General features: G+C 58.5%; 426 protein-coding genes, 9 tRNA genes, 7 pseudogenes and 1 riboswitch (2 of these 443 only partly in view). Of the genes and pseudogenes, 270 read left to right on the top strand and 172 right to left on the bottom strand.

Features of this window, described 5'->3' with window-relative positions; all coding sequences use genetic code 11:
* Positions 1-338: the final stretch of an arginine-ornithine antiporter gene (gene arcD / locus ACA069_RS21940; protein ID WP_497615204.1), read on the top strand. Its footprint begins 1,090 nt before the window's first position; only the last 338 of its 1,428 coding nucleotides appear in the window; its start codon lies beyond the left edge, outside the window; its stop codon occupies positions 336-338.
* 177 nt (positions 339-515) lie between these two features.
* On the opposite strand, the gene ACA069_RS21935 is transcribed toward arcD, so the two are convergent.
* The 8 genes and pseudogenes from ACA069_RS21935 to gap form a co-directional block, all read right to left on the bottom strand.
* Complete coding sequence (locus ACA069_RS21935) at positions 516-1,271, bottom strand: methyl-accepting chemotaxis protein (RefSeq protein WP_371919311.1); 756 nt, start codon at positions 1,269-1,271, stop codon at positions 516-518.
* Positions 1,272-1,373: 102 nt separating this feature from the next.
* A pseudogene (locus tag ACA069_RS21930) lies at positions 1,374-2,381 on the bottom strand (methyl-accepting chemotaxis protein); the annotation flags it as partial.
* Positions 2,382-2,862: 481 nt separating this feature from the next.
* Entirely contained in the window at positions 2,863-3,258 is a 396-nt protein-coding gene (locus ACA069_RS21925; protein ID WP_489878888.1) for a YbaN family protein, read from the bottom strand.
* Between the two features lie 163 nt (positions 3,259-3,421).
* The gene (locus tag ACA069_RS21920; RefSeq protein ID WP_497615203.1) at positions 3,422-4,018 is read right to left on the bottom strand and encodes a biliverdin-producing heme oxygenase; all 597 of its coding nucleotides are present in this window, start codon (positions 4,016-4,018) and stop codon (positions 3,422-3,424) included.
* Between the two features lie 112 nt (positions 4,019-4,130).
* Positions 4,131-6,716 (bottom strand): TonB-dependent receptor, encoded by a 2,586-nt coding sequence (locus ACA069_RS21915; RefSeq protein ID WP_497615202.1) that lies wholly within the window; start codon positions 6,714-6,716, stop codon positions 4,131-4,133.
* A gap of 122 nt (positions 6,717-6,838) precedes the next feature.
* Entirely contained in the window at positions 6,839-7,804 is a 966-nt protein-coding gene (locus tag ACA069_RS21910) for a FecR family protein (protein ID WP_497615201.1), read from the bottom strand.
* 125 nt (positions 7,805-7,929) lie between these two features.
* Entirely contained in the window at positions 7,930-8,448 is a 519-nt protein-coding gene (locus ACA069_RS21905; protein ID WP_497615200.1) for an RNA polymerase sigma factor, read from the bottom strand.
* Between the two features lie 197 nt (positions 8,449-8,645).
* Positions 8,646-9,647, bottom strand: a complete 1,002-nt coding sequence (gene gap, locus ACA069_RS21900) for a type I glyceraldehyde-3-phosphate dehydrogenase (protein WP_187679744.1) — start codon at positions 9,645-9,647, stop codon at positions 8,646-8,648.
* A 220-nt stretch (positions 9,648-9,867) separates the two neighbouring features.
* Between gap and edd the strand changes: the two genes are divergently transcribed.
* The 11 genes from edd to ACA069_RS21845 all read left to right on the top strand — a co-directional run bounded on the left by edd (position 9,868) and on the right by ACA069_RS21845 (position 23,621).
* Positions 9,868-11,694 carry a phosphogluconate dehydratase gene (gene edd, locus ACA069_RS21895; protein ID WP_187679743.1) on the top strand — a complete coding sequence of 609 codons (1,827 nt, stop codon included), beginning with the start codon at positions 9,868-9,870 and terminating at the stop codon, positions 11,692-11,694.
* A complete protein-coding gene (locus ACA069_RS21890; RefSeq protein ID WP_401271141.1) occupies positions 11,691-12,650 on the top strand; it encodes a glucokinase in 960 nt (319 codons plus the stop codon). The genes edd and ACA069_RS21890 overlap by 4 nt, the downstream gene beginning before the upstream one ends.
* A gap of 233 nt (positions 12,651-12,883) precedes the next feature.
* A complete protein-coding gene (locus ACA069_RS21885) occupies positions 12,884-13,615 on the top strand; it encodes a response regulator (protein WP_003227460.1) in 732 nt (243 codons plus the stop codon).
* A complete protein-coding gene (locus ACA069_RS21880; protein WP_187679741.1) occupies positions 13,605-15,074 on the top strand; it encodes an ATP-binding protein in 1,470 nt (489 codons plus the stop codon). Before ACA069_RS21885 ends, ACA069_RS21880 begins: the two co-directional genes overlap by 11 nt.
* Positions 15,075-15,196: 122 nt before the next feature.
* Positions 15,197-16,456 carry a D-mannose isomerase gene (locus tag ACA069_RS21875; protein ID WP_497615199.1) on the top strand — a complete coding sequence of 420 codons (1,260 nt, stop codon included), beginning with the start codon at positions 15,197-15,199 and terminating at the stop codon, positions 16,454-16,456.
* Between the two features lie 119 nt (positions 16,457-16,575).
* Positions 16,576-17,877, top strand: coding sequence for an ABC transporter substrate-binding protein (locus tag ACA069_RS21870; RefSeq protein WP_497615198.1), 1,302 nt, complete (start codon positions 16,576-16,578; stop codon positions 17,875-17,877).
* A gap of 150 nt (positions 17,878-18,027) precedes the next feature.
* Positions 18,028-18,936: a carbohydrate ABC transporter permease gene (locus tag ACA069_RS21865; RefSeq protein ID WP_187679738.1), complete on the top strand. Its 909-nt coding sequence runs from the start codon at positions 18,028-18,030 to the stop codon at positions 18,934-18,936.
* Positions 18,929-19,774: a carbohydrate ABC transporter permease gene (locus ACA069_RS21860; RefSeq protein WP_187679737.1), complete on the top strand. Its 846-nt coding sequence runs from the start codon at positions 18,929-18,931 to the stop codon at positions 19,772-19,774. The genes ACA069_RS21865 and ACA069_RS21860 overlap by 8 nt, the downstream gene beginning before the upstream one ends.
* A 2-nt stretch (positions 19,775-19,776) precedes the next feature.
* Positions 19,777-20,937: an ABC transporter ATP-binding protein gene (locus tag ACA069_RS21855; protein ID WP_489878893.1), complete on the top strand. Its 1,161-nt coding sequence runs from the start codon at positions 19,777-19,779 to the stop codon at positions 20,935-20,937.
* A 192-nt stretch (positions 20,938-21,129) separates the two neighbouring features.
* Positions 21,130-22,479 carry a carbohydrate porin gene (locus ACA069_RS21850; protein WP_489878894.1) on the top strand — a complete coding sequence of 450 codons (1,350 nt, stop codon included), beginning with the start codon at positions 21,130-21,132 and terminating at the stop codon, positions 22,477-22,479.
* Between the two features lie 287 nt (positions 22,480-22,766).
* A complete protein-coding gene (locus ACA069_RS21845; protein WP_305439395.1) occupies positions 22,767-23,621 on the top strand; it encodes a D-hexose-6-phosphate mutarotase in 855 nt (284 codons plus the stop codon).
* Positions 23,622-23,747: 126 nt separating this feature from the next.
* Here ACA069_RS21845 and ACA069_RS21840 read toward each other — a convergent pair whose 3' ends face one another.
* Positions 23,748-24,608: a MurR/RpiR family transcriptional regulator gene (locus ACA069_RS21840; protein WP_171057240.1), complete on the bottom strand. Its 861-nt coding sequence runs from the start codon at positions 24,606-24,608 to the stop codon at positions 23,748-23,750.
* A gap of 225 nt (positions 24,609-24,833) precedes the next feature.
* Here ACA069_RS21840 and zwf point away from each other — a divergent pair, with 225 nt between their 5' ends.
* The 4 genes from zwf to ACA069_RS21820 all read left to right on the top strand — a co-directional run bounded on the left by zwf (position 24,834) and on the right by ACA069_RS21820 (position 28,581).
* Positions 24,834-26,300 carry a glucose-6-phosphate dehydrogenase gene (zwf, locus tag ACA069_RS21835; protein WP_497615197.1) on the top strand — a complete coding sequence of 489 codons (1,467 nt, stop codon included), beginning with the start codon at positions 24,834-24,836 and terminating at the stop codon, positions 26,298-26,300.
* Positions 26,287-27,000, top strand: coding sequence for a 6-phosphogluconolactonase (gene pgl / locus ACA069_RS21830; protein WP_401267943.1), 714 nt, complete (start codon positions 26,287-26,289; stop codon positions 26,998-27,000). The genes zwf and pgl overlap by 14 nt, the downstream gene beginning before the upstream one ends.
* A gap of 17 nt (positions 27,001-27,017) precedes the next feature.
* Positions 27,018-27,683 (top strand): bifunctional 4-hydroxy-2-oxoglutarate aldolase/2-dehydro-3-deoxy-phosphogluconate aldolase, encoded by a 666-nt coding sequence (locus tag ACA069_RS21825; protein ID WP_008082815.1) that lies wholly within the window; start codon positions 27,018-27,020, stop codon positions 27,681-27,683.
* Positions 27,684-27,855: 172 nt separating this feature from the next.
* Complete coding sequence (locus ACA069_RS21820; protein ID WP_497615196.1) at positions 27,856-28,581, top strand: intradiol ring-cleavage dioxygenase; 726 nt, start codon at positions 27,856-27,858, stop codon at positions 28,579-28,581.
* Positions 28,582-28,586: 5 nt separating this feature from the next.
* Here ACA069_RS21820 and ACA069_RS21815 read toward each other — a convergent pair whose 3' ends face one another.
* Positions 28,587-29,768, bottom strand: coding sequence for an aminotransferase class V-fold PLP-dependent enzyme (locus ACA069_RS21815; protein ID WP_489878897.1), 1,182 nt, complete (start codon positions 29,766-29,768; stop codon positions 28,587-28,589).
* A gap of 31 nt (positions 29,769-29,799) precedes the next feature.
* Positions 29,800-30,036: a DUF3820 family protein gene (locus ACA069_RS21810; RefSeq protein ID WP_003227425.1), complete on the bottom strand. Its 237-nt coding sequence runs from the start codon at positions 30,034-30,036 to the stop codon at positions 29,800-29,802.
* Between the two features lie 204 nt (positions 30,037-30,240).
* Here ACA069_RS21810 and ACA069_RS21805 point away from each other — a divergent pair, with 204 nt between their 5' ends.
* Entirely contained in the window at positions 30,241-30,708 is a 468-nt protein-coding gene (locus ACA069_RS21805; RefSeq protein ID WP_401267951.1) for a ferritin-like domain-containing protein, read from the top strand.
* 123 nt (positions 30,709-30,831) lie between these two features.
* Here ACA069_RS21805 and ACA069_RS21800 read toward each other — a convergent pair whose 3' ends face one another.
* Entirely contained in the window at positions 30,832-31,302 is a 471-nt protein-coding gene (locus tag ACA069_RS21800; RefSeq protein ID WP_003227420.1) for a MaoC family dehydratase, read from the bottom strand.
* 42 nt (positions 31,303-31,344) lie between these two features.
* A complete protein-coding gene (locus ACA069_RS21795) occupies positions 31,345-32,289 on the bottom strand; it encodes an alpha/beta hydrolase (RefSeq protein ID WP_489878899.1) in 945 nt (314 codons plus the stop codon).
* 239 nt (positions 32,290-32,528) lie between these two features.
* Here ACA069_RS21795 and fadD2 point away from each other — a divergent pair, with 239 nt between their 5' ends.
* Positions 32,529-34,217 (top strand): long-chain-fatty-acid--CoA ligase FadD2, encoded by a 1,689-nt coding sequence (gene fadD2, locus ACA069_RS21790; RefSeq protein ID WP_187679727.1) that lies wholly within the window; start codon positions 32,529-32,531, stop codon positions 34,215-34,217.
* A 348-nt stretch (positions 34,218-34,565) separates the two neighbouring features.
* Positions 34,566-36,263, top strand: coding sequence for a long-chain-fatty-acid--CoA ligase FadD1 (fadD1, locus tag ACA069_RS21785; RefSeq protein WP_497615195.1), 1,698 nt, complete (start codon positions 34,566-34,568; stop codon positions 36,261-36,263).
* 144 nt (positions 36,264-36,407) lie between these two features.
* Here the strand turns inward: fadD1 and ACA069_RS21780 are convergent, their stop codons facing one another.
* Entirely contained in the window at positions 36,408-36,785 is a 378-nt protein-coding gene (locus ACA069_RS21780) for a hypothetical protein (RefSeq protein ID WP_497615194.1), read from the bottom strand.
* A gap of 198 nt (positions 36,786-36,983) precedes the next feature.
* On the opposite strand from ACA069_RS21780, the gene ACA069_RS21775 reads away from it, so the two are divergent.
* From ACA069_RS21775 to def, 3 genes are all read left to right on the top strand, one after another.
* A complete protein-coding gene (locus ACA069_RS21775) occupies positions 36,984-37,175 on the top strand; it encodes a CsbD family protein (protein WP_187679725.1) in 192 nt (63 codons plus the stop codon).
* A 163-nt stretch (positions 37,176-37,338) separates the two neighbouring features.
* Entirely contained in the window at positions 37,339-38,289 is a 951-nt protein-coding gene (locus ACA069_RS21770) for a YihY/virulence factor BrkB family protein (protein WP_187679724.1), read from the top strand.
* Positions 38,290-38,292: 3 nt separating this feature from the next.
* A complete protein-coding gene (gene def, locus ACA069_RS21765) occupies positions 38,293-38,832 on the top strand; it encodes a peptide deformylase (RefSeq protein ID WP_187679723.1) in 540 nt (179 codons plus the stop codon).
* 16 nt (positions 38,833-38,848) lie between these two features.
* Here def and ACA069_RS21760 read toward each other — a convergent pair whose 3' ends face one another.
* The gene (locus ACA069_RS21760; RefSeq protein ID WP_497615193.1) at positions 38,849-39,256 is read right to left on the bottom strand and encodes a GNAT family N-acetyltransferase; all 408 of its coding nucleotides are present in this window, start codon (positions 39,254-39,256) and stop codon (positions 38,849-38,851) included.
* 323 nt (positions 39,257-39,579) lie between these two features.
* On the opposite strand from ACA069_RS21760, the gene ACA069_RS21755 reads away from it, so the two are divergent.
* From ACA069_RS21755 to ACA069_RS21730, 6 genes and pseudogenes are all read left to right on the top strand, one after another.
* The gene (locus tag ACA069_RS21755; RefSeq protein WP_497615192.1) at positions 39,580-40,521 is read left to right on the top strand and encodes a fatty acid desaturase; all 942 of its coding nucleotides are present in this window, start codon (positions 39,580-39,582) and stop codon (positions 40,519-40,521) included.
* A gap of 55 nt (positions 40,522-40,576) precedes the next feature.
* The gene (locus ACA069_RS21750) at positions 40,577-41,368 is read left to right on the top strand and encodes a phosphate/phosphite/phosphonate ABC transporter substrate-binding protein (RefSeq protein WP_497615191.1); all 792 of its coding nucleotides are present in this window, start codon (positions 40,577-40,579) and stop codon (positions 41,366-41,368) included.
* A gap of 114 nt (positions 41,369-41,482) precedes the next feature.
* Positions 41,483-42,010, top strand: a complete 528-nt coding sequence (locus tag ACA069_RS21745; protein ID WP_187679719.1) for a sigma-70 family RNA polymerase sigma factor — start codon at positions 41,483-41,485, stop codon at positions 42,008-42,010.
* Positions 42,007-43,020 carry an ABC transporter substrate-binding protein gene (locus ACA069_RS21740; RefSeq protein ID WP_497615190.1) on the top strand — a complete coding sequence of 338 codons (1,014 nt, stop codon included), beginning with the start codon at positions 42,007-42,009 and terminating at the stop codon, positions 43,018-43,020. Before ACA069_RS21745 ends, ACA069_RS21740 begins: the two co-directional genes overlap by 4 nt.
* 543 nt (positions 43,021-43,563) lie before the next feature.
* Positions 43,564-44,340, top strand: a pseudogene (locus ACA069_RS21735) (PAS domain-containing protein); the annotation flags it as partial.
* Between the two features lie 3 nt (positions 44,341-44,343).
* Positions 44,344-44,883: a methyl-accepting chemotaxis protein gene (locus ACA069_RS21730; protein ID WP_489884248.1), complete on the top strand. Its 540-nt coding sequence runs from the start codon at positions 44,344-44,346 to the stop codon at positions 44,881-44,883.
* A gap of 129 nt (positions 44,884-45,012) precedes the next feature.
* Here the strand turns inward: ACA069_RS21730 and ACA069_RS21725 are convergent, their stop codons facing one another.
* Together ACA069_RS21725 and ACA069_RS21720 are read right to left on the bottom strand one after the other, a co-directional pair.
* Positions 45,013-45,570 carry a hypothetical protein gene (locus ACA069_RS21725; protein ID WP_187679339.1) on the bottom strand — a complete coding sequence of 186 codons (558 nt, stop codon included), beginning with the start codon at positions 45,568-45,570 and terminating at the stop codon, positions 45,013-45,015.
* A 262-nt stretch (positions 45,571-45,832) separates the two neighbouring features.
* Positions 45,833-46,273, bottom strand: coding sequence for a PACE efflux transporter (locus tag ACA069_RS21720; protein ID WP_123588708.1), 441 nt, complete (start codon positions 46,271-46,273; stop codon positions 45,833-45,835).
* A gap of 121 nt (positions 46,274-46,394) precedes the next feature.
* Between ACA069_RS21720 and ACA069_RS21715 the strand changes: the two genes are divergently transcribed.
* On the top strand, positions 46,395-47,267 hold the full coding sequence (locus ACA069_RS21715; protein WP_497618284.1) for a LysR family transcriptional regulator: 873 nt from the start codon (positions 46,395-46,397) through the stop codon (positions 47,265-47,267).
* 139 nt (positions 47,268-47,406) lie between these two features.
* Here ACA069_RS21715 and gntR read toward each other — a convergent pair whose 3' ends face one another.
* Positions 47,407-48,438: an HTH-type transcriptional regulator GntR gene (gene gntR, locus ACA069_RS21710; RefSeq protein WP_489878910.1), complete on the bottom strand. Its 1,032-nt coding sequence runs from the start codon at positions 48,436-48,438 to the stop codon at positions 47,407-47,409.
* A 216-nt stretch (positions 48,439-48,654) separates the two neighbouring features.
* Between gntR and ACA069_RS21705 the strand changes: the two genes are divergently transcribed.
* Positions 48,655-49,188 (top strand): gluconokinase, encoded by a 534-nt coding sequence (locus ACA069_RS21705; RefSeq protein WP_187679336.1) that lies wholly within the window; start codon positions 48,655-48,657, stop codon positions 49,186-49,188.
* A gap of 82 nt (positions 49,189-49,270) precedes the next feature.
* On the top strand, positions 49,271-50,623 hold the full coding sequence (locus ACA069_RS21700) for a GntP family permease (protein ID WP_187679335.1): 1,353 nt from the start codon (positions 49,271-49,273) through the stop codon (positions 50,621-50,623).
* Positions 50,624-50,685: 62 nt separating this feature from the next.
* On the opposite strand, the gene alaC is transcribed toward ACA069_RS21700, so the two are convergent.
* A complete protein-coding gene (alaC, locus tag ACA069_RS21695; protein ID WP_489878911.1) occupies positions 50,686-51,903 on the bottom strand; it encodes an alanine transaminase in 1,218 nt (405 codons plus the stop codon).
* Positions 51,904-52,042: 139 nt separating this feature from the next.
* Between alaC and ACA069_RS21690 the strand changes: the two genes are divergently transcribed.
* The 3 genes from ACA069_RS21690 to ACA069_RS21680 all read left to right on the top strand — a co-directional run bounded on the left by ACA069_RS21690 (position 52,043) and on the right by ACA069_RS21680 (position 54,067).
* Complete coding sequence (locus ACA069_RS21690; protein WP_034153366.1) at positions 52,043-52,705, top strand: LysE family translocator; 663 nt, start codon at positions 52,043-52,045, stop codon at positions 52,703-52,705.
* 68 nt (positions 52,706-52,773) lie between these two features.
* Positions 52,774-53,268, top strand: a complete 495-nt coding sequence (locus tag ACA069_RS21685; RefSeq protein WP_187679332.1) for a GyrI-like domain-containing protein — start codon at positions 52,774-52,776, stop codon at positions 53,266-53,268.
* Between the two features lie 310 nt (positions 53,269-53,578).
* Positions 53,579-54,067, top strand: coding sequence for a GNAT family N-acetyltransferase (locus ACA069_RS21680; protein ID WP_497615189.1), 489 nt, complete (start codon positions 53,579-53,581; stop codon positions 54,065-54,067).
* A gap of 198 nt (positions 54,068-54,265) precedes the next feature.
* Here the strand turns inward: ACA069_RS21680 and ACA069_RS21675 are convergent, their stop codons facing one another.
* From ACA069_RS21675 to ACA069_RS21640, 8 genes are all read right to left on the bottom strand, one after another.
* Positions 54,266-54,952 carry a dTMP kinase gene (locus ACA069_RS21675; RefSeq protein WP_497615188.1) on the bottom strand — a complete coding sequence of 229 codons (687 nt, stop codon included), beginning with the start codon at positions 54,950-54,952 and terminating at the stop codon, positions 54,266-54,268.
* Positions 54,949-56,085, bottom strand: a complete 1,137-nt coding sequence (locus ACA069_RS21670; protein WP_497615187.1) for a radical SAM protein — start codon at positions 56,083-56,085, stop codon at positions 54,949-54,951. The genes ACA069_RS21675 and ACA069_RS21670 overlap by 4 nt, the downstream gene beginning before the upstream one ends.
* A 22-nt stretch (positions 56,086-56,107) precedes the next feature.
* Positions 56,108-56,944 (bottom strand): inositol monophosphatase family protein, encoded by an 837-nt coding sequence (locus tag ACA069_RS21665; protein WP_497615186.1) that lies wholly within the window; start codon positions 56,942-56,944, stop codon positions 56,108-56,110.
* Positions 56,941-57,999: a hypothetical protein gene (locus ACA069_RS21660; protein WP_497615185.1), complete on the bottom strand. Its 1,059-nt coding sequence runs from the start codon at positions 57,997-57,999 to the stop codon at positions 56,941-56,943. Before ACA069_RS21660 ends, ACA069_RS21665 begins: the two co-directional genes overlap by 4 nt.
* 33 nt (positions 58,000-58,032) lie before the next feature.
* The gene (locus ACA069_RS21655) at positions 58,033-59,361 is read right to left on the bottom strand and encodes an MATE family efflux transporter (protein ID WP_497615184.1); all 1,329 of its coding nucleotides are present in this window, start codon (positions 59,359-59,361) and stop codon (positions 58,033-58,035) included.
* A 46-nt stretch (positions 59,362-59,407) separates the two neighbouring features.
* Positions 59,408-60,469 carry a hypothetical protein gene (locus ACA069_RS21650; protein WP_497615183.1) on the bottom strand — a complete coding sequence of 354 codons (1,062 nt, stop codon included), beginning with the start codon at positions 60,467-60,469 and terminating at the stop codon, positions 59,408-59,410.
* A gap of 274 nt (positions 60,470-60,743) precedes the next feature.
* Complete coding sequence (locus ACA069_RS21645; protein WP_497615182.1) at positions 60,744-61,349, bottom strand: pyridoxamine 5'-phosphate oxidase family protein; 606 nt, start codon at positions 61,347-61,349, stop codon at positions 60,744-60,746.
* 18 nt (positions 61,350-61,367) lie between these two features.
* Positions 61,368-61,853, bottom strand: a complete 486-nt coding sequence (locus ACA069_RS21640) for a GNAT family N-acetyltransferase (protein ID WP_401268009.1) — start codon at positions 61,851-61,853, stop codon at positions 61,368-61,370.
* Between the two features lie 140 nt (positions 61,854-61,993).
* On the opposite strand from ACA069_RS21640, the gene ACA069_RS21635 reads away from it, so the two are divergent.
* From ACA069_RS21635 to ACA069_RS21625, 3 genes are read left to right on the top strand one after another with little or no spacing between them, the layout of a single operon-like run.
* On the top strand, positions 61,994-62,419 hold the full coding sequence (locus ACA069_RS21635; RefSeq protein ID WP_497615181.1) for a YybH family protein: 426 nt from the start codon (positions 61,994-61,996) through the stop codon (positions 62,417-62,419).
* Between the two features lie 40 nt (positions 62,420-62,459).
* On the top strand, positions 62,460-62,804 hold the full coding sequence (locus ACA069_RS21630) for a YciI family protein (RefSeq protein ID WP_187679327.1): 345 nt from the start codon (positions 62,460-62,462) through the stop codon (positions 62,802-62,804).
* Complete coding sequence (locus tag ACA069_RS21625) at positions 62,797-64,026, top strand: RNA polymerase sigma factor (RefSeq protein ID WP_497615180.1); 1,230 nt, start codon at positions 62,797-62,799, stop codon at positions 64,024-64,026. Before ACA069_RS21630 ends, ACA069_RS21625 begins: the two co-directional genes overlap by 8 nt.
* A gap of 149 nt (positions 64,027-64,175) precedes the next feature.
* Here the strand turns inward: ACA069_RS21625 and ACA069_RS21620 are convergent, their stop codons facing one another.
* The gene (locus tag ACA069_RS21620; protein ID WP_401268018.1) at positions 64,176-64,901 is read right to left on the bottom strand and encodes an SDR family oxidoreductase; all 726 of its coding nucleotides are present in this window, start codon (positions 64,899-64,901) and stop codon (positions 64,176-64,178) included.
* 111 nt (positions 64,902-65,012) lie between these two features.
* On the opposite strand from ACA069_RS21620, the gene ACA069_RS21615 reads away from it, so the two are divergent.
* Positions 65,013-65,876, top strand: coding sequence for a LysR family transcriptional regulator (locus ACA069_RS21615; protein WP_497615179.1), 864 nt, complete (start codon positions 65,013-65,015; stop codon positions 65,874-65,876).
* Between the two features lie 28 nt (positions 65,877-65,904).
* Here the strand turns inward: ACA069_RS21615 and ACA069_RS21610 are convergent, their stop codons facing one another.
* Positions 65,905-66,759: a LysR family transcriptional regulator gene (locus ACA069_RS21610; RefSeq protein ID WP_497615178.1), complete on the bottom strand. Its 855-nt coding sequence runs from the start codon at positions 66,757-66,759 to the stop codon at positions 65,905-65,907.
* A gap of 89 nt (positions 66,760-66,848) precedes the next feature.
* Between ACA069_RS21610 and ACA069_RS21605 the strand changes: the two genes are divergently transcribed.
* The gene (locus ACA069_RS21605) at positions 66,849-67,286 is read left to right on the top strand and encodes a multidrug/biocide efflux PACE transporter (protein ID WP_187679322.1); all 438 of its coding nucleotides are present in this window, start codon (positions 66,849-66,851) and stop codon (positions 67,284-67,286) included.
* Positions 67,287-67,396: 110 nt separating this feature from the next.
* Here the strand turns inward: ACA069_RS21605 and ACA069_RS21600 are convergent, their stop codons facing one another.
* Positions 67,397-68,152 (bottom strand): SDR family NAD(P)-dependent oxidoreductase, encoded by a 756-nt coding sequence (locus ACA069_RS21600; protein WP_489878919.1) that lies wholly within the window; start codon positions 68,150-68,152, stop codon positions 67,397-67,399.
* A gap of 121 nt (positions 68,153-68,273) precedes the next feature.
* Here ACA069_RS21600 and ACA069_RS21595 point away from each other — a divergent pair, with 121 nt between their 5' ends.
* Positions 68,274-69,170: a LysR family transcriptional regulator gene (locus tag ACA069_RS21595; protein WP_401268029.1), complete on the top strand. Its 897-nt coding sequence runs from the start codon at positions 68,274-68,276 to the stop codon at positions 69,168-69,170.
* A 127-nt stretch (positions 69,171-69,297) separates the two neighbouring features.
* On the opposite strand, the gene ACA069_RS21590 is transcribed toward ACA069_RS21595, so the two are convergent.
* From ACA069_RS21590 to ACA069_RS21575, 4 genes are all read right to left on the bottom strand, one after another.
* On the bottom strand, positions 69,298-70,020 hold the full coding sequence (locus tag ACA069_RS21590) for a TylF/MycF/NovP-related O-methyltransferase (protein WP_187679319.1): 723 nt from the start codon (positions 70,018-70,020) through the stop codon (positions 69,298-69,300).
* Positions 70,017-70,883: a 2OG-Fe(II) oxygenase family protein gene (locus tag ACA069_RS21585; protein WP_497615177.1), complete on the bottom strand. Its 867-nt coding sequence runs from the start codon at positions 70,881-70,883 to the stop codon at positions 70,017-70,019. The genes ACA069_RS21590 and ACA069_RS21585 overlap by 4 nt, the downstream gene beginning before the upstream one ends.
* Positions 70,884-71,050: 167 nt before the next feature.
* The gene (locus ACA069_RS21580) at positions 71,051-72,664 is read right to left on the bottom strand and encodes an inorganic phosphate transporter (protein WP_497615176.1); all 1,614 of its coding nucleotides are present in this window, start codon (positions 72,662-72,664) and stop codon (positions 71,051-71,053) included.
* A gap of 308 nt (positions 72,665-72,972) precedes the next feature.
* Positions 72,973-73,995 carry a transporter gene (locus ACA069_RS21575; protein ID WP_497615175.1) on the bottom strand — a complete coding sequence of 341 codons (1,023 nt, stop codon included), beginning with the start codon at positions 73,993-73,995 and terminating at the stop codon, positions 72,973-72,975.
* Positions 73,996-74,270: 275 nt separating this feature from the next.
* Here ACA069_RS21575 and ACA069_RS21570 point away from each other — a divergent pair, with 275 nt between their 5' ends.
* Complete coding sequence (locus ACA069_RS21570) at positions 74,271-75,893, top strand: methyl-accepting chemotaxis protein (protein WP_401268036.1); 1,623 nt, start codon at positions 74,271-74,273, stop codon at positions 75,891-75,893.
* A gap of 109 nt (positions 75,894-76,002) precedes the next feature.
* Entirely contained in the window at positions 76,003-76,449 is a 447-nt protein-coding gene (locus ACA069_RS21565) for a hypothetical protein (RefSeq protein ID WP_497615174.1), read from the top strand.
* 207 nt (positions 76,450-76,656) lie between these two features.
* On the opposite strand, the gene ACA069_RS21560 is transcribed toward ACA069_RS21565, so the two are convergent.
* Positions 76,657-76,962, bottom strand: a complete 306-nt coding sequence (locus tag ACA069_RS21560) for a PepSY domain-containing protein (protein WP_497615173.1) — start codon at positions 76,960-76,962, stop codon at positions 76,657-76,659.
* A 151-nt stretch (positions 76,963-77,113) separates the two neighbouring features.
* Positions 77,114-78,241, bottom strand: a complete 1,128-nt coding sequence (locus ACA069_RS21555; RefSeq protein WP_497615172.1) for a glycerophosphodiester phosphodiesterase — start codon at positions 78,239-78,241, stop codon at positions 77,114-77,116.
* A 223-nt stretch (positions 78,242-78,464) separates the two neighbouring features.
* Between ACA069_RS21555 and ACA069_RS21550 the strand changes: the two genes are divergently transcribed.
* Positions 78,465-78,791 (top strand): DUF2025 family protein, encoded by a 327-nt coding sequence (locus tag ACA069_RS21550; protein ID WP_401268043.1) that lies wholly within the window; start codon positions 78,465-78,467, stop codon positions 78,789-78,791.
* A gap of 125 nt (positions 78,792-78,916) precedes the next feature.
* Here ACA069_RS21550 and ACA069_RS21545 read toward each other — a convergent pair whose 3' ends face one another.
* Complete coding sequence (locus ACA069_RS21545) at positions 78,917-79,222, bottom strand: antibiotic biosynthesis monooxygenase family protein (RefSeq protein ID WP_497615171.1); 306 nt, start codon at positions 79,220-79,222, stop codon at positions 78,917-78,919.
* On the bottom strand, positions 79,222-79,920 hold the full coding sequence (locus tag ACA069_RS21540; RefSeq protein WP_497615170.1) for a CTP synthase C-terminal region-related (seleno)protein: 699 nt from the start codon (positions 79,918-79,920) through the stop codon (positions 79,222-79,224). Before ACA069_RS21540 ends, ACA069_RS21545 begins: the two co-directional genes overlap by 1 nt.
* Before the next feature lie 140 nt (positions 79,921-80,060).
* Here ACA069_RS21540 and ACA069_RS21535 point away from each other — a divergent pair, with 140 nt between their 5' ends.
* Positions 80,061-81,002 (top strand): LysR family transcriptional regulator, encoded by a 942-nt coding sequence (locus ACA069_RS21535; protein WP_489878927.1) that lies wholly within the window; start codon positions 80,061-80,063, stop codon positions 81,000-81,002.
* On the opposite strand, the gene ACA069_RS21530 is transcribed toward ACA069_RS21535, so the two are convergent.
* The 4 genes and pseudogenes from ACA069_RS21530 to ACA069_RS21515 all read right to left on the bottom strand — a co-directional run bounded on the left by ACA069_RS21530 (position 81,003) and on the right by ACA069_RS21515 (position 83,931).
* Entirely contained in the window at positions 81,003-81,533 is a 531-nt protein-coding gene (locus tag ACA069_RS21530) for a DUF1003 domain-containing protein (protein WP_401268053.1), read from the bottom strand.
* Positions 81,534-81,682: 149 nt separating this feature from the next.
* Positions 81,683-82,120 (bottom strand): annotated as a pseudogene (locus tag ACA069_RS21525) (methyl-accepting chemotaxis protein); the annotation flags it as partial.
* Between the two features lie 108 nt (positions 82,121-82,228).
* Positions 82,229-82,912, bottom strand: a pseudogene (locus ACA069_RS21520) (PAS domain-containing protein); the annotation flags it as partial.
* Between the two features lie 410 nt (positions 82,913-83,322).
* Positions 83,323-83,931 carry a TetR/AcrR family transcriptional regulator gene (locus tag ACA069_RS21515; RefSeq protein ID WP_489878929.1) on the bottom strand — a complete coding sequence of 203 codons (609 nt, stop codon included), beginning with the start codon at positions 83,929-83,931 and terminating at the stop codon, positions 83,323-83,325.
* Positions 83,932-84,146: 215 nt separating this feature from the next.
* On the opposite strand from ACA069_RS21515, the gene ACA069_RS21510 reads away from it, so the two are divergent.
* Positions 84,147-85,202 (top strand): MBL fold metallo-hydrolase, encoded by a 1,056-nt coding sequence (locus tag ACA069_RS21510; protein ID WP_497615169.1) that lies wholly within the window; start codon positions 84,147-84,149, stop codon positions 85,200-85,202.
* An 11-nt stretch (positions 85,203-85,213) separates the two neighbouring features.
* Here ACA069_RS21510 and ACA069_RS21505 read toward each other — a convergent pair whose 3' ends face one another.
* The 4 genes from ACA069_RS21505 to ACA069_RS21490 form a co-directional block, all read right to left on the bottom strand.
* On the bottom strand, positions 85,214-85,534 hold the full coding sequence (locus ACA069_RS21505; RefSeq protein ID WP_187679304.1) for a helix-turn-helix domain-containing protein: 321 nt from the start codon (positions 85,532-85,534) through the stop codon (positions 85,214-85,216).
* On the bottom strand, positions 85,521-85,889 hold the full coding sequence (locus ACA069_RS21500; protein ID WP_187679303.1) for a type II toxin-antitoxin system RelE/ParE family toxin: 369 nt from the start codon (positions 85,887-85,889) through the stop codon (positions 85,521-85,523). Before ACA069_RS21500 ends, ACA069_RS21505 begins: the two co-directional genes overlap by 14 nt.
* Positions 85,890-85,931: 42 nt before the next feature.
* The gene (locus ACA069_RS21495) at positions 85,932-86,249 is read right to left on the bottom strand and encodes a helix-turn-helix domain-containing protein (protein WP_187679302.1); all 318 of its coding nucleotides are present in this window, start codon (positions 86,247-86,249) and stop codon (positions 85,932-85,934) included.
* Positions 86,250-86,342: 93 nt separating this feature from the next.
* On the bottom strand, positions 86,343-87,110 hold the full coding sequence (locus ACA069_RS21490) for an AraC family transcriptional regulator (RefSeq protein ID WP_497615168.1): 768 nt from the start codon (positions 87,108-87,110) through the stop codon (positions 86,343-86,345).
* A gap of 112 nt (positions 87,111-87,222) precedes the next feature.
* Here ACA069_RS21490 and ACA069_RS21485 point away from each other — a divergent pair, with 112 nt between their 5' ends.
* Both ACA069_RS21485 and ACA069_RS21480 read left to right on the top strand, forming a co-directional pair.
* Positions 87,223-88,038, top strand: a complete 816-nt coding sequence (locus ACA069_RS21485) for a sulfite exporter TauE/SafE family protein (RefSeq protein WP_497615167.1) — start codon at positions 87,223-87,225, stop codon at positions 88,036-88,038.
* 100 nt (positions 88,039-88,138) lie between these two features.
* Positions 88,139-89,329, top strand: coding sequence for a hypothetical protein (locus ACA069_RS21480; protein ID WP_497615166.1), 1,191 nt, complete (start codon positions 88,139-88,141; stop codon positions 89,327-89,329).
* Between the two features lie 3 nt (positions 89,330-89,332).
* Here ACA069_RS21480 and ACA069_RS21475 read toward each other — a convergent pair whose 3' ends face one another.
* The 10 genes and pseudogenes from ACA069_RS21475 to ACA069_RS21430 form a co-directional block, all read right to left on the bottom strand.
* On the bottom strand, positions 89,333-90,322 hold the full coding sequence (locus tag ACA069_RS21475; RefSeq protein ID WP_497615165.1) for a hypothetical protein: 990 nt from the start codon (positions 90,320-90,322) through the stop codon (positions 89,333-89,335).
* Positions 90,323-90,618: 296 nt separating this feature from the next.
* Positions 90,619-90,849 (bottom strand): DUF7683 domain-containing protein, encoded by a 231-nt coding sequence (locus ACA069_RS21470; protein WP_497615164.1) that lies wholly within the window; start codon positions 90,847-90,849, stop codon positions 90,619-90,621.
* A gap of 42 nt (positions 90,850-90,891) precedes the next feature.
* On the bottom strand, positions 90,892-91,125 hold the full coding sequence (locus tag ACA069_RS21465) for a DUF7683 domain-containing protein (RefSeq protein WP_497615163.1): 234 nt from the start codon (positions 91,123-91,125) through the stop codon (positions 90,892-90,894).
* A complete protein-coding gene (locus ACA069_RS21460; protein ID WP_497615162.1) occupies positions 91,122-92,315 on the bottom strand; it encodes an S-type pyocin domain-containing protein in 1,194 nt (397 codons plus the stop codon). Before ACA069_RS21460 ends, ACA069_RS21465 begins: the two co-directional genes overlap by 4 nt.
* 179 nt (positions 92,316-92,494) lie before the next feature.
* Positions 92,495-93,208 carry an HNH endonuclease gene (locus ACA069_RS21455; RefSeq protein WP_497615161.1) on the bottom strand — a complete coding sequence of 238 codons (714 nt, stop codon included), beginning with the start codon at positions 93,206-93,208 and terminating at the stop codon, positions 92,495-92,497.
* 116 nt (positions 93,209-93,324) lie between these two features.
* A complete protein-coding gene (locus ACA069_RS21450; protein ID WP_497615160.1) occupies positions 93,325-93,858 on the bottom strand; it encodes a BRO-N domain-containing protein in 534 nt (177 codons plus the stop codon).
* Between the two features lie 335 nt (positions 93,859-94,193).
* Positions 94,194-95,000: pseudogene (locus tag ACA069_RS21445) on the bottom strand (BstA C-terminal domain-containing protein).
* A gap of 77 nt (positions 95,001-95,077) precedes the next feature.
* A complete protein-coding gene (locus tag ACA069_RS21440; protein WP_497615159.1) occupies positions 95,078-95,851 on the bottom strand; it encodes a BRO-N domain-containing protein in 774 nt (257 codons plus the stop codon).
* A gap of 100 nt (positions 95,852-95,951) precedes the next feature.
* Positions 95,952-97,202, bottom strand: coding sequence for a ribonucleotide-diphosphate reductase subunit beta (locus ACA069_RS21435; protein WP_187679290.1), 1,251 nt, complete (start codon positions 97,200-97,202; stop codon positions 95,952-95,954).
* Positions 97,203-97,755: 553 nt separating this feature from the next.
* Entirely contained in the window at positions 97,756-98,016 is a 261-nt protein-coding gene (locus ACA069_RS21430; protein WP_445181286.1) for a DUF2790 domain-containing protein, read from the bottom strand.
* A gap of 417 nt (positions 98,017-98,433) precedes the next feature.
* Between ACA069_RS21430 and acs the strand changes: the two genes are divergently transcribed.
* The 7 genes from acs (at position 98,434) to ACA069_RS21395 (ending at position 106,480) form a co-directional block, all read left to right on the top strand.
* On the top strand, positions 98,434-100,389 hold the full coding sequence (gene acs, locus ACA069_RS21425; protein WP_187679288.1) for an acetate--CoA ligase: 1,956 nt from the start codon (positions 98,434-98,436) through the stop codon (positions 100,387-100,389).
* A 719-nt stretch (positions 100,390-101,108) separates the two neighbouring features.
* The gene (locus ACA069_RS21420) at positions 101,109-101,882 is read left to right on the top strand and encodes an ABC transporter substrate-binding protein (RefSeq protein ID WP_489878941.1); all 774 of its coding nucleotides are present in this window, start codon (positions 101,109-101,111) and stop codon (positions 101,880-101,882) included.
* 91 nt (positions 101,883-101,973) lie between these two features.
* On the top strand, positions 101,974-102,663 hold the full coding sequence (locus ACA069_RS21415) for an ABC transporter permease (protein ID WP_007912702.1): 690 nt from the start codon (positions 101,974-101,976) through the stop codon (positions 102,661-102,663).
* Positions 102,660-103,358 (top strand): ABC transporter permease, encoded by a 699-nt coding sequence (locus ACA069_RS21410; protein ID WP_187679286.1) that lies wholly within the window; start codon positions 102,660-102,662, stop codon positions 103,356-103,358. The genes ACA069_RS21415 and ACA069_RS21410 overlap by 4 nt, the downstream gene beginning before the upstream one ends.
* 1 nt (position 103,359) lies before the next feature.
* On the top strand, positions 103,360-104,472 hold the full coding sequence (locus tag ACA069_RS21405) for a M14 family metallopeptidase (RefSeq protein ID WP_497615158.1): 1,113 nt from the start codon (positions 103,360-103,362) through the stop codon (positions 104,470-104,472).
* Positions 104,473-104,499: 27 nt separating this feature from the next.
* Entirely contained in the window at positions 104,500-105,264 is a 765-nt protein-coding gene (locus ACA069_RS21400; RefSeq protein WP_102354226.1) for an ABC transporter ATP-binding protein, read from the top strand.
* Between the two features lie 235 nt (positions 105,265-105,499).
* The gene (locus tag ACA069_RS21395) at positions 105,500-106,480 is read left to right on the top strand and encodes a GlxA family transcriptional regulator (protein ID WP_187679284.1); all 981 of its coding nucleotides are present in this window, start codon (positions 105,500-105,502) and stop codon (positions 106,478-106,480) included.
* Between the two features lie 3 nt (positions 106,481-106,483).
* On the opposite strand, the gene ACA069_RS21390 is transcribed toward ACA069_RS21395, so the two are convergent.
* Entirely contained in the window at positions 106,484-114,286 is a 7,803-nt protein-coding gene (locus ACA069_RS21390) for a dermonecrotic toxin domain-containing protein (RefSeq protein WP_497615157.1), read from the bottom strand.
* A 304-nt stretch (positions 114,287-114,590) separates the two neighbouring features.
* On the opposite strand from ACA069_RS21390, the gene ACA069_RS21385 reads away from it, so the two are divergent.
* The 7 genes from ACA069_RS21385 to astE all read left to right on the top strand — a co-directional run bounded on the left by ACA069_RS21385 (position 114,591) and on the right by astE (position 122,544).
* Positions 114,591-115,811, top strand: a complete 1,221-nt coding sequence (locus ACA069_RS21385; RefSeq protein ID WP_187679282.1) for an aspartate aminotransferase family protein — start codon at positions 114,591-114,593, stop codon at positions 115,809-115,811.
* 289 nt (positions 115,812-116,100) lie between these two features.
* Entirely contained in the window at positions 116,101-117,120 is a 1,020-nt protein-coding gene (gene aruF / locus ACA069_RS21380; protein WP_100847631.1) for an arginine/ornithine succinyltransferase subunit alpha, read from the top strand.
* Between the two features lie 51 nt (positions 117,121-117,171).
* Positions 117,172-118,197 (top strand): arginine N-succinyltransferase, encoded by a 1,026-nt coding sequence (gene astA, locus ACA069_RS21375; protein WP_305439321.1) that lies wholly within the window; start codon positions 117,172-117,174, stop codon positions 118,195-118,197.
* The gene (gene astD, locus ACA069_RS21370) at positions 118,194-119,663 is read left to right on the top strand and encodes a succinylglutamate-semialdehyde dehydrogenase (RefSeq protein ID WP_187679342.1); all 1,470 of its coding nucleotides are present in this window, start codon (positions 118,194-118,196) and stop codon (positions 119,661-119,663) included. Before astA ends, astD begins: the two co-directional genes overlap by 4 nt.
* A gap of 166 nt (positions 119,664-119,829) precedes the next feature.
* The gene (astB, locus tag ACA069_RS21365) at positions 119,830-121,176 is read left to right on the top strand and encodes an N-succinylarginine dihydrolase (RefSeq protein WP_497615156.1); all 1,347 of its coding nucleotides are present in this window, start codon (positions 119,830-119,832) and stop codon (positions 121,174-121,176) included.
* A 57-nt stretch (positions 121,177-121,233) separates the two neighbouring features.
* The gene (locus ACA069_RS21360; protein WP_016983958.1) at positions 121,234-121,524 is read left to right on the top strand and encodes a hypothetical protein; all 291 of its coding nucleotides are present in this window, start codon (positions 121,234-121,236) and stop codon (positions 121,522-121,524) included.
* A gap of 12 nt (positions 121,525-121,536) precedes the next feature.
* Positions 121,537-122,544, top strand: coding sequence for a succinylglutamate desuccinylase (gene astE, locus ACA069_RS21355; protein WP_401272013.1), 1,008 nt, complete (start codon positions 121,537-121,539; stop codon positions 122,542-122,544).
* Between the two features lie 140 nt (positions 122,545-122,684).
* Here the strand turns inward: astE and ACA069_RS21350 are convergent, their stop codons facing one another.
* The gene (locus ACA069_RS21350) at positions 122,685-123,194 is read right to left on the bottom strand and encodes a 6,7-dimethyl-8-ribityllumazine synthase (RefSeq protein WP_497615155.1); all 510 of its coding nucleotides are present in this window, start codon (positions 123,192-123,194) and stop codon (positions 122,685-122,687) included.
* A gap of 103 nt (positions 123,195-123,297) precedes the next feature.
* Positions 123,298-123,469, bottom strand: a riboswitch (FMN riboswitch).
* Positions 123,470-123,666: 197 nt separating this feature from the next.
* Between ACA069_RS21350 and ltaE the strand changes: the two genes are divergently transcribed.
* From ltaE to ACA069_RS21310, 8 genes are all read left to right on the top strand, one after another.
* Positions 123,667-124,671 (top strand): low-specificity L-threonine aldolase, encoded by a 1,005-nt coding sequence (gene ltaE, locus ACA069_RS21345; protein ID WP_497615154.1) that lies wholly within the window; start codon positions 123,667-123,669, stop codon positions 124,669-124,671.
* A gap of 146 nt (positions 124,672-124,817) precedes the next feature.
* Positions 124,818-127,436: an alanine--tRNA ligase gene (gene alaS / locus ACA069_RS21340; RefSeq protein ID WP_187679276.1), complete on the top strand. Its 2,619-nt coding sequence runs from the start codon at positions 124,818-124,820 to the stop codon at positions 127,434-127,436.
* A 91-nt stretch (positions 127,437-127,527) separates the two neighbouring features.
* Positions 127,528-128,769 (top strand): aspartate kinase, encoded by a 1,242-nt coding sequence (locus ACA069_RS21335; protein WP_007919332.1) that lies wholly within the window; start codon positions 127,528-127,530, stop codon positions 128,767-128,769.
* A 186-nt stretch (positions 128,770-128,955) separates the two neighbouring features.
* The gene (gene csrA / locus ACA069_RS21330) at positions 128,956-129,144 is read left to right on the top strand and encodes a carbon storage regulator CsrA (RefSeq protein WP_002554426.1); all 189 of its coding nucleotides are present in this window, start codon (positions 128,956-128,958) and stop codon (positions 129,142-129,144) included.
* Between the two features lie 62 nt (positions 129,145-129,206).
* A tRNA-Ser gene (locus ACA069_RS21325) sits at positions 129,207-129,297 on the top strand.
* A 107-nt stretch (positions 129,298-129,404) separates the two neighbouring features.
* Positions 129,405-129,481 (top strand) — tRNA-Arg (locus ACA069_RS21320).
* Between the two features lie 71 nt (positions 129,482-129,552).
* Positions 129,553-129,629 (top strand) — tRNA-Arg (locus ACA069_RS21315).
* Between the two features lie 71 nt (positions 129,630-129,700).
* Positions 129,701-129,777 (top strand) — tRNA-Arg (locus tag ACA069_RS21310).
* Between the two features lie 19 nt (positions 129,778-129,796).
* On the opposite strand, the gene ACA069_RS21305 is transcribed toward ACA069_RS21310, so the two are convergent.
* Entirely contained in the window at positions 129,797-130,315 is a 519-nt protein-coding gene (locus ACA069_RS21305; protein WP_401271947.1) for a cell envelope protein SmpA, read from the bottom strand.
* A 321-nt stretch (positions 130,316-130,636) separates the two neighbouring features.
* Between ACA069_RS21305 and mgtE the strand changes: the two genes are divergently transcribed.
* Positions 130,637-132,079 carry a magnesium transporter gene (gene mgtE / locus ACA069_RS21300; RefSeq protein WP_187679273.1) on the top strand — a complete coding sequence of 481 codons (1,443 nt, stop codon included), beginning with the start codon at positions 130,637-130,639 and terminating at the stop codon, positions 132,077-132,079.
* 113 nt (positions 132,080-132,192) lie between these two features.
* Here the strand turns inward: mgtE and ACA069_RS21295 are convergent, their stop codons facing one another.
* The gene (locus ACA069_RS21295) at positions 132,193-132,519 is read right to left on the bottom strand and encodes an Arc family DNA-binding protein (RefSeq protein WP_003178899.1); all 327 of its coding nucleotides are present in this window, start codon (positions 132,517-132,519) and stop codon (positions 132,193-132,195) included.
* Between the two features lie 388 nt (positions 132,520-132,907).
* Here ACA069_RS21295 and phnN point away from each other — a divergent pair, with 388 nt between their 5' ends.
* The gene (gene phnN, locus ACA069_RS21290; protein WP_497615153.1) at positions 132,908-133,477 is read left to right on the top strand and encodes a phosphonate metabolism protein/1,5-bisphosphokinase (PRPP-forming) PhnN; all 570 of its coding nucleotides are present in this window, start codon (positions 132,908-132,910) and stop codon (positions 133,475-133,477) included.
* Here phnN and ACA069_RS21285 read toward each other — a convergent pair.
* Positions 133,452-133,631: a PA3371 family protein gene (locus ACA069_RS21285; protein WP_401271944.1), complete on the bottom strand. Its 180-nt coding sequence runs from the start codon at positions 133,629-133,631 to the stop codon at positions 133,452-133,454. The genes phnN and ACA069_RS21285 overlap by 26 nt on opposite strands.
* Before the next feature lie 20 nt (positions 133,632-133,651).
* Positions 133,652-133,879 (bottom strand): hypothetical protein, encoded by a 228-nt coding sequence (locus tag ACA069_RS21280; RefSeq protein WP_305439312.1) that lies wholly within the window; start codon positions 133,877-133,879, stop codon positions 133,652-133,654.
* A 297-nt stretch (positions 133,880-134,176) separates the two neighbouring features.
* On the opposite strand from ACA069_RS21280, the gene ACA069_RS21275 reads away from it, so the two are divergent.
* The 5 genes from ACA069_RS21275 (at position 134,177) to ACA069_RS21255 (ending at position 139,911) form a co-directional block, all read left to right on the top strand.
* Positions 134,177-134,253: transfer RNA gene (locus ACA069_RS21275), tRNA-Arg, on the top strand.
* 475 nt (positions 134,254-134,728) lie between these two features.
* On the top strand, positions 134,729-136,333 hold the full coding sequence (locus ACA069_RS21270; protein ID WP_497615152.1) for a response regulator: 1,605 nt from the start codon (positions 134,729-134,731) through the stop codon (positions 136,331-136,333).
* Positions 136,330-137,022 carry a sensor histidine kinase gene (locus ACA069_RS21265; protein ID WP_497615151.1) on the top strand — a complete coding sequence of 231 codons (693 nt, stop codon included), beginning with the start codon at positions 136,330-136,332 and terminating at the stop codon, positions 137,020-137,022. Before ACA069_RS21270 ends, ACA069_RS21265 begins: the two co-directional genes overlap by 4 nt.
* Positions 137,023-137,223: 201 nt before the next feature.
* A complete protein-coding gene (locus ACA069_RS21260; RefSeq protein ID WP_489879129.1) occupies positions 137,224-138,465 on the top strand; it encodes a glutamine synthetase family protein in 1,242 nt (413 codons plus the stop codon).
* 69 nt (positions 138,466-138,534) lie between these two features.
* Positions 138,535-139,911 carry an MFS transporter gene (locus ACA069_RS21255; RefSeq protein WP_401271941.1) on the top strand — a complete coding sequence of 459 codons (1,377 nt, stop codon included), beginning with the start codon at positions 138,535-138,537 and terminating at the stop codon, positions 139,909-139,911.
* A 65-nt stretch (positions 139,912-139,976) separates the two neighbouring features.
* On the opposite strand, the gene ACA069_RS21250 is transcribed toward ACA069_RS21255, so the two are convergent.
* From ACA069_RS21250 to flgA, 4 genes are all read right to left on the bottom strand, one after another.
* A complete protein-coding gene (locus ACA069_RS21250; RefSeq protein ID WP_401271940.1) occupies positions 139,977-140,723 on the bottom strand; it encodes a flagellar brake protein in 747 nt (248 codons plus the stop codon).
* Between the two features lie 88 nt (positions 140,724-140,811).
* Entirely contained in the window at positions 140,812-141,279 is a 468-nt protein-coding gene (locus tag ACA069_RS21245) for a flagella synthesis protein FlgN (protein WP_401271939.1), read from the bottom strand.
* 48 nt (positions 141,280-141,327) lie between these two features.
* Positions 141,328-141,654: a flagellar biosynthesis anti-sigma factor FlgM gene (flgM, locus tag ACA069_RS21240; RefSeq protein ID WP_187679263.1), complete on the bottom strand. Its 327-nt coding sequence runs from the start codon at positions 141,652-141,654 to the stop codon at positions 141,328-141,330.
* Between the two features lie 160 nt (positions 141,655-141,814).
* The gene (gene flgA, locus ACA069_RS21235) at positions 141,815-142,576 is read right to left on the bottom strand and encodes a flagellar basal body P-ring formation chaperone FlgA (protein ID WP_187679262.1); all 762 of its coding nucleotides are present in this window, start codon (positions 142,574-142,576) and stop codon (positions 141,815-141,817) included.
* A gap of 82 nt (positions 142,577-142,658) precedes the next feature.
* Between flgA and ACA069_RS21230 the strand changes: the two genes are divergently transcribed.
* From ACA069_RS21230 to flgE, 6 genes are all read left to right on the top strand, one after another.
* Complete coding sequence (locus tag ACA069_RS21230; RefSeq protein WP_103304087.1) at positions 142,659-143,591, top strand: chemotaxis protein CheV; 933 nt, start codon at positions 142,659-142,661, stop codon at positions 143,589-143,591.
* 46 nt (positions 143,592-143,637) lie between these two features.
* Positions 143,638-144,465, top strand: coding sequence for a protein-glutamate O-methyltransferase CheR (cheR, locus tag ACA069_RS21225; RefSeq protein WP_463555402.1), 828 nt, complete (start codon positions 143,638-143,640; stop codon positions 144,463-144,465).
* A gap of 333 nt (positions 144,466-144,798) precedes the next feature.
* On the top strand, positions 144,799-145,209 hold the full coding sequence (flgB, locus tag ACA069_RS21220) for a flagellar basal body rod protein FlgB (protein WP_187680887.1): 411 nt from the start codon (positions 144,799-144,801) through the stop codon (positions 145,207-145,209).
* A gap of 3 nt (positions 145,210-145,212) precedes the next feature.
* Positions 145,213-145,656 (top strand): flagellar basal body rod protein FlgC, encoded by a 444-nt coding sequence (gene flgC / locus ACA069_RS21215; RefSeq protein ID WP_187680888.1) that lies wholly within the window; start codon positions 145,213-145,215, stop codon positions 145,654-145,656.
* A 15-nt stretch (positions 145,657-145,671) separates the two neighbouring features.
* Positions 145,672-146,391, top strand: a complete 720-nt coding sequence (gene flgD, locus ACA069_RS21210; RefSeq protein WP_401271937.1) for a flagellar hook assembly protein FlgD — start codon at positions 145,672-145,674, stop codon at positions 146,389-146,391.
* Positions 146,392-146,421: 30 nt separating this feature from the next.
* The gene (gene flgE, locus ACA069_RS21205; RefSeq protein ID WP_497615150.1) at positions 146,422-147,735 is read left to right on the top strand and encodes a flagellar hook protein FlgE; all 1,314 of its coding nucleotides are present in this window, start codon (positions 146,422-146,424) and stop codon (positions 147,733-147,735) included.
* Between the two features lie 166 nt (positions 147,736-147,901).
* On the opposite strand, the gene ACA069_RS21200 is transcribed toward flgE, so the two are convergent.
* Positions 147,902-150,796 carry a ribonucleoside-diphosphate reductase subunit alpha gene (locus tag ACA069_RS21200; protein WP_187680891.1) on the bottom strand — a complete coding sequence of 965 codons (2,895 nt, stop codon included), beginning with the start codon at positions 150,794-150,796 and terminating at the stop codon, positions 147,902-147,904.
* A 736-nt stretch (positions 150,797-151,532) separates the two neighbouring features.
* On the opposite strand from ACA069_RS21200, the gene ACA069_RS21195 reads away from it, so the two are divergent.
* On the top strand, positions 151,533-152,255 hold the full coding sequence (locus tag ACA069_RS21195) for a response regulator (RefSeq protein WP_489878958.1): 723 nt from the start codon (positions 151,533-151,535) through the stop codon (positions 152,253-152,255).
* A complete protein-coding gene (locus ACA069_RS21190; protein ID WP_497615149.1) occupies positions 152,252-153,862 on the top strand; it encodes an ATP-binding protein in 1,611 nt (536 codons plus the stop codon). The genes ACA069_RS21195 and ACA069_RS21190 overlap by 4 nt, the downstream gene beginning before the upstream one ends.
* A 117-nt stretch (positions 153,863-153,979) precedes the next feature.
* Here ACA069_RS21190 and ACA069_RS21185 read toward each other — a convergent pair whose 3' ends face one another.
* Together ACA069_RS21185 and ACA069_RS21180 are read right to left on the bottom strand one after the other, a co-directional pair.
* Positions 153,980-154,705: a 4'-phosphopantetheinyl transferase family protein gene (locus ACA069_RS21185; RefSeq protein ID WP_497615148.1), complete on the bottom strand. Its 726-nt coding sequence runs from the start codon at positions 154,703-154,705 to the stop codon at positions 153,980-153,982.
* Positions 154,706-154,884: 179 nt separating this feature from the next.
* On the bottom strand, positions 154,885-155,676 hold the full coding sequence (locus ACA069_RS21180) for a dienelactone hydrolase family protein (RefSeq protein WP_497615147.1): 792 nt from the start codon (positions 155,674-155,676) through the stop codon (positions 154,885-154,887).
* 143 nt (positions 155,677-155,819) lie between these two features.
* Between ACA069_RS21180 and ACA069_RS21175 the strand changes: the two genes are divergently transcribed.
* The 3 genes from ACA069_RS21175 (at position 155,820) to ACA069_RS21165 (ending at position 158,596) form a co-directional block, all read left to right on the top strand.
* Positions 155,820-156,425 carry a hypothetical protein gene (locus tag ACA069_RS21175; RefSeq protein WP_401271223.1) on the top strand — a complete coding sequence of 202 codons (606 nt, stop codon included), beginning with the start codon at positions 155,820-155,822 and terminating at the stop codon, positions 156,423-156,425.
* A 150-nt stretch (positions 156,426-156,575) separates the two neighbouring features.
* Positions 156,576-157,253, top strand: a complete 678-nt coding sequence (locus tag ACA069_RS21170) for a response regulator transcription factor (RefSeq protein WP_042560510.1) — start codon at positions 156,576-156,578, stop codon at positions 157,251-157,253.
* Positions 157,250-158,596 (top strand): ATP-binding protein, encoded by a 1,347-nt coding sequence (locus ACA069_RS21165; RefSeq protein WP_401271220.1) that lies wholly within the window; start codon positions 157,250-157,252, stop codon positions 158,594-158,596. Before ACA069_RS21170 ends, ACA069_RS21165 begins: the two co-directional genes overlap by 4 nt.
* 844 nt (positions 158,597-159,440) lie before the next feature.
* On the opposite strand, the gene ACA069_RS21160 is transcribed toward ACA069_RS21165, so the two are convergent.
* Positions 159,441-160,439, bottom strand: a complete 999-nt coding sequence (locus ACA069_RS21160; RefSeq protein WP_497615146.1) for an AraC family transcriptional regulator — start codon at positions 160,437-160,439, stop codon at positions 159,441-159,443.
* Between the two features lie 352 nt (positions 160,440-160,791).
* Here ACA069_RS21160 and ACA069_RS21155 point away from each other — a divergent pair, with 352 nt between their 5' ends.
* Both ACA069_RS21155 and ACA069_RS21150 read left to right on the top strand, forming a co-directional pair.
* Positions 160,792-162,126, top strand: coding sequence for a dicarboxylate/amino acid:cation symporter (locus ACA069_RS21155; protein WP_489878963.1), 1,335 nt, complete (start codon positions 160,792-160,794; stop codon positions 162,124-162,126).
* Between the two features lie 145 nt (positions 162,127-162,271).
* On the top strand, positions 162,272-163,453 hold the full coding sequence (locus ACA069_RS21150) for a CaiB/BaiF CoA transferase family protein (protein ID WP_497615145.1): 1,182 nt from the start codon (positions 162,272-162,274) through the stop codon (positions 163,451-163,453).
* A gap of 95 nt (positions 163,454-163,548) precedes the next feature.
* Here ACA069_RS21150 and ACA069_RS21145 read toward each other — a convergent pair whose 3' ends face one another.
* Together ACA069_RS21145 and ACA069_RS21140 are read right to left on the bottom strand one after the other, a co-directional pair.
* Positions 163,549-164,043 carry a SprT family zinc-dependent metalloprotease gene (locus ACA069_RS21145; protein ID WP_025112945.1) on the bottom strand — a complete coding sequence of 165 codons (495 nt, stop codon included), beginning with the start codon at positions 164,041-164,043 and terminating at the stop codon, positions 163,549-163,551.
* Positions 164,044-164,191: 148 nt separating this feature from the next.
* Positions 164,192-164,794, bottom strand: coding sequence for a Yip1 family protein (locus tag ACA069_RS21140; protein WP_007917515.1), 603 nt, complete (start codon positions 164,792-164,794; stop codon positions 164,192-164,194).
* Positions 164,795-165,258: 464 nt separating this feature from the next.
* Between ACA069_RS21140 and ttcA the strand changes: the two genes are divergently transcribed.
* Complete coding sequence (gene ttcA, locus ACA069_RS21135) at positions 165,259-166,083, top strand: tRNA 2-thiocytidine(32) synthetase TtcA (protein WP_187680901.1); 825 nt, start codon at positions 165,259-165,261, stop codon at positions 166,081-166,083.
* A 67-nt stretch (positions 166,084-166,150) separates the two neighbouring features.
* A complete protein-coding gene (locus tag ACA069_RS21130) occupies positions 166,151-166,825 on the top strand; it encodes a DNA-3-methyladenine glycosylase I (RefSeq protein ID WP_187680902.1) in 675 nt (224 codons plus the stop codon).
* Between the two features lie 90 nt (positions 166,826-166,915).
* Here the strand turns inward: ACA069_RS21130 and ACA069_RS21125 are convergent, their stop codons facing one another.
* From ACA069_RS21125 to arsC, 3 genes are read right to left on the bottom strand one after another with little or no spacing between them, the layout of a single operon-like run.
* Positions 166,916-167,341, bottom strand: coding sequence for a DUF2069 domain-containing protein (locus ACA069_RS21125; protein ID WP_187680903.1), 426 nt, complete (start codon positions 167,339-167,341; stop codon positions 166,916-166,918).
* Position 167,342: 1 nt separating this feature from the next.
* A complete protein-coding gene (wrbA, locus tag ACA069_RS21120; RefSeq protein ID WP_187680904.1) occupies positions 167,343-167,939 on the bottom strand; it encodes an NAD(P)H:quinone oxidoreductase in 597 nt (198 codons plus the stop codon).
* Positions 167,936-168,289, bottom strand: coding sequence for an arsenate reductase (glutaredoxin) (gene arsC, locus ACA069_RS21115; protein ID WP_401271205.1), 354 nt, complete (start codon positions 168,287-168,289; stop codon positions 167,936-167,938). Before arsC ends, wrbA begins: the two co-directional genes overlap by 4 nt.
* Positions 168,290-168,402: 113 nt before the next feature.
* Between arsC and ACA069_RS21110 the strand changes: the two genes are divergently transcribed.
* On the top strand, positions 168,403-168,870 hold the full coding sequence (locus ACA069_RS21110; protein WP_497615144.1) for a TlpA disulfide reductase family protein: 468 nt from the start codon (positions 168,403-168,405) through the stop codon (positions 168,868-168,870).
* A 99-nt stretch (positions 168,871-168,969) separates the two neighbouring features.
* On the opposite strand, the gene ACA069_RS21105 is transcribed toward ACA069_RS21110, so the two are convergent.
* Together ACA069_RS21105 and ACA069_RS21100 are read right to left on the bottom strand one after the other, a co-directional pair.
* Entirely contained in the window at positions 168,970-169,374 is a 405-nt protein-coding gene (locus ACA069_RS21105) for an META domain-containing protein (protein ID WP_497615143.1), read from the bottom strand.
* On the bottom strand, positions 169,374-169,808 hold the full coding sequence (locus ACA069_RS21100) for a hypothetical protein (protein WP_401271200.1): 435 nt from the start codon (positions 169,806-169,808) through the stop codon (positions 169,374-169,376). Before ACA069_RS21100 ends, ACA069_RS21105 begins: the two co-directional genes overlap by 1 nt.
* Before the next feature lie 133 nt (positions 169,809-169,941).
* On the opposite strand from ACA069_RS21100, the gene ACA069_RS21095 reads away from it, so the two are divergent.
* The gene (locus ACA069_RS21095; RefSeq protein WP_401271197.1) at positions 169,942-170,394 is read left to right on the top strand and encodes a hypothetical protein; all 453 of its coding nucleotides are present in this window, start codon (positions 169,942-169,944) and stop codon (positions 170,392-170,394) included.
* A gap of 3 nt (positions 170,395-170,397) precedes the next feature.
* Here the strand turns inward: ACA069_RS21095 and ACA069_RS21090 are convergent, their stop codons facing one another.
* Entirely contained in the window at positions 170,398-171,387 is a 990-nt protein-coding gene (locus ACA069_RS21090) for a 2-hydroxyacid dehydrogenase (protein ID WP_489878968.1), read from the bottom strand.
* A gap of 82 nt (positions 171,388-171,469) precedes the next feature.
* A complete protein-coding gene (locus ACA069_RS21085; protein WP_497618282.1) occupies positions 171,470-174,223 on the bottom strand; it encodes a response regulator in 2,754 nt (917 codons plus the stop codon).
* Positions 174,224-174,442: 219 nt separating this feature from the next.
* Between ACA069_RS21085 and ACA069_RS21080 the strand changes: the two genes are divergently transcribed.
* The 7 genes from ACA069_RS21080 (at position 174,443) to ACA069_RS21050 (ending at position 182,798) form a co-directional block, all read left to right on the top strand.
* The gene (locus tag ACA069_RS21080) at positions 174,443-175,165 is read left to right on the top strand and encodes a response regulator transcription factor (RefSeq protein WP_401271193.1); all 723 of its coding nucleotides are present in this window, start codon (positions 174,443-174,445) and stop codon (positions 175,163-175,165) included.
* Positions 175,152-176,618 carry a sensor histidine kinase gene (locus tag ACA069_RS21075; RefSeq protein ID WP_497615142.1) on the top strand — a complete coding sequence of 489 codons (1,467 nt, stop codon included), beginning with the start codon at positions 175,152-175,154 and terminating at the stop codon, positions 176,616-176,618. The genes ACA069_RS21080 and ACA069_RS21075 overlap by 14 nt, the downstream gene beginning before the upstream one ends.
* Before the next feature lie 81 nt (positions 176,619-176,699).
* A complete protein-coding gene (cysM, locus tag ACA069_RS21070) occupies positions 176,700-177,602 on the top strand; it encodes a cysteine synthase CysM (RefSeq protein WP_187680918.1) in 903 nt (300 codons plus the stop codon).
* Entirely contained in the window at positions 177,602-178,978 is a 1,377-nt protein-coding gene (gene rlmD, locus ACA069_RS21065) for a 23S rRNA (uracil(1939)-C(5))-methyltransferase RlmD (protein WP_497615141.1), read from the top strand. Before cysM ends, rlmD begins: the two co-directional genes overlap by 1 nt.
* Before the next feature lie 101 nt (positions 178,979-179,079).
* Positions 179,080-181,323 carry a GTP diphosphokinase gene (gene relA / locus ACA069_RS21060; RefSeq protein ID WP_401271187.1) on the top strand — a complete coding sequence of 748 codons (2,244 nt, stop codon included), beginning with the start codon at positions 179,080-179,082 and terminating at the stop codon, positions 181,321-181,323.
* A gap of 73 nt (positions 181,324-181,396) precedes the next feature.
* Positions 181,397-182,230 carry a nucleoside triphosphate pyrophosphohydrolase gene (gene mazG / locus ACA069_RS21055; RefSeq protein ID WP_497615140.1) on the top strand — a complete coding sequence of 278 codons (834 nt, stop codon included), beginning with the start codon at positions 181,397-181,399 and terminating at the stop codon, positions 182,228-182,230.
* Between the two features lie 25 nt (positions 182,231-182,255).
* Positions 182,256-182,798, top strand: a complete 543-nt coding sequence (locus ACA069_RS21050) for a DUF2058 domain-containing protein (RefSeq protein WP_016987455.1) — start codon at positions 182,256-182,258, stop codon at positions 182,796-182,798.
* 69 nt (positions 182,799-182,867) lie between these two features.
* Here the strand turns inward: ACA069_RS21050 and ACA069_RS21045 are convergent, their stop codons facing one another.
* The 6 genes from ACA069_RS21045 to ACA069_RS21020 form a co-directional block, all read right to left on the bottom strand.
* Positions 182,868-183,056: a hypothetical protein gene (locus ACA069_RS21045; RefSeq protein ID WP_187680916.1), complete on the bottom strand. Its 189-nt coding sequence runs from the start codon at positions 183,054-183,056 to the stop codon at positions 182,868-182,870.
* A gap of 391 nt (positions 183,057-183,447) precedes the next feature.
* Positions 183,448-184,668, bottom strand: coding sequence for a beta-ketoacyl-ACP synthase I (gene fabB, locus ACA069_RS21040; protein ID WP_187681291.1), 1,221 nt, complete (start codon positions 184,666-184,668; stop codon positions 183,448-183,450).
* A gap of 11 nt (positions 184,669-184,679) precedes the next feature.
* The gene (gene fabA, locus ACA069_RS21035) at positions 184,680-185,195 is read right to left on the bottom strand and encodes a 3-hydroxyacyl-[acyl-carrier-protein] dehydratase FabA (RefSeq protein WP_003227150.1); all 516 of its coding nucleotides are present in this window, start codon (positions 185,193-185,195) and stop codon (positions 184,680-184,682) included.
* Positions 185,196-185,442: 247 nt separating this feature from the next.
* A complete protein-coding gene (locus ACA069_RS21030; protein ID WP_497615139.1) occupies positions 185,443-187,347 on the bottom strand; it encodes an ATP-binding protein in 1,905 nt (634 codons plus the stop codon).
* Positions 187,344-188,276 (bottom strand): ABC transporter substrate-binding protein, encoded by a 933-nt coding sequence (locus ACA069_RS21025; RefSeq protein WP_497615138.1) that lies wholly within the window; start codon positions 188,274-188,276, stop codon positions 187,344-187,346. The genes ACA069_RS21030 and ACA069_RS21025 overlap by 4 nt, the downstream gene beginning before the upstream one ends.
* Before the next feature lies 1 nt (position 188,277).
* Positions 188,278-190,401 (bottom strand): TonB-dependent receptor plug domain-containing protein, encoded by a 2,124-nt coding sequence (locus tag ACA069_RS21020; RefSeq protein ID WP_401270192.1) that lies wholly within the window; start codon positions 190,399-190,401, stop codon positions 188,278-188,280.
* Positions 190,402-190,597: 196 nt separating this feature from the next.
* Here ACA069_RS21020 and ACA069_RS21015 point away from each other — a divergent pair, with 196 nt between their 5' ends.
* From ACA069_RS21015 to ACA069_RS20995, 5 genes are all read left to right on the top strand, one after another.
* Complete coding sequence (locus tag ACA069_RS21015) at positions 190,598-191,623, top strand: NAD(P)H-dependent glycerol-3-phosphate dehydrogenase (RefSeq protein ID WP_187681295.1); 1,026 nt, start codon at positions 190,598-190,600, stop codon at positions 191,621-191,623.
* A gap of 17 nt (positions 191,624-191,640) precedes the next feature.
* Positions 191,641-191,988: a DUF4389 domain-containing protein gene (locus ACA069_RS21010; RefSeq protein WP_095137170.1), complete on the top strand. Its 348-nt coding sequence runs from the start codon at positions 191,641-191,643 to the stop codon at positions 191,986-191,988.
* Positions 191,985-192,437: a phosphohistidine phosphatase SixA gene (gene sixA, locus ACA069_RS21005; protein ID WP_489878976.1), complete on the top strand. Its 453-nt coding sequence runs from the start codon at positions 191,985-191,987 to the stop codon at positions 192,435-192,437. The genes ACA069_RS21010 and sixA overlap by 4 nt, the downstream gene beginning before the upstream one ends.
* Positions 192,438-192,639: 202 nt before the next feature.
* A complete protein-coding gene (locus tag ACA069_RS21000) occupies positions 192,640-194,295 on the top strand; it encodes an AMP-binding protein (protein WP_497615137.1) in 1,656 nt (551 codons plus the stop codon).
* A 32-nt stretch (positions 194,296-194,327) separates the two neighbouring features.
* Positions 194,328-194,771 (top strand): hotdog fold thioesterase, encoded by a 444-nt coding sequence (locus ACA069_RS20995; protein WP_497615136.1) that lies wholly within the window; start codon positions 194,328-194,330, stop codon positions 194,769-194,771.
* 1 nt (position 194,772) lies between these two features.
* Here ACA069_RS20995 and ACA069_RS20990 read toward each other — a convergent pair whose 3' ends face one another.
* Entirely contained in the window at positions 194,773-197,766 is a 2,994-nt protein-coding gene (locus ACA069_RS20990) for an RHS repeat-associated core domain-containing protein (RefSeq protein ID WP_497615135.1), read from the bottom strand.
* 216 nt (positions 197,767-197,982) lie between these two features.
* Between ACA069_RS20990 and ACA069_RS20985 the strand changes: the two genes are divergently transcribed.
* From ACA069_RS20985 to ACA069_RS20970, 4 genes are all read left to right on the top strand, one after another.
* Positions 197,983-198,789 (top strand): alpha/beta fold hydrolase, encoded by an 807-nt coding sequence (locus tag ACA069_RS20985; protein WP_187681298.1) that lies wholly within the window; start codon positions 197,983-197,985, stop codon positions 198,787-198,789.
* Complete coding sequence (locus ACA069_RS20980; protein WP_497615134.1) at positions 198,786-199,640, top strand: alpha/beta hydrolase; 855 nt, start codon at positions 198,786-198,788, stop codon at positions 199,638-199,640. Before ACA069_RS20985 ends, ACA069_RS20980 begins: the two co-directional genes overlap by 4 nt.
* A gap of 115 nt (positions 199,641-199,755) precedes the next feature.
* Positions 199,756-200,562: a DUF4892 domain-containing protein gene (locus tag ACA069_RS20975; RefSeq protein WP_187681300.1), complete on the top strand. Its 807-nt coding sequence runs from the start codon at positions 199,756-199,758 to the stop codon at positions 200,560-200,562.
* A 65-nt stretch (positions 200,563-200,627) separates the two neighbouring features.
* Positions 200,628-201,668, top strand: a complete 1,041-nt coding sequence (locus ACA069_RS20970; RefSeq protein WP_187681301.1) for an AI-2E family transporter — start codon at positions 200,628-200,630, stop codon at positions 201,666-201,668.
* 938 nt (positions 201,669-202,606) lie between these two features.
* Here the strand turns inward: ACA069_RS20970 and xopAW are convergent.
* From xopAW to ACA069_RS20955, 3 genes are all read right to left on the bottom strand, one after another.
* On the bottom strand, positions 202,607-203,455 hold the full coding sequence (xopAW, locus tag ACA069_RS20965; protein WP_497615133.1) for a XopAW family type III secretion system calcium-binding effector: 849 nt from the start codon (positions 203,453-203,455) through the stop codon (positions 202,607-202,609).
* A 112-nt stretch (positions 203,456-203,567) separates the two neighbouring features.
* Positions 203,568-204,617 carry a sensor histidine kinase gene (locus ACA069_RS20960; protein ID WP_497615132.1) on the bottom strand — a complete coding sequence of 350 codons (1,050 nt, stop codon included), beginning with the start codon at positions 204,615-204,617 and terminating at the stop codon, positions 203,568-203,570.
* Positions 204,617-205,366, bottom strand: a complete 750-nt coding sequence (locus tag ACA069_RS20955; protein ID WP_187677829.1) for a response regulator — start codon at positions 205,364-205,366, stop codon at positions 204,617-204,619. The genes ACA069_RS20960 and ACA069_RS20955 overlap by 1 nt, the downstream gene beginning before the upstream one ends.
* Before the next feature lie 295 nt (positions 205,367-205,661).
* Here ACA069_RS20955 and pyrF point away from each other — a divergent pair, with 295 nt between their 5' ends.
* A complete protein-coding gene (gene pyrF, locus ACA069_RS20950; RefSeq protein WP_187677828.1) occupies positions 205,662-206,360 on the top strand; it encodes an orotidine-5'-phosphate decarboxylase in 699 nt (232 codons plus the stop codon).
* A 127-nt stretch (positions 206,361-206,487) separates the two neighbouring features.
* On the opposite strand, the gene ACA069_RS20945 is transcribed toward pyrF, so the two are convergent.
* Positions 206,488-207,492, bottom strand: coding sequence for an NADP-dependent oxidoreductase (locus ACA069_RS20945; protein ID WP_497615131.1), 1,005 nt, complete (start codon positions 207,490-207,492; stop codon positions 206,488-206,490).
* Positions 207,493-207,732: 240 nt separating this feature from the next.
* Here ACA069_RS20945 and ACA069_RS20940 point away from each other — a divergent pair, with 240 nt between their 5' ends.
* From ACA069_RS20940 to ACA069_RS20925, 4 genes and pseudogenes are all read left to right on the top strand, one after another.
* Positions 207,733-208,494 carry an SDR family oxidoreductase gene (locus ACA069_RS20940; RefSeq protein ID WP_497615130.1) on the top strand — a complete coding sequence of 254 codons (762 nt, stop codon included), beginning with the start codon at positions 207,733-207,735 and terminating at the stop codon, positions 208,492-208,494.
* A 188-nt stretch (positions 208,495-208,682) separates the two neighbouring features.
* Positions 208,683-210,083, top strand: coding sequence for an aminotransferase-like domain-containing protein (locus ACA069_RS20935; RefSeq protein WP_497615129.1), 1,401 nt, complete (start codon positions 208,683-208,685; stop codon positions 210,081-210,083).
* Positions 210,084-210,191: 108 nt separating this feature from the next.
* Positions 210,192-211,298, top strand: a pseudogene (locus tag ACA069_RS20930) (HAMP domain-containing protein); the annotation flags it as partial.
* Positions 211,278-212,159 carry a methyl-accepting chemotaxis protein gene (locus tag ACA069_RS20925; protein ID WP_401270200.1) on the top strand — a complete coding sequence of 294 codons (882 nt, stop codon included), beginning with the start codon at positions 211,278-211,280 and terminating at the stop codon, positions 212,157-212,159. The pseudogene ACA069_RS20930 and the gene ACA069_RS20925, both read left to right, overlap by 21 nt.
* Before the next feature lie 580 nt (positions 212,160-212,739).
* Here the strand turns inward: ACA069_RS20925 and ACA069_RS20920 are convergent.
* Positions 212,740-213,498 carry a hypothetical protein gene (locus tag ACA069_RS20920; protein WP_187677823.1) on the bottom strand — a complete coding sequence of 253 codons (759 nt, stop codon included), beginning with the start codon at positions 213,496-213,498 and terminating at the stop codon, positions 212,740-212,742.
* A 384-nt stretch (positions 213,499-213,882) separates the two neighbouring features.
* Between ACA069_RS20920 and ACA069_RS20915 the strand changes: the two genes are divergently transcribed.
* The 4 genes from ACA069_RS20915 (at position 213,883) to ACA069_RS20900 (ending at position 214,295) form a co-directional block, all read left to right on the top strand.
* Positions 213,883-213,958, top strand: a tRNA-Glu gene (locus ACA069_RS20915).
* 2 nt (positions 213,959-213,960) lie between these two features.
* Positions 213,961-214,036: transfer RNA gene (locus ACA069_RS20910), tRNA-Gly, on the top strand.
* 104 nt (positions 214,037-214,140) lie between these two features.
* Positions 214,141-214,216 (top strand) — tRNA-Glu (locus ACA069_RS20905).
* A 3-nt stretch (positions 214,217-214,219) separates the two neighbouring features.
* A tRNA-Gly gene (locus ACA069_RS20900) sits at positions 214,220-214,295 on the top strand.
* A gap of 165 nt (positions 214,296-214,460) precedes the next feature.
* On the opposite strand, the gene ACA069_RS20895 is transcribed toward ACA069_RS20900, so the two are convergent.
* The 3 genes from ACA069_RS20895 to ACA069_RS20885 all read right to left on the bottom strand — a co-directional run bounded on the left by ACA069_RS20895 (position 214,461) and on the right by ACA069_RS20885 (position 216,586).
* Positions 214,461-215,099, bottom strand: coding sequence for a LysE family translocator (locus tag ACA069_RS20895; protein ID WP_401270164.1), 639 nt, complete (start codon positions 215,097-215,099; stop codon positions 214,461-214,463).
* A gap of 1 nt (position 215,100) precedes the next feature.
* Positions 215,101-215,871, bottom strand: coding sequence for a 2OG-Fe(II) oxygenase (locus ACA069_RS20890; protein WP_401270162.1), 771 nt, complete (start codon positions 215,869-215,871; stop codon positions 215,101-215,103).
* Positions 215,872-215,959: 88 nt separating this feature from the next.
* Positions 215,960-216,586, bottom strand: a complete 627-nt coding sequence (locus ACA069_RS20885) for an alanyl-tRNA editing protein (RefSeq protein WP_489878987.1) — start codon at positions 216,584-216,586, stop codon at positions 215,960-215,962.
* A 90-nt stretch (positions 216,587-216,676) separates the two neighbouring features.
* Here ACA069_RS20885 and ACA069_RS20880 point away from each other — a divergent pair, with 90 nt between their 5' ends.
* Positions 216,677-217,675 (top strand): LysR family transcriptional regulator, encoded by a 999-nt coding sequence (locus ACA069_RS20880; RefSeq protein ID WP_489878988.1) that lies wholly within the window; start codon positions 216,677-216,679, stop codon positions 217,673-217,675.
* Positions 217,676-217,740: 65 nt separating this feature from the next.
* On the opposite strand, the gene ACA069_RS20875 is transcribed toward ACA069_RS20880, so the two are convergent.
* Both ACA069_RS20875 and ACA069_RS20870 read right to left on the bottom strand, forming a co-directional pair.
* Positions 217,741-218,148 (bottom strand): PA2817 family protein, encoded by a 408-nt coding sequence (locus ACA069_RS20875; protein WP_305439164.1) that lies wholly within the window; start codon positions 218,146-218,148, stop codon positions 217,741-217,743.
* Between the two features lie 89 nt (positions 218,149-218,237).
* Complete coding sequence (locus ACA069_RS20870) at positions 218,238-220,685, bottom strand: acyl-CoA dehydrogenase (RefSeq protein ID WP_497615128.1); 2,448 nt, start codon at positions 220,683-220,685, stop codon at positions 218,238-218,240.
* Between the two features lie 250 nt (positions 220,686-220,935).
* Here ACA069_RS20870 and ACA069_RS20865 point away from each other — a divergent pair, with 250 nt between their 5' ends.
* The 4 genes from ACA069_RS20865 (at position 220,936) to ACA069_RS20850 (ending at position 224,107) form a co-directional block, all read left to right on the top strand.
* Positions 220,936-221,595, top strand: coding sequence for a transglutaminase-like domain-containing protein (locus ACA069_RS20865; RefSeq protein ID WP_187677815.1), 660 nt, complete (start codon positions 220,936-220,938; stop codon positions 221,593-221,595).
* Positions 221,596-221,638: 43 nt separating this feature from the next.
* Positions 221,639-222,262 carry a glutathione S-transferase family protein gene (locus tag ACA069_RS20860; protein WP_401270148.1) on the top strand — a complete coding sequence of 208 codons (624 nt, stop codon included), beginning with the start codon at positions 221,639-221,641 and terminating at the stop codon, positions 222,260-222,262.
* Positions 222,263-222,398: 136 nt separating this feature from the next.
* Complete coding sequence (locus ACA069_RS20855) at positions 222,399-223,331, top strand: ABC transporter ATP-binding protein (RefSeq protein WP_497615127.1); 933 nt, start codon at positions 222,399-222,401, stop codon at positions 223,329-223,331.
* Positions 223,328-224,107: an ABC transporter permease gene (locus ACA069_RS20850; RefSeq protein WP_187677812.1), complete on the top strand. Its 780-nt coding sequence runs from the start codon at positions 223,328-223,330 to the stop codon at positions 224,105-224,107. Before ACA069_RS20855 ends, ACA069_RS20850 begins: the two co-directional genes overlap by 4 nt.
* Before the next feature lie 75 nt (positions 224,108-224,182).
* Here ACA069_RS20850 and ACA069_RS20845 read toward each other — a convergent pair whose 3' ends face one another.
* The gene (locus ACA069_RS20845) at positions 224,183-224,701 is read right to left on the bottom strand and encodes a DUF2062 domain-containing protein (RefSeq protein WP_187677811.1); all 519 of its coding nucleotides are present in this window, start codon (positions 224,699-224,701) and stop codon (positions 224,183-224,185) included.
* Between the two features lie 136 nt (positions 224,702-224,837).
* On the opposite strand from ACA069_RS20845, the gene ACA069_RS20840 reads away from it, so the two are divergent.
* The 12 genes from ACA069_RS20840 (at position 224,838) to ACA069_RS20785 (ending at position 236,294) form a co-directional block, all read left to right on the top strand.
* A complete protein-coding gene (locus ACA069_RS20840) occupies positions 224,838-227,072 on the top strand; it encodes a DNA internalization-related competence protein ComEC/Rec2 (protein WP_497615126.1) in 2,235 nt (744 codons plus the stop codon).
* A 101-nt stretch (positions 227,073-227,173) separates the two neighbouring features.
* Positions 227,174-227,809: a flagellar polar localization protein PocA gene (gene pocA, locus ACA069_RS20835; protein WP_167394894.1), complete on the top strand. Its 636-nt coding sequence runs from the start codon at positions 227,174-227,176 to the stop codon at positions 227,807-227,809.
* Positions 227,806-228,234, top strand: coding sequence for a flagellar polar localization protein PocB (pocB, locus tag ACA069_RS20830; protein WP_489878993.1), 429 nt, complete (start codon positions 227,806-227,808; stop codon positions 228,232-228,234). The genes pocA and pocB overlap by 4 nt, the downstream gene beginning before the upstream one ends.
* Positions 228,234-229,244: a tetraacyldisaccharide 4'-kinase gene (gene lpxK, locus ACA069_RS20825; protein WP_401270138.1), complete on the top strand. Its 1,011-nt coding sequence runs from the start codon at positions 228,234-228,236 to the stop codon at positions 229,242-229,244. Before pocB ends, lpxK begins: the two co-directional genes overlap by 1 nt.
* A gap of 22 nt (positions 229,245-229,266) precedes the next feature.
* Positions 229,267-229,452 (top strand): Trm112 family protein, encoded by a 186-nt coding sequence (locus tag ACA069_RS20820; RefSeq protein WP_187677807.1) that lies wholly within the window; start codon positions 229,267-229,269, stop codon positions 229,450-229,452.
* Positions 229,449-230,213: a 3-deoxy-manno-octulosonate cytidylyltransferase gene (kdsB, locus tag ACA069_RS20815; RefSeq protein WP_187677806.1), complete on the top strand. Its 765-nt coding sequence runs from the start codon at positions 229,449-229,451 to the stop codon at positions 230,211-230,213. The genes ACA069_RS20820 and kdsB overlap by 4 nt, the downstream gene beginning before the upstream one ends.
* On the top strand, positions 230,213-230,677 hold the full coding sequence (locus ACA069_RS20810; RefSeq protein WP_497615125.1) for a low molecular weight protein-tyrosine-phosphatase: 465 nt from the start codon (positions 230,213-230,215) through the stop codon (positions 230,675-230,677). Before kdsB ends, ACA069_RS20810 begins: the two co-directional genes overlap by 1 nt.
* On the top strand, positions 230,674-231,693 hold the full coding sequence (gene murB, locus ACA069_RS20805; protein WP_401270134.1) for a UDP-N-acetylmuramate dehydrogenase: 1,020 nt from the start codon (positions 230,674-230,676) through the stop codon (positions 231,691-231,693). The genes ACA069_RS20810 and murB overlap by 4 nt, the downstream gene beginning before the upstream one ends.
* 245 nt (positions 231,694-231,938) lie before the next feature.
* The gene (locus tag ACA069_RS20800; RefSeq protein ID WP_123466814.1) at positions 231,939-232,409 is read left to right on the top strand and encodes a (2Fe-2S)-binding protein; all 471 of its coding nucleotides are present in this window, start codon (positions 231,939-231,941) and stop codon (positions 232,407-232,409) included.
* Positions 232,406-234,727: a xanthine dehydrogenase family protein molybdopterin-binding subunit gene (locus ACA069_RS20795; RefSeq protein ID WP_401270130.1), complete on the top strand. Its 2,322-nt coding sequence runs from the start codon at positions 232,406-232,408 to the stop codon at positions 234,725-234,727. Before ACA069_RS20800 ends, ACA069_RS20795 begins: the two co-directional genes overlap by 4 nt.
* The gene (locus ACA069_RS20790; protein ID WP_497615124.1) at positions 234,727-235,707 is read left to right on the top strand and encodes an XdhC family protein; all 981 of its coding nucleotides are present in this window, start codon (positions 234,727-234,729) and stop codon (positions 235,705-235,707) included. The genes ACA069_RS20795 and ACA069_RS20790 overlap by 1 nt, the downstream gene beginning before the upstream one ends.
* A complete protein-coding gene (locus tag ACA069_RS20785; protein WP_497615123.1) occupies positions 235,704-236,294 on the top strand; it encodes a nucleotidyltransferase family protein in 591 nt (196 codons plus the stop codon). Before ACA069_RS20790 ends, ACA069_RS20785 begins: the two co-directional genes overlap by 4 nt.
* Positions 236,295-236,364: 70 nt before the next feature.
* Here the strand turns inward: ACA069_RS20785 and rne are convergent, their stop codons facing one another.
* Entirely contained in the window at positions 236,365-239,613 is a 3,249-nt protein-coding gene (gene rne, locus ACA069_RS20780) for a ribonuclease E (RefSeq protein WP_497615122.1), read from the bottom strand.
* Between the two features lie 699 nt (positions 239,614-240,312).
* Here rne and rluC point away from each other — a divergent pair.
* Genes rluC through sppA form a run of 3 tightly spaced genes read left to right on the top strand, consistent with a single transcriptional unit; the run spans position 240,313 to position 242,935 of the window.
* Entirely contained in the window at positions 240,313-241,272 is a 960-nt protein-coding gene (gene rluC, locus ACA069_RS20775; protein ID WP_187677799.1) for a 23S rRNA pseudouridine(955/2504/2580) synthase RluC, read from the top strand.
* Positions 241,259-241,921, top strand: coding sequence for an HAD-IA family hydrolase (locus tag ACA069_RS20770; protein WP_401272227.1), 663 nt, complete (start codon positions 241,259-241,261; stop codon positions 241,919-241,921). The genes rluC and ACA069_RS20770 overlap by 14 nt, the downstream gene beginning before the upstream one ends.
* Positions 241,922-241,945: 24 nt before the next feature.
* On the top strand, positions 241,946-242,935 hold the full coding sequence (sppA, locus tag ACA069_RS20765; RefSeq protein ID WP_489879002.1) for a signal peptide peptidase SppA: 990 nt from the start codon (positions 241,946-241,948) through the stop codon (positions 242,933-242,935).
* Positions 242,936-242,982: 47 nt separating this feature from the next.
* On the opposite strand, the gene ACA069_RS20760 is transcribed toward sppA, so the two are convergent.
* On the bottom strand, positions 242,983-243,561 hold the full coding sequence (locus ACA069_RS20760; protein ID WP_489879003.1) for a Maf family protein: 579 nt from the start codon (positions 243,559-243,561) through the stop codon (positions 242,983-242,985).
* Between the two features lie 105 nt (positions 243,562-243,666).
* Between ACA069_RS20760 and ACA069_RS20755 the strand changes: the two genes are divergently transcribed.
* The 27 genes from ACA069_RS20755 (at position 243,667) to ACA069_RS20625 (ending at position 268,302) form a co-directional block, all read left to right on the top strand.
* Positions 243,667-244,194: a YceD family protein gene (locus ACA069_RS20755; RefSeq protein WP_095188591.1), complete on the top strand. Its 528-nt coding sequence runs from the start codon at positions 243,667-243,669 to the stop codon at positions 244,192-244,194.
* 13 nt (positions 244,195-244,207) lie between these two features.
* The gene (gene rpmF / locus ACA069_RS20750) at positions 244,208-244,390 is read left to right on the top strand and encodes a 50S ribosomal protein L32 (protein ID WP_003179396.1); all 183 of its coding nucleotides are present in this window, start codon (positions 244,208-244,210) and stop codon (positions 244,388-244,390) included.
* Positions 244,391-244,394: 4 nt separating this feature from the next.
* Complete coding sequence (plsX, locus tag ACA069_RS20745) at positions 244,395-245,405, top strand: phosphate acyltransferase PlsX (RefSeq protein WP_187677795.1); 1,011 nt, start codon at positions 244,395-244,397, stop codon at positions 245,403-245,405.
* Positions 245,406-245,528: 123 nt separating this feature from the next.
* Positions 245,529-246,467: an ACP S-malonyltransferase gene (fabD, locus tag ACA069_RS20740; RefSeq protein ID WP_187677794.1), complete on the top strand. Its 939-nt coding sequence runs from the start codon at positions 245,529-245,531 to the stop codon at positions 246,465-246,467.
* 16 nt (positions 246,468-246,483) lie between these two features.
* Positions 246,484-247,224, top strand: a complete 741-nt coding sequence (fabG, locus tag ACA069_RS20735; RefSeq protein ID WP_095188588.1) for a 3-oxoacyl-ACP reductase FabG — start codon at positions 246,484-246,486, stop codon at positions 247,222-247,224.
* Between the two features lie 196 nt (positions 247,225-247,420).
* Positions 247,421-247,657, top strand: a complete 237-nt coding sequence (acpP, locus tag ACA069_RS20730) for an acyl carrier protein (protein WP_003442511.1) — start codon at positions 247,421-247,423, stop codon at positions 247,655-247,657.
* 108 nt (positions 247,658-247,765) lie between these two features.
* The gene (gene fabF / locus ACA069_RS20725) at positions 247,766-249,010 is read left to right on the top strand and encodes a beta-ketoacyl-ACP synthase II (RefSeq protein ID WP_187677793.1); all 1,245 of its coding nucleotides are present in this window, start codon (positions 247,766-247,768) and stop codon (positions 249,008-249,010) included.
* The gene (gene pabC / locus ACA069_RS20720; protein ID WP_497615121.1) at positions 249,010-249,825 is read left to right on the top strand and encodes an aminodeoxychorismate lyase; all 816 of its coding nucleotides are present in this window, start codon (positions 249,010-249,012) and stop codon (positions 249,823-249,825) included. The genes fabF (ACA069_RS20725) and pabC overlap by 1 nt, the downstream gene beginning before the upstream one ends.
* A 3-nt stretch (positions 249,826-249,828) precedes the next feature.
* On the top strand, positions 249,829-250,998 hold the full coding sequence (mltG, locus tag ACA069_RS20715; RefSeq protein ID WP_497615120.1) for an endolytic transglycosylase MltG: 1,170 nt from the start codon (positions 249,829-249,831) through the stop codon (positions 250,996-250,998).
* A gap of 19 nt (positions 250,999-251,017) precedes the next feature.
* Positions 251,018-251,650: a dTMP kinase gene (tmk, locus tag ACA069_RS20710; RefSeq protein WP_187677790.1), complete on the top strand. Its 633-nt coding sequence runs from the start codon at positions 251,018-251,020 to the stop codon at positions 251,648-251,650.
* The gene (locus tag ACA069_RS20705; protein ID WP_187677789.1) at positions 251,643-252,626 is read left to right on the top strand and encodes a DNA polymerase III subunit delta'; all 984 of its coding nucleotides are present in this window, start codon (positions 251,643-251,645) and stop codon (positions 252,624-252,626) included. The genes tmk and ACA069_RS20705 overlap by 8 nt, the downstream gene beginning before the upstream one ends.
* A 42-nt stretch (positions 252,627-252,668) precedes the next feature.
* On the top strand, positions 252,669-253,025 hold the full coding sequence (locus ACA069_RS20700) for a PilZ domain-containing protein (protein WP_007950801.1): 357 nt from the start codon (positions 252,669-252,671) through the stop codon (positions 253,023-253,025).
* Between the two features lie 15 nt (positions 253,026-253,040).
* A complete protein-coding gene (locus tag ACA069_RS20695) occupies positions 253,041-253,826 on the top strand; it encodes a TatD family hydrolase (RefSeq protein WP_497615119.1) in 786 nt (261 codons plus the stop codon).
* 340 nt (positions 253,827-254,166) lie between these two features.
* A complete protein-coding gene (locus ACA069_RS20690) occupies positions 254,167-254,805 on the top strand; it encodes a TetR/AcrR family transcriptional regulator (RefSeq protein ID WP_007908276.1) in 639 nt (212 codons plus the stop codon).
* Positions 254,806-254,942: 137 nt separating this feature from the next.
* Complete coding sequence (locus ACA069_RS20685) at positions 254,943-255,911, top strand: GTP 3',8-cyclase MoaA (RefSeq protein WP_401270856.1); 969 nt, start codon at positions 254,943-254,945, stop codon at positions 255,909-255,911.
* A 92-nt stretch (positions 255,912-256,003) separates the two neighbouring features.
* A complete protein-coding gene (locus tag ACA069_RS20680) occupies positions 256,004-256,609 on the top strand; it encodes a DUF4823 domain-containing protein (RefSeq protein ID WP_497615118.1) in 606 nt (201 codons plus the stop codon).
* Between the two features lie 15 nt (positions 256,610-256,624).
* Complete coding sequence (locus ACA069_RS20675; protein ID WP_187677785.1) at positions 256,625-257,185, top strand: DUF1285 domain-containing protein; 561 nt, start codon at positions 256,625-256,627, stop codon at positions 257,183-257,185.
* A gap of 142 nt (positions 257,186-257,327) precedes the next feature.
* A complete protein-coding gene (locus tag ACA069_RS20670; protein ID WP_187677784.1) occupies positions 257,328-258,044 on the top strand; it encodes a FadR/GntR family transcriptional regulator in 717 nt (238 codons plus the stop codon).
* A gap of 36 nt (positions 258,045-258,080) precedes the next feature.
* Positions 258,081-258,956: an SMP-30/gluconolactonase/LRE family protein gene (locus ACA069_RS20665; RefSeq protein ID WP_497615117.1), complete on the top strand. Its 876-nt coding sequence runs from the start codon at positions 258,081-258,083 to the stop codon at positions 258,954-258,956.
* Positions 258,957-259,226: 270 nt separating this feature from the next.
* Positions 259,227-260,045, top strand: a complete 819-nt coding sequence (locus tag ACA069_RS20660) for an SDR family oxidoreductase (protein WP_489879011.1) — start codon at positions 259,227-259,229, stop codon at positions 260,043-260,045.
* A 144-nt stretch (positions 260,046-260,189) separates the two neighbouring features.
* A complete protein-coding gene (locus ACA069_RS20655) occupies positions 260,190-261,194 on the top strand; it encodes a substrate-binding domain-containing protein (protein ID WP_187677781.1) in 1,005 nt (334 codons plus the stop codon).
* Positions 261,195-261,264: 70 nt separating this feature from the next.
* A complete protein-coding gene (gene araG / locus ACA069_RS20650; protein ID WP_187677780.1) occupies positions 261,265-262,809 on the top strand; it encodes an L-arabinose ABC transporter ATP-binding protein AraG in 1,545 nt (514 codons plus the stop codon).
* A gap of 12 nt (positions 262,810-262,821) precedes the next feature.
* A complete protein-coding gene (gene araH / locus ACA069_RS20645) occupies positions 262,822-263,790 on the top strand; it encodes an L-arabinose ABC transporter permease AraH (protein WP_103306713.1) in 969 nt (322 codons plus the stop codon).
* A gap of 246 nt (positions 263,791-264,036) precedes the next feature.
* The gene (locus tag ACA069_RS20640; protein ID WP_187677779.1) at positions 264,037-264,750 is read left to right on the top strand and encodes a GntR family transcriptional regulator; all 714 of its coding nucleotides are present in this window, start codon (positions 264,037-264,039) and stop codon (positions 264,748-264,750) included.
* Entirely contained in the window at positions 264,747-265,745 is a 999-nt protein-coding gene (locus tag ACA069_RS20635) for an ADP-ribosylglycohydrolase family protein (RefSeq protein WP_497615116.1), read from the top strand. Before ACA069_RS20640 ends, ACA069_RS20635 begins: the two co-directional genes overlap by 4 nt.
* 168 nt (positions 265,746-265,913) lie before the next feature.
* Positions 265,914-267,380 carry a purine-cytosine permease family protein gene (locus ACA069_RS20630; RefSeq protein WP_497615115.1) on the top strand — a complete coding sequence of 489 codons (1,467 nt, stop codon included), beginning with the start codon at positions 265,914-265,916 and terminating at the stop codon, positions 267,378-267,380.
* Positions 267,373-268,302, top strand: coding sequence for a PfkB family carbohydrate kinase (locus ACA069_RS20625; RefSeq protein ID WP_497615114.1), 930 nt, complete (start codon positions 267,373-267,375; stop codon positions 268,300-268,302). Before ACA069_RS20630 ends, ACA069_RS20625 begins: the two co-directional genes overlap by 8 nt.
* A 97-nt stretch (positions 268,303-268,399) precedes the next feature.
* On the opposite strand, the gene ACA069_RS20620 is transcribed toward ACA069_RS20625, so the two are convergent.
* The 4 genes from ACA069_RS20620 to ACA069_RS20605 all read right to left on the bottom strand — a co-directional run bounded on the left by ACA069_RS20620 (position 268,400) and on the right by ACA069_RS20605 (position 271,080).
* Positions 268,400-268,654, bottom strand: a complete 255-nt coding sequence (locus tag ACA069_RS20620; protein WP_123453211.1) for a hypothetical protein — start codon at positions 268,652-268,654, stop codon at positions 268,400-268,402.
* A gap of 44 nt (positions 268,655-268,698) precedes the next feature.
* On the bottom strand, positions 268,699-269,037 hold the full coding sequence (locus ACA069_RS20615; protein ID WP_187677775.1) for a hypothetical protein: 339 nt from the start codon (positions 269,035-269,037) through the stop codon (positions 268,699-268,701).
* 82 nt (positions 269,038-269,119) lie between these two features.
* Positions 269,120-270,316, bottom strand: coding sequence for an MFS transporter (locus ACA069_RS20610; protein WP_497615113.1), 1,197 nt, complete (start codon positions 270,314-270,316; stop codon positions 269,120-269,122).
* A 110-nt stretch (positions 270,317-270,426) separates the two neighbouring features.
* Entirely contained in the window at positions 270,427-271,080 is a 654-nt protein-coding gene (locus ACA069_RS20605) for an HD domain-containing protein (protein ID WP_401270830.1), read from the bottom strand.
* A 110-nt stretch (positions 271,081-271,190) separates the two neighbouring features.
* On the opposite strand from ACA069_RS20605, the gene ACA069_RS20600 reads away from it, so the two are divergent.
* The 10 genes from ACA069_RS20600 to ACA069_RS20555 all read left to right on the top strand — a co-directional run bounded on the left by ACA069_RS20600 (position 271,191) and on the right by ACA069_RS20555 (position 279,710).
* Positions 271,191-271,670: a GNAT family N-acetyltransferase gene (locus tag ACA069_RS20600; RefSeq protein ID WP_064588662.1), complete on the top strand. Its 480-nt coding sequence runs from the start codon at positions 271,191-271,193 to the stop codon at positions 271,668-271,670.
* A 160-nt stretch (positions 271,671-271,830) separates the two neighbouring features.
* On the top strand, positions 271,831-272,493 hold the full coding sequence (locus ACA069_RS20595; RefSeq protein ID WP_489879017.1) for a hypothetical protein: 663 nt from the start codon (positions 271,831-271,833) through the stop codon (positions 272,491-272,493).
* Positions 272,490-272,984 (top strand): PAAR domain-containing protein, encoded by a 495-nt coding sequence (locus tag ACA069_RS20590; RefSeq protein ID WP_497615112.1) that lies wholly within the window; start codon positions 272,490-272,492, stop codon positions 272,982-272,984. Before ACA069_RS20595 ends, ACA069_RS20590 begins: the two co-directional genes overlap by 4 nt.
* Positions 272,985-272,989: 5 nt before the next feature.
* Entirely contained in the window at positions 272,990-273,718 is a 729-nt protein-coding gene (locus tag ACA069_RS20585) for an alpha/beta hydrolase (protein WP_401270822.1), read from the top strand.
* On the top strand, positions 273,715-274,272 hold the full coding sequence (locus ACA069_RS20580; RefSeq protein ID WP_401270820.1) for a hypothetical protein: 558 nt from the start codon (positions 273,715-273,717) through the stop codon (positions 274,270-274,272). Before ACA069_RS20585 ends, ACA069_RS20580 begins: the two co-directional genes overlap by 4 nt.
* Positions 274,273-274,523: 251 nt before the next feature.
* Positions 274,524-275,513 (top strand): 2-dehydro-3-deoxygalactonokinase, encoded by a 990-nt coding sequence (locus ACA069_RS20575; RefSeq protein WP_497615111.1) that lies wholly within the window; start codon positions 274,524-274,526, stop codon positions 275,511-275,513.
* Between the two features lie 19 nt (positions 275,514-275,532).
* Positions 275,533-276,153 carry a 2-dehydro-3-deoxy-6-phosphogalactonate aldolase gene (locus tag ACA069_RS20570; RefSeq protein WP_187677766.1) on the top strand — a complete coding sequence of 207 codons (621 nt, stop codon included), beginning with the start codon at positions 275,533-275,535 and terminating at the stop codon, positions 276,151-276,153.
* A gap of 61 nt (positions 276,154-276,214) precedes the next feature.
* On the top strand, positions 276,215-277,363 hold the full coding sequence (gene dgoD / locus ACA069_RS20565) for a galactonate dehydratase (RefSeq protein WP_008085519.1): 1,149 nt from the start codon (positions 276,215-276,217) through the stop codon (positions 277,361-277,363).
* Positions 277,364-277,535: 172 nt separating this feature from the next.
* On the top strand, positions 277,536-278,846 hold the full coding sequence (locus tag ACA069_RS20560; protein ID WP_187677765.1) for an MFS transporter: 1,311 nt from the start codon (positions 277,536-277,538) through the stop codon (positions 278,844-278,846).
* 60 nt (positions 278,847-278,906) lie between these two features.
* Entirely contained in the window at positions 278,907-279,710 is an 804-nt protein-coding gene (locus ACA069_RS20555; protein ID WP_187677764.1) for an IclR family transcriptional regulator, read from the top strand.
* Between the two features lie 4 nt (positions 279,711-279,714).
* Here ACA069_RS20555 and ACA069_RS20550 read toward each other — a convergent pair whose 3' ends face one another.
* The gene (locus ACA069_RS20550) at positions 279,715-280,767 is read right to left on the bottom strand and encodes an NAD(P)-dependent alcohol dehydrogenase (RefSeq protein ID WP_305439102.1); all 1,053 of its coding nucleotides are present in this window, start codon (positions 280,765-280,767) and stop codon (positions 279,715-279,717) included.
* A gap of 190 nt (positions 280,768-280,957) precedes the next feature.
* Here ACA069_RS20550 and ACA069_RS20545 point away from each other — a divergent pair, with 190 nt between their 5' ends.
* Complete coding sequence (locus tag ACA069_RS20545; protein ID WP_401270812.1) at positions 280,958-281,848, top strand: AraC family transcriptional regulator; 891 nt, start codon at positions 280,958-280,960, stop codon at positions 281,846-281,848.
* A gap of 182 nt (positions 281,849-282,030) precedes the next feature.
* Here ACA069_RS20545 and ACA069_RS20540 read toward each other — a convergent pair whose 3' ends face one another.
* Positions 282,031-283,695 carry an electron transfer flavoprotein-ubiquinone oxidoreductase gene (locus ACA069_RS20540; protein ID WP_497615110.1) on the bottom strand — a complete coding sequence of 555 codons (1,665 nt, stop codon included), beginning with the start codon at positions 283,693-283,695 and terminating at the stop codon, positions 282,031-282,033.
* Between the two features lie 551 nt (positions 283,696-284,246).
* Between ACA069_RS20540 and ACA069_RS20535 the strand changes: the two genes are divergently transcribed.
* From ACA069_RS20535 to ACA069_RS20490, 10 genes are all read left to right on the top strand, one after another.
* The gene (locus ACA069_RS20535) at positions 284,247-284,996 is read left to right on the top strand and encodes an electron transfer flavoprotein subunit beta/FixA family protein (RefSeq protein WP_007908338.1); all 750 of its coding nucleotides are present in this window, start codon (positions 284,247-284,249) and stop codon (positions 284,994-284,996) included.
* Positions 284,997-284,998: 2 nt separating this feature from the next.
* Complete coding sequence (locus ACA069_RS20530; protein WP_187677760.1) at positions 284,999-285,928, top strand: electron transfer flavoprotein subunit alpha/FixB family protein; 930 nt, start codon at positions 284,999-285,001, stop codon at positions 285,926-285,928.
* Positions 285,929-286,009: 81 nt separating this feature from the next.
* Positions 286,010-286,831 (top strand): substrate-binding periplasmic protein, encoded by an 822-nt coding sequence (locus ACA069_RS20525; RefSeq protein ID WP_401272144.1) that lies wholly within the window; start codon positions 286,010-286,012, stop codon positions 286,829-286,831.
* A gap of 9 nt (positions 286,832-286,840) precedes the next feature.
* A complete protein-coding gene (locus ACA069_RS20520; protein WP_489879024.1) occupies positions 286,841-287,197 on the top strand; it encodes a DUF4398 domain-containing protein in 357 nt (118 codons plus the stop codon).
* On the top strand, positions 287,194-288,006 hold the full coding sequence (locus ACA069_RS20515) for an OmpA family protein (RefSeq protein ID WP_305439095.1): 813 nt from the start codon (positions 287,194-287,196) through the stop codon (positions 288,004-288,006). The genes ACA069_RS20520 and ACA069_RS20515 overlap by 4 nt, the downstream gene beginning before the upstream one ends.
* 201 nt (positions 288,007-288,207) lie before the next feature.
* Entirely contained in the window at positions 288,208-289,647 is a 1,440-nt protein-coding gene (locus ACA069_RS20510) for an aminotransferase-like domain-containing protein (RefSeq protein WP_187677756.1), read from the top strand.
* Positions 289,648-289,725: 78 nt separating this feature from the next.
* Positions 289,726-290,205 carry a translation initiation factor 2 gene (locus ACA069_RS20505; protein WP_489879025.1) on the top strand — a complete coding sequence of 160 codons (480 nt, stop codon included), beginning with the start codon at positions 289,726-289,728 and terminating at the stop codon, positions 290,203-290,205.
* A 166-nt stretch (positions 290,206-290,371) separates the two neighbouring features.
* Entirely contained in the window at positions 290,372-290,626 is a 255-nt protein-coding gene (locus ACA069_RS20500; RefSeq protein ID WP_187677754.1) for a YkgJ family cysteine cluster protein, read from the top strand.
* A 41-nt stretch (positions 290,627-290,667) separates the two neighbouring features.
* On the top strand, positions 290,668-291,273 hold the full coding sequence (locus tag ACA069_RS20495; protein ID WP_187677753.1) for an START domain-containing protein: 606 nt from the start codon (positions 290,668-290,670) through the stop codon (positions 291,271-291,273).
* Positions 291,274-291,589: 316 nt separating this feature from the next.
* Positions 291,590-293,683: an LTA synthase family protein gene (locus ACA069_RS20490; protein ID WP_497615109.1), complete on the top strand. Its 2,094-nt coding sequence runs from the start codon at positions 291,590-291,592 to the stop codon at positions 293,681-293,683.
* A gap of 74 nt (positions 293,684-293,757) precedes the next feature.
* On the opposite strand, the gene ACA069_RS20485 is transcribed toward ACA069_RS20490, so the two are convergent.
* Positions 293,758-293,916: a DUF3309 family protein gene (locus ACA069_RS20485; protein ID WP_169432680.1), complete on the bottom strand. Its 159-nt coding sequence runs from the start codon at positions 293,914-293,916 to the stop codon at positions 293,758-293,760.
* A 322-nt stretch (positions 293,917-294,238) separates the two neighbouring features.
* On the opposite strand from ACA069_RS20485, the gene ACA069_RS20480 reads away from it, so the two are divergent.
* The 3 genes from ACA069_RS20480 (at position 294,239) to csrA (ACA069_RS20470) (ending at position 295,783) form a co-directional block, all read left to right on the top strand.
* Entirely contained in the window at positions 294,239-295,054 is an 816-nt protein-coding gene (locus ACA069_RS20480) for an SDR family oxidoreductase (protein ID WP_489879027.1), read from the top strand.
* Positions 295,055-295,117: 63 nt separating this feature from the next.
* Entirely contained in the window at positions 295,118-295,450 is a 333-nt protein-coding gene (locus ACA069_RS20475; protein WP_003226957.1) for a YnfA family protein, read from the top strand.
* Positions 295,451-295,597: 147 nt separating this feature from the next.
* Complete coding sequence (gene csrA / locus ACA069_RS20470) at positions 295,598-295,783, top strand: carbon storage regulator CsrA (RefSeq protein WP_077574041.1); 186 nt, start codon at positions 295,598-295,600, stop codon at positions 295,781-295,783.
* Between the two features lie 5 nt (positions 295,784-295,788).
* Here the strand turns inward: csrA (ACA069_RS20470) and ACA069_RS20465 are convergent, their stop codons facing one another.
* The 5 genes from ACA069_RS20465 to ACA069_RS20445 all read right to left on the bottom strand — a co-directional run bounded on the left by ACA069_RS20465 (position 295,789) and on the right by ACA069_RS20445 (position 302,677).
* Positions 295,789-296,016, bottom strand: a complete 228-nt coding sequence (locus ACA069_RS20465; protein WP_003192759.1) for a YheU family protein — start codon at positions 296,014-296,016, stop codon at positions 295,789-295,791.
* Between the two features lie 170 nt (positions 296,017-296,186).
* Positions 296,187-297,377 (bottom strand): osmoprotectant NAGGN system M42 family peptidase, encoded by a 1,191-nt coding sequence (locus ACA069_RS20460; RefSeq protein ID WP_187677750.1) that lies wholly within the window; start codon positions 297,375-297,377, stop codon positions 296,187-296,189.
* Between the two features lie 162 nt (positions 297,378-297,539).
* On the bottom strand, positions 297,540-299,288 hold the full coding sequence (ngg, locus tag ACA069_RS20455) for an N-acetylglutaminylglutamine synthetase (RefSeq protein WP_489879028.1): 1,749 nt from the start codon (positions 299,286-299,288) through the stop codon (positions 297,540-297,542).
* A 3-nt stretch (positions 299,289-299,291) separates the two neighbouring features.
* Positions 299,292-301,064 (bottom strand): N-acetylglutaminylglutamine amidotransferase, encoded by a 1,773-nt coding sequence (locus ACA069_RS20450; RefSeq protein ID WP_401271010.1) that lies wholly within the window; start codon positions 301,062-301,064, stop codon positions 299,292-299,294.
* A gap of 221 nt (positions 301,065-301,285) precedes the next feature.
* The gene (locus ACA069_RS20445; RefSeq protein ID WP_497615108.1) at positions 301,286-302,677 is read right to left on the bottom strand and encodes a dermonecrotic toxin domain-containing protein; all 1,392 of its coding nucleotides are present in this window, start codon (positions 302,675-302,677) and stop codon (positions 301,286-301,288) included.
* A gap of 250 nt (positions 302,678-302,927) precedes the next feature.
* Here ACA069_RS20445 and ACA069_RS20440 point away from each other — a divergent pair, with 250 nt between their 5' ends.
* A complete protein-coding gene (locus ACA069_RS20440; RefSeq protein ID WP_497615107.1) occupies positions 302,928-307,763 on the top strand; it encodes an NEL-type E3 ubiquitin ligase domain-containing protein in 4,836 nt (1,611 codons plus the stop codon).
* 4 nt (positions 307,764-307,767) lie between these two features.
* On the opposite strand, the gene mnmC is transcribed toward ACA069_RS20440, so the two are convergent.
* Positions 307,768-309,747, bottom strand: a complete 1,980-nt coding sequence (gene mnmC / locus ACA069_RS20435) for a bifunctional tRNA (5-methylaminomethyl-2-thiouridine)(34)-methyltransferase MnmC2/FAD-dependent 5-carboxymethylaminomethyl-2-thiouridine(34) oxidoreductase MnmC1 (protein ID WP_497615106.1) — start codon at positions 309,745-309,747, stop codon at positions 307,768-307,770.
* Between the two features lie 172 nt (positions 309,748-309,919).
* Between mnmC and pap the strand changes: the two genes are divergently transcribed.
* Together pap and ACA069_RS20425 are read left to right on the top strand one after the other, a co-directional pair.
* Positions 309,920-311,434, top strand: a complete 1,515-nt coding sequence (gene pap, locus ACA069_RS20430) for a polyphosphate:AMP phosphotransferase (RefSeq protein ID WP_187677744.1) — start codon at positions 309,920-309,922, stop codon at positions 311,432-311,434.
* Between the two features lie 102 nt (positions 311,435-311,536).
* Positions 311,537-312,721, top strand: a complete 1,185-nt coding sequence (locus ACA069_RS20425) for a thiolase family protein (protein WP_497615105.1) — start codon at positions 311,537-311,539, stop codon at positions 312,719-312,721.
* A gap of 112 nt (positions 312,722-312,833) precedes the next feature.
* On the opposite strand, the gene ACA069_RS20420 is transcribed toward ACA069_RS20425, so the two are convergent.
* On the bottom strand, positions 312,834-313,028 hold the full coding sequence (locus ACA069_RS20420) for a DUF6316 family protein (RefSeq protein ID WP_401270999.1): 195 nt from the start codon (positions 313,026-313,028) through the stop codon (positions 312,834-312,836).
* A 212-nt stretch (positions 313,029-313,240) separates the two neighbouring features.
* Between ACA069_RS20420 and ACA069_RS20415 the strand changes: the two genes are divergently transcribed.
* Positions 313,241-314,194, top strand: a complete 954-nt coding sequence (locus ACA069_RS20415; protein ID WP_489879033.1) for a DMT family transporter — start codon at positions 313,241-313,243, stop codon at positions 314,192-314,194.
* 87 nt (positions 314,195-314,281) lie between these two features.
* Here ACA069_RS20415 and ACA069_RS20410 read toward each other — a convergent pair whose 3' ends face one another.
* A complete protein-coding gene (locus tag ACA069_RS20410) occupies positions 314,282-315,676 on the bottom strand; it encodes a class II fumarate hydratase (RefSeq protein ID WP_497615104.1) in 1,395 nt (464 codons plus the stop codon).
* 193 nt (positions 315,677-315,869) lie between these two features.
* On the opposite strand from ACA069_RS20410, the gene ACA069_RS20405 reads away from it, so the two are divergent.
* The 7 genes from ACA069_RS20405 to ACA069_RS20375 all read left to right on the top strand — a co-directional run bounded on the left by ACA069_RS20405 (position 315,870) and on the right by ACA069_RS20375 (position 323,755).
* Positions 315,870-316,391, top strand: coding sequence for a DUF2059 domain-containing protein (locus ACA069_RS20405; protein ID WP_095189242.1), 522 nt, complete (start codon positions 315,870-315,872; stop codon positions 316,389-316,391).
* 12 nt (positions 316,392-316,403) lie between these two features.
* Positions 316,404-316,703, top strand: coding sequence for a BolA family protein (locus ACA069_RS20400; protein ID WP_064391455.1), 300 nt, complete (start codon positions 316,404-316,406; stop codon positions 316,701-316,703).
* 151 nt (positions 316,704-316,854) lie between these two features.
* The gene (gene trhO, locus ACA069_RS20395; protein WP_497615103.1) at positions 316,855-317,796 is read left to right on the top strand and encodes an oxygen-dependent tRNA uridine(34) hydroxylase TrhO; all 942 of its coding nucleotides are present in this window, start codon (positions 316,855-316,857) and stop codon (positions 317,794-317,796) included.
* A gap of 35 nt (positions 317,797-317,831) precedes the next feature.
* Entirely contained in the window at positions 317,832-318,434 is a 603-nt protein-coding gene (locus tag ACA069_RS20390) for a DsbA family protein (RefSeq protein WP_171061881.1), read from the top strand.
* Positions 318,427-320,253 carry an ABC transporter ATP-binding protein gene (locus ACA069_RS20385; RefSeq protein WP_489879035.1) on the top strand — a complete coding sequence of 609 codons (1,827 nt, stop codon included), beginning with the start codon at positions 318,427-318,429 and terminating at the stop codon, positions 320,251-320,253. The genes ACA069_RS20390 and ACA069_RS20385 overlap by 8 nt, the downstream gene beginning before the upstream one ends.
* 201 nt (positions 320,254-320,454) lie before the next feature.
* Entirely contained in the window at positions 320,455-322,914 is a 2,460-nt protein-coding gene (locus tag ACA069_RS20380) for an EAL domain-containing protein (protein WP_401270992.1), read from the top strand.
* A 79-nt stretch (positions 322,915-322,993) separates the two neighbouring features.
* Entirely contained in the window at positions 322,994-323,755 is a 762-nt protein-coding gene (locus tag ACA069_RS20375) for an iron-containing redox enzyme family protein (RefSeq protein WP_497615102.1), read from the top strand.
* Positions 323,756-323,827: 72 nt separating this feature from the next.
* Here ACA069_RS20375 and ACA069_RS20370 read toward each other — a convergent pair whose 3' ends face one another.
* The 5 genes from ACA069_RS20370 to ACA069_RS20350 all read right to left on the bottom strand — a co-directional run bounded on the left by ACA069_RS20370 (position 323,828) and on the right by ACA069_RS20350 (position 328,698).
* Positions 323,828-324,754: a GGDEF domain-containing protein gene (locus tag ACA069_RS20370; protein WP_401270988.1), complete on the bottom strand. Its 927-nt coding sequence runs from the start codon at positions 324,752-324,754 to the stop codon at positions 323,828-323,830.
* 361 nt (positions 324,755-325,115) lie between these two features.
* Entirely contained in the window at positions 325,116-325,856 is a 741-nt protein-coding gene (locus ACA069_RS20365; protein WP_025113079.1) for a YciK family oxidoreductase, read from the bottom strand.
* A gap of 74 nt (positions 325,857-325,930) precedes the next feature.
* Positions 325,931-326,602, bottom strand: a complete 672-nt coding sequence (mupP, locus tag ACA069_RS20360) for an N-acetylmuramic acid 6-phosphate phosphatase MupP (RefSeq protein WP_401270985.1) — start codon at positions 326,600-326,602, stop codon at positions 325,931-325,933.
* Between the two features lie 4 nt (positions 326,603-326,606).
* Entirely contained in the window at positions 326,607-327,305 is a 699-nt protein-coding gene (ubiG, locus tag ACA069_RS20355; protein ID WP_093435309.1) for a bifunctional 2-polyprenyl-6-hydroxyphenol methylase/3-demethylubiquinol 3-O-methyltransferase UbiG, read from the bottom strand.
* 58 nt (positions 327,306-327,363) lie between these two features.
* Complete coding sequence (locus ACA069_RS20350; protein WP_497615101.1) at positions 327,364-328,698, bottom strand: TRZ/ATZ family hydrolase; 1,335 nt, start codon at positions 328,696-328,698, stop codon at positions 327,364-327,366.
* Between the two features lie 108 nt (positions 328,699-328,806).
* Between ACA069_RS20350 and mtnA the strand changes: the two genes are divergently transcribed.
* The 18 genes from mtnA to ACA069_RS20260 all read left to right on the top strand — a co-directional run bounded on the left by mtnA (position 328,807) and on the right by ACA069_RS20260 (position 351,377).
* Positions 328,807-329,883, top strand: coding sequence for an S-methyl-5-thioribose-1-phosphate isomerase (gene mtnA / locus ACA069_RS20345; protein WP_489879039.1), 1,077 nt, complete (start codon positions 328,807-328,809; stop codon positions 329,881-329,883).
* A gap of 425 nt (positions 329,884-330,308) precedes the next feature.
* Complete coding sequence (gene gyrA / locus ACA069_RS20340; protein WP_489879040.1) at positions 330,309-333,098, top strand: DNA gyrase subunit A; 2,790 nt, start codon at positions 330,309-330,311, stop codon at positions 333,096-333,098.
* A 126-nt stretch (positions 333,099-333,224) separates the two neighbouring features.
* On the top strand, positions 333,225-334,310 hold the full coding sequence (gene serC / locus ACA069_RS20335; RefSeq protein ID WP_187677723.1) for a 3-phosphoserine/phosphohydroxythreonine transaminase: 1,086 nt from the start codon (positions 333,225-333,227) through the stop codon (positions 334,308-334,310).
* Positions 334,310-335,404: a prephenate dehydratase gene (gene pheA / locus ACA069_RS20330; protein WP_007908404.1), complete on the top strand. Its 1,095-nt coding sequence runs from the start codon at positions 334,310-334,312 to the stop codon at positions 335,402-335,404. Before serC ends, pheA begins: the two co-directional genes overlap by 1 nt.
* A 13-nt stretch (positions 335,405-335,417) precedes the next feature.
* Entirely contained in the window at positions 335,418-336,530 is a 1,113-nt protein-coding gene (gene hisC / locus ACA069_RS20325; RefSeq protein WP_187677722.1) for a histidinol-phosphate transaminase, read from the top strand.
* A gap of 28 nt (positions 336,531-336,558) precedes the next feature.
* Positions 336,559-338,766 (top strand): bifunctional prephenate dehydrogenase/3-phosphoshikimate 1-carboxyvinyltransferase, encoded by a 2,208-nt coding sequence (locus ACA069_RS20320; protein WP_497618279.1) that lies wholly within the window; start codon positions 336,559-336,561, stop codon positions 338,764-338,766.
* Positions 338,763-339,452 carry a (d)CMP kinase gene (gene cmk / locus ACA069_RS20315; protein WP_187677720.1) on the top strand — a complete coding sequence of 230 codons (690 nt, stop codon included), beginning with the start codon at positions 338,763-338,765 and terminating at the stop codon, positions 339,450-339,452. Before ACA069_RS20320 ends, cmk begins: the two co-directional genes overlap by 4 nt.
* A gap of 119 nt (positions 339,453-339,571) precedes the next feature.
* Positions 339,572-341,257, top strand: coding sequence for a 30S ribosomal protein S1 (gene rpsA / locus ACA069_RS20310; RefSeq protein WP_100847732.1), 1,686 nt, complete (start codon positions 339,572-339,574; stop codon positions 341,255-341,257).
* A 204-nt stretch (positions 341,258-341,461) separates the two neighbouring features.
* Complete coding sequence (locus tag ACA069_RS20305) at positions 341,462-341,740, top strand: hypothetical protein (RefSeq protein ID WP_497615100.1); 279 nt, start codon at positions 341,462-341,464, stop codon at positions 341,738-341,740.
* A gap of 142 nt (positions 341,741-341,882) precedes the next feature.
* Entirely contained in the window at positions 341,883-342,179 is a 297-nt protein-coding gene (gene ihfB, locus ACA069_RS20300) for an integration host factor subunit beta (RefSeq protein ID WP_003189779.1), read from the top strand.
* Positions 342,180-342,206: 27 nt separating this feature from the next.
* Positions 342,207-342,446 (top strand): LapA family protein, encoded by a 240-nt coding sequence (locus ACA069_RS20295; protein WP_489879042.1) that lies wholly within the window; start codon positions 342,207-342,209, stop codon positions 342,444-342,446.
* 227 nt (positions 342,447-342,673) lie between these two features.
* A complete protein-coding gene (rfbB, locus tag ACA069_RS20290) occupies positions 342,674-343,750 on the top strand; it encodes a dTDP-glucose 4,6-dehydratase (protein WP_489879043.1) in 1,077 nt (358 codons plus the stop codon).
* Positions 343,747-344,640: a dTDP-4-dehydrorhamnose reductase gene (gene rfbD / locus ACA069_RS20285; protein ID WP_497615099.1), complete on the top strand. Its 894-nt coding sequence runs from the start codon at positions 343,747-343,749 to the stop codon at positions 344,638-344,640. The genes rfbB and rfbD overlap by 4 nt, the downstream gene beginning before the upstream one ends.
* Positions 344,637-345,527: a glucose-1-phosphate thymidylyltransferase RfbA gene (gene rfbA / locus ACA069_RS20280; RefSeq protein ID WP_489879045.1), complete on the top strand. Its 891-nt coding sequence runs from the start codon at positions 344,637-344,639 to the stop codon at positions 345,525-345,527. Before rfbD ends, rfbA begins: the two co-directional genes overlap by 4 nt.
* A gap of 183 nt (positions 345,528-345,710) precedes the next feature.
* On the top strand, positions 345,711-347,153 hold the full coding sequence (locus ACA069_RS20275) for a mannose-1-phosphate guanylyltransferase/mannose-6-phosphate isomerase (RefSeq protein WP_489879046.1): 1,443 nt from the start codon (positions 345,711-345,713) through the stop codon (positions 347,151-347,153).
* A gap of 149 nt (positions 347,154-347,302) precedes the next feature.
* Positions 347,303-348,667 carry a phosphohexomutase domain-containing protein gene (locus tag ACA069_RS20270; RefSeq protein ID WP_497615098.1) on the top strand — a complete coding sequence of 455 codons (1,365 nt, stop codon included), beginning with the start codon at positions 347,303-347,305 and terminating at the stop codon, positions 348,665-348,667.
* Between the two features lie 101 nt (positions 348,668-348,768).
* Positions 348,769-349,995 carry a glycosyltransferase family protein gene (locus ACA069_RS20265; RefSeq protein WP_489879048.1) on the top strand — a complete coding sequence of 409 codons (1,227 nt, stop codon included), beginning with the start codon at positions 348,769-348,771 and terminating at the stop codon, positions 349,993-349,995.
* Complete coding sequence (locus tag ACA069_RS20260) at positions 349,992-351,377, top strand: glycosyltransferase family 4 protein (protein WP_497615097.1); 1,386 nt, start codon at positions 349,992-349,994, stop codon at positions 351,375-351,377. Before ACA069_RS20265 ends, ACA069_RS20260 begins: the two co-directional genes overlap by 4 nt.
* Positions 351,378-351,422: 45 nt before the next feature.
* Here ACA069_RS20260 and ACA069_RS20255 read toward each other — a convergent pair whose 3' ends face one another.
* From ACA069_RS20255 to ACA069_RS20220, 8 genes are read right to left on the bottom strand one after another with little or no spacing between them, the layout of a single operon-like run.
* Entirely contained in the window at positions 351,423-352,721 is a 1,299-nt protein-coding gene (locus ACA069_RS20255; protein ID WP_497615096.1) for a glycosyltransferase, read from the bottom strand.
* Positions 352,718-353,755 carry a glycosyltransferase family 4 protein gene (locus ACA069_RS20250; RefSeq protein WP_497615095.1) on the bottom strand — a complete coding sequence of 346 codons (1,038 nt, stop codon included), beginning with the start codon at positions 353,753-353,755 and terminating at the stop codon, positions 352,718-352,720. The genes ACA069_RS20255 and ACA069_RS20250 overlap by 4 nt, the downstream gene beginning before the upstream one ends.
* Positions 353,752-354,789 (bottom strand): glycosyltransferase family 4 protein, encoded by a 1,038-nt coding sequence (locus ACA069_RS20245; RefSeq protein WP_497615094.1) that lies wholly within the window; start codon positions 354,787-354,789, stop codon positions 353,752-353,754. Before ACA069_RS20245 ends, ACA069_RS20250 begins: the two co-directional genes overlap by 4 nt.
* The gene (locus ACA069_RS20240) at positions 354,789-355,892 is read right to left on the bottom strand and encodes a DegT/DnrJ/EryC1/StrS family aminotransferase (protein WP_497615093.1); all 1,104 of its coding nucleotides are present in this window, start codon (positions 355,890-355,892) and stop codon (positions 354,789-354,791) included. The genes ACA069_RS20245 and ACA069_RS20240 overlap by 1 nt, the downstream gene beginning before the upstream one ends.
* A 10-nt stretch (positions 355,893-355,902) precedes the next feature.
* The gene (locus tag ACA069_RS20235; protein ID WP_497615092.1) at positions 355,903-356,532 is read right to left on the bottom strand and encodes an acetyltransferase; all 630 of its coding nucleotides are present in this window, start codon (positions 356,530-356,532) and stop codon (positions 355,903-355,905) included.
* The gene (locus ACA069_RS20230) at positions 356,529-357,794 is read right to left on the bottom strand and encodes an FkbM family methyltransferase (protein WP_497615091.1); all 1,266 of its coding nucleotides are present in this window, start codon (positions 357,792-357,794) and stop codon (positions 356,529-356,531) included. The genes ACA069_RS20235 and ACA069_RS20230 overlap by 4 nt, the downstream gene beginning before the upstream one ends.
* A 5-nt stretch (positions 357,795-357,799) precedes the next feature.
* On the bottom strand, positions 357,800-358,543 hold the full coding sequence (locus ACA069_RS20225; RefSeq protein ID WP_497615090.1) for an ABC transporter ATP-binding protein: 744 nt from the start codon (positions 358,541-358,543) through the stop codon (positions 357,800-357,802).
* Positions 358,544-358,555: 12 nt separating this feature from the next.
* Positions 358,556-359,380 (bottom strand): ABC transporter permease, encoded by an 825-nt coding sequence (locus ACA069_RS20220; RefSeq protein ID WP_497615089.1) that lies wholly within the window; start codon positions 359,378-359,380, stop codon positions 358,556-358,558.
* Positions 359,381-359,701: 321 nt separating this feature from the next.
* On the opposite strand from ACA069_RS20220, the gene gmd reads away from it, so the two are divergent.
* Genes gmd through ACA069_RS20200 form a run of 4 tightly spaced genes read left to right on the top strand, consistent with a single transcriptional unit; the run spans position 359,702 to position 363,887 of the window.
* Complete coding sequence (gmd, locus tag ACA069_RS20215) at positions 359,702-360,733, top strand: GDP-mannose 4,6-dehydratase (protein WP_489879058.1); 1,032 nt, start codon at positions 359,702-359,704, stop codon at positions 360,731-360,733.
* Entirely contained in the window at positions 360,733-361,629 is an 897-nt protein-coding gene (locus ACA069_RS20210; RefSeq protein WP_497615088.1) for a GDP-mannose 4,6-dehydratase, read from the top strand. The genes gmd and ACA069_RS20210 overlap by 1 nt, the downstream gene beginning before the upstream one ends.
* Positions 361,630-362,775 carry a glycosyltransferase family 4 protein gene (locus ACA069_RS20205; RefSeq protein ID WP_489879060.1) on the top strand — a complete coding sequence of 382 codons (1,146 nt, stop codon included), beginning with the start codon at positions 361,630-361,632 and terminating at the stop codon, positions 362,773-362,775.
* On the top strand, positions 362,772-363,887 hold the full coding sequence (locus ACA069_RS20200; protein WP_489879061.1) for a glycosyltransferase family 4 protein: 1,116 nt from the start codon (positions 362,772-362,774) through the stop codon (positions 363,885-363,887). The genes ACA069_RS20205 and ACA069_RS20200 overlap by 4 nt, the downstream gene beginning before the upstream one ends.
* 70 nt (positions 363,888-363,957) lie before the next feature.
* On the opposite strand, the gene ACA069_RS20195 is transcribed toward ACA069_RS20200, so the two are convergent.
* The 6 genes from ACA069_RS20195 to ACA069_RS20170 form a co-directional block, all read right to left on the bottom strand.
* Complete coding sequence (locus ACA069_RS20195) at positions 363,958-365,700, bottom strand: DUF7024 domain-containing protein (protein WP_497615087.1); 1,743 nt, start codon at positions 365,698-365,700, stop codon at positions 363,958-363,960.
* A 56-nt stretch (positions 365,701-365,756) separates the two neighbouring features.
* Positions 365,757-367,853 (bottom strand): hypothetical protein, encoded by a 2,097-nt coding sequence (locus ACA069_RS20190; protein ID WP_497615086.1) that lies wholly within the window; start codon positions 367,851-367,853, stop codon positions 365,757-365,759.
* A 118-nt stretch (positions 367,854-367,971) separates the two neighbouring features.
* Positions 367,972-368,382: a GtrA family protein gene (locus ACA069_RS20185; RefSeq protein ID WP_489879064.1), complete on the bottom strand. Its 411-nt coding sequence runs from the start codon at positions 368,380-368,382 to the stop codon at positions 367,972-367,974.
* The gene (locus ACA069_RS20180) at positions 368,379-369,335 is read right to left on the bottom strand and encodes a WxcM-like domain-containing protein (RefSeq protein WP_497615085.1); all 957 of its coding nucleotides are present in this window, start codon (positions 369,333-369,335) and stop codon (positions 368,379-368,381) included. Before ACA069_RS20180 ends, ACA069_RS20185 begins: the two co-directional genes overlap by 4 nt.
* A complete protein-coding gene (locus ACA069_RS20175; RefSeq protein WP_497615084.1) occupies positions 369,328-370,272 on the bottom strand; it encodes a glycosyltransferase family 2 protein in 945 nt (314 codons plus the stop codon). Before ACA069_RS20175 ends, ACA069_RS20180 begins: the two co-directional genes overlap by 8 nt.
* Complete coding sequence (locus ACA069_RS20170) at positions 370,269-371,462, bottom strand: DegT/DnrJ/EryC1/StrS family aminotransferase (RefSeq protein WP_497615083.1); 1,194 nt, start codon at positions 371,460-371,462, stop codon at positions 370,269-370,271. Before ACA069_RS20170 ends, ACA069_RS20175 begins: the two co-directional genes overlap by 4 nt.
* A 338-nt stretch (positions 371,463-371,800) precedes the next feature.
* Between ACA069_RS20170 and ACA069_RS20165 the strand changes: the two genes are divergently transcribed.
* The 6 genes from ACA069_RS20165 (at position 371,801) to fabF (ACA069_RS20140) (ending at position 378,645) form a co-directional block, all read left to right on the top strand.
* The gene (locus tag ACA069_RS20165; RefSeq protein WP_497615082.1) at positions 371,801-372,769 is read left to right on the top strand and encodes a UDP-glucose 4-epimerase family protein; all 969 of its coding nucleotides are present in this window, start codon (positions 371,801-371,803) and stop codon (positions 372,767-372,769) included.
* Positions 372,766-373,788, top strand: coding sequence for an MraY family glycosyltransferase (locus tag ACA069_RS20160; RefSeq protein WP_497615081.1), 1,023 nt, complete (start codon positions 372,766-372,768; stop codon positions 373,786-373,788). Before ACA069_RS20165 ends, ACA069_RS20160 begins: the two co-directional genes overlap by 4 nt.
* A 104-nt stretch (positions 373,789-373,892) precedes the next feature.
* Entirely contained in the window at positions 373,893-375,887 is a 1,995-nt protein-coding gene (locus tag ACA069_RS20155; RefSeq protein WP_497618277.1) for a polysaccharide biosynthesis protein, read from the top strand.
* A 110-nt stretch (positions 375,888-375,997) separates the two neighbouring features.
* Positions 375,998-376,333, top strand: a complete 336-nt coding sequence (locus ACA069_RS20150; protein ID WP_489879069.1) for a ComEA family DNA-binding protein — start codon at positions 375,998-376,000, stop codon at positions 376,331-376,333.
* Between the two features lie 210 nt (positions 376,334-376,543).
* Positions 376,544-377,338 carry an SDR family NAD(P)-dependent oxidoreductase gene (locus ACA069_RS20145; RefSeq protein WP_489879070.1) on the top strand — a complete coding sequence of 265 codons (795 nt, stop codon included), beginning with the start codon at positions 376,544-376,546 and terminating at the stop codon, positions 377,336-377,338.
* A 32-nt stretch (positions 377,339-377,370) separates the two neighbouring features.
* Complete coding sequence (gene fabF / locus ACA069_RS20140; RefSeq protein WP_497615080.1) at positions 377,371-378,645, top strand: beta-ketoacyl-ACP synthase II; 1,275 nt, start codon at positions 377,371-377,373, stop codon at positions 378,643-378,645.
* On the opposite strand, the gene ACA069_RS20135 is transcribed toward fabF (ACA069_RS20140), so the two are convergent.
* The 3 genes from ACA069_RS20135 to eat form a co-directional block, all read right to left on the bottom strand.
* Positions 378,642-379,199, bottom strand: a complete 558-nt coding sequence (locus tag ACA069_RS20135; protein WP_497618275.1) for a TetR/AcrR family transcriptional regulator — start codon at positions 379,197-379,199, stop codon at positions 378,642-378,644. The genes fabF (ACA069_RS20140) and ACA069_RS20135 overlap by 4 nt on opposite strands.
* A gap of 136 nt (positions 379,200-379,335) precedes the next feature.
* Entirely contained in the window at positions 379,336-379,503 is a 168-nt protein-coding gene (locus ACA069_RS20130; protein WP_103305695.1) for a DUF2897 family protein, read from the bottom strand.
* A 129-nt stretch (positions 379,504-379,632) separates the two neighbouring features.
* Positions 379,633-380,997 carry an ethanolamine permease gene (gene eat / locus ACA069_RS20125; RefSeq protein ID WP_497615079.1) on the bottom strand — a complete coding sequence of 455 codons (1,365 nt, stop codon included), beginning with the start codon at positions 380,995-380,997 and terminating at the stop codon, positions 379,633-379,635.
* A 400-nt stretch (positions 380,998-381,397) separates the two neighbouring features.
* Between eat and kdpF the strand changes: the two genes are divergently transcribed.
* The 6 genes from kdpF (at position 381,398) to ACA069_RS20095 (ending at position 389,576) form a co-directional block, all read left to right on the top strand.
* The gene (gene kdpF, locus ACA069_RS20120) at positions 381,398-381,487 is read left to right on the top strand and encodes a K(+)-transporting ATPase subunit F (RefSeq protein ID WP_007899818.1); all 90 of its coding nucleotides are present in this window, start codon (positions 381,398-381,400) and stop codon (positions 381,485-381,487) included.
* 8 nt (positions 381,488-381,495) lie between these two features.
* On the top strand, positions 381,496-383,190 hold the full coding sequence (gene kdpA, locus ACA069_RS20115) for a potassium-transporting ATPase subunit KdpA (RefSeq protein WP_401269561.1): 1,695 nt from the start codon (positions 381,496-381,498) through the stop codon (positions 383,188-383,190).
* A gap of 24 nt (positions 383,191-383,214) precedes the next feature.
* Positions 383,215-385,272: a potassium-transporting ATPase subunit KdpB gene (gene kdpB / locus ACA069_RS20110; protein ID WP_401269564.1), complete on the top strand. Its 2,058-nt coding sequence runs from the start codon at positions 383,215-383,217 to the stop codon at positions 385,270-385,272.
* A gap of 229 nt (positions 385,273-385,501) precedes the next feature.
* Positions 385,502-386,047, top strand: a complete 546-nt coding sequence (gene kdpC, locus ACA069_RS20105; RefSeq protein WP_401269568.1) for a potassium-transporting ATPase subunit KdpC — start codon at positions 385,502-385,504, stop codon at positions 386,045-386,047.
* Positions 386,048-386,177: 130 nt separating this feature from the next.
* Positions 386,178-388,829, top strand: a complete 2,652-nt coding sequence (locus ACA069_RS20100) for a DUF4118 domain-containing protein (RefSeq protein WP_401269570.1) — start codon at positions 386,178-386,180, stop codon at positions 388,827-388,829.
* Positions 388,830-388,877: 48 nt separating this feature from the next.
* Positions 388,878-389,576 carry a response regulator gene (locus ACA069_RS20095; RefSeq protein WP_187677697.1) on the top strand — a complete coding sequence of 233 codons (699 nt, stop codon included), beginning with the start codon at positions 388,878-388,880 and terminating at the stop codon, positions 389,574-389,576.
* A gap of 70 nt (positions 389,577-389,646) precedes the next feature.
* Here the strand turns inward: ACA069_RS20095 and ACA069_RS20090 are convergent, their stop codons facing one another.
* Positions 389,647-390,699, bottom strand: a complete 1,053-nt coding sequence (locus tag ACA069_RS20090) for a patatin-like phospholipase family protein (protein WP_187677696.1) — start codon at positions 390,697-390,699, stop codon at positions 389,647-389,649.
* Positions 390,700-390,914: 215 nt separating this feature from the next.
* Between ACA069_RS20090 and ACA069_RS20085 the strand changes: the two genes are divergently transcribed.
* The 4 genes and pseudogenes from ACA069_RS20085 to ACA069_RS20070 all read left to right on the top strand — a co-directional run bounded on the left by ACA069_RS20085 (position 390,915) and on the right by ACA069_RS20070 (position 393,071).
* Positions 390,915-391,193 (top strand): hypothetical protein, encoded by a 279-nt coding sequence (locus ACA069_RS20085; protein ID WP_401269573.1) that lies wholly within the window; start codon positions 390,915-390,917, stop codon positions 391,191-391,193.
* A gap of 79 nt (positions 391,194-391,272) precedes the next feature.
* Complete coding sequence (locus ACA069_RS20080) at positions 391,273-392,037, top strand: CHAD domain-containing protein (protein ID WP_489879074.1); 765 nt, start codon at positions 391,273-391,275, stop codon at positions 392,035-392,037.
* Positions 392,038-392,053: 16 nt separating this feature from the next.
* Positions 392,054-392,149 (top strand): annotated as a pseudogene (locus ACA069_RS20075) (metal ABC transporter ATP-binding protein); the annotation flags it as partial.
* Positions 392,150-392,276: 127 nt separating this feature from the next.
* The gene (locus ACA069_RS20070) at positions 392,277-393,071 is read left to right on the top strand and encodes an acyl-CoA thioesterase (RefSeq protein WP_497615078.1); all 795 of its coding nucleotides are present in this window, start codon (positions 392,277-392,279) and stop codon (positions 393,069-393,071) included.
* Between the two features lies 1 nt (position 393,072).
* Here ACA069_RS20070 and ACA069_RS20065 read toward each other — a convergent pair whose 3' ends face one another.
* From ACA069_RS20065 to ACA069_RS20055, 3 genes are all read right to left on the bottom strand, one after another.
* Entirely contained in the window at positions 393,073-393,438 is a 366-nt protein-coding gene (locus ACA069_RS20065; protein WP_497615077.1) for a DUF962 domain-containing protein, read from the bottom strand.
* 183 nt (positions 393,439-393,621) lie between these two features.
* Positions 393,622-395,103 carry a methyl-accepting chemotaxis protein gene (locus tag ACA069_RS20060; RefSeq protein WP_497615076.1) on the bottom strand — a complete coding sequence of 494 codons (1,482 nt, stop codon included), beginning with the start codon at positions 395,101-395,103 and terminating at the stop codon, positions 393,622-393,624.
* 101 nt (positions 395,104-395,204) lie between these two features.
* Positions 395,205-396,014, bottom strand: a complete 810-nt coding sequence (locus ACA069_RS20055; RefSeq protein WP_497615075.1) for a TatD family hydrolase — start codon at positions 396,012-396,014, stop codon at positions 395,205-395,207.
* A gap of 235 nt (positions 396,015-396,249) precedes the next feature.
* Between ACA069_RS20055 and ACA069_RS20050 the strand changes: the two genes are divergently transcribed.
* The 3 genes from ACA069_RS20050 (at position 396,250) to ACA069_RS20040 (ending at position 398,772) form a co-directional block, all read left to right on the top strand.
* Positions 396,250-397,671 (top strand): MltF family protein, encoded by a 1,422-nt coding sequence (locus ACA069_RS20050; RefSeq protein ID WP_497615074.1) that lies wholly within the window; start codon positions 396,250-396,252, stop codon positions 397,669-397,671.
* Between the two features lie 108 nt (positions 397,672-397,779).
* Positions 397,780-398,214, top strand: a complete 435-nt coding sequence (locus ACA069_RS20045) for a DoxX family protein (RefSeq protein ID WP_187677689.1) — start codon at positions 397,780-397,782, stop codon at positions 398,212-398,214.
* Positions 398,215-398,463: 249 nt separating this feature from the next.
* On the top strand, positions 398,464-398,772 hold the full coding sequence (locus tag ACA069_RS20040; protein WP_305439018.1) for a class I SAM-dependent methyltransferase: 309 nt from the start codon (positions 398,464-398,466) through the stop codon (positions 398,770-398,772).
* Between the two features lie 6 nt (positions 398,773-398,778).
* On the opposite strand, the gene greB is transcribed toward ACA069_RS20040, so the two are convergent.
* Genes greB through ACA069_RS20025 form a run of 3 tightly spaced genes read right to left on the bottom strand, consistent with a single transcriptional unit; the run spans position 398,779 to position 402,498 of the window.
* Positions 398,779-399,276 (bottom strand): transcription elongation factor GreB, encoded by a 498-nt coding sequence (gene greB / locus ACA069_RS20035; RefSeq protein ID WP_305439016.1) that lies wholly within the window; start codon positions 399,274-399,276, stop codon positions 398,779-398,781.
* A 34-nt stretch (positions 399,277-399,310) separates the two neighbouring features.
* Positions 399,311-401,815 carry an ABC transporter permease gene (locus ACA069_RS20030; RefSeq protein ID WP_497615073.1) on the bottom strand — a complete coding sequence of 835 codons (2,505 nt, stop codon included), beginning with the start codon at positions 401,813-401,815 and terminating at the stop codon, positions 399,311-399,313.
* Positions 401,815-402,498 (bottom strand): ABC transporter ATP-binding protein, encoded by a 684-nt coding sequence (locus ACA069_RS20025; protein ID WP_187677685.1) that lies wholly within the window; start codon positions 402,496-402,498, stop codon positions 401,815-401,817. The genes ACA069_RS20030 and ACA069_RS20025 overlap by 1 nt, the downstream gene beginning before the upstream one ends.
* Positions 402,499-402,508: 10 nt before the next feature.
* Between ACA069_RS20025 and ACA069_RS20020 the strand changes: the two genes are divergently transcribed.
* The 3 genes from ACA069_RS20020 (at position 402,509) to ACA069_RS20010 (ending at position 404,546) form a co-directional block, all read left to right on the top strand.
* The gene (locus ACA069_RS20020; RefSeq protein WP_489879079.1) at positions 402,509-403,114 is read left to right on the top strand and encodes an arylesterase; all 606 of its coding nucleotides are present in this window, start codon (positions 402,509-402,511) and stop codon (positions 403,112-403,114) included.
* A 57-nt stretch (positions 403,115-403,171) separates the two neighbouring features.
* Complete coding sequence (locus tag ACA069_RS20015) at positions 403,172-403,465, top strand: hypothetical protein (protein WP_007955656.1); 294 nt, start codon at positions 403,172-403,174, stop codon at positions 403,463-403,465.
* Between the two features lie 109 nt (positions 403,466-403,574).
* On the top strand, positions 403,575-404,546 hold the full coding sequence (locus ACA069_RS20010; RefSeq protein ID WP_187677683.1) for a L,D-transpeptidase family protein: 972 nt from the start codon (positions 403,575-403,577) through the stop codon (positions 404,544-404,546).
* A gap of 122 nt (positions 404,547-404,668) precedes the next feature.
* Here the strand turns inward: ACA069_RS20010 and oprI are convergent, their stop codons facing one another.
* Positions 404,669-404,920 carry an outer membrane lipoprotei OprI gene (oprI, locus tag ACA069_RS20005; protein WP_003199355.1) on the bottom strand — a complete coding sequence of 84 codons (252 nt, stop codon included), beginning with the start codon at positions 404,918-404,920 and terminating at the stop codon, positions 404,669-404,671.
* A gap of 636 nt (positions 404,921-405,556) precedes the next feature.
* Between oprI and ACA069_RS20000 the strand changes: the two genes are divergently transcribed.
* On the top strand, positions 405,557-405,838 hold the full coding sequence (locus ACA069_RS20000; RefSeq protein WP_003226804.1) for a GNAT family N-acetyltransferase: 282 nt from the start codon (positions 405,557-405,559) through the stop codon (positions 405,836-405,838).
* Positions 405,839-405,903: 65 nt separating this feature from the next.
* On the opposite strand, the gene ACA069_RS19995 is transcribed toward ACA069_RS20000, so the two are convergent.
* Both ACA069_RS19995 and ACA069_RS19990 read right to left on the bottom strand, forming a co-directional pair.
* Entirely contained in the window at positions 405,904-406,980 is a 1,077-nt protein-coding gene (locus ACA069_RS19995) for a 3-deoxy-7-phosphoheptulonate synthase (protein ID WP_042560279.1), read from the bottom strand.
* Between the two features lie 130 nt (positions 406,981-407,110).
* Positions 407,111-407,554, bottom strand: coding sequence for a PilZ domain-containing protein (locus tag ACA069_RS19990; protein ID WP_497615072.1), 444 nt, complete (start codon positions 407,552-407,554; stop codon positions 407,111-407,113).
* Between ACA069_RS19990 and ACA069_RS19985 the strand changes: the two genes are divergently transcribed.
* The 5 genes from ACA069_RS19985 to cysB all read left to right on the top strand — a co-directional run bounded on the left by ACA069_RS19985 (position 407,553) and on the right by cysB (position 411,521).
* Positions 407,553-407,939, top strand: a complete 387-nt coding sequence (locus tag ACA069_RS19985; RefSeq protein WP_187677680.1) for a thioredoxin family protein — start codon at positions 407,553-407,555, stop codon at positions 407,937-407,939. The two genes, ACA069_RS19990 and ACA069_RS19985, sit on opposite strands and share 2 nt — an antisense overlap.
* Positions 407,940-408,893, top strand: a complete 954-nt coding sequence (locus ACA069_RS19980) for a putative 2-dehydropantoate 2-reductase (RefSeq protein ID WP_497615071.1) — start codon at positions 407,940-407,942, stop codon at positions 408,891-408,893.
* 32 nt (positions 408,894-408,925) lie between these two features.
* Positions 408,926-409,831 (top strand): 5'-nucleotidase, encoded by a 906-nt coding sequence (locus tag ACA069_RS19975; protein WP_187677678.1) that lies wholly within the window; start codon positions 408,926-408,928, stop codon positions 409,829-409,831.
* Between the two features lie 98 nt (positions 409,832-409,929).
* Positions 409,930-410,433: a universal stress protein gene (locus ACA069_RS19970; protein WP_187677677.1), complete on the top strand. Its 504-nt coding sequence runs from the start codon at positions 409,930-409,932 to the stop codon at positions 410,431-410,433.
* Between the two features lie 113 nt (positions 410,434-410,546).
* The gene (gene cysB, locus ACA069_RS19965; RefSeq protein WP_007908591.1) at positions 410,547-411,521 is read left to right on the top strand and encodes an HTH-type transcriptional regulator CysB; all 975 of its coding nucleotides are present in this window, start codon (positions 410,547-410,549) and stop codon (positions 411,519-411,521) included.
* Between the two features lie 9 nt (positions 411,522-411,530).
* On the opposite strand, the gene ACA069_RS19960 is transcribed toward cysB, so the two are convergent.
* Both ACA069_RS19960 and ACA069_RS19955 read right to left on the bottom strand, forming a co-directional pair.
* Entirely contained in the window at positions 411,531-412,013 is a 483-nt protein-coding gene (locus ACA069_RS19960; protein WP_042607891.1) for a GreA/GreB family elongation factor, read from the bottom strand.
* A 2-nt stretch (positions 412,014-412,015) separates the two neighbouring features.
* Entirely contained in the window at positions 412,016-412,423 is a 408-nt protein-coding gene (locus tag ACA069_RS19955) for a hypothetical protein (RefSeq protein ID WP_187677676.1), read from the bottom strand.
* Positions 412,424-412,548: 125 nt separating this feature from the next.
* Between ACA069_RS19955 and earP the strand changes: the two genes are divergently transcribed.
* Both earP and ACA069_RS19945 read left to right on the top strand, forming a co-directional pair.
* Positions 412,549-413,691: an elongation factor P maturation arginine rhamnosyltransferase EarP gene (gene earP / locus ACA069_RS19950; RefSeq protein WP_497615070.1), complete on the top strand. Its 1,143-nt coding sequence runs from the start codon at positions 412,549-412,551 to the stop codon at positions 413,689-413,691.
* 48 nt (positions 413,692-413,739) lie between these two features.
* Entirely contained in the window at positions 413,740-414,309 is a 570-nt protein-coding gene (locus tag ACA069_RS19945) for an elongation factor P (protein ID WP_028619992.1), read from the top strand.
* A 74-nt stretch (positions 414,310-414,383) separates the two neighbouring features.
* On the opposite strand, the gene ACA069_RS19940 is transcribed toward ACA069_RS19945, so the two are convergent.
* The 3 genes from ACA069_RS19940 to ACA069_RS19930 all read right to left on the bottom strand — a co-directional run bounded on the left by ACA069_RS19940 (position 414,384) and on the right by ACA069_RS19930 (position 416,545).
* Positions 414,384-414,803 carry an organic hydroperoxide resistance protein gene (locus ACA069_RS19940; RefSeq protein WP_497615069.1) on the bottom strand — a complete coding sequence of 140 codons (420 nt, stop codon included), beginning with the start codon at positions 414,801-414,803 and terminating at the stop codon, positions 414,384-414,386.
* Positions 414,804-415,050: 247 nt separating this feature from the next.
* Complete coding sequence (locus tag ACA069_RS19935) at positions 415,051-415,515, bottom strand: MarR family winged helix-turn-helix transcriptional regulator (protein ID WP_497615068.1); 465 nt, start codon at positions 415,513-415,515, stop codon at positions 415,051-415,053.
* Positions 415,516-415,588: 73 nt separating this feature from the next.
* Positions 415,589-416,545, bottom strand: a complete 957-nt coding sequence (locus ACA069_RS19930; protein ID WP_489879083.1) for a LysR family transcriptional regulator — start codon at positions 416,543-416,545, stop codon at positions 415,589-415,591.
* Positions 416,546-416,658: 113 nt separating this feature from the next.
* On the opposite strand from ACA069_RS19930, the gene ACA069_RS19925 reads away from it, so the two are divergent.
* The gene (locus tag ACA069_RS19925; protein ID WP_222944061.1) at positions 416,659-417,405 is read left to right on the top strand and encodes a sulfite exporter TauE/SafE family protein; all 747 of its coding nucleotides are present in this window, start codon (positions 416,659-416,661) and stop codon (positions 417,403-417,405) included.
* Here the strand turns inward: ACA069_RS19925 and ACA069_RS19920 are convergent.
* On the bottom strand, positions 417,395-418,249 hold the full coding sequence (locus ACA069_RS19920; protein WP_187677831.1) for a LysR substrate-binding domain-containing protein: 855 nt from the start codon (positions 418,247-418,249) through the stop codon (positions 417,395-417,397). The genes ACA069_RS19925 and ACA069_RS19920 overlap by 11 nt on opposite strands.
* Positions 418,250-418,346: 97 nt before the next feature.
* On the opposite strand from ACA069_RS19920, the gene ACA069_RS19915 reads away from it, so the two are divergent.
* Both ACA069_RS19915 and ACA069_RS19910 read left to right on the top strand, forming a co-directional pair.
* Positions 418,347-418,568 carry a DUF1127 domain-containing protein gene (locus tag ACA069_RS19915; protein WP_187677670.1) on the top strand — a complete coding sequence of 74 codons (222 nt, stop codon included), beginning with the start codon at positions 418,347-418,349 and terminating at the stop codon, positions 418,566-418,568.
* A gap of 64 nt (positions 418,569-418,632) precedes the next feature.
* Positions 418,633-419,859 carry a winged helix-turn-helix domain-containing protein gene (locus ACA069_RS19910; RefSeq protein ID WP_497615067.1) on the top strand — a complete coding sequence of 409 codons (1,227 nt, stop codon included), beginning with the start codon at positions 418,633-418,635 and terminating at the stop codon, positions 419,857-419,859.
* 43 nt (positions 419,860-419,902) lie between these two features.
* Here the strand turns inward: ACA069_RS19910 and ACA069_RS19905 are convergent, their stop codons facing one another.
* Positions 419,903-421,249, bottom strand: a complete 1,347-nt coding sequence (locus tag ACA069_RS19905) for a class II 3-deoxy-7-phosphoheptulonate synthase (RefSeq protein WP_187681366.1) — start codon at positions 421,247-421,249, stop codon at positions 419,903-419,905.
* Between the two features lie 151 nt (positions 421,250-421,400).
* On the opposite strand from ACA069_RS19905, the gene ACA069_RS19900 reads away from it, so the two are divergent.
* Entirely contained in the window at positions 421,401-422,156 is a 756-nt protein-coding gene (locus ACA069_RS19900) for a spermidine synthase (protein ID WP_401271950.1), read from the top strand.
* Positions 422,157-422,253: 97 nt separating this feature from the next.
* Here the strand turns inward: ACA069_RS19900 and ACA069_RS19895 are convergent, their stop codons facing one another.
* Positions 422,254-423,045, bottom strand: a complete 792-nt coding sequence (locus tag ACA069_RS19895) for a crotonase/enoyl-CoA hydratase family protein (protein WP_187681367.1) — start codon at positions 423,043-423,045, stop codon at positions 422,254-422,256.
* A 424-nt stretch (positions 423,046-423,469) separates the two neighbouring features.
* Between ACA069_RS19895 and ACA069_RS19890 the strand changes: the two genes are divergently transcribed.
* Positions 423,470-425,143, top strand: coding sequence for a DEAD/DEAH box helicase (locus tag ACA069_RS19890; RefSeq protein WP_008088238.1), 1,674 nt, complete (start codon positions 423,470-423,472; stop codon positions 425,141-425,143).
* A gap of 129 nt (positions 425,144-425,272) precedes the next feature.
* Here the strand turns inward: ACA069_RS19890 and ACA069_RS19885 are convergent, their stop codons facing one another.
* Entirely contained in the window at positions 425,273-426,040 is a 768-nt protein-coding gene (locus ACA069_RS19885) for a DODA-type extradiol aromatic ring-opening family dioxygenase (protein WP_497615066.1), read from the bottom strand.
* Positions 426,041-426,141: 101 nt separating this feature from the next.
* Here ACA069_RS19885 and ACA069_RS19880 point away from each other — a divergent pair, with 101 nt between their 5' ends.
* The gene (locus ACA069_RS19880; RefSeq protein ID WP_497615065.1) at positions 426,142-426,798 is read left to right on the top strand and encodes a thiopurine S-methyltransferase; all 657 of its coding nucleotides are present in this window, start codon (positions 426,142-426,144) and stop codon (positions 426,796-426,798) included.
* Between the two features lie 125 nt (positions 426,799-426,923).
* Here the strand turns inward: ACA069_RS19880 and htpX are convergent, their stop codons facing one another.
* Together htpX and ACA069_RS19870 are read right to left on the bottom strand one after the other, a co-directional pair.
* Entirely contained in the window at positions 426,924-427,811 is an 888-nt protein-coding gene (htpX, locus tag ACA069_RS19875; RefSeq protein ID WP_497615064.1) for a protease HtpX, read from the bottom strand.
* 304 nt (positions 427,812-428,115) lie between these two features.
* Positions 428,116-429,327 (bottom strand): pyridoxal phosphate-dependent aminotransferase, encoded by a 1,212-nt coding sequence (locus tag ACA069_RS19870; protein ID WP_187679570.1) that lies wholly within the window; start codon positions 429,325-429,327, stop codon positions 428,116-428,118.
* Positions 429,328-429,550: 223 nt separating this feature from the next.
* Here ACA069_RS19870 and msrB point away from each other — a divergent pair, with 223 nt between their 5' ends.
* The 3 genes from msrB (at position 429,551) to ACA069_RS19855 (ending at position 430,992) form a co-directional block, all read left to right on the top strand.
* Positions 429,551-429,946 (top strand): peptide-methionine (R)-S-oxide reductase MsrB, encoded by a 396-nt coding sequence (gene msrB, locus ACA069_RS19865; RefSeq protein WP_497615063.1) that lies wholly within the window; start codon positions 429,551-429,553, stop codon positions 429,944-429,946.
* 102 nt (positions 429,947-430,048) lie between these two features.
* Positions 430,049-430,534 carry a glutathione peroxidase gene (locus tag ACA069_RS19860; RefSeq protein ID WP_497615062.1) on the top strand — a complete coding sequence of 162 codons (486 nt, stop codon included), beginning with the start codon at positions 430,049-430,051 and terminating at the stop codon, positions 430,532-430,534.
* Entirely contained in the window at positions 430,531-430,992 is a 462-nt protein-coding gene (locus ACA069_RS19855; protein WP_401267122.1) for a MarR family winged helix-turn-helix transcriptional regulator, read from the top strand. Before ACA069_RS19860 ends, ACA069_RS19855 begins: the two co-directional genes overlap by 4 nt.
* On the opposite strand, the gene ACA069_RS19850 is transcribed toward ACA069_RS19855, so the two are convergent.
* Positions 430,976-433,297, bottom strand: coding sequence for a hybrid sensor histidine kinase/response regulator (locus tag ACA069_RS19850; RefSeq protein ID WP_497615061.1), 2,322 nt, complete (start codon positions 433,295-433,297; stop codon positions 430,976-430,978). The genes ACA069_RS19855 and ACA069_RS19850 overlap by 17 nt on opposite strands.
* Positions 433,298-433,463: 166 nt before the next feature.
* Here ACA069_RS19850 and ACA069_RS19845 point away from each other — a divergent pair, with 166 nt between their 5' ends.
* Positions 433,464-434,354, top strand: coding sequence for an ATP-binding protein (locus ACA069_RS19845; protein ID WP_489879092.1), 891 nt, complete (start codon positions 433,464-433,466; stop codon positions 434,352-434,354).
* A complete protein-coding gene (locus tag ACA069_RS19840; protein WP_187679564.1) occupies positions 434,351-434,833 on the top strand; it encodes a GAF domain-containing protein in 483 nt (160 codons plus the stop codon). The genes ACA069_RS19845 and ACA069_RS19840 overlap by 4 nt, the downstream gene beginning before the upstream one ends.
* Here the strand turns inward: ACA069_RS19840 and ACA069_RS19835 are convergent, their stop codons facing one another.
* From ACA069_RS19835 to ACA069_RS19800, 8 genes are all read right to left on the bottom strand, one after another.
* Entirely contained in the window at positions 434,834-437,779 is a 2,946-nt protein-coding gene (locus ACA069_RS19835) for an HD domain-containing phosphohydrolase (RefSeq protein ID WP_497615060.1), read from the bottom strand. It abuts the gene before it with no gap.
* 47 nt (positions 437,780-437,826) lie between these two features.
* Positions 437,827-441,471 carry a transporter substrate-binding domain-containing protein gene (locus tag ACA069_RS19830; RefSeq protein WP_497615059.1) on the bottom strand — a complete coding sequence of 1,215 codons (3,645 nt, stop codon included), beginning with the start codon at positions 441,469-441,471 and terminating at the stop codon, positions 437,827-437,829.
* 8 nt (positions 441,472-441,479) lie between these two features.
* Entirely contained in the window at positions 441,480-442,106 is a 627-nt protein-coding gene (locus tag ACA069_RS19825) for a response regulator transcription factor (protein WP_016985478.1), read from the bottom strand.
* A 390-nt stretch (positions 442,107-442,496) separates the two neighbouring features.
* Positions 442,497-443,825, bottom strand: a complete 1,329-nt coding sequence (locus ACA069_RS19820; RefSeq protein WP_187679561.1) for a deoxyguanosinetriphosphate triphosphohydrolase — start codon at positions 443,823-443,825, stop codon at positions 442,497-442,499.
* Positions 443,826-443,895: 70 nt separating this feature from the next.
* Entirely contained in the window at positions 443,896-445,059 is a 1,164-nt protein-coding gene (locus ACA069_RS19815) for an EAL domain-containing protein (protein ID WP_401267136.1), read from the bottom strand.
* Positions 445,060-445,184: 125 nt separating this feature from the next.
* The gene (locus ACA069_RS19810; protein ID WP_187679559.1) at positions 445,185-445,523 is read right to left on the bottom strand and encodes a hypothetical protein; all 339 of its coding nucleotides are present in this window, start codon (positions 445,521-445,523) and stop codon (positions 445,185-445,187) included.
* Entirely contained in the window at positions 445,520-445,906 is a 387-nt protein-coding gene (locus ACA069_RS19805; protein ID WP_497615058.1) for a phage holin family protein, read from the bottom strand. Before ACA069_RS19805 ends, ACA069_RS19810 begins: the two co-directional genes overlap by 4 nt.
* A 2-nt stretch (positions 445,907-445,908) precedes the next feature.
* Positions 445,909-446,223, bottom strand: coding sequence for an ElaB/YgaM/YqjD family protein (locus ACA069_RS19800; RefSeq protein ID WP_122591936.1), 315 nt, complete (start codon positions 446,221-446,223; stop codon positions 445,909-445,911).
* Between the two features lie 306 nt (positions 446,224-446,529).
* Between ACA069_RS19800 and ACA069_RS19795 the strand changes: the two genes are divergently transcribed.
* Positions 446,530-447,738, top strand: a complete 1,209-nt coding sequence (locus ACA069_RS19795; protein ID WP_497615057.1) for an ammonium transporter — start codon at positions 446,530-446,532, stop codon at positions 447,736-447,738.
* Here ACA069_RS19795 and ACA069_RS19790 read toward each other — a convergent pair.
* The gene (locus ACA069_RS19790; protein ID WP_497615056.1) at positions 447,735-449,447 is read right to left on the bottom strand and encodes a cation:proton antiporter; all 1,713 of its coding nucleotides are present in this window, start codon (positions 449,445-449,447) and stop codon (positions 447,735-447,737) included. The two genes, ACA069_RS19795 and ACA069_RS19790, sit on opposite strands and share 4 nt — an antisense overlap.
* A 209-nt stretch (positions 449,448-449,656) precedes the next feature.
* Between ACA069_RS19790 and ACA069_RS19785 the strand changes: the two genes are divergently transcribed.
* The 3 genes from ACA069_RS19785 (at position 449,657) to ACA069_RS19775 (ending at position 451,285) form a co-directional block, all read left to right on the top strand.
* Positions 449,657-449,893 carry a glutaredoxin family protein gene (locus tag ACA069_RS19785; RefSeq protein WP_401267145.1) on the top strand — a complete coding sequence of 79 codons (237 nt, stop codon included), beginning with the start codon at positions 449,657-449,659 and terminating at the stop codon, positions 449,891-449,893.
* Positions 449,894-450,005: 112 nt separating this feature from the next.
* A complete protein-coding gene (locus ACA069_RS19780; protein ID WP_003226726.1) occupies positions 450,006-450,323 on the top strand; it encodes a transcriptional regulator in 318 nt (105 codons plus the stop codon).
* Between the two features lie 71 nt (positions 450,324-450,394).
* Positions 450,395-451,285, top strand: coding sequence for a pseudouridine synthase (locus ACA069_RS19775; RefSeq protein ID WP_497615055.1), 891 nt, complete (start codon positions 450,395-450,397; stop codon positions 451,283-451,285).
* A gap of 81 nt (positions 451,286-451,366) precedes the next feature.
* Here the strand turns inward: ACA069_RS19775 and ACA069_RS19770 are convergent, their stop codons facing one another.
* Entirely contained in the window at positions 451,367-451,588 is a 222-nt protein-coding gene (locus ACA069_RS19770) for a YgdI/YgdR family lipoprotein (protein WP_187679553.1), read from the bottom strand.
* Positions 451,589-451,666: 78 nt separating this feature from the next.
* On the bottom strand, positions 451,667-452,269 hold the full coding sequence (mobA, locus tag ACA069_RS19765) for a molybdenum cofactor guanylyltransferase MobA (RefSeq protein ID WP_489879098.1): 603 nt from the start codon (positions 452,267-452,269) through the stop codon (positions 451,667-451,669).
* Between the two features lie 80 nt (positions 452,270-452,349).
* Here mobA and moaB point away from each other — a divergent pair, with 80 nt between their 5' ends.
* The gene (gene moaB, locus ACA069_RS19760) at positions 452,350-452,889 is read left to right on the top strand and encodes a molybdenum cofactor biosynthesis protein B (RefSeq protein ID WP_187679551.1); all 540 of its coding nucleotides are present in this window, start codon (positions 452,350-452,352) and stop codon (positions 452,887-452,889) included.
* Positions 452,873-454,099, top strand: a complete 1,227-nt coding sequence (locus ACA069_RS19755) for a molybdopterin molybdotransferase MoeA (RefSeq protein WP_187679550.1) — start codon at positions 452,873-452,875, stop codon at positions 454,097-454,099. The genes moaB and ACA069_RS19755 overlap by 17 nt, the downstream gene beginning before the upstream one ends.
* Positions 454,100-454,156: 57 nt before the next feature.
* Here ACA069_RS19755 and ACA069_RS19750 read toward each other — a convergent pair whose 3' ends face one another.
* Positions 454,157-454,465, bottom strand: coding sequence for a hypothetical protein (locus ACA069_RS19750; protein WP_187679575.1), 309 nt, complete (start codon positions 454,463-454,465; stop codon positions 454,157-454,159).
* A 314-nt stretch (positions 454,466-454,779) separates the two neighbouring features.
* Between ACA069_RS19750 and yegS the strand changes: the two genes are divergently transcribed.
* A complete protein-coding gene (gene yegS / locus ACA069_RS19745) occupies positions 454,780-455,697 on the top strand; it encodes a lipid kinase YegS (protein WP_489879101.1) in 918 nt (305 codons plus the stop codon).
* On the opposite strand, the gene ACA069_RS19740 is transcribed toward yegS, so the two are convergent.
* On the bottom strand, positions 455,681-456,340 hold the full coding sequence (locus ACA069_RS19740; protein WP_187679548.1) for a response regulator: 660 nt from the start codon (positions 456,338-456,340) through the stop codon (positions 455,681-455,683). The genes yegS and ACA069_RS19740 overlap by 17 nt on opposite strands.
* Positions 456,337-456,923: the 3' portion of a sensor histidine kinase gene (locus ACA069_RS19735; RefSeq protein ID WP_401267229.1), read on the bottom strand. 307 nt of this gene lie beyond the right edge of the window; 587 of the gene's 894 nt are visible here — the last part of the coding sequence; its start codon lies beyond the right edge, outside the window — the gene reads right to left on this strand; its stop codon occupies positions 456,337-456,339. Before ACA069_RS19735 ends, ACA069_RS19740 begins: the two co-directional genes overlap by 4 nt.

The following is a 456,923-nucleotide window of genomic DNA, read 5'->3' as shown; positions in this document are numbered from 1 at the left end:
CGATGATTCTGGTGCCGTATCTGTGGTCGGCTGCCTACGCCGTGCTGTTGAGTGGGCGCGGCGAAACCTACGAACACGCCTCGGCCGAACGCACCAAGGATCTGCTGATCGGTGGCATCGCCCTGTGTTATGCGGTGTGGTTGTTGTACGCCGGCGGGGTGAAGTATTTGCTGTTGTCGGCGTTGCTGTATGCGCCGGGGGTGATCCTGTTTGCCAAGGCCAAGCATGAACAGGGTGAGCCGCTGTTCACCACGGTGGAGAAGGGTATTTTTACCGGCGTGATCATTGGAGCAGGTCTGGCAGCTTATGGTTTGTACAGTGGGGTGTTGTCGTTGTGAGGTTTCTCGCGTCGCGGCAGTGGTCGGCATCGACGGCGGATCTGGTGGCGCAGGTGTTGTGGGCATCTTTGAGCCGGGCTGATTGATCAGGTTTTTGTGCCGGCCGAACTGGCCTCTTCGCGAGCAGGCTCGCTCCCACATTTGAAATGCGTTCCTCCTGTGGGAGCGGTGTAGCGATTAGACGCGGAACTGGTCCATCAACTTCATCTGCTGACTCGCCAAGGCGTTGAGCTGGCTGCTGATCGCTGCCGATTCAGTGGCTTGCTCGGTCAAGGTTTCAGTCACGGTACGAATCGCCGAAACGTTGCGATTGACCTCTTCAGCCACCGCGCTCTGCTGTTCGGCGGCGCTGGCGATTTGCAGGTTCATGTCGCTGATCACCGTGACCGCATCGCTGATCTTGCCCAGCGCATCCACGGCCTGACGGATCTGCCCGGCGTTGTTGTGCGCCTGGGTCTGGCTCGAATGCATGGTCGCGACCACGCCACGGGTGCCGGTCTGAATCCGCTCGATGACCACGCGAATTTCCTCCACCGAATCCTGCGTGCGCTTGGCCAGGTTGCGCACTTCGTCGGCGACCACGGCAAACCCACGACCGCTTTCACCGGCACGGGCTGCTTCAATGGCGGCGTTGAGAGCGAGCAAATTGGTCTGTTCGGCGATGCTGCGGATCACTTCCAGCACCGAGCCGATCTGCTCGCTGTTGACTGCCAGCGCTTCGACTTCGGTCACCGCTTTGCTGACTTCATCAGCCAGTTGATTGATGTCGCGGGTGCTGCGCTCGATGATCGACATGCCGTCCTTGGCCGACTGGTCGGCACCCTTGGCGGCGTTGGCCGCGTTCGATGCGCTGTTCGCAACGTCGTGGGCAGTGGCGCTCATTTCGTTGGAGGCGGTGGCAACCTGGTCGATTTCGCGGAACTGCACCTGCATGCCTTCGCTGGTCTGGCGGGCGATTTCCGAAGACTGGTCGGCGGTGCCGCGCGCCTCGGTGATGCTCTGTTTGATCTGCGCGATGGTCGGTTGCAGCTTGTCGAGGAAACGGTTGAACCAGTTCACCAGTTCGCCCAATTCATCTTGCTTGCTGTAGTTCAAGCGCTGAGTCAGATCGCCTTCACCGCTGGCGATATTCTTCAGCATCTCGGCGACGCTGTTGATCGGACGCGTAACGCCGGAAGCCGTCAGCCAGATCAGCAACAAGCCAATCAGCCCGGCAACAACAGCCACCGCCAGTGCGGTAAACACGCCGGTTTCCTGTGCGTCGTCGAGCACCGCTTGCAGTTTGACCGAGTCGGCCAGCAGCACCTGTTTCGGCAGGTCGATGACCACGCCCCAGGCCCGCGAGTTGCCAATCGGATCGACCGGGTACACGGCGCGGATCAGGTCGCCCTGTTCAAGAATTTTCGGCGCGCCGCTGCCGAGCAGTTGCAGCACATCCTTGCCATCGGCACCGAGGGTGTCGCCGATCTTTTTGCCAACCTTGGCAGCATCCGAACTGTCCGCAGCCAACACGCCGCTGCCCGAGACGATCAGCATGTGCCCGGCGTTGTTGAACAGGTTGCGCTGCGAGTCCACAGCCGCCGCTTGCAGGGCGTCGAGGGCGATATCAACGCCGGCCACGCCGATGGCTTTGCCATCGACGATCAACGGCACGGAAATGGTCGTCATGAGCATTTCCTTGCCACCGACGGTATCGGCATACGGGTCGAGCAGGCAGGTGCGCTTGTTGTCGCGAGGGCAGGTGTACCAACTGTTGTACGGCGTGCCGCTGACGCTTAGGGTGGTCTTGGTCAGGTCATCTTCGACCATGATCGTGTTCAGCGAGGCACCGCCAGCGCGGCTCCAATAGGTGGAAAAACGTCCGGTTTCGTTGGACTGGCGGGCCGCGTCGTTGGCGAATTCGCTGTCCTTGCCGTCCAGCCCATTGGGTTCGAAGGCGAGCCAGATGCCGAGCACTTTGTCGTTGCGCTCGAACGCGGTTTTCAGGCTCAGGTTCAACTCTTCACGCAGAGCGCCAGCGTCCAGCGAACGCTTGCCCGCCATCACGCGCATGTCCTTGATCTGGTCGGCCACTGCGGTGATGACCGTCAGGCTTTCGCCGAAGGTCTTCTGCACCCGCACCGCTTGTTCGGCGGCCTTGGCTTGCAGCAGGTTCTGCACACTGGCGGTGAGCATCTTGCTGCTGGAGTTGCTGACCAGTTCGTCGTTCTGGTTGGTCTGGTAAATGTTCATGCCGACGATCAGCGCAACCACACCGAGCAGGCACAGACCGGAGAGCAGAACGATTTTCAGGCGAATGGAGAGAGAGTCGAACATGGGCGTTCTCGCGAATGAATAAACGGGTGGGTGTAGGGCATGAACTACCCGGTTCGCCAAATCCATTCAGCGCCATGCAATGCTCATCGGCGCGGAGCGAGGGCGCATGAGCGGCTTGCCGACGAACGGTCAGTGCTAAACGTTTGCGCAGGGGAATGTGCTGAAAAGGCGATTAATTACAGGGAAGTTTCAGTGTTGTTGCGCGGGTTCAGGAAGGGGTGGGCAAGGTTTCCGGTCGCGACCAGATCCACAGATTACCCAGGCTCATCCCGGCAATCGCCAGATAGACCGGCCAGCCGTGATCGAGCATCAGCAGCATCAGCGTCGCGCACAGCAGCATGCTCACTGTGGCGCTGATTTTGGCTTTGCGCGCGATGATCTTGCCGTTGCGCCAGTTGCTGAGGATCGGCCCGAACAGCCGATGGTTTTCCAGCCAGGCACTCAGGCGCGGCGAACTGCGGGTCGCGGCCCAGGCGGCGAGCAGGATGAACTCGGTGGTCGGCAGGCCGGGCACGACGATGGCAATCAGGCCAATGCCGAGGCTGAGGTAGGCCAGCAGGCCGAACAGCAGACGGGCGAGTTTGGAGGAGGCGGGTTGCGGCATGGGCTCAGCGGTGGCTTCTGAAGCGGAATGGAGATCTTACAGGTTGTTGCAGTTCCCATGTGGGAGCGAGCCTGCTCGCGAAAGCGGTGGATCAGTCACATTAATGTTGAATGTGCTGCCGTCTTCGCGAGCAGGCTCGCTCCCACAAGGAATAGGTGTTGCTTCAGGCCAGTTCTGCTTCGGTGGCATAAGCCTGTTCCAGCAACACGGTGAAGCGGTTGAACGCGTCAATCGCGCCTTGGTCCACTTCAGCTTCTTCCTCGGCGCTGAACTCCAGCGAGTCGAGAGTTTTGACAAAGCGCTTCCAACCCTCGGCGCGTCCACCTTCAGGTTCACCCAAATGACGCGCACCAAAGGTTTCGCTCAGTTCCAGCGCCACGGCGCGTTTGATCAGAAACGCAGCACCGAGCTTCGAACCTTCAGAGACGAAGATCCAGCCCAGCGCCCGGGCCTTGCTCGGGTTTTTCACTGCGCCGGCAACCGGCGCCGGGACCTCGGTGTCCAGATCCGCCAGGTCGGCCTTGGCGGCTTCAGCGCGGCAGCGAGCCGGCAAGTCCGCGACGATCTCTGTCAGCTCGGCATCGTTGTACAGACCGACCAGTTCCGACTGAAACAGGTATTGCGCCACCACAAACCGGGCGAAGTTGGCGCGGGTTTCGAATGGCGCGTGGGCTTTGACCAGGGCGTCGAGCTTGCTGTGCGGCTCGTGGGTGATCTGGTTCAGACGTTGCGAACGCAGGGCTTTTTGCGAAGTGGTCATGACATGTCCTTGATAAAAGAGGCGCTTGATAACGAGACGAACGGGATAGCGCCGGACAGTAAAAAAAGCCTCACTGCGCGGCGTATCAACACGCGCAGTGAGTTCGATGGGATCAGATGTCCCAGATCAGGTTGATCGCGAAGTTGCGACCCGGTTGGGTCAGGCGATCGAGGTTGGCCGGTTGCGTCACCGAGGCTTCGCCGACGCTGTCGTAACCGCGCACGTCATCCCACAGCCAGTATTTCTTGTCGGTCAGGTTGTAAATGCCGCCGCTGACGGTGACGTCGTCGGTGACTTTGTAGAACCCGGTCAGGTCAAGAAGGCCGAAGCCCGGCGACTTGAACTGGCTGCTGACGCCATCCGGCGACTTGAAGTTGGTGTCGTCGACGCGACCCTTCTTCTTCACCAACGTCCAGCTCAGCAGGCCACCGTAGTTGTCCTGGTCGTAACCCAGGCCGAACACGCCGGTCAGCGGATTAACACTGTTGAGCGGCTCGCCGGTGTCGTCGTTGCGACCGTAGGCGTAGGCGATCGAGCCTTGGGTGTACAGGCCTTGCGGCGCGCCGAACGAGTCCAGGTTCAGACGTCCTTTGACTTCGGCACCCTTGATGGTCGCGTGCTTGATGTTGTTGCTCTGGAAGGTCAGTTCGTCATCGCCCGGCTTCACCGCGTCTTCATTAATGAAGTCGCGATACTTGTTGTAGAACACCGCCACATCGAACGAGCCCGACTCGAAATTGCCGCGCAGACCGGTTTCATAGCTTTTGCTTTTTTCCGGCTCCAGATCCGGGTTCGGCGCCACGGTATAACCGGTGGTGTTGTTCTCGAAGCGACCGTACAGCGCTTTCGCGGTCGGGGTGCGGAAGCCTTCGGCGTACTGACCGTACCAGGTGTAGTTGTCGTTAAAGGCGTAGGTCAGGCCGAATTTCGGCGAGACTTTGTGCCAGGTCTTGTTCTTCTCGCTGACCGTGTCCGTGCCGTCAGCGTTCACGGTGTTGAGGAATTCCTGAGTGATGTGCGGCTTGAGCTGGGTGTAGTCGTAGCGCAGGCCCGGCAGGAAGGTCCAATTGTTCCAGCTGATCTGATCCTGGGCGAACAGGCTGTAGGTGTTGATGGTCGGGTCCGGGAAGTCAGTGGCCTTGGCCAATACGTCAGCGGTACTGGTTGCACCAATCGCCGTGCAGCCACGACCGACCGCCAGGCACGTGCCGTCGCCGCTGCGCGAGCCGGTGACTTTCTGCTGCTTGATGGTGGTGCCGTAAGTCAGCACGTGATCGGTGTCAGCGATGGCGAACGCCTTGTCCAGTTGCGCATCGAATACCCACTGTTTTTCCTCGTAAATGGTGTCGCGGGTGCGCAGCACTTTTCGGGTGATCGGGTAGTAATACTCTTCGGTGCTCTGGTCGGTTTTGGCGATCTGATGGTTGAGGCTCCACTTCACGTTGTCGACCAGCAGGCTGTCGAGGGCGAAGCTGTGTTCAATGCCAAAACGCTCACGGGTGATGGTGTCGTTACCGGTGCGCCACTGGTACATGCCGCCGGGCAGCACGCTGTTCGGAATGGTCGGGGCGCCATTGAAGTACGGGCCGCCGTAGGCACTTTTCTGATCGGTGTCGCGATCATCCTTGTACTTTTCGTAGGTCAGGCCAAGGCGCGAATCGTCGCTGTAGTTCCAGCCGATCTTGGCCAGCACGTTGGTTGCCTTGACGTCTTCCGGGTTGGCGGCGGTGCGCTCAAGGCCTGTGCCGTTGTTGCTGCCATAGGAGTCGGTTTCGTGGCCGTCGCGCTGGCTGTAGTGCAGCAAACCGTCGAACTGATCGGCTCGGCCGGCGACGGTGGCGGATTTCAGCCAGCTTTCATCGGCCGAGCTGTAACCGGTTTTCAGGCGGGCGCCGACGTCTTTGCCGGGTTTGATGATGTCGTCCGGATCGAGTGTGTAATAGCTGACGGCGCCGCCGATGGCGTTGCTGCCGTACAGCACCGAGGCCGGGCCACGGAGAATTTCCACGCGTTTGACGATTTCCGGGTCAACGTAATTGCGCTGGGTCTTGGCGTACGGGCCGTTGAAGAAACCGTCCGGTACTTCGACGCCGTCAACCTGCGTGAGGATGCGGTCGCCGTCGATGCCACGGATGTTGTAGCCGCTGATGCCGCCACGCTGGCCGGCGCCGCCGACGGAAACACCTGGCTCGTAGCGCACCAGATCCTTGATCGTGTTGACGTTGTTGCGATCCAGTTCTTCACGGGTGTTCACGGTGACGGTACTTGGCACGCTGTTCACCGACTGTTCCTGTCGGGTGGCGCTGATGGTCACCTGATCCAGATTCAGTGCGCCGCTGCTACTGCGTTTTTCCAGCACGACGTTGTTGTTGCTCAGTTTGCGGAAGCTCAAGTTGGTCCCCACCAACAGGCGCTCAAGGGCTTTTTCCGGTGGCAGCGAGCCGCGCACGCCCGGCGACGATACGCCCTGACCCAGTTCTGCCGGCAAGCCGACTTGCCAGCCAGTGACGGTGGTGAAGGCGTTGAGTGCCGACACCAGCGGTTGCTGACCGATAGAGAACGAGTAATCGCCCATGTTGCGCGTCGGTTGCTCGGTGGCAGCCAGCAGCGGTGCCGTGCCGGCCATGAGGATGGCAGCGGTCAGCAGCGACAATACGCGGGAAGGGGAAGAGGTCTGGCGGGTAAGGCGTGAGGACATCGATAGCGCTCCGTGTCGCACGAATCTTTATAGGTGCTGATTAGCGTCCGAAGATGCGAATCAATTGCATTGGCTATAACTAGACGTACGTGCTTCGGCTATCGAGTAAAAATAATTCTCATTTAGTTCAGGATCACCAGCGCGGGGAATTCCTGCAGCCGCGCCGAGGTGATGTGAGCGAGGGAGCGCACCACGTCGAGGGGTTGATCGAGGCGGTAGTTACCCGTGACGTTGACGTCGGCCAACTGCTCGTTGGTGTTGATGATCCAACCCGGATAGTAGCGGCGCAGCTCGGCCAGCACCTGATTCAGCGGGCAGTTCTCGAACACCAGTCGACCTTGTACCCAGGCCAGATCGGTATTTGCGTCGAGCTTGGCCGGGCGGTCGAAACCGTTGGGGCCGATGCGGATGCTTTCCCCGGCGGAGAGACGCACCCGGGCATCGTTATGGGTGGCGCGCAAATCGACATCGCCGCGCTGCACATTGACCTGCGCAACGCCGTCCAGATAACGCACGGCAAATGCAGTGTCATGCACGCTGGCTTTGACCGGGCCGGCATCGATTTCCAGCGGCTGGTTGCGATTGGCCGCCACCTCGAAAAACGCTTCGCCCTGATACAGCCGTGCGAAGCGCTGCTGATCGTTGATGGTGCTGGAAAACGCCGAATTGGTATTGAGCAGGACTTTCGAGCCGTCCTCCAGTTGCAGGCGCTGGCGTTCGCCGACCACGGTCAGGTGATCGGCCTGCAAGCGCATCGGCAAATTACTGAAGCTGAACAACCCGAGCATCAGCACCGCAGCGGTGGCCAGCGGTTTCCAGTGCGGACGCAGACGCTTGAGGACGGTAACTTTCGCAGGTCGCAAAGCCAGGGTTTGCGCGCATTGGGCGATTTGCGGGCCATCCCAGATCGCCTGTGCCTTGGCAAACGCCTCGGCATTCAACGGATCAGCCGACAGCCACGCGTGAAACTGCCGGGTCTGCTCTTCATTCGGACTGCCGAGTACGATGAGCCAGTCCAGTGCCTGGTCCATTGCAAGTGCAGCATCCTGCGCCGATTCGGGCGAAGGCGAGCGGTGGGTGTCCGTCACGGTGATTCCTCGGCAGTGTCTGCGCACGGCTGTTTTTTTTAGTGAAGCGTAAAAGTCGGGCAAGGGTAACAAAGCCCGATGATCAGTGCAGTCGAACCTGGCACTTACAGAAAGAGCCTACAGTCTCAGTCGCCATTCAAGCGCTCGGCGACGCCTATGCAAATGGTCATGATCAGTTTCAGTTCTTTCTGCACGGTGCTGAGCGAGACATTCAATTCGTCGGCGATTTCCTGGTAGCTGTGCCCGTGCAAACGGCTGAGGATGAAAATCTGCTGCTGACGCGGGCTGAGTTCACTGAGGCTCACGTTCAGGCGCTCCAGCAATTGTTCGGCGTGGGCGGCGTCTTCGGCGCTGCTGGCGGGGGCGGCGACGCTGTGCACCACGTCCTGCGGCACGTCATCGACCATGGTGCGCGAATGGATCTTGCGCGCACGCAAATGATCCAGCGCCAGATTGCGTGCGGTCTGGAAGACAAAGGGTTCGAGATGATCGATGGCCCGCTCGCTCAGCGCCCGCGTCACGCGCAGGTAGGTTTCCTGCAACAGGTCTTCAGCGGTGCTGTGATTGTTGACCATCCGTTCCAGCGTACGCAGCAGCGAAATGCGCTGGGTGAGGAAGACGTGGTTGAAGTGTGATTGACTCACGGGGTGACCTGATCGATTTCAAGCGAATGATAATGCTTATCATCTGCCCGTGTGGTCAAGCCTTGATTTCAAATTGAAATTGAAACCTGTGGGAGCGAGCCTGCTCGCGAAAGCGGTGTATCTGCCAACATAAATGTTGAATGACACATCGTATTCGCGAGCAGGCTCGCTCCCTCAGGGTTAGGGGATTCTTTGGATTACTCGGCGTTGCACAGCGCCAGGCAGTTATCCAGCATGCGGTTGGAGAACCCCCACTCGTTGTCATACCAAGCCAGCACTTTCAGTAGTTTGCCACTGGATTTGGTGTGGTTGGCGTCGAAGATCGACGACAGCGGGTTGTGGTTGAAGTCACTGGAGACCAGCGGCAACGTGTTGTAACCCAAAATTTTCGAATGCTGGCTCGCTGCTTTGAGCAGGGCATTCACTTCCTCGGCAGTGGCTTCTTTCTTCAGTTGAACGGTCAGATCCACCAGCGACACATTGATCACCGGCACCCGCACGGCCATGCCGGTCAGTTTGCCTGCCAGTTCCGGCAGCACCAGACCCACCGCTTCAGCGGCGCCGGTCTTGCTCGGGATCATGTTTTGCGTGGCCGAACGCGCGCGGTACGGGTCGGTGTGATAGACGTCGGTCAGGTTCTGGTCGTTGGTGTAGGCGTGGATGGTGGTCATCAGACCGCTTTCGATCCCCAGTTCGCGGTGCAGCACTTGCGCCACAGGCGCCAGGCAGTTGGTGGTGCACGAAGCGTTGGAGATGATCTGGTGCGACTGGCGCAGAATGTCGTGGTTAACACCGTAAACCACGGTGGCGTCGGCACCTTTGGCCGGGGCCGAGATGATCACTTTGCGTGCGCCGGCAGTAATATGCGCGGCGGCTTTGGCACGGTCGGTAAACAGACCGGTGCATTCGAATACCACATCAATCTTTTCGGCAGCCCATGGCAGTTCGGCTGGGTTACGAATAGCGCTGACCGCAATGCGGTCGCCGTTGACAGTCAGGCTCTCGTTGTCATGCTCGACCTGTGCATCGAAAGTGCCGTGAACGGTGTCGTATTTAAGCAGATGCGCGTTGATCGAGCTGTCGCCCAGATCGTTGATGGCGACAATCTGCAAATCCTGTCGATAGCCTTGGGTATACAGTGCGCGCAGGACATTACGGCCGATGCGGCCAAAACCATTGATTGCGATTCGAAGAGTCATGAAACAGCGCCGCCGTCGTTTTGTTGTTGGAATTACAAGATTATTCGCATAAAAATAGAAAACAAGCCTTTTTAGTGGCAATATTTTGTTTTATCTACAACGAGTGACCTGAATCAACTGGTCCGAATGGTCAAAAAAGCCGTCTGTCATTCCAACAACAACGGCGTTTGATCAGCATAGACAATCAGGTCGCCACATCCGTTAGCCTGGAGTTCTACACATGCATCCCCGCGTTCTTGAGGTCACCGAACGGCTTATCGCCCGCAGCCGCGCTACGCGTCAGGCTTACCTTGCACTGATTCGCGGCGCCGCCACTGACGGCCCGATGCGCGGCAAGCTGCAATGCGCCAACTTCGCCCACGGCGTGGCCGGGTGTGGCAGCGAAGACAAGCACAGCCTGCGGATGATGAATTCGGCGAACATCGCCATTGTTTCTTCCTATAACGACATGCTCTCGGCGCATCAGCCGTACGAAGTCTTTCCTGAACAAATCAAAAACGCCCTGCGCGAAATCGGCTCGGTCGGTCAGTTTGCCGGCGGCACTCCGGCGATGTGCGACGGCGTGACCCAAGGCGAGCCGGGCATGGAACTGAGCCTGCCGAGCCGCGAAGTGATCGCCATGTCCACGGCGGTGGCGCTTTCCCACAACATGTTCGACGGCGCGCTGATGCTCGGCATCTGCGACAAGATCGTGCCGGGCCTGATGATGGGCTCCCTGCGTTTTGGTCATCTGCCGACGATTTTCGTCCCAGGCGGGCCGATGGTCTCCGGTATTTCCAACAAGGAAAAAGCCGACGTGCGGCAGAAGTACGCCGAAGGCAAGGCGACCCGCGAAGAGCTGCTGGAATCGGAGATGAAGTCCTACCACAGCCCGGGCACCTGCACCTTCTACGGCACCGCCAACACCAACCAGTTGCTGATGGAAGTCATGGGCCTGCACTTGCCTGGCGCATCCTTCGTCAATCCGAACACGCCGCTGCGTGATGCCTTGACCCGCGAAGCCGCACATCAAGTCACGCGACTGACCAAACAGAACGGCAACTTCATGCCGATCGGCGAAATCGTCGACGAGAAGTCGCTGGTCAACTCGATTGTTGCGCTGCACGCCACCGGCGGTTCGACCAACCACACCCTGCACATGCCGGCCATCGCCATGGCCGCAGGCATTCAACTGACCTGGCAGGACATGGCCGACCTCTCTGAAGTCGTGCCGACCCTGAGCCACGTCTACCCGAACGGCAAAGCCGACATCAACCACTTCCAGGCCGCTGGCGGCATGTCGTTCCTGATCCGCGAACTGCTCGCGGCGGGCCTGCTGCACGAAGACGTCAACACCGTGCTCGGCCACGGCTTGAGCCAATACACCAAAGAGCCGTTCCTCGATAACGGTCAACTGGTGTGGCGCGAAGGCCCGATCGACAGCCTCGACGAAAACATCCTGCGTCCAGTCGCTCGCGCATTCTCGGCGGAGGGTGGCTTGCGGGTGATGGAAGGCAACCTCGGTCGCGGTGTGATGAAGGTGTCCGCCGTGGCGCTGGAAAACCAGATCGTCGAAGCGCCGGCCATGGTGTTCCAGGATCAGCAGGATCTGGCCGATGCGTTCAAAGCCGGTTTGCTGGAGAAGGATTTCGTCGCCGTGATGCGCTTCCAGGGTCCGCGCTCCAACGGCATGCCGGAGTTGCACAAGATGACGCCGTTCCTCGGCGTGCTGCAGGATCGCGGCTTCAAAGTCGCGCTGGTGACCGACGGGCGCATGTCCGGCGCGTCGGGGAAAATCCCGGCGGCGATCCACGTCAGTCCTGAAGCTTATGTCGGTGGCGCTTTGGCGCGCGTGCAAGAGGGCGATATCATCCGCGTCGATGGCGTCAAAGGCACTTTGGAACTCAAAGTGGACGCCGAAGAATTTGCCGCGCGCGAACCTGCCAAAGGCCTGTTGGGCAATAACATTGGCAGCGGTCGCGAACTGTTCGGCTTCATGCGTTTGGCCTTCAGCTCGGCGGAGCAGGGCGCCAGCGCCTTCACTTCTGCCCTGGAGACGCTTAATTGAAACTGGCTTTGGTCGGTGACATCGGAGGCACCAACGCGCGGTTTGCGTTGTGGAAAAATCAGCAACTCGAATCGATTCAAGTGCTGGCCACGGCCGACCACGCCAGCCCGGAGGAGGCGATCAGCCTCTATCTGAGCGGGCTCGGTCTGGCGCCAGGCTCGATCGGTTCGGTGTGCCTGTCAGTGGCTGGCCCCGTCAGCGGCGATGAATTCAAGTTCACCAACAACCACTGGCGCCTGAGCCGCAAGGCATTCTGCGAAACCTTGCAGGTCGAGCAGTTGTTGCTGGTCAACGACTTCTCGGCGATGGCGCTGGGGATGACCCGTTTGCAGCCCGATGAGTTTCGCGTGGTCTGCGAGGGCACGCCGGAGCCGTTGCGTCCGGCGGTGGTGATTGGGCCGGGCACTGGCCTTGGCGTCGGTACTTTGCTCGACTTGGGTGAAGGCCGCTTTGCCGCGTTGCCGGGCGAGGGCGGTCATGTCGATCTGCCGTTGAGCAGCCCGCGTGAAACCCAGCTCTGGCAGCACATCCATAACGAGATCGGCCATGTCAGCGCGGAAACCGCGTTGAGCGGCGGCGGCTTGCCGCGGGTTTACCGGGCGATCTGCGCAGTGGATGGCCATGAGCCGACACTGGATACGCCGGAATCGATCACCGCTGCGGGTCTGGCCGGTGATCCGATTGCCCTGGAAGTGCTGGAGCAGTTCTGCTGCTGGCTCGGGCGAGTGGCCGGCAACAACGTGCTGACCACCGGCGGGCGAGGTGGGGTGTACATCGTCGGTGGCGTGATTCCGCGCTTTGCCGATTTCTTCCTTGAGAGCGGTTTCGCCCGCAGCTTCGCCGACAAGGGCTGCATGAGTGATTACTTCAAGGGCATTCCAGTGTGGCTGGTGACGGCGCCGTATTCCGGTCTTGTGGGTGCTGGTGTGGCGCTGGATCAATCCATCCCGACCTGAAATGCAATCAAATTGTAGGTGTGACCCTTTGTGGTGAGGGCATTCATCTGTGGTGAGGGGATTTATCCCCGATGGCCTGCGCAGCAGGCCCAGCTTTTTGGGGACGCTGCGCGACCCATCGGGGATAAATCCCCTCACCACAGGTTTTGCTCCCACATTGGTTCTGTGGTGTTTGTAAGTTCGATGCTTAAGGCATAATCCGCCCCAATTCCAACAACAAGGATGCCTTCGAAGTGAGCTCAGTCAACAAGTCGATATTGTTGGTCGATGACGACCAGGAAATACGCGAGTTGCTGGAAACCTACCTGACCCGCGCCGGGTTTCAGGTGCGGGCCACAGCCGATGGCGCCAGTTTCCGTCAGGCGCTTAACGAGGCGCCAAGCGATCTGGTGATCCTCGATGTCATGCTCCCCGACGAAGACGGCTTCAGCCTCTGCCGTTGGGTGCGTCAGCATCCGCGTCAGGCGCAGGTGCCGATCATCATGCTCACCGCCAGTTCCGACGAAGCCGACCGGGTGATCGGTCTGGAACTCGGCGCCGACGACTACCTCGGCAAACCCTTCAGCCCCCGCGAACTGCAAGCGCGCATCAAAGCGCTGCTGCGCCGTGCGCAATTCGGTCAGGAACGCAGCGGCAGCGATGTGCTGGCGTTCGATGAATGGCGGCTGGACATGGTCAGCCATCGGCTGTTCCACACCGACGGCGAGGAAGTGATTCTCTCCGGCGCCGACTTCGCCCTGCTGAAACTGTTTCTCGACCACCCGCAGGAAATCCTCGACCGCGATACCATCGGCAACGCCACCCGTGGCCGTGATCTGATGCCGCTGGATCGCATCGTCGACATGGCCGTCAGCCGCTTGCGCCAACGCCTGCGCGACACGGAAAAACCGCCACGGCTGATCCGTACCGTGCGCGGCAGCGGCTACCAACTGGCAGCCAACGTGGTTGCCGGCAATGGTCACTGAGTCGCTGCGCAAACTCGCCGCCAAAGTACCGGTGCCACGTTCGCTGCTAGGGCGGATGTTGCTGCTGACCTTGCTGGCGGTGTTGTTCGCGCAAACCTTGTCGAGCGTGATCTGGGTTTCGCAACTGCGCGCCACCCAGCTCGAAGGGCTGGTCACCAGCGCCCGCAGCCTCGCCCATTCGATGACCGCCAGCGTCAGTTACTTTCGTTCGCTGCCGGTAGCGTATCGGCCGCTGGTACTCGATCAGTTGCGCAGCATGGGCGGCACCCGATTTGTCGTGACCCTCAACGACAAACCGTTGGGCATGGACGTGCTGCCGGTCACACCGCGCAAAGCGGCAGTGATGAAAGCGGTCGACGAAGTGCTGCGTCAATCCCTGGGCCATGACACTGATATCTCGGTGACCTTCGTCAGTCCGGAGGACCTGCGGATCTTCAACGCCGGCCTGAAGCTCGATGAGCTGCCGCGTTCCTGGGCGCACTATGCGCTCACTCTTGAGCCGGTGAATCCACCGGTGCTGGTCACGCAGATTCAGATGGCGCCGGGCGAATGGCTGTACATCGCCTCGCTGTTGCCCGAGCCCTACACCAGCCTTGAAGAGCAGGGCCTGCCGTCGCAGCAGGTGTGGTTTATCGTCCTCACCAGCGGTTTTCTGCTGCTGTTTATCGGCTTGCTGGTGCATTGGCAGAGCCGACCGCTCAAGCGTCTGGCGCGGGCGGCGCGGGATCTGTCGCTGGGGGCCGACGTCGAGCCGGTGGCCGAGGGCGGCGGCAGTGAAGTGGTCGAAGTGGGCCGTGCGTTCAACACCATGCGCGAGCGCATCAGCCGTTACCTGACCGAGCGCAGCCAGTTGTTCAGCGCGATTTCCCATGACCTGCGCACGCCGATCACTCGATTGCGCCTGCGCGTCGAACTGCTGGAAGACGAACAACTGCAAGCCAAGTTCGGCCGCGATCTGGACGAACTGGAGTTGCTGGTCAAAGGCGCGCTGCAATGCGTGAAAGACACTGACATCCACGAGAACATCGAACCGGTTGACCTCAACCATGTGCTCGATTGTCTGGTGGAGCCTTATCTGGCGCCGAACGGCAATGGCCGCGTGACTCAGCACGGGCGGGCACTGGCGGCGTATTCGGGCAAGCCTTTGGCGTTGAAGCGTTGCATCGGCAACCTGATCGACAACGCCTTGAAGTACGGGCAGAACGCACATCTGCACATCGATGACGATGAGAGTGCGTTTGTTCTGCATGTCGACGATGAAGGGCCGGGCGTGCCGGAGCAGCGGTTGGAGCAGGTGTTTGAACCGCACTTCAGGTTGGCGGGGCAACAGCAGGGGTATGGGCTAGGCCTCGGGATTGCGCGCAACATTGCTCATAGCCATGGCGGTGAGGTGACGTTGCAGAATTTGCGCGAGGGTGGTTTACGGGTCACGTTGCAACTACCCCGTTCGATGGACTGAAAATCAAAAGGCTTTGCTTTTAAATGTCACTGACTCGTGACAAAACCCGTCCCCTTCGTTACAAGCCCATCCCGGCCCGTTGTTTAGACTCCCCGCAGTCATAACAACAAAAAAGGCCACCCATGGATCTCTTCAACCCAGGCTTCAGCAGTTGGCTGAACGCCCCTGCCCACCAGCAATGGCTCGCCGCCGAAGGCCTGCGTCTGCTGGATTTCGCCAAGGCTTCAAAACTGCCTCAAGGCTTCGGCAACCTCGACGAACGCGGCCAGTTGCCAGCGAGCGCGCAGGCCGAAACCATGAACACCGCGCGCATGACCCACAGCTTCGCCATGGCCCATATTCAGGGCCTGCCGGGGTTTGCCGAGCTGATCGATCACGGTATCGCCGCCCTGCGCGGGCCGTTGCGGGATGCCTTGCACGGTGGCTGGTTTGCGGTGGCCGAACATCGCGACGACAACACCGGCAAGAACGCCTATCTGCACGCGTTCGTTGCACTGGCGGCGAGTTCTGCCGTTGTCGCGCAACGTCCCGGCGCCCAGGCTTTGCTGGATGACGCGATCGACATCATCGACACGTATTTCTGGAGCGAAGAAGAGGGCGCCATGCGCGAATTCTTCAACCGCGACTGGAGCGAAGAAGAAGCCTATCGCGGCGCCAACAGCAACATGCACGCCACCGAAGCCTTCCTCGCGCTGGCCGATGTCACTGAAGACCCGCGCTGGCTGATACGCGCGCAACGCATCGTCGAGCGGGTGATCCACGGTCACGCCGCCGCCAATGATTACCTGGTCATCGAACACTTCGATCGCAACTGGCAGCCACTGCGTGAATACAACCAGGACAATCCCTCCGACGGTTTCCGCCCTTACGGCACCACGCCGGGCCACGGTTTCGAGTGGGCGCGGCTGTTGCTGCACCTCGAAGCCGCGCGGGTCCAGGCCGGCATGCTTACGCCGGGTTGGCTGGCGACCGACGCGCAAAAGCTTTTCGACAACAACTGCCGTCATGGCTGGGACGTCGACGGCGCGCCTGGCATTGTCTACACCCTCGACTGGGACAACAAAGCCGTGGTCCGCCATCGCTTGCACTGGACTCACGCCGAAGCCAGCGCCGCTGCCAGCGCGTTGCTCAAGCGTACTGGCGATCAGCAATACGAAACCTGGTACCGGCTGTTCTGGGAGTTTTGCGAAATGAATTTCATCGACCGCTGCGATGGCAGTTGGCACCACGAACTCGATCCGCAAAACCGCCAAAGTGCCGATATCTGGCCGGGCAAGCCCGATCTCTATCACGCCTGGCAAGCGGTGCTGATTCCGCGCCTACCCTTGTCACCCAGTATGGCAACGGCTCTGGCGCAATTATCCCGGGCCGTTCCTGTGTAACCATGTGGTGACATTCGCGCGTCCCTTCGTTACCTGCGAAGGCAAACGTCCTGTTTAAACTCCTGTGCAGCGCAAGCACCAGACTTGCAATGCATAACAACAAGAAAGGTACATCTCAGATGAATGCGATTTCTCGCCTCGCTACTGTCATTTCTGTCGCCTCCCTGTTCCCGCTCGCAATTCTGCCTCTCAGTGTTTCCGCTGCCGAATCCAAAGGTTCGGTCGAAGTCGTGCACTGGTGGACGTCCGGTGGCGAAAAAGCTGCCGTTGATGTGCTCAAGGCTCAAGTCGAAAAAGACGGTTTCACCTGGAAAGACGGTGCTGTCGCCGGTGGTGGCGGTGCAACTGCCATGACCGTGCTGAAAAGCCGTGCCGTTGCAGGCAACCCACCGGGCGTTGCCCAGATCAAAGGCCCGGACATCCAGGAATGGGCGTCGACCGGTCTGCTCGACACCGACGTTCTGAAAGACGTCGCCAAAGCAGAGAAGTGGGACAGCCTGCTCGACAAGAAAGTCTCCGACACCGTGAAGTACGAAGGTGATTACGTGGCCGTGCCGGTGAACATTCACCGCGTGAACTGGCTGTGGATCAACCCGGAAGTCTTCAAGAAAGCCGGCATCGAAAAAGCGCCAACCACCCTCGAAGAATTCTACGCCGCTGGCGACAAGCTCAAGGCTGCGGGATTCATTCCGTTGGCCCACGGCGGTCAGCCTTGGCAGGACAGCACCGTGTTCGAAGCCGTTGTGCTGTCGGTCATGGGTGTTGATGGCTACAAGAAAGCCCTGGTCGATCTGGACAACAAAGCGCTGACCGGCCCGGAAATGGTCAAGGCCCTGACCGAGCTGAAGAAAGTCGCGACCTACATGGACGCTGACGGCAAAGGTCAGGACTGGAACCTGGAGGCGGCCAAAGTCATCAACGGCAAGGCCGGCATGCAGATCATGGGTGACTGGGCCAAGTCCGAATGGACTGCCGCGAAGAAAATCGCCGGCAAGGATTACCAGTGCGTAGCTTTTCCGGGCACCGACAAGGCGTTCACCTACAACATCGACTCCCTCGCTGTGTTCAAGCAGAAAGACGCCGGTACAGCCGCGGGTCAGAAGGACATTGCCAAAGTCGTGCTGGGTGAAAACTTCCAGAAGGTCTTCAGCATCAACAAAGGCTCGATCCCGGTTCGTATCGACATGTTGAACGACATGGAGAAACTCGGTTTCGACTCCTGCGCGCAGACGGCTGCCAAGGACTTCCTGGCAGATGCCAAGTCCGGCGGTTTGCAACCGAGCATGGCGCATAACATGGCGACCACGCTGGCGGTGCAGGGCGCGTTCTTTGACGTAGTGACCAACTACATCAACGACCCGAAAGCCGACCCGGCCGATGCGGCCAAGAAACTCGGCGCGGCGATTCAGTCGGCCAAGTAATGCTTGGCCCCTGTAGGAGTGAGCCTGCTCGCGATAGCAGTTTGTCAGGTAACAGATTCATCAACTGACACACCGCAATCGCGAGCAGGCTCACCCCTACAAGGGGGCGAGTTGCCCAAGTAGTCCTTTTCTCTCGTACTGGATTCCCCCATGAGTTCTGTTGCTGTGTTCAGCAAGGCCTCGCCGTTCGATGCATTGCAACGCTGGCTGCCAAAACTGGTGCTGGCGCCGAGCATGTTCATCGTGCTGGTGGGCTTCTATGGCTACATCCTGTGGACGTTCATTCTGTCGTTCACCACTTCGACGTTCCTGCCCAACTACAAGTGGGCCGGCCTGGCGCAGTATCAGCGGCTGTTCGACAACGATCGCTGGTGGGTCGCGAGCAAGAACCTCGCCCTGTTCGGCGGGATGTTCATCGGCATCACCCTGGTGATCGGCGTATTGCTGGCGGTGTTTCTCGACCAGCGTATCCGCCGCGAAGGTTTCATCCGCACCATTTACCTGTACCCGATGGCGCTCTCGATGATCGTCACCGGTACCGCGTGGAAATGGCTGCTCAACCCGGGCATGGGCCTGGACAAATTGTTGCGTGACTGGGGCTGGGAAGGCTTCCGTCTCGACTGGCTGATCGACCCCGATCGCGTGGTCTATTGCCTGGTGATCGCCGCTGTCTGGCAAGCCTCGGGCTTCATCATGGCGATGTTCCTCGCCGGCCTGCGTGGGGTTGATCAGTCGATCATCCGTGCCGCGCAGATCGACGGCGCGAGCATGCCGACGATCTACTGGAAAGTGGTGCTGCCAAGTCTGCGTCCGGTGTTCTTCAGTGCGGTAATGATTCTGGCGCACATCGCGATCAAGAGCTTCGACCTGGTTGCCGCGATGACTGCCGGTGGCCCGGGTTATTCCTCTGATTTGCCGGCGATGTTCATGTACTCGTTCACGTTCAGTCGCGGCCAGATGGGCATGGGCTCGGCCAGTGCGATTCTGATGCTCGGTGCGATTCTCGCGATCATCGTGCCTTACCTGTATTCCGAGCTGAGGACCAAGCGCAATGACTAGTCTCGCTGCCAAACCTGCGATCAGCCTGAGTCGCATCGCGATTTACGCGGTGCTGATCTTCGCCGTGTTCCTTTATCTGGTGCCGCTGGTGGTCATGTTGCTGACCAGCTTCAAGACCCCGGAAGACATCAGCACCGGCAACCTGCTGAGCTGGCCGACCGTGGTCAGCGGCATCGGCTGGGTCAAGGCCTGGGCAACGGTTGATGGCTACTTCTGGAACTCGATCAAGATCACCGTCCCTGCCGTAATCATCTCCACCGCCATCGGTGCGTTGAACGGTTACGTGTTGTCGATGTGGCGCTTCCGTGGCTCGCAACTGTTCTTCGGTCTGTTGTTGTTCGGCTGCTTCCTGCCGTTCCAGACCGTGCTGCTGCCAGCCTCGTTCACCCTCGGCAAGATGGGTCTGGCCAGCACCACCACCGGCCTGGTGTTTATCCATGTGGTTTACGGTCTGGCGTTCACCACGCTGTTCTTCCGTAACTACTACGTGAGCATTCCCGATGCGCTGGTGAAAGCCGCACGTCTGGATGGCGCGGGTTTCTTCACCATTTTCCGGCGGATCATTCTGCCGATGTCGACGCCGATCATCATGGTCTGCCTGATCTGGCAGTTCACTCAGATCTGGAACGACTTCCTGTTCGGTGTGGTGTTCTCCAGCGGTGATTCGCAGCCGATTACGGTGGCGCTGAACAACCTGGTCAACACCAGCACCGGCGCCAAGGAATACAACGTGGACATGGCAGCGGCGATGATCGCCGGCCTGCCGACCCTGCTGGTCTATGTGGTCGCAGGCAAGTATTTCGTGCGCGGGCTGACGGCCGGCGCAGTCAAGGGGTAATCATGGCTACGCTCGAACTTCGCAACGTAAACAAGACCTATGGTGCCGGCCTGCCGGACACCCTGAAGAACATCGAACTGTCGATCAAGGACGGTGAGTTCCTGATCCTCGTCGGCCCGTCGGGCTGCGGCAAGTCGACCCTGATGAACTGCATCGCCGGCCTGGAAACCATCACCGGCGGCGCGATCATGATCGGCGACCAGGACGTCAGCGGCATGAGCCCCAAGGATCGCGACATCGCCATGGTGTTCCAGTCCTACGCGCTGTACCCGACCATGAGCGTGCGCGAGAACATCGAGTTCGGTCTGAAGATTCGCAAGATGCCGCAGTCGGCGATCGACGAAGAAGTCGCCCGCGTGGCCAAGCTGTTGCAGATCGAACACCTGCTCAACCGCAAGCCGGGCCAGCTCTCCGGTGGTCAGCAACAGCGTGTGGCAATGGGCCGTGCGTTGGCGCGTCGGCCGAAGATCTATCTGTTCGACGAACCGCTGTCCAACCTCGACGCCAAGCTGCGCGTCGAGATGCGCACCGAAATGAAACTGATGCACCAGCGCCTGAAAACCACCACGGTCTACGTGACCCACGACCAGATCGAAGCGATGACCCTGGGCGACAAAGTGGCGGTGATGAAGGACGGCATCATTCAGCAGTTCGGTACGCCAAAAGAGATCTACAACGACCCGGCCAACCTGTTCGTGGCGAGTTTCATTGGTTCGCCGCCGATGAACTTCATCCCGTTGCGGCTGCAACGCAAGGACGGTCGTCTGCTGGCGCTGCTCGACAGCGGCCAGGCGCGTTGCGAGTTGCCAATGGGTATGCAGGACGCCGGTCTCGAAGATCGCGAAGTGATCCTCGGCCTGCGCCCGGAACAGATCGTACTGGCGAACGGCGAGGGCAATGGCCTGCCGAGCATTCGCGCTGAAGTGCAGGTCACTGAACCGACCGGTCCGGACACTCTGGTGTTCGTCAACCTGAACGACACCAAGGTCTGCTGCCGTCTGGCACCGGACGTGGCACCGCAGGTGGGCGAGAGCCTGACGCTGCAATTCGATCCGTCGAAAGTTTTGTTGTTCGATGCCAAGACTGGCGAGCGGTTGGGTGTTGCCGGCCAACCGCAGACCGATGCGCGGTCTGCGAACGTTGCCCAGTTCAAAGGCCGCTGAATATCAACATGTGTGAGCAAACTTTTGTGGTGAGGGGATTTATCCCCGATGGGTCGCGAAGCGGCCCCAGAAGCCGGGTCTGCTGCGCAGAACATCGGGGATAAATCCCCTCGCCACAGGGTTCGATGCTGCACTTTATGTAAACCGCGTTAGATAAAAACAGTTAATAACAATAAAGACGAGGATGTAGGGATGAAAAAGAAACACGTCAATGCCCGGTTGATCTGCCAAGTGTCAGCTGCGGCGGCATTGGTGCTGGCCGGCAATGCGATGGCAGCGGATGCCTTCAGTTCCGATTCGAAATGGATGACCGGCGACTGGGGTGGCGAGCGGACCAAGCTGATCGAGCAGGGTATCGACATCAAGGCGGACTACGTCGGTGAAATGGGCGCCAACCTGAACGGCGGCTACAACGACGACAAGACCGGCCGCTACAGCGACCAGTTCGGTCTGGGCGTGGCACTTGATCTGCAAAAGCTGTGGGGCTGGGACAACACCCAGGCCAAGATCCAACTGACCAACCGTAACGGTCAAAACATCTCCAACGACCGCGTGGGCGATCCGCGTGCCGGTACCTTGAGTTCGTCTCAGGAAGTTTACGGCCGTGGCCACATGGTACGTCTGACCCAGTTGTGGATTCAGCACCAGTTCTTCGACAACAAACTCGACGTCAAGGCCGGTTATTTCGGTGAAGGCGAAGACTTCAACACCTTCCCGTGCGAATTCCAGAACCTGGCGTTTTGCGGCTCCCAAGTGGGTAACTGGGCAACCAACATCTGGTACAACTGGCCCGTCAGCCAGGCCGCGATCCGCGTGAAGTACAACATCAACGACGAGCTCTACGCGCAGATCGGCGCGTACAACCAGAACCCGTCGCAGCTGGAACACGGCAACGGCTTCAAACTCAGCGGCAGCGGCACCAAAGGCACCGTGTTGCCGGTCGAGCTGGTCTGGTCGCCGAAGGTCAACAGCCTGCCGGGCGAATACCGCGTCGGTTACTACAAGAGCACGGCGGATGCTGATGATGTTCGTGAAGACATCAATGGTTTCGACGCTGCCACTACTGGCAACGCCTACAAGACCCACAGCAGCAAAAGCGGCTACTGGTTCGTCGCGCAACAGCAACTCACCAGCCACAACGGTGACGCCTCGCGCGGTCTGAATATCGCGGCGAACGCCACGTTCCACGACAAGGACACCAACTTCATCGACAACTACCAGTCGGTGATGTTTGTCTACAAGGGCCCGTTCGATGCTCGTCCGAAGGATGACATCGGTATCGGCGCAGCGCGTATCCACGTCAACGATGACGTGAAGAAAAACGCCGAGCTGCTCAACGTGTCTAACGGTGTTTCGGACTACGACAATCCGGTGTTCTCGCCGATTCGTGAAACCGAGTACAACTATGAGCTCAACTACGGCATCCATGTCACCAACTGGCTGACCGTACGTCCTAACCTGCAATACATCACCCATCCGGGCGGTGTGGATGCCGTGGACAACGCTTTGGTCGCGGGTCTGAAAATTCAGACCGTGTTCTAACGCGTCTGCGGTAAGCTCCTCTCTATGTGCGCATATTTGCGGACAGCCAAGGCTGTCCGCTTTTTTTTGCGATAGCCGTCCGGTGATATACCTGTGGCGAGGGGATTTATCCCCGATGGGTTGCGAAGCGACCCCAGACCTGCAACCGTTTTCACCCTGACATACCGTATGCAATTGGTTCAGGGCCGCTCCGCGCCCCATCGGGGATAAATCCCCTCGCCACAGTGTTCACTCTCACTGGGCACAAAGGTAATTGAGTACCCCAATGATTTTCAGGATCGTGGCCAATGCATGAGCATCCGCTACAACGCTTTTTCAAATCCCTGCGTGAACAACCTGTGTTCGCCTGGGAGCGCTATCAGATGCGCGACGTGTTGGTGATCGATCATCCGCTGTGTCAGGCGGTGTTCAGTCGTCAGGGCGCGCAGTTGCTGCACTTTCAGCCGCGCGGGCAAAAACCGTGGTTGTGGTGTGCGGCGAAGTGGCCGCATGTTGGGGCCATTCGTGGTGGTGTGCCGGTCTGCTGGCCGTGGTATGGCCGCCATCCGAGCGAAAATGCCTGGCCGTCCCATGGTTGGGCACGATTGCTGGACTGGAAACTGCTCGACAGCAGCAGCGCCGAGGATGGCGTGCGACTGCACTGGCAATTGCAGTTATGCGACTGGCAGGTCGACCTGCACGCTCACCTCGGTGAGCGCATGGAATTACGTCTGAGCACCGAGCATCAGGACGACATGCCTTGCCAGTTGAGCCAGGCTTTGCACGCTTACTGGCGTATTGGCGATGTTGGTGAGATAGCGCTGTCTGGCCTCGAGGGCGCGCAGGGTTATGACCAGTTGAACCGCCAGGCTTGCCAGCAGGAAGGTGAGTTGCGGGTCGATGGCGGCTGTCAGCGGGTGTTCCAGCATGACGGCGAATTGCAGCTCAAGGATCACGCCTGGCAGCGCGAGTTGTGCATTGATACTGGCGACAGTGGCGATACGGTGGTGTGGCATCCCGGGTCGCGGCCGTTGTTGGGCGTGAGCTGGGATGAGGTGACGGAGTTTGTCTGTGTGGAGGCAGCGGCGGGTGGGACCGATAGCCTGCATCTGGCGCCGGGGGAGAAGGCGCATTTGAGTTTGCAGGCGTGGGCTGCGGCCTGATCCGAAGCCATGCGGTGAATCGGCTGGCCTCTTCGCGAGCAGGCTCGCTCCCACAGGGAAATGCATTCCAAATGTGGGAGCGAGCCTGCTCGCGAAGAGGGTGGATCAGTCAGCCGAGATTTTGGATCAGTTGAACTCATCCCCCACCGGATACCGGCTCGCATTCAAGCTCTCTTTGATCTTGCGCAAATGCGGCTGGAAATCCACCCCGCGACGCAACGTCATCCCCGTCGCCAGCACATCCAGCACCGTCAACTGAATGATCCGCGAAGTCATCGGCATATAGATGTCGGTGTCTTCCGGCAGCGGAATGTTCAGGCTCAAGGTACTCGCCTTGGCCAACGGCGAATTCTCCGCCGTCAGGCCGAGCACCGAAGCACCGTTCTCCCGAGCAATGCGCGCCACTTCCACCAGCTCACGGGTGCGGCCGGTGTAGGAAATGATCACGAACAACTCGCCGGTGTGTGCCACCGAAGCAATCATTCGCTGCATCAGCACATCGGCATGCGCCGTCACCGCCAGGTTGAAACGGAAGAACTTGTGCTGCGCGTCGAGAGCCACTGGAGCTGACGCACCGAGGCCGAAGAAGTGGATCTGTCGGGCCTGAATCAACAGGTCGACGGCGCGGCTGATCAGGTTCGGGTCGAGTGCCTGGCAGGCGCTGTCGAGCGAAGCGATGGCGCTGCCGAAAATCTTCTGTGTGTAGGCTTCGGGATTGTCATCGGCCTCGACCGCGCGGCTGACATACGCCGCGCCGCTGGCCAGGCTCTGGGCCAGTTGCAGCTTGAGTTCGGGGTAGCCGCTGACGCCGAACGAACGGCAGAAACGGTTGACCGTCGGTTCGCTCACCGAGGCTGCCTGGGCGAGGGCGGCGATGCTGAAGCGGGTGGCCTGCTGCGGGTTGAGCAGGATCACTTCGGCGACTTTGCGTTCGGCCTTGTTCAGGTCTTCAAGGCGACTCTGGATCTGTTCCAGTAAATTTCGCACGCGGTCCATATGGAATTCCTAATTCACCTGCGCAAAGTGCGCCGGGCTATGCAAATTGGGCCTTTGATATGGCCGGTAACGGTGGCCTATCCTACTGATGGCTCCGACCGACCACCACTCGGAATCTGTATTTTGCGAAAATGTTGTGGTTATTACTACATTTTCCCTTGAGTGATGCCTTGAAAAAAGGTATTTGTAGCTTAACTTGATAAAAGAACAAACATCATGCCTTCGATTACGGTTGAACCGTGCACCTTTGCCTTGTTCGGCGCTCTTGGCGATCTCGCCCTGCGCAAGTTGTTTCCTGCCCTTTATCACCTTGACGGCGCCGACCTGTTGCACGAGGACACGCGCATCATCGCGTTGGCCCGTGAAGCGGGTTCCGAGCAAGAGCACATGGCGTTCATCGCCGCCGAACTGCGCCGCTACGTCGGCAAAGAACTGAACGAAGCCGTTGCCGAGCGCTTTCTCGCTCGCCTGACTTACCTGCACGTCGACTTCCTCAAGGCTGATGATTACGTCGCACTGGCCGAAATGACCGGCAGTGCGCAACGCATGATTGCTTACTTCGCCACTCCGGCGGCGGTATACGGCGCGATCTGCGAGAACCTGGCGAAAGTCGGTCTGGCAGAAAACACCCGCGTAGTGCTGGAAAAACCGATCGGCTCCGATCTCGAATCCTCGCGCAAAGTGAATGATGCCGTGGCGCAGTTCTTCCCGGAGAACCGCACCTACCGTATCGACCACTACCTGGGCAAAGAGACCGTTCAAAACCTGATCGCCCTGCGTTTCGCCAACAGCCTGTTCGAAACCCAGTGGAACCAGAATTACATCTCCCACGTGGAAATCACCGTGGCCGAGAAGGTCGGCATCGAAGGCCGTTGGGGCTACTTCGACAAGGCCGGCCAGCTGCGCGACATGATTCAGAATCACCTGCTGCAACTGCTCTGCCTGATCGCCATGGACCCGCCGGCTGACCTGTCCGCCGACAGCATCCGTGACGAAAAAGTAAAAGTGCTCAAGGCCCTGGCGCCGATCAGCCCGGAAGGTCTGACCACCCAAGTGGTGCGCGGTCAATACATCGCTGGCCACAGCGAAGGCAAATCCGTACCGGGCTACCTCGAAGAACCGAACTCCAACACCCAGAGCGACACCGAAACCTTCGTCGCCCTGCGTGCCGACATCCGCAACTGGCGTTGGGCCGGTGTGCCGTTCTACCTGCGGACCGGCAAGCGTATGCCGCAGAAACTGTCGCAGATCGTCATCCACTTCAAGGAACCGTCGCACTACATCTTCGCCCCCGAGCAGCGCCTGCAGATCAGCAACAAACTGATCATCCGCCTGCAACCGGACGAAGGCATTTCCTTGCGCGTGATGACCAAAGAGCAGGGCCTGGACAAAGGCATGCAACTGCGCAGCGGCCCACTGCAACTGAATTTCTCCGACACCTGGCGTAGCGCGCGGATCCCCGATGCCTACGAGCGGTTGTTGCTGGAAGTGATGAACGGCAATCAGAACCTGTTTGTCCGTAAAGATGAAATCGAAGCCGCGTGGAAGTGGTGTGACCAGCTGATCGCCGGGTGGAAAAAATCCGGTGACGCGCCCAAGCCGTATGCGGCCGGGTCGTGGGGGCCGATGAGCTCCATTGCATTGATCACGCGGGACGGGAGGTCGTGGTATGGCGATATCTGATGTGAAACTGCCTGCGGGCGTGAACGCTCACGAATTCAAGAGCCCGGTGCTGTTGGCCGAAGGTCTGGCGCTGAACGTTGCCAAGCAGCTCGGCGATGCCATTGCGGCACGCGGCAACGCAGTGCTGGTGGTGTCCGGCGGGCGCAGCCCGGTGGCGTTTTTCCAGCACTTGGCCAAACAGGAACTGGACTGGTCGAAGGTTGTCGTGACCCTCGCCGATGAGCGCTGGGTACCGGTCGAACACGCCGACAGCAATGCCGGTCTGCTCAAGCAGTATCTGCTCAAAGGTCCGGCAGCCAAGGCACAGTTCCTCAGCCTCTACAGCGCTGCGGCGAATGTGGAACAGGCAGCGGAAAACGCCGACCGCTTGCTCGCGGAACTGCCAGCGATTGACGTACTGGTGCTGGGCATGGGCGACGACGGTCACACCGCTTCGCTGTTCCCTGACAGCCCGAACCTCGCTGAAGCGCTGCAAGCCGACGGCACGCGCCGTTGCTGGCCGATGCTGGCACCGAGCGTGCCGCGTCAGCGCCTGACCATGAGCCGTGCGCTACTGGCTTCGGCCAAGCACAAGATTCTGTCGATTTCCGGTCAATCGAAACTGACCACCCTGAATGCCGCGCTGGCGTCCGACGACGTCGCTGCCATGCCGGTTCGCGCGTTTCTGCAACCCACGTTAGAGATTTACTGGTGCCCATGAGCCAAGGAACAGCCGCTATGACAACCCCATCCCCGACCGTTTCCATGGCGGACAAAGTTGCCCTGATCGACAGCCTCTGTGCCAAGGCGCGGATCCTGCCGGTGATCACCATCGCTCGCGAACAGGACGTGCTGCCACTGGCCGACGCTCTGGCCGCCGGTGGCCTGACTGCACTGGAAGTGACTCTGCGTTCGCAATTCGGCCTCAAGGCGATCCAGATCCTGCGCGACCAGCGTCCGGAACTGATGACCGGTGCCGGCACCGTGCTCGATCGCAACATGCTCGCAGCGGCCGAAGCGGCGGGTTCGCAATTCATCGTTACCCCGGGCATCACCCGTGACCTGCTCGAAGCCAGCGTCGACAGCCCGATTCCGCTGTTGCCGGGTATCAGCAACGCCTCCGGCATCATGGAAGGCTACGGTCTGGGTTATCGCCGCTTCAAGCTGTTCCCGGCAGAAGTCAGCGGCGGCGTCGCGGCCATCAAGGCCCTCGGCGGCCCGTTCGGCGAAGTGAAATTCTGCCCGACCGGTGGCGTTGGCCCGGCCAATATCAAAAGCTACATGGCGCTGAAAAACGTCATGTGCGTGGGCGGTAGCTGGATGCTGGATCCGGAGTGGATCAAGAACGGCGATTGGGCCCGCATTCAGGAATGCACCGCCGAGGCGTTGGCGCTGCTGGACTGATTTTTATCCGACACTTCGTTGTGTGTTCTACGGCTTTACGGTGCGCTTGGTCGGTGCACCGTTTTTTTTTGCCCTGAAAAAGTTGCGGATACATTGCTCGATACATAGTTACCGCACGCTGACTTTTCCCCGCCGCTAATCTGCGCTCTTCTTATGGAAGAGAGCACGTGTCATGGATCGAGATCCCGCTTCACCCTCAACGCAATTGGTGTACCAACTGGCCCCCGAGCAAATTCCCGGGCCGTATTTTCGCAATCCAAAACTGTTGCGTCGCAACATCAGCGAAGGAGCCGAAGGCTTGCCGCTGGTCCTGCGCCTGACCATTGTCGATGCCATGACGGGTGAGCCGGTGAGTGGCGCCCTGGTGGACATCTGGCACTGCAACGCGCGAGGCGCTTATTCGGGTTGGAGTCGGATCAATCCGGATCTGGAAGCCGATGCCGAAACAATCGGTTCGATCCCGCGCACCGACGATGATACTTATCTGCGCGGCAGTCAGTTCTGTGACCATCGAGGGCAGGCGCGATTTACCACGATTTATCCGGGGTTCTATGCCGGTCGTGCGCTGCACGTTCATGTCGCGGTGCGCATCGCGGCCGGTAGCGAATACCTGGAAGAGCGCAATGTGGCCTGGGTCGGTCAGCTGTACTTTCCCGAGGTCGTCTCTCGCTCGGTGCTCAATGCCAAAGCCTATCGCGGCCGCGCTTCGTTGCCACGCAACAACGCCGAGGACGACCTGTATGCCAGCATGAACGGTGAAGCGTCGACACTGACTGTTTGGCCCATTGGTCGCGATTCTTACGATGATGGGTTCTTCGGCCACCTCACCATCGGCATCGATACTTTTGCGGCGTCGTCGCAGATCAAACCCGAGGATTTCGACAAATACACCGTATAAGCGGCTCAGCGCAGTGCGTTGAGCGCACGGGTCAGCAACTGCATGTCGTCGGCTGTGGTCGTCAGTCCCGGCGTGATGCGGATGCATGGGCCGCACGCTGCACCGTTGCGCACTACGGTGAACAGGTTGTAGTCGTTGAGCAAACGTTCTGCCATCGCCTGTTGATTGTCGTGGCGGGTGAAACGCATTGACGTGATCCCGCAATACAACCGTGGATCGTCCGGGGTCATGACGTCGATGCCCGGTAAGTGCCGCACGGCGCTGACCCACAGATTGCGCAGGTAATTGAGCCGCGCACCTTTGGCTGCGGCGCCGCCCAGGGAGCGGTGCTCCTCGAACACCAGCGGCAAGGTCATCAGCGCTGGAATGTTCGGCGTGCTGTAAGACGTACGCGCACGGATGTCATTGGCTGGATAGTGCATCTCGCCCATGTCCGGATCGATATCGGCCAGACGTTGCGGGGCGATATAGAGAAAGCCGAGAGTCAGCGGTGCACCAATCCATTTGTGCAGGTTGTAGCCGGCGAAGGTAATGCCCAGCGCTTCGAGATTGAACTCCATCTGGCCGAGGGCGTGGGCGCCGTCAAGGATGATGTCCACGCCGTGTTCCTTGGCCAGTGTTGCGATTGCCTGCACCGGCATCACCAGGCCGGTGCGATGGGTGACATGGGTCAGCGCCATCAACTTGAGTTTCGGATGGCGGATGAATGTCTCGCGATACGTCTCCAGCAGGCTGTCGAAACTGGCCGGGTGCGTGTGGCTGATCTCGATCACCTCTACGCCGCGCTGCCGTGCCAGCCAGCGCATGGCGCCCTTTACCGTGTCGTATTCGAGATCGCAGATCAGCACCTGGTCGCCCGGCTGCAAGCGGTTGTAGTTGCGGATCAGCGATTGCAGGCCTTCGGTGGCGTTGCGGGTAAAGGCGACGCTTTGCGCGCGCACACCGATCAGTTCGGCCAGTTGCGCGCGAATGTCGAGGTTGTCGTGTTGTTCGAAGCGTTGGCGCACATACACCGAGTTGCTGTTGTTGATCAGTTCGATGTTGCGCTGGTACTCCTCGATCACCGTGCGCGACATGCGGCCGAAGTAACCGTTTTCCAGGTTCACTGGGCCGGGATGAACGTCGTAACGATCGGTGAACGTCTGCCAGAAGGCTTCGTCACGGGCGCGGCGGGTGTTATCGGGCATGATCGGGCTGAACTCTATAGAGGAGGGCGCTTCAGTGGCGCGGAGCAGGTTTGCCGTGTTTGGCGCGCAGCGGTTCAAGCAGATCAGACAAGCCGTTGTGGTCGATTTCCTGCATCAATGCCAGCAAGCCACCGAGTTCACCGTGGGGAAATCCCTCGCGGGCGAACCAGTTCAGGTAAGGGCCTGGCAGGTCGGCAATGATCCGGCCCTTGTACTTGCCGAAGGGCATTTCGCGGGTGATCAGCAGTTCGAGTTTTTCAGGATTCATCGAGTTTCGGTCTGGATTCAATTCAAACTGGAAAATACAGGCATTCTGCATGCAGGCCAAATGACAGATCATGCAAATAACCGTGATACAGATAGTTCCTTTATATTTAAGTTGTTGATAAATAACGATTTATTAACAAATAAAAAGCTGGCACGCTCACTGCAATATCCCTTGCATCTTCCACCGATCGCAAGGAATTGAAAAATGACCGACATGAATAAAGAAGCCATCTCTGTACTCAATGACCTGATTGAAACCAGCAAGGACGGTCAGGAAGGGTTCAAGACTTGCGCTGAAGACATCAAGCATCCAGAACTGAAAACCCTGTTTGTGTCCCGCTCTGCCGATTGCGCCACTGCCGCTGCTGAACTGCAAGCTGAAGTGCGTAAACTCGGCGGCGATCCGGAAACTTCCACCAGCGTCAGCGGTGACCTGCACCGCCGTTGGGTAGACGTCAAAGCCATGTTCACCGGCAAGGACGAAGAGGCTGTACTGAACGAAGCCGAGCGCGGTGAAGACCATGCGCTGAAGGCTTATCGTGAAGCCATGGAGAAAATCAACAAGCACAACCTGGTGGGTATTCGTGACCTGGTTGAACGCCAGTATCACGGCGTACAGCGCAATCACGATCAGGTGAAAGCCCTGCGTAACCAGGCTCGCGCACGCTCGTAAGCGTCACTGAAAAAAACTGTGGGAGCGAGCCTGCTCGCGAATGCGGTGTGTCATGCAACGATGTTTTTGCTGACACGACCCTTTCGCGAGCAGGCTCGCTCCCACTTTTTTTTGCGCTATCAATCAGCCAATGCTGATCGCCGGCAACGTCGGCAGCGTCACAGTCTGCTGCTTGCGTGGCGCCAGAATTTCCGCCTCGCCATCCACCACCAACTCATCACGCTGATTGAACACGCGAGTGGCAATGCGCACGCGAAATTTCGGCAGCTTCTCGAGAATTTCCAGACGCACCGTCAGAGTGTCGCCAATCTTCACCGGCTTCTGAAAACTCATCTGCTGACCGATATAAATAGTGCCCGGCCCAGGCAGTTCGCAAGCCACCGCAGCACTGATCAGCGCGCCGCTGAACATGCCGTGGGCGATGCGTTCCTTGAACATGCTGGCGGCGGCGAATTCGGCGTCCAGGTGCACCGGGTTGTGGTCGCCGGACATCGCGGCGAACAACTGAATGTCACGCTCTTCGACAGTCTTGCTGTAGCTGGCGGTCTGGCCGACTTCGAGGGCTTCGTAAGGGATGTTGGTAACCTGGGTCATCGGTCTTGATTCCTGTGATGGATCAAATGAATCCACAAAAAATTATTCGCTACGTTGAGGGCGCGGATGGCTCAGGGCCTGGTCGATCCAGGCCAGCACATCGGTGATCACTTCGTCGCGATTGGTTTCGTTGAACAATTCGTGCCGCGCCTGCGGGTAGATCTTCAGTTGCAGGTTCTGGCTGCCGGCGGTGCGCAAGGCATTGGCCAGATCTGTCAGACGCTTGCCCTCGCTCACCGGATCACATTCACCACCAATCACCAGCAGCGGCAGGCCCGGGGCTATCTGGGCGAGAGTGGACGCTTTGCTGATTTGCTGCAAGCCGCCGAGCAAGTCGATCCACAGTTGATTGGTGCAGCGAAAGCCGCACAGCGGGTCGGCAGCGTACTGGTCGACTTCGGCCGGATCGCGGCTTAGCCAGTCAAACGGCGTACGCACCGGTTTGAATTTTTTGTTGAACGAGCCGAACGACAACCACTCGATCAGCGCGCTGCGACCCTTGCCACCCTGGCGCAGTTTTTCCAGGCGGGCGATCTGCCGCGCAGCGCCATAAAGCGCCACCGGTTGAAAGTTCGAGCCACTGAGAATCGCCCCGTGCAGGCTGGCGCTGTGGTGCAACAGATAGCCTTGGGCGAGGTAGCTGCCCATGCTGTGCCCGAGCAGAATGATCGGCACGCCGGGGTGCTGTTGGCCTATGTATTGATTGAGGCTGGCCAGATCACCGACGACTTTGCACCAGCCGTCATCGTCAGCGAAATGCCCGAGGGTGCCGTTATCGGCAGTTCTGCCATGTCCACGCAGGTCCGGGGCGTACACGCCATAACCTTCGGCGCAGAACCGCTCTGCCAGCCGCTGGTATCGCGCGCTGTGCTCGGCCATGCCGTGGGCCAGCAGGATCACGGCCTTCAGCGGAGTGGCCGGCAACCACTGATTGACGAAGAGGCGACTGCGGTCACTCGCGTCCAGCCATAGGGTGTCGTGGATCATGGCGATTCCTTTGCTCAGAGTCGAAACAGTGTATAGCGCATCTGTCGTCCGCCGTCTGATCAGCCCACGCCACGGCAGGAAGATTCACACGATCAATGACGGCTTTAGCCGTATTTGCCTGATTGGCCATAACTGCTAGTGTCCGTGAAGCTCCGCTTTTTGCTTTCTGTATTCAAGGGATGAACGAGAAATGACAGAAACGCGGCCCCGGATCGGCTCAGGTAAAGAGGACAAGAACAATGCAACCTGATTTCTGGAATGACAAACGCCCGGCCGGCGTACCGCTGGACATCGACATGGCTGAGTTCAAGTCCGTGATCGAGGTGTTCGAGCGTTCCTGCAAGAAGTTCGCGGATCGCCCGGCGTTCAGCAACATGGGCGTGACCCTGACTTACGCCGAACTCGAACGCCAGAGCGCCGCTTTCGCCGGTTATCTTCAAGCACATACCGATCTGGTGCCGGGGGATCGCATCGCGGTGCAGATGCCCAACATCCTGCATTACCCGATTGCCGTGTTCGGCGCCTTGCGCGCCGGGCTGATCGTGGTCAACACCAACCCGCTCTACACCGCGCGGGAGATGCGCCATCAGTTCAAGGACTCCGGCGCACGGGCGCTGGTGTACCTGAACATGTTCGGCCAGAAAGTCCAGGAAGTGCTGGCCGACACCGATATTCAATACCTGATCGAAGCGAAGATGGGCGACCTGATGCCTACCGCCAAAGGCTGGCTGGTCAACACCGTCGTCAGCAAGGTGAAGAAGATGGTGCCGGCGTATTCGCTGCCGCAGGCGGTCTCTTTCAAAAGCGCGTTGCGTCTGGGTCGGGGGCAGGGCATCAAGCCATTGAAAGTCGGTCTCGACGACATCGCCGTGCTGCAATACACCGGCGGCACCACCGGGCTGGCCAAGGGCGCGATGCTCACGCATGGCAATCTCGTGGCGAACATGCAGCAAGTGCGCGCCTGTCTCGCGCAACTGGGGCCTGATGGCCAGCCATTGCTGCGTGAAGGCCAGGAAGTGATGGTCGCGCCACTGCCGCTGTACCACATCTATGCCTTCACCGCGAACTGCATGTGCATGATGGTTTCCGGCAACCACAACGTGCTGATCACCAATCCGCGAGACATTGCCGGGTTCATCAAGGAGCTGAAGAACTGGCGCTTTTCCGCATTACTGGGTTTGAACACACTGTTTGTCGCGCTGATGGAGCACCCGGATTTCAAGACCCTGGATTTCTCCAGCCTGAAACTGACCAATTCCGGCGGCACTGCGCTGGTGAAAGCCACGGCCGAACGCTGGGAGCAGATCACCGGTTGCCGTATCACCGAAGGCTATGGTCTGACCGAAACATCGCCGGTTGCCTGCACCAACCCGTACGGCGACCAGTCGCGTCTGGGCACGGTTGGCTTGCCCGTGCCGGGCACGCTGTTGAAAGTCATCAACGATGACGGCGTCGAGCAGCCGCTGGGCGAGCGGGGCGAGTTGTGCATCAAGGGCCCGCAGATCATGAAAGGCTACTGGCACAAACCCGAAGCCACCGCCGAAGTGCTGGATGCCGAGGGCTGGTTCAAGTCCGGCGACATCGCGGTGATCGAACCGGACGGCTTTGTGCGCATCGTCGATCGCAAGAAGGACATGATCATCGTCTCCGGTTTCAACGTGTACCCCAACGAGATCGAGGACGTGGTGATGGCCCACCCGAAAGTCGCCAACTGTGCGGTGATCGGCGTGCCGGACGAGCGTTCGGGGGAGGCCGTGAAGCTGTTTGTGGTGGCGCGGGAAAGCGGGGTCAGTCTTGAAGAGCTGAAGGCTTACTGCAAAGAGAATTTCACGGCGTACAAGGTGCCGAAACACATAGTGTTGCGTGAGTCGTTGCCGATGACGCCTGTAGGGAAAATTCTGCGGCGTGAGTTGCGCGATATCGCCTGAAGATCAGAAGCGAAAAGATCGCAGCCTTCGGCAGCTCCTACATTGGAATGTGTTCCCTGTAGGAGCTGCCGAAGGCTGCGATCTTTTGCTTGGACGACCCGGAAAACCAGGGTTTCCAAGGTGATATAGGATTTTTGCTCTAAAATGACTGCTAGATAGTCTTGAGTCATCAATGTGACTGTAGGGGCCGCTTTTGGCTCTAGGCGACCCTCGGCAAAGCTGCTACTCTCGGCGCGCTTTGTGACTTCTCGGCCTCTGTAAAAGCCAGATTCACCAATACAAAACACACACCAATAATAATCGCATCAAATGCGGTGAAGAATTCGCGTTGCTGAGGAGTGGGCTTCCATGATCGAAGACTTTTGGAAGGATAAATACCCGGCTGGCATTGCTGCCGAGATCAATCCAGACGAGTATCCGAACATTCAGGCAGTGTTGAAGCAATCCTGCCAACGCTTCGCCAACAAACCGGCTTTCAGCAACCTGGGCAAGACAATCACCTACGGTGAGTTGTACGAATTGTCCGGTGCATTTGCCGCGTATCTGCAACAGCATACCGATTTGCAGCCCGGTGATCGAATCGCCGTGCAACTGCCCAACGTTCTGCAGTACCCGGTCGCTGTCTTCGGTGCGATACGCGCCGGGCTGATCGTGGTCAACACCAACCCGCTGTACACCGCGCGGGAAATGGAACACCAATTCAACGACTCCGGTGCCAAGGCGCTGGTGTGCCTGGCGAACATGGCGCACCTGGCCGAAGCCGTGGTGCCGAAAACCGGCGTCAAACACGTCATCGTCACTGAAGTCGCCGACCTGCTTCCGCCGATCAAGCGCTTGCTGATCAACAGCGTCATCAAGTACGTGAAGAAGATGGTGCCGGCCTATCACTTGCCAAAAGCCGTCAAGTTCAACGATGTGCTGAGCAAGGGCCAGGGTCAGCCTGTGGCTGAAGCCAACCCGGACAGCGGTGACGTCGCGGTGCTGCAATACACTGGCGGCACCACGGGCGTTGCCAAAGGCGCAATGCTGACCCACCGCAACCTCGTCGCCAACATGCTGCAGTGCAAGGCGCTGATGGGGTCCAATCTTAACGAAGGTTGCGAGATCCTGATCACGCCACTGCCGCTGTACCACATCTATGCGTTCACCTTTCATTGCATGGCGATGATGCTGATCGGCAACCACAACATCCTGATCAGCAACCCGCGCGATCTGCCGGCGATGGTCAAGGAACTGTCGAAGTGGAAGTTCAGCGGTTTCGTCGGCCTGAATACACTGTTCGTGGCGCTGTGCAACAACGAAGGCTTCCGCAAGCTGGATTTCTCCGCGCTCAAGGTCACCTTGTCCGGCGGCATGGCCCTGCAACTGGCCGCTGCCGAACGCTGGAAAGACGTGACCGGTTGCGCCATCTGCGAAGGTTACGGCATGACCGAAACCAGTCCGGTGGCCACGGTCAACCCGATCCAGCACATCCAGATCGGCACCATCGGCATTCCAGTGCCATCGACCCTGTGCAAAGTCATCAACGATGCCGGTGTCGAGCAGCCGTTGGGTGAAATCGGCGAGCTGTGCGTCAAGGGCCCGCAAGTGATGAAAGGCTACTGGCAGCGTCAGGAAGCCACCGATGAAATGCTCGACAGCGACGGCTGGCTGAAGACCGGTGACATCGCGCTGATCCAGCCGGACGGCTACATGCGCATTGTCGATCGCAAGAAAGACATGATTCTGGTCTCCGGTTTCAACGTCTATCCGAACGAACTGGAAGACGTGCTGGCGACCCTGCCGGGCGTGTTGCAGTGCGCGGCCATTGGCGTCCCGGACGAGAAGTCGGGCGAGGCAATCAAGATCTTTATCGTCGTCAAACCGGGCGTAACGCTGACCAAAGAGCAGGTGATGGATCACATGCGCGCCAACGTCACCGGCTACAAGGTGCCGCGCTCCGTGGAATTCCGCGATGCGCTGCCAACCACCAACGTCGGCAAGATCCTGCGTCGTGAGTTGCGTGATGAAGAGCTGAAGAAGATCAAGGCGAAGAACGCCGCGTAAAACAAAAAGCCCCGCAGATGCGGGGCTTTTTGATTTTGGCCGGCAGATATTCTGTGCCTGTGAGGCCGTTTTCGCGAGCAGGCTCGCTCTCACATTGAAATGCGGTTTACTGTGGGAGCGAGCCTGCTCGCGAAGCTTTTGCGGTTACTGACGAAACGGCGCGAAGTTCACGTTGGTCCCCGCCGGACGCATGTCCTGCAGATACGAATCCTTGTCCGCACTCAACTCCAGGCTCAGCGCGGCTTTGCGCTTGCCCTCGTTGCGAATCACCAGACCCTCAAGCTTTTCACGCAGAAACACCGTCGGCACTTTCAAGTGCAGCAGTTCGTCGGTGGCCGGCGTGTGCATCAGCAGGTGAATCCACTCGTACTGACCAACGGCCAGGCGCGTCACCGGCAGGTCGAACCACCAGATGTTGCGATTGCGGTTCAGTTCGGCGAAGTGGCAGTTGTTGCTGCCGAGCACAGCGCCGCCCAGTTCCTGGTTTCGACGGGCAATGGCCTGCTTTTTATCGAGTCTCATAACATTCCTGCGGGATCGGTTCTCTGGCGCATGGCGCCCATATGGAGCGCATTCTCAAGGCAACGCTCGCAAACATAAAGCCCAACCTGCACGCCGCGACGAAATGAGCCACTGAAAATAAATGAAACTCGCCGCAAACCCCGCCGGTCAATCTTTACGTACTGACTTTTCCCCCTAATTGCACCAAGGAGAAACACCATGAGTAGCACAGGCGATAAAGTAAAAGGCATGGCCAACGAAGCAGTCGGCAACGTCAAACAAGGCGTCGGTAAAGCCACCGACAACACCAAGCTGCAAGCTGAAGGCAAGATTCAAGAGAAAAAAGGCGAAGCCCAGCAAGCCGTTGGCAAAGCCAAAGATGCAGTGAAGAAAACCGTCGACAAGGCGTAATTGCGTTGTGAACGAAAAACAGAAGCGGCCATCCAAGGATGGCCGTTTTTGTGTCTAAGCCCTGCGCTGGCCCACCACTGGTCGCCAAGTAGGCTACCGTGATGTAAAAACGGCCCCTGAGTCGCCACGACTTCAACCTGTATTGCGGCGAAAGGAGACGCGAATGATATTTCCGGACATGAAAGGTCTGCCCCTGCACCGGGTGATGGTGCGCACGGTCACTGAGTTCGTCGACGACGAGATGTCGACGTACGCCTCGGCTCTGGCTTACCAGATGCTGTTCTCGCTGTTCCCGTTCATTTTGTTCCTGATCGCCCTGATCGGTTTCCTGCACCTGCCGGACTTTTTCTCCTGGCTGCGCCTGCAATCGGAGCTGGTGCTGCCACCGCAAGCGCTGGAGCAGGTCAACCCGGTAATCGATCAATTGCAGCAGTCCAAGGGTGGGTTGCTGTCAGTGGGTATTGTCATCGCCCTCTACACCGCTTCCGCCGGTGTGCGCCTGATGATGAGCGCAATGAACGCGGCCTACGATGTGGTCGAGGGGCGCCCGATCTGGAAGCGGTTTCCACTGTCGATTTTCTATACCGTCGGCATTGCCGGGATGCTCCTGGTGGCTGCCGCGCTGATGGTGCTTGGGCCGCAGGTGATGGGCTGGATCGCGGCGCAGGTGGGGCTGGAAGAATTCATCGTCACCTTATGGACCATCGCGCGCTGGCCGGTGATCGTGATTCTGATGATGGTTGCCGTGGCACTGATCTATTACGTGATGCCCGACGTCAAACAGGAATTCCGCTTCATCACACCCGGCTCGGTATTGGCCGTAGTGGTGTGGATCATCGCTTCGTTGGGTTTCGCGTTCTACGTGAAAACCTTCGCCAACTACAACGCAATGTATGGCAGCATCGGTGCAATCATCGTTCTGTTGCTGTACTTCTACATCTCCGCTGCGGTGCTGTTGCTCGGTGCCGAGATGAATGCGGTGATTGAGCACATGTCCAGCGAAGGCAAGGATTCGGGTGAGAAAGTCCCCGGCGAACTCGATGAACATCCCAAACAACACGTCTCGGGCCTGGGCCGCGATCACTCGCTCAAGCCGGACACTGACGAAGTCTGATCAATGATCCGTGAAATCCTCAAAATGGGCGACGAGCGCCTGTTGCGTATTGCCCCACCCGTGCCAGCCGAGATGTTCGACAGCCCTGAGCTCTGGCAACTGATCGACGACATGTTCCAGACCATGGAAAGTGTCGGCGGTGTCGGCCTTGCCGCGCCGCAGATCGGTGTCGACCTGCAACTGGTGATCTTCGGTTTCGAGCACAGTGAACGTTACCCGGACGCCGAAGCGGTGCCGCAGACGATTTTGATCAACCCGCTGATCACACCGTTGAATCCATTGACGGAAGAGGGCTTCGAAGGATGCCTGTCAGTGCCGGGATTGCGTGGTGCGGTGGAGCGTTATCAGCAAATTCGCTACGAAGGTTTTGATCCGAAAGGCCAGCCGATCGTGCGCGTGGCTGCAGGTTTTCACGCGAGGGTGGTGCAGCATGAGTGCGATCACCTGATCGGCCGGTTGTATCCGTCGCGCATAACCGACTTCAGCAAGTTCGGATTTACCGAGGTGATGTTCCCGGATCTCGATCCAGCCGCAGACGACTAGCAACAATCAAAAGATCCTATAAACGCCCCATCGCAATCATCGGCTTGCTCCGCGCATACCGGCTCAAGCGCTCCGCCATCGCCTGGGGCAGGGCAGGGTCGATACTGAATCCGCGTCGCTCATAAAACCCACGCAAATCCGGATGACAGAACAGCCACACCGGTTCTGTCACATCCTTCACTGCCGCCGTGATCAACTGCGCGGCAAGCCCTTGCTCACGACACGTCGGATCGACAAACAACCCGGTCAACCAATGCCCACCCGCCACCGGCCGCAAGCACAACGCCGCAACAATGTCGCCACGTCGCGCCACCCACAATTGCGCCTCGCGCACGGCTTTCATCGAGGATTGGTGGCTGCGGTAAAACTTGTTCATCAACGGCCAAAGCGACTCGTCGAGCAGTGTGTATTGGGTATCGGGCATGGGATCGGACTGGCGGTGAGGGAAGCGGCGATTATAAAAGAACGCGCGCCTTGGGATAGGTGTATACCTGAGCCTACAGCCCTGTGAGTGGAGACCCATCATGTCCAAAGGTATGGATTCAAAGAAAGCCGCGAAGAAGAAACCGGCCAAGACTGCGATTGAAAAACGTGCGGAAAAGAAAGCCAAGAAAGTCGACATTTTCGGCCATTGATCACGCCCCTCAGGAGCTCGATTCTCGGGCTCCTGCCTGAACCTGAAAATAATCTGCAAGATTTACCGCTGCCGTTGCACAGAGGGAGAAGACTCTCGTTCCGAGCAACGACATGGCCCATTACTTCGACGCCACCCATCGCCAACACATCGAAACCCTGCGTCAACGCTTTACCGCCCGCACCGAATGGCCGACCTGGCTGTTGCTGATCGGCGTGTATGGCGGCTGGTTCGCCATCATCTTCAATAGCGAATGGCTCGGTCGCGGCTTGACCACGGTGTTGCTGATCCCGCTGCTGGTGTTGTGGCTGTCGGTGCAGCATGAGTTGCTCCACGGTCATCCGACCCGCTCGACCCTCTTCAATAAAATCCTCGGCTACGCGCCATTTGCGGTGTGGTATCCGTACACCTTGTATCGCGACAGCCATTTGTTGCATCACCGCGATGAGGATCTGACGGTTCCCGGTGTCGATCCGGAAAGTCGTTACCTGACGAGTGCAGGCTGGCAGGGCAGTTCTTTGTTCGAGCGCAGCCTGCACTGGTTGAACAAAACGGTGATCGGCCGTTTCGTGATTGGTGCACCGCTGGGACTTGTTGCACTGGCCGGCGAAGAGCTGCAACGGTTGAAAAACGGCGAACGCCAAGCCTGGATAATGTGGCTGACCCATGGTGCCTGCACGCTGCTGATGCTCTGGCTCATCGCCCGTTACAGTGTGTTACCGGTGTGGCATTACCTGTTGCTGATCAGTGTGCCGGCGCTGTCGATCGCAATGATTCGCTCCTACTATGAACACCGCCCGCACGCTCAACCGGAGCAACGCACGGTGCTCAACGAGGCCGGGTGGCCGTGGCGCTGGCTGTTTCTCAATCTCAACTTTCATTTGGTGCATCACGACTTGCCGGGGCTGGCGTGGTACGACTTGCCGCAGGTTTATCGGATGCATCGCGAGCAGTGGATCGCGCGCAGTGGCGGCTTTCTGGTGCAGGGGTATGGGCAGTTGTGGCGGCAGAACGGGTTGAGGCCGATCGACAGTCCCGAGCATCCGTTTCACTGATTTCAAAAGCACCACCGCTCCCACATTGGAATTTTGTTGTCCGGGAAGAATGTGCATGACCCAACACCACATCGAACTGCTGATGTACACCGCCCCGGAGCCAATCCGGGCGGCCAATGACCGCTGGATCAAACGCATCCTCGACCATTTGGGCCACTCGCGTCTGAGCGCCGAAAGCCTGTCGTTGCCCGAACTGTGGTTATCACCGGATCTACTGCTGACCCAAACCTGCGGCTATCCCTTGATGACCTTGCTGCGCGGTCAGGTCCGCATCGTCGGTCGCCCACGCTACGAACTGCCCGACGCCAGCGCGGGCAACCATTGCAGCCTGATCCTCAGTCGCGCCGACGACTCACGCAAAACCCTGGTGGACTTTCGCCACAGCCGCGGGGTGATCAACAGCGCAGACTCCAACAGCGGCATGAACCTGCTGCGTCAGCGTCTGGTGTCATTGCAGCAGGACGGGCGTTTTTTCGCCTCGGTCGGCATCAGCGGCGGCCACCGCGAGAGCTTGCGCTGGTTGCGGGACAGTCGCGCCGATCTGGCGGCCATCGACAGCGTCACCTACGCCTGTCTCGCCCATTACGCGCCCGAGGAGGTAAGCGGACTGCGCGTGGTGGCGCGCAGTGCGTTGAGTCCGACGTTGCCGTTCATTACCGTCGCCGCCGCGACAGACAAACAGGTTGAACGGTTGCGCCAGGTCATTAACCTTTCTCTGAGCGAACTTCCCGACGTCGCACAGACCCTGGGTCTTGCCGAGGTGCTGCCAGCCAGCGAAAGCGACTATCAGATCGTGCTCGATTACCAGCGAGAGGCCGAGGCACTGGGCTACGGCCAATTACGCTAATTCGATAATCGAATATAAAAATAATATTTAAATATTATTAATGCATAAGGCGCCTTGCTAGGATCGCGCCACCGGACGACCGGACATTCAGCGACCCCTAACCCAGGAGCCCCTATGTCCGGCGCCGACGTATCCCATCGCAATCACCTGGACGGCCTCTTTCGCAGCCATTACCACTGGCTTTGCACTTACCTGCGCCGTCATTTGCACGATGCGGCAAGCGTGGAAGACATCGCCGCCGAAACCTTCGTGCAACTGCTCGAAGCGACCGGCCTGACCGCGCTCCGTGAACCCCGAGCCTTGCTCACCACCATCGCGCAGCGTCTGCTTTATCAGCGCTGGCGCCGCGCGGATCTCGAGCGTCAGCACCGACAGCAGATCGATGTGGATTACGCCACCTCGCCCGAAGACATCGCGCAACTGACGCAAACCCTGAGCCGTCTCGACCGCAGCCTGCAACGGTTGCCGGGCAAAGTCCGCTCGACCTTCCTGCTCGCGCGCATCGACGGCCTGACCTACCCGCAAATCGCTGCCGAACTGGGCATCTCCCAGCGCTCGGTCAGCGTGTACATGACCCGTTCCCAGGCGCTGTGCGATCGCCACAGCGCCAACCAATTCCTACAAGACAAGAGGTCTGCATGAGATCGATCAAAACCCTGCTCGGCGGTTCAATACTGGCGTTGAGCCTGAGTGTCGGCGCGGTCTCGGCGGCGGAGAAAACCACGCCGATCCACTTCGGTGACATCACTTGGGAAAGTGGCAGTTTCATCACTGAAGTGCTGCGCCTGATTGTCGAGAAAGGCTATGGCTATTCGACCGATACGCTGCCGGGCAGCACCGTCAGCCTAGAAGCGGCGCTGGCAAAGAATGACATTCAGGTGATCGGCGAAGAGTGGGCGGGGCGCAGTCCAGCGTGGGTCAAAGCGGCCGCCGAAGGCAAAGTGTTTGGCCTCGGTGATACGGTCAAAGGTGCCACCGAAGGCTGGTGGGTGCCGGAATACGTGATCAAGGGTGATCCGGAACGCGGCATCAAACCTCTGGCGCCGGAACTGAAATCGGTAGCCGATCTGCCGCGCTACAAAGACGTGTTCCGCGATCCCGAAGACCCGAGCCGAGGGCGCTTTCTTAACAGCCCGACCGGCTGGACGTCAGAGATCGTCAACAGCCAGAAGCTCAAGGCGTATGCGCTGAATGACAGCTTCGTCAATTTTCGCACCGGCTCCGGCGCGGCGCTGGATGCCGAAGTGGCATCGTCGATTCGTCGGGGTAAGCCGGTGCTGTTCTACTACTGGTCGCCGACGCCGCTGCTCGGACGCTTCAAACTGGTGAAGCTCGAGGAGCCGCCGTTTGATGCCGAAGCCTGGAAGACCCTCGCCGATGCCAATAACCCGAATCCCAAGGGCACCCGCTCGATGCCGGCAAGCCTGGCGATTGGCGTGTCGGCGCCGTTCAAGGCGCAGTATCCGGAACTGGTGACGTTCTTTGAAAAAGTCGATTTGCCGATTGATCTGCTCAACCAGACGCTGGCGGGGATGAGTGAAAAACGCCAGCAACCGCGGGCGGTGGCCGAGGCGTTTTTGCGCGATCAGCCGCAGGTCTGGAAACTTTGGGTGCCCGCAGAAGTGGCTACCAAGGTGAGCTCCCACCTCTAATCCGTCTGCCAACCCCCTGTAGGTGCTGCCGCAGGCTGCGATCTTTTGACTTTGTTTTTCAAGAACAAGATCAAAAGATCGCAGCCTGCGGCAGCGCCTACAGGGGCTTCTTTGTTTCTGGCTGAACCGTTTCTTGTGCAAAAAGTGCCAGATACTGGCCGACTAGTGGCCTTGCGCTAGGCTTTGCGATGGCTATGCTGACACCTAACTAACCATGTCGACCGTAATGTCACTGTCGGTCGGTTAGTCCGTGATTCATGCTGCCAGAGTGCGCAACCCGAGGCACCGACACTGAACCAACAAGGAGCGTCGTTTAAATGGAAGTTCTTCAACGCGTTAGGGCTGGCCCGCGTGCGGGCTATCAAGAGAAGGATGTCTTGATTAGAACGTCGCTGCATGGACGCTCCGATTAATCATCATTTGTCACCTGACAACTTCCTCCTGTGGAGGAGTGCGTGTGCCTGTTCTTCGGAACGTAGTGGTGGATTCTGAAAGACCTGAACTTTCATCAAATCAAAAATCCGCGCGGAAGGTGATACAACCATGTTCAACCTACATCACAAGGCTGACCTGCAGGAAATCGAGCGATTCAGCTGTGCTCTGACCGAGACCAACGCCAAGCTGGATGCGATCAGCCGTTCAATGGCAATGATCGAGTTCACGCCCGAGGGCATCGTTCTGGATGCCAACGAAAACTTCTGCAAGACCATGGGTTATGGCGCCGAGGAAGTTCGCGGCAAGCATCATCGAATCTTTTGTGAAGAAGCGTTTTACCGCAGCGAGGAGTACGCCAAATTGTGGCGCGATCTGGCCCGTGGCGAGCCCATCGGCGGAACGTTTCTGCGTCTGAACAAGAGTGGCAAAGAGGTCTGGCTCGAAGCCAGTTACATGCCGGTGTATGGCCCGGACAAGCAAGTCAGAAGTGTGATCAAAGTCGCCGCCGACATTACCGTGCGGATCAACAAGGAACACGAAGAGGAAAGCATGCTGGCGGCGATCGGCCGCTCCATGGCGGTGATTGAGTTCACTCCGGAAGGCAATGTGATTACTGCCAACGAAAACTTCCTGAAGACCATGCAGTACTCGCTCAACGAAATCGTCGGCCACCACCACAGTCTGTTTTGCCATCGCGCCGATGCCGAATCAGCGCAGTACAAAGCATTCTGGGCCTCACTCAATCGCGGCGAATATCACTCGCACCGTTTCGAACGCAAGAACAAGTCCGGGCAGATGGTGTATCTGGAAGCCTCGTATAACCCCCTGTTTGATGCCAAGGGCCGGCTGTACAAAGTGGTGAAGTTCGCCAGTGATATCACCCATCAGATGACCACCCTGCAAAACGCCGCGGAATCGGCCCACAGCACATCGGTACAAAACGACGCCTGCGCGCAAAAAGGCTCACTGGTTGTGCAGCAAACGGTGCAGATCATTCAGGACATTTCCCGCGATCTCAACGAAGCGGCGGTGAGCATCGATGCGGTCAGCAAGCAGTCGGACATCATTGGCACCATCGTTCAGACCATTCGCGGCATCGCCGATCAGACCAACCTGCTGGCGCTCAACGCCGCCATCGAAGCAGCGCGGGCCGGTGAGCATGGACGCGGCTTTGCCGTGGTCGCCGATGAGGTGCGCAGTTTGGCGGCCCGCACCAGTCAGGCAACTCTGGAAATTGTCGAGGTGGTGCGCAAGAACCACGACTTGTCGTTGAGTGCCGTGTCGAGCATGCAATCGAGTCTGAGCCGCACCGGGCTCGGGGTGGAACTGGCGAACGAGGCGGGGGAGGTGATCCTGGAAATTCAACAGGGCTCGCGGCATGTGGTGGATGCGATCAGCCAGTTCAATGAGACGTTGCAGTTGAACTAGCAGCACATGACAACTGCAGGAGCTGTCGAGTAAAACGAAGCTGCGATCTTTTGATCCTGACCTTTAAACCAAGATCAAAAGATCGCAGCGTACCGCAGCTCCAGCATTGGTTCTTATGCTGCCTTGAGATCAGAGCGCAGCGAGAAACTTGTCGGCCAGTTTGTCGCTGTCCTTGACGTCGTTGACGTTCTCTTTCTCCGACTGCGCCAGTTGCATCTTGTCCTGCAAGCGCTGGGCGATCTCTTTGCCGATGGCCAGTTGTTTCTCCGGCGGCATGTTCTTGATGTCTTCTTCGGTGATGCCCAAGTCCTTGAGGATACTGTCGCGCAGACGCTGTTCCGGCGTCTTGCTCATGTAGTCCTTGAACTCGTCGGTGGCGGAACCGGTGGCTTTGGTCGCATCCGAAGTATCGGTGGTTTGCAGGCCGACGCGGGTCTTGGCGAACGCTTCGTCGACGTTGTCGCTGATGCGCGTGGCTTCGCTGACTTGCTGAGTGGCAATCTGCGTGGCCGAGTCCTGAACCTTGGCGGTGGCGTCGCTGTTTTGCGTCTGCACCTGGTTTTGCAGCGTTTGCAACATCGCGCCGTGCAGGCCGCCTTGCAGACCGGCAGCCGCTGTGGCGGTCGCGTCTTCTGCCAACCGCTTGGGCAGCGGCAGCATTTCCATTTGTTTGGCACTGACCAACATGATGAATTGACCTGTAGTTATGACTGACCGCCATACAGGAGCAATTACCGTGCCTGACCAATAAAGCCTTTTATTTCAGAGAGTTGTTGGATTCAGGCGATTGAGAAAACGGTCATCCTTTGCCGATGAGCGGCAGTGGGTGACCGCCAAGCGTCAGCGATGGGCAATCCTCTCCAGCGCCATATTCGTGTGCACGGCCAGTGCGGCGAATCGGGCAGACGCTTGCGCGGCCACCCGATAAACCAAATTACGAATTAGCGATTTATGCCGCAGCGGCAGAATCCGGCAGCGCCGAGGCCGGCAAGCCGAACACCCGATCAAACAGCCAGTTGAAGGCAAACGTATAGCAAGGGATGAAGATGATCAGCGCCAGATCCAGCAGAAACGCCTGTACCAGGCTGATGTTCATCCACCACGCGATCAACGGAATCAGGAACACGATTAACGTCAGTTGAAAACCGACGGCATGGGCGATGCGTCGCTTGACTGTGCGGGTACGCGACTTCTGCCGACTTTCCCAGTGTTCAAACAGCGAGGTGTAGATGAAATTCCAGGTCACGGCGATGGTGGTGATGATCACCGCCAATGGCCCGGTGCTGCCCGGCGAGGTGCCGGACAACAAGGCCAGACCAAGGGCGGAGAAGGTCATGCCGATTACTTCGTAGAGCGACACATAGACCAGTTTGCGTTTGACGCCTTGCATGCAGATTTGCCTCTTATTTCAGATTCGATGGCCAGCGGGACTGGCGGAGGCGGCGAAAGATAGCTTCAATAGGGCTGACAGAAAAAGTCAGTAGCTTTCAGGTTTGTTGATGGGTGGGAAATTGAATTTCAATAGCGACAGCATCGAACTGTTTCTCGCCGTGATCGAACGCGGCTCGTTTTCCGCCGCGGCCCGCGCGTTGGGCAAAGTCCCGTCAGCGGTGAGCATGGCCATCGGCAATCTTGAGGCTGAACTCGGCTATCCGCTGTTCGACCGTAGCCATCGCGAACCGCAACCGACGGCGATGGCGATGTCGCTGGTGCCTCACGCGCGGTTGATCGCCGAACAGCTCAAGCAACTGCAAGTACACGCGGTGGAATTGTCGCTGGGGCTGGAGAGCAAATTGTCGATCGGCGTGGTGGCGGACATTGATCGCCGACGTTTGCTGGCGGCAATCAAGGTGATCGCCGAGCGTCATCCACTGCTCGACATCGAAGTGCTGACCGCGCCGCAGGATGACGTGCTGGCGATGTTGCACAGCGGTCGGGTCAGTGTGTGCCTGGCGTTCGCCGGACTGAGCGTGAACGTGCTCGAGCGTTTTCAGTTTGTCGGCAACGAACGAATGATCGCCACGCTGGCGGCGGACAGTCCGTTGTTGCAGGGCCAGGATCTGTTTCTTGAAGACCTGGTGCATGTGCGGCAGATATTCGTCGCCAGCCGTGATTTGCCGATCAGCGAGACCCGGCCATTGGTGGCTGAGTCCTGTTGGCGAACCGACAGTCTGGAAACGGCGATGGAGATGGTCGAGGCGGGATTGGGCTGGGGCAACTTTCCGTTGTCGGTGGTGCAGTCGCGGCTGGATTCGGGGCGCCTGAAACGCCTGAATTTCCGCAACATCGAAAACGGCCTGGTGTTGCCGGTGCATGCGGTGTGGCTCAAGAGCCAGCCGTTGCAGAAGGGTGCGTTGGCGCTGGTGGACCTGCTCAGCCACTAGCGACTATGGAGATCCAATGTGGGAGCGAGCCTGCTCGCGAAAGCGTCGTGTCAGTCGGCACAGGTTTATCTGAACCACCGCTTTCGCGAGCAGGCTCGCTCCCACAGGGATTGTGTTTCAACCATGAAACTATGGGAGATCAGGTACTTTCGCGGATCTTCAGTTCGAAGCCCATGTCTTCCACTGGCCGCGCAACGCTGTTGCCCGCCATCAAGGTCAACATCTGCTCCGCCGCCCGCCGGCCAATCGCCTCTCGCGGGGTATTGATGCTGCTCAGACGCGGCACCATGTGCTCGGACATTGGCAAGTCGTTGAAGCCCAGAATCGCCACTTGCTCGGGAATCTTGATGCCATTGCGCAGCGCCTCAAGCAAAGCACCCTGCGCCAGGTCGTCGTTACCAAAGAAGATCGCATCGACATCCGGATGCGCCGCCAGCAATTGCAGGAACAACTCCCCGCCTAAGCCAACAGAGGAGGAGCGCGGTGTCAGAACTTCCAGATCCGGATCGTAGCGCCCGGCCTTCTGCAACGCTTTGCGGAAACCTTCGCCACGCAGCAAAGTGCGCTGATCGAGCTGTGCGCCGATGTACGCCAGACGCTTGCGCCCACGAGAGAGCAAATGCTCGGCGGCAGTTTCACCAGCGCTGAGCTGCGAGAAGCCGACGCAGTTCACGCCAGCGGCGCTGTCCAGTTCCATCATGTACACGCAGGGGATGTTGCTCGCTTCGATCATCCGCCGCGAACTTTCAGTGCGATCAAACCCGGTCAGCAGAAAGCCACGCGGCTGATAGGCCATGTAGTTGCGCAGCAGTTTTTCTTCTTCATCGCGCGAGTAGTGGAAGTTGCCGATCAGCACTTCGAAGCCCTTGGGCGTCAACACCCGATGAATGGCTTCCAGTGTGTCGATGAACAACAGGTTGGATAACGAAGGCACCAAAACCACCACCGAATGGCTCTGGGCAGAGGCCAGGGCACGGGCGGCGGGGTTGACCACGTAGTTGAGTTCGAGCGCAGCTTTCTGGACTTTCTCCACCAGCTCAGTGGCCACGGTGCTGACGCCGCGCAAGGCGCGGGAGGCGGTAATCGGGCTGACGCCGGCCAGGCGGGCAACTTCATTGAGGGTGGGACGGCCGGTGGTGCGGGTATTTTTATCGTTTTTAGAGGTGGTCATCGGGCGGCTTGCCAAACAAAAATCAAGGCACTAAGGTAGCGCTGTCCTGATGCAGCTGCAAATGCGTAAGCGAGGTCCTGCCTGATCTTCGCTTTTTGGCGTTGGGAACAAACCTGCTGCAACCCAAAAAAACGACAAGAAGGCGTCGGCAACTTCTACCTGTGCACTAGAGTCATAGCTAGCAAAGGTAGCGCTGTCTGCGCGCTGAGGTGTTATATGAGTCATCCCATCACCGCCCTGGTCATCATGGGCGTTGCCGGTTGCGGCAAGACGTGCGTCAGCGAGGCCCTGTGCCAATTGAGCGGCGCCACTGCCATTGAAGGCGATACTTTTCATCCGGCCGCGAACATCGAAAAGATGAGCGCGGGGATCCCCCTGAACGACGACGACCGCGCCGGCTGGCTCGACAGCCTGTGCGATGAATTGCGTCGTGTCGATGCCTCGGGCCAGCGCCCGGTGCTGACCTGCTCGGCCCTCAAACACAGTTACCGCGAAGTGCTGCGCAGTGCCTTGCCGGGCCTGGGCTTCGTGTTCCTGGAACTGACGCCTGAAGTGGCCGCCGAGCGTGTATCCCACCGCCCGGGCCACTTCATGCCGGCCACGTTGATCGAAAGCCAGTTCGCCACCCTCGAATCGCCCAAGGGCGAGCCGTTGACCCTGGCGTTGAATGCATCGATCCACAGCGTTGAAGAACTGGCTGAACAAGCTCACGTCTGGTGGCAGGCCAACGGCCTGAAACAGGCGGTATGAGTGTGTCCATGCAGATAGCGCTGTCCTCACGACTTCTGATTAACCCGCTTTAATAACAACAACAAACCAGGAGACACCCCCAATGTTTGGCATGTCCCACGACGCCTACCTGCTGCTTGATGCAGTGGTCACGGTGATCGGACTCATCATCCTGATCACCAAGTTCAAGATTCACCCGTTCATTGCCCTGACCATCGCCGCCGCGTTCCTCGGCCTGACGTCCGGCATGCCGATCGGCACCATCATCAAGGCGTTCCAGGACGGCTTTGGTGGCGTGCTGGGTTTCGTCGGCATCATCCTCGCGCTGGGCACCATGCTCGGCAAAATGATGGCCGAGTCGGGCGGGGCAGACCAGATTGCCCAAACCCTGATCCGCGCGTTCGGTAAAGACAAAGTCCAGTGGGCAATGATGTTCGCCGCGTTCCTGGTGGGCATTCCGCTGTTCTTTGAAATCGGCTTTGTATTGCTGATTCCGCTGGTGTTCATCGTTGCCCGCCGCACCGGCGTGTCGATCATCAAGATCGGTATCCCGCTGCTCGCTGGCCTGTCCGCCGTGCACGGTCTGGTGCCACCGCACCCGGGTCCGCTGCTGGCCATCGGCGTGTTCGGCGCTGATATCGGCAAGACCATCCTGTACGGTCTGATCGTTGCGCTGCCGACCGCCATCATTGCCGGTCCGATCTTCGGTACGTTCATCGCCAAGCACATTCCGGGTCACCCGAATCAGGAACTGGTCGATCAACTGGCCCGCGAAAACGATTCCGCCGTCCTGCCGAGCTTCAGCATCACCCTGATCACTGTGCTGCTGCCGGTGTTCCTGATGCTGCTGAAAACCTTTGCTGACGTGGCGCTGCCGGACGGTAACTTCTTCCGTACCTGGATGGACATGATCGGTCACCCGATCTCGGCACTGCTGCTGGCGTTGCTGCTGTCGCTGTACACCTTTGGCTACAAACAGGGCATTGGCTCCAACCAAATGCTCAAGTGGCTTGATGCGAGCCTGGCGCCAACCGCGGCGATCATCCTGATCATCGGTGCTGGCGGCGGCTTCAAGCAGATGCTGGTGACCAGCGGCGTGGGCGACGTGATCGGCCACATGGCGGTCAGCGCGCAGATCTCGCCGATCCTGCTGGCGTGGCTGGTGGCGGCGGTGATTCGTATCGCCACCGGTTCGGCGACTGTGGCGACCATCACTGGCGCAGGCATTGTGGTGCCGGTGGTGGGGATGATCCCGGGCGTCAATCGTGAGTTGCTGGTGCTGGCCACCGGCGCCGGTTCGTTGATCCTGTCCCACGTCAACGACGCCGGTTTCTGGCTGGTGAAGCAATACTTCAACATGACCGTGGCCGAGACGTTCAAGACCTGGACCGCGATGGAAACCATCCTCTCCATCGTCGCGCTGGGCTTTATCCTGCTGCTGTCGCTGTTCGTTTAAGCGACTTTTTGCAGACACAAAAAAACCGCAGCGATGCGGTTTTTTTGTGCCTGGATCGTTCCTCAGGTAGTCGTTTTCGGTGCCAACCCGTCCGCCCGGAACATCCCGCGAATGCCGCGTACAGCCTGACGAATCCGGTCCTGGTTTTCGATCAGCGCGAAGCGCACATGATCGTCGCCATACTCACCGAATCCCACGCCCGGCGAGACGCAGACCTTGGCTTCGGCCAGCAGCTTCTTGGCGAACTCCAGCGAGCCCAAGTGCGCGTATGCCTCAGGAATCTTTGCCCAGACATACATCGACGCTTTCGGATTCTCGACCATCCAGCCCAGCTCATGCAGGCCTTTGACCAGCACGTTACGCCGTTGGCGGTACTGCTCGGCGATGTCGCGCACGCACTGCTGATCGCCTTCCAGCGCAGCAATCGCTGCCACTTGCAGCGGGGTGAACGTGCCGTAGTCGTGGTAACTCTTGATCCGCGCCAGAGCGTTGACCAGTTCTGGATTGCCGACCATGAAGCCGATACGCCAACCGGCCATGTTGTAACTTTTCGACAGGGTGAAAAACTCCACCGCGATGTCCTTGGCGCCCGGCACCTGCATGATCGACGGGGCTTTCCAGCCGTCGTAGACGATGTCGGCGTACGCCAGGTCGTGGATCACCAGCACGTCGTATTGCTTGGCGAGGGCGATCACCCGTTCGAAGAAATCCAGCTCCACGCACTGCGCGGTCGGGTTGGACGGGAAGCCGAGGATCATCATTTTCGGCTTGGGGATCGAACCGCGAATCGCCCGTTCCAGTTCGGCGAAGAAGTCCACACCGGGCACCAGCGGCACCGAACGCACCTGGGCGCCGGCAATCACCGCACCGTAGATATGAATCGGGTAGCTCGGGTTCGGCACCAGTACGGTGTCGCCCTGATCCAGCGTGGCCAGCATCAAATGCGCCAGGCCTTCCTTGGAACCGATGGTGACGATGGCCTCGCTTTCCGGGTCGATATCGACCTCGTAGCGTTGCTTGTACCAGTTGGAAATAGCCCGGCGCAGGCGCGGAATGCCCTTGGACGTGGAATAGCCGTGGGTGTCTTCGCGTTGAGCAACTTGTACAAGTTTTTCGACAATGTGCGGCGGCGTAGCGCCGTCGGGGTTGCCCATGCTCAAGTCGATGATGTCTTCACCACGACGCCTGGCGGCCATCTTCAGCTCGGCGGTGATGTTGAAAACGTAAGGGGGGAGTCGATCTATGCGCGCAAAGCGGCGCGGCGAACCTTGTTCGGCCATTGTTGCCTCGGATAACGTAAGCGCCCGGAACCGTCCGAGCGACGCTGGTCACTGCGGTGACCTGTTGGCGAAGATAAGGGCAGTGATGGCAGACTGTCCAGTCTGTGCGTAAACAAATTTTTCCCAAGGAAATCGGTAGATGGAATTCACCAGCGGCTTCTTGCTGAGCCTTTCGCTGTGCCTGGATATCGGCGTGGCCAACATCGCAATGATCACTTTGGCGATGCAGCGCGGTTACTTTCAAGGCTTCGCGCTGGGCCTTGGCACTTGTGTCGGCGACTTGATCTACGCGGTGCTGGCGCTTGCCGGGATGACCGTGCTGCTGCAATACGAAACCGTGCGCTGGGTGCTGTGGATCGGCGGTTCGGCGCTGCTGATCTACTTTGCCGCGAAGATGATTTATTCGGCGATTCACCACGAAGCGCTGCTGGCTGAAACCGCCGAAGTGGGGCACAACTCCCATCGCAAGGAATTCTTTCGCGGGATCTTCCTGGCCATGTCCTCGCCCAGTGCAATTCTGTGGTTCGCCGCAGTGGGTGGCACGCTGATCGCCCGTTCCGGTGGCGGTGGCCCGCTCAGTTCGGCGCTGTTCCTCGGTGGTTTTCTCTGCGCCGGGCTGCTGTGGTCAGCCGGTTTGTGCTTCGCCGCCAGCCACGGTGGCAAGCTGCTGGGTGACAAGCTGTTGCGTTATTCCTATATGGCATCTGCAGCGATCTTCTGCTATTTCGCGGTTTACGTGATCGTATCCGGCTACAACGAGTTTGTCGGCTCCGGTGCCGTCGAGCAGCTGCACGCACTGTAATCGTGCGAATCGGCATGGGCTTTCTATACTCACCAGCCGAACCCCTTTTTTGTTCCAGGAGTCGAGTCATGGATGAGCAAACACGCGTCGAAGTGGCTGAACCTCGCTTCGAACATGGACACTTTCTGCTGATAGCAGGTTTTCGGGGTCGTTTTACTCAAGAGACCGCCAAGGATATCCCGGCGCTGTGGGAAAAATTCCTGCCGCACCTGGGGCGCATTCCTGGCCAACAAGGCGAAGTGACCTATGGGGTCTGCTGCAATTTCGACGGCAAGGGTGGCTTCGATTACATCGCCGGGGTGGAAATAAGCAAGCTCGATGATCTGGATCAGAAGTTGTATCAATGGGTCGAAGTGTTACCCCGCCAGTACGCGGTGTTCGAACATACAGGGCCACTCGACCAGTTGCCGCAGACCCTGCAGTACATCTACAAAACCTGGCTGCCGAGCTCTCACTATGTGGAGCTGAACGCCCCGGAGCTGGAGCGCTACAGTGCGGACTTCAATCCGAAACTGCATACCGGCAAGCTGGAAATCTGTGTACCGGTCGACAGCAAATCCTGAGCCGACAACGAGGAGGCGGATCACTGATCCGCCTCTTGTTTTCAACGCTGTTTACGGCGCGCCCGCATCAGGTCGATGCCCAGGGTGATAAAGCCGAATGTACTGATGCCCAACACCATCAACAGGCCAATCTCAACGCTGCTCATAAGCGGTTCCCCCAAGGGTAGTCAGAGACACCCCACAGAAATAGACCCCCGCGAACCCGAAGAAAAGCGCTTATACGCAGGCTTTACGCCGCCCGCGCGGATCGATATGCACACCTTATTCCTTTATGCTTTGCGCACTTTTTTCCGCTGATTTTCGAGCTGCCATGAACACCGTCATCCGCAACGTCACCGCCGCCGACCTGGACCGCTGCTACGCCATCGAAACCGTTGCCTATGAAGGCGACGAAGCTGCCACTCGCGAGAAGATCGCCACGCGCATTGCGACCTGGCCGGAGGGTTTCATCGTTGCCGAGATGGACGGCGAGGTCGCGGGTTTCATCAACTCGGGCGCGGCGTTTGACGTGCAGATGTCGGACGAGGCGTTCAAGGAACTGATCGGCCACGACCCGGCCGGGCCGAACGTGGTGATCATGTCAGTGGTGGTGCATCCGGACTATCAGGGCCAGGGCCTGGCCAAGCGTTTGATGGCCGAGTTCATCGAGCGTATGCGTGGGATGGATAAAGCGACGATTCACTTGATGTGCAAGGAAAAGCACATCCCGCTGTATGCCGGGTTCGGCTTTGCCTACATCAAACCGTCTGAGTCGGACCATGGCGGCATGGCGTGGCACGAGATGATCCTGACCCTGTAAACACGTCCCCCTGTAGGAGCTGCCGAAGGCTGCGATCTTTTGATTTTGGGTTTTAAGATCTAGATCAAAAGATCGCAGCCTTCGGCAGCTCCTACAGGGGATGGTGTGTCAGTAGAGGGTGTCTTGCACCCGCTTCGGCGCCTCGCGGTCGTACGTGTCGGCATCGAACTGGCCGTCGTTGGATACGTTCGTTGGTTTCTACTCCCTACAAAGAATGCTCTGGACTGCAGTCACCGCCTTATCGAGTACGGCTTCCTCACTTAGATCGGTTGTATCGATTCTTATCCAGTTCACCAGACCGCATCGCTCATAACTGGATCTAACTCGATTCTGATAGTCAATGAAGCCCTTCTGGGGATCTGCATTGGCGCCGTCATAGGCTCCACTCTCGCTAAGGCGAAATGATCCTTTTCTCTGTGCTGCCAGTGCCGGATCAACATCTAAAAAAATTACGAAGTCAGGTTTTCTAATCGTTGAGAACATTGCCAACGCATCCTCAGCCAAATCAGTACTCTTAAGCAGGAAGCGCGCTAGGTATTTATAGTGCCAACCATCGGAGATGCAGCTTGCGCCAGAATTGATCAAAGGTGTTATAGCCGCATGATCTGTGGCCTGAAACCACGCAGTGATGAGGCTCATCCAGTGTTTGTCACCTAATTGTTCAAGGGGAGCGTTGTCCGGATAATCCCATAAGACTTCACGTAGCCGAGACATATGAAACTCTGTATAGCCTGTAGGCACTGGAGGACGATTTTTGTCTATATAGTGCAATGCAGAATGGGACTGAAAAACTCTGTCATATGTTGCTCGCGCAACCGTTGATTTTCCAGCGCCATCGGTACCTTCGAATGCAATAAATACTCCCTTATCCAAAGAATAATTCATGAAAAACCTCCTAGGTAAGCTTCAGTATCTAAAGAATTTCTTCCACTTCCTTCTATTAGCGGTCTAAAGCCTTCTCTTTGATAAATTTCTGACATTTTTTTACCGAGTGTATTTAGAAAGTCGACGGAAGGACGCGCTTTTGTGGAGTAGTGTGAGCCGGCGTCGGGGTGGAATACTGCAACCGCAGGCACCACTCCCATGTTTCCGAAATACTCGATTCCTTCAATTATTGACTCTAAAGGTTCCATGCCAGCTACAAAACCCGCGTAGACGTTTCCACGACCTAGAACCTCGACAGCAGCTTCAAACGCAGAAAGGAAACGTGGTCTTGTATAATCCTGTGACTTTCCAGGGCAAACTTCAGAAAACAGATCTGCGTTGAATACTTCCAAACTCATGGATAAGTTGTGGCCCAGTCCTTTGAATCGCTCAAAAAGCCGGAAATCTTTGGGTGGCATCGAAATTAAGTGGTAATCCAGATTGCTTGCAGTGTTTCTTTCTTTTACTCGTTCCATTAAGTCTAAATGCATTGAGTAACCTTTATCATAATTCGGGATCGTGCCGCCGTTAAACAAAACTCTCTTGTAACGTCCAGTCTCATCCTTGGTGGCTATCTCTACGGCTTCTCCTGCTAAATCACCTTTGATACGCATTTTGTGATCGGAAAGGTTTTCTCTGGCTGCGCCAAGAGAGCAAAATTTACACTCGCGACCATTGTTGAAGTAATAACAGTGACCTGGTGAAAATATTCCAAGGGTAGAGTTTCCATATACGGTTAAATGCGTTTCGAATAATTCACCGTTGCTTAATTTTTTTCCATAGGATATCGGTCTGGAAGGAAATGTAATTTTTATGGTTTTGCTTCCATGCTTTAATGCTGGATGCCCTTGTGCTAAAACGATTTTATATGCTGAGTTAGGGTTGTAATTAGCGGCCGTGATAATTTGTCCGTCGAGAATTATTTCCTGCGGCGTGTGGATGCTTGACTCAATTATTACACTGTCACCTGTGCCATATGCTCGTCTTTTCTCGATATGACTCGTTTGGTTCTGAAAGTAATCCAGGAATTCTTTGGAGAAATTAATGCCATTGGATAATAGTTTGAGTTTTAGGCTGACTGTTTCGAATAACATGATTCGTCTCCAGTTCTATGAGTTATAGGAGTAATCGTATAAGTTCTTTTGTGGATAGGGCTATTAATGTTCCATTGTCTGATACAGATGTTGCTGAAGGTGGGTAGCTAGTTCTGATACGACCTTTGTCGTCGAATAACGCGCCACCCGCTTCTCTGAGTACCAACTCTGCTGCGGCAATATCACAACTTCGTTCGTGTCCAGGTGGGCCTACGTCAATAAAAGCATCAAGAACCCCGGCAGCAATAAGACAGATTTCCAATGAGGAACAGGAATAAATTCGGACTTTCGCCGCTGACCATATGATGTTTTCAATTCTGGATCTTTCTTGAACGTCTCGGGGGCGATGGAAAGAAACTCTCATTTCTGCTAGAGAGTGGGTGGTGCGTGTCCGAAGCCTTTTAACGATTATTGCGGATTGCAGATACGCTCCTTCGTTTAATGCTGCCGTGTACACCAGATCTCTTGATATGTCATAAACCCAGCCAAATATATATGCGCCATCGTAATAAAGTGCCACACTCGATGTGTAGCCAGGGAAGCCTAGAGTCGCATTGTGCGTACCGTCTAAGGGGTCTATAAGAAGTGAGTATTCGTCTTGTTTTTCGAGGACGGTAGAACTGTCGCTTTCTTCCGAGTATATTGCGATTTTAAAACTGATAGTTGATAGGCACTCAGATAATATGTTTTGGCAATCTAAGTCCGATTGTGTTTGAGCGTTGTCCCATTGATTTTGTGATATGTCGTAGTCAGGTAAGCATGCGAGCGTCCCGGCCCAATAGCGACGTAGTTTCTTTCTGGCTTCGTAGAGGCATTCTTCCAGTTCGGAAACGTGTTCGTCCTTGAATAAAGCTCTCATATCGACTTCTCAGCTATAAGTTGTGTATGCCAGGTCTCTCTATTGAGACGTGATGCGTAGAGTCTTACCTCAAATAATTTTCCTCCATAAACTGCATAGTCTGCGCTCATGAATGCACTAAAGGTTTTTGGGAAAAGTGCGAGGGTTTTGATGTCAGTGTCATAACCTAGTTTTTTCCTAATCATGTTACCTGCTTGTCTAAGGCTTCCTCCTGTATATGACTTATCTATAATCAACCATGGGTCATTTGTAATTTCACTATGAGGGAAGATGTCCAGAAACTCACTATCGCGTGTCAATAGGTTTGCGTCGTTTTGTCGATGAATTTCTGAAAAGAATATTTTTTCGTCTCCAGTTGCCGCGAGATAACCAAGAGCAAGAGGTAGACCGGCTGATAACAAAAACAGTTTGTTCTTTGATAGTGTTTTTATTTTATGCCAAAGTGGATGGTCTTCGTAAATGTATCTGGTGTTCAAGGTAAGGCAGTTGTCCCAGTGCTCATGCGATATATAAGCACTGTAGAATGCGCAGAAACGGTTGTGAAAGTTAATGGTGTTATCGTTAGTATTTATGAGTAATCGGTTTTTCGAGATGCCACGTGTTGTTGGCTGTTTGGTTGCTGGTTGTCTATGTTTGGTTGATTTAGGCAGGATTTTATTAATTAACTGAGTTTTAAAATCAAACAGCTTCTGCTTGCATGGGCCAGAAATAGCTATTTCTGGCGTCAGGCCATCGCCTAGTATTTTTCGTATGTCTTCAAATTTTGATTGATCAATGGCGGAGTTTATTTGGTGCCAGGTTTTAACTATCTGTAAATCAGACATACAATTAAAAGCGGGTTCAAGATTGCTTAAGTCGCAAATCATCACTTCAGGATGGCGTAGTTCGAACAAGGTTCGTTGAAGATGGCAGCCACTGTGGATGGCGTTACGGTAAACGTAATAGTCGTTCGTTTGTAATCCGCTCAATGTTCGCCAGGCATGATGTTCGCTAATTATCGTTGTTAATGTTAAGTTTTGATTTTTGGTGTCGTTCAGTGAGGAAGTCTGTGTCATAGTTCGAACCTCGAAAAACAAAGTTAGTAAAGGTCACAGCAGTTTTGGGCGGCATAGGTTTTCTTTGGCGTTGGTTTTTGCGTGATATAGGGTATGCCTTAATCTCCAGGATAGAAGCAACATCAGAATAAATGAGCATGCTACTAAAGCTAGGAATATAGAGTGAACGGTATATTCGTACAGCGATAATAGGGTTGCTGACGAAAACATACCAAAAATGTTCAGTGTCAGTATTGTCATTACAGTGGGTGTCCAAAGATCATTCATGCCTCTCAAAGTAAATCTTGTTACAACATAAATGAACTCAAATATTAAGAAAGGTATTGAGATAATAATATTCTTTTCTATAAGTAATCTTGTTGCTGTATCGGATGTGTAGATTAGAGAAATATCTTCACTTAACAAAAAACACGCCGCCAGGATTGGAGTTAGTACGGATAGTCCAAGCCAGATTGCCTGGCTGTGAGTTTTTGAAATTGCTTCGAAGTCCTTTGTGGCGTAGTGCCGTGCAGTCATTATTCCTGCCGCATTTCCTATTCCGATAGAAATCATATAGATGATGCTGGCTGCATGAATAGAAGCTTGGTATGCAGAAAGGCTGATGTCATTTATATGTTTTGATATCAAAGATAGCAAAAGGAACAGGAGGCTTTCACTACCAAAGCACAGTGCCATAGGGAGTCCGCAAATCGTGTACTTTATATAATCACCTTTTGATAATTTTTTGCGGGCTGAAAAGCCATTTAAGTGTCTTTGTATTGTGATTCTGAAAAATGCTAGCGCCGCGAATGAGAATAAATAACGCAGGCAAACGTACGTGATAATAAAGTCGGATAAATTTATATCTGTGCCTATGTTCATGCATACGATACATATTAATGCGAGAGCGCTGTTCAGTAGCCATGTGAACGTGAGTTCGTATTGCGTTTTTTTAATGCCGTTATAGAAGTTGAAAATTGTAATCTGGAGATAAACGGCAGGTATTGAAATTGAAAGTATTAAAAGGGCTTTAAAGTCGTCATGGTTGCTGGGTTTTGTTTCTAGTTCTGACGAGATTTTACCTGCTAAAAATATTATGCATAAAATTATCAGTCCAAGAGAAATTGCAAGATTGAATGATGCAGCTATTTCGGACTTGATTTTGTCTGTATTTAAATTGGTCGCTCCTGCTACGGTTATTAGAGTGTTGGAAAAAAAACCGATGCCGACAACTGTCAGAAAAGATAATGACGCTAAGGCAAATGATGCGGCACTCAGCGAGTCGACAATGTAATGACCAATAAAGGAGAAGAAAATCAGTGATCCAATCATATCTCCCAATCTGGAAAATATTAGCGGTGCAGATAGTTTTAATATTTCCATACGATGGACCGCTTGTGGCATTCCAAGGGGAGCTAACTGTGAGTGTTTAATCCCATTCTTTGAGTAAGGTTGTTAGGCGTGGGGTCTGGGATGCAGCAAAGTATTTTTTTCTGAAGTAGTACTCGCACATTGAGATTTTATGTATGGTTTGTTTGCGCTCGTTGAACTCATTGTCTAGTGCGGCAAGAGAAGTTTTTGTCGTTGGATAGATGTCTTTTGTTTTTAGCAGGTCCTCAATTGCTAGGAATACCAAGTCCATGTAGTCCAGTATCTCTTGGATGTAGGATCTGCATTCCGTCTCTGTAGTTGCTCCTTGCCTGGCCAAAACAAAAAACTTGTTTTTGATGGTTTCGAATCCTTCAACTCGATACATATTTGAGTATACCCACTTATAGTGCTTGTTCGAAGTACCAGTGAGGTAGGTGAAACTCATGGACGTCTTTAGCATCATGTCTCTGGCTATCTCACAACCCATCCATAGATTTCCCGACTGCCAACAGCCTTGAATGTCCTGAAACGCGTAAAAGACGGGGAGTTTCTCACGATGTGCAATGTAGATAAGCTTGTCTAAAGGGATTCTTGATTTTATAGATTTGAATCTTTCTTCGTTTGTAATGGCATGTCCGATAATAGAACGATGAATGATGTTGTTTTCTGTATTTGTTAGTATCGGGTTATATAGGAAGCGCTGATCAGAAATTACCTCGGTAAACGCCTTATCGATTTTTTTGTATATATCTTCAATTTCCGAGAAGGTGATGTAGTCAGCGTCAATGTGGATGCTGGAGTCTCCATAGAAGTCGGTTGTGTTGTGGACTTCTTCGTTTTTCGTGATATGGCGATAATCTTCGTCTGTGACAAACGCGTGTTCGATATCTTTAATGCTTCTCGCTGTAGGGCGTTGCTCGCAGAGAATGATGCAGTCGATGTCAGAGTGAATAGTTCCTATGCCCTCTATTAGAGAGCCAGAAACAATTAGAATGCTTGTCGGTTCTAAAAAAGCTTTCTCTAGAAGATAGTTTTTCGGTATGGAAATTTTTCCATCCAGTATGATTATTTCATTATTGGTGATTTCTGATTTTGAAGTCTTAATTAGAGTGTTTGTCACACGGTGCTCCCCGGGGATATCGAGTGCTGCTGTGCTTTAAGTGTCGGTCTCCATGTCGGAGTCCGTTTTTCGAAAATGGTAATCTATTGAGTAATTAATAAATTGACTCATGGCTAAAACCTAGAGTGTTTGACAGTGGGTCGTCAATCTCTAGAATAAAAATCAGAATTTACTTACAGGGTTTTATAAGTTTTGGTGAGTTGAGGTTTTTTGCGTGGGATAACTCTTACAGGGTGATTACAAAATCCTGTAAGAGAACATCAGATCTGGTTTTTCAATAGAGGCTGTCACGCACTCTGGTCGGCGCCTCGCGGTCGTAGCTGTCGGCATCGAACTGGCCGTCGTTCAAACGCTTGTGAAAGGCTCCGGCCGTGGGCAGCGCCGAGCGCGGCAGATGCGTTTCAGGGTTCCACGCATCCGAGCGCACAAACGCTTTCGAACAATGGAAATACGCCGCTTCCACCTTTACCAGCAACACGGTTTTCGCCGGTTTGCCGTTCACTGCAAAACTCTCCAGCAACGCCGGCTCGGCACTGATCGACGCCGTGCCGTTGACCCGCAACGTCTCGCCTATCCCCGGAATGATGAACAGCAGCGACACCCGTGGATCGTGCAGCACATTGCGCAACGTATCGATGCGGTTGTTGCCCGGACGATCCGGCAGGGCCAGGGTGCGTTCGTCGATGATCCGCACAAACCCCGGCGCATCACCGCGTGGCGAATTGTCGAGGCCATCAGCGCCCACCGAGCTGACAATCACCAACGGCGACACGCGCACCATCGCCTGATAGTCCTCGTTGAGAAAGGTGATCTGCTTGCGCACCGCACGCTCGTGGGGCAATCCGTAAATAGCTTCCAGTGCTTCAATTGAGTCGATCATCGTGCTTCCCTCGATGACTTAGAAAAACAGGCCCATGCGCCGCTCGTAGCCGATTCGGCCCTTGTAGGCTTCGCCGCTGTCGACGTAGCCATGTTTGGCGTACAGGGCGATGGCGGCGTCATTGTCGGCGTCCACCGACAATTCCAGCCCTTTGATCTCCGGCCATGCCTGGCGTGCGACTTTCGGCAGTGCTTGCAGGCATGCCTTGCCATAACCCTTGCCCTGCGCCCGGCGATCCACCTGCAATGCATGCAGCGTGGCGCTGTGTTCATCGGCCCAGGCCGGTAACACCGGCGGGCGCTTGAGCAGCAGGAACGCCACTGGCATTTCATCCGCCAGCAGCGCAAAACCCTTCACGCCGGGGCCGGGTTTCGACAGCAAGGTGTGCAACGCGCCATGAATGTCGCCGGAAAACTTGATCTGCTCGGGATGGATTTCAATCGCCTCGACTTGCTGACGCTGCAATGCGTTCAGGCTGTCGTACGGCACGAGTTGGGCTGACACGGGAATTTCCTTTTTCCTACAAAGATGAGTCCGGATTCTAGCGACTTTGCTTCCTGCGGAAATTTTTTGTTTCGTCTGTCGATCTGCCGATTGGCCGAACGACTAAGAGTGTCTTCACAACAACAATCACGGAGAACAGCATGAGCGCACAGACTGAAATCCAGACCCTGATCGACACCTATCGACAGGCCGTCATGGCCAAGGACGTGGAGAAAGTCATGGCGTTGTACGCCGACGACATCGTCTCGTTCGATGCGATCAAGGCCCTGCAATTCAAGGGCAAACCGGCCTACCGCGCGCACTGGGTGGAATGCATGGAAATGTGCCCCGGCCCGCACATCTTCGAATTCCACGAGATCGTCATCGAGAGCGCCGACAACATTGCCTTCGCCCATTGGGTGGCCAATTGCGGCGGCACCAACGAGAAGGGCGAAACCCAGAGCTGCTGGATGCGCGTCACCGCGTGCTATCGGCAGGTCGGCGGGGCGTGGCGCATTGTCCACGAGCACTGGTCGGCACCGTTCGATCCGATGAGCGGCGCGACGCTGTTCGATGTGCAGCCCTGATCTTCAGCCATAGTTGATCCGTTCGTTTCAGGAGAACGCCATGAAATATCTCTGCCTGGTCTACAGCGATGAGCGCTTGCTGCATTCGTCGCCCGATAGCCCCGAAGACGCTGAATGCTGGGCCTACGCCGAGTCGATCGAGGGCAGCGGGCGGATGGTCGCGGCCGAAGCGCTGGAGTCGGTGCAGACCGCCACCACAGTGCGGATGCGCCACGGCAAACTGTCGATCACCGATGGCCCGTTCGCTGAAACCAAGGAGCAACTGGCCGGCTTCTACCTGATCGATGCCAAGGATCTCAACGAGGCGATCCAGGTCGCCGGCAACATCCCGGCGGCCCGGGTTGGCAGCGTTGAAGTGCGTCCCGTGCGCCAGTTGAATGTCTGAAGTCAGGGCGCGGGTCGAGCAGGTCTATCGCGAAGACTCGCGGCGGATTCTGGCGACGCTGATTCGTCTGCTCGGTGATTTCGATCTCGCCGAAGAGGCCTTGCACGAGGCTTTTTTCGTCGCGGTCGAACGCTGGCAGCGCGACGGCGTGCCGGACAATCCGCGCACCTGGCTGGTGTCTACCGGGCGCTTCAAGGCCATTGATGTGTTGCGTCGTCGTGCGCGGTTCAAGGCCTCGCAGCCGTTGTTGTTGGCGCAGCTGGAAGAGCTGGAGCAGGCCGACTGGAGTGACGAAGACGTGGAAGACGATCGCCTGCGGCTGATCTTCACCTGCTGTCACCCGGCTCTGGCGGCAGATGCGCAAGTGCCGCTGACCTTGCGCGAAGTCTGCGACCTGACCACCGAAGAAATCGCCCGCGCCTTTCTCTCGGCGCCGGCGGCGATTGCCCAGCGCATCGTACGGGCGAAAGCCAAGATCCGTGACGCGAAAATCCCTTATCAAGTGCCGAGCCTGAGCGAACTGCCCGAACGCCTGGACAGTGTGTTGCGGGTGATTTATCTGGTGTTCAACGAGGGCTATTCGGCGTCGATGGGCACTGAGTTAACGCGGGAAGATCTGACCCGTGAAGCGATCCGGCTAGGGCGGTTGTTGATGGAGTTGCTGCCGGAACCGGAGGTGATGGGGCTGTTGGCGCTGATGCTGCTGCACGAGTCGCGACGGCCGGCGCGCACCTCGCCGACAGGGGAGCTGGTGCTGCTGGATGATCAGGATCGCTTGCAGTGGGATGCCGGTTTGATTGCTGAAGGTTGTGCGCTGGTAGAAAGGGCGCTGACCACGCGGCGGTTCGGGCCGTACTGTCTGCAAGCGGCGATTGCGGCGGTGCATGCCGAAGCGCCGACCGCCGATGACACCGATTGGGAGCAGATCGTTGGGCTGTATGACGTGCTGTCGCGGGCGGTGCCGTCGCCGGTGATCGAGTTGAACCGGGCAGTGGCGGTGGCCAAGCGTGACGGGGCGTTGGCCGGGTTGACGTTGATCGAGGGGATATTGGCGCGAGGGGAGTTGCAGGATTACCACCTGGCGCATTCGGCGCGGGCGGAGTTTTGTCGGCAGTTGGGCCGGGTTGAGGAGGCGCGGGCGAGTTATTTGCGGGCGCTGGAGTTGACGCGGCAGGAGCCGGAGCGGCGGTTTATCGAGGGGCGGTTGAGCGAACTCGATTGATCTGAAATCTTCAATGGCAGCGCCGGCCTCATCGCTAGCAGGCTAGCTCCCACAGGGTTCGGGGTTGAACACTGCATTTGTGACCGACATCAATCATTGTGGGAGCTAGCCTGCTAGCGATTAAGGTCCGAAGGACCTTCGGCGTTTTGTCAGGCCTGCTGGCGGGTCGCAGCCATAACGATTTCGCGGATGCAAACGTTCTGCGGCTGCTCATACGCATAAGCAATCGCCGTCGCCACATCCTCGGCACTCAACACCGTCCCGCCCATTTCCTGCTTCCAGGCCTGATACCCGGTCTTGATCGCCTCATCCGTGGTGTGGCTCAACAACTCGGTCTCCACCGCCCCCGGCGCAATCGTGGTCACGCGCACGTTATGCGGCGCCAACTCTTCACGCAGGTTTTCCGACAGGCCATGCACGGCAAACTTGGTGCCGACATACGCCACGTGATTCGGAAAGGTCTTGCGCCCGGCCACCGAGCTGACGTTGATGATCGTCCCGTGTTTACGCTCGACCATCCCGGCCACCACCGCGTGCACACCGTTGAGCAAACCCTTCACATTGACGTCGAGCATCTGGTCCCACTGCGCCGGGTCCTGCTCTGTCATCGCGCCCAGCAGCATCACCCCGGCGTTGTTGATCAGCGCATCGGCCGGCCCGAATTGGGCCTCGGCTTCTGCCACCGCTGCGAGCAAAGCGGCGCGATCGGTGATGTCGACTTTACGGCTGAGGGTGTTCGGCAGCTCCAGCGCTTCAAGACGCTCAACCCGCCGCGCCAGCAACAGCAGCGGATGGCCGGCAGCACTCAAGCGGCGGGCGGTGGCTTCGCCGATGCCCGAACTGGCCCCGGTGATGATGATTAATGGCTTGCTCATGGCTGCACTCCTGAAATAAGAATTTCAAATGACTAAAGAATGGGCGCAGTATATTTAGCCCTGCCGAGGCTGAAAAATGCCTTATTCCTCTGTCTGTCATCGGAATTGCCTATGGATATCCGCCATCTCAAAGCCTTTCTCGCGGTGTTTGAGGAGCGCAACATCACTGCAGCCGCGCAGCGACTGTTCATCAGTCAGCCGACGCTGTCGGTGACCATCAAGCAGCTTGAAGAAGAACTCGGCGCTCCGCTGTTTGTCCGCCAGCCACGCGGGGTCGAGGTCAGCAATGAGGCGCGGTTGTTGTACCCACAGGCGCGGCGCATGGTGGCGGAAGCCGAGGCCTTGAGCCGGATGTTTCGCGGTGGCGAAAACCGCCTGCCGTTGACCCTGGGTATCGAGGGCGATATTGCCGCCAGCCATATCGAAGCGTTCGTGCGCATGGCCCATCTGGCATTGCCGAATCTGTTGCTGACGCTGGAGGAAGGTTGCAGCGGTGAGGGTCGTTTGGCGGTCGAGGAGATGTGCTGCGAAGACGAGTTGTTCCTGCCGCTGTGGGAAGAACCCTATGTGATGGCGCTACCGCTGGATCATCCGATGGCGGCCGCGCAGGCCGGTTGGGCACCGATTGAAGACTGGATCACTTGCCCGCAGCATCCGTCGCATCAGCGTTTGATGGCGCTGTACGGGCGCTCGCCAGACGCGGTGGCGGGGCATGCCGGCTCGTTGCAGCAGGCGTTGCATATGGTCGCGGCGGGTGTCGGCGTGGCGATGTTGCCGCAGTCACTGGTGAACGGACATGGACGGGTGGTGGTGCGCGCGTTGCATCTGCCGGCGCCGACGCGGCGGGTGGGGTTGTGTTATGCGGCACAGGCGCTGGAGTTGCCGGCGATGCGTGGGTTGCATGAGTATTTTCAGGAAGATCAAAAGATCGCAGCCTTCGGCAGCTCCTACAGAGGAAATGCACTGCCAATGTAGGAGCTGCCGAAGGCTGCGATCTTTTGATCTATTCCAGCATCTTGCTCAGCAGCCAACTCCCCGCCGGCCCCGGCGGATAGAGCCGTGACCACAGGGCATCGACAAACACCGGTTTCGGCCAGCCGCGCACGTTCAATTCCACTAGCGTGCCATTGCCGAAACGTCCCACTAGCCAGCGCGGCAGTGGCGCCCAGCCGAAGCCCATCTCAGCCATTTCCATCAACATCAGATAACTCGGTGCCGACCACACGCGGCCCTTGGCGCGACTCTCGTAGGGATTGATGATCGTTGCCAGGCGCAGTTCGCGATGCTGTTCGAGGATGGCTTGATCGATATTTTTCAGCGTCGCCAGCGGATGTTCGCGGCTGACGAACAAGGCGATATCCGTGCGCTCGGCGACGGTCGAGGTCACCAGATCCGGCGGATATGTGTCCTGCATCTCGGCAAAAGCCAGATGCGCTCGACCGCGTTGCACCAGTTCTATCAAGTCGTCGCATTCGGCGATCAGGCATTCCAGCTCCAGATCCGGATAACGCTGCTCGAAGCCCATCAACGCCGCTTCGAAACGCGCCGATTGGTAGGTGTCGGAAATCGCCACGGTCAGCTTTGGTTCGACACCTTGGGACAATTGTCGTGCGGTCATTTCCAGACGGCTGTTGGCTGCCAGAATCGCCTCGGCCCGTTGCAGCATCACGTGGCCAGCGGGGGTGAGAGTCGGTTTGCGGCTGCTGCGATCAAACAGGATCAGATCCAGATCAATCTCCAGACTCGCCACCGCCGCACTGATGGTCGACTGACTGCGCCCGAGTTTGCGCGCCGCCGCCGAAAACGAACCCTGGGTTGCCGCCTGGACAAACGCCAACAGCACTTCTTGCGAAGCCATGAACTATCGCCTTGATCGATGGTTATTGGTTATGAAGTATCGGTGTGGGGGTGGATCATGGCAACCATCTTCACTCAAGGAATCAGGCCATGACTGCCCCTAAATCCATCACTGAACGTATTTTCCAGGCCATCGGTTTCGAACTGCTGGCGATCCTGATTTGCACACCATTGCTGGCGTGGATCATGCAAAAACCGCTGCTCGACATGGGCGCGGTGACGGTACTGATCGCGATGCTGGCGCTGGGCTGGAACGTGGTTTTCAACCGTTTCTTCGACCGCATGCTGGCGCGCATGAACGTCGCGCACAACGCCTGGGTGCGGGTGGTGCATGCGTTGCTGTTCGAGGGTGGCTTGATCGTGATGGGTGTGCCGCTGATTGCCTGGTGGTTGTCGGTCAGTCTGTGGCAGGCGTTGTTGCTCGACATCGGCGTGTTGCTGTTCTTTCTGCCGTACACCTACGTGTATCACTGGGGCTATGACGTAATGCGCGAGCGCTTCCTGACCCGCAGCGCTTGTCAGGGTTGACCCCCATTCCCCTGTAGGAGCTGCCGAAGGCTGCGATCTTTTGATTTTGCTGTTTATAAGATCAAAAGATCGCAGCCTGCGGCAGCTCCTACAGAGGGACGTGTTAACTGTCAGAGAAACATCCCGCCCGACGCCTCGACCCGCTGCCCATTGATCCACTGAGCACCCGGCGACAGCAGCAGTGCCAGCGCTCCGCCAATATCATCCGGCTGCCCCGCACGACCCAGCGCCGTATTGCTGGCAACCATCGCATTCACCGCCGGGTTGTCGCGCACAGTGCCGCCGCCAAAGTCGGTTTCAATCGCACCCGGCGCCAGCGTATTTACGGTGATCTGCCGTGAGCCCAGTTCCTTGGCCTGATAGCGGGTCAGTACTTCAATCGCGCCTTTCATCGCCGCATAAGCACTGGCGCCCGGGATGGTGAAACGAGCAAGCCCGCTGGAGACGTTGATGATCCGCCCGCCATCGTTAATCAGTGGCAGCAGTTGCTGAGTCAGGAAGAACGGTCCTTTGAAATGCACGTTCATCAGCAGGTCGAATTGCTCCACGGTCGTTTCGGCGAAACCGACATGCAAACCGACCCCGGCATTGTTGATCAGGAAATCAAATCGCTGCCGATCAAAGTGCTGCAACGCCTGCTCGACCCGAGCTGCGAAGTCGGCAAAGGCTTCGCTGCGACCGACATCCAGTTGCAGCATCACGGCTTTGCCGCCGAGTGCTTCGATTTCGCTTACCAGCGCCTGAGCTTCATCGGCGCGGCTGTTGTAGGTGCCGATGATGTCGATGCCGAGGGCTGCGAGGTGCAGGGCGGCGTTTTTGCCCAGGCCACGACTGGCGCCGGTGATCAATGCAATTTTGCGGTTCATGGGACTTCCTCGGTTGCGGTGAGTGGTGATGGATCAAAGTTTATTTATCCGCCGCCAGGTGATAAACAGACTGAAATCGGAATCACTGTTCGGATGATTCGAACAGTCAGAGAGTGGCCCCATGAACAAACTGGAACTGCTGCGCACCTTCGTCCGGGTCAGCGAGTTATCAAGTTTCACCCTCGCCGGAGAAAACCTCGGCCTGCCACGTTCAACGGTGTCCGAACATGTGCAGGCGCTGGAAGCCCTGCTCGGTACGCGTCTGTTGCAACGCACCACACGCAAGGTGCAAGCGACGCAGGACGGCCTGGTTTTGTATGAGCGCAGCAAGGATCTGCTCTCGCACATGGACGAGATCGAAGGCTTGTTCCGTCAGGACGAAGCGTCGCTGACCGGGCGGATTCGCGTCGACATGCCGAACATTCTCGCGCGACGTGTGGTGATGCCACGGCTCCCGCAGTTCATGGATCGCCACCCGAACCTGGAACTGGAAATCAGCAGCACTGACCGCCGCGTCGATCTGCTCAGCGAAGGTTTTGATTGCGTGCTGCGCGTCGGCGCGCAACCGGATCAGTCGGTGGTGGCGCGGCACCTGTGCGACGTCAGCATGATCAACTGCGCCAGCCCTGCTTACCTTGAACGCTATGGCGTGCCACAGACCCTGGAAGATCTGGCGCAGCATCGACTGGTGCATTACGTCGGCGTGCTCGGTTCGCGTTCGGAAGGGTTTGTGTATGAGGAGGAGGGGCAGATACGGCGCGTGCCAATGGCCGGCAGTGTCACGGTCAACAGCACCGATGCTTATGAATCGGCGTGTCTGGGCGGCTTCGGGATTGTGCAGGTGCCCAATACCGGCCTGCGCTCGCATCTGCAAACCGGCGAATTGGTGGCGGTGCTGCCGCAATACAACGCGCCGGCGATGGGGGTTTCGCTGTTGTACGCGCGGCAGCGACATTTGCCGTTGCGGGTGCGGGCGTTTATGGATTGGTTGGGGGAGGTGATCCGTTCCACTCTCTAGCCCACTACACCAATCAAAATGCAGGAGTAAGGCTGCTCGCGATAGCGGTTCATCAGTCTAGATCTGCACCGACTGACGCTGCTTCATCGCAAGCAGGCTCGCTCCCACACGTTTGCTCACGGCATGATCAAACGTGGAAGTAACCCACGCACGAATCAAACGGCAGGCGCTTGAGTTCGATTTTGTTCAGGTCCAGCACTTCACGCAGCGCTTTGGTTTCACCCGGGAAGTTGCGATAAGCCACTTCGTCCAGTACCACGATCGCGCCTTTAGGCATGTATGGCAGGAAAGTTTCCAGCGCGACCTTGGTCGACTCGTACAGGTCAGTGTCGAGAATCAACATCGCCACGACCAGGTCCGGACGCGTCTTGACCCACTCCGGCACGGTCTTGACGATGTCGCCCTTGACCAGTTCGCAACGCGGAATACGGTTGACCGGACGCAGCAAGTCATTGGCGTCGATCATGTCCTGGATCAGCGACTGGTCGGTATCGGCGAACATGGTTTCGTTGACGTCGGCCGGATCGTCGGTCTTGCTGATGCTCTGGAAGCCTTCGAAGGTATCGAAACCCACGATCGAACGGTTGATCGCGTAGGGCTCCAGAATCATCGACAGGTGCATGTAGAGCATCAGCGAGTTGCCTTTGTACACGCCGCACTCGATGATCGCGCCCGGAATCTCTGCGACTTTCTTGAACAGCTCCATGCGCGACAGGGCAGCGGTCACACCGATGCGGTTGGCGAATACAAACGGTGCGTCCGCCACGTACTCGGCATCCACGCGCTTGAGGACATTGGCGCGGGTTTCGTTGTACTGAGCCTCGGCGGGGGTGATGCGACGCTTGGTCATTGCTGGATTCCTTGGAAATTCGAAAAATCGTGGGCGTGGAAATAATCTTTGAAACCGGCACCGACATCCGGACAGGCGCTGTCGACATTGATCGCGCCGCGCTGATGTTTGAGGTCATCAAGGTGCATCAGGCGGAAATCCACGCTGAAGCGGGTTTGCTGAGTGTGATTGGCCACGGTGCCGTGCAGGTGTGAGCCGGAGAAAATCAGCATTTCGCCGGTATTGCCGGCGATACGCAGCTCGGACGCGGTATTGATCTCTTCCAGTGGCACCGGATGCACGCGGACTTCGTCCTTGAGGTTGTCCTTGGCCTTGTGCCGCTGGTTGCTGATCCAGTCCGACAGGCTCCACTGACTGGAGGTGTTTTTCACCGGTACATCGAAGTAGCCGGTGTTGATCATCATCGTTTGATCCGGGGAAATGGTGTGCACCGGCATCCAAGTGTTGATCTGGCAATCGACGCTGCCATACCAGGTGTCGCGATGCGGCTTGTAGGCGTAGCTGACCCCGGCGTGCAGGTAGTCGTAATTGGGTACGACGCGGATGCGCGGCACGTCGAAGATGTATTCACGCGGATCGGCGCCGATCTCTTCGATAAAACTCAAAATCAGTTCTTTGACGCGCAGGCTGTTGGTGAACTGGCCCTTGAGGCGAGTCACCAGCACGACGAACTCTTCCACCGGCATCAGCGTGTGCAGCGCCTGGTGTTGGGTTTCACCGTTGAATGCAGCCGTGATGCTCTCTTGAGCAAAGGCACACAGTTGGTGGGCAGCGCGCAGTTGCGTGTTCAGAAAGATATCGCCGGCGTAGATGGCTTCCTTGAAGTCAGCTCGTTGTTGAAGCTGATTGATGTACAAATTCACTGTTGCCCTCCTGGAGACGTCGAGTGACTTAATAGTCGGCACCCGACCGACAAACTGAAGCGTTTTTTGACCACTGGCGCTTTGCGGCGAGGCTGGCAAGTTTCAAACCGACAAAAGAAATCCCGGTTTGCGCGGGGCCAGCCGGGATCTTTCGAGCGAATGTGAGCTTAGAACAATTGGGTGAACAACCAGTACAGGCTGCCCGACAACAAAATCGCCGCCGGCAGCGTCAGCACCCACGCCATCAACAAATTGCGGATGGTCTTCATCTGTAATCCGCCGCCATTGGCAACCATGGTCCCGGCCACGCCCGAAGACAACACGTGCGTCGTCGACACCGGCAAGCCAAACATGTCGGCCGCGCCAATGGTCAGCATCGCCACGGTTTCCGCCGAGGCGCCTTGTGCGTAAGTCAGGTGGGTCTTGCCGATTTTCTCGCCGACCGTCACCACAATCCGCTTCCAGCCGACCATGGTGCCCAGTCCGAGCGCGATGGCCACGGCGATCTTCACCCACAGTGGAATAAATCGCGTCGCGTTGTCGATCTGCTGCTTGAACAATTGCAGTTTGCCGCTGGTGTCGGCATCGAAGTTGCCGACCTTGTTCTTGTCCATCAGGCGAATGGTTTCGCTGGCCAGGTACATGTCGTTACGCACGTTGCCCATGGCTTCGGCCGGGACTTTCGCCAGCGAGCCGTAGCCTTTGACTTCTTCACCGATGTGCCCGGTGAGGGCGGCGAGGGCGGGGACCAATTGCGGCGAGGCTTCCTTGCTGCGCATGTAATCCGAGAGGATCGGGCGCGGATCGGCCGGCGCCGGCAGCGGTGAACTTTTGACCAGCGCTTGCTGGGTGACTTGCGCCACGGCTGCGAACTGCAGTGATTGTTCTTCCGGCATGGTGCGATTCAAGGCGTAGGCCATCGGCAAGGTGCCGACCAGAATCAGCATGATCAGGCCCATGCCTTTCTGCCCGTCGTTGGAGCCGTGGGCGAACGATACGCCGGTGCAGGTCAGGATCAGCAAACCGCGAATCCACCACGGTGGCGGGGTGTTGCCTTCAGGCGCCTTGTACAGCGAACGGTTCTTCACGAACGCGCGCAGCGCCAGCAGCAACAACGCCGCAAAACCGAAACCCACCAGCGGCGACAGCAGTAATGCGTAACCAATCTTCGTTGCCTGCGCCCAGTCCACACCAGAGGTGCCGTCGCGCCCGTGCATCAACGCATTGGCCACGCCGACGCCGATGATCGAGCCGATCAACGTGTGCGACGACGAGGCCGGCAAGCCCAGCCACCAGGTGCCGAGGTTCCAGAGGATCGCCGCAATCAGCAGTGCGAAGATCATCGCGAACCCGGCGGACGAGCCGACCTGCAGGATCAGCTCCACCGGCAGCAACGCGATGATGCCGAACGCCACCGCGCCACTGGACAGCAGCACACCGAGGAAATTGAAGAACCCCGACCAGACCACCGCCACATTCGGCGGCAGCGAGTGGGTGTAGATCACTGTGGCCACGGCGTTGGCGGTGTCGTGGAAACCGTTGACGAACTCAAAGCCGAGCGCAATCAGCAGTGCCACGCCGAGCAGCAGGAACGGCGTCCACGTGGTGACCACGGTGCCGAGTTCGTGCATGTCGTGCATCAGGCTATAGGCCGTGAACAGCATCCCCATGGCCAGCACTGCGAAAAAGATCACGTAGGTGAACGGGCCGGTTTTCTTGTCGAGGGCGGGCCTGCCGCTGGGGGCAGACGTTGGGCGGGCGGTCAGGGAGGGAGTAGCCATGAGCGGACAATCCTGAGCGAGGGAAGGAGTGTCGCCCATGATCGTTGCAGAATGTTACAGAGAGACTGCTTCAGGTCAGTGTTTGGTCTGTCAGCCGATTGATCACGACAACTGATGAAGTTCCCGGTGGCGAGGGGATTTATCCCCGATCGGCTGCGCAGCAGTCGTAAATACGGTGACCACTGTTTAACTGATAAACCAAGGTGTCGGGTTTTGGGGCTGCTTCGCAACCCATCGGGGATAAATCCCCTCACCACAAAAGCTGATGTCGCCCTGTAGAAGTTGCCGCAGGCTGCGATCTTTTGCTCTTAATAATCGCCTCTTTTACGAAACGCCCAGCGCCCGGCAATCACGGTAAACGTCGCCACCAGCGCGACCAATATCCAGAACCCCTCCGGGTCTTGCGACAACGGTACCCCACCCACATTCATCCCGAAGAAACCGGCAATGATGTTGATCGGCAGCGCCAGCACCGTCACCACGGTCAGGGTGAACAACGTGCGGTTGCTCTGTTCGTTGAGGTTGGCGGCGATCTCTTCCTGGAGCAGTTTGATCCGCTCGCCGAGGGCAGTGAGGTCGTTGATGATCAGCGCAAATTCCTCGGTGGATTTGCGCAACTCCTTGACGTCCTCCTTCTGCAACCACGGCGGCGGGCGATTGAGCAGGCGCAGTAACGAACCCGGCTCCAGCGCCAATAGCCGCTGCAAACGCACCAGCACCCGTCGGTGGGCGCCGAGTTCGGCACGGTTGGTCGACAGCCGCGATGAGAGCAATTCGTCCTCGATCTGATCGACGCTGAGGCTGGTCTTGCGCACGATCTGCGTCAGCACTTCGCCCTGATCGCGCAGCAGGTGCACGAGCAATTCCGAAGGCGAGCGAAAGCGCTCACCGGCCTTCACCGACGAACGCAATTTATCCACCGAATGCAGCGGTTGCAGGCGCGCACTGACGATCAGTTTGCTGCGCACGCACACCCACAGCGTCGACACATCAGAAGAGACCATGCTGCTGAGGTTGAACACCACGTCGTTGACCACCGCCAGCAATGCCGAGTCGACATGTTCGATGCGCGTCGAACGCGAGCCTTCGTGCAGCGCCTCAAAAAACTCGTCGGGCAATTGCAGATGGCTTTTCATCCAGCGCTCGCACGCCGCGTGCGCCAGGTTCAGGTGCAGCCAGAGGAATTCGCCGCTGTCGCTGTCGTCCTGCAGGCAGCGCAGTGCCGTCGCCGAATCGACCTCGCGGCCACGCTCACCGGGCAGAAAACGAAAGCCGTAGAGCAAGCCAAACAGGTCAGGATCGCGATGACTGATATCGAGGCTGTGGTTCATGAAGGCTCGCTGCGAGGTTGGCGTGAGACAGGGAATTCACAGATTCACCTGAACCGCATCATCGCAATGTCACATGACGTTTGTGTGACGGCAAAATGACGTCAAATCAGCAACTTACCGGCGGTCGGATTTTTCTCAAGAAGCGCTCTGGAACGCCGATCACAGGTGCATTAGGTTGCGCGCCATTGGCCACGGGCCAAGGTTCGCTGACAGGGAAGTCCGCACCATTTCACGCTCGTTTCGGGCGTGCCTCATCCCTGTCTTGAGTACCTGCGATGCTGCAAAAATCCCTGAGAGCGCAAATTCTCGCCCTGCTGAGTGGCAGCCTGTTGGCGATGCTGTTGATCGCGCTGGCCTGTTTCCATTTCCTATCCAACGGCGTGCAAAGCTACAGCCAGTTGATCGCAGGCCCCTTGCACACTTCGCAACTGATCGACGAAGCCAACCTGCAATTCAAGGTGCAGGTGCAGGAATGGAAAAACGTCCTGCTGCGCGGCAAGCAACCGGCAGACCTGGCCAAGTACTGGGGCCAGTTCGAAGACCGTCAGCGCGATGTGCAGAACATCCTCGGCGAACTGGCCAGCCAGAAAGGTATCGAGCCAAGTCTGAAAAACCGTATCGATCGTTTGCGCGACGAGCACCGTCAGTTGGGCGTTGCTTACCAGAAGGGTCGCGACGCCTATGTAGCGGCGGGCGGCGATCCAACGGCGGGCGACGTCGCTGTCAAAGGCGTCGACCGCGCGACCAGCGAGCAGATGAGCGAACTGGTGACCGAGTTGCGCAAACAGGGCACCGAGCAGTCGGCGCTGATCAGTGCCGAGGCTGATCGCACGGTATTGCTAGGCACCCTGGTGATGCTTGCTTCAAGTTTGCTGATTGGTCTGCTCAGCTTGTGGCTGGTCAACCGCAATCTGGTCGATCCGATCCGTAAGCTGATTGATTACGTGACCCAGTTGAGCCGAGGCAAATTGGCCGAGCGCGTGTCCAGCGACCGTCAGGATGAATTGGGCAACCTCGCCGCCGCCGCCAATACGCTGCGCGATTTCCTCGCTGAAACCTTCACCCGTTTGCAGCGCAGTGCCAGTGACCTGGACAGCGCCAGCGGCGAGTTGAACGCCATCGCCACCACCATGGCCGGCGGCACCAACGAGCAATTCAACCGCACCGATCAGGTGGCCACGGCAATGAACGAAATGTCTGCCACCGCCCAGGAAGTGGCGCGTCACGCCGCCGATGCGGCGCGCGCTGCCGACGATGCCGACCAGTCCGCCCAGCAGGGTGAAAAGGTCATGCAAAGCACTATTCACACCATCACGCAGATGCGCGGCGAAATCGCCAACACCGCCACGGTGATCCGTCGTCTGGAAGCCGACAGCGGCCGTATCGGCAAGGTGCTGGAAGTGATTCGCGGCATTGCCGAGCAGACCAACCTGCTGGCGTTGAACGCCGCCATTGAAGCGGCGCGGGCCGGTGAGGCCGGGCGTGGTTTTGCTGTGGTCGCCGACGAAGTGCGCAACCTGGCTCAGCGTACGGCGGAGTCGATCATCGAGATCAACCAGATCATCCAGAGCGTGCAGACCGGCGCGGTGGACGCCGCGCAAGCCATCGATAGCGGCCAGACTCGCAGCGATGAAAGCGTCGAGCAGGTCACCCAGGCCGGCGCGATGCTGGAGCGCATCACCCACGCGGTGGAAGCGATTCGCGACATGAACCGCCAGATCGCCACCGCCGCCGAAGAGCAGACGTCGGTAGCCGAGGACATCTCACGCAATCTGACCGAGATCACCTCCATCGCCAGCACCAACCTCGAGAGCGTCCAGCGCACCGAAAGTGCCAGCCAGAACCTGCATGGGCTGTCGGGGCAACTGAACGAAGTCACCGCGCGCCTGAGCGCCTGAACCGTTGACTGTGTACCGATTCGGATACCGAGTCGGTACACAGTCGATCTCAATTCAATGCGGCCATGGTCGATGACCGGTTATCCATAACCGGCATTGGAGCATTCCCATGGTCAGCATCACCTCTGTTTCGATCAACCAGACCCTCACCACAGCGACCAGCAAAACGTCGATCAAAGACGTCAGCGAAGACACCTCGACCAGCGCAACGACGAGCAGCGGTGTAGCGGCCGATACCAGCAAAGTCGCTGCGGGCGGCGGCGCGGCTCCGGCGGGCGACAGCAGTTCCAGCAGCAGTGAAGAATCGGACTCGGTGAAAGAGCTGCGCAAGCAGATTGCCGAGTTGCAAAAACAATTGCAGGAACAGCAACAGGCGCTGCAAGCGGCGCAGGCGAAGCAGGAAAGTGCTGAGGCGAAGGCTGCGGATGTTGCGGCGGCACAGGCGCAAATCTCCAGCACCTCAGCCTCGTTGCAAACCGCCACGGCGGCGCTGTTGCAGGCGTTGCAGGATTCCGACAGCAGCACCTCCGGCTCACTGGTCAGTACCTCGGTCTGATCGTCAGCGCACTTCCTGTGTGGGGGCAGGCTTTAGCGTCGTTCACCCGATCCTGTAGGAGCTGCGGCACGCTGCGATCTTTTGATTTTGTTTTTAAAGATCAAAAGATCGCAGCCTCGTTTCACTCGACAGCTCCTACAGGGGGTTATGTCGCGCACAAAAAAGCCGCGCGATCATTAGATCGCGCGGCTTTGGGTACGCGGTGTATCAGGTGTCTTGCTTGTTGCTCAGCACCTTGCCGGTGGTGGCGTCGAAGTCCACGTCGAACTCTTTGCCATCAGCGGTTTTCAGCTCAACTTCATACTCATAACCGTTGAAGTGGTTATCCAGATCGGTGTCGGTGATCGTCGCACCCGGGTGCAGCTTCAGGGCTTCGGCGTTCATCGACTCCAGCGACTTGATCTTGCCTTCCTTCTCCAGTTGCGGGATCTGGTCGATGCGAACATCAGCCTGGGCCAGGCCAGCAGTCAGCGTCAGGGCAGCGGCGGTAAACAGGGCAGTCAAAGTTTTCATCGGTTCGTTCCTTGGGTTGCTTAAGTGCGTGTTCTGTTGAAGTGGGTTCAGATTAACCACCGCAACTTAATTCACCCTTAAAACCCCACATCGCGTGCAGGGCTCCTGTAGGAGTGAGCCTGCTCGCGATGCGGACAACCCGGTTTACCGATCAGAACCCGTTGTTCTTCAACACCTGATCAACGCTGGCAGCGGCCGGGCGTTTATAGAACTTCAACAGTTCGCTGGCGCGGTTGGTGAAGATACCGTCGACACCAGCAGCCATTACTTTTTCGAAGTCCACCGGCTCATCGACGGTATAGACGTGCACCAGCATGCCTTGGTCGTGGGTGTACTTGTTCATCCACGGTTGCACCAGATCGGAATAGCTCTGATCGCCACCCTTGGTCAGCTTCGCCGAAGGGCCGGTACCGATGGCGCCCTGAGCCTTGGCGTAATCGACCCACTGTTTGAACTCAGCTTCGGACTTCGGCTCCTGCTTGCCGTAGAAAGCGTTCTTGTCCTTCTCGCCCGACTCGGCAAACGTCACTTTGGATTTCGGCTCGATGCTGCCTTCGCCGACCCACAGCAGCAGAATCTTCGGCACTTGCGGCATTTCCTTTTGCAGCAGTTCGAGGCTGTTCTTCTCGAAGGTCTGCAAAATCACCTTGCCTTTGCCCTGACCGACGCCCAGCGCACTCTTCGCCAGTTTCGAACCCGCCGGGCTCAGCCAGCCGCGATCCTGCAGTTTGTCTTTCAGGTCTTTCTCGATCCCCGGAAACAGTTGCGGCTCCTTGGTTTCGATGTACAGGCCCGGCTTGTGCTGCGGGTTGGCCTGGGCGATGTCGATGATTTCATCCAGCGTCAGAATTTTCAGCCCGGCGTAGGAAGGGCGGGCGCGATCCGGGTAGGCCTTGTTGTACCAACTGCCGGCGTCGAGGGTTTTCAGTTCGGCCATGGTGAAAGCCGTGGCCGGGCTGTCCTTGCGCTCCGGGAACTTGGTGGCGACGTCGGTGGTGCGTTGCAGGTTGTTGTCGTGCAGGGCGAACAGCACGCCGTCCTTGCTGCGTTGCAGGTCCATTTCCAGGTAATCGGCGCCCAGATCGCGGGCCAGCTTGTAGGCCGCAGCGGTGGATTCCGGTGCATCAAAGGACGCGCCACGGTGGGCGATTACCGCCGGGTGCGGGATGCCATGCGTCGCAGCCACGGCGTCGGGCGTTGTCTGGCTGGCGGCATGCGCCTGACCGAAACCGAGCAACAGGCTCAGCATGAGGGCGCTTTTGGTGAAAGTGGCGGGCATGTTCGAATTCCTTTCGCAGGGCATTTTCAAAGACGTACCTTTTAACAACTGAATCGATTGCGTGCTATCGCGAGACCGACATAAACGTATTAAAAGCGATTTTTCCTGCACTTTTGTGGCGCTGTTTGCAGTACGCTTGCCCACGGCAGACGTCCCGGCAGAGGACGCGCCCACTGTTGCGCCTTGCGTGTAAACCATCGATCAACATTTCGTGAGGTTTACCATGCGCATCACCTCCCAACTCATCTGCCAGGCCGCCGACGACCTCAAGGGCTTTGTCGGCCTCAACCGCAAGACCGGTCAGTACATCGTGCGTTTCAGCGAAGATTCCTTCGGCATGGACGTGGCGGATGACGGCATCATTCCCACCAGTGAATTCGTCTGGGCCCGGGTTTCAGACACGACCATGACGTTGAAGCGCGAGTTGATTCAGTTGCTGCTGGATCAGAACATCGATGACCGGATCAACATCACCGAGCCGTTGCGGGTGTATATGCACAAGCAGGACGTGCCGGAGATTGTGGCGGTGCGCAGTCTGGTGCGCGGCTGAAATTTGCAGTGACCCTATTGCCGCCATCGCCAGCAGGCTGGCTCCCACATTGGATCTGTGGCGCTCACACATCCCCTGTGGGAGCCAGCCTGCTGGCGATGAGGCCAGTGAGTGCGCCGCCGCACTCACTGCCCAAACCGATACTCGCGCTCAACCTTGCACACCCGCGTTTGAAACGCCGAATACCAGATCGACCGCCCACGCTGCTGAATCACCTTATGTTCGGGATGCTCCCGCCACGCCAGAATCGCCGCCTCACTTTCCCAATAAGAAACAGTGATGCCGATGCCGTCCGCCCCGCGAATCGAGTCAATGCCCAGAAAACCCGGTTGTTTGGCAACCAGTTCCATCATGCGCTCAGCCGCCTCGGCATAGCCGTTGTCACCCTCGGTTCGAGTCGACGTAAAAATCACCGCAAAGCACAAAGTCATCAACGTGCCTCCGCACAAGCTTCGACAAACGCGCGCACCAGCGGTGGCATCTGCCCTATGAGCGCCGCACGTTCCGGTTGAAACAACGTGGCGACAAAAAACCGATGATCCCTGAGTTCGATTGCCCTCAAGTCGCCCGCTGAGTCATGACCCACCGCCTGTAGCCGATGTTTGAAAAGCTCCCGTTCGAACTGCGGATTCACACCGTAGCGGCAGCGATAGCCTTCACGAATTTCAGACGTTTCGTACGCCTTGGCGATCAACGAACCCGGCACCAGATCAATGCTGTCCACGGTTTCCACCAGCGAACAGGTGAGCGGGGTGAGCACGGCTCTTTCGGATTCGGGCGAAGTCTCGCCATGTTCAGCATCAGCCCAGCCCAACACATTGCGGGAAAATTCCAGCACCGCATGCTGAAAACCGCCACAGGTGCCGAGGAAGGGGCGCTGTTGCTCGCGGGCAAAACGGATCGCTCGCAATGCGCCGGCTTCACTTTTGTAAGGGCTGGCCGGCACGCACCAGAAGCCATCGAAGTGATCCAGCGAAGTGTCAGCGAGGATTTGATCGGTGGGTAGCCATTGGTATTGCACATCGCGGCCGGTCTGCTCGGCGATCATGCCGAGCGCAACAGGGATCGCCTGGTGGGCGGTGACTTGCGGGTCGTAGTCGCCGATCAGGGCGATGGAAATGGCGTCCATGGATTTCCTTTATTTGAAAGCAGTGATGAATCTTTGTGGTGAGGGGATTTATCCCCGATGGGGCGCGAAGCGGCCCTCAAACAAGGCCTGCTGCGCAGTCCATCGGGGATAAATCCCCTCGCCACAGTAAATGTGTGCAGTTGTCGATCACTGGAGCTCACTATAGATTGGCGCTCACGCACTCAATATTGGCGTTTCCCCAAGTGATCAATGCACCGACGCACTATCGGCTCGACTACCCGGATCTGGCGCTGATTCTCGCTTTGGTACGTGGCGGCTCTCTGGCCCGGGCTTCACAGCTGTTGAAGGTCGATGTCTCGACGGTGTTCCGTGCCGTGCGACGCCTTGAGGCTGCGCTCGGCCAGCAACTGTTCGAAAAGAGCCGCGCCGGTTATTTGCCAACGTCGCTTGCGCAGACACTGGCCGAGCAGGCCGAACGCGCCGAGCAGGCACTGGACGCCGCGCGGATCGGCGTGGAGCAGGGCGGTGAAGTCGTCAGCGGCACGGTGCGGCTGACCTGCACCGACTCGGTGTTGCAGGGCTTGCTGCTGCCGGCGCTGGCGCAGTTCATGCCCAACTATCCGGCGCTGACCATCGAATTAAGCACTTCCAACGATTTCGCCAACCTCAGCCGCCGCGATGCTGACATTGCCCTGCGCCTGACACGCACACCGCCGGAGCATTTGGTCGGACGGCAATTGGCGAAGATTTCCTACCGCGTCTGTGCCAGTGCGCGCTACTTGCAGAACGTGGATGCGTCGGATCTGGCCGCACTGACCTGGATCGCCCCGGACGATTTCCTCCCCGATCACCCGACCATCGCCTGGCGCCGCCAGCACCTGCCCGGTGTGACCCCGGGTTATCGCTGCAACAGCATGCTTTCGGTCACGGAACTGGTGCGCGCCGGCCTCGGCGTGGCGGCGTTGCCGGACTTTTTGATCAACGATGGCTTGCAGGCGTTAAGCGAACCGCTGCACGGTTACGATACGGCGCTGTGGTTGCTGACCCGGCCGGATTGCCGGGCATTGCGCTCGGTGGTCACGTTGTTCGATGAACTCGGGCGGGCGCTGCGTTTGCCGTGATCAGCGCTGTGGGTTCTGGCACACGTGCGCGTGCAACTCGCTGGTCAGGCCTTCGATGCGTTCGGTCAGGCTTTTGGTCATCTCGGTGAGGCGCGTGTTCTGTTCCAAAAGCTCAAGCAATTGCGCGGTGTTCTGCGCTGCCTGTGCCTGGCGTTCGGTGTTGGCTTGCGCCAGGGCTTCGCGGTGCAGGGCGTCGGCGTCGGCTTGTGCTTTGTCGCGCGCGGCCTGGCGGGTTTGTGCGAGCAGGATCAGTGGCGCGGCGTAGGCCGATTGCAGGCTGAACGCCAGGTTTAAGAGGATGAATGGGTAAACGTCGAACGTGGTCACGCCAAACGCGTTGAGACTGATCCACAACACCACGATCAGGGTTTGCGCGCCAAGAAAGGTTGGCGTGCCGAAGAACCGCGCAAAGGCTTCGGCGCGCAGGGCGAAGGTGTCGTTGCCGAAGGTTGTGTTCAGGTGGGCGTGGGGGCGGTGGAAGCGCAGGTGATCGACGGGGGGCGCGGATGGTCCGGGTTTTTCGTTGTTCATGGTGTGCTCGGCAGGGCTTGGGACTGAAGGCCACTATAGTCCTGCATTGCCGCTGACACCGTCTTCGCGAGCAGGCTCGCTCCTACATTGAAATACAATCCACTGTGGGAGCGAGCCTGCTCGCGATGGCCGCGACTCGGTTTCCAGCCTCAGCCAGGCGCCCGCTCATTGGCAAACATACTCACCGCCTGCACCGCCTCACTGGCGCCATCACGAATCTGCAGGATTACCGTGCCGGCCTGATCCGCCAGTTCCACGCCCTGCGCCGCGCGATCGCGGGTGCCGTCCATGCTCTTGATCGCCTGGCGAGTTTCGGTCTGGATCAACCCGATCATGTTGGAAATCTCCGCTGTCGAGCCGCTGGTGCGTGCCGCCAACTGCCGTACTTCATCGGCCACCACGGCAAAACCGCGGCCCTGTTCACCGGCGCGGGCGGCTTCGATCGCCGCGTTGAGCGCCAGCAAGTTGGTTTGATCGGCGATCCCACGGATGGTGTTGACGATGGCCGTGATCTGCTCGGAGCGCTCACCCAGTTGTGCGATCAGTGTCGAAGACTCGGCAATGTCCTGGGCAATTTCACGCATCTCACTGGCCGCTTGCTGAATGACCTGAGTGCCTTGTTCGGCGACTTTCCGCGTCTCGACCGAAATGTGATAGGCGGCGCTGGCACTGCGCGCGTCTTGCTCGTGTTGTTCGACCCGGGCGGTGACGTCCGAGGCGAATTTCACCACTTTGCACAGACGTCCGGAAGCGTCGTAAACCGGGTTGTAATTGGCCTCCAGCCAAACAGTCTGCCCGCGCTTGTCGACGCGTTCGAACTGGCCTTGAAAGAACTCACCCTGATTCAGCCGTCGCCAGAAATCCTGATAGACGCTGCTGTTGACCAATTCTGCGGTGCAGAACAAACGGTGATGTTTACCTTTGAGCTCGGTCAGCGTGTAACCCATGCGCGTCAGAAAATTCTGGTTGGCGGTGATTACGCTGCCGTCGAGGTTGAATTCAATCACCGCCATCGCCCGGTCGATGGCTTCCAACTTGGCGTTGACCTCGCTTTCCTGCTGCACCTTGGTCGTCACGTCCATGGCGTACTTGACCACTTTCACCACCCGTCCGGAGGCATCCTTGATCGGGTTGTAGCTGGCTTCGAGCCAGACTGGCTGGCCTTTGCTGTCGACCCGTTCAAACGTCCCTGACTGAAACTCCCCGTTTTTCAGGCGCGACCACAACTCGCTGTACCGAGCGCTGCGACCAAACTCAGGGGTGCAGAACAACCGATGGGGCTGGCCGATCGCTTGTTCGGCGCGGTAACCCATGGTTTTGAGGAAGTTGTCGTTCGCACTTAAAACCACACCGTCGAGATCGAATTCAATCACCGCCATGGAGCGGTTGATGGCATCGAGCAGGCCACTTTGTTGAGTGAGGGTGTGTTGAAGGTCATCGAGGGCGGCTTTGTGGCGATTAAAGAACATGTCGCAGTACCTGGAAGTAGGGAAAGACTGGGGTTGTGTCCCTGTTTCCGCGGGGGCAGGCCAAGCCGATGGATGTAGGCATTGACCGCAAAGTGCCAGCATCCAGGCTGACGACTGAATCTTATACAGACTTATTGGTTCTGTACAAGAAACTGCTGTTTCGAAATTGTACGAAAGTGCTCATATGCCCAGCGCGAGATTCATCCTGAAATACTTTGCCGTATTTTTTTCGGACGGATCTTGCGGCGGACATTGTCATTTATTCCAACGGAATCGCTGCCGAGGCATTCAATCTAAGGAGCGCGCAGGAGAGTGGCGATTCAGAGCTGATAACGCGCCAGAAACATCTCCAGTGCCGAGTCGGCCACGGTGTTTTGCGTCGCGGTGTCGAGCGGTGGCTGACCCATGGAAATCTGCGGCCAGAAACCGAACGACTTCAGCAGGCCCTGCACCTGTTGCGCGGCGAAAACCGCGTCCACCGCTTTAATCCGGCCATCAGCCTGAGCGGCACGGATCCAAACGGTCAGGCCTTCTTCCCGCTCGCCCATGCGCGCGACCATGTTCTGCGCACGCTCCGGTGAGTGGATGGTCGCGGCAATCGCCACGCGCGCCAGGCTGAGGAAGTTGTCATCGGCCATCAGTTGCAGTTTGGCCAACAACATCTGTCGCAACTGATCAGATAACGGCTGATCAGGGCTGTACGCGACCGACTGCTCGGCGCTGATCCGCGCCCATAACTGGTTGAGAATTTCGGCGAACAGCTCTTCTTTGCTAGGGAAATGGTTGTACACGGTGCGCTTGGACACACCGGCGGTGGCCGCGATTTTGTCCATGCTCGTGATCTCGAAACCGTTGGCACGGAATTCGGCAATCGCCGCTTGAATAATGGCTTCGCGTTTACGGTCAGTGAGGCGCTGTGGAGCTGTCATAAGTACGCTTCGGCAGGAAGAGGGTGAAATTACACTTGGCAGTTTACTTGTCATCTCGTTTGATGCAACCTAGAAACTACACCGATGAGTGTAATGTTGCGTTAATCCTCGCAACCTAAAAAACAGACAGTTCGGCTAATGCGTGCGTGCCTTGGCCATTTATCGTCCCACCGTGGAAAACCGTAAATTGCGCGGTTTTCTGGAGTCATTCAGTCATGGCCAATCCAGTTTCTGTTACGGACAACACCTCCACGCCTGAAGCCTCTCGACAGGATCAAGGCCTGTTCCGCAATCATGCGCCAGTTCAACGCGAAGGCGTGCGCAAAATGCTGCGCATCATGTGGAACATGATCTTCCACAAACCGCGCAACACCCGGCCGGCCGCAGCGATCCCGGTACAACCGCTGACCCGCAAAGACCTGATGGCAGCGCCTGACCACAGCGTCTGGCGCCTCGGTCACTCGACCCTGTTGCTGAAGATGCAGGACAAGTTCTGGATCACCGACCCGGTGTTCGCCGAACGCGCCTCGCCAGTGCAATGGGCTGGCCCTAAACGCTTCCACCAGCCGCCGATCAGCCTCGACCAGTTGCCGCCGATCGAAGCGGTGATCCTGTCCCACAACCACTACGACCACCTCGATTACGAGGCCGTGCTACGGCTGGCGGTGAAAACCAATCTGTTCCTGACCCCGCTGGGCGTCGGCGACACCCTGATCAAATGGGGCATCGACGCCAGCAAGGTTCGTCAGTTCGACTGGTGGGAAGGCACGGAAATCGCCGGCATCCGCTTCATCGCCACGCCGTCGCAACACTTCTCCGGTCGTGGCCTGTTCGACAGCAACAGCACCTTATGGGCGTCATGGGTAATGATCGACGGCGACACCCGCATTTTCTTCAGCGGCGACAGTGGCTACTTCGACGGTTTCAAACGCATCGGCGAACAGTACGGCCCCTTCGACCTGACCCTGATGGAAACCGGCGCCTACAACGTCGAATGGCCGCACGTGCACATGCAGCCCGAACAAACCCTGCAAGCCCACCTCGACCTCAAGGGCCGCTGGCTGTTTCCGATACATAACGGCACTTTTGATCTGGCGATGCATGCTTGGCATGAACCGTTTGACCGGATACTGGCGCTGGCCTGGGAGCGCAGTGTTTCGATTACTACGCCGCAGATGGGTGAGGCGTTCAACATCGCTCAGCCGCAACGTGGGAATGCGTGGTGGTTGGGAGTTGAAGGGGAGAGTGAGGGGGTGGTTCAGAACGCTTAACGAGTTTTAGGTTAAGCAAACACCACTTCAATTCGGCCCTCTTTCCGTGATCGGGGGGCCGATTTCACTACGATTTGCACGTCTCGCCCAAGATGTGAAAGACATTCCATCATTTTGGCTTCACTGATCCCTCGAAATTTCCCGCGCAGCATTTCGGAAAGTTTTGGCTGGGATAATCCAAGAATTTCAGACGCCTGAATCTGAGTAAGATGGCGAGCTTTGATGATCTCGCCGATCTTTGCCGCGAGCTGCGACTTAACCTGCATTTCACTGGCATTGGGCAGTTCGAGGTCTTGGTAGACGTTCCCGATACCTTCTTCAATTTCTATCATGTTGTGATCCTTTCGCGTGATCCTGAGCGGCTCGAAGTCTGTTTCGGATCAGATCAATGTCGGACTGAGCCGTTTTGATTCCAGCAGTCGACTTCTTCTGAAAGCAGTGCAATACATAAATGGCACTGCCGAAACGAACCGTATAAATGGCACGGTAGGTGTTGGTGTCGAAGTCTTCGATCAGCTCCAGTACACCTGCGCCTCCAAACCCTTTCAGGGGTTTTGCATCTGGGTGCTTCAAGCCACTTTGAGCCAAGTCCAGTGCATAACCAAAAACATCCTGTACGTCTGTGGGCATCTGCTTGAGATCTTTCTTGCTACTGCAGACCCAAAAGAGCGGCTTCCTTGCACTCATGCGAAAATATACCTATTTAGGGATAAAGATCAACTTGCCTTTTCAATCAGCCATGGCGTAGTCCCCATGCCCCACAGACTCCGATGCTGAGTTCGTAACACTCACTGATCGCCCCGGCGCAAACCCCGGAAAGAACACCAACCCCCGTGACTCAAACCGATACGCCAGCGCCAAACGCGCCGCATCCGCCACCTCTTGCTGCGCCTCGAACCGTTGAATGTCGGCTACCGAAACTTCAGCTTCCCGCGACAGCTGTTCCACGCTCCAGCCCAGCATCGCTCGGGCCTGCACGCAGTGGGTCGGGGTGAACTGGAAAAGGGCAATGCGTTCGAGGATGTGGTTCATCGCAAGAGAGGCCATGGTGTGCTCCGGGCTCAAGAGTGCTGATTGAAAATGTACTGTGTTTTTGTACAGTTGTTTTCGGCCGGGATCAAACGCATTTTTTGATTTGCCCTAATTCGCCGCCTCCAACCAGACGGACGGTGCCCGACCGAGGATGCGCCGGAACATTGTCGAGAACGCTGCCGGGCTCTCGTAACCGAAATCCAGGGCAATCCGCGTCACTGCTTCACCCGCCGCCAGCCGCGCCAGTGCCTGCACCACGCAAGCCTGCTGGCGCCAGTGGCTGAAGCTCAATCCGGTTTGCTGCCGAAACATTCTGTTGAATGTACGCAAGCTTATGTGTAACTGGTCAGCCCAGTGCTGCGGCGACTGGTGGGCGTTCGGCTGATGCAGAAAGTTCTGACACAACGCGAGGAGCTTTCCGTCAGACGGCAACGGAATGTGCAACGGCAGCGGGGCACTGCGCACAACTTCATGCAGCAACAGATCGACCAGCGCGCCGTCGCGGCCGCTCAGGTCATATTCCAATGGCACTTCCACCGCTTCCATCAGCAAGTGCCGCATCAACGGCGAGACATTGATGACTTGGCAGCGCTCACCCAAATCCACCGCCCCGGGTTCGATGTACACACTGCGAGTGCTTACGCCCAGCATCAACACCTCATGCGCCACCCCGGGCGGAATCCACACCGCGCGCTGTGGCGGCACCACCCAATTGCCGTCATGGGTGCTGACCTGCATCACCCCGGTCGCGCCGTACAACAATTGCGCGCGCCGATGTGTATGAAACGGCAACAGGTGACCGTGGGAATAATCCGTACCGATCGCCACCACCGGTCGTGGTGTGTCATCCAGCAAATTGATCGAAACATTGCGCATCGAGCGGCACCGAGTGGTTGGCGTAAACGCAAACATTATTGGCTGACTTGCCGAAGCAGGCCAAGCCAAGTCTCACTATTGTCGACCGCTCCACCCGAACGGACGACGCCTCATGTTCTATCTCCTCCTGACCCTTTTCGGCTGCCTCACCGGCATAACAGCCGTGCTCTTCGGCTTCGGCGGCGGCTTCGTCGTAGTGCCATTGCTCTTCCGTCTGCTCACCGCCAGCCACGGCGCCGACGACCCCATCAGCCAATCGGCCATGCACATTGCCGTCGCCACCTCGACCTGCGTGATGATCGTCAACGCCCTGATCGCCACCGACAAACACCGCCGCGCCGGGAATCTCGTTCGTCATTATCTGTGGCCGCTCGGCGGCTTCATCGGTTTGGGTGCAATCGTCGGTGCAATCGCGGCGGTGTGGGTCAGTGGCGAAGTCATCCGCTACGCCTTCATCGCCTACCTCGGGATAACCATCATCGACTGCCTGCTACGGCGCGGATTTATCACGCAATCTGCCACTGTCATCCCACGCCGACTGGGCAGGGCGGAAACATCCGCCGGCGGTGTAGGCATCGGCGCCATCGCGACGTTTCTTGGCGTAGGAGGAAGCGTCATGACCGTGCCGCTCCTGCGCCGTTGCGGGTTGAGCATGTCGCAGGCGACCTCCATGGCTAACCCACTCAGCGTGCCGGTGGCATTGGCGGGAACGCTGACCTACATGGCCCTGGCCGGGTTCAGCGAGACAGATCTGGGCGCATGGTTTGTCGGCTATGTGGACCCGCTGGCGTTTGGGGTGCTGACGGTTGGGTCACTGATAGGGATTCGAATTGCTACGCCGTGGATTGGGCGGATACCGGATCGGGTGCATGCTTGGGTGTACATCGGGTTGTTGGTCATCGTTCTGCTGGGAATGGCTATCAAGTAGTGTCTCGATTCCTACAGGCAACACCGCCATAATCCACTCCCGAATTTACCGGCGCCGATCTCACTTCGGCGCTGCCAACGCCTCCTTCAAGGATTGATTCATGCTCAAGGGACTGCTGCGCCTGGCGCCTTACGCCGCTGCGCTGTTCACACTGATTTCCACCGCTCACGCAGAAGATGGCCGGCAGGTATTCACCGGTACTTTGGGCAAAACCCCAATCGTGGTGGAGTTGAACACCGAACAGCCGGGCGAAGTGACCGGCCGTTATTTCTACGAAAAATACCATCGCGACCTGCCCCTCAGCGGTGCGTTGCAAGGCAACACGCTGACCCTGACCGAAGGCAACAATCGCTACGGCGACGACAAACCGCTGCCGACCTTGAAACTGCAAGAAACCGGCAACGGCTGGCAGGGCGAGTGGCAAAGTCCGAAGGGTAAAAAACTGCAGGTGAACCTGACCGAGGCCAAACTTCCGGCGCTGCCTGCCAATGCCGTGCCCGTCATTGCCTCACTGCCCAATGGCGAGGCGTATGAATACTTGCGCCTACAAGGGTTGAAGCTCAAACCCACCAAGAAAGAAAACTTCATGGGCTACACCCTGCAATGGTGGACCGAGCCTGAAACGAAGATCTCTCTGTTCAGCGTGGAATCCGGCCTGTCGAAAGATGATCAACAGCGGGTTAACCAGCAACTACTGGGCAGACTCTGGCTTGAAGTCATCAGCTATCACGGCTGCCAACTTCAGGGCGGAGAAAACGTCGAGTTCATGCAGCAGGCAGAACCGAAAATGATCTCGCCAGCCGTGGTCAGCCTGAACATCTCGACCAGCTATTACTGCGGCGGCGCGCATCCGGACTTCGGTGATTCCCCGCTCAACATCGACGTTAAAACCGGCCACCCGTTGTCGCTCGAAGATGTGCTGTGGGTCGGTGAGGGCAAGCCACTTCTGCATGCCGAGCGCGACAGCCTGGGTGACAAGCCTCTGAGCGAGGCCGAAAGTGACGCGCGTTATCAGTATCAAAGCAAAGAGTTGGTGCCGTGGCTGATCAAGCAACTCACCGCCCTGTACCCCACAGAAATGAAGAAACCGACGCAAGAAGACGACTGCGACTTCACGGATGAAAGCATCTGGGGTTCTTCGCCGTGGTACTTCACCGAGAAGGGCTTGTACCTGGGCGCCTACTTCGCTCGCGTACAGCGCTCTTGCGACAGACCAGACTGGTCGGTCTTGCCGTACTCGCTAGTCAAACAACACCCCGGCGCCGTCAAACTGCAACTGCCCCAAGGCTGACCGTCACGCCAAACCCGGCGCTTCACGAATGATGAAGTGATCCAGGTTCTCGATATCGGCATTGAAGACCTCGAAAGGCTTTTCGGGGTTCTTCTTGCCCGGCACCTGCTTCAACTCCGGCGTCACGCCATAAAAGAAACAGAACAACGCCTTATCACTGTCGACCGCCTGCTTGATCTCTTCCAGAAACGCCTTGCGCTTGCGGTAGTTGTCGATCAGCTTCTTGTTCAGATAGACGCTCACCGGATAAGGCTTCTTCTTGCTGTCTTCAGGCTTCTTCCACCAGACCCTGTCCTCGAAGTCGATACGAAAGCTGACCCCCCCGTGGAAGTCCTCAATCTTCTTGATCCGCCCCCAGTAAATCAGCCCCTTGTTGTCCATCAAGTATTCAACCTTCTTGAAGAACGAACTGTACGGCGCCGTATGCTCGCCGATCTTCAACGGCATACGCTTGAGCAACTCCTTGTCGGCGAAGTTCGACACAAAACACTCCACCGGATGCGCAAACACACTGGTCTTGTCCGGTGCCGTCTCACGACTCGCCGACTCTTTACCAGTCACCGCCGCCACCCGCACCGGATCATCACGCAACACATCCGCCGCCACCGCGGGCGCGGCAGGCTTACGCACATACTCACGCCGCGTCAGCAACAACTCCGACGGAAAATGCTCCTCCCGCCCGTCTTCCCCCTCGCCATCCGCCGTCTCAACGCCAGACGCCGACGCCTTCAAACTCACATACAGACAACCCGCCACATGCTGCGTGCCCGGCAGATTCTTGAAGTGCGGCGTGCGCACGTAATTCACATTCTTGGCGTTAAACGTGCCCAACTCGTTCGACGCATCGAACGCCGAACGACAGGCATCGTTGGGGCACTGGAACTGTTCCTTGGCAGAATCGAACGCCACCGTCTCATCGAAATTAAGATCGCGAACGTCATAGATCGACAACTTGTCGTCGAGGCCGAGGCAATAGGCGAGATCGAATTTCATGGTGGGGCTCGGATCCTTGAGTGGGGGAGGGGTATTAATAGCGGGAGGCGGCGCGGGTTGCACTGATTGTTTTCAGGATGATGCGGAATCTGTGTGAGTCAGCCTGCCGGCGATTGGTGGCATCAACTCAATAACGAATCCAGACACCCATCCACCCAGCAGCAACACATCTCAATTGTGGTGAGGGGATTTATCCCCGATGGGCAGCGAAGCTGCCCCAAATCCAGCAAACGCGAATTTTTAGCGTTGTAGGTTACTTGTTTGGCGACCGCATTTAACGGCGTCAGAACCATCGGTTACACATTGCAGCTGAGCTGAAATTTATAAGCAGGGTTATAAATTTCCTTCCCCAATAGTTTTTCCAAGGCTCCAAGCTGTCCGTGCGAGAGATCGTATCCCTCCCATCCTTCCTGCTCCGCCGTCCAACCCATGATGGTTTTTATTGCCTGATCTGATCCACTTGGGAGTTCCTCTTCAAAAGCCAGGAAACCGCTTTCTTCATAAAATGCCTCGATTAAATAGATCATGGATCTACTGTTCGCGTGCCGTCGCTGGGTTGCCCTGAACTTTTAATTTCCATAGCTGGCGAGTTGGTAATCGTATTGAGGATCGTAGAAGGATTTTCCGGTTAACGTTTCCAATTGTGCTAGCTGCTGAAAATCAAGATCGTAACCGTAGAGTTCGTCTTCTGCGTCATTCCATTTCATGATGACTCGCAGCTGCTCGATATCCTCTGCCGAGATAGGCACTTCGAAAATCAGAGCTTCGGTGGATCGATCAAACGCATAAATTACGTGAGTCATGGTTCTATCCTTCTCTTTGAATCGGCCGGTTTGTTCTGCTCACCAGTTTCAGCATCGAATTCGCCCAGATGCCGACCGCGTTTGTCGTACATCTCTACGGCTCCATGTTGATAATCCCATTCCAGAATCAGCCCATCCTTGGTTTTCCAACGCATACGAGTACCTCGTCCTTTGACCCTGGTCTTCTGTTTTGCTGGTGTTGCGTCGGGAAACGCACTTAATCCTTTGGGTGCCGGATGATATTTGTGATCAGAAACACTCACCACAATATAAACCGGCCTGACCCCCGAACTCTCCGGAAACACCAGAATGAAATCCTTGTACTCCGGTGGGTAAACCGGATTCACAAGGATGTCATTCGCCGCTTTCGTTGGTGGGTAAACCCAGATATGCGGGGCCTGCGGAGCAGCTTCCAGAGCAGGAATGCCGAGAATGTCGGAGCCGTCTACGGCGGGTGTCCAGATCAGCTCGACGCCTTCACCCAGATTGGCGACGTACTGGCTGTCGCGGGTTTCCAGCTTCACGACATCGACCATTTCCCAGTCGCGATTCTTGCCGGTGTAGAAGGCATAACCTTTGAGAGCGCCGTCGGTTTGTTGCTCGATACGCAGGCGAACACGGGTGCGGGCCTGCTTGAGGGCGCGCAATTGTTCCTCGGTGTAGAGAGCGCTGTCACCCAGGCTCGGCGTCCAGAGCAAAGCAACCATGCCGGTCATGAGTGCGGCACCGGTAGCGCCAATGGTGGCTCCAAGACCTATTGTTGGCGTGGCGAGTGTCGGGCTTCGAAGAGCAAGGCGCCCAAGGCCGAGTGAAACGGTACTGCCGCTAATGGTCTGCAGGTTCCGCAGCCCGGCATCATCGGCCTCACGGGTACCGAGCAAAGCGAATTCGCCGTAATCCCTCAGGCTGTCGGTCGGCACCATCCCGGAGGGATTCGAGTAATCAATGATCGCGTCCGGCAGCTTGCAAGACTTCGCGAACACGCATCCGGCCCGAACCGCCTCGTCTTTTTTGACAGCGACCTGCCGGCTGCGCTCAAACGCATCCTGCCGGGCCAGCATGGCCTCGTAAGCGTTCTGCCTGGCTTCGCGCTCGGCCAGTTCGGTCGTGTTCATGAACCGGTAGGTGACGTGATGCCCATCGCCTGAAGGTGGGTTCCTGACCCGGGGAATATCCTTTTTGCCAGCCACTGATCATCCTTTCGTTCATTTATCGGTCGCACCGGAAAGAAGCCGGGCGACGTTAACGAAGGTGATGCATTGAGGCTGTAGGACGGGTCTTGGATCAGGTTAGGAATTGTCGCTGTTTGATTTGGAGGTCAGTGCAGAGTCTTTGGGATCGTGGGTTTCCTCGGCACAAGTTTGATCCTCTATTCAGGCCTCAACCGCTCAACTTTTTTATAAAACTCGGCGGTGAACTCTTTTTTGTCGCTGGAATGATGGCAACGACGATGGCAGTTCGGACACAGCGCGACCGTGTTGCATATACGGTCGGTTCCGCCATTAATTAGGTGCTTAACGTGGTGGACTTCAAGAAAGGGGCGGCCGTTTGCGCTAACGAATGGTGCGGTTTGGCCACAACCTTCACAAATGCCTTGGGAGTGCTTGAGTACCCACTTTTTCACGCTCTGGGCGCGGGCAAGTCTCACGACAGTGGAGGTCGTTTCTTTAGGGTTTAGAACGCCCACTGGCGCTTCATTTTGTTGAGGTGCAGTGACCTCGACCAACTGAAGCGCAGTAAATGTAATGGCCCTCTGTTCGCCTCGTCGTAATGCCTCGATGCCCCTCTTCGCGAGGATTTCCTTGATCCGTTTACTCACGCCAGAGCCAAGGTTCTTTGCCGAAACGTAGCCAGTAATACGCTGCTGCCCCAATTGCTCCATCACCGCAGAGATGTTCTGCATGCGGTATTCGACGGAGGAGGCACTGCGTTTGCTTAGCGGGCCTTCACGCAAAAGACGGTTTTCGTCTGCCTTTTTGAATGGCTGATTTTGCTGCTCAAGAGCCAACATCTTCAGATAAGCGTCTACCGAAGCCTCTAGCTCCTCATTGCTCCAGCCAGTCTTTTTTTTCGAGGTGTCCATACAGTCGCCGAGGGTTGAAAACCCTCGGACGATACTGAGTGGCCATTACTGCTGTCTATGAAAATTCCTACAAAAAATAGCGACGGTTCTTGCGTGTGATCCTACAAGCGTATCGCTCAACCCACTGAGTGCTTCGACGACTGAAACGCCTGAGCGACCCTTTGCCACCAAGGCTTCGTCGCCATCGCTTTTCGTGGTGTCTGATCGCTCAACAGATAAGGCATGTCTCGCAGCCGAATCCAACCCTCGTTCTGCCAATGCAACAGACTCAACGACATCTCCGGCCAATCCAACAAACTCAACATCGGCCGATCTGAATGTCCCAAGTGTTCTGCATCGCGCAAGGCTGGCACCACCTGATGAGTCAACCACTCACGCAACAACCGGTTCCCCGGAACGTAGTGATACACCAATAGCGCGTAAACACCGGACTCGCTGAGCATCAGTTGTTTTTCGGGTTGCCGGAAATACTCAATCCACAAAACGCGACGCTGATCCTTGTCCAGTTTGTTGACCATGCGTTCGCTCAGATGCACACCCATCAAGCGACCGATGTCGCGGGCGCAAAACCATGGCTGGTTTTCAACCAAAAGGCCGTGCAGATAGAGGCCGTGGCGTTTAAAAGTCGTGGGAATGATTGGTTCAGCCAAGGTCGGCCTCCGAGGTAGTGGGAGGCAGCCGTTTTTTGTAAACATATCCTTACCTCTACGTTTAAGTTAAAAGAGCCGTAACCCGACGTAGAGGAATTAAGAATATCCCAACAAGCTTTATTGTTCACGCATTAAACATATATATATTCTTGAGGGAATATAGGTCGTAATGTGTAAATAAGTCAGCTTCTACGTTGGGTGTTTCTTAGGCACCTATATGTACCTTAAGTGCGATAGGTTTTTGCGTCAATAAGGAAGTGTGATTTTTTTTGTGTGGGAATTATCTGTAAATCTAGGCGATGTGTTGATATCGCCTAGATTGTTTTCGGTTTGGTTTATTTTTTTAGGGATAAAAGAAGTGCGCCAGCGGTACCCTGAGGAATAAGGCCTTGCGCTATTTTTTTCTGTAAATATGCAGGGAATTTTTGAGGTAAATATATCTTTTCTAGCCAGATTCTGAAATCGCCCAGAGCGCTCAGTGGATATATATTTGCTTCGGTTTTTGCTGCTGATTGAGGGAAGTAGTCTGGTTATTCATGAGGGAATTTTTTTCTTTCACCATGGACTGCTTCGAGATTTTCTGAAGCCCAGTGTCTGGCCCACATCTGTCCAACACTGATGTCTGGAACAGTATGTGTGTCAATGATCAGTCCTGACTCAATTGCAGATACAACGATGTCTGCAATCTCTCTGAAAACACTAAAAAAACCTGCGGGCAGTTTGTTTAATAAGATTCTGTCGTGGTAATGGCGCCATGAGTCTAGTTTAAGTGACTCGGGTGAGAATCCAACTCCTTCGTAGATAAAGGCTCGCAGGGTTCTGCGGGCTAGCAGTCTAAAGTTTCTTTGCGCTATCTGGTTGTCGGTATTATCTGAGTCAAATGCGTAATATTCTAGGATTGCCATGCAGACTGTGTCTGGGTAGGCGCTGATTTTTTGGCCGTTTTGCTCTGTTTTAATAACTATTCGTTCAGCTGTGAAATTTTGCTGAATCAATAGCTGTTTAATTCTTTTTCCTCTGGGCTTGAATACTTCATCGTGCCAATTGTTAGCTAAATCACTGATGGTTTTAGGATTTACTCCGCAGAGCCTAGCTAAGCCTCTTTCTGTGAGATAAGGGGTAGTGTCGTTCAAAACGCCCATTTGTATCCCGTCGATCTCCGCGAAAGAAGCCGAGGGTAATTCTAGCGGTAGTTCTGACTGCATTAGCTCGCTCATCATCAGCTCCGAATAAGTTTTATGGCTTCATTTATTAGTAATGGTGGGTACAGATAGTCCATGTGGGATTCGGGGTTGTTCTTCTTGTTATAAGTGATGCCCTGTTCCAAGCACAGTTTTGCGCACATGGCTCTCAGATGTTGCAGGTCAATAATTATAGACCTGTCCGAACAGTAGTTTTGCACATCTATAAGGTCGGAGTTATCACTTGGAAGCGAAATCGTCTCGATTTTCTGATTTATTTCTTCGAGTTGTCGCTCGGTTTCTTCAAAGCGTAAGCGGGTTTCGTTGGCGAGTTTTTCTCGCTCTTCTATTTCTTTTATAAGTAGATTGGTATGCTGTGCGAGGGTTTGGGCTAGAGACATTATCTCGGAGCCACCTTGTTTAACTGGTGCGGGGTATGTTCCGTACTTCCTTACTGCCGGTATTACTTCGTGGAATATCCATCTTTGGAATGATTTACTGGCTGGAGTGCTGTCGCGAGAGATTATTCGGTATAAACCGGGTTCTGTGATAAAAACCTCTGTTCTCGGTTGCGCAGATAAATCGTCGATGACTGGGAAGTGTTTGTATTCGTCACTGTCCAGTACATCGCGTTGAGCTTTTACTAACTGTCCTAGACCAGTTTTTCCTTGTTCGTTTATAGCTGTATTTGTTTTTGCTAGAGTTAAAACAACGTCTTCTAACGAGATATATAAATTTTCATCGATGTAGAAGCTTCTGATTTTCGAGGTGCCATGAATAGCGTGATAATCCAGCAGTATTGGCGTATGCATTTTAATTTCCTATAAAAAAGCCCCGCACTTGCGGGGCTTTAATTTATTCAGCTAAGCATCCTTTAGGCTTTTGCTGTTATAGCATGGCTCAACGCCATCATCAATCCCAGCTCAACGCCCCACCAGTCTGATACTCAATAACTCTCGTCTCAAAGAAATTCTTCTCTTTCTTCAAGTCCATGATCTCGCTCATCCAAGGGAACGGGTTAGTCGTCCCTGGATATTCCTCTTTAAGGCCGATCTGCGACAAACGACGGTTAGCGATGAACTTCAGGTAGTCCTCCATCATCGCCGCGTTCATGCCCAGTACGCCGCGAGGCATGGTGTCGCGGGCGTATTCGATCTCCAGCTGCGTACCCTGCAGGATCATCTGGGTCGCTTCTTCTTTCATTTCGGCATCCCACAGGTGTGGGTTTTCGATTTTGATCTGGTTGATCACGTCGATGCCGAAGTTCAGGTGCATGGATTCGTCGCGCAGGATGTACTGGAACTGCTCGGCGACGCCGGTCATTTTGTTGCGGCGGCCCATGGAGAGGATTTGGGTGAAGCCGCAGTAGAAGAAGATGCCTTCCAGAACGCAGTAGTAGGCGATCAGGTTGCGCAGCAACTCTTTGTCGGTTTCGACGGTGCCGGTTTCGAACTTCGGATCGGAGATCGAACGGGTGTATTTCAGGCCCCAGGTGGCTTTTTTCGCGACCGATGGGATCTCGTGGTACATGTTGAAGATCTCGCCTTCATCCATGGCCAGCGATTCGATGCAGTACTGGTAGGCGTGGGTGTGGATCGCCTCTTCGAACGCCTGGCGCAGGATGTACTGGCGGCATTCCGGGTTGGTGATCAGGCGGTACACGGCCAGTACCAGGTTGTTGGCAACCAGGGAGTCGGCGGTGGAGAAGAAGCCGAGGTTGCGCATCACGATGCGGCGCTCGTCGTCGGTCAGGCCTTCCGGGTCTTTCCAGAGGGCGATGTCGGCGGTCATGTTGACTTCTTGCGGCATCCAGTGGTTTGCGCAACCGTCCAGGTACTTCTGCCAGGCCCAGTCGTACTTGAATGGCACGAGTTGGTTGAGGTCGGCGCGGCAGTTGATCATGCGCTTTTCGTCAACGGCGACACGGGCGGAGGCGCCTTCGAGTTCGGCGAGGCCTTCGGCGACGTCGAGGGAGTTCAGTGCAGCCTTGGCGCGGGCCACGGCTGCCGAGTCAGCGGCGGTGACGGCGCGGGCTTCCAGCGCTGCGGCGCCGCCAGCGTTGTCGAGGCGGTCCATGTTGGCTTCAGTAGCGTGGCCGGCGTTGGCGCCTTTCACTGCTGCTACTTCACTGTCTTCTTTGTCGAATTCGTCCCAGCTCAGCATGACGTGTCGTCTCCTGCGTGAGGGCCTGTCGCCCCGTGTGAAACCTGATTGGTTGGTTTTTCACACGGTCGTACAGACCGCGTTGGATCTTAAGGAATCGTTTTTTGCAGCAGCTAAGGCAGGCAATAAAACAGAATTTTGTACGGGGTTCCGAGAGCCTCTGACGGGCGCAGCTCGCGTTGAACGCTGCTGCGGGGCTTCAGATTGGCTGTTCATCCCTGTAAGGGAATATTGCTGTCCCGATTAGGGCGGCATTATAGGGAAAAAAAACGGGCCGTGCTGAGGCGAATCCGCGCATGGAGCGGTCGGGGAGGGTGGTTTTTCAGTGAGAGCGTTGGTTTACAGGGCTTTGCCGGGGAAAGATTTTTTTTCGAAGAAATTTCGTATTTGTGGATTTGCTCAAAAAATAAACAAAAAATCGCGTTTTTCACTACATCTAGTGTTTTGCAAGCATTTTTGACGGCTCCAGACACAACTGAGCCCGACCGAAGTCGGGCTGGAATCGACCCTCATTGATGCGCTGAGAGATCCAATTCGGTGCAGTCTGAGCTCATCAATTGGTGCAACCGTTGCCCATGACGCTGTAACGCAGGATGTGACGCTGGCCTGTGGAGTCGTCGTATTCCATTTTCATCGGAACCACTTCGCAGACGTTTGGCACTTCGCTCATGGAAACAACTTTGGCGATGTCCAGGTGGGTGGAGTAGGTGTACTCCTCAATAGCCGGTTGTTGCTGTGCGACATCAGTCGGGCCCTCGTTTGCCATGGCGGTTGCGCACAGACTGCTGAGGGCCAGAACCAATAAAGCTTTCATTTCAAATTTACCTTTTTGAGGTCGAGTGGGGGCACGCAACCTTTTTGGGGTTGCGTGTGGAACTTCAGTGCTTTGTTTCATTACTTGGAGAGCGGGATTAACGGCCTTCGTGGGGGCTGTAACGTTGTTAATCGCTTTGCCTTGTCGGCGAGGTGAATTTTAGGGAGGTGGGGCGGGGGTAAACAGAGCGGGTTTTGATAAACACCTTTGGCAGATTTGGTAACAATCGCCGGAAGATCAAAAGATCGCAGCCTTCGGCAGCTCCTACAAGGGCCGTGGGGCGTGGGGTTGAGGGTTTTGGTCCGGTAACGCCACGACTTGTAGGGGCTTGTTACTACCATCGTCGAATGGTTCTATGGGGCCGCTCCGGCTACAACGGGGTCATACAAAAACAACTATTACACCGAGGTAGGAAAGATGAGTGCGGCTTCTCTGTATCCCGTTCGTCCCGAGGTTCTGGCTAATACGCTGACTGATGAGGCGACCTACAAAGCCATGTACCAGCAGTCGGTCGTCAACCCTGACGGCTTCTGGCGCGAGCAAGCCAAGCGTCTTGACTGGATCAAGCCTTTCACCACGGTGAAGCAGACTTCTTTCGACGATCACCATGTCGACATCAAGTGGTTCGCCGACGGCACCTTGAACGTTTCCTACAACTGCCTTGACCGTCATCTGGCCGAGCGCGGCGATCAAGTCGCGATCATCTGGGAAGGTGACGATCCTGCCGAGAGCCGCAACATCACCTACCGCGAACTGCACGAGCAAGTGTGCAAACTCGCCAACGCCCTGCGTGGTCAGGACGTACACCGCGGTGACGTGGTGACTATCTATATGCCGATGATTCCCGAAGCCGTGGTCGCCATGCTGGCCTGCACCCGGATCGGCGCGATTCACTCGGTGGTGTTCGGTGGTTTCTCGCCGGAAGCCCTGGCCGGTCGCATCATCGACTGCAAATCGAAAGTGGTGATTACCGCTGACGAAGGCATTCGTGCTGGCAAGAAGATTCCGCTCAAGGCCAACGTCGACGACGCGCTGACCAACCCGGAAACCAGCAGCATCCAGAAAGTCATCGTGTGCAAGCGCACCGGTGGTGACATCAAGTGGAACCAGCATCGCGACATCTGGTACGAAGACCTGATGAAAGTGGCGGGCACTGTCTGCGCGCCGAAAGAGATGGGCGCTGAAGAAGCGCTGTTCATCCTTTATACCTCCGGCTCGACCGGCAAGCCGAAGGGTGTGCAACACACCACTGGCGGGTATCTGCTGTATGCGGCGATGACTCACGAGCGCGTTTTCGATTACCGCCCGGGCGAAGTCTACTGGTGCACCGCCGACGTCGGCTGGGTCACCGGCCACAGTTACATCGTCTATGGCCCGCTGGCCAATGGCGCGACCACGCTGCTGTTCGAAGGCGTGCCGAACTATCCGGACATCACCCGGGTGGCGAAGATCGTCGACAAGCACAAGGTCAACATCCTCTACACCGCGCCGACCGCGATCCGCGCGATGATGGCGTCGGGGCAGGCGGCTGTTGAAGGCGCTGATGGCAGCAGCTTGCGCTTGCTTGGTTCGGTCGGTGAGCCTATCAACCCGGAAGCCTGGGACTGGTACTACAAGAATGTCGGCAAGTCGCGTTGCCCGATCGTTGATACCTGGTGGCAGACCGAGACGGGCGGCAACATGATGAGTCCGTTGCCGGGCGCCCATGCGCTGAAACCGGGTTCGGCGGCACGGCCGTTCTTCGGTGTGGTGCCGGCGCTGGTCGACAACCTCGGTAACATTATTGAGGGCGAGGCTGAAGGCAATCTGGTGATTCTCGATTCGTGGCCGGGTCAGGCGCGCACGCTGTATGGCGACCATGACCGTTTCGTCGACACCTACTTCAAGACGTTCCGTGGCATGTATTTCACCGGTGACGGCGCGCGGCGTGACGCCGATGGCTACTACTGGATCACCGGGCGTGTGGATGACGTGCTTAACGTGTCTGGCCACCGCATGGGCACGGCCGAGATCGAAAGCGCGATGGTTGCTCACCCGAAAGTCGCCGAAGCGGCGGTGGTCGGTGTGCCGCACGACATCAAGGGGCAGGGCATTTATGTCTATGTCACGTTGAAGAATGGCGAGGAACCGAGCGAGCAGTTGCGTCTTGAGTTGAAAAACTGGGTGCGTAAAGAGATCGGGCCGATTGCTTCGCCGGACGTGATCCAGTGGGCGCCGGGGCTGCCGAAGACCCGTTCGGGCAAGATCATGCGCCGGATTCTGCGCAAGATCGCGACCGCTGAATATGATGGGTTGGGGGATATTTCGACCCTGGCGGATCCGGGTGTGGTGCAGCATTTGATTGATACGCACAAGACGATGAATGTTGCTTAAGCGTTAGAAGCATAGGAGCCCTGTCCGGTTTTGCCGGGCGGGGCTTTTTTGTGTCTGGTGGATTTGTGTCGATCGGGCCGGCCCCTTCGCGAGCAGGCTCGCTCCCACAGTTTGACCGAGTACCTTCAGGCAAAATGCAGATCCCTGTGGGAGCGAGCCTGCTCGCGAAGGCAATTTGTCGGACGCCGAGGTAGTCCGCTGTCGGAACGCGGACTCACCCAACCAATAATTATCGATTTCAGCCGTAGGGCATTTCCCGCTGTTACCTCCTGCCTTCCACGTAACCGAATGTGTAACCGCCCGCGCCAAACCGGGGCAAAGGGAAACGCATCGCCCCGTTTTAGCGCCTTTAAACACCTCGTGAAAAATAAGACACAACGCTGCGCTTGCCGGATTAGAAGGGTTTGCGAATAATAGGCCCGCAATTTGCAGCATAGATCGGTTCACAATCTTTCGCTCCCGCATGAATTTGCAGGGCTGTCAATGTGCTCAAGTCGCTTTCTCTGTGCATCTGTAATTAGTTGTCGCATTGAAGAAATATCGGCTTCGGGCCTGTCGTTAGAATGCCGATCACTCGCTCATCGTTGCTTACGTTGAAACCTCCGACGGTTTCAATAGGAAATTTCCCACCGATGCAGCAACCGATTTCCGATTCACCATTCGCATATTGGGCTGTTGCTCACTCTGCCGTTTTTGCCCTTTACCGATGGAGTCCCAAGATGAAGAAACTTGTGCTGCTTGGCGCCCTGGCACTGTCCGTGCTGTCGCTGAATTCCTTCGCTGATGAAAAACCTCTGAAGATCGGTATCGAAGCGGCTTACCCTCCGTTCGCATCGAAAGCGCCGGATGGCAGCATCGTTGGTTTCGACTACGACATCGGCAACGCGCTGTGCGAGCAGATGCAGGTCAAGTGTGTGTGGGTCGAGCAAGAGTTCGACGGTCTGATCCCGGCACTGAAAGTGCGCAAGATCGACGCGATCCTGTCGTCCATGTCGATCACTGAAGATCGCAAGAAGTCCGTGGACTTCACCAACAAGTACTACAACACCCCGGCTCGTCTGGTCATGAAGGCCGGCACTCAGGTCAGCGAAGGTCTGGCTGAGCTGAAGGGCAAGAACATCGGCGTGCAACGTGGTTCGATCCACGAGCGTTTCGCCCGCGAAGTCCTGGCCCCGCTGGGTGCCGAGATCAAGCCATACGGTTCGCAGAACGAAATCTACCTCGACGTGGCTGCCGGTCGCCTCGACGGCACCGTGGCTGACGCTACGCTGTTGGATGACGGTTTCCTGAAAACCGACGCTGGCAAAGGCTTTGCCTTCGTTGGCCCGGCATTCACCGACGTCAAATACTTCGGCGACGGCGTAGGCATCGCAGTGCGCAAGGGCGACGCCCTGAAAGACAAGATCAGCACCGCCATCGCGGCCATTCGCGAAAACGGCAAATACAAAGCTATCCAGGACAAGTACTTCGCCTTCGATATCTACGGCAAGTAAGACGTCTCTGCGACAAGTCCGAAATGGCGCAAGCAACAGAATCTCTGCGGTTTGCGCCATTTTTTCATCCCAACTTTCGAGGACCTGAATCATGTTGAAAGGCTACGGGGCTGTCATCCTCGATGGCGCATGGCTGACGCTTCAGCTCGCCTTGTCGTCCATGGCTCTGGCCATCGTTCTGGGGCTGATCGGTGTCGCGCTGCGCCTGTCGCCGGTGCGCTGGCTGGCATGGCTGGGCGATCTGTATTCCACGGTGATCCGCGGGATTCCCGATCTGGTGCTGATCCTGCTGATCTTCTACGGCGGTCAGGACTTGCTCAACCGCGTTGCACCGATGCTCGGCTATGACGACTACATCGACCTGAACCCGTTGGCCGCCGGTATCGGCACCCTGGGTTTCATCTTCGGTGCGTACCTGTCGGAAACCTTCCGGGGTGCGTTCATGGCCATTCCGAAAGGTCAGGCCGAAGCGGGCATGGCGTACGGCATGAGCAGTTTTCAGGTGTTCTTCCGGGTGATGGTGCCGCAGATGATTCGTCTGGCGATTCCCGGCTTCACCAACAACTGGCTGGTACTGACCAAGGCCACTGCGCTGATTTCCGTGGTCGGTCTGCAAGACATGATGTTCAAGGCCAAGCAGGCGGCAGACGCCACTCGCGAGCCTTTTACCTTCTTCCTCGCAGTGGCGGCGATGTACCTGGTGATCACCAGCGTTTCGTTGCTGATCCTGCGTCAACTTGAGAAGCGCTACTCGGTAGGCGTAAGGGCGGCTGATCTATGATCTTCGACTACAACGTCATTTGGGAGGCTCTGCCGCTGTACCTCGGCGGCCTGGTGACTACCCTCAAATTGCTCGCGCTGTCGCTGTTTTTCGGTCTGCTGGCGGCACTGCCGCTGGGCCTGATGCGCGTCTCGAAGAACCCGATCGTAAACGGCGCCGCGTGGTTGTACACCTACGTGATTCGCGGCACGCCGATGCTGGTTCAGCTGTTTTTGATCTACTACGGTCTGGCGCAGTTCGAAGCCGTACGTGAAAGCTTCCTCTGGCCGTGGCTGTCCAGCGCCACGTTCTGTGCGTGCCTGGCCTTCGCGGTCAACACCAGCGCCTACACCGCGGAAATCATCGCCGGCAGCCTCAAGGCCACGCCGAACGGTGAGATCGAAGCGGCCAAGGCCATGGGCATGTCGCGCTTCAAACTGTACAAGCGCATCTTGCTGCCGTCGGCCCTGCGCCGGGCGCTGCCGCAGTACAGCAACGAAGTGATCATGATGCTGCAAACCACCAGTCTGGCGTCCATCGTGACCTTGATCGACATCACCGGCGCGGCCCGTACCGTCAACGCGCAGTACTACCTGCCGTTCGAGGCGTACATCACCGCTGGCGTGTTCTATCTGTGCCTGACCTTCATTCTGGTCAAGCTGTTCAAGCTGGCCGAGCGTCGCTGGTTGAGCTACCTCGCTCCGCGGAAGCACTGATATGGAACGCATCGACCACGTTTTGCCGTGGAGCCACTTAGGCAGCGAGCGCAAGATTTCGGTCTTCCGTTTCGGTAGCGGTGAGCGCAAGGCCTACATTCAGGCCAGCCTGCACGCTGACGAATTGCCGGGCATGCGTACCGCCTGGGAGCTGAAAAAACGCCTCGGCGAACTCGAAGCCAAAGGCCTGCTCAACGGTGTGATCGAGCTGGTGCCGGTGGCCAATCCGTTGGGTCTTGGGCAATTGCTGCAAGGTAATTTTCAGGGCCGTTTCGAGGCGGGCAGCGGCAAGAATTTCAACCGTGATTTCGTTGAGCTGAGCGCGCCGGTAGCGGCAGTGTTGGCCGACAGCCTCGGTGATGATCCGCACGCCAACATTCGTCTGATCCGTCAGGCGATGGCTGATCACTTGGCCGCATTGCCGCCAGCGAGCAGCCAGTTGCAGGGCATGCAGCGCGTTTTGCTCAGTCATGCCTGCACCGCCGACGTGGTGCTCGACTTGCACTGCGACGCCGAAGCCGCGCTGCACCTGTATGCGCTGCCGCAGCACTGGCCGCAGTGGCGTTCGCTGGCCGCGCACCTGAATGTGAAGGTCGGCTTGCTGGCCGAAGATTCCGGCGGCAGCTCTTTTGATGAAGCGTGCTCACTGCCGTGGCTGCGTCTGTCGCGGCAGTTCCCGGATGCGCAGATTCCGCTGGCGTGCCTGGCGACGACCATCGAGCTGGGCGGTCAGGCTGACACTGGCCGTGCCGAGGCCGAGGCGTATGCTGAAGGCATTCTGGCGTTCCTCTCCGAGCAAGGTTTGATTACCGGCGAGTGGCCCGATCCTGCCAACGAGCCGTGCGAAGGCATGCCGTTCGAAGGCACCGAATTGCTGCTTGCGCCGCACCCTGGCGTGGTGAGTTTTCTGCGTAAACCCGGCGAGTGGGTCGAGGCCGGTGACGAGATTTTTGAAGTGATCGACCCTGTGTCCGATCGGGTCAGCACGGTATGTGCTGGTACGTCCGGGGTGCTGTTTGCCATTGAACGGCTGCGCTATGCCCAACCCGGTTTCTGGCTGGCCAAGGTGGCGGGGCGCGAAGCGCTGCGTCACGGGCGCTTGCTCAACGACTGACTGACTGTTTTTGTGAGAACCGACCGCATGTACAAACTTGAAGTCCAAGACCTGCATAAACGCTATGGCAGTCACGAAGTGCTCAAGGGTGTTTCCCTGAAAGCGGCAGCCGGCGATGTGATCAGCATCATCGGCTCCAGTGGCTCCGGCAAAAGTACTTTCCTGCGTTGCATCAACCTGCTTGAGCAGCCGCACGCGGGCAAGATTCTGCTCAATAACGAAGAGCTGAAACTGGTGGCCAACAAGGACGGCGCGCTGAAAGCCGCTGATCCGAAACAGCTGCAGCGCATGCGTTCGCGTCTGTCGATGGTGTTCCAGCATTTCAACCTTTGGTCGCACATGACCGCGATTGAAAACATCATGGAAGCGCCGGTCCACGTACTGGGCGTGTCCAAGGCTGAAGCCCGCGAGAAAGCCGAGCACTACCTGAACAAGGTTGGCGTGGCTCATCGTAAGGATGCGTTCCCGGGGCACATGTCCGGTGGCGAGCAGCAGCGTGTGGCGATTGCCCGTGCGCTGGCGATGGAGCCGGAAGTGATGCTGTTCGACGAACCGACTTCGGCGCTTGACCCGGAACTGGTGGGCGACGTGCTCAAGGTGATGCAGGCACTGGCTCAGGAAGGCCGCACCATGGTTGTGGTGACGCACGAAATGGGCTTTGCCCGTGAAGTGTCGAACCAGTTGGTGTTTCTGCACAAAGGTGTTGTTGAAGAAAGCGGCAACCCGCGCGAAGTGCTGGTTAATCCGCAGTCGGAGCGCCTGCAACAGTTCCTCTCGGGTAGCCTCAAGTAATCAGGGCTGCCGGTATGCACCGGAATAGTGCATGCTTCGCCGACCGGGTTCCCCTGTAGGAGCTGCCGCAGGCTGCGATCTTTTGATCTTCAAAAACCAAAATCAAAAGATCGCAGCCTCGTTTCACTCGACAGCTCCTACAGGTGATCTCCGTCAGACTCAAGATTTGTGTTCATTTTCGGGCTAGCATTGGCCCTTGCCTTCATCACCGTTCCTCGTTTCGGATTGCCCGCCCATGACTGCCCATCGAATTGGTTTCCTGATTTGGCCCAGCACTAAAGCGTTGACGCTGGCGCTGGCGGAGGAGGCCTTGCGTGTTGCGCAGCGGGTGCACCCGGACGTGGTTTACGAACTGTCGTTCTTGCAGGCCGAGCCGCCCGTCGAAGGCGCCTGGCAATTACCCGGCGAACCGTGGGCCGGCAAGCTCGAGAACTTCCAGAAACTGTTCCTGCTTGCCGATGAGCCGCCAACTTCGCTGGCCTCGCCACTGAGCAGCGCGCTCAAGCAACTGGTGCGTGCCGGTTGTGTGATCGGCGGTCTGTCGGCCGGTGTGTATCCGTTGGCGCAACTGGGGTTGCTCGATGGTTATCGCGCCGCCGTGCACTGGCGCTGGCAGGACGATTTCGCCGAACGCTTCCCTAAAGTCATCGCCACCAGTCATCTGTTCGATTGGGATCGCGATCGCCTGACCGCGTGCGGCGGCATGTCGGTGCTCGATTTGTTGCTGGCAGTGCTGGCCCGTGATCACGGTGCTGAGCTGGCCGGTGCGGTGTCGGAAGAGCTGGTGGTCGAGCGCATCCGCGAGGGCGGCGAGCGTCAGCGTATTCCGTTGCAGAACCGTCTCGGCTCCAGTCATCCGAAGCTCACGCAAGCCGTGTTGCTGATGGAAGCCAACATCGAAGAGCCGCTGACCACCGACGAGATTGCCCAGCATGTGTGCGTATCCCGTCGGCAGTTGGAGCGGATCTTCAAGCAGTACCTCAACCGCGTGCCGAGCCAGTACTACCTGGAACTGCGCCTGAACAAGGCCCGGCAGATGTTGATGCAAACCAGCAAGTCGATCATCCAGATCGGTCTGTCGTGCGGCTTCTCCTCGGGGCCGCATTTCTCCAGTGCCTACCGCAACTTCTTCGGCGCCACACCGCGGGAAGATCGCAACCAGCGGCGCAGCAGCAGTCCGTTTGAATTGTCATCGGTGCCGCCCGAGCGCGGCTAGACGCTAGTCGACGACCAGGTCACCTGAACTCTGCGAAGAGTCGATGTAAGACCTGGCTTCAGCGCCACTGGAAAACGAGTCGTCTTCGAACTCTTCGAAATGGCGACCAATTCTTTGTGGGATCTGCAGTCTGACAGCCCTTCTGCTGGCATAAACACTCAGTGCTTGCTGGCTACTCGGGGAGAGCAGATTGCCGCTGAAGATGAATTCGGTGGTGTCGGCCTCGATTATCTCGATGGGCAATTCGACAATGGCGTTGTTGGCCAGGTCGGCATACACAAGGTCCGGGCGATTGAACAAGCCCGGCGGAATTTCCGTAAGTCCTGTGTTGTTCAAGTTCAGTCTGGCCAGTGACGTCATCTGACTGAGGTCGGGGGTTCGGCCCAGCGCGTTATCCGCCAAGGCGAGTCGCGTGAGGTTACTCATGCCACGCAACGCATTCGCGCTTTCCTGAGTGAGGGTGATCTGACAATTGGCCAGACTGAGTTCCGTCAAACTTTCCATGGCTGGAATGGCGCCAGGAATGTCGCCCAGATGATAGCTCTCTATGGTAAGCGAACGCAGATGGGGGAAGCGCTCCAGGAATCGACCGACGCGAGGGAGCTTGAATCTGTTACCCGCCAGGATCAGCGTGCGTATATGCCAAAAATCCGCCGACAGCGTTGGTAGTTCGCCTGTAATTGGCAGATGGAACGTAAAGTCGAACTCGGATCGGCCTTCCCTCACTATCCGGCGCCAGCATTGTTCGAGACTTTCCTTGAATCGCATTCTGCAATCTTGTTCCTCGATCAGGCTATCGCCCGTCAAGGGTGTGTTGGTGCCGGGGGCGAGGGGAATTTCATTCGTCCACGCCTCAAGATCATTGATCAGTGTGGTGATCTCTGTTTGTCTGCGGATCAGCTCCAGATGCCCATCGGCCAAAGTACCGGGCAGGCCGTAGACGATTTCGTCGAGGCGCGCGTCGGTCAGATGCGGATACAACGCACGGGCCAGCAAACTATCTTCCTGAGGTACGGAAACGCCAAAATCAATGCCCAGCGCTTGATGATGGGTTTTTATCCGTTCGCGCGTGGCTGGCAACAGCGGGTTGCGATTCAAGTCAAAGCCATTGCTGGCGTCGGCGGGCAGTTGAAAAAGTGCCTCTGGCAACTCGCTGATGCGGTTTTCATGGAGTATCGCCGTTTCCAGAACCGGCAGTTCGAGCAGGCTGGGCGGTAGATGGTCGATCCCGGTTCGGGATAGATCGATGAACGTCAGTGCTCTCAGCGCCGAAACGTCTGGGGCGCTGCCCAGCGGGTTGTTGTACATATCCAGCATTGTCAGTCGGGATAACGAGGACAAGGCCGCTTGCCCCGATTCATCAAAAGCAATGCCGCAGCTGCTCAGTACCAGGGTTTTGAGTTGGGGCATGCGGGACACGGCCAGGGGGAATTGATCCAAGGCAAAGCGGCGCATTTCCAGTGCCTCCAGCCCGGTAAAGCAATTCAGGAAACCCTCAACCCCCGTCAGCTTTTCGCTGCCCTGCAAGGTCATTTGGGTGACGTGACCGAAATCAGCACTCAGCGCTGGCAGATCACCGATCACCCTGAGGTGGGCGTCGAAAGCGTTGAGCCTGAGCTCTGTTTTGCTGTTTTGTCTGCTGCGCCAGAAATGTTCCAGTTGTACGCTGAACGCTCGGCGCTCGAACCGCTGTGTCGCTCTGTCAGCGGCGGTCATGTTCAAACCCGCCAGACCCGCAGGTGCGCGATCGGACCATTCGGTAAGGTCACTGACCATCTGCGTGAGTTCAGCCTCCCAGTGCGCCAGTTGGGCGCTGCCGTCTGCCAGCGTTCCAGGCAATTCATAGATCACGTGCGTGACATCTTCGATGTCCAGATCGGGAAACAGTGCTTGTGCCTTGGCGATGTCGGCCAGGTCGGGGAGTACACCGAAGTCATAGCCGATGGCAGCGTAGTGGGACTTGATACGCTCACGCGTGGGCGGGGACAAAGGATTGTTTGCCAGATCTATGCCGTCAGCCAGATCAATGTCCACCGCGAAAAACGATTCGGGCAGATCCGTGATCGCGTTGTCGTTGAGCAGTGCATTGCGCAGGTTCGGATGAGAGCTCAAACCATTGGGTACGTTGCCAATGCCGGTGTTGGTCAGGCGAACATCGTTCAGCATGGGCAGCGCCGCCAGATCTGGAATCTGCACCAGTGTGTTATGGCTCAGGTTCAGGAGTTCAAGTTCGTTCAGCGATTGCAGAAGGGTCTGCCCCTCGGCCGTGAGGGTAATGTTGCAGTGGGTCAGCATCAGCTCCTTGAGCTGCGACAGGTGTCCGAGGTTGGCTGGTATTTGTCCCAATTCGAAGTTGCGCATCTCAAGGACGTGCAGGTTGGGAAACAGTTCCACGAACGAGGCGATGTCATTCACCGACGCAGTGCCCATCAGGTTCAGACTCGACACATGGCTGAAATCTACGTTCAGCCGTGGCATGTCCCCCGTGAAGGCCAGGTTCGCGATAAAGTGATCGTCGCGCATGCTGGAGGTGGTCGAACGACTTTGCCAGAAATCCTGCAGCCGCTGGGCAAACTCCGATCTGGCCGTGTAGTTGTTGAACATTTCGACAGCATCGATCGCCGCCCCCGTCACAGGATCCTGATGTGGTACCTCAACGGCCCATGTGCGCAGATCCTGCTCCAGCCCGCTCAGCTCCATTTGCCAGACATTGAGCTGAATCCGACTGTCCGCCAGGGTGCCGGGCAGGTCATAGATCACTTCACTGGCTTCGACGGTATCCAGCGTCGGGAACAGCCGCTTCGCCAAGGCGATATCTGTTGGATCTGCCAGCACGTCGAAATCATGCCCGGTTTTGCGGTAATAGTTTTTTATCTGGTTGCGAGCGTTCGAGGAGAGCCTCGGATTCTCGGCCAGATCAATTCCGTCACTGCGCTCGGCCGGCAGATCGAATAAGGCATCGGGCAATTCGACAATATTGTTTTCACTGAACAATGCGGTTGCCAGGTTGTGATTGTCGGTGATTCCGGCTGGAAGCTCGGAGAGTCCGGTGTCTGACAGGTCGAGGTGCTTGAGCGAGGGCAGCAGATTCAGATCAAAGAAGGATCCGAGCGGGTTGCCGCGCAACTCGAGTATCTCCAGTTGGCTCATGGCGCAGAGTGCTGCTTGATTTTCCGGGGTGATCACGACCCCGCAGTTCTTGAGCCGCAGTGTGACCAGTTGTCGGGCATTGATGGATTCCAAGGTGGCCGGTTCAAGGTCAAAAAAACTCAGCTCCAGGTCGGTCAGATTCTGGAAACGTTGCAGGAAGGGCAGTACGGTCGAAACGTTTTTGTTGCCATCGAGCGTCAGTTCAGCAACGTGGCTGAAGTCAGCGTCGAGTACTGGCATGTCTCCGATAAACTCGACGCTCGCTACCAGACGGCTACTGCGAGAGTTGGGGGATACAGGGCTTCTTTCGTGCCAGAACTGTTCGAGTTTGATACTGAATCGCTGCCGGGCGAGACGTTCGTTCACCCGCTCACTGATAGTCAGCGCCTGGCCGGTTTCGGGGTGGTGGTCAGGAACGTTATTGGTCCATTGCGCCAGGTCGTTTTGCATTCGGTGGGCTTCGGCTTCCCATCCGGCGAGGTGGACGCGACCGTCAACCAGTGTGCCGGGCAGTTGATAGAGCAACTCGGCGGCCTGCTCGGTGTCGAGGGCAGGAAAGAGGTTCATGGCCCGATTCATATCGGCTCGCTCCGGCAAGATGCCGAAGTGTTTTCCGGTTTGCTGGTAGTACGCTTTCACCCGCTCCCGACTGATTGGAGACAGTGGGTTGTTGGCAAAACTGAAGCCATCGCTCAGCGCCGGGGGCAAGTCGAAAAAAGCCGTGGGAATGTCAGTGATCTGATTGCCGTCGAATCTGCCATTGCTCAGCCGTGGATGATCCAGCAGACCGTCTGGCAGCTTCGTGATTCCCGTGTTTTCGAGATTGATGTAGCGCAACGAAGGTATCGTGTGTACCTCGGGCGCAGCGCCTAATCGGTTGCCTTGCAGGTCCAGGATAAGGAGTTCGGACAAGGGTGAAAATAGCGCTCGGCTGTCGGCGGGCAGAACAATGCCGCAGTTGCGCAGGATCAGATTTCGCAATCGTGGCATCGAGCGAATGGCGGGCGGCAGATTCGGCACATTCAGGTTTTGCATGTCGAGGTAAAACAGTTGCGGGAATTGCTGCAAAAACCCATCGACGGCGCCGGTGCGGGCGCTGCCATTGATGCTTAGCAAGGTGACATGACTGAAGTCTGCATTCAACACAGGCAGGTCGCCAATGATCGGCTCCCTGATCTGCAGCGTGTAACCGGTAGAGTTGCGTAGCTCCCTGCGCCAGCAGCGTTCAATGTCGACCCTGAGTCGCGCTCGGCTTTGCCTTGCAGCCCGCAGTTCAATCACCGTCAATGGAAGGCCGGTGTCGGGATTGTTCACGGGGATCCGGGTTTCCCACAGCCGCAGGTCATCCTGAAGTTGACTGAGTTCACCCCTCAGACGGGTCAGTTCGTTTCTGATTGCTAGCGGGTCCTGATTGAATCGGGTCGCAAAGTCTTCGGCCTCCTGAGTGGTGTAGCCGCGATAGATCACCTGAACAGGATCCAGTGGCTGGGGCTCTATGATTGCGCCCGGATGCACGTAGGCGTCAGGCAGACCGAATGTTGGCTGGCGACCGCCACGCCCGACCAGGCGCAGAGTATCCAGTTGCGGTTGCGGAGCCGGGGGCAGTGATATCGCTACGCGCAGATCCTCCCGAGCCAGTGGTTGGGCGCGGATCGCACTTTTCAGTCGTTGCGGCTGGCCAATCTGAATGTTCAGGGCCTGACGTTCGGTATCCGGCAGGGCGTACAGAATGCTGGAATAAATATCGGTGGCCGAATGCAGTTCCTGGCCGCGGTCGTCGAACGGCTGATAGAGGTCATCGGTTTGTCTGACCAGAATTTTTTGCACCGGCGCATCCACTCGCCCGGTGCTGTCGAGCACCTTGCCCTCATAGGCGCCGTCGCGAATTTCCAGGCGCACATCACCGCTCCAGCCAGGCACTTGCCTGAGGCTGTGCAGTACCAAAGTGTCGGTATCCGGATTACTCACCGAGCCCATCTCCAGTCCTTCATATGCGCGCGCGACGCGTACCTCTTCGCTGGCAATCTGGATAAGGTTTTGCTGGCGCTGGGGTAACTGCCCTTCACTGATCAGCAATAGCTCATCGCCGGTGGCGTTGTTGAGCAGTTCCTCCGTGATGCGCCGGGGGAGCGTTGGTTCATGCTGCGTAAGGCGGCTGATCAGCGGATCGTCGGGCGTTTCGAGAGCCTGGTAGCGTGCTTCGAACAGTGTCCCGCGTTGCGTTTTGGCATGGTGCAGCAGTTGCTTGCGCAAATGGCGGGTGCGGACCTCCAGTGTCAGATCCGGACCGGCGAAGTCTTCGCCCAGCAGCGCTTTGGCGTCCTGTTCGTCCAGGGTTTGCAGCAGTGTCTTCAGGACATCGCCGTCCACCAGTCCGTCCGAGCGAATATCGGTGAGGGGAAGCGTTTCGTCTGCTGAAGACTGCCAGGTGACAGCCTGTTGTTGGTCCATCAGGCGCAGGCGTTTGTTGCCAGGCCAGCGTCCGTAATCATTGAGCAGTTGCAGTTGCGTCAGCGGGTCGGCACTGCGTTGCTGTTCGGGCAACTCGCTGCCCATTTGCTCGATTAACAGTTGCAGATCCTGGTCGATCTTGAAGCGCGCAATACTGTCCGCCAGCAACGGCGGTAACGGCTCCTGGTCGACATGCATCTGACGAAGAGCGTTGTGGTCGAAGCCGCTGATCTGAAGGATTCGTTCACGTTGAACGGGTGAGAAGGACTCGACCGAGTGGCCAATCCGCCGCAACGCCGTGGGGGCGTCCCACTCCAGCGGCTGTTCGACCTCGGTGTGCCACGCACCGTCGCCGTTATGGCGCACCAGCGGCTTATAGGCGTCGGGTCGGGTTGGATGATCAATTCGATATTGGCCGGGAATCGGAGTTTCTTTGACGGCATAGTGGCCTTGATCAATGGGTAGCAATAGCTTGCCCTGATGTTCGTGCAGGCCCAGTCGCGAAGGGGATGAACCTGGCGTCGGCAGGTTTTTTTGCTGGTAGGCGGACAGATCCGGTTTCCAATAAAGGGTTTTGCCGTTGGGCATCTGTACCGGTTTGAAACTGTCGATGAAGGCGACTATTTCTTTGGGCAGCACGTTGCGGAACTCGCTTAGGGCAACGACACCGCCGGCGACAAATGCGCCGAGTTGAACCAGCGACTCAAGGCAGCCGAACAGGTGCGTCAGCGCTTCGGTGTTCTGGCCTTGCGTCCACTCGACAATGCCTTCGAACATTTCGTCGAGAAACTGGTAGGCCATGTACGCCATCATCATTTCGCCCAGAACCGGCACGAACGGCGCAATGATGAATGCGGCGGTCTGCACAATCGTCGAGGCGATACCGACGAACGAATCCCACAGTGCCCAGCGCACTTTTGAATCGACTGTGGCGGTCGCGACGGCAATGACTTGGGCGTCATTGAGGATCTTGTTCAGTTTGCCTTGATAGAGGTGCTCCCATAGCTCGGCGCTGATTGGCGTGGCGGCCAGTTGCAGGTCCGGTTTGTCGAATGGTTCGTCTCGCCACACCGGCTGCGGGCTGCCCGGCACGGGTTCGTGCCACGTCACCCGGCTCAGGCGAGCGTTCAGGCTGGAGAAGAAAAAGCCACGCTGTTCGTGGTTGACGAACCGACTGAAGAATTTCTGATAGTCGCGTGAGCGCAGTTGCCGGGTCAGTTCGACTTCCAGCTCTGCTGAGGAGGCGTATTCCTTGATCGGGTGTTCAGGGTCATCCGGCACCCAGGCCACCACCCGCGCCACGCTTTGCGGTTCATCTGCCGGCGGGGCGAACACCGCGATGCCGGTGAGTGGGGCCTCCATCATCGTCAGGCTGTTACACAGCAGGGACTGGCCATTGATCCGCAGGTGCGGTACGCCTTCGGCCAGTGCGGTGATCGTACGAAAGTAGCCCTCGCTGATATCGTCGTTCATGCGGGCGAGTTGCAGGGCGGCTTTCAGGGCGGCTTGCTGGCTCTTGTCGACCTTGAGGCGCAGCGCCGAGGCTTTCGCTTCATCGCCAAACCCCAGATGGTCTTCCAGCCAGGTTTTGTACTGCGCGCCGATATCCAGCGTTCGGCAGAGCCGGGTGAATGCGGCGATGCTCAGCGTTTGCTTGATCGCAGGCAGGGTGTCGAAATGGCCGGTCGCCGAGGGTTGGGTGATGAAGGTGGATTCGGCTTCATAGGCATCGTCCTCGGTTTCCTTCTCCTCGAAGTTATGCAGCGCGGCGTCCAGTAGCGACACCGTCCAGGTGCGGGCGCCGGTCTTGATCGAAAACAGTGGCGTGGTGGCCGGGATGTACAGGTGCAGGTACGTGGTTCTGACGTCCAGATCCAGAGCGAACTGTTCTTTCAACGCGGCTTTGAGCAGGGGCTCGGCGAAGGTGCTGGCGTCCTGGAAATGTTCGAGCTGTTGGTCGACATCGTTTTGGGCGGTCCAGTGCGCGGCATTGAGCGCCTTCAGCGCCTGATGGTGGGCGACCGATACCGCTCGCAGCCTGGGGGGCAGTGCGGGTTGCGTGGTCTTGAGGGCGTTGCGCCTGGCCGCCGAAGCGTTGCCCAACCAGTCGGGCATGCTGGCTTTGAGGTGCAGGTAATGGACGTCGGGCTGCTGTGAATCGACGTTGTGACTGGTGGCGGTGTGCTGCTCGTCGGTCGGATGCATCGGGCCAATCCTTGGCGTTTGAAAGCGCCAATCAAATCAGAGCGATGCACCGTCGGTGCGGTACATATTTATACCGGTGGGAAGGTCTTGAGTTGATATCCTTGCCCGCCTGCCGCAAATCGGCAGCGCCGGTTTAAACTGCGCCTTTGCGACGCTATATGTCGCATTGCCGTAAACCCGGGAAAATCCGGGGTTTGCGCTATAAGAAGTTGTCGCTTGGCGGCAAGGCCGGGCTGAAAACTGTCCTTACAATCCCCCCATCGCTCGCCAGTTTCAGGCGGGTGGCCCTCATCAGGAGACTCCGATGTCCGTTGAGCACGCTGCGGTACAACGCGCCGATTTCGACCAGGTTATGGTTCCCAACTACGCGCCTGCCGCTTTCATTCCGGTGCGTGGCGCCGGTTCCCGTGTCTGGGATCAGGCCGGCCGCGAGCTGATCGACTTTGCTGGCGGCATCGCCGTCAACGTATTGGGCCACGCGCACCCGGCGCTGGTCGGTGCCTTGACCGAGCAAGCGAACAAGCTGTGGCACGTCTCCAACGTGTTCACCAACGAGCCGGCCCTGCGTCTGGCGCACAAGCTGATCGACGCCACGTTCGCCGAGCGCGTGTTCTTCTGCAACTCTGGCGCCGAAGCCAACGAGGCCGCGTTCAAGCTGGCCCGTCGCGTGGCGTTCGACCGTTTCGGCAGCGAGAAGTACGAAATCATCGCCGCGCTGAACAGCTTCCACGGCCGTACCCTGTTCACCGTTAACGTCGGTGGCCAGTCGAAGTACTCCGACGGTTTCGGCCCGAAAATCACCGGCATCACCCACGTTCCTTATAACGACCTGGCTGCGCTGAAAGCTGCGGTTTCCGACAAGACCTGTGCGGTCGTGCTGGAGCCGATCCAGGGCGAGGGCGGCGTACTGCCGGCCGAACTGGCTTACCTGCAAGGTGCCCGCGAACTGTGCGACGCAAACAACGCGCTGCTGGTGTTCGACGAAGTGCAGACCGGCATGGGCCGCAGCGGCAAGCTGTTCGCCTACCAGCATTACGGCGTGACCCCGGACATCCTGACCAGCGCCAAGAGCCTGGGCGGCGGTTTCCCGATCGCGGCGATGCTGACCACCGAAGCGCTGGCCAAACATCTGGTCGTCGGCACCCACGGCACCACTTACGGCGGCAACCCGCTGGCGTGCGCCGTCGCGGAAGCGGTGATCGACGTGATCAACACCCCTGAAGTGTTGAATGGCGTCAATGCCAAGCACGACAAGTTCAAGACGCGTCTGCAGCAGATCGGCGAGAAGTACGGCCTGTTCACTCAGGTGCGTGGCCTTGGTCTGCTGATCGGTTGCGTACTGAGCGATGCCTGGAAAGGCAAGGCCAAGGACATCTTCAACGCCGCTGAAAAAGAAGGCCTGATGATTCTGCAAGCCGGCCCGGACGTAATCCGTTTCGCCCCGAGCCTGGTGGTGGAAGACGCCGACATCGATGCCGGCCTGGACCGCTTCGAACGTGCTGCAGCGAAATTGACGCAAGCTTGATAGACCTTTCGACGCCTGAGGATTTCAGGCGTCGAAGCCAATTTTTGTTTCGGGCCAGATTGATTTGGGAGTGAGCCCCTGTGGCGAGGGGATTTATCCCCGTTGGGTGGCGCAGCCGCCCTAAATCCAGTCACCGCGCACGCAATTGTGCGGGGACGGGTTCAGGGGCGCTTCGCACCCCAACGGGGATAAATCCCCTCGCCACAAACAGCTTTTCCCCCTGTTTCCCCTGGGAAGTGGCCCGAGATTTTCATCTTCTGTGAATTGATAAGAGAAAAGGAGTGACACCATGCTGGTGATGCGCCCCGCGCAAATGGCTGATCTGGGCGAGGTACAGCGTCTGGCTGCGGACAGCCCGATTGGTGTCACTTCCTTGCCGGATGACGTGGAACGTCTGAGCGACAAGATCGCCGCGAGCGAAGCCTCGTTCGCCGCCGAAGTGAGCTTTAACGGTGAAGAGAGCTACTTCTTCGTCCTTGAAGACACCGCCACCGGCAAACTGGTCGGCTGCTCGGCCATCGTTGCCTCGGCGGGTTATTCGGAGCCGTTCTACAGCTTTCGCAACGAGACCTTCGTCCACGCTTCCCGCGAATTGAAGATCCACAACAAGATCCACGTGCTTTCGCAATGCCACGACCTGACCGGCAACAGCTTGCTGACCAGTTTCTACGTGCAGCGCGAGCTGGTGGGTTCGCCTTGGTCTGAGCTTAACTCCCGTGGCCGTCTGCTGTTTGTCGCCAGCCACCCGGAGCGTTTCGCTGATTCGGTGGTGACCGAGATCGTCGGTTACAGCGACGAGAATGGCGACTCGCCGTTCTGGGACGCCATTGGTCGCAACTTCTTCGACCTCAACTACGCCGAGGCCGAGCGCCTGTGCGGGCTGAAAAGCCGTACGTTCCTCGCCGAGCTGATGCCGCATTACCCGATCTACGTGCCGCTGCTGCCGGATTCCGCTCAAGAGGCGATGGGCCAGGTGCACCCGCGTGCGCAGATCACCTTCGACATCCTGATGCGCGAAGGCTTTGAGACCGATCACTACATCGACATTTTCGACGGTGGCCCGACCCTGCATGCGCGTGTTTCGGGGATCCGTTCGATCGCCCAGAGCCGCGTGGTGCCAGTGAAGATCGGCGAGCCGGTCAAAGGTGCCGGGCGCCAGTATCTGGTGGCCAACGCCCAGTTGCAGGATTACCGCGCCGTGTTGCTTGAGCTGGACTACGCGCCGGGCAAACCGGTGACGCTGGATATGGAAGCGGCCGAAGCCCTGGGCGTCGGTGAAGGTGCCAGCGTGCGCCTGGTGGCGGTTTAACGCCTTAGCGAGTTTCACGGGTGGCGAAGGCGGCCCGTTTGAGGAGATAGCATGATTGTTCGTCCCGTACGCAGCAGCGATTTATCCGCGCTGATCGACCTGGCCCGCAGCACCGGCACCGGCCTGACCACATTGCCGGCCAACGAAGAGCGCCTGACCCATCGGGTCGGCTGGGCCGAGAAGACCTTTCGCGGCGAAGCCGGCCGTGGCGACGCGGACTACCTGTTCGTGCTCGAAGATGACGACGGCCGCGTGGTGGGGATTTCCGCCATTGCCGGCGCGGTCGGTCTGCGTGAGCCTTGGTACAACTTCCGTGTCGGCCTCACCGTCAGCGCTTCGCAAGAGCTGAACATCTATCGCGAGATCCCGACGCTGTTCCTCGCCAACGACCTGACCGGCAACTCCGAGCTGTGCTCGCTGTTTCTGCACGCCGATTACCGCACTGGCCTCAACGGCCGCATGCTGTCCAAGGCGCGGATGCTGTTCATCGCCGAGTTCCCGGAACTGTTCGGCAACAAGATCATCGCCGAGATGCGCGGTGTGTCTGATGAAGCCGGTCGCTCGCCGTTCTGGGAAAGCCTGGGCCGGCACTTCTTCAAGATGGAATTCAGCCAGGCCGATTACCTGACCGGTGTCGGCAACAAGGCCTTCATCGCTGAACTGATGCCGAAATTCCCGCTGTACACCTGCTTCCTGTCTCCGGACGCACGCAATGTCATCGGTCAGGTTCACCCGGACACCGAGCCGGCGCTGGCGATGCTCAAGAGTGAAGGTTTCAGCTATCAGGGCTACGTCGACATCTTCGACGCCGGCCCGGCCATCGAATGCGAAACCAGCAAGATCCGCGCTGTGCGTGACAGCGAAGCGCTGGTGCTGGCCGTGGGTACGCCGGGCGACGACGCCACGCCGTTCATCATCCATAACCGCAAGCGCGAAGACTGCCGCATCACTGCCGCGCCGGCACGTCTTGCCGCCGGCACTCTGGTGGTCGATCAGCAGACCGCCAAACGTCTTCAACTCAACGCTGGCGATCAAGTGCGCGCCGTGGCGTTGTCCGCTGCTCGGGAGTCGAAATAATGAATTCGCTATACATTGCAGGTGAATGGCTGGCCGGTCAGGGTGAAGCTTTTCAATCGCTGAACCCGGTGACCCAGCAAGTGCTGTGGTCGGGGGAGGGCGCCACCGCTGCTCAGGTCGAGTCGGCCGTGCAGGCTGCGCGTCAGGCATTTCCGGGCTGGGCTCGTCGTTCGCTGGAAGATCGCATCAGCGTTCTGGAAGCTTTCGCCGCCGCGCTGAAAAACCACGCCGACGAACTGGCCCGCACCATCGGTGAGGAAACCGGCAAGCCACTGTGGGAAGCCGCGACTGAAGTCACCAGCATGGTCAACAAGATCGCGATCTCGGTGCAGAGCTACCGCGAACGTACCGGCGAGAAGAGCGGCCCGCTGGGCGACGCCACCGCCGTGCTGCGCCACAAGCCCCACGGCGTGGTCGCGGTGTTCGGCCCTTACAACTTCCCGGGTCATTTGCCGAACGGCCACATCGTGCCGGCGCTGCTGGCCGGTAACAGCGTGTTGTTCAAACCAAGCGAGCTGACCCCGAAAGTCGCCGAGCTGACGGTCAAGTGCTGGATCGAAGCCGGTCTGCCGGCCGGCGTGTTGAACCTGCTGCAAGGCGCTCGCGAAACTGGCATCGCGCTGGCCGCGAACCCGGGCATCGACGGTCTGTTCTTCACCGGTTCGAGCCGCACCGGCAATCATCTGCACCAGCAATTCGCCGGGCGCCCGGACAAGATTCTTGCGCTGGAAATGGGCGGCAACAACCCGCTGGTGGTCGATCAGGTCGCTGATCTGGATGCCGCGGTTTACACGATCATTCAGTCGGCGTTCATTTCTGCCGGCCAGCGCTGCACCTGCGCCCGTCGCTTGCTGGTGCCGCAAGGCGCGTGGGGCGACAGCCTGCTCAAGCGTCTGGTGGAAGTCAGCGCGACCATCGAGGTCGGTGCATTCGATCAGCAACCGGCACCGTTCATGGGCTCAGTGATTTCCCTCGGCGCGGCGAAAGCGCTGATGGATGCCCAGGAACATCTGCTGGCCAACGGCGCCGTGTCGCTGCTGGAGATGACTCAGCCGCAGGCGCAATCGGCGCTGCTGACTCCGGGCATTGTTGATGTGACGGCTGTGGCCGAGCGCCCGGACGAAGAACTGTTTGGCCCGTTGCTGCAAGTGATCCGCTACACCGATTTCGCTGCCGCGATCAGTGAGGCCAACGACACCGCTTACGGCTTGGCCGCGGGTCTGCTGTCCGATTCCGAAGATCGCTATCAGCAGTTCTGGCTGGAAAGCCGCGCCGGTATCGTCAACTGGAACAAACAACTGACCGGTGCTGCGAGCAGCGCACCGTTCGGCGGTGTCGGTGCCTCGGGCAACCATCGCGCCAGTGCCTACTACGCGGCGGATTACTGCGCGTACCCGGTGGCGTCGCTGGAAACACCGAGCCTGGTGTTGCCTGCCACCCTGACGCCTGGCGTGAAGATGGCGTGATATCCATTCGCGAGCAGGCTCGCTCCCACAGGATTTGTGTCGTACACAACATGTATGTCACCGCCAAACCTGTAGGAGTGAGCCTGCTCGCGAAGGCCGCACCTCGGTCGCACTGAACAGTTAGTTACTGAAGCCTATAACAACAGATTCTCGTGGAGCCTCGCTGATGAAATCCTATGAAGTCAATTTTGACGGTCTAGTGGGGCCGACCCATAACTACGGCGGTCTGTCCTACGGCAACGTGGCGTCCCAGAGCAACTGCCAGCAATCCTCGAATCCGAAGGAAGCCGCGCTGCAAGGCCTGGCGAAAATGAAAGCGCTGATGGAAATGGGCTTTCAGCAAGGTGTGCTGGCGCCACAGGAGCGTCCGGACGTGGCCGCTCTGCGCCGTCTGGGTTTCAGCGGCACCGATGCTCAAGTGATCGAGCGCGCCGCCAAAGAAGCCATGCCGTTGCTGGTTGCCAGTTGCTCGGCGTCGAGCATGTGGGTGGCCAACGCCGCCACGGTCAGCCCGAGTGCCGACACCGCTGACGGTCGGGTGCATTTCACTGCCGCCAACCTCAACTGCAAATATCACCGCAGTATCGAGCACCCGACCACCAGCCGTGTACTCGGCGCGATGTTCGCCAATCAGCAACACTTCGCCCATCACGCGGCATTGCCGGCGGTGGCGCAGTTCGGCGACGAAGGCGCGGCCAACCACACGCGTTTCTGCCGCGAGTACGGCGAGGCCGGTGTCGAGTTCTTCGTGTTCGGTCGCAGTGCTTTCGACAATCGTTTCCCGGCACCGCAAAAGTACCCGGCCCGTCAGACCCTCGAAGCCTCGCAAGCGGTTGCGCGTCTGCACGGTCTGCGTGAAGAAGGCGTGGTTTACGCCCAGCAAAACCCCAACGTGATCGATCAGGGCGTGTTCCACAACGATGTGATCGCGGTGGGCAACGGCGAGGCGCTGTTCTATCACGAGGACGCGTTCCTCAACACCGAGCAGATGCTGGCCGAGTTGCAAGGCAAACTGGCCAAGGTCGGCGGCAACTTCCAGTCGATCTGCGTGCCGCGTTCGGCGGTCACCGTGGATGACGCGGTGCGTTCGTACCTGTTCAACAGCCAGTTGCTGTCGCGCCCTGATGGCTCGATGCTGTTGATCGTGCCGCAAGAGTGCCAGGCCAACGAGCGCGTGTGGGCCTACCTGCAAAGCCTGACCAGCTCCGGCGGTCTGATCCGAGAAGTGAAAGTCTTCGACCTCAAGCAAAGCATGCAGAACGGTGGTGGCCCGGCGTGCCTGCGTCTACGCGTCGCGCTCAATGAAACTGAACTGGCGGCGGTCAACCCAGGCGTTATCATGACGGCCCCGTTGTACGGTTCGTTGACCGCATGGGTTGAAAAGCACTACCGCGACCGTCTGAGCGAAACCGATCTGGCGGACCCGCAGTTGCTGCTTGAATGCCGGACGGCACTGGATGAACTGACGCAAATCCTTAAACTGGGCGCGGTTTATCCATTCCAGATCAATTGATGGCCGGCGCGTCGCCTGAACGCGGCGCGCGGTTTATCTCCCCAAGAGAGTAAAAACATGAGCGATTCCCTGCAGCTGATCCTTGAAGACACCGACGGCACGCAACTGCAAACCTCGTGCACCCGCGTCGCGGTCATGTGGCAAGGCAAAGAGCTGTGGATCCAGCAGGACGGCCGTGGCCAACTGCTGATCGGCGTGGACGTCGAAGAAGGCGACGCCGAGTACGCCAACCTGCTGCTGCGCCCATTGGCGACTAATCTGGTAAGTCTGCAACTGGAAATGGAACCGGCTGACGTCGGCGACGACGAAGACCACGTGCACGGCCCGGATTGCAACCACGACCACTAAGGAAACCGCTCTATGCTCGCCCTCGGCAAACTGCTTGAACTGACCCTCGCCGGCCGCGAACCGGCGGAGAAGACTCAACTGACTGTCGAAGGCGTGCGGATGCGCTGGTTGAGCGAAGGTGCGCTGGAAGTCCGGCCACCGGAAGCACGCGACAATGGCCTGGATCTACTGCTGTCGGCGGGGATCCATGGCAACGAAACAGCGCCGATCGAGTTGCTTGACCGGCTGCTGCACGACATCGCACGCGGCGATTTGAAACCGCGCGCACGCATTCTGTTCCTGTTCGGCAACCCGGAAGCGATTCGCAAGGGTGAGCGCTTCGTCGAGCAGGACGTCAATCGGCTGTTCAACGGCCGTCATGAACAAACCAGCGGTTCTGAGGCCATACGCGCCTGTGAGCTGGAACGACTGGCGGCGAGCTTCTTCAGCCTGCCGGATCGTCAGCGACTTCACTATGACCTGCATACGGCCATTCGCGGTTCGAAGATCGAGCAGTTCGCTTTGTACCCGTGGAAGGAAGGTCGCCAGCATTCCCGCCGCGAACTGGCACGCCTGCGTGCGGCCGGCATGGAGGCGGTGCTGTTGCAGAACAAACCGTCGATCGTGTTCAGCTCATACACCTACGACAAGCTCGATGCCGAGGCCTTCACGCTGGAACTGGGCAAGGCGCGACCGTTCGGGCAAAACGACGGGGTCAATGTGTCGCTGCTGGAAACCCGCCTGAAGCAGATCATCGAAGGCAACGAACCGGCCGCCGAGGAGGGCCTGGACGGTTTGCAACTGTTCAGCGTCGCGCGGGAAATCATCAAGCACAGCGATGCGTTCCGCCTGAACCTGCCGCAGGACATCGAAAACTTTTCCGAGCTGGAAGTGGGTTATGTGCTGGCCGAAGATCTGGCCAATACCCGCTGGATCATCGAGGAAGAGGGCGCGCGGATCATCTTCCCCAATCCCAAGGTCAAGAATGGCCTGCGGGCGGGCATCCTGATCGTCCCGGCCACCGACGAAAACCTGGCCTGATAACGATCTCTAAATCAGCACAAACCGATGTGGGAGCGAGCCTGCTCGCGAAAGCGATCCATCAGTCAATTAATCGTTGGCTGACAGTCCGTCTTCGCGAGCAGGCTCGCTCCCACATTTGATTTGAGTGAGGACCGACGTTACACCGCCAGAGCGCGCGGCTCTGTGCGGCGCAGCGCGCGAACCTTCTGCAACGTATCCGCGCAAGTCTTCGCCGCTTCCTGGCCCTTGTGCACAAAGTGCTCAAAGAAGAACTTCTGATGTTCTTCACCGGCATGGAAGTGATGCGGGGTCAGGGACACCGAGAACACCGGTACTTCGGTTTCCAGTTGCACCTGCATCAGGCCGCTGACCACCGACTGGGCGACGAACTCGTGACGATAGATGCCGCCGTCCACTACCAGGGCTGCCGCGACGATACCGGCATAACGACCGGTCTTGGCCAGTAGCTTGGCATGCAAGGGCATTTCAAAGGCGCCGCCGACTTCGAAAAAGTCGATGTCCGATTCCTGATAACCCTGAACGAGCATTTCAGCGACGAAGCCTTTACGGCTCTGGTCGACGATTTCCTTGTGCCAGCAAGCCTGGATGAACGCGACGCGCTCGCCGTGAGGGTGTTTGGTTTTGCTATCGAAAGCGGTGGGTTGCATGTTCTGACTCCTGTTTGTGTGAAAAACAGGGCGTTATGAATCGAATGGGATTCAAGGGTGCGCACGCTCGCACGAATGCACGCGGACGGCCCTTTAGCGTCAATCCCGTTCTCTCTTCATCCGGACTATGACCGTCGGCCCCGGAATCACACCGGGTCTGCTGACCTTGCCGCCATCCACCGCCGAAGCCGTGGCCGCCGCCAAGCGCTCGCGGGCTATGCGCATTGCGCGCAATTACCGCCGGTGGGGAATTGCACCCCGCCCTGAGAACGTTTTGCCGCCCTTTTGTGGGCGGCGCAGCGTTTTTAACACAGATTGTGTGTCTGCGCATTGCGCCTTTGTGATGATTGCTATCGAGTTTTTTGAACGCTCTTTGGGTGTTTTCCTGCGCCAAGGGTTGATTAATCGGTGCGATGACCGCAGTAATTCACCTCCATAAAGGGATTTCCCCTGCTGACTTGAGGCCAGGTTCATGAGCGTTATCGATCTTCGCAGCGACACCGTCACTCAACCGACTCCCGCCATGCTCGACGCGATGACTGCGGCGGACACCGGTGATGACGTGTACGGCGAAGATCCGACGGTCAATCGTCTGGAGGCCGAATTGGCGAAACGGCTGGGTTTCGCCGCTGCGCTGTTTGTGCCGACCGGCACCATGAGCAACTTGCTCGGCTTGATGGCGCATTGTGAGCGCGGTGACGAATACATCGTTGGTCAACAGGCGCACACCTATAAGTACGAGGGCGGTGGCGCGGCGGTGCTCGGTTCGATCCAGCCACAGCCGCTGGAGGTGCAGGCCGATGGCTCGCTGGATCTGGATCAGGTCGCCGCCGCGATCAAACCCGATGACTTCCACTTCGCCCGGACGCGATTGCTGGCGCTGGAAAACACTATGCAAGGCAAAGTGCTGCCGCTGGAGTATCTGGCACGGGCGCGCAAGTTCACGCAGGACAATGGCTTGCAACTGCACCTCGACGGCGCGCGGTTGTACAACGCAGCCGTCAAGCTGGGCGTTGATGCCCGGCAAATCACTCAGCACTTCGATTCGGTGTCGGTGTGCCTGTCCAAGGGGCTTGGCGCGCCGGTAGGCTCGGTGTTGTGCGGAACGGTCGAGTTAATCGGCAAGGCGCGTCGCTTGCGCAAGATGGTCGGCGGCGGCATGCGTCAGGCCGGATTGCTGGCTGCGGCGGGGCTGTATGCGCTGGATCACAACGTCGAGCGCCTGGCCGATGACCACGCCAACGCGCACTTGCTCGCCGAAGGCCTACGTGATGCAGGCTTCACCGTCGAACCGGTGCAGACCAACATGGTTTACGTGCAGATGGGCGACAAGGCCGAGGCGCTCAAGGCGTTCGCCGCCGAGCGCGGGATCAAATTGAGCGCTGCCGCGCGTCTGCGCATGGTCACGCACATGGACGTCAATCGCTCGCAAATCGAGCAAGTGATCGCGACATTCGTCGAGTTTTCGCGCAAGTGACAGCGTTAGCCGTCCAATTGACCGTTTCTATCGTATAAACACGCTGTACCCCGCGCGCTGGGCCGATATAATGCGGCCCTTTGCCGTCGCTTCGTCTGTTGACGTTTCGCACAGGCCTTTGGCCGCAGCCTCCGTGGAAGAACCTAATGAAAAGCGCAGAAATCCGTGAAGCCTTCCTTCGCTTCTTCGAAGAGCAAGGCCACACCCGTGTAGCCTCCAGCTCTTTGATTCCGGGCAACGACCCAACCCTGCTGTTCACCAACGCGGGGATGAACCAGTTCAAGGACTGCTTCCTGGGCCAGGAAAAACGTGCGTACACCCGTGCGACCAGCAGCCAGAAATGCGTGCGCGCCGGTGGCAAGAACAGCGACCTGGAAAACGTCGGTTATACCGCTCGTCACCACACGTTCTTCGAAATGCTCGGTAACTTCAGCTTCGGTGACTATTTCAAGCACGACGCGATTACCTTCGCCTGGACATTCCTGACCGGCGTTCTGAAACTGCCGAAGGAAAAACTCTGGGTCACCGTCTACGCCTCCGACGACGAAGCGTATGACATCTGGACCAAGCAAATCGGTGTGCCAGTCGAGCGCATGATCCGCATCGGCGACAACAAAGGCGCGCCTTACGCCTCCGACAACTTCTGGACCATGGGCGATACCGGCCCGTGCGGCCCGTGCACCGAGATTTTCTACGATCACGGCGACCACATCTGGGGCGGCCCACCGGGTTCGCCGGAAGAAGACGGCGACCGTTACATCGAGATCTGGAACAACGTGTTCATGCAGTTCAACCGCACCGCCGATGGCGTGTTGCATCCGTTGCCAGCGCCGTCGGTGGATACCGGCATGGGCCTGGAGCGGATCAGTGCGGTGATGCAGCACGTCAATTCCAACTATGACATCGACCTGTTCAAGAACCTGTTGAAAGCTTCGGCTGAAGCAATCGGTTGCGAAAATGGCGATCAGTCTTCGCTGAAGGTTGTTTCCGACCACATTCGTTCGTGCGGTTTCCTCATCGCCGACGGTGTGCTGCCGTCCAACGAAGGTCGTGGTTACGTGCTGCGCCGGATCATTCGTCGCGCCTGCCGTCACGGCAACAAGCTCGGCGCCACCGGCAGCTTTTTCTACAAGATCGTTGCGGCGCTGGTCGCCGAGATGGGCGAAGCGTTCCCGGAGCTGAAGAAGCAGCAGAGCAACATCGAGCGCGTACTTAAAGCCGAAGAAGAGCAGTTCTCCAAGACCCTGGAGCACGGTCTGAAGATTCTCGAGCAGGATCTGGCCGAACTCAAAGGCACTGTGGTGCCGGGTGACGTCGTGTTCAAACTCTACGACACCTACGGTTTCCCGATGGACCTGACCGCGGACATCGCCCGCGAGCGCAGCCTGACCGTCGACGAAGCCGGTTTCGAGCGTGAGATGGAAGCCCAGCGAGTGCGCGCACGTTCGGCCAGCTCGTTCGGTCTGGACTACAACACGCTGGTCAAGGTTGATGTGGCCACCGAGTTCACTGGCTACAAAGACACCAGCGGTTCGGCAAAAATTGTCGCTATTTATAAAGATGGCCAGTCGGTTGACGTCTTGAATGAAGGCGAAGAGGCGGTGATCGTTCTGAACCAGACGCCGTTCTACGCTGAATCCGGCGGCCAGATTGGCGACTGCGGTTTCCTGCAAGCGGGCAACGCGCGTTTCGACGTACGTGACACCACCAAAACCGGTGGCGCATTCCTGCACCACGGTGTGCTGGATTCGGGCAGCCTGACCATCGGTGCTCCAGTGGAAACCCACGTGGATGCCGAGGTGCGTCACGCGACTTCGCTGAACCACTCGGCCACTCACTTGCTGCATGCCGCATTGCGTCAGGTACTGGGCGAGCACGTTCAGCAGAAAGGTTCGTTGGTCGACAGTCAGCGTCTGCGTTTCGACTTCAGCCACTTTGAAGCGATCAAGCCTGAACAAATCAAAGCGCTGGAAGATATCGTCAACGCCGAGATTCGCAAGAACTCTGCCGTTGAAACCGAAGAAACCGACATCGAAACCGCCAAGAACAAAGGCGCCATGGCGCTGTTCGGCGAGAAGTACGGCGACAACGTGCGCGTGCTGAGCATGGGCGGCGATTTCTCCGTCGAGCTGTGCGGCGGTATCCACGCCAACCGTACTGGCGACATCGGCCTGCTGAAAATCATCAGCGAAGGCGGTGTGGCATCGGGCGTGCGTCGTATCGAGGCAGTCACCGGTGCCGCGGCACTGGCCTACTTGAACGCGGCAGAAGAACAACTCAAGGAAGCGGCCAGCCTGGTCAAGGGCAGTCGCGACAACCTGATCGACAAGCTGTCGGCAGTGCTCGAGCGCAACCGTGCGCTGGAAAAGCAACTCGAGCAGTTGCAGGCCAAGGCTGCAAGCGCCGCGGGCGACGATCTGTCGAGCTCGGCGCTGGACGTCAAAGGCGTGAAGGTTCTGGCCGCACGTCTGGATGGTCAGGACGCCAAGGCGCTGCTGGCGCTGGTCGATCAGTTGAAAAACAAACTCGGCCGCGCAGTGATCCTGCTCGGAAGTGTCCATGAGGAAAAGGTCGTTCTGGTTGCAGGCGTAACCAAAGACCTGACTGGCCAACTCAAAGCCGGTGATTTGATGAAACAGGCTGCTGCGGCAGTGGGCGGGAAGGGCGGTGGTCGTCCGGACATGGCGCAGGGTGGCGGTGTCGACGCCGGCGCGCTGGATGGCGCACTGGCGCTGACCGTTCCATTCGTCGAGCAAGCTTTATAAGGCGGCGCGCCGGGCCCGCAGTCTAGTGGCGGGCCCGACGGCTGTTTGAGTGATTATTTGGGCGCCCTTCATGGGCAGAGGCGGCTTTGAAATGGCTTTGATCGTACAGAAATTTGGAGGCACCTCGGTCGGCACTGTCGAGAGAATCGAGCAGGTCGCCGACAAGGTTAAGAAATTCCGCGATGCCGGCGATGACCTGGTGGTCGTGCTGTCTGCAATGAGCGGTGAAACCAACCGTCTGATCGATCTGGCCAAGCAAATCAGTGGCGACACACAACCGGTTCCGCGTGAACTGGACGTGATCGTTTCCACCGGTGAGCAGGTGACGATTGCCCTGTTGGCCATGGCGCTGATCAAGCGCGGTGTGCCGGCGGTGTCGTACACCGGTAATCAGGTGCGGATCCTGACGGACAGTGCGCACAATAAAGCGCGTATCTTGCAGATTGATGACCAGAAGATCCGTGGTGATCTGAAGGCCGGTCGCGTTGTGGTAGTCGCCGGTTTCCAGGGCGTCGACGAGCACGGCAACATCACCACGCTGGGTCGTGGCGGTTCCGACACTACCGGTGTGGCACTCGCTGCTGCGCTGAAAGCTGACGAATGCCAGATCTACACTGACGTCGATGGTGTCTATACCACCGACCCGCGTGTGGTGCCGGTCGCTCAGCGTCTGGACAAGATTACCTTCGAAGAGATGCTGGAAATGGCCAGCCTCGGCTCCAAGGTGTTGCAGATCCGTGCGGTGGAATTCGCCGGCAAGTACAACGTTCCGCTGCGCGTACTGCACAGCTTCAAGGAGGGGCCGGGCACCCTCATTACTATTGATGAAGAGGAAACCATGGAACAGCCGATCATTTCCGGCATCGCTTTCAACCGCGATGAAGCCAAGCTGACCATCCGTGGCGTGCCAGACACCCCGGGTGTGGCGTTCAAGATTCTCGGCCCGATCAGTGCCGCGAACATCGAAGTCGACATGATCGTGCAGAACGTTGCGCACGATAACACCACCGACTTCACCTTCACCGTGCACCGCAACGACTACCAGGCCGCACAGACCGTGCTGGAAAACACTGCTCGCGAGATCGGTGCCCGTGAAGTGGTTGGCGACACCAAGATTGCCAAGGTCTCGATCGTCGGCGTCGGCATGCGTTCCCACGCAGGCGTGGCCAGCCGCATGTTCGAATCCCTGGCCAAGGAAAGCATCAACATTCAGATGATCTCGACCTCGGAAATCAAGGTTTCCGTGGTGATCGAAGAGAAGTACCTGGAACTGGCCGTGCGCGCTCTGCACACGGCTTTCGAACTGGATGCTCCGGCCCGTCAGGGCGAGTAATTCGGTTTCTTGAAGGGCGCGGTCTGACCGCGCCCTTTATTTTTGAATGGCGCGAGCCCTGAACTGTTCTTTTGCTCGCGCTGGTCAATACTCAGGCATGTAGGGCTACGATCGCTCCGGTTGTAGGTCGGGTGCCTTTTTTTTGCAGACTGTTGTCCCTGAAATGAAATGCGTGAGGAGAAAGGTATGCTGATTCTGACTCGTCGGTGCGCAGAAAGCCTGATTATCGGTGATGGCGAAATCACCGTGACCGTGCTCGGCGTTAAAGGAAATCAAGTGCGTATCGGCGTCAATGCCCCGAAAGAGGTTGCCGTGCACCGTGAGGAAATTTACCTGCGTATAAAGAAAGAGAAGGACGAAGAACCAAGCCATTAATTTTTATCGTTTTTTATGTTTGCAAACGGGGAAAAGGTTGGTTAAGATACGCCCCGTGTTGCGGAGAGCTGGCCGAGTGGCCGAAGGCGCTCCCCTGCTAAGGGAGTACACCTCAAAAGGGTGTCGGGGGTTCGAATCCCCCGTTCTCCGCCATTATTTGCTTAGTACGTCGTAATCTGGCTTTTTCGGTAAGTTCTTGAATTTACTAGAAAAAGTGGTTGGAATAGAGATTAGACGGGCTATAATGCGGCGCAACAAATGCACTCGTAGCTCAGCTGGATAGAGTACTCGGCTACGAACCGAGCGGTCACAGGTTCGAATCCTGTCGAGTGCACCATTTAAGAGTTACTTATAGCAATATAAGTGGCTTTGCTTTAGCCAGTTGTGATCTGGTTTAAAAACACAAATGCACTCGTAGCTCAGCTGGATAGAGTACTCGGCTACGAACCGAGCGGTCACAGGTTCGAATCCTGTCGAGTGCACCATTTAAGAGTTAGTTGCAGCAATGCAGGTAGCTTTGCTTCAGCCAGTTGTGATCTGGTCTAAAAACACAATTGCACTCGTAGCTCAGCTGGATAGAGTACTCGGCTACGAACCGAGCGGTCACAGGTTCGAATCCTGTCGAGTGCACCAAATACCAAAAAGCCCGCGTTTAACGCGGGCTTTTTGCTGTCCGGGGTTTGGCTTTTCCTTTCACGCATCCCTTCTCGTCGAAATCGACTTGGGCACTACGGCCGCGCTTGAGGTCGTATCGATAGCTCGTCGTCGAAGTCCGGATATTCACCTTGTCCGGCTTGCCCAGCGCGCTTTCAACATCCTGCTGGCTCATGCCGGCGATCACGCGTTGATTGATGATTGCCTCGCGGCGTTGTCTGGCGTCGATCAGGTTGCCGCATTTGTCTTCTACTCCGCCCACAAGGCCTGGTTCTGCGCTTCTGGTTTTCATACCGGATATTTCTTCGTGGTTGTGTTCCGGCATGATTGCCACAACCGATCCGGGCAAATAGGGGTGTACTTCCTGCACTGAAAGTTGCTCGCCGAGTGCACAGCTCATGCTGGTAAACGTTATGCCGCCATCGGGCGCTTCGCAACGATGAAGGCTGGTCGCAGCCCCGGCGGGCGGCAGGCAAAGCAGGCTGGTGAGTAAAAAACGAGTGGTTTTTGATGGCATTCGACGTCCTCCATGACGATCTATGCTCAAGGGTAGTCGCTGCATTTTTCATTGCCGGTGTGTTTTCTTTTCAGGATGAGTCGTCGCATCTGCATGGGTCAGGACAGCGCTCAGGTTTGTTTCGCAAGCGCTTGTTTCGGCCGCGATTTTTTAACGTTTAAAACCGTCAGGCGGTGTATCATTGCGCCCGTCAGCCCCGCCGGGGCTTATGGAATACCTCCATGGACTTACCCAGTAGTTACTCAGTAACCCGTTTCACCAATCATGAATTGACTGATTGATCCTTCCGGCGTGCCCCGCTGCTGGGAGTGGAGTTCGCCTATGTCTGAAATCGAAGTAAAGAAAACACAGGAAAGCCTGCAGGATCGCCTGGCTCAAGTCGTTGAGCTGCTGCAGCGTCAACGGGTTGTTGAAGACCTGACTCATCGCCAGGAAGGCGCGCATCACGACCGGGTGGAAAACCTGGTTCACCGGCAAAATCTGGTCGAGCTGCAACGCAAGCTCGATGATCTGCACTCCGCCGACGTCGCCTACATTCTTGAAGCCTTGCCGCTGGACGACCGTCTGACGCTCTGGCAACTGGTCAAGGCCGATCGCGACGGCGACATTCTTCTCGAAGTATCCGATTCCGTCCGTGAAACGCTGATCGCCGACATGGACGATCACGAGCTCCTGGCTGCCGCCAAGGACATGGATGCCGACGAACTCGCTGACCTGGCCTCCGAGCTGCCGCGAGACGTCGTCCACGAGCTGATGGAGAGTCTGGATAACCAGCAGCGCGAGCGCGTGCGTTCGGCCCTGTCCTATGACGAGGAACAGGTCGGTGCGCTGATGGACTTCGAGATGGTGACGATCCGTGAGGATGTCAGCCTCGAGGTGGTTCTGCGTTACCTGCGCCGTCTCAAAGAGCTTCCTGGTCACACCGACAAACTGTTCGTGGTCGATTACGACGGTGTGCTCAAGGGTGTGCTGCCGATCAAGCGTCTGCTGGTCAACGATCCGGATAAGCAGGTGGCCGATGTCATGGCCAGTGATCCGGTGAGTTTCCATCCCGACGAAGACGCCTACGACGCCGCTCAGGCGTTCGAGCGTTACGACTTGATCTCCGCCCCGGTGGTCGACAAGAACGGCAAGCTGATCGGTCGTCTGACCATCGATGAAATGGTTGACCTGATTCGTGAGGAGAGCGAAAGCGAAGTCCTCAACATGGCCGGTTTGCGTGAAGAGGAAGACATCTTCGCTTCCGTGTGGAAATCGCTTCGCAACCGTTGGGCGTGGCTGGCGATCAACTTGATCACAGCGTTCATCGCTTCCCGGGTGATCGGCCTTTTTGAAGGCTCGATCGAGAAGCTGGTAGCGCTCGCGGCTTTGATGCCGATCGTGGCCGGTATTGGCGGTAACTCCGGTAACCAGACGATCACCATGATTGTGCGCGCCATGGCGCTCGATCAGGTCAGTACCGGCAACACTTCGCGCCTGATGCGCAAAGAGTTGGCAGTGGGGCTGATTAACGGTCTGGTCTGGGGCGGGGTGATCGGTGTGGTCGCTTACCTGCTCTACGGCAGTTGGTCACTGGGCGTAGTGATGACGGCGGCGATGACGCTTAACCTGCTGCTGGCGGCGCTGATGGGGGTGTTGATCCCGATGACCCTGGCGAAGATGGGCCGCGACCCGGCGATGGGTGCCAGCGTGATGATCACCGCGATGACGGACAGCGGTGGTTTCTTCATCTTCCTTGGTTTGGCGACCATCTTCCTGCTCTGATCGGCTGTAAACAAAAAGCCCGCCAATCGGCGGGCTTTTTTGTGTTCGCGAAAACTCAAATTCCAGGCAAAAAAAAGCCAGCAATCATGCTGGCTTGAGATGCTCGGTATGACTCAGGACGCGTCTGCGGCCATTTCGGCGTCGTGGGCGATCAAGGACACCAATGCGTTCTGCTGACGGTGAGACAGCTGACGGAAGCGTTGCAGCAGCTCGCGTTCGTGCAACGACAGCTCGGGGCTGTCCAGGCGCATGCTCAGCTCTTCGCCCAATGCACCTTCCTGAATAAGACTCTGCTCAAGGCGCGCAATGATCTCGGAGTTCATGCTGCGATGATGATTGCGAGCCACCTCGGCAATGCGTTCACGCATTCCGTCTGGCAGACGTACGACGAACTTGTCAGCCGTACGGCTGGAATAAATTGCCTGTTTCAATGGGCGCATATATTTAACCGGTTAGTTCAGGGGAGCGGTTCTCGGGATTGGCCGCAGGATGTGTGGTAGGACAAGCATCCGCGCCAAATGGTTCAACCTGAATTGTTAAGAGGCCCGCATCATGCCTCAAAATTGCCAGATCATTGGCGTCAATTCTGTGACAAATATTGATCCGGGTAAAGGCGTAATGCCAGCACCAATTATCAGAAATGCGGACTGGTTTGAAAACTTTGCCTTCGCCCGCATCATTGTCCGCTTACTGGTACACATCAATTGATGTCCGAAGACCTCAGAACGTGCATCCTATGCGGCGTTCGATCCGTGATCCTTGTCTGTACAGGATAGTGGCAATTTGCCGATTTACTAGCGTTGAAGCAGGCTGGAGGGCGTTTTCAAGATGGATGGCAGGCTTATTTATCTGATGGGACCGTCCGGGTCAGGCAAGGACAGCCTGATTGACGCTGCGCGCGAGCCACTGCGCGAATTGAACTGTTCAGTGATGCGCCGGGTAATCACGCGCTCGGCCGAATCGGTAGGCGAGGACGCGATCTGTGTAACGCCAGAAGAATTCGAAAAGCGTAAACGCAGCGGTGATTTTTCCCTGGCATGGCAGGCCAATGGACTTGCCTATGGCATCCCGGTGGAAATGGACGAATGGTTGAAAGCCGGAAGGCATGTATTGGTGAACGGCTCTCGCGCCAACCTGCGCCAAGCGCTTGAGCGGTACCCGACACTGCTGCCGGTTTTGTTGACGGTGAAGGATGACGTATTGCGTGAGCGCCTACTCAGACGCGGCCGAGAAACGATTGACCAGATCGACGCAAGGCTTGCCCGCAACGGGTTGTTCAAGGACAGGAGATCAAGTGATGCTCCTGTTCACCTGATCGACAACTCGGGCGCGTTGACTGACGCCGTCAATCAATTGCTGGATTGGGTAAAAATCAACGCAATACCGGATCAAACTTGATCCTGCGCCCGGCAACCAGTGCCAGCACGAACAACACCGCAAACACGCCGCAGCCAACCAGGGGCAGGGTGACTTCGGTTTCCTCGAACAGCGAAAAATGCACGACGCCACTCAATAAGGCGAGGATCAGAAATCCTGCTGCTGATTTGGACATGCTGTACTCCTGAAGATATTTCAAAAAACCAGACGTTCGGTAGCAAGTGCTGGCAAAGCCTGCTGAGGTTCGCTGACCGCTTGCGGTGCGAAGCTCTGATCGCTCAACACCGCCAACTGCGGTGCCCTCTGCACCTGCAAGTAGTGCGGCATGCGCTGGGCGACCGGCTCAGCACCCTCGGGGATAAAGTGGAAGCCCACCAAAACGGCCAATGCGATTGCGTTTGCAAGCAAGAGAGTGCTGTTCATGGGACGGTGCTCCGGTTGTTCTTCTATGGAACAGACAAAGCAGCCGTCGTGCCAACAGTCTAACCGCTGTTAAGTCCTTTAAAAACAAGCATTTGGAAGGGATTTTCGGGAGGTTCGGGTTGCAATCTGCAATGATGGCGTTTTGCAGGAGTGCAAAATGCACGGTAAATTTTCCCGCAGCATTGCAAGGTGCCTGCCTACACTTAAAAACCCCCTCGTACGACATGACAAATCAGGGCTCGGCCGTTAACATGCACGCCGTCCGTCGCGCAGCGTTCAGCCCGTGACAACCCCCGTGTCTCAGTAGCTCAATTGGATAGAGCATCCCCCTCCTAAGGGGAAGGTTGGCAGTTCGAACCTGCCCTGGGACACCATCAAATTCAAACAGAAAGCCCCGGTGCAATTTCGATTGCACCGGGGCTTTTTGCAAGCCGTATGTTTCCAGCTTCAGATTGCTGTTGGCAGCGCGCGCCTTGTCATTTGGCTAGTTGTCACCGTTCTCCTCGAACTTGCCAATCGAAGTGCTTACCTCGGCCTTCGAAGCTTTTGTGCAGTCCATTCCGGCCGCCGCTACGTGCTGGATAAACAGCAGCGCACAGGCGGACACGATCTAGCGTCCTTTGATGTACACGAGGTCAGCCTTGTATTGAAATGTGGGCAGGCGCGCAGGGTAATCGCAGTGAGAGGAATCTTGAAGCGCCCGCTTCAGAGAACGCCACTTCTGGCCGATAACCCAAACGGTGAGTTCAGACTCGAGCGAAATCGCTTGATGGCATTTGGCCGGCGGCTATCATCTGCGCGCCTGAATTTTGCCTCGGTTCATCTACTTCAATTGCCTGGAAATCCTCGATGCTGTCGTATCACCAAAAGAGTTTTCTGATCGTCGATGATTTCTCGGATTTCCGCAGTTCCGTGCGCTCGATGTTGCGCGAGCTGGGGGTCAAGGACGTGGACACCGCCGACACCGGCGAGCAGGCGCTGAAGATGTGTGCGCAGAAGTCCTACGATTTCATCCTGCAGGATTTCCATCTCGGCGATGGCAAGAAGAACGGCCAGCAGGTCCTTGAAGACCTGATGTCGGAAAAGCTCATCAGCCACGAAGCCGTGTTTGTCATGGTGACGGCCGAAACCAGTCAGGCAATGGTGCTCAGTGCTCTGGAGCACGAGCCGGATGCGTACCTGACCAAACCGTTCAACCGTTCCGGCCTGGCCCAGCGGCTGGAGCGTCTGGAGCAGCGCAAGACGTTGCTCAAACCGATTCTGCAAGCCCTCGACCGTGGCAAGCCGGCCGAGGTGCTTAACGCCTGCATCGCTCTGTGCAAGCAGGACATCCGTTATTCGCCGCTGTGCCTGCGCTACCGCGCCGATGCCTTGCGCGACATGAACCAGAACGAAGCACTGGAACGTCTCTACGACAGCATCATCGCTGACCGACCGTTGCCGTGGGCGTTTGCCGGGTTGGGCAAACTGCTGTTCAAGCGTGGGCAAGTGGCGCAGGCCAAAGGTGTCTACGAAAAAGCCTTGAAGGTGTTTCCGATGATGCCGGCGCTGTATGACGGCATGGCCGATGTGCTGGTTTCCGAGGGCGACACCAAAGGCGCGCAGCGGGTGCTGGAAGAGGCGATTCGCCTGTCGCCGCTGGCCGTGCGCCGGCAGGCCTTGCTCGGCAAGCTGGCGATGGCTAACGAAGATTTTGATACCGCCTCGCGGGCTTATCGCCAAGCTGTGTCGCAGGGCGCGCAGTCGCGCTTCAAAGATCCGGAAAGCAATCTCGGCCTGGCCCATGCGCTGATCAGCAAAGGCAGTGAGCGCGGTCTCGATACGCGCACGCGTCTGGAGATCAACACCACCCTAAGCGCCGTGGCCAAAGAGAACCCGAGCGACCCCGGTTTGCAGATTCGTGCGCGTTTGATGAAAGCCACCAGCCTGCTGCTCAACGATGCCGAAACCGCCGACAAGCTTACCGAGCAGGCAATGATGCGTCTCGACGGCATGGAGCAGTTCATGAGTCCGGAAGCGGCGCTGCTCGTCGCCAAACAGTTGCAGATGCTCGGTCAGGCTGAGGCGGGCACGTCGATGCTCAAGAGCTGTGCGGAAATCTACGGCGACGATCCGGCGGTGATGAAAGACATCGCCAAGCTCACCGATGACCCGACGATTCTCAGTTCGAGCAATGCCGCCGCCGACCTCAACCGTCAAGGCGTGCGCGTGTACAAGACCGGCAACCTGGTGGAGGCCCGCGAGGTGTTCCGCAAGGCGCTGAAGATGCAACCGAAGAACATCAGTATCGCGCTGAACATGGCTCAGTCGCTGCTGCACGGCACCGACACCAGTGTGCTGTCGGCGGAACTGGAAGAATGTCGGGCCTGCCTGAAACTGGTTGGCCTGATGCCCGATACCGACGCGCGTTACTCGCGTTATCAGAAGCTGAAAAGCAAGGCGTTTGGCGAATGAACCACTCTGATCCGGCTTTGGATTTTTCCACGGTGATCGCCTCCACCGTTCATGACATGAAAAACTCGCTGGCCATGCTGATGCAAGCCCACAGCCAATGGCTGGCGCGCTTGCCCCAAGAGCTGCGCTCCGGCACGGAGCAGGGCGTGATCGACTTCGAGTTCGCCCACCTCAACGGCATGCTGGTGCAGTTGCTCGGGCTGTATAAGCTCGGCGTCAACCAGATGCCGCTGCAACCGGCCTATCACGAACTGGATGATTTCATCGAAGCACAACTGGCGGCGCATCAAGAGGTGTTCGCCAGTCGCGCAATTGTCGCGACGTATGAAGTCGATCCGCTAAGCCCGCTGGGTTTCTTCGACCGTGAACTGATCGCGTCGGTGCTGGGTAACTGCATCAACAACGCCATTCGTTATGCCCGTGAGTCGCTGCTGATCACCGTCAGTGACGAGGCCGGGCAATTGGTGTTGAGCATCAACGATGACGGCGACGGTTACCCGGCCGAGATGCTCGAACGTCAGGCCGATTACGTGCAAGGCATCAATCACAGCAGCGGCAGCACCGGCCTCGGATTGTATTTCGCGGCTCGTATTGCGGCGTTGCATCAACGCAATGGTGTTGAAGGGCGCACGGAAATCCATAACGGCGGCCCGCTGGGCGGTGGGGTATTCAGTCTCTACCTGCCGTGATGCGGGCTTTTTGCATGACGCCGCTTGATATTCCGAACAGGCGGAGCCTATTTTGTTCGGGTCGCCGTTCGCGGCTCGCACAACAACAAGGATTGCGTCATGACAACCGATGGCCAGTGTTCACTCGCGCAGCGATTGACGGGCATTGATGAGATTGAATGTGTCACGCCGGATTTGAATGGCGTACCGCGCGGCAAGGTGATGACCGCCGAAGGTTTCCTAGAGGGGCGGCGTTTGCAGTTGGCGCGGGGAGTGCTGCTGCAATGCATCATGGGTGGATATCCTGCGGCGCGGTTTTACGGCAGCGATGATGGCGACCTCGCATTGGTCGCCGACCCTGGGCAGATTCATCCTTTGCCATGGAGCGACGAGCCACGCGCCCTGGCGATTTGCGATGCCGACGAACTGACCGGCGAGAGCTCCAACCTGTCGACCCGTGGCCAGCTCAAAAAAGTGATCGCCCGTTACGCGGCGCGAGGCCTGGCGCCTGTGGTGGCGACCGAGCTGGAATTCTTTGTTTTCGCCCCGAACACCGATCCGACTCAACCGTTCCGCCCGCCAGTTGGCCTCGACGGCCGCCGCGAGGATGGCTTGTCAGCCTTCAGCGTCAGCTCCAACAACGGTCTGCGGCCGTTTTTCAGCGAAGTTTATAAATGCATGGCGGCCCTCGGTTTACCGCGCGATACCTTCATGCACGAGATGGGCGTCAGCCAGTTCGAGATCAACCTGTTGCACGGTGATCCACTGTTGCTGGCCGATCAGACGTTCCTGTTCAAGCATCTGCTCAAGGAAGTCGCGCTCAAACATGGCTTGACCGTGGTGTGCATGGCCAAACCGCTGGCGCACACGCCGGGCAGTTCGATGCACATTCACCAGAGCATCGTCGAAATTGCTACCGGCAAGAACGTTTTCAGTGACGAGAAAGGTGAGCCGACCGCAATGTTCCGCCATTTCATAGGTGGGCAGCAGGCGGGCATGGCCGACTTCACCGCGCTGTTTGCACCGAATGTGAACTCTTATCAGCGTCTGTGTCACCCGTACGCTTCGCCGAATAACGCTTGCTGGTCGCACGATAACCGCGCTGCAGGGCTGCGGATTCCGGCCAGTTCGCCGGTTGCCCGTCGGGTCGAAAACCGTTTGCCGGGCGCTGACGCCAACCCATATCTGGCGATCGCCGCCAGTCTGGCCGCGGGTTTGCATGGGATCGAGCATGAGCTTGAACCGAGCGAAGCGATTCAGGGCGAGTTCGCGGTGCCGGATAATCTTTCGTTGCCGTGTACCTTGCATGCCGCGCTCGAACGTCTGAAACGTAGCCAATTGGCCAGGGAACTGTTCGGACAGGAGTTCATCGAAGGCTACATCGCTTCGAAGACCATGGAGTTGACCAGCTTCTTTGATGAGATAACTCCCTGGGAACGGCGTGTTCTAGCAGCCCAGGCCTGACGAACCGTCGCCATAGGGCTATCGTTTTGGTAGCCCGATATTCACTGCAAGGAGCCGCTCGGAACGCCGATGCGCCAAATCTGGAAATCCTTTCGAGCGCTGTATTTCGCCTCGCTGATGATGTTGATCGGCTCGGGCCTTTTGTCTACTTATCTGGCTTTGCGCCTGGCCGCTGACAATGTCGATGGACTGTGGGTCGGTGCGCTGATGGCGGCCAACTATTTCGGTCTGGTACTGGGCGGCAAGATCGGCCACCGGCTGATCGCCCGGGTTGGGCATATCCGTGCATATTCCGCGTGTGCCGGGATCGTCGGCGCGGCGGTGCTGGGCCACGGTCTGGTGGACTGGCTGCCGGCGTGGCTGGTGCTGCGGACGATTGTCGGTCTGGGCATGATGTGCCAGTACATGGTGATCGAGAGCTGGCTCAATGAGCAGGCCGACGCCAATCAGCGCGGCCTGGTGTTCAGCGGCTACATGATCGCTTCGTATCTGGGGCTGGTGCTGGGTCAGTTGATTCTGGTCATGCACCCGGGCCTGGGCCTGGAACTGCTGATGCTGGTCGCCCTGTGCTTTGCGCTGTGTCTGGTACCGGTGACGCTGACCCGGCGGATTCACCCGGCGCCGCTGCATCCGGCACCGATGGAGCCGCGTTTCTTCATCAAGCGTGTGCCGCAATCGTTGAGCACGGTGCTCGGTGCGGGTCTGATCATCGGCTCGTTCTATGGTCTGGCGCCGCTGTATGCCTCGCAGCAGGGGCTGTCGACCGAGCAGGTCGGTCTGTTCATGGGTAGCTGCATTTTTGCCGGATTGCTGGTGCAGTGGCCGCTGGGCTGGTTGTCCGATCGCTATGATCGGGCGCTTTTGATCCGCTGCTTCGCCGGGTTTCTCGCGGTGGCGGCCTTGCCACTGGCGATCCTGCCGCAGGTGCCGCTGGAGGTGCTGTTTGTGGTCGGCTTCCTCTGTTCGCTGGTGCAGTTCTGTCTGTATCCGCTGGCGGTGGCGTTTTCCAACGACCACGTAGAGGGTGATCGCCGGGTGTCGCTGACGGCCATGTTGCTGGTGACTTACGGGGTTGGCGCCAGTATCGGCCCGCTGGCCGCTGGTGTGTTGATGAAATTCTTCGGCAGTCAGAGCCTGTACGCGTTCTTCAGCTTCTTTGCGCTGGTGCTGGTATGGCGGATACGGCCGAAAGCCGTCACCAATCTGCATCAGGTCGACGACGCGCCGCTGCATCACGTGGCAATGCCGGACAGCATGTCCAGCTCGCCGCTGGTGGCGGCCCTCGACCCGCGTGTTGATGAGCAGGTGGTGCAGGAGCAGATGCAGAATACGGTCACGCCGGAACCAGAACCAGAACCTGAGATAGAACCGGAGTCTGAGCCGGCAGAAAGTCCGGATGACGACAGCGACAAACCCACCCCGGATATCAGTGGCGCCAGGCCTTGAAGCATCGTCGGAAGTAAAAAAGGGCAGTCCCGCCAAGGACTGCCCTTTTCATTTGCATGTTCGAATCACATGTCGTCTTTATCGAAACGCCGTGCTTCACGCTGCAACTGATAGACGAAGCGTTCAACGTTACGTGCCGCCTGACCACTGATGTTGTGGAAGCGCAGACCGGCAAACGTGATGTTGAGTTTTTCTTCGAAGTGCAGATAGCGCAGTTCTACGGATACAGGCTGATTGCCGAACAGCGGCGGGGCGATCATGCGGTCGTAGACCTGGCCCAGTTGCAGGCGCTCGGTGATGTCACCTTCAAAGCGCAGTTTGCAACCGGTGGCGGAAATATCCAGCAGCTTGCCGTTGATTGGCGCCTTGAGCTTTTCACCGCCCAGTTCGACGCCGACCAGGTCGGTCAGCTTCAATGCGGCGCGGAAGGCGTTGCGGCGTTGGTGGTAAACCACCTCGGTCGGCAGTTCGCCAGTGTAAAAGCGGTCGCCGTCGGATTCTTCGATGTTCAGCGTGCCGGTGCATTCCCAGGCAATGCGTACACCTTCATGAAAACCTTCGATCTTGAACGGTTCGCCGGCGAGCAGGAAGCGCTCGCCATCGCGCGGGATCATTTCGTCCAGAGCCATTGATGCGGTGTCGCGGTCGACTTTGATCAGGTAGGTCTGGAAACGCTGGCTGCGTTCATGGAACGTGATGATCAGCGGGTCGTGGCTATCTTGCAGCTGGCGCAGGTTGCTGGAGATTTCCAGTGGCGTGGTGAGCACCTTTGGGGGCTGCGGAGCATCATCCGCGCTTAGCGTGTTGGACACGGTTTATCACTCTCCAGACAAAATATGACGACTGGCCAGTATTTTGCCAGTATGTTTCGCGAGTTGATAGGGCTGGCGCATCAACGGCTCATGCCTGGCTGAATGTACGCGGCTTGGCGGGTTTGGCAAAAGTGCCGCTGGCGTCATACAGCGCTGGCGGTTCGCCCCCGTTGAGGATTTTCAGCTGATTGGCCGTGGCGGCCTGCTGTACCTGGATCGACTGGCCATTGTTGACGTTGGCCGCCTGGCATTGGGCGATGAGGTCAGTCAACAAGTCGCTCTTGCTGAGCAACTGCTCGCCGATGCTCGACTGGCTGGCGAGTTGCTCAAGACCCTGCCGATTGGTCGGCAGGTTGAGGCTGGCGAGGATTTCGCTGCGTTTGCGGCCATGCTGTTCAAGCAGAATGATCAATGCCTGTTTGCGCGCCAGAATTTCTTCCAGCAGTGGCATGTCGCGACCGTGCAAGGCGAGGGATTCGGTTTGCAGTAACTCCAGCAATTGTTGAGCTGGAGCAAAGTCGTCGATGATCAGTTGCAGTAAATTAGTGTCGTGCATGGCTGGCCTTGGGTTTTAAGCGTCCAAAAGCCTGGCGCAGGCAAAAGCCTAGCGCTGGGCTTCGAAGTTGAGCAGTTTGCTGGCTACACGGTTGCTGTCGACTTTATAGCTGCCATCGGCAATCGCGGCTTTCAACTCGGCCACACGGGCTTTGTCGACAGCAGGTTGATCGCGCAGCTTGTCAGTGACCTTCTGCAACTGTTGAGCCTCATTGCTGAGGTGTACCGATTCCCCGCTCTTTGCGGTACTGGCCGATTCGGCCTGGGTATTCAGCGGCGCGGAGGTGCCGGTTTCGGCGGTTTCCTTGGCGTTGCTGGTACGTGTACTGCCCGTAAGTGACGAGGAGCTGTTCAAACGGCTGAAATCGATGACCATGATAAAAACCTCTGGGAATTTGGACGCTTGCCATGTTTTCGGCCATCCCCTGGAAAACTTTAGGCCCATTTATCAATGAGCTTGCATGCGCCGGCGCGTGTCCTGCTGCGGCACAGTTTAGGGAAGCGACGGGGTCCGCGCCAGTTTTCTCATCAGCGTTTTACATGGCCACTTCCACCTGGCCCGGCGCGGTGACCTGCGCCTTGATGACTCGTTGGGAGTTAAGGTTTTTCACCCGGATCTGTTCTTTCAGGCCGCCATTGGCCAGGGCTTCACCGGGCATGCGCACGGCGAGCGTGCCGCTGCGGGCGGTGATGACCACTTGATCACCCTTGCGCACGACTTCGGCCTGTTCCAGATGCACCAGGGTAATGACCTGATCAGCGACCGTTGGTCGGGTTAATTTTTGCCCGATCGCTTCGTCCACCGACGTCAAGAAACCTTGATTGATCACGCTGACGTCGCGCTCGCGCAAGGTCACGTCCTGAGGTTCGATTATCCCGGCGCGTTTGAGCGGTCGGGTGGTGGTCACAATCTCGCGAAACAGGCGGACTTGAGCGGGCACGAACACCGTCCAGGGCGAGGCGCCTTCACAGCGAACCTTCACGGTTACCCGGCCCAGCGGACGTGCCGGACTCTCCAGAGACGCTGTCAATTCCTTGTCGCACATAGGCATGCGCATACGGGGGTCGAGCTGGTTGACTTCGATTTCGTAGCGGCCTTCCGTTTGACTGGTTGCCAGATAGTCTTCTACGGTGAACTCAAGAAAGCCCTGAGTGACGCCGATAAGCATGTCAGGCAAGGTAACCGCATCAGCAATGGCAGGGCTGCCGGCGAAGAAGAAGCAAACGGCGGACACCGCGCAAAGCCCTCTGCGAAGGGGAGATGTCAGGCGTCGGAAAAATGTCGTTTGAGCGTTCATACGAGTTAAAAAGCAAGCGCCGTGCCGTTTAGCAATGAATGTGCGTCGCAACAACACTTGGCGTTGGTGTAGGAGTCTGGGCATGGCTGGTGTAATGGATTCGGTGAACCAGCGCACGCAACTGGTAGGGCAGAATCGCCTGGAGCTGTTGTTGTTCCGTCTCGACGGCCAGCAGCTCTATGGAATCAACGTGTTCAAGGTGCGGGAAGTGCTGCAATGCCCGTCGCTGACGTTGATGCCCAAGTCCAGTCCTGTCGTGTGCGGGGTGGCGAATATCCGGGGGGCGACCATTCCGATCCTTGATCTGGCAATGGCGACCGGTTCCGGGGCGTTGAAAGACAAGAAAAATCCGTTCGTGATCATCACGGAGTACAACACCAAGACCCAGGGATTCCTGGTCCGCTCGGTGGAGCGCATCGTCAACATGAACTGGGAAGAGATCCATCCACCGCCCAAGGGCACGGGTCGCGATCATTACCTGACCGCTGTGACTCGGGTGGACAATCAGTTAGTCGAAATCATCGACGTCGAGAAGGTACTGGCCGAAGTTGCGCCAACGCCGGAAGCGATTTCGGTGGGTGTGGTTGATGTCGAGACCCAGACCAAGGCGTTGTCGCTGCGGGTGCTGACCGTCGATGACTCGTCGGTGGCGCGCAAGCAGGTCACGCGTTGCCTGCAGACGATCGGCGTCGAAGTGGTGGCGTTGAACGACGGCAAGCAGGCGCTGGATTACCTGCGCAAGCTGGTCGACGAGGGCAAGAAGCCGGAAGAAGAGTTCCTGATGATGATCTCCGACATCGAGATGCCGGAGATGGACGGGTACACCCTGACGGCGGAAATCCGCGGCGACGCGCGCATGCAAAAGCTTCATATCATCCTGCATACTTCGTTGTCGGGGGTATTCAATCAGGCGATGGTCAAGAAAGTCGGTGCCGATGACTTTTTGGCCAAATTCCGTCCTGATGACCTGGCATCCCGGGTAGTCGACCGGATCAAAGCAGCAGATATCAGCTAGGGGCCTTTTGTCCCTGGCGGTCAACACGATTTAAGAGGCGGCATCATTGTCTACGGGTAATTTGGATTTCGAACAGTTCCGGGTCTTCCTGGAAAAAGCCTGTGGCATTTTGCTCGGTGAAAACAAGCAGTACCTGGTCTCGAGCCGTCTCAACAAACTGATGGAGCAGCAAGGCATCAAGTCGCTGGGTGAGCTGGTCCAGCGCATCCAGACCCAGCCGCGCAGCGGTTTGCGCGAGCAGGTGGTTGATGCCATGACGACCAACGAAACCCTGTGGTTTCGTGACACCTATCCGTTTGAAGTCTTGAAGAACAAGGTGCTGCCCGAGGCCATCAAGGCCAGCCCCAACCAGCGTCTGCGGATCTGGTCGGCGGCCTGCTCGTCGGGGCAGGAACCGTACTCGCTGTCGATGTCGATCGACGAGTTCGAGCGGACCAACCTCGGCCAGTTGAAGATGGGCGTGCAGATTGTTGCCACGGACTTGTCCGGCCTCATGCTGAACAATTGCAAGACCGGCGAGTACGACAGCCTGGCGATCGGGCGGGGTTTGTCTGCCGATCGTTTGCAGCGTTACTTCGACCCGAAAGGGCCGGGACGCTGGGTGATCAAGGCGCCGATCAAGAACCGGGTGGAGTTTCGCTCGTTCAACTTGCTCGACAGCTATGCCGCGCTGGGCAAGTTCGACATCGTGTTCTGCCGCAACGTGCTGATCTACTTCTCCGCCGAGGTGAAGAAAGACATCCTGTTGCGCATTCACAGCACGTTGAAGCCGGGCGGTTATCTGTTCCTTGGCGCTTCCGAAGCGCTGAACGGTTTGCCGGATCATTACCAGATGGTCCAGTGCAGCCCGGGGATCATTTACCAGGCGAAATGATTGCATCGGCAACACAAAAAAGACGGGAGGCCCTCAAAGCCTCCCGTTTTTTTATGCCCGATGATTCTGCTTCATGTAGGAGCTGCCGAAGGCTGCGATCTTTTGATTTTGTTTTTGAAGATCAAAAGATCGCAGCCTTCGGCAGCTCCTACAGGGCAAGGGCAGGGCTGAGAGCGGCAGAAAAGCGGCATCTGGCGGAAACCGGTTGCCGCTTTTCTGGCATTGCCGCTTTGCCGATGCCCGGCAAAGCCCCGGTTTACGGGGACTTCTCGCATTGGCACGCCGCTTGCTAAAGCTCAGTTACGAAAAACCGGTCACCCGAAGGTTCCCGACATGAGCATCAGCTTCGATAAAGCGCTCGGCATTCACGAAAAAGCCCTGGGCTTCCGCGCCCAGCGTGCCGAAGTCCTGGCCAACAACATCGCCAACGCCGATACCCCGAACTACAAGGCGCGGGATCTGGAATTCTCCAAAGTGCTCGAAGCACAGACCGAGAAAACCAAGAGCGGTGGCACGTTTGCCCTGAACATGACCAACAGCCGTCACATCGAGGCTGAAGGACTGGGCAACGGCGACGAGTCGCTGATGTATCGCACGCCGATGCAACCGTCGATCGACCAGAACACCGTGGATGCACAACTGGAACAGTCGAATTACGCGGAAAACGCCGTCGGCTTCCAGGCCAGCTTCACGCTGCTCAACAGCAAATTCAAAGGGCTGGTATCAGCCCTGCGCGGAGAGTAATCCATGTCCCTGTCCAGCGTTTTCAACATTGCCGGTAGCGGCATGAGCGCACAAACCACGCGTCTGAACACCGTGGCTTCGAACATCGCCAACGCCGAAACCGTCTCTTCGAGCATCGACCAGACCTACCGCGCCCGTCACCCGGTGTTCGCCACCATGTTCCAGGGTGGCCAGAACAGCGGCAGCAACTCGCTGTTCCAGAGCCAGGATGCGGCCGGTCAAGGCGTGCAGGTACTCGGTGTGGTCGAAGACCAGAGCAACCTCGAAGCGCGTTACGAGCCGAACCATCCGGCCGCTGACGGCAAAGGCTACGTCTACTACCCGAACGTCAACGTGGTGGAAGAAATGGCTGACATGATTTCCGCGAGCCGTTCCTTCCAGACCAACGCCGAAATGATGAACACCGCCAAAACCATGATGCAGAAGGTACTGACCCTCGGTCAGTAATAAGGGGCGACTGCCATGAGTGTTTCCGATTCCACCAGCGGCGTAAGCATCAAAGACGTTCTGGCCAATTCTTCGGTCAAGACCGGGACGACCACTGATGGTCTGGCTGCGGCCACCAACAGCGCCACCGGCAAGCAGGCTTTGGGCAAAGATGCCTTCCTGCAACTGCTGGTCACCCAACTGAAGAACCAGAACCCGCTCGATCCGCAGGACAACAGCGAGTTCGTCGCTCAGTTGGCGCAGTTCAGCAGCCTGGAAGGCATCACTACGCTGAACGACACCGTCACCGGCATTGCCGGCAACTACAACTCCTCGCAAGCATTGCAGGCGTCGTCGCTGGTTGGCCGTTCGGTCATCGCGCAGACCGACAAGGCTGTAGTCGACACCAGCAAAAGCCTCAATGGCACCGTCGTGGTTCCGGCCTCCGGCGCAGTTTCGCTCTCGATCAAAGATGCCGATGGCAAAGTCGTGCGCACCATCGACATGGGCACCCAGAAAGCCGGCAACGCCAGCTTCATCTGGGACGGCAAGGACGCTTCCGGTGCGGTCGCGAAGGCGGGCACTTACACGTTCACCGCCAGCGCCACTTACGACGGCAAGGCCACTTCGCTGGTGACTTACCTGCCAGCGACCGTCAACAGCGTGACCATCAGCCAGACCGGCGGTGAGTTGATGCTGAACCTGGCGGGCCTGGGCAGCGTTGCGCTGTCCAAAGTACAAACCATTGGTATATAGAGCCGACTAACCGGCACAAAGGAGTGGAATATGTCTTTCAATATCGGCCTTAGCGGTCTCTATGCTGCCAACAAGCAACTGGACGTGACCGGCAACAACATCGCCAACGTTGCGACCACCGGTTTCAAATCGTCCCGTGCAGAATTCGAAGACGTGTACTCGGCCACTCGCCTGGGTACCGGTAGCAAAACCGTCGGTAACGGCGTGCGTCTGGCCAACGTTTCCCAGCAGTTCGGCCAAGGTGATGTGAACAACACCGGCAACGTGCTGGACATGGGTATCCAGGGCAACGGTTTCTTCATCCTCAGCGACAACGGTTCCCTGAGCTACACCCGCGCCGGTGCATTCAAGACCGACGCTGAAAACTACGTGGTCGATAACAACGGTAACCGTCTGCAAGGCTATGGCGTCGATGCCAACGGCAAGATCATGACCGGCGTGCTGACTGACCTGAAGATCGACACGTCGGCCCTCAAGCCGAACGCGACGTCCAAGATCGACCAGACCATGAACCTGAACTCGGAAGACACCAAGCCAACCGTGGCGCCGTTCAGTCCGACCGATCTGAACAGCTATAACAAGCTGATTTCCACGCCGGTCTATGACACTCAGGGTAACGAGCACCGCATGGATCAGTACTACGTGAAAACGGGTACCAATGCCTGGAGCGTCTACACCTACATGGATGGTCGTACTCCATCGGATCCGGCCAACAACACCCTGGTGCCGATGACTCACGACCTCACGTTCAACTCAGATGGTTCCATCGCGACCCTGACGGCTGGCGCTGGCTGGACCAAAACCGGCAACACCCTGACCATGAGCGGCTGGATTCCAGGTGTGGTGACCAACGCGACGACCTCGCCAGTGACCTGGGGGCCGAACGGTTCCGATGCCAACTCGACCGGTATCGCGTTCAACACCGCGTTGACCACGTCCTATAACGCTCCGACCGCGCGTACTGCGCAATATCAGGACGGTTATGCGACTGGCCAGATCTCCAGCCTGACCATCGATTCGACCGGTGTGATGACGGCTAACTTCAGCAACCAGCAGACCAAGGCGATTGGTCAGGTGGCGGTGGCGAGCTTTGCCAACGAGCAGGGTCTGCAGCCGATTGGCGGCACGCGCTGGAAGGAGACGTTCGCGTCGGGTGTGGCCGGGGTTGATTCGCCGAAGACCGGTACGCTGGGTTCGATCGTGTCGAACTCGCTGGAAGAGTCGAACGTTAACCTGACCAATGAGCTGGTGGATCTGATCAAGGCGCAGAGCAACTATCAGGCGAACGCCAAGACCATCTCCACCCAGAGCACCATCATGCAGACCATCATTCAGATGACTTGATGCTGGTTGGCGCTGCATAAGAAGCCCCTCGTGAGAGGGGCTTTTTTTTGCCTGGTGGAATCAGGATCAAAAGATCTTAAAAGGCAGGCAAAAGAAAACCCCCGACAATCCAGAGGACTGATCGGGGGTTTTCAGGTCAGCGCCTTGCAGCTCTCACCGGCTCAGCTTATTGGCAAGCTTCGCAATCCGGCTCGTCAATCGCGCAAGCCTTTGGCACTGGAGCGGGACCGGCCGGAGCTGCCAGAACCGAATCATCACCATGGTTGCCGCCGCTGGATACAGCGTTCAGCTTGCCGGTGTTGATGGTCGACTTCTCGGTGCTGGTCGCGGCCAGGGCACGGAGGTAGTAGGTGGTTTTCAGACCACGGTACCAAGCCATGCGGTAGGTCACGTCGAGTTTCTTGCCCGATGCGCCGGCGATGTACAGGTTCAGCGACTGGGCCTGGTCGATCCACTTCTGACGACGGCTGGCCGCGTCAACGATCCACTTGGTGTCCACTTCGAACGCGGTCGCGTAGAGCTCTTTGAGTTCTTGCGGGATGCGCTCGATTTGCTGAACCGAACCGTCGTAGTACTTCAGGTCGTTGATCATGACCGAGTCCCACAGACCGCGAGCCTTGAGGTCGCGAACCAGGTACGGGTTGATCACGGTGAATTCGCCCGACAGGTTCGATTTCACATACAGGTTCTGGTAGGTCGGTTCGATCGACTGCGATACGCCAGTGATGTTGGCGATGGTCGCGGTCGGTGCGATGGCCATGATGTTGGAGTTACGAATGCCTTTCTGTACACGGGCGCGAACCGGTGCCCAGTCCAGGGTTTCGTTCAGGTCAACGTCGATGTACTTCTGGCCGCGTTGTTCGATCAGGATCTGTTGCGAATCCAGCGGCAGGATGCCTTTGGACCAAAGCGAACCGTTGAAGGTCTCGTACGCGCCGCGCTCGTCGGCCAGGTCGCAGGACGCCTGGATCGCGTAGTAGCTGACCGCTTCCATCGACTTGTCTGCGAACTCGACGGCAGCGTCGGAGCCGTAGGCGATGTGCTGCAGGTACAAAGCGTCCTGGAAGCCCATGATGCCCAGACCTACCGGACGGTGACGGAAGTTGGAGTTCTTCGCTTGCGGCACCGAGTAGTAGTTGATGTCGATCACGTTGTCGAGCATGCGCACGGCGGTGTTCACGGTGCGTTGCAGCTTGGCGGTGTCCAGCTTGCCGTCGACGATGTGGTTCGGCAGGTTGATCGAGCCCAGGTTGCAAACAGCGATTTCATCCTTGTTGGTGTTCAAGGTGATCTCGGTGCACAGGTTCGAGCTGTGAACCACGCCGACGTGCTGCTGCGGGCTACGCAGGTTGCACGGGTCTTTGAAAGTCAGCCATGGGTGGCCGGTTTCGAACAGCATGGACAGCATTTTGCGCCACAGGTCTTTGGCCTGGATGGTCTTGAACAGCTTGATCTTGCCCGGGTACTCGGACAGCGCTTCGTAGTACTCGTAACGCTCTTCGAAGGCTTTACCGGTCAGGTCGTGCAGGTCCGGTACTTCGGATGGCGAGAACAGGGTCCACTTGCCGTCATCGAAGACACGCTTCATGAACAGGTCAGGGATCCAGTTGGCAGTGTTCATGTCGTGGGTACGACGACGATCATCACCGGTGTTCTTGCGCAGCTCGATGAACTCTTCGATGTCCATGTGCCAGGTTTCCAGGTAGGCACACACAGCGCCTTTGCGCTTGCCACCCTGGTTAACGGCTACAGCGGTGTCGTTCACGACTTTCAGGAACGGAACAACGCCTTGCGACTTGCCGTTGGTGCCTTTGATGTACGAACCCAAAGCACGGACAGGCGTCCAGTCGTTGCCCAGGCCACCGGCGAATTTCGACAGCATGGCGTTGTCGTGGATCGCGTGGTAGATGCCCGACAGGTCATCCGGAACGGTGGTCAGGTAGCAGCTCGACAGCTGTGGACGCAGGGTGCCGGCGTTGAACAGTGTTGGAGTCGAGGCCATGTAGTCGAAGGACGACAACAGGTTGTAGAACTCGATCGCACGGTCTTCTTTGTTCTTCTCTTCGATCGCCAGGCCCATGGCCACGCGCATGAAGAAGATCTGCGGCAGTTCGAAACGCACGCCATCCTTGTGGATGAAGTAACGGTCGTACAGGGTTTGCAGGCCCAGGTAGGTGAATTGCTGATCACGCTCGTGGTTGATCGCCTTGCCCAGTTTTTCCAGGTCGAAGGTGGCCAGCACAGGGTTCAGCAGTTCGAACTCGATACCTTTGGCGATGTAGGCCGGCAGGGCCTTGGCGTACAGGTCGGCCATTTCGTGATGGGTGGCGCTTTCGGCGACTTCGAGGAAGTTCAGGCCTTCGGCACGCAGGGTGTCCATCAGCAGGCGGGCGGTCACGAACGAGTAGTTCGGCTCACGCTCAACCAGGGTACGGGCGGTCATCACCAGAGCGGTGTTGACGTCGGTCAGGGCCACGCCGTCGTACAGGTTTTTCAGGGTTTCGCGCTGGATCAGGTCGCCGTCGACTTCTTCCAGACCTTCGCAGGCCTCGGTGACGATGGTGTTCAGGCGGCCCATGTCCAGCGGCGCCAGGCTGCCGTCGGCACGGGTGATACGGATCGACGGGTGCGCGTTGACCGCTTCTTCGGCCGGCGCGTGGGCAGCGCGTTCTTTCGAACGGCCGTCACGGTAGATCACGTAGTCGCGAGCGACTTTCTGCTCGCCGGCACGCATCAGGGCCAGTTCGACCTGGTCCTGGATTTCTTCGATGTGGATGGTGCCGCCCGAAGGCATGCGACGCTTGAAGGTCGCGGTGACTTGTTCGGTCAGACGGGCAACGGTGTCGTGGATTCGCGACGAGGCGGCAGCGGTGCCGCCCTCAACTGCGAGAAACGCTTTGGTGATAGCGACGGTGATCTTGTCATCGGTGTAAGGAACGACAGTGCCATTGCGCTTGATCACGCGCAGTTGACCAGGCGCGGTAGCTGCCAGATCCGAATTCGAATCGGCGGCCTGCGGCAAGGTGCCCTGCGGGTTCTCGCGAGTTGTGTCGGTTTGCATGGGGGATTGTCTCCACATTCTCTATGTTTGTTTGAGCACCATCATGGTGCTCACCGTTCTGTCCCGAAGCACTACAACCGACGAGCGTCGGCCTAACAACTTCGGAGCAGTAGGAAAAAGGCTACATCGCCGCGTCCCTGCCGAAGTTTTGGTTGCGAGCCTGCGCTCGAACCGGATTCCTTCCCGGGTGACAGTAATGACTGCAACACCCATACCGTTCTTTGCCATTTGGAGCTAAAAAAACGGTGCCATCCGCAAGCGCGGTTTGGGCTTCGAAAAACTTGTTTCGTTCAACCCGAAACTTGCCATAAAGCGCTTGAGTTTCAGGTCTGAAATGTGGTTGGGCGTTTCAGTCGAAAACCCCATATGTAGGGTCTCCATTTTCGCCGTGCTACAAGATAATGCGTTTCAGGGGAGGAATGCAACGGACAGCCTGTGGATAAACCTGTGCGTAAATTGTGTAAGAAAGCAGGAATTCACGTGTAGGCCGCGAACCCACTGAGCTAGACCGTTTGTCACTGTTCTTTCAACCGGAAAAACGCTTCAGCGGATTTTTAAGGGCGCGAACCCTATCACAAAAAACCGCCTTGTCCGAACGCATTTACCGACTTGTGTTCTGGCTGTACGCCGTTTATACAATCGGCCCATGCGCAGGCATTCTTATCCTCCAGAAAGATGACAAAAAGACCGGAGGATCCCTTCTTTTATTAGTAAACCTGGCAAGCAGAGGTCACCCGTGGAGCAACAAGCCTTTCAGGTATTGATAGTCGAGGACGATCAGCGTCTGGCCGAACTCACTCGCGACTACCTGCAAGCCAATGGATTGCGCGTCGAAATCGAAGGCAACGGTGCGCTGGCGGCGGCGCGGATCATCCAGGAACAGCCGGATCTGGTGATCCTTGATCTGATGCTGCCCGGTGAAGATGGTCTGAGCATTTGCCGCAAGGTGCGTGACCGTTATGACGGCCCCATCCTGATGCTCACCGCGCGCACCGATGACGCCGACCAGATCCAGGGGCTTGATCTCGGCGCCGACGATTACGTGTGCAAACCGGTGCGCCCACGGCTGTTGCTGGCGCGGATTCAGGCGTTGCTGCGACGCAGTGACACACCGGAGCCGAGCGCGGAAAAAAGCCGCCGTCTGCAATTCGGCCCGCTGGTGGTCGACAACGCCTTGCGCGAAGCCTGGTTGAGCGACAACGGCATCGAACTGACCAGCGCCGAGTTCGACCTGCTCTGGTTGCTGGTGTCCAATGCCGGGCGAATCCTCTCCCGCGAAGAAATCTTCACGGCGTTGCGCGGCATCGGCTACGACGGCCAGGACCGCTCGATCGATGTACGTATTTCGCGCATCCGCCCGAAAATCGGCGATGACCCTGACCATCCGCGCCTGATCAAGACCATCCGCAGCAAAGGCTATCTGTTTGTCCCTGAAGCCTGCGTAGACCTGACGCTGTGAACTCGATCTTCCTGCGCATCTACGGCGGCATGTGCGCCGCGCTGATTCTGGTGGCGGTGCTCGGCGTGCTGGCGCTGAACCTGCTCAACCAGGTGCGCAGCGAGCAATACCGCGAGCGGCTGGCCCATGGCACGTTCTCGCTGATGGCCGACAACCTGCAACCGATGAACCAGACCGAGCGCCATCGTGCGCTGCTGGTGTGGGAGCGTTTGCTCGGGATTCCGCTGGCGCTGAAGAAGTTTGCCGAGACCGATCTCGACCTGACCCAGCGCACCCGCGTGCTGCGCGGCTCGGCGTTGGTGGAGCAGACCGGCCCGCACGCGGCGAAGGTTTACCGACTGGTCAGTGACAAAGAACAGCTTGTGCTGGTAGGAGAGGTGCAGCAGATCAGTGAGCAATTGGCTCGCGCGACTATTTACCTGTTGGCCGATGAGCTGGTGCGCGTGCCAGTGGCCGAGCAGCCCAAGCGGTTGGCGCAGATAAAGGAAGACAAGGGCTTCGGTTTCGATCTGCGTCTGGTCACGGTGAACGACGCCGATATGGACGAAGACCAGAGCCGTCGCGTGGCCGAGGGCGACACGGTTATGGCGTTGGGCAAGGGGGGGGATTCGATCCGGGTGTTTGCCGGCATGGTCGGCACGCCGTGGGTGCTGGAAATCGGTCCGTTGTATCAGATGAATCCGTATCCACCGGAGTGGCTGGTGTTGATCGCTGCGCTTGGCCTCAGTTTGATCGGTCTGATCGTTTATCTATTGGTGCGCCAACTGGAGCGGCGCTTGCGCGGCCTCGAAGCGGCGGCCACGCGGATCGCCAAGGGCAGTCTGGAAACCCGCGTGCCGGCGCGCGGTGCCGACTCGGTCGGGCGGCTGGCTTCCGCGTTCAATGGCATGGCGGAGCACTTGCAGCAATTGCTGGCGATCCAGCGCGAACTGGTGCGCGCGGTGTCCCATGAGCTGCGCACGCCGGTGGCGCGGTTGCGTTTTGGCCTGGAGATGATCGGCTCGGCGACCACACCGCAAGCGCTGGAAAAGTACCGTGAAGGCATGGATCACGACATCGAAGACCTCGATAAGCTGGTCGATGAAATGCTCACTTATGCACGACTGGAGCAGGGTTCGCCGGCGCTGACATTCCAACGCATCGACCTTGATGCGCTGGTCAATCAAGTGATTGAAGAGTTGGCGCCGCTGCGTGCCGAGGTCACGGTGCAGCGCGGCTTGTGCCTGTCGGCCGCCGACAATGACGATGCCTGGGTCGAGGCCGAGCCGCGTTACCTGCACCGGGCGCTGCAGAATCTGGTGAGCAACGCCATGCGCCATGCAGGCTCGAAGGTCACGGTGAGTTATCAGGTCGGCCAGTTGCGTTGCCGGGTAGACGTCGAGGACGACGGGCCGGGTGTGCCGGAAGTGGCGTGGGAGCGGATTTTTACGCCGTTTCTACGGCTGGATGACAGCCGCACGCGGGCGTCAGGCGGGCATGGATTGGGCTTGTCGATTGTGCGACGGATCATCCATTGGCATGACGGCCGGGCGATCATTGGCAAGAGCAAAAGTCTGGGTGGGGCTTGTTTCAGTTTGAGTTGGCCGAGGAATCAGGAGCGCCGCTGAGCCCCGCAGTGGCTGGACGATAGCTTTCGCGAGCAGGCTCGCTCCCACAGGTGAAATGCATTCCAAATGTGGGAGCGAGCCTGCTCGCGAAGAGGGCTGCACAGGCGCCGAAAATCTTCAGGCTTTGATGCTGACCAGACTCAGCAACTGCCCATCCTGCACACCAAACTGCGCATCCAGCTCCGTCCCGTTGCGCCATTCACTCGACAGATCCGTCAACAGGCGCAACCGCACCTCACCCTGTTCAGTCCACTCCAGCACTTCGGCGTGCTCAAAGTAAAAGCGCTTCTGCACGATCGGGTACAGCGCCTTGAACAAACTCTCTTTCACCGAAAACGTCAGCGTCACCCACAGCGCCAACTGATCCCGCGAACCCGCCGCCATGCGTTGCATCTCCGGCGGCGTGAGGATTTCCCCGGCCAGTCGTTCGGCACGTTCGGTATTGAGCAGGTTTTCCAGATCCATACCCAGACCGCGCCAATGTTGCTTGTTGGCGACAATCGCCGCCGCGCGGCCGGTGCTGTGGGTGATCGAGCCGCAGATGTGCGCCGGCCATACCGGCGCGCGATCTTCGCCAATCGCCGGGATCGCCCCCTTGCCTTCCAATTGCTGCAACGCCGCACGGGCGCAGACTCGCCCGGCGAGAAACTCCGCCTGTCGCTTGGCCACGGATCGCTGAATACTCGGCGGCGGCTCGATGGCGCTGCGTCGGAAGTCATCGCCGAGCAGTTGTGACGGATCGAAATGGGTGCTGAGCAGCACCGTGTCAGGCAACACCGTCGGCAACGGCCAGTGGGCATCGAGCGGGGTGCAGCAGGCGGGGAGGGCAGGCGTTGGATTCATGGCGGGCATTTTGCCGGTTAGCATCAAAACTGGGTAGAGGCACACACCTGTAGGAGCTGCCGAAGGCTGCGATCTTTTGATTTTGATTGTTAAAAACAGGATCAAAAGATCGCAGCCTTCGGCAGCTCCTACAGGGGCATTGCGATCAAATGAAGATTTTTGATCGCGCAGGTTTTGGGTCAGCCAAATATTGTCTGGAAGAACGCCTTCATATCCGCCCACGACTTTTCATCGGCAGCCTTGTTGTAGCCGATATCCGGGCCACCGTGCTCACCATGACCCAAGCGATCCGCATCCGGATTGGTAAAACCATGCTTGGCCCCATCCAGGCTGACGAACTTGTAGTCCGCCCCGGCCTTGTCCATTTCGGCTTTGAACGCGCTGACGTTTGCGGGTGTGACCATGCTGTCCAGTGCGCCATGCTCCACCAGAATCTTCGCCTTCACACTGCCGGGCGTGGCCGGTGTCTTGGTCGCCAGTGCGCCGTGGAAACTCACCACGCCCGCCAGTGGCTCACCCTGTCGCGCGGCATTCAGCACCACGGCGCCGCCGAAGCAATAACCGATGGCGGCGAGTTTGTTCACGTCGGTCTGCGGTTGTTTCTTCAACAGGTTCAGCCCGGCCTCGAAGCGCTTGCTGGAGGCGGCCGCGTCCTGCGTCGCCGCCTGCATGAACGCCATCGCATCTTTCGGGTGCTCGGTGTTCTTGCCCTCGCCGTACATATCAATCGCCAATGCGCTGTAGCCGAGTTCGGCCAGATCCCGCGCGCGGCGCTTGGCGTAGTCGTTCAGGCCCCACCATTCGTGCACCACAACGACTCCCGGGCGCTTGCCTTTGATGGCGTCGTCGTAGGCGTAGTAGCCGATCAGCTTGGTGCCGTCGGCACTCTGGTAGGGGATTTCTTCGGTCTTGATCGCCGCCTGGGTGAGGCTGCTGACGGCCAGCAAGGTGAGGGCGAGGAACAGGCGCATGGTCGTTGTCCTTATCGAAAAGTGGTCAGAACAGCCTAGTCGATTTGGTTCAGGTCAGGTTCAGAGAGCGTTCAGGGTCGGTACAGGGGAGGGTCAGTAACCTTGCGCCATACCCAAACAGCACTGTGAAAGAGGAAATACCCATGACTCGTTTAAACAAACTGCTGCTGGCAATGACCGTTATGAGCGCCAGTATCGCGGCCCAGGCCGACACCACTTCGAACTTCGCCGGCCTGACCTTCGGCCAGACCAGCAACAAAATCGACAAATCCCATGCTCTGAACAACAACCTCGATCACCCTAACGCCACTGGCGCGATCGACGGCAACAACACCTACGGCGTACGCCTCGGTCAGCAAAACTCGCAAGGTCGCTACTACGCCACCTACGACAACGTGTCCGGTTCGCACAATGGCATTAAACTGCGCCAGGAAAACCTGCTGGGCAGCTACGATCTGTTCTACCCGGTGGGCAGTACCACCAAACTGTTCGGCGGTGCGACGGCCGGTCTGACCAAACTGACCCAGGAGTCGCCAGGCTATAGCCGCGACAGTGACATCGGTTACGCCGTCGGCGGCCAGTTCGGTGTGTTGCAGCAAGTATCGCAAAACACCTCGGTGGAACTCGGTTACCGTTACCTGATGAGCAACGCCAGCACCGAGATGAGCGAACGCGGTGGCAGCAAGCAAGGCTCGCTGGATCTGAACAGCAGCGCGCAGACTTACCTGTCGGCCAACTACAATTTCTAAGGAGTTGCCGCCAAATTCAATGTGGGAGCGAGCCTGCTCGCGAAGCGATGTGTCAGTCGACATCTTCATTGACTGACTCACCGCTTTCGCGAGCAGGCTCGCTCCCACAGATGTGTAGTCGGAGATGTTTGATTTGCCCGGGAGAGCAATATGAAACTGTTGGTCGTCGAAGATGAAGCGCTGTTGCGCCATCACCTGCAAACCCGTCTGACGGAGAGCGGTCACGTGGTCGAGTCCGTGGCCAATGCCGAGGAGGCGCTGTATCAGACCGGACAGTTCAACTTTGACCTGGCGGTGATTGACCTCGGCCTGCCGGGCATGGGCGGCCTCGACCTGATCCGTCAGTTGCGTTCGGGCGGCAAGACCTTCCCGATCCTGATCCTCACCGCGCGCGGCAACTGGCAGGACAAGGTCGAAGGTCTGGCTGCCGGCGCCGACGATTACGTGGTCAAACCGTTCCAGTTCGAAGAACTCGACGCGCGCCTGAATGCCTTGCTGCGCCGCTCCAGCGGCTTCACCCAGTCGACCATCGTCGCCGGCCCTCTGTTGCTCGATCTCAATCGCAAGCAAGCGAGCCTCGACGAGCAACCGCTGGCGCTGACCGCCTACGAATACCGCATTCTTGAATACCTGATGCGGCATCACCAGCAGGTGGTGCCCAAGGATCGCCTGATGGAACAACTCTATCCGGATGACGACGAGCGCGATCCGAACGTGATCGAAGTGCTGGTCGGCCGCTTGCGCCGCAAACTCGAAGGCCCCGCAGGGTTCAAGCCGATCGACACCGTGCGTGGCCTCGGCTATCTGTTCAATGAGCGCTGCACTTGATTCGTTCCCTTCGCGTCCGTTTGATGCTCGCCGCCACTACGTTGGCGGTGTTGTTCATGCTCGCCTTGCTGCCGGCGATGCAGGGCGCGTTCAGCCTCGCGTTGCAGGACTCGATCGAGCAACGTCTGGCGTCGGACGTCACCACGCTGATTTCTGCCGCACGCATCGAAAGCGGCAAACTGGTCATGCCCTCGCAGTTGCCGGATGAGCGTTTCAACCTTACCGACTTCCGTCTGCTGGGTTACATCTACGACCGCGAAGGGCATCTGGTCTGGCGCTCGAAAGCCACTCAGGAAGAGCAGATCAACTACAAGCCGCGCTACGACGGGCTCGGTAATGAGTTCGCGCGGATTCGCGAGAGCAACGGTCAGGAATTCTTCGTTTACGACGTTGAAGTGAAACTGCTCGGCGGTAAGAGCGCGGCATTCAGCATCGTCGCCCTGCAACCGGTGCGCGAATACGAAACCACCCTCGAAGGCCTGCGCGAGAATCTGTATCTGGGCTTTGGCGCAGCCTTGCTTGTGCTGTTGGCGCTGCTGTGGATCGGCTTGACCTGGGGTTTGAAGGCCTTGCGCCAACTCAGCCAGGAACTCGACGAAATCGAGGGCGGCACCCGCGAAAGCCTCACGGAAAAACACCCGCGCGAATTGCTGCGTCTGACTGGCTCGCTCAACCGCTTGCTGCTCAGTGAGCGCCAGCAGCGCAGCCGTTATCGCGACTCTCTCGACGACTTGGCCCATAGCCTGAAAACGCCGTTGGCGGTGTTACAGGGTGTCAGTGAGGACATGGCTCAGCGGCCCAAAGACATCGATCAGGCGTGGGTGCTGCAAAGTCAGATCGAACGGATGAGTCAGCAGATCAGTTATCAGCTGCAACGGGCGAGTTTGCGTAAAAGCGGTTTGGTGCGACATCAGGTGCGGCTGCGTCCGGTGCTGCAAAGCCTGTGCGATACGCTGGACAAGGTTTATCGGGACAAGCGTGTGCAGGTGGCGTTTGATCTGCCGGAGCATTGTTATGTGCCGATCGAGCAGGGTGCCTTGTTGGAGATGATGGGGAATTTGCTGGAGAACGCTTATCGGCTGTGTCTTGGGGAAGTGCGCATTAGTGTGCGTGAGACGCTCGCCGGGGTTGAGTTGTGTGTTGAGGATGATGGGCCGGGGGTGCCGCCGGATCAGCGGGCGCGGATTCTTGAGCGCGGTGAGCGTTTGGATCGGCAGCATCCGGGGCAGGGGATTGGGTTGGCGGTGGTCAAGGACATCATCGAAAGCTATAACGCCAAGCTGACCTTGGGCGATTCACCGATGGGCGGGGCGGCGTTTCGGATTCATTTTCCGGCTGTGTGATTTGGTTTTGGGTGTATATCCGTTGCTGCGGGTGTTGCTGATTAGGGTTCCGCCCTTACGGCGGGTCACTTTTGGCAAACGCCCCAAAAGTAACCAAAAGGTCTGTGCCCTGACGTTCGGCCCCTCGCTGAGGCTCGGGGTTCCTTCGTTCCGGGATTGATCCGGGCGCATCGCTTCCGGTTTGCTTCGCTGCACCTCCTTTCGATGTGTTTGGCTGCGCCAAACGGTCGCTGCGCTCCCACCCCCGGATCAATCCCTCCACTCAGCCTACCGACGGGCGCTTTAGGATCAAAAGCGGTACTCGAGCTAACGCTCATTGTGATGAGTGGTGAAAAGCGTGCGGTTGGCTTTTGATTTTCTGTAGGAGTGAGCCTGCTCGCGATGGCGGCCTGACAGCCGACCAATCTCTGGCAGGTTCCCCCATTCCCTGTAGGAGCTGCCGAAGGCTGCGATCTTTTGATCTGTTTTGGCTTTGGCTTTGGCTTTGGCTTTTGATCTTGCTCTTGCTCTTGCTCTTGCTCTTGCTCTTCAGCCCATCGGCAGGCCGAGCGTAGGTGTTCATCCGGGGGGTAGGCGCGCAGCGCCGTGTGGCGAAGCCGCATACATCGAGAGGAGGTGCAGCGCAGCAAACCGGAGGCGATGCCCCCGGATGGACACCGTAGCGAGGGAACACTGAGCCTCAGCGAAGTGCCGTACGTCAGGGGGCAGCCTTTTTGGTTACTTTTTCGGCGTCTGGAAAAAGTGACCCGCCGTAAGGGCGGAACCCTAATCAGCAACACCCGCAGCAACGGATATACACCCAAATCCAAATCCAAAACTCAGAAGGCGGGATCTTGCAGCCGCCTCACTGCTCCTGCGCCCGATAAGCCCCCGGCGTCAGCCCCGTCCACTTCTTGAACGCCCGGTGAAACGCCGACGGTTCGGAAAACCCCAACTGCTCGGCAATCTGTTGCAAAGACAGATCCGCCCGCCCCAAATGATAGATGGCGATATCCCGCCGCAGTTGATCCTTCAGCTCCTGAAAACTGGTGCCTTCGTCACGCAAGTGCCGGCGCAGGGTCTGTGGGCTGATGTGCAGATGAGCGGCCACCGCTTCCAGATCCGGCCAGCGCGCACTGTCGCGGCTGAGCAAGCGGCGCAGGCGGCTGCTAAGGCTGTCGCCATCATCCGGGCGTGACAGCAAGTCAGCGGGGGAGCGTTCGAGGAAGTGTTTGAGAGTGCGTTCGTCCTGCAAAAGTGGCATGTGCAAGTAGCGGCTGTGGAACAGCAGGCTGCTTTGCTGCGCTGAAAATTCCAGAGGGCAGGGGAATAGCAGATCGTATTCAGCGCCATGCGCAGGTTTTGCATAGCTGAAGGTTGCCTGCTCCAAACGGATTCGCTGGCCGATCAGCCAACTGCCGAGGCGGTGCCAGATCACCAGCAGGCTTTCGCTGAGAAAGTGATCCGGGTCCCATAATTGCGAATCGTCGAGGCTCAGGCGCACCCATTCGTCTTCGCGGGTGAGGCTCAAGCGCGGGGCTTCGGGGAATAGGCTATAAAACATTAAGCCGCGTTGCAGGGCCTTCTCCAGATTGCGGCAGTGAATCGAGGCATGGCACATCATTGCGAAGCTGCCGGGTTTGCTCGGTGCCTTGCCAAAACCGAGGTATTCGTCGTCCAGCGCCAGCCACAGGCCCTGGATCAACCGGGTGAACTGCTCCGGGGCGATGCGCGCACGAGGCTCATCGAGCAATTCAGGGCTGATTCCCAGTTGCTGCAACAGGCCCGCGTAGTCGAACCCCAGGCGGCGTGCGCCACCGAGGGCGGCACGGGCGAAATGACTGGCGATGGTGCGTTCGCGCATAAGCGGCAAATCCTTCCTCGAGCGCCGGATGGTAGCCGTGGGTGGCATGGGCAACAAGGCGGATTTCCGCCAAATTGTAGGACGAGACTCGGTGAGTTGGCGGAAATCCGCCATGCCTGGGTAACCGGACGGTGACACAAATGAACCTGTAGTACCTGATATCAAAAGGCTGGCAGTGAATTGCACCAATGTGGCACGAGGTTTGCGATAAGAGCGACAGAAGCGTGCGTTTATCCCTCAGGAGAAAGCGCCGTTCCAACAACAAATCCCTCCAGTGCAGGAGGGTTCGCAATTTAAGGTTTCGCGGACAACAGATGGATGTTGCCTCGTGGGACTCTTGAGGAAATTTGCAATGACGACTCGTCAGCCACTCTACAAATCCCTGTACTTCCAGGTGATCGTTGCAATCGCCATCGGCATTCTGCTCGGTCACTTCTACCCACAGACCGGTGTGGCCCTCAAGCCGCTGGGTGACGGGTTCATCAAACTGATCAAAATGGTCATCGCCCCGATCATTTTCTGTACCGTTGTCAGCGGCATCGCCGGCATGCAGAACATGAAATCGGTGGGCAAGACTGGCGGCTACGCGCTGCTGTACTTCGAAATCGTTTCCACCATCGCCTTGCTGATCGGTCTGGTCGTGGTCAACGTCGTGCAACCGGGCGCCGGCATGCACATCGACGTGACCACCCTGGACGCTTCGAAAATCGCCACTTATGTGACGGCCAGTAAAGACCAGAGCATTGTCGGCTTCCTGCTTAACGTGATCCCGAACACCATTGTCGGTGCATTCGCCACGGGCGATATCCTGCAAGTGCTGATGTTCTCGGTGATCTTCGGTTATGCCTTGCATCGCCTGGGCTCCTACGGCCGACCGCTGCTGGACATGATCGATCGCTTCGCCCACGTGATGTTCAACATCATCAACATGATCATGAAACTGGCACCACTCGGTGCGTTCGGTGCCATGGCGTTCACCATCGGTGCCTACGGTGTCGGCTCGCTGGTGCAGTTGGGTCAGTTGATGATCTGCTTCTACATCACCTGCGTGCTGTTCGTGGTGGTGGTGCTGGGCGCGATCTGCCGCGCGCACGGTTTCAGTGTTTTGAAACTGATTCGTTACATCCGCGAAGAGCTGCTGATCGTACTGGGCACTTCGTCCTCTGAATCGGCACTGCCGCGCATGCTGATCAAGATGGAGCGTCTGGGTGCGAAGAAATCGGTAGTCGGTCTGGTGATTCCGACCGGTTACTCGTTCAACCTAGACGGTACCTCGATCTACCTGACCATGGCGGCTGTGTTTATCGCTCAGGCGACCGACACCCAAATGGACATCACTCACCAGATCACCCTGCTGCTGGTGCTGCTGCTGTCCTCCAAAGGTGCTGCCGGTGTCACCGGTTCGGGCTTCATCGTGCTGGCGGCCACCCTGTCGGCCGTCGGTCACTTGCCGGTGGCCGGTCTGGCGCTGATCCTGGGTATCGACCGCTTCATGTCCGAAGCCCGCGCGCTGACCAACCTGGTGGGTAACGCCGTTGCGACCATCGTTGTTGCCAAGTGGGTGAAAGAGCTGGACACCGATGTACTGCAAGCCGAACTGGCTTCTGGCGGTCGCGGTATCTCTGATCAGCGTGAAGAAGACGACCTGGGTGTGGCTGAAGGCCCAACCCCGAGCAATGTGAAGTAAGCATCGCTTGAATGAAAAAACCCGCTTCGGCGGGTTTTTTCTTGCCTGGGATTTGAGCGCAACGGTCACTGCGCCTGATGGATCCGGTGATTGCTGTAAGCGCCATCGCTGCCTAGGCTGGGTGCATCGCACAAGGAGTTCGCCCATGTCCGCACCGCTGGCCTCACTCAAGATTCTGGATTTCTCGACCCTGTTGCCGGGGCCGTTCGCCTCGCTGCTGTTGGCGGACATGGGCGCCGAGGTGCTGCGCATCGAATCGCCGACGCGCCTGGATCTGCTGCGGGTGTTGCCGCCACATGATCAGGGAATGTCGGCCAGTCACGCGTATCTCAACCGCAACAAGCGCAGTCTGGCGCTGGATCTGAAACAGCCAGAAGCACTTGAAGTGGTCAAGCAACTGCTCGCCGATTACGACATCGTCCTGGAGCAGTTTCGCCCCGGCGTGATGGAGCGCCTGGGCCTGGGTTATGAGGCTCTGAAAGCAATCAACCCGAAGCTGATTTACGTGTCGATCACCGGTTACGGCCAGACCGGCCCGTACAAGGATCGCGCCGGGCATGACATCAATTATCTGGCGCTGGCCGGGCTTGCCAGCTACACCGGCCGGGCTGACAGCGGGCCGTTGCCACTGGGCATGCAGGTGGCGGATGTCGCTGGCGGTTCGCTGCACGGGGTGATCGGCTTGCTGGCGGCGGTGATTGCTCGCCAGCAGACCGGGCAGGGCACGCATCTGGATGTGAGCATGACTGATTGCGCGTTCAGCCTGAACGCCATGGCCGGCGCCGGGTATCTGGCCTGTGGTGAGGAGCCGGGCTGGGAAGACCAGATGCTCAATGGCGGCAGCTTTTATGACTACTACCGATCTCGCGATGGGCGCTGGATGTCGGTGGGCAGTCTTGAGCCGGGATTCATGCAGTCATTGTGTGCGGCGCTGGGCCGGCCTGAGTTGGCGGCGCAAGGCTTGTCACCCAAACCGGAGCAACAGCAGGCGCTGAAGGAGGCGTTGAAGGTCGAGTTCGAGAAGCATGACTTTGCAGAGCTGTGTACGTTGTTTGCCGGGATTGATGCGTGTGTCGAGCCGGTGTTGAGTCTGAGCGAGGCAGTGAAACATCCGCAATTGCAGGCGCGGGAGCTGGTGACGCAGGTGCCGCGGGGGGATGGGACGATGCAGGCGCAGATTGCTTGTCCGTTGAAGTTTTCCGAGGATTTGCCTGCTCCCCGGCATGTCGGGGCGGGGTTGGGGCAGCATACGGATCAGGTGTTGGGGGAGTTGGGGTTTAGTGCTGAGCGGATTGCTGAACTGCGCCTAGCCAAGGTCATTCTCTAGTGTCTGTACCTGCCCTTTCGCGAGCAGGTGACTGAATTCCAGGGTGGGAGCGAGCCTGCTCGCGAAGAGGTCAATGTGAAGGACACAAACCTCAATTATTCGACCCGCATCTCACCGCTGAACACCAAGGTATTCCGGCAGCGGCGACACAAATACCGCCGCCCCTGCCTGACCAGGCTATGGCGCTGCGCCGAAAACGGAAAATCACTGTCCGCGCATGGGCACTTGTAGATGTAGCGGGTCACGCTGCGGCGTTTGATTGCGTAGGTGTGGCAGCGATCCGGCGGCAGTTCGTAAACGCCGCGCATGATCAGTTGCCACTCCTCGCCGTGGGGCTGGATGCGGTCGCCGAACAACTGATGGGCGATCAGGTGCGCGACTTCATGGGCCACGGTCTGCTTGAGGAAGTGTTCGGTGTTTTCCCGGTACAGCTGCGGGTTGAAGCGCAGCAGGTTCTCGTGCAGATGCGCGACCCCGGCTTTTTGCCCGCGCAGCTTGAGACTCACCACAGGGCGTTGGAAATGACGTTTGAAAAAGGATTCAGCGAGTTGGTAACAGTCTTCGACGCGGGTATTGAGTTGCTCGGGCATGCTTGATGGATCTCCAGAGGCGTCGAGTATGCCGCAACCCTCAGGACTTGCGAATCGCTGAACTGCCGAATGGTCATCCTCCACACGAGAAGGCCGCCTTGCGGCGGCCTGTATTGGCAGATCTTGTTTTTCTCGGTGAGTCATTGCGCTAGTTGGTATAGACGGGCCCCACGCCCAGTCCCCAGACGATCACGGTGAACGCCATGATGGCCACCAGCACCACCAGACCCACCGCCAGCACTGAGCTGGAAAACAGAAAGCCTTCATCTGACGGAATATTCATGAAGGTCGGCAACCCGACATACAGTAGATACACGGTGTAGCAGATGGCGGCCGTGCCGACGATCATCCCCAGCCACATGTGCGGATATAGCGCTGCCAGCCCGCCGACAAACAACGGTGTCGCGGTGTACGTGGCAAACGCCACGCAACGGGCCAGGCTCGGGTTGGCGTCATAAGTGCGGGCCATCCAGTGCACAAAGGCGCCCATGACCGCGACACCGCCGAGCATTGCCAGGTACGACATGACCGTCATCCAGATGGCGCTTTCAACGGTGAGCATGACCGGCGCGCGGTTGCCGATCACCCAGCCGACCTGCGTGGTGCCGATGAAGGCCGACACGGCCGGGATTGCCGCCAGAATAAGCGTGTGCGTCAGATACATGTGGCTGATGCTTTCCTCTTGGTCGCCACGGATTTCCTTCCATTCCTGATCGGGGTGGGTAAAAAGTCCCACTACGTGATGGATCATGCCAGTCACTCCTCTTGTTATTGCCGTCGCCCCCCAGCGGAGCGCTTTCGGGCCAATGAGGCCGAGCAAATTCAGGTCTTCAGATGTATGCGACCTTATGTCGCAGTATAGAAAGGTCTTAACCGCACAGGCACTAGGGGCTTAGAGCAAATCGCGCTGTAAACGCTGGGCTTAATCGCCGCAGGGTCTTGGCATCAGCTCTGTTTTATCTTTGAAATACATTTGTGGTGAGGGGATTTATCCCCGATGGGGTGCGGAGGAGCCCCAAAACCTCAGAACTCTATTTTCCCGATACTTCCCGTTGGATGGCTTGACGACTGCTGCGCAGCCGATCGGGAATAAATCCCCTCGCCACAGAGGGCAATGCAGACCTCGGAAGAATGGGACAGACCCGCGGCCCTTCGCCCCCACGACGTTTTTGCGTAAAATGCCCGCCTTTCGTCACACCTCACGGATTTCGCGTCATGGGCACTCTTACGGTCAACCAGAACAAACTGCAAAAGCGTCTGCGCCGCCTGGCCGGCGAAGCTGTTGCCGACTTCAACATGATCGAAGACGGCGACAAGGTCATGGTCTGCCTGTCCGGGGGCAAGGACAGCTACACCATGCTCGACGTGCTGATGCACCTGCAGAAGGTTGCACCGATCAAGTTCGAGATCGTCGCCGTGAACATGGACCAGAAGCAGCCGGGCTTCCCCGAGCACGTGCTGCCGGCCTACCTCAAAACGCTGGGCATCGAGTACCACATCGTCGAGAAAGACACCTACTCGGTGGTCAAGGAGCTGATTCCGGAAGGCAAGACCACGTGCTCGCTGTGCTCGCGTCTGCGTCGCGGCACGCTGTACACCTTTGCCGACGAAATCGGCGCGACCAAAATGGCCCTCGGTCATCATCGCGACGACATCGTCGAGACGTTCTTCCTCAACATGTTTTTCAACGGCAGCCTCAAGGCGATGCCGCCGAAGCTGCGCGCCGATGATGGCCGCAACGTGGTGATCCGTCCGCTGGCGTACTGCAACGAGAAAGACATTCAGGCTTACTCGGACTTGAAGGAATTCCCGATCATCCCGTGCAACCTCTGCGGCTCGCAGGAAAACCTGCAGCGTCAGGTGGTCAAGGAAATGCTCCAGGACTGGGATCGCAAGACCCCGGGCCGTACCGAAAGCATCTTCCGCAGCCTGCAGAACGTGGTGCCGTCGCAACTGGCCGACCGCAACCTGTTCGACTTCACCAGCCTCAAGATCGACGAAACCGCGGCGTCGCGCTTCGTCAATGTCGTGAACCTCTGACGGTTTCGGCAGCTCTGACTTACGGCGCTTGCGGGCGCCGTTTTTATTTTCATTTCAAGGAGAGGGCATGCGCGATTACAAGTGGCTGCACGAATACTGTCTGAACCGCTTTGGTTCAGCGGCTGAACTGGAAGCCCATCTGCCCGTTCCCAAGACCCCGGCACAACTGCGCAGGATCAGCGACGACCGTTACCTCTCGACCATGGCCCTGCGTGTGTTTCGCGCCGGGCTCAAGCACAGTCTGGTGGACGCCAAGTGGCCGGCCTTCGAAGAAGTGTTCTTCAAGTTCGATCCGGAAAAAGTCGTACTGATGAGTGCCGAACATCTTGAGCGGCTGATGCAGGATGCGCGGATTATTCGTCACCTGGGCAAGCTCAAGAGTGTGCCGCGCAATGCGCAGTTCATTCTGGATGTGGAGAAAGAGAAGGGCAGTTTCGGCGCGTTGATCGCCGACTGGCCGGTGACCGATATCGTCGGCCTGTGGACGTACCTGAAAAAGCACGGCCATCAATTGGGCGGGCTGTCGGCGCCACGGTTTTTGCGCATGGTCGGCAAGGATACGTTTGTACCGAGCTACGACGTGGTCGCTGCACTGAATGCGCAGAAGATCGTCGACAAGGCGCCGACCAGTCTGCGCGATCTGGCGATTGTGCAGAACGTGTTCAACCAGTGGCATGAGGAGAGTGGCGGGCGGCCGATGAGCCAGATTTCGATGATGCTGGCCTACACCGTCAATCACTGAGACCGCGTCGCCCCATTCGCGAGCAGGCTCGCTCCCACAAGGGGAATACATTTCAAATGTGGGAGCGAGCCTGCTCGCGAAGGCGTCAGATCAGGCGACGCTGATCTCGCCTTCACCCGCCAACTTGCGATTCAACTGGTACCGCCACCGCACATACAGCAGCGCCGAGCAGAACACCGCCAAACTCGCGAGCATCTCCAGCACACCAAACCAGTGTCGGTTCGGGTCATACGCCGCCAGTGCGCCTTTGATGAAGTACAGATTCACCACAAAACACATCCACGAATGACCGCGGGCACTGCCCATGATCATCGCCGGGGCGAGGACGAGCCACGGGATCAGTTCGACCAGCAGAATCACCCACGGTCGCGCGCCATGCAGGTCGGCGAATATCAGGTAGTAAGCGGCGAGCAATCCGGCCAGGGCAAAAAAGCTCAGCAGGCTGAGCACCCGCATCGCTTTTACCCGCGGCTCAAGCCACTCGACGGAGGGCAGGACTTTCGGCTTCTTCGCCACGTCAGCCCTCCAGTTTCTGTGCAGTCTTGGCCAGACGCAGGCCAAGCGCTCGGCACAGCGCCACTTCGTGCTGATCGAGACCGCTTTTGCCATCCGCCCCGGCGTGATGGCTGGCACCGTAAGGCGTACCGCCGCCCTGGGTTTCCAGCAACGCCGACTCGCTGTAAGGCAGGCCGGTGATCAGCATGCCGTGGTGCAGCAGCGGCAGCATCATCGAAAGCAGAGTGGTTTCCTGGCCGCCATGCAGGCTGGCGGTGGAGGTGAACACCCCGGCCGGTTTGCCGACCAGCGCCCCGGTCAGCCACAGGTTGCTGGTGCCGTCGAGGAAGTATTTGAGCGGCGCGGCCATGTTGCCGAAGCGGGTCGGACTGCCCAGCGCCAGACCGGCGCAGTTTTTCAGATCATCGAGGGTTGCGTAGAGCGCGCCTTCGTCCGGGATGTCCGGGGACACCGCTTCGCACTCGGTGGAGATCGCCGGCACGGTGCGCAGACGCGCTTCCATGCCTGCCTGCTCAACGCCGCGAGCGATCTGCCGCGCCATCTCGTTGGTCGAGCCGTTGCGGCTGTAATACAGAACGAGAATGTACGGCGCGCTCACGGCAGTAACTCCAGGATCTGCTCAGGTGGACGGCCAATGACGGCTCTGTCGCCGACTTCAAGAATCGGACGCTCCATCAGCTTGGGATGGGCCGCGATCGCTTCGACCAATTGTTTCTCGGTGAGACTGGCGTCAGCCAGGTTCAGGGTTTTGTATTCATCTTCCCCGGTGCGCAGCAGTTGTCGCGCAGTGATCCCGAGTTTGCCAAGCAGGGCCTTGATTTGCGCGGCATCCAGCGGGGTTTCGAGGTAGCGTACGACGGTCGGGGTCAGGCCGCGGGCTTCAAGCAGTTCCAGTGCGCCGCGGGATTTCGAGCAGCGCGGATTGTGATAAAGCGTCAGATCGGTCATGGCGGGTCGCTTCTGGCGTAAAGTGGCGGCTATTCTAACTGTGCAGCGCGCAATCCAGAACCTTCAGAGGCGATGGGTCGCAGGCGCATTCAAATTTTCACAAGGAACACGACATGACACGGCGATTGGCAGCAGCATTGACGATAATCGGGGCGTTGATGCTGGGGGGCTGCGGCAACGACTATGGCATTGACCAGAACGGTCAGAAGGTTGCGTCCGAGCGCCTCGACAAACAATGGGTGGTGCTCAATTACTGGGCCGAATGGTGTGGACCGTGCCGGACCGAGATCCCGGAACTCAATCATCTGGCCGATGAGCTCAAGAGCAAGAACGTCGGTGTGTTCGGGGTCAACTTCGACAACGTGCAGGGTGAAGAACTGAAGAGCGCCAGCGAGAAACTGGGCATCAAGTTCACCGTGCTGGCGCAGGATCCGGCGGAGCTGTTCGACTTGCCGCGCAGTGAGGCCTTGCCGGTGACGTACATCATCGACAACAAGGGCAAGGTGCGGGAACAGTTGTTGGGCGAGCAGACGGCGGCGGGAGTGATGGCGAAGCTAGAGGCGTTGCAGTCGACCCAGTAGGCCATGAAAAAAAGATCGCAGCCTTCGGCAGTTCCTACATGGATTGAGTACACCTTGTAGGCGCTGCCGAAGGCTGCGATCTTTTTTGTGGCTGAATGATCAGCCCTCTTCCAGCCACCACCGCAAAGGCTTGCCTTGGGCCGGCCAGAAGCGCATCTGCTCGATCGGCGAGATGTCCCAGCGCTGCACGCCTTCCAGCGCTTGCAGGAAGCGTTCTTCCTGCTCCATCAACGCCGGCGCGCACAGCTTGCGGGTCTTGCCGATTTTGCCGAAAGTCAGCTTGTTGCCATCCAGCGTGTACGGCGCGAACCAATGGTTGCAGCCGCCGTTGCCGTAGGCGCGACCATCATCGCCGAGGGTCACGGTCAGATGGCTGTAATCCATCAAGGGCCGCTCGCCGATCCACTCCAGAATGTAGCTGCGGTTCTGTTGCAGTTGCACAGGCTCTGCGGCGCAACCCGCCAGGCCAACACCGACCAGAACGGTCAGGGCAAGGCGTTTCATCACGCAGGCTCCTGGCATTTCGGGCACAGGTGCTTGTCGCCAACGGCTTTCCAGCCCAGCTCGGCGATGCGCGCAGTGGCGGCCGGTTTTTCTGCGTTTTTACCCAGTTTGGCGTCCACGGCGAATTCAAAGCTGAGCTCTTTGGCGCAGCTGTCGCAGTTGACCTGCCAGGTATGAATGGCCAGTTCGCCGAACACCGGGCCTGTGGTCATCGCGGTCCATTGGCCCGGCGGATTGATCAGGTGGCGGACGGTTTCGACGGTCAGGCGCATGGACAAGTCCTTGCTGCCTTTGAGGGTGACCAACAGGGCGTCACCGATGCGGATCGAGCCACCGTTGCCGGTGACCTGATAGCGGCCCGGAACGAGGGCGCGGCATTCGGTGAGGGTGTGTTGCGGGTTCATCAGGTTGTAGCGGAAATCGTGTTCGACCATGGGTCCTCCAAATATGCGCGACATGCTAGCACGGGCTACGTTGCAGAATGATGTGCGCTTGCGACCTTCGATCCGGTTCAAATCGACCGGCGCACATGGCAAACTGCCGCCCTCGACTCTGAAGGAACGGAACATGGCGCTGATCGAATGTTATGAATGCAAGCGGAGCATCAGCTCCGAAGCCCAAGCGTGTATTCATTGTGGAGCTCCGATGGCGGAGCAGCCGGCCCACGCACAAGCGCAGGCCGCAGCGGCACCGGCTCAGGCGTCGACGATTTCCTTCGGCAGTCTGCCGCGCAACCGGGCTGTGCCCGAGGCGGTTGTCCCTCACGCGCCAGAGCCTTTACCGAAAGTCATGCCGGCCGCAGCGGGGCGTCGGCGTCGGCAACAGGCCGAAACGGTTGCGCCGCAAATCAATGAGGATGGCAGCCGTCCGGTGGAAGGCTGGCTGAAGATCATGGTGTTTCTGCTGCCGATGGTGTTCGTCTGGTTTCTGCTGCGCAGTGGTCACTCGGCGAAGCAGCGTTTGTTCGGCTTCGGCTGGCTGGCGCTATTGATTCTGGCGTCCTCGCTGTCGCCGAAATAAGCGTCAACCCTCGACTTGGTTCTGCGGCGACCCCGCCGCCCAGGTCGCGATGTTGTGCAGGGTGGTCGCGGCAATCGCGCCCAGCGCCTCGTGGGTCAGAAAGGCCTGGTGCGCGGTGATGATCACGTTGGGAAAGGTCAGCAAACGCGCCAGCACGTCGTCCTGCAATGGCAGGTCGGAACGATCCTCGAAAAACAGCTGCGCCTCTTCTTCATACACATCCAGCCCCAGATAGCCGAGCTGACCGTCCTTCAAAGCGTCGATCAGTGCTGGCGTATCGACCAGTCCGCCGCGACCGGTGTTAATGAGCATGGCACCCGCTTGCAGGTGCGCCAGTGAATCGCGGTTGATCAGGTGTTTGCTCTGCGCGTTGAGCGGGCAGTGCAGGCTGATGATTCGCGACTGCGCGAGCAATTCCGGCAGGCTCAGATAACGCGCGCCCAATGCCAGAACGTCGGGATTCGGATACGGGTCGTATGCCAGCAACTCACAGCCGAAACCGTGCATGATTTTCGCGAACGTGGCGCCGATCTGCCCGGTGCCGACGATGCCGACAGTTTTGCCCACCAGATCGAAACCGGTCAGCCCGTGCAGCGTGAAATCGCCCTCACGGGTGCGGTTGTAGGCGCGGTGCAAGCGACGGTTGAGGGCCAGAATCAGCGCGACAGCATGTTCGGCAACGGCATGGGGTGAGTAAGCCGGGACACGCACCACGGCCAGTCCCAGGCGTTTCGCGGCGAGCAGATCGACATGGTTGTAACCGGCCGAACGCAAGGCGATCAATCGCGTGCCGCCGGCGGCCAGACGTTCCAGCACCGCAGCACTGAGGTCGTCATTGATAAAGGCGCAGACCACTTCGTGTTGGTCGGCCAGTGCCGCGGTGTCGAGACTGAGCCGGGCCGATTGAAAGTGCAGTTCGAGACTGGCAGGGCAATCGGCGCCGAGGAAACTGTCTCGGTCGTAGGTCTGGCTACTGAAAACGATCGTACGCATGACATCCTCCTTGAACATGGACTCGGGTGGCATCACCCGAGTCCACTGTAGCCGGATCGGCGTTGGCCGGCATTGCGCTGGGTCAGGCGCTGATCTTCGCCTGCGCGGCGAGGCGGTTGATTGCCCGCTCCAGCTCATCCAGCGCTGTCGACGCTTTCGGATCTTCCTGTTTGAGCAGGGTTTCACTGCGCTGACAGGCCGCACGCAATTGCGGCACGCCGCAGTAACGCGTGGCGCCGTGCAAGCGATGCACACGTTCAATCAGGGCATTCTGGTCGTGGCTGTCGCGGGCGCTGCGAATGGCTTCGCGGTCGGCTTCCAGCGAAGCCAGCAACATCGCCAGCATGTCTGCTGCCAGATCCGCTTTACCGGCAGCCAGACGCAAGCCTTCCTCGTGATCGAGCACCGGCAATTCGTTGCTGCCCGCCGCGCTGTCGCTGAGCCGCTCCGGTGCCTGATTGCGCAGGGCCAGGCCGGTCCACTTCAGCACCACTTGCGCCAGTTGCCGCTCGCTGATCGGTTTGGTCAGGTAGTCGTCCATGCCGCTTTGCAGCAGCGCACGTTTTTCGTTGGCCATGGCGTGGGCGGTGAGGGCGACGATCGGCAGCGGCGTGCAATGCCGCTCGCTCTCCCACTGGCGGATGGTTTCGGTACTCTGGCGGCCGTCCATGCCCGGCATCTGCACATCCATCAGCACCAGATCGAAGGACTCGGTCTGCACAGCTTTCACCGCCGCATATCCGCTTTCCACGGCAAGCACTTTGGCGCCCATGTCTTCGAGCAGGGTCTGCACCAGCAAAAGGTTGGCCGGGTTGTCGTCGACGCACAGCACTTTCGGCGCGCGACTCGACAGGGGTTCGCCGGGTTCGTTGCGTGGTTGGCGCGGGTTGGCCAGATCCGACAGCGCGCGGCGCAGTTTGCGCGTGCAGGCCGGTTTGGCCTGCAACTGGCTGTGGGGATTGGGTACCGACAAATGGAACAGCGTCTGCTCGGTGGTCGGGCACAGCACCAGCACTTTGCAGCCGAGGTGTTCGAGATCCCATATGTGCTGGTTCAGGCGCTCCGGGAGCATGTCGTTGCTGGTGATGCCGATGACCGCCAGATCAATCGCCTGATCGGTCTGGTGCGCGCCAGTGACGCCATTGGTCAGGGTTTCCAATGTATTGAACGGCGTGACAATGAGGCCACAGTCTTCCAACTGATGCTGCAAGGCCTGACGTGCCAGTTCGTGGTTTTCCAGTACCGCCACTCGACGTCCGAGCAGTGGCGCCGAAGGCAGGTCTTCGGCGTCGTCGCGGGTTTTCGGCAGGCTCAGGCTGATCCAGAATTCCGAGCCTTCGCCCGGCGTGCTGTCGACGCCGATCTCGCCGCCCATCTGTTCGATCAGACGCTTGGAAATCACCAGCCCCAGACCGGTGCCGCCGGGCTGGCGCGACAACGAGTTGTCGGCCTGACTGAAGGCCTGGAACAACGCACGCACGTCCTGATTCGACAGGCCAATGCCGGTGTCCTGAATGCTGATGCGCAGTTGCACGCTGTCTTCGTGTTCTTCTTCGAGCATCGCCCGGGCAACGATAGTGCCTTCGCGGGTGAACTTGATCGCGTTGCTGACCAGGTTGGTGAGGATCTGCTTCAAGCGCAGCGGGTCACCGACCAGCGACAGCGGCGTATCGCGATAGACCAGACTGACCAGCTCAAGCTGCTTGGCGTGAGCGGCGGGGGCGAGAATGGTCAAGGTGTCTTGCAGCAAGTCGCGCAGGTTGAACGGGATGTGGTCGAGCACCAGTTTGCCGGCTTCGATTTTCGAGAAGTCGAGGATCTCGTTGATGATCCCGAGCAGGCTGTCGGCGGACTTTTCAATGGTGCCGAGATAGTCGAGCTGGCGCGGGGTCAGTTCGCTTTTTTGCAGCAGATGGGTGAAGCCGAGAATGCCATTGAGCGGCGTGCGGATCTCATGGCTCATGTTGGCGAGGAACTCGGATTTGATCCTGCTCGCCTCCAGCGCCTCTTTACGGGCCAGATCCAGCTCGATGTTCTGGATTTCGATGGTTTCCAGATTCTGGCGCACGTCTTCGGTGGCCTGATCGACGCTGTGCTGCAATTCTTCGCGGGCGTTCTGCAAGGTACCGGCCATGCGGTTGATGCCCGAGGCCAGTTCATCCAGCTCCTGACTGCCGAGCGGCGGCAGGCGGGTTTCCAGATGACCGTCCTTGAGTTGCGCGACGGCCTGCTTGATCTGGCCCAGCGGCCGATTGATCGTGCGGCCCATGCGCAAAGCGAGCAGCGCGGCACCGGCCAGGCCTGCGGCGATCAGCAACAGGCTGGCGAACAGGCTGCGATAACCGCGCAGCAGCATGCCGTTGTGCGACAGCTCCAGTTCGACCCAGCCGAGCAGGCGCTCGGACTCTTCGGGGATCAGTTCGCCGGCGAGGTTGCGATGCTTGCCGAAGACCGGCATCAGATAACGGGTCGCGTCATTGCCGCTGCGCCGTTGCAGGTGCGCGCTGTCACCGCTTGGCGCCTGATTGAGCATGGTCGGGCCGGCGTGGGCCAGCGGCGTGCGATCCGGCGCAAGGAAAGTCACCGCGCGCATGTCCGGTTGTTCGAGGGACTGGGTGGCAATGCGCTCAAGCAGTTCGCTGTTGCCATGGCCCATGGCGGGCGCCACCAGCGGCGCCAGTTGCTCGGCGATCATCTCGCCGCGCTGCATCAATTGGCTCTGCAAGTCGGCCTGCTGCGTCCAGGTGAAATAACCACCCAGCACCAGCGCCATCAGGCTGGTCGGCAACAAGGTCAGCAACAACACGCGACCTTTGATTCCCAGTTTCTTGAGCACGCCTATCTCCTGCATCCCGCTGATCTGTTGACTCATGCGTGCATCCGGCACGCGACATGGGCGCAGTGTAGCGATTTGCTCGCAGGCAATCTCCGGAAAAATGGTGACGTTGTCGGTCCTTGTGCCGACGCGCGTTCGTCCGGCCGCTCAACCATGAGTTGCCCGATGCCTGGCAATCTTGAATAATCGCGCTCAACTGAGAATGACTTGCAGATACTCATGACTCCTGTTTCCGTTGGCCAGCCACGCATACTTTCCATTGAAGACGATCCGATCCTCGGTGCCTATGTTCACGAACATCTGGGCCGCAGCGGCTTTCAGGTGACCTGGTGCCAGAACGGTCAGGAAGGCTTGAGCATCGCCAAACGCCAGCCTTTCGACGTGGTGTTGATGGATATTCTGCTGCCGGGCCTGGACGGTCTGAACGTACTGACGCAATTGCGGCAGAGCCATTCGACGCCGGTGCTGCTGATGTCGGCGCTCGGTGCCGAGGCGGATCGCATCAGCGGTTTTCGTTTGGGCGCCGACGATTATTTGCCCAAGCCGTTCAGCATGGCCGAGCTGCATGTGCGCATCGAAGCGATCCTGCGCCGGGTGGCACTCGACCGCCGCCCGGCTGCCATTGCCGTGCCAGTGGCGACAGGCACACTGCATTTCGACGATGAGCAATGCGACGTGTTTTTCCGTGAGCAAGCGGCCGGCCTGACCCGCAGCGAATACCGTCTGCTGGAAACCCTCAATCGCAACGATGAAGAAGTGCTGAGCAAGGCCTTCCTTTATCAGCACGTCCTGCAACGCGGTTATGCGGCCCATGATCGCAGCCTCGACATGCACATCAGCCAGATCCGCCGCAAACTCAAGGCCATTGGTTACACCGAGCGCGAGGTGCGCACGGTGTGGGGCAAGGGTTACGTGCTGAGTGGCGCTGATGAAAGTGTCTGAATTGCCCGGGCGCCATTCGCTGTTCTGGAAACTCGCCTGTCTGCTGGTGGCGTTCTGTCTGCTGATGATCTGGCTGAGCTGGTCGTGGGGCCGGTATATGGAGAAACGCAACCAGTTCCTCTCCGATGAAGCTCGCGGCACCCTCACACGTTATGCCGCTGAAGCCGAGCGGGCGTGGCAGCGCGGTCAGCGTGACGGCGTCGATAGCTGGTTGCAGAGCATGGAATTGCGCGAGGCCGCTTGGGTCGGTGTGATTGGCGGTAATTTGCAGTCGCTGAGCAATGAGCCGCTGAACGAGCAGGAAGTCCAGCGCCTGACTTTTTTGCGTGGGCTCGATTGGCCGATTCACAAACAAGGTCGGCCATGGCTGCGTATCCCGTTTCCCGAGGAACCGGCCGCCGGCAGTCTGGTGATCGAATTGCCCGAGCGCTTCTTGCCGGGCAAGTATCGAGTGTTCTGGCGGGTGATTACCAACGGCGTGATTCCCGGTCTATTCACCCTGTTGCTGTGCGTCGGCTTGTATCGCTTGCTGGTGGTGCCGCTGAACAACTTGCGTGAGCAGGCCAATGCGTGGCGCGCCGATCAACTGAATGTGCGCTTGTCGAGTGGCATCACTCAGCGACCGGACGAACTCGGTGAATTGGCCCGGGCGTTCGACTCGATGTCCGAACGCCTGCAAAGCACCGTCGCGCTGCAGCAGCAATTGCTGCGCGACCTCTCCCATGAACTGCGCACGCCACTGAGCCGATTGCGCGTGGCCAGTGAAAGTGAGCAGGGGCTTGTGCAATTGCGCGAGCGCATCGGTCGCGAGGTCGACGGCATGCAACGGCTGGTCGAAGACACCCTGCAACTGGCCTGGCTCGATACCGAGCGCTCGCCACTACCCGGCGAAGCGATCCAGATTCAGGCCCTGTGGGAAATGCTCACCGAAAACGCCTGCTACGAAAGCGGTTGGCCGAGTTTGCAATTGCAGTGCGCGGTCGACTCGTCGTGCTGGGTGCGCGGTAATCTCAACACCCTGGCGCAGGCGCTGGAGAACATTGTGCGCAATGCCATTCGTCACTCGCCGGAGGGCGGGATCGTGCGGCTGGATGGACGGCGGGAGGGCGATTACTGGCATCTGTGGCTGGAAGATCAGGGCGGCGGGGTGGCTGACGGGGACCTGGAGCGGATCTTTTCGCCGTTCACTCGACTGGACGGCTCGCGGCCGGGGGATGGCGGGTTCGGGCTGGGATTGAGCATTGCCCGAAATGCGGTGCAGCGCCAGGGCGGGATGTTGTGGGCGGACAACAGCGGGGCGGGGTTGCGGCTCAATCTGCGACTGCTTGCTGATGACAGCGCTGTCAGTCCCGACACCATCGCTGGCTTGCCAGCGATGAGGCCAGTCGCATCGCCTCAACTCAAAAGTCTCACCGCTGGTGAGACTTTTGCTGCTTATTCCCATAAACCATAAGCACCGCACTTTGCGTGATATGGCCTGCGCGGGTTTGCCGGTATGATAGGCGCCCCCGCACGTCTGGATTGCGAATACGCCATGACCCTGCAGTACCCAACCATCGCCGATTGCGTCGGCAACACTCCGCTGGTGCGTTTGCAGCGCCTGCCCGGTGCCACCAGCAACACCCTATTGCTCAAGCTCGAAGGGAATAACCCGGCGGGTTCGGTCAAGGACCGTCCGGCGCTGTCGATGATCACCCGTGCCGAGTTGCGCGGGCAGATCCACGCTGGCGACACCTTGATCGAAGCGACCTCGGGCAATACCGGGATCGCCCTGGCGATGGCTGCCGCGATCAAGGGTTACAAGATGATCCTGATCATGCCGGACAACTCCAGCGCAGAGCGCAAGGCGGCAATGACCGCTTACGGTGCCGAGCTGATTCTGGTCAGTCAGGAAGAGGGCATGGAAGGCGCTCGCGATCTCGCCCAACGGATGGAAGCTGAAGGCCGTGGCAAGGTGCTCGATCAGTTCGCCAATGGCGACAACCCTGAAGCGCATTACACCAGCACCGGCCCGGAAATCTGGCGCCAGACCCAGGGCACCATCACCCATTTCGTCAGCTCCATGGGCACCACCGGCACCATCATGGGCGTTTCGCGCTACTTGAAAGAGCAGAGCGACACCGTGCAGATCGTCGGTCTGCAACCGATGGAAGGCTCGGCCATTCCCGGCATTCGCCGCTGGCCGCAGGAATACCTGCCGAAGATTTATCAGGCCGACCGCGTCGACCGCATCGTCGACATGGCACAAAGCGAAGCCGAGGACGTCACCCGGCGTCTGGCTCGCGAAGAAGGCATCTTCTGCGGCGTGTCCTCGGGCGGTGCGGTGGCAGCGATGCTGCGCCTGTCCAAAGAAGTTGAAAACGCGGTGATCGTCGCGATCATCTGCGACCGTGGCGACCGTTATCTGTCGACCGGCATTTTCGACGCGCCCAACTGATGGCCAAGCACGAGAGAGGCCTGCGCTTCCAGCCCACCGGCGGCAGCAAGGCCCCGCAAATCCCGACCGGCAAAAAGCAGCGCTTGAGCATTGAGCGACTGGCCAATGACGGTCGCGGCATCGCGTTTTTCGAAGGCCGCACCTGGTTCGTCCTCGGCGCCCTGGCCGGTGAAGAGATCGAGGCACGGGTGCTCGGCACCCATGGCAAAGTGGTCGAAGCGCGCACCGAGCGCGTATTCACCGCCAGCGAACTGCGCCGTCCGGCGCCGTGTCAGCACGCCGGCCGTTGCGGCGGCTGCAGCGTCCAGCATTTGCCCCACAGCGAACAGCTTGCCCTGAAACAGCGCATGCTTGCCGAGCAATTATCGAAGGTCGCCGGTGTCGAACCGCAAGAGTGGGCAGCCCCGTTGACCGGCCCCGAGTTCGGCTATCGCCGTCGTGCCCGCATCGCTGTGCGCTGGGACATGAAAGCCAAGACGCTCGAAGTCGGTTTCCGCGCCGCCGGCAGTCAGGACATTGTCGCGATCAGCGAGTGCCCGGTGCTGGTACAGCCCTTGCAACCGATCATGACCCGTTTGCCGGAGATGCTTCGCCGTTTGAGCAAGCCTCAGGCGCTGGGCCATGTGGAATTGTTCAGCGGTTCATCGCTGGCAGTGTTGCTGCGGCACATGGCGCCGCTGTCCGAGGCGGATCTGACGATTCTCAAGGACTTCTGCCAGTTCCATGAAGCGCAACTGTGGCTGCATGGTGAAGGTGAGCCGCAACCGGTCGATGCCGCGCAATCGCTGGGCTATCGCCTGGAACAGTGGGATCTGGATCTGGCTTACCGGCCGGGGGATTTCATTCAGGTCAACGCCGGCGTCAACGAAGCAATGGTCGCGCAGGCGCTGGACTGGCTGAAACCGACCCGCGACGAGCGTGTGCTGGACCTGTTCTGCGGTCTTGGCAACTTCGCTTTGCCGCTGGCCAAAACCGCACGCGAAGTGGTGGCAGTGGAGGGCGTGCAGACCATGGTCGAGCGCGCCGCTGCGAACGCCGCTAGTAACAATTTGCATAACACAAAGTTTTTTCAAGCCGATTTATCCCAGCCTCTGGCCGATGCCGAGTGGATCGCAAACGGCTTTTCTGCGGTACTCTTGGACCCACCGCGTGACGGTGCTTTCGAGGTGGTGCGCAAGCTCGCGACCCTGGGTGCCAAGCGGCTGGTTTACGTGTCGTGCAACCCGGCAACGCTGGCGCGCGATACGGTCGAATTGTTAAAGCAGGGCTACCGGTTAAAACGTGCCGGGATTCTCGATATGTTTCCACAGACGGCACATGTCGAGGCCATGGCGTTATTTGAAGCGAGCCAGGATGGCTCGTCTGAATCCGTCTGATCTGTCCGTGCCGCGCTCGCAATAGCCCCGCGAGCGCAAACGGGCGTTGAAGATCAGCGATTTGACGCATTGAATCTGCGTCGTAGGGAAGGTAAAGCAAGATGGTACAGGTGAGAGCACACCAGCCGATCAACACTGACGGCAGTATCAATCTCGAGGCTTGGCTCGATCACGCGGTCAGTGTCGATCTGGCACTGGATCGCGAAGCCTTGAAAGAAGCCTGCGAGTTCGCTCGCGAGGCCGAACAACAGTCCAATGCCAAGAAGAATCTGTGGGCCGAAGGCTCCGGCAGTTTCAGCGCCGGCCTGGAAATCGCCGAGATTCTCGCCGACCTCAAGCTCGATCAGGATTCGCTGGTCGCCGCTGTCTTGTATCGCGGCGTGCGTGAAGGCCAGATCGAGCTGGCGGCAATCAGCCAGCGCTTTGGCCCGGTGGTTGCCAAGTTGATTGACGGCGTGCAGCGCATGGCTGCCATCAGCGCCAGCCTCAGTCCGCGTCAGTCGATGGTCATGGGCACGCAAGGGCAGGTGGAAAACCTGCGCAAGATGCTCGTGGCGATGGTCGATGACGTCCGCGTCGCGCTGATCAAGCTGGCCGAACGCACCTGCGCCATTCGTGCGGTGAAAACCGCCGACGACGAAAAACGTAACCGTGTCGCCCGGGAAGTCTTCGACATCTATGCGCCGCTCGCGCACCGGCTCGGCATCGGTCATATCAAATGGGAACTGGAGGACTTGTCCTTCCGCTACCTTGAGCCTGATCAATACAAACAGATCGCCAAGCTGCTCCATGAGCGACGGCTGGATCGTGAGCGTTTCATCGCCGATGTGATGACCCAGCTCAAGGATGAATTGCAGGCTACCGGCGTCGACGCGGATATCAGCGGCCGGGCCAAACACATCTATTCGATCTGGCGCAAAATGCAGCGCAAAGGTCTGGAATTCAGCCAGATCTACGACGTTCGCGCCGTGCGTGTGCTGGTGCCGGAAATGCGCGACTGCTACACCGCGCTCGGCATCGTCCACACCCTGTGGCGGCACATTCCGAAAGAGTTCGACGACTACATCGCCAACCCCAAAGAGAACGGCTATCGCTCGCTGCACACCGCCGTGATCGGCCCGGAAGGCAAAGTGCTGGAAGTGCAGATTCGCACCCATTCCATGCACGAAGAAGCCGAACTCGGCGTTTGCGCGCACTGGCGCTACAAAGGCACCGACGTCAAATCCGGCTCCAATCACTACGAAGAGAAAATCTCCTGGCTGCGTCAGGTGCTCGAGTGGCATGAAGAGCTGGGTGATATCGGTGGCCTGGCTGAACAGTTGCGGGTCGATATCGAGCCGGATCGGGTTTACATCTTCACTCCCGACGGTCACGCCATTGACTTGCCCAAAGGCGCAACCCCGCTGGACTTCGCCTACCGCGTGCACACCGAAATCGGTCACAACTGCCGTGGCGCGAAGATCAACGGGCGCATCGTGCCGCTCAACTACAGCCTGCAGACCGGTGAGCAGGTCGAGATCATCACCAGCAAACATGGCACGCCAAGCCGTGACTGGCTGAACTCGAACCTGGGTTACGTCACCACGTCGCGGGCGCGGGCGAAGATCGTTCACTGGTTCAAGTTGCAGGCCCGTGACCAGAACGTTGCCGCCGGTAAAACCCTGATCGAGCGCGAACTGACGCGTCTCGGTCTGCCAGCGGTGGATTTCGACAAGTTGGCGGACAAGGCCAACATGAAAACCGCCGAAGACATGTTTGCCGCACTCGGTGCCGGCGATCTGCGTCTGGCGCAACTGGTCAACCTCGCGCAGCAGTTGGTCGAGCCGGAACGCGGCAACGAACAGTTGGAACTGATCCCGCGCAAAGCCACCGGTTACAAACCGGGCAAGCGCGGCGACATCCAGATCCAGGGCGTCGGCAACCTGATGACGCAAATGGCGGGCTGCTGCCAGCCGCTGCCGGGCGATGCGATTGTCGGTTACATCACTCAGGGGCGTGGCGTGAGCATTCACCGTCAGGATTGCGCCTCGGTGCTGCAACTGGGCGGGCGCGAGCCGGAGCGGATCATTCAGGTCAGCTGGGGCCCGGTGCCGGTGCTCACCTATCCGGTGGATATCGTTATCCGCGCCTACGACCGTTCCGGTCTGCTGCGTGACGTCTCGCAGGTGCTGCTCAACGAGCGGATCAACGTACTGGCGGTCAACACCCGCTCGAACAAGGAAGACAACACCGCGCTGATGTCCCTGACCATCGAGATCCCGGGTCTGGATGCGCTGGGGCGGCTGCTGGGGCGGATTTCCCAGTTGCCGAACATCATCGAAACGCGGCGTAACCGCACCCCTTGAAGATTGATCGTTGATCGTTCCCATGCTCCGCGTGGGAACGATCAAGATCGCAAAGGGTTGAGTGAGATTTTTTATGTACAGCCTCGAAGACCTGCTCCATCTGATGAGCCGCCTGCGCGATCCTCAGTACGGTTGCCCGTGGGACATCAGACAAACCTACGCGACCATCGTCCCGCACACTCTCGAAGAAGCCTACGAAGTGGCCGATGCCATCGAACGCGGCGACTTCGATCACTTGCAGGGCGAGTTGGGAGATCTGCTGTTTCAGGTCGTCTATTACAGCCAGTTGGCTCGCGAAGAAGGGCGCTTCGAATTTGCCGGGGTGATCGACAGCATCACCCGCAAGCTGATTCGCCGTCATCCCCATGTTTTCCCTAGCGGCGATCTGTATGCGCCGCTGGACGTGCCGCGTTTGACCGAAGAGCAGGTCAAGCAGCGTTGGGAGGAAATCAAGGCCGAAGAACGTACCGAGAAATCCGCCGCACCCGAGCAACTGTCACTGCTCGACGACGTGCCTGCCACGTTGCCCGCATTGTCGCGCTCGGCCAAATTGCAGAAGCGTGCAGGGCAGGTCGGTTTCGACTGGCCGGATGCCTTGCCGGTGCTCGACAAAGTGCGCGAAGAGCTCGACGAAGTGCTCGAGGCCATTTCTGAAAACGATCCCGTCGCGGTGGCTGACGAGATCGGCGATCTGCTGTTTTCCGTGGTCAATCTGGCCCGGCATTTGAAGGTCGACCCGGAAACCGCACTGCGTGGCGCCAACGGCAAGTTCGAAAGACGTTTCCGATTTATCGAACAGGCATTGCGCGACACCCACCGTCCCATAGAAGATTGCACCCTCGAAGAGTTGGACGCCCTGTGGGGTGAAGCCAAACGTCAGGAAAAGAATTTGCCTAGCTGCGGCTGAGCAACTGCCCAAGTGAGTAAGCACCATGAGTATTTCCCTTCGCGATCAGTTGCTCAAAGCAGGCCTGGTCAACCAAAAGCAGGCCAAACAGGTCAGCAAGGACAAGCAGAAACAGCAGCGTCTGGCCCACAAAGGTCAGATCGAGCTGGATGACTCGCAGCAGCGCGCCGCCCAGGAAGCCATGGCCGAGAAGGTCAAGCGCGACCAGGAGCTCAACCGTCAGCAGAAAGAGAAAGCCGAGGCCAAGGCCCGTGCCGCACAGGTCAAGCAGTTGATCGAAGTCTCGCGTTTGCCGAAGCTAACCACTGAGGATTACTACAACTTCGTCGACGACAAGAAGGTCAAGCGTATCTCGGTCAACACGCTGATGCGCAACAAGCTCAGCAGTGGTTCGCTAGCGATCGTCCATCATGCCGGCGGCTACGAAGTGATCCCGCGTGAGGCGGCCCTGAAGATCCAGGAGCGCGACCCGCAACGCATCGTGCAGCTCAACGTGCAGACCGAAGAAGTCAGCACCGAGGACGATCCGTACGCGGCCTACCAGATCCCTGACGATCTGATGTGGTAAATCGATAAGCTCTAACAACGACAAACCCCGCTCATGGCGGGGTTTGTCGTTTTCAATGCTGTGGTTGCTTCAGGCGGAGCATAAATCCCGTTGCTGTTCTTGCAGTTCCAGTTCGGCCTTATAGTTGTGGGCGTCGTTCTCGTTATGGAACATCCCGACCAGCAGGTCTTGTTGATGCACGTCCCAGATCCGGATACCGGCGGCTACGCCTTCATGGGACATGTGTGAATCGTCGCGTTCAGTTACTTTTACAGTCATCTGCTAGCTCCAAATCTCAAGTTATCTGCAGCAAGGCGTGTGCAGGGCTCTGTTATAGAATTTGTTAGGAGGCTAAGTAAACGGCTGATTCGCGCAAGGTGTTGTTGCGTTTTTTGCAACAGTGCTGGAGCCCGCGTAATCCGCGACATTCAGTCGCAGGGTACAAAGTTTCATGACAGAAGTTTCATCTCCAGAGCATACCGAGAACCCTGTGGGAGCTGGCTTGCCAGCGATAGCGGGGTGTCGGCGACATAGATGTTTGCTGTGCTGACGTCATCGCTGGCAAGCCAGCTCCCACAGGGATCGGTGGGGTTCCCGCTACTTTCTGCAGACCAAAAAAAACGCCCCGAACCAGTCGGGGCGTTTTCATGTGTGGCTCAAGCCAGGGGAATTACTTGCCTTCCCAGCGCTTCAGTACCAGCGTGGCGTTGGTGCCGCCGAAGCCGAAGCTGTTGCTCATCACGGTGTTGATGGTGGCGTTCTCGCGGGTCTTGGTCAGCACCGGCAGATCGGCCACTTCAGGGTCCAGTTCGTCGATGTTGGCGGAACCGGCAATGAAGTTGCCTTCCATCATCAGCATGCAGTAGATCGCTTCGTGAACGCCGGCGGCGCCCAGGGAGTGACCGGACAGGCTCTTGGTCGAGCTGATCGCTGGAGCCTTGTCGCCGAACACTTCACGCACACCTTTCATTTCCGCAACGTCGCCGACCGGAGTCGAAGTGCCGTGGGTGTTCAGGTAGTCGATCGGGGTATCAACGGTGGACATCGCCATCTGCATGCAGCGGATCGCGCCTTCGCCGCTCGGGGCAACCATGTCGTAGCCATCGGACGTCGCGCCGTAGCCAACGATTTCGGCGTAGATCTTCGCGCCACGGGCCAGAGCGTGTTCCAGCTCTTCAACCACGACCATGCCGCCACCGCCAGCGATGACGAAACCGTCACGGTCGGCGTCGTAGGCGCGGGAGGCTTTTTCCGGGGTGTCGTTACGCTTGCTGGACAGAGCGCCCATTGCGTCGAACAGGAACGACTGGCTCCAGTGCTCTTCTTCACCGCCACCGGCGAAAACGATGTCCTGCTTGCCCATCTGGATCTGTTCCATGGCGGTACCGATGCAGTGAGCACTGGTGGCGCAGGCAGAAGCGATGGAGTAGTTCAGGCCTTTGATCTTGAATGGCGTGGCCAGGCAAGCGGAAACGGTGCTGCTCATGGTCCGCGTTACGCGGTATGGGCCGACGCGCTTCACGCCTTTCTCGCGCAGGATGTCCAGCGCTTCCATCTGGTTCAGTGTGGAAGCACCGCCGGAGCCGGCAACCAGGCCGGTACGCGGGTTGGACACTTGCTCTTCGGTCAGGCCGGAGTCAGCAATAGCGTCTTTCATGGCCAGGTAGGCGTAAGCCGCTGCGTGGCCGACGAAGCGATAGATCTTGCGATCGATCAGCTCTTCAAGGTTGAGGTCGATGGAGCCGGAAACCTGGCTACGCAGACCCATTTCGGCATATTCCGGGTTGAACCGGATGCCAGGGCGGCTTGCACGCAGGTTAGCGGAGACGGTCTCTTTGTCATTGCCCAGGCACGAAACAATGCCCAGACCAGTGATAACGACGCGGCGCATGCGAATAACCCTTAGAAGTTGTCAGTGGAGGTGAACACGCCGACGCGAAGGCCTTCGGCGGTGTAGATTTCGCGACCGTCGACAGTCACCGAACCATCGGCGATGGCTAGGTTCAACTTGCCTTTGAGGACGCGTTTGATATGAATGTTGTAGGTGACTTTCTTGGCGGTCGGCAGCACCTGACCGAAGAACTTCACTTCGCCCGAACCCAGCGCACGGCCGCGGCCCGGCAGGCCTTGCCAGCCCAGGAAGAAGCCGACCAGTTGCCACATGGCATCCAGACCCAGGCAGCCCGGCATCACCGGATCGCCTTCGAAGTGGCAAGCGAAGAACCACAGGTCAGGGTTGATATCCAGTTCGGCGACCAATTCACCTTTGCCGTACTTGCCGCCTTCTTCACTGATCAGAGTGATGCGATCGACCATCAGCATGTTCGGGGCGGGCAGTTGCGCGTTACCTGGGCCGAACAGCTCACCGCGACTGCAGCGCAGCAGATCTTCCCGAGTAAAGGCGTTTTGTTTGGTCATGCGAGCTCCTCAATAATCCCATGCGGCAGGTGGGGCAAATCTTCCCGACCGTTCGAAGCGTTCATGCCTCGAACCGGCAGCCTACTCATAGACTATTGCGTTGTGGTGAAAGTCACAGCACCAAGGACATGAATGTACACTTGTGCACTGAAATTTTTATTCAAGCCTCTTTTGAGGCTCGTTCGGGTGCCTAAGACTGCCGCACTTTCGCTTTTCACGCCAGTCGCAGATGGTCGAAAAGCCGTCACTACGACACCCATCGCTGCAGAATCTGCTGCAAGTCATTGCGTTTGAACGGCTTGGCCAGATAATCGTTCATGCCCGCCGACAGGCAGGTTTCCCGGTCACCCTGCAAAGCGTTTGCCGTCAATGCGATGATCGGTACATCGCTGCGTCCGTGCAGACAGCGAATCTGCCGCGTCGCCTCGTAGCCATCGATGATCGGCAGGCGACAGTCCATCAGGATCACTTCGAAATCACTGCTCTCGGCACTGCGCACCGCTTGCGCGCCATCAGTGGCGACACTGACAGTAAAGCCCAGACTGCGCAGCATCGCTTCAATCACGGTCTGGTTGACCGGATTATCTTCCACCAACAATACTCTGCGCCCCTCGCCATGGTCGTTGCCATTCAGTGCCCGTGGTGCGGCCAGTTGTGGTAACGCCTGCTTATATAAGGCCAGTGGAATTTCCAGGGTGAACACCGAGCCACGACCTTCTTCGCTCTGCGCACGCAAGGTGCCGCCCATGCGTTCGGCGAGGGTGCGGGCGATCGGCAGGCCCAGACCGGTGCCGCCGTAGCGTCGCGAGATCGAACTGTCGGCCTGCTGGAACGCGTTGAACATCAGCTCCAGGCTTTCGGACGAAATGCCGATGCCACTGTCGCGTACCGAGCAGGTGAACCACAGCAGTTCGTGATCCAGCGATTGCCACTGCGCTTCGATACTGACCCGGCCCTGTTCGGTGAACTTCAGGGCATTGCCGACCAGGTTCACCAGAATCTGCCGAATCCGCGTCGGGTCGCCCTGCACCTGCAAGCCGCGCATGTCCTCGGGAATTCGCAGATCAAGCGCCAGACCACGCTGCACCGCGCTGTGTTGGAACGACTGCGCGCAGGCCCCGATTACTTCAGCGAGATTGAACGGAATGTGTTCCAGCTCAAGCTCGGAACGTTCGATGCGCGAAAAGTCGAGGATGTCGTTGATCACCTTGAGCAAGTGCTCGGTGGATTCCGAGGCTAGCGCGGCGTATTCGATTTGCTCCTCGGTCATTTCTGTTGTTTCAAGCAGTTGCAGCATGCCCAACACGCCATTCATCGGCGTGCGCAGTTCATGGCTCATCATCGCCAGAAAATCGGATTTGGCGTTGTTGGCCTTTTCCGCTTCCTCGCGGGTCTGGATCAATTGCGCCATGGCCTGCTGCTGTTCACGACTGGCCTGCTCCAGCGCCTGAGCGAGGTTGTTGATGTGCTGCGACAGGGCACCCAGTTCGGTGTCGTCGACAATCGGCAGCGGTGTTTTGAAGTCGCCGTCCTGAATCGCCTTGACCGCATTGCCGATATCGCGGATCGGCTGCGACAGACTGCCCGCCAGGCGTCGCGCCACGACGAAGGTGAAGAGCAGGGCGAACATCGCGAGAATCCCGGCCTTGAGCAGGATTTCCTGCTGACGCTGACTGAAGGCATCGTTGGAAAGACCGACGATCACACGCCCCAGATAATCCTCGTTGGCCGCACCACTGCTGGCTTTTGCGTCCTGAAAAAAATCATTGTTCAAAGCGATTCGTTGCAACCGCACCGGCGCCTGGAACACTTCGACCTGATGCGGGCGACGGTGTGCATCCGCCGGTTGTTCGACGTACGCCAGAATTCTGTTGGCGCTGTCCTGTACCTCAAGAAACCGCACGTTGGGCGTTGCCAGCGTGGCCTTGAGCAGGCTTTCCAACACTTCGTGGTTGCCGGAAATCACTCCGTATTCGGTGGCGGGGGCCAGTTGGTTGGCGATCAGTTGGCCGGTGTGGTTCAGCTCCTGACGCAAATCCTGAATGCGTACAAAGGTGAAGAAACTGATCAGCATTAAGGTCAGCAACAGCGCCGGGCCCAGGCTGATCATCTGGGTGCGGGTGTTGATGTCCCAACGGCGACGAAAACTCATGGGCGGCGTTCTCCTTCAGCCAAAGCGCTGGCGACAGACGCGTCATCAAGCGGTTCGATCCCTAAGGAACGAGCCACCTGCGCATTACTTGAGACTTTAAAGTGTGCGGGATAGAGCGTTCTCGGCCAATTGGCAGGTGCTTGGTCGAGCAAATGGTCGAGCACGCTCAGCCAGTCGCTCTGGTCGCTGTAAGTGCTCGCCAGGCTGCCAGCACGGACAAACGCGGCGTTGGGGCCGACCAGCGCCAATTGCCTTGAGTAACTGCTGAGCAGCAGGTTTTTCGCGGTTTTCGGGTTGTACAGATCCGGGTCGTCGAGGCCCAGCAGCACGTCGCTGTTTTTCAGCACCTCTTGCAGTGGGCGGCTGTCGTGGGTGTTGTCCCAGCGTTGACTGACGATTTCCAGGTCCAAGGGGCGGGCTGCCAGTTGCAGTTCTTTAAGGAGGAACTCGCTGTGCTGATCGAACAACACGCCAACCCGCCGGGCCTGGGGCAGGATTCGCCGGATCAGTTGCAACTGCCGGCCCAGAGGTGGATCGCTCCACAGCAAGCTCAGGTGCGACGGCTGTGCCGAGCCAAGACGTTGCCGGGCTTGCAAACGGCTGATGCGCAAGACTAGCGTGGGCGGGCCTTGCGACTCTTGCAGACGCCAGTCGAGGCTCGGCAGGTCGAGCAAAATCAGGCGCAGGCTGGAGGGGAGTTTGCCCGGCACCGGCAGACTGGCCAATGGCTGGAAACGCACATTATCGGTCGGGCGCAACTCACTCAGCGCCTGAACGAAGGCCTGCACGCCGGGGCTTTCTTCGGCGCCGGTCAATAGAATGTCGGCCGCCTGCACCGCCACGCCATGCAGCCATGCGGTCAAAAACAGGCACAGCACGGCCAGCCAGTGGCCAAGGGTCGGCGTCTTCCGTGACAGGCCGAAGCGCATCCTAGAACTCCAGCTCGGCGCTGAAGTACATCACGCGGCGTTCGTCATAGTTGTTGTCGACGAACGTGGTTGGTTCGTGGTCGAGCCGCTGTTGCAACACGCCGGCCAGTTGCAGTTGGGCCTTGCCCAAAGCGATGCGTTTGGCGATGCGCGTGTCGACCCGTTCGAAGCGGTAGCCGTTGAGGGCGTTGTCGCCGTAATAGAAGAGGGCGCTGTTCCAGCCGTGCCCCCAATCGCGCAGCCAGCCGGCGGAACCGCTGTTGCTCGCGGTGAATTGCTGATCCAGCGGATTGCTCGCCTCGGCGTCGACGTAGGCGTAAGTGAAACGCAAGCGGTCGACCCTGCTCACGCGCCAGTCGAGTTGTGCTTCGCTGCCACGAAACCGTGAGCTGTTGGCGTTGCTGGCGATGTATTGGTTGTTGCGCAGTGGCTCACTGATCATGCCGGTGATTTCGTCGTAGAACAGCTTCACATCCAGCGCTAGGCCTTGCTCGGGGAAATAGCCGTTGTAGCCGAGTTCGCGCGAACGCATGTGTTCCTTGTCGAGATCGCCAGGGCCGCGAGTCTTGACGAAATAGCGCGCCGACGACTGGCCGTAGGCCGAAGGCCGCAGCTTGGTCACCTGATAGCTCCAGTTGACGTTGTTCTCGAACATGTCCGGCGAGCGGATCGCCTCCGAGTACACCGCACGCAGGCCGTGGCGCGGATTGATCAGGTAATTGACGGCGAAGCGCGGGGTCAGCGAACTGCCGATCAGTTGGGTGTCTTCGAACATCGCTCCGCCCTGCAACAACCAGTGTTCAGTCGCGCGCCACTCCAATTGGCCGAACGCACGCCAGGTGGTGTCATCCAGCGTGCCGTTGAAGTAGGTCTCGGAATCGGCCCGGTCGTAACGATAGTTCATGCCGCTGACCAGACGCAGGCTGTCGGACAGGCTGAGGGTGTCTTGCAGTTCGAGGTCGTAGCGCGACTCGCGGGCACTCTGATCGATATCGCCGCACAGGGTTTGACTGGCGCCGTTGCGCCACTGATCGAGCACACGATTGGCCAGCGCCATTTGCTGCGGCGTGCCGGATTCCGGGCCGGGGCCGAGGAAACGGTTGATATTGCGTGCCAGGCGTTCGGTGTAATTCGGGTCGATTTGCCACAGTTGCGTCAACTCGGGGCTGAACGACACCTCGGCGTCGCAGGCGCGCCAGGTTTGCTGGCGATCCCAGTGTTGCGCCGAGCCTTGGATATAGAGGCTGTGTTCGGGATTGATGTCGAGGTTCCAGCGCACCGAACCGGCGTAGTCCTTGGCTATCACGTCGGAATTGTTCCCGGCGGCGGTAATCCCCGAGAACACCGGGCGGTAGGTGTAGGGCCGCTGGTTGGTGCCGTCCTTTGCGTTGACCTGCCAGTCGATACTCTGGTTGTCACTGAGGGTTTGGCTGACGGCGAGACTGAAACGATTCAAGCGACGATTGTCACGGTAATCGGCACCGGTTCGATCGGTGTCGAACCCATCATCTTCCTGACCGGACAGCGACAGCCGCAGGTCGCCGCCATTCCATCCCGTGCCCTGGCTGGCATAGAAGTCATTGATGCCGCGCTGGCCGCGAGTAATCTTCAGCCGCGTGCCGTGGCTGTCCGCCGGGTTGCGGGTGATGATGTTGACCACCGCCATCAACGCGTTGGCACCGTAGCTGACGGTGTTAGGGCCACGAAAGACTTCGATGCGCTCGATGTCCTCGATGGCCACCGGAATATCACTCCAGTCCACCGTGGCCAGGCCTGCGCGGTACACCGAACGGCCATCGATCAACACCTGCATGCGCCGTGCTTCGCTGGCGTTGGTGCCGTGATAATTGACCGCTGCCTGATTGCCGCTGATGTTGCCGACCATCATCCCCGGCACCAGACGCAGCAGTTCGCTGATGTCGCGGGCGCCGCTGGCGGTGATCAATTCGCTGTCGAGCACGGTCATGCTCCCCGGCACTTCCGCAGGCGTCTGTTTCAACCGAGTGGCCGTCAGCACCTGTGGCAGCGCTTCGCTGTCCATGAACAGATCGTCCGCCTGCAACAAAGGGCTGAACAGCAGCGCCAGCAGCAGAGAGGAACGTGATGGGGGAGGGCCAGAAAACACGACACAGCCTATAGAGTGAAGAATTGGCGCGCATGTTAACCGAGGGCTGCGACTTTTCCAGTCACGTTGCAGGCATTTTCCTAGGTTTTATTGGTCTTCTTCCTACAAGTGTCGGTAATTGACGTGGGGGCTGGCCGCGACCGGGTCGCCCCGTATAATGCCGCCATCGCCACTGGTATGGATTAACGGATTGCATATGACTGAACAGCGCCCGATTGCGGTCCTGGGAGGCGGAAGTTTTGGTACCGCCGTGGCCAATCTTCTGGCCGAGAACGGCCATCAAGTCTTGCAGTGGATGCGTGACCCGGAGCAGGCCGAGGCCATCCGGGTCAATCGCGAAAACCCGCGTTACCTCAAAGGCATCAAGATTCTGCCGGGCGTGACTGCGGTCACTGACCTGCAAGCCACTCTCGACGCCTGCGACCTGTGCTTTGTCGCGCTGCCGTCCAGCGCGTTGCGCACGGTGCTGGCGGCTCACGCCGAGCGGCTGAGCGGCAAAATGCTGGTCAGCCTGACCAAAGGCATCGAAGCCCACACCTTCAAACTGATGAGCCAGATCCTCGAAGAGATCGCCCCGCAGGCACGCATCGGCGTGTTGTCCGGGCCGAATCTGGCGCGGGAAATCGCCGAACACGCGCTGACCGCCACGGTGGTTGCCAGTGAGGACGAAGAACTGTGCAAGCAGGTGCAAGCGGCGCTGCATGGCCGCACCTTCCGCGTCTATGCCAGCGCCGACCGTTTCGGTGTCGAGCTGGGCGGGGCCTTGAAAAACGTTTACGCGATCATCGCCGGCATGGCGGTGGCGCTGGAAATGGGCGAGAACACCAAGAGTATGCTGATCACTCGCGCCTTGGCCGAGATGACCCGGTTTGCGGTCAATCAGGGCGCCAACCCGATGACCTTCCTCGGTCTGGCCGGCGTTGGCGATCTTATCGTCACGTGCTCGTCGCCCAAGAGCCGCAACTATCAGGTCGGATTCGCCCTCGGTCAGGGCCTGAGCCTTGAAGAAGCGGTATCGCGCCTCGGTGAAGTCGCCGAAGGGGTGAACACCCTGAAGGTGCTCAAAGCCAAATCCCAGGAGGTTGGCGTGTACATGCCGCTGGTCGCCGGGCTGCACGCCATTCTGTTCGAAGGACGCACGCTGGAGCAGGTGATTGGTCTACTGATGCGGGCCGAGCCGAAAACCGACGTCGACTTTATTTCCACCAGTGGTTTCAACTGATTCACAGGGAACGACATATGAACGATCCGAAAACCGAAGCCAAGTACGAATCCATCCTTCTGCGGGTGTTGTGGATGATCGTCTACGTGCTGGTCTGGCAAGTGGCGCAGTTCATCCTCGGCGCGGTGGTGCTGGTGCAACTGATCTATCGTTTGATCTATGGCGCCCCGAGCGCCAGCCTGATGAATTTCGGCGACAGCCTGAGCCAGTTTCTGGCGCAGATCGGCCGCTTCGGCAGCTTCCACAGCGACCAGAAACCCTGGCCGTTCGCCGACTGGCCAACGCCGCGTACCCCGGAAGGTGAAGCGCCGCACGCCGTGCCGCCAGCACCGCATCCGGCCCGAGATGAGGAACCCAAGCTATGAAACTCTGGGTGTTGCGTCACGGCGAGGCCGTGCCTTATGGCTCGCGCCCCGATTCCGAGCGCGAGCTGACCCAGCACGGTCGCAAAGAAGTCCTGCGCAGTGCGGCCCACCTGAAGGGCAAGCCATTGACCGCAATCTACGCCAGCCCTTATCTGCGCGCGCAGCAGACTGCACAGATTGTCCGCGAGGTGCTGAAATTCGAGCCGGAGATTCGCACGGTCGAGTGGCTGACGCCGGAAGTTGATCCGGACAAGGTCACCGATCAGCTGGTGTCGGTGAGCAATGTACTGCTGGTCAGTCACAACCCGTTGGTGGGCAATCTGTTGAGCTACCTGCAACATGGCGCCGGGTATCCGCCGGAGCGGGTCAGCACGGCGGGGTTGGCTGAGCTTGAGAGTCCTGAACTGCTGATCGGCTCGATGACCCTCAACAGCCTCAAGCACCCATAACGCTGATCCCTTTGTGGGAGCGAGCCTGCTCGCGAAAGCGGAGTGTCATTCACAACTTATGTGCCTGACACCCTGCATTCGCGAGCAGGCTCGCTCCCACATGTTCTCTGTGTCGTCGGAAATTATTTGTGTGAATTTTCCAACCAAGCACTTGCTTGGTTGACTACGCTTGCTCCAGACCAAAAAAACAGGAGCGAGTCGCATGTCTGCCGCATTCCGTTTGCCGCTGGACGTGTTTTACGAACGCGAGGGCCGGCACCCGCGCCAGCGCTTCCTCGTGCAACCTGTCGGCGGTGGGCAGGTCGAGACCCTGACCTGGGCCGACGTCGGTCATCAGGCCCGCTGCGCTGCGCACTGGCTGCGTGCCCGGGAATTGCCGCAAGGCAGCCACATCGCCCTGATCTCGAAAAACTGCGCACACTGGATCATTGCCGATCTGGCGATCTGGATGGCCGGGCACGTTTCGGTGCCGCTGTATCCCAACCTCACAGCCGACTCCGTGGCTCAAGTACTCAATCACTCGGAAAGCGTGCTGGCGTTCATCGGCAAACTCGATGACTGGCCGGGCATGTCCAAAGGTGTGCCGGCAGATCTGCCGACCATCAGCCTCCCGCTGCATCCGCCCGGCGAGTTCGATTTCAGTTGGGATGACCTGCAGCGCAGTTCACCGATCCAGGATGACCCGCGTCCCGCCGCCGAGCAACTGGCGACCATCATCTACACCTCCGGCACCACTGGCCTGCCCAAAGGCGTGATGCACAGCTTTGCCAATCTCGGGTTCGCGACGACCCGGGGCACGCAGTTGTTCGGGCTCAACGAGAGTGACCGACTGCTGTCGTACCTGCCGTTGTGCCACGTCGCCGAGCGCATGTTCGTTGAACTGGCTTCGATCTACACCGGGCAGACCGTGTTCTTTGCTGAAAGCCTCGACACCTTTATCACTGACCTCAAACGTGCGCGGCCGACGGCGATGTTCGGCGTGCCGCGGATCTGGACCAAATTCCAGATGGGCGTCTACAGCAAGATCCCGGCCAAGCGTCTGGATTTCCTCCTCGGCCTGCCGTTCATTGGCAAGCGGATAGGGCACAAAGTGCTGGCAGGCCTGGGGCTTGATGCCTTGCGCGTTGCTCTGTCCGGCGCAGCACCGGTGCCGCAGACTTTGCTCACCTGGTATCAGAAGCTCGGGCTCGATGTGCTGGAGGTCTATGGCATGACCGAGAGTTGCGGCTACTCGCACATCTGCCTGCCGGGCCAGTACAAACAGGGCTGGATCGGCAAACCGTGCCCGGATGTCGAGGTGCGCATCGATGAGTCAGGCGAGGTGCAGGTGCGCAGTCGGGCGAACATGCTCGGCTATTTCAAGGAACCGCAGAAAACCGCTGAAACCCTCACAGAAGATGGCTTCCTGCGTACTGGCGACAAGGGCGAGCAGGATGCCGAGGGACGTCTGCGATTAACCGGGCGGTTGAAGGAGATTTTCAAGACCAGCAAAGGCAAGTACGTGGCGCCGGCACCGATCGAAAACCGTCTGGCGGTGCATTCGCGAATCGAGCAGGTGTGCGTGGTCGGTGATGGCCTGAGTGCGCCGCTGGGCTTGTGCGTACTCTCAAGCGTCAATCAGGAGGAGCCGCGTGCGAGTCTGCATTCGAGCCTGGAAAAACTTCTGGAAGACGTCAATGCCGTGCTCGACAAACACGAACGCCTGCGTCGGTTGGTGGTGGTCAAGGACAGTTGGGCGGTGGAAAACGGCTTTCTCACGCCGACCCTGAAAATCAAACGCAACGTCATCGAAGACATCTACGGCGCCCGCTTCGAAGAATGGAGCGAGCGCAGTGAGGCAGTGCTGTGGCAGGATTGAGCGACTACTAAAAACAACAAAGGAAGTCTGCGATGAGTCTGTGGCGCACCACCCCGAACATCGAGCAGTTGAACGCGATCCAGAAAAACACCATCGGCGAAGTGCTGGATATCCGCTTCGAAGCGTTCGATGAAGAATCGCTGACCGCGAGCATGGTCATCGACCATCGCACTCACCAGCCTTACGGATTGCTGCATGGCGGCGCATCGGTGGTGCTGGCGGAAACCGTCGGTTCGATGGCCAGCTATTTGTGCATCGACGCGAGCAAGTTTTACTGCGTGGGGCTGGAGATCAACGCCAACCATCTGCGCGGCTTGCGCAGTGGTCGGGTGACGGCGGTGGCCAAGCCGATTCATATCGGCCGCACGACGCACGTGTGGGATATCCGTCTGACCAGCGATGAAGGCAAGGCCAGTTGTGTGTCGCGATTGACCATGGCGGTGGTGCCTTTGGGGCAGACGCCACCTGCGAGTTGAGTCATACGCTACCTCGTCTGATCACACTCATGGGCAGGTCGCCCGCGTTCGGTGTTTCCGGGTGATAACCGGCGGGTGTCGCATCTCTCCAAATCCGGTTCGCTGGAGTGAAACGATCCAGAGTGAAGTCCCCATCATCGTGCCTGGCCAGCTCGAAGGCGCCACGCTGCACATGCTGTCCCACGTATGTCCGGGCCTCGGTGGGAGTGGCCAGGCTTGTGATGACGGCTGAGCGCAAGTGGGCATTGTCGATGGCGCTTGTCAGAGGTTCGGCGAGCAATGTCAGTGATGCGGTCAAGGTCGAGCCGGCGGTGCGCGTCACTACGCCATATAGCCATTCCGCGCCGTTTGGCAGAGAAAGCTCAGAGTGTTCCGGACTGCGATACTCCCCCCCGCGCAATGAATTGATCGTGGTGATGGATACGCCATCCACACCTTCGACGACAGCACTGATCATGAAATCAACGCCGGGGGCGAGCCCTGCCGTGAGCGCACCGTCTGCCAAAAGAACACCCCCATAGAAGGCCGTGCGCCATGCCGTTGTGGTGCCGGAAGGAGCAATCGTAACGCTGGGGCCGACGTTGGCGAGCGCGCGTTGGCCTGCTTCCCTAGTCATGCCCCCCGGCACGCTGGCAAGAATACTGATGGCTGTGAGATTCAAGGCTTCCCTGTCGGCCAGGTACGCATAAAGCGGGGCAGCCGCTCCCGCTGCAGCGCCCGCCAGCCCCAAGATGCCGGCCATGACTTTCTGTGTGGTGCGGCTGTAGTTACGGCTGCTGGCAATACGACTGCCTGCTCCTATCCCCATGGATCCACCGGCCAATGCACCCGCCATGCTGCCCGCTATGGTCAATCCCAGATTGACACCCGGGTCTGGCGGTGTGTGCGGGTCGTCGCTTGCCCATCCCTCCAGTCCTTTTGCTGCAAAATATTTAATCGCCCCCCCGGCCAGTGCACTCAGACTGTCGCGGGCAAAGGTTGCGAGCGCCGCGCCCGTGCCCTCTCTTACAGTGACCAGCCCCTGAAAGTCGATATGCCCTATAGGGTTGCCTTGCACCATGGCAAACAGATTCAGGCCATCGGTTGCACCTAGTGGGTCTGCATTGATCCAGCGTTGAAACCAAGGCGCGTAGTAACGAAAACCGTAGTAATACAGTCCGCTGGCATCCCGTTCTTTTCCTGAATAGCGCTGGGTCTTGTAGTTCGCTTCGACCAGGCTTCGGCCCGCCCACCAACAGGTACCGCCAAAGGGGTAGTAGCTTTCGCGCGAGATAATCTGTGCCTGTGCGTCCAGTTCAACGGTGCTGGAGTTCAAGTGATCGGTGAAGCTGTAGCGTTGCTGATCTTGCTTCATGTCGCCTGGTGGAGTTTTTTCCCAGTGCAGCACCTGGACTGTCGCGCGACCGGCCTTGATCGTCATGACGTGGACTATCTGATCCGGCTCTGTGCGAATTTCCAGACCGGGCAGGTAACGGGTTTCATTGAAACGTTGCACTGCGCCAGTGTAAGCCTGACGGATTTTTCGCTGGCGCTGACCGCCGCCGTCGTAAACGTAAAATTCGAGATCATTCGGCTCATCCTCACGAACCACCTGATCGACCTGCTGCAACTCATTGCGTGGATTCCACTGCAGGACTTGTCCGCGTTGCAGAAACACGCGGTTTCCATTGGCGTCGTAAGCGGCGGCAATCGCCTGCTCATCGGGCAACTGGCCGTCGGGAGGGGCCGGCAGGCTGCGATTGCTGGCGCTGGCCACAACCGTGCGCTCGGTGCGGTTTCCACTGGCGGCGCGGTGCTCCATCAATAGCAGATTGCCGGCCGGATCATAGGTGTAGGTACGCGTATAGTTTTCCAGTTGTCCCGGATCGGCGGGAGAGATAAATGCGGGTAACTGTGGCCCACCGGGAGCGTTACGGATCTGCCGGCCACTGGCTTGGATCAAGCGCGAGAGACTGTCGTAAAGGTAGCTGCAGATCGCCTCGGATCGCTGGTTGCGGTGATAGGTCACCGCTTCTGCAGTATCGGTGATGCGAGTGATGTTGCCGATCGCATCATACGCGTAGGACAGATCCTGCAGGATCGAGCCATTGCTGGTCTGACTCGTCAGATGTTGCAGGCGACCATCGTCGAGGCTGAATGTCGCGTGGGAGATCACGTCATTTCCAGCGCGCTGCTGTTCAATAAGCCCGAAGGCGTTGTAGCGGATATCGCTGACCAGCATCTGGCTGTCGTCGTTTGCAGCCAGTGTCAGACGGGTTTCTTTTAATTGGCCGGCCAGGTCTTGCAGCAGCGTTTGCCGATTACCCATGGCATCAGTCTGGCCAATCAACTCGCCCATGGCGTTGTAGCTGAAATGGGTCGTGGCGGGGAGAGCTTCCAGAAATACATCCCGCTCGGCTTCCATTTTCGGCCAGTTCACTGGCCAGCCGGGGTCGGCGCTGAAGGCGCGATGAAGTTGCAGTGGCTGGCCACTCATGTTGAATTCGGGGAAGTGCAGGGTGCCTGCAGTGTCATCATGGCGAATCAATCGGCCCAGGCGGTTATGGTCGTCTTCAGCCGTTCCGTCGAAGTAAGTGAAGCGCTCCGTGCAGTGTTCAGGCTCGCCCGCAGACTGCTCGAAAGTGGCGCTCGGTCGTCGCAAAGGATCATGGTGGGTACGGCTGTGGTTGCGCTTCTGATCCCAGCCTTCAACATGGGCGCCGTTCTCTGCGAGCAAGCTCGAGCGCCAGCCGGCGTCGGTATTTTCGCTCGACAGCAAGGCTCCCGACAGGCTGAACACATTGCTCTGATTCGCAGGGCCCGGCTTTTCAGATGTGTGCTCGCGGAACAGTCGGGGGTCGCGGCTGAATACCGTGCGGCCAGCCGCGTCATGCGTATGGTGAATGATGTAACGCTCAGGCGCCGAGGTCTCATCGCGACGATGGTAATTCACGCCGCGCAGTACCAGGCCTCGAGCGTCGAAGGCTTGGATGGCAGGTGTATTCGCGTGAGTCATGGGCGCCGGCAATGTTAATGAGGATGATGTTCTTATCAGCCTGAACGCGGATTGGGTCAACTGACAGAACTGACAGTTGACAACAGCACCCTCGCGGCGACGGCTGAGCTATAGCCATGGCGTGACTGTCATCATTCCTGGCAGTTACGGTCATTGCCGCCGGCTTCGGTCTTACGGACAATCAACGCCACGTTTCCCGCTCATGGATTTACCGGTATGTCGCAACCGATCTTTTTCGCCCACGCCAACGGTTTCCCTTCGGGCACCTATGGCAAGTTGTTCGCGGCGCTGGCGCCCGAGTATCGGGTCGCGCATCTGGAGCAGCATGCCCATGACCCGCGTTTCCCGGCGGATGACAACTGGTACAACCTCGTTGACGAGTTGATCCACCATCTCAAACAGCAAGACCAGCCGGTGTGGGGCGTCGGTCATTCCTTCGGTGGTGTGCTGCATTTACACGCGGCGCTGCGTTGCCCTGAGTTGTATCGCGGCGTGGTGATGCTCGATTCGCCGGTGCTGACCCGCACGGATCAATGGGTGATTCGCGCCGCCAAGCGCTTTGGTTTCATCGATCGATTGACTCCGGCCGGCCGCACACTCGGGCGCCGCGAAGAGTTCGCCGACCTCGACAGCGCGCGCAGTTACTTCGCCGGCAAGAGCCTGTTTCGTGGCTTTGACCCGGAATGCTTCGACGCTTACCTGCAACATGGCCTGCACAAGGTCGGCGACAAGCTGCGTCTGCGTTTCGATCCGGCCACCGAGATCAGCATCTATCGCGGCGTGCCGCACACCAGCCCGGGGCGCACTCGCCAGTTGCAGGTGCCGCTGGCGGTGGTGCGTGGGCACAAGAGTCGCGTGGTGATGCGCCATCACACCCACTTTGTTTCACGCCTTGCCCAGGGAGAGGCGCTGAGCATGCCCGGTGGCCATATGTTTCCCCTTGAGCGACCGCAAGACACCGCGCGGCTGCTGAAGAATCTGTTCACTCGCTGGGAAAACCGTCAGGACAAGGATTGCGCATGAGCCAGACAGTCGAAGAGGTGCGCCTGAGCCTGCCGCATATCGAGTTGGCAGCGCATTTGTTCGGCCCTGAGGATGGCTTGCCGGTGATCGCCCTGCATGGCTGGCTCGACAACGCCAACAGCTTCGCGCGCCTGGCGCCCAAGCTCAAAGGCCTGCGCATTATTGCGCTGGACATGGCTGGGCATGGGCATTCCGGGCATCGACCGAAGGGCGCCGGTTATGCGCTGTGGGACTACGCCCATGATGTGCTGCAAGTTGCCGAACAACTGGGCTGGAAACGGTTCGGCCTGCTCGGGCATTCGATGGGCGCCATCGTTTCACTGGTGCTGGCGGGCTCGCTCCCGGAGCGTATCAGCCATCTGGCTTTGATCGACGGGGTGATTCCTCCTACAGACAAAGGCGAAAACGCTGCCGAGCGCATGGGCATGGCCCTGCAAGCGCAGCTGGATCTGCGCGAGAAGCGCAAACCGGTCTACAACACCCTCGACCGTGCCATCGAAGCGCGAATGAAAGGCTTGGTGGCGGTCAGTCGTGAGGCTGCAGAGTTGTTGGCTCAACGCGGTTTGATGCCGGTGCCCGGCGGTTACACCTGGCGCACCGACAATCGCCTGACCCTGCCTTCGCCATTGCGCCTGACTCAGGAGCAGGCGATGGCATTTGTCCAGCGCATCGGTTGCCCGGCGCAATTGGTGGTCGCGGCCGACGGCATGCTGGCCAAACATCCGGAGCTGCTGGAGCGTCTACCCTTTAGCAGGGAACAGCTGCCGGGCGGGCACCATTTGCACCTCAACGACGAGGCCGGTGCCGACCTTGTCGCAGACTGTTTCAATCGGTTCTTCGCCATTCCTTGACTTGCAGCGGGCAACTGTCGAGGCTGGGCGGGTTGAAATGGGAGACAACCACGATGGATTTCTATACCGCTGCGCCCCCGAATAGCCAAGTCATGCCGATCCGATGAGCCTGACTATGCGGTCACTCAGTCTGTTGGCGCTGTGCTGTTTCAGTTCCGTTTCGTTCGCCGCCGATGTGCCCGGCAGTCAGGATTTGCAGATCGTGCCGCGTCTGGCCGATGCGCAAATCGTCGACTATCGCCCGCCCGTTGAGCTGGAGCGAATCTACCCGCTGGGCTCGATTCGCAAGATCAGCGGCCAGTTGCGCTTTGACGGCCAAGTCACTGCCCGTGGCCAGACCACCTCGGTCACTTACGAGTTGCCGCCCGAACATTCCGCCACCGAAGCCTTCACCGCTGCCCGCGAGGCCCTGCAAAAGCAGGATGCCGAGTTGCTGTTCTGGTGTCAGGCGCGCGACTGTGGCGAAAGCAGTCTGTGGGCTAATGAGGTGTTCGGTAATGCCAAGCTGTATGGCTCCGACGAGCAACAGGCCTATCTGTTGCTGAGGTTGGCGGCACCGAAGGACAACACGCTGGTGGCGCTCTACAGCATCACGCGCGGCAATCGCAAAGCCTATCTGCATGTCGAACAGTTCGATGCGGGGGCGCCATTGGGCGAGTTGCTGCCGACTTCGGCGACCTTGTTGCGCCAACTCAAGAGCACCGGCGAGCTGGATTTCCCAAAACTCGTCAATGATCCGGATGACACCTGGCTGCGCTTGATTTCCCGTGGTTTGAACCTCGATACCACTCAGCGAGTCACGGTGTCCGGCCCTAAAGCCGAGGCCTGGCGTCAGGCGCTGATCAATCAGGGCGTACGCGCGGCGCGGATGGAAACCGGCAATGTCGACGGCGTTGGCCTGCGCATTGATCTGTTGCGATAAGCTCTGGCGAGCATGCGCGGCATGTTCGCCTACTCTTGGCCTGACTGACTTTTTCGAGACTTTACATGCTCAATAACGATCGACTGCTGGTGCAGATCCTGCTGCTGGTGTTGTTTGGCGCCAGCCTGTGGGTGATGGCGCCGTTCTGGTCGGCGCTTTTCTGGGGGGCAGTGCTGGCGTTTGCCAGTTGGCCGCTGATGCGTCTTTTGACTCGGCTGCTCAATGGTCGTGAGTCGCTGGCTGCCGCGATTCTGACGTTGGGTTGGATGCTGCTGGTGGCAGTGCCGCTGGTCTGGCTGGGGTTCAACCTGGCCGATCATGTACGCGATGCCACGGCGTTCATCAAGGATGTGCAGGTTGATGGTTTGCCGGAGGCGCCAGCCTGGCTGGGCGCTGTGCCGTTTGTGGGCGGGCGGCTGCTCGGGATCTGGAACAGCATCGATCAGCAGGGCGCGGCGTTGATGGTGTCGATCAAGCCTTATCTGGGGCAAGTCGGTAACTGGTTGCTGGCGCGCAGTGCGCAGATCGGCGGCGGGATTCTCGAGCTGACGTTGAGCATTGTCTTTGTGTTCTTTTTCTATCGTGACGGGCCGCGTCTGGCGGCGTTCGTGCACGGTCTGCTGGAGCGTTTGATCGGCGATCGTGCCGGGTACTACATCGAGCTGGTGGCCGGTACGGTGCAGCGGGTGGTCAACGGGGTAATCGGCACGGCGGCGGCACAGGCGGTTCTGGCGTTGATCGGGTTTTTGATTGCCGGGGTGCCGGGTGCATTGGTGTTGGGGATCGTGACTTTCCTGCTGAGTCTGATTCCGATGGGGCCACCGTTGGTCTGGGTACCGGCAACGGCTTGGCTGGCGTGGAAGGGTGAGTATGGGATGGCGGTGTTTCTCGGGATCTGGGGGACGTTCATCATCAGTGGCGTGGATAACGTGCTGAAGCCTTATCTGATCAGTCGTGGCGGGAATTTGCCGTTGGTGATTGTGTTGCTTGGGGTGTTTGGCGGGTTGATTGCGTTTGGGTTTATCGGGTTGTTTATCGGGCCTACGCTTTTGGCGGTTGCTTATAGTTTGTTGACGGATTGGAGTAAGAGTCAGGCTCGGGTTTAGGTTCGCTGTTGGTGGGGGTTGGGTGTATATCCGTTTCTGCGGTAATGGCTGATTAGGGTTCCGCCCTTACGGCGGGTCACTTTTGGCAAACGCCCCAAAAGTAACCAAAAGGTCTGTGCCCTGACGTACGGCCCTCGCTTAGGCTCGGGTTCCTTCGCTGCGGGATTGATCCGGGGGCATCGCCTCCGGTTTGCTTCGCTGCACCTCCTCTCGATGTGTTCGACTTCGTCGAACGGTCGCTGCGCTCCCACCCCCGGATCAATCCCTCCACTCAGCCTTCCGACGGGCGCTTTAAGATCAAAAGCGGTACTCGAGCTAACGCTCATTGTGTTGACTGGGGCGGCATGCGCCGCGTGCGGGGTGTATTCATTTTCTTGTGGGAGCTGGCTTGCCAGCGATGGCGGCCTGATAGCCGACCAGGCTCTGGTAGGTGTACTCACTCCTTGTAGGAGCTGCCGAAGGCTGCGATCTTTTGATCTGCTTTGGCTTTGGCTTTGGCTTTTGATCTTGCTCTTCAGCCCATCGGCAGGCCGAGCGTAGGTGTTCATCAGGGGGTAGGCGCGCAGCGCCGTGCGGCGAAGCCGCATCCATCGAGAGGAGGTGCAGCGAAGCAAACCGGAGGCGATGCCCCCGGATGGACACCGTAGCGAGGGAACACTGAGCCTAGGCGAAGTGCCGTACGTCAGGGGGCAGCCTTTTGGGTTACCTTTTCGGCGTTTGGAAAAGGTGACCCGCCGTAAGGGCGGAACCCTAAGCAGCCGTTACCGCAGCAACGGATATGCCCCCAACCCCCAACCCCCACCCCCCCACACACACACACACACACACACATGCAAGAACCGCCAAACGCCACGATCTGTTGATCTTGCTAATAATTCAAAAAGCAAAATCAAAAGATCGCAGCTTCGTTGCACTCGACAGCTCCTACAACAGGCGGGTTACGTAGCGACGTTGAGGTACTTACCCACCGGCGCCGCATTATCCAACGAGTACTGCTTGCTCAAGTTCGCAATCATGCGGTTCAGCGCTTCTGCGCTGGTCTGAGCGCTGGCGGTCTGCTCCTCATCCAGACGTTCACGCCCAGACTGCAAAGCTGCCTTCAACTCATCGCTGCTGACGCCACCGCTACTGTCGCTATCCAGAACCTTGAGCAGCGCGGCGCTGGTGTCGGTGCTGGCTGTCGAGGTGCTGTCGCTGGCCTGCAACACGCTGCTCAGTTCGGTCGCGGTTACGCTGCCGTCACCGTCGGCATCAAGCTGGCTGAACAGTTCATCGCTGTTCACTTGTGGCGGAGGCGGTGGCGGCGGGGTCAGGCTGGCGGTGAGTTCGTCCTGGCTGACGACGCCGTCTTCGTTCTTGTCCAGCGCCGAGAAGATTTCATTGCTGTCGGCGGTGCTGCCGGCGCTGGTCAGGCCGGTGCTCAGTTCGTCGCTGCTGATGGCACCGTCGCCGTCGATGTCGAGTGCGCTGATCAGGGCGTCGGCCAGGTCGGTGTTGGGCGCTTGATCGCGTGGCGGTGGGGGCGCCATGGCGGTCATTTCTTCGGCACTCAGGCTACCGCTGCCGTCGCTGTCCAGATCACCGAACTGTTTGCTCAGGTTGACCAGCAGGCCGTCATCGGATTTTTGAGACAGGGCGCTGTTCAGTTCGTCCTGATCCACCGCGCCGTCGCCGTTGCTGTCGAGTTTGGCGAACAGTTCTTTTTGCAGTTGCTGGCTGCGGGCGTTTTGCGTAGTGGTGCTGCTGGTGCTGGTATAGCTCGTGTAGTTGCTGACGCTACCGATCATCGGACTCACTCCCTGGAATGGAAAGCCGGTGGGTGTACCGGCTTATGCAGCCTCAAGGCGTAAGTTGTCGTGGGTATGTGGGGTTTGTACCGATTGGTACACAGATGTGTTCTCAGGTGCGGGGCAAACGGATGATTGCCGTCAGGCCGCCACCCGGTGTTTCTTCCAGGTTCAATTGCCCGCCCAAACGCTGCGCTGCCTCGCGGGCGATGGTCATGCCCAAGCCCACGCCACCGGAATTGCGGTTGCGCGAACCTTCCAGGCGATAGAACGGTTCGAACACCGCCTCGCGCTTGTCCTCGGCAATCCCCGGCCCGTGGTCGATCACGCGGATCAGCAGTTGCTCGCGCTGATCCTGCAATTCGATGCGCGCCTGCCCGGCATAGCGCAGGGCATTGTCCATCAGGTTGTTGATACACGAACGCAGCGCCATCGGCTGCACCTGCATCGGTGGGCAATGGCCGCTGACTTGCACGTCAGCGCCTTGATCCTGAGCGTTTTCGCACAACGATTCGACCAGCGCCTGCACGTCCATCAGTTGCAGCGCTTCGCTGGTACGTTGTTCGTGCAGGTAGGTGAGGGTGGCGTCGAGCATGCCGATCATGTCGTTGAGATCCTGACGCATCTGGCTTTGCAACTTGTCGTCGCTGATGTTTTCCAGACGCAGTTTCAGGCGTGACAGCGGTGTGCGCAGATCGTGGGAGACGGCGCCGAGCATGCGTGCGCGCTGTTGAACCTGTTCGCGAATGCGATGCTGCATCAGGTTGAAGGTGTGCGCCGCTTGCCTGGCTTCGCGCGGCCCGGATTCGTCGAGCGGTGGGCTGTCGAGGTCTTCGCTGAGGCGTTCGGCCGCGTCGCTCAGGCGCTGGATCGGCCGACTCAGCAGTTTGGCGCCGTACCACGCGGCAATTATCAGCGAGACAAACTGAAACGTCAGCGGCACGATCGGCCCACCAAACCACGGGCGAGGCGGGCGTGGCGGGTATCGCGGATCCTGGGGCGGACGTTGCCCCTCGGCGTTCTGGGAAAACTCCGGTGGCGGCGGAGGCGGTGGCGGGCCGTAGAGGCGAAACCAGGTAAACGCCAACAGGTGCGCCAGGACGATCGCCGCGAACAGCATGCCAAACAGGCGGCCGAACAGCGTGTCGAAGCGCGCCCGCATCAGCCGATGTCCCTGGCGTCGAACAGGTAGCCCTCACCGCGAACGGTCTTGATCAACTGCGGGGCTTTTGGATCGTCGCCGAGTTTTTGCCGCAGGCGCGAGACCAGCAGGTCGATACTGCGGTCGAACGCTTCGATCGAGCGCCCGCGGGCGGCGTCGAGCAATTGTTCGCGGCTGAGCACTCGGCGCGGGCGTTCGATGAAAACCCAAAGCAAACGGAATTCGGCGTTGGACAGGGGCACCACAAGGCCGTTGTCGGCGATCAGTTGGCGCAGGACGCTGTTCAGGCGCCAGTTGTCGAAGCGAATGTTCGCCCGCTGTTCGGTGCGATCATCGCGTACGCGGCGCAGAATGGTCTGGATCCGCGCCACCAGTTCGCGCGGTTCAAACGGTTTGGCCATGTAGTCATCAGCGCCCAGTTCCAGGCCGATGATGCGGTCAGTGGGTTCGCAACGGGCGGTGAGCATCAGGATCGGGATGTCCGATTCGGCGCGCAGCCAGCGGCACAGCGACAAGCCGTCTTCGCCTGGCAGCATCAGATCCAGCACCACCACATCAAAATGTTCGGCCTGCATCGCCTGGCGCATCGCCGCGCCGTCGGTGACGCCGCTGGCGTGAATGTTGAAACGGGCGAGGTAGTCGATCATCAACTCGCGGATCGGCACGTCATCGTCGACGATCAGGGCCCGGATGCTCCAGCGCTTGTCGTCTTTTTGCTCATCATTCACGGTGGTTTGGTTGTTGTGCATGGGGCTGTTTATCTGCCAGTAGGCCGCCAACCACAAAGATGGGCTGCGAGGTGGTGGTTTCAGCATAGGCGTCCGGCCGTGGGGCGGGAAGTGCTGATGTAAGGACGTGTTGCGGCTGGCGAGGCTAGCGCGGGTGCTTGTTGGTGGCGTGTCGGTTGTGTATCGGAGTCGACACAATAGCAGCGAGCGCTATGCTGATCACGGTTGGCGCGACGAATTACCGATCATCGGGTGCCGCGCCGCCGCCGGTTCCGCTACAATGCGCGCCGATTTCGACCTGCCTGAGAGCCCATCCATGTCCGTCTGCCAGACTCCTATCATCGTCGCCCTGGATTTCCCCACCCGTGACGCCGCACTGAAGCTGGCCGACCAGTTGGACCCGAAACTGTGCCGGGTCAAAGTGGGCAAGGAACTGTTCACCAGTTGCGCCGCGGAAATCGTCGGCACCCTGCGTGACAAGGGTTTTGAAGTGTTTCTTGACCTGAAATTCCACGACATCCCGAACACCACGGCGATGGCCGTCAAAGCCGCTGCCGAGATGGGTGTGTGGATGGTCAACGTGCATTGCTCCGGTGGCATGCGCATGATGGCTGCCTGCCGTGAAGAGCTGGACAAGCGCAGTGGCCCGCAACCGCTGCTGATCGGCGTGACGGTGCTGACCAGCATGGAGCGCGAGGATCTGGCCGGTATCGGTCTGGATATCGAACCGCAGGAGCAGGTATTGCGTCTGGCGGCACTGGCCGAGAAGGCCGGGATGGACGGACTGGTGTGCTCGGCACTGGAAGCCCAGGCCCTGAAAACCGCACATCCGTCGCTGCAACTGGTGACCCCGGGGATTCGTCCGGCGGGCAGCGCGCAGGACGACCAGCGTCGCATTCTGACCCCGCGTCAGGCGCTGGATGCCGGTTCCGATTACCTGGTGATCGGCCGCCCGATTAGCCAGGCGGCGGATCCGGCCAAGGCGTTGGCCTCCGTAGTGGCCGAAATCGCCTGAAAGCCCGAACGCAAAACCCTGTAGGAGCTGGCGCAGCCTGCGATCTTTTGATCTTGCCCGTGTTTTTTGAATAGGCCGGTATCGCCAAAAGATCGCAGCCTTCGGCAGCTCCTACAGTGGTTGTGAGTTAAACCTTCAACACCAACTTGCCAAAGTTCTCACCGCTGAACAGTTTCATCAGCGTCTCCGGGAATGTCTCCAGTCCTTCGACGATGTCTTCCTTGCTCTTGAGCTGCCCCTTGGCCATCCACCCGGCCATTTCCTGCGCGGCACTCGCGTACTGCGCCGCATAGTCCATCACCACAAAACCCTCCATGCGCGCACGATTGACCAACAACGACAAATAGTTGGCCGGGCCTTTTACCGCCTCTTTATTGTTGTACTGGCTGATGGCGCCGCAGATCACCACCCGCGCTTTCGGGGCCAGGCGACTCAGCACCGCATCGAGAATGTCGCCGCCAACGTTATCGAAATACACGTCCACACCTTTCGGACATTCACGCTTGAGCCCGGCCAGCACGTCTTCGTTTTTGTAGTCGATGGCGCCGTCAAAGCCCAGTTCATCTATCAGGTATTTGCTCTTGTCGGCACCGCCGGCAATGCCGATCACCCGGCAGCCTTTGATCTTGGCGATCTGCCCGGCGATGCTGCCCACCGCACCGGCCGCGCCGGAAAGCACCACGGTGTCACCAGCCTTCGGTGCACCGACGTCGAGTAAGGCGAAGTACGCGGTCATGCCGGTCATGCCCAGCGCGGACAAATACACCGGCAACGGCGCCAGTTTCGGATCGACCTTGTAGAAACCTCGCGGCTCGCCGAGGAAATAATCCTGCACGCCGATCGCGCCGTTGACGTAGTCCCCGACCGCGAACCCCGAATTGTTCGAAGCGATGACTTTGCCGACGCCCAAGGCGCGCATGACTTCACCGATGCCGACCGGCGGGATGTAGGACTTGCCTTCATTCATCCAGCCACGCATGGCCGGGTCGAGGGACAGGTATTCGTTCTTCACCAGTATCTGTCCCGCCGCCGGTTCGCCCACCGGTACTTCCTGATAAGTGAAAGTCTCGCGAGTCGCAGCACCCACCGGGCGTTTGGCGAGCAGGAACTGGCGATTGGTCTGGTTGGTCATGGCAGGCACTCGAGCTGAATGAAGCCTTGTTGATAGACCTTCAGCGGCGATGTCGCAAGGTTGGCTGATGCGGCGAATGCATTCCAATCCAGTGCAGTGATAGTTATTGGTGGGGTTCTATCACTGCGGCGCATGGGGGCATAAACAGCCTTCTGATAGTGCTGACGTCCGTCCACCCCCAATGGCTATGCTGCAAATCTCAAACTCTCTCCCTGCATCATTCCCTTCGAGGACATAACAATGAGCATGACGTTTTCCGGTCAGGTTGCTGTAGTCACCGGAGCCGCCAACGGCATCGGCCGAGCGACCGCCCAGGCATTCGCCGCCGAAGGCTTGAAAGTGGTGGTGGCCGATCTGGACTCGGCTGGGGGCGAGGGCACGGTGGCGCTGATTCGTACAGCCGGTGGCGAAGCGACTTTCGTGCGTTGCAACGTTACCGTCGAAAGCGAAGTAAAAAATCTGATGGACGAGGTGATCAATACCTACGGCCGTCTCGACTATGCCTTCAACAATGCCGGTATCGAAATCGAGAAAGGCAAACTGGCCGAAAGCTCGATGGATGAGTTCGACGCCATCATGGGCGTCAACGTCAAAGGCGTCTGGCTGTGCATGAAGTATCAATTGCCGCTGTTGCTGGCGCAGGGCGGCGGGGCTATCGTCAACACCGCATCGGTGGCGGGGCTCGGGGCGGCGCCGAAGATGAGTATTTACGCGGCGTCGAAACACGCGGTGATCGGTCTGACCAAGTCGGCCGCCATCGAGTACGCGAAAAAGAAAATCCGCGTCAATGCGGTGTGCCCGGCGGTAATCGACACTGACATGTTTCGCCGTGCCTACGAGGCCGATCCGAAGAAGGGCGAGTTCGCCAACGCGATGCACCCGGTAGGCCGCATCGGCAAGGTCGAGGAAATTGCCAGTGCAGTGTTGTACCTGTGCAGCGACGGCGCGGCATTCACCACTGGACATTCGCTGGCCGTGGATGGCGGCGTGACCGCGTTCTGAAAGGTTGCTGCTGAACAATGCCCGCATTCGTGCGGGTTTTTTTTTGCGCCGCTTTCAGTTCCCTTAAACGTCTAAACAATGTGTATCAAAGGATTAGATCGGTCGCTTTTGGCGGCGTTGTCGCACAGCCTGTGCGACGTGGCTGTGATTTACTGCCGCCAGCAAAACGGACAGGAGTTTGCTTGCTCATGGAATTGAGAATTGATCGACAGGCAATGGTGCCGGTCGTGCAGCAGATTGTTGACGGACTGACTGACTGGATACTGCAAAGCGGAGTACCACCGGCCACCCGTTTGCCCTCCGTTCGGCAGATCGCCCGGGGCAATCTGCTCAGCCAGTCGTGTGTTGTCGAGGCTTGTGAGCGGTTGGTGTCGCAGGGCGTTCTGAGCACGCGTCAGGGTGCTGGTTTTATCGTGGCAGCGTCGCCTTCCAGGGAGGGCGCGGAGGACGAGTTGCTGTCAATCGAGGGGCGACATGCCTGGTGCGATGCGGTGTGCGGCGCAACAAGCGGATTGAAACTCGGCGGTGGTGGTTTGCCGGAGAGCTGGCGCGAGCCCGACGATCTCAGCTACGCATTGCGTGAAGTGGCGCGTACCGACATGGCCAGTCTGTTCAACTACAGCACGCCACTGGGCCTCGCGGCGTTGCGCGAGCAGATCGTCAAACGCCTCAAACTATTCAGTATCGAGGCCCGCAGCACGCAGTTGTTGAGCACATGTGGTGCCAGCCATGCGCTGGATCTGATCGTCCGTACGTTGTTCAAGGCCGGCGACTGCGTGGTGGTCGAGACGCCCGGTTATGCGCCGCTGTTCGACCTTTTGCGCCTGCATGGCGTGCGCATGCTCGAAGTGCGTCGTACGCCCAGCGGGCCGGATCTCGAGGCGCTCGAGGTTTTGCTGCAACAGTTTCAGCCCGGCGCATTCTTCATCAACAGCCATCATCACAATCCCACCGGCAGTTGCCTGACGCCGGCGGTGGCTCAGCGGGTCATGCAACTGAGCAAACTCTACGATGTGCGCCTGATCGAAGACGATGTCTACGCTGACTTGCACACGGGTAACGGTGCGCGTCTGGCCGCACTGGATGACGATGGGCGTGTCATCTATGTGGGCAGTTTTTCCAAGACACTGAGTAGTTCGTTGCGGGTCGGTTTTGTGAAGGCCGACAGTAAGCTGATTGAGCGGCTGGCTCAGGTGAAGATGATCAGTGGCCTGGGAGGCTCGAGGTTTTGCGAGGCGGTGTTGACCAGCCTGTTGGCGACGGGTGCTTACCGCAAACTCGTAAATCGTCAGCGGCAGCGCCTGAATGCCGATCGCGCCGCCGCGCTGCAGGCGCTGGAGGACGCCGACTGGGAAGTATTCGGCAAGCCGACTGGCGGGTTGTTCATCTGGGCTCGTTCACGAATGACCGATCAGGCACAGGTGTATCAGCTGGCTCAACGTTGCGGCGTATTGCTGTCGACCCCTGATGCCTTCAGTCCCAATGGCGAGGCCGGCGATTGGCTGCGCATCAACGTGGCTTACGCCTGCGATCCGCGTGCCCGACAGTTCTTTCGCAATACCCGTTCGGATCGACCTCAAGTGTTCTGAAAACGACGCAGGCGTAGCTTTTTGCCATTATTCCGACGCCAGAGACTTGTGCTGGTTCATGGCCATTGCGACTCTTCGTCAACAGACTTTGGCAGGGGACTACGCGCAATGATTTCAGCCGTGCAAGGACGTTTTGCCAACCTCGGTATGGCGAAAAAACTGGGTATCGGGTTTGTGCTGGTTTTGCTGCTGACCGCGCTGGTGGCGGCCATTGGCGTCTGGTCCCTGCAAACCATCAGTCTGCGCTTCGACGGGCTGAAACAGATGTCCTCGCTCAATAGCAGCCTGCTCAAGGTTCGCCTGCTTGAGCAGGAATACGCCTTGCGCGGTAACCCGAAAACGGCCGATGCCTTGCGCGAAGGCGTGGATGGTTTGATGGCTCAGGCCAACGCGCTCAAGGCGCAATCGCCGGCCAACGTGCCGGTAATGACCGATGTCGAGCAATCGCTGGGGGCCTATCGCAAGTCGTTCGATGAGTTCGTTTCGTTGACCCAGGCCAAGGATCTGGCTTTGGAAATGGCCAGTTGGTCGGTCTCCAGTGTGGCCAACAACCTCGACGTGTTGCAGGCCGGGTTGGCCGATGACGGTGCGTATACCTTGAAGGACAGCGAGGGTAAGGACGGTGCGCAGTTCATCGAGCAGGCCAATCAGGTCAGTCAGGTGTCGAGGCTGATGCTGCAAGCGATGAATGAGGCGCGGATTCGTCTGGATCAAAGCCGCAAGGGCGATACCGACAGTGCCGGCAAGGGCAATATCGAACAGGCCGCCCAGGCACAGACTCAAGCCGAAGAGTTGAAATCCATGGTCAAGGATGAGGGTTATCTGACGGTGCTTAATGAGGTCTCCGGGCATATCGCCGGCTTCAACGACAAACTGGCCGAGTACACCGGGTTGCTGGATCAGGAAAAGACGGTGTACGAACAATTGCACCAGCGTGCTGCGCAAGTGGTGAAAAGGGTGGATCAGGCTTACGTTGCCGAAGACGCAGCCATGCAGGCGGAACTGAAAAAGAATTCGGTGTTGATTGTGGGCTCTTCGGCGCTGGCACTGCTGGTCGGGTTGATTGCGGCGTGGGTGATTACTCGACTGATCGTCGCACCGTTACGCAGTGTGATCACTGTTGCGCAGCGGATTGCGGCCGGGGATCTGAGCGCGACTGTCAAGGTGACCCGGCGTGACGAAATTGGCCAGTTGATGTTGGCGATGCAGCAGATGGGCGCAGGCCTCAGCACTATTGTCAGCGGCTTGCAGGCCGGTATCGAGCAACTGGCCAGTTCTGCGCAATCACTGTCGGCAGTGACCGAACAGACCAATCTTGAGGTCAGCAGTCAGAAGGAGGAAACCGAGCAGGTGGCCACGGCGATGAATCAGATGACCGCCACCGTCCACGATGTTGCGCGCAACGCTGAAGAGGCGGCGTTGGCGGCGCAGACTGCGGACGACAAGGTCGAGAGCGGTCAGCAGGTGGTGCGCCAGAGCATGGCACGGATCGAACAGCTGGCGGATTCGGCGACGTCGGCCAGTTCCAGCATCGAGAGCCTCAGTGCTGAAATCCAGAATATCGGTACGGTGCTGGAGGTGATCAAAAGCGTGGCAGAGCAGACCAATCTGTTGGCGTTGAATGCGGCGATCGAGGCGGCGCGGGCAGGGGAGCAGGGCAGGGGCTTTGCGGTGGTGGCGGATGAGGTTCGTGCGCTGGCCAGACGCACGCAGCAATCGACCGAGGAGATCGAGCGGTTGGTCAGTGCGTTGCGCTCCGCGGCGCATTCGTCGGTGCAGCAGATTCAGAGCAGTGGTGAGTTGGTGAAGTTGGCGGTGAGTGATGCGTTGCAGACGGAAAGTGCGTTGGGGAGTATTGCGGCGGCGGTTTCGTTGATTCAGCAGATGAATCAGCAGATTGCGGCGGCTGCCGAGGAGCAGAGTTCGGTGGCCGAGGAGATTAATCGCAGTGTGACGAGTATTCGCGCGAGTGCGGATCAGTCTTCGATTGCGATGCGCGGGAATGCGGCTTCGAGTATTGAGCTGGCGCAGTTGGGGGGGGAGTTGCGGGGGATGGTTGGGCATTTTCGGCTTTGAGCCTTGGCGGCCTTAGGGCCGACCAGGTTCATGGTTTTTTGTGAATATCCGTTTTTTGTGGTGTTGCGGATTACGGTTCCGCCCTTACGGCGGGTCACCTTTTCCAAACGCCGAAAAGGTAACCCAAAAGGCTTTACCCTGACGTTCGGCCCTCGCTGTGGCTCGGGTTCCTTCGCTACGGGATTGATCCGGGCGCATCGCCTCCGGTTTGCTGCGCTGCACCTCCTCTCGATGTGTTTGGCTTCGCCAAACGGTCGCTGCGCTCCCACCCCCGGATCAATCCCTCCACTCAGCCTTCCGACGGGCTTTAAGATCAAAAGCTGCACTCGAGCTAACGCTCATTGTGTTGAGTGGGGCGGCTTTGCCGCATGGGGCGCACACAAATTGAAACTGTAGGAGCCAGCCTGCTGGCGATGGCGGCCTTACAGCCGACCGGTCTCTGGCAGGGGGCATGCAGTTCACTGTGGGAGCGAGCCTGCTCGCGAACGCGGTTTATCAAACAACCCATCTCTTTCAGTCTTCCCCAATCAAGAGCCACAAAAAAGCCACCTCTCGGTGGCTTCTCTTTCAGCATCTTTGATCAGTCGTAGATCGCTTTCTTCTTCCAGTCTGCATCGGCTTCAACATCTTTGAGCCCTGCAGTCAGTTGGTTTTCTTCGCCTTCAACCGGTGCAATTTTGTCCATGACCTGGGCGTTGGCGCGGGCCAGCAGTTTTTCCAGGTATTGAAGTTGTTCGGAGTAGATTTGCGGGTCCTGCTGTTTGCGCAGGTATTGCACGCCGCGTTCGAAGGCGAGGCGGGCCTGGCCGGGCTGGTTTTGTTGCAGGGACTGCTGGCCGAGGTTGTTGAAGAACTCGATGTGCAGCAGGACCAGAATGTGGCGGACTTCACGCACCCAGTGTTTGGCTTCGTTCGGCGGCAGGAAGCCGTCATGCGCGGCGCGGGTGATCTGGCCGTGGAGGGCTTCGAGCAGGAAGCGTACATCTTTGGCTTTGGCTTCGGTCAGGATCGGCGCCGGCGGATTGTTGACCGGGATCGATTCGCCCTGGGCCACCAGCGCGTTGAGTTCGGTGATGCGTGCTTTGGTTGTAGCGCTGGTTTTTTCCAGGTTCAGCAGACGCTGGCAGACGTTCAGTTCCAGTCGGGTCAGCAGCAGCTTGAGTGCCGGGGTCATGAACTGGCCGGGGAAGGTCTCGGTCAGTTCGCCGCAGCGGCGCAGGCGGTCGTTGAGTTCGACCTTGGTACGGATCTTCTCTACCTTGTTGTTTTCCACCACATGGTTCATGTAGCCAATGGCGATCAGAATTGCGATCCCGGCTATGACAAGCAGGGTGATCATGAGTGGTGTCACCGGTAAGACCTCTTTATAGGATTCGCATGCGAGTGTAGTGGCTGGGCATTTGTGCGCCTAGCGCCGCTCGACGAGTTGGATCGGTTGGTTCAATCTGTATCGGCCGCGCACTGCTTATATGAATGCTGGCGCTTAATGTTCAAATTGCCATCACTGTGTTGCGGACTATAGCGTCTTGGCGAGTGTCGGAATATAGGCGTCAAACCTCAAGCGACGGAAAAGCTTGCGAGGGCCCTTAAAGCAGGTCGAAGTCATTGATTTAAATAAATTTATATCAGGGGGTTGACGACCTCCCAATCCATCCATAGAATGCGCGCCACTTACAGCGTAAAGCACACAGCGAAACGCGGTAGGGAGTGAATGTTGTAGCGTGTCCCCTTCGTCTAGTGGCCTAGGACACCGCCCTTTCACGGCGGTAACAGGGGTTCGAGTCCCCTAGGGGACGCCAATGCGGGAATAGCTCAGTTGGTAGAGCACGACCTTGCCAAGGTCGGGGTCGCGAGTTCGAGTCTCGTTTCCCGCTCCATTTTTAAACAGCACTGCTTTCGGGCGGGGCTGAGTGAAACCAGAACCAAGTCTTCGGACGCGGATCTGGACACCGAAACACACACCATGTGTTCCGGGTAGCGTGTCCCCTTCGTCTAGTGGCCTAGGACACCGCCCTTTCACGGCGGTAACAGGGGTTCGAGTCCCCTAGGGGACGCCATTTGCGGGAATAGCTCAGTTGGTAGAGCACGACCTTGCCAAGGTCGGGGTCGCGAGTTCGAGTCTCGTTTCCCGCTCCAATTTCACAAAAACGCCGCTCATTCATGAGCGGCGTTTTTGTTTGTGCGTTTTTTGTATTTTCCCTGCCCGTTTCATCCATAGCAGTCGGCTCAGGTTCGTGGCTGTCAGTTGAAAAAAAAGGCCCGCCGATGAAAATCGGCGGGCCTTTTGCTTTGTGGGGAAAATTACCAGGACATCATCAATCGACCGGCAAACAGAATCAGCACGACGCCCATGGTGCGCTCGAACCAATGGCCCATGCGCATGAACAGCAAGCGCACTTTGTTGCTGGAGAAAAACAGCGCAACGATCACGAACCACAACGCGTTTACAAAACACATCCACAAGCCATAGAGCGCCTGGATTTGCAGCGGCGTATTGGCGCTGATGATCGTGGTGAAGATAGCCAGGAAAAACAGTGTGGCTTTGGGGTTGGTGGCATTGGTCAGAAAACCGGTACTGAAGGCCTTGAACAGGGTTTGCTCGACGATCGGTTCGTCTTTGTTTTTATCCCCTTCAAGTGTCGATTTCGGTTTGCTGCGCAGCAGGCTGACACCCAGGTACAAGATGTAAGCGCCACCAATCACCTTGGCGACAGTCAACAACCACGGCGTTGTATGCATCAAGGCGCCGACGCCAAGCAGGGTGTAGAGCACGTGCACGGAAATGCCCGCGCCGATGCCCAGCGCCGTGCAAATACCCACAATTCGTCCAAAACGCACACTCTGGCGAATGGTCACGGCGAAGTCAGGGCCAGGAGCGACCACAGCCAAAAAGTGAATGGTGGCCAGCGCCAGAAACTCGCCCAGGTAATTCGATAACATCTCAGCTCCAGAAGGTCAGGGGTGAAGCATTGCCGCGATAGCCGACAAAGAAGGAAAGGCTCAAGCGCGGATCCGCCACACCTGGCGTCACCGAGTGCATGCAGCGCGAATTGAACATGATGAAATCGCCGGGCTCGGGCCGCACTTCAAGGGTCGGCGGGCCAAGCAGTGCGGGGTCGATGCCGTAACTGTCGCCGCGCATTTCGTCGAACTGATCGGGAGAAATGTCGTCGTCCCACATTTGCAATGCGCCGCCCTCGGTCGGCATGTTCAAGTAAACGTTGCAGGCAAATTGCGCTTCGAGGCTGCGGGCCTGAAAGCTCTCCGGTGCGTCCTTGGCGAAAATGTCGTGATGGGCAAGGAAGCACACGCCCGGCTTCACCACCCGCGACAGGCCGACATACATCTTGCGACCGTAGAGGTTTTCCAGATGGGCACCGGCCGGCCAGGATTCGTCGAGCATGCAGCGCAAGGTGTCGACCGGCGAGGAATAGGGCGCACAGCGATTACGCAATTCAGCGATGTTGCTGGTGGCGCGTTCGAAGTAATCCTCGATCAACAGCGGTTGGTTTTCTGCCTCGTAAAACGCCATGCCGATGCGGCCGATACTCGGTGCGTTTATGTAGCCCTCAAAGCCTGGAGCGAGAATCTTGTCGCCAATCTGGATCGCCAGCGGCTCGGGCAAAAAGCCTTTGACGCGGATGGCGAGGACTTCTTCGTTGGCCAGTTTTTTTATGCACGTCTCATCGAGACGCTCGACGTCTAGCATCATTTTTTTAGGTCCATCTATCGATAGTCAACGGAACCGGCGAGTGCGGTTCCCCGGCGCCGGACGCTGCGCAGGGCAGCGTCCGAAATGCTCAATCCACGCTGTAGTGGACGGACAACGTGCCTTTCTTCTGCGAAAGGGACGCGATCGTGACTGTGCCCAGATCCTTCAGGCTGCGTACATGGGTGCCACCGCAGCCATAGGCCGGCAGTTCACCAAAACCGATTTCCCGCGCGCCTTCGCGCAGCGAGGTCAGGCGCGGCAGATCATCTTCGATCCACTGGCCGATGCCGTGTTGAACGGTTTGTGCATCAACTTCTTGAGCCGCATCGCCCGGCTTGAATTGCACCCGGCCCTCATCCGGCCAGTGGTGCGCCTTGATTGGCATCCAGCCCATGGCCTGGACGAAATGCCCGATCAGGTGCCCGGCCGAATGCATGCGCGTGTTGAAGCAGCGGCGTTGTTCATCGACCCGGATACAGGTCATGCCGAGTTTTACCGGTCGGTCGACAAAATGAATGATCCGGTCCGGTTCCTGTACGACGCGCAGCACCTGGCTTTCGCCAATCCAGCCGGTGTCGCAGGGTTGGCCGCCACCTTGCGGGTGAAACAGAGTGGCGCGCAGCACTACGGCAAATTCGTTCTCGTAGGGCGTGCAGTCGAGGACTTCCACATTGGCCTTGAGGTCATCACTATGGAAAAAGAGGCGAAGCGTCATATTCCATGCCCTTATTAAAGTTTCTATTTTTATTATATGAATCGTGCAATAACGTGATAATCCGTTCAAACATCAAAGGACTTGTGCGCTGTGAGCATCAATCTTCCCTTGCCGTTGCTCGGCGAAATGGCGATTTTCGTCAAGGTCGTGGAGACCGGCAGCTTTTCTGAAGCGGCTCGCCAACTGGGTTCGTCGCCGTCGGCGATCAGTCGCAGTATTTCGCGACTGGAAAAGGCCTTGGCCACTCGCTTGTTGCAGCGCACTACGCGCAAGTTGCGCTTGAGTGATGGCGGGGAAGAGGTGTTCAAACGCTGTCAGGAGATGGTCAGCGCTGCCAAGTCAGTGATGGAAATCAGCGGGCAATTCACTCATGAAGCCGAGGGCCTGGTGCGGGTCAGCGTGCCGAAGGCGGTGGGGCGTTTTGTCATTCATCCACACATGCCCGAGTTTTTGCGGCGTTATCCCAAGGTTGATGTGGAGTTGCTGCTGGAGGATAGGCAAGTCGATCTGATTGACGACCATGTCGACCTGGCGATTCGAATTACTGATCGGCCGCCAGCCGGGTTGGTCGGGCGGCAGTTGCTGACCATTGATCATTTGCTCTGCGCCACTCCGCAATATCTGGCCGAACACGGCACGCCGACGCACCCTCAAGATTTGCTCAATCACAGCTGCATTTATCTGGGCGAAACCCCGAGTGATGCGCGCTGGAAATTCAAGAAAGGCAGCAAAGCGGTGACGGTTGGTGTGCGTGGTCGATATGCCGCCAACCACACCGGCGTGCGCCTGGGGGCGGTGTTACAGCACATCGGCATTGGCAGCCTGCCGTATTTCACTGCGCGTTATGCGCTGGAGCAAAAGTTGGTGGTGCAGGTGCTGCCGGACTGGACGTTCCTGGCTTCCTACCACGGTGGTCTGTGGCTGCTGCATTCGCCTACGCGCTACTTGCCGCCAAAACTGCGGGTGTTTATCGATTATCTGGTGGAGTGTCTGGACAAAGAGCCGACCTTGAGCAAACCGGGAAAGGCAGGCAATACCAGTAATGCAGCGATGGCCTACGAGCTGCCGGAGAGCGAGGGATTGCTTTAAAAGCTGAAGATCAAAAAAAGGCCCGCATGAATAGTCATGCGGGCCTTTTCATTACTCGATGAGTATCAGTGCTTGCTGTCCTGAGCGGACATCGCCAACAGCTGCTTTTCCTGGTTCCAGTCGAACGGCTCATCGTTCTGTTCAGCTTCAAATCGACGTTCTTCCAGCGCCTGATACATGTCGATTTCTTCATCGGCCAGGTAGTGCAGGCAGTCGCCGGCGAAGAACCACAGCAGATCCCGCGGGATCAAGTGGGCAATTTGCGGGTAACGGGTAATCACTTGAGTCAGGATGTCCTGGCCCAGGTATTGGCTTTCGATCGGATCGATCGGCAATGACGCCAGCAGTTCGTCGAAGCGCTCCAGGAACAAGGCATGGCTTTCTTCGGGAACCTGTTCGGCCTCACCTACGGCGACCAGGATACTGCGCAGGTGGTCGAGCAAAACAAGATGATCGGCAACGACGTTGGACACGAGATAAGTCCTCAAGAGCAAAACGGGCGCGGGAGTATAAAGCGCCCGCGCCCATTTTTCACAAATAAACAGCTATACGTTGGAAGGGATCAGCGGACTTTCCCCTCAGCCAGCGTCAGCTCCTCTTTGTCGAAGTCATCGACGTCGATCACCTTGCGCCGCGCCGCTTCGGCATCGCGCAAGCTCTGCGCTTCCACCGGTTGCAACACGCCGGCCTCCAAAGCCGCATCGATAGCGTGTTCGCCTGCGGCCGGTTTGACCTGACCGCTTTTCAGCGACGTGTGCAGCTTTTTGTGCAGCGGTTGCGCGGTGTGCAGCAAGTCGCTGGCGTGCTGCAGGGCACCCACTGCATCGTCTGCCGATTGCGGGCGATAGCAGCCGGCAAGCAGTTCTTCCAGTGCCGGATCACCCTTGGCACGGCCAATGACACCTGCGACCTCGGCACCGAGTTTGTCCGACGGGCCTTTGTGACGACGACCGAACGGGAACACGATGACCCGCAATACACAGCCGAAGACTTTGTTCGGGAAGTTTCTCAGCAGTTCATCCAGTGCGCGTTCCGACTGGCCGAGGCTTTCTTCCATCGCCCAGCGGAACAGCGGCTCCATGTAAGCCGGCGAATCCAGATCGTGATATCGCTTGAGCGCGGCGGAGGCCAGATACAGGTTGCTCAATACATCGCCCAGACGTGCCGACAAGCGTTCGCGACGTTTCAGTTCGCCACCCAGCAACATCATGCTGAAGTCGGCCAGCATCGCGAACGCCGCGGCCTGACGATTGAGTGCGCGGAAGTAGCCTTGGCTGATTTTGTCCCCCGGCGCGTGTTCGAAGTGGCCGATACCCAGGTTCAGCACCAGCGTGCTGGCGGCATTGCTCACGGCGAACCCGATGTGTTTGAGCAGCAGGCCGTCGAACTCTTTCAGCGCCTGATCCTTGTCCTCGCGACCGGCGAGGGCCATTTCCTTGAGCACGAACGGATGGCAGCGAATCGCGCCCTGACCGAAGATCATCAGGTTGCGCGACAGAATGTTCGCACCTTCCACGGTGATGAAAATCGGCGCACCGTTCCAACTGCGCCCAAGGTAGTTGTTCGGGCCCATGATGATCGCCTTGCCACCGTGCACATCCATGGCGTGGCTGATGCACTCGCGACCGCGTTCGGTGAGGTGGTACTTGAGGATCGCCGACAGCACCGACGGTTTCTCGCCCAGATCCACCGCGTTGGCGGTGAGCATGCGTGCGGCGTCCATCATCCAGGCGTTGCCGCCGATACGCGCCATCGCCTCTTGAATACCTTCGAAGGCCGACAGCGGTACATTGAACTGCTCGCGAATCTGCGCATATTGCCCGGTCACCAGACTGGTGAACTTGGCCGCGCCGGTGCCGACCGCCGGGAGCGAGATCGAACGCCCGACCGACAGGCAGTTCATCAGCATCATCCAGCCTTTGCCGAGCATCTCCTGACCACCGATGAGGAAGTCCAGCGGGATGAACACGTCTTTGCCCGAGTTCGGGCCGTTCATGAACGCAGCGCCCAGCGGCAGGTGCCGACGGCCGATTTCCACGCCCGCGGTATCGGTCGGAATCAGCGCCAGACTGATGCCGAGGTCTTCCTTGTCACCCAGCAGGTGATCCGGGTCATACGCTTTGAAGGCCAGGCCGAGCAGAGTGGCCACCGGGCCGAGGGTGATGTAGCGCTTTTCCCAGTTCAGGCGCAGGCCAAGGACTTCCTGACCCTCCCACTGACCTTTGCAGATGATCCCGGTGTCGGGCATTGCGCCGGCGTCCGAACCAGCGAGCGGGCCGGTGAGGGCGAAGCACGGGATGTCATCGCCACGGGCGAGCCGCGGCAGATAGTGATTGCGTTGCTCGTCAGTGCCGTAATGCAGCAGCAATTCGGCTGGGCCTAGCGAGTTGGGCACCATGACCGTGGACGCGAGATCGCCGCTGCGGGTGGCGAGTTTCATCGCTACTTGGGAGTGAGCGTAGGCGGAGAAGCCTTTACCGCCGAATTCCTTGGGAATGATCAGGGCGAAGAAGCCGTGTTCCTTGATGTGCGTCCACGCTTCTGGGGGCAGATCCATCGACTGGCCGATCTGCCAGTCAGTGACCATCGCACAGAGTTCTTCGGTCGGGCCGTCGATAAAGGCCTGCTCTTCTTCGCTCAATTGCACCTTGGGATAGGACAGCAGTTTGTCCCAGTCCGGACGGCCGCTGAACAGTTCACCGTCCCACCAGACCGTGCCGGCATCGATCGCGTCGCGTTCGGTCTGCGACATCGGTGGCAGGGTTTTCTGGAACCAGTTGAACAGCGGCGCAGTGAAGTGTTTGCGACGCAGGTCGGGCAGCAGCAGCGGCGCGGCAACCACCGCCAGGACGACCCAGAACACCAGCAGCAGCCAGCCCGGCGCGTGACTGAAAATCCCCATTGCCAGCAGGTAGACGGCAACGATGCCCAACGCGGGCAGCGGGGCGATGCGCCGGTGGGCGAGATACGCCACGCCAACGATCAAAACCAGTATCCACAACAACAGCATATTTCAGTCCTCCGTGAACCAAGGCAAATCGACCCTCCAGAGCTTAGACGGCATCTGCAAAAGCGGGTGGTCAGAGCAAGGTGATTGAAATCGTGGGAAACCCCGGACGGTTTTCGTAGGTTCGGTGGGCAACGCGTGTGGGAAATCGTTCGCCAGTCCCGCGTCTTTGCGTCCAAGTTTGGCCGAAACGTCGTTATCTCTGTGCTTGAGCTGTCGCTAGACTCGGGGCTCACCCAGGAGATCTGTCGTCATGCACGAGTATCTGAGTCCCGGCCGCTTCATCGATAGTGACCACCCGGCGGTGGTGGAGTTCGCCGAAATGCATCGTGGTGCCAGCCGCGATCCACTCGCGCAGGCGGTCAGTCTGTATTACGCGGTGCGTGAGGCGGTGCGCTACAACCCTTATACCTTCAGTCGCGATCCGCAAACGTTGCGCGGCAGCTATGCGCTGGCGACAGGGGAAAGCTACTGCGTGCCGAAAGCCACGCTGCTCGCCGGGTGTGCTCGACATTGTGGAATCCCGGCGCGCATCGGTCTGGCCGATGTCCGCAATCATCTGTCGACCCCGCGTCTGCTTGAGCTTCTGAAAAGCGATATGTTCGCCATGCATGGCTATACCGAGTTGTTTCTCAATGGTCGCTGGGTCAAGGCAACACCGGCGTTCAACCAGAAACTCTGCGAATTGTTCAATGTGGCACCGCTGGAGTTCGACGGCATCAACGACAGCGTTTTCCACCCGTTCAACCGTGACGGTGCGCAACTGATGGAGTATCTGGTCGATCACGGCCAGTTCGCCGATGTGCCGGAAACCTTCTTCTTTGAACACCTGGAGAAGTGCTATCCACACCTGTTCGGTGATCATCAGCCGCAACTGTTGGGTGACATGCACAGTGATGTCAGGCTCGTCTGATCCGGCGTATGCTGCCTGCCCACTCATTTGCAAAGAGGCGGTCATGCTGAAGATCTGGGGACGGAAAAACTCATCGAATGTCAGGAAGCCACTGTGGGCTGCCGAGGAATTGGGCCTGGCTTACGAGGCGATTGATGCCGGTGGTGCGTTCGGCGTGGTCGACACGCCCGAGTACCGCGCGATGAACCCGAACGGTCGGGTGCCGGTGATTGAGGATGACGGCTTCGTGCTGTGGGAATCCAACGCCATCGTCCGCTATCTGCTAGCCAAACATGCGCCCGATAGCGCGTGGTATCCGGCGGATGCACAGGCCCGGGCCACCGCCGACAAGTGGATGGACTGGACCACCTCGAGTTTTGCCGGGCCGTTCCGCACAGTGTTCTGGGGCGTGTTGCGTACCCCGGTGGACAAACAGGATTGGCCCGCCATCAATGCCGCGATTAAAGAATGTAATGAGTTGCTGAGCATGGCCGATCAGGCACTTGCCAGCCAACCGTACTTGTCCGGCAACGAAATCGGCATGGGCGATATTCCGCTCGGCAGTTTCATTTATGCCTGGTTCGAGATGCCTGTCGAACGCGCGGCACAACCGAATCTGCAAGCCTGGTACGAGCGCCTGAAACAGCGTCCGGCGTATCAGAAAGCAGTCATGACCGCGTTGACTTAATACCTACTATCGACACACTTGACTGTACTTGTGTGGCGACGGCAAGCACCATTGCGCTCGTGCGCCGCGGTTGTATCCCTCGCCGCCCGCCCTTATTTATGTCTTTCTTCCCTTCACCATGGTGCGTAAATCAGATATGAGTTCCGCTCTGTCCATCCGGCAGCTAACCAAAACCTACGGCAACGGGTTCCAGGCCTTGAGTGGTATCGATCTGGACGTCGCCGAAGGTGACTTCTTCGCCTTGCTCGGCCCCAACGGTGCCGGCAAATCCACGACCATCGGCATTCTCTCGACCCTGGTGAACAAGACCAGCGGCACGGTGAATATCTTTGGCAATGACCTGGACAAGAACCCGGCAGCGCTCAAGCGCTCGATCGGCGTGGTGCCCCAGGAATTCAACTTCAACCAGTTCGAAAAAACGTTCGATATCGTCGTGACCCAGGCCGGTTACTACGGCATTCCGGCGAAGATCGCCAAGGAACGCGCCGAGCAGTACCTGACCCAGCTCGGCCTGTGGGACAAGCGTGATGTGCCGTCGCGTTCGCTGTCCGGCGGTATGAAGCGTCGTTTGATGATTGCCCGTGCGCTGGTGCATGAGCCGCGCCTGCTGATCCTCGACGAACCGACTGCCGGGGTCGACATCGAGCTGCGCCGTTCGATGTGGACGTTCCTCACCGAACTGAATCAGAAAGGCATCACCATCATCCTCACCACGCACTATCTGGAAGAGGCTGAGCAGTTGTGCCGCAACATCGGCATCATCGACCACGGCACCATCGTCGAGAACACCAGCATGCGTCAGCTGCTCGGTCAGTTGCACGTGGAAACCTTCCTGCTCGATCTGAAGGGTGATCTGGCTGCAGCGCCGCAACTGATCGGTTATCCGTCTCGTTTGATCGATGCGCATACGCTGGAAGTGCAGGTCGACAAGTCCATGGGCATCACCGCGCTGTTTGGCCAACTGGCCCTGCAGAACATCGAGGTGCTGAGCCTGCGTAATAAAACCAATCGCCTCGAGGAGCTGTTCGTTTCCCTGGTGGAGAAAAATCTGTCGAAGGTGGCGGTATGAGTTCCGAGTTCCGTCCCAACCTCGTCGCGCTCCAGACCATCGTTTACCGCGAGGTCAAACGCTTTACCCGGATCTGGCCGCAGACGTTGCTGCCGCCGGCGATCACCATGGTTCTGTACTTCGTGATCTTCGGCAACCTGATCGGCCGGCAGATCGGCGACATGGGTGGCTTCACCTACATGGAGTACATCGTGCCGGGGCTGATCATGATGTCGGTGATCACCAACTCCTACGGCAACGTGGTGTCGAGTTTCTTCGGCAGCAAATTCCAGCGTTCCATCGAAGAGTTGATGGTCTCGCCGGTGTCGCCGCACACGATCCTGATTGGCTACACCTGTGGTGGCGTGCTGCGCGGGTTGATGGTCGGCGTCATCGTGACCATCCTGTCGCTGTTCTTCACCCATTTGCAGGTGCATCACCTGGGTGTGACCATACTGGTGGTGGTACTGACGGCAACAATCTTCTCGTTGCTGGGTTTCATCAACGCCGTGTTTGCACGCAACTTCGATGACATTTCGATCATCCCGACGTTCGTGCTGACGCCGCTGACCTACCTGGGTGGCGTGTTCTACTCGATCACTCTGCTGCCGCCGTTCTGGCAGACCGTATCGCTGGCCAACCCGGTGTTGCACATGGTCAACGCCTTTCGCTACGGCATTCTCGGGGTGTCGGATATCCGCATCGGCATTGCGATCACCTTCATGCTGGTAGCGACCGTGGTGCTGTATTTCGGTTGCGCGCGGTTGCTGGTGAGTGGGCGCGGGATGCGTACTTAAGATCCCTGTAGGATTGATGGCGTCAGTCCAGGCAGCACAAAAAAACGGCCTCCCATTGCGGAGGCCGTTTTGCATTCACGACATTCGTTTCTTCTTGCGCCGTGCCCATTGCCGCGCTACCCACCAGCGCCAATACATCATCACCGCGCAATAGGCGAGGGCACCAAGCACCAGCCCTACCACCACCGAACCCAGCAAAAACGGTTGCCACAACGTCGACAGCTCGCCGCTGATCCATTCCCACGTCAACTCATCCGGCAGATGCCGTGCCGGCACATCCATCAACCACGCCCCGGCCTGATAGGTGCAGAAAAACACCGCGGGCATGGTGATCGGATTAGTCAGCCAGACCAGGCTGACGGCGATTGGCATGTTGCCACGCACGATGATGGCCAGCGCTGCTGCAACCAGCATCTGCGCCGGAATCGGCAGAAACGCAGCAAACAGCCCGACCGCCATCGCGCGAGCCACCGAGTGACGATTGAGGTGCCAGAGGTTCGGGTCATGCAGCAACTTGCCGAGAAAGCGTAAGGATTTGTGTTCCCTTATGCTCGTCGGGTCGGGCATGTAACGTTTGAATAAGCGCCGGGGCATAAGGCTTCTCGGTCGGTTAAGGCGGCAAGTATGTCTGGATTCTACGAAGCCCCCATTCAGACTTTGTGACAATTGTTGACGACGGTCGTGCGAAAGAGCCGCTATGCCTAAGAGCGGGACTCTCAAGGACGGGCTTATGCGCACAGGGATGATGGCGCTGGCAGTCGGTCTGCTTGCCTCTGTTTTTATGCCGGCGTTACCGCCGGTCTGGTTGTTGCTGTTGTTGCCGATCGCCGGTTTGATGTTGCTGCCGTTTCGCAGCTCTCCAGTGGCTTTTTTGCTGTTTGGTTTCACTTGGGCCTGTGTCGGCGCGCAATGGGCATTGAATGATCGATTGCCGGTCAAACTCGACGGTGAGACCCGCTGGCTTGAAGGGCGGGTGGTCGGCTTGCCGCAAATCAGCGAAGGTGTGGTGCGTTTCGAATTGGCTGATGCGCGCTCGCGTCACGGCAAACTGCCGCCGCTGATGCGTCTGGCGTGGTACGCCGGGCCGCCGGTCAACAGTGGCGAACGCTGGCGCCTTGCGGTCAAGCTCAAGCGTCCTGGCGGTTTACTCAATGCTGATGCCTTCGATTACGAAGCCTGGTTGCTGGCGCAACGCATCGGCGCAACCGGCACGATCAAGGATGGCCAGCGCCTGAGCGAAGCGCGATGGGCGTGGCGCGACAGCATTCGTCAGCGTTTGCTTGAGGTGGACGCCCAGGGGCGGGCAGGCGCGTTGGCGGCCTTGGTACTGGGCGATGGCTCCGGGCTCAGTCGCGAGGATTGGCAGATCCTGCAGGACACCGGCACCGTGCATTTGCTGGTGATCTCCGGCCAGCACATCGGCATGTTGGCGGCGGTGATGTACTTGCTGGTCGCCGGGTTGGCCCGATATGGGCTGTGGCCGTTGCGTTGGCCTTGGCTGCCGTGGGCCTGTGGTCTGGCATTCGCTGCCGCGCTCGGTTACGGGCTGCTCGCCGGATTTGATGTGCCAGTGCGCCGGGCCTGCGTGATGGTCGGGCTGGTGCTGTTATGGCGCCTGCGTTTTCGCCATCTCGGCGCGTGGTGGCCGCTGTTGTTGGCGTTCAACTGCGTGCTGTTGCTCGATCCGCTAGCCAGTTTACGGCCCGGTTTTTGGCTGTCCTTCGCGGCGGTGGCGGTGCTTGTCTTCATTTTTGGCGGTCGCCTCGGGGCGTGGCGCTGGTGGCAGACGTGGACGCGGGCGCAATGGCTGATTGCGATCGGTTTGTGTCCGGTGCTGATGGCGCTGAACCTGCCGATCAGTCTCAGTGGGCCGTTGGCGAATTTGCTCGCAGTGCCCTGGGTCAGCCTGGTGGTGTTGCCACCGGCACTGCTCGGAACGTTGTTGCTGCCGGTGCCGTATGTCGGTGAGGGGCTGTTGTGGCTGTCCGGTGGTTTGATCGACTGGCTATTTCAGGGGCTGGCGGTAATCGCCGGGCACTGGCCCGCGTGGATTGCGCCGTCGATTCCCATGTGGGCGTTGGCCATCGGCAGTCTCGGTGCCGTGCTGCTGCTATTGCCCCGTGGGGTGCCGCTGCGTCCGCTGGGTTGGCCCTTGCTGATAGTCCTTGTGGTACCGCCAAGAGAGCGACTGGACGCAGGATTGGCCGATATCTGGCAGCTCGATGTTGGTCAGGGGCTGGCGATTCTGATCCGCACCCGGCATCACACCTTGCTTTACGACGCCGGGCCGCGTTTCGGTGATTTCGATCTCGGTGAGCGTGTTGTGCTGCCGGCCTTGCGCAAATTGAGGGTCGAGAAACTTGATTTGATGCTGCTCAGCCACGCCGATGCCGATCATGCCGGTGGGGCCCTGGCAGTGGCGCGTAGCTTGAAGGTGGATCGAGTCATCAGTGGTGACCCACCGGGATTGCCCGCCGAATTGAATGCCGAAGCCTGCGAAAGCGCACGCCAGTGGCACTGGGATGGCGTCAGTTTTCAGCTCTGGCAATGGTCGGATGCCCACGACAGTAATCAGCGCTCCTGCGTATTGCAGATCGAGGCTAATGGTGAGCGCCTGCTGTTGACCGGTGATATCGACACCCATGCCGAGCGCGTCTTGCTGGAAAGTCCATTGGCGGTGCCTACGCAATGGCTGCAAGCGCCGCACCACGGCAGTCGTAGTTCCTCTTCAATGGCCTTGCTCAAAGTCTTGAACCCCGACGCTGTGCTGATTTCTCGAGGCCACGGCAATTCCTTCGGGCATCCGCACCCCACCGTGCTCGCCCGCTATCGCAAACAGGGTCTGCGCATCTACGACAGTGCCGTGCATGGCGCCATTCATCTGCAACTCGGTACCTTCAAACCGCCCAGGACAATGCGCCAACACCGACGCTTCTGGCGTGATCCGCCCGCTTTTGCCCGTTGATCGGGGGGCGCACGAATGCGGCATCACGGTCGTCGGAGCGGCGGGTCTTAATCGCGAACCGGTATGGTAAAGTGGCGCACTTTTTCGAGGGGACTGTCACTGTGTGGGAATTGGTCAAATCCGGCGGCTGGATGATGTTGCCGATCATTCTGAGTTCCATCGCGGCCATGGCGATTGTCGCCGAGCGCCTGTGGACCCTGCGCGCCAGCCGCGTTACCCCCGAGCATCTGCTGGGCCAGGTCTGGGTCTGGATCAAGGACAAACAGCTCAATAAAGAAAAACTCAAGGAATTGCGCGCCAATTCGCCGCTGGGTGAAATCCTCGCGGCGGGCCTTGCCAACTCCAAGCATGGTCGCGAGATCATGAAAGAGTGCATCGAAGAAGCCGCAGGCCGGGTGATCCATGAACTCGAGCGCTACGTCAATGCACTCGGCACCATCGCTGCCATGGCGCCGTTGTTGGGGCTGTTGGGTACAGTGTTGGGCATGATCGATATTTTCAGTGCTTTTACCGGTTCAGGCATGACCACTAATGCGTCAGTGCTGGCCGGCGGTATTTCCAAAGCGCTGATCACCACTGCGGCAGGCCTGATGGTGGGTATTCCGGCGGTGTTCTTCCACCGTTTCCTGCAGCGTCGCATCGATGAGTTGGTGGTGGGCATGGAGCAGGAAGCAATCAAACTGGTTGAAGTGGTGCAGGGCGACCGTGACGTCGACCTGGCCGAGGGCCGCGCGTGAAATTCCGTCGCAAGCCCCGGGAAACCGTGGACATCAACCTCGCGTCACTGATCGACGTGGTGTTCATCCTGCTGCTGTTTTTCGTCGTGACCACCACGTTTACCCGCGAGACCCAGTTGCGTGTCGATCTGCCGGAAGCGGTCAGTGGTTCGCCGGCCGAAGATCAGCAGGTCAAGCAGATCGACGTCGCCATCAGCGCCGAGGGCGTGTTTTCGGTGAACAACAAGATTCTGCCGAAAAACGATCTGCCGACTTTGATGGAAGCCATGCAGAAGGAATCCAACGGTGACACCAATATGCCGTTGTCGATCAGCGCTGATGGCAAGACTCAGCATCAATCGGTGATCACCGCCATGGACGCGGCCGGCAAGCTCGGTTTCAGCCATCTGCGCATGACCACGGTCGAGGCGGCGCCAAAATCCTGATGAGCCTGTCCGATCGTTTGCTCGCCGCGTGGTATCAGGGGCACCCGGCCCTGACGCTGTTGCGGCCGCTGGAAATGCTCTATCGCCGCGTCGTCGTCGGCAAGCGTCAGCGCTTTCTCGATGGCGAGGGCGAAATCTATCAGCCGCCAGTGCCGTTGATCGTGGTGGGCAATATCACTGTCGGCGGCACCGGCAAGACGCCAATGATCCTCTGGCTGATCGAACATTGCCGGCGCCGTGGTTTGCGCGTCGGCGTGGTCAGCCGTGGCTACGGCGCCAAACCGCCGCAACTGCCGTGGCGGGTCGAAGCGGAGCAAAGCGCTGACATCGCAGGCGACGAGCCATTGCTGATCGTCCAGCGCACCGGCGTGCCGCTGATGATCGATCCTGATCGCAGTGCGGCGGTCAAAGCTTTGCTCGCCAGCGAACCGCTGGACCTGATCCTGTCCGACGACGGTATGCAGCATTACCGTCTGGGCCGGGATCTGGAACTGGTGTTGATTGACGCCGCCCGGGGTCTGGGCAATAAGCGTTGCCTGCCCGCAGGGCCTTTGCGCGAGCCGATCGAACGTCTGCAAAGCGTCGACGGCGTGCTGTTCAACGGCGCGACGGACGATCGCGAGGACGGGTTCGCCTTCCGCCTGCAACCCACCGCGCTGGTCAATCTGCGCAGTGGCGAGCGCAAGCCGCTCGATCATTTTTCTGCCGGTCAAAGCGTGCATGCGGTCGCCGGGATTGGCAATCCGCAACGTTTCTTCAATACCCTCGAAGCGCTAGACTGGCGCCCAGTCCCCCATGCGTTTGCCGACCACGCCGAGTACAGCGTGCAGGCCTTGAATTTCACGCCGTCATTGCCGTTGGTGATGACCGAAAAGGACGCGGTGAAGTGCCGTGCCTTTGCTGCTGCCGATTGGTGGTATCTGGCGGTCGATGCGGTGCCGTCGCCGGCCTTTGTGGCCTGGTTCGACATCCAACTGATGCGTCTGTTACCGGATCGGCTTTTGCCTTAACTCTTTATTCCAGGGAATGTTCATGGACACCAAATTGCTCGATATCCTCGCGTGCCCTATCTGCAAAGGCCCGCTCAAGCTCAGCGCCGACAAGACCGAGCTGATCAGTAAGGGCGCCGGTCTGGCATATCCGATCCGCGACGGCATCCCGGTGATGCTCGAAACTGAAGCCCGCACCCTGACCACCGACGAGCGCCTGGATAAATGACCACAGCCTTCACCGTTGTCATCCCGTCGCGGTACGCCTCCACTCGGCTGCCGGGCAAACCGTTGCTGTTGATTGCCGGCAAGCCGATGATCCAGCACGTCTGGGAACAGGCGAGCAAAAGCAGCGCCAGCCGCGTAGTCGTCGCGACCGACGATGCGCGTATCGTCGAGGCCTGCAAGGGCTTTGGTGCCGAAGTGGTACTGACCCGTGAAGATCACAATTCCGGCACCGACCGTCTGGCCGAAGTCGCGGCGAAACTGGGCCTTGAGGCCGATGCGATCGTGGTCAACGTGCAGGGCGACGAGCCGTTGATCCCGCCGAGCGTAATCGATCAGGTCGCCGCCAACCTTGCCGCCCACACCGAAGCGCGCATGGCCACCCTGGCCGAGCCGATCGAAGACGTGGAAACCCTGTTCAATCCGAACGTGGTCAAAGTTGTCAGCGACGTTAATGGTCTGGCGCTGACCTTCAGCCGTGCAACCTTGCCTTGGGCGCGCGATGCGTTCGCCAAGAATCGCGAGCAATTGCCAGAAGGCGTGCCTTATCGTCGCCACATCGGCATTTATGCCTATCGCGCCGGTTTCCTCCAGGATTTCGTGAGCTGGGGCCCGTGCTGGCTGGAAAACACTGAATCCCTGGAGCAACTGCGTGCCCTGTGGCACGGCGTGCGGATTCATGTCGCCGACGCGCTGATCGCACCGCCAACCGGTGTCGACACCGTCGAAGACCTCGAACGCGTTCGTCGCCTGCTGGAGGCCTGATGCGCGTTTTGTTTGTGTGCCTGGGCAACATCTGCCGGTCACCCACAGCGGAAGGCGTGTTGCGCCAAAAACTGCGTGAAGCGGGGCTGGCGGATCAGGTCGAAGTGGCCTCCGCCGGCACTGGTGACTGGCACGTCGGCAATCCGCCGGACAAACGCAGCCAGGCCGCAGCCAAAGTGCGCGGTTATGACCTGTCGGCGCAACGCGCGCAGCAGGTCAGCCGTGCCGACTTCGCCAGTTATGACCTGATCCTGGCCATGGACAACAGCAATCTGCGCAATCTCAAGGCGTTGCAACCGGCCACCGGCAAGGCCGAACTGGATCTGTTCCTGCGTCGTTATGCCGGGTTGGTCGATGAAGTACCTGATCCGTATTACGACGGCGATCAGGGGTTCGAGCAGGTCCTGGACCTGATCGAAGCGGCCTGTGACCAACTGTTGATCGAAGTGAAGGGGCGGTTATGAGTTTGTTGGTACAACCGCAGGTTTCCCTGAAACCGTTCAACAGTTTTGGTGTGGAGGTTCGCGCGCAACTGTTTGCCGAAGCCCACAGCGATGATGATGTACGCGAAGCCTTGGCGTATGCCGAGTCCCGCGATGTGCCATTGCTGGTGATCGGTGGTGGCAGCAACTTGCTGCTGACCGCTGATATCCCGGCGCTGGTACTGCGCATGGCCACTCGCGGTATTCGCGTGATCAGTGATGACGGCAACCGCGTGGTGATCGAAGCCGAAGCCGGCGAGCCGTGGCATCCGTTCGTGCAACACACCTTGGCGCAGGGGTTGTCCGGGCTGGAAAACCTCAGTCTGATTCCCGGCACCGTCGGCGCTGCGCCGATGCAGAACATCGGTGCCTACGGTGTCGAGATCAAGGATGTATTCGCCGGGCTCACGGCGCTGGATCGCCAGACCGGCGAGCTGCGCGATTTCAGCCTGGAGGAATGCAACTTCGCCTACCGCGACAGCCTGTTCAAGCAGGAGCCGGGACGTTGGTTGATTCTGCGGGTGCGCTTCAAGCTCGACCGCGCTGCACATCTGCATCTGGAATACGGTCCGGTGCGTCAGCGTCTGAACGAGCAGGGCATCGAACAACCGACGCCTACTGACGTCAGCCGCGCAATTTGCAGCATCCGCAGCGAAAAACTCCCGGACCCGGCGGTGCTCGGCAATGCCGGCAGCTTCTTCAAGAACCCGCTGGTGTCGGCGGCGCTGGTTGAGCAGATCAAGGCTCAACACCCGGATCTGGTGGCCTATGCGCAGCCGGATGGGCAGATGAAATTGGCCGCCGGTTGGCTGATCGAGCGCGCAGGCTGGAAAGGTTTCCGTGAGGCCGATGCCGGCGTGCATAAATTGCAGGCGCTGGTGCTGGTCAATTACGGCGCGGCGACGGGGCTGCAATTGCTCGATCTGGCGCAGCGTATCCAGAAAGATATTTCCGAGCGTTTCAATGTCGAACTGGAAATGGAGCCCAATCGTTATTGAGGCTACGCTTTCCAAGCGCCATCCAAAGCCCTGCACTGATAAAAAGTGCAGGGCTTTTTTGTTAATGCTGGGTTAACTTAGCGAGCTAACGATACCAGCCATTTGCTCCACCAAAGGCCCGGTGCAGACGTTTTCGTCGGCGCAAGAGAGCCTGACTAGCCTGAGTCGATCTGCGAACCCACCGCTGATGTTTCCGGCGGCAGATTGCTCGACCCCATAACCTCCAAAAATATGCGGGCGTGCCCATGATTACCCTGAAACTCAACGGTCAAGACCATCCCCTCGATGTCACTGAAGACATGCCGCTGCTCTGGGCAATTCGTGACGTCGCCGGTTACAACGGCACCAAGTTCGGTTGCGGCATGGGCCTGTGCGGCGCCTGCACCATTCATATCGACGGCTTGCCCGCGCGCAGCTGCATCACGCCGATCGGCTCGGTGGTCGGGCAGAACGTGACCACCATCGACAACCTTCACGCTGACCCGGTCGGGCAAGTCGTCCAGCAGGCCTGGCTCGACAGCGCCGTGGCCCAGTGCGGTTTCTGTCAGGGTGGCCAGATCATGTCTGCCACCGCGCTACTGAAAACCAATCCGAACCCTAGCGACGAGCAGATCGAAGAAGCGATGGTCGGCAACATTTGCCGCTGCGGCACCTACAACCGGATCAAAACCGCGATCCGTCAGGCTTCCACTCATCTGAAGGAGGCCAAGGCATGAGTCGCCTACCGAATGATTTCGCCCTGAGCAACCTCAGCCGCCGTGGGTTTCTCAAAGGCGTCAGCGCCACCGGCGCGCTGGTGCTGGCGGCAAGTTGGGGCTGGCAGGATGCGTTGGCCGAAGACAAACCGAAGAAATTTGGCGCCGATGGCATGCCCAACGGCTGGATCGATGATCCTAAGGTCTACGTCAGCATCGCTGCTGACGGCACGGTAACCGTGGTGTGCAACCGTTCCGAGATGGGCCAGGGCGTGCGTACCAGCCTGACCATGGTCGTCGCTGATGAGCTGGAAGCCGATTGGGCCAAGGTCAAAGTGCAGCAGGCGCCGGGCGATGAAGTGCGCTTCGGCAACCAGGACACCGACGGTTCGCGCAGTATGCGTCACTGGTACGAGCCGATGCGTCGCTGTGGCGCCGCTGCCCGGACCATGCTTGAGCAAGCGGCGGCTGAGCAGTGGAAAGTGCCGGTCGGCGAGTGCCACGCACAGTTGCACAAAGTTCTGCACAAACCGTCCGGCCGCGAGCTGGGCTATGGCGAACTTGCCGCCGCCGCCAGTGCCTTGGCAGTACCGGCGCGCGACAGCTTGCGCCTCAAGCAGCCGTCGGAGTTTCGCTACATCGGCAAGGAAGGCACCAAAGCCATCGACGGCGACGACATCGTCAATGGCCGCGCGGTTTACGGCGCCGACGTGCATTTCGACGGCATGCTGTATGCGACCATCGCCCGTCCGGCGGTTTACGGCGGCAAGGTCAAATCGGTCGATGACAGCGCTGCGCTGAAAGTCCCCGGTGTGCTTAAAGTCATTCAGATCGAAAGCCGCCCGCTACCTTCAGAGTTTCAGCCATTGGGCGGTGTGGCAGTTATCGCCAGTAACACCTGGGCGGCCATCAAGGGCCGCGAAGCGCTGAAAATCGAGTGGGACGATGGCCCGAACGCCAGTTACGACTCGATTGCCTATCGTAAAGAGCTGGAAGCCGCTTCGCTGAAGCCCGGTAAAGTGGTGCGCAATACCGGTGATATCGACAAAGCTCTAAGCGGCGCCGCCAGCACCCTCGAAGCTTCTTATTATTTACCGCACCTGGCGCAGGCGCCGATGGAGCCGATGGTTGCCATCGCCCGTTTCAAGGACGGTGTCTGCGAAGCCTGGGCACCGAGTCAGGCGCCGCAGGTGACTCGCGAGCGAATCGCAGAGCGCCTCGGCCTGCCGTTCGATAACGTCACGTTCAATGTGACGCTGCTGGGCGGTGGTTTTGGTCGTAAGTCAAAACCGGACTTCGTCGTTGAAGCCGCGATTCTCGCCAAAGAATTCCCTGGCAAAGCTGTGCGGGTGCAATGGACGCGCGAGGACGATATCCACAACTCGTATTTCCACACCGTGTCCGCCGAATATCTGAAGGCCGGTGTTGGCAAGGACGGCATGCCGTCCGGCTGGCTGCATCGCACCGTGGCGCCGAGCATCACTGCGCTGTTCGCTCCCGGTATGAACCATGAAGCGGCGTTCGAACTGGGCATGGGTTTCACCAACATGGCCTATGCCATTCCCAACGTGCGCCTGGAAAACCCCGAAGCCACGGTGCATACGCGGGTCGGCTGGTATCGCTCGGTGTCGAACATTCCCCACGGGTTCGCGATCCAGAGCTTTGTCGATGAACTGGCGCACAAGGCCGGTGTTGATCCGCTCAAGTACCAGGTCAAGTTGCTTGGCCCGGATCGACAGATCGATCCGCGCACCTTGAGCGAAGAGTGGAACTACGGCGAATCCCCTGAGCGCTATCCGATCGACACCGGGCGCATGCGCACCGTACTGGAAACCGCGGCCAAGGCTGCCGGTTGGGGTCGCAAGTTACCCAAGGGTCGTGGCCTGGGGCTGGCGGTGCACTACAGCTTCGTCACCTATGTGGCCGCAGTGATCGAAGTCGAGGTCAAGGACGATGGCACGCTGATCGTGCACAAGGCTGACATCGCCGTCGATTGCGGGCCGCAGATCAACCCTGAGCGCATCCGTTCGCAGTTCGAGGGCGCCTGCGTCATGGGCCTTGGTAACGCGGTGCTGGGTGAGATCAGCTTCAAGGACGGCAAGGTGCAGCAGGACAACTTCCATATGTACGAGGTCGCGCGCATGTCGCTGGCGCCGAAGGAAGTCGCGGTGCATCTGGTGACGCCACCGGGCGACGTACCGTTGGGTGGTGTCGGTGAACCGGGTGTGCCGCCGATTGCGCCGGCGCTGTGCAATGCGATTTTCGCGGCCACCGGCCAACGCATCCGCAACCTGCCAGTGCGTTATCAGTTGCAGGGCTGGCAGAAGGCGCAGGCGTAATGGACAGCGTCGACCTTAACGTCCTGCGCAGTGTGCTCGAATGGCGCCGCGCCGGGCAGCGGGTGGTGCTGTTCAGCGTGGTGCAGACCTGGGGCACCGCGCCCCGGTCACCCGGCGCCATGCTGGCATTGCGCGAGGATGGCGTGGTGATCGGCTCGGTGTCGGGCGGGTGTGTCGAGGATGACTTGATCGCCCGCCTGCATGACGGGCGCATCGCTACCGATGGGCCACCGGTGCAATTGATCACCTACGGCGTTACCCGCGAAGAGGCAGCGCGGTTTGGCCTGCCTTGCGGCGGTACGCTGCGTCTGACCGAGGAGCGTGTCGGTGATCCATCATGGGTTGCCGAACTGCTCGCGCGTTGCGAAGCCCATGAAATTGTTGCCCGTGAGCTGGACATTGAAACCGGTGAAGTGGTTTTGACTGGCGCCAGCAAGTCAGATTCTTTGGTGTTCGACGGCAAGGTACTGCGCGCCATTTATGGCCCGCGCTGGCGTCTGCTGTTGATCGGCGCCGGGCAGCTGTCGCGGTACGTGGCGGACATGGCGCGGTTGCTGGATTTCGAAGTGCTGATTTGTGATCCGCGCACCGAATTCGTCTACGGTTGGGAAGAGCATCACGGTCGTTTCGTCCCAGGGATGCCGGATGACGCGGTATTGAGCATTCAGACCGATGAGCGCACGGCAATTGTCGCGCTGACTCACGATCCGCGCCTGGATGACATGGCCTTGCTGACCGCCCTCGATTCGCCGGCCTTTTATGTCGGCGCGCTGGGTTCGCGGGTCAACAGTCAGAAGCGTCGGGAGAATCTGGCTCAGCTAGGTTTGTCGGAACAGGCCATCGCTCGGTTGCACGGGCCGATCGGTTTGCATATCGGCAGTCATTCGCCGGCGGAAATCGCTTTGTCCCTTTTGGCGGAAATTGTCGCGATCAAGAACGGCGTTGAATTGAAGCAGAAGAAGTCACTGGAGGGCGCATGAGTCGATCCATCGGTGTGATTGTGCTGGCGGCGGGCGAGGGCAGTCGCTTTCGCCAAGTGGCGGGTGCGGACAAGGACAAATTGCTGGCCGATTGCACCGGGCGTGATGGCGCTGTGCGCTCGGTGATCGAGCAGGTGTTGGTGAGCCTGCCGGCTAGCCTCGACGCGCGCGTGCTGGTGACCACTGAGGCTCGACCGCAGGCAATGCGCATGGCGCAGGCCTATGGCTGTGATGTGGTTTCGATTGAATCGACTGGCATGGGCGACAGTATTGCTGCGGGTGTGGCGGCTTGCCCGGATGTGGATGGCTGGTTGATCGTGTTGGGAGATATGCCGTTTATCTTGCCGTCGAGCATCGAGCGGGTGGTCGCGGCGATGGCTGACGATGCGGTGAGCGTGCCGGTGCAGGATGGCGAGTTTGGGCATCCAGTGGGGTTTGGTCGTTCGTTTGGTCTGGAGTTGTTGGCGTTGTCCGGTGATCGCGGGGCCAGGCCTTTGTTGAAGCAGGGAAGGGTGGTGGAAGTGGCGGTGGATGATCCAGGGGTGTTGTGGGATATCGATGTGCCTGAGGCGTTGGTGTTCAAGTAACAGCAAGATCAAAAGGCATAAAAAAGCCCCGCCTGAATCATCAGGCGGGGCTTTTTATTGGCTTAAGGCATCAGACGAGAGGTTTAGGCTCGTGTTCTTTTTCCTGGGCCTCTTCGTTGTGCTCGACCGCGTCCTGAACGGAGCGTGGTGCTTCAGCGATCACCGATTCAGCCACGGCTTCTTCAGCAACCGGTGCAGGCGCTGCCTCGACCACTTCAGCAACCACTGGCTCTGCAACAACCGGAGCAGCAGCGGCGGCCAGTTCGGCTTCCTTCGCCAGACGCTCTTCTTCACGCTTGCGACGACGCACTTCACGTGGGTCGTTTGGCGCGCGACCGTTTGGCGCCAGAGCGCTGACCGGAGCCGCTTCAACGACCGGAGCAGGTGCTTCGGCAACCACTGGCGCTTCGACGACCGGTGCTTCAACGACTGGCGCTGGAGCAGGTTCGGCAGCCTTGGCTTCTTCAACTACTGGCGCTTCGAATGCAGGCGCTGGTGTTTCAGCGGCGGCAGGCTCGGCAACCCAGTTGAATGCGGTCTGCTCTTCGCGAACTTCACGCACGGTTTCGGTCACGGTTTCAGCGACGGTTTCGACAACCGGCTCTGCAACAACGACTGGCGCTTCGGCGACTACTGCAGGTTCAGCAGCAGGTTCAGCAAAAGCTTCGAACTGCGGCTGAGCTTCGCGAACCGGTGCTACTTCGACTTCCGGAGCAACAGTCAATTCTACCGGAGTCGTTGCTTCAACAACCGGTGCTTCGACTGGAGCGGTTTCCAGAGTAGCGGCGGTGGCGCGTTCGGCTTGCTCGTGAGCCTGTGCTTCGGCCGGAGCGCTGATCACAGTGCTGGCGACAGCGGCGGTTACAACCAGGCCGGCAGCCAGATCGGCAGTGTCCGGCGCTTCAGCGTTTTCGCCGGACTCGGACTCTTCCGAACCTTCGATCACGTTGCCGTTGGCATCACGCTGACGCTCACGACGGTTGCTGCGACGACGCTGGCCGCGGGAGCGACGACGTGGGCGATCGCCTTCGGCGTTCTCCGAACCGTCTTCCGGCAGTTGCTCTTCATTGCTGATCACTTCTTCTTCAGCGACGGCAGCAGCGGCCTGTTCGGCGCGCGGTTGACGCTCTTCACGCGGTGGACGCGGAGCGCGTTCTTCACGTGGCTGACGGGCCGGACGCTCTTCAGCGGTCACGTCGGCAGCGGCCGCAGCAACGGGAGCGGCGTCCAGAGGCTCGCGCAGTTCACGCACGCGTTCTTCACGCTCGCCACGTGGCTTGCGGTCTTCGCGTGGAGCGCGCGGTGCACGTTCTTCACGAGGGGCGCGTGGTGCGCGTTCTTCGCGGGCGGCTGGGGCTTCAGTGCGGGCTTCACGCGGCTCGCGGACTTCACGGGCTTCACGTGGCTGACGCTCTTCACGCGGCTCGCGTGGGGCGCGCTCTTCACGCGGTGCACGTTCTTCGCGCGGCTTGCGTTCTTCATCGCGGCGACCGTTACGGTTGCGGCTCTGCTGACGACCGTTGCGACGCTCTTCGTTGCGGGCCGGACGTTCGGTAGCCGGTTTTTCAACCACAACCGGAGCGGCAGGCTCTTCTTTAGTAGCGAACAGGCTGACCAGCGACTTCACCAGGCCTTTGAACAAGCTAGGCTCTGGTACGGCAACTGGAGCAGGCGCTGGTGCGGCAGGGGCGGCAGCTTCGGTCGGGACCGGAGCATTGGCGCGTGCCGGAGCAGTCTTGACCGCGGCTTCCTGGCGAACCAGGGTGCGGGTCGCAGCGGCTGGCTGGACTTCTTCGACTTCGGCAGCGGCAGCAGCGATTTCGTAGCTGGACTGGTTGGTCGCGGCTTCCGGGCTGTCGTCACGCAGGCGCTGAACTTCGAAGTGCGGCGTTTCGAGGTGATCGTTCGGCAGGATGATGATACGGGCACGGGTGCGCAGTTCGATCTTGGTGATCGAGTTGCGTTTTTCGTTGAGCAGGAACGCGGCCACCGGGATCGGCACTTGTGCGCGAACTTCAGCGGTGCGGTCTTTCAGGGCTTCTTCTTCGATCAGGCGCAGGATCGCCAGCGACAGCGATTCGACGTCACGGATGATGCCGGTGCCGTTGCAACGCGGGCAGACGATGCCGCTGCTTTCGCCCAGCGATGGACGCAGGCGCTGACGGGACATTTCCAGCAGGCCGAAGCGCGAGATGCGGCCGATCTGCACGCGAGCGCGGTCGGCTTCCAGGCATTCGCGGACTTTCTCTTCCACGGCGCGCTGGTTCTTGGCAGGGGTCATGTCGATGAAGTCGATGACGATCAGGCCGCCGATGTCGCGCAGGCGCAACTGACGGGCGATTTCTTCGGCGGCTTCAAGGTTGGTCTGCAGGGCGGTTTCTTCGATGTCGCTGCCTTTGGTGGCGCGCGCCGAGTTGATGTCGATGGACACCAGGGCTTCGGTCGGATCGATAACGATGGAGCCGCCGGAAGGCAGTTCAACGACGCGCTGGAAAGCGGTCTCGATCTGGCTTTCGATCTGGAAGCGGTTGAACAGCGGAACGCTGTCTTCGTACAGCTTGATCTTGCTGGCGTACTGCGGCATCACCTGGCGGATGAACGTCAGGGCTTCGTCCTGGGCTTCAACGCTGTCGATCAGCACTTCGCCGATGTCCTGGCGCAGGTAATCACGGATGGCGCGGATGATCACGTTGCTTTCCTGATAGATCAGGAATGGCGCGGAGCGATCCAGCGAGGCTTCTTTGATGGCGGTCCACAGTTGCAGCAGGTAGTCGAGGTCCCACTGCATTTCTTCGCTGCTGCGGCCCAGGCCGGCAGTACGCACGATCAGACCCATGTCGGCTGGTGCAACCAGGCCGTTCAGCGCTTCACGCAGTTCGTTGCGCTCTTCGCCTTCGATGCGACGGGAGATACCGCCGGCACGCGGGTTGTTCGGCATCAGTACGAGGTAGCGACCGGCCAGGCTGATGAAGGTGGTCAGGGCTGCGCCCTTGTTGCCACGTTCTTCTTTTTCGACCTGAACGATGACTTCCTGGCCTTCGCTCAGGACGTCCTTGATGTTGACGCGGCCTTCAGGAGCTTTCTTGAAGTATTCGCGGGAGATTTCTTTGAGTGGCAGGAAGCCGTGGCGCTCGGAGCCGAAATCGACAAAGGCAGCCTCAAGGCTTGGTTCGATGCGAGTGATGCGGCCTTTATAGATGTTGGCCTTCTTCTGCTCGCGTGCACCGGATTCGATGTCCAGGTCGTAGAGGCGTTGGCCATCTACCAGTGCAACACGCAACTCTTCTGGTTGAGTTGCGTTAATCAGCATTCTTTTCATGTAGTACCGTCGGTTTCCGGGCTGCCGGAAACGGCGTTCGGCACACACGACTTCTCACGGTCGGTGTCAGGTGCGTCGGGAGTGGTTGGCCATTCCCGTGTCCAGCGATGTGCGACCAATTGGGCCGATACCGCGACGTACGCGTCCTGCTTGCTGTGGCTACTTAAGCACTCAGTCAGGAGGAGGAATCAACCAGCGGCTGTGGACGAGATGAAGCGTCTTGATAAAGCCTATTGCTACACAGTCCAGCGGTTGTGCATCTCCACCCTACACGTATCCCTGATAATTCGGGTGCTGCCGCGCGCAGAATCCGCAGCGGGTTGGCATTTACCGTGAGCTCCGAAAGGGGAGGTCACGCATCATGGCTAATTTAGGCAGTGTTTCCGAAGCGTTCGCTCGAGGTCATTCGCAGCTGACTGCACTTTGTGAACTGGCCTTGAATGTTTGCCTGCCAGGCGAGTTAAAACTCTGCTCGGCGGTGTGATTCAGGCCTCATGTCACCTGCGCTTGTTACAACTGCAAACTCCACCGTTACGTAGCGAAAGCCCCGTAGGACGGCCTCGCGTCCTGGTGAATTGCGTTGGTCAGGGCCGGTTTTTGACCGTGGTGCCGCTGTCCAGGCCGCTTTTGGCGGCGTTCGCGACTATAGCAGCAATGATTAAGTGCTTCAATTCCATAAAAATTGTTATCATCCGCGCCATGACAACTACTGCCCCTTCGACTCCAGGCGTTCAACTGCTTGAAGTCTCGCCGGAGTATGCCGGCCAACGAATCGACAATTTCCTCCTCGCCCGGCTCAAAGGCGTGCCCAAGACCTTGATTTACCGCATTTTGCGCAAAGGCGAAGTGCGTGTGAACAAAGGTCGGATCAAGCCCGAATACAAGCTGCAGGCCGGCGATATCGTGCGTGTGCCACCAGTTCGCGTGCCGGAGCGTGACGAGCCGGTGCCTCTGGCCCAAGGCCTTTTGCAGCGCCTGGAAGCCTCGATTGTCTACGAAGACAAAGCGCTGATCGTGATCAACAAGCCCGCCGGCATTGCGGTTCACGGCGGCAGCGGATTGAATTTCGGCGTAATCGAAGCCTTTCGTCAGTTGCGTCCGGATGCCAAGGAGCTGGAACTGGTTCACCGTCTCGATCGCGACACCTCCGGCCTGCTGATGATCGCCAAGAAGCGCAGCATGCTGCGTCACTTGCACGAAAAACTGCGTGGCGATGGCGTCGATAAACGCTACATGGCGCTGGTTCGCGGTAACTGGGCGACCTCGATCAAGCAGGTCAGTGCGCCGTTGCTCAAGAGCAATCTGCGTTCCGGCGAGCGCATGGTCGAAGTCAACGATGAAGGCAAAGAAGCCCTGACCGTGTTCAAGGTGCTGCGCCGCTTCGGCGATTTCGCCACCATGGTCGAGGCCAAGCCTGTTACCGGGCGTACCCACCAGATTCGCGTCCATACCTTGCACGCCGGGCATTGCATTGCCGGTGACAGCAAGTACGGCGATGACGACTTCACCAAGGAAATCCGTGATCTGGGCGGCAAGCGCCTGTTCCTGCACGCTTACATGCTGACCGTGCCCCTGCCCGATGGCGGCAAGCTGACCTTGCAGGCCCCGGTCGATGAGATGTGGGCCAAAACTGTGGAGCGCCTGAGTGCAGCACCCTGATTACAAATTGCTGATTTTTGATTGGGACGGCACGCTGGCTGATTCCATTGGTCGGATTGTCGAGGCGATGCACGTTGCGTCCGAACGTTCCGGTTTTCAGTTGCGTGACGATTTTGCCGTCAAAGGCATTATTGGTCTGGGCTTGCCGGAGGCGATACGCACGCTGTATCCCGAGATCGGCGATGCCGAGCTGATTGCATTCCGTGAGTTTTACGCTGAGCACTACATCGCCGCGGAGGCCGTACCTTCGCCGTTGTTCGAAGGTGTTGTCGAGTCGATGGCCTCGTTTCGCGATGATGGCTATCACTTGGCTGTCGCGACTGGTAAGGCCCGTCGCGGGCTGGATCGCGTACTCAAGGCGCACGGCTGGGAAGATTATTTCGATATCACCCGCGCTGCCGATGAAACTGCCAGCAAGCCGCACCCTCTGATGCTTGAGCAGATTCTCGCCCATTGCGGCGTACGTCCCGAGCAGGCGCTGATGGTCGGGGATTCGTCCTTCGATCTCGAAATGGCGCGCAACGCAGGGATGGGCTCGGTAGCGGTCAGCTATGGCGCGCAATCGATCGAGGCGTTGAAGCTATTTGAGCCGCGCCTGTCGATCGACCGTTTTTCCGAATTGCATGCCTGGCTGGGGAAGCAGGCTTAATATGTTTTTGCTGGGGTGGATGGCATGACCGACGAATGGAAAGCACCGGCCAAGGCAAGTGCCGACGGCGGTGACGAGAAAAGCTGGAAGCTGTTGGAGAAGACCCTTCTGGCAGGTGTGCAGGAGCAGCGTCGCTCGCGGCGTTGGGGGATTTTCTTCAAGCTGCTGACGTTTGTTTATCTGTTTGTTGCGTTGATCCTGTTCACGCCGCTGATGGACATGGAAAAGAGCGCCACACGCGGCACCAACTACACCGCTTTGATCGATGTCACTGGCGTGATCGCCGACAAGGAGCCGGCCAGTGCCGATAATATTGTCGGTAGCCTGCGTGCTGCATTCGAAGACAAGAAGGTCAAGGGTGTCATCCTGCGGATCAACAGCCCGGGCGGCAGTCCGGTGCAGTCGGGTTATGTGTATGACGAGATCAAACGCCTGCGAGCGCTGCATCCGGATACCAAGTTGTATGCGGTGATCTCCGATCTCGGCGCGTCGGGTGCGTATTACATCGCCAGCGCGGCGGATCAGATCTATGCCGACAAAGCGAGTCTGGTTGGCTCCATTGGTGTGACGGCGGCGGGTTATGGCTTTGTCGGGACCATGGAGAAGCTGGGTGTCGAGCGTCGTACGTACACGTCCGGCGAGCACAAGTCGTTCCTTGATCCGTTCCAGCCACAGAAGCCTGAAGAAACTGCGTTCTGGCAAAGCGTGCTGGACACTACGCACAAGCAGTTCATCAATAGCGTCAAGCAAGGCCGTGGTGACCGTCTGAAGGACAAAGAGCATCCGGAGCTATTCTCAGGGCTGGTCTGGTCGGGCGAGCAAGCACTGCCGCTTGGGCTGATTGATGGCTTGGGTAATGCCAGTTCCGTGGCGCGTGACGTGATCGGCGAGAAAGAACTGGTGGATTTCACTGTTCAGGAATCACCGTTCGACCGTTTCTCGAAGAAGCTTGGTGCCAGCGTGGCTGAGCAGTTGGCGATGTGGATGGGTTTCCAGGGGCCTTCGTTGCGCTGAGTTGTCGATGCATAAAAAAACCGGCCTTGATGGCCGGTTTTTTGTGGTCATGGGATTTGCACGCCCTCGACCAGCAGCATGTCGATCAGGCGAATCAGCGGCAGGCCGATCAGGCTGGTAGCGTCCGGGCCTTCAGTGGACTGGAACAGGCTCACGCCGAGGCCTTCGGCCTTGAAGCTGCCAGCGCAGTCGTAAGGCTGTTCGATGCGCAGGTAGTGCTCGATGCGAGCCACGTCGAGTTGACGCATGTGTACGGTGAATGGCACGCAATCGACCTGACATTGGCCGGTCTGGCTATTGAGAAGGGCCAGGCCGGTCAAGAAGGTCACGCTGGCGCCGCTGGCAGCCAACAGCTGTTCGCGGGCCTTCTCGAAGGTGTGCGGCTTGCCGATGATCTGAGCGCCGAGGACGGCCACCTGGTCCGAGCCGATAATCAGATGAGCGGGATGGCTGTCGGCAAGTGCGCGGGCTTTTTGTTCGGCGAGGCGTTTGACCAGGTCGATTGCCGATTCGCCGGGGCGGTGGCTTTCATCTATATCTGGCGAGCTGCAGACGAACGGCAGGTGCAGGCGGGCGAGTAATTCGCGGCGATAAGTCGAGCTTGAAGCGAGTAATAAAGGCAGCATTCGCGTCTCCTGAGGCAGGTGCGGATTCTAGCGGAGGCACGCAAGTGACGGACAGGGCACAATTTCCTTTGACATGGGTGGGTGCATCCCTATAATGCTGCGCCTATGTTGAATGACCCGATTCCACCTCACGTTGACCCGCGCAAATTGGCTGACCGTGGCACCACCCTTCAAGGTGAACTGCTGCTGGCCGATTTGAAGAGACTCTGCGACCCGCTTTCCGACAATGTCGGTACGGTGCAGGCGAAATTCGTTTTTGAACGAGATGAACGTAAATCTGTGGTAATCCACAGCTTTATCGACACCGAAGTCAAAATGGTTTGCCAGCGTTGTCTTGAGCTGGTCACCCTGCCGATCCACAGCGAATGCAGTTACGCTGTAGTGAAGGAGGGTGCGAATACCCAGTCGTTACCGAAAGGTTATGACGTGCTGGAACTGGGCGAAGATCCATTGGATCTGCAGTCACTGGTCGAGGAAGAGCTTTTGCTCGCTTTGCCCATTGTGCCTGCTCATCATCCGGAAGAATGCCAGCAGCCGGCGGGAGCAGATGAGCCCGAACCGAGCGAGGACGAGGTAACGCGGTCCAACCCGTTCAGTGTATTGGCGCAGTTAAAGCGTGACCCAAACGTTTAGGAGTTAATCAATTATGGCTGTTCAGCAGAACAAAAAATCCCGCTCTGCCCGTGACATGCGCCGTTCGCACGACGCTCTCGAGGCTAGCACCCTGTCTGTAGAAAAAACCACTGGTGAAGTTCACCTGCGTCACCACGTATCGCCAGAAGGCGTATACCGTGGCCGTAAAGTGATCGACAAGGGCGCTGACGAGTAATCACTTGTCCGCTCAAGTCATCGCGATTGACGCAATGGGCGGGGACTTCGGTCCCCGCAGCATTGTTCAGGCCAGCCTTGCTTGCCTGTCTGCTACGCCCTCGCTGCACCTGACCCTCGTCGGTCAACCCTCCCTTCTTGAAGAATTGATCAACGGCCAATCGGCTGCCGATCGCGCGCGCCTGACGATTTTTCCGGCGTCCGAGGTCATCACCATGGACGAAAAGCCGACTCAGGCCTTGCGTGGCAAGCCCGATTCGTCGATGCGTGTCGCCCTTGAGCTGGTGCGTGATGGCAAGGCTCAGGCCTGCGTCAGTGCCGGCAATACCGGTGCGCTGATGGCTCTGTCGCGATTTGTACTCAAGACGTTGCCCGGCATCGACCGGCCGGCGATGGTTGCTGCTATCCCCACGCAGAAAGGTTATTGCCAGTTACTCGACCTGGGCGCCAACGTAGATTGCAGTGCAGAGCACCTTTTGCAGTTTGCGGTGATGGGTTCGGTGGCCGCGCAGACGCTCGGCATTGCCCGTCCACGCGTGGCGTTGCTGAATATCGGCACCGAGGACATCAAAGGCAATCAGCAGGTCAAGCTGGCTGCTACTCTGCTGCAGGCTGCCCGAGGCATCAATTACATCGGTTTCGTCGAAGGTGACGGGTTGTATCGTGGCGAAGCGGACGTCGTGGTCTGCGATGGATTTGTCGGGAATATCCTGCTCAAGTCCAGTGAAGGCCTGGCGACGATGATTGCTGCGCGCATCGAGGCGCTGTTCAAAAAGAATCTTGCCTCCCGCGCTGTCGGTGCCCTGGCGTTGCCGCTGATGAAGCGGTTGCAGGCTGATCTGGCGCCGGCGCGACATAATGGCGCAAGCTTCCTCGGCTTGCAGGGTATCGTGGTGAAAAGTCACGGTTCGGCTGGGGTTCAGGGCTTTCAGAGTGCGATTTCCCGTGCCCTGATCGAGATTCAGGAGAATCTTCCCGAGCGCCTCCACGGTCGTCTGGAGGATCTGTTGTCTTAGGCGTTTTCGTCGGACAATGCTTAAATGTGACCGCCCGGTTCAAAGGGCCATCCAACTGTCAGTTTCTTGCGTCCCCAAGCGGGGCGTCATTCTCCGACGACAAGATCATTAGGGGCTTGTTACATGTCTGCTTCCCTCGCATTCGTCTTTCCAGGACAGGGTTCGCAGTCCCTCGGCATGCTGGCCGAGCTGGGCGCGCAACATCCGTTGATCCTCGAAACTTTCAAAGAAGCATCCGATGCTCTGGGCTATGACCTGTGGGCACTGACCCAGCAGGGGCCGGAAGAGCTGCTCAATCAAACCGATAAAACCCAACCGGCCATTCTGACCGCCTCGATCGCCCTGTGGCGTCTGTGGCTGGCTGAAGGTGGTGCGCGTCCGGCCTTTGTTGCCGGTCACAGCCTGGGTGAATACAGCGCCCTGGTTGCTGCTGGCAGTCTGACACTGGCTGACGCGGTGAAACTCGTCGAGCGCCGTGGTCAACTGATGCAGGAAGCTGTTCCGGCCGGGCAGGGCGGCATGGCTGCCATCCTCGGTCTGGAAGATGCCGACGTGCTGGCTGCCTGTGCCGAAGCGGCACAAGGCGAAGTGGTCAGTGCCGTCAACTTCAACTCGCCTGGCCAGGTCGTGATTGCCGGTGCCAAGGCTGCTGTTGAGCGTGCCATCGAAGGTTGCAAGGCCCGTGGCGCCAAGCGCGCCATGCCGCTGCCGGTGAGCGTGCCGTCGCACTGCGAACTGATGCGTCCGGCTGCCGAGCGCTTTGCCGAATCCATCGCCGCCATCGACTGGCAGGTGCCGCAGATCCCGGTGGTGCAGAACGTCAGCGCGCAAGTGCCGGCCGATCTGGAAACCCTCAAGCGTGATCTGCTCGAACAACTGTACAAGCCGGTTCGCTGGGTCGAGTCGGTACAGACTCTGGCCGCGAAGGGCGCGACCAATCTGGTCGAATGCGGTCCGGGCAAAGTACTGGCCGGTCTGAACAAACGTTGCGCCGAAGGCGTTGCGACTTCCAACCTCAATACCCCAGACGCTTTCGCTGCCGCTCGCGCAGCGCAAGCCTGAATCAGGAGAAGCTTGCATGAGTCTGCAAGGTAAAGTTGCACTGGTAACCGGTGCAAGCCGCGGTATCGGCCAGGCTATCGCACTGGAACTGGGTCGTCAGGGCGCCATCGTTATTGGCACCGCGACCTCTGCCAAGGGTGCCGAGGCGATTGCCGCCACTCTGAAAGAGCACGGCATTCAGGGCACCGGTCTGGAACTGAACGTGACCAGTGACGAGTCGGTCAGCAAAGTGATCGCGAGCATTCAGGAACAGTTCGGTGCGCCGGCGATTCTGGTCAATAATGCCGGTATCACCCGCGATAACCTGATGATGCGCATGAAAGACGATGAATGGTACGACGTGATCGATACCAACCTGAACAGTCTATATCGCCTGTCCAAGGGCGTTCTGCGCGGCATGACCAAGGCGCGTTGGGGTCGAATTATCAGTATTGGCTCGGTGGTGGGTGCCATGGGCAACGCAGGCCAAGTAAACTATGCAGCCGCCAAGGCCGGTCTGGAAGGTTTCAGCCGTGCAATGGCGCGTGAAGTCGGTTCGCGTTCGATTACGGTCAACTCGGTAACCCCAGGGTTTATCGACACTGATATGACCCGCGAGCTGCCTGAAGCACAGCGTGAAGCCTTGCAGACGCAGATTCCGCTGGGTCGTCTGGGACAAGCTCAAGAGATCGCGTCTGTGGTCGCTTTTCTTGCATCCGACGGTGCGGCATACGTTACTGGGGCTACAATCCCGGTGAACGGTGGGATGTACATGTAAGTAAAATGTGACGGATTGCTTCAAAAAAATGTCATACGAGCTGTCTAAAATCCGTTATAAAGCTGCAATCTATTTATAGGCAGAGGGTCGCAGGGTTTGAGGAGTGAAGCTTTCAGTTGAAAAGCTGAAAAGTCTTTCTATACACTTACCCACTGGCCAGCTGCCTGAATTTGTCCATTAGGAGTGAAAACAAGGTATGAGCACCATCGAAGAGCGCGTCAAGAAAATCGTTGCCGAGCAACTGGGTGTTAAAGAAGAAGAAGTGGTCAACACCGCTTCCTTCGTAGAAGACCTGGGTGCCGACTCCCTTGACACCGTTGAGCTGGTGATGGCTCTGGAAGAGGAATTCGAGACCGAAATCCCTGACGAAGAAGCTGAGAAGATCACTACTGTACAAGCTGCAATCGATTACGTTACTAACCACCAGGCTTAATAGCTTGTAATCGTTGCTTGCTGTCATGGAAAAACCGCACTGCCATCATGGCGTGCGGTTTTTTCTTTAGGCCTGATGCAAAATCGTCATTTGAAAAAGGAGAGTGCTGTGTCGCGTAGACGCGTCGTAGTCACCGGTATGGGTATGTTGTCGCCACTGGGCACGGATGTGCCGAGCAGTTGGCAGGGCATTCTGGCTGGCCGCAGTGGCATTGGTCTGATCGAACACACCGACCTTTCTGCCTATTCCACCCGCTTTGGCGGCTCGGTGAAGGGCTTCAATGTCGAGGAATACCTGTCGGTCAAGGAAGCGCGCAAGCTCGATCTGTTCATTCAGTACGGTCTCGCGGCGGGTTTTCAAGCCGTACGCAATGCCGGTCTGGAAGTCACTGACGCCAACCGTGAACGCATTGGCGTGGCCATGGGTTCGGGGATCGGCGGTCTGACCAACATCGAAGAAACCAGCCGTACTCTGCATGAGACGGGCCCGCGTCGAATTTCTCCATTCTTCGTGCCAGGCTCGATCATCAATATGATTTCCGGTTTCCTGTCCATCCATCTGGGTGCACAGGGGCCTAACTACGCCATCGCCACAGCGTGTACCACTGGTACGCACTGCATCGGCATGGCGGCGCGCAACATCATGTACGACGAAGCTGACGTGATGATCGCCGGCGGTGCCGAAATGGCCGCGTGCGGTCTGGGTATGGGTGGCTTCGGCGCATCCCGTGCGCTGTCGACCCGCAACGACGAGCCAACTCGCGCCAGTCGTCCGTGGGACAAGGGCCGTGACGGCTTTGTGTTGTCCGACGGTGCCGGTGCTCTGGTGCTCGAAGAACTCGAGCACGCCAAGGCGCGCGGCGCGACCATCTACGCCGAGCTGATCGGTTTTGGCACCAGCGGCGATGCGTTCCATATGACTTCGCCCCCCGCCGATGGCGCCGGTGCGGCTCGTTGCATCACCAATGCGCTGCGCGATGCAAAAATCAACGCCGATCAAGTGCAATACATCAACGCCCACGGCACTTCGACCTCGGCCGGCGACCTCGCCGAAGCCAACGCGATCAAGTCGGTGTTTGGCGATCACGCCTACAAGCTGGCGGTCAGTTCGACCAAGTCCATGACCGGTCACCTGTTGGGTGCGGCGGGCGCAGTCGAGGCAATCTTCAGCGTACTGGCGATCAACAGTCAGGTGGCACCACCGACCATCAACCTTGAAGAGCCTGATGAGGGCTGTGATCTCGATTTTGTGCCGCACACCGCGCGCAACATGGACATCGATGTCGTGCTCTCCAACTCCTTCGGTTTTGGCGGTACCAACGGCACCTTGGCGTTCCGTCGGTTCGCGGGCTGATGGACAGCTGGGTCGACGGTCAACCGGCTGACGCTCTGTCGCTGAAAGATCGCGGCCTGGCTTACGGCGATGGTCTGTTCGAGACCATCGCCGTGCGTGGCGGCCAACCGTTATTGCTGGATCGACACCTGATGCGATTGGCCGATGGCTGCACGCGTCTGGCCATTGCGGCCGATATCGAACTGATTCGCCAGGAGCTGCTGAGCTATGCGGCAGCGATGAGCGAGGGCGTGCTCAAGCTCATCCTCACCCGTGGCGACGGTTTGCGCGGTTATGCGCCCGATCCCGCGGCGCCGGGCCGACGCATTCTGCAAGGCAACCCACCCGCCGCTTATCCCGCCGTCCATGCCGAACAGGGCGTTCGCCTGTTTCCGTGCAGCACGCGATTGTCCAAACAACCTTTGCTGGCTGGACTCAAACACCTCAATCGACTGGAACAAGTGCTCGCTCGCGCCGAATGGCAAGACAGCGAGCACGCCGAAGGCTTGATGCTCGATCAGGCTGGTCGGGTCATTGAGGGTGTTTTCAGCAATCTGTTTCTGGTGCGTGACGGTGTATTGGTCACGCCCGATCTGAAGCGTTGCGGTGTCGCTGGTGTGATGCGTGCAGAAATATTGTTTCAGGCCGAGTCATTGGCCATCTCCACTCAAATCGCCGACATCAGCCTTGATCAACTGCAATGGGCCGATGAAGTGTTTGTCTGCAACAGCGTGTATGGCGTCTGGCCGGTACGTGCCTACGCTGCACTGAGCTGGCCGGTTGGCCCGCTCACCCGTAAACTGCAAACCATTTCCCGCGCCCTACTGGATGCCTGATTCGTGAGACGTAAACTTTTGCTGCTGCTGGAAACCGGACTGGTTCTGGCAGGGCTGTTGTTGGGCGCCAGCGCCTGGAAGATTCACTCCGCACTGGAACAGCCTCTGAACATCACGCAGGAAGAACTGCTGGATGTGCCGAAAGGATCTACACCGACCCGTACTTTCCTCGAACTTGAAACCGATGGCGTCATCAAGGACGCTTTCTGGCTTCGGGTCTATTGGCGTTTCAATCTTGCCGGTACGCCGATCCACACCGGTGAATACCGCATGCAACCCGGCATGACCGTCAATGGACTGATCGATTCGTGGAAGCGTGGCGACGTGGTGCAGTACAGCCTGACCTTGGTCGAAGGCTGGAATTTTCATCAGGTGCGCGCCGCTTTGGCGAAAGATGAAAAGATCGAGCAGACCCTCAATGGTTTGAGCGACAGTGACGTGATGGCGAAGATTGGCCACAAGGGCTTGTTCCCGGAAGGTCGTTTCTTCCCTGATACCTACCGCTTCGTACGCGGAGTTTCTGATACCGAACTGCTGAAAAAGGCTTTTGATCGTCTTGATGAAGTGCTGGCCAAGGAGTGGGAAAAGCGCTCCGTCGATGCGCCTTACAAGGAACCCTATCAAGCGCTGATCATGGCCTCGCTGGTCGAGAAAGAAACCGGTGTGCCGCAAGAGCGCGGTGAGATTGCCGGGGTTTTCGTGCGCCGGATGGCGCTTGGTATGCAGTTGCAGACCGATCCCACCGTGATCTACGGGTTGGGTGATCGCTACACCGGCAAGTTGACCCGCGCTCATCTCAAGGAGCCGACGCCGTATAACACCTATGTGATTCCTGGCTTGCCGCCGACGCCGATTGCGATGGTCGGGCGCGAAGCGATTCATGCGGCACTGAACCCGGTGGACGGTAGCAGTCTCTATTTTGTAGCTCGTGGCGACGGCAGCCATGTGTTCTCTGACGACCTCGATGCCCATAACAGCGCGGTGCGAGAGTTCCAACTCAAGCGACGTGCGGATTACCGCTCAAGCCCGGCGCCAGTGACGACGCCTGAAGCGGCTCCGGCCACTGAGGAAGCGATTCCAGCGGCATCACCGGATACTGCGCCAGAGTCGCTGCCATCGGTTCCTCCCCAGGAACCTGCACCGGAAGCAGCAGCACCACAAAACACGCAATGACTTTGATTAAGGACTGCCTGTGACTGGCTTGTTTATTACCCTGGAAGGGCCGGAAGGCGCCGGTAAAAGCACCAACCGCGAATACCTCGCCGAGCGCCTGCGCGCCGCCGGTATCGAAGTGGTGCTGACCCGCGAGCCCGGCGGAACACCGTTGGCCGAGCGGATTCGCGACGTGCTGCTGGCCCCGGCCGACGAAGTCATGAACCCGGACACTGAGCTGTTGCTGGTATTCGCCGCGCGCGCTCAGCATCTGGCTGAAGTGATCCGCCCGGCACTGGCACGCGGTGCGGTGGTGTTGTGCGATCGTTTCACTGATTCGACTTACGCCTATCAGGGCGGCGGCCGCGGTTTGTCGCTGGAGCGGATCGCCGCGCTGGAAACCTTTGTGCAAGGTGATCTGCGTCCGGACCTGACCCTGATTTTCGACCTGCCGGTAGAAATCGGTCTGGCTCGCGCCAGCGCTCGTGGTCGTCTCGATCGTTTCGAACTGGAAGGCCGGGCATTTTTTGAAGCGGTGCGTAGCGCATTCCTGAAGCGGGCTGAAGCCGATCCTGCGCGCTATGTGCGGATCGACGCCGGTCAGCCATTGGTCAAGGTTCAGCAATCGCTGGATACGTTGCTCCCGAACTTGCTGGAGCTGGCCCGTGGCTGAGGCCTACCCATGGCAAGACAGCCTCTGGCAGCAACTGGCCGGACGTAAGCAGCACGCACATGCCTATCTGATGCATGGCCCGGCCGGGATCGGCAAACGGGCATTGGCGGAGCGGTTGATGGCCAGTCTGCTGTGCCAGCGGCCCACGCCCGAAGCGTGCGGCGAATGCAAATCCTGTCTGTTGCTCAGGGCCGGGAGCCATCCGGACAATTACATCCTCGAGCCGGAAGAAGCCGACAAGGCAATCAAGGTCGATCAGGTGCGCGATCTGGTCAGTTTCGTGGTGCAGACCGCGCAACTGGGCGGTCGCAAGGTCGTATTGATCGAGCCGGTGGAGTCGATGAACATCAACGCCGCCAACGCCTTGCTCAAAAGTCTTGAAGAGCCTTCCGGCGATACCGTGCTGTTGCTGGTCAGTCACCAGCCGAGCCGGTTGTTGCCGACCATCAAGAGCCGTTGCGTGCAGCAGGCCTGTCCGCTGCCGGGCGAGGCCATGAGCCTGCAATGGCTGGCGCAGGCGCTGCCGGAATGTTCCGCAGAGGAGCGTGTCGAGCTGTTGACGTTGGCGGCCGGTTCGCCACTGGCGGCGGTCAGTCTTCAATCCCAAGGCGTTCGCGAACAGCGCGCGCAGGTAGTTGAAGGGGTGAAGAAACTGCTCAAGCAGCAGCAATCGCCGACGCAACTGGCCGAAGAATGGAAAAGCATTCCGATGCTGCGTCTGTTCGACTGGTTCTGCGACTGGTCGAGCTTGATCCTGCGTTATCAACTGACTCAGGATGAAGCCGGGCTCGGTCTGACCGACATGCGCAAGGTGGTGCAGTATCTCGCGCAGAAAAGTGCGCAGGGTAAAGTGCTCGATATTCAGGACTGGATTCTCGCTCAACGGCAGAAAGTCATGAGCAAGGCCAACCTTAATCCGGCGTTGCTGCTGGAAGCGTTGTTGGTGCAATGGGCAGGATTGCCTGGCCAAAGATAAGAATGTGTACCTAGACTCTGAACATCAGCAGTGGAGGTCAATATGAATGAACCCGTCAGCCCGGGGCCGCGCAACGGCATTTTGTCCCTGACCATCAAGGACAAGTCAGTGCTTTACGCGGCCTACATGCCGTTCATCAAGAACGGTGGTCTGTTCATCCCGACCAACAAAAGCTACAAGTTGGGCGATGAGGTGTTCATGTTGCTGAACCTGATGGATGAGGCGGAGAAGATTCCGGTGGCCGGTAAAGTCGCCTGGATTACCCCCAAAGGTGCGCAAGGCAACCGCGCGGCGGGTGTCGGCGTGCAGTTCAACGATGGCGATAACACCGCGCGCAGTCGCATCGAAACCCATCTGGCCGGAGCCCTCAAGTCCGACCGTCCCACTCATACGATGTAAGTTGCAGTCTCTTTTATGCTCGTAGATTCCCATTGTCACCTTGATCGCCTCGACCTCGCCGCCCATGACGGCTCGCTGGATGCTGCACTCGATGCCGCCCGCGAGCGCGGGGTAGGGCACTTTCTGTGCATCGGCGTCAGCGCCGACAACGCCGCTGACGTCAAAGCTCTGGCCGACCGATACGAAGACGTCGACTGTTCGGTCGGGGTGCATCCGTTGGATGTGCAGCCCGGCGCGGCGCCAGCGCTGGACTGGTTGCTGCACGAACTCAATCACCCGAAAGTGGTGGCGATCGGCGAAACCGGTCTGGACTATCACTACGAGCCGGAAGCCGCCGAGCTGCAACAGGCGTCGTTCCGCCTGCACCTGCAAGCGGCGCAGCAAACCGGCAAACCGGTGATCATCCATACCCGTGGCGCCCGCGCCGATACCCTTGAGCTGCTGCGTGAAGCGGCGTTGCCCCAGGCCGGCGTGCTGCATTGCTTCACCGAAGACTGGGACATGGCCAAAGCAGCGCTGGACATGGGTTATTACATTTCGCTGTCGGGCATTGTCACGTTCCGCAATGCCGACGCCTTGCGCGATGTGGCGAGCAAAGTCCCGGCGGATCGCCTGCTGGTGGAAACCGATTCGCCGTATCTGGCGCCGATCCCTTATCGTGGCAAACCGAACCTGCCGCAATATGTGCGCGAAGTGGCCGAGTTTCTGGCGATGCTGCGCGGCGAAAACTATGAGCGTTTTGCCGAGCAGACCACCGAGAACTTCAAGCGGTTGTTCCCGTTGGCCCATGTAAAAGGCTGAATCGCAGGCAAAAAAAACCCGGGTTCTGGGGGGTGAATCCGGGTTAAGACCATTAGGAGTAAAACAAAGGCACGCGGTCCTTTGGTACCTTTATCGGCGCGGCACTTGGGGGAGATGCCGCCCGACAGTTCAAGTATTGATCAGTCTGGCGTGCAGTCCAGTTAGCCGGTCGGGGTTTTTAAACAAATTTGGAATACGTTCGCTTCAGTTGAGTTCTCATTGCACCCCAAACGTTCCCAAAACGAACAAGAAACACAGATATGGTCGGATGATCCGTGCATTTTTGCGCAAGTTAGGCATAATACGCGGCTTCGAATTTTGACCCTTCAGACCTTTTCTTATGCACAAAGAACCTCGTAAGGTCCGTGAGTTTCGTCGCCGCGAGCAAGAAATTCTCGATACCGCGCTCAAGCTGTTCCTCGACCAAGGTGAAGACAGTGTCACCGTCGAGATGATTGCTGATGCCGTGGGTATCGGCAAAGGCACGATTTACAAGCACTTCAAGTCCAAGGCCGAGATCTATTTGCGCCTGATGCTCGATTACGAGCGCGATTTGAACGAGCTGCTGCATTCCGCCGATGTCGATAAGGACAAGGAAGCGCTGTCCCGCGCCTACTTCGAATTCCGCATGCGTGACCCTCAGCGTTATCGCCTGTTTGATCGCCTCGAAGAAAAGGTGGTCAAGGGCAATCAGGTGCCGGAGATGGTCGAGGAGCTGCACAAGATCCGTGCCTCGAATTTCGAACGCCTCACCTTGCTGATCAAGGGCCGCATCAGCGAAGGCAAGCTGGAAGATGTGCCGCCGTATTTCCACTATTGCGCTTCCTGGGCGTTGGTGCACGGCGCAGTGGCGCTGTATCACTCGCCGTTCTGGAGCAATGTGCTGGAAGATCAGGAAGGTTTCTTCCAGTTCCTGATGGATATCGGGGTGCGCATGGGCAACAAGCGCAAGCGCGACCCGGAAACGCCGAGCAGCTGAGCCATTCACTTCCCTTATTGCGCCATGATTTCGCTACATGGCGCAGTACCGCAGGAATATACTCAGGCATAGGGCTTGCTAAAACTTGATTTGTGAGTCAAGTTTTAGCGGCTCGATTTTCAATCGCCGGAGTGATCATGATCGTTGACCGTCAAGGCAGGCGTTTTCGCAATTTGCGGATCAGTCTGACCTCAGCCTGCAATTATGCCTGTACCTACTGCGTGCCCAACGGCAAGCGGCTGGTCGCTGCGCAGGATGAACTGTCGGCCGAAGCCATGGCACGCGGCGTGGCCTATCTGATCGAAGCCGCAGGCATCGAGCGCCTGCGTATTACCGGCGGCGAGCCGCTGGTCAGCCCCAAACTCGAATCGTTCATGACCGCCGTCGGCAAGATGGGGCTGGACGACATCAGCCTGACCACCAATGGTCAACTGCTCGCCAAAAAGCTCCCGCTGCTGGTAGACGCCGGTCTGCGCCGGATCAATGTTTCCCTCGATACTCTCGACGCCAGCGCGTTTCGCAGTATTGCCCGTGGCGGCGACCTGGCCACAGTGCTCGACGGCATGGATCAAGCCGCAGCGGCAGGAATGAAGATCAAGGTCAACATGGTGCCGTTGCGCGGGCAGAATCTCGATCAGGTGATGCCGCTGCTTGATTACTGTCTTGAGCGTGGATTTGAACTGCGTTTCATCGAGCTGATGCGCATGGGCCACCTGGCCAAAGACTCCAATGCTTTCCTGCAACAGTTTGTCAGTCTGCAACAGTTGCTGGAGCTCATTGGCGAGCGTTATGAGTACGCGCAAACCGATGCGCCCGTGGACGCCACGGCCGTGCGTTACTCTATTCCCGGGTTGGGTAACTTCGGCGTGATTGCCAACGAAAGCGTGCCGTTTTGCCGGACTTGCTCGCGGTTGCGCTTGTCGTCGACCGGTTGGTTGCACGGTTGCCTGTCGTCGAGCAATCGCCATTACGTCGGCGATCTGCTGGATAAACCACGTCATCAAGCGCTGCCGGCGCTGCAAAGGCTGCTGGTCAAAGCCTTGGGTGACAAGCAGGAAGTGGCGTTCTCTGGCGGCGCGACGGTCATGAAAATCATCGGCGGCTGAAGAACCGCATTCGCCATACCCTCGAGCTGGCGCAAAAGCTGCATTCAACGGCCATTCGCCGGTTTTCCGTCACCGGCTTCTGGAGGATGAGGATGCGTAGCCTGGTTTTGCTGCTGGCCGTTTTGGCGCTTAGCGGCTGCATGAATGTCAGCGATATGGCCGAAGGCACTCGCTACCACATGAGCGACGCGGGGCTGCTGGATCACAGCGACAGCCGCCGCGTGAACAACTTCCGCATTCAGCCGGACTCGTTCATCTACATCGCTCAGGGCGCCTTTGCACCACCGGGTGGTTCGTATCCGCGACCGAACGTAGTGGCAGAGGAAGCCTTCAAGGGTTTTGTCGAGTATTTCCCGATGGTCCGTCGCGCGCGCGCGCCCGAAGGCCTTGATCAGGCAATGGGTGAAGCCCGCGATGCGGGTGCTCATTACCTGCTGTACACGCGTTTCGCCAAGGCCGACGACCGCATTGGTAACTCCGATGAATGGCTCGATCAGGAGTACGTGGATCGCCTGGGCATCGATGGCGGCGTGATTCAGATCATGTTGATCGAGACCAGCACCCAGTATTTGATTGATACTGCACGTATCAAGAGTCGTGGCGGTTTACTGACGTTCCACGACAACAAACCCGAAGACCTGATCGGCCCTCCGCTTGCTCAATATGCACGCAGCCTGTTGGGGGTCGGCGACCAATAAGCCAAGGAGTACGCCATGAGTGGCCCGCAAAAAGCCAATGACCTGTTGGGACAGATCCCCAAAACCAAAGGCCTGCCGCCGGTGCACTTGTGGAATCCGGACTTCTGCGGCGACATCGACATGCGCATCGCCCGAGACGGCACCTGGTATTACCTGGGCACGCCGATCGGGCGCAAGCCGATGGTCAAGTTGTTCTCCACGATCATCCGCCGCGACGGCGATGATTATTTCCTGATTACCCCGGTCGAAAAGGTCGGGATCAAAGTCGACGACGCGCCGTTTGTAGCGATTGCCGTGGAGGTTGAAGGCGAGGGCGAGGCGCAGGTGCTGCGTTTTACCACCAACGTCGACGAAACCGCCGAGGCGGGGCCCGAGCATCCGATCCGCGTCGAGATTGATCCTGCCACGCAAGAGCCTGCGCCGTATGTGCACGTGCGCACCAACCTCGAGGCGTTGATCCACCGCAATGTGTTCTACCAATTGGTGGAGTTGGCGGTCAGTCGCGAAATCGATGGCCAGCGCTGGCTTGGGGTTTGGAGCAGCGGTGAGTTCTTCCGCATCGGACTCGAGCCTTAAAAGATCGCAGCCTTCGGCAGCTCCTACATTTGGAATGCAATCTCCTGTAGGACCTGCCGAAGGCTGCGATCTTTTTTGTCGTTGACACCCAATCGTATGATGATTAGCGTGGACACCCATCGCGATCCGCTTTGAGGTGTTCATGTCCAGCAGCTTTCATGCGTCAACGGTCGACTGGCTCGGCAGTTGGATCGCCGCTGGTCAGGTGAAACCTGGGCAGACCATCAAGGTCGAGGCCGATCTGGGCGAACAGCTCGGGGTTAGCCGCACGGTCATCCGCGAAGCCATCAAAACCCTCGTCGCCAAAGGCATGCTTGAAGTCGGGCCGAAAGTCGGCACTCGCGTGTTGCCGGTGCGGCGCTGGAATCTGTTCGATCCGCAAGTGGTCGGTTGGCTGTCGCGCAACGGCCTGCCGGAAAACTTCGTTGATGACCTGCTTGATTTGCGCCGCACCATCGAACCCATGGCCGTGCGCTGGGCTTGCGAGCGAGCGACCCTCGAGCAGATCGAGGCGGTGCAACTGGCCTATAACGCGCTGGAGCGGGCGGTCGACAGCAGCAAGGATTACAACCGCGCCGACCAGACGTTCCACGAATGCATTCTCGCTGCCAGCCACAATCAGTTCATCGAACAAATGGTCCCGGCCCTGGGCGCCTTGCTTGCGGTGTCGTTCGAAGTCTCCGCCGCCGACCCCGATGAACTGCGTCGCACCTTGCCGATCCACAAAGACATGGCCGACGCCATCGCCGCTCGCGATTCCGCGCGGGGCGTATGGGCCTGCATGACACTGATCGACAATGCGGACCTGGCGATCAAACGCTTTTACCCCAAAGTCATGGCTGACAAAAAAGCCGGCTAAATACCCACACACTAAAAACAACAAAGAAGGATCGCCATGACCTGGACCGCACTGACCCAACACCGCGCCAAACTCGGCGAAGGCCCGTTCTGGGACGCACCAACGCAAGCGCTGTACTGGGTCGATATTGCTGGCAAGCAAGCCCTGCGCCTGATCGGCCAGAACGTGCAGATCTGGCAAATGCCCGAGCATGTGTCGGCGTTCATTCCTTGTGCCAGCGGTGATGCGCTGGTGACTCTGAGCAGTGGCGTCTATCGCCTCGATCTCGGTTCTCCGGGACTCGACCCGCGCCTGACCCTGTTCTGCGTTGCTGATCCGCAACCCGGCAACCGCGCCAACGAAGCTCGCTGTGATGCCCTGGGCCGGTTATGGCTCAGCACCATGCAAAACAACATCGGCGAGCAGGGCGAAGACCTGCCGATCATCCGCCGCTCGGGTGGACTGTTCCGTATTGATCCGGATAAACGCGTCACGCCGCTGCTGCGCGGTTTGGGGATTCCCAACACGCTGCTGTGGAGCGACGACGGCAGCACGTTGCTGTTCGGTGACAGCCTCGACAGCACGCTTTATCGCTATTTCGTTCACACCGACGGCAATCTCGACACCGCTTACATCTGGTACGGCCCCGATCAACAGGGCGGTCCGGACGGTTCGGCCATGGATAGTGAAGGCTATGTGTGGAACGCGCGTTGGGACGGCAGTTGCCTGTTGCGCCTGACGCCTGAAGGCAAAGTCGATCGCAAGATTGATTTGCCGATCAGCCGACCCACCAGTTGCGTATTCGGCGGCGAAGATCTGAAGACCCTGTACATCACCAGCGCCCACAGCCCGCTCAACCATCCGTTGGATGGCGCCGTGCTGTCGTTGCGGGTCGATGTCGCAGGAAAGCTCTGTACGCGTTTTGCAGGTTAGATCCCAAAATATGGGATGTAAAATTATATATTGAGATTATTTGCTGGTCGGGTTTATAGTCGGCTCCAGCAGTAACACGCACTCACACTTAAAAAGAACAAAACAGGTGAAGTGATGCAGCGAATTTCCATCGCACTCCTCAACGGAGTCGGCGTCTCGCAACAGCTCAATGCTGTCATCGGCGCCTGCCTGTTTTGTTTCAAACGCTTTCCAGACCGGACATCGTCAGATGCCCGGTTTTTTTGCGCTTGCGAACAGGAGTCCTGATTCATGGCTGAACCTCTTTCCCTGCCGCCGGTGCCCGCACCGCCCAAGGGTGAGCGCCTGAAAAACAAAGTCGTGCTGCTGACCGGCGCTGCCCAAGGCATCGGTGAAGCCATCGTCGCGGCCTTCGCCTCGCAGCAAGCGAAACTGCTGATCAGCGATATTCAAGTCGAGAAGGTCGAGAAGGTTGCCGCCCACTGGCGCGAGCAGGGCGCGGACGTGCAGGCGCTCAAGGCAGATGTGTCGCGCCAGCAGGATCTCCACGCCATGGCAAGACTCGCCGTCGAACGGCATGGGCGCATCGACGTGTTGGTCAACTGCGCCGGCGTCAACGTGTTCCGTGATCCGCTGCAGATGAGCGAAGAAGACTGGCATCGCTGTTTCGCCATTGATCTGGACGGCGCCTGGTACGGTTGCAAAGCGGTATTGCCGCAGATGATCGAGCAGGGCGTCGGCAGCATCATCAACATCGCCTCGACCCATTCTTCACACATCATTCCCGGCTGCTTCCCGTACCCGGTGGCCAAGCACGGCCTGCTCGGTCTGACCCGTGCGCTGGGCATCGAATACGCGGCCAAGGGCATTCGCGTCAATGCCATCGCGCCCGGCTACATCGAAACCCAACTCAACGTTGATTACTGGAACGGTTTCGCCGACCCGCACGCCGAGCGTCAGCGTGCCTTCGATCTGCATCCGCCGAAACGCATTGGCCAGCCGCTGGAAGTGGCGATGACGGCAGTGTTTCTGGCCAGTGACGAAGCACCTTTTATCAACGCTTCATGCATCACCATTGATGGTGGTCGCTCGGTGATGTACCACGACTGAGCGAACGGGCTTCAGGCGTATAAGTCCGCTTGAAATCCAATCATCATACGATATGACTATTTTCGACAGGCTTTGCAGTAACACGCTTCAAACGCATTAACGCTTTTCAAATATTGCTCAAAAAAAATAACAAGGAGTCAGCTTATGAAACGTCGTTTCGGGATTCGTACCCTGTGCACTACCGCGCTGGCGGTCAGCGCATTCAGCCTGAGCAGTGCGCTGCTCGCTGCCGATACCGTGAAAATCGGCTTTCTGGTCAAACAGGCCGAAGAACCGTGGTTCCAGACCGAATGGGCATTCGCCGAGAAAGCCGCCAAGGACAAGGGTTTTGAACTGATCAAGATCGCCGTGCCGGATGGCGAGAAGACGTTGTCGGCCATCGATAGCCTGGCCGCCAATGGCGCCAAGGGCTTTGTGATTTGCCCACCGGACGTTTCCCTCGGGCCGGCCATCATGGCTAAAGCCAAACTCAATGACCTAAAAGTGATTGCTGTCGACGATCGTTTCGTCGACGCCAACGGCAAGTTCATGGAAGACGTGCCGTACCTCGGCATGGCCGCGTTCGAAGTCGGTCAGAAGCAGGGCGCCGCGATGGCCGCCGAAGCGAAAAAACGTAACTGGGACTGGAAAGACACCTACGCGGTGGTCAACACCTACAACGAACTCGACACCGGCAAGAAGCGCACCGACGGCTCGGTCAAAGCCCTGGAAGAGGCCGGCATGCCGAAAGACCACATCCTCTTCGCCGCCCTGAAAACCCTCGACGTGCCGGGCAGCATGGACGCGACCAACTCGGCGCTGGTGAAACTGCCGAGTGCGGCGAAGAACCTGATCATCGGCGGCATGAATGACAACACCGTGCTTGGCGGCGTGCGCGCCACCGAAGCGGCCGGTTTCGCTGCGGCCAACGTGATCGGTATCGGCATCAACGGCACCGACGCCATCGGCGAACTGAAAAAGCCCAACAGCGGCTTCTACGGTTCCATGCTGCCGAGCCCGCACATCGAAGGCTACAAGACTGCCGAGATGATGTACGAGTGGGTCACCACCGGCAAAGAGCCACCGAAGTACACCGCCATGGACGACGTCACCCTGATCACCCGCGAGAACTTCAAGCAAGAGCTGGAAAAAATCGGCTTGTGGAACTGACGGCAACGCCGGCCCGGGCAACCGGGCCGTTTGATCAGGCCGTTCTGAACACGGCGATGAGGTGGCTTAAATGCACGCGCAAGTACAAACAACACAACACAACGCTGGCGGCAGCCTGCGCTTCAACGGGATCGGCAAAACCTTTCCCGGCGTGAAAGCGTTGGACGGCATCAGCTTCGTCGCCCATCCCGGCCAAGTCCACGCCTTGATGGGCGAGAACGGCGCCGGAAAGTCGACCCTGCTGAAAATCCTCGGTGGCGCTTACATCCCCAGCAGCGGCGAGTTGCAGATCGGCGAGCAGACGATGGCGTTTAAATCGACTGCCGACAGCATCGGCAGCGGCGTGGCGGTGATTCACCAGGAACTGCATCTGGTGCCCGAAATGACCGTGGCAGAGAACCTGTTTCTCGGTCACTTGCCCGCCAGTTTCGGCCTGATCAATCGCGGCGTTTTACGTCAGCAAGCCCTGAACTGCCTCAAAGGCCTGGCCGACGAAATCGATCCGCAGACCAAGGTCGGACGCTTGTCACTTGGCCAGCGGCAATTGGTGGAAATCGCCAAGGCCCTGTCGCGCGGCGCCCATGTCATCGCCTTCGACGAGCCGACCAGCAGCCTCTCGGCCCGTGAGATCGACCGCTTGATGGCGATCATCGGGCGCTTGCGTGACGAGGGTAAAGTCGTGCTCTACGTCTCGCATCGCATGGAAGAAGTGTTCCGCATTTGCGACGCGGTGACCGTGTTCAAGGACGGTCGCTACGTGCGTACTTTCGAGGACATGAGCCAGTTGACCCACGATCAACTGGTGACCTGCATGGTCGGACGCGACATTCAGGACATCTACGATTATCGCAATCGTCCGCGCGGCGCGGTGGCGCTGAAAGTCGACGGCTTGCTCGGGCCGGGCCTGCGCGAGCCGATCAGTTTCGAGGCGCACAAAGGCGAGATTCTCGGGCTGTTCGGTCTGGTCGGGGCAGGGCGCACCGAGTTGTTTCGTTTGCTCAGTGGCCTGGAGCGCAATACCGCCGGACGCCTCGAACTGCGTGGCCACGAGCTGAAGTTACGTTCACCCCGCGATGCGATTGCTGCCGGGATTCTGCTGTGCCCGGAGGATCGTAAAAAGGAAGGGATCATCCCGCTGGCCAGCGTCGCCGAGAACATCAATATCAGCGCCCGTGGCGCGCACTCCGGTCTCGGTTGCCTGTTGCGCGGACTCTGGGAAAAGACCAACGCCGAGAAGCAGATCAAGGCGCTGAAAGTGAAAACGCCCCACGCCGGCCAGCAGATCAAATTCCTTTCCGGTGGCAATCAGCAGAAGGCCATTCTCGGCCGCTGGTTGTCGATGCCAATGAAAGTCCTGCTGCTCGACGAACCGACCCGTGGCATCGACATCGGTGCCAAAGCCGAGATCTACCAGATCATCCATAACCTGGCCGCTGACGGCATTTCGGTGATCGTGGTGTCCAGCGACCTGATGGAAGTGATGGGCATTTCCGACCGCATCCTGGTGCTGTGCGAAGGCGCCCTGCGCGGCGAAGTCAGCCGTGACCAGGCCAATGAATCCAACCTGCTGCAACTGGCTTTGCCACGCCACCGCGCTGACGGCGTGGCGAACTGAGAGGTGACTATGATGACAACCCAGAAAGAAACCCTGCCGACCGAGCGCAAACCTTTGGATATGCGGCGCTTCCTCGATGACTGGGTCATGCTGTTGGCAGCCGTCGGCATCTTCGTGGCCTGCACGCTGTTGATCGACAACTTTCTCTCGCCGCTGAACATGCGTGGCCTCGGCCTGGCGATTTCCACCACCGGGATTGCCGCGTGCACCATGCTGTATTGCCTGGCGTCCGGGCACTTCGACTTGTCGGTAGGCTCGGTGATTGCCTGCGCCGGCGTGGTCGCGGCGGTGGTCATGCGTGACACCAACAGCGTGTTCCTCGGCGTCAGTGCAGCTTTGGTGATGGGCCTGATTGTCGGGCTGATCAACGGCATCGTGATTGCCAAGTTGCGGGTCAATGCGTTGATCACCACATTGGCGACCATGCAGATTGTCCGTGGTCTGGCCTACATTTTTGCCAACGGCAAAGCGGTCGGCGTGTCGCAGGAATCGTTCTTCGTGTTCGGCAATGGCCAGTTGTTCGGCGTGCCGGTGCCGATCCTGATCACCATCGTCTGCTTCCTGTTTTTCGGCTGGTTGCTGAACTACACCACCTACGGGCGCAACACCATGGCCATCGGTGGCAACCAGGAAGCGGCGTTGCTGGCGGGTGTGAACGTTGATCGGACCAAAATCATCATCTTCGCCGTGCATGGCGTGATCGGTGCGTTGGCCGGTGTGATTCTGGCGTCGCGGATGACCTCCGGGCAGCCGATGATCGGCCAAGGTTTTGAGCTGACGGTGATCTCGGCTTGCGTGTTGGGCGGGGTGTCGCTGAGCGGCGGGATCGGCATGATTCGGCATGTAATTGCCGGGGTGTTGATTCTGGCGATCATCGAGAATGCGATGAACCTGAAGAATATCGATACGTTTTATCAGTATGTGATTCGTGGGTCGATTTTGTTGTTGGCTGTGGTTATTGACCGTCTGAAACAGCGCTGAGACCAAAAGCCCCTCACCCCAGCCCTCTCCCGGAGGGAGAGGGGGCCGACCGAGGTGTCTTGCGCTCTACATTGACCTGAAGAATCCAGTCGATTGTGGATTCGTTAAAGCACGCTCAGGTCGGCGTATCTCTGAAGCATCCCCCAATCAGTCCCCTCTCCCTCCGGGAGAGGGCTAGGGTGAGGGTGATCACTCCCAAAAAATATCTCTTGCCCACACAACCCCGTTTCGGTTATCAATTTGTACATGATTAGACAGGTACGATTTGACAAGAAACAACGGGTGGTCGACGAACTCGTCCGGCGCATCGAAAGCGGCCTCATGGAGGACGGCTTTCTGTTGCCCGGCGAGCATCAGTTGGCTCAAGAATTCAAGGTCAGCCGTGGCACGCTGCGCGAAGCGCTGGCCGAACTGAAGCGGCGCAAATACATCGCCACGCAAAGCGGGGTCGGCTCCATCGTCACGTTTGACGGTGTTGTGCTCGACCAGCGCAGCGGCTGGGCGCAGGCGCTGGCCGACAGCGGGGCGCTGGTCAATACCGAAGTGTTGCGCCTGGAAGCCGTGACTCGGACTGACTTGCTGTCGCGTTTCGGCACCGACCAATTCATCACCCTCGACCGCCGTCGCCGTTCCAACGACGGCACGCTGGTGTCCCTCGAACGTTCTTTGATGCCGGCCACCGGCGGCCTGGAAAGCCTGCCGCGAGTCGGTCTGATCGATAATTCCCTGACCATCACCTTGGCCGCCTACGGCTACATCGGCGAGCGCGGCGATCAGTGGATCGGCGCCGAACCGTTGAATGCCGAAGATGCCGAGCTGCTCGGCCGTCCGGTCGGCACCGTATTCCTCAAAGCCTTGCGTACCACTTACGACCGGCAGAACCGTTTCATGGAGCAGGTCGAAAGCCTGCTCGATCCGGTGCATTTCCGCATGCACCTGCAATTTGGAGAATCAAAATGACCACGCTTAACCGTGCCCTTGGCGCTTTCTATGGCCTGGCCCTCGGTGATGCGCTGGGCATGCCGACGCAATCGCTGAACCGCGAAACGATCAAGGCCCGCTTCGGCCAGATAACCGATCTGCAGGATGCTGGCCCGCTGCAACCGATCGCTGCAAACATGCCCAAAGGCTCGATCACCGATGACACCGAACAGGCGATTCTGGTTGGCGAATTGTTGATCGAAGGCAAGGGCCGGATCGAGCCGGCGATCCTTGCGCAACGGCTGATCGAATGGGAAGCCGAAATGCAGGCCAAGGGCTCGCAGGATTTGCTTGGCCCGTCGACCAAACGCGCTATTGAAATGATCCTCGCCGGGCATTCACCGGAAGAGGCCGGACGCTACGGCACCACCAATGGCGCGGCGATGCGCATCACCCCGGTGGGGATTGCGGCGGACGTTGCCGATCCCGAGCGCTTTATCGCGGCGGTGGTGCAGGCCTGTCAGGTCACCCACAACACCACGCTGGGGATTTCCAGCGCGGCGGCGGTGGCGGCAGTGGTTTCCGCCGGCATTAATGGCATGGATCTGGGCGAGGCGTTGAACCTCGGTCAGCAGATTGCTCAACAAGCGGAGTCGCACGGGCACTGGGTGGCCGGTGGGCGCATCGCGTCGCGCATCAGTTGGGCACGCAGTATCAGCGTCGACAGCGACAAAGCGTTGCTGGCGGATCTGCTCTACGACGTGATCGGCACTTCGGTGGCGTCGCAGGAATCGGTGGTGGTGTCGTTCGCGCTCGCGCAGCAAGTGGCCGTCGGTGAGATGAGCGCGTTTGATGCGTTGTGCATGGCTGCAAGCCTTGGCGGAGACACTGACACCATCGCCGCGATACTCGGGGCAATGCTTGGGGCCTGCCTGGGTCTTGAGAGTTGGCCTGCGCCGATGATCGAGACGGTGAAAACCGTCAATGCTCTTGAGCTGGAACCGTTGGTGCAAGGACTCCTTACTCTGCGCTGAGCACCCCCTGTGTAGGAGCTGCCGGAGGCTGCGATCTTTTGATCTTCAACAGTCTTCAGCCCGCCACAAAATCAAGGTCAAAAGATCGCAGCCTGCGGCAGCTCCTACAGGGGATGTGCAGGTTATTGAATTGCCCATAAACACAAAAAAGGCAACAGGAGCACTTTCATGAGTTCATCAAACGCCGGGCAAAGCGCCGGGCAACTGGAAACCCGCGGCATCGAGCCGGTCCCGGAAGCTGAGTGCAACGGGCATCCGCTGCAACTGTTCTGGGTCTGGTTCGCGGCTAACATTTCCATTCTCGGCCTGCCGCTGGGGGCCACGCTGGTTGCGTTTCGCGGCTTGGCGATCTGGCAGGCGATCATCGTCGCGATCATCGGCGCTGCCGGTTCGTTTGCGGTGGTCGGGATCATCTCCATCGCTGGCCGTCGAGGTCGAGCGCCGAGCCTGACCCTGTCGCGAGCGATCTTCGGGGTACGCGGCAACATCGGCCCGACGCTGGTCTCGCTGATGTCGCGGCTGGGCTGGGAAACCGTCAACACCACCACCGCCGCGTTCGTCTTGTTGTCGCTGTGCTCGATCCTGTTCGGCTCGCCGGTTGAAGCGAAAAGTGCGCCGGTGCTGACGCTGATCTTCATCGCGATTTTCGTCCTGCTGACCCTGTCAGTCTCTGGCCTCGGCCATGCCACGTTGCTGGTAATCCAGAAGTGGGCGACCTACGTGTTCGGCGCGTTGAACATTCTGGTCGGCGGCTTCCTCTGCGCGACCATCGACTGGAGCGCGGTGTTCAACGCTACACCTGCGCCGATGAGCGCAATGATCATCGGCATCGGCACCATGGCCGCCGGCACCGGTATCGGCTGGGCCAACGCGGGCGCCGACATGTCGCGCTATCAACATCGCAGCGTCAAAGCCGCGCGTCTGGTGGCCTCGGCGGCGTTCGGCGCCGGCATTCCGCTGGTGCTGCTGATCACCCTCGGCGGCCTGCTCTCGGTGGGCAACAACGACCTCGCGTCGGCGACTGACCCGATCGTGGCGATCCGCGACATGCTGCCGACCTGGATGGCCGTGCCATACCTGATTACCGCGTTCGGTGGTCTGCTGCTGTCGAACAACCTGTCGGTGTACTCCGCCGGTTTGACCACGCTGACCCTCGGCCTGAAGGTCAAACGCGTCTACGCGGTGGTGGTCGATATCGTTGCGATCTTTGCCGGTTCGATCTACTTCATGTTGATCGCCGACAGCTTTTACGGCCCGTTTATCACTTTCATTTCCTTGCTGGCGGTGCCGATCACGGCATGGGTCGGGATCTTCGTGGTCGACTTGATTCACCGTCACTACTACAGCCCGACAGACTTGCTCGACGTCAGCCCGAGCAGCGCTTACTGGTATCGCGGCGGCGTCGAGTGGCGTGCGTTCGGCGCGTGGGCGATTGCTATCGTGCTCGGTTTCAGCTTCACCACCATCGGCACCACCGCGGAAAATGTCTGGTTCAAAGGCTTCCTGTCCGACTCGTGGCTGGGCCACAACGGCCTCGGCTGGATCGTGACGTTCGTGGTCGCCGGTGGCATTTACTTTGTACTGGGCGGGGCGAAAGATCGCCGTGCCGCGCAAACCGAGAATGCTCATGCCTAAGATGTTGCACACCGGCCAGGTCATCATCGACCTGGTCATGGCCGTGGATAAACTGCCACAAATCGGCGGCGACGTGCTGGCGCAGTCCGCCGGTTTCGAGGCCGGCGGCGGCTTCAACGTAATGGCTGCGGCAGTGCGTAATGGCCTGCCGGTGGTTTATCTCGGTCGCCATGGCACGGGGCGTTTCGGTGATCTGGCGCGCCAGGCGATGGACGCTGAAGGCATTCACATTGGCATCAGCACGGCGGCACAACGCGACACTGGTTTGTGTGTGGCGTTGACCGATGCGTCGGCCGAGCGCAGTTTCATTTCCTACATCGGCGCTGAAGGTGAGGTGACGGTCGAGGATTTGAACAGCGTCCCCGCCGAAGCCGGGGACTATGTTTACGTCAGCGGTTACAGCCTGTTGCATGAAGGCAAGGCTCAGCCGTTGCTCGACTGGACGCTGGCGTTGCCGGCCACGATCAACGTGGTGTTCGATCCGGGACCGCTGGTGGAGTCGCCGGATTCACCGTTGATGCAGGCATTGCTGCCGCGCATCGATGTGTGGACCAGCAACAGTGTCGAGGCGTTGCGGTTTACCGGGGCTGAAGACATTGGCGTGGCGCTGGATCGTCTGGCCGAGCATCTGCCAAAGGATGTGCTGATGGTGGTGCGCGACGGGCCGCAGGGTTGCTGGATTCACCAGCGTGGCGAGCGTCGGCATGTGCCGGGGTTTGCCGTGAAAGCGGTGGACAGCAACGGTGCCGGTGATGCCCATGCGGGAGTATTTGTCGCGGGGTTGGCGCAGGGGTTGTCAGCCCATGAAGCGGCGCGGCGGGCGAATGCGGCGGCGGCACTGGCGGTGACGCGGTGGGGGCCGGCTACTTCGCCGGGGAGTGCTGAGGTTGATGCGTTAATCCGCGAATCCTGCGGTGACTGATCCATAGCTATCGCTAGGTAGCTCCCACATTGCATCTTTGCCAATCACAGGCCCCTGTAGGAGCAGCCTGCGGCAGCTCCTACAGGGTCAGACGGTGTCAGCTATCGAGTTTGCGCGCCGCTTCAACGCCGGCGGCACTGAGCTTGATCGGCAGGTGCAACGAATGTTCGCCGGCCTCGTTGCAGGTCACATGACCATGGTGAATCAGTCCACGTTCCTGCAAAGCGGCGAGGGCGCTGGCCACGACTTTCTCGCCCCGGTAATTGTCCAGCACCTCCTTGCCCAGTCCGCTCGGGTGAGCGTGCAGCAGGCGGGTGAGGACTTCTTTTTCCAGGTTTTTATCGACGTTCATGGTTACCTCTTCATGGATGTGAATAGGACGCTCGCGTCGGCGAACTACTGCTGACCGGACCCTTCGGAACCCGAGCCACCGGTGGTGGTTTTCGAGCCGACGCCGGGGCCGGCGTTGTCTGGCGTTGCAGGGGAATCCGGGGTGTTCATGCCGCCCTGGCGACCGGGATCACTGCCTTGCGTGCGAGGATCGGTGCCGGTGGCTGGGGGCTGGTTGATCAACGGAACACCCGAGCCATCGGTATTCATGCCGGGGGCACTGTTGATGGCGGGGGCTCGCGGAGGGGTCGGATCGGTAGGGCCGGTACCTGCCGCGGTTGCAGCGAAGGCTGCGGGGCAGAGCAGGGCGGTGAAGACAAGAGCGGTCAACCTTGACGGAATCATAGGGCTTCTCCAGTGATTGGAATCCTTACCTTGTGTTGGTCTGCCCTGGTTTTGGATTGGTGCCTGATGATCGACGAACGGTCTACATCGCTTGTGCGGTTTTGACATTGATCCGGCGCCAGAGTAATCGGCCGAGGGTGATCAACCAGTTCAGCAGCGCGACCGCCAACACCGTGAGTAGCAGCGTCGCCATGCCGTGTTCAACGATGATTTTCCCGGCCAATAATGGAAAGCCAAAAACGCCAACAAAATAGGAAAGACTGAACAGCAGCAACGCCTGCGAAGTCGTGCCATTCGGTGCTTCGTTGGCGGCCAGTCCGTTGATCACCGAATAAGTAAGTCCGTAACCGACACCCAGCATCACCGCCGCCAGCAGATAAGCGAAACCGCTGTGTACGCCGAACGCAAACAGCACAATCGAGCCGAGCATCAGCCCCGACAGCAGACACGACGCACGCAGTGGATCACGCTTGACCACGAAGCCGGCGATCAGCATCCGGCTGCTGATTGCCGCGCTCATGAAGCCGAGAAAGAACAGCGAATAATCCAGCGAGCGGGTAGCGGCATAAGTGGTCTGGAAGCTCGACAGACCACCGAACACGCAACCGCCGAGACCGACCATGATGATCGGAAACAGCGCGCGGGAACCGAGTACTTGAGTGGTCGCTCGCCAAGTGATTCTGGCGGAGGACATGGTTTGGGGGCTTTGCAAGCGAGCACCGAGCAGCCAGAACAACAACACGCCGATCAGGCTCGCCAGTGCCGCCAGATAGAACGCCGACGTCACCGGCAAGCCCAGCGCATTGGCCACCCTTCCGAGCAACGGCCCGCTGCCGATCCCGGTCATCATGCTCCCCGACAGCAAGGCAAAATATTTCGCCCGCTGCGCCGGGGTCACCAGACTGGCGACAATGATCGGCCCCAAGGTGTAAAACACCCCCCAGCCCAACCCCAGCAACAAACCGAAAAACAGCAACAGATGACCGAACCCGGGCGTCATTGCAAAGCCCAGACTGGCCGCCACCAGCAGTAGACCGAACAACGCAATCGAACGCGCCGCGCCAAGCAGATCCGACAGGTGCCCGGACACCAGCACTGCCGCAAACGTGCTGAACATCGCCGCAGAAATCACGCTGCCGGCATCGTGTTCATTGCCGCCGCGCGAGCCGATCAACAGCGACAGCAGAAACGTCGAACCGTAGGACAATGACAGCAGGTAACTGGCGAGGCAGAACAGGCCGAACAGCTTGCCCGACACCTTGGGTGTGGCTTGAGACATTGACGCGTTCCTTGACCGGAGCATTGAGCGTCATCTATCTAACACGCCCGGCGCCAGGCTTAGGTCTGAGCTTGGTGAAGTCAGGATCGTTGCGGGCCGGAGTAATGCGTTCAGGCGATACCAATCTCTTCCTTGAACTGCTCCATGAAGCCTTTCAGGCGTTGATGACGAATCTGCGCCAGGCGCTGGCCGGCGGCGGTCTGGAAACCGTCGGCGAGGTGCAGCAGTTTGGTCTGGAAGTGATCGAGGCAGAACCGTGTGTCGTTGTAATCGCGATGTCTCGCCTCCGGATCCTGTGGGTCGTACAACGCCGATCCCATGCGCCCGGCCACGTAGAAGGTGCGGGCGACGCCGAGCATACCGAGGGAATCGAGACGGTCGGCATCCTGGACGATTTTTGCTTCGAGGGTGATTGGCGTGATGTTGGCGGAAAAGCTGTGGGCTTCGATGGCGTGGGCGACGGTGTTGATTTTGGCTTCGGGCCACTTCAGGTCGGCCAACACTGCGCAGGCTTTTTCCGCTGCCAGGCGCGAGGCTTGCGAGCGCAACGGCGAGTTCTTTTCAACGGCGACGCAATCGTGCAACAGCACAGCCGCCAGCAATACTTCAAGATCCCCGCCTTCCTCGGCCTGCAACGTACGCACGTTGTGCCAGACCCGTTGCAGGTGGGCGAGGTCGTGAGCACCGTCGTCTGAGGGTTCGAGCGCGTGGGGTAGCAGATCTTCCGCAAGAGTCATCAGTGGAGTAAAAGCGCTGGCAGACATAAACACTCTTTCAGTTGAGGTGGGTGTCTGTGGCGAGGGAGCAAGCTCTCTCGCCACAAAAGCAATGGCGCCTTAGTATGGCGCTTTCCATTTTCCAACAAGGCCCGTCCATGACGATCGAGATCCGCCCGGCGACCCCCAGCGATGCTCCGCAAATCCTCGCGTTCATCACCGAACTGGCAGATTTCGAAAAAGCCCGCCACGAAGTTATCGCCAGCGTTACCGACATCGAGCGCAGCCTGTTCGGCGAAGGCGCCACCGCCCATGGCCTGATCTGCCTGCGCGACGGCCTGCCCATTGGTTTCGCCGTGTTCTTCTTCAGCTACTCCACCTGGCTCGGCAGCAACTGCCTGTACCTCGAAGACCTCTACATCACCCCCGAGCAACGTGGCGGCGGCGCCGGCAAAACCCTGCTGCGCCATCTGGCAAAAATCGCCTGCGACAACGACTGCGGACGCTTCGAGTGGAGTGTCCTGGAATGGAACACGCCGGCCATCGACTTCTACAAATCCCTCGGTGCCCAGCCGCAGGAAGAATGGGTGAGGTATCGCATGGATGGCAAGGTGTTGCGCGAGTTCGCCGAGGGCTGAACAACAATGATGGCGATCTAGTGCTAATTCGATTGTCGCCAGCCCTCTAGTCCGGCATTCTACGCGCCATTTTTGCGCGCTCACGGACGACACCTGCAATGCCTCTGGCAAAATTTCTCCACGCCCGTGGAGCCTTCGCTGCGTCAATGAGTGACCGGCGATGAGCGGATTACGGGCGTCAATGCGTTTGTATGGCCTGGTGAAAAACTCGGGCTCCAGCGACAACCCCCAGCGTCAACCGGTAGACATCCTCTGCGTCGTCAGTCGCACGGGCGGCAAAGCCATCCGTGCGTTTGTGTCTCGGCTCGACGCCGAGTTGATGGCGCGCAGCGAAGGGCTCGATGCTTATCGCGTGATCCCCCTGCGCAGCTTTGATCCCACAGTGTTTGTCGACGTCCAACAAGGCTGGCTGACGCTGCACATTTGCTGCGGCTTCGTCGCCCCGGCCGGTCATTCGTTGCTCAAGGACGGCGCGCTGATGCCGATGGGGTGGTACGTCTACTCCGAGATTGGCCAGTGGACTGCCGAACATCATCTGGACCTCGGCGCGCAAATGGCCGAGTTGCTGCAATCAACCTACGACCTGATTCACCTGCACAATTACAACGCTTGGCTCAACGAACTCGATGACGCCACGCCTGCCGAGCTGGCGTGGTACGTCGATGAAGCCTGGCGACATCTGCCAACCGCTGCATCCCCAGACAGCCGTGAGCATTGCCACGCCCTGTTCGACCCCGTCGACAACCGCTGGCGCTTCGCCGCGACCGACATCGATATCCATCAGCCGCACCCGGAACCTCTGAAGCAAGGAGCTTTGAATTGAGTGGTAAACCCGCCGCACGCGTCACCGACCCGACCGCCTGCCCACTGCCTGGCCATGGCACCAACCCGATCGTCTCCGGCTCGCCGAACGTCTTCTTCGACGGCCTCGCCGCTGCGCGCATGACCGACAAGTCAGCATGTGGCAGTCCGATTACTGGCGCTGTCTCCGGCACTGTGTTCATCAACGGCCTGAACGCCGCCACACTGGATAGCACCGGCGGGCATGGCAATGTCGTGGTCGGCGGTTCGGGGACTGTGATTATTGGCCAGAGCGGCGGAGGCGCGGCGTTTAGTGGGTTGTTGCCGATGCCGGTGCATTTTAATGATCGGATGCAGATCGTTGATGAAACCAGCGGCGAACCGCTTTCCTATATCGCGTATGTCATCGAGCGGGCGGATGGAACGCTGGAGCGAGGCGTCACCGACGCAGCGGGGCACACCCACACTGTTAGCTCGCATCTCAAAGAAACAATCAAACTGTTCGTGGAGTAACACCGATGGGAGCCCAAGCCGGAGCCGTTCAAGGATGCATCGGGAGACTGGTAGCCAGCCACGAACTCACAACCAAAGAAGACCAGACCGCCAAACCTGTGACGCTTGCGAGAGAAGTCGTAGCGTTTTTCATCGGTGGGGCAGGTGATTCGGAAAGTTACTATGGCGATGGTCCGAGTAACTACACCTTAAGGGCCATGGAGGCGTTGGAGGGGCGACTGGGGCCGAAATACGGCGATAAATTCCAACGGCATTACATGGGCTACAACGACGTCAAAGGGGATTCCGATCTTGAGGAATTTGTGTTTTCCAAGCTTCCTCACAAGTCCGCGCACGTGTACATCGTTGGTCACAGCCTGGGTGGATGGAACGGCGCGCATTTGTCTCAGATTCTGACCGACAAAGGTTACATCGTTAAAATGCTCGTTACGTTGGACCCCGTTGGTGAAGGAGTGATGGTTGCATTGATCTCGGATATTTATTGGTCGGAGCCAACACCCAAGGCTGAAAAATGGATCAATGTTCGAGCCGAGCCTGTTGAGATGGATCGGACCGACGTCGTTGCCTGGATGGGGGGTAAGTGGGATATCGAGTCAGGTCCGGATGTCATGGGGATTGTCAGGTTCAACCACTATTCGGCGAGAGTTCTGTATGAAACCCGGTTGGAGTGCGGGCAATCTGCTTTGGACTTATCTGCGGACTCTATCGCTGGTTATTTGGGAGAAGGAGCATGAGATTTGCACTGCTGATCGTGGCGTCGCTGCTGTGCGTGTCCTGCGCAAAGTCCCATGACATAAGGTCGGCGAAGTTGGAATTCGAATCGATTCAATCTCGTTCGGAAAACATTTTTTTTGATGTGAATTTTTATTCGGATATGGAATTGCTGGAGCTTTTCAGGCGAGAAAAGAAAGCGAACAGCTATGACCAGGTTTTCATCTGTGCGTTAGGCGAGGATACGGATTTCTCTGTTGAACACACGATTTCAAAAGCCGCGATGGGGTTAATCGAAGAAAACAAAGAACCTTTGAGGCAAGCAGGATTTGCTTACACGGCAAGGATTGCCGTCAAGAACGTGGCAGAAAAGAAAAGATCGTCGACGTATTTGAGTCGGGAGGAGTTGGAAAAACTATTGGTAGGTAAGCAAAGTATTCCATGCAAGGTGGTCATCACGGCCACAGGTTATAAGGCTTACTACACGCAATCGATGTTTATTCCTGTTGCAGACATTCTGTCTGCCTTGGTGGACGACTCAGTCAAAGGTGAAACGGTATCCCCCGCGTCCGAGTAATCCATCATCCGCGGTGACGGACGCCAGGAGCCCGGAATAACTGACGACAAAGGCCACACACATGAGGTGGGTTCCAGCGAGCACGAAACGGTGAGGGTCCTGATTAACAAGAATCTGGACGTCGTTCAGCGGTGGACAAAATGAACTGATTTCATCCCAAAATATGGGATGTAAAATTACATATTGAGATTTACTGTTTGAGAGGTCTATAGTCCGTCGCACTCACTGCCAAAAACAAAACAGGTGAAGCGATGCTGGCGCAATTGATCGCGCTCGATTGGGGGACGACCTCATTACGTGCTTACAAACTCGCGGCGGGCGGTGTGGTGCTGGAGCAGCGTTCGCTGTCGTCCGGGATCATGCAGTTGCCGAAGACCCCGCGAGTCATCAACGGTCGCGAATGTGCCGACGGTTTTGAACTGGCCTTTGACGAGGCTTGTGGCGACTGGCTCGATGCACAGCCGGATCTGCCGGTGATCGCCTGCGGCATGGTCGGCAGCGCGCAGGGCTGGCGTGAAGCGGCCTACTGCGAAACGCCGGCGAACGTCGCCAATCTCGGAAACTCCCTACAAACAGTTGTCAGTCTTCGCGGCACGCGGGTGCATATCGTGCCGGGCGTGATTCAGCGTTCGCGACTGCCGAATGTGATGCGTGGCGAAGAGACTCAAGTCCTCGGTGTTCTGCAGAATCTTCCGGTGGAGGCGGGCAACGAAGTGTTGATCGGCCTGCCGGGCAGTCATTCGAAATGGGTGGAAGTGGTCGATGGCCGCATCACGCATTTCGACACCTTCATGACCGGCGAAGTGTTCGCCGTGCTCAGTGATCACAGCATCCTCGGCCGTACTCAACAGCAAGGCGCGACGTTCGATGGTCAGGCGTTTGACCGGGGCGTGCAGGTTGCGCTGTCGGCGGACGGTGAGCTCGGCGTGCTCTCGACTTTATTCAGTGCGCGAACGCTGGGCCTGACCGGTGAACTCAGCCCGACGGCGCAAGCGGATTACCTGTCCGGCCTGATGATTGGCCATGAACTGGCGGCACTCGCCACGGTTCAGCGGCATCGACGCAACAGCGTGCATCTTCCTTCGATCGTCCTTATCGGCAACGCGCAACTCTGCGCGCGCTATAGCCGTGCCCTCGATGCCTGCGGGTTCGCCAAGGTGACGCTGGCCGAGCAGGCCACCGAGCGTGGCTTATGGCAACTGGCGCTGGCCGCCGGACTGATCGATTCCTCATCCCGTTAACCCTGACTGGAGGCCTGACATGCTCAAGCAAGCATTGGCACAAAACGGTCTGATCGCGATCCTGCGCGGCCTGCATCCGCAGGAAGCTGCCGCTGTCGGAGAAGTCCTGTATGCCGCCGGATTTCGCGTCATCGAAGTACCGCTCAATTCCCCTTCGCCGTACGAAAGTATCCGCATCCTGCGCACGACGTTGCCCGCCGATTGCCTGATCGGCGCCGGCACGGTGTTGACCCCGGAGCAGGTCGAGCAAGTGAAAGAGGCTGGCGGCCAGGTGATCGTCATGCCGCACAGCGATGCCAAGGTCTTGCGTGCAGCAAAAGCGGCGGGTTTGTTCCTCTCGCCAGGCGTGGCCACACCGACTGAAGCGTTCGCGGCGCTGGAGGAGGGCGCGGACATTCTCAAGCTGTTCCCGGCCGAGCAGATGGGCCCGGCAGTCGTCAAAGCCTGGCTGGCGGTGTTGCCTTCTGGAACGGTGCTGGCGCCGGTCGGCGGGATCACGCCGGACAACATGCAGGCGTTTATTGACGCGGGTGTGAAAGGCTTCGGACTCGGTTCCGGCCTGTTTAAACCGGGGATGACGCCGCAGCAGGTTGCGGTCAATGCCAAGGCCTACGTCGCTGCCTGGAAAGCCCTTCGCTAAGAACTTTTGGCGCTGCGTGCGCTGCATCTATAAGAGCTGCATTTACAAAAAGAGAGCAGAGATGAAAATCACCAAACTCACCACCTTCATCGTCCCGCCGCGCTGGTGCTTCCTCAAGGTTGAAACCGATGAGGGCGTGACCGGTTGGGGCGAGCCTGTCGTCGAGGGTCGCGCGCACACGGTTGCCGCTGCCGTTGAAGAATTGTCCGACTACCTGATCGGCAAAGACCCACGCAACATCGAAGATATCTGGACGGTATTGTACCGCGGCGGTTTCTATCGCGGCGGCGCGATTCACATGAGCGCACTGGCCGGTATCGACCAGGCGTTGTGGGACATCAAGGGCAAGGCGCTCGGCGTTTCGGTCAGCGATCTGCTGGGCGGTCAGGTGCGCGACAAGATCCGTGTGTATTCGTGGATCGGCGGCGACCGTCCGGCCGACACCGCACGCGCGGCGAAAGAAGCGGTGAGCCGTGGTTTTACCGCGGTGAAGATGAACGGCACCGAAGAGCTGCAGTTCCTCGATACTTTCGAAAAAGTCGACCTCGCCTTGGCTAACGTGGCCGCCGTGCGTGATGCGGTCGGGCCGAACGTCGGCATTGGCGTCGACTTCCATGGCCGGGTACACAAGCCGATGGCCAAGGTGCTGATGAAGGAACTCGACCCGTACAAACTGATGTTTATCGAAGAGCCAGTGCTTAGCGAAAACTACGAAGCACTGAAAGAACTGGCGCCGTTGACCAGCACGCCGATTGCTCTCGGTGAGCGGTTGTTCTCGCGCTGGGACTTTAAACGGGTGTTGAGTGAAGGTTACGTCGACATCATTCAGCCGGATGCGTCGCATGCCGGCGGCATCACCGAAACCCGCAAGATCGCCAACATGGCCGAAGCCTACGACGTGGCGCTGGCGCTGCATTGCCCGCTGGGGCCGATTGCGCTGGCAGCGTGTTTGCAACTCGACGCGGTTTGTTACAACGCGTTTATCCAGGAGCAGAGCCTGGGTATCCATTACAACGAGAGCAACGACTTGCTCGACTACGTGAAGGATCCGCGAGTGTTCGATTACGACAAGGGCTTCGTGAAGATTCCGAACGGGCCGGGGTTGGGCATCGAGATCAACGAGGAATACGTGATCGAGCGTGCGGCCGTCGGTCACCGCTGGCGCAACCCGATCTGGCGCCATGCCGATGGCAGCTTTGCCGAGTGGTGAGTCATCCCTGACCCACCGCTGGCGGTGCTGATCGTTCCCGCGCTCTGCGTGGGAACGCCTCATTGGATGCTTTGCGTCCGCTGTTGGGACGCGGAGCGTCCCGTGCTGCATTCCCACGCAGAGCGTGGGAGCGATCTTCTGACCTCAATAAACATAAAAAGAGGCACTCCCCATGCAACCGCAAACCCTCACCGGGCAGGCGTCTTTAGTCACGCCTAGCCGTAAGCGGTTTTTCATCATGGTGTTGCTGTTTATCACCGTGGTTATCAACTACCTCGACCGCAGTAACCTGTCGATTGCCGCACCGGCGCTGACCAGTGAGCTGGGCATCGATCCAATTCATGTCGGCCTGATTTTCTCGGCGTTCGGCTGGACTTACGCCGCCATGCAGATCCCCGGCGGCTGGCTGGTGGATCGGGTACCGCCGCGCATTCTGTATAGCGTTGCGCTATTGCTGTGGTCGCTGGCCACGGTGATGCTTGGTTTCGCTGCCAGTTTCATTGCACTGTTCGTGTTGCGCATGGCGGTCGGTGCGCTGGAAGCGCCGGCCTATCCGATCAACAGCCGCGTGGTCACGACCTGGTTCCCCGAGCGCGAGCGCGCCACGGCGATTGGTTTCTATACGTCCGGGCAGTTCGTTGGGTTGGCGTTCCTCACCCCGGTGCTAGCCTGGCTGCAACACGAATTCGGCTGGCACATGGTATTTATTGCAACCGGCGCGGTGGGCATTGTCTGGGCGGCGATCTGGTACGCGGTGTATCGCGAGCCGCGTGATTTCAAAGGTGTCAACGATGCAGAAATCGACCTGATCCGCGAGGGCGGCGGGTTGGTGGATATTCAGGCCGAGAGCGCCAAGGTCAAAGCCAAATTCAGTTGGACCGATCTCGGCATCGTTCTCACTAAACGCAAGTTGTGGGGCATCTACCTCGGCCAGTTCTGCCTGAACTCGACGCTGTGGTTTTTCCTGACGTGGTTCCCGACCTACCTCGTGAAATATCGCGGCATGGACTTCATCAAATCCGGCCTGTTGGCGTCGCTGCCGTTTCTCGCAGCGTTCGTTGGCGTGTTGTGTTCGGGGTTCTTTTCCGACTTTTTGATCCGTCGTGGTTACACCGTCGGTTTCGCGCGCAAGTTGCCGATCATTGGCGGGCTGCTGATTTCCACCTCGATCATTGGCGCCAACTTCGTTGAGTCGACGCCGCTGGTGATTGCGTTTCTGGCGCTGGCGTTTTTCGGTAATGGGTTGGCGTCGATCACCTGGTCGCTGGTGTCGACACTGGCACCGGCACGCCTGCTCGGCTTGACCGGTGGGGTGTTTAATTTCATCGGTAACCTGTCGGCGATTGCCACGCCGATCGTGATCGGTTTCCTCGCCAGCGGTGATTCCTTTGCCCCGGCGATCACCTATATCGCGGTTCTCGCATTGATCGGCGCTTTGTCCTACGTGCTGCTCGTGGGCAAGGTCGAACGTATCGAGTTGTAGTGCTCAGCGTCGGGCGACCATAATGCCGCCCGTTCCCTCGCTCAACGGTAAAGGCTGGATATGCAGGAAGACGCCCCGGAAAAAACCAAGGACGCCGCGCCCACCGGCACTCAGACGCTGCTACGCGGACTGGGTGTGGTGCAGGCCGTGGCCAGTGGCGCGCGGGATCTCAAGGAGATCGCCCGGCTGATCGGCACCACGCGCAGCACCACCCATCGTCTGGCCAGCTGTCTGGTGGATGAGCGCTACCTGCGCGTGGTGCCGCAAATCGGTTATCTGTTGGGGCCGAAGCTGATCGAGCTGGGTTTCCAGGCACGCGAAGAGTTGCCGCTGGTGACGTTGGCCGGGCCGTATCTGGATGAGTTGTCGGCACTGACCGGTGACACGGTTCACCTAGGGATTCGTGAAGGCGACGAAGTGCTGTATCTGTTGAAGAATCCAGGGCGCAACGGCCCGGAGATGCGTTCGCGGGTTGGCCATCGCATGCCTCTGGCGCGCACCGGGATCGGCAAGGCGTTGATGCTCGACGACACGCCGCAGGATTGGCAACGTCTGTATGACATCAGTCTTCCGGCGGGTGGGAAAAGTCAGTTCTGGCCGCAGCACCCACAGCAGTCGTGGGAACAGGTTGAACAACGGATGACCGAGTATGTGGTCGGTGGCTACGCGTTCGATCTGGAAGACAACGAACCGTCGATCCGTTGTGTGGCGGCGCCGATCCGTGATGCGAGCAAGCGCATTGTGGCGGCGATCAGTATCGCCAGCACTGTGCCGTACATGCCGCTGGAGAAGATGGCCGAGCTGATTCCCCTGATCAAAGGGGTCACAGCCCGGCTATCGGCGGAGCTGGGATTGAAGGTCTGAAGGATCAGACTTTCAGGGTCGCCATGTCGATCACGAAGCGGTATTTCACGTCACCGGCAATCATGCGGGCGTACGCCTCATTGATCTCGCGGATGTCGAGCATTTCAATGTCGCAGGTGATGTTGTGCTCGGCGCAGAAATCCAGCACTTCCTGAGTTTCGGCGACGCCACCGATCAGCGAACCGGCCAGCACGCGGCGACTCATCACCAGTTTGCCGGCGTGTACCGGTGGATCAACCGGCTCGATCAGACCGACCAGAATGTGCACACCGTCGAAACGCAGGGTGTCGAGGTACGGGTTCAGGTCGTGCTGCACCGGAATGGTGTCGAGCAGGAAGTCGAAGTAACCCGCCGCAGCTTTCATCTGCTCGGCATCGGTGGACACGATCACATGATCGGCGCCCTGACGACGGCCTTCTTCAGCTTTGCTTGCCGAACGGGTGAACAGCGTCACTTCGGCGCCCATCGCCTTGGCGAACTTGATGCCCATATGGCCGAGGCCGCCCATGCCGAGAATCCCGACCTTGTCGCCAGCCTTCACGCCGTAGTGCTTGAGCGGCGAATAAGTGGTGATGCCGGCGCAGAGGATCGGCGCGGCGCTGGCCAACGCCAGACGCTCCGGAATGCGTACAACAAAGTGCTCGCTGACGACGATGCTGTCTGAGTAGCCGCCCATGGTGTTGCTGCCGTCGACCCGGTCCGGGGTCGCGTAAGTCATGGTCGGACCTTCGAGGCAGTATTGCTCAAGGTTCGCTTGGCAGGCTTCGCAGGAGCGGCAGGAGTCGACCATGCAGCCAACGCCGACCAGATCGCCTACTTTGTGTTTAGTGACATTCGCACCGATGGCGGTGACTTTTCCGACGATCTCGTGGCCGGGCATCAATGGGTAAACAGCGATGCCCCATTCGTTGCGCGCCTGGTGAATGTCGGAGTGGCAGACGCCGCAATACAGGATCTCGATCGCCACGTCGTCGGCCCGAGGGCTGCGGCGTTCGAATTTCATCGGGGCGAGGGGCGTGGTGGCCGATTGGGCGGCATAGCCGATGGCGGTATACATGTGAAACCTCGCAAAAGCAGTAACAAGTGAGGCGGCGCATTTTGGGCGCCGTCCGCCTGTCCGGCCATGACGATTCCTCCGGGTCTCATGCCTAATCCTCCGGCATGCGGCTTTGATCGGTCGCATTGGCAAAAGGATCTGCGATGATGCTTTCATCCCTTTTTCCGTGATTTTTGTGAAGAACATGTCGATGCAATTGACCCGTCACCTTGATGCCAACGCCACGCTGGTTTCGTTGATCGAACCGCTGGCGCTGCGCGACGGTTATTCCCAGACCGGGCTGCCGGGTGTGCAGGTGTTGCGCGCCAGTTGTGACGTTGCCCGTGGCCCGCACATTTATGAGCCGAGCCTGATGATCATCGCCCAGGGCAGCAAACTGGCGTTTCTCGGGCCGCGCACCATGGAGTATGGCGCCGGGCACTATCTGATTCAGGCGCTGCCGGTGCCTTTCGAATGCGAAACCTTTGCCTTGCCGGATGCGCCGTTACTGGGGATTTCGGTGGCGATCGACCGTGTCTTGCTGGGTGAATTGGTATTGGCGATGGGGCTGGCGCCGGGGCGGCATATTCCAGCGCAGACACCTGAGTCGATGACCTCGGTGGTGCTTGACGATGCCATGCGAGGTTGCGTCGAGCGGCTGCTGCAATGTCTGCACGATCCGCTGGAATGCCAGATTCTCGGGCCGGCGCGGATTCGCGAATTGCTCTTCGTCGCCCTGCGCGGTCCGCAGGCTGATGTGTTGCGGGCGTTGGTCGAGCAGCAGGGGCAGTTTGCCCGGGTCGCGGCATCGATCAGTCATTTGCACGCGCACTACACCGAGCCGTTGAACGTCGAGACCCTGGCCAGTTGCGCGAACATGAGCGTTTCGACGTTTCATGAACATTTCAAGCGCAGCACGTTGTTGTCGCCGGTGCAGTATCTGAAGCGCCTGCGCTTGCTTAAGGCGCAAACGCTGCTGGTGGCGGAGGGCCTGGGTGTGGCGCAGGTGGCGCATCGGGTCGGGTATCAGAGTACTTCGCAGTTCAGCCGTGAATATAAGCGTTACTTTGAGCGTAGCCCTGGAGAGGAGCGCGCGGCCTGAGGATTTACACAATCCCCTGTAGGAGTGAGCCTGCTCGCGATAGCGGCGTACCAGATAACATGATGTCGACTGGTTTACCCTATCGCGAGCAGGCTCACTCCTACAGTTGTTTTTGGTGAGACAAAAATTTTGGGCAACAAAAAGGCCCCCGTTTCGGGAGCCTTGATGTTCAGCGGTTCGGCTTACATATTTGGATAGGTCGGGCCGCCGGCGCCTTCCGGCGTTACCCAGGTGATGTTCTGCGAAGGGTCCTTGATGTCACAGGTCTTGCAGTGCACGCAGTTCTGGGCGTTGATCTGGAAGCGTTTCTCGCCGTCTTCCTTGGTGATGACTTCGTATACGCCGGCCGGGCAGTAGCGCTGCGCCGGTTCGTCGTACAGCGGCAGGTTTTTGCTGATCGGGATGCTCGGGTCGGTCAGCTTCAAGTGGCATGGCTGTTCTTCTTCGTGGTTGGTACCGGAGATGAACACCGAGCTGAGTTTGTCGAAGCTGAGCTTGCCGTCGGGTTTCGGGTAGTCGATCTTCTTGCAGTCGGCCGCGAGCTTGAGGCAGGCGTAGTCCGGCTTGGTGTCGTGCAGGGTGAACGGCAGTTTGCCGCCGAAGATGTTCTGATCCAGCCAGTTGAAGCCGCCACCGACAATGGCGCCGAACTTGTGGACGGCCGGGCCGAAGTTGCGGCTGGCGAACAGTTCGTCGTAGAGCCAGCTCTTCTTGAAGGCGTCGACGTAAGTGGTCAGCTCTTCAGTGCCGTCCTTTTCAGCGAACAGCGCGTCAGCCACCGATTCAGCGGCGATCATGCCGGACTTCATCGCGGTGTGGCTGCCTTTGATCTTGGCGAAGTTCAGGGTGCCGAGGTCGCAACCGATCAGCGCGCCGCCCTTGAAGACCATTTTTGGCAACGAGTTCAGGCCGCCCTTGCAGATCGCGCGGGCGCCGTAGCTGACGCGCTTGCCGCCTTCCAGGTACTGAGCCAGTACCGGGTGATGCTTGAGGCGCTGGAACTCGTCGAACGGCGACAGGTAAGTGTTGCTGTAGGACAGATCGACGATCAGACCGACCACCACCTGGTTGTTTTCCAAGTGATAGAGGAACGAGCCACCGGTGTTCTCGGTGCCCATGATGTCCAGCGGCCAACCGGCGGTGTGCACCACCAGGCCTGGCTGGTGTTTGGCCGGATCGATTTCCCAGATTTCTTTCAGGCCGATGCCGTAGTGCTGGGCGTCGGCATCGCTGTCGAGGTTGAAGCGCTTGATCAGTTGCTTGCCGATGTGGCCACGGCAGCCTTCGGCGAACAGCGTGTATTTGCCACGCAGTTCCATGCCCGGGGTGTACAGGCCTTCTTTCGGATTGCCTTCGCGATCAACGCCCAGATCACCGGTGATGATCCCGCGCACGATGCCGCTTTCGTCGATCAGCGCCTCCTGAGCGGCGAAGCCCGGGTAGATTTCCACACCCAGGTTTTCAGCCTGTTGGGCCAGCCAGCGGCAAAGGTTGCCGAGGGAGATGATGTAGTTGCCTTCGTTGTGCATGGTCTTGGGCACAAAAAAGTCAGGAATCTTCTGCGCGCTTTCGGCGTTTTTCAGCACGAAAATATCGTCGCGGGTGACTGGCGTGTTCAGCGGGGCGCCGAGTTCTTTCCAGTCCGGGAACAATTCGTTCAGAGCGCGTGGTTCGAACACGGCACCGGAAAGGATGTGTGCGCCGACTTCGGAGCCTTTTTCGACCACGCAGACGCTGATTTCCTTACCGGCTTCGGCGGCCTTCTGCTTCAGACGGCAGGCGGCGGACAGGCCAGCGGGGCCGGCACCGACGATGACCACGTCGAATTCCATGTATTCGCGTTCCACAGGCTATCTCCTACTCAAGGCTCAACAGTTTTTTTTCTAATTTGGAGGTTTGGTGTCGCATCCGTATTGCCTTTACGTTAACGTCAAGGGCAGTAATGGAAAACCCACCTTTCTCTCTAGGGGGCGCATTATATCTACACCACTCTGAGCGTCCAATACAAACGTTTGTTTGAATTGGCTCCAGCCCAGAGAAATCAAAGAAGCGCGGCTTATGAGTGACCATTTTGCCGTATTGACCGGAATAGGCGTTCCGGTCAAGATACGGGCGGTTTTGCGCTCGCCGTAGGCAGACTGGCGGTTTCAAGAGCACCTCTAAAGACAGGGCGTAGGCAGTACAAGGTGATGCGCAGCGCAGGTCTGGCGCGCAGTTTACACACCGTGAAGATCAATGACTTGTCGGTCACCACTGACGAACGGTCATCGCACTTCGCAGCGTGGAATCACCCTATACACAAGCCGGCGTTTTTAGAGGTGCCCTTGTAGCCCGATGAGCATCATCCGCCAGGTTCGCCTAGGCGACTTTCTTTTCACCGGAGAGTAACGAGGAATCCATGAAGGTTCTTGTAGCTGTCAAACGCGTTGTGGATTACAACGTCAAGGTTCGCGTCAAGGCGGACAATTCCGGCGTAGACCTCGCCAACGTCAAGATGTCGATGAACCCGTTCTGCGAAATCGCAGTGGAAGAAGCCGTACGCCTGAAAGAGAAAGGCGTTGCGACTGAAATCGTCGTCGTCTCCATCGGCCCGACCACTGCTCAGGAACAGCTGCGTACCGCACTGGCTCTGGGTGCCGACCGCGCCATCCTCGTCGAATCCGCTGAAGATCTGACGTCCCTGGCCGTTGCCAAACTGTTGAAAGCGGTTGTCGACAAGGAACAGCCTCAGCTCGTGATTCTGGGCAAGCAGGCAATCGACAGCGACAACAACCAGACCGGCCAGATGCTCGCTGCACTGAGCGGCTACGGTCAGGGCACTTTCGCCTCGAAAGTCGAAGTCTCCGGCGACAGCGTTGCCGTGACCCGCGAAATCGACGGCGGCGCGCAGACCGTTTCGCTGAAACTGCCAGCGATCGTCACCACCGACCTGCGTTTGAACGAGCCGCGCTACGCGTCCCTGCCAAACATCATGAAAGCCAAGAAGAAGCCTCTCGAAGTGCTGACTCCGGATGCTTTGGGCGTTTCCACCGCCTCCACCAACAAGACTCTGAAAGTCGAAGCGCCGGCTGCACGCAGCGCGGGTATCAAGGTCAAGTCGGTGGCTGAACTGGTCGAGAAACTGAAAAACGAAGCGAAGGTAATCTAATCATGACTATCTTGGTAATCGCCGAACACGACAACAAAGTGCTGGCTCCGGCCACGCTGAACACTGTTGCTGCCGCTGCCAAAATCGGCGGTGACATCCACGTTCTGGTTGCCGGCCAAGGCGCTGGCGCCGTGGCTGAAGCCGCTGCGAAAATCGCGGGCGTGAGCAAAGTCCTGAACGCTGACAACGCCGCTTACGCGCATCAGTTGCCGGAAAACGTTGCTCCTCTGGTTGCCGAACTCGGCGCTGGCTACAGCCACATCCTGGCTGCCGCCACTTCCAACGGCAAAAACATCCTGCCGCGCGTTGCCGCTGCGCTGGACGTTGACCAGATCTCCGAGATCATCTCGGTAGAGAGCGCTGATACTTTCAAGCGCCCGATCTACGCCGGTAACGCCATCGCTACCGTGCAATCGACCGCTGCAATCAAAGTGATCACCGTGCGTGCCACCGGTTTCGACCCGGTTGCTGCTGAAGGTGGTTCGGCTGCCGTTGAAGCGGTTGCTGCCGCGCACAACGCTGGGACTTCGAGCTTCGTTGGCGAAGAACTGGCCAAGTCTGATCGTCCAGAACTGACCGCTGCCAAGATCGTCGTTTCCGGCGGCCGCGGCATGCAAAACGGCGACAACTTCAAACACCTGTACGCCCTGGCAGACAAGCTGGGCGCTGCCGTCGGTGCTTCGCGCGCCGCGGTCGACGCAGGTTTCGTACCGAACGACATGCAGGTCGGTCAGACCGGCAAGATCGTTGCGCCACAGCTGTACATCGCGGTCGGTATCTCTGGCGCGATCCAGCACTTGGCCGGGATGAAAGACTCCAAAGTGATCGTTGCGATCAACAAGGACGAAGAAGCCCCGATCTTCCAGGTGGCCGATTACGGTCTGGTGGCGGATCTGTTCGAAGCCGTACCTGAGCTGGAGAAGCTGGTCTAATCCAGCGGCTTCACTTATAAAGAGCCCGACCTTTTGGTCGGGCTTTTTTTTTGTCTCGGTTCTGAGTGGGAGCGTTTTGCCATGGATCTGCGCTGCGGATTGTTATTGGGATTGGCCCTATTGCCTGGGTTGGCAACGGCCGCCGGCAAGTGCGAGCGCCTCGTCGTCACCGGCAGCCCGGACGCGCCGCCGTACCTGTGGCAGGATCCGCAGAATCCCAAGCAATTGATCGGTGCCAGTGCCGATCTGTTGCAGCAAGTGGCCAAAGACCTGGGTATCAAGGTGGAGTTGCTCTACGCGGGCAAACGATCCCAGGCCCTCGATGAAGTGCGCAGTGGCCGTATGGATATGCTGGCCGATGCGCCACTGACCCTCAACGAGCTGGAAAACTTCGACTACATCCATCCGCCGCTGCTGGAAAACGATTACCTGGTGTGGACACGTAAAGGCTCGACTCTGGCCTACACCGAAGCCAAAGACCTGCACGGCCATTCCGGTGGCTTGTCGGAAAAGTCTCGAATGACCCAGGCATTTGGCACCTTCGCCGATCAGCAATTGACCCTTACCCGGACAGCAAACCTCACCCAGGCCTTTCAGAAATTGCTCCTGGGTGAAGTGGAATATGTACTCGCCGGACGTTACTCGGGCATGGCCGCCGCGCAGGCGTTGGGCATGGCCAATGACTTGCTGGCCTTCGAGCAACCCATTGATCGACCGGGGCTGTATCTGGCGGTTTCTCATAACTCGGCGTGCAACGATCCGTGGTTGCGCGGACAGTTGGCCAAAAAGATGACAGAATTGCCCGCGTCCGGACTGACGGAAACCGCGCTGCAACGCAACATCGAGCGCTGGAAGGCGCAGCAGCAACAGCCGCAACAACCTGTCAGTGCCCCAAAACAGTAGGGATTCTTAGTGAGTATTCGACCTCTTTTCGCGGCGATGGCCGTTCTGGCCATGGCCGGTTGCGCGACCGATCCGGCACCCAATGAACAAATGCGCCTGACCGAACAAACCATCGCCCAGGCCAAGGCCGTCGGCGCGACCGCCGATGATGTGCCGGAAATGAAACTGGCCGAAACCAAGTACAACCGGGCCAAGGGCAACATGGCCGATGAGTCCTACCGAAACGCGCGCATGCGCGCCGAACAGGCCGAACTCGACGCGCGTCTGGCAGAAGCCAAAGTGCTGACGCAAAAGAGCGAAGCACAACTGAACGTGCTCAACACCCGCATCACCCGTCTGCGCAAGCAACTGGGAGATGCCCAATGAGCCTCAAGTCCAAAGTTCTCGGTGGTGTGATCCTCGCCGGTTGCGCCAGCCTGTATGGCTGCGCCGGTCAACACAGCGAATCCGCTCTGCAAGAGGCCAGCGCCGACTTCCAGAAGGTCAAGGAAGATTCCAACGTGCTGCGTATCGCGCCGAAGGACGTGATACGCGCCGGTGAATCCCTGGCCCGTGCCGATCGCCTGTCCACTTATTGGGGCAGCGGTTCGGACGTGGTGCATTACGCCTACCTGAGTCAGCGATACAGCGAAATTGCTCGCGAACACACCAATAAGGTGCTCAATGAAGAGCGCGCAGCCAAACTCGAACTGGAGCGTCAGCGCCTTCAACTGGCGCTGCGCGAATCGAAACTGTTGAGCGTTCAGCAGCAGGGCAAATGGCTTGAAGAACAGATCGTCGCTCTGGCCACCACGCAGACTGATCGCGGTTTGGTGATGACTCTTGGCGATGTGCTGTTCGATACGGGTGAAGCGGAGCTGAAAAACTCGGCCAACCGCGTCGTTCTGAAGATCGTGCAGTTCCTGCAATTGAATCCGAAACGCGTGGTGCGTATCGAGGGTTACGCCGACAGCACTGGCGGCAAACAGGAAAACCTCAAGCTGTCCCGCGACCGCGCGCAGTCGGTAGCCGATGTGCTTATGGACCTGGGCATCGACGACAAACGCATTCAGGTCGAAGGTTACGGCGACGAATACCCGGTGGATGCCAACGCTTCCGAGCGTGGACGCGCACAGAACCGTCGGGTGGAAATTGTCTTCTCCGACGAAAAAGGCCAGCTCGGCGCCGCCCGTTAAGGGTTGCGTCTCTGGAAAGCCCGGGCTGTCATGCAGCGCCGGGCTTTTTTACGTCTGTCGAATAGCTCGCAAATCAATACAGTTGTGGCAGACACTGCACTGTATGGTCGACTAGAGTGACAACTGTCCCAGTACACTTCTAAACTGTTCCGGTATTGTTTCACACAAGAATAAAATGCCCGTGAAATCGAGTGCTGCGTCATGACCAATCTCTTGCTCTACCAACGTATTGCTCAGCAACTGGCCGAAGACATCCGCCGTGGTGTCTACCAACCGGGAGAACGCGTGCCATCGGTGCGCAAGATGAGCTCGCAGCTCAACGTCAGCCATGCAACGGTGTTGCAGGCTTACGCCAACCTCGAAGATCAGGGCCTGATTCGCGCGCGGCCACAGTCCGGTTATTACGTGCACCAGACCCCGGCGCTGACGGCGCCTACGCCGGATATAGCCCGGGTCGAACGGCCTGGTCTGGTCACGCGCAGCAGCATCATCCAACAAGTTCTGGTCGAGTCGCGCCGCGAAGGTGTGTTCCCGTTGGGCGCCGCCGTACCGAGCGTTGACTATCTGCCAGTGCGCGCGCTGCATCAGCAACTGGCCAAAGTCACTCGCTTCCACAGTCCACGGGCCTTCAGCTACATGTTCAGCCCCGGCTTCGAACCGCTTCGCCGGCAAGTGGCGATCCGCATGCGCGACGCCGGCGTGGTGGTTGATCCCTCGGAAATCGTGATCACCCACGGTTGTGTCGATGCCTTGCAGATGTCATTGCGCGTGCTGACCCGACCGGGCGACCTGATCGCCGCCGAGTCACCAACCTATTACGGACTGTTGCAACTGGCCGACCTGCTGGGCCTGAAAGTCATCGAGATTCCCAGCGATCCTGCCACCGGCATGAGCCTCGAAGCACTGCAACTGGCCGCCAATCAGTGGTCGATCAAGGCGCTTGTGCTGACCACACGCCTGAGCAATCCGCTGGGCGGCACCATGCCTGAAGAGCGGCAGAAACAACTGCTGCGCCTGGCTTCGGATTTCGATATTCAGATCGTCGAAGACGATATCTACGGCGAATTGATGTTCGAACAGGGCCGCACCAAAGCGCTGAAGGCTTACGACCGGCTTGACCGAGTCATCTACTGCTCAAGCTTCTCCAAAACCCTGTCGCCCGGTGTACGCATCGGCTGGATGATCGCCGGCAAGTATCAGCAGGAAATTCAGCGCTTGCAGACCTTCAGCACGCATTCGGCGTGCAGCGTGACGCAGATGGCGATTGCCGCTTATCTGGAAAACGGCGGTTATGACCGGCATTTACGGTACATCCGCCAGGAATACCGAAAAAACCTCAGCGCTTTCCAGCTGGCGGTGCAGCAGTACTTCCCCGAAGGCACGCAGATGTCCCGGCCCACGGGCGGTTTCATCCTGTGGGTGAGTCTGCCGGGACGGGTCAATACTCAGGAATTGCATGTCCGCGCATTGCAGCAGGGCATCAGCATCGCACCGGGCCTGATCTTCAGTAATACCGAGCAGTTCAACCACTGTATCCGCCTGAACTGCGGCATTCCGTGGAACCGCGAGGCGGAGAGGGCGTTGATGACGCTGGGCCTGCTGGCAACCCAACTGTGCCAGGAAACGGCTGGCGGATTCTGAACGAGTGGCCGGTGATGCTTGTCTTGTGGCGCTCAACAAGCGAGCATATGGCCCTCTGCCGTTAGTGTCGTTGGGTCCATGAAAGCGATTTTTTCTGCCGCCGGGATTGTGATTTTTTCGCTGATGATCAGTCATGCGCCAGAGGTCATGGCGGCTGCGGTTCAGGATAAACCGGCAGCGACGACCCCGGCGCAAAAGCCGGCGGCGAACAAAAAAGCCGTCCCGGTAAAAAAAGCGCAACCCAAGAAAGCCGCGCCGGTGAAGAAACGCAAGCCGGTGGCTTCCAAGTCCAAACCCGCCAGTGAAATAGCAAAGTCGAAATTGCCGCCAGCCAAATTGGACCTGAGTCTGCCCAGGGACATGGTCCAGGAGTTGAAACCTGAAGGCACTGTCCCGCTGCCCAAACGTGAAGCGATCCTGCCGCAGATGTTTGGCGAGAAAAACAGCGGATTCCAGCTCAACGGCCGTTTGCTCAGCAACGAAATGCAGCTGCAGTTGCGCAACGATGAGCGCCGGGACGTGGAAGGCGCGGCGCTGGATTTCGAATTCAAACAGTAAAAGCCACCCATCTGTGACCCGCGAAGCAGACGCTTTGTCGGAGACTGGTCAGTCATTTTCACTTATCCGTAAAAACCCCGGTTCAGGGAATTTGAAACAGCCGTTTTAGCGGTTACCCTGTCCGCGTCTCTTTTTACACATTACCCGTTGCGAGGACTTGTTCGTCATGAAATGCCGTGAAGGCTGTGGCGCTTGCTGCATTGCCCCTTCCATCAGCTCGGCGATTCCCGGCATGCCTGATGGCAAACCTGCCGGCGAACGTTGCGTGCAACTCTCGGTCGAAAACCTGTGCAGCATTTTCGGCCGTCCAGAGCGCCCGGCGGTCTGTTCCGGCTTCGCTGCCGATGTCGAGGTGTGTGGCAGCAGTTCGGAAGAGGCGATCAGGTTGATCGGCTGGTGGGAGCAAATGACGGCCGCGTGATGTGTCAAACGAACGGAACTTCAACAATAAGGAATAAGACTATGGGTTCGCTGCACCGTATCGCTGTGTTGTGTGGTTTGACTGCCGTGCTGGCGACTTCGGCCGCTCAGGCTGAAGACTGGAAGGTCGCCAAGAACGAGGACGGCATCAAGGTTTCCCTGAGTGAGGTGCCGGGTTCGGACTACAAGTCCTATCAGGGCGTCGCCCTGATGAAGACCACCATCGCCAAACTGCGCGCACTGCAGGAAGACGTCTCCGGTGCCTGCGCTTGGATTCACGAGTGCAAGACCCAGAAACTGCTCAAGCACGAGGGCGATCAGAGCTGGACTTACAGCCAGTTCAACACGCCTTGGCCAGTCACCCCGCGTGATTCGGTGCTGCGCATCACCACTGTTGAGGGCGCCGATGGCAGCCTGACTCGCAACCTTGAAGGCGTACCGAAGTACATTCCTGAAGAGAAAGGTTTTGTCCGCGTGGTCAAGGTCGAGGGTTTCTGGAAGTTCGTGCCCAAGGGCGATCAGGTCGAAGTGACCTACCAGGTGCACACCGAGCCAGGCGGCAGTGTGCCGTCGATGATTGCCAACAAGTTTGTCGTCGACGCCCCGTTCAACACCCTTAAAGCTCTGAAAGAACGTGCCGAGAAGTAATCGCCGCGCTTGCAGTAAAACGCCCCGAACAATTCGGGGCGTTTTGTTTTGGAGCTTTATTGTGTTTCCAGATATGCGTTGAACGAAATTTTCACAATGCGTTCAAGACAATTCGCCCGCGCTGTTTGCATGCTGTACCTGTCTGCTGCGGCATTAAATGAGAGTGTCCAGCGGCGTGGTAGTAATCAATGGCAATGGCGCGGGTGATCGTGCAACATTTGCGCACCGCGCACGCCCCAGGGTCGGGAATGACCAATAGAGGGCATGGCGCCGCTGTATTTTTGCAACTTCAACTTCCAATGGGTCCTAAAACGACATGGCAAACCCGGACGCCCTGAATCAGCAGCGATCTTCCAGTCGCCTGCTGCAACCGACCGTCAAATCGCATCTGGCCTACACGCTGCTTTGTGCGCTGGTCATGATGGTGATGTTTTCCGTGCTGCGCCTCGCGCTGCTGGTCTACAACCGCGAGATGATCCTCGATACCCCGGCTTCGACGTTCCTCGAAGCCTTCGCCAACGGCCTGCGTTTCGACCTGCGCCTGGTGGTCTACCTCTGCATTCCGCTGGTGCTGTCACTGTTCAGTGCGCGGGCCATGGCAGCGCGCGGTTTCTTCCGTCTGTGGCTGACCGTTGCCTCGAGCATCGCGCTGTTCCTCGGCCTGATGGAGATGGACTTCTACCGCGAGTTTCACCAGCGCCTCAACGGCCTGGTGTTCCAGTACGTGAAGGAAGACCCGAAAACCGTGATGAGCATGCTCTGGTACGGTTTCCCGGTGGTGCGCTATCTGCTGGCCTGGGTCATCGGCACGGTGATCCTGACTCTGGCGTTCAAAGGCGCCGACCGTGCCACGCGTCCACGCGGGCCATTCAGCGGTGGCAGCGTCAGCACTCGCCAAGTGGCGCCGTGGTATACGCGCCTTGCGGTGTTCGTGGTTTGCCTGCTGATCTGCGTTGTCGCGGCCCGTGGCACTCTGCGCCAAGGTCCGCCGATGCGCTGGGGTGATGTCTACACCACCGATTCCAACTTCGCCAACCAGCTCGGCCTGAACGCCACGCTGTCGCTGATCGAGGCCGCCAAGTCCCGCATGGGCGAGGATCGCGACAACATCTGGAAAGCCACGCTGCCGCAAGAGCAGGCGCAGAAAATCGTACGCGACATGCTGGTGATGCCGGACGAAAAACTGGTCGAAGCCGATATTGCCGCCGTGCGCCGTGATTACACGCCGCCGACCGACAAGACCCTGCCGATCAAGAACGTCGTTGTGATCCTGATGGAAAGCATGGCCGGTCACTCGGTTGGCGCCTTGGGCGCTCCGGGCAACATCACGCCTTACCTGGACAAGCTGTCCAAGGAAGGCCTGCTGTTCGACCGTTTTTTCTCCAACGGTACGCATACCCACCAGGGCATGTTCGCGACCATGGCCTGCTTCCCGAACCTGCCGGGCTTCGAATACCTGATGCAGACTCCGGAAGGCAGCCACAAGCTGTCTGGCCTGCCGCAGGTGCTCAGCGCCCGTAATTACGACGATGTGTACGTCTACAACGGCGACTTCGCTTGGGACAACCAGTCGGGCTTCTTCAGCAACCAGGGCATGACCAACTTCGTTGGCCGTAATGACTTCGTCAACCCGGTGTTCTCCGATCCGACCTGGGGCGTGTCCGACCAGGACATGTTTGACCGTGGTCTGCAGGAGCTCAAGGCGCGGGAAAACGGCAAGCCGTTCTACGCGCTGCTGCAAACCCTGTCCAACCACACGCCGTACGCCTTGCCGACGCCATTGCCGGTCGAGCGCGTGACCGATCGTGGCTCGCTCAACGAGCATTTGACCGCCATGCGTTACGCCGACTGGGCGTTGGGTCAGTTCTTCGAGAAGGCCCGCAAGGAACCGTACTTCAAAGAGACCCTGTTCGTAGTCGTCGGCGACCACGGTTTCGGTAACGAGCGTCAGATCACTGAAATGGACCTGGGCCGCTTCAACGTGCCGATGCTGATGATCGCACCGGGCATCCAGGAGAAGTTCGGTACCCGTGACCACACCGTGGGCACGCAGATCGACATCGTGCCGACCATCATGGGGCGTCTGGGTGGTGAAGTGCGCCATCAGTGCTGGGGTCGTGACCTGCTCAACCTGCCGGAAGGCGACACCGGTTTTGGTGTGATCAAGCCGTCGGGCAGCGAGCAGACCACCGCGATCGTTACTGCCGACCAGATTCTGGTGCTGCCGAGAGACAAGGACATGGGTCCGAAGATGTGGCAGTACCAACTGGGAGCCAATCCGCACGCCGAGGTCGTTCCGAATGCACCGCGCACTGCCGAGTTGAAACTCAAACTCGAGGCGTTCCTGCAAACGGCGACCAAGAGCCTGATGGATAACACCGCTGGTGTGATCCACGGCAAGCCGGACTGATCGATCTGTAAAAGAAAGCTGCGCGCAATAAAAAAGAGGCCCTGAAAAGGGCCTCTTTTTTTACGCTTGAATCGTTATATCCGACCGAGTAGCAATAGCACCAGCAGCACGACCAACACCACGCCGATAATGCCCGATGGACCGTAACCCCAACTTCTGGAGTGTGGGAAGACTGGCAGACCACCGATCAGCAACAGGATCAGGATAATGATAAGAATTGTGCCCATGTCTATTTCCTTGTTGAAAGTGTTCGAGAAGTCTTGGTGTTCAAGGGCGACTGGAGACTAAGTAATTCCAGGCAGCTTATAAATTCCGACCGGTGCGAATGAAAGAAAATTCAATGTTTTTTTAATGTATTTGGATTGCGTCCTTATTTCCTTTAAAGCAAAAGATCAAAAGCTCGCAGCCTTCGGCAGCGCCTACAGAAATCAGTGTAGAAGCTGCCGAAGGTTGCGATCTTTTGATCCTCCATTCAGCAACTTGATGGAGCGTGGGCGCGCGCCGAACCTTCGCTACACTCCGCGCATCTTCCCCGGAACAACAAGGCTGTCTGCTATGCAAAATCGCATGATGATCACTGGCGCGGGCTCAGGTTTAGGTCGCGAAATCGCGCTGCGCTGGGCGCGTGAAGGCTGGCAACTGGCCTTGTCCGACGTCAGCGAGCCCGGCCTGCAAGAAACCCTGAAGATGGTGCGCGAGGCGGGCGGCGACGGGTTTATTCAGCGTTGCGATGTGCGTGATTACAGCCAGCTCACTGCGTTCGCCCAGGCCTGCGAAGAGAAACTCGGCGGCATCGACATCATCGTCAACAATGCTGGCGTGGCCTCTGGCGGGTTCTTCAGCGAACTGTCGCTGGAAGACTGGGACTGGCAGATCGCGATCAACCTGATGGGCGTGGTCAAGGGCTGCAAAGCGTTCCTGCCATTGCTTGAACAAAGCAAAGGCAAGATTATCAACATCGCCTCCATGGCCGCGTTGATGCAGGGTCCGGCGATGAGCAACTACAACGTGGCCAAGGCGGGCGTGGTGGCCTTGTCGGAGAGTCTGTTGATCGAACTCGCGCAGCAGGAAGTCGGCGTGCATGTGGTGTGCCCGTCATTCTTCCAGACCAATCTGCTCGATTCTTTCCGTGGCCCGACTCCGGCGATGAAAGCCCAGGTCGGCAAGTTGCTGGAGAGTTCACCGATCAGCGCAGCGGACATAGCCGACTACATCTACCAGCAAGTGGCGGCCGGCGAGTTCATGATCCTGCCCCACGAACAGGGCCGTATGGCTTGGGCGATCAAGCAGAAGAACCCGCAACTGCTTTACAACGAAATGACGTCCATGGCCGAGAAAATGCGCGCCAAGGCCAAACAGAGCAACGGCTGAACTTGCCCCTGAAGTGCGGCGTGGTTAGGGTGGCCGCAATGGTCACCCTGTCGAGACGCGTCAATGCTCAATTATTTGTGGTTCTTCCTTGCGGCGCTGTTTGAAATCGCCGGTTGTTTTGCTTTCTTCATGTGGCTGCGTCAGGGCAAAAGTGCCCTGTGGGTGATCCCGGCGCTGCTCAGTCTGACCCTGTTCGCGCTGTTGTTGACGCGCGTCGAAGCGGCCTACGCCGGTCGCGCCTATGCCGCTTATGGCGGGATCTACATCGTGGCTTCGATTGGTTGGCTGGCCGTGGTCGAGCGAGTTCGTCCATTGGGTTCGGACTGGATCGGCGTGGCGTTGTGCGTGATCGGTGCCAGCGTGATTCTGTTCGGCCCACGCTTTTCCGCCGCTTGAGGCGAGGGCTGTTTAACGATTTGCGGGAAATGTCTGAAGGTCAGCGCGCCTGACGCTGTAGGGCATTACTGATTTGCCCGCAACGCATTGTAGAGCCGCCGCAAGCCGCGCATCTTCAGGGTTCGCTAACCCTGAAGGACGAATCTCATGCTTGTACTCAGCCGTGTCGTTGGTGAGTTGATTTCAATCGGTGATGACATCACCTTGCGCGTTCTGTCAGTGAACGGTTCCAGCGTGCGCTTCGGCGTCGAGGCGCCACAGAAAGTCAATGTGCATCGTGCGGAGGTCTACGAGCGGATCCAGCGCAAACAGGCTACGCAAAAGGTTCGCTGAGGATTTCAGTCAAACAGATGCTTGGGCACGTCGTGCTTGAGCATCAACTGGCACTGTTCGCTTTCCGGGTCGAAGACAATCAGCGCCTGGCCCTTGGTCAGTGCCTGGCGTACGCGCAATACGCGGGTTTCCAGCGGCGTGTCGTCGCCGTTATCGGTGCCGTCGCGTGTGACGAAATCTTCGATGAGGCGGGTGAGGGTGTCGACTTCAAGAGCGTCGTAAGGGATGAGCATGGGCACCTCGGCTGAATCAATGGCGGGATGCTACGGCGATTGATGGTTGCCTGCCAGTTTTGTGTTGCCTGATCTGGCCCCTTCGCGAGCAGGCTCGCTCCCACATTTGGAATGCGTTTCCCTGTAGGAGCGAGCCTGCTCGCGAAGGCGATGGTTCTGCCAACAATGATTTAACTGTCGGAACGCTGCCCCACCAGACTGTCCACTGGCGGCACTCGCGTTTCGCTCTCCATCTGCGTGTCGTGCTCGATCTGATGGCTGAAGCGGTCCAGCGATGCATTGGCCGGCGCCGCGTCGCTGGCAAATACCGGCGGACTCAGGATGTAAGCCCCGAGCAAGCGACTGAGCGCCGCCAGACTGTCGATGTGCGTGCGCTCATAACCATGGGTCGCATCGCAGCCAAAGGCGAGCAGGGCAGTGCGGATGTCGTGGCCGGCAGTCACCGCCGAATGCGCATCGCTGAAGTAGTAGCGGAAAAGGTCGCGGCGCACCGGCAGTTCGTTTTCACCGGCCAAACGCAGCAGGTGGCGCGACAGGTGATAGTCGTATGGGCCGCCGGAATCCTGCATCGCCACACTCACCGCGTGTTCACTGGAATGCTGCCCCGGCGCGACCGGCGCAATGTCGATGCCAACGAACTCGCTGACGTCCCACGGCAAAGCCGCCGCCGCACCGCTGCCGGTTTCCTCGGTGATGGTGAACAGCGGGTGGCAGTCGATCATCAGTTCCTGACCGCTATCGACGATGGCTTTGAGTGCCGCCAGCAACGCGGCGACGCCAGCCTTGTCATCGAGGTGACGGGCGCTGATATGGCCGCTTTCGGTGAATTCCGGCAGCGGATCAAACGCCACCACATCACCGACGCTGATACCCAGCGAGTCGCAATCGGCCTTGGTTGCGCAGTAGGCGTCCAGGCGCAGTTCGACGTGATCCCAACTGATCGGCATCTCGTCCACCGCGGTATTGAACGCATGCCCGGAAGCCATGAGGGGCAACACACTGCCGCGAATCACGCCGTTGTCGGTGAACAGGCTGACGCGACTGCCCTCGGCAAAACGGCTCGACCAGCAGCCGACCGGTGCAAGGGTCAGGCGACCGTTGTCTTTGACCGCCCGGACAGCAGCGCCAATGGTGTCCAGATGCGCGGAAACGGCGCGGTCGGGGCTGTTTTTTCGACCCTTGAGCGTCGCGCGAATGGTGCCGCGCCGGGTCATTTCGAAAGGGATACCGAGTTCTTCCAGACGCTCGGCGACGTAACGCACGATGGTGTCGGTGAACCCGGTGGGGCTGGGAATGGCGAGCATTTCCAGCAGGACTTTTTGCAGGTAGTTGAGATCCGGTTCGGGGATTTGCGTGGTCATGGAAACTCCTGATGGGTTGAGCACATCGATGGTTTCGATGAGGAGAAAAATTTGTAGCGCCTGAGGCGGCCCCTTCGCGAGCAGGCTCGCTCCCACAGGGGACCGCATTTCAAATGTGGGAGCGAGCTTGCTCGCGAAGGCGTCAGTAGATGCACCACATGATCAAGAAACTGCCGGCTTGCTGTGCGGAAACAACAAATCGACAAACCGCTCGGCTGTCGGTTGCGGTTCATGGTTGGCCAGACCGGCCCGTTCGTTGGCTTCGATAAACACGTACTCCGGTTGATCTGCCGCCGGCACCATCAGGTCGAGGCCGACCATCGGAATATCCAGCGCCCGCGCCGCCCGCACGGCGGCATCGATCAGGGTCGGATGCAGAATCGCCGTGACATCCTCCAGCGTGCCACCGGTGTGCAGATTCGCCGTGCGCCGCACAAACAAATGCTCGCCCGCCGGCAAGATGCTGCTGTAGTCGTAACCGGCCGCATGCAAGGTGCGCTGGGTTTCGTGATCCAGCGGGATTTTGCTCTCGCCGCCTGTGGCCGCTTGCCGGCGTCGGCTCTGGGCTTCGATCAGCGCACCAATCGAATGCTGACCATCACCGATCACTTCCGCCGGACGACGAATCGCCGCCGCCACCACTTCAAAACCGATCACCAGAATCCGCAGATCCAGACCTTCGTGGAAGCTTTCCAACAGCACTCGGCTATCGAATTGCTTGGCCGCTTCGATGGCCTGCTGCACCTCCTCGATGCTCTGCAAATCCACTGCCACGCCTTGACCCTGTTCACCATCGAGCGGCTTGACCACCACCCGCTGATGCTCATCGAGAAACTCTAAATTGTCATCGGCGTTGCCCGCCAATTGCTGCGAGGGCAGCTTCAGTCCGGCAGCCTTCAACACTTTGTGGGTCAGGCTTTTGTCCTGACACAGACTCATGCTGATTGCGCTGGTCAGATCGCTCAACGATTCGCGGCAACGCACGCGGCGCCCGCCATGGCTGAGCGTGAACAGTCCGGCCTCGGCGTCATCCACTTGCACGTCGATACCACGGCGATGGGCTTCTTCGACGATGATCCGCGCATAGGGATTGAAATTGGCTTCCGGCCCGGGACCCAGGAACAGCGTCTGGTTGATGCCGTTCTTGCGCTTGATCGCGAAGGTCGAGAGGTTGCGGAAACCGAGTTTGGCGTAGAGGTTTTTCGCCTGACGGTTGTCGTGCAACACCGACAGATCGAGATAGCTCAAGCCGCGACTCATGAAGTGCTCGATCAAGTGGCGCACCAGCACTTCGCCGACACCGGGGCGCGAGCACTGCGGGTCCACCGCAAGGCACCAGAGGCTGCTGCCGTTTTCCGGATCGTTGAAGGCCTTGTGGTGATTCAGGCCCATGACGCTGCCGATCACCGCGCCGCTGTCTTCATCCTCGGCCAGCCAGTAAACCGGGCCGCCCTGATGATGCGGGGTGAGCAGCGCCGGATCGATCGGCAGCATGCCGCGCGCCTGATACAGGTGATTGATTGCCTGCCAGTCTGCTTCGCTTTGTGCACGACGAATACGAAAGCCGCGAAACACGCGGGTGGCCTGGCGATAGTCGCTGAACCACAGGCGCAGGGTGTCGGACGGGTCGAGAAACAATTGCGTCGGTTCGAGGCCGAGAATCTGCTGCGGTGCGGCGACGTACAGGGCAATGTCACGCTCGCCGGGCTGCTCGTTGAGCAGCTCTCGGGCCAGTGTTGCCGGGTCGGGAAAAGTGTGGCCGATCAGCAACCGGCCCCAGCCGCAATGCACCGCAATCGGCGCAGTTGCGAGTTCGCTGCCGTCTTCGGCCAGGCGCGCCTGCAAACGCTCATACGACGGCGTCTGGCCGCGTATCAGGCGTTGGTTAATGGCCGTGGCGTGGGGTTTCATCAATCAGATTCCTTGTTCACTGAGCCACAGGTTCAGGGCCGCGAGTTGCCACAGTTTCGAACCGCGCAACGGCGTCAGTTGGCCTTGCGGATCAGTCAGTAATTTATCGAGCATGGCCGGGTTGAACAGGCCGCGATCCTGGCTTGGATCGAGCAGCAGTTCGCGCACCCAGTTCAAGGTGTCGCCTTGCAAATGTTTGAGGCCGGGCACCGGGAAGTAGCCTTTCTTGCGGTCGATCACTTCGCTTGGAATGACCCGTCGCGCCGCTTCTTTCAGCACTTGTTTGCCGCCATCGGGCAGCTTGAATTTGCCGGGAACCCGCGCCGACAGTTCGACCAGTCGATAGTCGAGAAACGGCGTGCGCGCCTCCAGGCCCCAGGCCATGGTCATGTTGTCGACGCGTTTGACCGGGTCGTCTACCAGCATCACGGTGCTGTCCAGACGCAGGGCCTTGTCCACCGCAGCATCGGCGCCGGGTTGGGCGAAATGCTCTTTCACGTAGTCACCGGCGGCGTCATTGGCGGTCAGCCATTTCGGTTGCACGGTGGCGGCGTAGTCGTCATAGCTGCGGTCGAAAAACGCTTCGCGGTATGCCGCGTAAGGATCGGCCGCGCCGTCCACTTGCGGGTACCAGTGATAACCGGCGAACAGTTCATCTGCGCCTTGGCCGCTCTGCACCACTTTGCAATGCTTGGCCACTTCGCGAGACAACAGATAGAAAGCGATGCAGTCGTGGCTGACCATCGGCTCGCTCATCGCGCGGAATGCGGCGGGCAGTTGTTCGATGATCTCTTTCTCGTCGATGCGCAGTTGGTGATGCTGAGTGCCGTAGTGTTTGGCGATCAGGTCGGAATACTGAAATTCGTCGCCGCGCTCGCCACCGGCATCCTGGAAACCGATAGAGAAGGTCGACAGATTTTCTACACCGACTTCACGCAACAGACCGACGAGCATGCTCGAGTCGACACCGCCCGACAGCAGCACGCCAACATCCACTGCCGCACGTTGACGAATTGCCACGGCTTCGCGGGTGCTGTCGAGTACGCGGTCGACCCAGTCTTCGAGCTGCAGGTTTTTCTCGTCCTCGTGTGGGCCGTAGGGCAGGGTCCACCAGGTTTTCTGCTCGGTGGTCCCGTCCGCTTCAACGCGCATCCAGGTCGCTGGCGGCAGTTTCTCGATGCCAGCCAACAGCGTGCGTGGCGCAGGCACCACGGCGTGGAAGTTCAGGTAATGGTTGAGCGCGACGGGATCGAGGATCGGGTTGATGTCGCCACCCTTGAGCAGCGCCGGCAGGGCCGAGGCAAAACGCAAACGCTGGCCGGTACGTGACAGGTACAGCGGCTTCACGCCGAGACGGTCACGGGCGATGAACAGACGCTGCGCATCGCGCTCCCAGATGGCGAATGCAAACATGCCGTTGAGTTTTGGCAGCAGCGCTTCGCCCCAGGCGTGATAACCCTTGAGCAGCACTTCGGTGTCGCCGCCGGAATAGAAGGCGTAGCCCAGTGCTTCAAGTTCGGCACGCAGCTCCGGGAAGTTGTAGATCGCGCCGTTGAAGGCCAGTGACAGGCCCAACTGGCTGTCGATCATCGGCTGCGCCGAGCCGTCCGACAGGTCCATGATTTTCAGGCGACGATGGCCCAGGGCAATCGGCCCTTGGGCGTGGAAGCCCCACGCGTCAGGGCCGCGAGGGGCCAGGTGATGGGTGATTCGCTCAATGGCTGCAAGGTCTGCAGGTTGTTGATCAAAACGTAACTCGCCAGCTAATCCGCACATAAAATCCTTACCGGTTTTTCCGTTGGGGAGGGGGTCAAGCCATGCCTCGCCAAAAAGGGCAGGCACTCAGAAACTGACCCGCCCCGGTAAGTGGAGTTTTAGAACGATAAGTTATAAGGCCGTTGTTGTATCTATCCGCGCTCCGGAATAAGCGGGCGTTGACCCTTCGCTGTTTGCTGATAACTGAAGGGTTTGATCGACGATGGTTTTGTAGCGGGTTGTCAGTCGGCGTCCACCTGCAAACCCTCGCGATCGGTATCAGGCGAGGACAATCGTTTTTTCAGATCCAGCAGGCGTGACAGGGCATTGTACTTCTCGATGGCGGTCCAACTGCCCAGACCGGCGAACACGGAGCCCAGCAATTCATCTGTGGCGTAAGTGCGCAAGCGGCTGCTGAAATTATGGGTCGGGCTGGTGGAAAGTCGCTCGCTCTTACCCAAGGTATGAACGTCGCGCCTGTTGGCGTAGGCGGGCTCGTTGACATTGGCGAGTGGCACGGCAATGTCCCTGGCATCTGCGGACAACTTATCCAGATAGCGGTCGAAGAGATGTTTGCACAGCCCTTTCTTTAGCGGGATAAACGTTATGTCGTTGACAGCCGAAATGTTAGTCAGGTCCTTTGCCTTTATTTCATTTTGTTCGGTATTGGTAAGTTGGGAGAAGATGAGTGTTTGGAATTCGTTATTTGCAAGGAAGTTAATGGCGAATCGATATTTTGACTGGTCTTCGCTATCGTCTGTGTAGAAGCCGTCACCCGTATCGTTGGGGAAGTACACGATGCAATGGTCTTTTCGCGACGGGTCAGGCCGGCGGCATGTGATCAGAATTGCATCGGTGGTGTACTTGCCAAATAACTGTATCGACTGCAGTTCTATTTTGCCGTTATTAAAATTGGCACCATAGAAAATATCTCCGTTTCCATTGGTCAGATCCAACAGGGTGAAAAGCCGGTGCAGAGGAAAAACGGGATTTTTGAAATACTTTTCATAGGCGCTGAGTTTCATGTTGAATTTGTGCAGGCGCGTGCCGATCAATTCAATAGTTGAAACTTTAAACGTTCTGGCGATGTGTTTCTGGTATTGACCTCCCAGATCCAGTTTGCGACTCAGAGTAGCAAACGCTTGTGCGGATACCTTGATCGCGTCAGGGGCGTCGCCTGTTGCCTGGCCAAGAATGTCCAAAATCTCGCTGTCGTTCGAGAAATAACCGGGAGCCGCTTCTTCGTCGGTGAAATTCAACATCGCCGCCTGCAGCAGGGTGTAGGTATAGGACGCAACATCCGTAGTGTTTTCAGGCTTGAGCCTGATGCTGTCGTTGACGCTGAAGCGTGTCCCATAGGTTTGCTTGAGTTCATGGCGAAGTTCGCGTCTGCAGAAATTCTCCAGTGTTTCCAGTTTGCCTGCCAACTCATCAATATAATCCTGGTAGGGCAGCGCTTCATCGAGCGTTGCGCGAAAACCGGCCAGCCTCGTGGGGTCGTCTTTTGCCATGCCGTGGGTGATGAATCGTTGCACGGCAGTTGCCTTGTCCTGATCTTTGACGACATCGAAGATGTTCCCGATGGCGTCAGCGTCCGATATCGTGGCGGGCGGGTTATTTGTAGGTGAAGTCATACTGGAAGTCTCTTTTTTATATGAGATGCCATGTTATGTTCGGCTGTCGTGATAAAAAAGTTCTTTTATTGAATGGTTTCTTGTGTGCTTTGCGTTAGTATTTGAATGTTTAATATAAATATATACCGCACGGTCTTTGGTGAGGTGTGTTTGCTGTAATGTAATTTAAATTAGTTAGGGCTATATGTTTTAATTTGTAGTGAATGTGGATAAGGTTGAAGTTCAATCCTGCAATAAAGGACTATTGCCGATGAACACCACACAGGATAAATCCGCACCGCGCGCATTGACTCAAAATGAAGTACTCAGCGCCTTGTTCGAAGCCACAGGCGACCTGGACAGCGCCGAGGCGCTGCAAAAAAACCTGCCCGATAGGCTGCTCAAGAGTTCGGTCGCCACTTTGGCCGCACTCGACCAGACCGCGCGCGACCTGCACGCCGCTCAGCTCAAGGTCGAGAAGGATCTACTGCTGCTCAAACCCCTGAAAAGCTTCTGCATTGCCGAATTGACCAAGGCGTTGAGTCGCAAGTGGTCGGCGAGCTTCAATGTCGAGAAGGATCTGTTGAGTCTGCCGGGGATCGATTGCGGTTGCCTGCCGACCTCAACCGACGCCCAAGGTATTGAAACCTTTGCGCACGCTTCACAAACATTGCTGCACGCGGCGATGCAGAACTTCAGCGAGGACGAAGAGGCCGACAATTATCCTGTCGGCAGTTTGATCCAGGTGCATGGCGCACCCTCAGGCGTGGCCGGGTTGACCCCGGCATCGTTCGCCAGATTCTGTCGCGAACTGGATCTGGGTAAACGCTACCAGGAACATTTCCAGCAGGTGTTCGGCCTGGCCGACAGCGACGGCAAAGTGGTTGCGACCAGCCCGATGACTCGCGATATCGCGACGCTGAAAAAACACCTGCTGCAACTGGATATGCATTTGGCCGGGCTAAGGCAGCACATCACGCCGCAAGGCCTGCAAACGATCCAGAGGCTGATTGCCGCTGATGGCGAGGTCTCGTCGAAAACCCTGCATTACAAGAAGCGTGCACTGCTCATGCAGGGCATTGAGGTGCTCGACAGTTGCGTCTGGGGTGTTGTGGTGTTTTCCGTCCGGTCGTTCGAGTTGTACCCGGACGAATGGTGCCTGGTGTACATGGCCAACGAGCCGCAAAGGCCTTTGTACGAGTACGACAGTTTCAACGCATTCAAGCAGTACCTCACGCAGAAATTGAATGTGAAAAGCTACAAGGACTATTTCGCCAACAGTCTTGACGAAGATGACAAGGCCGACTTCTTCAAAACCTTCGCCGATAAAGCTGATCTGGGCCACATCCGGCAGTTGCCGATCACCGTGCCACTGTTCGAGTTCATGGTGCAAAGTCACGTCGGCAAGATGCAGATCGACGCTCGCAAGCTCGCCGTGCCGACCGCCGATGTTGATGAAGAGGTGCGTCAGAAACGCTTTCTCGATTTTCTCGAACTGGGTGTGACGATTGCGACGGTGGCAGGTTTTTTCGTTCCGGTAGTCGGCCAATTGATGATGGGGGTCGCGCTCGGGCAACTGTTGGCGGAGGTGTACGAAGGGGTCGAAGACTGGCGTCGGGGCGATCAGCAGGAGGCTTTGTCACATGTGCTCAGCGTGGTCGAAAATATTCTGCTGATGGGCGTTTTCGCCGGTGCGCAGAAGGCGGTCGGTGCGTTGGGAAGCAAACTGGTTCGTGCCCATCCGGAGTTTTTCGACCAGTTCACCGCGATTCTCGACCCGACCGGCCAACCACGCCTGTGGAAGCCCGATCTGAGGACGTATGAGCATCAGCTTCCATCGGGATTTACGGTGGCGGATGGCTCCGAGGAGCTCTATCAGATCCGGGACAAAACCGTGGCTCGGGTTGACCATCGGATATTTTCCGGAAGCATCGATCCAGTCAGTCGGGTCTGGCGTCTTGACCATCCTGAGCGCCCTCAAGCCTATGCCGCCGAGCTTGAACGGCACATCGAGGGTGGCTGGCGCCTGGCGGCTGAAGATGTCGAAAAGTGGAAAAGCGCGCCCTATACCCTCAAACGCATTGATCCGCATCTGAGCGAGTTCGGGGATACGGATCTGGAGATGATTCGCCGAATCAGCAACATCCCGCACGATGAATTGCAGCGCGCCTTTACTGACAACCTGGTCTTGCCTGCCCGGTTACGCGACACCGTGGAGCGCTTGCGGATCGAGCGTCAGTTACGCCAATTCATCATCGAACTGCAAAGCGGCGAAACCCACGCTGGCCAGCCACTGCCGGAGCAGTTGCACGGCCTGCCGAAACTGCCGGGCTGGCCTACTGATCGCTACATCGCAGTCAGTGATCCCGAAGGCACAATCACTGCAACCTATCCTACGACCACCCTCCTCGATGAAGAACTCAGCGTGGCTGTCAGCCAGGATCAACTGGAGGAGGGGCAGTTGCTCCAGACGGTAATCGATGGCCTGTTTCAGCACGAGGTCGATACGTTGCTGGGAGCCAGGGTCAGCCCTGAGTCGCAAAGGCCAGCGTTGGCGAAAAAACTGGGGGCGGCGTTCAAGGCTGATCGTCGCGCGGTTTTTGAGCGAATGTACCAGCGACATGACCAGAGTGATGCGGACGAGGTGAAGAAGCTGCGTAGCGTGTTCGCCGATATTCCCGCGCGCTATGCGCAACGCCTGATTGATCAGGCGTCGAGTGTTGATCGTTTGCATTTGCGCTCCACCGGGCGGGTGCCCTTGCGGCTGGCGCAAAAAGCCCGCGAAGCTAGCGCCCAAGTGCGACTCGATCGCGCGCTAAGCGGGTTTCACGTACCGCAGATCGCCAATGCCGACTGTGAAAAACTGGCCATCCAGTTGCTGCCTCGTTTGAGTGGATGGGACGCTGAACTGCGCCTGTCGGTGCGTGACAAGACACTGACCGGGCCGATATTGGAAGCCATCGGTAATGAATCGGCGACACCCCTGAACACCTGCACGCTGGTCAAATCCAGCAACGGCTACGAAGCGTTTGGCGGGGACGGTAAATCCCTCGGGATTACCGCAGCAGGTCCCGACAGCCTTTATGCCGCGATCCTCAAGGCACTCCCTCCGCGCCAGCGCATCGCCGCCGGCTTCGCCGATCCTGTGGACGCCGACAGTGCGCGGCTGCGCAGCAAATTACTCAACGTTGCGCTGGATGAGCGTGAGACCAGTGCCCAGCTATTGGCCGGCGGCGAGTTTGCACCGCTGAGCGCTGAACTCGGCTGTTTTCAAGCTGACCATGCAGCGACGGCGACCACGCATCCGCGAGCACTGATCCGCAAGGTGAGAAAACTCTATCCACGTTTCTCCCAAGCGCAGGCAATCGAGCTTATCGATCAGTTGGGCGACGACCCGTTGACACGCGCGGCCCGGGTCAAAGGTCTGCGCCATGAACTGCTGCAATTGCGTGAGGTGCTGGACGTCTGGAGTGAGGACATAGCTGCGATGAGGGCGCTGGGCGGTGACTTGCGTGAAGAGTGGTACAGCCGCAAGTTGACGGCAGGGCTGATTGAAGACGGGTTTCGGCGGCTGTTTCTGGCGACCGATGAAAGTGGCCAATCGGTCTGTGTGCTGAATCTCGACGGAATGCGGGTGGGGGCATTGCCCACGTTACCGCCGGAGTTGAACTTCGATCATATTCAACAGTTGTCGATGAAAAACATGGCGCAGGGCGATGATCTCGTTTATTTCCTCAAGTCATTCAAAAAGGTCGAGTCCCTGCAACTCGACAACAATAAACTCACGCGGCTGCCCGAGATTCTGTCGCACATGCCCAATCTCGCCCGGTTGAGTCTGGCGGGTAACCAGATCAAGCTGACCGAACAGTCTCTGGTGAAGCTGAGCAACATACGCACAATGTGCAACTTGAACCTGAGCAGTAACCCGTTGGGCGCGACCCCGGACGTGAGCAAGATGTTTGACCTGCACTCCCTGTCCTTGCGTGAGACGGGTGCCACCGAATTACCCAAAGGCCTTGCACGCCTGCCTTATCTGGACTGGGTGGATCTGCGCAACAACGACATCAAGGAGCTGCCGAACTGGCTGTTCAAAACATCGAAACGTTTCAGTCAGGCCGTCAACCTGCGCGGTAATCCCTTGTCGAGCACCAGCGCCACTCATCTGGCCGATTATCGAAACAACGTCGGTATCGGCATGGGCTATCTGGAAGACGATATCGCTCGACTCGATGAACAGCAGGCGCGCTCACTGTGGTTTAAGGACGGAGCCGGAGAGGACTGGGGCCGGCGTAACCGGATCTGGACAGCCTTCAAGGACGATCCACGGGCCGAGGGCCTGTTTCATTTGCTGGCGGAGGTCGGCAATACGGCCGACTCTGAAAAGGTCAGCGATGACATGCATCGCCGGGTTTGGGCGATCCTTGAAGCCGCGGAATCCGACGCAGAGTTATGCGAGCAAGTGCTCAATCTGGCCGCCAACCCGATCAACTGTACGGATACGGCGGCGATGAATTTCAGCCATATTGAAGTCGCCGTGGAAGTCGACAGGGTGACCAGCCTCGCCGGCGGCCGAACCACCAGTGCGAAGCCTTTGCTCCAACTGGGCAGGGGCCTGTTCCGGCTGGACAAACTGGACCACATCGCCCAAGAGCATGTGCGCAAGAACCCGACTGCCGATCCGCTTGAGGTGAGCCTTGCGTATCGTACGGGCCTTGCCGATGACCTTGATCTGCCGGGGCAGCCTCGGCATATGCGGTTTGCCGTGTTGGGCGGGGTGACCGAAGCGGATCTGGCTACGGCAAAAAATGCGGTCAATACCGCTGAACTGTCCTCCGAATGGCTGACATTCATGCTGCGTCAGCCATTCTGGTGCGAGTACCTCAAGCGCACGTTTCCGCGATCGTTCAACAGCATTGAGCAAACGTTCGCATCGCAAATCGATGCGGTTTTTGATCAGGCGACCAAGCTGACCACCGGGGATTACCTGAACCAGATGGATGCGATCAAACTCAAACGCGAGGAGGCCGAAGAAACAGTGGTCACCCGCCTGACCAACGATGCGATACGGCTGATGGACTTGGGCATCTGTGCGATGCCCGGTGATTGAAGCTTTACTTGCCGCGTATCAGCTGACGTAAGGCGAAACGATTGGGGTGACAGGCCTCGGCAACGCTTCTTGGTAGTGGCAACGGCTCATCGTTCAACCAGGCCGCGAGCAGTTCGCCGGACAGTGGCGCGGTGATCAGACCGCGCGAGCCATGGCCGCTGTTGACGTATAGACCGTCGAGCCAAGGGCAGGCGATGTCCGGCACTTGTCGGGCATCCTTGCTCAGCGCCGCGTACGCGTGAGTGAACGCGGCACGGTCGGCGAGGGGGCCGACGATCGGCAGGTAGTCCGGGCTTGTGCAGCGGAAAGCCGCGCGGCCCAGCAGGCTCTCAACATCCTGTTCACTGATGATCAGGCGTGAGACGAGGTCGCTGGAAATCTCTTCGAGCATCGCCAGATTGCCCAGGTGTTCGGCGGTGGTCGGGGTCAGGTCGTCGCTGTTGAAATCGAAACTGGCGCCGAGGGTGTGTTCACCCAGTCGTGCGGGTGCGACGTAGCCTTCAGCGCACACCACTGTGGCCAGTGCCTGGCTTTGTTCCGTCTGCGCCAGGCGTGTGATCTGTCCGCGAATACGCTTGAGCGGTAACTCGGCGCTTTGCGCGAAACGTTTGATCTCGGCAGCACCGGCCAGCACCACGACGGGAGCGCTGGCGAGCAAACGGTCGCCGTCGAAGGCTTGCCATTGATCATCCACCTTGCGCAGTTCCAGCACTTCGCGATGGCTGAGCAATTCGATGTTCGGTTGCATGGCCTGTGCCTGACACAGCGCGGGTGGATGCACCCAACCCCCTTCGGGATAGTACAAACCACCATGCTCCAGACCCACGCCGGCGCGGGCCTGCGCTTGAGGCTGGTCGAGCCACTGCAACAGGTCTGTCGGGAAGGCTTCTGCCAGTTGAGCGTGGCGTTCGGCTTCCTTGGCATTGAACGCCAGTTGCAGCACGCCGCAATCGTCCCAGTCGGTACCGCGTTGCAGACTTTCGAGCAGGCGGCGGGTGTAACCGAAGCCGCTGACGATCAGTTGCGATAGTGCGGTGCCATGGGCCGACAGTTTCAGATACAGCACACCTTGCGGGTTGCCCGAGGCTTCTTGCGCCACGGCGTCGTGGCGTTCGAGCAAACTCACCTGCCAGCCGCGGGCTGCAAGGCTGGCCGCCGTGGCGCAGCCCGCCAGACCTGCGCCAATCACCAGCGCCCGGCGCTCACCGGTCAGAGGAGCAGGGCGCGCGAACCAGGGTTTCTCGGGGGCTGGTGGTGGCACTTCCTGCGGCCAGCCGAGGAACTCGCCACGCAGGATTTCCCACTTGTGGCCGATGCCCGGCGTGCGTTTCATCTTGAACCCGGCAGTGTTAAGCAAGCGCCGCACCCAACCGGTGCTGGTGAAGGTACTGATGGTCGAGCCGGGGGCCGCCAGTCGGGCCAGTTCGACGAACAGCTCGGCGGTCCACATGTCCGGGTTTTTTGCCGGGGCAAAACCGTCGAGGAACCACGCATCGATCTGTGCATCCAGCTGTGGTAATTGTTCCAGGGCATCGCCGATCAGCAGCGTCAACGTCACACGACCGTCGGCCAGCGTGATGCGTTGGAAGCCTTGATGAATGGCCACGTAATGCTTGAGCAACTGATCGGCCAGCGGTTTGAGTTCTGGCCACAAGGCCAACGCGCGTTGCAGGTCGGCCGGGCTCAACGGGTACTTTTCGACACTGACAAAATGCAGCCTGGAACCCGCCACCGCGTGTTGCTCGAACAGTTGCCAGGCGCAGAGAAAATTCAGCCCGGTGCCGAACCCGGTTTCACCGATGACCAGGCGCCCATTCTCCGGCAACGCGGCAAAACGCTCGGCCAAACGGTTCTGTTCAAGGAACACATAACGGGTTTCATCCAGCCCCGACTTGTCGGAAAAATACACGTCATCGAACACTCGCGAACGCGGGCGTCCCTGATCATCCCAGTCGAGTTGGGCGTGGGGCATTACAGGTTTCATGGCAGGCTCGGCAACGACAAGGCGGCCATTCTAGCCGATCGCGCAGGCGCTGCTTGATCCATGGCAAGGCTTGCTCGCGATGACCCGAGGACAATCCGCCACCCGCGGGAATTTCTGTGCCTCGTCCGTGCCCAATCCGCTAGTCTTGCTGAACCCTGGAAGGAGCCGTCCAATGTTTGAATCCGCTGAAATCGGTCACGCCATCGACAAAGACACTTACGAGGCCGCCGTCCCGGCGCTGCGTGAGGCGTTGCTGGAAGCCCAGTTCGAATTGCAGCAGCAAAAGCGTTTCCCGGTGATCATTTTGATCAACGGCATCGAAGGTGCGGGCAAGGGCGAGACGGTCAAGCTGCTCAACGAGTGGATGGACCCGCGCCTGATTGAGGTGCGCACCTTCGACCAGCAGACTGATGAAGAGCTGGCGCACCCACCGGCGTGGCGCTATTGGCGGATGCTGCCGGCCAAGGGGCGTATGGGGGTTTTCTTCGGTAACTGGTACAGCCAGATGCTGCAGGGGCGGGTGCACGGTTTATTCAAGGATCCGCGCCTGGATCAGGCGATCAACGCCGCCGAACGCCTGGAAAAAATGCTCTGCGATGAAGGCGCGCTGATCTTCAAGTTCTGGTTTCACCTGTCCAAGAAGCAGATGAAAGCGCGGCTCAAGTCTCTCGCCGATGACCCGCTGCACAGCTGGCGCATCAGCCCGCTGGACTGGCAGCAATCGCAAACCTACGACAAGTTCGTCAAATACGGCGAGCGCGTGCTGCGCCGCACCAGTCGCGACTACGCACCGTGGCACGTCATTGAAGGTATGGACGCCAACTACCGCAGTCTGGCGGTCGGCAAGATTCTCCTTGAGGGCCTGCAAAACGCCCTGAAGCGCCCGGATGTGCACGCCGAGGAAGTCAACGCCGCACCGTTGGGCACGGCGGTCGATCAGTTGAACCTGCTTGACAGCCTCGACCTGACTCAGCGCCTGGAGAAGAAAGACTACGAAGAGCAACTGATCACCGAGCAGGCGCGACTGTCGGGGTTGATGCGCGATAAACGCATGCGCCGCCACGCCTTGGTTGCCGTGTTTGAGGGGAATGATGCGGCGGGCAAGGGCGGGGCGATTCGCCGGGTGGCGGCGGCGCTTGATCCACGCCAGTACAGCATCGTGCCGATTGCCGCGCCGACCGAAGAGGAGCGGGCGCAGCCGTATTTGTGGCGCTTCTGGCGGCATCTGCCGGCGCGGGGCAAGTTCACCGTGTTCGACCGCTCGTGGTATGGCCGGGTGCTGGTGGAGCGCATCGAAGGCTTTTGCAGCCCGGCCGACTGGCTGCGCGCCTACAGTGAAATCAATGATTATGAAGAGCAGATCGCTGACGCCGGGGTGATCGTGGTCAAGTTCTGGCTGGCCATCGACAAGGACACGCAGATGGAGCGCTTTCAGGCGCGCGAAGAAATTCCGTTCAAACGCTTCAAAATCACCGAAGACGACTGGCGCAACCGCGACAAGTGGGACGCCTACCGTGCTGCCGTGGGCGACATGGTCGACCGCACCAGCACCGAGATTTCTCCGTGGACATTGGTCGAGGCCAACGACAAACGCTGGGCGCGGGTCAAGGTGTTGCGCACGATCAACCTCGCGCTGGAAGAGGCTTTCGAGAAGTCCGACAAGAAGGCCAAAAAGCACAAGGACTGAAGCGATGGGCACGCATACGCGGGGTGAATGATTGTCGCGGTCGGTCATTTGGTGGGCTTATGCTCGAGCCACTCTCAACCGACAACAACAATGAGGTATGCCATGCGTGAAGTGGTGATCGTCGACAGCGTACGAACCGGGCTGGCCAAGTCCTTTCGCGGCAAGTTCAACCAGACCCGTCCCGATGACATGGCAGCGCATTGCGTCAATGCACTGCTTGAGCGCAACGACATCGACCCGGCCAGCGTCGAGGATTGCATCGTCGGTGCCGGTTCCAACGAGGGCGCGCAGGGCTACAACATCGGCCGCAACGTCGCGGTGCTCTCGCAATTGGGCACCGGCGTTGCCGGGATGACCCTCAACCGTTTCTGTTCTTCCGGTTTGCAGGCGATTGCGATCGCCGCCAACCAGATCGCTTCGGGTTGCAGCGACATCATCGTCGCCGGCGGCGTCGAGTCGATCAGCCTGACCCTGAAAAGCGTCAACACCGATCACTTGATCAACCCGTTGCTCAAGCAGCAGACCCCGGGCATCTACTACACGATGGGCCAGACCGCTGAAGTGGTGGCACGGCGTTATGGCGTCAGCCGCGAAGCCCAGGATCGCTATTCGCTGCAAAGTCAGCTGCGCACTGCGCAGGCGCAGGCGGCTGGGTTGTTTGATGATGAAATCGTGCCGATGGCGGTGAAGTACCGGGTCGAGGACAAGAACAGCGGCGAAGTGCAGATCCTCGATGGCATCGTCGAGCGCGACGACTGCAACCGTCCGGACACCACTTACGAAAGCCTCGCCGGATTGAAGCCGGTGTTTGCTGACGACGGTTCGGTAACGGCGGGCAACTCGTCGCAACTGTCCGACGGTGCATCGATGACCTTGGTCATGAGCCTGGAAAAGGCCCTGCAACTGGGGCTCAAGCCGAAAGCGTTTTTCCGTGGTTTCACCGTCGCCGGTTGCGAGCCGGACGAGATGGGCATCGGCCCGGTGTTCTCGGTGCCGAAACTGCTCAAGGCCAAGGGTTTGCAAGTAGCGGACATAGATTTGTGGGAACTGAACGAGGCCTTTGCTTCGCAGTGCCTGTACGCCCGGGATCGGCTGGAGATCGAAAATGACAAATACAACGTCAATGGCGGGTCGATTTCCATTGGCCACCCGTTCGGCATGACCGGGTCGCGGCAGGTCGGGCATCTGGTGAGGGAGTTGCAGCGGCGCAATCTGCGTTACGGCGTCGTCACCATGTGTGTTGGCGGCGGGATGGGTGCTACGGGGTTGTTTGAGGCTGTGCGCTAGGCTCCAAAGAGTTTGTTGTTCGTTCTAGCGCTTTCGCGAGCAGGCTCGCTCCCACATTTGGAATGCATTTCAACTGTGGGAGCGAGCCTGCTCGCGAAGGAAGCACCGCAGTTTATCTGTTGGAATCCATAACCTGCATCCGCGCGATATAAGCCTTTATCCCCCGCTCGGCGCTCTCGTGACTGTCGAAAGGCCCTTCCAGGGTGTTTTCCCGAGTGCTGAAAAACAATTCGCCATTCACCCGGCATACGCGGTCGCTGCGAAACTGTGTGGCGGGGGCAGGGTCTTGGGCGCGCATGCCTAACATGACGGGTCTCCTGACGTGCATCGATTGCGAGTGGATCCAATGAGCTTATGCCTGAAGCACTTACCTTGCCTGCCCAGCCGATCAACGGCGCCTCGTCAATTTAATGCTGCGACCTGCACAGTTTCATTCGCGGCGTGTCTCCAACTGTCTCTGTGTCGCGTTCGGCACTGCGCCTAGAATGACGGCTCTTGTCAGCAGCCGTCGGGGTTCGCATGCACATTTCATCGGGGCGCTGGGTATATGGCTTGTGCCTGGCGCTGCTGACCGCATTTTTGTGGGGCATCCTGCCGATCAAACTCAAACAGGTACTGCTGGTGATGGACCCGGTCACCGTGACCTGGTTTCGCTTGCTGGTGTCTGGAGGTTGCCTGTTCATTTATCTGGCTTCGACCAGACGCCTGCCGAGTCGTAAAGTGCTCGGCCCCAAGGGCGGCTGGCTGGTGCTGATGGCGGTGCTTGGCCTGGTCGGTAACTACGTGCTGTACCTGATGGGCCTCAATCTGCTCAGTCCCGGCACCGCGCAACTGGTGGTGCAGATGGGGCCGATCATGTTGCTGATCGCCAGTCTGTTCGTGTTCAAGGAGCGATTCAGTATCGGTCAGGGCATCGGTCTGGCAGTGTTGCTGATCGGTTTTGTGTTGTTCTTCAATCAGCGTCTCGCGGAGTTGCTGACTTCGCTGTCGGATTACACCGCCGGGGTGTTGCTGGTGTTATTGGCGTCGACGGTCTGGACCTTCTATGCGCTGGGCCAGAAGCAATTGCTGACGGTGTGGAATTCGCTGCAGGTGATGATGGTGATCTACCTGTTCTGCGCGTTGTTGCTGACGCCCTGGGTGCATCCGCTCGAAGCGCTGCAATTGAGTCCGCTACAAGGCTGGCTGCTGCTGGCATGCTGCATGAATACGCTGATCGCTTATGGCGCGTTTGCCGAAGCGCTGGCGCATTGGGAGGCATCGCGGGTCAGTGCGACGTTGGCGATAACGCCGTTGGTGACGTTCGGGGCAGTGGCGATTGCGGCGTGGATATGGCCGGACTATGTGCATGCCGAGCAGATCAACGGCCTGGGTTATGGCGGGGCGGTACTGGTGGTGTTGGGCTCGGCGCTGGTGGCGTTGGGGCCTTCGTTGATCGCCGGGCTGAAGGCACGGCGGCTGCGCATGGCTTGAAGATCAAAGGATCGCAGCGTGCCGCAGCTCCTACATTTGGAATGCGTTTCCCTGTAGGAGCTGCGGCACGCTGCGATCTTTTTGCTGTTAGCCCTTGGCCCCGGCCTCGATCATGTTCTCCGGACGCACCCACGCATCAAACTCTTCATCAGTCAGATAACCCAACTCAAGCGCCGCCTCACGCAAAGTCTTTCCTTCGCTGTAAGCCTTCTTGGCGATTTCCGCCGACTTGTCGTAACCGATGTGCGGATTCAACGCCGTCACCAGCATCAGCCCACGTTCCAGATGTTTGGCCATGACTTCGGCATCCGGTTCGAGCCCGGCAATGCAGTGCTGCTGGAAGTTGCTGCAACCATCGCCGAGCAGGCGGATCGATTGCAGCAGATTGTGGATGATCACCGGTTTGAACACGTTCAACTGCAAGTGGCCCTGGCTCGCGGCAATGCCGATCGTCACGTCGTTGCCCAGCACCTGGCAGGCGAGCATCGATAGCGCTTCGCACTGGGTCGGGTTGACCTTGCCGGGCATGATCGAGCTGCCTGGTTCGTTGGCCGGCAGCCGCACTTCAGCAAAGCCTGCGCGTGGACCGGAACCGAGCAGACGCAGATCATTGGCGATTTTCATCAGTGCCACGGCGAGGGTTTTCAAGGCGCCGGACAGGCTGGTCAGCGGCTCGTGCCCGGCCAGCGCCGCGAACTTGTTCGGTGCGGTGACGAAGGGCAAACCGGACAATGCCGCCAGTTCTGCGGCAATGGCCTCGCCAAAACCGTGCGGCGAGTTCAGTCCGGTGCCGACGGCGGTGCCGCCCTGTGCCAGTTCACAGACTGCCGGCAGTGCCGCGCGGATCGCTCGTTCGGCGTAATCCAGTTGCGCGATGAAGCCGGACAGTTCCTGGCCGAAGGTGATTGGCGTCGCATCCATCATGTGCGTGCGGCCGGTTTTCACCAGCTTCATGTGCCGCGCAGCGAGTTCGGCCAAGCCGCCGGACAGCTCGGCGATCGCTGGCAACAGTTGTTCCTGTACAGCTTTCGCTGTGGCGATGCTCATGGCGGTGGGGAAGCAGTCGTTGGAGCTTTGCGAGCGGTTGACGTGGTCGTTCGGGTGTACCGGGATTTTGCCGCCGCGCGGGTTGCCGGCCAGTTCATTGGCGCGACCGGCGATCACTTCGTTGACGTTCATGTTGCTCTGGGTGCCGCTGCCGGTCTGCCAGACCACCAGCGGGAACTGATCGTCGTGCTGGCCGTCGAGCACTTCGTCGGCGGCTTGTTCGATCAGGCGCGCGATGTCGGCGGGCAGGTCGCCATTACGGTCGTTGACCCGGGCGGCGGCTTTCTTGATCAGGGCCAGAGCGTGCAGCACCGGCAGTGGCATGCGCTCCTGGCCAATGGCGAAGTTGATCAGCGAGCGTTGCGTCTGAGCACCCCAGTAGGCGTCGTCCGGGACTTCGATCTGGCCCAGGCTGTCGGTTTCGATACGGCTCATCGTGCACACTCCTGTTGGTCTGTTTGCGCTGATTAGGCCGGCGTCGGCCCAGGTGGTTCCATCAATCCGATTGTTGACCGGTAAAACCCCGCCAATCAAGCGCGGCAAGGCGCGGGGGTTGAGCCATAGCGTTTTTTAGGCGCAGAATGGTCGCCCTTGGGGTTTTACCTCGTTAGCTAGAAAAGGAAACTCGATGACTCGTCTTCGTGCCATCTGTACCGCGGTTGCACTGGTTTGCGCCAGCGGCCAGGTGCTTGCCGATACCGCCAGCCACAACGCCAGTGCCGAAGCTTTCCTGACCCTGGCGCACGCTGACAAACTGGGCACTCCGGTGTACATGCAAGTGCAGCAAATGTTCGCCCAGCGTTTTGAACAGACCAAGGCCCCGGAATCCAAGAAAGCCACGCTGGAAACCTACCAGGCCAAAGCCAACGCTGCCCTGGATCAGGCCATTGGCTGGAACAAGCTGAAGCCCGACATGGTCAAGCTCTACACCAGCAACTTCAGCGAATCCGAGCTCAAAGACCTGGTCGCTTTCTACAAGTCGCCACTGGGCAAGAAAGTCCTGGAAAAAATGCCGCAGCTGACCCAGCAATCGGCCCAGATGACCCAGGCCAAACTGGAAAGCGCCGTTCCTGTCGTTAACAAGTTGCTCGAAGACATGACCAACGAGCTGGCACCGAAAGGCGCTGCTCCGGCCAAGAAAAAGCCATAAGCGGAGTTCGTGATGACCATGCAACAACGCATCGAATCGACGCTGGCCCTGCTTCAGCCTGAGCATCTGCAAGTGCTGGATGAAAGCCACATGCACAGTCGCGGGTTGCAAACCCACTACAAGGCTGTGGTGGTCAGCGCGCAGTTCGACGGCCTGAACCGGGTCAAGCGCCACCAGAAAGTCTATGGCACGCTCGGCGAGCTGATGGGCGAGTTTCATGCGTTGGCGCTGCACACCTACACCCCGCAGGAATGGGCAGAGATCGGCGCCGCCCCGGCGTCGCCGACCTGTGCCGGCGGTAGCAAACATTAAGATCAAAAGATCGCAGCCTGCGGCAGCTCCTACAGGTGGCTGCCGCAGAGGGTGATGTTTTTGCTAGAATCCGCAACGCGCCGCTCACCCGGCGCGTTTTTTTTAGTATCCGGTTCACCCTTTGCGAGGGTAGCCACCTGGAGAAATACCCATGACACAACCGATTGTCGTGGCGGCACTGTATAAGTTCGTCACCCTCGAAGATTACGTCAACCTGCGCGAGCCACTGCTGCAAGCGATGGTCGACAATGCCATCAAAGGCACCCTGCTGATCGCCGAAGAAGGCATCAACGGCACGGTTTCCGGCACGCGCGAAGGCATCGACGGCCTGCTCGCCTGGCTCAAGAACGATCCGCGCATGATCGACATCGATCACAAGGAATCGTACTGCGACGAGCAGCCGTTCTACCGCACCAAGGTCAAGCTCAAGAAAGAGATCGTCACCCTCGGTGTCGAAGGCGTCGACCCGAACAAGAAGGTCGGCACCTACGTTGATCCGCAAGACTGGAACGCGTTGATCAGCGACCCTGAAGTGCTGTTGATCGATACCCGCAACGATTACGAAGTGTCGATCGGCACCTTCGAAGGCGCCATCGATCCGAAAACCACCAGTTTTCGCGAATTCCCCGACTACATCAAAGAACACTTCGATCCGGCCGTGCACAAGAAGGTCGCGATGTTCTGCACGGGCGGCATTCGCTGCGAGAAGGCCTCGAGCTACATGCTGGGCGAGGGTTTCGAAGAGGTTTATCACCTCAAGGGCGGTATTCTGAAGTACCTCGAAGAGGTGCCGCAGGAAGAAACCAAGTGGCAGGGCGACTGCTTTGTGTTCGACAACCGTGTGACCGTGCGTCACGACCTCAGCGAAGGCGACTACGATCAATGTCATGCCTGCCGCACACCGGTCAGCGTTGAAGATCGTGCCTCCGAGCATTACGTGGCCGGCGTCAGTTGCCCGCACTGCTGGGACACCCTGAGCGAGAAAACCCGCCGCAGTGCCATCGATCGGCAGAAGCAGATTGAACTGGCCAAGGCCCGCAACCAGCCGCACCCGATCGGCTTCAACTATAAGCAAGCATCCACCGAGGCTTAACCATGTCTGCGCGCCTGCTCTATGTAATGGACCCGATGTGTTCCTGGTGCTGGGGGTTCGCTCCGGTGGCCAAGGCACTGGTCGAACAGGCGCAGGCAGCCGGGGTCGAGTTGCATCTTGTCGTTGGCGGATTGCGCACGGGCAGCGGTGCGGCGCTGGAGCCGACCACCCGACGCTACATTCTTGAACACTGGCAGGCCGTCACCGAGGCCACCGGCCAGCCGTTCAAGTTCGACGGCGCGCTGCCCGATGGTTTTGTCTACGACACCGAGCCTGCTTGCCGGGCGATTGTCACGGCACGTAGCCTGGCGCCGGATTGCGCGTGGACACTGGTCGGACTGATCCAGCAGGCGTTTTACGCTGAAGGTCGCGATGTCACCCAGGCCAGCGTGCTGGTCGAACTGGCAGAGCAGGCCGGTGTGCCGCGTATCGAATTTGCTGCGTTGTTCGATCATGCCGATCAACACAAAGCGACTCAGGCTGATTTCAGTTGGGTGCAGGATCTGGGCATCGCCGGTTTCCCGACCTTGCTCGCCGAACGCAACGGCCAACTGGCGTTGCTGACCAACGGTTATCAACCGCTCAGCGAATTGTCGCCACTGCTCGGTCGTTGGCTGGAGCGCGCAGCCTGTGCCTGACCGAGCCGATGACACGCCAGCCGTAAAGCGTGTCGACCGGCTGAGCTGGGCAGAAGTCCGGCGACTGGCACTCCATCACAAAAAATCCCTGTGGATCGCCAACGGCGTGGCTGTGCTGGCGACGCTGTGCAGCGTGCCGATTCCGTTGCTGCTGCCATTGCTGGTGGACGAAGTCCTGCTCGGTCACGGCGACGCCGCGCTGAAAATCATGAACCATGTACTGCCGAGCATGTGGCAGCAAGCAGCGGGTTATATCGGCTTGATGCTGGTGCTCACCCTGACTCTGCGTTGCAGCGCGTTGTGCTTTGGTGTGTTGCAGTCGCGGTTGTTTGCGCGGCTGGCCAAGGACATCGTCTATCGCATTCGCGTGCGCCTGATCGAACGGCTCAAACGCATTTCCCTCGGCGAATACGAGAGTCTCGGCAGCGGCACGGTGACCACGCACCTGGTTACCGATCTGGATACCCTCGACAAGTTTGTCGGCGAAACCCTCAGTCGGTTCCTGGTGGCGATGCTGACGCTGGTCGGCACCGCGAGCATCCTGATGTGGATGCACTGGAAACTGGCGCTGCTGATTCTGCTGTTCAATCCGCTGGTGATCTACGCCACGGTGCAGTTGGGCAAACGGGTCAAACACCTGAAGAAACTGGAGAACGACAGTACGGCGCGCTTCACTCAGGCGCTGAGCGAAACCCTCGATTCGATCCAGGAAGTGCGCGCGGGCAACCGTCAGGGCTACTTCCTTGGCCGGCTCGGCCTGCGAGCGCAGGAAGTGCGCAACTACGCAGTCAACTCGCAGTGGAAAACCGACGCCTCCAATCGCGCCAGCGGGCTGCTGTTCCAGTTCGGCATCGACATCTTCCGCGCAGCGGCGATGCTCACCGTGTTGTTCTCCGACCTGTCGATCGGCCAGATGCTCGCGGTATTCAGTTACCTGTGGTTCATGATCGGCCCCGTGGAGCAACTGCTGAATCTGCAATACGCTTACTACGCGGCCGGCGGCGCGCTGGCACGCATCAATGAATTGCTGGCGCGGGCCGATGAGCCGCAATATCCGGGTGGTGTTGATCCGTTCAAGGGCCGCGACACCGTGGGCATTCAGGTGCAAGGCCTGAGCTTCGGTTACGGCGATGAACTGGTGCTGAATCAGCTCAACCTGTCCATCGCCCCGGGGGAGAAAGTGGCGATTGTCGGCGCCAGCGGCGGCGGCAAAAGTACCCTGGTGCAATTGCTGCTTGGGTTGTACACGCCGCTGGCGGGCACCATCCGTTTCGGCGGTTCGACCCAGCAGGAAATCGGGCTGGAGACCGTTCGGGAAAACGTCGCGGTGGTATTGCAACACCCTGCGCTGTTCAACGATACCGTGCGCGCCAACCTGACCATGGGCCGCACGCGCAGTGACGAAGCCTGCTGGCAGGCACTGGAAATCGCTCAGCTCGAACCCACCATCCGCGCCTTGCCGGATGGCCTGGACAGCATCGTCGGGCGTTCCGGCGTGCGCTTGTCTGGCGGTCAGCGCCAGCGTCTGGCGATTGCACGGATGATCCTCGCCGAGCCGAAAGTGGTAATCCTCGACGAAGCCACCTCAGCCCTTGATGCCGCCACCGAATACAACCTGCATCAGGCCATGGCGCGGTTCCTCAATGGTCGCACCACGCTGATCATCGCCCACCGCTTGTCGGCGGTGAAGCAAGCGGATCGGGTTTTGGTGTTCGACGGCGGGCAAGTGGCCGAAGACGGCGATCATCAGCAGTTGATTGCCGACGGCGGGCTGTACGCCAAACTCTACGGTCACTTGCAACAAATCCAGCGCCCTTGAGTTTTGTCCGCGTTTCTGTGCTTAGTGCTTGAATTGCTTCGAATAAAAACACCCGGATTACCTCCCCGTACAGCCAGGTTGCACGATCGGCATAGAGGACGGCACAGCTGTCCCTTGGACATGTCGAAAATTAGCCTAGGCTGAGCTGTCAGGAGCGGTATTTTCCGGTGCTCATCTGGCAGTGCTTGCGCAAGGGATCTCATGAAGCAAAAGCGGACTCTCGGAACGCCACGGTTGTTGGGCATCGTCTGGCCATTTATTGCCGTCGTGTTGTTTCAGGCGTTGTTGGGCGGGGTGAGTCTTTACGTGCTCTCGGCCGTTCGCGGTTACGTGGCGGGGGAAAGTCTCTGGTCCAAGGGCCAGAAAGACGCCATTTACTACCTCAATCTGTACGCCGACAGTCGTGACGAGGCGATTTTTCTCAAATACCAAAGTGCGATTGCCGTGCCCCAGGGCGGTCATCAGTTGCGCGTGGCGCTGGACCGTCAGCCGCCGGACCTGCAATCGGCGCGTGACGGTATTCTCAAGGGCGGCAACCATCCTGACGACGTCTCCAGCGTGATCTGGCTGTACCTCAACTTCCGTCACTTCAGTTACCTGGAAACCGCTATTGATCGCTGGACGGTCGGTGATGCTTATCTGATCGAACTTCATGACGTGGCGCGCGAGATGCATCAACGTATCGTCGACAATGCTGCTACCGAGGCTGATATCCAGCGCTGGAAGGCGCGGATCTTTGCGATCAACGATGGCGTGACCCCGGCCGCGAAAGCGTTCAGCGATGCCCTGGGCGAAGGCTCGCGGATGATCCTGCGGCTGCTGCTGTTCACCAACCTTGCCACGGCGCTTGGGCTGATCGTGCTGGCCTTGTGGCGTACCCACAAATTGCTCAAGCAGCGCCACGCCTTTGCCGAGGCGTTGCAGATGGAAAAAGATCGTGCGCATGTGACGTTGCAATCAATTGGTGATGGCGTCATCACCACCGACGTGACCGGCGCCATTGACTACATGAACCCCGCCGCTGAAGCCATGACTCACTGGAAGGCCGAGCAGGCCGCCGGTTTGCCCTTGGCGGCGCTGTTCAATTTGCTCGACGACAACGCCCAGGCCGAAGGCCTGACCCTGATCGAGCACATTCTCAGCGGCCAGCTCAGCGGCGGCAGCGAGCACTCCAAGCTGATTCAGCGCCTGGATGGCAGCACGCTTTCGGTGACGCTGGTCGGAGCGCCGATCCGCAATGCCGGCAAGGTCAGTGGCACGGTGCTGGTGCTGCACGACATGACCCAGGAACGTCAATACATCGCCAATCTTTCCTGGCAGGCCACCCATGATGCGCTGACCGGGCTGGCGAATCGTCGTGAGTTTGAATATCGCCTGGAGCAGGCGCTGCACAACCTCACGCGCCAGTCCGGGCGGCATGCGCTGATGTTCCTGGATCTGGATCAGTTCAAACTGGTCAACGATACCTGCGGCCATGCTGCGGGCGATGAGCTGTTGCGGCACATCTGCACCTTGCTGCAATCGGGGCTGCGCGAAGGCGATACGCTGGCGCGGCTTGGCGGTGACGAATTTGGCATTCTGCTGGAAAACTGCGCGCCGGAAGCGGCGGAGAAGATCGCCGAGGCACTGCGCCAGACCGTGCAGAACCTGCACTTTGTCTGGAAAGGGCGGCCATTCCTGACCACGGTGAGTATAGGTCTGGTGCATGTTGCACAAAACCCGACGACGCTTGAAGCCTCGCTGCGTGCTGCCGATATGGCCTGCTACATGGCCAAGGAAAAAGGCCGCAACAGGGTCCAGGTTTACCACCCTGACGACTCCGAACTCTCACTGCGCTTTGGTGAAATGGCCTGGGTGCAACGTTTGCATATGGCGCTGGAAGAGAATCGCTTCTGCCTTTATGCCCAGGAAATCGCGCCGTTGAAACAGGGTGGCGGCGACAGAGGACACATTGAAATCCTTCTGCGTCTGCACGATGAAGCCGGTCGGATGATTCTGCCGAACAGTTTTATTCCTGCCGCCGAACGCTATGGCTTGATGAGTCAACTGGATCGTTGGGTAGTGCAAAACGTATTCAAGGTTATTGCTCAATGTATTGCGCAAGAACATGAAGGGCCATTAGCGATGTGTGCGATTAATCTGTCAGGCATTACTATAGGAGATGACGCGTTTTTGCACTTTCTGCGCGAACAGTTTGTTAACTATTCGATACCGCCTGAAATGATTTGTTTTGAAATTACTGAAACCAGTGCAATTTCAAACTTGGGCAGCGCAATTAGATTTATTAATGAACTCAAGGGCTTAGGTTGTTATTTTTCGTTAGATGACTTTTGTGCCGGAATGTCTTCATTCGCTTACCTGAAACATTTGCCTGTAGACTTCCTGAAGATCGACGGGAGTTTCGTAAAGGATATGCTGGACGATCCGATTAACCGCGCAATGGTCGAAGTGATCAATCACATCGGGCATGTCATGGGTAAGCAGACAATTGCCGAGTTTGTTGAAACAACCCAGATCGAGCAGGCACTGCTTGAAATTGGTGTGGATTACGCTCAGGGTTACGTTATCGAACGCCCGCAATTGTTTACCTGCGACAGTTTGCAAAGTCGGCCCGCCAGGCCGCAGCCGCTGTTATTCAAAGCGCCTGGCACGTTCCGTTGAAGTCTCTCGCCGATCCTTACAATCACAAATCAAAAGGAGCCGAACAGTGATCGACACATTCAACCGAACCGGACCACTCATGGAAGCTGCAAGTTATCCTGCCTGGGCACAACAGCTCATTGAGGATTGCAGCGAGAGCAAGCGCCGGGTTGTCGAACATGAACTTTACCTGCGCATGCGTGATAACAAACTCAGCGCCAAAACCATGCGCCAGTACCTGATCGGGGGCTGGCCGGTAGTTGAGCAGTTCGCGTTGTACATGGCGCAGAACCTGACCAAAACCAAATTCGCCCGTCACCCCGGTGAAGACATGGCGCGGCGTTGGCTGATGCGCAACATTCGCGTTGAACTCAATCACGCCGACTACTGGGTGCACTGGAGTCGCGCACACGGTGTGAGTCTGGAAGATCTCCAGGCCCAGCACGTACCGCCTGAGTTGCATGCCTTGAGTCATTGGTGCTGGCACACCAGCTCCGCCGACTCTCTGATTGTGGCCATTGCCGCCACCAACTATGCGATCGAGGGTGCGACCGGGGAGTGGTCGGCGGTCGTCTGTTCTACCGGGGTGTACGCCGCAGCGTTCCCGGAAGAAGACCGCAAGCGTGCGATGAAATGGCTGAAAATGCATGCCCAGTATGACGATGCTCATCCATGGGAAGCGCTGGAAATCATCTGCACCCTGGCGGGCATGAACCCGAGCAAGTCCTTACAGGCCGAGTTGCGTCAAGCGATCTGCAAGAGCTACGACTACATGTACCTGTTTCTGGAGCGGTGCATGCAGCTTGAGACTTCCGAGCGTTTGCTGGTAACCCGTGAGCGCAGGACTGTGGTCGAGAGCTGATCCTGACAACACTGCGCAAAAAAATGTGGGAGCGAGCTCGCTCCCACACTGATTTGTGACAGATGGAAAAACTCAGCCCGCCATCGCCAATCGATTCCGCCCCTCGCGCTTGGCCACGTACAGCGCGCTGTCAGCGCGGCGCAACAGGCTTTCTGCCGACTCACCCGGCAGCAGGGTCGAGCAGCCCAGGCTGACCGTCAGCTCTATCAACTTTCCATCGGCGTAATACTCCGCCGCCTGCGCCGCATAACGCAGACGCTCGCCAACCATCGCCGCCGCTTCCCGGCTGGTATTGGACAGCAGGATCAGAAACTCTTCCCCGCCATAGCGAAACACCATGTCGACGTTGCGCAACTGACCCTTGATCGACGCGGCCACGGCTTTAAGCACGTCATCACCAGTGCTGTGACCATGACTGTCGTTGACCCGTTTGAAGTGGTCGATGTCCAGCATCAACACCGACAACGGCTGCAGGTGTCGGCGGGACATCTCGATCTCGCGTTGCAGTGTCTGCTCCATCGCGATGCGGTTGCCGGCGCCGGTCAGTGGATCGCGCAGGGCGCTTTGGGTGGCGGCGCGGTACAGCAGAGCGTTGCGCATCGGATACAGCAGTGACGACAGCAGCGATTCTAGATTGCCCTGTTCCTGCTCGTTGAAACGTTGGTTGCGGCGAAACATCAGTTCGCCCATATGCTCGCCTTCGTGGCTCAAGGTGTAGCTGACCGAATGATGGCCGCGAGCGCCGAACTCCAGGCGCAGGTCACTGCCTTGGTGTACGTAACTCAAGGCATCCAGCGGCACGAGACGCTGAATTTCACGGAAAAACAGACCGAGGATGCGTTGTGGTTCAAGACTGGTTTGCAGTTGCAGGCTCAGTTGCTGGCGCAATTGCGCGAGACTGGCGGGCCGCTCCAGAAGAGGCGGCTGCTGACCGAAACCCAGGCGTTGCAATTTGGCGCTGTCAAAGTCAATTGCATTGGTCTGGGAAGGTGATTTCATATGGCGTGAGCCCCTAAGCAGTAAGTCTGTCTTACAGGCTGGGTGAGAGCGGCTTTGGGCTGCGTGTCGTACTGATCCATCAGTCCCGTAGGACATTTGGCGTAAGTCTAGTCTGCCTGATGACGATTAGTAAGCTATCGAACCAGGCCTTGCCCCATTGCCTTCACACGGCATGCTTTGAGGAAATTTAGAGCGAAAGTCGTGCCATTCAGTTCGTTTTTATTTAACCCGTTATGAATCAAAGGGTTGAACGTAAATGAGAGAGAGCGGTGCTGGATATTTGACTATATTGTGACGGCTAATCGCGTTAAATGACTGCCGCGACGGGAATCCGCCACGGCAACAAATGCGACGTATGGCATTACTGCGCGTTAAATGCCTGGCCGTTGATCCCGGTGCTGTCCGGACCCATCAGGTAGAGGTAGACCGGCATGATCTCCTCCGGCGTCGGGTTGTTCAGCGGGTTTTCCCCCGGATAAGCCTGCGCACGCATGCTGGTGCGAGTACCGCCCGGGTTGATGCTGTTGGAGCGTACTGGTGCCACGCCGTCGACTTCGTCGGCCAGGGTCTGCATCAGGCCTTCGGTGGCGAACTTCGACACACCGTAAGCGCCCCAGTAAGCGCGACCCTTGCGGCCGACGCTGCTGGAGGTGAACACCACCGAAGCATCCTGCGACAGCTTGAGCAGCGGCAACAACGTGCTGGTCAGCATGAACATCGCATTGACGTTGACCTGCATGACGCGCATGAAGTTTTCGCCCGACAGTTGCTCGATCGGCGTGCGCGGGCCAATGATCGAGGCGTTGTGCAGCAGGCCGTCGAGGTGGCCGAACTCGGTCTCGATCATCGCTGCCAGCTCATCGTACTGATGGGGCAGGGCGGTCTCGAGGTTGAAGGGAATCACTGCCGGTTGCGGATGGCCCGCAGCTTCGATCTCGTCGTAGACCTGTGTCAGATTGGCTTCTGTCTTGCCCAGCAGCAGGACTGTCGCGCCGTGAGCCGCGTAGGTTTTCGCGGCAGCCGCGCCGATACCGCGACCGGCGCCGGTGACCAGAATGACCCGATCCTTGAGCAATTCGGGACGAGCGGAGTAATCAAACATAAACACCTCATCAACAGTCAGATCGTTCCCATGCGCAGCAAAGGAATGCAGCCAATGACGCTCTGCGTCAGGTCTCAGCAGCTGCAAAGCGCGCTATCAAGCACCTTGCGCAACTCCAGCGGATGATCCACCACCACATCCGCACCCCAATGCCGCGGGTTGTCGTCCGGGTGAATGTAGCCATAGGTCACTGCGGCCGTTTTGGTCCCGGCATCACGCCCCGACTCGATATCGCGCAGATCATCGCCCACAAACAGAACCGTCGACGGATCCAGATCAAGCATCTTGCACGCAAGGATCAACGGCTCCGGATCCGGCTTGCTCTTCGTCACGTGATCCGGGCAGATCAACAATGCCGAGCGCTCGGCCAGCCCCAGCTGTTGCATGATCGGCTCGGCGAAGCGCAATGGCTTATTGGTGACCACGCCCCAGATCAGGTTGGCTTTTTCAATGTCGGCCAGCAGTTCTTCCATGCCGTCGAACAGCTTGCTGTGCACCGCGCAGCCGACGAGGTAGCGCTCAAGGAACTCCAGGCGCAACTCCTCGAACCCAGGCGATTCAGGATCCATCGAAAACGTCACCGCGACCATGGCTTTGGCACCGCCGGAAATCTCGTCGCGGATGTGCTTGTCGTTGATCGGCGGCAAACCACGATCCGCGCGCATCGCCTGGCAGATGGCGATGAAATCCGGCGCGGTGTCGAGCAGGGTGCCGTCCATGTCGAAAAGAACTGCTCTGATGGCCATCGGCTTACTCCTCGCGCAGGGTCTGGATCATGTAGTTGACGTCAACGTCGCTGGCCAGTTTGTAGTGCTTGGTCAGCGGGTTGTAGGTCAGGCCGATGATGTCCTTGACGGTCAGGCCGGCCATGCGACTCCAGGCGCCCAGCTCGGATGGACGAATGAATTTCTTGAAGTCGTGGGTGCCGCGCGGCAACAGCTTCATGATGTATTCGGCGCCGATGATGGCGAACAGGTAGGCCTTCGGGTTGCGGTTGATGGTCGAGAAGAACACTTGGCCGCCCGGCTTGACCATGCGGAAGCAGGCGCGGATGACCGAAGAAGGGTCCGGTACGTGCTCAAGCATTTCCAGGCAGGTCACCACGTCGAACTGCTCAGGCATCTCTTCGGCCAGGGCTTCGGCGGTGATCTGGCGGTACTCGACGCTGACACCGGATTCCAACTGATGCAGTTGCGCAACTGCCAGTGGCGCTTCGCCCATGTCGATACCCATTACGGTGGCACCACGTTGCGCCATGGCTTCGCTCAAGATGCCGCCACCGCAGCCAACGTCGAGGACTTTCTTGCCGGCCAGATTGACCCGTTCGTCAATCCAGTTGACCCGCAGCGGGTTAATGTCGTGCAGCGGTTTGAATTCGCTTTCGCGATCCCACCAACGATGGGCCAGGGCTTCGAATTTGGCGATTTCAGCGTGGTCGACGTTGCTCATGTTCAATTCCTCGAAAAACTTGAAAAAGGCTGTAGCCCAGGCGTGTGTGCCGGGAGATTTACGATTCGGTATGGCCACTGATGCGCTGGCCCCAGGCTCGCGCAGTAGCGCCAAGCTGTTCTTCATCCAGGCGGGTCAGGCGTCGATCATCAAGCAGTTGTTTGCCGGCGACCCACAGGTGTTTCACGCAATCGCGACCGGTGGCGTATATAAGCTGTGAAACCGGGTCGTACACCGGTTGCTGCGCCAGGCCAGACAGGTCGAAGGCGACAATGTCCGCGGCTTTGCCGATTTCCAGCGAGCCCGTTTCGCTTTCGATCCCCAAGGCGCGTGCACCGTTCAGTGTGGCCATGCGCAGGGCGCGATGGGCGTCGAGCGCGGTAGCCGAGCCGGCGACGGCTTTGGCCAGCAAGGCAGCGGTGCGGGTCTCGCCGAGCAGATCCAGATCATTGTTGCTGGCCGCGCCATCAGTGCCGACCGCAACGTTGACCCCGGCTTGCCACAGACGCTCGACGGGACAGAAGCCGCTGGCGAGTTTCAGGTTCGATTCCGGGCAATGGATGATGTTGGTGTTGCTTTCTACCAGCAACGCCAGGTCTTCATCGCTGATCTGGGTCATGTGCACGGCCTGGAAGCGCGGGCCGAGCAGGCCCAGACGGCCGAGGCGGGCGAGTGGCCGTTCGCCGTGCTGTTCGACCGCTTGCTGCACTTCGTAGGCGGTTTCGTGGACGTGCATGTGGATCGACGCGTCCAGCTCCTCGGCAATCACGCGGATTTTCTCAAGATTCTCGTCGCCGACGGTGTAGGGTGCATGAGGGCCGAAGGTGATCTTGATCCGTTCGTGATGCTTCAGATCGCCGAACAACTCGACGCCCTGACGAATGGCCTCATCCGCGTTGCTGGCGCCAGGAATCGGGAAGTCGAGGATCGGAATGGCGATCTGTGCGCGGATGCCGCTGTTGTGCACGCGCTCGCTGGCAACTTTCGGGAAGAAGTACATGTCCGAAAAGCAGGTGATGCCGCCCTTGATCTGCTCGGCGATTGCGAGGTCGGTGCCATCACGGACGAAGTCTTCATCGACCCATTTGGCTTCGGCCGGCCAAATGTGGTTTTCCAGCCAGGTCATCAGCGGCAGATCATCGGCCAGGCCGCGGAACAACGTCATTGCGGCGTGGCCATGGGCGTTGATCAGGCCGGGGCTGAGCAGAACATCCGGCAATTCGCGCACTTGCGTGGCATTACACTTCAACGCTTCGGCGCGTGGGCCGATAAACACGATGCGACCGTCGCGGATGCCCAGGCCATGCTCCTTGAGCACAACGCCTGCGGGTTCGACGGGTACCAGCCAGGTCGGCAGCAATAATAAGTCGAGCGCAATGGCAGGTTTCGGCATCGAGGGTCGGTTCCAGTGCTTTTGTAAAGGATGGCGAAGTATACCCGAGCGTCTTCGCGGGGGGATCGCTATAATCGGCGGCTTTTGTTCATGAGTGCGGGGTGAGGGATGCGCGATCGACTGTTGGCTGCGGAGAAAGTAAAGGCCATCGATTGGCGAGATGGCGCGCTCCACCTGCTGGATCAGCGTATTTTGCCGTTCGAGGAAACCTGGATCGCCTACACCAGCGCCGCCGGCGTGGCCGAGGCGATTCGCTCGATGGTGGTGCGTGGTGCGCCGGCCATCGGTATCAGCGCGGCTTATGGCATCGTGCTCGCGGCCCGCGCACGGATTGCCGAAGGTGGCGACTGGTATGCGGCGCTGGAAGAGGATTTCGCCCTGTTGGCCGATTCCCGTCCGACCGCAGTCAATCTGTTCTGGGCGCTGGGTCGCATGCACGATCGGCTGGATCGTCTGAAAGAAAATGCCGATCCTCTTGCGGCTCTGGAAGCCGAAGCTATCGCCATACATGAAAGTGACCGCGAAGCAAACCTGACGATGGCGCAATTGGGTGTCGATCTGATCCGCAAGCATCAGGGCAACGCGCAGGCGATTCTCACCCACTGCAACACCGGTGCCCTTGCCACCGGCGGTTTCGGCACGGCGCTGGGGGTCATTCGCGCGGCTTTCCTTGAGGGGATGGTTGAACGCGTATATGCAGACGAAACCCGACCATGGCTGCAAGGCTCGCGCCTGACCGCGTGGGAACTGGCCAACGAGGGCATCCCGGTGACCCTCAATGCTGACTCCGCCGCCGCGCACATCATGAAAACCAAAGGTGTGACCTGGGTGATCGTCGGCGCTGACCGCATTACCGCCAATGGTGATGTGGCCAACAAGATCGGCACCTACCAACTGGCGGTCAACGCCATGCACCACGGCGTGCGTTTCATGGTGGTGGCGCCGAGTTCGACCATCGACATGAATCTGGCCAGTGGTGATGACATTCCGATCGAAGAGCGTGACGGCGCCGAGCTGCTGGAAGTCGGCGGCAAGCGTGTCGGGGCAGGCGTTGAAGCGTTCAACCCAGTGTTTGACGTGACGCCGGCAGACTTGATCGATGCGATTGTTACCGAGAAGGGCATCGTCGAGCGTCCGGACACCGCGAAAATGGCGCAGTTGATGTGCCGCAAGCGCCTGCATTAATTGTCACAGGCGCCTGAAAAGACGGCATCGCCAGCAGGCTGGCTCCCACAGGATTTGTGATCGACCCAAATCAATGTGCAAACCAAGCTGCTGGCAATGAGGCGCTATAAGTCAATAAACAAGCGTAAACCCAGCTCGAAATCTCTATTCAATAACTCTCTAAGCCTCTCTCGTCCCCCTTTCAGGCGATTACCGGTCAACTAACTATGCTCCATGCGCTTGTGGGGGATAGGTGCGTGGCGGCGATTGTGGTAGCATCCGGCGTTTTCCGAGGCAGTCCCACAGGGTTGTCTTCACTGCGCAAATCCAGGGTTCAACTTGTTGATTTGTCGTAAGTCGGCGCATGGCACTCAGTCTGCATCGACGAGCTTCGTGATCCCTATGGATATGACGAGGTTTCACCAGAAAAAGGAATCAGGCTTCTCATGGGCGAACTGGCCAAAGAAATCCTCCCGGTCAATATCGAAGACGAGCTGAAACAGTCCTACCTCGATTACGCGATGAGCGTGATCGTCGGCCGTGCACTGCCGGATGCGCGCGATGGCTTGAAGCCCGTGCACCGCCGGGTGCTGTTCGCGATGAGCGAGCTGGGCAACGACTTCAACAAGCCGTACAAGAAATCTGCCCGTGTTGTCGGTGACGTGATCGGTAAATATCACCCGCACGGTGACACTGCCGTCTACGACACCATCGTACGTATGGCTCAGCCTTTCTCCCTGCGCTACCTGTTGGTCGACGGTCAGGGCAACTTCGGTTCGGTGGACGGCGACAACGCTGCAGCCATGCGATACACCGAAGTGCGCATGACCAAGCTGGCTCACGAGCTGCTGGCTGACTTGCACAAGGAAACCGTGGATTGGGTGCCGAACTACGACGGCACGGAAATGATCCCGGCGGTCATGCCGACCCGTATTCCCAACCTGCTGGTCAACGGTTCCAGCGGTATCGCTGTGGGCATGGCAACCAACATCCCGCCGCACAACCTCGGTGAAGTCATCGACGGTTGCCTGGCGCTCATCGACAATCCCGAGCTGACTGTCGACGAGCTGATGCAATACATCCCCGGTCCGGACTTCCCGACTGCCGCGATCATCAACGGTCGCGCCGGTATCATCGAAGCCTACCGCACCGGTCGTGGGCGCATTTACATGCGTGCGCGTTCGATCGTTGAAGACATCGACAAGGTCGGCGGTCGTCAGCAGATCGTTATCACCGAACTTCCTTACCAGTTGAACAAGGCGCGTCTGATCGAGAAGATCGCCGAGCTGGTAAAAGAGAAGAAGCTTGAAGGCATCACTGAACTGCGCGACGAGTCCGACAAGGACGGTATGCGCGTCGTGATCGAGCTGCGTCGCGGCGAAGTGCCCGAGGTGATCCTCAACAACCTCTACGCCCAGACCCAGCTGCAATCGGTATTCGGTATCAACATCGTTGCGCTGATCGACGGCCGTCCGCGGATTCTGAATCTCAAGGATCTGCTGGAAGCCTTCGTTCGTCACCGTCGCGAAGTCGTTACCCGTCGTACCGTGTTCGAACTGCGCAAGGCGCGCGAGCGTGGTCACATCCTTGAAGGCCAGGCCGTTGCCCTGTCGAACATCGACCCGGTGATCGCCCTGATCAAAGCTTCGCCAACCCCATCGGAAGCCAAGGAAGCGCTGATCAGCACCCCTTGGGAATCCTCGGCGGTAGTGGCGATGGTTGAACGTGCCGGTGCCGATTCGTGCCGCCCGGAAAACCTCGATCCGCAATACGGTCTGCGCGAAGGCAAGTACTTCCTGTCGCCAGAACAGGCGCAAGCCATTCTGGAACTGCGTCTGCACCGTCTGACCGGTCTGGAGCACGAGAAGCTGCTGGCCGAGTATCAAGAGATCCTCAACCAGATCGGCGAGCTGATCCGCATCCTCAACAGTGCCGTGCGCCTGATGGAAGTGATCCGCGAAGAGCTGGAAGTGATCCGCGCCGAATACGGCGATCAGCGTCGCACCGAGATTCTCGATGCACGCCTCGACCTGACTCTGGGCGACATGATCCCGGAAGAAGAGCGCGTCGTGACCATCTCCCACGGTGGCTACGCCAAGACTCAGCCGCTGGCTGCGTATCAGGCTCAGCGTCGTGGCGGTAAAGGCAAGTCGGCGACCGGCGTCAAGGATGAGGACTACATTGCTCACCTGCTGGTTGCCAACAGTCACTCCACGCTGTTGCTGTTCTCCAGCAAAGGCAAGGTGTACTGGCTGAAGACTTACGAAATCCCTGAAGCATCGCGTGCTGCACGTGGTCGTCCGCTGGTCAATCTGCTGCCGCTGGAAGCCGATGAAACCATCACCACCATGCTGCAGATCGATCTCGAGGCCCTGCAAAAACGTGCCGGTGCTGACGATGAGGATGATGCTGACGATGCGATCATCGAAGGCGAAGTAGTCGAAGCTGAAGAAGCTGCCGAGCTTGAAGAGATCGACGGCGAAACAGCCGAACTGGTGGCTGAGCCGACCGGCGAATTCATCTTCATGGCCACGGCTTCCGGTACCGTCAAGAAGACCCCGCTGGCACGCTTCGCCCGTCCGCGCTCCAATGGCTTGATCGCCTTGAAGTTGAAGGAAGGCGACACGTTGATCGCGGCTGCCATCACTGATGGCGCGAAAGAAATCATGCTGTTCTCTGACGCTGGCAAGGTGATTCGTTTCGCTGAAGCCGCAGTGCGTGAAATGGGTCGTGGTGCACGCGGTATTCGCGGCATGCGGATCCTCAAGGATCAGAAACTGATCTCCATGCTGATTCCTGAGTCGGGCGCGCAGATTCTGACCGCTTCCGAGCGTGGTTTCGGCAAGCGCACCGCCCTGAGCAAATTCCCTCGCCGCGGTCGCGGTGGTCAGGGTGTGATTGCCATGGTCACCAAAGAGCGCAACGGCAAACTCGTCGGTGCGATCCAGGTGCAGGAAGGCGAGGAAATCATGCTGATTTCCGACCAGGGCACACTGGTGCGGACTCGTGTTGATGAAGTGTCCAGCCTGGGTCGCAACACCCAGGGTGTGACCCTGATCAAGCTGGCCACTGATGAAACGCTGGTCGGTCTGGAGCGGGTTCAGGAGCCGTCGGAAGTCGAGGGCGAAGAGCTCGAAGGTGAAGAAGGGTTGGTGTCTGGCGCGGAGGTCGTGATTGACGACGTTGCCGAGGACCAGCAACTTGACGCCGCAGCTGACGAAGAACCGCAGGAATAAGCGGACAAGCGAGGGGGCGGATGAGAATTCGCCCCCTTGTTATTTGTCCGGTATGAAAGTTTCTGAAGTGCAGAGTTACCGAATTACAGATTTATTGTGTATCACCAAGTCAGAGCGAGATTGGATGTGAGCAAGCGAGCCTATAACTTCTGCGCCGGCCCTGCGGCGCTTCCCGAAGCTGTCCTGCAGCGCGCCCAAGGTGAACTCCTTGACTGGCACGGCAAGGGTCTGTCGGTTATGGAAATGAGCCATCGCAGCGATGAGTTCGTGTCCATTGCCAATCAGGCCGAGCAGGATCTGCGTGACCTGCTGAATATCCCTTCGAACTATAAAGTGCTGTTTCTGCAGGGCGGCGCCAGCCAGCAGTTTGCGCAGATCCCGCTGAATCTGTTGCCTGAAGGCGGCTCGGCTGACTATATCGACACCGGTATCTGGTCGCAGAAAGCCATCGAAGAAGCTTCGCGTTACGGTCACGTCAACGTTGCCGCTACCGCCAAGCCTTATGACTATTTCGCCATCCCGGGTCAGAACGAGTGGAACCTGTCCAAGGATGCCGCTTACGTTCACTACGCACCGAACGAAACCATCGGCGGTCTGGAATTCCAGTGGATCCCGGAAACCGGCGACGTGCCATTGGTTGCTGACATGTCTTCGGACATCCTCTCGCGTCCAGTCGACATTTCGCGTTTCGGCATGATCTACGCGGGCGCGCAGAAGAACATCGGCCCGAGCGGCATCGTGGTCAACATTATCCGCGAAGACCTGTTGGGCAAGGCGCGTTCGCTGTGCCCGACCATGCTCAACTACAAAGTCGCGGCCGACAACGGCTCGATGTACAACACCCCGCCGACGTTGGCCTGGTACTTGTCCGGTCTGGTGTTCCAGTGGCTGAAAGAACAGGGCGGCGTCGAAGCGATTGCCAAACTGAACGACGTCAAGCAGCGCACGCTGTATGACTTCATCGATGCCAGCGGCCTTTACAGCAACCCTATCAACAAGTCGGATCGCTCGTGGATGAACGTGCCGTTCCGCCTCGCCGATGATCGTCTGGACAAGCCATTCCTGGTCGGTGCCGAGGAGCGCGGTCTGCTCAACCTCAAGGGCCACCGCTCCGTGGGCGGCATGCGTGCCTCCATCTACAACGCCGTCGACATCACCGCCGTCAATGCGCTGGTGGCGTACATGGCTGAATTCGAGAAGGAACACGGCTGATGTCCGAGCAAGAACTCAAGGCACTGCGCGTTCGCATTGACGCTCTGGACACCAAGGTCATGGAGCTGATCAGTGAGCGTGCGCGTTGCGCCCAGGAAGTCGCGCGAGTAAAGATGGCCTCGCTGGCCGAAGGCGAAGTGCCGGTGTTCTATCGTCCCGAGCGTGAAGCTCAGGTGCTCAAGCGGGTGATGGAGCGTAACCAGGGGCCGCTGGGCAACGAAGAGATGGCGCGGTTGTTCCGCGAAATCATGTCTTCGTGCCTGGCGCTGGAGCAGCCGCTGAAAGTGGCTTACCTCGGCCCTGAAGGCACCTTTACCCAAGCGGCGGCCATGAAGCACTTCGGTCACGCGGTGATCAGCAAGCCGATGGCGGCGATCGACGAAGTGTTCCGTGAAGTGGCCGCCGGTGCGGTGAACTTTGGCGTGGTGCCAGTGGAGAACTCCACCGAAGGCGCGGTCAACCACACGCTGGACAGCTTCCTCGAACACGACATGGTGATCTGTGGCGAAGTCGAGCTGCGCATCCACCATCACCTGTTGGTCGGTGAAAACACCAAGACCGACAGCATCAGCCGCATCTATTCCCATGCGCAGTCTTTGGCCCAGTGCCGCAAGTGGCTGGACGCGCATTACCCGAATGTCGAGCGCGTAGCGGTGTCGAGCAATGCCGAAGCGGCCAAGCGGGTTAAAGGCGAGTGGAATTCGGCGGCGATTGCCGGTGACATGGCGGCTGGCCTCTATGGCCTGACCCGTCTGGCCGAGAAGATCGAAGATCGCCCGGACAACTCCACGCGCTTCCTGATGATCGGCAACCAGGAAGTGCCGCCGACCGGCGACGACAAGACGTCGATCATCGTTTCCATGAGCAACAAGCCCGGCGCGCTTCATGAGCTGTTGGTGCCGTTCCATGACAACGGTATCGACCTGACCCGCATCGAAACCCGTCCGTCGCGCAGCGGTAAGTGGACCTACGTGTTCTTCATCGACTTCGTCGGCCACCACCGTGATCCGTTGATCAAAGGTGTGTTGGAAAAGATCAGTCAGGAAGCAGTAGCACTCAAAGTGCTGGGTTCCTACCCGAAAGCAGTTCTGTAAGGGGCGGTAGTAAATGAGTGGCAATTTCCTCGCTCTGGCACAGCCGGGCGTGCAACAACTTTCGCCGTACGTTCCGGGCAAGCCTGTGGACGAACTGGCGCGCGAGCTGGATCTGGATCCGGCGAAAATCGTCAAACTGGCCAGCAACGAAAACCCGCTGGGCGCCAGTCCAAAAGCCTTGGCGGCGATCCGCGAAGAGCTGGCCGAGCTGACCCGTTATCCTGACGGCAACGGCTTTGCGCTTAAGTCTTTGCTGGCTGAACAGTGCCGCGTTGAGCTGAACCAAGTCACCCTTGGCAACGGCTCCAACGACATTCTCGAACTGGTCGCGCGCGCCTATCTGGCGCCGGGCCTGAATGCCGTGTTCAGTGAGCACGCGTTCGCGGTGTATCCGATCGCCACCCAGGCAGTCGGCGCGCAGGCCAAAGTGGTGCCGGCCAAGGATTGGGGGCACGACCTGCCTGCCATGCTCGCCGCTATCGACGCCAACACCCGCGTGGTGTTCATCGCCAACCCGAACAACCCGACCGGTACCTGGTTCGGCGCCGAAGCGCTGGACGAGTTCCTGCAGGATGTTCCAGAGCATGTGTTGGTGGTGCTGGACGAGGCGTACATCGAGTATGCCGAAGGCAGCGACTTGCCGGATGGTCTGGATTTCCTTGCGGCGTATCCGAACCTGCTGGTCTCGCGCACCTTCTCCAAAGCCTATGGTCTGGCGGCGTTGCGCGTCGGCTATGGCCTGTCCACTCCGGTAGTGGCGGATGTGCTGAACCGTGTTCGCCAGCCGTTCAACGTCAACAGCCTGGCTTTGGCTGCGGCGTGTGCGGCGTTGAAAGACGAAGAATATCTGGCGCAAAGCCGTCAGCTCAACGAGTCAGGCATGCAGCAACTGCAAGCCGGTTTCCGGGAGCTGGATTTGGGCTGGATCGAGTCCAAGGGCAACTTCATTTGCGTCGATCTCGGTCAGGTGGCGGCTCCAGTGTTCCAGGGCTTGCTGCGCGAAGGCGTGATCGTGCGTCCCGTGGCCAATTACGGCATGCCGAACCACCTGCGGGTGACGATCGGTCTGCCGGCGGAAAACAGCCGCTTCCTCGACGCACTGCGTAAGGTTCTGGCTCGTGGGTGATGTCACTGCACTGCAATCTGCTGCACCTATGATCGGTCGCCTGGTGGTGGTCGGTCTGGGATTGATCGGTGGTTCGTTTGCCAAAGGCTTGCGTGAAAGCGGCGTGTGCCGCGAAGTGGTCGGCGTCGATCTCGACCCGCAATCGCGCAAGCTGGCGGTCGAGTTGGGCGTGGTGGATCGCTGTGAGGATGACCTGGCAGCTGCATGCCAAGGCGCGGACGTGATTCAGTTGGCGGTGCCGATTCTGGCCATGGAGAAAGTGCTCGCGCGTTTGGCGAGCATGGATCTGGGGCAGGCGATTCTGACCGATGTTGGCAGCGCCAAAGGCAATGTGGTGCGCGCGGCGACCGAGGCTTTTGGCGGTATGCCGGCGCGCTTCGTGCCCGGGCATCCGATTGCTGGATCCGAGCAGAGTGGGGTAGAAGCCTCAAATGCCGAGCTGTTCCGTCGACACAAAGTGATCCTGACGCCGCTTGAGCAAACCGATCCGGCGGCACTCGCTGTGGTCGATCGTCTGTGGCGTGAACTGGGTGCTGATGTGGAGCATATGCAGGTCGAACGTCACGACGAAGTGCTGGCTGCGACCAGCCATCTGCCGCACCTGCTGGCCTTCGGTCTGGTCGACTCGTTGGCCAAACGCAATGAAAACCTTGAGATCTTCCGTTACGCTGCCGGTGGTTTCCGCGATTTCACAAGAATCGCCGGAAGCGACCCGGTGATGTGGCACGACATCTTCCTCGCCAACCGCGAGGCTGTCTTGCGTACACTCGATACATTTCGCAGCGACCTCGACGCCTTGCGCGACGCGGTCGATGCAGGGGATGGGCACCAATTGTTGGGCGTTTTTACTCGCGCCCGGGTTGCCCGCGAGCATTTCAGTAAAATCCTGGCCCGCAGGGCCTATGTGGACGCTATGAATTCCAACGATCTGATCTTCCTGGCTCAACCTGGTGGCCGCCTGTCCGGTCGGATTCGCGTACCGGGTGACAAATCGATTTCCCACCGTTCGATCATGCTCGGCTCGCTGGCCGAAGGCGTCACCGAAGTCGAAGGCTTCCTCGAGGGCGAAGACGCCCTGGCGACCTTGCAGGCGTTCCGCGACATGGGCGTGGTCATCGAAGGCCCGCACCACGGTCGCGTGACCATTCACGGTGTTGGCCTGCACGGCCTGAAACCTGCGCCGGGCCCGATCTATCTGGGCAACTCCGGTACGTCGATGCGTCTGCTGTCCGGCCTGCTGGCCGCGCAGAACTTCGACAGCACCCTGACCGGCGATGCTTCGCTGTCCAAGCGTCCGATGAATCGCGTGGCCAATCCGCTGCGTGAAATGGGCGTCGTGATCGAAACCGCCGCTGAAGGTCGTCCGCCGATGACTATCCGTGGTGGCCACAAGCTCAAAGGCCTGACCTACACCATGCCGATGGCCAGTGCTCAGGTGAAATCCTGCCTGCTGCTGGCCGGTCTGTATGCTGAAGGCAAGACCACCGTTACCGAACCTGCGCCAACCCGTGACCATACTGAGCGCATGCTGCGTGGCTTCGGCTATCCGGTAAACGTTGATGGCGCGACTGCATCGGTCGAATCCGGTGGCAAGTTGACGGCGACCCATATCGAAGTGCCGGGCGACATCTCGTCGTCGGCGTTCTTCCTGGTCGCGGCTTCGATCGCTGAAGGCTCGGAGCTGGTGCTGGAACACGTTGGCATCAACCCGACTCGTACTGGTGTGATCGATATCCTGCGCCTGATGGGTGCCGATATCACTCTGGAGAACCAGCGTGAAGTCGGCGGCGAGCCTGTGGCTGACCTGCGCGTGCGGGCAGCTAAACTCAAAGGTATCGAGATTCCGGAAGAGCTGGTTCCGTTGGCCATCGATGAATTCCCGGTGCTGTTCGTGGCCGCCGCCTGTGCCGAAGGGCGCACCGTGCTGACCGGCGCCGAAGAGCTGCGGGTCAAGGAATCGGATCGTATCCAGGTCATGGCGGACGGTTTGCTGGCGCTGGGCGTCAAATGCGAACCGACGCCGGACGGCATCATCATCGACGGCGGCCAGATTGGCGGCGGCGAAGTGCATGGTCACGGCGATCACCGTATCGCCATGGCATTCAGCGTGGCATCGCTGCGCGCCACTGCACCGATCCGCATCCATGATTGCGCCAACGTCGCGACGTCGTTCCCGAACTTCCTCGCGCTGTGCGGGCAGGTCGGTATTCGTGTGGCACAAGAGGCTCAGTCGTGAAGAACATTGCACCGGTCATCACCATTGATGGGCCAAGCGGCTCGGGCAAAGGCACGGTAGCCGGGATTCTGGCCAAGCGTCTTGGCTGGAATCTGCTGGATTCCGGTGCGCTTTATCGGTTGCTGGCGTTCGCTGCACACAATCATGGTGTCGACCTGACCAATGAAGAGTTGCTGAAGACACTTGCCGCTCATCTGGATGTGCAATTCATTGCGGCGACCGACGGTCAGTTGCAGCGCATCATTCTGGAAGGTGACGAAGTCAGCGATGTCATTCGTACTGAAAGCGTCGGTTCCGGCGCTTCTCAAGTGGCTGCATTGCCGGCCGTGCGCGAGGCGCTGCTGCAGCGCCAGCGTGCTTTCCAGGAAGCGCCGGGTCTTGTGGCCGATGGTCGCGACATGGGTACGGTGGTTTTCCCGAGTGCGCCTCTGAAGATTTTCCTGACCGCCAGTGCCGAGGAGCGGGCGCGCCGTCGATATTTGCAGTTGAAGGGCAAAGTCGAGGGTGTTAGTCTGTCGAGTCTGCTAGATGAGATCCGTGCACGCGATGAGCGTGACACCCAGCGAGCGGTAGCCCCGCTTAAGCCGGCGGCTGACGCCATACAGCTGGATTCCACGGAGTTGTCCATCGATCAGGTGCTTGAACGCATCATGAGCGAGATCGCCATTCGCGATATCGCCGGGTGACCAAGAAGGTTGCAGGGGACCAGTCATAGTCCTGTGGCGCTTCTTCTATATGAAACTAACCCACACCGTCTGGGGTGTGGAGATGGGCGTATCCTTCGCCCTCATTTACAGGAATTAAAATGAGCGAAAGCTTTGCGGAACTCTTTGAAGAAAGCCTAAAAACCCTGAACCTTCAGGCAGGCTCCATCATCACCGGTGTTATCGTTGATATCGATTACCAAGCTCGCTGGGTAACCGTTCACGCTGGCCTGAAGTCTGAAGCACTCATCCCGCTTGAGCAGTTCTACAACGACGCTGGCGATCTGACTATCAATGTCGGTGACGAAGTTCACGTTGCTCTGGACTCGGTTGAAGATGGTTTCGGTGAAACCAAGCTGTCCCGTGAAAAAGCCAAGCGCGCTGAGTGCTGGATCGTTCTGGAAGCTGCCTTCGCAGCCGAGGAAGTGGTCAAGGGCGTTATCAACGGTAAGGTTAAAGGCGGCTTCACTGTCGACGTTAACGGCATCCGTGCGTTCCTGCCAGGTTCCCTGGTTGACGTCCGTCCAGTGCGCGACACCACGCACCTGGAAGGCAAAGAGCTGGAATTCAAGGTCATCAAGCTGGACCAGAAGCGCAACAACGTTGTCGTTTCCCGTCGCAGCGTCCTGGAAGCCGAGAACTCCGCCGAGCGTGAAGCTCTGCTGGAATCCCTGCAGGAAGGCCAGCAAGTCAAAGGTATCGTCAAAAACCTCACCGATTACGGCGCATTCGTCGATCTGGGTGGCGTGGACGGCCTGCTGCACATCACCGACATGGCCTGGAAGCGCATCAAGCATCCTTCCGAGATCGTCAACGTTGGTGACGAAATCGACGTTAAGGTTCTGAAATACGATCGCGAACGCAACCGTGTTTCCCTGGGCCTGAAGCAACTGGGTGAAGATCCATGGGTTGCTATCAAAGCTCGTTACCCAGAAAGCACCCGCGTTACCGCTCGTGTAACCAACCTGACCGACTACGGCTGCTTCGCTGAGCTGGAAGAAGGCGTTGAAGGTCTGGTACACGTTTCCGAAATGGACTGGACCAACAAGAACATCCACCCTTCGAAAGTCGTACAAGTCGGCGACGAAGTGGAAGTTATGGTTCTGGACATCGACGAAGAACGTCGTCGTATCTCCCTGGGCATCAAGCAGTGCAAATCTAACCCATGGGAAGATTTCTCTGGCCAGTTCAACAAGGGCGATAAAATCTCCGGCACCATCAAGTCGATCACCGATTTCGGTATCTTCATTGGTCTGGACGGCGGCATCGACGGTCTGGTTCACCTGTCCGACATCTCCTGGAACGAAGTTGGCGAAGAAGCTGTTCGTCGTTTCAAGAAGGGCGACGAGCTGGACACCGTTATCCTGTCGGTTGACCCAGAGCGCGAGCGTATCTCCCTGGGTATCAAGCAACTGGAAAGCGATCCGTTCTCCGAGTACGTCTCGGTTAACGACAAAGGCGCAATCGTTACTGGCACCGTGAAAGAAGTTGACGCCAAAGGCGCCATCATCGTTCTGGCCGACGATATCGAAGCAACTCTGAAAGCCTCCGAAATCAGCCGTGACCGCGTTGAAGACGCGCGCAACGTTCTGAAAGAAGGCCAGGAAGTAGAAGCCAAGATCATCAGCGTTGATCGCAAGAGTCGCGTGATCCAACTCTCCATCAAGTCGAAAGATGATGCTGAAGAGAAAGAAGCTATCCAGAGCCTGAAAGAGACTCCGGAAGCTGCTACCGGCGACACCACCATGGCGGCACTGCTGCGCCAGGCAATGGCCAAACAGAACTAAGTTCTGCTTGATCATTAAAAAGGGCGACTTCGGTCGCCCTTTTTTGTGCCTGCGATTTGGTGGGTTGCGTGTGCTGTGAGGGTTGTGGTGAAACCAATCTCACTCCGGAGTTGTCTGTTTCTTTAATCGGATCAATCGCCTATTCGCGACTAAGCTTGGTCTTAAGCGTGTAGTAGTCGGGCGTTGCCTGGCATAAGGAAGTGGATGAACAAGTTTATTGTCCTCATGGCTGTATTGGTTTTGGCAGGCTGCACCACCAGCGCCAAGACCCGTGCGGTGCGCGGTGTCAGCGGTATCGAAGTCGACTGCTCTGGGTTGGGCTCCAGTTGGGAGAAGTGCCAGAAGCGAGCGGCGAAGGAGTGCAAAGGGGCTGGCTATAAAGTCATTACCCGATCTGATGATGCCAAGGATGAAGATGAGTTTCCTTTTGGCTTCAATCCAGCTGGCTACGTGACGCGAACCATGCTGGTCATCTGTCGTTGAGCTTGTTTGTTGATTTTATGCCCTGAAAATGGGCGTTTTGACGCTGAGGAAGATATGTCAATCCCTGGGCTGTTCAAAATCTTCCGGGCGTGCTAAAACCTTTCAAGCGCTGATCTAGCTGCTTGAAAAAGAAGGGAAAAATATGACGAAGTCGGAGTTGATCGAACGAATTGTCACCCATCAAGGGCTGCTCTCATCCAAGGATGTAGAGCTGGCCATCAAGACCATGCTTGAACAAATGTCCCAATGTCTGGCCACCGGCGATCGCATCGAGATCCGTGGATTCGGCAGCTTCTCCCTGCACTATCGTGCGCCACGTGTTGGTCGCAATCCTAAAACCGGTCAATCTGTCAGCCTTGACGGTAAATTCGTTCCGCATTTCAAGCCGGGTAAGGAATTGCGTGATCGGGTGAATGAGGAAGAGGAGGAGGGGGTTTGATTTCCATTGCCTCTCGAGGGAGCGTGCATGCGTAAATTCAAACACATCGTTCTCTGTGGTTTCATTCTGTTACTTATATTGCTGGTTCTGGCTTTCATGCTGGAAAATCAGCAGTCGGTAGCGCTTGTGTTCATCGGTTGGTCGAGCCCTCAATTACCCGTTTCGTTGATACTGATGCTGGCGCTGCTGATCGGCATGCTCGCAGGGCCAGTGATCAGTTGGCTTCTCGGTCGTTCGTCGAGAGCTTCCCGCAAGCGCATTGCCTGACTGTATCGGAAGCAACTGCGAGAGCGAATTTGCGCCACGGCTTGTCTATATCCATTCGTAAATCGTTCATTAAGCTGTAAAATGCCGCCCTGATTTGATGGTGGCATGTTCGCACTTCGTTCAGGACTGACTTTGACAGAAGCCATTTGAACTAAGGGCTTTTGCTTTCATGGATTAGACAGCGCTGGGTTGGCGGCCCTGTCAGCTACTCGAGGGTATGGTTTCGCGTGAAAATTCTAGTAACCGGCGGGGCGGGTTTCATTGGCTCGGCAGTCATTCGTCACATCATCTCCAGTACCACCGACGCAGTGATCAATGTCGATAAGCTTACTTATGCCGGTAATCTTGAGTCGTTGGCAACAGTCAGCAATGATTCGCGATATGCGTTCGAGCGCGTCGACATCTGCGATCGCGATGAGGTCGACCGTGTTTTGCGCGAGCATCAGCCGGATGCAATCATGCACCTTGCTGCAGAATCTCACGTAGACCGCTCGATTTCTGGTCCGTCCGAATTTATCCAGACCAACATTATTGGCACTTATACCTTGCTAGAAGCGGCCCGTCGTTATTGGTCGGATATGGATGATATTCGCAAGGACGGTTTTCGCTTTCACCATATCTCGACAGACGAGGTTTATGGCGATCTTGAGGGGCCGGAAGATCTCTTTACCGAAAACACTCCCTATCAGCCAAGTTCACCGTATTCGGCCAGCAAGGCCAGTTCCGATCACCTGGTTCGCGCGTGGGCCCGTACCTATGGTCTGCCGACACTGGTGACCAATTGCTCGAACAATTACGGCCCCTGTCATTTCCCCGAGAAGCTGATTCCGCTGATTATCCTGAATGCTTTGGAGGGCAAGTCATTGCCGGTGTATGGCAAAGGCAATCAGGTTCGGGACTGGCTTTACGTCGAGGATCATGCGCGTGCGCTTTACAAGGTTGTGACTGAAGGCGTAATCGGTGAGACCTATAACATCGGCGGCCATAACGAAAAGCAGAACATTGAAGTGGTGCATGCACTCTGCACCTTGCTCGATGAGTTGCGTCCAGAGTCCGCTCATCGCCCTCATGCGGACTTGATTACTTACGTCCAAGATCGTCCGGGTCACGATCAGCGCTATGCAATTGATGCCAGCAAGATTCAGCGTGAGCTGAACTGGACGCCGCAAGAAACCTTCGAAACCGGTATTCGTAAGACGGTCGAGTGGTATCTGAATAATACTGATTGGGTCGCGCACGTGAAGAGCGGTAGCTACCAGCAGTGGATAGACCAGAATTATTCGGACCGTTCGGACAAGTCATGAAAATCCTCTTGCTGGGAAAAAACGGTCAGGTTGGGTGGGAGCTGCAGCGCTCTCTGGCTCCGCTTGGCGAGTTGATTTCCCTGGACCGCCACGGTACAGAATTTCTTTGCGGCGACCTTACCGATCTTGCTGGATTGCGCTCCACCATTCAGCGCACGCGTCCCGACATCATCGTCAACGCGGCGGCCTACACGGCTGTCGACAAAGCGGAGGTCGAGAGCGACCTGGCGGATCTCGTGAATTTCAGCGCCTGCCAGCTCATGGCGCAAGAAGCTCTGGCTACGGGCGCATGGTTGATTCATATCTCCACGGACTACGTTTTCAACGGTCAGGGCTCAACGCCCTGGCTGGAAACGGACCCTGTTGCTCCGTTGAATCGGTACGGCGCGAGCAAGGCAGCAGGTGAGCAGGCAATTATCGGTTCCGGCTGTAAATACCTGATCTTTCGTACAAGTTGGTGTTATGGCGCTCGCGACGATAACTTTGCCAAGATCATGCTCAAACTGGCTCGCGAGCGTGAAACCCTAGAGATCGTCGCGGATCAGATCGGTGCACCCACGGGCGCGGATTTAATCGCCGACGTGACGGCATTGGCTATCTTGCAGGTTTTGCAGCGACCCGAACTGGCTGGTGTGTATCACTTGGTCGCCAGCGGTGAAGTGTCGCGGCAAGGCTATGCGTCTTTTGTGATTGATGTCGCCCGCGGCCTTGGCGAGACTCTCATGGTCAAGGCCATCAATCCTATAAGCACCGAGGCCTTTCCAACACCCGCACGCCGGCCGTTGAACTCTCGTTTGAATACGCAGAAGCTGCGCGACAACTTTTCTCTGCACTTGCCGGATTGGCAAAGTGGTGTAACCCGAATGCTTAGGGAAACCCTGAACAAATGATCAAGACAAACCGTAAAGGCATCATTCTGGCCGGTGGCTCAGGTACGCGGTTGCATCCGGTCACTTTGGGTGTGTCCAAACAACTGCTTCCGATTTACGACAAACCGATGATTTTCTATCCGTTGTCGGTGCTGATGCTGGCAGGCATGCGCGAAATCCTGATCATTTCCACCCCCGAGGACTTGCCCAATTTCCGCAAACTGTTGGGTGATGGCAGCCTCTACGGTGTCCAGCTGAGTTACGCCGAGCAGCCTAGTCCTGACGGTCTGGCCCAGGCATTCATCATTGGCGAGGAGTTCATTGGCAAAGATCCATGCTGCCTGATCCTTGGCGATAACATCTTTTACGGCCAGAACTTCACGCACAATCTTCTTTCGGCCAGTGCCCAGGCTGCGGGTGCCACCGTATTCGGTTATCACGTCAGCGACCCGGAGCGCTTCGGGGTCGTGGAATTCGACGCAGCAGGCAGGGCTCTGAGCATCGAAGAAAAGCCGCAGAAACCGAAATCCAACTACGCTGTTACCGGTCTGTATTTCTACGACAACGACGTGATTGAAATCGCTAAAAGCATCAAGCCTTCCGAGCGCGGCGAGCTGGAAATCACCGATATCAACCGAGCTTATCTGGAACAGAAGACGCTTAACGTCGAGATGCTGGGCCGCGGTTTCGCCTGGCTGGACACTGGCACGCACGACTCCCTGCTGGAAGCGAGTCACTTCGTCCATACAATCGAACACCGGCAGGGCCTGAAAGTCGCTTGTCTCGAGGAAATTGCCTACAACAATGGGTGGATAGCCGCTGAGCAGGTGGCAACTCAGGCCGAGCGTCTGAAAAAGACCGGCTACGGGCAATACCTGCAGAAGTTACTGGATAATCCTTCGGCTTGATGGCGGTTGGCGTCCGACTGGTAGTTTGCCGAGTTATCTATTCAAGCCCGCTGTAGAATGGCTGACAGGTTTTGATGGTAGAGCAATGCTTTTGCACTGAGTTCGGTGCAGGAACGACTGAAAATATAACTGAACCCGCTTTTCTGATGACATCAACAGGAAAGGGGATTAAGGATTTCGAGCATGGAACTGATTCCCGTAATTTTGTCTGGCGGAGTGGGTAGCCGGTTGTGGCCTGTTTCCCGTGAAGCCCACCCCAAGCCGTTCATGGATTTGCCAGACGGCCAGAATCTTATCCAGAAGACGTTCTTGCGTGCTTCGCGTCTGGAGGGCGTTGTCGAAGTCCTCACGGTGACCAACCGTGAACTGTTGTTCAAGACTGAAGACGAGTACGGCGTGGTTAACACCGCCAAGCACGCTCAAGGGTTCATCCTTGAACCTTTCGGACGTAATACCGCGGCAGCAGTCGCTGCGGCGGCCCTTCAGCTCGAAGCTACCCATGGCGCTGATGCGCAAATGCTGGTGCTGGCCGCCGATCACCTGATCAAGGATGAAAAAGCGTTTGCCGCCGCAGTGGCCCAGGCAGGCGCGCTTGCCGCTGAGGGCTGGCTGGTCACGTTCGGTATTCAGCCGACCTATCCGGAAACCGGCTTCGGTTACATCGAAGCGCAAAAAGACACCCCGCTAGAGGGTGGCCTGAAAGTTGCGCGGTTTGTCGAGAAACCGAACCTGGAAACTGCTCAGGGGTATGTCAAGGCCGGTAACTATTTCTGGAACTCAGGCATGTTCTGCTTCCGCGTGGGTACGGTTCTGGAAGAGCTTCGCCAGCATGCTCCCGACGTCGTCGAAGCCGTTGCCAGGACAATCGAGGCTTCGCGCCTGACTTCTTCCGACAAGTATCGGTGTCTGGCACTGGACAGCGACGCCTTCGCCAAGGTACCGGATATCTCCATTGACTATGCGTTGATGGAGCGTTCCAGCAAGGTTGCGACCATCCCTTGTGACATTGGCTGGAGCGATATCGGCTCCTGGAATGCCGTGAGTGAACTGACCGAGCCTGACGAAAACGGCAACCGTTTCGAAGGCGAAGTCCTCTCCCATGGTTCGCGTAACAATTATGTGAACAGCGAATCTCGCCTGACGGCCCTGGTGGGTGTCGAAGACTTGTTGGTAATCGACACGCCTGATGCAGTGATGATCGCCCACAAGGATCATGCTCAGGACGTGAAACATATCGTCAACCAGCTAAAGGCCTGCAGTCATACGGTGCACTTGCTGCACCGTACGGTCCATCGACCATGGGGCACCTACACCACTCTGGAGGAGGGCGAGCGTTTCAAGATCAAGCGTATCGTGGTCAAACCGAAGGCGTCCCTGTCCTTGCAGATGCATCACCATCGCAGTGAACACTGGATTGTCGTCAAGGGCATGGCTGTGGTGGTCAACGACCAGCAGGAGCTGATGTTGAACACCAACGAGTCCACGTTCATTCGTGCAGGCCATCAACATCGTCTCAGTAATCCGGGGGTGATTGACCTGGTGATGATTGAAGTGCAGAGCGGCGAATATCTGGGTGAAGACGATATCGTGCGCTTCGAAGATATCTACGGCCGCGTCGACCAGTAATTGCCTGTCGGCTGTCATAAGCCTGATCGGTGATTCATTGACCGGTCAGGCTTATTTGCATGTATATACCTCACATCTCATTCAATATCGATGACGCACGACGGCAGCTCCGGGTGTTTCGTCTTCAGATTTCCAACCAAGAGACCAGAATGCATACCCCTATCAAAACCCGATGCTTCAAGGCTTATGACATCCGTGGCCAGGTACCGTCCGACCTGAACGAAGATGTGGCTTATCGGATTGGCCGCGCGATGGTCACCGAGCTGCAGGGCAAGAGCATCGTACTGGGTCGGGACATGCGGCTGGAGAGCCCGATGCTGGCGGATGCGATGACCCGTGGCTTGCTGGAGGGCGGCGCGGACGTCATTGACATCGGTCTGTGCGGGACTGAAGAGGTCTACTTCGCTACCAGCGCGTTCAATGCGGACGGTGGGGTGATGATTACTGCAAGCCACAATCCCAAAGGCTACAACGGGATGAAGCTGGTCAAATCGCAGTCGCGTCCGATCAGCGGCGATACAGGCCTCAATGCAATCCGGGACCGAGTGGAAAGCGGTGACCTGGGCGCATTGGCGGACACGCCGGGCAATATTCGCCATGAGCAGGACAAGGCTGGTTACATCAATCATCTGTTGACCTATGTTGACACTGCGCAACTCAAACCGTTGAAAGTGCTGGCCGATCCTGGCAACGGCGCGGCGGGTCCGGTTCTACAGGCGTTGATCGGCAAGCTGCCGTTTGAATGGGTGCTGATCAATGGCGAGCCCGACGGTAATTTCCCTAATGGCGTGCCCAACCCGTTGCTGCCGGAAAACCGTGAGCTCACACGTCAGGCGCTGCTCGATAACGGTTGTGATCTCGGGCTGGCGTGGGATGGCGACTTTGACCGCTGTTTCTTCTTTGACGAAACAGGTCGGTTCATTGAAGGCTATTATCTGGTGGGCCTGCTGGCCGAAATGCTGCTCAAGCAGCACCCGGGCAGCAAGATCATTCATGACCCGCGACTGACCTGGAACACAATCGATCAAGTTGAACAGGCGGGGGGCGTACCGGTGCTGTGCAAAACTGGTCACGCATTTATCAAAGAGCGTATGCGTCTTGAAGATGCGATCTATGGCGGTGAGATGAGTGCCCACCACTATTTCCGCGATTTTGCCTATTGCGACAGTGGCATGATTCCATGGTTATTGGTGACTGCCTTGATGTCCAGCGGCGGCAAGACACTTGCGCAACTGGTGGACGAGCGTATCGCGGCCTATCCGTGCACTGGCGAGATCAATTACCGCGTTGAAGATGTGCCCGCGATGCTGCAAAAGGTACTGACGCATTTTCTTCCGCAAGGCCCTGAACTGGATAAGACCGACGGCATCAGCGTTTCTTTTGCCGATTGGCGCTTCAATCTGCGGGGGTCCAACACCGAGCCGTTGTTGCGGCTCAATGTTGAAGCCAAAGGCGACCAGGCATTGATGTGGATGCGCTTGAAGGAAATCGAAACATTGATTCAAGAGGCTTGAGAGCTTCGACTCTCTAGTATCCAACGGCGCCCGTACTTCGGTAGTTGAAACATCGCGGTGCGGTCGTGGGTTGTGAAGTATCAATTTTATAGGTTCTTATTTTGAAAACGGTTTTACTGCTCAGTACCTACCCTATTGCCAGTCCCCGACACGGTGGTCAGGTCAGGGTCGCCAATATTGCTAAAACCTTCACAGACAGCGGTTGGAGCGTCACTCATCTGGCCGTCTACGAGCCAGAAGGGTATCCGCCGTCGACATTGGGCGCCAATGACGTCAAGTTTCCAGTCGACAGCCGCTTCCGAAAGTACAAGGGCACTTATGTGCCATTGATCAACGACCTGCTTTCGGGCGAGTTCGCTGCATCGGATCAAGGCGGTTTCGCCGAGATCCTCAAGAAGCTGCCACCCGTCATCGATGTGATCCATGTCGAGCAACCCTGGCTCTGGCCTCTGGTGCTGAAAATCCAGCAGATGCCTCAGTATCGTAATGCATGCTTGATTTATGGTTCGCAGAATATCGAGTCACCGTTGAAGCAGGAAATCCTCGACAGCTACGGCATTACGGGCGCTGATTCAGTGATTGCCGATATCGAAGCGCTGGAACGCAAGGCAACACTCGAAGCCGACATCGCCGTGGCAGTTACTCAGGCTGATCACGACATACTCAATGCTTGGGGCGCGAAACTGCCTTTGCTCGCTCCCAATGGCATTGCGCCGTGGACGGCCAAGGCCGAAGTTCTGGAGACCTGGAAGGCACGTCTTCCCGAGTCGCCGTGGATTCTCTATGTCGCCAGTGCGCATCCGCCGAACTTCAAGGGGTTCAATGAGTGCCTGGGGAGTTCCTTGGCGTGTATCCCTCCCGATAGCAAGCTGGTGGTGGTCGGAAGTGTCTGCGAGCACCTTGAAACGACCCTGCGAAACAGTCGTTGGGGCCAGTTGAATCTGTCGCGCCTGCAGTTGCTGTACATGCTGCCGGATGATGATCTGGATGCGGTGAAAACCCTCGCCCATGCTTTCCTGCTGCCAATCCCACACGGCGGTGGTTCTAACATCAAAACCGCTGAAGCGATTTATTCGGGTAAGTACGTCATTGGCACTGAGTCGGCTTTTCGCGGTTTCGAGCAGCATTTGAGTTCGCCGGAGATCAGCGTCGCACGCACGCCTGGCGAATTCCATGCAGCCATTCGCAATCGCCTGACGGGGAGGGCAGCAACAGATGGCCAAGGGCCGGACCGTGAGTCCCGCGAGCCGTTGACGTGGGCTCGCAGTCTCGAAGCGATCCCCCGTGCAGCGGTAGAAGTCATTGAAAAGAAGGCGCAACAGGTATGACGACCTGGTTTGATGTGACAACGATCCTGGGCTGGCACCGACCGGCTGTAGGCATTATTCGTACCGAAGCAGAAGCGGCTGCCCATGCGCTTGAGCTTATCGCTGCCGGTGAGGACGTCAAGTTCTGTTTCTTCAGTCATGCTACCGGCTACAGTGCTATCGCCGCTGGCGATGTCGCCGCCACGCTGAAGAGAATTTCGGGCGCGCATGTTGCGAGTTCCGGCAAGACTGCCAGCGCCAGATCGAACAAAAGCTCGATAGAAGCCCGCCTCAAAAGCAAAGCGATGAAAGTGCTCAACCGACTGCCTACCAGTATCAGCGGACGCATTTATCAGTTTTTCCAGCAGCGGCGCGTTTCGATCGTTGAGGCAGTCATTGGCGTTCGCCATTTGCGCTCTGCGGCCAAGGCGTTTCTCAAACCTGCCAATCGCGGACATGTGTTCAACCCGTCGTTGCGCAAGGCCAGTACCAGTGGCCACCCGTTCTCCCGAGGCGATAGCTACATTTCCGTTGGGCTGGATTGGGATAACAAGGATCTGCCGCATCTTTATGAATTGAAAAAACAGGTCGGTCTGCGGGTTGTACTTTTCTGCTACGACGTGATTCCTGTGCGCCTTCCGCACCTGTGTGTGGGCGATGTGGCTGCCAAGTTTGCAAACTATTTTGCCGATGTCGCCTGGTGTGCGGACAAGATTCTGTGCATTTCCGAGTGCACCCGCAAAGATCTGGTCTCGCTGCTGAGTGAACTGGGCGCACCGATTCCCGAGACGGAAGTAGTCAAGCTTGGCTGTCAGTTGTCCCATGTACTCAGCGACAGCATCAGCGCTGACGTCAAGGCACTGTTGAGCGAACGCTTTGTATTATTCGTTTCGACGATTGAGCGCCGCAAGAACCATGAAGTGCTTTACCGTGCCTACACGCGCCTGATCGATGACGGAGTGCAGGACCTGCCCAAGCTGGTGTTTGTAGGTATGCCGGGTTGGGGGGTGGGCGATCTGCTGAAGGATCTTGAGCTGGATCCGCGGACGAAGGATTACATCCGCATCCTCAACAACGTCTCTGACTCCGACCTGATGCATCTGTATCGGCATTGCATGATGACGGCGTTCCCGTCTCTGTATGAAGGATGGGGCTTACCGGTTGCGGAGAGTCTGGCAGCGGGTAAGTACTGTCTTGCCTCAAATGCGGCGTCGATACCGGAAGTCGGGGGTGAATTGCTGGATTATCTCGATCCGTGGAACGTCTCGGCATGGGCGGCGGAGCTGGAGAAGTATGCATTCGATCCAGTGGCGCTGTCGGCCAAGGAAGAAGCGATCAAGCGCGGATACAAGCCAGTTGCGTGGTCAGAGACTGCGCAGTTCGTTTTCAAGAGTGTGAACTGAGAGGTCATGCGCGGTGGGTACGCAGGCGAGCCCACCGCACAATGGTTACGCAATCGTGTTGTCGAAGATGCTCAAAGGTTTAAGGAGGTCCGGAGTACTGAGCAAGTCAGGACTGGCCGACCACTTTTCGATAATGCTGGCGAAATGATCCACTGCTGAAGTAATTACCCTTGCTCTGAGTATCCCAGGCACAGCTTCTTCCAGCGTGCGCGCGTAGGATTTTGCGCTGAACGTTTCTTTGGCCCACTCTTGTGCGTGCTTTCCAAGGTTGCCAGCCATGGTTCGTTCACTGAGTAGCGCGAGGAAGATTTTCTTCAGATCTTCCACCTCCTGATCAGGCGATACTTTCAGCACGTATTCGTCCGGTAGTTCGCTGTAGAAACCGGTGTCCGTCACGATAGTGGCTTTGCCGTAGAGCATGGATTCGATGGCCGAAGCGGATGCGGCTTCCAAGCTGGGCCAGCGCAGGCAACTAATCACGTCTGACGCCCTGATTGCTTCGGACAGGGTGTCATCATCGACTTCATTGGAGATGATCAGCTCTACACCGTTCTCGATTGCCAAGTCGATAAGCTTCCTTTCAACACTTGGAAGAATTGCCCCGACGAGTCTGTAGCTTATGTTCCTGCGCAGTACCGAACTGCTTCCGATCGCTTCGATACAGCTGTTGATTCTCTTGTTAGGGTTAACGTGACCGATGGTCAGAACATTGATCTTCGCGTGGTGTGGCTCTTCAACTTCGGCGCTGCTGGCGCCGGGGGCATCGTAAGCCAGCGGTGTCACGAATACCGGGCCCGCGCAAGCTGCCAGCACGCGGTCGCACCCCCAATGGCTGTGAGTGATCACGCCAGTGGCCATCGAACAGATCCATTCTGTCAACGGCGCGGCATCCTTGGTTTTATGAATAAAAGCGGTACTGTCGTGGATGCCGAAATACTCGCTGGCGAGCGTTTTCCCGTACCACTGAGTCAAGACCGCGACAGCTTCGTCACGATTGTGATGTGCCCAGCCAGAGAATAAATGACCTAGAAAAAAATCGTGCAGGCAGACGATTCCCGGTGCCTTCCCGAGCCAGGCAATCCCGCCCTCATGGAACTCGTAACTGTTGCCTATCTGATAGACACAGCAATCGGCAGTCTCGACATCCTTGGCGACTTCCACTTCGTTGGTCCAGGTCAGCATCTTGCAGCCGAACTCATGGAGTTCCTTCGCTGGAACGTGCGCACTTTCCGTGCGAACCAACACAACCTCATGCTGCTGGGCCAGAAGCTCAAGCACCACAAGTCTGGTCATCCGACCAATAGCCGAGGATTTGACCGCGGGTGTGAATACGACAAATTTCATTTGAGAAGTGCCTCGACAGTCTCGGGCCAATTGATGCCAAGGCTGTTCCACAATGCCTGCGCGCCCTCGCCGTATTGTTTGGTTCGGGAGTCTTTCTCAAAGGCGGCGTTCATCGCTTCTGCCAGGCTTTGCGCGTCGGGTTCGGCCCTCCAGCCGGTTTGTTTAGGAATAACCAAGCCGAGAATTCCGCCGCTGTCTGTCGTGGTGATCAGAGGCTTGGCGGCGGTTGCGGCCTCCATGCTCACATAGCCCAGAGAGTCTTCGTCAAAAGGAATGTAGGCCACGGCACGCGCACCGTTGACATAATCGACGTAGGTGGCGCGCGGCAAGAAGCGCAGATCGAGTTTTACCCGATCCTGCAGGCCGAACTCTTCGACGATGGAATGCAATTGTTGCGCGTCGGCGGGTGACTCGGGCGGCCCCGCGATAATCATCTTGACCCGCTTGTCGGCCTTGGCAAGTGCTTGGAGAAGCAGGTATTGACGCTTCATGCCATTCACGCGGCCGCCAGCGAATATGTAATCACCATACTGACCACCGGTGAATACTTCCGGATCATTGACAGGTGGAAGTAGTACTTTTGAATCAAAGCCGTTGTATTTCTGCAGGCGCTTTCTAGTCACTTCAGAGTTGGTGTAGATATGTCGGCTTTCAGCAAAACTCTCGTTATCTGCGTGATAAATCATTTTACGTAGATCTTCGCCAGCCTCGCCCGGAGGGAGATTGGTCTGGCCAGCGTCAAACAGGTCATACGCCTGACGATATTGGTGCAGCAGCCATAGGGATTTTCTAGGGTGCTGGACCAGGTAGGCAGGAAATTTCAACGCGATCACGTGGTCGGTGTTTTCGATTTCCAGCGTGCGGGTCAGCAGCATTTGCGATGGGATAACGGACGCAGGTTCCCATTGAAATGGAATTCGCAGAACTTCTGCATCATGACCGGCCATGATCAGATTTTTTTGCAGGTTGACAGCCAGTTCTTCTGCACCGCCCCAGATGAAGGGCGCCATGTTGTTCACGATCAAGACTTTCATGCCAAAAGACGCTCCAGCACATGCGACCAGGAAATTTTCAAGTCGACCAATCGCTGTTTGGCGTTCTTGCCCATGCTTTCGGTTGCGGATTTATCCCGGTACAACTTGTCCATGGCACTGGCCAAGGATTCGGGGGTCGGTTCGGCGATGTAGCCGTTAAACCCATCCAGTACTAACTCAAGCACTCCACCCGAGTCCGACGTGGTGAGTACAGGCTTTTCAGCGTGACTCGCTTCCAGGCTTGGATATCCGTAAGAGTCTTCGTCAACCGGCAAGTAAGCGGCTGCCAGGCAGGTAGACAGAAGTTCGACCTTTTCTTCTTCGGTGATCCAACGGTCTTCCACGATAACCCGGTCCGCAACATTGCACTCGTCGATCTTCAGTTTGAGCGCGATACCGTATTCGGGGCTGGCCCCTGTTCCCATGATTCGCAAACGTACGGGGGCGGTGGTATAGCTCAGTGCTTCAATCAGCAAGTGTTGACGTTTGTAATGCTCCAGGCGGCAGATACAGACAATTTCATCGCTGTATCCGGCATTGAAAAAGCGCTCTGGTTCGAAGACAGGCGGATACAACACCTCGCTCTCGACTTTGTTGAAGGTTTTAAGTCGATCCGATACCACTTTCGAGTTGGTAAAGACCGTCTTCGCTTCGGTCATTGCCCGAGAGTCGGCCTCGAACAAAGAGTCTCGGATGGCGCGATTCTTTGCATCGTCTGCAAAGTCCCGGTATTGGCTATCCCACAAGTCGTAGAACGTGCGCAGGTGGTGAATGAACCACAGTATCTTGTGCGGGTGAGGAATCATGTGCGCCTGAGGTCTGAAGCAAATGATCCGGTCGGCCGCCTGCAAATCCACCCAGCGCAACGCCATCATCTGCTGAAAGAGTAGGTCGGGCGGAGAATCCTTTTCGGGTAGATAAACAACTTCCACCTGATGTCCGGCTGCCGTCAGCGTGGCGGCGAGCCAGTCGACGATATTTCTACCGCCTCCTCTGATAAAGGGAATGAACGTCGAGCAAAGTGCAATTTTCATCAGGCCGCCAGAACCTTCCGCAAGCTGGCCGCGATTCGGGTGATGTCGTCTCGGGTCAGATCCTGGTGGGTAGGCAGGTTGATCCCACGTCCTGCCCACAGGTCCGCTACCGTGTAGTTGGTCTCTTCCTTGTAAGGTGGCAGAACATGCATCGGATAAAATACAGGGCGCGACTCGATGCCGTCTTCATCCAGCGCCTTCATGACAGCGTCGCGCTTGTGCTCGTCGCCGTCAGTCAGGAAAACGTTATACATCCAGAACACTTGTTTTGCCCAGGACGCCTCGGACGGCAGCACTAGCTTGTCCTTCAGATCGGCCAAGGCTTCGTTGTACCACCCAGCCAAGCGTTCGCGATCATTCAGCGCATCCGATATGTTCTCCATTTGAGCCAGGCCGATCGCTGCCTGAATGTTGGTCATGCGATAGTTGTAGCCGATCACCTCAAACCAGTAGCGTCGCTTCGGATCCATGCCTTGACCCCGGAACAAGCGCAGTTTGGCGGCAAGCTCATCGTCATTGGTGGTGATCATGCCGCCTTCACCGGTGGTGATGATCTTGTTACCGAAAAAGCTGAACGTGGCGCAATGGCCCATGCTGCCCACTTTGCGACCGTTGACTTCGGCTCCATGCGCTTCGGCAGCGTCCTCGACGACCCACAAGTTGTGTTTGCGAGCAATTTCATTGACCTTGTCCATCTCCGCCGGGTGACCGTAAAGATGTACCGGAATGATGCCTTTGGTCTTCGCCGTGATTTTGCTTTCGATGGTGTGTGGGTCGATGTTCATCGTTTCGGCGCACACATCCACCAATACCGGTGTTGCGCCGCAATAGCGCACCGCGTTTGCGGTGGCAATGTACGTCACAGTGGGAATGATGACTTCATCGCCTGGCTGCAAGTCGAGCCCGACCAGTGCCAGATGCAGGGCGGTAGTTCCATTGTTGGTCGCGATCGCGTGCTTGACACCGCAAAACGCAGCGAAGCTTTCTTCAAAGGCGACGATATATTTGCCCGCGGAAGAAATCCAGTTGGTATCCAGGCAATCGTTGACGTACTTGCGTTCGTTTCCAGCAAGCTTGGGTTGTGCTACGGAAATACGTTTCATGTCTCTTCCTTCAAATTTTGTTTTTAGCTTTTGCGGGCACGCCCACAACCGTGGTTGTCGACCCGATATTCGAAATAACGACGCTGCCGGCGCCGACCATGACCGATTCGCCGAGGTGAATTTCCGGAATGATCTTGCTGCCGATACCGACAAAACTGAGGCTGCCCACATGCACGTTGCCAGCCAGTGCACACTGGGGGGCGATATGCGCCGCCAGTCCGATCATGCAATCATGGTCAATGGTGGCGCCGGTGTTGACGATGCACAGGTCGGCTATCGTCGCCTCGGCATTGATCACCGCACCCGCCATGACCGCGACGCCCAGGCCCAGGCTGGCCGAGGGTGAAATCACTGCAGCAGGACTGATCGCATTGGCCAGTCGAAAGCCCAGCTGGATGGCTTTCTTCGCCAGTTTGTTGCGCAACGGGTTTGAACCGATAGCGATGAAGATCCGCTCGTAGCCTTGTTGGTACAACGCGGGCAGATGATCGTCACTCTTGAGTACCGGGATGCCCAGACATTCATCCGGACTGTCTGCGTTACCAACACAGTAGGCAACGGTGTCGCCTTGGGCTTGCAGCAGCTCGATGCATACCTTGGCGTGACCGCCGGCACCTACAACAATCACTTCATTTTTCATGCGTTCGTACCTGGCGCATGTAGCGATTCGGGCGATGAGAACAACAAATTGACCGAAGGAGTTTTGCTTAGTTGCTCCAATGTCCAGTTTTCCAGCTCGCCGGTTTCTGCGTTAATGACGTTGTAAGCGAGTCCTCGATTCGTGAAGTGGGCAAGCCACTCTTCGAGGCTGACGTTAGTCCGATGCAGGTGAGACTGGCCAAGCTCGACGATGAGGAGCATATGCGGATTGGCATCGAGCAACTTTCTGGCGCCCTTGATGACATCGATTTCGGCACCTTCCGCATCGATTTTCAGCATAGTGACCAACTGGTTTTCCGGCAGAAAGTCGTCGAGCGCGATGGTCGAAACATCGACAGATGCCACTGGGGAGGAAGTCAGTTCGTCCAGCTTGTAAAGAGAGTGGTGCCCGCTGGTAGCGCCCAAGTGAAGCTTGCGCTTTTCCGATTTGTCCGAGAGCGCCAACTGAGAGGTTTCGCTGATCGTTGAAAACCCGTTCAACCAGAGGTTTTTTTCGAGCAGAGACCGGGTCGGCTCAAATGGCTCGAATGCGATGATTTTTCCTTCACCGCCCATTGCGCGAGCTGCGGCGATCGAGTGCAGTCCGATGTTGGCACCGACATCAATGAACACGTCGCCCGGTTTTATCAGTCGCTCAATCAACAGGCGGGTGCCCGGTTCCAGCTCGCCGGTCTGGAGCAGGGCGGCCAGCAGGGCGTAGTCTTTTGCCGCGCAAAGTACATAGCCGACCGCTGTTTTCACCAGGATCTCGCCGGGCGCCGAGTCGATGGCGACCCGATTGGCGTCCGTCAGACTGTACTGCTCGATCCGATCCAGTTGCTGTTGCACATCTTCCCGGGAAATCTGCGAGGAAAAAACTCGCTGTGACAGCCGGGTCTGAACCTTGGCTGCGTTTGCAAGGCGTTCGAGTTCAATCACGATCTGCTGATGATGCTGGTGTTGCGCTCGCTGCATCTTGCTGAACTCTTCCATCATCTCCCGATGGATGTCAGCGGTGAAATAGCTACGCAGGCGAAACATCAACGGACGTGTGACAGGGCGGACGAGGCGCATGCCAATCAGCACCGCCCGGCGTAGCGTGAGCTTGATGGTGTGGCGAACGATCAGACTCAAGCCGGCGTAGGAGACATCAAGCTCGTCTTCGGTCGCTGGCTTTTTGATGCTGGACTTTACGTGCAGCCTTCGTGACGCCAAGGCAAACGCCTTATCGATATCCACGCCATTGCGTTTAACGCTGTTCATTCGTCTCAAGCTCCGAAATAGGCCGCGGTGACGGTTTCCGGATCGCCATCCATTTTTATCTTCCCGTGCTCCAGCCAAAGCACCCGGTTGCAGGTGTGCATGACCAGTTCACGCGAATGCGTGGCAATGACCAGAATATCGGTGGACTTCACCATTTCATTCATGCGGATTTCGGCTTTGTGCTTGAAACCCTCGTCGCCGACCGACATCCATTCGTCCATCAGCAGGATTTGTGGTCTCACTGTGGTTGAAACAGCGAACGCCAGCCGCAGATGCATGCCGGAGGAGTAAGTGCGGATCGGCATGTCGATGAAATCGCCCAGTTCGGTAAACTCGATGATTTCGTCGAGCTTCTCGCTGATCTGCGCTTTGGTCATGCCCAGAATGCCTCCGCGCAGAAAAATGTTCTCGCGGCCGGTGGCCTCTGGGTCCGTCCCTAAGGAAATGTCGATCAAGGAACCGATTTCGCCTTCGATCCGGGCGGTGCCCGAAGACGGCTCGTAAACCTTGCTGAGCAGTCGCAGCATGGTGCTCTTGCCAGCGCCGTTGTGGCCGAGCAGTCCGACCCGGTCGCCTTTGCGCAAGGTAACGGTAATGTTTTCAAGGGCTCTTACGATGACGCGGCCTTGCTGGTCTGAACCCAGCTGCCCGCCGGTGGCAACCTGAATAAGTCGCTTCTTCAGGGAGCGGCCGTTGGCGTTGTAGATCGGGAAATCTACACAAACGTTATTGAATTCGATCAGGGACATTATTAATTCTTCTCAGAGCCAGTAGGCGATGCGGCGCTTGTAACGGCCATAGACCACCAGCGCAACGAGCCAGCCGACAACGGCCATGCCCAGGGAAACCCACCAGTTGGTCGCGGTCGGCATCTGGCCGATCAGCGGCGAGCGGACCACCGAAATGATGTGATACGCCGGGTTGAGGTCAAGCAGATACAGTCCGGCGCGTTGTGGCAGCAGGCTTGGCATCCACATGATTGGCGTGAGGTAGAACACTACCTGTAACAAACTGGCGACAATCTGTGGCAGGTCACGGTAGCGCGCACACAGGATGCCCAACAGCAATGCAATCCACGTCAGATTGAGCAGGGCCAGGAAAAACCCGGGAATGCTGATGAGCGCGATCAAGCTCAAGGGCTTGCCGACCGCCAGCAACACCAGCGGAAAAATGACGATGTTGTGGCCAAGAATGAGGATGTTGCGCCATATCATGCGCATGATATGGGCGAAGAGCGGGATGGGCAGTTGCTTGATGATGCTTTCGGCCGCAATAAATCCGGTACAGCCCTCACTGATGACTGTGGACATGAATCCCCAGAGGATCATGCCGATGGCGAGGAATGGAAGAAATTCCTGAATGGGCGAGTTAAAGATCTGACCGAATACCACGCCGATGGTGCCAATCATGACGCCCATGCTGATGGTCAGCCAGAAAGGGCCCAATGCTGACCTTCTATAGCGCTGCCGGACGTCTTGCCAGCCGAGCATCCCTACCAAAGCGTACCGTCTTGTCGCAGCGATGATGTCCGACACGGCGATACTTACTGAACCATTGCGCATTAAAAGCACCAGATTGTTGGTCAAAAAAACACGCCATTTTAGGCTGGGGTGAGGGGAGTGTCACTCATTACTAGATGATTTCTTTCGGCGCGCGGCGCTCGCTGTCGGGATCCGATGCCCTGCGGCTGACGAACCCCGATAAAGGCAGCTGTGCGTTGACCCCGCCTGGCCTCAATAGCTGGCGCGACGAGTATTGAAACGTGTTGCAAGCAGGTTGGGTATCGTCGTTCGGGGCCGCATTCTGTATCATCTGCCAGAATTTGTGGCTCCTCAAGTGGAGCCCAATAGCACACACAACGAAAAAGTGCCTGTAAAAGGCACTCAAATGGAGTTCAGAGGATTCGCATGAAAGCTATCGTTACTGGCATTACTGGACAAGACGGCGCCTACCTGGCGGAACTGCTGCTGGATAAGGGCTACACGGTATACGGCACCTACCGTCGAACCAGTTCTGTCAATTTCTGGCGTATTGAGGAATTGGGTATTCAGAACAACCCGAACCTGCATCTGGTCGAGTATGACCTGACCGATCTGTCGGCCAGTATTCGTCTGCTGCAAACCACAGAAGCAACCGAGGTTTACAACCTGGCTGCCCAGAGTTTTGTAGGCGTGTCTTTCGAACAGCCTCTGACTACCGCGGAAATCACCGGCCTGGGCTGTGTGAACCTGCTGGAAGCCATTCGTATCGTCAACCCGAAAGTGCGCTTCTATCAGGCGTCCACATCGGAAATGTTCGGTAAGGTGCAGGCGATCCCGCAGATCGAGAGCACGCCGTTTTACCCGCGCAGCCCTTACGGTGTCGCCAAGCTGTATGCGCACTGGATGACCATCAACTATCGCGAGTCGTATGGCATCTTTGCTACCAGCGGGATTTTGTTCAACCACGAATCGCCGTTGCGCGGTCGTGAGTTCGTCACCCGCAAGATTACCGACTCGGTTGCCAAGATCAAGTTGGGCCTGCTGGACAAAATGGAGTTGGGCAACCTCGACGCCAAGCGTGACTGGGGTTTTGCCAAAGAGTACGTCGAAGGCATGTGGCGCATGCTGCAGGCTGATGAGCCGGACACTTTCGTACTGGCGACCAACCGTACTGAAACCGTGCGTGATTTCGTCACCATGGCTTTCAAGGCTGTCGGCATCGCTTTGACCTGGAGCGGTTCGGCAGAAGACGAGCAAGGTACTGATGCGGCCACCGGCAAGGTTCTGGTCACCATCAATCCGAAATTCTACCGTCCGACCGAAGTCGAGTTGTTGATCGGTGATCCGGCCAAGGCCAAGGCCGCACTGGGTTGGGAGCCGAAAACGACGCTTGAAGAGCTGTGCCGAATGATGGTCGAAGCCGACCTTCGTCGAAATGAGCAAGGGTTTTCGTTCTGATGAGTATTGCCGGTAAACGAGCGCTGATCACAGGTATTCAAGGTTTCACTGGGCGTTACATGGCCGCTGAGCTCAAAGCCAACGGTTATGAAGTGATAGGATTGGGTTCTCAGTCCTCGGACGAGCCTGGCTATTTTCAGGCAGATCTGGCCGACGGTGCCGCTCTGCGCAAGTTGCTGGCAACAATTCAACCTGATGTCGTGGTTCATCTGGCGGCATTGGCATTCGTTGGGCACGGCGCTGCAGATCCCTTTTACGAGGTCAATCTGATCGGCACCCGTCACTTGCTGGAAGCGATTGCCGCTTGCGGGAAGGTTCCGGATTGCGTGCTGCTCGCCAGCAGTGCCAACGTCTACGGCAATGCTTCGGCCGGCCTGCTGAGTGAATCCACTGTGCCGGCGCCCGCCAATGATTACGCAGTCAGCAAGCTTGCCATGGAATACATGGCCAGCCTTTGGCATGACCGTCTGCCGATCGTGATCACGCGTCCTTTCAACTACACCGGTGTTGGCCAGGCGGAAAGCTTCCTGTTACCCAAGATCGTCTCTCACTTTCGCCAGCGAGCAAGCAGGATTCAGCTCGGAAATCTCGATGTGTCTCGCGATTTCAGCGATGTACGGGCTGTGGTCAAAGCGTATCGCGGCCTGATTGAGGCCAAGCCTTTGGGACAGACCGTCAACGTCAGTTCGGGCAAAAGTCATTCGTTGCGTGAAGTGATCGACATGTGCGCGGCCTTTACTGGTCATCACCTGGAAGTCGAAGTGAATCCGGCATTCGTGCGCACTCACGAAGTGAAGATCCTGTGCGGTGACAACACCCGTCTTTGCGGGCTGGTTAACGGCTGGCAAACTCCAAAACTGGAAGAAACTCTAAGCTGGATGCTTTCGGCGGACTAAATGAAGCTAGTGCTATCTGTTGAGCCGATCCGCTTTCCGCTGACTGGCATCGGTCGCTATACCTACGAACTTGCGCTGAAACTTCAGCAAAACCCAGATATTACCGACCTGCAGTTCTTTGCAGGCCGCAGCTTCCTGCCGCAATTACCCACCGCTGCCAACGAGTCCGGCAGTGGCTATGGGCTCAAGCGTGCCGTGCAGAAGAGTTTCCTTGCCGTGGAAGCCTATCGGCTGCTCATGCCGATGCTGCGCAAAGCCGCGCTGAAAGGGCATGGCGATTTTCTGTATCACAGTCCCAATTATTTTCTGCCGCCCTTCCCTGGGCGCAGCGTGGCGACGTTCCATGATCTGTCGCCTTTCACTTGGGCGCACTGCCACGCGCCTCAACTGGTTCGATACCTGCAAAAAGAACTGAGAACGACTTTGGTAAGAGCTGACGCGCTGATTACCGATTCGGAATTCACGCGCCGTGAGCTCGCCGATTACTTTTCCTGGCCTATTGAGCGGATCCACGCCGTGCCGCTGGCAAGTTCTCCGGAGTTCTACCCGCGCCCTGCAAATGAGCTCGTCGTTACGCTGGCTCGGCATGGGCTGCAGCCGAGCGGATATACGCTGTTTGTCGGCACCATTGAGCCGCGCAAGAATATCGAGACATTGCTTGCCGCCTATGAACGACTGCCGCTGGCGCTGCGTACCCGGTGGCCGCTGATCCTCACCGGCTACCACGGTTGGCGCAACGATGTGATTCATCAGAAACTCGAAAGCGCGAGACGTGAGGGCTGGGCCCACTACCTTGGGTTTGTGCCGGCCGAAGACTTGCCGTTGCTCTTCGCGGGTGCCCGTTTGTTTGCCTTTCCTTCGCTCTACGAAGGGTTCGGTCTGCCGGTACTCGAAGCCATGAGTTCCGGCGTGCCGGTGGTCTGCTCCAATAGCTCATCATTGCCTGAAGTTGCCGGCGATGCCGCGCTGATGTGTGCACCGATGGATGTTGAGGAACTGACGAGGCTGATTGAGCGAGGGCTGACTGACGATGACTGGCGTGAGTCCGCCGTGGTCAAGGGATTGCGCCATGCACAAGGTTTTTCCTGGGAGCGTTGCGCTCTGGAAACGCTGCAAGTCTACCGGAAGGTATCAGGCGAAAAATGATCAAGGTTCTGCATTTTTTCAAAACCTACTACCCGGAAACCATGGGTGGTATCGAACAAGTCATTTTCCAGATCGCCCAGGGCGGTGCTGAACACGGCTTTTCGTCGCAGGTGCTCTACCTCAGCGAGCGCGGTGCGGCGCGCAATGAAACAGTCGGCAATCACGTCACTCATCGTTCGAAACTGGATCTGCACGTGGCTTCGACGGGTTTCTCGCTGTCGGCATTCAAGGACTTTTCCGAGCTGGCAAAGAACGTCGATGTAGTGCATTACCACTTCCCTTGGCCATACATGGATCTGGTTCATTTCGCGACACGCCACGGCAAGCCTTCGGTGGTCAGTTACCACTCTGATATCGTCAAGCAGAAGACCCTGCTCAAGTTGTATCAGCCGCTGATGAACCGTTTCCTTTCCAGCGTGGATTGTATCGTGGCGTCGTCGCCCAACTACGCGCAGAGCAGTCCGGTGTTGTCGCGGTTCCGCGATAAAGTCGAGATCATTCCGTACGGACTGGACGCGGCTACTTATCCGATTGTCTCTCCGGAGAAACTCGCTGAATGGCGGGCGAAGGTAGGCGACAAGTTTTTCCTGTTTGTCGGTGCTCTGCGGTATTACAAGGGCCTGGATTTTCTGATTGAGGCTGCACGTATTACCGGTTTGCCGGTAGTGATACTCGGGGGCGGTCATCAGGAATACGAACTCAGGGAGCATGCCTCCAGGCTGGGATTGGCGAACGTGCATTTCCTGGGGGGGCTGGATGATGAAGACAAGACTGCGTTGTTGGCGCTCTGCCACGGTTTTGTATTCCCGTCGCACCTGCGCTCCGAATCTTTTGGCATCTCGTTGCTTGAGGCTGCCATGTTCGGAAAGCCACTGATCTCCTGTGAAATTGGCTCTGGGACAACGTTCATTAACATTGCCGGGGAAACCGGTCTGGTTGTTCCCCCGCGGGACGCCAGCGCACTGGCCAACGCCATGAACAGGCTCTGGCATGATGATGAGCTGGCGCAGGAAATGGGCCAGCGTGCGAGGCAGCGTTTCCAGGAAGTTTTCTCGGCCGACGAAATGGCCAGATCATACGCAGATGTCTATAGAAGGGTCTGTGAGAGGTAAGCAATAGCCACCCGCACCTGCGATCCCGGAATAATGGGAGCGCGGATGCTTGTGGCTCGGCTGCGGGACCTTACTGCTTAACCGGAGCAACTTTAAAAAGAACAGCATTTGCGTCGGAGCGAATCAGTGCAGGGGCGCCCAGCAGTCTACTGAACTCTGCAATAAGCCCATCAGCACCGTCCGCGTAGCCGCGTCGATCGATATAGATGGCGGCAAATCCCAGCTTTTTGATTTCTTCAATCTGCTCGGTCGGTGTCTTCTGCTCCAGCGCCCGATAAAACAGATCGCCTTCTCTTCCCCTGATTCCACCAAAACTCCAATTCAGGGTTTTAGAGTTGAAGAATGCTGAGCCGAGCGTGTATACGGACAGAGTATTCTTCGGCCCCGACTCTGGGAAAGGGAAGTAGGGGAGTTGGTATACGGCTGAATGGGCTGGCAGGCTTTCTTCAATCTGTTGGATGAATTGCGAATCAGTGTCATAGATCGCCGCGGCGCCATCTATCACCGTGCGGTAGGAAGTTGGCGTCTGATCAAGAAATCCGACAGTTACCAGAACTGTCGACAGTGCAAGCGGTGCAAATCGGGTGCGATTAAGCCACGTGCTTCCACCAAGCGTTATGGCCAGTGCCAGCAGGCAGCCGAAGTTGACGAAAATGGCAATTCGATCCCAGCCCCGGATGACCGGCGTCACCAGCATGGCAAACAGAACACTGAACCCGCCCGGCGCAGCAATCAGCATCACGGCAAGTACCACGATCGCCGCCAGGGCAATACGATTGTCAGTCTTTCTCCCGGCCAAAGCGCTGAAGAGCGTTGCTATTATCGCCAGCAAACCCAGAATTCCGATTACCCCGATGGAGGAGGTGGTATTCGACAGTGGGAAGGTTGCCTGGTAGTTTTTTGTGAAGTCGCCGAGGCGTGTGATTCTGTGGTCTGGTTGTGGCAACAGCAAGTGCATGGTTTTCAGGCTGTAGATCTCTGTTTCCAGCGCTACCCTTTGTGCTACTTCCGGGTTGGGGCCTTGCTTGGCGCGATCAATCAGATTGGGCGCAAGGTTGGCCGCGACGCCGAGGAATATCGCGATCGAAAACAGCGCGCCAGTGATCAGCGGCCTCGCCGAGGTTTGGCGAGTGCACCCGTAGATGCCGCACACCGCAATCACAATGGCCCCGAAGAAGGCGTAATACACGCCGAACGAGCTTAATAACGCAACCGCGACAACCAGACCCAGCACGCCGCTGGCGCTGCGCAAATTGAAAAGCGGTATGCCGGTCGCAATTTTGTGTCCGTAGTAATAAAGCAACGGCACGCAGAAATACCAGGTGTAGAGCAGATGTCCATACATGTAACGGGCGAAATGGAAGGGCGCAAATGTGAAGAGTATTGCGCAGCACATTGCATATGAGCGTTTCACCTCAAAGTAGCGAAGTACCACGTAGGTGGTCGCAAACACCGCAGGGAAGCTCAGCATGAAATGCAGATTGACAGCAGGGATCACCGAGCCTGAAAAAATACCGAGTATTTTGTAGATCAGGAAGTTTCCGGTGTCGGATCCCGGGTAGTCCATGAAGCTTGAGCCGAAAGGAAAGCCGCTCCGGGGGTTGTCAAACACCCAGCCTTCGATCGCTCGCTGCGCGAGCCAGTCGATGGCCAATCCATCGCCTGCGTAGACGAAGGGCTTGTGTATCGTTACTGGAAAGAAATTGGGCCAGCCAAACAATACCAGGCTCGCCAGGGCGAACGAGATCAGGCTGCCAGCCAGTGTGTACTTCCACTCTGAGCGGGCAATCAATAAAAGACTTCGGTTATCCATTTCATCCTCTTGGTTTTTAAGCGCTGAGCCGACTGCCGAGCATTTTCGCTGCGACATCAATCACGTTGTCGGGCTATTTTTATCCATTCCAGCTTGGCCGATACACCGGACTGCACATCTATCTGCGATGTAAACTCAAGGGTGTTTCGGCCAAAATCGGGCGTTGCGGGCGGGATCTCACCGCTGAAACTTCCGTCAATACTCCAATGAACCGGGATTGCTGTGCCGTTCAGGGATATCTGCAGTACCTCGCGAACTTTTTCATTGGCAAATGCATTGAACTGTCCACTGACGATGTATGTGCCAGCTGAAGGCGTAAGCTCAAAATTGAGTGAGGAGTAAGGGGCGTTTATCCATGCCGACGCGGTATTGGAAAAAAGTCGCATTCTCCATTCTGGATCGCGCCATCCTGAACCTGCAGTAGGTGGTGCCAGGCTCCACCAACGGCCGAAGTCCCAGTAATACTCGTCCTTGGCGGAACGGTTGCGAAATTTTAAGAAATCGAACCGTGGTGAGGTTTCGATAATGCCTTGCAGGCGAACACTCAGCGGTAGCGTCCCTGACACGAGTTCACGGCGATGGGCGGATAGCTTGGCGCTTGTATTTTGGATGTCATCCCGGCCGATGACCACGGTTACAACTTCACTGCTACGCAGCTTTTTGGCAGTTGGTGTTAAAGCCGATGACATTCCGGGACCACCAATGAGTGGAGTGGGGTAGTTGAAGCTCCATCCTGATTCTGTTTCCTCACACGTACCTTTTCGCTGAAGAGGATCGGCTATTTGCCATACGCCGCCGGGCATGTAGCAAACTTCAATGGCACCCACCGGTTTGCCGTACAAGTGAAAAAGAATTGCACTTAAATCGCCATTAAGGAACATCCAGTCGTGATTAAGCTGGTTGGAGTAATCAAGAATCAGCAGGGTTTTATTGACTGCGTTGCCATCGAAATTATGAGCGAGTTGGTCAAGCACTGACTGTTGTCGCCTTGAGATATCGATGTAGTGCTGAAACTGAAACAGCTGGGTGGCCAGGCCCGTGGATATCATGAGGGCAGCGAGCGTTGCCGTGGCGATCTTTGAGTATCGATGGACGATAAGAAACAGTGCGATAAAGACCAGAGTAGCGCCCGGCGCCGCGTACAGGAACGTTCTCTGACTGACGGCCATGTGTGCGGGGTTGAAGATAAACGGTGCGTATCCCATGCCTGTGAGAATTATGCCAAGCGCAATCATGCGCCGAATGAGTGCCCATTCTGGTTGCCGCTTGTCATCCAAATGCACAGTATTCGTTGAGCGTTTTGCGGTAAATTCGATCGGCGCCATTAGAGTGGCAGTTGCCAGAAGGATGTACCAGTAACTGCCGATTTCGGTGCAAGTTATCCTGATGGCATCGATCCAGCCGCCTACAAGGCTTCTCGTGATACCCAAACTGAATATTTTGGGAAAGTACGTTTTAAATGAGGTCAAAGCGCTGTCCCCGATCACGGCACTTTGATAGGTGTCAACCAATGGCAGGACGTGGATCACGTAAGCGATGTAAAAAATCGGCCCGATTAGCCAGGCAAGATGCTGTCGGTAAAATTGCTTTATGTGCGCAGAGAGACCTTTGACGCCAATCTGAATGAAGATCACAAACGCCGGCAGGGGAACCAGGAGCAACGCCACTTCATACATCGCGCAGCCTGCGGCGAGCAACAAACTGGCGACCGCGCTGAGCAGGAGGGAACGAACTTCGGTTTTCTGCTCCAGAGCCTGCAGAAACAGAATGCTGGCCAACAGGGTCAGACTCAGCGCCCAGTTGATATGGATCGACCGGAAGGACAACTGCATGGTGTCTGCGGGGAAAACGATTACCAGCACACTGGCGAGCATCCCCCAGTTCAGTGCGCCGGTTATGTGAATCGTGATAATGCTGACAGTCCAACCCTTTATCAATAGCGCAATGATCAGCAGAACATGCCAGTATTTGAAGGAGTTGGGGTCGAGGCTATAGGCTATTGCGTGCGGAAGAATGGTGAGAGGTCGAAGCGCGTGCGCTGGCATGGCACTGGCGACGTCTGTGAGAAAAAAAACTCCAATCCTGCTGAACAGCCCGACGACCCCCCACTCCTCCAGTAGTCCAGTCAGTGCGAATCCGAACGGCAGCCACATGAAAAGAACCGTGAGTGTCGCTGGCCCGATATGCGCGAGCCATCTAAGCGCTTTCCCATGGGGTAGCGCCGCCGCTTGAATGCGCGGCTGTCTGGTATTCGCTGTCATTGGGCGCCTGCTAGTCCGTCGAAGGCTTGGCTTTATGAGTGACCTTGAGCACAAGCTTATTAAGCAAGTAGCTGCAAGGTAGCAGGAGCAATATCACCAGGATCGGAGCAATCGCCTTATGCAGGTTTATCTGCTCTACCAGAAGATTGAGCAGCAAAGCTCCGATGATGTATTGCACAAGATAGATAGACGGGTAGAGGGCCATGCCAATCCACGAATGCGGCACTTTGAAGACAACTTTCGAGTTGAAAAAATACGCAAAGACTATTCCTGCCGCATACGCGATAGCGTAAGCGACCTGGTAGTCGATCCAGTAGCTCAACAACAAATACAAGCAGTAAGTAAGCCCGGTATTAAGTCCGCCGCCGATTAGGAAGCTCAGCCAGCGACGGGCATTCGGGTTGTTTGTCAGGCCGCTCACAGCGCAGATTTTTGTGCGGTAAGTTTGGTGAATTCCGAGTAATCGCGAATGTAGTCGGCGTTGTCGTAGTAATCGGAGGTGAACACCAGCAGTACTGCGTCTTCAGAATATTTGTACTGAATGCCCCAAGTCATCGGTGGCAGGTAAATGCCTTTGTTCGGTGCATCAAGAAGAACTTCCGCACGATTGGTGCCGTCATCGACCACTACTGCACAACTGCCTTTGACGCAAATCAGGAACTGATGGCACTTGTGATGGGCGTGTTCGCCACGGGTTTTCTGGCTGGGTACGTTGAATACCAGGAAGTAGCGCTTGGGTGTGAAAGGAATCTCTCGGTCAAACTCTCCGACGGAAAGATCACCGCGCATGTCAGGAACGTGCTTGAAGCGATGAGTCGTGACATCGCCCACGCCAATACGTACGACCGCGTCATCCTGCTGTGCAGGTTTTGGTGCGGGGGGGATAGCAGCATCGCTCGAGGCTGAGTTTTCCACGTATCCGGTGATACGTGCGGGGGAGCCGGTAACGATGGCGTAAGGCGGTACTGACTTGGTGACCACCGCGCCAGCGCCGACCATGGCGCCGGTGCCGATGGTGACGCCGGGCAGGATCACCGCGCCGCCGCCGATCGAGGCGCCGTCCTGAATTACTGTTTGGGAAAAAGACTCCGGATAGACTTTCGAGCGCGGGAACTTGTCGTTGGTGAACGTGGCATTCGGGCCGATGAACACGTCGGCGCCGATTCGCAGGCCATCCCACACATAAACGCCGGATTTGATGGTCGTACGGTCGCCGATGACCACATCGTTCTCGATCAGGGAGTGCGAGCAAACATTGACGTCGTTTCCGATTACTGCGTTCTCGAACACCACCACGTATTGCCAGATTCGCGTGTTTTCGCCGATGTTCTTGCTTTTCACATCGGCCGTCGCGTGGATGAAGGCTTCAGTCACTTGGATTCTCCTGGTTATCGAGCTTCATGCAGACAATCGCCAATGGCCGCTGCTTACTGTTTTCGTAGGCGCGCCAGGCATAGGTGCCTACCAGGCCGAGGCCGAGCAGATTTAATGTTCCCAGCAGCAGTACCACCACCATTGTCGCGGCGTAGCCCGGAACTTCAATCGCGCCGGACAGCCGCGCCATGATCACCATCGCGCCAATGAACAGCGAAATGAGCGAGCCCATCGCGCCCATCCTGGTCAGCAGTCTGATCGGGTAGTCGGTGAAGGCGAACACGCTATCCATCATGTATTCGAGCTTTTTCTTGAACGTCCAGGCTGACTTGCCCTCAAGTCGGGTCTGGCGCTCGTACTCGATGAACTTGCGGCGAAAGCCCAGCCAGAAGATCAGGGCAATCAGTGACGAGCGGGATTCGTTGAGTTGCAACAGCTGTTCCCGAAACGCCTTGTTGCAGCCGAAGATGTCCACGCCGCCCTTGGGCATGTCGTGCACAACCAGTCGGCGATACAAGCCCCAGAAGAGCGATGAAGCCATGCGACTGGAAAGCGGGTCCTGCCTGGCATTGCGTGTGCCGATGGCGACATCGCATTCGTCGTTGGACAGCGACTTGAAGAAGCTGATCAGCAGTTCTGGTGGTTCTTGCAGGTCGGCTGCCATCACGCCGAAATAATCGCCTCTGGCCGCCATCAGTCCGGTGCGGATCGCAGGAAATGAGCCGAAGTTGCGCGAGTGAGCGAGCAGTTGTGCGCTGAAGCTCAGTGTGCTCAACGCTTGTTTAAGCATGGCAAACGATTGGTCGGGACTGCCGTCTACCACGAAAACCACTTCGAGCTGGTTCTCGAGCGTGTTGTTCATGTCCGTCAAAGCCTGAAGCAGCCGCGGTATCGAGTCGGCGTTTTTATAGACCGGGACGATTACGGAGTATTTCATGCAGCCCATCCGTTGACGGCCTTGATCACGGCGCTGACCGCTTCATCTGGCATGCCCGGATAGCACGGCAGCGTGAGGATCTCGCTGGCAAGTTGCTCGGTGTTTGGCAGTGACATGTCGGCAAACCGCTGGCCGAAGACCGGCTGCTTGTAGTCCGGAATCGGATAGTGGACGTCAGAAGCAATCTGCGCCGTGCGCAAGTGCTGTTGCAACGCGTCACGCTTCGACGACTTGATCACATACAAGTGTGCAACTGAGGCCGTGTCGTAATCTAGCGGATGAGTGACGTCGGCGTGGTTGATTTCGTTTCTGTAGCGCGCTGCGATCGCGCGGCGGAGCGCGTTTTCTTGATCGAGATACGGCAGGAACTCAGACAGGATTGCCGCTTGCATTTCATCCAGGCGGCTATTGCGGGCGCCATCCAGCTCTACGCAGTATTTCGAGGACCAACCGTACTGGCGTAGTTGTGCCACGCGTTGGGCAATTGTGGTCGAGTTGGTCACAACCGCTCCGCCGTCACCCAATGCACCGAGGTTTTTAGTCGGGTAGAAGCTGAAGCTTGACGCGTCGCCGAATGTGCCGACCCGTTGACCGTCACGTTCGGCACCGTGTGCCTGTGCACAGTCCTCGAGTAGAGGGATATTGCGCTCGGCGCAGAATTGGGCGATGGCTTTGATCTCCGGGATTGCCAAACCATACAAATGGGTGACGACAACCGCCTTCGCCCCGGCATCCACGGCATGTTTCACGCTGTCGAGCGTTACCACCTGGGTGTTCACGTCGACATCCATGAACAGCGGTTCGGCTCCGATCGCCAGAACCGACGTGGTGGTGTACATGCCTGCGTTGGCAACGGTTGCGACCTGATCACCTTTCGCGACGCCGAGTGCCTTGAGTGCCAGTTCAATCGCATCGGTACCGTTGGCAACAGTCACGCAGTGGCTGGCATTCAAATACTGTGCAAAAGCAGCTTCGAAGCGTTTGACTTCCGGCCCCAAGATCACCCATCCGCTCGCGACCACCCGCTGGACCGAAGAATTAATCTGCGATTGAAACTTTTCTATCTTCGCTGCAAGGTCGTTGATTTGCTGCATGGGGCTCTCCATTTCGAAGCAAAAGGCGTGCAATAGCTTTTTATTTCGGCGTTGGCCGAAATTCGATGCGTAGGAAGGGAAGAGGCTGTTTTTCATTTAGGAAAAGCCTTCATTCCATTTCCGCACGGATTCTATCCGTACCCTGAGCCAGCTCCAACCAGCAAAATACTTTTATGCAATTTGTTTGACCGGGCAGAGTGGATTTCGCGAAACAAACGACTCTGAATATCCAGTTGAGTAACGAAGCGCTGGGCAGCGAAATAACGCTGCTCGCTGAAAGTGGTCAAGCGTACGCCGATTCAATAAACTGCTTCCCCAATCCGTCTGCACTGGTGTGTTTCTGATTCACCACAGTCGACCGTCTGGTCTTTACCTCACTGACAGATTTGCTGCTGTTTCTCTGCAGTCATTAATGTTTTCCCAAAGGGTCGCCCATGAACTTCAAGACATTCCTGGTCACTGGTGGAACCGGTTTCGTCGGGCGTGCACTAATCGAACGACTGGTCCATGTTCAATGCTCTGTGCTGGCGCCGGTGCGCGACATGTCAGTGGAATTCCCGCGTGGGGTGCGTTCGATGGCATACGCCGGGCTCGATAACCGGCAGGACTGGACGTCGATGTTGAGCGGTATTGACTGTGTCGTTCACGCAGCCGGGCGAGTGCACGTCATGAATGAAGTTTGCGCCGACCCTTTGAGCGCTTTTCGTCAGGTAAATGTCGACGGTACCTTGCATCTGGCGCGTCAGGCAGCGGCGATTGGGGTCAAGCGATTTATCTTTATCAGTTCGATCAAGGTGAACGGAGACGGCACCACTGGCGGTCGGGCTTACACCGCGGACGATATTCCCGCACCCGGTGATCCTTACGGGATTTCCAAGTTCGAAGCTGAACGGGCGCTACAGGCGCTTGCAGCCGAGACCGGCATGGAGGTAGTCATCATCCGTCCGGTGTTGGTCTACGGGCCAGGTGTCAAGGCCAACTTCCTCAGCATGATGCGTTGGCTCCATCGCGGCGTGCCGTTGCCGTTTGGTGCAGTTCGCAATCAACGTAGCCTGATTGCCATCGACAATCTGGTCGATCTGATTCTGACGTGTGCCGAGCACCCCGCAGCAGCCAATCAGATCTTCCTGGGCAGTGATGGCGAGGATGTCTCAACCACGCAGTTATTGCGCAAGCTGGCGGCAGCGCTGGGGCATCCCGCCCGGCTGCTGCCGGTGCCAGTTGGTTTGATGAGCTGCGTTGCCAGCCTGCTGGGGCGTCACGCATTGTCGCAAAGGCTGTTCGGTTCCTTGCAGGTTGATATCGAAAAAAACCGAAAGCTGTTGAACTGGATACCTCCGATTACACTTGATCGCGCTCTGAGTCTGACGGCGCAGCATTTTCTGGATTCTGCTCAACCATGAACTACGGATGGATTATTCCCGTAATCGCTCTGCTCGCATTCAGTTTTACCTGGGTGTTGCGCCATTACGCGCTGTCGCGCAGCCTGCTGGACGTTCCCAATGCGCGAAGCTCGCACTCGGTGCCGACCCCTCGTGGTGGTGGTGTCGCGATAGTGCTGGCATTCCTTCTGGCGATGATGTTCCTGCTATGGCGGGAGTTGATCGCTCCAGCCCATTTTTGGGCCATTGCCGGCTCTGGAAGCCTGGTAGCGTTGCTCGGCTTCATGGATGACCATGGACATATCGCGGCACGCTGGCGCTTGCTGGGTCACTTTGCGGCCGCGATATGGCTGCTGGTGTGGATGGGCGGCTTGCCGGCGATCCGTTTCTGGGGTGTCGAGTTCGACCTGGGCGCCGTGGGCCAGATTCTTGCGGCGTTTTATCTGGTCTGGCTGCTCAACCTTTATAACTTCATGGACGGCATCGACGGCATTGCAAGCGTAGAAGCCATTTGTGTGTGTCTCGGAGCCTGTTTTCTTGGCTGGCTGGGCGGGTGGCCCCAATTGGTCTGGGCACCCTTATTGTTGTCGGTATGCGTCGCCGGGTTTCTGTTCTGGAACTTTCCTCCTGCGCGCATATTCATGGGCGATGCCGGGAGCGGTTTTCTGGGGATAGTGCTGGGAGGCTTATCCTTGCAGGCAGCAACGGTCTCGGCGGATCTTCTGTGGGCCTGGTTGATCCTGTTTGGGGTATTTATTGTCGATGCCACTTTTACCCTGTTTCGGCGTGTATTGCGCGGCGACAAAGTTTATGAAGCGCATCGCAGCCATGCTTATCAGTTTGCCTCTCGTCGGTTTGGCAGTCATCTACCGGTAACGCTCGCCGTCGCATTGATCAATATGCTCTGGTTACTGCCGGTTGCCGTGGCTGTATCACATTTCGGACTGGACGGCAGTGTGGGGCTGATAGTGGCCTATGCTCCTTTGCTATTGCTTGCAGTCATGTTTCGCGCTGGCGAACTTGAAAGGATTAATGAATAACTCGCTAACGAATGGGTCATAACGGTTTAGAGTGCAGGGTACGCGCCAGGGTAACCAACGCGATGCAGCAGTTAAAGGGAGGTACTGAGGTGTTTGAGGAGTCAATGGATAAAATCAGAGAGCGACTGTTAGGCCTGCCTAGGCGCCGCAAACGCATGATCCAGGTAGCTACGGACATTGTTCTTGTCTGGGTTGCGCTGTGGTTGGCCTTTATAGTCCGTCTTGGCATTGATGACATGTACAACCCTTTCAAGGTGCATCTCTGGCTGTTCGCTTTTGCTCCGATCGTTGCCATCCCTCTGTTTATTCGCTTTGGCATGTATCGGGCCGTAATGCGTTACTTCGGTAATGATGCGTTGATTGCCATCATCAAAGCCGTGAGTTTGTCATCGTTGATTCTGGCCGTTGTCGTTTATTGGTACAGCAACCATGAAGCGGTGGTGCCGCGCTCGATCATTTTCAATTATTGGTGGCTGAGTCTGGTGATCATCGGCGGACTGCGCCTATGCATGCGTCAGTACTTCATGGGGGACTGGTTTACCGCAGCCCAGCATGTGCCGTTCACTAACCGCGACAACGGTTTGACCAAGGTCGCGATTTATGGCGCCGGGGTCGCTGGTAATCAACTGGTGGCGGCGCTGCGCATGGGCAAGGTGATGCGTCCGGTTGCATTCGTTGATGATGATGCGAGCATTGCCGAGCGTTCTATATCCGGCTTGCATGTTTACAAACCCAAACATATTCAGCAGATGATCGATGTCACCGGTGCTCAGGAGATACTTCTTGCTCTTCCGTCGTCGACACGTGCCCGGCGCCGGGAAATTCTGAATCTGCTGGAAGGTTTCCCGCTGCATGTCAGAAGTGTCCCCAATTTTACCGATCTGGCGAGCGGAAGAGTGAAGGTCGAGGATATCCAGGAAGTCGATATTGCCGACTTGCTGGGGCGTGACTCCGTGCCCGCGCAGCCTGATCTTCTGGAGCGCTGCATCAAAGGCAAGACCGTGATGGTAACGGGAGCGGGCGGCTCGATCGGCTCCGAGTTGTGCCGGCAGATTTTTGCCTTGGGGCCTACCACGCTGCTGCTGTTCGAACACAGTGAATTCAACCTCTACAGCATTCTTTCCGAACTGGAGCAGCGGAGTTCTCGAGAGTCTATACCCGTTCGGTTGCTGCCGATACTAGGTTCGATTCGGCATCAGGACAAGCTGCTGGACGTGATGAAAACCTGGAAGGTCGACACTGTTTATCACGCCGCGGCCTATAAGCATGTGCCCATGGTCGAGCACAACATCGCTGAAGGTGTTCTGAATAACGTGATTGGTACGCTCAACACCGCTCAGGCTGCGCTGCAGTCTGGTGTATCGAATTTTGTGCTGATCTCTACCGACAAAGCCGTTCGCCCGACCAATGTCATGGGCAGCACTAAACGTCTGGCCGAATTGACTTTGCAGGCTTTGAGCCGCGAGGTTGCGCCCGTCCTGTTTGGCGATAAGTCGAATGTTTCCCGAGTCAATAAAACGCGCTTCACCATGGTCAGGTTCGGCAATGTACTGGGCTCATCCGGCTCGGTCATCCCGCTGTTCCATAGTCAGATCAAGTCCGGTGGACCGCTGACGGTGACGCATCCTAAGATCACTCGCTATTTCATGACTATCCCCGAGGCCGCGCAGTTGGTCATTCAGGCAGGCTCGATGGGGCAGGGTGGCGATGTGTTTGTTTTGGATATGGGCGAGCCGGTGCGGATTGTCGAGTTGGCAGAGAAGATGATCCATCTGTCAGGTTTGAGCATTCGTTCCGAGCGAAATCCTCAAGGCGACATATCCATCGAGTTCACTGGATTGCGGCCGGGTGAAAAGCTCTACGAAGAGCTGTTGATTGGTGACAACGTCGCTGCGACCTCCCACCCGATGATCATGTCCGCCAATGAAGATCATCTGCCTTGGGAAGTTTTGAAGGCCAGGCTGAGCGATCTGTTGAGTGCGGTTGAAAAGGATGATTACTCGCGCGTCCGCCAACTCCTCCGAGAAACCGTCTCCGGCTACACCCCCGATGGCGAGATCGTCGACTGGATCTATCAACAGCGCCGTCTCGAACCCTGATTGTTTCACATCCTGTAACGCACGCATTTTTGACATGCGCCAACCATCACCTACTTTTGAGGAGCAGCTTCGGAAAAGCTGCTTTCTCAAACGATGATGGAGCGTCACTTATGCGTACCGGTTACTTCTACTCTTTGGTTTTTGCCTTTCTCACCAGCGCCTCGATCGCCGCTATTGCCGCACCTGTTGCGCCAGCGGAATCGCCCAAAGCGCCTTTGGTGATGGATACAGCGGTATCTTCCCAGACTGCAAAAATCGATCTCAACGAAGCCGACTCGGCGACGCTGCAAAAGGAACTGTCAGGCGTAGGTGAGGCCAAGGCCAAAGCGATTGTTACGTATCGCGAAACAAACGGGCCGTTCTCCTCGGTCGATGAGTTGCTGGAAGTGAAGGGGATCGGCAAGGCGATCCTGGATCGCAATCGCGATAAGCTGGAAGTGAACTAAGCTGATTGTTCAACGCCAAGGGGCCGGTCATTGACCGGCCTTTTTGTTTTTCTGTTCGCGAGTTTGGCAGGGAAGGCGAAGGGGACGCTCGTCGGATAGCGAAAAATTACGGCTATCATATTGGCTTTGAATTATGCCTATAATAATTTCCACGCGCTCTGCATCAAAAGGATTCAGAGGCGATCCCTCAAGCATTTCAGGAGTACGGTCATGAATTCTGTTGCAGCCCAAGGTACGGCTCTTGTCACGGGTGCATCGTCCGGTATCGGTGCGATTTACGCTGAGCGGTTGGCAGCGCGTGGGTTCGATTTGTTGTTGGTCGCCCGTGATCTGGAGCGCCTGGAAAATGCCGCGAGCCAGTTGCGCGAGGCTCATGGCGTTCAGGTGGAAGTGATGAAGGCGGATCTGACGCTAAAGGATGACGTACTCAAGCTGGAGCAGCGTCTGCGCAGTGATTCGAGCATCAGCCTGTTGGTCAACAACGCAGGTGTTGCGGCTGACGGTCTGTTGGCCAACGCCGATCTGGAGAATCTGGAGCGTCTGATCCAGCTCAATGTCACTACGGTCACCCGACTGGCATCGGCCGCTGCGGCGAGTTTCGCCAAGGCCGGACGCGGCACGATCATCAACATAGCCTCGGTGGTGGCGCTGTTTCCTGAGCGCTTCAATGCCACTTACAGCGCCAGCAAAGCTTACGTGTTGAGCCTCACCCAATCGCTGAATGCCGAACTCGACGGCACCGGTGTCCAGGTGCAAGCGGTACTGCCCGGCGTGACCCGCACGGAAATCTGGGAACGCTCCGGTATCGACGCCAGCGGCATCCCGGCAGACATGGTGATGGAGGCCGGCGAGATGGTGGATGCCGCGCTGGCCGGTCTGGATCAAGGTGAACTCATTACCATCCCGTCCTTGCCGGATGCAGACGAGTGGCATGCGTTTGTCGCGGCGCGTCACGTGATGGCACCGAATCTGTCGCGCAGTTCGGCAGCCAGTCGTTACAAATAAGTTCTTCTGAATCGGTGAGAGGTATACGCGGTATGGATCAGCGTCGAATAGTCGTCACGGGCATGGGCCTGGTATCACCTTTGGGCAGCGGCGTCGAAGTCGTTTGGCAGCGTTTGCTGGCCGGGCGTTCGGGATTGCGCAGCTTGCCGGATGCGGTGGTCGCTGATTTGCCTGCGAAAATCGGTGGTGCGGTGCCAACCCTCGAAGAGGATGCCGAGGCGGGGTTCGATCCTGATCGGGCCACGCCACCCAAAGAACAGAAGAAGATGGACCGCTTCATCATGTTTGCCATGGAGGCGGCCCGACAGGCGCTGGAGCAAGCCGGTTGGCATCCAGAAGAGGGTAGGGATCAGGAGCGCACAGCGACGATCATCGGTTCCGGTGTCGGCGGCTTTGGTGCCATAGCCGACGCCGTTCGCACGACTGACAGTCGCGGCCCTCGCCGTCTGTCGCCGTTTACCATTCCATCCTTTCTGGTCAATCTGGCGGCCGGTCACGTGTCGATTCAGCACGGCCTCAAAGGTCCATTGGGCGCGCCGGTAACTGCCTGCGCCGCCGGGGTTCAGGCGATTGGCGACGCTGCGCGAATGATTCGGGCCGGTGAAGCGGATATCGCGGTGTGCGGCGGGGCGGAAGCTGCGATTGACCGGGTCAGTCTTGCAGGTTTCGCCGCGGCACGAGCGCTGTCCAGCGGCTATAACGACACCCCGGAGCGCGCCTCACGTCCATTCGACAGCGGTCGTGACGGCTTTGTCATGGGCGAAGGCGCGGGCCTGCTGGTGATCGAGTCTCTGGAACACGCCTTGGCACGCGGTGCGAAACCCTTGGCCGAACTGGTCGGTTACGGCACCACCGCCGACGCCTATCACCTGACGGCAGGGCCTGAAGATGGCAGCGGTGCGCGGCGGGCGATGACGCTGGCACTGGCGCAGGCGGGTATCGAGCCGGATCAGGTGCAGCACCTGAACGCTCATGCCACTTCCACACCGGTGGGTGATCTTGGCGAGCTGGCAGCAATCAAAAGTGTGTTCGGCTCGCAGAACAAAATCGCCGTGACCTCGACCAAATCCGCTACCGGTCATCTGCTCGGCGCTGCCGGTGGGCTCGAAGCGATCTTCACGCTGTTGGCGATTCGCGATCAGGTGGTACCGCCGACGCTCAACTTCGACAACCCCGATCCTGCCAGTGAAGGCGTGGACATCGTCCATGGCCAGGCCCGATCAATGCCGATCGAATATGCATTGTCCAACGGCTTTGGCTTTGGTGGGGTGAATGCCAGCGTGTTGTTCAAGCGATGGCAGGCTTAGCCTTCTGCTTGCTTGAGATGGTCGCGGGTGATGTCTAGAATGCGCTGCGCCAACTCGGCATCCGCGACACTGCGCGACAGTAACAGAGCGCCAACTAAAGTCGACATGATGACGATGGCTCGGTCGGCGCTGTTGTCACCTTGCAGGGTGTTCTCGATCTGGCTCAGTCGCGCGTTGAGTACGGCGTCGCTGGTTGGACTGGGTTGTCCGCGCAGTCCCAGTTCCGAGGAGATCGTCGGCAGGGGGCAGCCCTCATGTGGCGAGGTCTGATGCCATTCGGACAGGTAGGTGTCGATGAACACCTGCAGCGGATTGTCCTGCGCAAAAATTTCAGCGCATAACCCATCGACTTGATCGCTTGCCTCTTGCAGTGCTTTTTCGACCAAATCATCTTTGGATTTGAAGTGCGAATAAAAGCCGCCATGGGTCAGTCCCAGAGCTTTCATCAAAGGCTGCAGTCCGGTTGCACCGATCCCGTCCTTGCGAAATCGTGCCGACGCTTCCTTGATAATGCGCTGATGGGTCTGGGCTTTATGATCCTGCGAGTAACGCATCGGCAACTCTCCGCAACAATGTCGCCATCTTAACCAAGGAAAATTAAATGGTGACTGTACTTCTACTTCTAAAAAGCATGCGGAAACGCCGATACGGATCTGAAAAACAAACCCCGCCAATCTGGCGGGGTTTTTGTTAACGATCTTGTGCTTCTTTTGCATCCATTTCCGCGTTGCGTTGCGCAACGCGCTTACGTTCTTCATCGGTCAGTTCGACCTTGTTGGCGGTGTCTCGCAACATCATCAATCCGCCAACGATCGAGCCGATTGCAACAACCAGAATCAACCAGGCATACCAAGGCATAACGGCTCTCCTTAATGGCAGATCGACGGGCGAGGATTTCGCCGTGCGATGCTGCATACCACATTTGAGCGAAGCGGCTTCGCAGTGGTTCCATTCTAGGCCCGTTATGCCCTGTGCACCCGAAGTCCCTTAGCGCCCGGTCAGCATCGCATCGGCTGGCGCGTTGGCGCGAAGTTGCCCGGTGAGCATGAAGTAGCCGAAACCGACCGCCATGAAGCCGAGGAAAATCAACCCGATCAAGGTGTTGAACCACGCCATCGCCACCAGGCACACCACCGCCAGCACCAGTGCAATCATCGGCACCAGCGGGTAGCACGGTGCGCGAAAGGTGCGCTCCAGATTCGGCTCGGATTTACGCAGTTTGAACAGGCTGAGCATGCTCATGATGTACATCACGATTGCGCCGAATACCGCCATGGTGATCATCGCGGCAGTGAGGGTCATGCCGCCGAGGTTGATCAGGCCGTCGCTGTAGATCGCGGCAATGCCGATGATGCCACCGACGATGATCGCCCGGTGCGGTGTCTGGAAGCGCGACAGCTTGGCCAGCGAAGCGGGCAGATAACCGGCGCGGGCGAGGGCGAAGAACTGGCGAGAATAGCCGAGGATGATCCCGTGGAAACTCGCCACCAACCCGAACAGGCCAATCCATACCAGCATGTGCAGCCAGCCGGAGTTATCGCCGACCACGGTTTTCATCGCCTGCGGCAGCGGATCGTTGATGTTTGCCAAGGTGCGCCAGTCACCCACGCCGCCAGCAAAGAACATCACGCCCATGGCCAAAAACACCAGAGTCAGGATGCCGCTGATGTAGGCCTTTGGAATCGTGCGTTTCGGATCCTTGGCTTCTTCGGCAGCCATCGCTGCGCCTTCAATCGCCAGGAAAAACCAGATCGCAAACGGGATCGCCGCGAACATCCCGGCAATTGCGGGTGCCCCGAACACATCAGAACCGGCCCAGCCATTGAGCGCGAAGTTGCTGAAGCTGAAGGCCGGAGCGACCACGCCCATGAACACCAGCAGTTCGGCGACGGCGAGCACACAGACGATCAACTCGAAGGTTGCCGCCAGTTTCACCCCAAGGATGTTCAATCCCATAAAGACGATATACGCACCGACTGCTGCGTGTTTCGGATCGAGGGCCGGAAACTGCACATTTAAGTAGGCGCCGATGGCCAAGGCAATTGCCGGTGGTGCGAAGACAAATTCGATCAGCGTCGCCAGCCCGGCGATCAATCCGCCTTTTTCACCGAAGGCACGACGGCTGTAGGCAAACGGCCCGCCCGCGTGAGGAATCGCGGTAGTCAGTTCGGTGAAGCTGAAGATAAAACAGGTGTACATGGTCGCGACCATGAACGAGGTCACCAGAAAACCCAGCGTCCCGGCCACGCCCCAGCCGTAACTCCAGCCGAAGTATTCCCCGGAAATCACCAGCCCCACGGCGATGCCCCACAGGTGCAGCGTGCCCAGCGTGGGTTTGAGTTGTGTGTTCATGCGTTTGCTCCCTGAACGGTTTGGAAAGCTCGGGGGAGGGCGTGTGCAGTGGGCGTGCCATCGCGCTGAAACAAGTCGTAATGAGTTCAAAGCTGTCGCAGGGGGGATGATTGGCGGTGGATGCATGGGTTTTGTGCGCCAGTTGAGTGCGATGTTGTCTGCGCCGCCGCCTTCGCGAGCAGGCTCGCTCCCACATTATGAAATGCGTTCCCCCTGTGGGAGCGAGCCTGCTCGCGAAGATGCCAGCCCAAACACCGCATAAATCGCCCGTAAAGCCCGCATAAACCCACTCTTTACGCTTTCTTTATGCCTCGCCACACCCCTCGCTCTCGTTCCTTTACAGCCTCCTTTCCGACAATGCCTCCACACGCGGCAATACGCCGTAACACGGAGATCTTCCATGAGCGTTCTGGACGGGGTGTCACTGCTATTGGCAGTGGGGCTGTTCATTTATCTGTTGGTTGCGCTGTTGCGCGCGGATCGGAACTAGGAGCGGCTATGCACAGTTATGACTATTGGCTGATCCTCGCGTTTTTCGCGGTGGTTCTGTTGCCGGCGCCGTTCCTCGGGCGCTTCTACTACAAAGTGATGGAAGGTCAGCGCACCTGGCTGACGCCGATTCTCGGCCCGGTCGAGCGCGGTTGCTATCGCATCGCCGGTGTCGATGCGCAGGCTGAGCAGAGCTGGCAGAAATACACGCTGGCGCTGTTGGCGTTCAACCTCGCCGGTTTCCTGCTGCTGTTCGCGATTCTGTTGTTCCAGGATCACTTGCCGCTGAACCCGCAGAACCTGCCGGGCCAGGAGTGGACCCAGGCGTTCAACACCGCGGTCAGCTTTATGACCAACACCAACTGGCAGTCCTACAGTGGTGAAGCGACCCTCAGCTACCTGAGCCAAATGGTCGGCCTCACCGTGCAGAACTTCGTCAGCGCCGCCACCGGCCTCGCCGTACTGGTTGCGCTGTGCCGTGGTATCGGTCGCAAGTCGACCAAGACCCTTGGCAACTTCTGGGTCGACATGACCCGTGCCACCCTCTACGGCCTGCTGCCGCTGTGCTTGCTGCTGGCGCTGTATCTGGTGTGGCAGGGCGTACCGCAAACCTTCGCTCAGTATGTGAACGCTGTGACCATGCAGGGTGTTGATCAGGTGATTCCGCTCGGCCCGGCCGCCAGCCAGATTGCGATCAAGCAATTGGGCACCAACGGTGGTGGCTTCTTCGGCGTGAACTCGGCGCACCCGTTCGAGAACCCGACTGCGTGGAGCAACCTGTTCGAAGTCGCCTCGATCATCCTGATCCCGGTCGCGCTGGTGTTCACCTTCGGCCACTACGTCAAAGACTTGCGTCAGAGCCGCGCGATCATCGCCTGCATGTTGGCGTTGTTCCTGATTGGCGGCGCGACCTCTCTGTGGGCCGAATATCAACCGAATCCGACCCTGAACAACGCCGCCGTCGAACAGACCGCGCCGCTGGAAGGCAAGGAAGCGCGCTTTGGCACCACCGCCACTGTGTTGTGGTCGGTGACCACCACTGCGGCGTCGAACGGCTCGGTCAACGCCATGCATGACAGCCTCAACCCGCTCAGCGGCATGGTCGCGCTGGTCAACATGATGGTTGGCGAAGTGATCTTCGGTGGCGTCGGTGCCGGGCTCTACGGCATGTTGCTCAACGTGTTGATCGCGGTGTTCCTCGCCGGCCTGATGATCGGCCGCACACCTGAATATCTGGGCAAGAAACTGCAGGCGCGGGAAGTGCAATTGCTGGTGGTGACCCTGCTGGTGATGCCGGTTGGCGTACTGGTGCTCGGCGCGATTGCCGCTGTCCTGCCAGGCCCGGCAGCGACCATCAGCAACCCCGGCCCGCACGGTTTCAGTCAGTTGCTGTACGCCTACACCTCGGCCAGTGCCAACAACGGTTCGGCGTTCGGTGGTCTGAGCGCGAACACACCGTTCCACAACCTGATGCTCGGTCTGGGCATGTTGATCGGTCGCTTCGGTTACATCCTCCCGGTTCTGGCATTGGCCGGCAGCCTGGCGATGAAGAAAACCGCACCGATCGGCCAGAACAGCTTCCCGACTCACGGCCCGCTGTTCGTGACCCTGTTGACCGTGACCATTTTGCTGGTGGGCGGCCTGACTTTCCTGCCGACTCTGGCGTTGGGCCCTATCGCCGAACACTTGAGCATGGGCTTCTAAGCCTCTCTATTTAGGAGCTGCATCATGAATATGCCTGCAATCAAACCCGCTGCTGCAAAAGCACCGGAACAAGCGAAAACCGCGATCTCGGCACTGTGGCGCCCGGCGCTGGTGCAAGCGTTCGTCAAGCTCGACCCACGGCAGCTCAAGCGTTCGCCGGTGATGCTGGTGGTCGAACTGACCGCGATCTTCACCACCGTGCTGTGCTTCATTCCGGACGCTGATGTGCCGACGTTCGTCGCCGCGCAAATCGCTCTGTGGCTGTGGTTCACCGTGCTGTTCGCCAACTTCGCCGAAGCCTTGGCCGAAGGTCGCGGCAAGGCCCGCGCCGACAGCCTGAAGGCTGGCAGCGAAGGCCTCAGCGCCCGCCGCAAACAGGCCAACGGCAGCTTTCAGGTCGTGCCCGCCACTAGTCTGCGCAAAGGCGATGTGGTGCGCGTCGAAGCGGGGGAGATGATCCCCGGTGACGGCGAAGTCATTGAAGGCATCGCGGCGGTCAACGAAGCGGCGATTACCGGTGAATCGGCACCGGTGATTCGCGAGTCCGGCGGCGACCGTTCTGCGGTCACGGGTAACACTCGACTGGTGTCGGACTGGCTGCTGGTGAAGATCACCGCCAACCCCGGTGAGTCGACCCTCGACCGCATGATCGCGTTGGTCGAAGGCGCCAAGCGCCAAAAGACCCCAAACGAAGTCGCGCTGGACATCCTGCTGATCGGCCTGACCCTGATCTTCCTGGTTGTGGTCGTGACCCTGCAACCGTTCGCCCGCTTCGCCAACGGCAGCCTGCCGCTGGTGTTCCTGGTGGCGCTGTTGGTCACGCTGATTCCGACCACCATTGGCGGTCTGCTCTCGGCGATCGGTATCGCCGGGATGGATCGTCTGGTGCGCCTGAACGTGATCGCCAAGTCTGGCCGTGCAGTAGAGGCGGCGGGTGACGTGCACGTGCTGCTGCTGGACAAGACCGGCACCATCACTTTCGGTAACCGTCGTTGCAGCGCGGTGTATGCCGCGCCGGGCGTCAGTGGTCGCGATTTGGCCGAGGGGGCGCTGTTCGCCTCGCTGGCTGACGATACTGCTGAGGGTAAGTCGATCGTCGAGTACCTGCGCGGTCTGCATCCGCAGCCCGAGCCGTCGCCGGAAACCCTGACTGCCGTGCCGTTCAGCGCTGAAACCCGCTTGTCCGGTGTCGACTATCAGGGCCGCGTCTATCGCAAAGGCGCGGTGGATTCGCTGCTGAGTTTCATCGGCCAAAAACGCTCCGATCTGGCCCCGGCGTTGTCGCGAGAAATCGACAAGATCGCCCAGAGCGGCGGCACACCGTTGCTGGTCTGCGTCGACGGCAAACTGCTCGGTGCGATCCACCTCAAGGACGTGGTGAAACCTGGCATCCGCGAGCGTTTTGCCGAACTGCGCAAACTGGGGATTCGCACGGTAATGGTTACCGGCGACAACCCGCTGACCGCTGCCGCCATCGCCGCTGAAGCAGGCGTGGATGACGTGCTGGCTGAAGCGACCCCGGAGAAAAAACTCGCACGTATTCGTCACGAGCAAAACGACGGTCGTCTGGTCGCCATGTGCGGCGACGGCGCCAACGACGCCCCGGCACTGGCTCAGGCTGACGTCGGCATGGCGATGAACGACGGCACCCAAGCGGCGCGCGAAGCGGCGAACATGGTCGACCTCGACAGCGACCCGACCAAGCTGCTCGACGTGGTGCAGATCGGCAAGGAATTGCTAGTGACTCGCGGTGCGCTGACGACCTTTTCCATCGCCAACGACGTGGCCAAATACTTCGCGATCCTGCCAGCGCTGTTCGCCTCGATTTATCCGCAACTGGGCGTGCTGAACATCATGCAATTGACCAGTCCGCAGAGCGCGATTCTGTCGGCCATTGTGTTCAACGCTTTGATCATTGTGGTGCTGATTCCATTGGCCCTGCGCGGTGTGCGAGTGCAGGCGGCGAGTGCGGCGGCGTTGTTGCGCCGTAATCTGTTGATCTATGGCGTGGGCGGGATTCTGGTGCCGTTCGTGGGTATCAAGGCGATCGATATGTTGCTCACGGCGTTGCATCTGGTTTGAGGCTGTGAAGAGCCCCTCACCCTAACCCTCTCCCAGGGGGAGAGGGGACTGATCGAGTTGAATGTTTGAGGTACACCGACCTGAAAAATCGAGCCGAACTCAGGTTTTGAACTGAAAAAAGATCGGCTCCCTTTCCCCCTCGCTCCCCTGGGGGAGAGGGCTGGGGTGAGGGGGAAAGATTTCCCTGACACCCCGCAAAAGTTTGCCCAACGAATTCGAGGATTTTGAAATGTCCACAATGATACGTCCGGCCCTGAGCCTGCTGGTGCTGATGACCCTGGTCACCGGCGTCGCCTACCCACTGGTAGTCACGGGCGTTGCCCAGGTCGCGTTCCCTGCACAGGCCAATGGCAGTCTGGTCCAGGACGCCGCCGGCAAAGTCCGCGGCTCATCCCTGATCGCACAGGATTTCGTCGGCGATGCGTGGTTCCATCCACGCCCATCCGCCGGTGCGTTTGCTACCGTGTCCAGCAGCGCAAGCAACCTGGCGCCAAGCAACCCGGCACTCGCCACGCGAGTGATCGACGAAGCCAACAAACTGCAAGTTCCTGGGCAAGGCCCGGTGCCGTTGGCGTTGCTGACCACCTCCGGCAGCGGCCTCGATCCGCACTTGCCACCGGCGGCAATTGCCTATCAACTGGCGCGAGTTGCAGCCGCACGCAATCTGCCGGTGTCGACCGTGCAGCAGTTGCTTGATGCACATATCGAACAGCCGCTGGTAGGGCCGCCAGTGGTGAATGTGCTGGAGCTGAACATGGCACTGGAAAAACTCTGAATCGGCGGCGCGGCCATTCGCGAGCAGGCTCGCTCCCACAGGTGTACGTGTTCCAAATGTGGGAGCGAGCCTGCTCGCGAAGAGGGCCGAAAGAACACCGCATAACTATCAGGAAGAGAGAGCATCAAGCATGAGCGATTCCGGCCGCGCCGACGCGCTGTTAGCAGACCTGTCCCGCGACGGCCGTGGCCGGCTCAAGGTTTTCCTCGGTGCCGCGCCTGGCGTCGGCAAGACCTACGCCATGCTCCAGGCCGCCCATACCCAGCTGCGCCAAGGCGTGAAAGTCATTGCTGGTGTCGTCGAAACCCACGGCCGTGCCGAGACCGAAGCACTGCTCGGCGGCCTGCCGCAGCAGCCGTTGGTGCGCTCGGAATACCGTGGCGTGATGCTTGAAGAAATGGACCTCGACGGCATCCTCGCCGCCAAGCCAAAACTGGTGCTGGTTGATGAACTGGCCCACAGCAACGCCCCCGGCAGCCGTCACGCCAAACGTTGGCAAGATATTCAGGAACTGCTCGCCGCTGGCATCGACGTGTTCACCACCGTCAACGTCCAGCATCTGGAAAGCCTCAACGATCAAGTGCGCGGCATTACCGGCGTGCAAGTACGCGAAACCCTGCCGGACTGGGTGCTGCAAGAAGCCTACGAACTGCTGCTGATCGACCTGCCGCCGCGCGAACTGCTAGAGCGTCTGCGCGAAGGCAAGGTCTACGTGCCGGAGCAGGCCCGGGCGGCCATCGATGCATTTTTCACCCAGACCAACCTCACCGCACTGCGCGAGCTGGCCATGCAAACCGCGGCGGCGCAAGTCGATAACGACCTCGCCCAAGGCTATCGCCAACTCGGCCAAGCCGCGCCAGCCGTGCGCGGTCGTTTGCTGGTCGGGGTTGATGGCGATGCCCACGCCGAGCGCCTGGTGCGTCACGCCAGTCGCGTTGCCCAACGGCGCCATCTGCCGTGGAGTCTGGTACACGTCGACAACGGCACTGTGCGCGACGAGCAATCGCGTCTGCGCCTGCAAAGCGCCCAGCAACTGGCCGAACGCCTTGGCGGAGAAGTGGTGTTGCTGCGCGCCGGTGAGGTGGCAAAAACCCTGATCCAGCATGCCGCCGAACGTCGCGCGAGTCTGGTGCTGGTCGGGCAATCCCGGCCGGGTCTGCGTCGTCGCCTGTTCGGTGGCGGTCTGGCTGCACGGTTGCTGCGTCAGGCCCATGGCCTGGAAATCAACGTCCTCGACAGCGATCAAGAGCAGCATCAGCCGCGCCAACGATCAGCGCCGACGCTGGTGTGGTTCGACTATGCGCTGGCGCTGGTCGCCACGTTGTTGGCCACTGCTTTGGCGTGGGCGGTGTCGAGTGTGTTACCGCTGCCGAACATCTCGCTGGTGTTCCTCGCGGCGGTGTTGCTGGTGGCGGTGCGCAGCAGCCTCGGCCCGGCGCTGGCGTGTGCGGCGTTGTCGTTTCTGACCTACGACTTTTTGTTCATCCCGCCGAATTTTTCCTTCGCCATCCAGCGTGAAGAAGACGTGCTGACCTTGTTGTTCTTCCTGCTGATGGCGGCGCTCACTGGTAACCTCGCGGCACGTCAGCGTCGGCAGTTACAGGCGTTGCGCGATACTCAGGAAGAGACCACCGAACTGCTCGATCTGTCGCGCAAACTCACTGCCGCCACCGACCGCCAAGCCGTGGTCAGCGCCGCTGCGCAACACCTCAACGGCTGGAGCGATTTGCAGCTGTGCCTGCTCAACCGCGACGGGCAGGGCGGCTGGAAAGTCGAGACCGGCGGGCCGCTGGAGTTCACCGAGTCTGAACGTGCTGCCGCTGATTGGGCCTGGCAGCACGATCAACCGGCCGGCATGGGCACCGGCACCTTGCCGTTCGGGCGTTGGTGGTGGTGGCCGCTTTCCGTCGAGGACGGGCCGTTGGCCTTGCTCGGCGTCTGCGCCAAAGAAGGCCAGACCTTGAGCGGCCAGCGCCGTCGCTTGCTCACGGCGTTGAGTCAGCCGTTGGCGCAAGCGCTGGCCCGTGCGCAACTGGCGGATGATCTGGAGGCTGCGCGCCTGCACGGCGAAACCGAGCAATTGCGCAGCGCCTTGCTGGCCTCGGTATCCCATGATTTGCGCACGCCGCTGACGTCGATGCGCGGCAGCATCGACAGCCTGTTGGCCTTGGGCGAAGCGATCCCGCTGGAGGATCGTCGTGAACTGCTCGAAGGCACCCGCGATGAAGCCGAGCGCCTCGACCGCTACATCCAGAACCTGCTCGACATGACTCGCCTCGGCCACGGCGCGCTGAAGCTGGCGCGGGACTGGGTGTCGCCAGCCGACATCGTTGGCAGTTCGCTCAATCGTCTGCGCGCGGTGCTGGCGCCGTTGCAGGTCACTACCGATGTGCCGGCGGAGTTGCCGTTGCTGTTCGTGCATGCGGCGTTGATCGAGCAGGCGCTGGTCAATGTGCTGGAAAACGCCGCGCGCTTCTCACCCGCCCACGGGCGCTTGGAACTGAGCGCAGGTGCCAATGACGAAGAGATTTTCTTCTCGGTCAGCGATGAAGGCCCCGGGATTCCGGAAGACGAGCGGGCGAAGATTTTCGACATGTTCTACACCGCTGCACGGGGCGATCGCGGCGGCCAAGGCACAGGTCTGGGGCTGGCGATCTGTCAGGGCATGGTCGGCGCTCACGGCGGGCGCATCAGTGTCGCCGACGGCATCGATGGGCGCGGCACCTGCATCACCTTGCACCTGCCGCTGCAGGCGCAACCGGGGATGGACGATGAAGCTTGATTCTGACTGCGCTACTCTCTTGCCAATCTTTTCTGTTGATGTGAATTCATGAGCCAGACCGCGACCATTTTGGTCATCGACGACGAACCGCAGATCCGCAAATTCCTGCGCATCAGCCTCGCTTCACAAGGCTACAAGGTGCTGGAGGCGGGCACGGGGGCCGAAGGCCTGGCCCAGGCGGCGCTGAACAAACCGGATCTGCTGGTGCTCGACCTGGGTCTGCCGGACATGGACGGCCAGCAAGTGCTGCGCGAGTTTCGCGAGTGGGCCACGGCGCCGGTGCTGGTGCTGTCGGTGCGCGCCAGCGAAGGGCAGAAAGTCCAGGCGCTGGATGGCGGTGCCAATGACTACGTGACCAAGCCGTTCGGCATTCAGGAGTTTCTTGCGCGGGTGCGCGCGTTGTTGCGCCAGGCGCCGGCGGGAGAGGCGCAACAAGCGGCGCTGAATTTCGGCCCGCTGACGGTCGATCTGGCTTATCGGCGGGTGCTGCTCGATGGCGTCGAAGTGGCGCTGACCCGCAAGGAATACGCCGTGCTGGCGCAACTGGCGCGGCATCCGGGGCGGGTGATCACCCAGCAGCAATTGCTCAAGGATATCTGGGGGCCGACGCATACCGAGGACAGCCACTACTTGCGGATTGTGGTGGGGCACTTGCGTCAGAAACTGGCGGATGATCCGACCCGGCCGCGGTTTATCGTGACGGAAGCGGGGGTTGGGTATCGGCTGATTAGCGAGAACAGCCTTTAGTCTTGTGTCGACCAGACTGACGCTATCGCTGGCTTGCCAGCGATGAGGCCATATCAGTCAGCCGTGATCTTCAGGGCTCTCTGCTCTGCTCACTCTCATACCGATCCAGCGTATCCCGAGCAATCTCCCGCCCCAGCGCGATCAATTCCGGCGCTTTGTAAAACTCGAAAAACCGGCACACCCGCTTCGGCACGTTGATCAGGATGTCCGGTGGATACCCGGCAATCTTGTACTGCGCCAGCGAGGTCTGCATCACCTCGAAACTCTGGTTGATCAAGTCCAGCAAAGAGGCCGGGCCGACGTTATCGATGATGAACGAGCCGGTGGCGGATTTCGGTGCGCCTTCGCCTTCGCGTTCGGGGGCGGCGGCGGGTTGCTGGGCTTCAGGCTCGGCGCCTTCGAGCCACGGATTGATGGCCGCCGCTTCGGCCCTCAGGGCTTCCTGTTCCAGGCGCAGTAATTGTTCGGCCTGGGTGCGACGGAACGGCATCTTTGAACCGAGCGAACTGATCAGGCTGTCGAAGCGTGAACGAAAGGCTGGCGGGCGCTGGATCACCGGCAATTTGTAATGCCGCTGGTTGGTCGAGTTGAGATTGACCGCAATGATCAGATCACAGTGGCTCGACACCACTGGCACAATCGGCAGCGGGTTGAGAATGCCGCCGTCGACCAGCATCCGGTTGCCTTGCATCACTGGAGTGAAGAGGCTGGGAATCGCTGCCGAGGCGCGCATGGCCTGATGCAGGCAGCCTTCCTGAAACCAGATTTCCTGTTGATTGGTGAGGTCGGCGGCGACCGCGGTGTAGGGGATGCGCAGATCCTCAATGTTGATATCGCCAACGATCTTGCGGATCTGCCCGAAGACCTTTTCGCCACGAATGGCGCCGAGACGGAAACTCACGTCCACCAAGCGCAGCACGTCGAGATAATCCAGGCTTTCGATCCAGTTGCGGTATTCATCGAGCTTGCCGGCGGCATAGATTCCGCCGACTACCGCGCCCATCGAACAACCGGCAATACAGGCGATGTCGTAACCGCGGCGTTCCAGTTCTTCAATGACGCCGATATGGGCGTAGCCCCGGGCACCTCCGGAACCCAGCACCAGTGCGACACGCTTTTTCATCAAACTTCCTCCCGACAAGGTTGCACAATGCACCCATCGAGCGGACGGCTCAATTGCCAAGGTCGCCCTGTGCGCTGGTGATGTCGTTTTTTCGATACTCCATGGTCTCTCGGCGCTATCCTCTTGCCACCGCAGATTCAGGCAGGGGCAAGGCACTTTTTCGCCGCCCGACCGTCTTACCTGCACGACTGTTGACCTATTTTGAGGTGTAAGTGATGAAAGCCTGGATCTGTGTGCCGTTGATGGCCCTGGCATTGGCCGGTTGCGCCGGTAAAACCGCCTACCGTGACAGCTGCGGCAGCCAGCTCGACACCGCGTGGCATGAGCTGGACCTGGCCAAGGCCGAAGGCTTTGCCGGCACTGTCAGTTATTCCAAAGCCTTGTCGTTGCTGACGGCAGCCAAGACCCAGCAGCAATTCGAAGGTTTCGAAGGTTGCGCGAGCAAGGCCGAGAAGGCGCGTTTCTATATTCGCGAATCTCGCGCCGGTCGCTAAGCTGCTGACATAGCGCAAGCGGGTTGAGGCTGCGAAGTTGCAGACTCATCTCTGAAGCCATTTGAATCAGGAGCAAGTGATGTCTGCGTTGGTTGACCGGTTGGTGGCTCATGTCCTGAGCCTGGAAGTGCGGCTGCTGGCCTGTCAGGCGCGAATGACAGCGCGCACCGATCCCGAGGCGCTGCATGATCTGCGCACCACGGTGCGGCGGCTGCGCAGTCTGTTGCGGCCGTTGCGCGGCTTGCCGGGTGTCGAGCAACTGGAAGGCGCGGCGTCGGCGGTCGGCCAACTGACTACGCCGTGGCGCGATCGCGAAGTGCTGGCGGCGTATCTGCTCCAGCACGCTCAACCCGAAGCTGCGCAAAAACGCATGGCGCAAATGGCCGAAGCCTATCCGGCGCTGGCGGCGAGTCACGAGGTGGTTTCGCTGCTGATGATCCTCGACGCTTTCCCGCGTTTCCTGCGTGCGTCCCAGCGTCAGGGTTTGCTCAAAGGGCTGGATAAGCGCATCGAAAAACGCCTCGGCAAGCAATGGCAGAAACTTGATGAGGCACTTCACGATCCAGCCCACGACCGGCATCGCCTGCGTCTGCTGATCAAGCGTGTGCGTTACGGCATCGAGGCCTATCCCGAACTGGATCGCTTACCGAAGCCGGCGCTGGAGCGCTTGAAGTCGGCACAAGGTGCGTTGGGCGACTGGCACGATTGCTGGCAGTGGCTGGCTCGGGCTGAGCTGGAAACAGATCTGCAGCCGTGTGTCGCGACGTGGCAGGCGACCATGGTCAAGGCTGAAACCAAAGCGGATCGGGTCTTGGAAAAGCTCAGCTCCACCTGCTTCAAATAATCTCGAATCGCCCTGAATCCCTGTGGGAGCGAGCCTGCTCGCGAAGAGGTCATGTCAGTCGACATCATTGTTGTCTGACCCACCGCATTCGCGAGCAGGCTCGCTCCCACAGTGGTTTTCATTTGGTTTGAAATTGACGTAAGGCCTATCTGTCAGCCCATTTGACCGGAATAGACGCTGCGGTGCTGTGCCCGGCTGGTTAAGATCCCCGCATTCACTTTTCGCTTTTTGAGGTTGCCATGCGCTTTTGCGATTTGCTCGATGCCGTCCGCCGCCAACCGGAGCTGACCATTCCCGCCGAATGGGCGCAGGGCCGCGCCAGTTTCGGTGGCCTGGTCGCCGCGCTGCAATACGAAGCCATGCGCGCCAGGGTGCCGGCGGATCGCCCGGTGCGTTCGCTGGCGATCACCTTTGTTGGCCCGGTCGAGCCAGAAGTGCCGGTGAGTTTTGAGGTCGACGTGTTGCGTGAAGGCAAAGCCGTCAGCCAAGTGATGGGCCGGGCGATGCAGAATGGTCAGGTGGTGACACTGGTGCAAGGCAGTTTTGGCGCCTCGCGCCCATCGGAAGTGGCTGTGCCAGCGTTTCCTGCTCCCGAGATGAAGCCTTGGGACGATTGTCAGGAACTGCCGTATATCAAAGGTGTGACCCCGGAGTTCATGCGCCATTTGGCAATGCGCTGGAGTGTGGGCGGACTGCCATTTACGGGCAACACGTCGCGTGATATGGGTGGTTGGGTGCGTTTGCGTGGGGACGTGAAAGAAGAGCCGGTCACTGAGTCGCACATTCTGGCACTGGTGGATGCCTGGCCGCCGTCACTGTTGCCGCACCTGAAGAAAGTGGCGGCGGGCAGTACGTTGACCTGGACTATCGAATTCGTTCAGCCGTTGCGCGATGTGAGCACGCTGGACTGGTGCAAATACCGGGTTGAAACCGAGTACGCCGCCGACGGCTACGGCCATGCTGCCGCCAAGCTTTGGAGCGCTGAAGGAGAACTGATCGCCATGAGTCGCCAGACCGTCACGATCTTTGCCTGAATCAGTGTCGACGGTGGCGCTCAACCCAGGCGCGCCACCAGCCGCCGCTGAGGAAGAAACGCGGAAAGGTCAGGAACTGCTCGACCAGCAGGCGTGACACAGCATCTTTGCGATCACTGAACGGCTCGGAGGCTTGCGCCTCCAGGCGGTGACCGTGGCGCTGCAACCCCAGCGCCGCGACGATGCCGATCACACCGATGGCCACACTGGCCAGGCTCAGGCTGAACACCCCGGACACGATCAGCAGAAACGCGACGATAAACAGCGGCACGGCAATCAGGTGCAATACCAGGTTGGTCGGATGCTGGTGGTTGTTCGGGTACGCGCGCCATTGCCACGCGGGAAGGTTGGGGTGACGTTTGCCCATGTTGACTACTCCTCGATCCATGTTGAACACATGGGTTGAAGAATAGGCCGGGTCGGGGAGGGCGGCGAATCAAGGTTGGCTATAGGTGTGATAGGTGTGATTGTGCAAAAAGATCGCAGCCTTCGGCAGCTCCAGGTTCGCATTCCAATGTAGGAGCTGCCGAAGGCTGCGATCTTTTGATCTTCACAGTTTCAACTGACCTATAGCCTTGCTCAACTCCCCAGCCAACGTCGCCAGCTCATTACTGGTCGTCGCCGAATCCACCGTCTGCTGCACGGTGTTCTCGGTCACATCGCGAATACTCACCACCGCGCGATTCATCTCCTCGGCCACCTGACTCTGTTGCTCCGCCGCCACGGCAATCTGTGTGTTGCTCTCGCGCATCTGCGCCACCGCTCCGGTGATTTCCACCAGTGCCTCACCAGCCTCCTGCGCCTGCTGCACGCAGTCGTCGGCCTTGTACGAACTCTCCTGCATGAAATCTACCGCATCGCGGGTGCCGGCCTGCAACGCCGAGACCATGGTGGTGATCTCATCGGTCGACGTCTGCACTCGCTTGGCAAGATTGCGCACTTCATCGGCGACCACCGCAAAACCCCGGCCCATTTCGCCGGCCCGCGCCGCTTCGATGGCAGCGTTGAGTGCCAGCAGGTTGGTCTGCTCGGCGATGCTGTGAATCACGCTGACCACACCGTTGATCTTCTGACTGTCTTCGGCCAGCCGTTGAATCATCTCGGCGGTTTGCTGCACGCCGCTGGACAGCCCGGCAATCGAATGCTGCACCCGCGCAACTACCTGCTGACCGCTGCCGGCCAGGCCGTCGGCGGTCTGTGATAAATCGCGGGTGGCGCCAGCGTGTTGGGCGATGTGGTAGACGGTGGCGGTCATTTCGTTGATCGCGGTGGCGGCCTGATCGGTTTCGCTTTGCTGGCCGAGCATGCCGTGACGCACTTCGTTCATGCTCTTCGCCAGGCGCGCCGCACCGATATCCAGTTGCCGTGCGGTGTTGGCGACGGTAGTCACCACTCGCTGATAACCCGCTTGCATGGCGTTGAACGCATTGGCCATCTGCCCGACTTCGTCCTTGCCGGCCAGTGGCACACGGGCCGACAAGTCGCCGCTTTTCTCGACGTGCAGCATTACGTCCTTGAGCGTGTTGAGTTGGCTGAGCAGGAAGCGGATCAGCAGTTGCGAGGCGCCGAGCATCGCCAACATCAGGATAAATACCGCCACCGCATAATTGGCAAAACGCTCGCCGAACACTTGCGTCAGGCTTGGTCCATAAGCGATGACCGCTACTTGTTGGCCGTCGGCACGGCTGAACACTTCGGCGCCCATCAGCGGGTTATCGCCGAACAGTGGCAGGTGATTGATCTCGTTCCAGCCGTTACTGTCGGTGATCTCCAGCAGAGGTTGGTCATTGAGACGTGGGGCTTCGCCGCGTTTAAACGTCAGCACCTGATCAGTCTTGGGCAGCACCGCCCCGGCCGGCCAAACCTTGAGCAATTGCGCCTGGGCTTGCGCCGAGGCTTGTGCGGCGTGGCTGCGAGCCTGCTGTTCGAGTTGCACGGCGTACAACACCAGCAGCAGGGTGGTGACGAAGGCGACCGCATTGACCGCCCAGAATTTGTATTTCAGCGAGATATTGCTAAGCCAGGCACCCATGAAGGTTTTCTCTGATAGCGGAAACAGCATTGGCAAGGTGCCAGCATTGTGCCGCTATACAACGAGGAAGAACTTGATATGGGTCAACAGGCAACGTAGTCCTACGCTGGAAGATCGGGGAGGCCATAGAACGCGCGGGCGCACGCGGTGGTATGCGCCGCCAGATCTTCCTCGGTCTCGCCCCGATGCAACGCCACTTCGCGCAGCACTTCAGTCAGGTACGCCGGCTCATTGCGCCCGTTCTTCGGCTTCGGCCTCAGCGTGCGTGGCAGCAGATACGGCGCATCGCTTTCCAGCATCAGTCGTCCGCGCTTGATCTCCTTGACCAGCGGATGCAAATGCGTGCCCCGGCGCTCGTCGCAGATCCAGCCGGTAATACCGATGTGCAGATCCAGATCGAGGTAGCTGAACAACGCCTTTTGCTCGCCCGTAAAGCAATGCACCACGGCGGCGGGCAGTTGATCGCGGAAGTCCTTTAAAATCTCCAGCAGGCGCTGACTGGCATCGCGCTCATGCAGAAACACAGGCAATTGCAACTCAACGGCCAGCGCCAGATGTTCTTCGAGGACTTTTTCCTGCTGCGGGCGCGGCGAGAAATCACGGTTGAAATCCAGTCCGCATTCACCCACCGCGACCACATTCGATTCGCTCAGCAAACTGCGCAGACGTCTGGCGCTGTCAGCGTTCCAGTCACTGGCCGAATGCGGGTGAATTCCGGCAGTGGCGAACAGCCGTTGGCCGCTCTCATCAAGTTGCTGGCACAACTCCAGAGCCTGCTCGCTGCCTTCGACGCTGGTGCCAGTCAGTACCAGTTGGCAGACCCCGGCGGCGTAGGCGCGGTCGAGCACGGCCTGGTGTTTGTCGGCGAAACTTGGGTTGGTCAGGTTGACGCCGATATCGATGAGTTGCATGGTTGCTACCTCGGGCCGAAGGCCGGGAAGCATACCAGAGCTGTAGATTCATAAGAAAAGCCAAGAACTACAACGGCTTATGACTGTCTGTTGAGGCCGCGAGACCGCTCGTGTTGGTGTAATGGCCATCACTGTGCCAGTCTCTCGCACTTTATCAGCGCTCAGGCGCTCTGTTTTCGTCGGTGATTTCGACCGTTCAATGGTGAATTCACCCCGCATTCTTTCCGGAGAGTGGATGATTCGTCCCTCGGTTTTGTTGCTGTTGTGTGGATCGTTGCTGCTGCCGATGACGGCGGTTGCGCGCTTGCCCGGGCCGTTGCAAGCCGTGCCGGCGGCGAAAGTGCGCGACCTGTCGGAGATTCGCAGCAGCCGGGTGTTGCGCGTACTGGTCAACCAGAGCCGCAATAGCTCCGGCGAAGTCCAGGGCCAGGCCATCGGCGTCGAATACCATCGCCTGCGCGCCTTCGAGCAATACCTCAATGGCCACGCCCGTGACGGTCAGGAAGTCACCCTCAAGATCATTCCCAAAGCCAAGGATCAACTGCTCGGCGCCTTGCAGCGCGGCGAGGGGGATCTGGTTGCGCCTGGCGAATTACTGCAACTGCAACCGGGTTATGCGGTAGTCAGCAGTCAGCCGATTGCCAGCAATGTTCCGTTAGTGCTGGTCGGGATCAAGGGCGAGCGGCGCTACACAAAGGTTGAGCAACTTTCCGGGAAAACCCTCGCGTTGCCAACCGGCAGTGCAGCAGGGGACGCGGTCAGTCAGATCAACCAGAAACTGGCGCTGCACAAACTGGCACCGATCAACATCGAATGGGTCGATCCGACGCTCGCCGTCGAAGATGTTCTGGAAATGGTCCAGGGCGGGATCTTCCACCTGACCATCGTCGAGCAACCGATTGCCGAACGCTGGGGCAAGATCCTGCCCAAGCTGCGCTTTGATCGGCAGTTGATGATCAGCGAGCCAGGCGAGGAGTACTGGTTTGTGCGCCGTGATGCGTCGATGCTGCGGGCGAGCATTGATCGTTTCCTGACGGGGTACAAAAAACCTTCGAACGAAGACGCGGCGTTTCTGCGCATCTATCGCCGTCTCTATCAAGTTCACTATCCATTAGCCAAGGCCGATCGCCAGCGTCTGGAAAAGCTGCGGCCAACCCTGCAGAAACATGCCGAAGCGCAAAACATGGACTGGCTGAACCTGGCCGCACTGGCTTTCAAGGAATCCGCCCTGCAACCCAATGCCCGCAGTGGTAGCGGCCCGACCGGGCTGATGCAAATCACCCCATCCGCGGCGCAACGGGTCGGCGTGAATAACATCCAGAATCTTGATGCGAACGTGCAGGCCGGGGCCAAGTACCTGGCAATGATCCGTCGCAAGTTTTTCAGCAGTCCCAAGCTCAATGAGCGCGAACGCATGGCCTTCACGCTGGCGGCCTACAACATCGGCCCGGAGCGGGTGCAAGGCATGCGTGCCGAAGCGCGGCGGCGGGGGCTGAATCCCAATCAGTGGTTTTTTCAGGTCGAGCGCATTGCCATGGAGCAGGTGGGAATGGGCGCCGTCAGCTATGTTAATAGCGTGAACAAGTATTACTTGGCGTTCGACCGGGAGCGAGAGTCGTTGGAGCCCCGGGGACAGAAAGTTGTCTCACGCAAATGATCAAATAAATTGATTGTTATGGCGCATTATTTGCGCTTTTAACATGAAATTAACTGATTAATATAGCGGCCAACCAACACACACTTCTCGCCAAACAAGGAATACACAATGAGCACTCTGATCAACAAGGTACTGTTTACCCGCGCCGGTTACGGCCTGACCATTCTGCGCATTGCGGTCGGCGTGATCTTCGCCGCTCACGGTGCGCAGAAACTCTTCGGCATGTTCGGTGGTTACGGTCTGGCCGGCACCGCGCAGTACATGGAAAGCATCGGTCTGACCCCGGGCTATCTGATGGCCACACTGGCCGGTGGTACCGAGTTCTTCGCCGGTCTGGCCTTGATCATCGGCCTGCTGGTTCGCCCGGCGGCATTGGGTCTGACCTTCCTGTCGCTGGTGGCGATCTTCACCGTGCACATCAGCAACGGTCTGTTCATGGCCAACAACGGTTACGAGTTCGCCCTGGCACTGCTCGGTGGCAGCCTCGCGGTATTGATCGAAGGTGCCGGCAAACTCTCGGTGGACCGCGCCATCGCCGGTTGAACGCTCTGGCTCAAGCAAAAGGCCCGCATTGTGCGGGCCTTTTTTGTTGCTGCCGATTCTTGACACTGATCGGTCACGTTCTCTAGGATGTTGCTCATGCGCCGATTTAAACAGCTACTTGCGGGGCGCCAGGTGACTTCAACAGTTGCCGTCAGAAGCCGGAACAGGGCTTCGAAATACCGCTAAAGCGCTGGTTCGGTGTTGCCTCTCACCTGCCATGCAGACTTTTTGAGGCTGAGACACGACACGATGAATGCACTACGCCCTCCAGCACGTCCCGCGCCGATCACGGCACATATCACCCAGCGCAATCCAAAAATCCTCCTTGGCGGTAAACATCAGCCGACGCTGTTGCGTTATCTCGATGGCTGGCCACGGCGCAGCGGCGGTCCTGCCGCGTTTTTGATCCAGTTTGTTGAAGACGGTGAGTCGCTGGCGCGTTTTGCCAGTGACAGTTTCGATCTGGCCGTGATTCAGGCGCCCAGCCAGGAAGACGCCCCGCAAATGATCAAGCAACTGATCCGCGTCGCGCGGCAGGGATTGATTACTCGTCGCTGATCCCGATTACGGATAATCGATCGCCACGATGTACACGAATTGCTCGCCGGTCGGCGTCTGCACGCGCACTTCGGCATCCAGCGCCTTGCCGATCAAGGCGCGCGCCAGTGGTGAATCGATGCTGATCAGGCCCAGCTTCAGATCCAGTTCATCCGGGCCGACGATGCGGTAGCGCGACTGCTTGCCTTCCTCGTTTTCGATGGTCACCCACGCGCCGAAGTAAACCTTGTTCGGATCGCTGGGTTTTTCGCTGACAACCTTGAGCGCTTCCAGGCGTTTGGTGAGAAAGCGCACGCGACTGTCGATTTCGCGCAGCATCTTTTTGCCGTAGGTGTACTCGGCGTTCTCCGAGCGATCACCCTGAGCCGCCGCCTCGCTGACCGATTGCGTCACCTGCGGACGGCGCACATGCCACAGCTCATGGAATTCGGCGCGCATCCGCGCTTCACCTTCTGGGGTGATCAGCGCGGTGCCGGCGGTGCGGGGAGGGCGATAACGGCTCATGGCAACTTCTTGTGAGAGAGACGGCTGGAGTCTATCAACCCTCGCGCAACACTGTCAGCGGACTTGCATTGAGCGCCCTGCGCGTGCCGAACACGCCAGCGCCGCCAATCAGCGCTGCGCCAATCAATGGCAGCACCAGCAGCCACGGATGCGGGTGCCACGGCAGATCGAATGCGTAGCGATACAGCACCAGACTCACCACTTCCGAACCAATGGCCGCGAGCAAACCGCTGACCGCGCCAAGCAAGCCGAACTCGATGCGCCGTGCCTTGATCAGCAATTGCCGCTCCGCCCCCAGCGCACGTAAGAGCGCGCCTTGGCGAATGCGCTCATCCAGCGTCGCCTGCAACCCGGAAAACAACACGGCCATCCCCGCCGCCAAAACAAACAGCAACACATATTCCACGGCCAGGGTGACCTGGGCGAGGATGCTACGCAGCTGTTCAAGAAGGGCTTCAACTTGAAGGATGGTCACAGCCGGGAAGGTGCGCGACAGTTCGACTATCTGCTGGTCGTGTCCGGGGGCCAGATAGAAGCTGGTGAGGTAGGTAGCCGGCAGATCCTTCAGAGTGCCGGGCTGGAAGATCATGAAGAAGTTCGGCTGGAAGTTGTCCCAGTTGATCTCGCGCAGGCTGGTGACTTTTGCTTCACGGTTGACTCCACCGACGTTGAACACCATGTGATCGCCGAGTTTGAGTTTGAGGCTCTCGGCGACTTTGCCTTCCACCGACACGCCCGGTACTTCGTCCGACGGTTGCGAGCTCCACCATGAGCCGGCAGTCAGTTTATTGCCTGCGGGCAAGTCAGCAGCCCAAGTCAGGCTCAGATCCCGTTGAACTGCGCGATCCCCCGCCGAATCCTTACTGACGATTTGCTGTACGGGGTCGCCGTTGATGCTGATCAACCGGCCCGGCACTACCGGGTACAACGGCGCCGCTTGCGCCGACACCTTGATCAGGTGATCCGTAAAGGCCTGTTTGTCCGCCGGCAGGATGTTCAGAGCGAAGTAGTTCGGTGCGTTTTTCGGCAATTGGTTCTGCCAGGTATCAAGCAGTTCGCCACGCAACAGCGCGATCAATGCCATGGACAGCAAGATCAGACCGAACGCCAACGCTTGGCCGGCAGCCGCCAACGGATGGCGCAACAATTGGCCGAGGCCAAGACGCCACGGCAAGGAAGCCCGGGCCAGCAGGCGGCGCAAGCTGTTCAGCAGCAACAGCAGCAATCCACCAAGAATGACTGCCGCCACGACACCGCCGCCCAGCAGGGCAAACGTCAGCAGCAGATCCAGACTCAGACGCCACATGATCAGGCCGAGCGCGCCCAATGCGGCACCGTAAACCATCCAGGTGCTCGACGGGATTGGCAACATGTCGCGGCGCAATACTCGCAGCGGCGGCACTCGACCCAGCGCGGCAAGTGGCGGCAGGGCGAACCCTGCCAGCGCTACCAGCCCGGTGCCGATCCCGGCGATCGCTGGAAACAGACCGCCCGGTGGCACATCACTCGGCAGCAGGTCGTTCAGCAATGCAAACAAACCCAGTTGCGCGAGCCAGCCCAGCAAGGCACCGCTGAGGCTGGCGAGCAATCCGAGGACAGTCAGCTGCAAACTGAACAGCACCATGGTTTCCCGGCGTGACAAGCCGAGGCAGCGCAGCAAAGCGCTGGCATCGAAGCGGCGGCTGGCGAAGCGGTTTGCCGAAAGCGCGACCGCTACCCCGGCCAACAACACCGCGACCAGACTGGCCATGTTCAGATAACGCTCGGCTTTGCCCAGCGCCCCGCCAATCTGCCGGTTGCCATCGCGCGCATCTTGAATTCGCTGATTTGCCGCCAACCCTGGTTTGATCAGTTGCCGATAGGTTTCCAGCGCTTGCGGTTCGCCGCGCCACAGTTCGCGATAGCTCACCCGGCTGCCGGGCTGCACCACGCCGGTCGCGACGAGGTCGTCGAGGTTGATCAACACTCGGGGAGTGAGGCTATAAAAGTTGCCGGCGCGATCCGGTTCATAGGTCAGCACCCGTGTCAGCTTCAACGTCTTCATGCCGACATCGATGCTGTCGCCGATCTTCAGATCCAGCGCAGTCAGCAGACGTGCCTCGACCCAGGCTTCACCGGGTTGTGGTTCGCCGCCGGGCTCCTCAGTGGCGAATGGCGCCGGAGCGCTCTTCAGTTCGCCACGCAATGGGTAGGCGCGATCGACCGCTTTGATACTCGACAACTGAATGGCGTTGTCGGTGGCGATGACGCTGGAAAATTCCACCACTTGCGCGTGGTTCAGGCGCAACTCGGTACCGCTCCTGATCTGTTCCTCTCGGGCCGGCGAGCTGCCTTCCAGAACCAGATCGGCGCCAAGAAACTCAGTGGCGCGCAACATCATCGCGCCGTTGAGGCGGGCACCGAAGTAACCGATGGCGGTACTCGCCGCCACCGCTACCACCAGAGCGAAGAACAACACCCGCAATTCTCCGGCGCGGGCATCGCGCATGAGTTGGCGAATGGCGAGACTGAACAGACGCAACAGCGGCAGGCGTGCCATCAAGGCTCCAGAGGGGCGACCAACAGCCCGGCTTCAAGACGGATCAGGCGCCGGCAGCGATGCGCCAGGCGTTCGTCGTGGGTCACCAGCACCAGAGTGGTGCCGCGTTCCTTGTTCAATTCGAACAGCAGGTCGCTGATGCGCTCGCCGGTGTGGCTGTCGAGGTTGCCGGTGGGTTCGTCGGCGAACAGCACGTCCGGTTCGGCGGCAAACGCCCGGGCTATCGCCACGCGTTGTTGCTCGCCACCGGAGAGTTGGCGCGGTGAATGCGTCAGACGCTGGCCGAGGCCAACCCGCTTAAGCAACTCGGTGGCGCGCTCGCGGGCGTCTTTGCGGCCATCGAGTTCCAGCGGCAGCATGACGTTTTCCAGCGCGTTGAGACTGTCGAGCAACTGGAACGATTGAAAAACGAAACCCACATGCTCGGCGCGAATGCGCGCGCGCTGGTCTTCATCGAGATTGCTTAACGCCTGGCCGGCGAGAATGACTTCGCCGCTGCTAGGCAAATCGAGTCCGGCGAGCAGGCCGAGGAGGGTGGATTTGCCGGAACCGGACGCGCCGACGATGGCCAGGCTGTCGCCCTTGTTCAGTTCCAGGCTGAGTTCGTGCAGGATAGTCAGTTCACCTTCCGCGCTGGGAACCACTTTGCTGAGGTTCTTCGCGGTGAGAATGCTTGCGCCCATGGAGAATCCGATGCGTGTGTGGTTTTTGAGTGCTGGCCTGGCCTTGATGTGCATGGCCCAGAACGCAGCGGCGGGTACTGTCCTGATCGTTGGCGATAGTATCAGCGCCGGTTTCGGACTGGATACCCGCTTGGGATGGGTATCGTTGCTTGAGCAACGGCTCAAACAGGAGGGTTTCGACGACAAAGTAGTGAATGCCTCAATCAGCGGCGACACCAGTGCCGGAGGCCAGGCGCGCCTGCCAGCGCTGCTTGCAGAGCATAAGCCTGAGCTGGTGATTCTCGAGTTGGGAGGCAATGACGGCTTGCGCGGAATGCCGCCAACACAATTGCAACAAAATCTTGCCTCGATGATCGACAGCTCTCGCCAAAGCGGCGCCAAGGTGCTGTTGCTCGGTATGCAATTGCCGCCTAACTACGGTAAGCGCTACACCGATGCCTTCGCCAAGGTCTACGGCAATCTCGCCGAGGATAAAAAGATCCCGCTGGTGCCGTTTTTTCTCGACGGTGTAGGCGGTCATCCAGACCTGATGCAGGCCGATGGTCTGCACCCGGCCGCCGGGGCTCAGGGCAAGTTGCTGGAAAATGTCTGGCCTACGCTAAAACCCCTGTTATGAGGCTTTTCTAGCGGCAGGCTTTCGGCTAATGTGGCGCCCCCTTATTTGGAGCCCCCAATGCCGCGTTCTGCCTGGTCCCTGTTTGCCTACCAACTGATCGAGCCTGACGAGCAGTTGGATCTGTTCGCCTGCCAGGAAGTGCGGGTGCATCTGGTGACCCGTCAACTCGAATTGGGCGGCTCGGCCGATCGCACCCTCTGCGGCAGTCTGCTGCCGGCACAGCCGCGCTGGTCGAGCGTGGATCGCCGGGTGTTCCAGGACCAGCGTCTGTGTTCGCTGTGCCGGGCAATCCTGGAGTCGCAGAAGCGCGGCACTTCGCCGATCTGGCCTGAGTTGCGCTTCGAGCTTTAAAGCCATTCAGGCCGCTTTGCACGGTCTATCGGCGCATCCCCTGAATTCCCGAGGCGCGGTGTACAATCGCGCACTTATACCCTTGTTGATCATGCGAAGGATTTTCCGGATGTTGCCGCGCTTTCCTGCCGTCACCCGCTGCCTGTCACTTGCCGCCCTGTGTGTGGCCGGTCCCGTTGCTGCATTGGAGCTTCCCCTGCCACCTCCCGGTGAGGACATCATCGGCCAGGTGCAGGTGATCAAAGCCAAGTACGAAGACACTTTCGCCGATCTGGGCACAACCTACGATCTGGGTTATTCGGAAATGGTTGCGGCCAACCCGGGCGTCGATGCCTGGTTGCCGGGTGCCGGTACCGAAATCGTCCTGCCGACGCGTTTCATTCTGCCGCCAGGCCCGCGTGAAGGCATCGTCATCAACCTTGCCGAATATCGTCTCTACTACTTCCCGAAAGGCCGGAACGTGGTGTACACCTTCCCGCTGGGTATTGGTCGTGAGGGCTGGGGTTCGCCCATCGCGCACACCTCGATCACGGCGAAGACGCCGAACCCTACCTGGACGCCTCCAGCGTCGATCAAGGCCGAGCACGCCGCTGATGGTGATCCGCTGCCAAACGTGGTGCCGGCAGGTCCAGACAATCCTCTGGGGCCGTTCAAGTTCACCCTGGGTACTCCGGGCTACCTGATTCACGGTTCGAACAAGAAGTTCGGTATCGGTATGCGCACCAGCCATGGCTGTTTCCGCATGTTCAACAACAACGTGCTGGAGATGGCCGGCATGGTCCCGGTCGGTACCTCGGTGCGTATCATCAACGATGCGTACAAGTTCGGTCGCAGTGGCGGCAAGGTCTATCTGGAAGCGCACACGCCGATCGACGACAAGGGCAACCCGTCGGTGGTCGACAAGCACACCGCGGTGATCAACGCGATGCTCAAGCGTGAAGACGTCACCAACAACCTGCGCATGAACTGGGATGTGGTACGTGATGTGGTCGCGGCCGAAGACGGCCTGCCGACGGAAATCGGTACGCCGAGTACTTCGGCACCGATTGTTTCGACTGCGCCGATCGACCTGCAACAGTAAGCTGAAAAACAAAACCCGCCGATGTCAGCATCGGCGGGTTTTTTTATGCCCGGACAAAAGCGTCGGGCACAAAAAAGCCGACCCAAAAAATGGGTCGGCTTGATAACAATCCCGAGGGATTATTACTTGCGGCTAGCTTTGTCCAGCATGCGCAGAGCACGCTCGTTAGCTTCGTCAGCAGTCTGTTGTGCTTTTTGAGCAGCAGCCAGAGCTTCATCAGCTTTACGGTAAGCTTCGTCTGCACGAGCCTGGGAGCGAGCAGCTGCGTCTTCAGTAGCGGTCAGACGTGCTTCGGTTTCTTTCGATGCGCTGCTGCAACCGGTAGCCAGAACTGCGGCCAGAGCCAGAGCAGAGAATTTCAGAACGTTGTTCATCGTGTTCCCCTTCAAGGACTTTCAATTAAGTGGCTGTCTCCTCCGATTGAGGAAATAGCCGGCGTACATACTACCCATTACTTGTAGTAAGTAAACTGACGTAAGGCAAGAAGCAAAAAAAATTGTAGGCGTTGATTCTTTTTCGAGCAACTTTTAACTGAGCTGTTTAAAAAGTATCCAGCTGCAAGCCCCGCGCAGAGCGAGTTATTGAGAAAAAGTTCCCGGTGTCTCGTGCTGTATTGCAGGTAGTGGCTAAAGTCTGTCTATATGACTTCGTCCATACTTTTGTTCCGGATTTGTGTGCTGCTTCGCTTATCTTTGTCCATGTTGAGGTGACTTTAAAAAAGGTCGCACGTCTTAAGTCTCAACATCCGGCAATGTTCAGGTAGTCGGCCGGGGAGATCTTCTCCCCCAGCCACCCTGCGTCCATCGGAGCAACCCCGGTCTTTGAGCGTGATGACGAGCGCACCTTGAGCAATTTCGCCAATGGTGCCTACTATTTATTACGTGCTCGGTTGTGCGAGATCGGTGTGTCTCTTCTCGGTGTCCGACAGGCACGGGGTGGCGTAGATGTTCCTTCGCCGGAAAAACATCGGTAAGGTAGGGGTCAGAATTCAAGACCCGCGAGGAGTAGTGATGAGCGAGGCGTTGTCCATCCACCATGACCAGGCTGGTCATCAGTTCGAGACCAATGTGGACGGTCATCGTGCCTACCTGACCTATATGGATCTGGGGAAACAGACCCTGGACATCTATCGCACGTTTGTGCCCAACGCCCTGCGCGGCCGTGGCATTGCCGCAGCGCTGACCGAAAGCGCGCTGCAATACGCCGAAGAAATGGGCTACACGGTGATTCCATCGTGCTCCTACGTCGAGCGCTACATGGAGCGTCACCAGCGTCGCGCCGCGAAGATCTGAGCCATCCGCCACACACAAAAACGCCGGGCAATGCCCGGCGTTTTTTTATGCCCGTAAACCGCGTATCAACTGCGCTGGCGTTTTGGCAGAACATCCTTGAGCTTGGCATGCATGCTGCGCAAGGTGTTTTCGGTGGCGGACCAGTCGATGCAAGCATCGGTGATCGACACGCCGTATTGCAGATCGGCGAGGTCTTTTGGAATCGCCTGGCAGCCCCAGTTCAAGTGGCTCTCGACCATCAGGCCGATGATCGACTGGTTGCCTTCGAGGATCTGGTTGGCGACGTTCTCCATCACCAGCGGTTGCAGGGCCGGGTCCTTGTTGGAGTTGGCGTGGCTGCAATCGACCATGATGTTCGGCTTGATCTTCGCCTTGTTCAACGCCTGCTCGCACAGGGCAACGCTGACCGAATCGTAGTTCGGCTTGCCGTTGCCACCGCGCAGCACTACGTGACCGTAGGCGTTGCCTTTGGTGGTGACGATCGACACGCCACCTTCCTGGTTGATGCCGAGGAAACGGTGCGGGCTGGAAACCGACTGCAAGGCGTTGATCGCCACAGTCAGACCGCCATCGGTGCCGTTCTTGAAACCGACTGCCGAGGACAGGCCGGAAGCCATCTCACGGTGAGTCTGGGATTCGGTGGTGCGCGCGCCGATGGCCGACCAGCTGATCAGGTCCTGCAGATACTGCGGGGAAATCGGGTCGAGGGCTTCGGTAGCGGTCGGCAGGCCTTTTTCCGCCAGGTCCAGCAGCAACTGGCGACCGATGTGCAGACCGTCCTGAATTTTGAAAGAGTCGTCCAGATACGGATCGTTGATCAGACCTTTCCAGCCGACAGTGGTGCGCGGCTTTTCGAAATACACGCGCATGACCAGATACAAGGTATCGGAGACTTCCGCAGCCAGCACCTTCAGGCGCTCGGCGTATTCGTGGGCAGCCTTGATGTCGTGGATCGAGCACGGACCGATCACTACGAACAGACGGTGGTCGGTGCCATCAAGAATGTTGCGAATGACTTCGCGGCCCTTGGTGACGGTGCGCAGGGCAGCGTCGCTCAGAGGGATATCACGCTTGAGCTGATCGGGAGTGATCAGGGTCTCGTTAGAGGCGACGTTTAGGTCGTTGATCGGTAAATCAGCCATCGTTTACTCGTCAGGTCACGGGTGCCGGCCGCCAGCGATCCCCGCGCGGCGGAGCACAGCAGATTTTAGCGCGTCGGGGGAACGGAACCTTAGCGCGTCAGGCGCTGCTCGACAATGGGCAAACGCCGCTTTAATCCAGCACTGGCTGGGCAAAAGCCTTGCGAACGCTGTCCTGGGAGAACTCGTCGGCGTGCTGTTCGACCCATTGCAGGGCCAGCGCCTGAATATCCTGCAGGTCATCGTGGGTTTCGTTCATGCGGCAGTAGCGTTCGATCTGACACACCTGCTCACCCATTCGCGCGCTGAACAACGTTTGTTCGTCGATGAAGGCGATGCCCAGCAGATAGCCTTTTTTGCGGCGCAAACACCACGCCACGTACCCTGGAAAACAGATGTCGGCATTGAGCGTCGGCATGCGCACTTGCAGGGCCGTACCGTGGCGCCAGGCACGGTGATAATTGCAAGCGATCCCGCCGAGGCTGATAGTGTGCAGCTGTTGCCTGGAAATACACTCAGGCTTAAGTAAGGTTAATTCAACCGGCACTTCGTCCGGATGAGGAATGAAACGTCCCATGAGCACAGACTCCCTGTGTCGGCCATTTGACATTGTTTCCCCCAGTATAGTGGTCGAATCCGAACTGACCGATTTCGACGCCGACCAGCGGCTGCTGGCGATGAGTGGCGTTTCTCTGGTGATTTTCACCAGCGTCGGCTGCGCCAGTTGCCGCTATGCCCGTGAGGTATTGCCCGGTTTCGACTTGGCGGTGGATCGGCTGTGCTGGATCGACGCCAGTGACAACGGCGGGCTGGTGGAGCGTTACCAGGTCTTTCATTTGCCGGCGCTGTTTGTGGTGCGCGACGGTGAGTTCTTTGGGGCATTGCATACGCGCCTTACGGCCGAAGAGCTGAACGCTTCGCTGGCGCAGGCGCTGGGTCGAATTGCAGAGGAGTTGCCATAAATGGGGACAATCAACAAACCGGTAGTGGGGATCATCGGCACTGGCGCCATCGGCGGGTTCTACGGATTGATGCTGGCACGCGCCGGATTCGATGTGCACTTTCTGTTGCGCAGTGAGTTTTCGGCTGTGGCCGAGCGCGGCTTGCAGGTGGACAGCGCGGTGCACGGCAAGCTGATGCTGAATCCGGTGCAGGCCTATTCTGCTGCTGAAGACATGCCCAAGTGCGACTGGCTGCTGGTCGGCGCCAAGACCACCAGTTCGGCAGGCCTCGCTCCGGCGATCATTCAAGCGGCCAAGCCCGATGCGAAAGTGCTGGTGCTGCAAAATGGTCTGGACGTCGAGGACAGTCTGCGAGAGTTGTTGCCTGAGTCCCTGCATGTGTTGGGTGGTTTGTGTCTGGTCTGCGTGCATCGCGACGGGCCGGGGCAGATTACCCACCAAGCCCTCGGCGCAGTAAACGTCGGTTATCACAGCGGCCCGGCAGTCGATGACGCGGCGCGCATGGCGTTGGTCGAAGAAGGCGCCGGACTGTTCCGTGCCGCGGGTATCGACTCCCAGGCAATGCCCAATCTACATCAGGCACGCTGGCAGAAACTGGTCTGGAATATTCCCTACAACGGTCTCTCGGTGTTACTCGGCGCCAGCACTACGCCACTGATGGCCGACGACGACAGTCGCGCATTGATCCAGGCGCTTATGGCCGAAGTGGTGCAGGGCGCGCGGGCTTGCGGTCACGAGATCCCGCCCGGTTATGCCGAGTACCTGTTCATGATGACCGAGAAAATGCCCGACTACTGGCCGAGCATGTACCACGACTTTTTGCATAAGCGACCGCTGGAGCTGGAGGCGATTTATGCCCGACCACTGGTGGCGGCGAGAGCGGCAGGCTGTGAGCTGCCGCGCATCGAGGCGCTGTATCGCAATTTGAGTTTTATCGACCGACGTAACGTTTAAGTCGGTTTTTTGTTGTGGGGGCGGGGGAAGGCATGGCCAAGAACATCGATGACAAACTGGTGCTGGCGATTTCGTCGCGCGCCTTGTTCGACCTGAGCGAGAGCCACAAGGTCTACCTGTCGAGCGGCGTCGAAGCCTACCGGCAATACCAGATCGAGCACGAAGACGAGATCCTCGCGCCCGGTGACGCCTTTCCACTGGTGGAAAAACTCTTGAGCCTGAACAGTCGCCTGGGCCGCGCGCGGGTCGAGGTGATTCTGGTGTCACGCAACAGCGCCGACACCGGGTTGCGCGTGTTCAATTCGATTCATCATTACGGCCTGGCGATTTCCCGCGCGGCGTTTGTCGGCGGGCGCAGTCCTTATCCCTATCTGAAGGCGTTTGGTTGCGACCTGTTTCTCTCCACCCATGCCGAGGACGTTCGCGCGGCGCTGGATGCCGGCTTCGCCGCCGCGACCATTTTGTCCGGGGGCGCCAGCCGTGCGGCCAGCGACGAACTGCGCATCGCCTTCGACGGTGACGCGGTGATCTTTTCCGACGAGTCGGAACGCGTTTATCAGTCAGGCGGGTTGGAAGCGTTCCAGGCCAAGGAGCGCGAATCGGCGCGTGAGCCATTGCGCGGTGGGCCATTCAAGGGCTTCCTGGCGGCGCTCAATCTGCTACAACGCGAATTCCCCGACGATGACTGCCCGATCCGTACCGCGCTGGTGACCGCTCGTTCGGCTCCGGCCCATGAACGAGTCATCCGCACGCTGCGCGAGTGGGACATCCGTCTCGATGAATCCCTGTTTCTCGGCGGCCTGACCAAATCGGCGTTTCTCGAAGCGTTTGCCGCCGACGTGTTCTTTGACGATCAGGCCGGCCACTGCGAGCTTGCCCGCGAAGTGGTTGCAACCGGCCATGTGCCACACGGCATCAGCAACGAACCATCGATCTAAAGGCCCTGTGCTTCAAGACGTTGCGTCACACGTCGTACTCGCCAAGGCACTGCTAAGCTGAATCAAATCTCCGCCATGTTGGCTTGCGAGGAGGTCATATGATTCGTTCGATGCTGTATGCCACTGACCTCGGTCTGTACGCGCCGTTTGTGATGCAGCATGCCCTGGCCTTGGCGCGAACGTTCGATGCCGACTTATATGTAGTGCATGCGGTGGAACCGATGGGGCTGTTTGCCGAATCTGTGTTGCAGAGTTATCTCGACGAGCAGGCGTTGAACGAATTCCACAGCCAGGGTCTGAAAACTGTCATCGCCAATATCGAGCAGCGGGTGCTCGACAGTTTTCGTGAAGAGCTGGGCGAGGAGGGCGAGCAGGATCTGCAGCGGATTTGCGCGGTGCGCGTGCTACAGGGCGATCCTTCGCAGGTGATTCTCGACCAGGCGCAGAAACTCTCTGTCGATTTGCTGATCGTAGGAAGTCACAGCCACGGGGTAGGCGCGGAAACACCCTTGGGGCGCACGGCGGCGCGGGTACTGCAATTGGCCAAGGTGCCGGTTTATCTGGTGCCGCTGGTGGAGCGTCGGCGCCGGGAGGATCGCTGAGGCAGGAATAATGGCGCTTTGACAAAAAAGTTCTAGATTTATTCTTCAAACCATTAATATAGTTATATACCGTCGCTGATGCCCGTGGCGTCTACCTGCTTTGAGGGATACATATGAAGCTTCAACAATTGCGCTACATCTGGGAAGTGGCGCACCACGACCTCAACGTTTCCGCTACAGCCCAAAGCCTTTACACCTCGCAACCGGGCATCAGTAAACAAATCCGTCTGTTGGAAGATGAGCTCGGCGTTGAAGTGTTTGCCCGCAGCGGCAAGCACCTGACCCGCGTCACGCCAGCCGGCGAGCGCATCATCACCACTGCCGGTGAGATTCTGCGCAAGGTCGAAAGCATCAAGCAGATCGCCCAGGAATTCTCCAACGAGAAGAAAGGTACGCTGTCGATTGCCACGACTCACACCCAGGCGCGTTATGCGTTGCCGCCGGTGATCAGCAATTTCATCAAGCAATACCCTGACGTGGCGCTGCACATGCACCAGGGTTCGCCGATGCAGATCGCCGAAATGGCTGCTGACGGCACCGTCGATTTCGCCATCGCCACCGAAGCGCTTGAGCTGTTCGGCGATCTGGTGATGATGCCGTGCTACCGCTGGAACCGCTGCGTGGTTGTGCCCCAGGGCCACCCGCTGACCAAGCTGCCGAAGCTGACCCTCGAAGCACTGGCCGAATACCCGATCGTGACTTACGTGTTCGGTTTCACCGGCCGCTCGAAACTCGACGAAGCATTCAGCCACCGTGGCCTGACGCCGAAAGTGGTGTTCACAGCTGCCGACGCCGACGTGATCAAAACCTATGTGCGCTTGGGTCTGGGTGTGGGCATCGTGGCGAAAATGGCCGTCGATACCAAACTCGACAACGATCTGGTGGTGCTGGATGCCAGCGAGCTGTTCGAATCGAGCATCACCAAGATCGGTTTCCGTCGTGGCACCTTCCTGCGTGGTTTCATGTGCGACTTCATTGAGAAGTTCGCGCCGCACCTGACCCGCGAAGTGATGGCCAAAGCCATTCAGTGCCACAACAAGCAAGAGCTGGAAGAACTGTTCGACGGCGTCGAACTGCCAGTCCACTAAGTCCCTGCTTCAGAGCACCTCGGTGACAGCAAACTGTTGCCGGGTGCCCGCCACCAGAATCTCCACCTCATCACCTTCGAACTTGCCCAGCAGACTTTTGCCCAGCGGCGAGCGCGGGGTGATGACGGTAATCGGCTGGCCGACCACGTCGACCTTCAAGCCCGCCGCATCCGGCGCCAGAAACAGCCATTGCTCACGACCCTTTTCGTCTTCCAGGCCGAGCAGGGCGCCGACCTCAATTCCTCGGTTTTCGTCATAGGCACGCAGTGTCAGGTTCTGGCACAGCGCCAGCGACTGACGAATTTCCTCGACGCGTTTCGCTTGCCCGGCCGCCAGATACGACGCTTCCAGCCCAAGGGTGTCGTACTTGTTTTCGGCGATGTTCTCTTCGTGGGTCGCGGTTTCGTAAGCGGTTTGTGCCGCACGTTCGGCGATATCGAGGTCGATGCGCAATTTGTCGAGAATCAATTGGTGGACGCTGTGCTTGTTCATGATCAATCGCAGAATTGTAAAACGTTGGCGCGGCTCTTTTCGCTTGGCGCGGTTTGGTCCTGTTGCAGCCAGAACTGGCATTTCGGGTTCGACTGATTGCGGTTGCTGCTACGCGCCTGATCCAGACGATTCTGCTGCTCGTTCTTGCGCAGGTTTTCTTCGTACTGATCGAACAGAGGGCTCTGCGGCGGTATCTCCGGAACGGCTTGCACTGCTGGCGGATTGGCCAGTTGCTGCACCGCCTGGGCAACCGGCGCGAGTTGTTCGTTGAACATAAAACGCGAGAGTAGCCAGCATGTCAGCGCAATCGCGAGGAAGCCCAGCCACATGCCCAGGGCAATGCTGCCGGTCAAATGCAACGCGCTAAGCTGAACAGGCAAGGGGCGACGCGGGTTAGGACGGTAGGGCATGGCTGCCTCCTGGCGGATGGGTACGGGCAAGTGGCGATTGTCGCACGAAGATTAATCGCCGTCGGCTCTTCTGCACGACGTCATTTATGCGGACAATCGCTGCTTTTGCCAACGGGGAGTCTTGAATGCCGCCACTGAAAACCCGCTGGGATATTTTTTGCACTGTGGTCGACAACTATGGCGACATCGGCGTGACCTGGCGTCTGGCCCGGCAACTGGTGGCCGAGCATTCGCTGACGGTGCGGCTGTGGGTCGATGATCTGCGCGCGTTCGAGCGCATTTGTCCGGAAATCGACGTCAGCGCAGCGCAGCAATGGCAGCAGGGCGTCGAGGTACGCCACTGGCCGAGCGAGTGGCTCCATGCTGACGCTGCCGACGTGGTGATTGCCGCGTTTGCCTGCCAACTGCCGAGTGCTTACATGGACGCCATGGCCGAGCGCGAAAAGCCGCCGCTATGGATGAACCTCGACTATCTGAGCGCCGAAGACTGGGTCACCGGCTGCCACGGCCTGCCGTCGGTGAAGTACAAATCGGTGCAGAAAATCTTCTTCTTTCCGGGCTTCCAGCCAGGCACCGGTGGGCTGCTGCGTGAACGAGGATTGCTTGCACAGCGTCAGCAGTTTCAACAGGATGCCCCAGCGCAGAGACAATTCCTGCAAGGTCTGGGGATTGAACGCGCGCCTGACGCCCAGTTGATTTCCCTGTTTGCCTACGAGAACGCCGGGCTGGCCAGTTGGCTGGACGTGTTGGCAGCAGACGCCACACCGACTCAGTTGCTGGTGCCGGAAGGGCGGATTCTCGGCGACGTCGCGCGATGGCTCGGTGTTGAGAACCTCTCTGTCGGGGCGATTCATATCCGTCAGGCGCTGACCGTGCAGGTGTTGCCGTTCGTCCGTCAGGATCAATACGATCATTTGCTCTGGTGCTGCGATTTCAACGCGGTGCGCGGCGAGGATTCGTTTGTCCGGGCGCAGTGGGCCGGGCGGCCGATGCTCTGGCACATCTATCAGCAGGACGAAGACATTCATCTGGACAAGCTCGATGCCTTCCTCGCGCTCTATACGAAGGAACTTTCGCCGGCTGCTGCCGAGGCGATGAACGGTCTGTGGCGCGCCTGGAGTGCCGGCCAGCCGATCGGCGAGCACTGGCTAGCGGCTCGCAAACATTGGCCAGAACTACACAAAAATGCAGAAGCATGGTGTCTGGAACAGGGCTTGCAAGCCGATCTTGCCGCGGCGCTGGTACAGTTTTACCTAAATTGGATATGATACGCGGCCTAGATTTTTGTAAATCCCATCCAAATTCGGATATTCGCAATGAAAACTGGTAAAGAACTGAAACCCGGTACCGTGATCCGTCTCGAAAACGATCCTTGGCTGGTTCAGAAAGCTGAATTCACCAAGTCGGGCCGTAACAGCGCGATCATGAAGACCAAGCTGAAAAACCTGCTGACCGGTTACAAGACCGAGATCGTTTACAGCGCCGACGACAAACTGGACGACGTAATCCTCGACCGCAAAGAAGCGACCCTGTCCTTCATCAGCGGCGACACCTACACGTTCATGGACACCACTGACTACACCATGTACGAGCTGAACGCTGAAGACATCGAAGCTGTTCTGCCTTTCGTTGAAGAAGGCATGACCGATGTTTGCGAAGCGATCTTCTTCGAAGAGCGTCTGGTTTCCGTAGAGCTGCCGACCACCATCGTGCGCGTAGTTGACTACACCGAAGGTTCGGCTCGCGGCGACACTTCCGGCAAGGTCATGAAGCCAGCCAAGCTGAGCAACGGTACCGAGCTGCAAGTTGCTGACTTCATCGAAATCGGTGACAAGATCGAAATCGACACCCGCGAAGGCGGTTCCTACAAAGGCCGTGCCAAATAAGCACTGCTTTTTGCGGAAAGAAAAAGCCCGACCATTGAGTCGGGCTTTTTTGTGCCTGCGATTTTTTGCTTTATTTACACGGTGACGTGCAGACGTACATCGACATTGCCACGGGTGGCGTTGGAGTACGGGCAGACCTGGTGGGCAGCGTCGACCAGGCTTTGCGCGTCGGCTTGTTCAAGACCTGGCAGGCTGATGTGCAGGTCGATGTCCAGACCGAAACCACCAGGGATCTGGCCGATACCAACGTGAGCGGTGATCGCCGCGTCGTCCGGGATTTTGCGCTTGGTCTGGCTGGCTACGAATTTCAGCGCGCCGATGAAGCAGGCCGAATAACCGGCAGCAAACAGTTGCTCAGGGTTGGTCGCTGCGCCGCCAGCACCACCGAGTTCTTTCGGGGTGGCGAGTTTGATGTCGAGGACGTTGTCACTGGAGATCGCACGACCGTCACGGCCGCCGGTGGAGGTTGCGATTGCGGTGTAGAGAGTTTGCATGGTGTGGGCCTCGTTTAGTGTCATTGATTGCGCTAACTGTTTGCGCGCTAAGTAAGCTCGGAGTGAATATAGTCCGCCAATATTTAGTGCGCAAGATAAATTTTTAAGGAAAGTGAAGGAGCGCGCCGAAGGGGAGGGGTTCAGCGCGCTGGATGTATTGATCTAGAGCGGTTGAGGGGTCAAAAGCCGACAGCAAAAAATGTTCAGGTCGGGCGAAATCTCGGCAGACAACGAGATCCCTTGGGTTCTAGATAAGGCTGTCTTGCAGATGACTGCGCAGCACTTGCAGCTCAGCCTGCAGATTTTGCAGGCGCTCGAGGGTAAAGCCGCTGGCACCGAGAATGCATTGCGGAACGGTTTTGGCTTTTTCCTTGAGTGCTCGGCCTTTCGCAGTCAATTCAACAATCACCACGCGCTCATCCTCACGACTGCGGGTCCGGCTCAACAAGCCTTCACCTTCCAGACGTTTGAGCAACGGCGTTAGGGAGCCGGGATCAGTCAACAGTCGCGTGCTGATTTCTCCCACCGTCAAACCATCCTTCTCCCACAACACCATCATCGCCAGATACTGCGGATAGGTCAGGCCCAGCGCTTGCAAAAGCGGCTTGTAGACCTTGGTCAGCATCAGCGAAGTGGAATGCAATGCGAAGCAGGCCTGATTATCCAGCAACAGATCTTCGCAGTGGTCTGGGTTGTTGCGTTCGGTGCTCATGTGTAAACCTTGATCAATGATGCTCATGAATCTAGCGCTCGAATCTTTAATGCGCCAGATAATTCTCTGAAACCTAGTGCCGGCCCAAGTCCCGTTGCAACGCCAGATCCCAGGGTGGCACCGGGCTGAAGCGGGTCTTGAGATACTCCAGCAATAAACGGCTGCGCGAGTGGGTCTGCTGCTCCATCCGCAAGGCGTAGATGCCGGTGGATTCGGGTCGTGGCAGGCCATTTTCACAAAACAGCGGCAACAATTCGCCGCGCAGCAGGTATTCGCTGGCCAACCAGGTTGGCAGGTGCGCGATGCCCAGCCCCGCCAAAGCACCGCACACCAGAGCCTCGGCGTTATTGGCGCTCATGCGGATGCGCGCCGGGCGGTGTAATTGCATCTGCCCGTCCTGTTCGAAACGCCACGCAAAGGGTGGGGCGAGACCGTCCCAATCCAGACCGTCATGTTCGCTCAACTGCGCAGGATGATTCGGTACACCGCGACGCTTGAGGTAGTCGGGACTCGCACAAGCGATGCGCACCATGCTCGCCAACGGGGTGGCGACCAGTCGGGTATCGGCCATTTGTCCGGCACGCAGCACCAGATCGACTTTGCCCAGATTCGAGCCGTGCATGTCGACGAAACTGTCGATCAGGTGCAACTGCACGTCGAGCCCCGGATACAACACCAGAAAGTCGGCAATCACCGGTGCCAAGTGTCGGCGCCCGAATGCAGCCGGCGCATCGATGCGAATCAAACCTTCCGGCGCACTGCTCAGCGACACCGCTTCGGCGCGGGCCAGTTGCAGTTCGGCAACGATCCGCCGCGCCCGTTCGGCAAAGGCCAGACCTGCCGGCGTGGCCCGTACGGCATGCGTGCTGCGGATGAACAACTGGCTGCCCACCGCGTTTTCCAGGCTATCGATGCGCCGGGCAACCGCCGACGGCGTCAGCGGATGACGGCGTGAGGCGGCGGAAAAGCTGCCACTCTCCAGCACATCGAGAAACAGTCCGAGTTGATCGGTCAATTGGTTGGGATTCATGTCGGTTCAATGCTTGTGCGAATTCGGCATAGCCATTGTGCGTTGCTATGCGTTTCCCCGCCAGCCGCGACTGCGTAGGATGTTTCGCCTGACGTAAGAGGAATTCGACTGTGATGGAGTTTTTGTTGTACCTGCTGTTCGGCGCCGCCCTCGGCACGCTCGGTGGCATCTTCGGCATCGGCGGTGGCTTGATCGCGATTCCATTGCTCGGCGTCTGGTTTGGCCTTGATCAGCAGATCGCTCAGGGCACAGCGCTGGTGATGGTGGTGCCGAACGTGATGCTGGCGCTGTGGCGTTATCACCAGCGCAATCGCATCGAACTGCGTCATGCGTTGCCGCTGGCGGTGATGGGGTTCTGCTTCGCGTGGATCGGTTCGATCTGGGCCGTGGGCATCGATGCGCAAACCATGCGTATCGGTTTTGTCGCGTTCCTGGTCGCATTGTCCGCCTATAACTTGCTGAAGATGTTCGGCAAGCGCCCGGCGCCAACGTCCGAGATGCGTTATTCCTGGCCGTGGCTGGGTGTACTCGGTGCGGCGTCCGGGACCATGGGCGGGTTGTTTGGTGTCGGCGGGGCAGTCGTGGCGACGCCCGTACTCACCAGCCTGTTCGGCACTACTCAGGTGGTCGCCCAAGGCTTGTCGCTGGCGCTGGCACTGCCGAGCACAGGCGTGACGCTGGTGACCTACGCGGTGCACCACGAAGTGGACTGGATGATTGGTCTGCCGCTGGCCATCGGCGGTCTGGCCAGCATCAGTTGGGGCGTGAAAGTTGCCCACGCGATGCCGGAAAAACTCCTGCGTGGGCTGTTCTGCGGGTTTCTGGTGCTGTGCGCGGTGATGCTTGCCTTTAAAGTTTGAAGCCTTCGACGATGTGCTCGGCGAGGCATTCAGTGATCGGCGACGGATTGTTCAAGTTGCGGATCAGCATGATGCTGGCCTCGGGCAACAGCGGCAGATCCTCGTTGGCTCCCAGAATGCGCATGTCCGGGGTGATCAGGCTTTCCAGTTGCGCGGTGATCGCCAGACCCGCGCTCACCACCGCCATCAGCGCCGACAGGCTGGTGCTGTTGTAGGCGATGCGGTAATCGCGACCCATCGCGTCCAGCGCATTGCAGGCCCACAAGCGGCAGAAACAATCACTGTTGAACATCGCTAGCGGCAGCGGCGTCTGCTCATGGGCGCTGAAGTTTTGCGCTTCAGCCCAGACAAACCGTTCTTTGCGCAGTAACTGGCCGATCTCGTTACCGGGTTCGCGGGTGACGATCGACAGATCAAGATCGGTGCGCTGCAACAACTGTTTGGTCGATTCGCAATGCACTTCGATCTGGATCAGCGGATAGAACTGCGCAAATCGCGACAGGATCCCCGGCAGAAAACGCATCACGTAATCATCCGGCGTGCCGATGCGCACGGTGCCGACCATGTGCGGCTCGCGCAGAGTGTTGAACACTTCGCTGTGCAGCTTGAGGATGCGCCGCGCGTAACCGAGCAGCACCTGGCCTTCGGCGGTCAGGCGAACCTGCCGGCCGTCACGCTCGAACAACTGGCGCTGCAGCACGTCTTCTTCCAGACGTTTCATCTGCATGCTCACCGCCGATTGCGTGCGGTTGACCATCTCTCCAGCGCGGGTGAAACCGCCCTGATCGGCAATTGCGACAAAGGTGCGCAGTACATCGGTATCGATACTGGGGTAGGCCGACAATTGATGAATCTCCGTGATGCATGCCATCAGAAACATTCGTTGGATTGATCTTAGCGCCGGCGCGAGACTTGAGCCATCCACAACGGAGGTCAAGACGATGAAAGGTCAAAGAGAGTCTGTAGGTGAAGAAGCGTTTTCCGGCCATGGCCATATGGTTTCGGACCTGCTGCACAAGTTTAGCCGCTGGTACGAACTGCACCGTGAACGAGAGTTGCTTGCCAGTCTGAGCGACGAAGCGCTGAAAGACATCGGGGTCAGTCGTGCCGACGTCGAGCACGAGTCAGTGCGGCCGTTCTGGGACGATCCGATGCATAAATGATGAGGCCATTGCTACACAAACACTTCTGGACTGAGGTAGGTTGCGAGCAGACAAGGAGATGCTCATGCCCGCGACACTGTCCTTTTCCCTTAAACAGGCGCGACGTCTGGTGCTGGCTGCCCAAGGGTTCAACGGGCGCCAGCCGCCGACCGTCAAGGCGCCGCACGTCAACCGGCTGATCGAACGGCTGGGCCTGCTGCAAATCGATTCCGTCAACGCCGTGGTGCGCTCGCACTACCTGCCGCTGTTTTCCCGTCTGGGTTCCTATTCTTCTGACTTGCTCGACCAGGCCGCCTGGAGTTCGGGGCGTCGTCGTACGCTTTTTGAATACTGGGGGCATGAGGCGTCGTTACTACCGCTGTCGATGTATCCGTTGCTGGGTTGGCGCATGCAGCGGGCCAGGCAAGGTAAGGACATCTATCAGCAACTGGCGAAGTTTGGTCTTGAGCAGCAGGATGTCATTCGCCGGGTTCTGAATGCGGTCCAAGAGCGTGGGGCATTGGGCGCAGGCAGTTTGTCGACCCGTGAAGACAAGCCCGGACAGTGGTGGGACTGGAGTGCGGAAAAGCATGCGCTGGAATGGTTGTTCGCCGCGGGTGAAGTGACGGTGGCGGGGCGACGGGGCTTTGAGCGTTTGTATGATTTGCCGGAGCGGGTGATTCCTTCGGCGATCCTGCAGCAGCCTTTGCCTGATGAGGCTGAGGCTCAGCGCGGGTTATTACTGCATGCGGCGCAAGCGCTGGGCGTAGGCACTGAAAAGGATCTGCGTGATTACTTTCGTCTGAATCCGGCTGATGCCCGTCCGCGTCTGGCCGAGTTGGTTGAGGCCGGACAATTGCAGCTCTGCGAAGTCGCTGATTGGCGGCAAATCGCCTATTGCCTGCCGGAGCCGAAAACCCCTCGCAAAGTGCCGGCCAGTGCCTTGTTGTCACCCTTCGACTCGTTGATCTGGGAGCGCAGCCGCACCGAGCGGTTATTTGATTTCCGCTATCGGCTGGAGATCTACACGCCGCAGGACAAGCGGGTTTATGGCTATTACGTGCTGCCGTTTTTGCACAATGAGCGGATAGCCGCACGGGTGGATCTGCGTGCCGAGCGGGCGGCGGGGCGGCTGGCGGTGCATGCGGTGCATGAAGAGGAATCAGGGCTGGATGAGGAGGGGATGCTGGCGCTGGCGGTGAATTTGCGGCGCATGGCGGATTGGCTGGGGTTGGAGAGGGTGCAGCTGAATTGTAAGCGCGAGAGTGCGGGGCGGTTGCGGGCGGCATTGGCTCAGATCGGTGGTGACTGAGCAGACACCTTCGCGAGCTTGCTCGCGAAGGAGATGACGCGGTTTAGCGGCGGACTTGCTTCAGTGTTTCGGCGATCAGGAACGCCAATTCCAGCGACTGATCGGCATTCATCCGCGGATCACAGTGGGTGTGATAGCGATCCGACAAGCCATCTTCAGTGATCGGCCGTGCGCCCCCGATGCACTCGGTGACATTCTGCCCGGTCATCTCGATGTGAATCCCGCCGGCGTAACTGCCTTCCGCTTCGTGCACCTGGAAGAACTGCTTCACTTCGCCGAGGATCTGCGCAAAGTCGCGGGTCTTGTAGCCGCTGCTGGCCTTGATAGTGTTGCCGTGCATCGGGTCGGAGCTCCACAGCACCTGCTTGCCTTCACGCTGCACCGCGCGGATCAACGCCGGTAAATGATCGCCGACCTTGTTCGCGCCCATTCGCGCAATGAGGTTAAGGCGCCCCGGATCGTTGCTCGGGTTGAGCACGTCGATCAGACGAATCAGATCATCGGGGTTCATGCTCGGGCCGACTTTCACCCCGATCGGGTTGTTCACCCCACGCAGAAATTCGACGTGAGCACCGTCGAGCTGACGGGTGCGGTCGCCGATCCACAGCATGTGCGCCGAGCAATCGTAGTAATCGTTGGTCAGGCTGTCGCGGCGCACGAAGGCTTCTTCGTAGTTGAGCAGCAGCGCTTCGTGGGCGGTGAAGAAACTGGTTTCGCGCAGTTGCGGCGAGCTGTCCATGCCGCAGGCGCGCATGAAGGCCAGGGTTTCATCGATGCGATCGGCGAGGTGGCTGTATTTCTCGGCCAGCGCGGAGTTGGCGATGAAATCGAGGTTCCACTTGTGCACCTGATGCAGGTCGGCAAAACCGCCCTGGGCGAAGGCGCGCAGCAGGTTCAGGGTCGCGGTGGACTGGTGATAGGACTGCAGCAGACGCTCCGGATCCGGCACGCGACTCTTTTCGTCGAAGCCGATGCCGTTGACGATGTCGCCACGGTAGGCCGGCAGGGTCACGCCGTCGATGGTTTCGTCGTTGGCCGAACGCGGCTTGGCGAATTGACCGGCCATGCGCCCGACCTTGACCACCGGGCAACCGGCGGCAAAGGTCATGACGATGGCCATTTGCAGCAGCACCTTAAACGTGTCGCGAATCTTGGCTGCTGAGAATTCAGCGAAGCTTTCAGCGCAATCGCCGCCCTGCAGCAGGAACGCCCGGCCTTGAGTCACCTCGGCAAACTGACGACGCAGCTCCCGCGCTTCGCCGGCAAACACCAGCGGCGGATAACTGGCCAGGGTTTGCTCGACCTGGCGCAGATGCGCGGCGTCGGGGTATTGGGGTTGTTGCTGGATCGGCAGGGCGCGCCAGCTGTCAGGGCTCCAGGGTTGGCTCATCACGGTCTCTAAGGTTCTACGCACGGAACGCCATGGTATCAGCAAATTAGTGCGTGACCTGTTCCCGCCCCATCGCCGACAATCGCCGCTTTGCCACGGTGCCATAGCGGTGCCATCGCGTCACCGCGCCCGGTGACCATCAGGAGACGAAATGACTGAGGAGCGCGTCGAGCTATTGCTCGCCGAGGTACAGGACGAGTTCGGCGTGATTCGCGTGCTGGAGGTGGCCGATTACCGCTTTCTGGAGTTCGGCGATGCGATCGAGCAGAGCTGCGTGTTCACTGCCGACCCGAGCTGGCTGGAATACGACTACACCCGGGCGATGCTGATTGGCGCGCTGTGCCACGAGCATCCGGAGAGTGCGCTGTTCCTCGGATTGGGCGCAGGTACGCTGACTCAGGCTTGCCTCAAGTTTCTGCCGCTGGAAGATGTCGAAGCCATCGAACTGCGTCCGGACGTGCCGCGTCTGGCCATCGAATACCTTGGCCTGGATGACGATCCGCGCCTGTACATCCGCGTCGGCGATGCCCTTGAATTGCTGCCGAGCGCCGAGCCTGCGGATCTGATCTTCGTCGACCTTTACACCGACGTCGGCCCCGGTGTCGGGCATCTGGCCTGGAGTTTTCTCGGCGACTGTCAGAAACGCTTGAATCCGGGCGGCTGGCTGGTGATTAACCAGTGGGCTACCGATGATGGCAAACCGTTGGGCGCGGCGTTGTTGCGCGGGCTCTATCACCGGCATTACTGGGAATTGCCGGTGAAGGAGGGCAACGTGATTCTGATTGTGCCAGCGGATCTGGATCAGGCGCTGGACATGCAGGCGTTGACTGCCCGGGCTGAAGCGCTGGCGCCGCAGTTGGGGTATTCGTTGCAGTCGTTGATCAAGGCGATTCGTCCCGCGACTTGAGCAGTAGGAGCTGCCGAAGGCTGCGATCCTTCTTTTAAAAAATCAAAGTCAAAAGATCGCAACCTGCGGCAGCTCCTACAGGATTTGGTGCGTTTCATCAGATGCCTTTGAAGATCCCGGGCCGCCGCTCAACCAGCGACCGCACACCTTCCTTGGCATCCTCGCTGGCCAGCAACTTCTTCACCAGCGCCGGCAAGCCCTGTGCTGCCGCCGTCTCACCTTCATACCGCGCCTGGCGCGCCGACATCAACGTCGCCTGCACCCCTAACGGCGCCTGTTGCGCAATCCGTTCGGCCAGTTCAATTGCCCGGGGCAGCAGATCCTCGCTGGCCATCACTTCCTGCACCAATCCCAAGTGCAGGGCATCGTGTGCATCGAATTCGTCTCCGGTCAGCAACCACCGCATGGCATTGCCCCAACCGGCTACCTGATGAAAGCGCAGAGTCGCGCCGCCAAAAGGAAAGATCCCACGCTGCACTTCCATCTGGGCGAACCGGGTATTGCTCGCGCAAAGGTTGATATCAGCGGCCAGCATCAGCTCGATGCCGATGGTCAGGCAGTAACCCTGTGCCGCGACAATCACCGGTTTGCTCACCCGTGGGCCGACGAAAACACCCCACGGATCGCAACCGCCGGTCGGAACTACCCAGCCTTGGGCAAGTGCCGAGCTGGCATTGACCAGATCCAGGCCGGCGGTAAAGTGTTCGCCATGGCCGAACACCACTGCCACCCGCGCCTCGCTATCCGCCTCGAACTCGCCATACGCCAGGCTCAGCTCATTGAGCAGGTCGAGGTCGAAAGCATTGCGCTTGGCGGCTCGGTCGAGGCCGATCAGGTGGACATGGCCACGACGTTCACGGCTGACGCGGCCGGGGCAGGGCTGATTCATGGATAACTCCTCGGGCGGGAAGGGCGGGTGCAGCGACGGTATGCCGCAGATCGATGAATCGTTTAAGCGTCATCACCTGCGTGGCCGGGCCTTTGAAAAATAGACCTTCGCACGATTATCCGCAAAACCCCGTTACACAGCGGTGACACACGCATTCAGGCAATAAAAAAAGCTCCCTATTTTGGCGAAATCCGGTATAGTGCGCGCCGGCCTTTAACAGGGCCGCGTTTAGGTAGCGCAATTCCCCGAAGTCAGCTTCGGCTGCACGTCCGCATTGCGGGCTCTTCCCGGACGATTCTTTTTTTTCATTCATACGTTTTCGCAAATCCCCGCCGACAAAGCTGCCAGGGCGACTCTTGAGTCTCAACACGGCATGCGCAGCTTTGGAGCATGGGTCTTTGCGGATGCACTTAGAGGCAGACCCATGACCCAGGAAACCGGCGGATTCGCCGCTTTTAATCTTAACCCGAATATTCTTGCAGCCGTCGCAGCGACCGGCTACGAAGAGCCTTCGGCGATTCAGCAGCAATCGATCCCGATCATCATGGCCGGCCAGGACATGATTGGCCAGGCGCAAACCGGTACCGGTAAAACCGCCGCGTTCGCTCTGCCTATTCTGCACCGCATCGATCCTGCCAAGCGCGAACCGCAAGCCCTGATCCTGGCGCCAACCCGAGAGTTGGCGCTGCAAGTAGCAACCGCTTTTGAAACCTACGCCAAGCAAATGCCAGGCGTCACCGTTGTGGCCGTTTACGGCGGCGCGCCGATGGGCCCGCAACTGAAAGCAATCCGTAATGGCGCGCAGATCGTTGTCGCTACCCCGGGTCGTCTGTGTGACCACCTGCGTCGCGACGAGAAAGTGCTGTCGACCGTGAACCACCTGGTTCTCGACGAAGCTGACGAAATGTTGAAGCTGGGCTTCATGGATGACCTGGAAGTCATCTTCAAGGCTCTGCCAGCGACCCGTCAGACCGTTCTGTTCTCGGCTACCCTGCCGCAGTCGATCCGCGCCATTGCCGAACGCCACCTGCGCGATCCGCAACACGTCAAGATCCAGACCAAGACCCAGACCGTTACCGCGATCGAACAGGCTCACCTGTTGGTTCACGCTGACCAGAAGACTTCGGCCGTTCTCAGCTTGCTGGAAGTGGAAGACTTCGACGCTCTGATCATGTTCGTGCGCACCAAGCAAGCGACTCTGGATCTGGCCAGTGCCCTGGACGCCAAAGGCTACAAAGCCGCTGCGCTGAACGGTGACATCGCTCAGAACCAGCGTGAGCGCGTGATCGACTCGCTCAAGGATGGCCGTCTGGACATCGTTGTTGCGACCGACGTTGCTGCTCGTGGTCTGGACGTTCCGCGCATCACCCACGTTTTCAACGTGGACATGCCGTACGATCCGGAATCCTACGTTCACCGTATCGGCCGTACCGGCCGTGCCGGTCGCGAAGGTCGTGCGCTGCTGCTGGTGACTCCGCGTGAGCGCCGCATGCTGCAAGTGATCGAGCGTGTAACCGGTCAGAAAGTGGCTGAAGTTCGTCTGCCGGACGCTCAGGCTGTTCTCGATGCGCGCATCAAGAAACTGACCAACAGCCTGTCGCCGCTGGTCGCTGATGCCGAATCGACTCACGGTGAACTGCTCGATCGTCTGACCGCGGACATCGGCTGCACCCCGCGTGCTCTGGCTGCTGCTCTGCTGCGCAAGGCCACTAACGGTCAAGCGCTGAACCTGGCTGCAATCGAGAAGGAACGTCCACTGGTGCCGAACAACGCACCGCGTGGCGACCGTCCTGAGCGTACCGGTGATCGTCCGGATCGTGGTGACCGCGAGCGTCGTGCGCCAATGCCTTTGGGCGAAGGCCGTGCTCGTTGCCGTACCGCGCTGGGTGCGCGTGACGGTATCGCCGCCAAGAACCTGCTGGGCGCCATCCTCAACGAAGGTGGTCTGGCCCGTGAAGCGATCGGTCGCATTCAGGTGCGTGACAGCTTCAGCCTCGTTGAGCTGCCGGAAGATGGTCTGGACAAACTCCTGACCAAGCTGAAGGACACTCGCGTTGCCGGTAAGCAGCTGAAACTGCGTCGCTATCGTGAAGATTGATCCGCCCTTGGGCTGATTGATCGAACATAAAAAATCCCCGACTGGTTCGGGGATTTTTTTTGCCTGTTTGAAAGATCAAAAGATCGCAGGGTAGGAGCTTCTGAAGGCTGCGATCTTTTGATTTTGCCTTTAGCCGAAGCGGTAAATATCCATACCCAGCGCACCCATGGTGAATCCCTTATGCGCCACACTGAATTCACCCCCGGCACCCCGGGCAAAGTACAACGGCAACAAATGCTCATCACTTGGATGGCTGCGCACCGCGTTCGGTGCCTGCTGGCGGTAGTCATGCAGCGCCGCTTCATCATCGGTCGCAAGCTTTTCGATCACCCAGTCACGGAAGTCTTTTGCCCACGGCTCCACGCTTTCCGGACCGGCATGCCAGTCCAGCTCGCGCAGGTTGTGGGTGATGCTGCCCGAGCCGATCAACAAAATCCCTTGTTCACGCAAGCCTGCCAACGCACGACCAACACGGGTTTGCAGCGCTGGACCGCCGCGACTCGGCAGCGAAACCTGCACCACCGGAATGTCAGCTTGCGGGTACATCAGCGACAGCGGCACCCACACGCCGTGGTCGAACGGCCGTTGCGGATCGAGGCGTGCCGGCAGGTCGTTGGCGCTCAGCAACTCGGCGACTTCGACAGCCAATTGCGGATTGCCCGGTGCCGGGTACTGCACTTCAAACAACGCCCGAGGGAAGCCGCCGAAGTCATGCCAGGTCTCGGGCTGCGGATGGCTGCTGACCAGCAATTCGTGGCTCTCCCAGTGTGCGGAGACGATCACGATAGATTTAGGTCGGGGCAGTTCAGCGGCCAGTCGGGCTAGCGCCGGGCCACTCGCGCCGGGCTCCAGTGCAAGCATGGGTGAACCATGGGAAATAAACAGGCTGGGAAACATGATGGGTTCCTGAGCGTTAAGATGACTCATCTTCAGCCACATCATTGATCTAAATCTAATATAAGTTTTAACGCTTTTTGATCGAATTTTTAGGGGGATTCATGCAGCCTGAGTTTTGGCACAAGAAGTGGGCTTCGGACCAGATCGGTTTTCATTTGCCTGAGGTGAACCCGCATCTACAACGGCACTGGCCTGACCTCCCGATTCCTGCGCAGGCGCGGGTGTTGGTTCCGTTGTGTGGGAAAAGTCTGGATTTGCTGTGGTTAGCTGGGCGTGGCCATCAGGTGCTCGGGATTGAGTTGTCGGAAAAGGCCATTGAGGCCTTTTTCAGTGAGCAACATGTACAGCCGCAGGTTAGCGAGACAGACGGGTTCAAGGTCTATCGTGCCGACTCCATTGAATTGTGGTGCGGTGATGTCTTCACGCTCACGGCAGAGGATGTGGCTGATTGCACGGCGCTGTACGACCGGGCAGCGCTGATAGCCTTGCCGCCGCCGATGCGTGAGCGCTATGTGGCGCATCTTCAGCAGATCCTGCCGCAGGGAGTGCAAGGGTTGCTGATTACGCTGGATTACGATCAGGCGCAGATGCCCGGGCCGCCGTTTGCAGTGGTGGATGATGAGGTGCAGCGGTTGTTGGGCGGTGCTTGGCAGGTGCAGGTGCTGGAAGAGCAGGATGTGCTGAGTGAGAGCGGGAAGTTTCTGCAGGCCGGGGTGACGCGGCTGGAGGAGCGGGTTTACCGTATTTCGCCTCGTTAGTTTGTGTTGGCTGTTCCGGCCTCATCGTTGGCAAGCCAGCAATCAGGCCAGTGGGAACAACCCATTACTCTAAGCAAAAAAAGGCCCGCATCACTGCGGGCCTTCTTGTTTTTACGCCAGTCTGATCAACCGCGACGACGCAATGCGTCGATACGCTCTTCCAGCGGCGGGTGGCTCATGAACATGCGGGCGAAGCCCTGTTTGATGCCACCGTTGATGCCAAAGGCGTTCAGGGTGTCCGGCATGTGCACCGGCAGACCCTGCTCGGCGCGCAGGCGTTGCAGGGCGCCGATCATTGCGCTGGTGCCAGCCAGACGCGCACCGGCTTCGTCTGCGCGGAATTCGCGTTTGCGCGAGAACCACATGACGATCGAGCTGGCCAGAATACCCAGTACCAGCTCGGCGAAGATGGTTGCCACGTAGTAGGCAATGCCCTGGCCTTCTTCGTTCTTGAAGATCACCTTGTCGACGAAGTTGCCGATGATCCGCGCGAAAAACATCACGAAGGTGTTCACCACGCCCTGGATCAGCGCCAGGGTGACCATGTCACCGTTGGCGACGTGGCCGATTTCGTGGGCCAGCACGGCTTTCACTTCATCGGGCGAAAACCGTTCGAGCAGGCCCTGGCTGACTGCGACCAATGCGTCGTTCTTGTTCCAGCCCGTGGCGAACGCGTTCGCTTCGTAGGCCGGGAAAATACCGACTTCGGGCATCTTGATCCCGGCTTCGCGGGACAATTGCTCAACGGTTTGCAGCAGCCATTGCTCATGCCGGGTACGTGGCTGGCTGATGATCTGGGTACCGGTGCTCATCTTCGCCATCCACTTGGAGATGAATAGCGAGAACAGCGAGCCGGCGAAACCAAAGACCGCACAGAAAACCAGCAGCTGACTAAGGTCGAGATCAACCCCGTTGGCCGCCATGAACCCGTTGAAGCCGAAAAGGCTCAGGGTGATGCTGGCTATCAGCACGACCGCCAGGTTAGTGGCCAAAAACAGCAGGATGCGCATCATGGTTGTAGAAATCTCCTCAAGCTAAAGATGTAGCGTACTGCGGGGTATATAAGGTGCGGCACCCGGCTATTCAACTGGGTGACTATTTCAAACTGTGTCCTACAGCAGTTTCCTCGGCGCGCGACCTGTTTCCCACGACAGACACCGACACGGACGACGGGCAGTCGCGACCCGTCGCCATTGCGTCAGACGCAGGTAACCGGTACGAAACGCAAGTGTAGAAGGCGTGTGGATGTGGGTAGTGCAGAAGTGTTGCTGAATCAGACAGTGCGCAACGTTTGGGTCGTTGCGCACTGCTGGCCAGTTATTGGCGGTATGACTTGAGAAAGCTGCCGATACGGCCAATCGCCATTTCCAGATCATCGACGCGGGGCAGTGTGACGACGCGGAAGTGATCCGGCCACGGCCAGTTGAACGCTGTACCTTGCACCACCAGCAGCTTTTCGGAGAGCAGCAGGTCGAGGACGAATTTTTCGTCGTTGTGGATCGGACAGACCTTCGGGTCGATCCGTGGGAAGGCGTACAGCGCACCCATTGGCTTGACGCAGCTCACGCCGGGAATGTCGTTGAGCAGCTCCCAGGTGCGGTTGCGCTGCTCCAGCAGGCGACCCTGCGGCAACACCAGATCGTTGATGCTCTGATAGCCGCCCAGTGCGGTCTGAATGGCATGCTGGCTCGGCACGTTGGCGCACAGGCGCATGTTGGCCAGCATGTCGATGCCTTCGATGTAGCTCTGGGCATTGTGCTTCGGCCCGGAAATCGCGATCCAGCCGGAGCGGAAACCGGCCACGCGATAGGATTTGGAAAGACCGTTGAAGGTCAGGCACAGCAGGTCCGGAGCCAGCGAAGCGGTGCAGATGTGCACGGCGTCGTCGTACAGAATCTTGTCGTAGATTTCGTCGGAGAACACCACCAGATTGTGCTGACGGGCCAGCTCGAGCATGCCCAGCAACACTTCTTTTGAATACACCGCGCCAGTCGGGTTGTTCGGGTTGATGATCACCATGGCCTTGGTGTTCGGGGTGATCTTGGCCTTGATGTCGGCCAGGTCCGGGAACCAGTCGGCGCCTTCGTCGCACAGGTAATGCACGGCGTTGCCGCCGGCCAGACTGACGGCGGCGGTCCATAGCGGGTAATCCGGCGCTGGCACCAGCACTTCGTCACCGTTGTTGAGCAGTGCCTGCAAGGACATCACGATCAGCTCGGACACGCCGTTGCCCAGGTAGATGTCTTCGATACCGACACCTTCCACCTGCTTTTGCTGGTAGTACTGCATCACGGCCTTGCGCGCGCTGAACAGACCTTTGGAGTCGCTGTAGCCTTGCGCGGTCGGCAGGTTGCGGATCACATCCTGAAGGATTTCGTCCGGCGCTTCGAAACCAAACGGCGCCGGGTTGCCGATGTTCAGCTTGAGGATGCGCTGGCCTTCCTCCTCCAGACGTTTGGCGTGCTTTAGCACCGGGCCGCGAATGTCGTAGCAGACGTTGGCGAGCTTGTTCGATTTGCTGAACTGCATGGCGATGTGATCCCGAAAATGAACGATCCAGGCGGCGGATGGACAACCGTACTGGGATTCCTGCGTCTTCACACAGGCGGACGTCTGAGCCGTGGCTCCGAGAATCCGTTTGAATGCGCCCGGTCTGGCTGCCAGACTGGCGCGTGACGAGGCGCAATCATACGTGCCGCCCGATCCGTGGAAAAGGTACAGATCGGGCTTTTTCAGCCGCTGAGGTGTGATGATGGAAAAGTTGGAAAAAACCCTGGAAGAGTGGAAAGCCATGCTCGATCCGCAGCAGTACGAGGTTTGTCGCCTCAGTGCGACCGAGCGACCGTTCTCCGGCAAATACAATGCCACCAAAAGCGCTGGTGTTTACCACTGCGTGTGCTGCAACGAGGCGCTGTTCGATTCCAATACCAAATTCGATTCCGGCTGCGGCTGGCCGAGCTTTTACGCGCCGATCGGTGAAAGCGCCATGACCGAGATTCGCGACATCAGCCACGGCATGATTCGCACCGAAGTCAAATGCGCCCGTTGTGACGCGCACCTGGGGCACGTGTTCCCGGATGGCCCGCCACCGACCGGTTTGCGTTACTGCATCAACTCGGTGTGTCTGGATCTGGTGCCCCGCGAGTAGGTGATCGGGTGGCCCTAGGGTCGCCTTTCTGATAATTAAATTGCACGCAATTTAATTGCTCGCTATGTTTGGCCTTTCCCGATGATCTGAGGAGCCCGTCTCATGAGCGACAACCTGCTGAGTATCCCGTGCACCACCATCAAGGGGGAGCAAAAGACCCTGGCCGATTTCGCCGGCAAAGCCGTGCTGGTGGTCAATACCGCGAGCAAGTGCGGTTTCACTCCGCAATACAAAGGTCTGGAAGCGCTGTGGCAGACCTACAAGGATCAAGGCCTGGTGGTGCTGGGCTTTCCGTGCAACCAGTTCGGCAAGCAGGAGCCGGGCAACGAGGGCGCAATCAGCGAGTTCTGCGAATTGAATTTTGGTGTCAGCTTCCCGCTGTTCAAGAAGATCGAAGTCAATGGCGCCGGAGCCCATCCGCTGTTTGTGCAATTGAAGAAGCGCGCTCCCGGCGTACTGGGCTCGCAAGGCATCAAGTGGAACTTCACCAAATTTCTGATCGGCAAGGACGGCCAGTTGGTCAAGCGCTTCGCCCCGGCCACCAAGCCGCAGGATCTGAGTCGCGAGATCGAAGCCCTGCTCAAATGAACAACCTGCCCGTTGATTCGCTGAAGCTCGACAGTCAGTTGTGCTTCAAGTTGTATGCCGCGTCCCGGGCGGTGATTCGCGGCTATAAGCCGATGCTTGATCAGCTTGGCCTGACGTATCCGCAGTATCTGGCGATGCTGGTGTTGTGGGAATGGCAGGAGTGCGGGCCGGAGCAACCGACCGTCAAGGCTTTGGGTGAGCGTCTGACGCTGGATTCCGGAACGCTGACGCCATTGCTCAAGCGTCTGGAGCATTTGCAACTGGTTCAGCGTCAGCGCTCGGTGCGCGATGAACGTGAAGTGCATTTGAGTCTGACGCCAGAAGGGCAATTGCTGCGCGAGCAGGTCGGGCCACTCAAGGCCCGCCTGCTGTGCGACAGCGGGGTCGATCTGGACCGACTCAACGCATTGCGCGACGGTCTCGATCAGTTACTGGGGCAGATCAAGGCGCTGTCGTAGTCCGGATCCACTGATCCAGCAGCGCCGCCAGTTCTTCTCGGCGAAACGGCTTGGCCAGATAGTCGCTCATGCCCGCGGCCCGGCAGCGTTCGCGTTCTTCAGACATGGCATTGGCCGTCAGGGCAACGATTGGCAGGTCCGGCCATCGACCGCTCTGGCGGATCTGCCGGCTCGCCTCGTAGCCGTCCATGACCGGCATGTTGCAGTCCATCAACACCAGATCGAAGGCGTGATATTCCAGTTGATCCAGTGCTTCGGCGCCATGGGCGGCGACGATGACATCACAGCCGAGTTTGCCGAGCATGCCTTTGGCGACCAGTTGATTGACCGGGTTGTCTTCGACCAGCAGCACCCGACCGCGTCGTATGGATGGCGACGTATCCACCTGTGCGTCGCTGATAGTGGTGACGTCCGGTTGCAGGGTCCGTCGCAGGTTCTGGTAGAGCGCGTTACGCGCCAGCGGTCGTGCCTGCTGTTGCAGTGGGGCGAGGGCTGCCGCCTCTTCGCTGGGCAGAAAACTGCCATAGGCCGTTACCAGCAGAATGGGCGCGCCGAGTGTAGGACGCAGCCCGAACAGACACTCCGGACAGTCGGTAATCACCACGTCCGGCGTCACGCCCAACAGTGAGTCGTCGAGGGTGCGTTGCTCATACTCAAGCCCCCAGACCGGCAGCAAGCTTCTTAACAACTCGGCCAGGCCACTGCTGGCCGGGGTGATGGCGAGGACTTTGCCCTGCAGAGGCGCCGGAGCCAGCGCGCGCGTATGGCAGGGCAGTGGCAGTTCGGCGCAGAACTGACTGCCGAAACCGGTCTCTGAACTGATGGTCAGGCGCCCCCGCATCGCTTCGCAGAGGTTGTACGTCAGCGCCAGCCCCAGTCCTGTGCCGCCGTACTGACGGGTGATACCTGCGCCCGCCTGAGTGAACGGCTGGAAGATTCTCACCTGGGCTTCCTGTGCGATGCCGATACCGGTGTCGCAGACTTCGATACGCACGCCATCCTGGTAGGCCGACAAGCGCACATCGACCCGACCGAAGCGAGTGAATTTCAGCGCGTTGGACAGCAGGTTGCTGACGATCTGTCGAACCCGGGTCGGATCCCCCAGTACCAGCGCCGGAAAATGCGGATCGATCAGGCAGGTCAGCTCGACGCTCGGCGCCGCGTTTTGCGAGAGCAGGTTGGCGGTGTCTTCGATCAATGAGCCGAGATCGAACGGAATGTGTTCAAGCTCCAGTTGCCCGGCATCGAACTTCGACAGGTCGAGAATATCGTTGAGCAACTCCACCAGCACTTTTCCCGAGTCGTGGGCGATCGACAGTTGTTGCTGCTGCTCGGCGTTCAGTGGCCCGTCGAGCGACAACGCAATCATCCCCAGCAGGCCGTTGAGCGGCGTGCGGATCTCATGGCTCATGTTGGCGAGGAACGCCGAGCGGGCTTCGGCCATTTCCAGTGCCGTGCTGCGGGCGACTTCGAGTTCCTCATTGGACTGGCTGAGTCGCGTGTTGATGGCCTTGAGTTCGGCGGTTCGCGCCGAGACGATGGTTTCCAGTTGGCCGAGGTAGTCGGTCAGACGGTTTTCAGCGTTGCGCCGCTGCTGGATCTCGGTGGCGATGTTCTCGAATTGCTGATTGGCGACTTTGACCAGCACGCCGATTTCATCGTTGGCGTGTCCGGCCGGACACTCCAGCGTGGTCGCTTCGGCGCTGCGCGGATCGCGCCCGCTGAGTTCGCGGATCACCCGCACCAGCGGTTTGGTGAGCATCACGTAGAACAGCGCCAACAGGAGCCCGGTCAGGATCAGGCTGCGGGCGAACCCGTTGAGCAGGGTGATCTCGGCCCGGCGCAGGAAGCGGCTGCCGAAGGCATAGGTATCCACTTCCAGGCTCAAGACACCCAGCGATTCGTTGGGTAGATGGTCCAGATACAGGCGATCTTCGAACTGGCGTTTGGCACCGAACAGGAAGTCGCTGATCATTCGATAGCTGCTTTGCAGCTCAGGGCGTTTGACGCTGGCCAGCACGGTATTGTTGTTGTCGGTCAACTGCGCCGAAATGATTGCCGGTGAACGCAACAGGCCCAGGGTGAGTTCCTGAGCCAGTTCGGCATCGATGTTGTAGGCGATACGTGATGCCGGGTTGTGGCTGATTTCCAGCAAAGACAGGATTTCACGGTTGATGGAGGCGTCTTCGCTGGCATAATCGATGCCGATTTGCAGCAGGCTGAGCAGCGTGCCCAGAATGAACCCGACCAGCACAGTAAGCCTGGCTTGTTTGTACGACAGCCGGTGGGTGAATTTGATATCCATGGGGTGTTGAACCACTTCCGTTTCCCTTCGCTGCTCAAGCATAGTCGATCATGTATCGATACCGAGGTTCCCGAATCGCCTTGTAACAAGGCACGGGGCGGGAATTTTGATCCGCGAGTCGTCGCTGGATCGCCATCATCACTGTGAACGTGCCCGAGGAGAAGATGTGGATTCCCGATTGAATGCTTTTCTTGAACGTGCCGAGTCGGTTCTGGCGCGGATCGAACCGTTGTTGCCGGCGCCGCGCCCGGTGATCGACTGGGGCACTTGCCTGGCCGCGCGCTGGCAGCGTGACGGCCGCAGCGGATATTTGCTGCCGCTGGAAGTCAGCCTTGATATGCGTTTGTCCGACCTGATCGGTGTTGACCGGCAACTGGAACAACTGGGCCGCAATACCCAGCAATTTCTTGATGGCATGCCGGCCAACCATGCGCTGCTCTGGGGCTCGCGCGGGACCGGAAAGTCCTCGCTGGTACGGGCGTTGCTCGCTGAACACGCCGAGGCGGGCCTGCGTTTGATCGAGATCGAGCGCGACCATCTGGCCGACTTGCCGCGGGTGGTCGAGCAAATCGGCAAACTGCCGCAACGTTTTGTGTTGTTTTGCGATGACTTGTCGTTCGAATCCGGTGAGGGCGATTACCGCGTGCTCAAAAGCGTGCTCGACGGCTCGCTGGAACAGGCGCCGGACAACGTCTTGCTGTACGCCACTTCCAACCGTCGCCACCTGGTGCCGGAGAAGGAAAGCGACAACGAAAACTGGAAACGCGTTGACGGCGAACTGCACCCCAGCGAAGCGGTGGAAGACAAGATCGCGCTGTCGGACCGTTTTGGTCTTTGGTTGTCGTTTTATCCGTTTACTCAAGAACACTTCCTCAACGTCGTCGAACACTGGATCGGCCAACTGGCCGCCAAGGCTGGTCTGAGCTGGCAGCGCGACGAAGAGCTGGACATCCTCGCCGTGCGTTGGGCCACCGGCCGCGGTAATCGCAACGGACGTTGCGCATACCAATTCGCCCGTTACTGGGTGGGACTGAAATTGCTGGAGCACAAGCCATGATTGATTTGCAACAAAGCGGCCAGGGCCTCGAAGGCTATGGCATGTTGGCTGCACAACTGGAATCGCTGCTGGCGGACGAGCGCGATTTTATCGCCAACGCCGCGCAGTTCTCGGCATTCCTGTTCAACCAGCTCGATGACCTGAACTGGGCCGGTTTTTACCTCAATCGCAACGAAGAGCTGGTACTCGGCCCGTTCCAGGGCCAGATCGCTTGCGTACGCATTCCGTTTGGGCGCGGCGTATGTGGCGCGGCGGCGGCCAGCCTGCAGACGCAGCGGGTTGAAGATGTGCATGCGTTTCCCGGCCATATCGCCTGCGACAGCGCCTCGAACAGTGAGCTGGTGGTGCCGTTGGTCAAAGAGGGTCGCCTGATCGGCGTGCTCGATCTCGACAGCCCGAAGCTCGCCCGTTTCGGTGCACAGGACCAGGCAGGAATCGAGCAACTGGCGGCGATTTTCCTGCGTCTGACCGACTGCTGATCACGCGCCAAGGCCAGCCTTGTGCAACAGGCTGGCCGTGTCCACGGCATCGATCTGCCGAGGATCGAGAAAGCGCTCGGCGTACTGCATATACACGCCGTCGTTGATGAACAATCCAAACAACTGCGCATCGATGTGCGCCTCGCGGCACATGGTCGCCATGATTCCCAATGCCTCGCTCAATGACTTGGCTTTCTTGTACGGGCGATCGGCAGCGGTCAGCGCCTCAAAAATATCGGCGATCGCCATCATCCGTGCCGGCAGGCTCATTTCTTCGCGCTTCAGGCGTTTGGGGTAGCCGGTGCCGTCCATTTTTTCATGATGCCCACCAGCGATTTCGGCAATGCTGTCGAGGTGGCCGGGGAAGGGCAGGTGACTGAGCATCATGATCGTCTGCACCATGTGGTGATTGATGATGTAGCGCTCTTCGCGGGTCAGTGTGCCGCGGGCGATGCTCAGGTTGTACAACTCGCCGCGATTGTATTTGTGGCGCGGCACATCCAGCTTGAAGCCCCACGGATTGTCTTCAGGGATCAACTCGTTTTTATCGCGATCGAGCAAATGTTCGGGTTTGTCCGCCAGCAGCTTTTCACTGACCGGCAAGTTTGGCGCAGGGGTTCGGGCCTGACGCTTGTTTTCTTCCCACGACACGCCCAGGCGGTCGTCCAGCGTGCGCAGCCAGGTGCGTTGGGACAGATCATTCAGACGTTGCAAATCTGCCTCGGCCATCGCTTCGCTGCCTAGGTTGCAACGGGCGACAAAGGCAAAGTCTGCGTCCAGTGCGCACAAGGTCTGCTCGCGCATTTCGGCCAGCGTCGCTTCGTCTCCACCTAGGGCCAGCGCCTGCCAGTAATTGATCCAGGCATCGCGCTTGAGCACTTCGAAGCGGGTTCGGATCTCGTGGATGCGATCGTTGATGGTTTCCAGTTTGGTGGCTTTGTCGACCACGTATTCTGGCGTCGTGACCTTGCCGCAGTCGTGCAGCCACGCGGCAATGTGCAAGGCTTCCCATTCGTCCTCGCTGGGCTGATAAGTGCTGAAGGCGGGCGCCTGACTCGCTGCCGCGGCTTGAGCGAGCATCAGCGTCAGTTCCGGTACGCGTTGGCAATGTCCGCCGGTATACGGGCTCTTGGCGTCGATGGCCCCGGCGAGCAACTGAATGAAGGCATCGAGCAATTGCTTCTGTCTGGCTTGCAGGCGCTGGCTCTCGATGCTCACCGCCGCAGCCCCGGACACCGCTTGCAAGAAGGCGATACGGTCGGGGCGCAGTTTTTCCAGATCGGCCGCGGTGCCGCTGTCGTTGATCAACAGGATCAAAAGGCCGATGGTTTCGTTGTGGCGGTTGCGCAGACGGATACCGATGAGATGGATCCTCGGCGCTGCCATTGCCAGCAGCACTTTCTGCAAATCCCCGGCGTTTTCGAAACCTAAGTTGCTCACCACGTTGTCGGCGCTGACCAGTTGTTCAAACCACGCCGGGCCCGCGCGCTCTTGCAGGTCGTGGCCCTGAATGTCGAACGCCTCCAGTGCTTGTGGCGCGCCATCGATTACCAGACCGTAAGGCTCCATGCGACTGCCGTCGTGTTCACGCAGATAAATCAGCCCTGCCTGAGCCTGGGCGATCTGCACCGTTTCAAACAGCACCCGTTGCAGCAGCGGTGCGAATCGGGTTTCGGCGCACAGGCTGTCGGTGATCCGGAAGAAGCTCGCCAAGGTGTCTTTCATCCGCGCCATCGACACGCTCAACTGGTCGACTTCCAGCACCGGCGAGCGTCGAGCCAGCGGAAAATTGAAGTCGAAACTGCGAATCGCATCGGCTTCCTTGACCAGCGCGTGCAAGGGCTTGACCAGAATTCGTGAGATCAGCCAGCCCAGTGGCAGGCATAGCAGCAAGGTGGCGAGAGTGATCAGCGCACCTTGCCAGCGCATGTGATAGGCATCGGCCAGCAATTCGTCTTCCGGCACCAGCAACGCCAGCTGCAAACCTTTCGGACCGCCTTCCTGAATGCTGCTGCGGGCGACAATCCATTGCCGGCCATCGGCATTCAGACGATTGCCGGTGTGCTCAGCGGACAGCAGCCTATTGAGGCTCGGACTCAAGTCAGCCACTTTGGCCAGGTGTGCGGTGCTGTCATTGACGATCAGTCGGCTACTGTCGGGGTAGGCCACGGCGTTGCCGTCGGAATCGAACAGGGCGATTTCGGTGGACGGTGTGACGACATGTTTACGCAAGGTGGCAGACAGGGCTACCAGCGTCAGATCGGCGCCAATGACCGCGTTTTCGCCACTGCGTCGGGCCAGCGTAGTGCCGACGTTGCGGGTTGAGAAAAAGACGTAGGGCTCTGTGGTGATTTGTTCGGTTTGCTGGCGGGCATTGATGTACCAGGCGCGGTCGCGCGGATCGTAGGGATCCCGGGGATTGTCCTGCCGGCTGATCGGCGTCAATGCCTGATCGAAGAACAGTGACTGCGAGCGCACTTCGCCGCGCGGGTCATGCTCGATGCTCCAGACCTGATACGCCGCCGTTTCGGGGGCGCTGAGCAGTGTTTTCAGGGCCGCGTTGCGTAGTGGGCGCACCATGAAGAAATCGCCGTTGGCATAACCCAGGTACAGCGAAGCGAGATTCGGGTTGTCCGTGAGGGACTGGCTGAACGGCCTGAGCAGCGGCAATCGTTGTTCAAGCCCCGAAGCCCGGGTAGCGGGATTGTCCGCCAGCAGGCTCAGCAGGTGACGGATCGGCTGATAGGTGGCAGACATGTCCAGGCGCACTTCCTGCTCGATCCGATCGAACAGCTTCTCGCTACTCGACAGGATGATCTGCGTCGTCTGGCGATAGTTGAACAGCCCCAGCACCACGCCTGTGAGCAACAGGAGAAACGTGAACATGACACTGATGTGTACGTGCAGCGGAAACCGGCGTTGCTCCGGGTGCAGTGGGCTGGGCATTTCGGGTTCTCCATGATGGTTAACTCACTGCTCAGCGCCAAGCATAGTTAAGGCAAGCTCATTGTGCTTTGGTCAGACAACGCCAATTGTTGTTGCAAGGCTTGCTCCAGGTCGAGCATTGCCCTGTTGCTCGCCTCGCAGAGGCGGGCGATCTCATCTGTTGGCAAAGCCTGCGCGCAGGCCTGTTCAAGAGCATTGCAACATTCGATCACCTGCGTCGCCTGCGCGATGCGCGCGGCGCCCTTGATTTTGTGAGCGACTACGGCCAACGCCCCGCGATCTTGTTGCGGCGATAGCGCGAGCAGTTCCTGTCGGTCGAGACGGCTGCTTTTTAGCAGCTCGACCAGCAGTCGTCGGGCCTGTGTCGGGTTGCCGCCGGTCAACAGGTTAAGGCTTTGCAGGTTGAATGCCGCAGGTTGCGACGCTGGAGTGATGCCGTCGACCCACTGGCTGAGGAGACTCAGGCTCAAGGGTTTGAACAGGCAGTCGTCCATGCCGGCCTGTTTGCAGCGTTGTATTTCTTCGGGTTGCGCATTGGCCGTGAAACCCAGCACGGTGCAGGGCGGCCAGCGGTTCTGCAGCTCCTGCTGGCGAATGGCACGGGTCAGCTCATAACCGTTCATCACTGGCATGTTGCAGTCGACAATCACCAGATCAAAGCCGCCATCCATCCACCGTTCAAGTCCGCTGCGGCCGTTCTCGGCGAGGCTGAAATGATGGCCGAGGAATTCCAGTTGCTGACACATCAACAGGCGGTTGGCCGGGTGGTCATCGACCACAAGCACCCGCAGAGGCGTTAGCGAAGTCTTGAGCGCGGGTTCGTTTCTGGTCGTGCTCACCTGGACAGGCAGAGTTTCCAGCGGCAGCGAAACGCAGACCTGAGTGCCGATTCCGGGCTGGCTGCTCAATTGCAGCTGGCCGCCCATCATTTCGCACAGGTTGCGACTGATGACCAGGCCCAGACCCGCGCCGCTTCTGGCTTGCTGATGGCTGTTTTCCGCTTGCGCGAAAGGTTCGAACAAGCGTTGCTGATCCTCCGCACTGATACCGACGCCGCTGTCCTGTACGGTCAGTTGCATCAGTGCCCGTGCAGGCATCTCCGTGTTCATGAGATCGAGGGTAATCCTGACGTGACCGTGCTCGGTGAACTTGATGGCATTGCTGACTAGATTGGACAGTACTTGTTTGAAGCGCAGCGGGTCCAGATCGACATCGACCGCCAGGTCCGGCGGGTTGACGATGACTTGCAGGGCGAGATTCTTCTGTCGGGCGAGGCCGTCGAAGATTCTGGCAACCGACGCCACCATGTCGACCAGATTGACCCGTTCAGGACAAAGACTCAGGCGCCCCGACTCGATCCGTGCAATGTCGAGAATGTCGCCGATCAGGCCCAGCAGATCCTTTGCCGAATGGTAGGCCGTATCGATCGACGAACGATCCGGATGCTGTGTGTCCATGCGTTTGAGCGTCAGTTCGAGCATGCCGATCACGGCGTTCATCGGGGTACGGATTTCATGGCTCATGGTGGCCAGAAACGTGCTTTTGGCGCGGTTGGCTTCATCCGCCTGTTCCTTGGCCGCGCGAAGGTCTTCGAACAGCTGGCGGCGTTCACTGATGTCGATCCAGCCACCGATGATGCCTTTCACATCGCCGCTGGAGTCGCGATAGGGAAGTATCCAGTGATAGATCGTCAGGCGGCGGTTGCCGATGTGCAGCGGCCGGTCGAGCACCAGCGGAGTGCCTTCTGCGACGACGCGCTGATAATCGGCTTGAAAGGCCTGTGCCTCGAAAGCGTTGCTCAGGGTGCCCTGCATGACGCTTTTGCCGATAACGTCCTCACGCTTGGCATTGAAGGCTTCGAGGTAGCTGTCATTGCAGCTTTGCAACAGGCCCTGGCGGTCGCGAACGTAGATCGGATGCGGCGTACCGTTGACCAGCGAGCGCATGAATTCGAACTGGTCGTTAAGGGCACGTTCGGCCGCCTGGCGTTGTTTGATCTGGTGTCGCATATAAGCATTCCAGGCCAGCAACAGCAGCAGAACCAGGCAAGCGGCAGTGATCATTTGATAGAACAGACGCTGGTAGTTGTGCCAGATATTCTGGGAGGCGGTGGAGTAACCGCGCCACCGGCCATTGATCACACCCAGCTCTTCCGGGGCAATGCTTAGCAGAGCTTTGTTGATGATCGAGCCCAGCTCCTTGTTGTCGCGGGCGGTCGCCAGAGAGAACGCGGCCTGACCGGTGCCGATGGTGGTGGTGATCTGCAATGGATGGTCAAAGATCCGCGAAGAAATGAAGTAATTGGCGATCACCAGCGAGTTCACCGCGCCGTCGACATGCCCCTCGGCAAGCAACGAAACGGCGCTGAAGGTATCGGCCGTTTCGATCAACTGAATGAGTGGAAACTCTCGGCGCAGGTACTCGACCATCGGGTTGCCCTGGGCGATAGCCAGCGGCTTGCCTTTGAGCTGGCCCAGATTGGTTGGGCCGTCGGCGCTCTTGCGGGTCAGCAAGACATAGGAGTTTTCCAGGTAAGGGCGACTGAAGTTCAGGGCTTTTTCCCGTTCGGCGGTCGGCAGCAGTGCTGCAATCAGATCGGCTTGATGGCTGTCGAGTTGCTTGATCATGTCCGCGTCGTTGCGACTGCGGCGGATCTCGAAACGCAGGCCGGTGCGCAATCGGATCAGTTCGAGCAGATCGGCGCTGATGCCGCGAAAATTTCCATCATTGTCGAAGAAGGTCAGCGGCGCAAACGCCTCATTGACCACCACGCTCACGACAGGGTGCTGTTTGAGCCACGCCTCTTCGCGCTGGGTCAGTTGCATTTTCTGATCGGTGAGCAACAGGTCGCTGCCGGCACTCCAGCGTTTGGCGATGTTGTCGCGTTCGCTGCTTGGCACCGCTTTGAGTACGGTGTCGATGATGCCCAACAGGTGCGGATTGTTTTGGCGTACGGCGAAGCTGAACCCCTGGGCTTCCTGTTTGCCGAAATTGGCCATGCGCACGTTGTTGAGGTAGCCCTTGTTGATCATGTAATGCGTGGAAATGGTATCGCCGAGAAACACATCGGCCTGATCGAATGCCACGGCGTTGATTGCATTCTGGTAGGAGGGATAGCAGGTAATCAGCGCTTTTGGATACAGCGCCTTGACCTCGGGCAACGGCAGATAGTGATAGACCATGCTCAGTCGCAGCCCCGCCAGGCCTTCGCTCAGTGAGCGGGTTTCGTCCTCGCGGGTGACGAGTACAGGCTGATCAATGGCATAGGGTGTGGAAAGCGCGAGGCTGGCGTTGCTCGCCTCGAAGCCGTTGGCTGTGCCGAGCAGGTCGACCTGGCCGTCGACCAGCGCGCGAATCGCAGCATCCCGGGAGGGGAAGCGCTGCACCCGGATTGGCAAACCGGTGGCCTGACTGAGGATTCCGGCGTAGTCAGCCGTCAGACCTTCGTAATCCTTTCCGCTGACAGTCATGTCAAAGGGTGGGTAGTCGGGCGCGGAAGTGCCGAGTATCAGTTCGCTGCGCTCATGCAGCCACTGCCGTTGGGACTGTTCGAGCGCGACCGGGACCGACTCGCTTGCCGACCGGCTGAGCAAGACATAGTCCGCCGAAGCGCCAGGCATGGCGAACACGTTGGCGCTCAAGTACAGACCGGCGCACAACGCAATTAAATAGTCCTTTAAACGACTGGGCATGCGGGCTCTCACACGAGTGCGTTACGTTTGGCCATCTCGATAAGTTCTACAAGTGATTTGGCTTTGAGTTTTTGCATCAGGCGTTTTTTGTAGGTGCTGACGGTTTTATTGCTGAGGAACATACCCTTGGCTATTTCCTTGTTGGTACGACCCTGAGCAAATAGTTGCAATACCATCAACTCCCGATCATTGACGGATTTGAAAAGTTCCAGTTCTGCGTAACGAATATCGTCGCTGCGCACCGGATTCAACGCCTGGCTGGGGAAATAGTTGTAACCGGAAAGTACTGCCTTTATCGCGCTGACCAGTTCGCTCAAGTCTTCTTGTTTACAGACATATCCTGACGCGCCGGACTGCATGCAGCGAATACCGAATAAAGTCGGGCACTGGGCGGTCAGTACCAGGGTCTTCAATGGTGAACTCATGGCGTTGAAGCGGGCCAGCACTTCCAGGCCGTCGAGCTTGGGGATACTGATGTCGAGAATGATCAGATCAGGCATGCACTCGCGCACCATCTGCATGGCATCGACCCCGTTATCGGTTTCACCGACGACCTTATAACCTTCATGTTCCAGCAGCATGCGAACGGCGAGACGGATGACCGGGTGATCGTCAACAATAAAAACGGAGTTCATAATCAAATCCCATACAAGCACGAATAAAGCGCGCACCTTAGCTCAGATGAATGAACACTCGCATGAACTGACTTGGCTCCAGTCGCGTTATCGGATAATTCCTACAATTAATGAGGAAAGGGACTACGGCCAAACTAGGATCAACGTAAGGAAGTGCAGGGATGGTATCGGCTTATAGTTGGCTGTGTTTGTTTTGCAAGTGCTGGATGTCAATAGTTATTTCATCACTGTTTAAGTGTGCTGATTCGTCGCTTTTTTGTTGTTGGTTGTTTTGCCGTTATATCCCGGCATAAAACTGCTAAATGCACTCGTCGAAAATGACATTGCAGGTAGAAAACGATCGACAGGTAATCAGCCTGCCGGCGGTACCGGCCGGCTGAATACTCTGGATCAGTGGCTGGAGCGCCCAGTCATTTCCAGCGCCATGTCGCTGGCGTAGCTGTCGGTCATGCCAGCGATGAAATCGATCATGCGCAAAAACGATGCGTGCAATGAACCTTGTGGGTCCGGCGCATTGTTGCCCAGCAAATCGAGGATGCGTCGGCTTTTGAACGACGGAGTACGCCCATTGTGCTGTTCCAGCGCGGCGCCGCAGAACGAATTGAGCAGAATCTCCAGCGTCGTATAGGCGCCGATTTCGTGCAGGGTTTTGCGTTTGTCCTGAAAGATCTTCTTGCGCGCAATGTCCTTGGCGTTCAGCACACATCGCTTGGCCGGGCCGTGCATGTGCTCGACCAGATCGCCGTGCAACGTGCCGGCGAGCAGTGCGTCCTGTTGCTCGACAAAGGCCCGCGCGGCGGCGTTGGTCAAATGCTCGATGGCTTTGCCGCGCAGGATCGCCAGTTTGCGCCGCCGCGAATCCTGCGGACCGAGTTGGCGATAGGTTTCCGGTAAATCATCGCCCACGAGGCCGAGCAGCAGGGATTCGACTTCGGCGTACTCCAGCAACTCCATCTCAAGACCGTCTTCGAGGTCGATCAGCGCGTAGCAGATGTCGTCAGCGGCCTCCATCAGGTACACCAATGGATGGCGCGCCCAGCGTTGGTCTTCCAGTTGCGGCAGGCCGAGCTTGTGGGCAATTTGCTCAAGCAGCGGCAGTTCGCTCTGATAGCAGCCGAACTTGTGCTTCTTGTAACCGAGGGAGTCGGCGTGACGAGCCGTCCACGGATACTTCAGATAAGTGCCGAGGGTGGCGTAGGTCAGGCGGGTGCCACCGTCGAACTGATGGTACTCAAGCTGCGTGAGCACGCGGAAGCCCTGGGCATTGCCTTCGAAGTTAAGGAAGTCACCGCGCTCGGCTTCGCTCATGCCGTCCAGCCAGCCGCGCCCGGCCGCTTGCTGAAACCAGTGGCGAATGGCGTCTTCACCGGAATGGCCGAACGGCGGATTGCCGATGTCGTGAGCCAGGCAGGCCGACTGCACAACCATCCCCAGGTCGGCAGGATCACACCAGTCCGGAAGGGCACTGCGCAGGGTTTCGCCAACGCGCATACCCAGCGAACGGCCCACGCAGCTGACTTCCAGCGAGTGGGTCAGGCGTGTGTGGATATGATCATTACTGGTGACCGGGTGCACTTGGGTTTTACGGCCCAAGCGACGGAATGCTCCCGAGAAAATGATGCGGTCATGGTCTTTATGAAAAGGGCTGCGGCCAAGCTCTTGCGGGCTGTACAGCGGCTTTCCGAGGCGTTCGCGGTTGAGCAGGGTTTGCCAATCCAAGGCTGATTCTCTCCGTCAGGTGACTGAATTGACCTAGCTTCCCGGTTCAGCCGTATGCCTGCAAGCGGAACTATAATCCTGCAGCATCGATATCGATCAACAGCAGGCGTTCGCCATTGTCGAAGAACTGCCCGGCCGTCAGGCAATACTGATTGCTGGTGGCATCTCGGTAGGTATTGGAGAGGGTCAGACGCCGTTCGTCCCAACCTTCGGCCAACAGATGATAGAAGTACGGACGCCACGACCAGTTGTGTCCCAGATAGCGGTTGTCGGCGATCCAGCCGTTGTGGCGCCATTCCAGATTGGGGGTCAGTTGCGTGCCGTGGCGGTCGCACTGATAAAACCGCAGCAGCCATGGAAATGCTTCCAGGTGGGGCAATGCACTGAGTGGCGCACGGGCTTGCGCCCATTTTTGCAGGATCGCCATCAATTCACTGAGTTGCTGGCGCATCTGCATCAATCGCCCACGCTCGGCGAGCTTCTGCTGAACGTAACGCTGGCGCAGCTCGGCAAAGCGCTGCACAAAGGCGTCGGTGGCAAAGAACGCCTCCTGCGCCCGAGCGAACAGGAAACCCTGCACGTAGCGCGATCCGCATTCCAGAGCGAAATTCAGCTGCGCCTCGGTTTCGACCCCTTCGGCAATGATCCAGCAGCCGGTTTTCTCGGCCATTTGCGCCAGGGCCTTGACCACATCACTGCTCGGCCCGCCCAACGCGGCGGCCTGAAACAGTCGCATGTCGAGCTTGAGGATGTCCGGTTGCAGCGCCAGCACTCGATCGAGTTGCGAATAGCCGGCGCCAAAATCATCAATGGCAATCCGTGCCCCAGCCTCGCGATAACGCGCAACCACTTCGGCCAGACGTTGGCCATTGCCGCCCAGTTCGGTGATCTCGAACACAATGCGCTGTGGATCAACGTTGTGTCGCGCCAGTTGCTTGAGGCTGGGCAGGGCCTGGTCGGGGCGCAGGCGACTGATCCAGCGCGGCGACATATTGAGACTGAGAAACCAGTCAGCCGGGGCTTCATGCAGACGGCTCAGGGCGTTGTCGCGGATCTGCCGGTCGAGGCGGCGCAGGGCCATGGCCGGCGTGCGCGGGTCAGCGAACAGCGGCCCGACCGAGGTCAATTGTCCATCGCTCTGGCGCAGGCGGCCCAAGGCTTCGACGCCGGCGATGCGTCCAGTGGCGGTATCGATGAAAGGCTGAAAACAGGCGAGCGGTTGCCCGTCGATCACGGGGCCTCCTTAGTCGTTCTTGTTCTGGTTGAAACCTGCCGACCGGGTAGGCGTTCAGGATTGAACCTCTTCTAGAAAGAGGTTCATCCCGAAGGTATTGCAAGAATGTAGCCAGTTGCGAGAGGTCAGCGTTTGCCCGAACTCTGCATGACCAGTTTGATCAGTGGCCCGAGGCTGGTACCGAGGCGAACCAGTCGGGTCAGGCCACCGACGCCGCCACTTTTCGCGCCCTTACCGGTGATGAATCCCAGCAGGGTGACAGCGGCCACGCCCCACAACGGCGCGTGTTTGATGCCGAATCCGCCTTGCAGGTTTTGCGACATGCCGCGCATGCGCTGCAAGGGTTGCAGCACTTGCCCGGCTTCGTGACGGATTTCCTGACGATGCATTTCCATGCGCAGGCGGATCAGTGCCTTGCGCATTTCCCGACGAGAGCTGTTATGTGGAAGTTCAGGCAGGCTCATGGCAGCAGACGCTCCCGGTCGTTGGCCAGCTCTTCGAGCGTGCCGTGGAAGGGCGAGGATTCATCGAAGACCGCAGCCTTGAGGCGCAATCCACAGAAAGCGGCCGCGAGCGTATAGAACACGCACAGGCCGATGATCGCGGGCAGGCGATAGGTATCCCAGAACACGATTAACACCAGCGTCGACAAACCTACCAGCAACAGAAGGGCAAACACCAAAGCCAAGCCTGCGAACAGCAACAGGCTGACGGTACGTGCTTTCTGCTCCTGCAATTCGATGCCGAACAATTCGACATGACTGTGCAGCAAGCCAAGGACAGCGGCGCCCAGACGCCGCGTGGAGGAAGTGGTGCCCGCAGCCGGGCCGGATTCACCGATCGACATAATCAGCGCCGAGTAGCCAGCAGGCCGATCAGAAAACCTACACCGGCAGCGATGCCGACGGATTGCCACGGATTGGCCGACACGTAGTCTTCAGTGGCGGTGACCGCCGCCTGACCGCGCTCGCGCAGGGTGTCTTCGGTCAGCTTCAGGGTTTCCCGTGCACGCAGCAGGCTGTCGTGGATCTGTTCACGCAGCTCATCAGCCTGATCGCCGGCCAGAGTGGCGGTGTGCTCGAGCAACCGTTCGGTGTCGGCGACCAATGTCTGGAAGTCGTTCATCAGGATTTCTTGAGCAGTCTTTGCCTTGATGCTGGCCATGGGTGGATCTCCGTAAGTGGCGTCTGAAGCGTTCGAGTATGAGCCTTGCGCGAAGGTTCAGTACAAATGACTGGTACAGCTTTTGCTACGTCGTGGTGCGTCGCCCGACAGTCGTGCGCTGTTGCCGAGCGTACAAGCGGGAAAACCTTAACTCAAATAACCACGGTTCGTATCAAGGCATCGACCTTGTGCGCCAAAGCGGTTCATCGGACAGCCTGATCCATGACTGCGCGGTCGCAACTTGGTGCATGAAATGCTCGTATGAACTGATTTGGTGCTCTATTTACCTGCCAGGTCTGCCTCTTTATGGAAAATCTGCAAAGCGCTGTGGACACGTTGGTTCACAGCTCCAATACGTTGTTCATTCTGATCGGTGCGGTGATGGTGCTGGCGATGCACGCCGGTTTCGCATTTCTGGAAGTCGGTACGGTGCGCCAGAAAAACCAGGTCAACGCCTTGTCGAAGATCCTCAGCGATTTCGCCGTCTCGACCCTGGCCTATTTCTTTATAGGCTATTGGATCTCCTACGGCGTGACGTTCATGCAGCCGGCGGCGGTGCTGAGTGCCGATCATGGCTATGGGCTGGTGAAGTTTTTCTTTCTGCTGACCTTTGCCGCAGCGATCCCGGCGATCATTTCCGGCGGCATTGCCGAGCGGGCGCGTTTCGTTCCTCAGTTGTGTGCCACAGCGCTGATCGTGGCGTTCATTTATCCGTTTTTCGAAGGGATGATCTGGAATGGCAACTATGGCCTGCAAGCCTGGCTGACGGCGCAGTTTGGTGCGGCGTTCCATGATTTCGCCGGCTCCGTGATGGTACATGCCATGGGCGGCTGGCTGGCGCTGGCGGCGGTGCTGCTGCTTGGCCCGCGCAATGGGCGTTATCGCGATGGTCGACTGGTCGCGTTCGCTCCGTCGAGCATTCCGTTTCTGGCTTTGGGCTCGTGGATTCTGATTGTCGGCTGGTTCGGCTTCAACGTAATGAGCGCACAGACGCTGCAGGGTGTCAGCGGACTGGTGGCGGTCAACTCGTTGATGGCGATGGTCGGTGGCACGGTGGCGGCGTTGATCGTCGGGCGCAATGACCCGGGCTTTCTGCACAACGGCCCGTTGGCCGGGTTGGTGGCGATCTGTGCAGGTTCTGATCTGATGCATCCGGTCGGCGCACTGGTGACCGGCGCCATTGCTGGTGCACTGTTCGTCTGGTGCTTTACCGCCGCGCAGGTCAAATGGCGCATCGACGACGTCTTGGGCGTATGGCCGTTGCACGGATTGTGTGGCGTGTGGGGCGGGATTGCCTGCGGGGTTTTCGGCCAGACAGCGCTCGGTGGTCTTGGTGGCGTCAGCCTGATCAGCCAGTTGATCGGCACTGCGCTCGGCGTGGCGGTGGCGCTGATCGGCGGCTTCGTCGTTTACGGCGGGATCAAGGCGCTGCATGGCCTGCGCCTGAGTCAGGAACAAGAGTATTACGGCGCCGATCTGTCGTTGCACAAGATCGGCGCGGTGAGTCAGGACTAATTTTCAACATCGTCGGCCCCGGGATAAAAACCGTGCAGCAGGCGATAGCGATCAATGCGCACCTGATCGACTTTCTCCTGTACCTGATGCGCTGGCAGGCCGAGCATGATCAAGGCATGCGAGGCGAGCATCAGGCTCGATTCCAATAGTTCCGGCACCACTTCGGTGGCGCCGGCGGCCTTCAGTTCGGCCCATTGGCTGTCGTCACGGGTGCGCACCAGAATCGGCACGTGCGCATTGAGTCGGCGAGCTTCCTTGAGGATGCGCAGGGCGACATCGCTTTGATCCACGGCAATCACCAGCAATCGTGCACGCATCAGGCCGATGGCGGTCAGCAGTTCGCCGCGAGAGGAGTCGCCGTAATGCACGTCACTTTCCCCGCTCGAGGCTTCCTGTACCCGCACCGGGTCGTTGTCCAGAGCGATGTAAGGCTGCTTTGCGTTGCGCATGAAACGGCCGATCGATTGGCCGACGCGGCCGTATCCGCAAATCACCACATGCTTGTCGAGACTGGCGTTGAGCGCGCTGATCTCCTCGATCTGTGCTTCCTGATTGGGTTTGCGGTGCAGGACCGCGGCGATACGTGGTGCCGCACGCAGCAACAGCGGTGTCAGCAGCATTGAGCAGAACGTCGCCGCGAGCAGCAGGGCGCCCAACTCTGCCGGCATCAGGCTGTTTTGTTGCATCTGCGCCATCAGTGCGAAGCAGAATTCTCCCCCTTGGGCCAGCGCCAAACCACTGCGCCACGCGGTTTCACTGTCACTGCCGCGCCACTTCACCAGCAGCGCCACCACGATGCCCTTGATCACCATCAAACCGAGGGTCAGGCCGAGGATCAGCAGGCTGTGACTGACGAACAATTGCAGGTCGATCAGCATGCCGATGCTGACAAAAAACACCCCGAGCAGAATGTCGCGGAAAGGCCGGATATCGGCTTCGATCTGATGTCGGTAGTGGCTTTCACCCAACAACATGCCGGCGAGAAAAGCGCCAAGGGCAGGGGACAGGCCGAGCAAGTGAGTCAGCCATGCGGTCAACAGCACGATCACCAGCGCCAACAGTACGAATAACTCAGCCGAGCGCGACGCAGCCACTTCATGGAACAGCCGAGGCAACAACCAGCGACTGGCGAGCAGCAGACCGACAAACAGCACCACGGTTTTCGCCAGGGTCATCGGCAATGCCCAATACCAGACCTGATCACTGCTTCCGGCGAACACCGGCACCAGGGTCAGCAGCAAGACCGCGACCACGTCCTGAAACAGCAGAACGCCGACGGCATTCTGGCCGTGATTGCTGAACACTTCGCCGAGGCTGCCCAGCTCTTTGGTCACGATCGCCGTGGACGACAGCGACAGTCCTGCGCCAAGCAACAGTGCAGAAGTCATCGGCATGCCCAGCGACATCAGCAGCAGACCCAACAGCGCCGTGCTGATCAGAACCTGCTGGCTGCCCAGACGAAATACGACCTGGCGCAGCGCAATCATCTTCGACAGGGAAAACTCCAGGCCCAACGAAAACAACAGGAACACCACACCCAGTTCAGCCACGTCGGGGAGGTGTTCACTCTCGTTGACCCAATCGAAGGCACTCGGCCCGACGAGCAAGCCCACGCACAGGTAGCCCAACACCGGCGGCAATCGCAGGCGACGGAACAGCGCAATCACCACGAGGGACGAGGCGAGGATGATCAACAGGTTGGCAAACACTGGACACTCCGATGTCAGGGCTCTGGCTTCTCAAGCGTAGAGGCAAAAAGACCGGGAGCATTGCGTAATTGGTTTTTCAGCGGGCTGATTTGCGTCAGGGTTTTGCGAGTGAAACGCCACAAATACGCTTAAGCCTTCGGGCTGCGGTGGCTCGACGGGTTTTCAGGGGCGGCATAGAATAGGGGCACTCATTTCTGGTCGAAGCCATCATGCCTCCTGAATGTCAGCTGTTCGGCACCTTGGGGTGTCATCTGTGTGAAGTCGCGGAAGCTGAACTGATGCCCTTTGTCGAGCACGGCTTGCTCGTTGAGCTGGTTGATATCGCCGAGGACGAGCGCTGGTTTGAGGCTTACGGCCTGCGGATTCCGGTACTGCGTCGAATCGACACCGGGGCTGAACTGGACTGGCCGTTCAGCGCCGATGAGGTCGTGGCGTTTCTCCGTTAATCAGCTTTCATGCAGCATTCCGCTGGTCGCTCACGCGCATCCAGCCCTTGGCACTTCCCGGTTTGTTCGGTTACTGTATGTTCATACAGTAATTGGGTCAGAGGGATGAACCGTGGTCAATGTCGAACAGTTGAAGAACAGCGTTAACCGGATGTCGGTTGATGTGGTGCGCGAGGCCGTTCTCGAATTGCGCCTGGACGGGTTGGTCACGGAGGGCAAGACGCCATTCAACAAACTGCATTTCAATACCTGTTTTGCCGAGATCGAAGCCCTGTTTCAGCGCGCCGGTTATCACAAGCAGTTGGACGTGGTCGGTTATCAGGGTTTGCTCTACGCCTTGTACGACCCGGGCCGCTGGGAGGCGGTCGACGTGTTGCGCTGGCTCAAGGAATTCACCGAGGCGGCGGCGCTCAAGTCGATTCCCGCCTGAGGATTCAGCGCTAGGTTCGTTTCCCCCAGTGTTGGATAATGCCGGACTGCTTTAACGGGTCGAGTTTCCGTATGTCCACATCAACATTTTCCGCTGCACAGAATCAGGCCAGCACACTGTACTTGCCGCCGGGTACTTGGCTGACCGTACTTGATTGTTTGTGCGAGCATTTCAGTGCCATTGGGCGCGAGCAGTGGCTGGACCGGATTGCCCGGGGGCGGGTGCTGGATGGCCAAGGTCAGCCGATTGCGTTGGACTTGCCCTATAAGGAAGGCCTGCGGATTCACTACTTTCGCGAAGTGCCGGACGAAAAACCGATACCGGTGGTCGAGTCGATTCTTTATGCCGACGAACATCTGGTGGTGGCTGACAAACCTCACTTTCTCCCGGTGACCCCTGCCGGCGAGTATGTCGAACAAACCTTGCTGCGCAGGCTGATTCGTCGGCTGGACAATCCTCATCTGGTGCCGCTGCACCGGATCGACCGGCATACGGCGGGGCTGGTGATCTTCTCGGCTAATCCGCAAACCCGTTCCGCGTATCAGTCGCTGTTCCCGACACGGCAGATCGACAAGCGCTACGAAGCGATTGCCCCGGCATTGCCTGAACTCAGTTTCCCCTTGGTGCACAAAAGCCGCCTTATTGATGGCGAGCCTTTTTTCCGTATGCAGGAGGGGCCGGGCGTCAGCAACACCGAAACGGCTGTGGAAGTCCGGGAAAAGAACGGCGATCTCTGGCGCTACGGCCTGTATCCGGTGACCGGCAAGAAACATCAACTGCGCGTGCACATGACCGCGTTGGGGGCGAGCATCTGCAACGACCCTTTTTACCCGGATGCACTGAAAGACATCGAGGATGACTACGCCAATCCACTCAAATTACTGGCACAAGGGCTGCGATTTATCGATCCGGTGACCGGTGAGGAACGTGAATTCGAAAGTCGCATCACCCTGCAATGGTGACATCGGTGCCATTTTTCGAGCGCCCATGAAAAAGCCCGCATATCTATGCGGGCTTTTCTGTATCCGGTGTCGACCCAGAGCTTACAACTCTTTAACGGTACGAACCTGATCCTTGTTGATGCGGGTTTCTTTGCCGTCGAGCTGTTTGAACTCGTAGAAGCCCGAATCATCATCGTATTGCGGGGTGTCGACGGCCTGGATTTCGCGACCGTCATTCAAGGTGATCACTGTTGGCGACGAGCAACCGGCGAGGGTAGCTAGGCCCAGTGCGAGCATGAAAGTGGCGAGGGTCCGTTGAGTCATGAGTGTGTCTCCGAATGGGAATTCTTTTGGTTACTGAGCTTGAGACGTATACAAGGCGTGAGAGTTCCTTGAATAGTGTCAGTCTGACACAGTGTTGTGCGCATTTAACAGGTCGGGGGTGTTCAGGTTGGCCAGCCGTGGGTCGTTGTCGGGACAGTGCAGCGCGGTGGCGCCGAGACCGCGCATGACCCGCCCGGGGCTGCGTTCCCCGGCATTCCAGGCGTCTTCGAAGGCCGGTAAGAGGGCGACCGGGATCACGCACAACAACGGTTCCCAGTGCTCGTCATGGCGCAACATTAATGGTTTGTCATGATGCAGATTCGCGGTCTCGCGCATGCTTTGTAGCAACGCACCATCAATACGCGGGACATCGCAGGGCAATACCAGCAGATGCGAATGGCGTGCGGCTTTCAGGCCGGCGCGAATACCGGCCAACGGACCGGGAAAGTCACCCTCGTCGTCCACCACCAACTGATCGGCGAACGGCGCGTAAAGCTCACGATTACGGTTGCAGGAGATGATCAGGTCATCGGTGAGCGGACGGGTCTTGCGCTGTAGATGCGCAATCAACGGCTCGCCCAGCCACTCCACCAGACCTTTGTCCTGACCGCCCATGCGTTGCCCGCGTCCACCCGCCAAAAGCAAGATGGAGCAGGGCGGCAGTTGCGTGTCAAAGGTCATGGCAGCTCTCCGGAGGGCGGCGAAAAAAGGGGGCGCTGTGATATAACACCAGGCTGTTTTCCCTACAACTGGAAGAGCCTATGAAAGCCAAGGCTGATGTACCTTTCGTGCCGCTCAATATTGCGGTTCTGACTGTCAGCGATACCCGAACCCTGGAAACCGACACTTCAGGCCAGGTCTTCGTCGACCGACTGGCGGCCGCCGGCCACAATCTGGCAGCGCGGGTCCTGCTCAAAGATGACCTCTACAAAATTCGCGCGCAAGTCGCCAACTGGATTGCCGACGATGTCGTACAGGTGGTGCTGATCACCGGTGGCACCGGGTTCACGGGCCGCGACAGCACCCCTGAAGCCGTCACGTGTCTGCTCGACAAGCAAGTGGATGGGTTTGGGGAGTTGTTCCGGCAGATATCGGTGGCTGATATCGGCACCTCGACCGTGCAATCCCGAGCGCTGGCCGGTCTGGCCAATGGCACGCTGGTTTGCTGCTTGCCGGGTTCGACCAATGCCGTGCGTACGGGGTGGGATGGGATTTTGGGTGAGCAACTGGACGCTCGTCACCGTCCGTGCAATTTCGTTCCTCATCTGAAACAGGCAGCGCCTTGTGAATCCCGTGGGTAAGCCGGGCAAGACGGGCTCGTTGATGCCCGTCGAAGTGGCGCTGGCGCGACTGCTGGAAATGGCCGAGGCCTCGCCAATCGTCGAGCACGAATATTTGCCACTGGCTCAAGTCGAGGGTCGGGTACTGGCCGAAGATCTGGTTTCGACCCTGGATCTGCCACCTTGGCCCAACAGTGCCATGGACGGATATGCCTTGAACCTCTCGGACTGGGCGGGCGAACCGCTGCCGGTTAGTCAAAAGGTGTTTGCCGGGCAGTCTCCGGAAGCTTTGAAACCCGGTACCTGTGCGCGAATCTTCACGGGGGCGCCGATACCACCCGGTGCCAATTGCGTGGAAATGCAGGAAAACGCTGACGTTCAGTCCGATGGAAGCGTGCGTTTCGTTGAAGCTCTGAAGATCGGGCAGAACATTCGCCCCCAAGGCCAGGAAACAACCGTCGGGGAACTGATACTTCCCGCCGGAACGCGACTTGGTCCGATTGAGCAAGGCTTGTCCGCGTCGCTGGGCTGCGCCGGGCTGAAAGTTGTGCGCAAGGTTCGAGTTGCGGTGATTTCTACTGGCGACGAACTGGTCGAACCGGGTCAGCCATTGGGGCCGGGGCAGATTTACAACAGTAATCGGGTGTTGCTGTGCAGTTGGTTACTGCGTCTGGGCTGTGAGGTGATCGACGCTGGCATTCTTCCTGATGACCTTGCCACCACCCGTGCCCGGCTCGGTGAGTTGCAGAATGTTGATCTGATACTTTCCACCGGTGGTGTATCAGTAGGTGAAGCGGATTTTCTGGGTATTGCCCTGCGAGAAGAGGGCGAACTGGCCCTTTGGAAACTGGCCATCAAGCCCGGAAAACCGCTGACATTCGGACATTTCCGCAATGTGCCGGTCATCGGCTTGCCTGGTAACCCGGCGTCGACGTTGGTGACCTTTGCTCTGCTGGCTCGCCCCTACCTGTTGCGCCGGCAGGGAGTGCGGGATGTCGAGCCTCTGAAGTTCCCGGTGCCGGCAGGCTTCACCTGGCCGGTTGCCGGCAATCGCCGTGAATACCTGCGTGGGCGTCTCGAGCAAGGGCGGGCGACGATCTATCGTAACCAGAGTTCCGGTGTGCTGCGCAGTGCCGCGTGGGCAGATGGATTGGTTGAAGTGCTGGAAGGCCGCACTCTGAATGTAGGGGATGAGGTCGTTTTCATTCCACTGAGTGATCTACTGGGCTGATCTAGCGTAAATGCAGGCGTCGGCTGAAACAGTCGATGCCTGCAATGTTTCTCTGAGTCAATGGCTGATCAGCGTAACAAGCTGGTCGAATCGGCTATTGGCCACCCAACCCAGCAGAGCCAGTACTACTGCTGTTGCACCCGCCGAATAGGCAAGACGGTGTTTGATTGTTCTGACGTCACTACGAACTTCGTCCATGTCCCGTCGAATGTATTTGAGGTGGGTTTCCAGCTCGGTAACACGAGGTTCCATATCAACTTCTCCAGTGGTCTTGGCGTTGCTTTTGAACTCGGACTTGGGGTTCGCGCGACTTTCGGCGAGAGGGCCAACCGGACTCACTGGCATTCTGGCTTCAAGGCTCTGCATGGAAAAATCCAACAGCGGCTGTTTCGGATAGAAGCCAGTAACCTTTTCCATCTGTCGAGCTGTTAAAAAAACTCGGGGTGTATCGACTCATTACATGCACGTCCTTGTGTTATTGGGATGATTGATACCGCCGACACACGGTGAACCAATGGCCGAGCTTGGTCAATTAAGCCGATTCCTCTTGTTTTGTAAGAAAAAATACCGCTGTGTAAGACGCCTCGTCCGGTCGCTTGAATTAATTGTCATTCTTGCGGCTTTTTTAGGTGCCGCTGCGGTCAAGATGTTTCAACCGATTCAATTCAGGGAGTGACGCTATGAGTGAACGCCGGGCACTGTTGATTCTGCATGGCAAGCAGGCACTCAACGAGGCGGTTCGCGCCGCAGTCGAGGACAAACGCAAGCAAGGCTGGGAATTGGCAGTGCGTCTGACGTGGGAGGCAGGCGATGCCCAACGATGGGTGGAGCAAGCGCTGGCGGATGGCTATCGGCAGATCATTGCCGGTGGCGGAGACGGCACTTTGCGCGATATCGCCGAAGCTCTCGCGGCGCATCCGGGGAAAGCCAGTCTGGTACTTTTGCCCTTGGGGACTGCCAACGATTTTTCCCGCGCAGCGGGAATCCCGCTGGAGCCGGCCGAGGCGCTTGAGCTTCTCGATGTACCCGCGCGTGATATTGATCTGGGTGAAGTGGGCGGGCAGATTTTTCTCAACATGGCCACCGGTGGTTTTGGCAGTCAGGTCACGGCCAATACTTCAGAGGATCTGAAGAAAGTGCTGGGCGGTGCGGCCTATCTGTTCACCGGTCTGTCACGATTCAGCGAGTTACATGCCGCATATGGCGAGCTGCAGGGGCCGGATTTTCACTGGAGCGGTGAGCTGCTGGCATTGGGGATCGGTAATGGTCGTCAGGCGGGAGGCGGGCATGTGCTGTGTCCGCAGGCACTGGCCGACGACGGATTACTGGATGTCAGCATCTTGCCAGCGCCACAGGAGCTGGTCGGCACGTTGAAGAGTCTGCTGAGCGACGGTTTTGGCATCGACAACATGTTTGTGCGAACCCGTTTGCCGTGGGTCGAAATCAAGGTCGCCGAGGGGCTGTACATTAATCTTGATGGTGAACCGCTGGAAGGCGAAAGCATGCGATTCGAGGTAAGGCCTGCGGCGTTGCAGGTGCACCTGCCGAAGGACTCGCCTCTGTTGACCGTCAAGCAGCCTCTCAATCGTCCAGACTGATGATCTGTTCGCGCACGGCGAACAGCACCAGGCCTGCCACATCGTAGATTTGCAGACGCTTCATGATTTGCGAGCGGTGGGTCTCGACGGTCTTGATGCTCAAGCCCAGGCCGTTGGCAATTTCCCGGGTCGATTTGCCCCGCACGATCAAGCGCAGGATTTCCAACTGTCGGGCGGTCAGATTGTGCGAGTCGGCGATTTCCGGCTGTTGCTTCTGATTGCGGGTCAGCGCCTGGGTGATCACGGTGTGGGCGATGGCCGGACTCAAGTAACGCTCGTTGTTGCGCAAGGCTTCCAGCGCGTGCTCGAGTTCGGTGGCGGTGGTGTCCTTGAGCAGATAACCGTGGGCGCCGGATTCCAGCGCCTGCATGATCAGCGCGGGGTCCGTGTGCATCGACAGGATCAGCACTTTGCTCTGCGGACGCACCCGCTTGAGCCGTTGCAGGGCTTCCAGGCCGCCGGTTTCTTTCATGGATATGTCCAGCAGCACGATATCGGGGCTCAGTTGCTCGACCATCTCCAGCAACTGCGAGCCGTCGTTGGCCTCGCCAATCACCGCGTAACCGGGAATATCCAGCACCAGAGCGCGCACGCCGGCCCTGATCAGCGAGTGGTCATCCACCAGAAGTAAGTTACAAGTCAACGCATAACCTTATTCGTACTGGCCCGCTCGAGTGCACGGGGCGCCCAGGGGAAAAGTGCTTCGATTTGAGTGCCTTTGCCCGGTTCGCTGATGACGCTCAGGGTGCCACCCAATTGTTCGATCCGTTCGGCCATCCCGGCCATGCCGCGTTGTCCTTCACGACCCGGATTCGCGGCCGGAGCGAATCCCTTTCCGTCATCGCTGATCAGCAATGTCAGGCCTTTTGGCAGGCGTTGCACGCGTATCAACAGATTTCTTGCCTGCGCGTGTCGCAGGATATTGGTCACGGCCTCTTGGGTAATGCGAAAGGCGGCGACCGCCATTTCTTCCGGAATGCCGTTCAGGCGCTGCTGGCAATCGAGACTCCAGTGCACGCTGGTGTTGGTCAAAGTCTTGAGCAGGTGCGCACGCAGGCTGGCCTCAAGACCGAGGCTGGTCAGTTGACGTGGATTGAGAATGGCCGAGACATCGCGCACCTTGTTCAATGTTTCTTCTAGGGTGTCGCAAAGCGCCGTGCATTGCTCCTGCAAATCTTCCGGCATGCGCCGTTTAAGCCAGTCGCTCTGAAGTTTGGCGGCCGTCA

This window comes from Pseudomonas sp. LBUM1652 (genome assembly GCF_059716105.1).
This window is presented reverse-complemented; position numbering and strand designations above follow the sequence as displayed.

Bases quoted from the DNA above. Each gene is read 5' to 3' on its own strand.
- ACA069_RS21935 (WP_371919311.1), bottom strand. From the start codon at position 1,271: ATGCAGGTGCAGTTCCGCGAAATCGACCAGGTTGCCACCGCCTCCAAC.
- ACA069_RS21925 (WP_489878888.1), bottom strand. From the start codon at position 3,258: ATGCCGCAACCCGCCTCCTCCAAACTCGCCCGTCTGCTGTTCGGCCTG.
- ACA069_RS21920 (WP_497615203.1), bottom strand. From the start codon at position 4,018: ATGACCACTTCGCAAAAAGCCCTGCGTTCGCAACGTCTGAACCAGATC.
- ACA069_RS21915 (WP_497615202.1), bottom strand. From the start codon at position 6,716: ATGTCCTCACGCCTTACCCGCCAGACCTCTTCCCCTTCCCGCGTATTG.
- gap (WP_187679744.1), bottom strand. From the start codon at position 9,647: ATGACTCTTCGAATCGCAATCAATGGTTTTGGCCGCATCGGCCGTAAT.
- edd (WP_187679743.1), top strand. From the start codon at position 9,868: ATGCATCCCCGCGTTCTTGAGGTCACCGAACGGCTTATCGCCCGCAGC.
- ACA069_RS21880 (WP_187679741.1), top strand. From the start codon at position 13,605: ATGGTCACTGAGTCGCTGCGCAAACTCGCCGCCAAAGTACCGGTGCCA.
- ACA069_RS21875 (WP_497615199.1), top strand. From the start codon at position 15,197: ATGGATCTCTTCAACCCAGGCTTCAGCAGTTGGCTGAACGCCCCTGCC.
- ACA069_RS21870 (WP_497615198.1), top strand. From the start codon at position 16,576: ATGAATGCGATTTCTCGCCTCGCTACTGTCATTTCTGTCGCCTCCCTG.
- ACA069_RS21865 (WP_187679738.1), top strand. From the start codon at position 18,028: ATGAGTTCTGTTGCTGTGTTCAGCAAGGCCTCGCCGTTCGATGCATTG.
- ACA069_RS21860 (WP_187679737.1), top strand. From the start codon at position 18,929: ATGACTAGTCTCGCTGCCAAACCTGCGATCAGCCTGAGTCGCATCGCG.
- ACA069_RS21855 (WP_489878893.1), top strand. From the start codon at position 19,777: ATGGCTACGCTCGAACTTCGCAACGTAAACAAGACCTATGGTGCCGGC.
- ACA069_RS21850 (WP_489878894.1), top strand. From the start codon at position 21,130: ATGAAAAAGAAACACGTCAATGCCCGGTTGATCTGCCAAGTGTCAGCT.
- ACA069_RS21845 (WP_305439395.1), top strand. From the start codon at position 22,767: ATGCATGAGCATCCGCTACAACGCTTTTTCAAATCCCTGCGTGAACAA.
- zwf (WP_497615197.1), top strand. From the start codon at position 24,834: ATGCCTTCGATTACGGTTGAACCGTGCACCTTTGCCTTGTTCGGCGCT.
- pgl (WP_401267943.1), top strand. From the start codon at position 26,287: ATGGCGATATCTGATGTGAAACTGCCTGCGGGCGTGAACGCTCACGAA.
- ACA069_RS21825 (WP_008082815.1), top strand. From the start codon at position 27,018: ATGACAACCCCATCCCCGACCGTTTCCATGGCGGACAAAGTTGCCCTG.
- ACA069_RS21820 (WP_497615196.1), top strand. From the start codon at position 27,856: ATGGATCGAGATCCCGCTTCACCCTCAACGCAATTGGTGTACCAACTG.
- ACA069_RS21815 (WP_489878897.1), bottom strand. From the start codon at position 29,768: ATGCCCGATAACACCCGCCGCGCCCGTGACGAAGCCTTCTGGCAGACG.
- ACA069_RS21810 (WP_003227425.1), bottom strand. From the start codon at position 30,036: ATGAATCCTGAAAAACTCGAACTGCTGATCACCCGCGAAATGCCCTTC.
- ACA069_RS21805 (WP_401267951.1), top strand. From the start codon at position 30,241: ATGACCGACATGAATAAAGAAGCCATCTCTGTACTCAATGACCTGATT.
- ACA069_RS21800 (WP_003227420.1), bottom strand. From the start codon at position 31,302: ATGACCCAGGTTACCAACATCCCTTACGAAGCCCTCGAAGTCGGCCAG.
- ACA069_RS21795 (WP_489878899.1), bottom strand. From the start codon at position 32,289: ATGATCCACGACACCCTATGGCTGGACGCGAGTGACCGCAGTCGCCTC.
- fadD2 (WP_187679727.1), top strand. From the start codon at position 32,529: ATGCAACCTGATTTCTGGAATGACAAACGCCCGGCCGGCGTACCGCTG.
- fadD1 (WP_497615195.1), top strand. From the start codon at position 34,566: ATGATCGAAGACTTTTGGAAGGATAAATACCCGGCTGGCATTGCTGCC.
- ACA069_RS21780 (WP_497615194.1), bottom strand. From the start codon at position 36,785: ATGAGACTCGATAAAAAGCAGGCCATTGCCCGTCGAAACCAGGAACTG.
- ACA069_RS21775 (WP_187679725.1), top strand. From the start codon at position 36,984: ATGAGTAGCACAGGCGATAAAGTAAAAGGCATGGCCAACGAAGCAGTC.
- ACA069_RS21770 (WP_187679724.1), top strand. From the start codon at position 37,339: ATGATATTTCCGGACATGAAAGGTCTGCCCCTGCACCGGGTGATGGTG.
- def (WP_187679723.1), top strand. From the start codon at position 38,293: ATGATCCGTGAAATCCTCAAAATGGGCGACGAGCGCCTGTTGCGTATT.
- ACA069_RS21760 (WP_497615193.1), bottom strand. From the start codon at position 39,256: ATGCCCGATACCCAATACACACTGCTCGACGAGTCGCTTTGGCCGTTG.
- ACA069_RS21755 (WP_497615192.1), top strand. From the start codon at position 39,580: ATGGCCCATTACTTCGACGCCACCCATCGCCAACACATCGAAACCCTG.
- ACA069_RS21750 (WP_497615191.1), top strand. From the start codon at position 40,577: ATGACCCAACACCACATCGAACTGCTGATGTACACCGCCCCGGAGCCA.
- ACA069_RS21745 (WP_187679719.1), top strand. From the start codon at position 41,483: ATGTCCGGCGCCGACGTATCCCATCGCAATCACCTGGACGGCCTCTTT.
- ACA069_RS21740 (WP_497615190.1), top strand. From the start codon at position 42,007: ATGAGATCGATCAAAACCCTGCTCGGCGGTTCAATACTGGCGTTGAGC.
- ACA069_RS21730 (WP_489884248.1), top strand. From the start codon at position 44,344: ATGACCACCCTGCAAAACGCCGCGGAATCGGCCCACAGCACATCGGTA.
- ACA069_RS21725 (WP_187679339.1), bottom strand. From the start codon at position 45,570: ATGTTGGTCAGTGCCAAACAAATGGAAATGCTGCCGCTGCCCAAGCGG.
- ACA069_RS21720 (WP_123588708.1), bottom strand. From the start codon at position 46,273: ATGCAAGGCGTCAAACGCAAACTGGTCTATGTGTCGCTCTACGAAGTA.
- gntR (WP_489878910.1), bottom strand. From the start codon at position 48,438: ATGACCACCTCTAAAAACGATAAAAATACCCGCACCACCGGCCGTCCC.
- ACA069_RS21705 (WP_187679336.1), top strand. From the start codon at position 48,655: ATGAGTCATCCCATCACCGCCCTGGTCATCATGGGCGTTGCCGGTTGC.
- ACA069_RS21700 (WP_187679335.1), top strand. From the start codon at position 49,271: ATGTTTGGCATGTCCCACGACGCCTACCTGCTGCTTGATGCAGTGGTC.
- alaC (WP_489878911.1), bottom strand. From the start codon at position 51,903: ATGGCCGAACAAGGTTCGCCGCGCCGCTTTGCGCGCATAGATCGACTC.
- ACA069_RS21690 (WP_034153366.1), top strand. From the start codon at position 52,043: ATGGAATTCACCAGCGGCTTCTTGCTGAGCCTTTCGCTGTGCCTGGAT.
- ACA069_RS21685 (WP_187679332.1), top strand. From the start codon at position 52,774: ATGGATGAGCAAACACGCGTCGAAGTGGCTGAACCTCGCTTCGAACAT.
- ACA069_RS21680 (WP_497615189.1), top strand. From the start codon at position 53,579: ATGAACACCGTCATCCGCAACGTCACCGCCGCCGACCTGGACCGCTGC.
- ACA069_RS21675 (WP_497615188.1), bottom strand. From the start codon at position 54,952: ATGAATTATTCTTTGGATAAGGGAGTATTTATTGCATTCGAAGGTACC.
- ACA069_RS21670 (WP_497615187.1), bottom strand. From the start codon at position 56,085: ATGTTATTCGAAACAGTCAGCCTAAAACTCAAACTATTATCCAATGGC.
- ACA069_RS21665 (WP_497615186.1), bottom strand. From the start codon at position 56,944: ATGAGAGCTTTATTCAAGGACGAACACGTTTCCGAACTGGAAGAATGC.
- ACA069_RS21660 (WP_497615185.1), bottom strand. From the start codon at position 57,999: ATGACACAGACTTCCTCACTGAACGACACCAAAAATCAAAACTTAACA.
- ACA069_RS21655 (WP_497615184.1), bottom strand. From the start codon at position 59,361: ATGGAAATATTAAAACTATCTGCACCGCTAATATTTTCCAGATTGGGA.
- ACA069_RS21645 (WP_497615182.1), bottom strand. From the start codon at position 61,349: ATGATCGACTCAATTGAAGCACTGGAAGCTATTTACGGATTGCCCCAC.
- ACA069_RS21635 (WP_497615181.1), top strand. From the start codon at position 61,994: ATGAGCGCACAGACTGAAATCCAGACCCTGATCGACACCTATCGACAG.
- ACA069_RS21630 (WP_187679327.1), top strand. From the start codon at position 62,460: ATGAAATATCTCTGCCTGGTCTACAGCGATGAGCGCTTGCTGCATTCG.
- ACA069_RS21625 (WP_497615180.1), top strand. From the start codon at position 62,797: ATGTCTGAAGTCAGGGCGCGGGTCGAGCAGGTCTATCGCGAAGACTCG.
- ACA069_RS21620 (WP_401268018.1), bottom strand. From the start codon at position 64,901: ATGAGCAAGCCATTAATCATCATCACCGGGGCCAGTTCGGGCATCGGC.
- ACA069_RS21615 (WP_497615179.1), top strand. From the start codon at position 65,013: ATGGATATCCGCCATCTCAAAGCCTTTCTCGCGGTGTTTGAGGAGCGC.
- ACA069_RS21610 (WP_497615178.1), bottom strand. From the start codon at position 66,759: ATGGCTTCGCAAGAAGTGCTGTTGGCGTTTGTCCAGGCGGCAACCCAG.
- ACA069_RS21605 (WP_187679322.1), top strand. From the start codon at position 66,849: ATGACTGCCCCTAAATCCATCACTGAACGTATTTTCCAGGCCATCGGT.
- ACA069_RS21600 (WP_489878919.1), bottom strand. From the start codon at position 68,152: ATGAACCGCAAAATTGCATTGATCACCGGCGCCAGTCGTGGCCTGGGC.
- ACA069_RS21595 (WP_401268029.1), top strand. From the start codon at position 68,274: ATGAACAAACTGGAACTGCTGCGCACCTTCGTCCGGGTCAGCGAGTTA.
- ACA069_RS21590 (WP_187679319.1), bottom strand. From the start codon at position 70,020: ATGACCAAGCGTCGCATCACCCCCGCCGAGGCTCAGTACAACGAAACC.
- ACA069_RS21580 (WP_497615176.1), bottom strand. From the start codon at position 72,664: ATGGCTACTCCCTCCCTGACCGCCCGCCCAACGTCTGCCCCCAGCGGC.
- ACA069_RS21575 (WP_497615175.1), bottom strand. From the start codon at position 73,995: ATGAACCACAGCCTCGATATCAGTCATCGCGATCCTGACCTGTTTGGC.
- ACA069_RS21570 (WP_401268036.1), top strand. From the start codon at position 74,271: ATGCTGCAAAAATCCCTGAGAGCGCAAATTCTCGCCCTGCTGAGTGGC.
- ACA069_RS21565 (WP_497615174.1), top strand. From the start codon at position 76,003: ATGGTCAGCATCACCTCTGTTTCGATCAACCAGACCCTCACCACAGCG.
- ACA069_RS21560 (WP_497615173.1), bottom strand. From the start codon at position 76,962: ATGAAAACTTTGACTGCCCTGTTTACCGCCGCTGCCCTGACGCTGACT.
- ACA069_RS21555 (WP_497615172.1), bottom strand. From the start codon at position 78,241: ATGCCCGCCACTTTCACCAAAAGCGCCCTCATGCTGAGCCTGTTGCTC.
- ACA069_RS21550 (WP_401268043.1), top strand. From the start codon at position 78,465: ATGCGCATCACCTCCCAACTCATCTGCCAGGCCGCCGACGACCTCAAG.
- ACA069_RS21545 (WP_497615171.1), bottom strand. From the start codon at position 79,222: ATGACTTTGTGCTTTGCGGTGATTTTTACGTCGACTCGAACCGAGGGT.
- ACA069_RS21540 (WP_497615170.1), bottom strand. From the start codon at position 79,920: ATGGACGCCATTTCCATCGCCCTGATCGGCGACTACGACCCGCAAGTC.
- ACA069_RS21530 (WP_401268053.1), bottom strand. From the start codon at position 81,533: ATGAACAACGAAAAACCCGGACCATCCGCGCCCCCCGTCGATCACCTG.
- ACA069_RS21515 (WP_489878929.1), bottom strand. From the start codon at position 83,931: ATGACAGCTCCACAGCGCCTCACTGACCGTAAACGCGAAGCCATTATT.
- ACA069_RS21510 (WP_497615169.1), top strand. From the start codon at position 84,147: ATGGCCAATCCAGTTTCTGTTACGGACAACACCTCCACGCCTGAAGCC.
- ACA069_RS21505 (WP_187679304.1), bottom strand. From the start codon at position 85,534: ATGATAGAAATTGAAGAAGGTATCGGGAACGTCTACCAAGACCTCGAA.
- ACA069_RS21500 (WP_187679303.1), bottom strand. From the start codon at position 85,889: ATGAGTGCAAGGAAGCCGCTCTTTTGGGTCTGCAGTAGCAAGAAAGAT.
- ACA069_RS21495 (WP_187679302.1), bottom strand. From the start codon at position 86,249: ATGGCCTCTCTTGCGATGAACCACATCCTCGAACGCATTGCCCTTTTC.
- ACA069_RS21490 (WP_497615168.1), bottom strand. From the start codon at position 87,110: ATGCGCAATGTTTCGATCAATTTGCTGGATGACACACCACGACCGGTG.
- ACA069_RS21485 (WP_497615167.1), top strand. From the start codon at position 87,223: ATGTTCTATCTCCTCCTGACCCTTTTCGGCTGCCTCACCGGCATAACA.
- ACA069_RS21480 (WP_497615166.1), top strand. From the start codon at position 88,139: ATGCTCAAGGGACTGCTGCGCCTGGCGCCTTACGCCGCTGCGCTGTTC.
- ACA069_RS21475 (WP_497615165.1), bottom strand. From the start codon at position 90,322: ATGAAATTCGATCTCGCCTATTGCCTCGGCCTCGACGACAAGTTGTCG.
- ACA069_RS21470 (WP_497615164.1), bottom strand. From the start codon at position 90,849: ATGATCTATTTAATCGAGGCATTTTATGAAGAAAGCGGTTTCCTGGCT.
- ACA069_RS21465 (WP_497615163.1), bottom strand. From the start codon at position 91,125: ATGACTCACGTAATTTATGCGTTTGATCGATCCACCGAAGCTCTGATT.
- ACA069_RS21455 (WP_497615161.1), bottom strand. From the start codon at position 93,208: ATGGACACCTCGAAAAAAAAGACTGGCTGGAGCAATGAGGAGCTAGAG.
- ACA069_RS21440 (WP_497615159.1), bottom strand. From the start codon at position 95,851: ATGCATACGCCAATACTGCTGGATTATCACGCTATTCATGGCACCTCG.
- ACA069_RS21435 (WP_187679290.1), bottom strand. From the start codon at position 97,202: ATGCTGAGCTGGGACGAATTCGACAAAGAAGACAGTGAAGTAGCAGCA.
- ACA069_RS21430 (WP_445181286.1), bottom strand. From the start codon at position 98,016: ATGAAAGCTTTATTGGTTCTGGCCCTCAGCAGTCTGTGCGCAACCGCC.
- acs (WP_187679288.1), top strand. From the start codon at position 98,434: ATGAGTGCGGCTTCTCTGTATCCCGTTCGTCCCGAGGTTCTGGCTAAT.
- ACA069_RS21420 (WP_489878941.1), top strand. From the start codon at position 101,109: ATGAAGAAACTTGTGCTGCTTGGCGCCCTGGCACTGTCCGTGCTGTCG.
- ACA069_RS21415 (WP_007912702.1), top strand. From the start codon at position 101,974: ATGTTGAAAGGCTACGGGGCTGTCATCCTCGATGGCGCATGGCTGACG.
- ACA069_RS21410 (WP_187679286.1), top strand. From the start codon at position 102,660: ATGATCTTCGACTACAACGTCATTTGGGAGGCTCTGCCGCTGTACCTC.
- ACA069_RS21405 (WP_497615158.1), top strand. From the start codon at position 103,360: ATGGAACGCATCGACCACGTTTTGCCGTGGAGCCACTTAGGCAGCGAG.
- ACA069_RS21400 (WP_102354226.1), top strand. From the start codon at position 104,500: ATGTACAAACTTGAAGTCCAAGACCTGCATAAACGCTATGGCAGTCAC.
- ACA069_RS21395 (WP_187679284.1), top strand. From the start codon at position 105,500: ATGACTGCCCATCGAATTGGTTTCCTGATTTGGCCCAGCACTAAAGCG.
- ACA069_RS21390 (WP_497615157.1), bottom strand. From the start codon at position 114,286: ATGCATCCGACCGACGAGCAGCACACCGCCACCAGTCACAACGTCGAT.
- ACA069_RS21385 (WP_187679282.1), top strand. From the start codon at position 114,591: ATGTCCGTTGAGCACGCTGCGGTACAACGCGCCGATTTCGACCAGGTT.
- aruF (WP_100847631.1), top strand. From the start codon at position 116,101: ATGCTGGTGATGCGCCCCGCGCAAATGGCTGATCTGGGCGAGGTACAG.
- astA (WP_305439321.1), top strand. From the start codon at position 117,172: ATGATTGTTCGTCCCGTACGCAGCAGCGATTTATCCGCGCTGATCGAC.
- astB (WP_497615156.1), top strand. From the start codon at position 119,830: ATGAAATCCTATGAAGTCAATTTTGACGGTCTAGTGGGGCCGACCCAT.
- ACA069_RS21360 (WP_016983958.1), top strand. From the start codon at position 121,234: ATGAGCGATTCCCTGCAGCTGATCCTTGAAGACACCGACGGCACGCAA.
- astE (WP_401272013.1), top strand. From the start codon at position 121,537: ATGCTCGCCCTCGGCAAACTGCTTGAACTGACCCTCGCCGGCCGCGAA.
- ACA069_RS21350 (WP_497615155.1), bottom strand. From the start codon at position 123,194: ATGCAACCCACCGCTTTCGATAGCAAAACCAAACACCCTCACGGCGAG.
- ltaE (WP_497615154.1), top strand. From the start codon at position 123,667: ATGAGCGTTATCGATCTTCGCAGCGACACCGTCACTCAACCGACTCCC.
- alaS (WP_187679276.1), top strand. From the start codon at position 124,818: ATGAAAAGCGCAGAAATCCGTGAAGCCTTCCTTCGCTTCTTCGAAGAG.
- ACA069_RS21335 (WP_007919332.1), top strand. From the start codon at position 127,528: ATGGCTTTGATCGTACAGAAATTTGGAGGCACCTCGGTCGGCACTGTC.
- csrA (WP_002554426.1), top strand. From the start codon at position 128,956: ATGCTGATTCTGACTCGTCGGTGCGCAGAAAGCCTGATTATCGGTGAT.
- ACA069_RS21305 (WP_401271947.1), bottom strand. From the start codon at position 130,315: ATGCCATCAAAAACCACTCGTTTTTTACTCACCAGCCTGCTTTGCCTG.
- mgtE (WP_187679273.1), top strand. From the start codon at position 130,637: ATGTCTGAAATCGAAGTAAAGAAAACACAGGAAAGCCTGCAGGATCGC.
- ACA069_RS21295 (WP_003178899.1), bottom strand. From the start codon at position 132,519: ATGCGCCCATTGAAACAGGCAATTTATTCCAGCCGTACGGCTGACAAG.
- phnN (WP_497615153.1), top strand. From the start codon at position 132,908: ATGGATGGCAGGCTTATTTATCTGATGGGACCGTCCGGGTCAGGCAAG.
- ACA069_RS21285 (WP_401271944.1), bottom strand. From the start codon at position 133,631: ATGTCCAAATCAGCAGCAGGATTTCTGATCCTCGCCTTATTGAGTGGC.
- ACA069_RS21280 (WP_305439312.1), bottom strand. From the start codon at position 133,879: ATGAACAGCACTCTCTTGCTTGCAAACGCAATCGCATTGGCCGTTTTG.
- ACA069_RS21270 (WP_497615152.1), top strand. From the start codon at position 134,729: ATGCTGTCGTATCACCAAAAGAGTTTTCTGATCGTCGATGATTTCTCG.
- ACA069_RS21265 (WP_497615151.1), top strand. From the start codon at position 136,330: ATGAACCACTCTGATCCGGCTTTGGATTTTTCCACGGTGATCGCCTCC.
- ACA069_RS21260 (WP_489879129.1), top strand. From the start codon at position 137,224: ATGACCGCCGAAGGTTTCCTAGAGGGGCGGCGTTTGCAGTTGGCGCGG.
- ACA069_RS21255 (WP_401271941.1), top strand. From the start codon at position 138,535: ATGCGCCAAATCTGGAAATCCTTTCGAGCGCTGTATTTCGCCTCGCTG.
- ACA069_RS21245 (WP_401271939.1), bottom strand. From the start codon at position 141,279: ATGCACGACACTAATTTACTGCAACTGATCATCGACGACTTTGCTCCA.
- flgM (WP_187679263.1), bottom strand. From the start codon at position 141,654: ATGGTCATCGATTTCAGCCGTTTGAACAGCTCCTCGTCACTTACGGGC.
- flgA (WP_187679262.1), bottom strand. From the start codon at position 142,576: ATGAACGCTCAAACGACATTTTTCCGACGCCTGACATCTCCCCTTCGC.
- ACA069_RS21230 (WP_103304087.1), top strand. From the start codon at position 142,659: ATGGCTGGTGTAATGGATTCGGTGAACCAGCGCACGCAACTGGTAGGG.
- flgB (WP_187680887.1), top strand. From the start codon at position 144,799: ATGAGCATCAGCTTCGATAAAGCGCTCGGCATTCACGAAAAAGCCCTG.
- flgC (WP_187680888.1), top strand. From the start codon at position 145,213: ATGTCCCTGTCCAGCGTTTTCAACATTGCCGGTAGCGGCATGAGCGCA.
- flgD (WP_401271937.1), top strand. From the start codon at position 145,672: ATGAGTGTTTCCGATTCCACCAGCGGCGTAAGCATCAAAGACGTTCTG.
- flgE (WP_497615150.1), top strand. From the start codon at position 146,422: ATGTCTTTCAATATCGGCCTTAGCGGTCTCTATGCTGCCAACAAGCAA.
- ACA069_RS21200 (WP_187680891.1), bottom strand. From the start codon at position 150,796: ATGCAAACCGACACAACTCGCGAGAACCCGCAGGGCACCTTGCCGCAG.
- ACA069_RS21185 (WP_497615148.1), bottom strand. From the start codon at position 154,705: ATGAATCCAACGCCTGCCCTCCCCGCCTGCTGCACCCCGCTCGATGCC.
- ACA069_RS21180 (WP_497615147.1), bottom strand. From the start codon at position 155,676: ATGCGCCTGTTCCTCGCCCTCACCTTGCTGGCCGTCAGCAGCCTCACC.
- ACA069_RS21175 (WP_401271223.1), top strand. From the start codon at position 155,820: ATGACTCGTTTAAACAAACTGCTGCTGGCAATGACCGTTATGAGCGCC.
- ACA069_RS21170 (WP_042560510.1), top strand. From the start codon at position 156,576: ATGAAACTGTTGGTCGTCGAAGATGAAGCGCTGTTGCGCCATCACCTG.
- ACA069_RS21160 (WP_497615146.1), bottom strand. From the start codon at position 160,439: ATGCGCGAACGCACCATCGCCAGTCATTTCGCCCGTGCCGCCCTCGGT.
- ACA069_RS21155 (WP_489878963.1), top strand. From the start codon at position 160,792: ATGACGACTCGTCAGCCACTCTACAAATCCCTGTACTTCCAGGTGATC.
- ACA069_RS21150 (WP_497615145.1), top strand. From the start codon at position 162,272: ATGTCCGCACCGCTGGCCTCACTCAAGATTCTGGATTTCTCGACCCTG.
- ACA069_RS21145 (WP_025112945.1), bottom strand. From the start codon at position 164,043: ATGCCCGAGCAACTCAATACCCGCGTCGAAGACTGTTACCAACTCGCT.
- ACA069_RS21140 (WP_007917515.1), bottom strand. From the start codon at position 164,794: ATGATCCATCACGTAGTGGGACTTTTTACCCACCCCGATCAGGAATGG.
- ttcA (WP_187680901.1), top strand. From the start codon at position 165,259: ATGGGCACTCTTACGGTCAACCAGAACAAACTGCAAAAGCGTCTGCGC.
- ACA069_RS21130 (WP_187680902.1), top strand. From the start codon at position 166,151: ATGCGCGATTACAAGTGGCTGCACGAATACTGTCTGAACCGCTTTGGT.
- arsC (WP_401271205.1), bottom strand. From the start codon at position 168,289: ATGACCGATCTGACGCTTTATCACAATCCGCGCTGCTCGAAATCCCGC.
- ACA069_RS21110 (WP_497615144.1), top strand. From the start codon at position 168,403: ATGACACGGCGATTGGCAGCAGCATTGACGATAATCGGGGCGTTGATG.
- ACA069_RS21105 (WP_497615143.1), bottom strand. From the start codon at position 169,374: ATGAAACGCCTTGCCCTGACCGTTCTGGTCGGTGTTGGCCTGGCGGGT.
- ACA069_RS21100 (WP_401271200.1), bottom strand. From the start codon at position 169,808: ATGGTCGAACACGATTTCCGCTACAACCTGATGAACCCGCAACACACC.
- ACA069_RS21095 (WP_401271197.1), top strand. From the start codon at position 169,942: ATGGCGCTGATCGAATGTTATGAATGCAAGCGGAGCATCAGCTCCGAA.
- ACA069_RS21090 (WP_489878968.1), bottom strand. From the start codon at position 171,387: ATGCGTACGATCGTTTTCAGTAGCCAGACCTACGACCGAGACAGTTTC.
- ACA069_RS21080 (WP_401271193.1), top strand. From the start codon at position 174,443: ATGACTCCTGTTTCCGTTGGCCAGCCACGCATACTTTCCATTGAAGAC.
- ACA069_RS21075 (WP_497615142.1), top strand. From the start codon at position 175,152: ATGAAAGTGTCTGAATTGCCCGGGCGCCATTCGCTGTTCTGGAAACTC.
- cysM (WP_187680918.1), top strand. From the start codon at position 176,700: ATGACCCTGCAGTACCCAACCATCGCCGATTGCGTCGGCAACACTCCG.
- rlmD (WP_497615141.1), top strand. From the start codon at position 177,602: ATGGCCAAGCACGAGAGAGGCCTGCGCTTCCAGCCCACCGGCGGCAGC.
- relA (WP_401271187.1), top strand. From the start codon at position 179,080: ATGGTACAGGTGAGAGCACACCAGCCGATCAACACTGACGGCAGTATC.
- mazG (WP_497615140.1), top strand. From the start codon at position 181,397: ATGTACAGCCTCGAAGACCTGCTCCATCTGATGAGCCGCCTGCGCGAT.
- ACA069_RS21050 (WP_016987455.1), top strand. From the start codon at position 182,256: ATGAGTATTTCCCTTCGCGATCAGTTGCTCAAAGCAGGCCTGGTCAAC.
- ACA069_RS21045 (WP_187680916.1), bottom strand. From the start codon at position 183,056: ATGACTGTAAAAGTAACTGAACGCGACGATTCACACATGTCCCATGAA.
- fabB (WP_187681291.1), bottom strand. From the start codon at position 184,668: ATGCGCCGCGTCGTTATCACTGGTCTGGGCATTGTTTCGTGCCTGGGC.
- fabA (WP_003227150.1), bottom strand. From the start codon at position 185,195: ATGACCAAACAAAACGCCTTTACTCGGGAAGATCTGCTGCGCTGCAGT.
- ACA069_RS21030 (WP_497615139.1), bottom strand. From the start codon at position 187,347: ATGAGTTTTCGTCGCCGTTGGGACATCAACACCCGCACCCAGATGATC.
- ACA069_RS21025 (WP_497615138.1), bottom strand. From the start codon at position 188,276: ATGCGCTTCGGCCTGTCACGGAAGACGCCGACCCTTGGCCACTGGCTG.
- ACA069_RS21015 (WP_187681295.1), top strand. From the start codon at position 190,598: ATGACTGAACAGCGCCCGATTGCGGTCCTGGGAGGCGGAAGTTTTGGT.
- ACA069_RS21010 (WP_095137170.1), top strand. From the start codon at position 191,641: ATGAACGATCCGAAAACCGAAGCCAAGTACGAATCCATCCTTCTGCGG.
- sixA (WP_489878976.1), top strand. From the start codon at position 191,985: ATGAAACTCTGGGTGTTGCGTCACGGCGAGGCCGTGCCTTATGGCTCG.
- ACA069_RS21000 (WP_497615137.1), top strand. From the start codon at position 192,640: ATGTCTGCCGCATTCCGTTTGCCGCTGGACGTGTTTTACGAACGCGAG.
- ACA069_RS20995 (WP_497615136.1), top strand. From the start codon at position 194,328: ATGAGTCTGTGGCGCACCACCCCGAACATCGAGCAGTTGAACGCGATC.
- ACA069_RS20990 (WP_497615135.1), bottom strand. From the start codon at position 197,766: ATGACTCACGCGAATACACCTGCCATCCAAGCCTTCGACGCTCGAGGC.
- ACA069_RS20985 (WP_187681298.1), top strand. From the start codon at position 197,983: ATGTCGCAACCGATCTTTTTCGCCCACGCCAACGGTTTCCCTTCGGGC.
- ACA069_RS20980 (WP_497615134.1), top strand. From the start codon at position 198,786: ATGAGCCAGACAGTCGAAGAGGTGCGCCTGAGCCTGCCGCATATCGAG.
- ACA069_RS20975 (WP_187681300.1), top strand. From the start codon at position 199,756: ATGCGGTCACTCAGTCTGTTGGCGCTGTGCTGTTTCAGTTCCGTTTCG.
- ACA069_RS20970 (WP_187681301.1), top strand. From the start codon at position 200,628: ATGCTCAATAACGATCGACTGCTGGTGCAGATCCTGCTGCTGGTGTTG.
- xopAW (WP_497615133.1), bottom strand. From the start codon at position 203,455: ATGATCGGTAGCGTCAGCAACTACACGAGCTATACCAGCACCAGCAGC.
- ACA069_RS20960 (WP_497615132.1), bottom strand. From the start codon at position 204,617: ATGCGGGCGCGCTTCGACACGCTGTTCGGCCGCCTGTTTGGCATGCTG.
- ACA069_RS20955 (WP_187677829.1), bottom strand. From the start codon at position 205,366: ATGCACAACAACCAAACCACCGTGAATGATGAGCAAAAAGACGACAAG.
- pyrF (WP_187677828.1), top strand. From the start codon at position 205,662: ATGTCCGTCTGCCAGACTCCTATCATCGTCGCCCTGGATTTCCCCACC.
- ACA069_RS20945 (WP_497615131.1), bottom strand. From the start codon at position 207,492: ATGACCAACCAGACCAATCGCCAGTTCCTGCTCGCCAAACGCCCGGTG.
- ACA069_RS20940 (WP_497615130.1), top strand. From the start codon at position 207,733: ATGAGCATGACGTTTTCCGGTCAGGTTGCTGTAGTCACCGGAGCCGCC.
- ACA069_RS20935 (WP_497615129.1), top strand. From the start codon at position 208,683: ATGGAATTGAGAATTGATCGACAGGCAATGGTGCCGGTCGTGCAGCAG.
- ACA069_RS20925 (WP_401270200.1), top strand. From the start codon at position 211,278: ATGTTGGCGATGCAGCAGATGGGCGCAGGCCTCAGCACTATTGTCAGC.
- ACA069_RS20920 (WP_187677823.1), bottom strand. From the start codon at position 213,498: ATGATCACCCTGCTTGTCATAGCCGGGATCGCAATTCTGATCGCCATT.
- ACA069_RS20895 (WP_401270164.1), bottom strand. From the start codon at position 215,099: ATGTTATCGAATTACCTGGGCGAGTTTCTGGCGCTGGCCACCATTCAC.
- ACA069_RS20890 (WP_401270162.1), bottom strand. From the start codon at position 215,871: ATGATGCTAGACGTCGAGCGTCTCGATGAGACGTGCATAAAAAAACTG.
- ACA069_RS20885 (WP_489878987.1), bottom strand. From the start codon at position 216,586: ATGACGCTTCGCCTCTTTTTCCATAGTGATGACCTCAAGGCCAATGTG.
- ACA069_RS20870 (WP_497615128.1), bottom strand. From the start codon at position 220,685: ATGCTGTTGTTGTGGATACTGGTTTTGATCGTTGGCGTGGCGTATCTC.
- ACA069_RS20865 (WP_187677815.1), top strand. From the start codon at position 220,936: ATGCACGAGTATCTGAGTCCCGGCCGCTTCATCGATAGTGACCACCCG.
- ACA069_RS20860 (WP_401270148.1), top strand. From the start codon at position 221,639: ATGCTGAAGATCTGGGGACGGAAAAACTCATCGAATGTCAGGAAGCCA.
- ACA069_RS20855 (WP_497615127.1), top strand. From the start codon at position 222,399: ATGAGTTCCGCTCTGTCCATCCGGCAGCTAACCAAAACCTACGGCAAC.
- ACA069_RS20850 (WP_187677812.1), top strand. From the start codon at position 223,328: ATGAGTTCCGAGTTCCGTCCCAACCTCGTCGCGCTCCAGACCATCGTT.
- ACA069_RS20845 (WP_187677811.1), bottom strand. From the start codon at position 224,701: ATGCCCCGGCGCTTATTCAAACGTTACATGCCCGACCCGACGAGCATA.
- ACA069_RS20840 (WP_497615126.1), top strand. From the start codon at position 224,838: ATGCGCACAGGGATGATGGCGCTGGCAGTCGGTCTGCTTGCCTCTGTT.
- lpxK (WP_401270138.1), top strand. From the start codon at position 228,234: ATGAGCCTGTCCGATCGTTTGCTCGCCGCGTGGTATCAGGGGCACCCG.
- ACA069_RS20820 (WP_187677807.1), top strand. From the start codon at position 229,267: ATGGACACCAAATTGCTCGATATCCTCGCGTGCCCTATCTGCAAAGGC.
- kdsB (WP_187677806.1), top strand. From the start codon at position 229,449: ATGACCACAGCCTTCACCGTTGTCATCCCGTCGCGGTACGCCTCCACT.
- ACA069_RS20810 (WP_497615125.1), top strand. From the start codon at position 230,213: ATGCGCGTTTTGTTTGTGTGCCTGGGCAACATCTGCCGGTCACCCACA.
- murB (WP_401270134.1), top strand. From the start codon at position 230,674: ATGAGTTTGTTGGTACAACCGCAGGTTTCCCTGAAACCGTTCAACAGT.
- ACA069_RS20800 (WP_123466814.1), top strand. From the start codon at position 231,939: ATGATTACCCTGAAACTCAACGGTCAAGACCATCCCCTCGATGTCACT.
- ACA069_RS20795 (WP_401270130.1), top strand. From the start codon at position 232,406: ATGAGTCGCCTACCGAATGATTTCGCCCTGAGCAACCTCAGCCGCCGT.
- ACA069_RS20790 (WP_497615124.1), top strand. From the start codon at position 234,727: ATGGACAGCGTCGACCTTAACGTCCTGCGCAGTGTGCTCGAATGGCGC.
- ACA069_RS20785 (WP_497615123.1), top strand. From the start codon at position 235,704: ATGAGTCGATCCATCGGTGTGATTGTGCTGGCGGCGGGCGAGGGCAGT.
- rne (WP_497615122.1), bottom strand. From the start codon at position 239,613: ATGAAAAGAATGCTGATTAACGCAACTCAACCAGAAGAGTTGCGTGTT.
- rluC (WP_187677799.1), top strand. From the start codon at position 240,313: ATGACAACTACTGCCCCTTCGACTCCAGGCGTTCAACTGCTTGAAGTC.
- sppA (WP_489879002.1), top strand. From the start codon at position 241,946: ATGACCGACGAATGGAAAGCACCGGCCAAGGCAAGTGCCGACGGCGGT.
- ACA069_RS20760 (WP_489879003.1), bottom strand. From the start codon at position 243,561: ATGCTGCCTTTATTACTCGCTTCAAGCTCGACTTATCGCCGCGAATTA.
- ACA069_RS20755 (WP_095188591.1), top strand. From the start codon at position 243,667: ATGTTGAATGACCCGATTCCACCTCACGTTGACCCGCGCAAATTGGCT.
- rpmF (WP_003179396.1), top strand. From the start codon at position 244,208: ATGGCTGTTCAGCAGAACAAAAAATCCCGCTCTGCCCGTGACATGCGC.
- fabD (WP_187677794.1), top strand. From the start codon at position 245,529: ATGTCTGCTTCCCTCGCATTCGTCTTTCCAGGACAGGGTTCGCAGTCC.
- fabG (WP_095188588.1), top strand. From the start codon at position 246,484: ATGAGTCTGCAAGGTAAAGTTGCACTGGTAACCGGTGCAAGCCGCGGT.
- acpP (WP_003442511.1), top strand. From the start codon at position 247,421: ATGAGCACCATCGAAGAGCGCGTCAAGAAAATCGTTGCCGAGCAACTG.
- pabC (WP_497615121.1), top strand. From the start codon at position 249,010: ATGGACAGCTGGGTCGACGGTCAACCGGCTGACGCTCTGTCGCTGAAA.
- ACA069_RS20700 (WP_007950801.1), top strand. From the start codon at position 252,669: ATGAATGAACCCGTCAGCCCGGGGCCGCGCAACGGCATTTTGTCCCTG.
- ACA069_RS20695 (WP_497615119.1), top strand. From the start codon at position 253,041: ATGCTCGTAGATTCCCATTGTCACCTTGATCGCCTCGACCTCGCCGCC.
- ACA069_RS20690 (WP_007908276.1), top strand. From the start codon at position 254,167: ATGCACAAAGAACCTCGTAAGGTCCGTGAGTTTCGTCGCCGCGAGCAA.
- ACA069_RS20685 (WP_401270856.1), top strand. From the start codon at position 254,943: ATGATCGTTGACCGTCAAGGCAGGCGTTTTCGCAATTTGCGGATCAGT.
- ACA069_RS20680 (WP_497615118.1), top strand. From the start codon at position 256,004: ATGCGTAGCCTGGTTTTGCTGCTGGCCGTTTTGGCGCTTAGCGGCTGC.
- ACA069_RS20675 (WP_187677785.1), top strand. From the start codon at position 256,625: ATGAGTGGCCCGCAAAAAGCCAATGACCTGTTGGGACAGATCCCCAAA.
- ACA069_RS20670 (WP_187677784.1), top strand. From the start codon at position 257,328: ATGTCCAGCAGCTTTCATGCGTCAACGGTCGACTGGCTCGGCAGTTGG.
- ACA069_RS20665 (WP_497615117.1), top strand. From the start codon at position 258,081: ATGACCTGGACCGCACTGACCCAACACCGCGCCAAACTCGGCGAAGGC.
- ACA069_RS20660 (WP_489879011.1), top strand. From the start codon at position 259,227: ATGGCTGAACCTCTTTCCCTGCCGCCGGTGCCCGCACCGCCCAAGGGT.
- ACA069_RS20655 (WP_187677781.1), top strand. From the start codon at position 260,190: ATGAAACGTCGTTTCGGGATTCGTACCCTGTGCACTACCGCGCTGGCG.
- araG (WP_187677780.1), top strand. From the start codon at position 261,265: ATGCACGCGCAAGTACAAACAACACAACACAACGCTGGCGGCAGCCTG.
- araH (WP_103306713.1), top strand. From the start codon at position 262,822: ATGACAACCCAGAAAGAAACCCTGCCGACCGAGCGCAAACCTTTGGAT.
- ACA069_RS20640 (WP_187677779.1), top strand. From the start codon at position 264,037: ATGATTAGACAGGTACGATTTGACAAGAAACAACGGGTGGTCGACGAA.
- ACA069_RS20635 (WP_497615116.1), top strand. From the start codon at position 264,747: ATGACCACGCTTAACCGTGCCCTTGGCGCTTTCTATGGCCTGGCCCTC.
- ACA069_RS20630 (WP_497615115.1), top strand. From the start codon at position 265,914: ATGAGTTCATCAAACGCCGGGCAAAGCGCCGGGCAACTGGAAACCCGC.
- ACA069_RS20625 (WP_497615114.1), top strand. From the start codon at position 267,373: ATGCCTAAGATGTTGCACACCGGCCAGGTCATCATCGACCTGGTCATG.
- ACA069_RS20620 (WP_123453211.1), bottom strand. From the start codon at position 268,654: ATGAACGTCGATAAAAACCTGGAAAAAGAAGTCCTCACCCGCCTGCTG.
- ACA069_RS20615 (WP_187677775.1), bottom strand. From the start codon at position 269,037: ATGATTCCGTCAAGGTTGACCGCTCTTGTCTTCACCGCCCTGCTCTGC.
- ACA069_RS20610 (WP_497615113.1), bottom strand. From the start codon at position 270,316: ATGTCTCAAGCCACACCCAAGGTGTCGGGCAAGCTGTTCGGCCTGTTC.
- ACA069_RS20605 (WP_401270830.1), bottom strand. From the start codon at position 271,080: ATGTCTGCCAGCGCTTTTACTCCACTGATGACTCTTGCGGAAGATCTG.
- ACA069_RS20600 (WP_064588662.1), top strand. From the start codon at position 271,191: ATGACGATCGAGATCCGCCCGGCGACCCCCAGCGATGCTCCGCAAATC.
- ACA069_RS20595 (WP_489879017.1), top strand. From the start codon at position 271,831: ATGAGCGGATTACGGGCGTCAATGCGTTTGTATGGCCTGGTGAAAAAC.
- ACA069_RS20585 (WP_401270822.1), top strand. From the start codon at position 272,990: ATGGGAGCCCAAGCCGGAGCCGTTCAAGGATGCATCGGGAGACTGGTA.
- ACA069_RS20580 (WP_401270820.1), top strand. From the start codon at position 273,715: ATGAGATTTGCACTGCTGATCGTGGCGTCGCTGCTGTGCGTGTCCTGC.
- ACA069_RS20575 (WP_497615111.1), top strand. From the start codon at position 274,524: ATGCTGGCGCAATTGATCGCGCTCGATTGGGGGACGACCTCATTACGT.
- ACA069_RS20570 (WP_187677766.1), top strand. From the start codon at position 275,533: ATGCTCAAGCAAGCATTGGCACAAAACGGTCTGATCGCGATCCTGCGC.
- dgoD (WP_008085519.1), top strand. From the start codon at position 276,215: ATGAAAATCACCAAACTCACCACCTTCATCGTCCCGCCGCGCTGGTGC.
- ACA069_RS20560 (WP_187677765.1), top strand. From the start codon at position 277,536: ATGCAACCGCAAACCCTCACCGGGCAGGCGTCTTTAGTCACGCCTAGC.
- ACA069_RS20555 (WP_187677764.1), top strand. From the start codon at position 278,907: ATGCAGGAAGACGCCCCGGAAAAAACCAAGGACGCCGCGCCCACCGGC.
- ACA069_RS20550 (WP_305439102.1), bottom strand. From the start codon at position 280,767: ATGTATACCGCCATCGGCTATGCCGCCCAATCGGCCACCACGCCCCTC.
- ACA069_RS20545 (WP_401270812.1), top strand. From the start codon at position 280,958: ATGCAATTGACCCGTCACCTTGATGCCAACGCCACGCTGGTTTCGTTG.
- ACA069_RS20535 (WP_007908338.1), top strand. From the start codon at position 284,247: ATGAAGGTTCTTGTAGCTGTCAAACGCGTTGTGGATTACAACGTCAAG.
- ACA069_RS20530 (WP_187677760.1), top strand. From the start codon at position 284,999: ATGACTATCTTGGTAATCGCCGAACACGACAACAAAGTGCTGGCTCCG.
- ACA069_RS20525 (WP_401272144.1), top strand. From the start codon at position 286,010: ATGGATCTGCGCTGCGGATTGTTATTGGGATTGGCCCTATTGCCTGGG.
- ACA069_RS20515 (WP_305439095.1), top strand. From the start codon at position 287,194: ATGAGCCTCAAGTCCAAAGTTCTCGGTGGTGTGATCCTCGCCGGTTGC.
- ACA069_RS20510 (WP_187677756.1), top strand. From the start codon at position 288,208: ATGACCAATCTCTTGCTCTACCAACGTATTGCTCAGCAACTGGCCGAA.
- ACA069_RS20505 (WP_489879025.1), top strand. From the start codon at position 289,726: ATGAAAGCGATTTTTTCTGCCGCCGGGATTGTGATTTTTTCGCTGATG.
- ACA069_RS20500 (WP_187677754.1), top strand. From the start codon at position 290,372: ATGAAATGCCGTGAAGGCTGTGGCGCTTGCTGCATTGCCCCTTCCATC.
- ACA069_RS20495 (WP_187677753.1), top strand. From the start codon at position 290,668: ATGGGTTCGCTGCACCGTATCGCTGTGTTGTGTGGTTTGACTGCCGTG.
- ACA069_RS20490 (WP_497615109.1), top strand. From the start codon at position 291,590: ATGGCAAACCCGGACGCCCTGAATCAGCAGCGATCTTCCAGTCGCCTG.
- ACA069_RS20480 (WP_489879027.1), top strand. From the start codon at position 294,239: ATGCAAAATCGCATGATGATCACTGGCGCGGGCTCAGGTTTAGGTCGC.
- ACA069_RS20475 (WP_003226957.1), top strand. From the start codon at position 295,118: ATGCTCAATTATTTGTGGTTCTTCCTTGCGGCGCTGTTTGAAATCGCC.
- csrA (WP_077574041.1), top strand. From the start codon at position 295,598: ATGCTTGTACTCAGCCGTGTCGTTGGTGAGTTGATTTCAATCGGTGAT.
- ACA069_RS20465 (WP_003192759.1), bottom strand. From the start codon at position 296,016: ATGCTCATCCCTTACGACGCTCTTGAAGTCGACACCCTCACCCGCCTC.
- ACA069_RS20460 (WP_187677750.1), bottom strand. From the start codon at position 297,377: ATGACCACGCAAATCCCCGAACCGGATCTCAACTACCTGCAAAAAGTC.
- ngg (WP_489879028.1), bottom strand. From the start codon at position 299,288: ATGAAACCCCACGCCACGGCCATTAACCAACGCCTGATACGCGGCCAG.
- ACA069_RS20450 (WP_401271010.1), bottom strand. From the start codon at position 301,064: ATGTGCGGATTAGCTGGCGAGTTACGTTTTGATCAACAACCTGCAGAC.
- ACA069_RS20445 (WP_497615108.1), bottom strand. From the start codon at position 302,677: ATGACTTCACCTACAAATAACCCGCCCGCCACGATATCGGACGCTGAC.
- ACA069_RS20440 (WP_497615107.1), top strand. From the start codon at position 302,928: ATGAACACCACACAGGATAAATCCGCACCGCGCGCATTGACTCAAAAT.
- mnmC (WP_497615106.1), bottom strand. From the start codon at position 309,747: ATGAAACCTGTAATGCCCCACGCCCAACTCGACTGGGATGATCAGGGA.
- pap (WP_187677744.1), top strand. From the start codon at position 309,920: ATGTTTGAATCCGCTGAAATCGGTCACGCCATCGACAAAGACACTTAC.
- ACA069_RS20425 (WP_497615105.1), top strand. From the start codon at position 311,537: ATGCGTGAAGTGGTGATCGTCGACAGCGTACGAACCGGGCTGGCCAAG.
- ACA069_RS20420 (WP_401270999.1), bottom strand. From the start codon at position 313,028: ATGTTAGGCATGCGCGCCCAAGACCCTGCCCCCGCCACACAGTTTCGC.
- ACA069_RS20415 (WP_489879033.1), top strand. From the start codon at position 313,241: ATGCACATTTCATCGGGGCGCTGGGTATATGGCTTGTGCCTGGCGCTG.
- ACA069_RS20410 (WP_497615104.1), bottom strand. From the start codon at position 315,676: ATGAGCCGTATCGAAACCGACAGCCTGGGCCAGATCGAAGTCCCGGAC.
- ACA069_RS20405 (WP_095189242.1), top strand. From the start codon at position 315,870: ATGACTCGTCTTCGTGCCATCTGTACCGCGGTTGCACTGGTTTGCGCC.
- ACA069_RS20400 (WP_064391455.1), top strand. From the start codon at position 316,404: ATGACCATGCAACAACGCATCGAATCGACGCTGGCCCTGCTTCAGCCT.
- trhO (WP_497615103.1), top strand. From the start codon at position 316,855: ATGACACAACCGATTGTCGTGGCGGCACTGTATAAGTTCGTCACCCTC.
- ACA069_RS20390 (WP_171061881.1), top strand. From the start codon at position 317,832: ATGTGTTCCTGGTGCTGGGGGTTCGCTCCGGTGGCCAAGGCACTGGTC.
- ACA069_RS20380 (WP_401270992.1), top strand. From the start codon at position 320,455: ATGAAGCAAAAGCGGACTCTCGGAACGCCACGGTTGTTGGGCATCGTC.
- ACA069_RS20375 (WP_497615102.1), top strand. From the start codon at position 322,994: ATGGAAGCTGCAAGTTATCCTGCCTGGGCACAACAGCTCATTGAGGAT.
- ACA069_RS20370 (WP_401270988.1), bottom strand. From the start codon at position 324,754: ATGAAATCACCTTCCCAGACCAATGCAATTGACTTTGACAGCGCCAAA.
- ACA069_RS20365 (WP_025113079.1), bottom strand. From the start codon at position 325,856: ATGTTTGATTACTCCGCTCGTCCCGAATTGCTCAAGGATCGGGTCATT.
- mupP (WP_401270985.1), bottom strand. From the start codon at position 326,602: ATGGCCATCAGAGCAGTTCTTTTCGACATGGACGGCACCCTGCTCGAC.
- ubiG (WP_093435309.1), bottom strand. From the start codon at position 327,305: ATGAGCAACGTCGACCACGCTGAAATCGCCAAATTCGAAGCCCTGGCC.
- ACA069_RS20350 (WP_497615101.1), bottom strand. From the start codon at position 328,698: ATGCCGAAACCTGCCATTGCGCTCGACTTATTATTGCTGCCGACCTGG.
- mtnA (WP_489879039.1), top strand. From the start codon at position 328,807: ATGCGCGATCGACTGTTGGCTGCGGAGAAAGTAAAGGCCATCGATTGG.
- gyrA (WP_489879040.1), top strand. From the start codon at position 330,309: ATGGGCGAACTGGCCAAAGAAATCCTCCCGGTCAATATCGAAGACGAG.
- pheA (WP_007908404.1), top strand. From the start codon at position 334,310: ATGTCCGAGCAAGAACTCAAGGCACTGCGCGTTCGCATTGACGCTCTG.
- hisC (WP_187677722.1), top strand. From the start codon at position 335,418: ATGAGTGGCAATTTCCTCGCTCTGGCACAGCCGGGCGTGCAACAACTT.
- ACA069_RS20320 (WP_497618279.1), top strand. From the start codon at position 336,559: ATGATCGGTCGCCTGGTGGTGGTCGGTCTGGGATTGATCGGTGGTTCG.
- rpsA (WP_100847732.1), top strand. From the start codon at position 339,572: ATGAGCGAAAGCTTTGCGGAACTCTTTGAAGAAAGCCTAAAAACCCTG.
- ACA069_RS20305 (WP_497615100.1), top strand. From the start codon at position 341,462: ATGAACAAGTTTATTGTCCTCATGGCTGTATTGGTTTTGGCAGGCTGC.
- ihfB (WP_003189779.1), top strand. From the start codon at position 341,883: ATGACGAAGTCGGAGTTGATCGAACGAATTGTCACCCATCAAGGGCTG.
- ACA069_RS20295 (WP_489879042.1), top strand. From the start codon at position 342,207: ATGCGTAAATTCAAACACATCGTTCTCTGTGGTTTCATTCTGTTACTT.
- rfbD (WP_497615099.1), top strand. From the start codon at position 343,747: ATGAAAATCCTCTTGCTGGGAAAAAACGGTCAGGTTGGGTGGGAGCTG.
- rfbA (WP_489879045.1), top strand. From the start codon at position 344,637: ATGATCAAGACAAACCGTAAAGGCATCATTCTGGCCGGTGGCTCAGGT.
- ACA069_RS20275 (WP_489879046.1), top strand. From the start codon at position 345,711: ATGGAACTGATTCCCGTAATTTTGTCTGGCGGAGTGGGTAGCCGGTTG.
- ACA069_RS20270 (WP_497615098.1), top strand. From the start codon at position 347,303: ATGCATACCCCTATCAAAACCCGATGCTTCAAGGCTTATGACATCCGT.
- ACA069_RS20260 (WP_497615097.1), top strand. From the start codon at position 349,992: ATGACGACCTGGTTTGATGTGACAACGATCCTGGGCTGGCACCGACCG.
- ACA069_RS20255 (WP_497615096.1), bottom strand. From the start codon at position 352,721: ATGAAATTTGTCGTATTCACACCCGCGGTCAAATCCTCGGCTATTGGT.
- ACA069_RS20250 (WP_497615095.1), bottom strand. From the start codon at position 353,755: ATGAAAGTCTTGATCGTGAACAACATGGCGCCCTTCATCTGGGGCGGT.
- ACA069_RS20245 (WP_497615094.1), bottom strand. From the start codon at position 354,789: ATGAAAATTGCACTTTGCTCGACGTTCATTCCCTTTATCAGAGGAGGC.
- ACA069_RS20240 (WP_497615093.1), bottom strand. From the start codon at position 355,892: ATGAAACGTATTTCCGTAGCACAACCCAAGCTTGCTGGAAACGAACGC.
- ACA069_RS20235 (WP_497615092.1), bottom strand. From the start codon at position 356,532: ATGAAAAATGAAGTGATTGTTGTAGGTGCCGGCGGTCACGCCAAGGTA.
- ACA069_RS20230 (WP_497615091.1), bottom strand. From the start codon at position 357,794: ATGAACAGCGTTAAACGCAATGGCGTGGATATCGATAAGGCGTTTGCC.
- ACA069_RS20225 (WP_497615090.1), bottom strand. From the start codon at position 358,543: ATGTCCCTGATCGAATTCAATAACGTTTGTGTAGATTTCCCGATCTAC.
- gmd (WP_489879058.1), top strand. From the start codon at position 359,702: ATGAAAGCTATCGTTACTGGCATTACTGGACAAGACGGCGCCTACCTG.
- ACA069_RS20210 (WP_497615088.1), top strand. From the start codon at position 360,733: ATGAGTATTGCCGGTAAACGAGCGCTGATCACAGGTATTCAAGGTTTC.
- ACA069_RS20205 (WP_489879060.1), top strand. From the start codon at position 361,630: ATGAAGCTAGTGCTATCTGTTGAGCCGATCCGCTTTCCGCTGACTGGC.
- ACA069_RS20200 (WP_489879061.1), top strand. From the start codon at position 362,772: ATGATCAAGGTTCTGCATTTTTTCAAAACCTACTACCCGGAAACCATG.
- ACA069_RS20195 (WP_497615087.1), bottom strand. From the start codon at position 365,700: ATGGATAACCGAAGTCTTTTATTGATTGCCCGCTCAGAGTGGAAGTAC.
- ACA069_RS20190 (WP_497615086.1), bottom strand. From the start codon at position 367,853: ATGTGGCTGCCGTTCGGATTCGCACTGACTGGACTACTGGAGGAGTGG.
- ACA069_RS20175 (WP_497615084.1), bottom strand. From the start codon at position 370,272: ATGAAATACTCCGTAATCGTCCCGGTCTATAAAAACGCCGACTCGATA.
- ACA069_RS20170 (WP_497615083.1), bottom strand. From the start codon at position 371,462: ATGAAAAACAGCCTCTTCCCTTCCTACGCATCGAATTTCGGCCAACGC.
- ACA069_RS20165 (WP_497615082.1), top strand. From the start codon at position 371,801: ATGAACTTCAAGACATTCCTGGTCACTGGTGGAACCGGTTTCGTCGGG.
- ACA069_RS20160 (WP_497615081.1), top strand. From the start codon at position 372,766: ATGAACTACGGATGGATTATTCCCGTAATCGCTCTGCTCGCATTCAGT.
- ACA069_RS20155 (WP_497618277.1), top strand. From the start codon at position 373,893: ATGGATAAAATCAGAGAGCGACTGTTAGGCCTGCCTAGGCGCCGCAAA.
- ACA069_RS20150 (WP_489879069.1), top strand. From the start codon at position 375,998: ATGCGTACCGGTTACTTCTACTCTTTGGTTTTTGCCTTTCTCACCAGC.
- ACA069_RS20145 (WP_489879070.1), top strand. From the start codon at position 376,544: ATGAATTCTGTTGCAGCCCAAGGTACGGCTCTTGTCACGGGTGCATCG.
- fabF (WP_497615080.1), top strand. From the start codon at position 377,371: ATGGATCAGCGTCGAATAGTCGTCACGGGCATGGGCCTGGTATCACCT.
- ACA069_RS20135 (WP_497618275.1), bottom strand. From the start codon at position 379,199: ATGCGTTACTCGCAGGATCATAAAGCCCAGACCCATCAGCGCATTATC.
- ACA069_RS20130 (WP_103305695.1), bottom strand. From the start codon at position 379,503: ATGCCTTGGTATGCCTGGTTGATTCTGGTTGTTGCAATCGGCTCGATC.
- eat (WP_497615079.1), bottom strand. From the start codon at position 380,997: ATGAACACACAACTCAAACCCACGCTGGGCACGCTGCACCTGTGGGGC.
- kdpF (WP_007899818.1), top strand. From the start codon at position 381,398: ATGAGCGTTCTGGACGGGGTGTCACTGCTATTGGCAGTGGGGCTGTTC.
- kdpA (WP_401269561.1), top strand. From the start codon at position 381,496: ATGCACAGTTATGACTATTGGCTGATCCTCGCGTTTTTCGCGGTGGTT.
- kdpB (WP_401269564.1), top strand. From the start codon at position 383,215: ATGAATATGCCTGCAATCAAACCCGCTGCTGCAAAAGCACCGGAACAA.
- kdpC (WP_401269568.1), top strand. From the start codon at position 385,502: ATGTCCACAATGATACGTCCGGCCCTGAGCCTGCTGGTGCTGATGACC.
- ACA069_RS20100 (WP_401269570.1), top strand. From the start codon at position 386,178: ATGAGCGATTCCGGCCGCGCCGACGCGCTGTTAGCAGACCTGTCCCGC.
- ACA069_RS20095 (WP_187677697.1), top strand. From the start codon at position 388,878: ATGAGCCAGACCGCGACCATTTTGGTCATCGACGACGAACCGCAGATC.
- ACA069_RS20090 (WP_187677696.1), bottom strand. From the start codon at position 390,699: ATGAAAAAGCGTGTCGCACTGGTGCTGGGTTCCGGAGGTGCCCGGGGC.
- ACA069_RS20085 (WP_401269573.1), top strand. From the start codon at position 390,915: ATGAAAGCCTGGATCTGTGTGCCGTTGATGGCCCTGGCATTGGCCGGT.
- ACA069_RS20080 (WP_489879074.1), top strand. From the start codon at position 391,273: ATGTCTGCGTTGGTTGACCGGTTGGTGGCTCATGTCCTGAGCCTGGAA.
- ACA069_RS20070 (WP_497615078.1), top strand. From the start codon at position 392,277: ATGCGCTTTTGCGATTTGCTCGATGCCGTCCGCCGCCAACCGGAGCTG.
- ACA069_RS20065 (WP_497615077.1), bottom strand. From the start codon at position 393,438: ATGGGCAAACGTCACCCCAACCTTCCCGCGTGGCAATGGCGCGCGTAC.
- ACA069_RS20060 (WP_497615076.1), bottom strand. From the start codon at position 395,103: ATGGGTGCCTGGCTTAGCAATATCTCGCTGAAATACAAATTCTGGGCG.
- ACA069_RS20055 (WP_497615075.1), bottom strand. From the start codon at position 396,014: ATGCAACTCATCGATATCGGCGTCAACCTGACCAACCCAAGTTTCGCC.
- ACA069_RS20050 (WP_497615074.1), top strand. From the start codon at position 396,250: ATGATTCGTCCCTCGGTTTTGTTGCTGTTGTGTGGATCGTTGCTGCTG.
- ACA069_RS20045 (WP_187677689.1), top strand. From the start codon at position 397,780: ATGAGCACTCTGATCAACAAGGTACTGTTTACCCGCGCCGGTTACGGC.
- ACA069_RS20040 (WP_305439018.1), top strand. From the start codon at position 398,464: ATGAATGCACTACGCCCTCCAGCACGTCCCGCGCCGATCACGGCACAT.
- greB (WP_305439016.1), bottom strand. From the start codon at position 399,276: ATGAGCCGTTATCGCCCTCCCCGCACCGCCGGCACCGCGCTGATCACC.
- ACA069_RS20030 (WP_497615073.1), bottom strand. From the start codon at position 401,815: ATGGCACGCCTGCCGCTGTTGCGTCTGTTCAGTCTCGCCATTCGCCAA.
- ACA069_RS20025 (WP_187677685.1), bottom strand. From the start codon at position 402,498: ATGGGCGCAAGCATTCTCACCGCGAAGAACCTCAGCAAAGTGGTTCCC.
- ACA069_RS20020 (WP_489879079.1), top strand. From the start codon at position 402,509: ATGCGTGTGTGGTTTTTGAGTGCTGGCCTGGCCTTGATGTGCATGGCC.
- ACA069_RS20015 (WP_007955656.1), top strand. From the start codon at position 403,172: ATGCCGCGTTCTGCCTGGTCCCTGTTTGCCTACCAACTGATCGAGCCT.
- ACA069_RS20010 (WP_187677683.1), top strand. From the start codon at position 403,575: ATGTTGCCGCGCTTTCCTGCCGTCACCCGCTGCCTGTCACTTGCCGCC.
- oprI (WP_003199355.1), bottom strand. From the start codon at position 404,920: ATGAACAACGTTCTGAAATTCTCTGCTCTGGCTCTGGCCGCAGTTCTG.
- ACA069_RS20000 (WP_003226804.1), top strand. From the start codon at position 405,557: ATGAGCGAGGCGTTGTCCATCCACCATGACCAGGCTGGTCATCAGTTC.
- ACA069_RS19995 (WP_042560279.1), bottom strand. From the start codon at position 406,980: ATGGCTGATTTACCGATCAACGACCTAAACGTCGCCTCTAACGAGACC.
- ACA069_RS19985 (WP_187677680.1), top strand. From the start codon at position 407,553: ATGAGCACAGACTCCCTGTGTCGGCCATTTGACATTGTTTCCCCCAGT.
- ACA069_RS19990 (WP_497615072.1), bottom strand. From the start codon at position 407,554: ATGGGACGTTTCATTCCTCATCCGGACGAAGTGCCGGTTGAATTAACC.
- ACA069_RS19980 (WP_497615071.1), top strand. From the start codon at position 407,940: ATGGGGACAATCAACAAACCGGTAGTGGGGATCATCGGCACTGGCGCC.
- ACA069_RS19975 (WP_187677678.1), top strand. From the start codon at position 408,926: ATGGCCAAGAACATCGATGACAAACTGGTGCTGGCGATTTCGTCGCGC.
- ACA069_RS19970 (WP_187677677.1), top strand. From the start codon at position 409,930: ATGATTCGTTCGATGCTGTATGCCACTGACCTCGGTCTGTACGCGCCG.
- cysB (WP_007908591.1), top strand. From the start codon at position 410,547: ATGAAGCTTCAACAATTGCGCTACATCTGGGAAGTGGCGCACCACGAC.
- ACA069_RS19960 (WP_042607891.1), bottom strand. From the start codon at position 412,013: ATGAACAAGCACAGCGTCCACCAATTGATTCTCGACAAATTGCGCATC.
- ACA069_RS19955 (WP_187677676.1), bottom strand. From the start codon at position 412,423: ATGCCCTACCGTCCTAACCCGCGTCGCCCCTTGCCTGTTCAGCTTAGC.
- earP (WP_497615070.1), top strand. From the start codon at position 412,549: ATGCCGCCACTGAAAACCCGCTGGGATATTTTTTGCACTGTGGTCGAC.
- ACA069_RS19945 (WP_028619992.1), top strand. From the start codon at position 413,740: ATGAAAACTGGTAAAGAACTGAAACCCGGTACCGTGATCCGTCTCGAA.
- ACA069_RS19940 (WP_497615069.1), bottom strand. From the start codon at position 414,803: ATGCAAACTCTCTACACCGCAATCGCAACCTCCACCGGCGGCCGTGAC.
- ACA069_RS19935 (WP_497615068.1), bottom strand. From the start codon at position 415,515: ATGAGCACCGAACGCAACAACCCAGACCACTGCGAAGATCTGTTGCTG.
- ACA069_RS19930 (WP_489879083.1), bottom strand. From the start codon at position 416,545: ATGAATCCCAACCAATTGACCGATCAACTCGGACTGTTTCTCGATGTG.
- ACA069_RS19925 (WP_222944061.1), top strand. From the start codon at position 416,659: ATGGAGTTTTTGTTGTACCTGCTGTTCGGCGCCGCCCTCGGCACGCTC.
- ACA069_RS19915 (WP_187677670.1), top strand. From the start codon at position 418,347: ATGAAAGGTCAAAGAGAGTCTGTAGGTGAAGAAGCGTTTTCCGGCCAT.
- ACA069_RS19910 (WP_497615067.1), top strand. From the start codon at position 418,633: ATGCCCGCGACACTGTCCTTTTCCCTTAAACAGGCGCGACGTCTGGTG.
- ACA069_RS19905 (WP_187681366.1), bottom strand. From the start codon at position 421,249: ATGAGCCAACCCTGGAGCCCTGACAGCTGGCGCGCCCTGCCGATCCAG.
- ACA069_RS19900 (WP_401271950.1), top strand. From the start codon at position 421,401: ATGACTGAGGAGCGCGTCGAGCTATTGCTCGCCGAGGTACAGGACGAG.
- ACA069_RS19895 (WP_187681367.1), bottom strand. From the start codon at position 423,045: ATGAATCAGCCCTGCCCCGGCCGCGTCAGCCGTGAACGTCGTGGCCAT.
- ACA069_RS19890 (WP_008088238.1), top strand. From the start codon at position 423,470: ATGACCCAGGAAACCGGCGGATTCGCCGCTTTTAATCTTAACCCGAAT.
- ACA069_RS19885 (WP_497615066.1), bottom strand. From the start codon at position 426,040: ATGTTTCCCAGCCTGTTTATTTCCCATGGTTCACCCATGCTTGCACTG.
- ACA069_RS19880 (WP_497615065.1), top strand. From the start codon at position 426,142: ATGCAGCCTGAGTTTTGGCACAAGAAGTGGGCTTCGGACCAGATCGGT.
- htpX (WP_497615064.1), bottom strand. From the start codon at position 427,811: ATGATGCGCATCCTGCTGTTTTTGGCCACTAACCTGGCGGTCGTGCTG.
- ACA069_RS19870 (WP_187679570.1), bottom strand. From the start codon at position 429,327: ATGCAGTTCAGCAAATCGAACAAGCTCGCCAACGTCTGCTACGACATT.
- msrB (WP_497615063.1), top strand. From the start codon at position 429,551: ATGGAAAAGTTGGAAAAAACCCTGGAAGAGTGGAAAGCCATGCTCGAT.
- ACA069_RS19860 (WP_497615062.1), top strand. From the start codon at position 430,049: ATGAGCGACAACCTGCTGAGTATCCCGTGCACCACCATCAAGGGGGAG.
- ACA069_RS19855 (WP_401267122.1), top strand. From the start codon at position 430,531: ATGAACAACCTGCCCGTTGATTCGCTGAAGCTCGACAGTCAGTTGTGC.
- ACA069_RS19850 (WP_497615061.1), bottom strand. From the start codon at position 433,297: ATGGATATCAAATTCACCCACCGGCTGTCGTACAAACAAGCCAGGCTT.
- ACA069_RS19840 (WP_187679564.1), top strand. From the start codon at position 434,351: ATGATTGATTTGCAACAAAGCGGCCAGGGCCTCGAAGGCTATGGCATG.
- ACA069_RS19835 (WP_497615060.1), bottom strand. From the start codon at position 437,779: ATGCCCAGCCCACTGCACCCGGAGCAACGCCGGTTTCCGCTGCACGTA.
- ACA069_RS19830 (WP_497615059.1), bottom strand. From the start codon at position 441,471: ATGCCCAGTCGTTTAAAGGACTATTTAATTGCGTTGTGCGCCGGTCTG.
- ACA069_RS19825 (WP_016985478.1), bottom strand. From the start codon at position 442,106: ATGAACTCCGTTTTTATTGTTGACGATCACCCGGTCATCCGTCTCGCC.
- ACA069_RS19810 (WP_187679559.1), bottom strand. From the start codon at position 445,523: ATGAGCCTGCCTGAACTTCCACATAACAGCTCTCGTCGGGAAATGCGC.
- ACA069_RS19805 (WP_497615058.1), bottom strand. From the start codon at position 445,906: ATGTCGATCGGTGAATCCGGCCCGGCTGCGGGCACCACTTCCTCCACG.
- ACA069_RS19800 (WP_122591936.1), bottom strand. From the start codon at position 446,223: ATGGCCAGCATCAAGGCAAAGACTGCTCAAGAAATCCTGATGAACGAC.
- ACA069_RS19795 (WP_497615057.1), top strand. From the start codon at position 446,530: ATGGAAAATCTGCAAAGCGCTGTGGACACGTTGGTTCACAGCTCCAAT.
- ACA069_RS19785 (WP_401267145.1), top strand. From the start codon at position 449,657: ATGCCTCCTGAATGTCAGCTGTTCGGCACCTTGGGGTGTCATCTGTGT.
- ACA069_RS19775 (WP_497615055.1), top strand. From the start codon at position 450,395: ATGTCCACATCAACATTTTCCGCTGCACAGAATCAGGCCAGCACACTG.
- ACA069_RS19770 (WP_187679553.1), bottom strand. From the start codon at position 451,588: ATGACTCAACGGACCCTCGCCACTTTCATGCTCGCACTGGGCCTAGCT.
- mobA (WP_489879098.1), bottom strand. From the start codon at position 452,269: ATGACCTTTGACACGCAACTGCCGCCCTGCTCCATCTTGCTTTTGGCG.
- moaB (WP_187679551.1), top strand. From the start codon at position 452,350: ATGAAAGCCAAGGCTGATGTACCTTTCGTGCCGCTCAATATTGCGGTT.
- ACA069_RS19750 (WP_187679575.1), bottom strand. From the start codon at position 454,465: ATGCAGAGCCTTGAAGCCAGAATGCCAGTGAGTCCGGTTGGCCCTCTC.
- yegS (WP_489879101.1), top strand. From the start codon at position 454,780: ATGAGTGAACGCCGGGCACTGTTGATTCTGCATGGCAAGCAGGCACTC.